Source organism: Micromonospora sp. WMMA1998, from assembly GCF_027497375.1.
Classification (GTDB): domain Bacteria; phylum Actinomycetota; class Actinomycetes; order Mycobacteriales; family Micromonosporaceae; genus Micromonospora; species Micromonospora sediminicola.
In genome coordinates this window covers 3,136,869-3,591,496 of sequence record NZ_CP114911.1, presented here as the reverse complement: position 1 = coordinate 3,591,496, position 454,628 = coordinate 3,136,869, and the positions used below count along the sequence as shown (strand labels likewise).

General features: G+C 73.3%; 429 protein-coding genes, 4 tRNA genes, 5 pseudogenes and 2 riboswitches (2 of these 440 cut by a window edge). Of the genes and pseudogenes, 277 read left to right on the top strand and 161 right to left on the bottom strand.

Annotation, left to right across the window (positions count from 1 at the left end):
• Nucleotides 1-1,257 carry the 5' portion of an aminotransferase class V-fold PLP-dependent enzyme gene (locus tag O7600_RS16165; RefSeq protein WP_281588258.1) on the bottom strand. It extends 6 nt beyond the left edge of the window, so only the first 1,257 of its 1,263 coding nucleotides appear in the window; the start codon lies at nt 1,255-1,257; its stop codon lies off the left edge, out of view.
• Between the two features lie 45 nt (nt 1,258-1,302).
• Nucleotides 1,303-1,425: riboswitch (SAM riboswitch) on the bottom strand.
• Between the two features lie 23 nt (nt 1,426-1,448).
• On the opposite strand from O7600_RS16165, the gene O7600_RS16160 reads away from it, so the two are divergent.
• Nucleotides 1,449-2,900: a PrsW family intramembrane metalloprotease gene (locus tag O7600_RS16160; RefSeq protein ID WP_099163494.1), complete on the top strand. Its 1,452-nt coding sequence runs from the start codon at nt 1,449-1,451 to the stop codon at nt 2,898-2,900.
• Between the two features lie 3 nt (nt 2,901-2,903).
• Here the strand turns inward: O7600_RS16160 and O7600_RS16155 are convergent, their stop codons facing one another.
• Nucleotides 2,904-3,071 (bottom strand): hypothetical protein, encoded by a 168-nt coding sequence (locus tag O7600_RS16155; protein ID WP_281588255.1) that lies wholly within the window; start codon nt 3,069-3,071, stop codon nt 2,904-2,906.
• Nucleotides 3,072-3,143: 72 nt separating this feature from the next.
• Entirely contained in the window at nt 3,144-3,491 is a 348-nt protein-coding gene (locus O7600_RS16150; RefSeq protein ID WP_099163495.1) for a co-chaperone GroES, read from the bottom strand.
• A gap of 171 nt (nt 3,492-3,662) precedes the next feature.
• Here O7600_RS16150 and O7600_RS16145 point away from each other — a divergent pair, with 171 nt between their 5' ends.
• The gene (locus tag O7600_RS16145; protein ID WP_281594174.1) at nt 3,663-4,943 is read left to right on the top strand and encodes an AI-2E family transporter; all 1,281 of its coding nucleotides are present in this window, start codon (nt 3,663-3,665) and stop codon (nt 4,941-4,943) included.
• A 52-nt stretch (nt 4,944-4,995) separates the two neighbouring features.
• Here the strand turns inward: O7600_RS16145 and O7600_RS16140 are convergent, their stop codons facing one another.
• A complete protein-coding gene (locus tag O7600_RS16140) occupies nt 4,996-7,134 on the bottom strand; it encodes an ATP-dependent DNA helicase (protein WP_281588252.1) in 2,139 nt (712 codons plus the stop codon).
• A 125-nt stretch (nt 7,135-7,259) separates the two neighbouring features.
• On the opposite strand from O7600_RS16140, the gene O7600_RS16135 reads away from it, so the two are divergent.
• Entirely contained in the window at nt 7,260-7,766 is a 507-nt protein-coding gene (locus O7600_RS16135) for a DUF402 domain-containing protein (RefSeq protein WP_281588250.1), read from the top strand.
• Between the two features lie 7 nt (nt 7,767-7,773).
• On the opposite strand, the gene sigJ is transcribed toward O7600_RS16135, so the two are convergent.
• Nucleotides 7,774-8,727: an RNA polymerase sigma factor SigJ gene (sigJ, locus tag O7600_RS16130; protein ID WP_281588248.1), complete on the bottom strand. Its 954-nt coding sequence runs from the start codon at nt 8,725-8,727 to the stop codon at nt 7,774-7,776.
• Nucleotides 8,728-8,958: 231 nt separating this feature from the next.
• On the opposite strand from sigJ, the gene O7600_RS16125 reads away from it, so the two are divergent.
• The 3 genes from O7600_RS16125 (at nt 8,959) to O7600_RS16115 (ending at nt 11,696) form a co-directional block, all read left to right on the top strand.
• Nucleotides 8,959-9,909: a PPK2 family polyphosphate kinase gene (locus tag O7600_RS16125; RefSeq protein ID WP_281588246.1), complete on the top strand. Its 951-nt coding sequence runs from the start codon at nt 8,959-8,961 to the stop codon at nt 9,907-9,909.
• Nucleotides 9,910-10,060: 151 nt separating this feature from the next.
• Nucleotides 10,061-10,687 (top strand): DUF47 family protein, encoded by a 627-nt coding sequence (locus tag O7600_RS16120; protein ID WP_089157475.1) that lies wholly within the window; start codon nt 10,061-10,063, stop codon nt 10,685-10,687.
• A 4-nt stretch (nt 10,688-10,691) separates the two neighbouring features.
• Nucleotides 10,692-11,696 carry an inorganic phosphate transporter gene (locus O7600_RS16115; RefSeq protein ID WP_281588243.1) on the top strand — a complete coding sequence of 335 codons (1,005 nt, stop codon included), beginning with the start codon at nt 10,692-10,694 and terminating at the stop codon, nt 11,694-11,696.
• A 76-nt stretch (nt 11,697-11,772) separates the two neighbouring features.
• On the opposite strand, the gene O7600_RS16110 is transcribed toward O7600_RS16115, so the two are convergent.
• Together O7600_RS16110 and O7600_RS16105 are read right to left on the bottom strand one after the other, a co-directional pair.
• Nucleotides 11,773-12,741, bottom strand: coding sequence for a Gfo/Idh/MocA family oxidoreductase (locus O7600_RS16110; protein WP_281588241.1), 969 nt, complete (start codon nt 12,739-12,741; stop codon nt 11,773-11,775).
• Nucleotides 12,742-13,062: 321 nt separating this feature from the next.
• Entirely contained in the window at nt 13,063-13,662 is a 600-nt protein-coding gene (locus O7600_RS16105) for a HEAT repeat domain-containing protein (RefSeq protein ID WP_281588239.1), read from the bottom strand.
• A 150-nt stretch (nt 13,663-13,812) separates the two neighbouring features.
• On the opposite strand from O7600_RS16105, the gene O7600_RS16100 reads away from it, so the two are divergent.
• Nucleotides 13,813-14,640 (top strand): NUDIX domain-containing protein, encoded by an 828-nt coding sequence (locus tag O7600_RS16100; protein WP_281588237.1) that lies wholly within the window; start codon nt 13,813-13,815, stop codon nt 14,638-14,640.
• A gap of 64 nt (nt 14,641-14,704) precedes the next feature.
• On the opposite strand, the gene pstB is transcribed toward O7600_RS16100, so the two are convergent.
• From pstB to O7600_RS16060, 8 genes are all read right to left on the bottom strand, one after another.
• Nucleotides 14,705-15,481 carry a phosphate ABC transporter ATP-binding protein PstB gene (gene pstB / locus O7600_RS16095; protein ID WP_091569147.1) on the bottom strand — a complete coding sequence of 259 codons (777 nt, stop codon included), beginning with the start codon at nt 15,479-15,481 and terminating at the stop codon, nt 14,705-14,707.
• 20 nt (nt 15,482-15,501) lie between these two features.
• Complete coding sequence (gene pstA / locus O7600_RS16090) at nt 15,502-16,590, bottom strand: phosphate ABC transporter permease PstA (RefSeq protein ID WP_098747710.1); 1,089 nt, start codon at nt 16,588-16,590, stop codon at nt 15,502-15,504.
• Nucleotides 16,587-17,675: a phosphate ABC transporter permease subunit PstC gene (gene pstC, locus O7600_RS16085; protein WP_281588234.1), complete on the bottom strand. Its 1,089-nt coding sequence runs from the start codon at nt 17,673-17,675 to the stop codon at nt 16,587-16,589. Before pstC ends, pstA begins: the two co-directional genes overlap by 4 nt.
• 41 nt (nt 17,676-17,716) lie before the next feature.
• On the bottom strand, nt 17,717-18,817 hold the full coding sequence (gene pstS / locus O7600_RS16080) for a phosphate ABC transporter substrate-binding protein PstS (RefSeq protein ID WP_091569153.1): 1,101 nt from the start codon (nt 18,815-18,817) through the stop codon (nt 17,717-17,719).
• Nucleotides 18,818-19,109: 292 nt separating this feature from the next.
• Complete coding sequence (gene pstS, locus O7600_RS16075) at nt 19,110-20,174, bottom strand: phosphate ABC transporter substrate-binding protein PstS (protein ID WP_281588231.1); 1,065 nt, start codon at nt 20,172-20,174, stop codon at nt 19,110-19,112.
• A 2-nt stretch (nt 20,175-20,176) separates the two neighbouring features.
• Nucleotides 20,177-21,121 (bottom strand): mycothiol synthase, encoded by a 945-nt coding sequence (gene mshD, locus O7600_RS16070; protein WP_281588229.1) that lies wholly within the window; start codon nt 21,119-21,121, stop codon nt 20,177-20,179.
• 67 nt (nt 21,122-21,188) lie between these two features.
• A complete protein-coding gene (locus O7600_RS16065; RefSeq protein ID WP_281588227.1) occupies nt 21,189-22,055 on the bottom strand; it encodes a polysaccharide deacetylase family protein in 867 nt (288 codons plus the stop codon).
• 144 nt (nt 22,056-22,199) lie between these two features.
• On the bottom strand, nt 22,200-22,919 hold the full coding sequence (locus O7600_RS16060; protein WP_281588225.1) for a response regulator transcription factor: 720 nt from the start codon (nt 22,917-22,919) through the stop codon (nt 22,200-22,202).
• 247 nt (nt 22,920-23,166) lie between these two features.
• Between O7600_RS16060 and O7600_RS16055 the strand changes: the two genes are divergently transcribed.
• The 6 genes from O7600_RS16055 to O7600_RS16035 all read left to right on the top strand — a co-directional run bounded on the left by O7600_RS16055 (nt 23,167) and on the right by O7600_RS16035 (nt 27,563).
• Complete coding sequence (locus O7600_RS16055; RefSeq protein ID WP_281588223.1) at nt 23,167-24,216, top strand: hypothetical protein; 1,050 nt, start codon at nt 23,167-23,169, stop codon at nt 24,214-24,216.
• 82 nt (nt 24,217-24,298) lie between these two features.
• Nucleotides 24,299-25,081, top strand: coding sequence for a DUF2993 domain-containing protein (locus O7600_RS16050; protein ID WP_281588221.1), 783 nt, complete (start codon nt 24,299-24,301; stop codon nt 25,079-25,081).
• Nucleotides 25,082-25,142: 61 nt separating this feature from the next.
• On the top strand, nt 25,143-25,220 hold the full coding sequence (locus O7600_RS30135; protein WP_310503780.1) for an Ms5788A family Cys-rich leader peptide: 78 nt from the start codon (nt 25,143-25,145) through the stop codon (nt 25,218-25,220).
• Between the two features lie 194 nt (nt 25,221-25,414).
• Entirely contained in the window at nt 25,415-26,263 is an 849-nt protein-coding gene (locus O7600_RS16045; protein ID WP_281588219.1) for a sulfurtransferase, read from the top strand.
• Between the two features lies 1 nt (nt 26,264).
• Nucleotides 26,265-26,597: a DUF1416 domain-containing protein gene (locus O7600_RS16040; protein WP_091569169.1), complete on the top strand. Its 333-nt coding sequence runs from the start codon at nt 26,265-26,267 to the stop codon at nt 26,595-26,597.
• A gap of 117 nt (nt 26,598-26,714) precedes the next feature.
• The gene (locus tag O7600_RS16035) at nt 26,715-27,563 is read left to right on the top strand and encodes a hypothetical protein (RefSeq protein ID WP_281588216.1); all 849 of its coding nucleotides are present in this window, start codon (nt 26,715-26,717) and stop codon (nt 27,561-27,563) included.
• Nucleotides 27,564-27,569: 6 nt separating this feature from the next.
• On the opposite strand, the gene O7600_RS16030 is transcribed toward O7600_RS16035, so the two are convergent.
• From O7600_RS16030 to O7600_RS16020, 3 genes are all read right to left on the bottom strand, one after another.
• A complete protein-coding gene (locus tag O7600_RS16030) occupies nt 27,570-29,630 on the bottom strand; it encodes a glycogen debranching N-terminal domain-containing protein (RefSeq protein ID WP_281588215.1) in 2,061 nt (686 codons plus the stop codon).
• Nucleotides 29,627-30,010 (bottom strand): SCP2 sterol-binding domain-containing protein, encoded by a 384-nt coding sequence (locus O7600_RS16025; RefSeq protein ID WP_281588213.1) that lies wholly within the window; start codon nt 30,008-30,010, stop codon nt 29,627-29,629. Before O7600_RS16025 ends, O7600_RS16030 begins: the two co-directional genes overlap by 4 nt.
• Nucleotides 30,011-30,089: 79 nt before the next feature.
• On the bottom strand, nt 30,090-30,464 hold the full coding sequence (locus O7600_RS16020) for a DsrE family protein (protein WP_091569179.1): 375 nt from the start codon (nt 30,462-30,464) through the stop codon (nt 30,090-30,092).
• Nucleotides 30,465-30,476: 12 nt separating this feature from the next.
• Between O7600_RS16020 and mtfM the strand changes: the two genes are divergently transcribed.
• Together mtfM and O7600_RS16010 are read left to right on the top strand one after the other, a co-directional pair.
• Nucleotides 30,477-30,581 carry a small membrane protein MtfM gene (gene mtfM / locus O7600_RS16015; protein WP_013288813.1) on the top strand — a complete coding sequence of 35 codons (105 nt, stop codon included), beginning with the start codon at nt 30,477-30,479 and terminating at the stop codon, nt 30,579-30,581.
• Nucleotides 30,547-31,173, top strand: coding sequence for an FABP family protein (locus O7600_RS16010; protein ID WP_091569182.1), 627 nt, complete (start codon nt 30,547-30,549; stop codon nt 31,171-31,173). Before mtfM ends, O7600_RS16010 begins: the two co-directional genes overlap by 35 nt.
• Before the next feature lie 67 nt (nt 31,174-31,240).
• Here O7600_RS16010 and O7600_RS16005 read toward each other — a convergent pair whose 3' ends face one another.
• Nucleotides 31,241-32,101 (bottom strand): aminotransferase class IV, encoded by an 861-nt coding sequence (locus tag O7600_RS16005; RefSeq protein WP_281588209.1) that lies wholly within the window; start codon nt 32,099-32,101, stop codon nt 31,241-31,243.
• Between the two features lie 91 nt (nt 32,102-32,192).
• On the opposite strand from O7600_RS16005, the gene O7600_RS16000 reads away from it, so the two are divergent.
• From O7600_RS16000 to O7600_RS15985, 4 genes are all read left to right on the top strand, one after another.
• Nucleotides 32,193-32,600, top strand: coding sequence for a Fur family transcriptional regulator (locus tag O7600_RS16000; protein WP_281594173.1), 408 nt, complete (start codon nt 32,193-32,195; stop codon nt 32,598-32,600).
• Complete coding sequence (locus O7600_RS15995) at nt 32,597-33,709, top strand: folate-binding protein (protein WP_281588207.1); 1,113 nt, start codon at nt 32,597-32,599, stop codon at nt 33,707-33,709. Before O7600_RS16000 ends, O7600_RS15995 begins: the two co-directional genes overlap by 4 nt.
• Nucleotides 33,710-33,809: 100 nt before the next feature.
• Nucleotides 33,810-34,637, top strand: a complete 828-nt coding sequence (locus O7600_RS15990; protein ID WP_099163516.1) for a 3-keto-5-aminohexanoate cleavage protein — start codon at nt 33,810-33,812, stop codon at nt 34,635-34,637.
• Nucleotides 34,638-34,731: 94 nt separating this feature from the next.
• Nucleotides 34,732-35,691: an asparaginase gene (locus O7600_RS15985; protein WP_281588204.1), complete on the top strand. Its 960-nt coding sequence runs from the start codon at nt 34,732-34,734 to the stop codon at nt 35,689-35,691.
• 12 nt (nt 35,692-35,703) lie between these two features.
• Here O7600_RS15985 and O7600_RS15980 read toward each other — a convergent pair whose 3' ends face one another.
• The gene (locus tag O7600_RS15980) at nt 35,704-36,501 is read right to left on the bottom strand and encodes an alpha/beta hydrolase (protein WP_281588202.1); all 798 of its coding nucleotides are present in this window, start codon (nt 36,499-36,501) and stop codon (nt 35,704-35,706) included.
• Between the two features lie 111 nt (nt 36,502-36,612).
• Here O7600_RS15980 and O7600_RS15975 point away from each other — a divergent pair, with 111 nt between their 5' ends.
• From O7600_RS15975 to O7600_RS15955, 5 genes are all read left to right on the top strand, one after another.
• Complete coding sequence (locus O7600_RS15975; protein ID WP_099163518.1) at nt 36,613-37,212, top strand: helix-turn-helix transcriptional regulator; 600 nt, start codon at nt 36,613-36,615, stop codon at nt 37,210-37,212.
• Nucleotides 37,209-37,877 carry a hypothetical protein gene (locus O7600_RS15970; protein WP_099163519.1) on the top strand — a complete coding sequence of 223 codons (669 nt, stop codon included), beginning with the start codon at nt 37,209-37,211 and terminating at the stop codon, nt 37,875-37,877. Before O7600_RS15975 ends, O7600_RS15970 begins: the two co-directional genes overlap by 4 nt.
• Before the next feature lie 72 nt (nt 37,878-37,949).
• The gene (locus O7600_RS15965; protein WP_091569207.1) at nt 37,950-38,264 is read left to right on the top strand and encodes a DUF2516 family protein; all 315 of its coding nucleotides are present in this window, start codon (nt 37,950-37,952) and stop codon (nt 38,262-38,264) included.
• On the top strand, nt 38,261-39,148 hold the full coding sequence (locus O7600_RS15960) for an alpha/beta hydrolase (RefSeq protein WP_281588172.1): 888 nt from the start codon (nt 38,261-38,263) through the stop codon (nt 39,146-39,148). The genes O7600_RS15965 and O7600_RS15960 overlap by 4 nt, the downstream gene beginning before the upstream one ends.
• A gap of 11 nt (nt 39,149-39,159) precedes the next feature.
• On the top strand, nt 39,160-39,897 hold the full coding sequence (locus O7600_RS15955; RefSeq protein ID WP_099163521.1) for an alanyl-tRNA editing protein: 738 nt from the start codon (nt 39,160-39,162) through the stop codon (nt 39,895-39,897).
• Nucleotide 39,898: 1 nt separating this feature from the next.
• On the opposite strand, the gene O7600_RS15950 is transcribed toward O7600_RS15955, so the two are convergent.
• On the bottom strand, nt 39,899-40,588 hold the full coding sequence (locus tag O7600_RS15950; RefSeq protein ID WP_348651382.1) for a nucleotidyltransferase domain-containing protein: 690 nt from the start codon (nt 40,586-40,588) through the stop codon (nt 39,899-39,901).
• A gap of 58 nt (nt 40,589-40,646) precedes the next feature.
• Between O7600_RS15950 and O7600_RS15945 the strand changes: the two genes are divergently transcribed.
• Nucleotides 40,647-41,561 (top strand): SDR family oxidoreductase, encoded by a 915-nt coding sequence (locus O7600_RS15945; RefSeq protein WP_281588168.1) that lies wholly within the window; start codon nt 40,647-40,649, stop codon nt 41,559-41,561.
• Here O7600_RS15945 and O7600_RS15940 read toward each other — a convergent pair.
• Complete coding sequence (locus O7600_RS15940; RefSeq protein WP_281588166.1) at nt 41,552-42,538, bottom strand: WYL domain-containing protein; 987 nt, start codon at nt 42,536-42,538, stop codon at nt 41,552-41,554. The genes O7600_RS15945 and O7600_RS15940 overlap by 10 nt on opposite strands.
• A gap of 103 nt (nt 42,539-42,641) precedes the next feature.
• On the opposite strand from O7600_RS15940, the gene O7600_RS15935 reads away from it, so the two are divergent.
• The gene (locus tag O7600_RS15935) at nt 42,642-43,433 is read left to right on the top strand and encodes an EI24 domain-containing protein (protein ID WP_281588164.1); all 792 of its coding nucleotides are present in this window, start codon (nt 42,642-42,644) and stop codon (nt 43,431-43,433) included.
• A gap of 1 nt (nt 43,434) precedes the next feature.
• A complete protein-coding gene (locus O7600_RS15930) occupies nt 43,435-43,953 on the top strand; it encodes an O-acetyl-ADP-ribose deacetylase (RefSeq protein WP_281588162.1) in 519 nt (172 codons plus the stop codon).
• On the opposite strand, the gene O7600_RS15925 is transcribed toward O7600_RS15930, so the two are convergent.
• The 7 genes from O7600_RS15925 to O7600_RS15895 form a co-directional block, all read right to left on the bottom strand.
• Complete coding sequence (locus tag O7600_RS15925) at nt 43,946-44,851, bottom strand: GNAT family N-acetyltransferase (RefSeq protein ID WP_281588160.1); 906 nt, start codon at nt 44,849-44,851, stop codon at nt 43,946-43,948. The genes O7600_RS15930 and O7600_RS15925 overlap by 8 nt on opposite strands.
• A gap of 93 nt (nt 44,852-44,944) precedes the next feature.
• A complete protein-coding gene (locus O7600_RS15920; RefSeq protein WP_281588157.1) occupies nt 44,945-45,952 on the bottom strand; it encodes a LacI family DNA-binding transcriptional regulator in 1,008 nt (335 codons plus the stop codon).
• Between the two features lie 19 nt (nt 45,953-45,971).
• A complete protein-coding gene (locus O7600_RS15915) occupies nt 45,972-47,339 on the bottom strand; it encodes a GH1 family beta-glucosidase (protein ID WP_281588154.1) in 1,368 nt (455 codons plus the stop codon).
• Nucleotides 47,336-48,169: a carbohydrate ABC transporter permease gene (locus O7600_RS15910; protein WP_091569244.1), complete on the bottom strand. Its 834-nt coding sequence runs from the start codon at nt 48,167-48,169 to the stop codon at nt 47,336-47,338. Before O7600_RS15910 ends, O7600_RS15915 begins: the two co-directional genes overlap by 4 nt.
• Entirely contained in the window at nt 48,166-49,155 is a 990-nt protein-coding gene (locus O7600_RS15905; RefSeq protein ID WP_099163530.1) for a sugar ABC transporter permease, read from the bottom strand. Before O7600_RS15905 ends, O7600_RS15910 begins: the two co-directional genes overlap by 4 nt.
• A 68-nt stretch (nt 49,156-49,223) precedes the next feature.
• Nucleotides 49,224-50,531, bottom strand: a complete 1,308-nt coding sequence (locus O7600_RS15900) for an extracellular solute-binding protein (protein WP_099163531.1) — start codon at nt 50,529-50,531, stop codon at nt 49,224-49,226.
• 178 nt (nt 50,532-50,709) lie between these two features.
• The gene (locus tag O7600_RS15895; protein ID WP_281588149.1) at nt 50,710-51,465 is read right to left on the bottom strand and encodes a maleylpyruvate isomerase family mycothiol-dependent enzyme; all 756 of its coding nucleotides are present in this window, start codon (nt 51,463-51,465) and stop codon (nt 50,710-50,712) included.
• Nucleotides 51,466-51,535: 70 nt separating this feature from the next.
• Between O7600_RS15895 and O7600_RS15890 the strand changes: the two genes are divergently transcribed.
• A complete protein-coding gene (locus O7600_RS15890; RefSeq protein ID WP_281588147.1) occupies nt 51,536-52,627 on the top strand; it encodes a UDP-N-acetylmuramate dehydrogenase in 1,092 nt (363 codons plus the stop codon).
• A 16-nt stretch (nt 52,628-52,643) separates the two neighbouring features.
• On the opposite strand, the gene O7600_RS15885 is transcribed toward O7600_RS15890, so the two are convergent.
• Together O7600_RS15885 and O7600_RS15880 are read right to left on the bottom strand one after the other, a co-directional pair.
• Complete coding sequence (locus tag O7600_RS15885) at nt 52,644-53,432, bottom strand: class I SAM-dependent methyltransferase (RefSeq protein WP_281588144.1); 789 nt, start codon at nt 53,430-53,432, stop codon at nt 52,644-52,646.
• Between the two features lie 2 nt (nt 53,433-53,434).
• Nucleotides 53,435-54,199, bottom strand: a complete 765-nt coding sequence (locus O7600_RS15880) for an SDR family NAD(P)-dependent oxidoreductase (RefSeq protein ID WP_281588142.1) — start codon at nt 54,197-54,199, stop codon at nt 53,435-53,437.
• Nucleotides 54,200-54,370: 171 nt separating this feature from the next.
• Here O7600_RS15880 and mshA point away from each other — a divergent pair, with 171 nt between their 5' ends.
• The 3 genes from mshA to O7600_RS15865 all read left to right on the top strand — a co-directional run bounded on the left by mshA (nt 54,371) and on the right by O7600_RS15865 (nt 57,451).
• Nucleotides 54,371-55,732 carry a D-inositol-3-phosphate glycosyltransferase gene (gene mshA / locus O7600_RS15875; RefSeq protein ID WP_281588140.1) on the top strand — a complete coding sequence of 454 codons (1,362 nt, stop codon included), beginning with the start codon at nt 54,371-54,373 and terminating at the stop codon, nt 55,730-55,732.
• 48 nt (nt 55,733-55,780) lie between these two features.
• A complete protein-coding gene (locus O7600_RS15870) occupies nt 55,781-56,314 on the top strand; it encodes a YbjN domain-containing protein (RefSeq protein WP_091569278.1) in 534 nt (177 codons plus the stop codon).
• Between the two features lie 192 nt (nt 56,315-56,506).
• The gene (locus tag O7600_RS15865) at nt 56,507-57,451 is read left to right on the top strand and encodes a hypothetical protein (RefSeq protein ID WP_281594172.1); all 945 of its coding nucleotides are present in this window, start codon (nt 56,507-56,509) and stop codon (nt 57,449-57,451) included.
• A 378-nt stretch (nt 57,452-57,829) separates the two neighbouring features.
• Here O7600_RS15865 and O7600_RS15860 read toward each other — a convergent pair whose 3' ends face one another.
• Both O7600_RS15860 and O7600_RS15855 read right to left on the bottom strand, forming a co-directional pair.
• Entirely contained in the window at nt 57,830-59,077 is a 1,248-nt protein-coding gene (locus tag O7600_RS15860; protein WP_281588138.1) for an MFS transporter, read from the bottom strand.
• Nucleotides 59,078-59,157: 80 nt separating this feature from the next.
• The gene (locus O7600_RS15855) at nt 59,158-60,483 is read right to left on the bottom strand and encodes an MFS transporter (protein WP_281588136.1); all 1,326 of its coding nucleotides are present in this window, start codon (nt 60,481-60,483) and stop codon (nt 59,158-59,160) included.
• A gap of 150 nt (nt 60,484-60,633) precedes the next feature.
• On the opposite strand from O7600_RS15855, the gene O7600_RS15850 reads away from it, so the two are divergent.
• Nucleotides 60,634-61,401, top strand: coding sequence for a phosphoglyceromutase (locus O7600_RS15850; protein WP_281588134.1), 768 nt, complete (start codon nt 60,634-60,636; stop codon nt 61,399-61,401).
• Between the two features lie 71 nt (nt 61,402-61,472).
• Here O7600_RS15850 and phoU read toward each other — a convergent pair whose 3' ends face one another.
• Nucleotides 61,473-62,117, bottom strand: coding sequence for a phosphate signaling complex protein PhoU (gene phoU, locus O7600_RS15845; protein WP_091569299.1), 645 nt, complete (start codon nt 62,115-62,117; stop codon nt 61,473-61,475).
• Between the two features lie 201 nt (nt 62,118-62,318).
• Here phoU and O7600_RS15840 point away from each other — a divergent pair, with 201 nt between their 5' ends.
• The 3 genes from O7600_RS15840 (at nt 62,319) to O7600_RS15830 (ending at nt 65,619) form a co-directional block, all read left to right on the top strand.
• On the top strand, nt 62,319-63,611 hold the full coding sequence (locus tag O7600_RS15840) for an ATP-binding protein (protein ID WP_172967910.1): 1,293 nt from the start codon (nt 62,319-62,321) through the stop codon (nt 63,609-63,611).
• Nucleotides 63,612-63,632: 21 nt separating this feature from the next.
• Entirely contained in the window at nt 63,633-64,316 is a 684-nt protein-coding gene (locus O7600_RS15835) for a response regulator transcription factor (RefSeq protein WP_099163537.1), read from the top strand.
• Between the two features lie 751 nt (nt 64,317-65,067).
• Entirely contained in the window at nt 65,068-65,619 is a 552-nt protein-coding gene (locus O7600_RS15830; RefSeq protein ID WP_281588128.1) for a hypothetical protein, read from the top strand.
• A 49-nt stretch (nt 65,620-65,668) separates the two neighbouring features.
• Here the strand turns inward: O7600_RS15830 and O7600_RS15825 are convergent, their stop codons facing one another.
• Nucleotides 65,669-66,322, bottom strand: a complete 654-nt coding sequence (locus O7600_RS15825) for an NAD(P)-binding domain-containing protein (RefSeq protein ID WP_281588126.1) — start codon at nt 66,320-66,322, stop codon at nt 65,669-65,671.
• Between the two features lie 139 nt (nt 66,323-66,461).
• Here O7600_RS15825 and O7600_RS15820 point away from each other — a divergent pair, with 139 nt between their 5' ends.
• Nucleotides 66,462-67,040, top strand: a complete 579-nt coding sequence (locus tag O7600_RS15820) for a TetR/AcrR family transcriptional regulator (RefSeq protein ID WP_281588124.1) — start codon at nt 66,462-66,464, stop codon at nt 67,038-67,040.
• A gap of 45 nt (nt 67,041-67,085) precedes the next feature.
• Here the strand turns inward: O7600_RS15820 and O7600_RS15815 are convergent, their stop codons facing one another.
• The gene (locus O7600_RS15815; protein WP_281588122.1) at nt 67,086-67,892 is read right to left on the bottom strand and encodes a hypothetical protein; all 807 of its coding nucleotides are present in this window, start codon (nt 67,890-67,892) and stop codon (nt 67,086-67,088) included.
• Between the two features lie 74 nt (nt 67,893-67,966).
• Here O7600_RS15815 and O7600_RS15810 point away from each other — a divergent pair, with 74 nt between their 5' ends.
• Together O7600_RS15810 and O7600_RS15805 are read left to right on the top strand one after the other, a co-directional pair.
• Nucleotides 67,967-68,911 (top strand): Ppx/GppA phosphatase family protein, encoded by a 945-nt coding sequence (locus O7600_RS15810; RefSeq protein WP_281588120.1) that lies wholly within the window; start codon nt 67,967-67,969, stop codon nt 68,909-68,911.
• Between the two features lie 75 nt (nt 68,912-68,986).
• Complete coding sequence (locus O7600_RS15805; RefSeq protein ID WP_281588118.1) at nt 68,987-69,793, top strand: sugar phosphate isomerase/epimerase; 807 nt, start codon at nt 68,987-68,989, stop codon at nt 69,791-69,793.
• Between the two features lie 49 nt (nt 69,794-69,842).
• Here the strand turns inward: O7600_RS15805 and O7600_RS15800 are convergent, their stop codons facing one another.
• From O7600_RS15800 to O7600_RS15790, 3 genes are read right to left on the bottom strand one after another with little or no spacing between them, the layout of a single operon-like run.
• The gene (locus tag O7600_RS15800) at nt 69,843-70,409 is read right to left on the bottom strand and encodes a CGNR zinc finger domain-containing protein (protein WP_281588116.1); all 567 of its coding nucleotides are present in this window, start codon (nt 70,407-70,409) and stop codon (nt 69,843-69,845) included.
• Between the two features lie 19 nt (nt 70,410-70,428).
• Entirely contained in the window at nt 70,429-71,595 is a 1,167-nt protein-coding gene (locus O7600_RS15795) for a glutathionylspermidine synthase family protein (protein WP_281588114.1), read from the bottom strand.
• A gap of 1 nt (nt 71,596) precedes the next feature.
• Nucleotides 71,597-71,872, bottom strand: a complete 276-nt coding sequence (locus O7600_RS15790; protein ID WP_245666126.1) for a hypothetical protein — start codon at nt 71,870-71,872, stop codon at nt 71,597-71,599.
• Nucleotides 71,873-71,989: 117 nt separating this feature from the next.
• Between O7600_RS15790 and O7600_RS15785 the strand changes: the two genes are divergently transcribed.
• The 13 genes from O7600_RS15785 to O7600_RS15725 all read left to right on the top strand — a co-directional run bounded on the left by O7600_RS15785 (nt 71,990) and on the right by O7600_RS15725 (nt 84,711).
• On the top strand, nt 71,990-72,910 hold the full coding sequence (locus O7600_RS15785) for a proline dehydrogenase family protein (protein ID WP_281588108.1): 921 nt from the start codon (nt 71,990-71,992) through the stop codon (nt 72,908-72,910).
• A gap of 39 nt (nt 72,911-72,949) precedes the next feature.
• Complete coding sequence (locus O7600_RS15780) at nt 72,950-73,744, top strand: alpha/beta hydrolase (protein ID WP_281588106.1); 795 nt, start codon at nt 72,950-72,952, stop codon at nt 73,742-73,744.
• The gene (locus tag O7600_RS15775; protein WP_281588104.1) at nt 73,737-74,306 is read left to right on the top strand and encodes a TetR/AcrR family transcriptional regulator; all 570 of its coding nucleotides are present in this window, start codon (nt 73,737-73,739) and stop codon (nt 74,304-74,306) included. The genes O7600_RS15780 and O7600_RS15775 overlap by 8 nt, the downstream gene beginning before the upstream one ends.
• Nucleotides 74,303-74,638 (top strand): YrdB family protein, encoded by a 336-nt coding sequence (locus O7600_RS15770; RefSeq protein ID WP_281588102.1) that lies wholly within the window; start codon nt 74,303-74,305, stop codon nt 74,636-74,638. Before O7600_RS15775 ends, O7600_RS15770 begins: the two co-directional genes overlap by 4 nt.
• A 151-nt stretch (nt 74,639-74,789) precedes the next feature.
• Entirely contained in the window at nt 74,790-75,836 is a 1,047-nt protein-coding gene (locus O7600_RS15765; protein ID WP_281588100.1) for an IS30 family transposase, read from the top strand.
• 923 nt (nt 75,837-76,759) lie between these two features.
• Complete coding sequence (locus tag O7600_RS15760) at nt 76,760-78,046, top strand: hypothetical protein (protein ID WP_281588098.1); 1,287 nt, start codon at nt 76,760-76,762, stop codon at nt 78,044-78,046.
• Nucleotides 78,047-78,075: 29 nt separating this feature from the next.
• Nucleotides 78,076-79,473 (top strand): efflux RND transporter periplasmic adaptor subunit, encoded by a 1,398-nt coding sequence (locus O7600_RS15755; RefSeq protein WP_281588096.1) that lies wholly within the window; start codon nt 78,076-78,078, stop codon nt 79,471-79,473.
• Complete coding sequence (locus tag O7600_RS15750; RefSeq protein ID WP_281588093.1) at nt 79,470-80,327, top strand: ABC transporter ATP-binding protein; 858 nt, start codon at nt 79,470-79,472, stop codon at nt 80,325-80,327. The genes O7600_RS15755 and O7600_RS15750 overlap by 4 nt, the downstream gene beginning before the upstream one ends.
• Nucleotides 80,324-81,508, top strand: coding sequence for an ABC transporter permease (locus tag O7600_RS15745; protein WP_281588091.1), 1,185 nt, complete (start codon nt 80,324-80,326; stop codon nt 81,506-81,508). The genes O7600_RS15750 and O7600_RS15745 overlap by 4 nt, the downstream gene beginning before the upstream one ends.
• A gap of 228 nt (nt 81,509-81,736) precedes the next feature.
• On the top strand, nt 81,737-81,946 hold the full coding sequence (locus O7600_RS15740; RefSeq protein WP_013288759.1) for a helix-turn-helix domain-containing protein: 210 nt from the start codon (nt 81,737-81,739) through the stop codon (nt 81,944-81,946).
• A 219-nt stretch (nt 81,947-82,165) separates the two neighbouring features.
• Nucleotides 82,166-82,267, top strand: a complete 102-nt coding sequence (locus O7600_RS15735; protein ID WP_007465623.1) for an AURKAIP1/COX24 domain-containing protein — start codon at nt 82,166-82,168, stop codon at nt 82,265-82,267.
• A gap of 120 nt (nt 82,268-82,387) precedes the next feature.
• Nucleotides 82,388-83,461 (top strand): NAD-dependent epimerase/dehydratase family protein, encoded by a 1,074-nt coding sequence (locus tag O7600_RS15730; protein WP_281588089.1) that lies wholly within the window; start codon nt 82,388-82,390, stop codon nt 83,459-83,461.
• A gap of 392 nt (nt 83,462-83,853) precedes the next feature.
• Nucleotides 83,854-84,711 (top strand): lysophospholipid acyltransferase family protein, encoded by an 858-nt coding sequence (locus tag O7600_RS15725; protein ID WP_091576911.1) that lies wholly within the window; start codon nt 83,854-83,856, stop codon nt 84,709-84,711.
• A gap of 21 nt (nt 84,712-84,732) precedes the next feature.
• Here O7600_RS15725 and O7600_RS15720 read toward each other — a convergent pair whose 3' ends face one another.
• From O7600_RS15720 to O7600_RS15710, 3 genes are all read right to left on the bottom strand, one after another.
• The gene (locus tag O7600_RS15720; RefSeq protein ID WP_281588087.1) at nt 84,733-85,608 is read right to left on the bottom strand and encodes an HAD-IB family hydrolase; all 876 of its coding nucleotides are present in this window, start codon (nt 85,606-85,608) and stop codon (nt 84,733-84,735) included.
• Nucleotides 85,609-85,719: 111 nt separating this feature from the next.
• Entirely contained in the window at nt 85,720-86,580 is an 861-nt protein-coding gene (locus O7600_RS15715) for a DUF5667 domain-containing protein (protein WP_281588085.1), read from the bottom strand.
• Nucleotides 86,581-86,872: 292 nt separating this feature from the next.
• A complete protein-coding gene (locus tag O7600_RS15710; protein ID WP_281588083.1) occupies nt 86,873-87,841 on the bottom strand; it encodes an ECF subfamily RNA polymerase sigma factor, BldN family in 969 nt (322 codons plus the stop codon).
• A 542-nt stretch (nt 87,842-88,383) separates the two neighbouring features.
• Between O7600_RS15710 and O7600_RS15705 the strand changes: the two genes are divergently transcribed.
• The 3 genes from O7600_RS15705 to O7600_RS15695 are packed head-to-tail and all read left to right on the top strand — an operon-like array spanning nt 88,384 to nt 90,939.
• Entirely contained in the window at nt 88,384-90,030 is a 1,647-nt protein-coding gene (locus O7600_RS15705) for an AMP-binding protein (RefSeq protein ID WP_281588081.1), read from the top strand.
• On the top strand, nt 90,020-90,274 hold the full coding sequence (locus tag O7600_RS15700) for a glutaredoxin family protein (protein ID WP_091569385.1): 255 nt from the start codon (nt 90,020-90,022) through the stop codon (nt 90,272-90,274). Before O7600_RS15705 ends, O7600_RS15700 begins: the two co-directional genes overlap by 11 nt.
• A 14-nt stretch (nt 90,275-90,288) precedes the next feature.
• Entirely contained in the window at nt 90,289-90,939 is a 651-nt protein-coding gene (locus O7600_RS15695) for an HAD family hydrolase (protein ID WP_281588078.1), read from the top strand.
• 9 nt (nt 90,940-90,948) lie between these two features.
• On the opposite strand, the gene O7600_RS15690 is transcribed toward O7600_RS15695, so the two are convergent.
• Both O7600_RS15690 and O7600_RS15685 read right to left on the bottom strand, forming a co-directional pair.
• On the bottom strand, nt 90,949-91,605 hold the full coding sequence (locus tag O7600_RS15690) for a response regulator transcription factor (protein ID WP_281588076.1): 657 nt from the start codon (nt 91,603-91,605) through the stop codon (nt 90,949-90,951).
• Between the two features lie 86 nt (nt 91,606-91,691).
• Nucleotides 91,692-92,996: a sensor histidine kinase gene (locus O7600_RS15685; RefSeq protein WP_281588074.1), complete on the bottom strand. Its 1,305-nt coding sequence runs from the start codon at nt 92,994-92,996 to the stop codon at nt 91,692-91,694.
• A gap of 389 nt (nt 92,997-93,385) precedes the next feature.
• On the opposite strand from O7600_RS15685, the gene O7600_RS15680 reads away from it, so the two are divergent.
• The 5 genes from O7600_RS15680 to hemB are packed head-to-tail and all read left to right on the top strand — an operon-like array spanning nt 93,386 to nt 99,066.
• Nucleotides 93,386-94,156, top strand: coding sequence for a redox-sensing transcriptional repressor Rex (locus O7600_RS15680; protein WP_099163555.1), 771 nt, complete (start codon nt 93,386-93,388; stop codon nt 94,154-94,156).
• Nucleotides 94,153-95,526, top strand: coding sequence for a glutamyl-tRNA reductase (locus O7600_RS15675; RefSeq protein WP_281588071.1), 1,374 nt, complete (start codon nt 94,153-94,155; stop codon nt 95,524-95,526). Before O7600_RS15680 ends, O7600_RS15675 begins: the two co-directional genes overlap by 4 nt.
• On the top strand, nt 95,523-96,491 hold the full coding sequence (gene hemC / locus O7600_RS15670; protein WP_281588069.1) for a hydroxymethylbilane synthase: 969 nt from the start codon (nt 95,523-95,525) through the stop codon (nt 96,489-96,491). The genes O7600_RS15675 and hemC overlap by 4 nt, the downstream gene beginning before the upstream one ends.
• A complete protein-coding gene (locus O7600_RS15665) occupies nt 96,488-98,068 on the top strand; it encodes a uroporphyrinogen-III synthase (protein ID WP_091569409.1) in 1,581 nt (526 codons plus the stop codon). The genes hemC and O7600_RS15665 overlap by 4 nt, the downstream gene beginning before the upstream one ends.
• 14 nt (nt 98,069-98,082) lie before the next feature.
• Entirely contained in the window at nt 98,083-99,066 is a 984-nt protein-coding gene (hemB, locus tag O7600_RS15660) for a porphobilinogen synthase (RefSeq protein WP_099163558.1), read from the top strand.
• On the opposite strand, the gene O7600_RS15655 is transcribed toward hemB, so the two are convergent.
• Complete coding sequence (locus O7600_RS15655; RefSeq protein WP_281588064.1) at nt 99,060-99,638, bottom strand: NAD(P)H-dependent oxidoreductase; 579 nt, start codon at nt 99,636-99,638, stop codon at nt 99,060-99,062. The genes hemB and O7600_RS15655 overlap by 7 nt on opposite strands.
• Nucleotides 99,639-99,692: 54 nt before the next feature.
• Between O7600_RS15655 and O7600_RS15650 the strand changes: the two genes are divergently transcribed.
• On the top strand, nt 99,693-100,040 hold the full coding sequence (locus O7600_RS15650; protein ID WP_281588062.1) for a MerR family transcriptional regulator: 348 nt from the start codon (nt 99,693-99,695) through the stop codon (nt 100,038-100,040).
• A gap of 704 nt (nt 100,041-100,744) precedes the next feature.
• Here O7600_RS15650 and O7600_RS15645 read toward each other — a convergent pair.
• From O7600_RS15645 to O7600_RS15635, 3 genes are all read right to left on the bottom strand, one after another.
• Nucleotides 100,745-104,017 (bottom strand): lamin tail domain-containing protein, encoded by a 3,273-nt coding sequence (locus tag O7600_RS15645; protein ID WP_281588059.1) that lies wholly within the window; start codon nt 104,015-104,017, stop codon nt 100,745-100,747.
• 95 nt (nt 104,018-104,112) lie between these two features.
• On the bottom strand, nt 104,113-105,129 hold the full coding sequence (locus O7600_RS15640; RefSeq protein ID WP_281594171.1) for a GNAT family N-acetyltransferase: 1,017 nt from the start codon (nt 105,127-105,129) through the stop codon (nt 104,113-104,115).
• A gap of 72 nt (nt 105,130-105,201) precedes the next feature.
• Nucleotides 105,202-106,395 (bottom strand): murein transglycosylase, encoded by a 1,194-nt coding sequence (locus O7600_RS15635; RefSeq protein WP_281594170.1) that lies wholly within the window; start codon nt 106,393-106,395, stop codon nt 105,202-105,204.
• Between the two features lie 56 nt (nt 106,396-106,451).
• Here O7600_RS15635 and O7600_RS15630 point away from each other — a divergent pair, with 56 nt between their 5' ends.
• Nucleotides 106,452-106,673, top strand: coding sequence for a zinc ribbon domain-containing protein (locus tag O7600_RS15630; protein WP_281588057.1), 222 nt, complete (start codon nt 106,452-106,454; stop codon nt 106,671-106,673).
• A gap of 158 nt (nt 106,674-106,831) precedes the next feature.
• Nucleotides 106,832-109,648 (top strand): adenylate/guanylate cyclase domain-containing protein, encoded by a 2,817-nt coding sequence (locus O7600_RS15625; protein ID WP_281588056.1) that lies wholly within the window; start codon nt 106,832-106,834, stop codon nt 109,646-109,648.
• 39 nt (nt 109,649-109,687) lie between these two features.
• Here the strand turns inward: O7600_RS15625 and O7600_RS15620 are convergent, their stop codons facing one another.
• Both O7600_RS15620 and O7600_RS15615 read right to left on the bottom strand, forming a co-directional pair.
• Nucleotides 109,688-110,230, bottom strand: a complete 543-nt coding sequence (locus O7600_RS15620) for a phospholipase (RefSeq protein ID WP_281588054.1) — start codon at nt 110,228-110,230, stop codon at nt 109,688-109,690.
• 175 nt (nt 110,231-110,405) lie between these two features.
• Nucleotides 110,406-112,067 (bottom strand): family 10 glycosylhydrolase, encoded by a 1,662-nt coding sequence (locus O7600_RS15615; protein ID WP_281588052.1) that lies wholly within the window; start codon nt 112,065-112,067, stop codon nt 110,406-110,408.
• A gap of 277 nt (nt 112,068-112,344) precedes the next feature.
• On the opposite strand from O7600_RS15615, the gene O7600_RS15610 reads away from it, so the two are divergent.
• Nucleotides 112,345-113,841 carry an amino acid permease gene (locus O7600_RS15610; protein ID WP_281588050.1) on the top strand — a complete coding sequence of 499 codons (1,497 nt, stop codon included), beginning with the start codon at nt 112,345-112,347 and terminating at the stop codon, nt 113,839-113,841.
• A gap of 92 nt (nt 113,842-113,933) precedes the next feature.
• Here O7600_RS15610 and O7600_RS15605 read toward each other — a convergent pair whose 3' ends face one another.
• The 5 genes from O7600_RS15605 to O7600_RS15585 are packed head-to-tail and all read right to left on the bottom strand — an operon-like array spanning nt 113,934 to nt 119,628.
• Nucleotides 113,934-114,947, bottom strand: a complete 1,014-nt coding sequence (locus tag O7600_RS15605; protein WP_281588048.1) for a glycoside hydrolase family 43 protein — start codon at nt 114,945-114,947, stop codon at nt 113,934-113,936.
• Nucleotides 114,944-115,768, bottom strand: a complete 825-nt coding sequence (locus O7600_RS15600; RefSeq protein ID WP_099163567.1) for a carbohydrate ABC transporter permease — start codon at nt 115,766-115,768, stop codon at nt 114,944-114,946. Before O7600_RS15600 ends, O7600_RS15605 begins: the two co-directional genes overlap by 4 nt.
• Before the next feature lie 10 nt (nt 115,769-115,778).
• Entirely contained in the window at nt 115,779-116,741 is a 963-nt protein-coding gene (locus tag O7600_RS15595) for a sugar ABC transporter permease (RefSeq protein ID WP_281588044.1), read from the bottom strand.
• Between the two features lie 6 nt (nt 116,742-116,747).
• Nucleotides 116,748-118,079, bottom strand: coding sequence for an ABC transporter substrate-binding protein (locus O7600_RS15590; protein ID WP_281588042.1), 1,332 nt, complete (start codon nt 118,077-118,079; stop codon nt 116,748-116,750).
• A 37-nt stretch (nt 118,080-118,116) separates the two neighbouring features.
• Nucleotides 118,117-119,628, bottom strand: coding sequence for an alpha-N-arabinofuranosidase (locus O7600_RS15585; RefSeq protein ID WP_281588040.1), 1,512 nt, complete (start codon nt 119,626-119,628; stop codon nt 118,117-118,119).
• 150 nt (nt 119,629-119,778) lie between these two features.
• Between O7600_RS15585 and O7600_RS15580 the strand changes: the two genes are divergently transcribed.
• Nucleotides 119,779-120,786: a LacI family DNA-binding transcriptional regulator gene (locus O7600_RS15580; RefSeq protein WP_099163570.1), complete on the top strand. Its 1,008-nt coding sequence runs from the start codon at nt 119,779-119,781 to the stop codon at nt 120,784-120,786.
• A gap of 28 nt (nt 120,787-120,814) precedes the next feature.
• Here the strand turns inward: O7600_RS15580 and O7600_RS15575 are convergent, their stop codons facing one another.
• From O7600_RS15575 to O7600_RS15565, 3 genes are all read right to left on the bottom strand, one after another.
• Nucleotides 120,815-121,540, bottom strand: a complete 726-nt coding sequence (locus O7600_RS15575; protein ID WP_099163571.1) for a methyltransferase domain-containing protein — start codon at nt 121,538-121,540, stop codon at nt 120,815-120,817.
• A 539-nt stretch (nt 121,541-122,079) separates the two neighbouring features.
• Nucleotides 122,080-122,397, bottom strand: a complete 318-nt coding sequence (locus tag O7600_RS15570; protein WP_091569484.1) for a hypothetical protein — start codon at nt 122,395-122,397, stop codon at nt 122,080-122,082.
• A gap of 38 nt (nt 122,398-122,435) precedes the next feature.
• Nucleotides 122,436-124,073, bottom strand: coding sequence for an ABC-F family ATP-binding cassette domain-containing protein (locus O7600_RS15565; RefSeq protein ID WP_281588033.1), 1,638 nt, complete (start codon nt 124,071-124,073; stop codon nt 122,436-122,438).
• 85 nt (nt 124,074-124,158) lie between these two features.
• Here O7600_RS15565 and O7600_RS15560 point away from each other — a divergent pair, with 85 nt between their 5' ends.
• The 3 genes from O7600_RS15560 to O7600_RS15550 all read left to right on the top strand — a co-directional run bounded on the left by O7600_RS15560 (nt 124,159) and on the right by O7600_RS15550 (nt 125,689).
• On the top strand, nt 124,159-124,929 hold the full coding sequence (locus tag O7600_RS15560; protein WP_099163573.1) for an ROK family protein: 771 nt from the start codon (nt 124,159-124,161) through the stop codon (nt 124,927-124,929).
• 86 nt (nt 124,930-125,015) lie between these two features.
• Nucleotides 125,016-125,378, top strand: a complete 363-nt coding sequence (locus tag O7600_RS15555) for a tetratricopeptide repeat protein (RefSeq protein WP_281588030.1) — start codon at nt 125,016-125,018, stop codon at nt 125,376-125,378.
• Nucleotides 125,379-125,434: 56 nt separating this feature from the next.
• Nucleotides 125,435-125,689 (top strand): Smr/MutS family protein, encoded by a 255-nt coding sequence (locus O7600_RS15550; protein ID WP_013288724.1) that lies wholly within the window; start codon nt 125,435-125,437, stop codon nt 125,687-125,689.
• A 19-nt stretch (nt 125,690-125,708) separates the two neighbouring features.
• On the opposite strand, the gene O7600_RS15545 is transcribed toward O7600_RS15550, so the two are convergent.
• Complete coding sequence (locus O7600_RS15545) at nt 125,709-126,158, bottom strand: GNAT family N-acetyltransferase (protein ID WP_281588028.1); 450 nt, start codon at nt 126,156-126,158, stop codon at nt 125,709-125,711.
• Nucleotides 126,159-126,240: 82 nt separating this feature from the next.
• Here O7600_RS15545 and O7600_RS15540 point away from each other — a divergent pair, with 82 nt between their 5' ends.
• Nucleotides 126,241-126,564, top strand: a complete 324-nt coding sequence (locus O7600_RS15540; RefSeq protein WP_281588026.1) for a hypothetical protein — start codon at nt 126,241-126,243, stop codon at nt 126,562-126,564.
• Nucleotides 126,565-126,720: 156 nt separating this feature from the next.
• On the opposite strand, the gene O7600_RS15535 is transcribed toward O7600_RS15540, so the two are convergent.
• Genes O7600_RS15535 through O7600_RS15525 form a run of 3 tightly spaced genes read right to left on the bottom strand, consistent with a single transcriptional unit; the run spans nt 126,721 to nt 130,157 of the window.
• A complete protein-coding gene (locus tag O7600_RS15535) occupies nt 126,721-127,458 on the bottom strand; it encodes a hypothetical protein (protein WP_281588024.1) in 738 nt (245 codons plus the stop codon).
• A complete protein-coding gene (locus tag O7600_RS15530) occupies nt 127,455-127,766 on the bottom strand; it encodes a hypothetical protein (RefSeq protein WP_281588022.1) in 312 nt (103 codons plus the stop codon). The genes O7600_RS15535 and O7600_RS15530 overlap by 4 nt, the downstream gene beginning before the upstream one ends.
• 9 nt (nt 127,767-127,775) lie before the next feature.
• Nucleotides 127,776-130,157 (bottom strand): M28 family peptidase, encoded by a 2,382-nt coding sequence (locus O7600_RS15525; protein WP_281588020.1) that lies wholly within the window; start codon nt 130,155-130,157, stop codon nt 127,776-127,778.
• 297 nt (nt 130,158-130,454) lie between these two features.
• Between O7600_RS15525 and O7600_RS15520 the strand changes: the two genes are divergently transcribed.
• From O7600_RS15520 to O7600_RS15490, 7 genes are all read left to right on the top strand, one after another.
• A complete protein-coding gene (locus tag O7600_RS15520) occupies nt 130,455-131,666 on the top strand; it encodes a fused response regulator/phosphatase (RefSeq protein ID WP_281588018.1) in 1,212 nt (403 codons plus the stop codon).
• Nucleotides 131,667-131,694: 28 nt separating this feature from the next.
• Nucleotides 131,695-133,464: a sensor histidine kinase gene (locus O7600_RS15515; protein ID WP_281594169.1), complete on the top strand. Its 1,770-nt coding sequence runs from the start codon at nt 131,695-131,697 to the stop codon at nt 133,462-133,464.
• Nucleotides 133,461-133,913, top strand: coding sequence for a response regulator (locus O7600_RS15510; RefSeq protein ID WP_091569521.1), 453 nt, complete (start codon nt 133,461-133,463; stop codon nt 133,911-133,913). Before O7600_RS15515 ends, O7600_RS15510 begins: the two co-directional genes overlap by 4 nt.
• Nucleotides 133,906-134,715: an inositol monophosphatase family protein gene (locus O7600_RS15505; protein WP_281588016.1), complete on the top strand. Its 810-nt coding sequence runs from the start codon at nt 133,906-133,908 to the stop codon at nt 134,713-134,715. Before O7600_RS15510 ends, O7600_RS15505 begins: the two co-directional genes overlap by 8 nt.
• 191 nt (nt 134,716-134,906) lie before the next feature.
• The gene (locus O7600_RS15500; RefSeq protein WP_281588015.1) at nt 134,907-135,950 is read left to right on the top strand and encodes a hypothetical protein; all 1,044 of its coding nucleotides are present in this window, start codon (nt 134,907-134,909) and stop codon (nt 135,948-135,950) included.
• Nucleotides 135,951-135,986: 36 nt separating this feature from the next.
• Nucleotides 135,987-137,540, top strand: a complete 1,554-nt coding sequence (locus tag O7600_RS15495; RefSeq protein WP_281588012.1) for a fused MFS/spermidine synthase — start codon at nt 135,987-135,989, stop codon at nt 137,538-137,540.
• A 71-nt stretch (nt 137,541-137,611) separates the two neighbouring features.
• On the top strand, nt 137,612-139,252 hold the full coding sequence (locus O7600_RS15490; RefSeq protein ID WP_281588010.1) for a serine/threonine-protein kinase: 1,641 nt from the start codon (nt 137,612-137,614) through the stop codon (nt 139,250-139,252).
• A 74-nt stretch (nt 139,253-139,326) separates the two neighbouring features.
• On the opposite strand, the gene O7600_RS15485 is transcribed toward O7600_RS15490, so the two are convergent.
• Entirely contained in the window at nt 139,327-139,995 is a 669-nt protein-coding gene (locus O7600_RS15485; RefSeq protein ID WP_281588009.1) for a TrkA family potassium uptake protein, read from the bottom strand.
• Complete coding sequence (locus tag O7600_RS15480) at nt 139,985-141,319, bottom strand: potassium transporter TrkG (protein ID WP_281588008.1); 1,335 nt, start codon at nt 141,317-141,319, stop codon at nt 139,985-139,987. The genes O7600_RS15485 and O7600_RS15480 overlap by 11 nt, the downstream gene beginning before the upstream one ends.
• Before the next feature lie 106 nt (nt 141,320-141,425).
• Here O7600_RS15480 and O7600_RS15475 point away from each other — a divergent pair, with 106 nt between their 5' ends.
• Nucleotides 141,426-142,544: a glycerophosphodiester phosphodiesterase gene (locus O7600_RS15475; RefSeq protein WP_281588007.1), complete on the top strand. Its 1,119-nt coding sequence runs from the start codon at nt 141,426-141,428 to the stop codon at nt 142,542-142,544.
• 438 nt (nt 142,545-142,982) lie between these two features.
• Here O7600_RS15475 and O7600_RS15470 read toward each other — a convergent pair whose 3' ends face one another.
• Complete coding sequence (locus tag O7600_RS15470; RefSeq protein ID WP_099163587.1) at nt 142,983-143,213, bottom strand: winged helix-turn-helix domain-containing protein; 231 nt, start codon at nt 143,211-143,213, stop codon at nt 142,983-142,985.
• A gap of 279 nt (nt 143,214-143,492) precedes the next feature.
• On the opposite strand from O7600_RS15470, the gene O7600_RS15465 reads away from it, so the two are divergent.
• The 8 genes from O7600_RS15465 (at nt 143,493) to O7600_RS15430 (ending at nt 152,392) form a co-directional block, all read left to right on the top strand.
• Nucleotides 143,493-143,798, top strand: coding sequence for a DivIVA domain-containing protein (locus O7600_RS15465; protein WP_281588004.1), 306 nt, complete (start codon nt 143,493-143,495; stop codon nt 143,796-143,798).
• Nucleotides 143,795-144,052 carry a hypothetical protein gene (locus O7600_RS15460; RefSeq protein ID WP_281588002.1) on the top strand — a complete coding sequence of 86 codons (258 nt, stop codon included), beginning with the start codon at nt 143,795-143,797 and terminating at the stop codon, nt 144,050-144,052. The genes O7600_RS15465 and O7600_RS15460 overlap by 4 nt, the downstream gene beginning before the upstream one ends.
• 89 nt (nt 144,053-144,141) lie before the next feature.
• Nucleotides 144,142-147,417, top strand: a complete 3,276-nt coding sequence (locus tag O7600_RS15455; RefSeq protein WP_281588000.1) for a VWA domain-containing protein — start codon at nt 144,142-144,144, stop codon at nt 147,415-147,417.
• A gap of 292 nt (nt 147,418-147,709) precedes the next feature.
• Entirely contained in the window at nt 147,710-148,912 is a 1,203-nt protein-coding gene (locus O7600_RS15450; protein WP_281587998.1) for a substrate-binding domain-containing protein, read from the top strand.
• A 3-nt stretch (nt 148,913-148,915) separates the two neighbouring features.
• Nucleotides 148,916-149,659, top strand: a complete 744-nt coding sequence (locus O7600_RS15445; protein ID WP_091569568.1) for an ABC transporter ATP-binding protein — start codon at nt 148,916-148,918, stop codon at nt 149,657-149,659.
• The gene (locus O7600_RS15440; protein WP_281587995.1) at nt 149,659-150,387 is read left to right on the top strand and encodes an ABC transporter ATP-binding protein; all 729 of its coding nucleotides are present in this window, start codon (nt 149,659-149,661) and stop codon (nt 150,385-150,387) included. Before O7600_RS15445 ends, O7600_RS15440 begins: the two co-directional genes overlap by 1 nt.
• A complete protein-coding gene (locus O7600_RS15435; protein ID WP_281587992.1) occupies nt 150,387-151,277 on the top strand; it encodes a branched-chain amino acid ABC transporter permease in 891 nt (296 codons plus the stop codon). Before O7600_RS15440 ends, O7600_RS15435 begins: the two co-directional genes overlap by 1 nt.
• Nucleotides 151,274-152,392, top strand: a complete 1,119-nt coding sequence (locus O7600_RS15430; RefSeq protein WP_281587990.1) for a branched-chain amino acid ABC transporter permease — start codon at nt 151,274-151,276, stop codon at nt 152,390-152,392. The genes O7600_RS15435 and O7600_RS15430 overlap by 4 nt, the downstream gene beginning before the upstream one ends.
• A gap of 161 nt (nt 152,393-152,553) precedes the next feature.
• On the opposite strand, the gene O7600_RS15425 is transcribed toward O7600_RS15430, so the two are convergent.
• Nucleotides 152,554-153,375, bottom strand: coding sequence for a hypothetical protein (locus O7600_RS15425; protein ID WP_281587988.1), 822 nt, complete (start codon nt 153,373-153,375; stop codon nt 152,554-152,556).
• A gap of 142 nt (nt 153,376-153,517) precedes the next feature.
• Between O7600_RS15425 and O7600_RS15420 the strand changes: the two genes are divergently transcribed.
• The 4 genes from O7600_RS15420 to O7600_RS15405 all read left to right on the top strand — a co-directional run bounded on the left by O7600_RS15420 (nt 153,518) and on the right by O7600_RS15405 (nt 158,863).
• Nucleotides 153,518-155,236, top strand: a complete 1,719-nt coding sequence (locus O7600_RS15420) for an AfsR/SARP family transcriptional regulator (RefSeq protein WP_281587986.1) — start codon at nt 153,518-153,520, stop codon at nt 155,234-155,236.
• The gene (locus tag O7600_RS15415) at nt 155,233-157,353 is read left to right on the top strand and encodes a RecQ family ATP-dependent DNA helicase (protein ID WP_281587984.1); all 2,121 of its coding nucleotides are present in this window, start codon (nt 155,233-155,235) and stop codon (nt 157,351-157,353) included. The genes O7600_RS15420 and O7600_RS15415 overlap by 4 nt, the downstream gene beginning before the upstream one ends.
• Nucleotides 157,354-157,488: 135 nt before the next feature.
• Nucleotides 157,489-157,719: a heavy metal-associated domain-containing protein gene (locus O7600_RS15410; protein ID WP_091569593.1), complete on the top strand. Its 231-nt coding sequence runs from the start codon at nt 157,489-157,491 to the stop codon at nt 157,717-157,719.
• 214 nt (nt 157,720-157,933) lie between these two features.
• Nucleotides 157,934-158,863, top strand: coding sequence for a hypothetical protein (locus O7600_RS15405; protein ID WP_281594168.1), 930 nt, complete (start codon nt 157,934-157,936; stop codon nt 158,861-158,863).
• Between the two features lie 4 nt (nt 158,864-158,867).
• Here O7600_RS15405 and O7600_RS15400 read toward each other — a convergent pair whose 3' ends face one another.
• Nucleotides 158,868-159,287, bottom strand: coding sequence for a helix-turn-helix transcriptional regulator (locus tag O7600_RS15400; protein WP_281587981.1), 420 nt, complete (start codon nt 159,285-159,287; stop codon nt 158,868-158,870).
• A 183-nt stretch (nt 159,288-159,470) separates the two neighbouring features.
• Here O7600_RS15400 and O7600_RS15395 point away from each other — a divergent pair, with 183 nt between their 5' ends.
• Nucleotides 159,471-159,902, top strand: a complete 432-nt coding sequence (locus O7600_RS15395) for a hypothetical protein (protein WP_281587979.1) — start codon at nt 159,471-159,473, stop codon at nt 159,900-159,902.
• Here O7600_RS15395 and O7600_RS15390 read toward each other — a convergent pair.
• Together O7600_RS15390 and O7600_RS15385 are read right to left on the bottom strand one after the other, a co-directional pair.
• The gene (locus tag O7600_RS15390) at nt 159,899-161,053 is read right to left on the bottom strand and encodes an SAM-dependent methyltransferase (protein WP_281587977.1); all 1,155 of its coding nucleotides are present in this window, start codon (nt 161,051-161,053) and stop codon (nt 159,899-159,901) included. The two genes, O7600_RS15395 and O7600_RS15390, sit on opposite strands and share 4 nt — an antisense overlap.
• A gap of 161 nt (nt 161,054-161,214) precedes the next feature.
• Nucleotides 161,215-162,900: a DEAD/DEAH box helicase gene (locus tag O7600_RS15385; protein ID WP_281587975.1), complete on the bottom strand. Its 1,686-nt coding sequence runs from the start codon at nt 162,898-162,900 to the stop codon at nt 161,215-161,217.
• A gap of 307 nt (nt 162,901-163,207) precedes the next feature.
• On the opposite strand from O7600_RS15385, the gene O7600_RS15380 reads away from it, so the two are divergent.
• Nucleotides 163,208-163,852 carry a ferritin-like fold-containing protein gene (locus O7600_RS15380; protein ID WP_281587973.1) on the top strand — a complete coding sequence of 215 codons (645 nt, stop codon included), beginning with the start codon at nt 163,208-163,210 and terminating at the stop codon, nt 163,850-163,852.
• A gap of 47 nt (nt 163,853-163,899) precedes the next feature.
• Here O7600_RS15380 and O7600_RS15375 read toward each other — a convergent pair whose 3' ends face one another.
• Together O7600_RS15375 and O7600_RS15370 are read right to left on the bottom strand one after the other, a co-directional pair.
• Nucleotides 163,900-164,127, bottom strand: coding sequence for a DUF3107 domain-containing protein (locus O7600_RS15375; protein ID WP_013288692.1), 228 nt, complete (start codon nt 164,125-164,127; stop codon nt 163,900-163,902).
• 65 nt (nt 164,128-164,192) lie between these two features.
• A complete protein-coding gene (locus O7600_RS15370) occupies nt 164,193-164,831 on the bottom strand; it encodes a TetR/AcrR family transcriptional regulator (protein WP_091569618.1) in 639 nt (212 codons plus the stop codon).
• Between the two features lie 149 nt (nt 164,832-164,980).
• On the opposite strand from O7600_RS15370, the gene O7600_RS15365 reads away from it, so the two are divergent.
• The 6 genes and pseudogenes from O7600_RS15365 to O7600_RS15340 all read left to right on the top strand — a co-directional run.
• Nucleotides 164,981-168,043, top strand: a complete 3,063-nt coding sequence (locus tag O7600_RS15365) for a hypothetical protein (protein WP_281587969.1) — start codon at nt 164,981-164,983, stop codon at nt 168,041-168,043.
• Nucleotides 168,044-168,091: 48 nt separating this feature from the next.
• A complete protein-coding gene (locus O7600_RS15360; protein WP_281587967.1) occupies nt 168,092-169,132 on the top strand; it encodes an alpha/beta hydrolase in 1,041 nt (346 codons plus the stop codon).
• Nucleotides 169,133-169,137: 5 nt separating this feature from the next.
• Nucleotides 169,138-170,001: a DUF3152 domain-containing protein gene (locus tag O7600_RS15355; protein ID WP_281587965.1), complete on the top strand. Its 864-nt coding sequence runs from the start codon at nt 169,138-169,140 to the stop codon at nt 169,999-170,001.
• 76 nt (nt 170,002-170,077) lie between these two features.
• Entirely contained in the window at nt 170,078-170,890 is an 813-nt protein-coding gene (locus tag O7600_RS15350; RefSeq protein ID WP_281587963.1) for a DUF3152 domain-containing protein, read from the top strand.
• A gap of 41 nt (nt 170,891-170,931) precedes the next feature.
• Nucleotides 170,932-172,179, top strand: a complete 1,248-nt coding sequence (gene moeZ / locus O7600_RS15345) for an adenylyltransferase/sulfurtransferase MoeZ (RefSeq protein WP_176558987.1) — start codon at nt 170,932-170,934, stop codon at nt 172,177-172,179.
• Between the two features lie 73 nt (nt 172,180-172,252).
• Nucleotides 172,253-173,122, top strand: a pseudogene (locus O7600_RS15340) (hypothetical protein); the annotation flags it as partial.
• Between the two features lie 454 nt (nt 173,123-173,576).
• Here O7600_RS15340 and O7600_RS15335 read toward each other — a convergent pair.
• The gene (locus tag O7600_RS15335) at nt 173,577-174,818 is read right to left on the bottom strand and encodes a glutamate-5-semialdehyde dehydrogenase (protein ID WP_281587956.1); all 1,242 of its coding nucleotides are present in this window, start codon (nt 174,816-174,818) and stop codon (nt 173,577-173,579) included.
• Nucleotides 174,819-174,883: 65 nt separating this feature from the next.
• Nucleotides 174,884-176,041: a glutamate 5-kinase gene (gene proB, locus O7600_RS15330; RefSeq protein WP_281587954.1), complete on the bottom strand. Its 1,158-nt coding sequence runs from the start codon at nt 176,039-176,041 to the stop codon at nt 174,884-174,886.
• Nucleotides 176,042-176,054: 13 nt separating this feature from the next.
• Between proB and O7600_RS15325 the strand changes: the two genes are divergently transcribed.
• The 5 genes from O7600_RS15325 to O7600_RS15305 all read left to right on the top strand — a co-directional run bounded on the left by O7600_RS15325 (nt 176,055) and on the right by O7600_RS15305 (nt 181,404).
• Entirely contained in the window at nt 176,055-176,369 is a 315-nt protein-coding gene (locus O7600_RS15325) for an MGMT family protein (RefSeq protein WP_091569870.1), read from the top strand.
• Between the two features lie 32 nt (nt 176,370-176,401).
• Nucleotides 176,402-177,760 (top strand): MFS transporter, encoded by a 1,359-nt coding sequence (locus O7600_RS15320; protein WP_281587951.1) that lies wholly within the window; start codon nt 176,402-176,404, stop codon nt 177,758-177,760.
• A gap of 55 nt (nt 177,761-177,815) precedes the next feature.
• Nucleotides 177,816-179,294, top strand: a complete 1,479-nt coding sequence (locus tag O7600_RS15315; protein ID WP_281587949.1) for an aminotransferase class V-fold PLP-dependent enzyme — start codon at nt 177,816-177,818, stop codon at nt 179,292-179,294.
• Between the two features lie 196 nt (nt 179,295-179,490).
• Complete coding sequence (locus O7600_RS15310; protein WP_281587947.1) at nt 179,491-180,051, top strand: NADH-quinone oxidoreductase subunit B; 561 nt, start codon at nt 179,491-179,493, stop codon at nt 180,049-180,051.
• Nucleotides 180,052-180,087: 36 nt separating this feature from the next.
• Entirely contained in the window at nt 180,088-181,404 is a 1,317-nt protein-coding gene (locus O7600_RS15305) for a DUF2252 domain-containing protein (RefSeq protein ID WP_099163613.1), read from the top strand.
• Between the two features lie 20 nt (nt 181,405-181,424).
• Here the strand turns inward: O7600_RS15305 and O7600_RS15300 are convergent, their stop codons facing one another.
• On the bottom strand, nt 181,425-182,471 hold the full coding sequence (locus O7600_RS15300) for a glucose 1-dehydrogenase (RefSeq protein ID WP_281587944.1): 1,047 nt from the start codon (nt 182,469-182,471) through the stop codon (nt 181,425-181,427).
• 102 nt (nt 182,472-182,573) lie between these two features.
• Between O7600_RS15300 and O7600_RS15295 the strand changes: the two genes are divergently transcribed.
• Complete coding sequence (locus tag O7600_RS15295; protein WP_281587942.1) at nt 182,574-183,329, top strand: NADH-quinone oxidoreductase subunit C; 756 nt, start codon at nt 182,574-182,576, stop codon at nt 183,327-183,329.
• Complete coding sequence (gene nuoH, locus O7600_RS15290; protein ID WP_281587940.1) at nt 183,329-184,291, top strand: NADH-quinone oxidoreductase subunit NuoH; 963 nt, start codon at nt 183,329-183,331, stop codon at nt 184,289-184,291. The genes O7600_RS15295 and nuoH overlap by 1 nt, the downstream gene beginning before the upstream one ends.
• Nucleotides 184,292-184,320: 29 nt before the next feature.
• Here the strand turns inward: nuoH and O7600_RS15285 are convergent, their stop codons facing one another.
• Nucleotides 184,321-185,373 (bottom strand): glutathione S-transferase C-terminal domain-containing protein, encoded by a 1,053-nt coding sequence (locus tag O7600_RS15285; RefSeq protein ID WP_281587938.1) that lies wholly within the window; start codon nt 185,371-185,373, stop codon nt 184,321-184,323.
• An 88-nt stretch (nt 185,374-185,461) separates the two neighbouring features.
• Between O7600_RS15285 and O7600_RS15280 the strand changes: the two genes are divergently transcribed.
• Nucleotides 185,462-185,884, top strand: coding sequence for an ester cyclase (locus O7600_RS15280; RefSeq protein ID WP_281587936.1), 423 nt, complete (start codon nt 185,462-185,464; stop codon nt 185,882-185,884).
• Here the strand turns inward: O7600_RS15280 and O7600_RS15275 are convergent.
• On the bottom strand, nt 185,865-186,437 hold the full coding sequence (locus O7600_RS15275; RefSeq protein ID WP_281587934.1) for a Uma2 family endonuclease: 573 nt from the start codon (nt 186,435-186,437) through the stop codon (nt 185,865-185,867). The genes O7600_RS15280 and O7600_RS15275 overlap by 20 nt on opposite strands.
• A gap of 105 nt (nt 186,438-186,542) precedes the next feature.
• On the opposite strand from O7600_RS15275, the gene O7600_RS15270 reads away from it, so the two are divergent.
• The 8 genes and pseudogenes from O7600_RS15270 to O7600_RS30130 form a co-directional block, all read left to right on the top strand.
• Entirely contained in the window at nt 186,543-187,133 is a 591-nt protein-coding gene (locus O7600_RS15270; RefSeq protein WP_281587932.1) for an NADH-quinone oxidoreductase subunit I, read from the top strand.
• Complete coding sequence (locus O7600_RS15265) at nt 187,130-187,780, top strand: NADH-quinone oxidoreductase subunit J (protein ID WP_281587929.1); 651 nt, start codon at nt 187,130-187,132, stop codon at nt 187,778-187,780. Before O7600_RS15270 ends, O7600_RS15265 begins: the two co-directional genes overlap by 4 nt.
• The gene (gene nuoK, locus O7600_RS15260; RefSeq protein WP_281587927.1) at nt 187,777-188,115 is read left to right on the top strand and encodes an NADH-quinone oxidoreductase subunit NuoK; all 339 of its coding nucleotides are present in this window, start codon (nt 187,777-187,779) and stop codon (nt 188,113-188,115) included. Before O7600_RS15265 ends, nuoK begins: the two co-directional genes overlap by 4 nt.
• The gene (locus O7600_RS15255; RefSeq protein ID WP_281587926.1) at nt 188,112-190,040 is read left to right on the top strand and encodes an NADH-quinone oxidoreductase subunit L; all 1,929 of its coding nucleotides are present in this window, start codon (nt 188,112-188,114) and stop codon (nt 190,038-190,040) included. Before nuoK ends, O7600_RS15255 begins: the two co-directional genes overlap by 4 nt.
• Nucleotides 190,037-191,542 (top strand): NADH-quinone oxidoreductase subunit M, encoded by a 1,506-nt coding sequence (locus O7600_RS15250; RefSeq protein WP_281587924.1) that lies wholly within the window; start codon nt 190,037-190,039, stop codon nt 191,540-191,542. The genes O7600_RS15255 and O7600_RS15250 overlap by 4 nt, the downstream gene beginning before the upstream one ends.
• A complete protein-coding gene (locus O7600_RS15245) occupies nt 191,539-193,008 on the top strand; it encodes a proton-conducting transporter membrane subunit (RefSeq protein ID WP_281587922.1) in 1,470 nt (489 codons plus the stop codon). Before O7600_RS15250 ends, O7600_RS15245 begins: the two co-directional genes overlap by 4 nt.
• Before the next feature lie 150 nt (nt 193,009-193,158).
• A complete protein-coding gene (gene htpX, locus O7600_RS15240) occupies nt 193,159-194,037 on the top strand; it encodes a zinc metalloprotease HtpX (protein WP_281587921.1) in 879 nt (292 codons plus the stop codon).
• 188 nt (nt 194,038-194,225) lie between these two features.
• A pseudogene (locus tag O7600_RS30130) lies at nt 194,226-195,038 on the top strand (MFS transporter); the annotation flags it as partial.
• A gap of 137 nt (nt 195,039-195,175) precedes the next feature.
• On the opposite strand, the pseudogene O7600_RS15230 reads toward O7600_RS30130, so the two are convergent.
• Nucleotides 195,176-196,720 (bottom strand): annotated as a pseudogene (locus O7600_RS15230) (MFS transporter); the annotation flags it as partial.
• Between the two features lie 125 nt (nt 196,721-196,845).
• On the opposite strand from O7600_RS15230, the gene O7600_RS15225 reads away from it, so the two are divergent.
• Entirely contained in the window at nt 196,846-197,373 is a 528-nt protein-coding gene (locus O7600_RS15225; RefSeq protein WP_281587917.1) for an RNA polymerase sigma factor, read from the top strand.
• Nucleotides 197,360-198,172, top strand: a complete 813-nt coding sequence (locus O7600_RS15220; protein WP_281587915.1) for a hypothetical protein — start codon at nt 197,360-197,362, stop codon at nt 198,170-198,172. Before O7600_RS15225 ends, O7600_RS15220 begins: the two co-directional genes overlap by 14 nt.
• A gap of 66 nt (nt 198,173-198,238) precedes the next feature.
• Here the strand turns inward: O7600_RS15220 and O7600_RS15215 are convergent, their stop codons facing one another.
• Nucleotides 198,239-198,733 carry a YajQ family cyclic di-GMP-binding protein gene (locus O7600_RS15215; RefSeq protein WP_091569971.1) on the bottom strand — a complete coding sequence of 165 codons (495 nt, stop codon included), beginning with the start codon at nt 198,731-198,733 and terminating at the stop codon, nt 198,239-198,241.
• Nucleotides 198,734-198,880: 147 nt separating this feature from the next.
• Here O7600_RS15215 and O7600_RS15210 point away from each other — a divergent pair.
• Nucleotides 198,881-198,964, top strand: a tRNA-Tyr gene (locus O7600_RS15210).
• 57 nt (nt 198,965-199,021) lie between these two features.
• On the opposite strand, the gene O7600_RS15205 is transcribed toward O7600_RS15210, so the two are convergent.
• A complete protein-coding gene (locus tag O7600_RS15205) occupies nt 199,022-199,381 on the bottom strand; it encodes a hypothetical protein (protein WP_281587912.1) in 360 nt (119 codons plus the stop codon).
• Here O7600_RS15205 and O7600_RS15200 point away from each other — a divergent pair.
• From O7600_RS15200 to truA, 57 genes are all read left to right on the top strand, one after another.
• Nucleotides 199,355-199,534, top strand: coding sequence for a hypothetical protein (locus O7600_RS15200; RefSeq protein WP_281587910.1), 180 nt, complete (start codon nt 199,355-199,357; stop codon nt 199,532-199,534). The genes O7600_RS15205 and O7600_RS15200 overlap by 27 nt on opposite strands.
• A gap of 600 nt (nt 199,535-200,134) precedes the next feature.
• A complete protein-coding gene (locus O7600_RS15195) occupies nt 200,135-202,666 on the top strand; it encodes a bifunctional diguanylate cyclase/phosphodiesterase (protein ID WP_281587908.1) in 2,532 nt (843 codons plus the stop codon).
• A gap of 96 nt (nt 202,667-202,762) precedes the next feature.
• Nucleotides 202,763-202,835 (top strand) — tRNA-Thr (locus tag O7600_RS15190).
• A gap of 25 nt (nt 202,836-202,860) precedes the next feature.
• A tRNA-Met gene (locus O7600_RS15185) sits at nt 202,861-202,933 on the top strand.
• A gap of 132 nt (nt 202,934-203,065) precedes the next feature.
• On the top strand, nt 203,066-203,233 hold the full coding sequence (gene rpmG / locus O7600_RS15180; RefSeq protein WP_013288652.1) for a 50S ribosomal protein L33: 168 nt from the start codon (nt 203,066-203,068) through the stop codon (nt 203,231-203,233).
• 119 nt (nt 203,234-203,352) lie between these two features.
• A complete protein-coding gene (locus tag O7600_RS15175; protein ID WP_281587906.1) occupies nt 203,353-203,799 on the top strand; it encodes a MaoC family dehydratase N-terminal domain-containing protein in 447 nt (148 codons plus the stop codon).
• Nucleotides 203,800-203,801: 2 nt separating this feature from the next.
• A complete protein-coding gene (locus tag O7600_RS15170) occupies nt 203,802-204,194 on the top strand; it encodes a MaoC family dehydratase (RefSeq protein ID WP_281587904.1) in 393 nt (130 codons plus the stop codon).
• A gap of 127 nt (nt 204,195-204,321) precedes the next feature.
• A tRNA-Trp gene (locus O7600_RS15165) sits at nt 204,322-204,394 on the top strand.
• 213 nt (nt 204,395-204,607) lie between these two features.
• Nucleotides 204,608-204,997 carry a preprotein translocase subunit SecE gene (gene secE / locus O7600_RS15160; RefSeq protein ID WP_281587902.1) on the top strand — a complete coding sequence of 130 codons (390 nt, stop codon included), beginning with the start codon at nt 204,608-204,610 and terminating at the stop codon, nt 204,995-204,997.
• A 35-nt stretch (nt 204,998-205,032) separates the two neighbouring features.
• Complete coding sequence (gene nusG, locus O7600_RS15155) at nt 205,033-205,755, top strand: transcription termination/antitermination protein NusG (protein WP_091570014.1); 723 nt, start codon at nt 205,033-205,035, stop codon at nt 205,753-205,755.
• A gap of 187 nt (nt 205,756-205,942) precedes the next feature.
• The gene (gene rplK, locus O7600_RS15150; RefSeq protein ID WP_091570017.1) at nt 205,943-206,374 is read left to right on the top strand and encodes a 50S ribosomal protein L11; all 432 of its coding nucleotides are present in this window, start codon (nt 205,943-205,945) and stop codon (nt 206,372-206,374) included.
• Between the two features lie 88 nt (nt 206,375-206,462).
• Nucleotides 206,463-207,179, top strand: a complete 717-nt coding sequence (gene rplA / locus O7600_RS15145; protein ID WP_281587898.1) for a 50S ribosomal protein L1 — start codon at nt 206,463-206,465, stop codon at nt 207,177-207,179.
• An 81-nt stretch (nt 207,180-207,260) separates the two neighbouring features.
• On the top strand, nt 207,261-208,136 hold the full coding sequence (locus tag O7600_RS15140; RefSeq protein ID WP_281587895.1) for an ABC transporter ATP-binding protein: 876 nt from the start codon (nt 207,261-207,263) through the stop codon (nt 208,134-208,136).
• Entirely contained in the window at nt 208,133-208,822 is a 690-nt protein-coding gene (locus tag O7600_RS15135; protein ID WP_281587893.1) for a hypothetical protein, read from the top strand. The genes O7600_RS15140 and O7600_RS15135 overlap by 4 nt, the downstream gene beginning before the upstream one ends.
• A gap of 316 nt (nt 208,823-209,138) precedes the next feature.
• A complete protein-coding gene (gene rplJ, locus O7600_RS15130) occupies nt 209,139-209,687 on the top strand; it encodes a 50S ribosomal protein L10 (RefSeq protein WP_174528912.1) in 549 nt (182 codons plus the stop codon).
• A 55-nt stretch (nt 209,688-209,742) separates the two neighbouring features.
• Nucleotides 209,743-210,132: a 50S ribosomal protein L7/L12 gene (gene rplL / locus O7600_RS15125; protein ID WP_091570033.1), complete on the top strand. Its 390-nt coding sequence runs from the start codon at nt 209,743-209,745 to the stop codon at nt 210,130-210,132.
• Nucleotides 210,133-210,703: 571 nt separating this feature from the next.
• The gene (locus O7600_RS15120; RefSeq protein ID WP_281587888.1) at nt 210,704-214,135 is read left to right on the top strand and encodes a DNA-directed RNA polymerase subunit beta; all 3,432 of its coding nucleotides are present in this window, start codon (nt 210,704-210,706) and stop codon (nt 214,133-214,135) included.
• Between the two features lie 80 nt (nt 214,136-214,215).
• Nucleotides 214,216-218,103, top strand: coding sequence for a DNA-directed RNA polymerase subunit beta' (locus tag O7600_RS15115; RefSeq protein ID WP_281587886.1), 3,888 nt, complete (start codon nt 214,216-214,218; stop codon nt 218,101-218,103).
• Nucleotides 218,104-218,172: 69 nt separating this feature from the next.
• Nucleotides 218,173-218,541, top strand: a complete 369-nt coding sequence (locus O7600_RS15110) for a hypothetical protein (RefSeq protein ID WP_281587884.1) — start codon at nt 218,173-218,175, stop codon at nt 218,539-218,541.
• 734 nt (nt 218,542-219,275) lie between these two features.
• Complete coding sequence (locus O7600_RS15105) at nt 219,276-219,656, top strand: hypothetical protein (RefSeq protein ID WP_091576935.1); 381 nt, start codon at nt 219,276-219,278, stop codon at nt 219,654-219,656.
• Nucleotides 219,657-220,156: 500 nt separating this feature from the next.
• Nucleotides 220,157-220,531, top strand: a complete 375-nt coding sequence (rpsL, locus tag O7600_RS15100) for a 30S ribosomal protein S12 (protein ID WP_007465318.1) — start codon at nt 220,157-220,159, stop codon at nt 220,529-220,531.
• A gap of 1 nt (nt 220,532) precedes the next feature.
• Complete coding sequence (gene rpsG, locus O7600_RS15095; RefSeq protein ID WP_013735957.1) at nt 220,533-221,003, top strand: 30S ribosomal protein S7; 471 nt, start codon at nt 220,533-220,535, stop codon at nt 221,001-221,003.
• A gap of 75 nt (nt 221,004-221,078) precedes the next feature.
• Nucleotides 221,079-223,175, top strand: a complete 2,097-nt coding sequence (gene fusA / locus O7600_RS15090) for an elongation factor G (protein ID WP_091570045.1) — start codon at nt 221,079-221,081, stop codon at nt 223,173-223,175.
• A 223-nt stretch (nt 223,176-223,398) separates the two neighbouring features.
• Nucleotides 223,399-224,592 (top strand): elongation factor Tu, encoded by a 1,194-nt coding sequence (gene tuf, locus O7600_RS15085; protein ID WP_091570050.1) that lies wholly within the window; start codon nt 223,399-223,401, stop codon nt 224,590-224,592.
• Nucleotides 224,593-224,947: 355 nt separating this feature from the next.
• Nucleotides 224,948-225,256, top strand: a complete 309-nt coding sequence (gene rpsJ, locus O7600_RS15080; RefSeq protein WP_007073037.1) for a 30S ribosomal protein S10 — start codon at nt 224,948-224,950, stop codon at nt 225,254-225,256.
• An 11-nt stretch (nt 225,257-225,267) separates the two neighbouring features.
• Complete coding sequence (rplC, locus tag O7600_RS15075; protein WP_281587877.1) at nt 225,268-225,933, top strand: 50S ribosomal protein L3; 666 nt, start codon at nt 225,268-225,270, stop codon at nt 225,931-225,933.
• Entirely contained in the window at nt 225,930-226,622 is a 693-nt protein-coding gene (rplD, locus tag O7600_RS15070) for a 50S ribosomal protein L4 (RefSeq protein ID WP_099163633.1), read from the top strand. The genes rplC and rplD overlap by 4 nt, the downstream gene beginning before the upstream one ends.
• Entirely contained in the window at nt 226,619-226,921 is a 303-nt protein-coding gene (gene rplW / locus O7600_RS15065; protein WP_091317975.1) for a 50S ribosomal protein L23, read from the top strand. Before rplD ends, rplW begins: the two co-directional genes overlap by 4 nt.
• A 12-nt stretch (nt 226,922-226,933) precedes the next feature.
• Nucleotides 226,934-227,773, top strand: a complete 840-nt coding sequence (rplB, locus tag O7600_RS15060; RefSeq protein ID WP_091426400.1) for a 50S ribosomal protein L2 — start codon at nt 226,934-226,936, stop codon at nt 227,771-227,773.
• 12 nt (nt 227,774-227,785) lie between these two features.
• Complete coding sequence (gene rpsS / locus O7600_RS15055; protein ID WP_091627706.1) at nt 227,786-228,067, top strand: 30S ribosomal protein S19; 282 nt, start codon at nt 227,786-227,788, stop codon at nt 228,065-228,067.
• 40 nt (nt 228,068-228,107) lie between these two features.
• Nucleotides 228,108-228,560, top strand: coding sequence for a 50S ribosomal protein L22 (gene rplV / locus O7600_RS15050; protein ID WP_091570068.1), 453 nt, complete (start codon nt 228,108-228,110; stop codon nt 228,558-228,560).
• The gene (rpsC, locus tag O7600_RS15045; protein ID WP_281587856.1) at nt 228,560-229,441 is read left to right on the top strand and encodes a 30S ribosomal protein S3; all 882 of its coding nucleotides are present in this window, start codon (nt 228,560-228,562) and stop codon (nt 229,439-229,441) included. The genes rplV and rpsC overlap by 1 nt, the downstream gene beginning before the upstream one ends.
• 3 nt (nt 229,442-229,444) lie before the next feature.
• A complete protein-coding gene (rplP, locus tag O7600_RS15040; RefSeq protein ID WP_073834927.1) occupies nt 229,445-229,870 on the top strand; it encodes a 50S ribosomal protein L16 in 426 nt (141 codons plus the stop codon).
• A complete protein-coding gene (gene rpmC, locus O7600_RS15035) occupies nt 229,870-230,106 on the top strand; it encodes a 50S ribosomal protein L29 (protein ID WP_013288628.1) in 237 nt (78 codons plus the stop codon). The genes rplP and rpmC overlap by 1 nt, the downstream gene beginning before the upstream one ends.
• Nucleotides 230,103-230,381, top strand: a complete 279-nt coding sequence (gene rpsQ, locus O7600_RS15030) for a 30S ribosomal protein S17 (protein ID WP_098747837.1) — start codon at nt 230,103-230,105, stop codon at nt 230,379-230,381. Before rpmC ends, rpsQ begins: the two co-directional genes overlap by 4 nt.
• A gap of 97 nt (nt 230,382-230,478) precedes the next feature.
• Nucleotides 230,479-230,847, top strand: coding sequence for a 50S ribosomal protein L14 (gene rplN, locus O7600_RS15025; RefSeq protein ID WP_007073026.1), 369 nt, complete (start codon nt 230,479-230,481; stop codon nt 230,845-230,847).
• Nucleotides 230,844-231,164, top strand: a complete 321-nt coding sequence (rplX, locus tag O7600_RS15020; protein ID WP_172836497.1) for a 50S ribosomal protein L24 — start codon at nt 230,844-230,846, stop codon at nt 231,162-231,164. Before rplN ends, rplX begins: the two co-directional genes overlap by 4 nt.
• The gene (gene rplE, locus O7600_RS15015) at nt 231,164-231,733 is read left to right on the top strand and encodes a 50S ribosomal protein L5 (protein ID WP_091065804.1); all 570 of its coding nucleotides are present in this window, start codon (nt 231,164-231,166) and stop codon (nt 231,731-231,733) included. Before rplX ends, rplE begins: the two co-directional genes overlap by 1 nt.
• A 1-nt stretch (nt 231,734) precedes the next feature.
• Nucleotides 231,735-231,920 (top strand): type Z 30S ribosomal protein S14, encoded by a 186-nt coding sequence (locus tag O7600_RS15010; protein WP_007073023.1) that lies wholly within the window; start codon nt 231,735-231,737, stop codon nt 231,918-231,920.
• 98 nt (nt 231,921-232,018) lie between these two features.
• Nucleotides 232,019-232,426, top strand: coding sequence for a 30S ribosomal protein S8 (rpsH, locus tag O7600_RS15005; protein ID WP_013288624.1), 408 nt, complete (start codon nt 232,019-232,021; stop codon nt 232,424-232,426).
• A 16-nt stretch (nt 232,427-232,442) separates the two neighbouring features.
• Nucleotides 232,443-232,985 carry a 50S ribosomal protein L6 gene (gene rplF, locus O7600_RS15000; RefSeq protein WP_091570082.1) on the top strand — a complete coding sequence of 181 codons (543 nt, stop codon included), beginning with the start codon at nt 232,443-232,445 and terminating at the stop codon, nt 232,983-232,985.
• The gene (gene rplR / locus O7600_RS14995; RefSeq protein ID WP_091570085.1) at nt 232,982-233,371 is read left to right on the top strand and encodes a 50S ribosomal protein L18; all 390 of its coding nucleotides are present in this window, start codon (nt 232,982-232,984) and stop codon (nt 233,369-233,371) included. The genes rplF and rplR overlap by 4 nt, the downstream gene beginning before the upstream one ends.
• Nucleotides 233,372-233,404: 33 nt before the next feature.
• Complete coding sequence (gene rpsE / locus O7600_RS14990; protein ID WP_013288621.1) at nt 233,405-234,019, top strand: 30S ribosomal protein S5; 615 nt, start codon at nt 233,405-233,407, stop codon at nt 234,017-234,019.
• Entirely contained in the window at nt 234,019-234,201 is a 183-nt protein-coding gene (rpmD, locus tag O7600_RS14985; RefSeq protein WP_013473693.1) for a 50S ribosomal protein L30, read from the top strand. Before rpsE ends, rpmD begins: the two co-directional genes overlap by 1 nt.
• Complete coding sequence (gene rplO, locus O7600_RS14980) at nt 234,201-234,644, top strand: 50S ribosomal protein L15 (protein ID WP_281587848.1); 444 nt, start codon at nt 234,201-234,203, stop codon at nt 234,642-234,644. The genes rpmD and rplO overlap by 1 nt, the downstream gene beginning before the upstream one ends.
• Before the next feature lie 234 nt (nt 234,645-234,878).
• Nucleotides 234,879-236,204, top strand: coding sequence for a preprotein translocase subunit SecY (gene secY / locus O7600_RS14975; RefSeq protein WP_091570092.1), 1,326 nt, complete (start codon nt 234,879-234,881; stop codon nt 236,202-236,204).
• Complete coding sequence (locus O7600_RS14970) at nt 236,205-236,858, top strand: adenylate kinase (RefSeq protein ID WP_091570097.1); 654 nt, start codon at nt 236,205-236,207, stop codon at nt 236,856-236,858. It abuts the gene before it with no gap.
• A gap of 95 nt (nt 236,859-236,953) precedes the next feature.
• Entirely contained in the window at nt 236,954-237,805 is an 852-nt protein-coding gene (gene map, locus O7600_RS14965; protein WP_281587844.1) for a type I methionyl aminopeptidase, read from the top strand.
• Between the two features lie 490 nt (nt 237,806-238,295).
• Complete coding sequence (locus O7600_RS14960; protein ID WP_281587842.1) at nt 238,296-238,853, top strand: DUF1707 domain-containing protein; 558 nt, start codon at nt 238,296-238,298, stop codon at nt 238,851-238,853.
• 260 nt (nt 238,854-239,113) lie between these two features.
• Nucleotides 239,114-239,335 (top strand): translation initiation factor IF-1, encoded by a 222-nt coding sequence (gene infA / locus O7600_RS14955; RefSeq protein ID WP_007073013.1) that lies wholly within the window; start codon nt 239,114-239,116, stop codon nt 239,333-239,335.
• A gap of 92 nt (nt 239,336-239,427) precedes the next feature.
• Nucleotides 239,428-239,541, top strand: a complete 114-nt coding sequence (gene rpmJ / locus O7600_RS14950) for a 50S ribosomal protein L36 (protein WP_012184307.1) — start codon at nt 239,428-239,430, stop codon at nt 239,539-239,541.
• A gap of 151 nt (nt 239,542-239,692) precedes the next feature.
• The gene (gene rpsM / locus O7600_RS14945; protein WP_013288614.1) at nt 239,693-240,073 is read left to right on the top strand and encodes a 30S ribosomal protein S13; all 381 of its coding nucleotides are present in this window, start codon (nt 239,693-239,695) and stop codon (nt 240,071-240,073) included.
• Nucleotides 240,074-240,091: 18 nt separating this feature from the next.
• The gene (rpsK, locus tag O7600_RS14940; RefSeq protein WP_014440747.1) at nt 240,092-240,499 is read left to right on the top strand and encodes a 30S ribosomal protein S11; all 408 of its coding nucleotides are present in this window, start codon (nt 240,092-240,094) and stop codon (nt 240,497-240,499) included.
• A 14-nt stretch (nt 240,500-240,513) separates the two neighbouring features.
• A complete protein-coding gene (gene rpsD, locus O7600_RS14935) occupies nt 240,514-241,140 on the top strand; it encodes a 30S ribosomal protein S4 (RefSeq protein WP_091570104.1) in 627 nt (208 codons plus the stop codon).
• Nucleotides 241,141-241,235: 95 nt separating this feature from the next.
• A complete protein-coding gene (locus O7600_RS14930) occupies nt 241,236-242,258 on the top strand; it encodes a DNA-directed RNA polymerase subunit alpha (RefSeq protein WP_007073009.1) in 1,023 nt (340 codons plus the stop codon).
• A 34-nt stretch (nt 242,259-242,292) separates the two neighbouring features.
• Nucleotides 242,293-242,853 carry a 50S ribosomal protein L17 gene (gene rplQ / locus O7600_RS14925; protein ID WP_281587837.1) on the top strand — a complete coding sequence of 187 codons (561 nt, stop codon included), beginning with the start codon at nt 242,293-242,295 and terminating at the stop codon, nt 242,851-242,853.
• Nucleotides 242,854-242,926: 73 nt separating this feature from the next.
• Nucleotides 242,927-243,760, top strand: a complete 834-nt coding sequence (gene truA, locus O7600_RS14920; protein WP_281587835.1) for a tRNA pseudouridine(38-40) synthase TruA — start codon at nt 242,927-242,929, stop codon at nt 243,758-243,760.
• Nucleotides 243,761-243,818: 58 nt separating this feature from the next.
• On the opposite strand, the gene O7600_RS14915 is transcribed toward truA, so the two are convergent.
• Nucleotides 243,819-244,967, bottom strand: a complete 1,149-nt coding sequence (locus O7600_RS14915; RefSeq protein WP_281587833.1) for a hypothetical protein — start codon at nt 244,965-244,967, stop codon at nt 243,819-243,821.
• Between the two features lie 126 nt (nt 244,968-245,093).
• On the opposite strand from O7600_RS14915, the gene O7600_RS14910 reads away from it, so the two are divergent.
• The 4 genes from O7600_RS14910 (at nt 245,094) to O7600_RS14895 (ending at nt 249,410) form a co-directional block, all read left to right on the top strand.
• Complete coding sequence (locus O7600_RS14910; protein ID WP_281587831.1) at nt 245,094-245,699, top strand: methyltransferase; 606 nt, start codon at nt 245,094-245,096, stop codon at nt 245,697-245,699.
• A 41-nt stretch (nt 245,700-245,740) separates the two neighbouring features.
• On the top strand, nt 245,741-247,420 hold the full coding sequence (locus O7600_RS14905; protein ID WP_281587829.1) for an ATP-binding cassette domain-containing protein: 1,680 nt from the start codon (nt 245,741-245,743) through the stop codon (nt 247,418-247,420).
• Nucleotides 247,417-248,214, top strand: a complete 798-nt coding sequence (locus O7600_RS14900; protein ID WP_281587827.1) for a nucleotidyltransferase domain-containing protein — start codon at nt 247,417-247,419, stop codon at nt 248,212-248,214. Before O7600_RS14905 ends, O7600_RS14900 begins: the two co-directional genes overlap by 4 nt.
• A 233-nt stretch (nt 248,215-248,447) precedes the next feature.
• Nucleotides 248,448-249,410 carry an aldo/keto reductase gene (locus tag O7600_RS14895; RefSeq protein ID WP_172967917.1) on the top strand — a complete coding sequence of 321 codons (963 nt, stop codon included), beginning with the start codon at nt 248,448-248,450 and terminating at the stop codon, nt 249,408-249,410.
• 523 nt (nt 249,411-249,933) lie between these two features.
• On the opposite strand, the gene O7600_RS14890 is transcribed toward O7600_RS14895, so the two are convergent.
• A complete protein-coding gene (locus tag O7600_RS14890; RefSeq protein WP_281587823.1) occupies nt 249,934-250,845 on the bottom strand; it encodes a DUF559 domain-containing protein in 912 nt (303 codons plus the stop codon).
• A 118-nt stretch (nt 250,846-250,963) separates the two neighbouring features.
• A riboswitch (TPP riboswitch) is annotated at nt 250,964-251,075 on the top strand.
• On the opposite strand from O7600_RS14890, the gene thiE reads away from it, so the two are divergent.
• The 7 genes from thiE to thiC all read left to right on the top strand — a co-directional run bounded on the left by thiE (nt 251,070) and on the right by thiC (nt 256,997).
• Nucleotides 251,070-251,696, top strand: a complete 627-nt coding sequence (gene thiE / locus O7600_RS14885; RefSeq protein ID WP_281587821.1) for a thiamine phosphate synthase — start codon at nt 251,070-251,072, stop codon at nt 251,694-251,696. Its footprint overlaps the riboswitch before it by 6 nt.
• Nucleotides 251,690-252,820 carry a glycine oxidase ThiO gene (thiO, locus tag O7600_RS14880; protein ID WP_281587819.1) on the top strand — a complete coding sequence of 377 codons (1,131 nt, stop codon included), beginning with the start codon at nt 251,690-251,692 and terminating at the stop codon, nt 252,818-252,820. The genes thiE and thiO overlap by 7 nt, the downstream gene beginning before the upstream one ends.
• The gene (thiS, locus tag O7600_RS14875; RefSeq protein ID WP_281587817.1) at nt 252,811-253,011 is read left to right on the top strand and encodes a sulfur carrier protein ThiS; all 201 of its coding nucleotides are present in this window, start codon (nt 252,811-252,813) and stop codon (nt 253,009-253,011) included. Before thiO ends, thiS begins: the two co-directional genes overlap by 10 nt.
• Nucleotides 253,008-253,790 (top strand): thiazole synthase, encoded by a 783-nt coding sequence (locus O7600_RS14870; protein ID WP_281587815.1) that lies wholly within the window; start codon nt 253,008-253,010, stop codon nt 253,788-253,790. The genes thiS and O7600_RS14870 overlap by 4 nt, the downstream gene beginning before the upstream one ends.
• 62 nt (nt 253,791-253,852) lie before the next feature.
• Nucleotides 253,853-254,602 (top strand): thiamine phosphate synthase, encoded by a 750-nt coding sequence (locus O7600_RS14865; RefSeq protein ID WP_281594167.1) that lies wholly within the window; start codon nt 253,853-253,855, stop codon nt 254,600-254,602.
• Nucleotides 254,599-255,387 carry a bifunctional hydroxymethylpyrimidine kinase/phosphomethylpyrimidine kinase gene (gene thiD / locus O7600_RS14860; RefSeq protein ID WP_281587813.1) on the top strand — a complete coding sequence of 263 codons (789 nt, stop codon included), beginning with the start codon at nt 254,599-254,601 and terminating at the stop codon, nt 255,385-255,387. Before O7600_RS14865 ends, thiD begins: the two co-directional genes overlap by 4 nt.
• Before the next feature lie 17 nt (nt 255,388-255,404).
• Nucleotides 255,405-256,997 carry a phosphomethylpyrimidine synthase ThiC gene (thiC, locus tag O7600_RS14855; RefSeq protein ID WP_281587811.1) on the top strand — a complete coding sequence of 531 codons (1,593 nt, stop codon included), beginning with the start codon at nt 255,405-255,407 and terminating at the stop codon, nt 256,995-256,997.
• A 39-nt stretch (nt 256,998-257,036) separates the two neighbouring features.
• On the opposite strand, the gene O7600_RS14850 is transcribed toward thiC, so the two are convergent.
• From O7600_RS14850 to O7600_RS14835, 4 genes are all read right to left on the bottom strand, one after another.
• On the bottom strand, nt 257,037-259,751 hold the full coding sequence (locus O7600_RS14850; RefSeq protein ID WP_281587809.1) for a hypothetical protein: 2,715 nt from the start codon (nt 259,749-259,751) through the stop codon (nt 257,037-257,039).
• Between the two features lie 75 nt (nt 259,752-259,826).
• Entirely contained in the window at nt 259,827-260,135 is a 309-nt protein-coding gene (locus O7600_RS14845) for a cupin (RefSeq protein ID WP_091570158.1), read from the bottom strand.
• Complete coding sequence (locus O7600_RS14840; RefSeq protein WP_099163648.1) at nt 260,132-261,082, bottom strand: LLM class F420-dependent oxidoreductase; 951 nt, start codon at nt 261,080-261,082, stop codon at nt 260,132-260,134. The genes O7600_RS14845 and O7600_RS14840 overlap by 4 nt, the downstream gene beginning before the upstream one ends.
• Before the next feature lie 2 nt (nt 261,083-261,084).
• Nucleotides 261,085-261,930 carry an ABC transporter ATP-binding protein gene (locus O7600_RS14835; RefSeq protein ID WP_281587805.1) on the bottom strand — a complete coding sequence of 282 codons (846 nt, stop codon included), beginning with the start codon at nt 261,928-261,930 and terminating at the stop codon, nt 261,085-261,087.
• Between the two features lie 287 nt (nt 261,931-262,217).
• Between O7600_RS14835 and O7600_RS14830 the strand changes: the two genes are divergently transcribed.
• Complete coding sequence (locus O7600_RS14830) at nt 262,218-263,246, top strand: ABC transporter substrate-binding protein (RefSeq protein WP_281587803.1); 1,029 nt, start codon at nt 262,218-262,220, stop codon at nt 263,244-263,246.
• 102 nt (nt 263,247-263,348) lie between these two features.
• Nucleotides 263,349-264,191 (top strand): ABC transporter permease, encoded by an 843-nt coding sequence (locus O7600_RS14825; RefSeq protein WP_281587801.1) that lies wholly within the window; start codon nt 263,349-263,351, stop codon nt 264,189-264,191.
• A 239-nt stretch (nt 264,192-264,430) separates the two neighbouring features.
• Here the strand turns inward: O7600_RS14825 and O7600_RS14820 are convergent, their stop codons facing one another.
• Entirely contained in the window at nt 264,431-265,612 is a 1,182-nt protein-coding gene (locus O7600_RS14820; protein ID WP_281587799.1) for an ABC transporter substrate-binding protein, read from the bottom strand.
• A gap of 447 nt (nt 265,613-266,059) precedes the next feature.
• Between O7600_RS14820 and O7600_RS14815 the strand changes: the two genes are divergently transcribed.
• The 4 genes from O7600_RS14815 (at nt 266,060) to O7600_RS14800 (ending at nt 270,569) form a co-directional block, all read left to right on the top strand.
• Nucleotides 266,060-269,140, top strand: coding sequence for a nitrate- and nitrite sensing domain-containing protein (locus O7600_RS14815; protein ID WP_281587797.1), 3,081 nt, complete (start codon nt 266,060-266,062; stop codon nt 269,138-269,140).
• On the top strand, nt 269,137-269,544 hold the full coding sequence (locus tag O7600_RS14810; protein ID WP_013288588.1) for a roadblock/LC7 domain-containing protein: 408 nt from the start codon (nt 269,137-269,139) through the stop codon (nt 269,542-269,544). Before O7600_RS14815 ends, O7600_RS14810 begins: the two co-directional genes overlap by 4 nt.
• Nucleotides 269,545-269,608: 64 nt before the next feature.
• Entirely contained in the window at nt 269,609-269,971 is a 363-nt protein-coding gene (locus O7600_RS14805; protein WP_030501578.1) for a DUF742 domain-containing protein, read from the top strand.
• Nucleotides 269,952-270,569, top strand: coding sequence for an ATP/GTP-binding protein (locus O7600_RS14800; RefSeq protein WP_091570183.1), 618 nt, complete (start codon nt 269,952-269,954; stop codon nt 270,567-270,569). The genes O7600_RS14805 and O7600_RS14800 overlap by 20 nt, the downstream gene beginning before the upstream one ends.
• A gap of 13 nt (nt 270,570-270,582) precedes the next feature.
• Here O7600_RS14800 and O7600_RS14795 read toward each other — a convergent pair whose 3' ends face one another.
• The 5 genes from O7600_RS14795 to O7600_RS14775 are packed head-to-tail and all read right to left on the bottom strand — an operon-like array spanning nt 270,583 to nt 278,120.
• On the bottom strand, nt 270,583-271,671 hold the full coding sequence (locus O7600_RS14795; protein ID WP_281587793.1) for a uroporphyrinogen-III synthase: 1,089 nt from the start codon (nt 271,669-271,671) through the stop codon (nt 270,583-270,585).
• Nucleotides 271,671-272,018 (bottom strand): nitrite reductase small subunit NirD, encoded by a 348-nt coding sequence (gene nirD / locus O7600_RS14790; protein WP_281587791.1) that lies wholly within the window; start codon nt 272,016-272,018, stop codon nt 271,671-271,673. The genes O7600_RS14795 and nirD overlap by 1 nt, the downstream gene beginning before the upstream one ends.
• Nucleotides 272,015-274,531, bottom strand: coding sequence for a nitrite reductase large subunit NirB (nirB, locus tag O7600_RS14785; protein ID WP_281587790.1), 2,517 nt, complete (start codon nt 274,529-274,531; stop codon nt 272,015-272,017). The genes nirD and nirB overlap by 4 nt, the downstream gene beginning before the upstream one ends.
• Nucleotides 274,531-276,015 (bottom strand): FAD-dependent oxidoreductase, encoded by a 1,485-nt coding sequence (locus tag O7600_RS14780; protein WP_281587788.1) that lies wholly within the window; start codon nt 276,013-276,015, stop codon nt 274,531-274,533. The genes nirB and O7600_RS14780 overlap by 1 nt, the downstream gene beginning before the upstream one ends.
• Nucleotides 276,012-278,120 carry a molybdopterin oxidoreductase family protein gene (locus tag O7600_RS14775; RefSeq protein WP_281587786.1) on the bottom strand — a complete coding sequence of 703 codons (2,109 nt, stop codon included), beginning with the start codon at nt 278,118-278,120 and terminating at the stop codon, nt 276,012-276,014. Before O7600_RS14775 ends, O7600_RS14780 begins: the two co-directional genes overlap by 4 nt.
• 147 nt (nt 278,121-278,267) lie before the next feature.
• Between O7600_RS14775 and O7600_RS14770 the strand changes: the two genes are divergently transcribed.
• The 7 genes from O7600_RS14770 to glmM all read left to right on the top strand — a co-directional run bounded on the left by O7600_RS14770 (nt 278,268) and on the right by glmM (nt 283,690).
• Complete coding sequence (locus tag O7600_RS14770; RefSeq protein WP_281587784.1) at nt 278,268-278,966, top strand: class I SAM-dependent methyltransferase; 699 nt, start codon at nt 278,268-278,270, stop codon at nt 278,964-278,966.
• 74 nt (nt 278,967-279,040) lie between these two features.
• Nucleotides 279,041-279,301 (top strand): DUF6364 family protein, encoded by a 261-nt coding sequence (locus tag O7600_RS14765; RefSeq protein ID WP_281587782.1) that lies wholly within the window; start codon nt 279,041-279,043, stop codon nt 279,299-279,301.
• Entirely contained in the window at nt 279,279-279,584 is a 306-nt protein-coding gene (locus tag O7600_RS14760; protein WP_172967920.1) for a hypothetical protein, read from the top strand. Before O7600_RS14765 ends, O7600_RS14760 begins: the two co-directional genes overlap by 23 nt.
• 122 nt (nt 279,585-279,706) lie before the next feature.
• On the top strand, nt 279,707-281,086 hold the full coding sequence (locus tag O7600_RS14755) for a nitrate/nitrite transporter (RefSeq protein ID WP_281587779.1): 1,380 nt from the start codon (nt 279,707-279,709) through the stop codon (nt 281,084-281,086).
• 209 nt (nt 281,087-281,295) lie between these two features.
• Nucleotides 281,296-281,739: a 50S ribosomal protein L13 gene (gene rplM, locus O7600_RS14750; RefSeq protein WP_174528511.1), complete on the top strand. Its 444-nt coding sequence runs from the start codon at nt 281,296-281,298 to the stop codon at nt 281,737-281,739.
• Between the two features lie 20 nt (nt 281,740-281,759).
• On the top strand, nt 281,760-282,224 hold the full coding sequence (rpsI, locus tag O7600_RS14745) for a 30S ribosomal protein S9 (protein WP_088998399.1): 465 nt from the start codon (nt 281,760-281,762) through the stop codon (nt 282,222-282,224).
• A gap of 110 nt (nt 282,225-282,334) precedes the next feature.
• The gene (gene glmM, locus O7600_RS14740) at nt 282,335-283,690 is read left to right on the top strand and encodes a phosphoglucosamine mutase (protein WP_281587775.1); all 1,356 of its coding nucleotides are present in this window, start codon (nt 282,335-282,337) and stop codon (nt 283,688-283,690) included.
• 56 nt (nt 283,691-283,746) lie between these two features.
• Here glmM and O7600_RS14735 read toward each other — a convergent pair whose 3' ends face one another.
• Genes O7600_RS14735 through O7600_RS14725 form a run of 3 tightly spaced genes read right to left on the bottom strand, consistent with a single transcriptional unit; the run spans nt 283,747 to nt 290,173 of the window.
• On the bottom strand, nt 283,747-286,575 hold the full coding sequence (locus O7600_RS14735) for an FtsX-like permease family protein (protein ID WP_281587772.1): 2,829 nt from the start codon (nt 286,573-286,575) through the stop codon (nt 283,747-283,749).
• Nucleotides 286,576-286,589: 14 nt separating this feature from the next.
• Nucleotides 286,590-287,336 carry an ABC transporter ATP-binding protein gene (locus tag O7600_RS14730; RefSeq protein WP_281587770.1) on the bottom strand — a complete coding sequence of 249 codons (747 nt, stop codon included), beginning with the start codon at nt 287,334-287,336 and terminating at the stop codon, nt 286,590-286,592.
• A gap of 2 nt (nt 287,337-287,338) precedes the next feature.
• Entirely contained in the window at nt 287,339-290,173 is a 2,835-nt protein-coding gene (locus O7600_RS14725) for an FtsX-like permease family protein (RefSeq protein WP_281587768.1), read from the bottom strand.
• 99 nt (nt 290,174-290,272) lie between these two features.
• Here O7600_RS14725 and O7600_RS14720 point away from each other — a divergent pair, with 99 nt between their 5' ends.
• Nucleotides 290,273-290,932, top strand: coding sequence for a helix-turn-helix transcriptional regulator (locus O7600_RS14720; protein WP_281587766.1), 660 nt, complete (start codon nt 290,273-290,275; stop codon nt 290,930-290,932).
• A gap of 77 nt (nt 290,933-291,009) precedes the next feature.
• On the opposite strand, the gene O7600_RS14715 is transcribed toward O7600_RS14720, so the two are convergent.
• Genes O7600_RS14715 through O7600_RS14705 form a run of 3 tightly spaced genes read right to left on the bottom strand, consistent with a single transcriptional unit; the run spans nt 291,010 to nt 293,808 of the window.
• A complete protein-coding gene (locus tag O7600_RS14715) occupies nt 291,010-292,113 on the bottom strand; it encodes a beta-eliminating lyase-related protein (RefSeq protein WP_281587763.1) in 1,104 nt (367 codons plus the stop codon).
• Nucleotides 292,110-293,297 (bottom strand): pyridoxal phosphate-dependent aminotransferase, encoded by a 1,188-nt coding sequence (locus O7600_RS14710; protein WP_281587761.1) that lies wholly within the window; start codon nt 293,295-293,297, stop codon nt 292,110-292,112. Before O7600_RS14710 ends, O7600_RS14715 begins: the two co-directional genes overlap by 4 nt.
• 31 nt (nt 293,298-293,328) lie before the next feature.
• Nucleotides 293,329-293,808 carry an MmpS family transport accessory protein gene (locus O7600_RS14705; RefSeq protein WP_281587759.1) on the bottom strand — a complete coding sequence of 160 codons (480 nt, stop codon included), beginning with the start codon at nt 293,806-293,808 and terminating at the stop codon, nt 293,329-293,331.
• 1,021 nt (nt 293,809-294,829) lie between these two features.
• Between O7600_RS14705 and glmS the strand changes: the two genes are divergently transcribed.
• A complete protein-coding gene (gene glmS / locus O7600_RS14700) occupies nt 294,830-296,743 on the top strand; it encodes a glutamine--fructose-6-phosphate transaminase (isomerizing) (protein WP_281587757.1) in 1,914 nt (637 codons plus the stop codon).
• A 50-nt stretch (nt 296,744-296,793) separates the two neighbouring features.
• Here the strand turns inward: glmS and O7600_RS14695 are convergent, their stop codons facing one another.
• Nucleotides 296,794-298,431, bottom strand: a complete 1,638-nt coding sequence (locus tag O7600_RS14695; protein WP_281587755.1) for an alpha/beta hydrolase — start codon at nt 298,429-298,431, stop codon at nt 296,794-296,796.
• A complete protein-coding gene (locus O7600_RS14690) occupies nt 298,428-298,763 on the bottom strand; it encodes a hypothetical protein (RefSeq protein WP_281587753.1) in 336 nt (111 codons plus the stop codon). The genes O7600_RS14695 and O7600_RS14690 overlap by 4 nt, the downstream gene beginning before the upstream one ends.
• Before the next feature lie 252 nt (nt 298,764-299,015).
• On the opposite strand from O7600_RS14690, the gene O7600_RS14685 reads away from it, so the two are divergent.
• The 5 genes from O7600_RS14685 (at nt 299,016) to ung (ending at nt 303,986) form a co-directional block, all read left to right on the top strand.
• Nucleotides 299,016-300,485, top strand: coding sequence for an NAD(P)H-hydrate dehydratase (locus O7600_RS14685; RefSeq protein ID WP_281587751.1), 1,470 nt, complete (start codon nt 299,016-299,018; stop codon nt 300,483-300,485).
• A 72-nt stretch (nt 300,486-300,557) separates the two neighbouring features.
• Nucleotides 300,558-301,676, top strand: coding sequence for an alanine racemase (gene alr / locus O7600_RS14680; protein WP_281587748.1), 1,119 nt, complete (start codon nt 300,558-300,560; stop codon nt 301,674-301,676).
• Nucleotides 301,673-302,758: an alpha/beta hydrolase gene (locus tag O7600_RS14675; protein WP_281587746.1), complete on the top strand. Its 1,086-nt coding sequence runs from the start codon at nt 301,673-301,675 to the stop codon at nt 302,756-302,758. Before alr ends, O7600_RS14675 begins: the two co-directional genes overlap by 4 nt.
• The gene (tsaE, locus tag O7600_RS14670; protein WP_281594166.1) at nt 302,749-303,231 is read left to right on the top strand and encodes a tRNA (adenosine(37)-N6)-threonylcarbamoyltransferase complex ATPase subunit type 1 TsaE; all 483 of its coding nucleotides are present in this window, start codon (nt 302,749-302,751) and stop codon (nt 303,229-303,231) included. Before O7600_RS14675 ends, tsaE begins: the two co-directional genes overlap by 10 nt.
• A 53-nt stretch (nt 303,232-303,284) precedes the next feature.
• A complete protein-coding gene (ung, locus tag O7600_RS14665) occupies nt 303,285-303,986 on the top strand; it encodes a uracil-DNA glycosylase (protein ID WP_281587744.1) in 702 nt (233 codons plus the stop codon).
• Here ung and O7600_RS14660 read toward each other — a convergent pair.
• Entirely contained in the window at nt 303,975-304,697 is a 723-nt protein-coding gene (locus tag O7600_RS14660; RefSeq protein WP_281587742.1) for a helix-turn-helix transcriptional regulator, read from the bottom strand. The two genes, ung and O7600_RS14660, sit on opposite strands and share 12 nt — an antisense overlap.
• A 109-nt stretch (nt 304,698-304,806) precedes the next feature.
• Between O7600_RS14660 and O7600_RS14655 the strand changes: the two genes are divergently transcribed.
• The 5 genes from O7600_RS14655 to O7600_RS14635 are packed head-to-tail and all read left to right on the top strand — an operon-like array spanning nt 304,807 to nt 307,430.
• Nucleotides 304,807-304,956 carry a hypothetical protein gene (locus O7600_RS14655; RefSeq protein ID WP_281587740.1) on the top strand — a complete coding sequence of 50 codons (150 nt, stop codon included), beginning with the start codon at nt 304,807-304,809 and terminating at the stop codon, nt 304,954-304,956.
• Nucleotides 304,957-304,988: 32 nt separating this feature from the next.
• Nucleotides 304,989-305,666: a tRNA (adenosine(37)-N6)-threonylcarbamoyltransferase complex dimerization subunit type 1 TsaB gene (gene tsaB, locus O7600_RS14650; RefSeq protein ID WP_281587738.1), complete on the top strand. Its 678-nt coding sequence runs from the start codon at nt 304,989-304,991 to the stop codon at nt 305,664-305,666.
• Complete coding sequence (gene rimI / locus O7600_RS14645) at nt 305,663-306,106, top strand: ribosomal protein S18-alanine N-acetyltransferase (RefSeq protein WP_281587736.1); 444 nt, start codon at nt 305,663-305,665, stop codon at nt 306,104-306,106. Before tsaB ends, rimI begins: the two co-directional genes overlap by 4 nt.
• 5 nt (nt 306,107-306,111) lie before the next feature.
• On the top strand, nt 306,112-307,158 hold the full coding sequence (tsaD, locus tag O7600_RS14640; RefSeq protein ID WP_281587734.1) for a tRNA (adenosine(37)-N6)-threonylcarbamoyltransferase complex transferase subunit TsaD: 1,047 nt from the start codon (nt 306,112-306,114) through the stop codon (nt 307,156-307,158).
• Nucleotides 307,159-307,175: 17 nt separating this feature from the next.
• On the top strand, nt 307,176-307,430 hold the full coding sequence (locus O7600_RS14635) for a hypothetical protein (protein ID WP_281587732.1): 255 nt from the start codon (nt 307,176-307,178) through the stop codon (nt 307,428-307,430).
• A gap of 46 nt (nt 307,431-307,476) precedes the next feature.
• Here the strand turns inward: O7600_RS14635 and O7600_RS14630 are convergent, their stop codons facing one another.
• The 7 genes from O7600_RS14630 to O7600_RS14600 form a co-directional block, all read right to left on the bottom strand.
• Entirely contained in the window at nt 307,477-308,214 is a 738-nt protein-coding gene (locus O7600_RS14630) for a DUF4142 domain-containing protein (RefSeq protein ID WP_281587730.1), read from the bottom strand.
• Between the two features lie 94 nt (nt 308,215-308,308).
• Nucleotides 308,309-309,484 (bottom strand): ROK family protein, encoded by a 1,176-nt coding sequence (locus O7600_RS14625; RefSeq protein WP_281594165.1) that lies wholly within the window; start codon nt 309,482-309,484, stop codon nt 308,309-308,311.
• A gap of 31 nt (nt 309,485-309,515) precedes the next feature.
• On the bottom strand, nt 309,516-310,775 hold the full coding sequence (locus tag O7600_RS14620) for an ABC transporter permease (protein WP_281587728.1): 1,260 nt from the start codon (nt 310,773-310,775) through the stop codon (nt 309,516-309,518).
• The gene (locus O7600_RS14615; RefSeq protein WP_281587726.1) at nt 310,772-311,590 is read right to left on the bottom strand and encodes an ATP-binding cassette domain-containing protein; all 819 of its coding nucleotides are present in this window, start codon (nt 311,588-311,590) and stop codon (nt 310,772-310,774) included. Before O7600_RS14615 ends, O7600_RS14620 begins: the two co-directional genes overlap by 4 nt.
• Before the next feature lie 105 nt (nt 311,591-311,695).
• Complete coding sequence (locus tag O7600_RS14610; protein WP_281587724.1) at nt 311,696-312,799, bottom strand: substrate-binding domain-containing protein; 1,104 nt, start codon at nt 312,797-312,799, stop codon at nt 311,696-311,698.
• 196 nt (nt 312,800-312,995) lie between these two features.
• Nucleotides 312,996-313,475, bottom strand: a complete 480-nt coding sequence (gene ybaK / locus O7600_RS14605; RefSeq protein WP_281587722.1) for a Cys-tRNA(Pro) deacylase — start codon at nt 313,473-313,475, stop codon at nt 312,996-312,998.
• Between the two features lie 66 nt (nt 313,476-313,541).
• Nucleotides 313,542-314,774, bottom strand: coding sequence for a methyltransferase domain-containing protein (locus O7600_RS14600; protein ID WP_281587721.1), 1,233 nt, complete (start codon nt 314,772-314,774; stop codon nt 313,542-313,544).
• Between the two features lie 254 nt (nt 314,775-315,028).
• On the opposite strand from O7600_RS14600, the gene groES reads away from it, so the two are divergent.
• The 3 genes from groES to O7600_RS14585 all read left to right on the top strand — a co-directional run bounded on the left by groES (nt 315,029) and on the right by O7600_RS14585 (nt 318,867).
• Complete coding sequence (groES, locus tag O7600_RS14595; RefSeq protein WP_088998427.1) at nt 315,029-315,343, top strand: co-chaperone GroES; 315 nt, start codon at nt 315,029-315,031, stop codon at nt 315,341-315,343.
• A gap of 70 nt (nt 315,344-315,413) precedes the next feature.
• Nucleotides 315,414-317,060, top strand: a complete 1,647-nt coding sequence (groL, locus tag O7600_RS14590) for a chaperonin GroEL (protein WP_281587718.1) — start codon at nt 315,414-315,416, stop codon at nt 317,058-317,060.
• Between the two features lie 118 nt (nt 317,061-317,178).
• The gene (locus tag O7600_RS14585) at nt 317,179-318,867 is read left to right on the top strand and encodes a molybdopterin-dependent oxidoreductase (protein WP_281587716.1); all 1,689 of its coding nucleotides are present in this window, start codon (nt 317,179-317,181) and stop codon (nt 318,865-318,867) included.
• A gap of 743 nt (nt 318,868-319,610) precedes the next feature.
• Here the strand turns inward: O7600_RS14585 and O7600_RS14580 are convergent.
• Nucleotides 319,611-319,994, bottom strand: coding sequence for a WhiB family transcriptional regulator (locus tag O7600_RS14580; protein ID WP_091576957.1), 384 nt, complete (start codon nt 319,992-319,994; stop codon nt 319,611-319,613).
• Between the two features lie 252 nt (nt 319,995-320,246).
• Here O7600_RS14580 and O7600_RS14575 point away from each other — a divergent pair, with 252 nt between their 5' ends.
• Nucleotides 320,247-321,059, top strand: a complete 813-nt coding sequence (locus O7600_RS14575; RefSeq protein ID WP_099163685.1) for a response regulator transcription factor — start codon at nt 320,247-320,249, stop codon at nt 321,057-321,059.
• Between the two features lie 12 nt (nt 321,060-321,071).
• Here the strand turns inward: O7600_RS14575 and O7600_RS14570 are convergent, their stop codons facing one another.
• The gene (locus tag O7600_RS14570) at nt 321,072-321,476 is read right to left on the bottom strand and encodes a DUF5319 domain-containing protein (protein WP_099163686.1); all 405 of its coding nucleotides are present in this window, start codon (nt 321,474-321,476) and stop codon (nt 321,072-321,074) included.
• 197 nt (nt 321,477-321,673) lie between these two features.
• Here O7600_RS14570 and guaB point away from each other — a divergent pair, with 197 nt between their 5' ends.
• The 4 genes from guaB (at nt 321,674) to O7600_RS14550 (ending at nt 327,395) form a co-directional block, all read left to right on the top strand.
• Nucleotides 321,674-323,236 carry an IMP dehydrogenase gene (gene guaB / locus O7600_RS14565; RefSeq protein ID WP_091570342.1) on the top strand — a complete coding sequence of 521 codons (1,563 nt, stop codon included), beginning with the start codon at nt 321,674-321,676 and terminating at the stop codon, nt 323,234-323,236.
• Between the two features lie 34 nt (nt 323,237-323,270).
• Nucleotides 323,271-324,389, top strand: coding sequence for a GuaB3 family IMP dehydrogenase-related protein (locus O7600_RS14560; protein ID WP_099163687.1), 1,119 nt, complete (start codon nt 323,271-323,273; stop codon nt 324,387-324,389).
• A gap of 100 nt (nt 324,390-324,489) precedes the next feature.
• Nucleotides 324,490-325,848 (top strand): M1 family metallopeptidase, encoded by a 1,359-nt coding sequence (locus tag O7600_RS14555; RefSeq protein ID WP_281594164.1) that lies wholly within the window; start codon nt 324,490-324,492, stop codon nt 325,846-325,848.
• 89 nt (nt 325,849-325,937) lie between these two features.
• Nucleotides 325,938-327,395 (top strand): M1 family metallopeptidase, encoded by a 1,458-nt coding sequence (locus O7600_RS14550; protein ID WP_281587708.1) that lies wholly within the window; start codon nt 325,938-325,940, stop codon nt 327,393-327,395.
• Nucleotides 327,396-327,399: 4 nt separating this feature from the next.
• Here O7600_RS14550 and O7600_RS14545 read toward each other — a convergent pair whose 3' ends face one another.
• Entirely contained in the window at nt 327,400-328,500 is a 1,101-nt protein-coding gene (locus O7600_RS14545; protein ID WP_281587707.1) for an LCP family protein, read from the bottom strand.
• 144 nt (nt 328,501-328,644) lie between these two features.
• Between O7600_RS14545 and O7600_RS14540 the strand changes: the two genes are divergently transcribed.
• Nucleotides 328,645-330,327, top strand: a complete 1,683-nt coding sequence (locus tag O7600_RS14540) for a GMC family oxidoreductase (protein WP_281587705.1) — start codon at nt 328,645-328,647, stop codon at nt 330,325-330,327.
• Nucleotides 330,328-330,339: 12 nt separating this feature from the next.
• Here the strand turns inward: O7600_RS14540 and O7600_RS14535 are convergent, their stop codons facing one another.
• Nucleotides 330,340-331,335 (bottom strand): Brp/Blh family beta-carotene 15,15'-dioxygenase, encoded by a 996-nt coding sequence (locus O7600_RS14535; RefSeq protein WP_281587703.1) that lies wholly within the window; start codon nt 331,333-331,335, stop codon nt 330,340-330,342.
• Nucleotides 331,332-332,042, bottom strand: coding sequence for a bacteriorhodopsin (locus O7600_RS14530; protein ID WP_281587701.1), 711 nt, complete (start codon nt 332,040-332,042; stop codon nt 331,332-331,334). Before O7600_RS14530 ends, O7600_RS14535 begins: the two co-directional genes overlap by 4 nt.
• Before the next feature lie 117 nt (nt 332,043-332,159).
• Between O7600_RS14530 and O7600_RS14525 the strand changes: the two genes are divergently transcribed.
• Both O7600_RS14525 and guaA read left to right on the top strand, forming a co-directional pair.
• Complete coding sequence (locus O7600_RS14525; protein WP_281587699.1) at nt 332,160-333,038, top strand: bacteriorhodopsin; 879 nt, start codon at nt 332,160-332,162, stop codon at nt 333,036-333,038.
• 11 nt (nt 333,039-333,049) lie between these two features.
• Nucleotides 333,050-334,606, top strand: a complete 1,557-nt coding sequence (gene guaA / locus O7600_RS14520) for a glutamine-hydrolyzing GMP synthase (protein ID WP_281587697.1) — start codon at nt 333,050-333,052, stop codon at nt 334,604-334,606.
• A gap of 7 nt (nt 334,607-334,613) precedes the next feature.
• Here guaA and O7600_RS14515 read toward each other — a convergent pair whose 3' ends face one another.
• The gene (locus O7600_RS14515; RefSeq protein ID WP_281587695.1) at nt 334,614-334,925 is read right to left on the bottom strand and encodes a PspC domain-containing protein; all 312 of its coding nucleotides are present in this window, start codon (nt 334,923-334,925) and stop codon (nt 334,614-334,616) included.
• Between the two features lie 144 nt (nt 334,926-335,069).
• Here O7600_RS14515 and O7600_RS14510 point away from each other — a divergent pair, with 144 nt between their 5' ends.
• The 3 genes from O7600_RS14510 (at nt 335,070) to O7600_RS14500 (ending at nt 338,307) form a co-directional block, all read left to right on the top strand.
• Entirely contained in the window at nt 335,070-336,017 is a 948-nt protein-coding gene (locus tag O7600_RS14510; protein ID WP_091570375.1) for an NUDIX domain-containing protein, read from the top strand.
• 126 nt (nt 336,018-336,143) lie between these two features.
• Nucleotides 336,144-337,055 carry an NUDIX domain-containing protein gene (locus O7600_RS14505; RefSeq protein ID WP_281587692.1) on the top strand — a complete coding sequence of 304 codons (912 nt, stop codon included), beginning with the start codon at nt 336,144-336,146 and terminating at the stop codon, nt 337,053-337,055.
• A 346-nt stretch (nt 337,056-337,401) separates the two neighbouring features.
• Nucleotides 337,402-338,307 (top strand): CDP-alcohol phosphatidyltransferase family protein, encoded by a 906-nt coding sequence (locus O7600_RS14500; protein WP_281587691.1) that lies wholly within the window; start codon nt 337,402-337,404, stop codon nt 338,305-338,307.
• A 65-nt stretch (nt 338,308-338,372) separates the two neighbouring features.
• On the opposite strand, the gene O7600_RS14495 is transcribed toward O7600_RS14500, so the two are convergent.
• From O7600_RS14495 to O7600_RS14480, 4 genes and pseudogenes are all read right to left on the bottom strand, one after another.
• Entirely contained in the window at nt 338,373-339,620 is a 1,248-nt protein-coding gene (locus O7600_RS14495) for a phosphatidylserine decarboxylase (RefSeq protein WP_281587689.1), read from the bottom strand.
• A gap of 172 nt (nt 339,621-339,792) precedes the next feature.
• Nucleotides 339,793-340,101 (bottom strand): hypothetical protein, encoded by a 309-nt coding sequence (locus O7600_RS14490; protein ID WP_281587687.1) that lies wholly within the window; start codon nt 340,099-340,101, stop codon nt 339,793-339,795.
• Nucleotides 340,082-340,344: pseudogene (locus tag O7600_RS14485) on the bottom strand (hypothetical protein). The gene O7600_RS14490 and the pseudogene O7600_RS14485 overlap by 20 nt, the downstream one beginning before the upstream one ends.
• Nucleotides 340,341-342,113 (bottom strand): PspC domain-containing protein, encoded by a 1,773-nt coding sequence (locus O7600_RS14480; protein WP_281587685.1) that lies wholly within the window; start codon nt 342,111-342,113, stop codon nt 340,341-340,343. Before O7600_RS14480 ends, O7600_RS14485 begins: the two are co-directional and overlap by 4 nt.
• Before the next feature lie 245 nt (nt 342,114-342,358).
• On the opposite strand from O7600_RS14480, the gene O7600_RS14475 reads away from it, so the two are divergent.
• The 7 genes from O7600_RS14475 (at nt 342,359) to O7600_RS14445 (ending at nt 350,543) form a co-directional block, all read left to right on the top strand.
• A complete protein-coding gene (locus O7600_RS14475; protein WP_281594163.1) occupies nt 342,359-343,540 on the top strand; it encodes an ATP-binding protein in 1,182 nt (393 codons plus the stop codon).
• A 2-nt stretch (nt 343,541-343,542) separates the two neighbouring features.
• Nucleotides 343,543-344,220: a response regulator transcription factor gene (locus O7600_RS14470; protein WP_099164908.1), complete on the top strand. Its 678-nt coding sequence runs from the start codon at nt 343,543-343,545 to the stop codon at nt 344,218-344,220.
• Nucleotides 344,221-344,783: 563 nt separating this feature from the next.
• A complete protein-coding gene (locus O7600_RS14465; protein WP_281587681.1) occupies nt 344,784-346,424 on the top strand; it encodes an ABC transporter substrate-binding protein in 1,641 nt (546 codons plus the stop codon).
• 159 nt (nt 346,425-346,583) lie between these two features.
• Nucleotides 346,584-347,510, top strand: coding sequence for an ABC transporter permease (locus tag O7600_RS14460; protein ID WP_099163699.1), 927 nt, complete (start codon nt 346,584-346,586; stop codon nt 347,508-347,510).
• Nucleotides 347,503-348,480: an ABC transporter permease gene (locus O7600_RS14455; protein ID WP_281587675.1), complete on the top strand. Its 978-nt coding sequence runs from the start codon at nt 347,503-347,505 to the stop codon at nt 348,478-348,480. The genes O7600_RS14460 and O7600_RS14455 overlap by 8 nt, the downstream gene beginning before the upstream one ends.
• Nucleotides 348,481-348,505: 25 nt before the next feature.
• Entirely contained in the window at nt 348,506-349,534 is a 1,029-nt protein-coding gene (locus O7600_RS14450; RefSeq protein ID WP_281594162.1) for an ABC transporter ATP-binding protein, read from the top strand.
• Nucleotides 349,527-350,543 (top strand): dipeptide ABC transporter ATP-binding protein, encoded by a 1,017-nt coding sequence (locus O7600_RS14445; protein ID WP_281587673.1) that lies wholly within the window; start codon nt 349,527-349,529, stop codon nt 350,541-350,543. Before O7600_RS14450 ends, O7600_RS14445 begins: the two co-directional genes overlap by 8 nt.
• 65 nt (nt 350,544-350,608) lie before the next feature.
• Here the strand turns inward: O7600_RS14445 and O7600_RS14440 are convergent, their stop codons facing one another.
• Nucleotides 350,609-350,962, bottom strand: coding sequence for a chorismate mutase (locus tag O7600_RS14440; RefSeq protein WP_174527731.1), 354 nt, complete (start codon nt 350,960-350,962; stop codon nt 350,609-350,611).
• A 288-nt stretch (nt 350,963-351,250) separates the two neighbouring features.
• Between O7600_RS14440 and pcrA the strand changes: the two genes are divergently transcribed.
• Nucleotides 351,251-353,644, top strand: a complete 2,394-nt coding sequence (pcrA, locus tag O7600_RS14435; protein WP_281587662.1) for a DNA helicase PcrA — start codon at nt 351,251-351,253, stop codon at nt 353,642-353,644.
• A gap of 61 nt (nt 353,645-353,705) precedes the next feature.
• Here the strand turns inward: pcrA and O7600_RS14430 are convergent, their stop codons facing one another.
• Nucleotides 353,706-354,485, bottom strand: coding sequence for a M23 family metallopeptidase (locus O7600_RS14430; protein WP_281587660.1), 780 nt, complete (start codon nt 354,483-354,485; stop codon nt 353,706-353,708).
• A 249-nt stretch (nt 354,486-354,734) separates the two neighbouring features.
• Nucleotides 354,735-355,448, bottom strand: a complete 714-nt coding sequence (locus O7600_RS14425; protein ID WP_091570434.1) for a M23 family metallopeptidase — start codon at nt 355,446-355,448, stop codon at nt 354,735-354,737.
• A 386-nt stretch (nt 355,449-355,834) separates the two neighbouring features.
• Here O7600_RS14425 and O7600_RS14420 point away from each other — a divergent pair, with 386 nt between their 5' ends.
• The 3 genes from O7600_RS14420 (at nt 355,835) to sucD (ending at nt 358,744) form a co-directional block, all read left to right on the top strand.
• A complete protein-coding gene (locus O7600_RS14420; protein ID WP_091570437.1) occupies nt 355,835-356,239 on the top strand; it encodes a cobalamin B12-binding domain-containing protein in 405 nt (134 codons plus the stop codon).
• Nucleotides 356,240-356,674: 435 nt separating this feature from the next.
• Nucleotides 356,675-357,853: an ADP-forming succinate--CoA ligase subunit beta gene (gene sucC / locus O7600_RS14415; protein ID WP_281587655.1), complete on the top strand. Its 1,179-nt coding sequence runs from the start codon at nt 356,675-356,677 to the stop codon at nt 357,851-357,853.
• Nucleotides 357,854-357,856: 3 nt separating this feature from the next.
• Nucleotides 357,857-358,744 (top strand): succinate--CoA ligase subunit alpha, encoded by an 888-nt coding sequence (gene sucD / locus O7600_RS14410; RefSeq protein ID WP_281587653.1) that lies wholly within the window; start codon nt 357,857-357,859, stop codon nt 358,742-358,744.
• Between the two features lie 54 nt (nt 358,745-358,798).
• Here the strand turns inward: sucD and O7600_RS14405 are convergent, their stop codons facing one another.
• Nucleotides 358,799-359,068, bottom strand: a complete 270-nt coding sequence (locus O7600_RS14405) for a DUF4190 domain-containing protein (protein WP_281587651.1) — start codon at nt 359,066-359,068, stop codon at nt 358,799-358,801.
• A gap of 147 nt (nt 359,069-359,215) precedes the next feature.
• On the opposite strand from O7600_RS14405, the gene O7600_RS14400 reads away from it, so the two are divergent.
• Nucleotides 359,216-360,553, top strand: a complete 1,338-nt coding sequence (locus tag O7600_RS14400) for a DUF6350 family protein (protein ID WP_281594037.1) — start codon at nt 359,216-359,218, stop codon at nt 360,551-360,553.
• Nucleotides 360,554-360,632: 79 nt separating this feature from the next.
• Here the strand turns inward: O7600_RS14400 and O7600_RS14395 are convergent, their stop codons facing one another.
• Nucleotides 360,633-361,157 (bottom strand): DUF4190 domain-containing protein, encoded by a 525-nt coding sequence (locus tag O7600_RS14395; protein ID WP_281594036.1) that lies wholly within the window; start codon nt 361,155-361,157, stop codon nt 360,633-360,635.
• A 148-nt stretch (nt 361,158-361,305) separates the two neighbouring features.
• Here O7600_RS14395 and purN point away from each other — a divergent pair, with 148 nt between their 5' ends.
• The 3 genes from purN (at nt 361,306) to O7600_RS14380 (ending at nt 364,154) form a co-directional block, all read left to right on the top strand.
• The gene (purN, locus tag O7600_RS14390) at nt 361,306-361,926 is read left to right on the top strand and encodes a phosphoribosylglycinamide formyltransferase (protein ID WP_281594035.1); all 621 of its coding nucleotides are present in this window, start codon (nt 361,306-361,308) and stop codon (nt 361,924-361,926) included.
• Nucleotides 361,923-363,491: a bifunctional phosphoribosylaminoimidazolecarboxamide formyltransferase/IMP cyclohydrolase gene (gene purH / locus O7600_RS14385; protein WP_281594034.1), complete on the top strand. Its 1,569-nt coding sequence runs from the start codon at nt 361,923-361,925 to the stop codon at nt 363,489-363,491. The genes purN and purH overlap by 4 nt, the downstream gene beginning before the upstream one ends.
• A 267-nt stretch (nt 363,492-363,758) precedes the next feature.
• Nucleotides 363,759-364,154, top strand: coding sequence for a hypothetical protein (locus O7600_RS14380; RefSeq protein ID WP_281594033.1), 396 nt, complete (start codon nt 363,759-363,761; stop codon nt 364,152-364,154).
• Nucleotides 364,155-364,275: 121 nt separating this feature from the next.
• On the opposite strand, the gene O7600_RS14375 is transcribed toward O7600_RS14380, so the two are convergent.
• The 5 genes from O7600_RS14375 to O7600_RS14355 form a co-directional block, all read right to left on the bottom strand.
• The gene (locus tag O7600_RS14375) at nt 364,276-365,304 is read right to left on the bottom strand and encodes a dipeptide ABC transporter ATP-binding protein (protein WP_281594032.1); all 1,029 of its coding nucleotides are present in this window, start codon (nt 365,302-365,304) and stop codon (nt 364,276-364,278) included.
• Nucleotides 365,288-366,325: an ABC transporter ATP-binding protein gene (locus O7600_RS14370; protein ID WP_281594031.1), complete on the bottom strand. Its 1,038-nt coding sequence runs from the start codon at nt 366,323-366,325 to the stop codon at nt 365,288-365,290. Before O7600_RS14370 ends, O7600_RS14375 begins: the two co-directional genes overlap by 17 nt.
• 7 nt (nt 366,326-366,332) lie before the next feature.
• Nucleotides 366,333-367,289, bottom strand: coding sequence for an ABC transporter permease (locus O7600_RS14365; RefSeq protein WP_281594030.1), 957 nt, complete (start codon nt 367,287-367,289; stop codon nt 366,333-366,335).
• Nucleotides 367,282-368,220, bottom strand: coding sequence for an ABC transporter permease (locus O7600_RS14360; protein ID WP_091570490.1), 939 nt, complete (start codon nt 368,218-368,220; stop codon nt 367,282-367,284). The genes O7600_RS14365 and O7600_RS14360 overlap by 8 nt, the downstream gene beginning before the upstream one ends.
• Before the next feature lie 90 nt (nt 368,221-368,310).
• Nucleotides 368,311-369,909: an ABC transporter substrate-binding protein gene (locus O7600_RS14355; RefSeq protein ID WP_281594029.1), complete on the bottom strand. Its 1,599-nt coding sequence runs from the start codon at nt 369,907-369,909 to the stop codon at nt 368,311-368,313.
• A 389-nt stretch (nt 369,910-370,298) separates the two neighbouring features.
• Here O7600_RS14355 and O7600_RS14350 point away from each other — a divergent pair, with 389 nt between their 5' ends.
• Nucleotides 370,299-371,162: a bifunctional methylenetetrahydrofolate dehydrogenase/methenyltetrahydrofolate cyclohydrolase gene (locus O7600_RS14350; protein WP_281594028.1), complete on the top strand. Its 864-nt coding sequence runs from the start codon at nt 370,299-370,301 to the stop codon at nt 371,160-371,162.
• 99 nt (nt 371,163-371,261) lie between these two features.
• Complete coding sequence (locus O7600_RS14345; RefSeq protein WP_281594027.1) at nt 371,262-372,212, top strand: malate dehydrogenase; 951 nt, start codon at nt 371,262-371,264, stop codon at nt 372,210-372,212.
• Between the two features lie 8 nt (nt 372,213-372,220).
• On the opposite strand, the gene O7600_RS14340 is transcribed toward O7600_RS14345, so the two are convergent.
• Nucleotides 372,221-373,066, bottom strand: a complete 846-nt coding sequence (locus tag O7600_RS14340; RefSeq protein WP_281594026.1) for an MBL fold metallo-hydrolase — start codon at nt 373,064-373,066, stop codon at nt 372,221-372,223.
• A gap of 132 nt (nt 373,067-373,198) precedes the next feature.
• Between O7600_RS14340 and O7600_RS14335 the strand changes: the two genes are divergently transcribed.
• A complete protein-coding gene (locus tag O7600_RS14335) occupies nt 373,199-374,416 on the top strand; it encodes an NADP-dependent isocitrate dehydrogenase (RefSeq protein WP_281594025.1) in 1,218 nt (405 codons plus the stop codon).
• A gap of 333 nt (nt 374,417-374,749) precedes the next feature.
• On the opposite strand, the gene galT is transcribed toward O7600_RS14335, so the two are convergent.
• From galT to O7600_RS14315, 4 genes are all read right to left on the bottom strand, one after another.
• Nucleotides 374,750-375,823 carry a galactose-1-phosphate uridylyltransferase gene (gene galT / locus O7600_RS14330; RefSeq protein WP_281594024.1) on the bottom strand — a complete coding sequence of 358 codons (1,074 nt, stop codon included), beginning with the start codon at nt 375,821-375,823 and terminating at the stop codon, nt 374,750-374,752.
• Nucleotides 375,820-376,608, bottom strand: coding sequence for a DeoR/GlpR family DNA-binding transcription regulator (locus O7600_RS14325; protein ID WP_281594023.1), 789 nt, complete (start codon nt 376,606-376,608; stop codon nt 375,820-375,822). Before O7600_RS14325 ends, galT begins: the two co-directional genes overlap by 4 nt.
• Before the next feature lie 177 nt (nt 376,609-376,785).
• Nucleotides 376,786-378,315: an adenylyl-sulfate kinase gene (gene cysC, locus O7600_RS14320; protein ID WP_281594022.1), complete on the bottom strand. Its 1,530-nt coding sequence runs from the start codon at nt 378,313-378,315 to the stop codon at nt 376,786-376,788.
• A gap of 110 nt (nt 378,316-378,425) precedes the next feature.
• On the bottom strand, nt 378,426-378,992 hold the full coding sequence (locus O7600_RS14315; protein WP_281594021.1) for a DM13 domain-containing protein: 567 nt from the start codon (nt 378,990-378,992) through the stop codon (nt 378,426-378,428).
• A 144-nt stretch (nt 378,993-379,136) separates the two neighbouring features.
• Between O7600_RS14315 and O7600_RS14310 the strand changes: the two genes are divergently transcribed.
• The 5 genes from O7600_RS14310 (at nt 379,137) to O7600_RS14290 (ending at nt 383,184) form a co-directional block, all read left to right on the top strand.
• A complete protein-coding gene (locus O7600_RS14310) occupies nt 379,137-380,051 on the top strand; it encodes an ABC transporter ATP-binding protein (RefSeq protein ID WP_091570534.1) in 915 nt (304 codons plus the stop codon).
• Nucleotides 380,044-380,922, top strand: a complete 879-nt coding sequence (locus O7600_RS14305) for an ABC transporter permease (protein ID WP_091570539.1) — start codon at nt 380,044-380,046, stop codon at nt 380,920-380,922. Before O7600_RS14310 ends, O7600_RS14305 begins: the two co-directional genes overlap by 8 nt.
• Entirely contained in the window at nt 380,919-381,878 is a 960-nt protein-coding gene (locus tag O7600_RS14300) for an ABC transporter ATP-binding protein (RefSeq protein ID WP_281594020.1), read from the top strand. The genes O7600_RS14305 and O7600_RS14300 overlap by 4 nt, the downstream gene beginning before the upstream one ends.
• A complete protein-coding gene (locus O7600_RS14295; RefSeq protein ID WP_281594019.1) occupies nt 381,878-382,588 on the top strand; it encodes an ABC transporter permease in 711 nt (236 codons plus the stop codon). The genes O7600_RS14300 and O7600_RS14295 overlap by 1 nt, the downstream gene beginning before the upstream one ends.
• A 113-nt stretch (nt 382,589-382,701) precedes the next feature.
• Nucleotides 382,702-383,184 carry a hypothetical protein gene (locus O7600_RS14290; RefSeq protein ID WP_281594018.1) on the top strand — a complete coding sequence of 161 codons (483 nt, stop codon included), beginning with the start codon at nt 382,702-382,704 and terminating at the stop codon, nt 383,182-383,184.
• A gap of 121 nt (nt 383,185-383,305) precedes the next feature.
• On the opposite strand, the gene valS is transcribed toward O7600_RS14290, so the two are convergent.
• A complete protein-coding gene (gene valS / locus O7600_RS14285) occupies nt 383,306-385,870 on the bottom strand; it encodes a valine--tRNA ligase (protein ID WP_281594017.1) in 2,565 nt (854 codons plus the stop codon).
• Between the two features lie 119 nt (nt 385,871-385,989).
• Between valS and O7600_RS14280 the strand changes: the two genes are divergently transcribed.
• Nucleotides 385,990-387,537: a hypothetical protein gene (locus O7600_RS14280; protein WP_281594016.1), complete on the top strand. Its 1,548-nt coding sequence runs from the start codon at nt 385,990-385,992 to the stop codon at nt 387,535-387,537.
• Here O7600_RS14280 and O7600_RS14275 read toward each other — a convergent pair.
• The 4 genes from O7600_RS14275 to O7600_RS14260 form a co-directional block, all read right to left on the bottom strand.
• Complete coding sequence (locus O7600_RS14275) at nt 387,534-389,366, bottom strand: ABC transporter ATP-binding protein (RefSeq protein ID WP_281594161.1); 1,833 nt, start codon at nt 389,364-389,366, stop codon at nt 387,534-387,536. The two genes, O7600_RS14280 and O7600_RS14275, sit on opposite strands and share 4 nt — an antisense overlap.
• A gap of 86 nt (nt 389,367-389,452) precedes the next feature.
• A complete protein-coding gene (locus O7600_RS14270) occupies nt 389,453-391,264 on the bottom strand; it encodes an ABC transporter ATP-binding protein (protein WP_281594015.1) in 1,812 nt (603 codons plus the stop codon).
• Nucleotides 391,265-391,301: 37 nt separating this feature from the next.
• The gene (locus O7600_RS14265; protein ID WP_091570569.1) at nt 391,302-391,814 is read right to left on the bottom strand and encodes a methylated-DNA--[protein]-cysteine S-methyltransferase; all 513 of its coding nucleotides are present in this window, start codon (nt 391,812-391,814) and stop codon (nt 391,302-391,304) included.
• Nucleotides 391,811-393,250, bottom strand: coding sequence for an AlkA N-terminal domain-containing protein (locus O7600_RS14260; RefSeq protein ID WP_281594014.1), 1,440 nt, complete (start codon nt 393,248-393,250; stop codon nt 391,811-391,813). Before O7600_RS14260 ends, O7600_RS14265 begins: the two co-directional genes overlap by 4 nt.
• A gap of 243 nt (nt 393,251-393,493) precedes the next feature.
• Between O7600_RS14260 and O7600_RS14255 the strand changes: the two genes are divergently transcribed.
• A complete protein-coding gene (locus O7600_RS14255; protein ID WP_281594013.1) occupies nt 393,494-393,946 on the top strand; it encodes a hypothetical protein in 453 nt (150 codons plus the stop codon).
• Nucleotides 393,947-394,002: 56 nt separating this feature from the next.
• Here O7600_RS14255 and O7600_RS14250 read toward each other — a convergent pair.
• A pseudogene (locus O7600_RS14250) lies at nt 394,003-394,824 on the bottom strand (EamA family transporter); the annotation flags it as partial.
• A 93-nt stretch (nt 394,825-394,917) separates the two neighbouring features.
• Between O7600_RS14250 and O7600_RS14245 the strand changes: the two are divergent.
• Genes O7600_RS14245 through ychF form a run of 3 tightly spaced genes read left to right on the top strand, consistent with a single transcriptional unit; the run spans nt 394,918 to nt 397,351 of the window.
• A complete protein-coding gene (locus O7600_RS14245; RefSeq protein ID WP_281594012.1) occupies nt 394,918-395,430 on the top strand; it encodes a MarR family transcriptional regulator in 513 nt (170 codons plus the stop codon).
• A gap of 30 nt (nt 395,431-395,460) precedes the next feature.
• Nucleotides 395,461-396,207 carry a peptidase E gene (locus O7600_RS14240; RefSeq protein ID WP_281594011.1) on the top strand — a complete coding sequence of 249 codons (747 nt, stop codon included), beginning with the start codon at nt 395,461-395,463 and terminating at the stop codon, nt 396,205-396,207.
• 58 nt (nt 396,208-396,265) lie between these two features.
• Nucleotides 396,266-397,351 (top strand): redox-regulated ATPase YchF, encoded by a 1,086-nt coding sequence (gene ychF / locus O7600_RS14235; protein WP_281594010.1) that lies wholly within the window; start codon nt 396,266-396,268, stop codon nt 397,349-397,351.
• 118 nt (nt 397,352-397,469) lie between these two features.
• On the opposite strand, the gene O7600_RS14230 is transcribed toward ychF, so the two are convergent.
• On the bottom strand, nt 397,470-398,249 hold the full coding sequence (locus tag O7600_RS14230; protein ID WP_281594009.1) for an SDR family oxidoreductase: 780 nt from the start codon (nt 398,247-398,249) through the stop codon (nt 397,470-397,472).
• A 534-nt stretch (nt 398,250-398,783) separates the two neighbouring features.
• Here O7600_RS14230 and O7600_RS14225 point away from each other — a divergent pair.
• Together O7600_RS14225 and O7600_RS14220 are read left to right on the top strand one after the other, a co-directional pair.
• Nucleotides 398,784-399,110: a hypothetical protein gene (locus tag O7600_RS14225; protein WP_281594008.1), complete on the top strand. Its 327-nt coding sequence runs from the start codon at nt 398,784-398,786 to the stop codon at nt 399,108-399,110.
• Between the two features lie 272 nt (nt 399,111-399,382).
• A complete protein-coding gene (locus O7600_RS14220; protein ID WP_281594007.1) occupies nt 399,383-400,051 on the top strand; it encodes an HAD family hydrolase in 669 nt (222 codons plus the stop codon).
• Between the two features lie 81 nt (nt 400,052-400,132).
• Here O7600_RS14220 and O7600_RS14215 read toward each other — a convergent pair whose 3' ends face one another.
• From O7600_RS14215 to O7600_RS14195, 5 genes are all read right to left on the bottom strand, one after another.
• On the bottom strand, nt 400,133-400,627 hold the full coding sequence (locus O7600_RS14215) for a GNAT family N-acetyltransferase (protein ID WP_281594006.1): 495 nt from the start codon (nt 400,625-400,627) through the stop codon (nt 400,133-400,135).
• 97 nt (nt 400,628-400,724) lie between these two features.
• A complete protein-coding gene (locus O7600_RS14210) occupies nt 400,725-401,456 on the bottom strand; it encodes a class I SAM-dependent methyltransferase (protein WP_281594005.1) in 732 nt (243 codons plus the stop codon).
• Between the two features lie 50 nt (nt 401,457-401,506).
• Nucleotides 401,507-402,223 carry an ElyC/SanA/YdcF family protein gene (locus O7600_RS14205; protein WP_281594004.1) on the bottom strand — a complete coding sequence of 239 codons (717 nt, stop codon included), beginning with the start codon at nt 402,221-402,223 and terminating at the stop codon, nt 401,507-401,509.
• 24 nt (nt 402,224-402,247) lie between these two features.
• The gene (locus O7600_RS14200) at nt 402,248-402,610 is read right to left on the bottom strand and encodes a PH domain-containing protein (RefSeq protein ID WP_091570616.1); all 363 of its coding nucleotides are present in this window, start codon (nt 402,608-402,610) and stop codon (nt 402,248-402,250) included.
• A 31-nt stretch (nt 402,611-402,641) separates the two neighbouring features.
• Nucleotides 402,642-402,950, bottom strand: coding sequence for a 4a-hydroxytetrahydrobiopterin dehydratase (locus tag O7600_RS14195; protein ID WP_091570621.1), 309 nt, complete (start codon nt 402,948-402,950; stop codon nt 402,642-402,644).
• A gap of 184 nt (nt 402,951-403,134) precedes the next feature.
• Between O7600_RS14195 and O7600_RS14190 the strand changes: the two genes are divergently transcribed.
• Complete coding sequence (locus tag O7600_RS14190) at nt 403,135-403,578, top strand: (deoxy)nucleoside triphosphate pyrophosphohydrolase (protein ID WP_281594003.1); 444 nt, start codon at nt 403,135-403,137, stop codon at nt 403,576-403,578.
• An 80-nt stretch (nt 403,579-403,658) separates the two neighbouring features.
• Here O7600_RS14190 and O7600_RS14185 read toward each other — a convergent pair whose 3' ends face one another.
• The 6 genes from O7600_RS14185 to O7600_RS14160 all read right to left on the bottom strand — a co-directional run bounded on the left by O7600_RS14185 (nt 403,659) and on the right by O7600_RS14160 (nt 411,160).
• Nucleotides 403,659-404,729, bottom strand: coding sequence for a succinate dehydrogenase/fumarate reductase iron-sulfur subunit (locus O7600_RS14185; protein WP_281594002.1), 1,071 nt, complete (start codon nt 404,727-404,729; stop codon nt 403,659-403,661).
• Nucleotides 404,729-406,642 carry a fumarate reductase/succinate dehydrogenase flavoprotein subunit gene (locus O7600_RS14180; RefSeq protein WP_281594001.1) on the bottom strand — a complete coding sequence of 638 codons (1,914 nt, stop codon included), beginning with the start codon at nt 406,640-406,642 and terminating at the stop codon, nt 404,729-404,731. Before O7600_RS14180 ends, O7600_RS14185 begins: the two co-directional genes overlap by 1 nt.
• Before the next feature lie 11 nt (nt 406,643-406,653).
• A complete protein-coding gene (locus O7600_RS14175; RefSeq protein ID WP_281594000.1) occupies nt 406,654-407,460 on the bottom strand; it encodes a hypothetical protein in 807 nt (268 codons plus the stop codon).
• 199 nt (nt 407,461-407,659) lie between these two features.
• A complete protein-coding gene (locus O7600_RS14170; RefSeq protein ID WP_281593999.1) occupies nt 407,660-409,066 on the bottom strand; it encodes a metallopeptidase TldD-related protein in 1,407 nt (468 codons plus the stop codon).
• The gene (locus O7600_RS14165; RefSeq protein ID WP_281593998.1) at nt 409,063-410,499 is read right to left on the bottom strand and encodes a TldD/PmbA family protein; all 1,437 of its coding nucleotides are present in this window, start codon (nt 410,497-410,499) and stop codon (nt 409,063-409,065) included. Before O7600_RS14165 ends, O7600_RS14170 begins: the two co-directional genes overlap by 4 nt.
• A 112-nt stretch (nt 410,500-410,611) precedes the next feature.
• Nucleotides 410,612-411,160, bottom strand: a complete 549-nt coding sequence (locus tag O7600_RS14160; protein WP_281593997.1) for a Uma2 family endonuclease — start codon at nt 411,158-411,160, stop codon at nt 410,612-410,614.
• Nucleotides 411,161-411,400: 240 nt separating this feature from the next.
• On the opposite strand from O7600_RS14160, the gene O7600_RS14155 reads away from it, so the two are divergent.
• From O7600_RS14155 to O7600_RS14135, 5 genes are all read left to right on the top strand, one after another.
• Nucleotides 411,401-412,507, top strand: coding sequence for an ABC transporter ATP-binding protein (locus O7600_RS14155; protein ID WP_281593996.1), 1,107 nt, complete (start codon nt 411,401-411,403; stop codon nt 412,505-412,507).
• Entirely contained in the window at nt 412,504-413,586 is a 1,083-nt protein-coding gene (locus O7600_RS14150) for a dipeptide ABC transporter ATP-binding protein (protein WP_281593995.1), read from the top strand. Before O7600_RS14155 ends, O7600_RS14150 begins: the two co-directional genes overlap by 4 nt.
• Complete coding sequence (locus O7600_RS14145; RefSeq protein ID WP_281593994.1) at nt 413,583-414,587, top strand: ABC transporter permease; 1,005 nt, start codon at nt 413,583-413,585, stop codon at nt 414,585-414,587. Before O7600_RS14150 ends, O7600_RS14145 begins: the two co-directional genes overlap by 4 nt.
• A gap of 11 nt (nt 414,588-414,598) precedes the next feature.
• Nucleotides 414,599-415,585 carry an ABC transporter permease gene (locus tag O7600_RS14140; protein ID WP_281593993.1) on the top strand — a complete coding sequence of 329 codons (987 nt, stop codon included), beginning with the start codon at nt 414,599-414,601 and terminating at the stop codon, nt 415,583-415,585.
• A gap of 114 nt (nt 415,586-415,699) precedes the next feature.
• Nucleotides 415,700-417,442: an ABC transporter substrate-binding protein gene (locus O7600_RS14135; RefSeq protein ID WP_281593992.1), complete on the top strand. Its 1,743-nt coding sequence runs from the start codon at nt 415,700-415,702 to the stop codon at nt 417,440-417,442.
• Between the two features lie 96 nt (nt 417,443-417,538).
• Here O7600_RS14135 and O7600_RS14130 read toward each other — a convergent pair whose 3' ends face one another.
• Nucleotides 417,539-419,686, bottom strand: coding sequence for a prolyl oligopeptidase family serine peptidase (locus O7600_RS14130; protein ID WP_281593991.1), 2,148 nt, complete (start codon nt 419,684-419,686; stop codon nt 417,539-417,541).
• Nucleotides 419,687-419,773: 87 nt separating this feature from the next.
• Here O7600_RS14130 and mshB point away from each other — a divergent pair, with 87 nt between their 5' ends.
• The 3 genes from mshB to O7600_RS14115 all read left to right on the top strand — a co-directional run bounded on the left by mshB (nt 419,774) and on the right by O7600_RS14115 (nt 421,738).
• Nucleotides 419,774-420,697, top strand: a complete 924-nt coding sequence (mshB, locus tag O7600_RS14125) for an N-acetyl-1-D-myo-inositol-2-amino-2-deoxy-alpha-D-glucopyranoside deacetylase (RefSeq protein WP_281593990.1) — start codon at nt 419,774-419,776, stop codon at nt 420,695-420,697.
• Nucleotides 420,694-421,188 carry a hypothetical protein gene (locus O7600_RS14120; RefSeq protein ID WP_091570671.1) on the top strand — a complete coding sequence of 165 codons (495 nt, stop codon included), beginning with the start codon at nt 420,694-420,696 and terminating at the stop codon, nt 421,186-421,188. The genes mshB and O7600_RS14120 overlap by 4 nt, the downstream gene beginning before the upstream one ends.
• 85 nt (nt 421,189-421,273) lie before the next feature.
• Entirely contained in the window at nt 421,274-421,738 is a 465-nt protein-coding gene (locus tag O7600_RS14115; protein ID WP_281593989.1) for a hypothetical protein, read from the top strand.
• A 2-nt stretch (nt 421,739-421,740) separates the two neighbouring features.
• On the opposite strand, the gene O7600_RS14110 is transcribed toward O7600_RS14115, so the two are convergent.
• A complete protein-coding gene (locus O7600_RS14110; protein WP_281593988.1) occupies nt 421,741-422,697 on the bottom strand; it encodes a GNAT family N-acetyltransferase in 957 nt (318 codons plus the stop codon).
• Nucleotides 422,698-422,776: 79 nt separating this feature from the next.
• On the opposite strand from O7600_RS14110, the gene fdxA reads away from it, so the two are divergent.
• Both fdxA and dapC read left to right on the top strand, forming a co-directional pair.
• Complete coding sequence (fdxA, locus tag O7600_RS14105) at nt 422,777-423,103, top strand: ferredoxin (protein ID WP_007464872.1); 327 nt, start codon at nt 422,777-422,779, stop codon at nt 423,101-423,103.
• Nucleotides 423,100-424,209, top strand: a complete 1,110-nt coding sequence (gene dapC, locus O7600_RS14100; RefSeq protein ID WP_281594160.1) for a succinyldiaminopimelate transaminase — start codon at nt 423,100-423,102, stop codon at nt 424,207-424,209. Before fdxA ends, dapC begins: the two co-directional genes overlap by 4 nt.
• A gap of 45 nt (nt 424,210-424,254) precedes the next feature.
• On the opposite strand, the gene O7600_RS14095 is transcribed toward dapC, so the two are convergent.
• Nucleotides 424,255-426,096: a M48 family metallopeptidase gene (locus O7600_RS14095; RefSeq protein WP_281593987.1), complete on the bottom strand. Its 1,842-nt coding sequence runs from the start codon at nt 426,094-426,096 to the stop codon at nt 424,255-424,257.
• Between the two features lie 219 nt (nt 426,097-426,315).
• Here O7600_RS14095 and O7600_RS14090 point away from each other — a divergent pair, with 219 nt between their 5' ends.
• Genes O7600_RS14090 through O7600_RS14080 form a run of 3 tightly spaced genes read left to right on the top strand, consistent with a single transcriptional unit; the run spans nt 426,316 to nt 428,635 of the window.
• On the top strand, nt 426,316-427,341 hold the full coding sequence (locus O7600_RS14090; RefSeq protein WP_281593986.1) for a prephenate dehydrogenase/arogenate dehydrogenase family protein: 1,026 nt from the start codon (nt 426,316-426,318) through the stop codon (nt 427,339-427,341).
• Nucleotides 427,342-427,346: 5 nt separating this feature from the next.
• Complete coding sequence (locus O7600_RS14085; RefSeq protein WP_281593985.1) at nt 427,347-427,988, top strand: SIMPL domain-containing protein; 642 nt, start codon at nt 427,347-427,349, stop codon at nt 427,986-427,988.
• Entirely contained in the window at nt 427,988-428,635 is a 648-nt protein-coding gene (locus O7600_RS14080) for a nucleoside/nucleotide kinase family protein (protein ID WP_281593984.1), read from the top strand. Before O7600_RS14085 ends, O7600_RS14080 begins: the two co-directional genes overlap by 1 nt.
• Here O7600_RS14080 and O7600_RS14075 read toward each other — a convergent pair.
• Nucleotides 428,612-431,200, bottom strand: coding sequence for a hypothetical protein (locus O7600_RS14075; RefSeq protein ID WP_281593983.1), 2,589 nt, complete (start codon nt 431,198-431,200; stop codon nt 428,612-428,614). The two genes, O7600_RS14080 and O7600_RS14075, sit on opposite strands and share 24 nt — an antisense overlap.
• An 86-nt stretch (nt 431,201-431,286) precedes the next feature.
• Nucleotides 431,287-431,853, bottom strand: a complete 567-nt coding sequence (locus O7600_RS14070; protein WP_281593982.1) for a sugar O-acetyltransferase — start codon at nt 431,851-431,853, stop codon at nt 431,287-431,289.
• A gap of 142 nt (nt 431,854-431,995) precedes the next feature.
• Between O7600_RS14070 and O7600_RS14065 the strand changes: the two genes are divergently transcribed.
• Nucleotides 431,996-435,322, top strand: coding sequence for a S8 family serine peptidase (locus O7600_RS14065; protein WP_281593981.1), 3,327 nt, complete (start codon nt 431,996-431,998; stop codon nt 435,320-435,322).
• A gap of 52 nt (nt 435,323-435,374) precedes the next feature.
• On the opposite strand, the gene dapD is transcribed toward O7600_RS14065, so the two are convergent.
• On the bottom strand, nt 435,375-436,334 hold the full coding sequence (dapD, locus tag O7600_RS14060; protein ID WP_098747225.1) for a 2,3,4,5-tetrahydropyridine-2,6-dicarboxylate N-succinyltransferase: 960 nt from the start codon (nt 436,332-436,334) through the stop codon (nt 435,375-435,377).
• Between the two features lie 103 nt (nt 436,335-436,437).
• Between dapD and dapE the strand changes: the two genes are divergently transcribed.
• Nucleotides 436,438-437,511, top strand: coding sequence for a succinyl-diaminopimelate desuccinylase (gene dapE, locus O7600_RS14055; protein WP_098747223.1), 1,074 nt, complete (start codon nt 436,438-436,440; stop codon nt 437,509-437,511).
• A 44-nt stretch (nt 437,512-437,555) separates the two neighbouring features.
• On the opposite strand, the gene O7600_RS14050 is transcribed toward dapE, so the two are convergent.
• Nucleotides 437,556-437,717, bottom strand: a complete 162-nt coding sequence (locus O7600_RS14050) for a hypothetical protein (RefSeq protein ID WP_172967923.1) — start codon at nt 437,715-437,717, stop codon at nt 437,556-437,558.
• Between the two features lie 156 nt (nt 437,718-437,873).
• On the opposite strand from O7600_RS14050, the gene O7600_RS14045 reads away from it, so the two are divergent.
• From O7600_RS14045 to O7600_RS14015, 7 genes are all read left to right on the top strand, one after another.
• The gene (locus O7600_RS14045) at nt 437,874-438,740 is read left to right on the top strand and encodes a TIGR00730 family Rossman fold protein (protein WP_281593980.1); all 867 of its coding nucleotides are present in this window, start codon (nt 437,874-437,876) and stop codon (nt 438,738-438,740) included.
• A 1-nt stretch (nt 438,741) separates the two neighbouring features.
• A complete protein-coding gene (locus O7600_RS14040; protein ID WP_281593979.1) occupies nt 438,742-439,287 on the top strand; it encodes a TIGR00730 family Rossman fold protein in 546 nt (181 codons plus the stop codon).
• 520 nt (nt 439,288-439,807) lie between these two features.
• Complete coding sequence (locus O7600_RS14035) at nt 439,808-443,479, top strand: PD-(D/E)XK nuclease family protein (RefSeq protein WP_281594159.1); 3,672 nt, start codon at nt 439,808-439,810, stop codon at nt 443,477-443,479.
• 34 nt (nt 443,480-443,513) lie between these two features.
• Complete coding sequence (locus O7600_RS14030; RefSeq protein ID WP_281593978.1) at nt 443,514-447,008, top strand: UvrD-helicase domain-containing protein; 3,495 nt, start codon at nt 443,514-443,516, stop codon at nt 447,006-447,008.
• A gap of 229 nt (nt 447,009-447,237) precedes the next feature.
• Complete coding sequence (locus O7600_RS14025; protein ID WP_013288421.1) at nt 447,238-447,441, top strand: cold-shock protein; 204 nt, start codon at nt 447,238-447,240, stop codon at nt 447,439-447,441.
• A 213-nt stretch (nt 447,442-447,654) separates the two neighbouring features.
• Nucleotides 447,655-448,914 (top strand): DEAD/DEAH box helicase, encoded by a 1,260-nt coding sequence (locus tag O7600_RS14020; protein WP_281593977.1) that lies wholly within the window; start codon nt 447,655-447,657, stop codon nt 448,912-448,914.
• Nucleotides 448,915-449,113: 199 nt separating this feature from the next.
• On the top strand, nt 449,114-449,278 hold the full coding sequence (locus tag O7600_RS14015; RefSeq protein WP_172967924.1) for a hypothetical protein: 165 nt from the start codon (nt 449,114-449,116) through the stop codon (nt 449,276-449,278).
• A 141-nt stretch (nt 449,279-449,419) separates the two neighbouring features.
• Here O7600_RS14015 and O7600_RS14010 read toward each other — a convergent pair whose 3' ends face one another.
• The 4 genes from O7600_RS14010 to O7600_RS13995 are packed head-to-tail and all read right to left on the bottom strand — an operon-like array spanning nt 449,420 to nt 452,360.
• Nucleotides 449,420-449,638: a hypothetical protein gene (locus tag O7600_RS14010; protein WP_281593976.1), complete on the bottom strand. Its 219-nt coding sequence runs from the start codon at nt 449,636-449,638 to the stop codon at nt 449,420-449,422.
• A 10-nt stretch (nt 449,639-449,648) separates the two neighbouring features.
• Nucleotides 449,649-450,533: an ABC transporter permease subunit gene (locus O7600_RS14005; protein ID WP_281593975.1), complete on the bottom strand. Its 885-nt coding sequence runs from the start codon at nt 450,531-450,533 to the stop codon at nt 449,649-449,651.
• Nucleotides 450,523-451,302: an ABC transporter ATP-binding protein gene (locus O7600_RS14000; protein WP_281593974.1), complete on the bottom strand. Its 780-nt coding sequence runs from the start codon at nt 451,300-451,302 to the stop codon at nt 450,523-450,525. The genes O7600_RS14005 and O7600_RS14000 overlap by 11 nt, the downstream gene beginning before the upstream one ends.
• Complete coding sequence (locus tag O7600_RS13995) at nt 451,299-452,360, bottom strand: ABC transporter substrate-binding protein (protein ID WP_281593973.1); 1,062 nt, start codon at nt 452,358-452,360, stop codon at nt 451,299-451,301. The genes O7600_RS14000 and O7600_RS13995 overlap by 4 nt, the downstream gene beginning before the upstream one ends.
• A 148-nt stretch (nt 452,361-452,508) precedes the next feature.
• Between O7600_RS13995 and O7600_RS13990 the strand changes: the two genes are divergently transcribed.
• Entirely contained in the window at nt 452,509-453,819 is a 1,311-nt protein-coding gene (locus O7600_RS13990) for a pitrilysin family protein (RefSeq protein WP_281593972.1), read from the top strand.
• Nucleotides 453,816-454,628: the 5' portion of a pitrilysin family protein gene (locus O7600_RS13985; RefSeq protein ID WP_281593971.1), read on the top strand. 519 nt of this gene lie beyond the right edge of the window; 813 of the gene's 1,332 nt are visible here — the first part of the coding sequence; it begins with the start codon at nt 453,816-453,818; its stop codon lies beyond the right edge, outside the window. Before O7600_RS13990 ends, O7600_RS13985 begins: the two co-directional genes overlap by 4 nt.

Below are 454,628 nucleotides of genomic sequence, written 5' to 3'. Positions count from 1 at the left end.
GAGGGTGGTGAGGGCGGTCAGGAGGGTGTCCACCTCGGCTGCGGTGGTGCCCAGGCCGAGGCTGGCGCGCAGGGCGGTGGGGGGCAGGTCGGCGCGGCCGGACCGCGCGGCGGCCTCGGACAGCAGGCGGCGGGTCAGCGGGTGGGCGCAGAACAGGCCGTCCCGCACCCCGATCCGGTGCCGGGCCGCCAGGTGGGCGGCCACCTCGGCGGAGTCCCGCCCGGCGACCACGAAGCTGACGATGCCCACCCGGGGCGCCTCCGGGCCGAACGTGCGCAACTCCACCGCGTCGGGCAGGGCGGCCAGCCCGGACCGCAGCCGGGTCAGCAGTGCCTGCTCCCGGGCGTGCAGCGCGTTCCGGTCGGCGGCCGTGAGCGCATCGCAGACCGCGGCCAGCGCCACCGCGCCGAGCAGGTTCGGGGTGCCCGCCTCGTGACGCGCCGGGCCGGTCGCCCAGCGCACCTCGTGGGTGGCCGCGCCGACGTGGCTGGTGGCCCCGCCGCCGGCCAGGTACGGCGGGGCGGCATCCAGCCAGTCCGCCCGCCCGACCAGCGCGCCCGCGCCGAACGGGGCGTAGAGCTTGTGACCGGAGAGCGCCAGGTAGTCCACGTCCAGCGCGGTCAGGTCGACCGGCGCGTGCGGGGCCAGTTGGGCGGCGTCGACCAGGATGCGGGCGCCGTGCCGGTGGGCCACCCGGGCCAGGTCGGCCACCGGCCAGCACTCGCCGGTCACGTTGCTGGCGCCGGTCACCGCGACCAGCACCGGCAGGCCGGGCCGGGCGTCGCGGGCCAGCTCGCCGAGCGCCGCGGCGAGGGACCGGACCGCGCCGGCCGGGCTGTCCGGGACCGGCAGCCGCACCGAGCCGCGCGGCCAGGGGAGCAGGTTGGCGTGGTGCTCGCCGCCGAACGTGACCACCGTGGTGCCGGCGGGAAGCGCCCGGGCCAGCAGGTTCACCGCGTCGGTGGTGTTCCGGGTGAAGATCACGTGATCGTCGAGGCGGGCGCCGACGAAGTCCGCCACGCTCTGCCGCGCCCGCTCGTAGGCCAGCGTGCAGCGCCGGGACAGCGCGCCCGCGCCGCGGTGCACGCTCGCGTACCAGGGAAGAAGCTCGGCCACCGCGTCGGCCGCGGCCCGCGCGCACGGCGCGCTGGCGGCGTGGTCCAGGTTGATCTCCCCCGGTACGCCGAGCACGCCGAGCGGGTCGGGCCGGACCGGCGTGGGCAGCACGGGAGCGTGCGGTACGAGGGTGAGGGTCATGCCGGAGCCTCCGGGTCACCGGGGGACCCCGAGGTGTCGGGACGGGGTCCGCGCTTGCCCGGCGCACAGGTCGGCGCGGGGCCCGGTCATCACCCGGGGCACCCCACCGCGAACCTCGACGAGGGTTGCCGGCCAGCAAGCCGGGGCTTGACGCTGGCGCTCGTGACCTGTCCGGGAGCATAGCCGTCGCGATGCGGCCGGACCAGTGGGGCGCGGGTGACTACGCTGACCGCATGGTCGTCACCCCGCCCGGCGGAGCGCCGCCGCCGCCGTCCGCGCCCGCCGCCCCGCCGCCCGGCGCGCCGACGCCCCGGATGCCGCTGCGCCGGCTCGGTTGGCGACGTTTCCTGGCGCTGGCCGGGGTGGTGCTGCTGATCGCGGCCGGCGCGCTGTTCATGGTCTTCACGCTGGGCGAGAGTCTGGGCGCGGAGGCTCTGCTGGTCGGCGTGATCGCGGCGATCCTGCCGGTGCCGGTGCTGGTCTCCTGCTTCCTCTGGCTCGACCGCTACGAGCCCGAGCCGCTGAAATACCTGATCTTCTGTTTCGCCTGGGGCGCCTTCGTCTCCACCGCGATCTCGCTGCTGGTCAACGAGACGGGCGCGCGGCTGTTCGAGGACCGGGGGCTGCCCACGGCGCTGACCGCGGTGCTGGTCGCGCCGTTCATCGAGGAGCTGACCAAGGCGGCCGGCCCGATCCTGCTGCTGATCTTCCGCCGGCGGGAGTTCTCCGGGGTCACCGACGGCCTGGTCTACTGTGGGCTCTCCGCGGTCGGCTTCGCCATGGTCGAGAACATCCTCTACCTGGGCGGTTACGGCTACCGCACCGGCGTGGAGGAGTACGGCCCGGCCACCGGCGCCCAGCAGGTCATCGCGATCTTCATCGTGCGGATCCTGCTGTTCGGCTTCGCCCACCCGCTGTTCACCTCGATGACCGGCGTCGGGCTGGGTGTGGCCGCGCGGACCGCCGACCGCCGGGTCCGGATCCTCGCCCCGCTGGCCGGCCTGCTGCTGGCCATGATGCTGCACGGCACCTGGAACCTGCTGCCCTCGCTGGCCCAGGCCACCGGGCAGCCGGTGATCGTGCTCTACGGCTACCTCGGCGTGATGGTGCCGATCTTCTTCGCCATGGTGGGGCTGGCGGTGTGGCTGCGGGCCTGGGAGGGGCGGCTCACCGAGCGCACCCTGCCGGACTATGTGCGGGCGGGCTGGCTGACCCCGCCGGAGGTGGCGGCGCTGGGCAGCCTGGGCCGGCGGCACGCGGCCCGCACCTGGGCCCGCCGGGTGGCGGGCGACGGCGGCGTGAAGGCGATGCGCGGCTACCAGTTCGCGGCGACCCGGTTGGCGTTGCTGCGCGACGGGATGCGCCGAGGGCTGGACCGTAAGCCCGCCGAGCGGGACCGGACGGCACGGGAGGAACGGGAGCTGCTGGACGCGATCGCCGCGTACCGGTCGTTCTTCGTCGGTCGCGACCCGCAGGCGCCGGTCGGGGTCTGGGACGGTCAGCGCTACCACCTGCGGTTCCCGGACGGGTCGCAGCGCACGGTCGACGCGCCGGACGAGCCGGTGGTGCCGATCCCGGTGGTGCTGGCCCCGCCACCGCCGCCGGTCGGTCACGGCCCGCACCCGTGGCACCCGGGCGGCTGACCGTCAGGCCACCAGCCCGGTGAGGAAGTCGCCGAGCCCCTGGGCGATGGCCATCAGCGCCACGCCGATCCCCCTGAACAGCTGCGCCGCGCCGTCGGGCCGGAACGCCATGAAGTAGATCAGGAACGCGAGGAATCCCCAGGCGAGGATCTTCTTGATCACTACCGGCATGGTCCCTCCCCAGGGCGCTGAGGTGCCTGGGCTTCCCGCCGGGCAGCGCCGCAAACAGCGCCCGGGGGCGGGCTACAGGTAGAGGCCGGTGGAGCCGGCGGCGGTGGTCTCCACCCGCTCGGCCGCCACGGCGTGCACGTCCCGCTCGCGCAGCAGCACGTAGGCCCGCCCGTGCAGCTCGACCTCGGAGCGGTCGTCGGGGTCGAAGAGGACCCGGTCGCCGGAGACGATCGAGCGCACGTTCGGCCCCACGCCGACCGCGGTGGCCCAGGCCAGCCGCTTGCCGACCGCCGCGGTCGCCGGGATCACGATGCCGGCGGTGGAGCGGCGTTCCCCCTCGGCGCCCTCGGTACGCACGAGCACGCGGTCGTGCAGCAGGCGGATGGGCAGCCCGGCGTCGAGACTCTGGTCGGCGGTCACGCGAAGACGCTACCGCGTGCCCCACTGTCGATCCCGGCGTGGTTGGCCACTGACGCAGCGGGGCAATGTGTGGCACAGCCGCCCTAGGGTGGGGCGGTCGGACGTATCCTGTCCCCCCTGTGACGTGGGTGGGCCGATTTGCCGGAGGTGCGCTTGAGCCGCTTCGAGCGGATGCGCGGACGGCTCCGCCGCGCGTACGAGTCGGGCCGCGAGTCGGTCCGGTCCCGCCGGGAGGAGTCGGATGCGGCGCCGGAGGGCGTCCGCGTGGCCTCGCCGGTCTCGCCGGGTCCGGTGGCGTCGCCGTCGGCGATGGTGGTGGGCGCCGAGCCGCCGGCCGCGATGCACAACTCGACGGTCAGCCGCGACGACACGGAGGTGCCGCACGCGCTGCGGATCGCCGCCGCGTGGTGCTGGCGCCTGATCGTCATCGGCATCGTCACCTGGGCACTGCTCAAGATCATCGGCACGATCAGCATCGTGATCATCCCGCTGACCGTCGCCCTCCTGCTCTCCGCGCTGCTCGCGCCGGCGGTCGGCTGGCTGCTCAAGGCCCGGTTCCCCCGCTCGCTGGCGACCGGCGTGGTGCTGGTCGGCGGCCTGGCCGCGGTGATCGGCACGCTGACGCTGGTGGTCAACGAGTTCATCCAGGGCGTGCCGGAGCTGAGCGAGAAGTCCTCCCAGGGCGTCCGGCAGATCCAGGACTGGCTCAAGACCGGCCCGCTGCACCTGTCCGACAGCCAGCTCGACCGCTACATCGACGAGGCGCAGAGCTGGATCAACGGCAACACCGAGCGGTTCACCAGCGGCGCGCTCAGCACCGCCGCCACGCTGGCCGAGGTGCTCACCGGCACCGTCCTGGTGCTGTTCGCGACGTTCTTCTTCCTCCGCGACGGCACCAACATCTGGCGGTTCCTGGTGCGGCTGCTGCCGGTCGCCGCGCGCTGGAAGGTCGACGACGCCGGGCGCGCGTCCTGGGCGACGCTCGGCGCGTACGTCCGGGCCACCGTCCTGGTCGCGTTCATCGACGCCGTCGGCATCGGCATCTTCCTGGTCGTCTTCGACATCCCGTTCGCGTTCCCGCTGGCCGCGCTGGTGTTCCTGGGCGCGTTCATCCCGATCGTCGGCGCCTTCCTGTCCGGCGTGGTGGCCGTGCTGGTGGCGCTGGTCGACAGCGGTCCGGTGACCGCTCTGATCATCCTGGGCGTGGTCATCGGCGTGCAGCAGGTCGAGGGGCACGTGCTCCAGCCGCTGATCATGGGCCGGGCGGTTGCCATCCACCCGCTCGCCGTGATCATCGGCATCGCCGCCGGGGTGGTGCTGGCCGGCATCGCCGGCGCGCTGGTCGCGGTGCCGCTGATCGCCGTGCTCAACACCGCGGTCCGGCGGCTCGCCGCGCGTACCGTGCCAGACACCCCGCCGGACGCCGTGGTGGTCGCCTCCCAGGCGCCCTGATCCGGCCCGACCGGTCGACGCCCGCGTCACCCCGCCCGGGGAGGCGCGGGCGTCAGCTCTTGGCGAGCCGTTCCAATGCGCCCCGCGCCACCTCCGGCCGGGTGGTGTACCAGAACGGCGGCAACGACCGCCGCAGGAACGGGCCGTAGCCGCGCGCCGTCTCCAACCGCGAGTCGAGCACCGCCACCACGCCCCGGTCGCCGGTGGCCCGGATCAGCCGGCCGACGCCCTGGGCCAGCCGGACCGCGGCGATCGGCACGCTCACCGCCGCGAACCCGGAACCGCCGCCCGCGTCGACCGCCGCCGCGCGGGCCGCGGCGAGCGGCTCGTCGGGGCGGGGGAACGGCAGCCGGTCGATCACCACGAGCTGGCAGGCGTCGCCCGGCACGTCCACCCCCTGCCAGAGCGACATCACCCCGAACAGGCAGCTCTCCCGTTCCTGGCGGAACCGGCGGACCAGCAACGGCAACGCCTCCTCGCCCTGGAGCAGCACGGGCAGGTCGGTCCGCGCCCGGACCAGCTCCGCCGCCTGCTGGGCGGCCCGTCGCGACGAGAAGAGCCCGAGGGTACGCCCACCGAGCGCCCCGACCAGCGCCAGCAACTCCTCGCCGGCGGCCGTGGGCAGGCCGGACACGCTGGGGCGGGGCAGGTGCGCGGCGACGTAGAGGATGCCCTGCCGGGCGTAGTCGAACGGCGAGCCGACGTCGAGCGACCGCCAGCCGGGCCCCTCGGTGGCCGGGACCGTGCCGATCGCCGCCCGACTGCCCTCGGTGCTGGCCACCGGGGTCGGTCCGGCGGTGCGACCGGCGGCGGCCGCGGTGGCCAGCGCGGCGGCGGCCGGCGACGGCGGGGTGGGCGGCGGGGCCTCCAGCCCGAGCGCCCGGGCCACCGTGTCGAAGCGGCCACCGAGCGCCAGCGTGGCCGAGGTGGCGACCACGGTGCGCTCGTCGTAGAGGTGGGTGGCGAGGGTGCCGGCCACCGACAGCGGCGCCACCACCAGCGCCCGGCGGCTGCCGTTCTCCGGCTTCTCCACCCAGGCCACGTCGTGGTCGGCCTCCTCCAGCAGCCGCTGGGCGGTGGCGGACAGTTCGTCCAGCACCGCCTTCGCCTGCTGCTTGCGGACCGGGTCGGGGTCGTCGGCCTTCACGTCGCCGATCGACTCCAGCGCGGCCCGGGTCGCCGCGTCGAGCAGCGTGCACGCCTCCCGCAGCGCGGGCGGCAGGCCGGCGGTGAGCCGACCGGCCGGCGCCTCGGCCAGCCCCACCGTCAGCGCGTCGCCGGCCTCGGTGAGCCGGTCGGCCAGGTCGGGCCGGAGCAGCGGCCGGGCCCGCCGGGTGGAGCGGTCGATCAGCTCGGGCACCAGCTCGGCCTGGGCGGCCGAGGAGACGCGGTCGGCCAGCTCGTGCGCCTCGTCCACCACGAGCAGCTTGTGCGGCGGCACGATATGCCGCCCGGCGAGCATGTCGACGGCCAGCAGGCTGTGGTTGGTCACCACGATGTCCGCCTCGCGGGCGCGGGCCCGGGACGCCTCCGCGAAGCACTCCTGCCCGAACGGGCAACGGCTGGCCCCGACGCACTCCCGGGCCGGCATGGAGACGCTGCGCCACACCTGGTCGTCGACGCCCGGGTCCAGCTCGTCGCGGTCGCCGGTGGCGGTCTTCTCGGCCCAGTCGCGCAGCCGCTGCACCTGCTTGCCCAGCCGGCCGGCCTCACCCAGCCACTTCGTGCCGCCGGGACGGGGCGCGTCGAAGAGCGCGTCGTCCGGCTCGTCCTCCACCGAGCTGTCCAGCCGGGCCAGGCACAGGTAGTGGTGGCGGCCCTTGAGCACGGCGAAGGTGGGGCGGCGGCCGAGCACCGGCTCGACCGCGTCGGCCAGCCGGGGCAGATCGTGGTCGACGAGCTGGGACTGCAACGCCAGGGTCGCGGTGGAGACCACCACCGGACCGTCCACGGTCAGGGACGGTGCCAGGTAGGCCAGTGACTTGCCGGTGCCGGTGCCGGCCTGCACCAGCAGGTGCTCGCCGGAGGCGATGCTCCGCTCGATCGCCTCGGCCATCTGCTGCTGGCCCGGCCGGGCCGCGCCGCCCGGCACCGCGCCCACCGCGGCGGCCAGCAGCGCCCCGCCGTCGGCGCGGCCGGCCCGGCGTTTCTTCGGGACAGCGGGGCCGGTGGCGGTGCGGGACGGGCTCACCGTGCGACCGTACCCGCCGGCACCGACGAGGGTCCCGCCGCTCCGGCCGCGTGGCGCGGACCGTGGGTCGCGTCCGGTTACCTCCCGATCGCGAGGCGTGGCCGGAATCGGTTAGGGTGCCAGGCATGCCGAGCGACGTGGTCCGCGTGATCTACCGCAAGTACGACGGCAGCGCACACCGCGACTACCCGGCCCGCCGGCTCGCCGAGGACGACCTCGGCGTCTGGCTCGGCGTGCCGGCCGGCACCGAATCCGTCTACCACGGCCGCCCCTCGGTCGAGCAGATCCCGTTCGTCCTGCTGGTGCCCCGACACGGCTGGTGGACCGGGATGTTCAACCCGCCGCCACGCACCAGCGAGGTCTACTGCGACATCGCCACCCCGGCCCGCTGGGAGGGTGAGGAGACGGTCCACCTGGTCGACCTCGACCTGGACGTGGTGCGCCGTCGGGAGACCGGCGTCGTCGAGCTGCGCGACGAGGACGAGTTCGCCGAGCACCGGGCCCGGTGGGGTTACCCGGACGACCTGGTCGCCGAGGCCGAGGCGGCGGCCCACTGGCTGCTCGGCGCGCTCGGCGACGGCAGCGAGCCGTTCGCCACCTCGTACCGCAAGTGGTTGGCCCTGGTGGTCTGAACCGCGCTCACCAGCGCGGCGGCCAGGCGGCGTCCGGCCCGAGCGGCGGCAGGTCGGCCACCTTGTCCGGGTTGAGCTGGTTGAACACGCCGGTCACCCGCCCGTCGTGCACGGCGAACGAGGTGACCATCCGGATCGTCCGCCCGTCGCGGTGGAGGAACTCCGACTGCCACCCCAGCGTGCCGTCCACCAGCACCGGCCGGCCGCGCAGGGCGCCCCGCCCCCGGGCCTGGCCGTACAGGCCGAGGAGCAGACGGCCGACCGCGTCGGTGCCGACCACCGGCCGGCGCCCCGCCGGGAAGTGCCCGCCGGAGTCGCCGATCGACATGACGTCCGGGGCCAGCACCCGGACCAGTTGGTCCAGCTCGCCGGACTCCACCGCGGCGGCGAAGGCGGTGAGCACGCGGCGCTGCTCGGCGAGGTCGGCGCTGTGCCGTGGCCCGTCCGGCCCGTGCACCGCCCGACGCCCCCGGGACGCGAGCTGCCGCGCCGCCTCCGGCGTCACGGCGAGCACGCCGGCCACGTCGCCGAATGGCACCGCGAAGACGTCGTGCAGCACGAACGCCACCCGCTGCTCCGGCGTCAGCCGCTCCAGCACCACCAGCAGCGCGGTGCCGAGCTGGTCGGCCCGGACCGCGCGCTCGGCCGGGTCGGGGGCGAACCCGTCCGCCGCCGGGAGGCCGCGCACCACCGGCTCGGGCAACCACTGACCCGGGTACGCCTCGCGGCGCACGCGGGCGGAGCGGAGCACGTCCAGGCAGATCCGGGAACAGGTGGTGGTCAACCAGCCGCGCACGTCGCGGACGCGGGCCCGTTCGGCCGGGTCGGCGAGCGCGCCCGAGAAGCGCAGCCAGGTCTCCTGCACGGCGTCCTCGGCCTCGCTGCGGCTGCCCAGCATCCGCTGCGCGACCGCCAGGAGGTGCCCTCGTTCCGCCTCGAACTCCCCCGCAAGCTCGTCCACGCGTCCATTCTCCCGCTCGCCCACCCCGCACCGCCCACCGCCTGGCGTTCGGCCGTTCGCCCCCGTCGGCCCGTCCCGGCGGGAGATCTTGGTACGAAACGGCCCCTCTGTCGACGGGCGGGGTGGGCCTGGGAACGGGTGGAGGAGGTGGGCGGATGGAGTGCGGGTCGCAAAACGGGCGTAGCGGGCACGCCGTACCCATGATCGGGGTTGCGGGGTGAGGATCGGGGGATGAGTGGCGTGGTGGGGCCCGAGGGCGGGTCGATGCGGGAGTTGTTGCGGGTGGGCCCGGGGGCGGTGGACCTGGCGGCGATCGACCCCCGGTCGACGCCGGGGTTGCCGACGGCGGCCGGGCAAGGGTCGGCGCGCAAGGAGTGGGCCCGTGGGCAGGTCGAGCTGGTCGGCGCGGAGCTGGGCCGGCAGCAGGAGATGCTCTACGCCGCCGCCCAGGGTGCGGCCGGGCCGGGGAGCGCCACGAGCGCGCCCAGCCAGGCCGGCGCACGGCTGGACGGTGACCGGCCGCGCCGGGTGCTGCTGGTGCTGCAGGCCATGGACTGCGGCGGCAAGGACGGCGCGGTCAAGCGGGTGGCCGGCGCGATGAACCCGCTCGGGCTGCACATCCGTTCCTTCGGCCCGCCGACCGAGGAGGAACGGCGGCACGACTTCCTCTGGCGCGTCCGGCGGGCGCTGCCGCCGCCGGGCTACGTGGGTGTGTTCAACCGCTCACACTACGAGGACGTGCTCATCGCCCGGGTGGAGGGACTGGTCGACGAGGCCACCTGGCGGTCCCGGTACGCGATCATCAACGACTTCGAGCGGGAACTGGTCGAGCAGTCCGTGACCGTGGTGAAGGTCATGCTGCACATCTCGTACGCGGAGCAGGGCGAGCGGCTGATGGAGCGGCTCACCGACCCGACGAAGTACTGGAAGTACAACCCGAGCGATCTGGACACCCGGGCCCGCTGGGACGATTACCGGGCCGCGTACACCGAGGCGCTGGAGCGTTGCGGGACGGACGCCGCGCCCTGGTTCGTGCTGCCGGCGGACCGCAAGTGGTACCGCGACTGGGCCCTCGCCCACCTGCTGCGGGAGACGTTCGACGGGTTGGATCTGGGGTATCCGCCTGCCGATTTCGACGTCGAGCGGGAGCGTGACCGGTTACGCGACCAGGGCGGCAAGTGATCAGGTGAACAGCAGGTGAACGAGCGGTGAATCGGGCCTGACCAGGGGTGGGCCGGTCGATGCCGGGTTCGACCGTGTCCCTAGCATGCCCAGAGCAGACGCCTCTCGCGGGCGACAGCCACCCTTCCACCGACACGACGAGGTCCGTGCTGTGAAGTTTTCCTTCCGTCCCACCGAGGGCGCCTTCTACGAGCTCTTCACCAGGGCCGCGCAGAACCTGGTGAAGGGGACCGACCTGCTCAACGAGCTGGGTCTGCCCGGCGCGGACGTGCAGTCGATCAGCGAGCGGCTGACCGAGGTCGAGCACGACAGCGACCAGATCACGCACGACCTCTACAAGAAGATCAACTCCACCTTCATCACGCCCTTCGACCGGGAGGACATCTACCGGCTGGGCTCGCTGCTCGACGACGTGATGGACCACCTGGAGGCGGTCGGCAACCTGCTCTACCTGTACGGCCTGACCAAGCTCCCGTCGCTGCCGCGCGAGCTGCACGAGCTGGTCAACGTGCTCGACCAGCAGGCCAAGCTCACCGCCGAGGCGATGCCCCGGTTGAAGTCGATGAAGGACCTCGAGGACTACTGGATCGAGTGCAACCGGCTCGAGAACGACGGCGACCAGGCGTACCGGATGCTGCTGGTCCGCCTCTTCTCCGGTGAGTACGACGCGCTCACGGTGCTGAAGATGAAGGAGGTGGCCGACGAGCTGGAGGCCGCCTGCGACGCCTTCGAGCACGTCGCCAACACCGTCGAGACCATCGCGGTCAAGGAGTCCTGATCCCGTGACACCCGAACTCATCGCCGTGCTGGCGGTGATCGCGGTCGCCATGGCGTTCGACTACACGAACGGCTTCCATGACGCGGCCAACGCGATCGCCACCAGCATCTCGACCCGGGCGCTGACCCCCCGGATCGCCCTCGCGCTGGCCGCCGTCGGCAACTTCGTCGGCGCGCACTTCGGCGCCGGGGTGGCCAAGACGGTCGGCGACGGACTGGTGACGCTACCGACCGGGGTGGAGAGCCTCGGCGTGGTCTTCGCCGGCGTGCTCGGCGCGATCGCCTGGAACCTGATCACCTGGTACTTCGGCCTGCCGTCCTCCTCCTCGCACGCCCTCTTCGGCGGCCTGGTCGGCGCGACCCTGTTCGCCGCCGACGGCATCGTCCAGTGGGGCAACATCCTGGAGAAGGTCATCATCCCGATGGTCCTCTCCCCGGTGGTCGGCCTGATCCTCGGCTTCCTGGTGATGCTGGCGATCATGTGGCTGTTCCGGAAGGGGCAGCCGGGCAAGCTCAGCCGGGGCTTCCGCTGGGCGCAGACCGTCTCCGCCGCCGCCATGTCGGTCGGCCACGGCATGCAGGACGCCGCCAAGACCATGGGCATCATCGTGCTGGCGCTCTACACCGGCGGCTTCCAGGAGAGCAAGACGCACATCCCGGGCTGGGTGTTCTGGACCTCCGCGACGATGCTGGCGCTCGGCACGTACGCGGGCGGCTGGCGGATCATCCGGACGCTGGGCCGGAAGATCATCGACCTCGGCCCGGCGGAGGGCTTCGCGGCCGAGACCGTGGCCAGCGCGGTGCTCTACTTCAACGCGCTGGTGCTCAAGGCCCCGATCTCCACCACGCACACGATCACCTCGGCGATCATGGGTGTGGGCGCGACGAAGCGGCTCTCCGCGGTGCGCTGGAACGTGGCCGGCAACATCGTGATCGCCTGGATCATCACGTTCCCCGCCGCCGCCGCGATCGCCTGCCTCGCGTACCTGCTGGTGCGTCCGCTGTTCTAAGGCGGGGCCCCCTTTTAACGCCTCAGGTAGAGGAGGGGCCCCTTCTTAACATCCGATGTTAAGAAGGGGCCCCTCCTTACACGTAGGAGACGCCGATCCGGGCCTTGACGTCGTCGATCAGGGTCATCACCTCGAGGGTGGCGGAGTGCGGCACCAGCGGGCTCTCGGTCAGCCCGGCCGCCAGGCAGCGCTGCACCTCGATCGCCTCGTACTGGTAGCCCCCGCCGGTCAGGTCCGCCGGGATCGTCTCCGGCTCGGCCCCGGCCCGGTGCAGCACCGCGTGCCCGGGCCGGAAGAACGGCTCAGGCAGGTCGATCCGGCCGGCGGTGCCGGTGATCGACGCGGTGATCGAGGTGGCGCCGACCATCCCGCAGCTCAGCGTCGCCACCGCGCCGGAGTCCCAGCCGAGGACGATGCCGGTGTTCTCGTCCACCGCCTCCGGGCTCAGCCGGGCCCACGCCCGCACGTGCTGCGGCGCGCCGAGCACCAGGTGGGCCAGGCTCAGCGGGTAGACGCCGAGGTCGAGCAGCGCGCCCCCGCCCAGCGCGGGATTCCGCATCCGGTGTTCGGGCGGGAACGGCCCGGCCACCCCGAAGTCGGCCCGGACGTGGGTCACCTCGCCGATCGCGCCGTCGGAGATCAGCTCCAGCACCCGCAGGATCAGCGGGTTGGTCCGCATCCACATGGCCTCCATGAGGAAGAGCCCGCGAGCGCGCGCCGTCTCCACCAGCTCGGTGGTGGTGGGCAGGTCCAGCGTGCAGGGCTTCTCCACCAGCACGGCCTTGCCGCCGGCCAGGCAGGCCAGCGCCGCCTCGTGGTGCGCGGCGTGCGGGGTGGCCACGTAGATCGCGTCCAGGTCCGGATCCGCGGCCAGCTCGGCCCAGGAGGCGTACGCCCGCGGCACGTCGTACCGTCGCGCGAACGTCTCGGCGCTCTCCCGGGTGCGCGACCCGACCGCCACCAGTTCGGCGTCCGGCACCAGCCGCAGGTCGTCGGCGAAACAGGCGGCGATGTGCCCGGTGGCCAGGATTCCCCAACGCGTCATGCCCGAACGCTATCCCGGCCGCTTCCGCCGCCGGCAGGATGATCCACCCGTCGGGACGTCAGGACCGGCCGGCGGCGACCTCGACGCAGTTCCCACCGCTCGATCCGCTGCGCCGGAACCTTCGCCAGCGCTTCCTGTGGTTCCTGCCGCTGAGCGACGACGAGGCGCGGGCCATCGCGCTGAGGCTGCCATGAGCCACGCCGCCAGGCGAGCGAACTGGCGCCGCGACGCCTGCGAACAGTCGTGGCCCTGCGGCGCCGCCCGCCGGACGCTGCTGGCCGAGTGCGACGACCGGCTGGCACTCGCGGTCTACCTGGGAACTCACCACGGGTAGAGCGGTATCGGACTGCCTTCAGTCAGGTAGGACAACGCCCACCGCGCCTCCTTCCGCAGGAGTGGGGTGAGGCGAGGCTCCTCCAGGAATGCTTCGTACAAGGTCCTGCCTCGGCGGGGATCCGTGTCGGCGACGCACCGGATCGCCGCACTGCGTACCACGAGATCCTCATCGGCGAGGGCCTGCTCGACCGCCGCCCGGCCCGCCGGTCCGGTGTGCTTGGCCAGCGCCCTGACGGCGTTGACGCGGTGCAGGAAGTCCTTGTGCCGAGCCTGCTCGCAGAGGATGTGCGTAGCGCGGGGATCATTGATGTCGCCCAGGATCACGATCTCCGTGGTGCCGACGCGGCCCGGCATCTGGGCGAGGAACTCCTCGGGCGCGATCATGGCGGCGATGTGCAGGGCGGCCGACCAGCCGTCACCCAGCTCCCGGCCCGTGGCTCTCGTGACCAGGTTCGCCCTGACCCTGCCGTAGTAGAGGTCGAAGACACGTCTCGCTCCGGTTGGCCCGGCAGCTATCAGGGCTTCGTCGGCCCCGGGCTCCCAGTCGAGAACCTTGGCGATCACGGCGTCGAGACCATCGCTCATCGGCCGATGATGCCATTGTCTTGCGACCGCATCACGGGGCCACAGCCATGGCAGTCCGGCCGCCCACGGAAACCGAGCGCGGACGCTGAGCGGGCCGGGCGGGCGCTTGCGGCCGAACAGGATCCGCGAGGCAGGGCCTAGGCTCGGGGCATGACGATCGACGGCTTCGCCGCACCCCCCGCCCTGGTGGAGCACGCCCGCCGGTTCCACGCCGAGGGCGGCGTGCCGGCGGTGCCCCGGGTCGCCGCCACCGTGCTGCTGCTCCGCCCGGCCGGTGACGACTTCGAGGTCTACCTGATCCGGCGGGTGGCGGCGATGACCTTCGGCGGCATGTACGCCTTCCCCGGCGGCGGGGTGGACCGCTCCGACTCCGAGGCGCACCTGGGCTGGGCCGGCCCGGAGCCGGCGGCCTGGGGTGAGCGGTTCCGGCTCGACCCGGCGGACGCGCAGGCGGTGGTCTGCGCCGCCGCCCGCGAGGTCTTCGAGGAGGCGGGCGTGCTGCTGGCCGGCCCGGACGCGGAGACCGTGGTCGGCGACGTGAGCGGCGACGACTGGGAGGCCGCCCGGCAGGACCTGGTGGGTCGGCGTACCGGCTTCGCGGATCTGCTTGCCGGGCGCGGTCTGACGCTCCGGTCCGACCTGCTGCTGCCGTGGACCCGGTGGATCACGCCGGAGTTCGAGCCGCGCCGCTTCGACACGTACTTCTTCGTGGCCCTGCTGCCCGAGGGGCAGCGGACCCGGGACGTCTCCGGCGAGGCCGACCACACGCTGTGGCTGCGCCCGGCGGACGCGCTGGCCCGGGCGGAGGCGGGGGAGCTGACCATGCTGCCGCCGACGATGGTCACCCTGGGCGAGATCGCCGCCGCCGGCGACCTGGCCGGCGTGGCCCGCGCCGCCGCGGACCGCGACCCGGGTACGCCCGTCCTGCCGCGCATCGAGGACCTGGACGGCGCGCAGCCGCGCTTCCTGCTCCGCTGAGTGGGGTGTTAAGAGGGGCCCCCTGTTATGCAGAATGCGTTAACAGGGGGCCCCTCCTTGCACCTCAGCCGAAGCGGCCGGTGATGTAGTCCTCGGTCTTCTTCTGGCTCGGGTTGCTGAAGATCTTCTGGGTGTTGTCGTACTCGATCAGGCGGCCCGGGTCGCCGGTCTTCTCGATCGAGAAGAAGGCGGTGCGGTCCGACACCCGCGCGGCCTGCTGCATGTTGTGCGTGACGATGATGATGGTGAACTTGTCCTTGAGCTGGAACATCAGGTCCTCGATGGCCAGCGTGGAGATCGGGTCCAGGGCCGAGCACGGCTCGTCCATCAGCACCACCTGCGGCTCGACCGCGATGGTACGGGCGATGCAGAGCCGCTGCTGCTGACCGCCGGAGAGGCCGGCGCCGGGCTTGCCGAGCCGGTCCTTGACCTCGTCCCACAGGTTCGCCGAGCGGAGCGCCTTCTCGGCCGTCTCCTCCAGGATCGACTTGCGCCGGACGCCGTTGAGCCGCAGCCCGGCCACCACGTTCTCGAAGATGCTCATGGTGGGGAACGGGTTCGGCCGCTGGAAGACCATGCCGATCATGCGGCGTACGGCCGTGACGTCCACGTCGCGGTCGTAGATGTCCTGCCCGTCGATGGTCAGGTTGCCCTCGACCCGGGCGCCCGGCAGCACCTCGTGCATCCGGTTGATCGACCGCAGGAAGGTGGACTTGCCGCAGCCGGACGGACCGATCAGGGCGGTCACCGTCTTCGGCTCGACGGTCAGGTTGATGTTCTCGATCGCCTTGAACCCGCCGTAGTAGGCGGTGACGTTCGAGGCTTCGACGCGCTTGGCCATGGTGGCGGTACCTCCGGGGTTCATCGGCCGAGCCGGTTTCGACGGGCCAGCAACTTCGCCGCGACGGTCAGGACGAGGACGAGCGCGACCAGGGTGAGCGCCGCGGTCCACGCCCGCGCCGGCGAGTACTTCGAGGCCTCGCCGGCCTGCTGGTAGACGAAGAGGGCCAGCGACGACTGGTTGTTCTCGAACGGGTTGAAGTTGATCGAGGCGCCACCACCGGCGACGAGCAGCACCGGCGCGGTCTCGCCGGCGGCCCGCGCGATGGCGAGCATGATGCCGGTGACGATGCCGGGCAGCGCGGTCGGCAGCACGACCCGCAGGATGGTCTTCCACTTCGGCACGCCGAGGGCGTAGGCGCCCTCGCGCAGCGGCGCCGGCACGAGCCGGAGCATCTCCTCGGTGGACCGGACGATGGTGGGCAGCATGAGCACGCTCAACGCCAGCGCGGCGGCGAAGCCGGAGAAGCTCGGCCGGCCGTCGTTGAACCACGGCGAGACGATCAGCACCCAGAACGCCAGCACGAACAGGCCGGTGACGATCGACGGGATGCCGGTCATCACGTCCACGAAGAAGCGGATGGTGAACGCGAACCGGCCCCGGCCGTACTCGACCACGTAGATGGCGCAGAGCACGCCGAGCGGCACGGTGATCAGGGCGGCGATGCCGACCTGCTCCAGCGTGCCGATGATCGCGTGGTAGGCGCCGCCGTTGGCGTCCCGCGCCCCGATGTTGTTCATCGAGGTGCCGAAGAAGTTGCCGTCCAGCCGCTCGGAGCCCTTGCTGACCAGCGTCCACACCACCGAGGCCAGCGGCAGCACGGCCAGCACGAAGGCGGAGTGGATCAGCGCGCTCCAGGTCCGGTTGCGGGCGGACCGCCGGCCCTCCACCGCGTTCGTCGCGACGTAGAGACCGACCAGGTAGAGCAGCGCGCCCAGCACCACGACCAGGACCGGGCCGCCGATGCCGGCGCCGTACACGAGGGCCGCCGCGAGCAGCAGCGCCGCGACGGCGATGACGGGCGCGGCGTACGCCGGGAGCCGCCGGGCCCGCAGCGTGGCCGGCTGGGCCGGCGGGCGCGGGCGGGAGGGGGTGAGAGTGGAGGTCATGCCGCAGACTCCGTGAACTCGCGGCGGCGGTAGATGATCGCGCGCGCGGTGATGTTGACGATCAGCGTGATCGCGAAGAGCACCAGGCCGGAGGCGATCAGGGCGCCGCGGCCGGTGTCGTTCGCCTCGGCGAACCGGTTGGCGATGTTCGCGGCGATCGAGTTGCCGCCGCTCTGCAGGATGTTGAACGAGATGGCGTACGTCGAGCCGAGCGTGAGCGCCAGCGCGATGGTCTCGCCGAGCGCCCGGCCCAGGCCCAGCATCACCGCGGCGATGACGCCCGGCCGGCCGTACGGCAGGACCGCGGTGCGGATCATCTCCCAGCGGGTGGCGCCGAGCGCGAGCGCGGCCTCCTCGTTGGCGGTCGGGGTCTGCCGGAACACCTCGCGGGAGAGCGAGGTGACGATCGGCAGCACCATGATCGCCAGCACCAGGGAGCCGAGCAGGATCGAGCTTCCGTACGGGCCGTCGCCGAAGATCGGGATCCAGCCGAAGTAGGTGTTCAGCCAGGCGGAGAGGTCGGCGACCGGGCCGGCGAAGTAGTCGCGGCCCCAGAGGCCGAAGACCACGCTCGGCACCGCGGCCAGCAGGTCGATCACGAAGCCGAGGCCGTTGCCGAGCCGGCGGGGGGCGTAGTGCGACAGGTAGAGGGCGATGCCGAGCGCGACGGGCACCGCCATGAGCAGCGCCAGCAGCGAGCTCAGGACGGTGCCGAAGGCGAGCGCGCCGATGCCGAACTTCGGCGGGTTGTCGTTCGGGAACCAGCCCTCGAAGGTCCAGAACGACTCGGTGTTGGCCCGCAGCGCCGGCACGGCCTTGGCGATCAGGAAGATCGCGATGGCCGCGATGATCACCAGCACCGTGGTGCCGGCGGCCAGGGTGAGGCCGCGGAACGCCCGTTCCGCGCCGAAGGCGCGGGCGCGGGGCAGGCCGCCGCCCCCGCCGAGGTCGCCGCCGGGGCGGCCAAGGGGGTTTCCGGAGCGCTCGGCCACACGCGCCGAGGCACCGGCGGGCCGCTCGTGGCTCATGGCCACGGGGGTCCCGCCGGTGCCGGCGTGCGCCGAGCGGTGAGGGGTGTCACCCATCTGCTCGCTCGCTTCGCGTTGAGGAGGTGTCGATCAGGGCGTCAGGAGAGGCTCTTGACCGCGGCCTCGACCTTGGTGCGGACGGTCTCGGGCAGCGGGGCGTAGCCCAGCTCGACCAGCTCCTGCTGGCCCTCGGCGCTGGCCGCGTGGCCGAGCAGGCCCTTGACCAGGGGCAGCTTGTCGGCGGCGAGGCCCTTGCTGCAGACGATCTCGTAGGTCGCCAGGACGATCGGGTAGGCCCCGGCCTCCTTGGTGTTGTAGTCGATCGACATCTTGAGGTCGTTGCCCTGGCCCTCGAACTTGGCCCCGGCGATGGTCTTGCCGGCCGAGTCACCGGTCAGCTCGACGAACTCGCCGGCGCCGTTCTTGACCTTGGCCATCTTCAGGCCGGAGTTCTCGGCGTACGACCACTCGACGTAGCTGATGGTGCCGTCGGTGCTCTTGACCTTGCTGGCCACGCCGTCGGACTTGGCCGCGCCGACGCCGCCCGGGGCCTTCCACGCCTTGGAGTTGCCCAGGGTCCAGTCCGCCTCGGCGGTCTTGGACAGGTACTTGGTGAAGTTGTCGGTGGTGCCCGACTCGTCAGAGCGGTGCACCGCCTGGATCGCGGTCGACGGGAGCTTGGCGTCCGGGTTGTCGGCCTTGATCGCCGCGTCGTCCCACTTGGTGACCTTGCCGGCGAAGATCTTCGCCAGGGTGGCCGGGCTGAACTGGAGGTTGTCCGCGCCGCTGACGTTGTAGACGACCGCGACCGGGCCGATCACCATCGGCAGGTTGAGGGCCTGGCCGCCGGCGCACTTGGCGTCGGCCTGCGGCTGCTCCTCCGGCTTCAGGGCGGAGTCGGAACCGGCGAAGTCGGCCGTGCCGGCGATGAACGCCTGGATGCCGGCGCCCGAGCCGCTCGGCTCGTAGTTGATCGTGGTGCCGGAGCACTTCTGCTGGTAGGCCTTGATCCACTCGGCCATGGCGTTCTTCTGCGCGGAGGAGCCCTGCGCGTTCAGCGTGCCGGTGGCGCAGTCCGCCGCGGCGGCGGAACCGGTGGCACCGGCGGCCGGCTCGTTGTTGTCCGAGCCGCAGGCGCTGAGACCGAGAACCGCGGTAAGAGCGAGACAGGCGATGGCGCCGTGCCGCTGGAGCTTCACTGGAGGGGTTTCCCTTCACGTCTTTGGTCAGGTCGCCCGGGGTACCGGGGGGCCGGCGCTGACCGGCTGACGTGAAAGTTAGGAGGGCCAGGTGGACGGATCGCCGGTCAGAAGTGAACGAGGGGTGAACAAGCCCGATCCGCTCGCCGACGGGAAGCTGTAAGTGTGTTGTCTATTACATGAACTGCCGGGGGCAAGTCCCTCTTATCATTTTTTGTCCGGCGACGCGTGACCTGGCCGCTACCGGGCCGTGACACCACTGTGATGCCCCCGCCGCCGCGAGTGTCCGATCTCAGGAGACGCGGTCGACGGCTGTCCGCACCCGCCGCCGCACCGGCTCGGGCAGCGGGGCGTACCCGAGGTCGCCCGCTGCGCCCTGACCCTGACTGCTGATCGTGTAGCGGAAGAACGCCCGGGCGAGCGGAGCCTTGTCGACCGCCAGCCCTCGCTCGCAGACCACCTCGTAGGTGACCAGGGCCAGCGGGTACGCCCCGGGTGCCCGGGTGGCCCGTTCCACCGAGAGCCGCAGATCGGGCCCGAGCGTGCCGACGCTCTTGACGGCGGCCCGCGGGCTGGGAGCGACGAACTCACCGGCGCCGTTGCGCACGGCCGCGGCGGGCAGATCCCTGCCGCGCAGGTACGACAGCTCGAGGTAGCCGATCCTGCCCTGCTTCTCCTCCACCGCGTCCGGCACCCGTTTGGACCCGGACACACCGACACCTCCCGGCAGCGGCCACTTCCGGCTCGCTCCGTACGGCCAGCGCCCGGAGGCGGTCTCGGCGAGGAACGTGGTGAAGGCTTCGGTGGTGCCGGACGAGTCGGCGCGGTGCACCGGGGTGATCCCGATCGACGGCAGGGCGGTGCCGGGATTGTCCGCCCGGATCGCCGGGTCGTCCCACCGCCGCACCGCCCCGGAGAAGATCGCGGCCACCGTGGCGGGGGTGAGCCGGAGCGGAGGGTTGCCGGGCAGGTGGTAGGTCACCGCCACCGGTCCGACCGCCATCGGCAGCACGAGCGGGGCGGCGCCCACGCACCGGGTGCGGGCCTGCTCCAACTCGTCCGGGGACAGCGCGGAGTCGGTCCCCGCGAAGTCGGCGACCCCGCCGATGAAGGACGTGATTCCCGCCCCGGAGCCGGACGGTTCGTAGTTGATCGTGGTCCCGGGGCAGGCCTCCTGGAAGGCCGTCGACCACACCTGAACGGCGTTCGCCTGGGCGGAGGAGCCCTGCCCGTTCAGGGTGCCCCGGGCGCACTCGACGCCGGGGGCCGGCTCCCGGGTCGGCGCCGGACCGCACGCGGTGAGCGCGGACAGCACGGACAGCAGCCCGGCGAGAGCGCCCCGGCGGCTGCCGCGCATCGTCAGACCGTCTGGTAGTTGACGTGTCCGCACCAGCGGGCGAAGCCGGTCCGCTCGTAGAGCGCGACAGCGCCGGTGTTGCTCTCGTCGACGTAGAGCATCACCCGGTCCAGCCCTCGCCGGTCGCGCAGGTAGGCCAGGCCGGCGGCGGTGAGCACCCGGCCGAGCCCGCCCCGGTGCGCGGACGGGTCGACGCCGAGCACGTAGACCTCGCCGATCGGGGCCGACCCGGGCCGCTCGTGCACCTTGGTCCAGTGGAAACCGAGCAGCCGGCCGGTGCCGGACTCGACCGCGAGCAGGAAGCCGGCCGGGTCGAACCACGACTCGCCGAGGCGTACGCGGAGGTCGTCCAGCGTCCACCGGCCCTGCTCGGGGTGCTGGGCGAAGGCGGCGTTGTTGACCGCCAGCCAGGCCTCGTCGTCCTCGCCCGGGCGGAACGCGCGCAGCTCCACCCCCTCGGGCGGGCTCGGCTCGGGCAGCGCGGCGGTCAGCGGCCGGCGCAGCTGCCACAGCACCCGGGCCCGGGCGAGACCCAGATCGACCGCGAGCGCGGCGGCCGACGGGTGGTCGCCGTGCGCCCAGGCGCGCACCGGCCCGGTGGCGGCGGCCAGCACCGCCCGGGCCAGCGCCCGGCCGGTGCCCCGGCGCCGGTGCGCGGGGTGCACGACCAGCTCCACGCCGACGCCGTCGGCCGGGGCGGTGGTGTCGAGGTGCGCGTAGCCGGTCAGGGCGCCGTCGGGGGTCCGGGCGGTGAGGTGCACGGCCGGGGCCGCCGAGTCGCGCAGCCGCAGCAGCACGTGTTCGTCGAGCGGGTCGGCGCCGTCGGCGTCGCTGGCGGCGCGGGCCAGCGCCAGCACCTCGGTGACCTCGTCCGGCGTCAGCCGGTCCGCCGGGGCGACCCCGGCCGTGCCCCACCCTGCGTCGCCCGTCGGCTCGGTGCTGCTCATCCGTGTCACGGTAGCGGCCCGCGGGCCGCCGTTCGCGTCGGCTCCGGGCGGGTGGCGGTGGCCCTCGTCACGGGGCGTTGACGGGCAGCGGTTCCAGCTCGAACCGGGCCAGCAGTTCGGGTAGTAGGCGCTGCAACGCGGCCACGGTGCCGGAACGGTCGCCGCCGGCGTCGTGCATGAGCACGATCGCGCCGGGGCCGGTCTGCGTGCGAACGGTCGTCTCGATGGTGGTCGCGCCCGGCGCCTTCCAGTCCGACGGGTCGACGTTCCAGTGCAGCGGGGTGAGCCCCAGCTCCGCGCAGATCGACACCACCGGAGCGGTCCAGGCGCCGCCCGGCTGGCGGTAGTACGCGATGTGCGCGTCGGGCGCGGCGGTCAGGATCGCGTCGTTGGTGCGCAGCAGGTCGGCGCGGATCACCTCGGGCGACCGCTTGCCCAGGTTGACGTCGTGCCGCCAGGAGTGGTTGCAGATGGTGTGCCCCTCGGCCACGATCGACCGGACCAGGTCCGGGTGGCTCTCCACGTTCTCGCCGACGACACAGAAGGTGGCCTTCACCCCGTACTGGCTGAGCAGGGCGAGCACCTGTGGGGTCCACCGGGGGTCGGGGCCGTCGTCGAACGTCAACGCGACGCGCGCGGAACCGGTGGCGGTCTGGGCGCCGAACGGGCCGGGGCCGTCGTCACCGCCATCCGGGGCGCTCGGGTCGACGTCCGGTGAGGTGTCGGGGAGCGCTCGGCCCGGCGCCGGCGCCGCGGGGAACTCGGTGCTCGGCGGTTGGTCGGCGTAGTGCGGCCCGGCGGTGGAAGCGGCCACGCCGGTGGTCGTCGGGTGCTGCTCCGGCACCAGGCTGCGGCCCAGCACGTAGGCCGAGGCCAGCAGGCCGGCCAGCACCACGGTCACGATGCCGGTCGCGCGCACGGTCGCGCCCGACATCAGTGGTACCGGCCGTTCGTCGCCCCCGTGGTCACCGCGCGCACCGTCGCCCCCTCTACCCGGCAAATCCGGCAGTCAGGATATGACTGACTGATGGGGCAAAAAGGGCATTCGGCGGAACTGGTCCCCGGCCGGGGGAACGGATCAGACCGGAACCGGGGCCGGCTCCGACTCGGGCAGCGAACGCGACGGCGGCACCACGAACTTGTAACCGACCTGCCGGACCGTGCCGATCATCGACTCGTACTCGGAGCCGAGCTTGGCGCGCAGGCGCCGGACGTGCACGTCCACCGTGCGCGTGCCGCCGAAGTAGTCGTAGCCCCAGACCTCGCGGAGCAACTGGTCCCGGGTGAAGACCCGCCCCGGGTGCTGGGCGAGGAACTTCAACAGCTCGAACTCCTTGTAGGTGAGGTCGAGCGGGCGGCCCTTCAGCTTCGCGGCGTAGGTGTCCGGGTCGATGTTCAGCTCACCGGCCCGGATCGAGCCGCCGGCGCCGGCGGTGGCGTTGCTCAACCGGCCGACCGCGAGCCGCAGCCGGGCCTCCACCTCGGCCGGGCCGGCCGCGGCGAGGATCACGTCGTCCACGCCCCAGTCGGCGTTCAGCGCGATCAGGCCGGCCTCGGTGACCACCGCGACCAGCGGCACGCCCAGCCCGGTGGCGTGGAGCATCCGGCAGGTGGCCCGCGCCTCGCTCAGCTCCGAGCGGGCGTCCACCAGGACGGCGTCCGGGGTCGGGCCGGAGACCAGCGTGCGGACGTCGCGGGGTGCGGTGCGGACCGAGTGCGGCAGCAGGTCGAGCGCCGGCAACACCGCCGACGGCTCACCCGCCCGCGCGGTCACGAGCAGCAGGAGCTCCACGATCACCTCCGTCCCGGCGGCCCTTCGGCCGCACGCGACCAGCGGCACGCCCGGGTGTGGGGCGGCGCTGTGAACTTGCGTGGGTCCCGGCGTCGCTGACGGGCGGGGTAACGGGTTGAGCGTAACCGATCGTCCGGCCGTCACCTTCGCGTCCTTTCCCGTTTGCCCCTTCTGCCCTCGATCGCGGCGCAGGTTTTAACGTTGCCGAAACCGTGACCTCCGCCGAGCCGCCCGGGTCTGGCACGATCGGGGCGTGTTTCCCTCCACCTCGCGCGACAGCGGTCGTGAACCGTGGGTCGACGACCCGCCGCCCGGGCCGTCCGGCCCCGCCCGTGGCCACCCGCCCGCCCCGCGTAGCGGGCCCGCCGAGGAGGAGGGTGAACGGCGGGAGCGGAAGGGCCCGCGCCGGCTCCGCAAGGGCGGCCCCGGCCGGCGTCCCGACGACGAGCCCGGCGAGGCCCCCGAGGATGAGGTCCCGCCGGTGGAGTTCCGCCGGCAACTGGCGCTGACCGTGGCGGGCTTCGCCGCGCTGCTCGGCGTGGGGCTGGTCCTCGGGGCGCAGACCTCCGGTCCCGGGCACCGGCTGCCCTTCGCGATCATCATCTTCGGCGTCCAGCTGCTCTTCGTGCTCGCCTGGACGATGGCCATGCGCCCGCCCGCGCTCCTGGTCGTCGCGCTGGTCAGCGTCGGCGCGGCGGCCATCGCGGACGTCGCCGCCGTCCGGTCGGACGTCGCCGGCCTGGCCCCGCTCGGCTACGCGGCCGCCGCCGGACTGCTGCTCGGCGTGCTGGGTCAGCTCGTCCGCCGGGTCGACCGGGCCCGGGTCACCGAGTCGCTGGGCGGCACCCTGCTCATCGTGGTCGGCGTGGTCGCCTTCGGCACGTTGATCGTGCTCAGCCGGATCCCCAAGGGCACCCAGGCGATCACGCTCTGCCTCACCGCCGCCGGGGTGGCCCTGCTGGTGGCCCGGTTGACCGACGCCATCGCCCCGTGGCCCCGGCTCGCCCCGCAGGTGCCCCGCGGCGCGGCCGGTGTGGTGGCGGGCGCCATGCTCGGCACCCTGACCAGCGCCGTACTCGGCAGCTACCTGGTCGGATTCACCCCGACCAGCGCCGCCCTCGTCGGCGTGGTCGCCGCGGCCACCGCCGTGCTGGCCGACCTCGCGGTGGGCTACGCCGAGGCGGGCCGGCTGATGGCCGGCGAGCCGCCGACCATGTGGGTGGCCCGGCACATGCAGGGGCCGCTGGGCGGCTTCGCGCTCGCCGCGCCGGCCGCGTACGCGATGTGCGTGCTCTTCCTCTGACCCCGCGGTTGGGGAGGATTCGGCTCGGGTAAGTACGGTTGCGCCGCGAGGCGCGGTGACGGCGGCGAGGACTGGAGGCGGCGTGGCAGAGGCGTACCCGGCGGAGGGCCGGCCCCGCCGGCGGGGCCGGAAGGTGCTCATCGGATTCGTCGTCCTGCTGCTCGTGCTGGCCGGGCTGCTGGTCGTCGCCGACCGGGTGGCCGCCGGCGTGGCCGAGCGGGCGATCGCCGACCAGGTGCGCCAGGAGGTGGCGAAGCAGGACGCGCAGTCCGCCGCGCCCCAGGTCGAGGTGGGCGGCTTCCCGTTCCTGAACCAGGTTCTCGCCGGGAAGTACGAACGCATCTCGATCCAGCTGACCGACGTGCAGGGCAACGTCCAGGGTGACGCGGTCAGCGTGCCGCGGCTGGACGTGGACGCCCGCAACGTGACCGCCTCGCTGGACACGCTCCGCTCCGGCCAGGGCGACGTGGTGGCGGAGAGCGTCGTCGGCCGGGGCACGGTCACCTACGACAGCCTGGCGAAGCTGCTGGACCGGCCCGGGCTGACGCTGGGCGAGCGCGACGGCAAGCTCGCCGTCACCGCCCCGGTGGACATCCTCGGCGTCAAGCTGACCGTCAACGGCACCGCCGACGTCACAGTGGTCGACGGCAAGGTGGCGCTGCGCTTCAACGACCTCGCCGCCGAGGGGCTGCCGAACGTGCCGCTGGCGCGGAGCCTGCTGGCCAACTACGCCAAGGGCATCTCGATCGACGTGCCGCTGCCGGAACTGCCGTTCCAGCTCAACGTCCGCAAGGTCCAGCCGACGCCGGAGGGCCTGACCGTGGACGCGGACGCGAAGAACGTGCCGATCAACTCCGCCCGCTGACGTCCCGGATGCTGGTCGGCCCGGTGCCCCACGGCCGGGTCGGCTGGTAGTCTCCCTCCCCATGGGGACCCACCTCACCAAACGGCGCGCGGTCGACCTGTGCCGCGTGGCCACCTGCCTGTGTCGCCCCGTCATCTGACGGCGGGGCTGTCCCCGGTCGCCTAGCGACCATCGGCACCAAGGGTCCGCAACACCCCCTGAACGCCCGGCAGCGGCGCCGTCGCACGTACCCGTGATCCGTTCCTAGCTCTGGGTCCCGCGCGTGGTGCGACACCTACCGACCTCGATCCCCGCGCGCAGGCTCACCACCCATCCTCACCAGGGAGTGATCTGATGAGTCGCGACACCGCACTCGTCTCGGCCGAGTGGGCCGAGAAGAACCTCGACGCCCCGGGCGTCGTCTTCGTCGAGGTCGACGAGGACACCTCGGCCTACGACACCGGCCACATCGCCGGCGCGATCAAGCTCGACTGGCGGACCGACCTGCAGGACCCGATCCGTCGGGACTTCGTCAACCGGTCCCAGTTCGAGGCGCTGCTCTCCGAGCGGGGCATCGCCAACGACGACGTCGTCGTCCTCTACGGCGGCAACAACAACTGGTTCGCCGCGTACGCGTACTGGTACTTCAAGCTCTACGGCCACCGCGACGTCAAGCTGCTCGACGGCGGCCGCAAGAAGTGGGAGCTGGATGCCCGTCCGCTGGTCACCGACGCGGTCGAGCGGCCGAGGACGCAGTACGTGGCCCAGGAGCCGGACACCTCGATCCGCGCGTTCCGCGACGAGGTGGTCGACGCCATCGGCACCAAGAACCTGGTCGACGTGCGCAGCCCCGACGAGTACGCCGGCCGGCTGCTCGCCCCGGCCCACCTCCCGCAGGAGCAGGCGCAGCGGGCCGGTCACGTGCCGACCGCGATCAGCGTGCCGTGGTCCAAGGCGGCGAACGAGGACGGCACGTTCAAGTCCGACGACGAGCTGCGCAGGATCTACGCCGACGCCGGGCTGGACGACGGCAAGGAGACGATCGCCTACTGCCGCATCGGCGAGCGCTCCTCGCACACCTGGTTCGTGCTCCAGGAGCTGCTCGGGCACCGCAACGTGAAGAACTACGACGGTTCCTGGACCGAGTACGGCTCGCTGGTCGGCGTGCCGGTGGCGCTCGGCGACACCCCCGGGGAGGCCTGACATGACCGCTCCGACCGCTCCCACCGCCGCCGGTTGCGCCGCGCCGGACCAGGCCGCCCCCCTCCCGGCCAGCCTGGACCTGGAGAAGGAAACCGTCATCACCGGCCGGGTGCTGGCCGAGTCCGGCGAGGTCGTGCCGGGCGCGTACGTCCGGTTGCTCGACTCGACCGGCGAGTTCACCGCCGAGGTGGTGACCTCGGCGGCCGGCCAGTTCCGGTTCTTCGCCGCGCCGGGCTCGTGGACCCTGCGGGCGCTCTCCCGCCACGGCAACGGCGACACCGCCGTGACCGCGGCCCGGGGGATCAACGAGGTGACCGTCGCGGTCGCCGCCTGACCCACGCTCTGACCGTGGCCCGTCACCCCACCGGGGTGACGGGCCACGAGCCGTTCCGGGGATCGGGGGTGCCGAGGCGCGGGCGGCCGGGTCGCCCGCACGTGGCACCATGGCCCGGTGAGTGCCGTCCAGGCGGGATACGCCCCGCCCACCCCTCCCGACCGGCCCGCCGCCGGCCGGCGTCGGCTGCGCTGGCTGGTGGCCGCCACGGTGGCGTGGGCCGTGCTGCTCGCCGGGCTGACCTGGTGGTCGGTGCGCAACGACCCGCCGACGGTCAAGGAGCAGCGCTCGCTGGACCAGGCCGGCCCGGTGGTGGACCGGTCGGTCGGTGTGCTGACCGCCGCGATCGGGGCGGACGGCGTCCCGGCGCTCCTGCCTGACCGGCTCGACCAGGGCTGCCGGGTGACGCCGCTGGACGACGGCGCGTCCCTGGAACGTGGCATCGAGGTGGCGACCGGCGACGTCGACGTCCGGGAGGTGTTGCGTCGGGTGGCCGACCGGCTGCCGGCGCAGTGGCGCGCCGGTGTCTCGACGCTCGACGGCGAGCCGCTGCTGCGCGCCGACGCCGGGGAGTTCGTCGCGGTCGAGGGCCGGTCCGGTGGGCCGGGCCGGGTGCTGCTGACGACCGCCACCGGCTGCCGGCCGGTCGGTGCGGGCTACCGCGCTCCCGCCGCCGACGCCGCCGTCGAGTCCGCCGCGCTGGCCCGCGCGCTGGCCCGCTGGGGCGGCGCCACCGGGCCGGTCCAGGTGCTGGCCGCGCCCTGCCCGGGTGGCGGGACCACGCGGACCGCCCGTGCCGAGGCCGCCGCGGGGGCCGACCAGCCGCTGGCCCCCGCGTTCGGTGCCGGCGCCGCGCCGGTGGTGGACTCCGCCGACCGGTACGCCCGGGCGGGTGACCCGGCGGTGCTGGCCGAGCGGGTCGACGAGCGGGTCCGGGTCGCGGTCACCACGTCCTGCCCCGGCTGACCCCGCTCAGTGCCGGTGGCCCCGGTGCTGGTCGTGTTCGGTGCGGCTGCGGCCGAGGGCGTCCACCCGGCCCCACCGGCCGGGGATGTCGAGCAGTTCGACCCGGCCCATGCCCGGGGGCACGGCCGGATCGATGATCAGGTGCTCGCCCTGCGGCTCCAGCCCCAGCATCACCCGGAGCAGCAGCAGCGGCGTGCCGGCGGACCAGGCCTGCGGGCTGCACGCGGTCGGGTACTCGACCGGATAGTCGGTGAGGCCGCGCTCGTAGCCGGCGAACGCCTCCGGCAGCCGCCCGTCGAAGTAGCGGGACGCGCTCAGCATCGACTCGCAGATCCGGCCGGCCTCCTTCCGGAAACCGTACTTCCACAGGCCCCAGGCGATGATCGAGTTGTCGAACGGCCACACGGTGCCGACGTGGTAGCCGATCGGGTTGTACCGGCCCTGGTCGTCGGCGAGCGTCCGTACCCCCCAGCCGGAGAAGAGCCGCGGTCCGAGCAGGTGCGCGGCGATCGCCGGCGCCCGGGACTCGTCGACGATGCCGCTCCACAGCAGGTGGCCGATGTTCGAGGTGAGCGCGTCCACGTGCCGCCCCTGCGGGTCCAGGGCCAACGCGTAGTACTCCCGCTCCGGGATCCAGAAGTCGCGGTTGAACCGCTCCTTGAGCGCCGCCGCCTCCCGCTCCAGCCGGTCGGCGTACGCCGGGTCGTTCCAGTGGGCGCGGGCCAGCCGGGCGCCGCGCAGCTTGGCGTCGTACGCGTACCCCTGGAGTTCACAGGTGGCGCGGGGGAAGTCCGGCATCCGGCCGTCGGCGTAGGAGATGGAGTCCGGCGAGTCCTTCCAGCACTGGTTCGGCAGCCCGGTCTCCGGGTTGCGGCTCATGTACCAGACGTAGCCCGTGCCGAGCAGGTCCCCGTACGTGTCGAGCCAGGTCAGCGCCGCCCGGGTCTCGTACTCCAGCTGGTGGACCAGCTTCGCGTCGCCGGTCCAGCGCTCGTACTCGTCGAGCAGGATCACGAACAGCGCGCTGGTGTCGGCCGCGCCGTAGTACGGCGAGTGCGGCTGCTCCTCGAAGCCGGCGGTCTCGCCGTACCGCAGCTCGTGCAGGATCTTGCCGGGCTCCTCGTCCCGGAAGTCGTCGATCCGGCTGCCCTGGAGTCCCGCCAGCATGAGGATGGTCGGCTGGACCAGTTCGGGAAGGAACGGCAGCACCTGGAGTGAGGTGAACATGCTGTCCCGCCCGAACAGGGTCATGAACCAGGGCAGGCCGGCGGCGACCAGCCGGACCCCGAGCGTGATCGACTCGTACCGGAGGGCGGCCAGGTCGTTCAGGCTGCGCCGGTACGCCCCGGCCAGCGGCTCGCAGTCGCAGCCCAGCTTCGGGGCGCGTTCGATGAGCGCGTTCTGCTCGGCGTGGATCTCCGACGCCGAGCGGTGCCCGCCCAGCGGCAGGGTCGCCCGGATGTCCTCGCCGCGGGCCCCGTAGATCACGGTGGCGACGTGCAGCCGGGTGGTCCATTCGCCGTGTGCCGGCACCCGGATCCGGAACGTCATCCCGTTCGCGTCGACCTCGGCCGGGGCGGTGCTGGTCACCCGGGCCTCGCGGTGGAACGCCTCGCGCCGGTAGGTGAGCCGGAGCGCGTTCTCCTCGACGGTCGGCGTGGTGCTGCCCTTCTTCTCCCGCTGGTGCTTGATCTCGAAGAGGTCGGCGAAGTCCGACCCGATCTCCAGTCGCAGGCGGAACTCCTTCTCCTGCTCGGAGTGGTTGAGCAGGGTCAGTTCCTCGTCGAAGCTGCCGCCGATCGCTCGGCTGCGGATCACCGAGACCTTCGCGTCCAGGTAGTGCGTCGGCTCGCCGGGCACCATGAAGAACCGGGTCTTGTAGGACACCGAGTCGTCGATCGAGAGCGCGTGCAGCAGCTGGCCGTCGAGCGACAGGATCCAGGTGGAGATGAACCGGGTGTCGAAGGAGAACAGCCCGGTGGGGAAGTCGTACGACGGCTCGATGTTGCCGCGCCCGTCGCTGACCAGGAACGTGTTGCCGTCGAGGATGCTGACCCGTTCCTTCACACCGACCGCCGGACGTGTTCTCGGGCGGTCTCCCGCGGGTCCCGCACCCCGGGCCGGTCGGGCAGGAAGCGGCGGAACAGCAGGAACAGCGCCACCTTGCCGCTGAAGGTGGCCTCGTTGCGCAGCACCGCCGCCATGCCCGCCTCCCGGCCCGTGACCAGCTTCTCGAACAACTCGGTGGAAAGGGTCAGCACGCCGTCCGCCGGTCGCTCCTCCTCCTGGCTCACCCGGGCCGTGCCCGGCGCCAGCGTCACGTACCAGTGTTCGGTGCGGTTGCCGTCCGCGAGGTCGATCTGGAGCGTCCCGGCCACGGGGCTGCGCAGGACGGACGCGGCCCGCGCCGGCAACGACGCGAAGAACCGCTCGGTCGCCTCACTCACATCCGAATGGTAGGCAGCCTACGGACATGTCGGGACGGGATCGGCTCTCAGGGCAGAATGGACAACCCGGGCGGGTTGCTCAGTAGACGAGGGCCTGCGCGCCCTCGGTCATGGCTTCCTCGACGAAGACCGCCGCGCCCGCGATCCGCACGCCGGGGATCACGTCGTCCGTGCCGATGTCGCGGCGGGCGGCGCACTGGGTGCAGGCCGTCACCCGACCGGTGGTCAGGATGACGTGCAGCAGCTCACCCAGCGGCGCGGAGTGCGGCAGCTCGAACGACTCGGCCCGCCCGGGCAGCGCGAACCAGGTCGACTCGCCGGTGAGCCAGAGCGACACCTCCACCCCCGCCGCGGCGGCGGTGGCGGCGACGGTGAACGCCTGGGCACAGCGTTCCGGGGCGTCCGCGCCCGCGGTGGCCTTGACGACGAGAGTGCGCGCCATGGCACCCAGCATAGGATGGCCCGGATGGTTACCGAGATCGGGTTCGTCAGCCTGCTGGTCGCCGGCCTGGGCGCGCTCGCCGGTGGCCTGGTCTATGTCGCTGTGCGTATCGCAAGAGGTAAGTGGTGAATCTGTGAGTGAGAATCCGCTTCAGCCGCCGTGGCTGAACGCGCCGCCGGTCGACCCGTACCCGTACGAGGAGAGCCACGACCTGCGTGTCGGCCCGAAGCTGCACCGGAGCCTGGACGGGCTGCTGCCGTACGTCGGGGTGTGGCGCGGGCGGGGCCGGGGCGGGTTCCCGACGATCGAGGACTTCGACTTCGCGCAGGAGATCCGGATCAGCCACGACGGCCGGCCGTTCCTGTTCTACGAGTCGCGGGCCTGGATCCTGGACGAGCAGAGCCGTCCGGTCCGCCCGGCCGGTCGCGAGGTGGGCTGGTGGCGTCCGGTGATGGACGGCGACCGGGTCACCGACGAGCTGGAGGCGTTGATGACCACGCCGACCGGCGTGATGGAGCTGCACATCGGCAAGCGCAAGGGCACCCAGATCGAGTTCGCCACCGACGCGGTCGTCCGCACGGCCACGGCGAAGGAGGTCACCGCCGGCGCCCGCCTCTTCGGCATCGTCGAGGGCGCCCTGCTCTACGCCCAGGAGATGGCCGCCGTGGGCCAGCCCCTCAGCCCGCACCTCTCCGCCCGCCTCACCCGGGTGGCCGGCTGACCCCCGGTCTGCGTCGATCAAGGAGTTCGCGTCGGAGTCGATCTTTCCGCTGACGCGAACTCCTTGATCACCGCGCGTCGGCGGGCTGGGGGAAGCCCAGGAGGGTGAGCAGGCGAGGGGTCAGCGGGGAGCGGGGGCGCGGGGTGCCGTCCAGGGTGCGGACCTCCGCGAGGCCGCGCAGGGAGCTGGTCAGCCAGATCGCCTCGGCGTCGCGCAGGTCGGCCACCGTGGGCAGGTGCTCGCCGGCCCCCAGGCCCAGCTCGGCCGCCCGGCCCAGCAGGTGGTGGGCGGTCACGCCGGGCAGCACCCCGGTGTCGGCCGCCGGCACCGTGAGGAGACGGCCGCCGCGCAGCCACACCACGTTGGCGGTGGGCCCCTCCAGCACGTAGCCGTCGGTCGAGAGCCAGAGCACGTCGTCCACGCCGGTCCGCCGCGCCCATCGCCGGGCGGCGGTGCTGAGCGCGTACGAGGTGGACTTCACGCCGCTCGGCAGCCACCCCAGCTCCGGGCGGGAGCGCGCGGCCACCCCGAGCGGCAGCGTGGCCACCGTCACCCCGTCCCGGCGGGCCCGCCGGGCGGACGCGGGCACCTCGCCGAGCGTGGCGTACACCGTGGGCGGCCCGCCGCCCTCCGGCCCCCGGGTACAGACCAGCCGGAGCGCGCCCTCGGTCCGCGCGGGCCAGCCGGCGCACACCGCGTCCAGCAACTCCACCAGCACCGCGACCGGGGGCAGCGGCAGGTCGATCGCCGCCGCCCCGGCGCGCAGCCGGTCCAGGTGGGCGTCGCGCAGCCAGGGCCGGCCGTCGCGCAGGTGCAGCGTCTCGAACAGGCCGTCGCCGTGCAGGACGCCCCGGTCGTCGCCGCGCAGCACCGGCTCGCCGGCCGGCACCAGCCCCCGGCCGGGCACCGCCACCCGTGTCGTCTCCACGGGCGCAGCGTAGTGGCGTACGTCGCGGCGACCGGGACCGACGCGGCGGCCGAACTATGATCGGACGGTGTCCGAATCCTCCCTCGCGGAAATGCTCCGCTCGCGCGGGCTGCGGCTGACGGCGCAGCGGCAGCTGATCCTCCAGGCCGTCCTCGATCTGGGGCACGCCACCCCGGAGCAGGTGCACACGGCGGTCCGGGAGGTGGCGGCCGGGGTCAACATCACCACCATCTACCGCACGCTGGAACTGCTGGAACGGCTCGGCCTGGTCACGCACACCCACCTCTCGCACGGCTCGCCGACCTATCACGCGGCCGGCGAGCACCAGCACGTGCACCTGGTGTGCCGGGAGTGCGGGGCGATCGACGAGATCTCCCCGGACATGCTCCGACCGCTCGCCGACCAGTTGGCCGGGCAGCGCGGGTTCCAGGTCGACATCGGGCACGTCGCGCTCTTCGGGGTCTGCGGTCGGTGCGGACAGGACGGGGACAACAAATGATCGACATCGCGGGCGCGGTGGCCGCCGACGCCATCGACGAGGCGACCCGGGACCAGCCCGAGCCGGCCCACCGGGCGGCCGGGGTCGGGCCGGTGGCCGCCCACTACGGCGACCCGATGCGCGAGCAGCGTGTGCTGGCCACCGGCGTCGGGCTGGTGGACCGCTCGCACCGGGGCGTGATCGCCGTGCCGGGCGAGGAGCGGATCGGCTGGCTGCACACGCTGACCAGCCAGCACCTGGCCGCGCTGGCCCCCTGGCAGGGCACCGAGCTGCTGGTGCTCTCGCCGCACGGGCACGTCGAGCAGCACGCGCTGGTCGCCGACGACGGCGAGACCACCTGGCTGGACACCGAGCCGGGGACGACCGGCGGACTCCTGTCCTACCTGGAGCGGATGCGGTTCTTCAGCAAGGTCGACCCCCGCGACGCCACCGCCGACCACGCGTTGCTCTCGCTGGTCGGCCCGGAGACCACCGACGCCCTCGACACGCTGGGCGTCACCGGGCTGGCCGCCCCCGACGTGATCGGGGTGCCGGGTCCGAAGTTCCGCTCCGGCGAGCTGCCCGCGCGGCCCTCCGTGGTGTACGACGTGAAGCCGCTGCCGGTGGGCGGGTGGGCCCGCCGGGTGGCGCTCGGCGTCGACCTGCTGGTACCCCGGCCGGCCATGGCGCAGGTGGTGGCCGAGTTGCGGGGCGCCGGCGTGCCGGTGGCCGGGTTGTGGGCGTACGAGGCGATCCGGGTGGCCGCCCGGCGGGCGCGGGCCGGCGTGGACACCGACCACCGCACCATCCCCGCCGAGGTCGACCTGATCGCCCCGGCGGTGCACCTGGACAAGGGTTGCTACCGGGGGCAGGAGACGGTGGCCCGGGTGCACAACCTGGGCCGGCCGCCCCGCCGGCTCGTGCTGCTGCACCTGGACGGCGTGGCCAGTGACCAGCCGCCGGTCGCCGGTACGCCGGTGACGGTCGACGGGCGGACCGTCGGCTTCGTCGGCACCGCGGTGCACCACTTCGAGTTGGGCCAGATCGCGCTCGCCGTGGTGAAGCGCAACACGCCCGACGACGCCCGTCTGATGGTGGGCGAGAGCGCCGCCGCGATCGACGCGGTGTAAGGAAGGGCCCCCTTTTAACGCCTCGTGCATAGGAAGGGCACCTGCTTAACACGCCGCACGCGGGAAGATTTGCGGTCGGCGGGCAGTCTAGGATCCGGGCATGACGACAGGGACGTTGATCACGGTTGCCCCCACCGGCGCGGAGTCGGCCAAGGCGGAGGTGCCGGCGCTGCCGGTGACGCTCGACGAGCTGGTGCTGACCGCCAAGGAGTGCGAGGCGCTCGGCGCGGCCGTGATCCACGTCCACATCCGCGACGACGAGGCGCGGCCCACGCTCGACCAGGGCCGGCTGCGGGCCACCGTGGCGGCGCTGCGGGAGAACACCGACCTGATCGTGCAGCTCTCCTCCGGCGGCGCGGTGACCGACCCGGAGGCCGCCCGCCTCGCCGTGCTCGACGCCGGGCCGGACATGGCCTCCTGCACCATGGGCACCGTCAACTTCGGCGACGACGTCTTCCTCAACCGCTGGGAGTTCATCGTCGACCTGCACACCCGGATGCAGGAGCGGGGCGTCGTCCCCGAGTACGAGATCTTCGACCTCGGTCATCTCACCGCGTTGCAGCGACTGCTCGGCAAGTACGGCCTGCCGCACGGCGGACACGTGCACGTGGACTTCGTCATGGGTGTGCCGGGCGGCATGCCGGGCACCACCGCCACCCTGGTGGCGGCCCAGCAGATGCTGCGCGATCTGCCCGAGGGCACCACGTTCTCGGCCACCGGCATCGGGCGCAGCACCATCCCGGTGATGCTCGCCTCGCTGTCGACCGGCGGCCACCTCCGGGTCGGCATGGAGGACACGGTCACGTACGCCAAGGGCCGGCCGGTGGAGTCCAACATGCAGCTCGTCGCGCGCGCCGTCGGTTTCGCCCAGCTCGCCCAGCGCCCGCCGCTGACCACCGCCGAGGCCCGAACGCTGCTCGGCGTGTAAGTGGCACACGAGCACCCGCCCTTGTACGCCCGAGGCTGACGCCGCAGCTCACCCCCGTGTCGGACGGGTCCGCCCCGTCGGTACCGTCCATCTCGTGGGAAAGACGTACGAGGGCGGCGTGCCGCTCGCCGAGGTGGTCCGGTCCGGTTTCGTGGAGGGCGTCCACCGTGGCTCCGTGGTGGTGCTCGACGGCGCCGGCGCGCCGGTCGCCGGCGCTGGTGACGTCACCTCGCCGATCTTTCCCCGGTCGTCGAACAAGCCGATGCAGGCGGTCGGCATGCTCCGGGCCGGGCTGCCGCTGACCGACCCGGCCGACGTGGCGCTGGTCGCCGCGAGCCACGCCGGGGAGGAGTTCCACCTCGAACGGGTCGCCGCCCTGCTGCGCCGCGCCGACCTGACCGAGGAGGCGTTGCACTGCCCGCCGGAACTGCCGGTCGGCGAGGCCGCCCGGGAGGCGGTGCTGCGTGCCGGCGGCGGGCCGGCGCGGGTGTCGATGAACTGCTCCGGCAAGCACAGCGGCATGCTGCTCACCTGCCTGGCCGCCGGGTGGCCGCTGGACGGCTACTGGCGGCCGGAGCACCCGCTCCAGCGGCGCCTGACCGCGACCGTGGAGGAGTTCACCGGGGAGCGGGCGGCGGCGGTCGGGGTGGACGGCTGCGGCGCGCCGGTGCTCGCCGTCTCGCTGACCGGGCTGGCGCGGGCCTTCCTGCGGCTGGTCACCGCCGAGCCGGGCACGGTGGAGCGGACCGTGGCGGACGCGATGCGGGCGTACCCGGAGCTGGTCGGCGGCACCCAGGCGGACGACACCCGGCTGATGCGCGGCGTACCCGGGTTGCTGGCCAAGGTGGGCGCGGAGGGTGTCATCGCGGCGGCGGTCCCGGGCGTCGGCGCGGTCGCCCTGAAGATCGACGATGGCGCGTCCCGCCCCCGCATGCCGGTCCTGACCTCGGCGCTGCATCGCCTGGACGTCGAGGCGCCGATCCTGACCGAGTACACCGAGATCCCCCTGCTCGGCGGCGGCCTCCCGGTCGGCGCCGTCCGCCCCCTCTGGTGACCCCGCCGGGGGTCAGGGAAGGAAGGACAGCAGCGCCTCGTTGACGGGGGCGGGGCGCTCCAGGGGGAGCAGGTGGGCGGCGTCGGGGACGTCGGGGAGACGCGTGCCGTGCGGGGCCTCGTCGGCGATGCGGTCGGCCAGTCGGCGGATGTCCGCCAGATCGTCCGCCCCGGCCGCGGTCAGCACGGGCATGCGCAGCTCGCCCAGACGGTCGACGGCCGGCGGGTCCAGCTCCTCCACCTCGATCGCGCTGAGCGCCTGCTCGGCGGCGAGCGCCCGACGGTCCATCTCCTCGGCGAACCGGATCAGCTCGGGGTCGACGTCGGCCGGCTCGCGGGTCGGGCCGACCACCCAGAACCGCACCTCGCCAGCGGCGGTGGCGGCGAAGTCCTCCGGGTCCACGTCGCCGACCAGGTCCTCCCAGAGCCGCTCGGTCTCCTCGGACCACTCGTTGCCGGATACCGGGGCGCCGAAGAGGGCCAACGCGCTCACCCGCTCCGGGTGGGCCAGCGCGGTGTCCACCGCGACCCGGCCGCCGAACGAGCATCCGACCAGCGCGGCGCGCTCGACGCCCAGCGCGTCCAGCAGGCCGACCAGGTCGTCGTGGTGGGCGAACGGGGTGGTCGGCAGCGTCGACTCGCCGTAGCCGCGCAGGTCCAGGGCGATCACCCGGTGCCGGGCGGCCAGCGCCGGCACCTGGCCGCGCCACATCCGCCGGTCCGCGATGCCGGCGTGCACCAGGACGACGACGCTGCCGCTGCCGGCCTCGTCGTACGCGATCTCGGCGCCGTAGACTTCGATCTTGGTCACGAGGGAACGGTACGGACCGGACACCGGGACCGCAACAGCCCCCGGGTGACTTCGCTAACTCTGGCTAGCGTTTTGCTTGCAGCAGCTAGCAGGCCGGGTTAGCGTGGAGTCATGGCCACCAGCAAGGACCTTCCCGATGTCGGCGGGTTCATTCGCGACCTGCGACGCAACGCGAAGATCTCGCTGCGTCAGCTCGCCGAGCAGGCCGGCGTCAGCAATCCCTACCTGAGCCAGATCGAGCGCGGGCTGCGCAAGCCGAGCGCCGAGGTGCTCCAGCAGCTCGCCAGCGCGCTGCGGGTCTCCACGCCGGCCATGTACCTGCGGGCCGGGCTGCTGGACGACAAGGAGGGGCAGGGCGTGCTCGCGGCGATCGCCGTCGACCCTGAGCTGACCATGGCCCAGAAGCAGTCGCTCACCCAGATCTACGAGACGTTCCGCCGCGAGAACGCGCGCCTGGCCGAGGCGACCGGCGCCGACCGGGCGGCGGAACCCGCCGAGCCGGCGGCCGCCCCGGAGGCCCCGGCCACCGTCGCGCCGGCCGCGACCGGCCCCGTCACGCCGGAGGGCACCCCGACCGAGGCGGTCCTCGAGTCGGTCGCCGTCACCGAAGCGGGCCCCGCGCCCGCCCCGACCACCGCCGCCAACGAGCGCACGACCGCCCGCCGGGCGGCCCGGAAGGCCGCCGCCGCGGCCGAAGAGGAGCAGTCATGACCCAGCCGAAGACCAACCGCATCCCCGCCCCCCTCTACGCCGCCGCCGGCGCCGGCGAGCTGGCCATCGAGCAGCTGCGCAAGCTGCCCACCGTGGTCAGCGGCCTCGGCACCCGGGTCGTCGCCGACCTCGGTGGCAAGGCCGTCGTGACCGGCGTCGAGCTGCGCCAGAAGGCGACCGACACGCTCAAGACCGCCAACCTGACCGCCACCGGGCTGCGCGAACGGGCCGGCTCCGCCGACCTGGACCAGCTCCGCGAGGCGGCCAACCTGGACAAGCTCCGCGAGGCCGCCACCCGCAACGCCGCCGCCGTGGTCGCCGGCGCGTACGCCGCGCAGGAGCGGGCCCTGGCCGCGTACGCCGAGCTGGTCGCCCGGGGTGAGCGCGTCGTCGGCGCCGGTGTGCTGGAGGCCGCCGACACGGTGAACGCCGACATCGAGGCGACCGAGACCACGCCGGCCCCCGCCACCACGGCGGACGCCGCGCCGAAGACCGAGGTGCCCAGCCCGGCCGAGGTGGCCGAGGCGGTGGCCGCCCAGCCGGCCGCCGTCAAGCGGACCCGCGCCACCAAGGCGACCGCCACCAAGGCCTCCGCCGCCAAGCCGGCCACGCCGTCGGCGAAGCTGCCGAAGGCCACGAAGCGGACCCGCCCGACCGCCGAGTGACCCCTGGCCCCACCGAGACCCCGGACAGCGTCCTGTCGGACGTTTCCGGGGTCTCGGCATAAGCTTGCCGGCATGGCCTACGCCGCGCCGATCTTCGCGTTCGAAGTCCGCTCCGTGATCGAGCTGATCCTGCTCGTCTTCGCCCTGGTCATCCAGGGCGTGGCCCTGGTGCACGCGGTCACCCAGCGAGGCGACGGCTTCGCCGCGCTCGGCACCCTGCCCAAGGGCGGTTGGGTCGCCATCCTGGCGGTCTGCCTGCTGCTGACCCTGCTCGGCTTCGGCCCGATCAGCCTCTTCGGACTGATCGGCATCGCGGCCGGTCTCATCTACTGGCTCGACGTACGGCCCGGCCTGCGGGACCTGCACGACGGCCGAGGGTCCTGGTGAGAGGTTTCCGCTGGCCCCCACCGCCGGACGGCGGCCCCCGCACCTGGGGTCCCGGCCCCGGCGGGCCGCGCACCGGGCGGCCCGCCCTGCCCGAGCCGGAGACGGAGCTGGTCGCCACCCCGCACGGCGTGAGCCTGGAACGCCTGGTCACCGGCGCCGGCGACCCGGTGACCGTGTTCGCGCACGGGCTGGGCAACGGCATCGCCACCACCCGACCGTTCGGCAGTGGCGTCACCGGGCGGCGGATCTTCTTCCAGTTCCGCGGCCACGGCCGCTCGGACTCACCGCCGGGGGCGTGGACCTACCTCGACCTGGCCCGTGACCTGCGGGCCGTCGCCGACCTCGGCGGGGCCACCCGCGCGTTCGGCGCCAGCCTCGGCGCCGGCGCGCTCTGTCGGTTGCTCGTCGAGAGCCCGGAACGCTTCGAGAAGCTCGTCTTTTTCCTGCCCGCCGTGTTGGACACCCCGCGCGGGGAGGCGGCCCGCACCCGGCTCACCGGCCTGCTCGACGCGGTCGCCGACGGCGACGCCTCGGCGCTGGCCGACGTGGTGTCGCTGGAACTGCCGCCGTCGGTGCGCAACACCCCGGCCGGTTGGGCCTACCTGCGGCAGCGGCTCGACCAACTGCTGCGCGACGGGCTGGCGCCCGGGCTGGCCGGCCTGCCCGAGCAGTCCCCGCTGACCGACGCCGGCGCGCTCGCCGCGGTCACCGCCCCGGCCCTGGTCATCGGTTGCCTGGGCGACGACGTGCATCCGGCCGCCGTCGCCGAGCAGTTGGCCGCCGCGCTGCCCCACGCCACCCTGCACGTGTACGACCGGCCCGGCTTCGCCTGGACCGAACGCGCCGACCTGCGGGAGCGCATCTCGACGTTCCTCAACGGGTAACGTCGCCTGCCATGGGCGTCACTCATCACGGCCGTACGCACCGCCTCGACCTCGCCGACCCCACGCTGCGCGAGTGGACGTGCCGGGTGCTGGCGGCCGACCCCGAGCAGGGCGTCGTGCTGGACCGGTCCGCGTTCTACCCGGGCGGCGGCGGGCAGCCGCCGGACCACGGGGTGCTGCTCTGGCAGGGCGTGCAGACCCGGATCGTGGGCACCCGCAAGGGTGACGACCTGTGGCTGGTTCCGGCCGAAGGAGACCCGTTGCCGCCGGTTGGCACCGAGGTGACCGGCGCGGTGGAGGACGCCCGGCGGACCATGCTGATGCGCACCCACTCCGGGCTGCACGTGCTCTGCGGCGTGGTGTTCCGGGACTTCGGCGCGTTGGTCACCGGCGGAAATATGGATGTTGGGGAGGCGAGAATGGACTTCAACCTCCCCGAGGTGCCGCCCGACTTCAAGACCCGCATCGAGGAACTGGTCAACGCCGAGGTGGCCGCCGACCGCTCGGTCGCCGTCCGGGTCCTGCCCCGCGCCGACGCGCTGGCCCTGCCGGACATCATCCGCACCCAGTCCAACCTGATCCCGCCGGACGAGCAGGAGGTGCGGATCGTCGACATCGTCGGGCTGGACGTGCAGGCCGATGGCGGCACCCACGTCGCCTCCACCGCCCAGATCGGCAAGGTCCAGGTGGTCAAGGTGGAGAGCAAGGGACGGGCCAACCGCCGGGTCCGGGTCCGGCTCGCGGACTGACTCAGCCGGGCAGGTGCGCCGCCCGGACGTCGAGCAGCCAGCGTTCCGCCGTTTCCTCGTCCGGTCGTTCCGGCAGCGGCGAACGCACCCGGGCGAACTCGGCCTCGGCGTCGGCCACCAGGGCCTGTGCCTCGCCCAGCGCGCCGCCGGCCACCCGCTCGCCGAACGCCCGGAACCAGCCCGGGTCGGCGAGCCGGATCTCCAGCACCCCGGTCGCGTAGAGCACCCGGCCCTGGTGCAGCAGCCGGGCCAGGTGGCGGGCGTGCTTCGCCGAGCGCCGCCGGCCGCCGACGTCCGGCGGGGCGGTGGTGAGCTTGCGGAACTGCTGCGAGGCGTAGCCGAGGTAGGCATCCCGGACCCGGGAGGCGCTGAGGAACGCCGAGCGGATGGCGATCAGCCGCTCGCCGAGGTCGGTGCGGGTCTCGTAGCAGTCGTCCGGCAGCCACATCAGCTCGGTGGCGGTCGGGTTGCCGCTCAACGCCAGCAGCGCGTACTTGCGCGCCTCGTGCAGCGTGACGTCCGGGTCGGTGGTCACCACCGACTCCCGGGGCGGGTGCAGGCCGTGGAACGCGACCGTGGGCGCGGCGAAGACGCCGATCCGGTCGGTGTCCGAGCCCGGCCCGGCCAGCCCGTACGCGACCGAGCCGACGATCCCGGAGAGCAGCAGGTGCATGCCGTCATGATCGCCGATACGGCGCGATCGGGAAAACCGGACTTCGGCTGTCAGGTATCGGTGACACGGTGGTCGCATGAACTCACCACTGACCGGAAAGGTGGCGCTCGTCGCCGGCGCGACCCGGGGCGCCGGCCGGCAGATCGCCGTCCAGCTCGGCGCCGCCGGCGCCACCGTCTACGCCACCGGCCGCACCACCCGGGACCGCCGCTCGGAGATGGACCGGCCGGAGACCATCGAGGAGACCGCCGAGCTGGTCACCGCCGCCGGCGGCACCGGCATCGCGGTCGCGGTCGACCACCTCGACCCCGACCAGGTACGCCGCCTGGTCGAGCGGATCGACGCCGAACAGGGCCGCCTCGACGTGCTGGTCAACGACATCTGGGGCGCCGACCCGCTGATCACCTGGGAGAAGCCGGTCTGGGAGCAGCCCCTCGACGCCGGCTTCCGCACGTTGCGGCTGGCCGTCGACACCCACATCATCACCAGTCACTTCGCGCTGCCGCTGCTGATCCGCAACCCGGGCGGGCTGGTCGTCGAGATCGGCGACGGCACCAAGGAGTACAACGACGGCGAGTACCGCCTGTCGGTCTTCTACGACCTGGCGAAGGTCTCGGTGAACCGGCTCGGCTTCAGCCAGGCGCACGAGCTGGCCCCGTACGGCTGCACCGCCGTCGCGCTGACGCCCGGCTGGCTGCGCTCCGAGGCGATGCTGGAGCACTTCGGCGTCACCGAGACGACCTGGCGCGACGGCGCGAAGACCGAGCCGCACTTCGTCATGTCCGAGACGCCGGCGTTCGTCGGGCGGGCGGTCGCCGCGCTCGCCGCCGACCCGGACCGGGCCCGCTGGAACGGCCAGTCGCTGGACAGCGGTGGTCTGGCCCAGGTGTACGGCTTCACCGACCTCGACGGCACCCGCCCGCACTGGGCCCGCTACCACGAGGAGGTGGTCAAGCCGGGTCGGCCGGCCGACGACGCCGGCTACCGCTGACCGGTCTCATCCGCGTAGAGCGCCGCCGCGCGGCGGGCCGCCTCGGCGAACCGGGCCCGCAGCCGCGGCGGCGCGAGCACCTCGACCTCGGGGCCGAGCGCCAGCAGTTGGGCGTACGCCACGTCGACCGACTCGACGGGCAGCCGGAGCACCAGCCGGCCCCGCTCGTCGGGTCGGCCGGCCGCGGCGACCGCCTCCTCGTAGACGAACGGCGCGTCCACCAGGTGGCGCAGCACCCGCAGGCCGGCCGGGCCGAGCCGCACCGTGACCCGTTCCCGGAGCAGCTCGCGCAGGAACGCGCCGGCCTGCTCCCGCCAGTACGCCCCGAGGTCGAAGTCCTCGTCCCGGTCGAAGCCCTCCGCGCCCACCTCGACGTCGACCACCCGGTCCACCCGGTACGTCCGCCAGCCGTCGCCGACACGTCCGACCAGGTACCAGACCCCGTTCTTGAGCACCAGCCCGTACGGCGCGAGCGTGCGGGTCACCTCCCGGTCCCCGCGCCGGTAGCGCAGCTCGACCGTCCGGTCCCGCCACACCGCCCGGGCCAGCTCGGCCAGCCGGGGCGGCGGCGCGGTCTCCCGGAACCAGCCCGGCACGTCCAGGTGGAACCGCTGCCCGGTCCGCGCGGGCGCGTCGCGCAGGCTCGGCGGCAGCGCGGCCAGCACCTTCAGCTCGGCGGCCGCCACCGCGTCGGTGAGCCCCATGTCCCCGGCCGGCCCGGGCAGGCCGGCCAGGAACAGCGCCTCGGCCTCGTCCCGGCTCAGCCCGGTCAGCCGGGTCCGGTAGCCGCCGAGCAGGCGATAGCCGCCGGCCCGGCCACGGTCGGCGTAGACCGGGACACCGGCGGCGGAGAGCGCCTGCACGTCGCGGTAGACGGTGCGCTCGGACACCTCCAACTCGCGGGCCAGCTCGGCGGCCGTCATCATCTCCCTCGACTGGAGTAGCAGCACCAACGAGATCAGCCGCGACGCACGCACCCCCCCATTGTGTAAGGAAGGGCCCCCTCTTAACGCATACGGATTGGAGGGGACCCTTCCTAACACCCGGGCGGCGTGCGGCGGCCCACTAGGCTGTGCCGTCGTGAACGCCTCCCGTACCGTCGCGCCCGTCGCCGGCGCGGCCACCCGCTTCCTCGGCGGCGCCGGCCTGCTGCTGCGCGGCTTCGGCATGTACGTCCGCAGCCCGAAGCTGATGCTGCTCGGCGTGGTGCCGGCGCTGATCTCCGGCGCGCTCTACCTGGCCCTGTTCGCCGCGCTGCTGTACTTCGTGGACGACCTGGCCGCCTGGCTCACCCCGTTCGCCGACGACTGGTCGTCGGCCTGGCGTGGGCTGCTCCGGGTCGCCGCCGGCCTGGCCGTCGTCGGGGTGGCCGGGCTGGTCGGGGTGCTCACGTTCACCGCCGTCACGCTCGTCGTCGGTGACCCGTTCTACGAGGCCATCTCCGAGCGGGTCGAGGACCGGCTCGGCGGCACCCCGGGCAAGGTGGACGTGCCGTTCTGGTCCTCGATGCGGCGCAGCGTCGCCGACTCGCTGCGCCTGGTGGCGCTGTCCGCGCTGATCGGCGTACCCCTGTTCGCGGCCGGCTTCATCCCGCTGGTGGGCCAGACGGTGGTGCCGGTGGTCGGTGCTCTGGTCGGTGGCTGGTTCCTGGCCCTGGAACTGGTCGGCGCGCCGTTCTACCGGCGCGGGATGCGGCTGCCGGACCGGCGGGCGCGGCTGCGGGCCGACCGGCCGACCGCGCTCGGCTTCGGGGTGGCGGTCTTCCTGTGCTTCCTGATCCCGCTCGGCGCGGTGCTGGTCATGCCGGCCGCCGTCGCCGGGGCCGCGTTGCTGGCCCGCCGGTCGCTCGGTCGACACGTCGAGGAGCGCTGAGATGGACACGGTGCTGATCGAGGGGGACATCACCGCGCAGCGGGTCGACGCGATCGTCAACGCCGCCAACTCCTCCCTGCTGGGCGGCGGGGGAGTGGACGGCGCGATCCACCGGCGCGGCGGGCCGGCGATCCTGGCCGAGTGCCGGGCGCTGCGTGCCTCCCGCTACGGCCGGGGGTTGCCCACCGGCCAGGCGGTCGCCACCACGGCCGGCGAGCTGCCGGCGCGCTGGGTGGTGCACACGGTCGGGCCGGTCTTCTCCCCGCGCGAGGACCGGTCGGCGCTGCTGCGCGACTGCTACGCCAACAGCCTGCGGATCGCCGACGGGCTGGGCGCGACCCGGGTCGCGTTTCCGCTGATCTCGGCCGGGATCTACGGCTGGCCGGTGGAGGACGCGGTGACCCAGGCGTTGACCGTGCTGCACGCGGCCACCCCGGCGCACGTCGTCGAGGCCCGGCTGGTCCTGTTCGGCGCGGACACGTACGCGACCGCGGTGCGGGTCGCCGCCGGGCTCAGCTGAGCGTGCGCCGGCACGACCACTGGCTGTCCACCGGCCGGTAGCCGAGGCGGGCGTTGATCGCCAGCATCGGCGCGTTCGCCTCGTCGTTCGAGGTGTACGCGGTCCGCACCCCGCGCGTAGCGGCGACGTGCAGCGCGGCCTGCTTGGTCAGCCGGGCCAACCCCCGCCCCCGGTACGCGGGCAGCGTGCCGGTGAAGTCCGACCACATCCGGTCCCCGTCCCGCTTCACCAGGCTCAACGCCACCAGCTCGCCGTCCACCTCGGCGACCGTGCTGGCCTCCCGGTCCAGGCCCAGGTTCTCCCAGCACTCGTGCAGCCAGAGGTCGTAGTCGAGTGCGTCGGTCGGCACGTCGCCCGGCTCGTCCCGGGCCGACTCGGCGTCGATGCGGTGGACCCGGCGCGGGTCGAGCCCGGCGGTCGGCAGCAGCCGTACGCCGGGCGGCGGCTCGGGCATCGGCGGGGCCGGGTCCAGATCGAGCGCCGAGTAGCGCATCTCCCGACTGGCGGTGAAGCCGTGCCGCTGGGCGAACGGCAACGACTCGGCGCGCGCGTTGGCGAGGACCCGGGTCGACCCGAGGGTCCGCAGGTGACCGAGCGCGGCGTCGAACAGCGCGGTGCCGACGCCCCGGCCGCGGTGGTCGGGATGGACGTGCAGGGTGGAGATCTCACCCACGCCCGGCGTCGAGGTCTGAATGTTGCGGTACGCCGACGCCCAGCCGACCACCTGCCCGTCCGCCTCGGCGACCCAGGCCGCCCAGTCCTCGCCGGGCGGCGGCTCGGCGATCATCCGGCGGGTCGACGCGACACCCCGGACCAGGTAGGGAAAGACGATCGCGCGCAACGCCACTACGGCGGGCGCGTCCTCGGCACGGGCACGACGGATCTCGACGTCAGTCATCCGCGCGACCCTAGCCACGCCTCGTCGGCGTCGCGACCGGTTTGTTAAGCGGGGCCCCCTCCTCTACCGGAGGCGTTAACAGGGGGCCCCTCCTTACGCGGAATCGCGCAGCACCAGCTCCGTGGGCAGCACCAGCGCCTGCTCGACGTCCTCGCCCGCCGCGATCCGCAGCAGCTGCCGGGTCATCGACCGCCCCAGTTCCACTATTGGCTGCCGCACCGTGGTCAGCGGCGGCTCGGTGTACGCGGCCGTCTCGATGTCGTCGAACCCGATCACCGCGACGTCCTCGGGCACCCGCCGGCCGGCCTCGCGCAGGGCCCGCATGGCCGCGTGTGCCATCAGGTCGGAGGCGGCGAACACCGCGTCCAGCTCCGGGTCGGCGGCGAGCAGTTCGCGCATCGCGGCGGTGCCGGACTCGCGGGTGAAGTCACCGTACGCGACCCGTTCCGGCAGCCCAGCGGCGGCGAGCGCGGCACGGTAGCCGATCAGGCGCTCGATGCCCGCCACCATGTCCTGCGGCCCGGCGATGGTGGCGATCCGTCGCCGCCCGGTCGTGATGAGGTGCTCCACCGCGCGGGTGACACCGCCCTCGTGGTCCACGTCCACGTACGGCACGTCGGCGCCGTCGAGCGGACGACCGCTGCACACCACCGGGATGCCGAGCCGGGCCAGCCGGCCGGGCAGCGGGTCCTCGCCGTGCAGCGAGGCGAAGAGCACGCCGTCGACGTGCCGCCCGGTGGTGTACCGCTCGACCCGTTCGTGCCCGGCCGGCGAACCGGCGAGCATCAGCACGAGCTGCTTGTCCGCCGCCTCCAGCTCCTGCGCCGCCCCCCGGATGATGCCCGGGAAGACCTGGTCGTCGGAGAAGACCCGGGTGGCCGCCTCGGGCATCACCAGCGCGATCGAGTCGGTGCGCTGGGTGACCAGGCTGCGGGCGGCGAGGTTCGGGACGTACCCGAGTTCCTCGACCGCCCGGCGCACCGCCTGCTGGATCGACTCGGCCACGGTGGTGGAGCCGTTCACCACCCGGGAGACCGTGGCCCGGGACACGCCGGCCCGCCGGGCCACCGCCTCCAGGGTCGGCCGCTGTGCCGTCGTCATCCCCGTTACCACCACCTCGTCACAGCCCGTTCCGGGCGATCACCTCCTGGTACCAGCGGGCACTCTGCTTGGGTGTGCGCCGCTGGGTCAGGTAGTCGACGTGGACGATCCCGAAGCGCTTCCGGTAACCCTCGGCCCATTCGAAGTTGTCCAGCAACGACCATACGAGATAGCCGCGCAGGTCGACCCCGCGGGCGATGGCGGCGTGCGCCGCGCGCAGGTGCCCGTCGAGGTAGGCGGTGCGGTCGGTGTCGGCCACCCGGCCCGACTCGTCCCGGGCCGAGTCGGGGAACGCGCCGCCGTTCTCGGTGATCATCAGCGGCAGCCCGGGGTGGTCGGCCGCCACCCGCTCCAGCAGTCGCGTCAGTCCGGCCGGCTCGATCGACCAGCCCATGTCGGTGAGCGACCCGGTCGCCGGCAGGAACTCGACCGACCCGGCGGTGCCCGGGTACGCGTCGCTGCCGCCGCCGTCCGCCCGGCCGGCCACGTAGGTGGGCGAGTAGTAGTTCAGGCCGAGCAGGTCCAGCGGCGCGGCGATCATCTTCTCGTCGCCGTCCCGGACGAAGTCGGTCGGGACGATCCGACTCACGTGCGCCAGCACGTCCTCCGGGTAGCCGGCGCCGGTGAGCGGATCGAGGAAGATCCGGTTGTGCAGGCCGTCGACCAGCCGGACCGCGTCGGCGTCCGCGGCGCTGCCGGCGTCCGCCGGCTGCACGTCGGCCAGGTTGAGCGTGATCCCGAGCGTCTCCGCGCCGGCCGCGCGCAGCGCCCGCGCCGCCAGGCCGTGGCCGAGCAGCAGATGGTGTACGGCCCGGAACGCGTCCCCGGCGTCCCCCCGCCCCGGGGCGTGCACCCCGTTGCCGTAGCCGAGGTAGGCCGAGCACCACGGCTCGTTGAGCGTGGTCCAGGTGCGGATCCGGTCGCCGAGCCGCTGGTGCACGGCGACCGCGTAGTCGGCGAAGTGCTCGGCGGTCTCCCGGACGGTCCACCCGCCCCGGTCCTCCAGCCCCTGCGGCAGGTCCCAGTGGTAGAGCGTGACGATCGGGTCGATGCCGGCGTCCAGCAGCGTGTCGGTGAGCCGGTCGTAGAAGTCCAGGCCGCGCGGCTCGACCGGGCCGGTGCCGTCCGGCCGCACGCGCGGCCAGGCGACCGAGAACCGGTACGCCCGCAGCCCCAGCTCGGCCATCAGCGCGACGTCGTCGGCGTACCGGTGGTAGTGGTCGCAGGCCACGTCGCCGGTGTGGCCCTGGAACACCGCCCCCGGCGTACGGCTGAAGGTGTCCCAGACGGACGGGCCGCGACCGTCCTCGCGGGCGGCGCCTTCGATCTGGTACGCGGCGGTGGCCGCCCCCCAGACGAACCCCTCGGGGAAACGGAGACCCGTCATGCCTTCACCGCACCTTCCATGATGCCGCCGATGATCTGGCGGCCGAAGACGACGAACACCAGCAGCAGCGGCAGCGTGGCGATGGCCGTGCCGGTGAACACCTGCGACATGTCCTGGTAGTAGCCGTCGGAGAGGGCCCGCAGCGACAGCTGCACGGTCGGGTTCTCCGGGTCGTTGAGCACGGCGTAGGGCCAGAGGAAGTCGTTCCAGGTGGTCATGAACGTGAGCAGGCCGAGCACGGCGGCGGCCGGGCGCAGCGCGGGCAGCACCACGTTCCAGTAGATCCGCGCGGTGTTGCAGCCGTCCATCCGGGCCGCCTCGATCAGCTCGGTGCTGACCGCCTGGCCGGCGTACTGGCGCATCATGAACACGCCGAAGCCGGTGACCAGCGCGGGCACGATCACGGCGGGCAGCCGGTCGTTCCAGTTGAGCTTCGTCATCAGCAGGTAGAGCGGGATGACGCCGAGCTGGGTGGGGACCATCATGGTGGCGATGATCGCCAGCAGCAGCGCGTTGCGGCCACGGAAGCGCAGCTTGGCGAACGCGAACCCGGCCAGGGTGGAGAAGAAGACCACCGAGACGGTCACCGTGACGGCCACGATCGTCGAGTTGATCAGGCCGGTGAGGAAGTAGGCGTCGGTGTTGTCGAACAGCCGGGCGATGTTGGCGCCGAGGTTGCCGCCGGGGGTGAGCGGTGGCGGCACCTGCCCCATCGCGTCGCTGGTGCGGCTGGCCACCACGAACATCCAGTAGATCGGGAAGATCGACAGCAGCGCGGAGATGGTCAGCGCCAGGTAGGTGAGTCGGCTGGCCGACCAGAGGCGGTTCATCGGGAGACCTCCTTGCGGGAGCCGCCGCCGAGCCGGCGCAGGAGCAGCACGTTGATCGCCGCGACGATCGCGATCAGCGCGAAGAGCAGCCAGGCGATGGCCGAGCCGTAGCCGAAGTTGTAGTGCGGGGCGAAGGCGTTCTCGAACATGTACATGGTCACCGTCTGCGATTCGCGCAGCGGCCCGCCGCGGATCGCGTTGGTGCCGGAGTTGAACATCCGGGGCTCGGTGAAGAGCTGGAGGCCGCCGATGGTGGAGATGATGACCGCGAAGACGATCGTCGGCTTGAGCAGCGGCACGGTGATGGACCAGAACTGCCGGGCCCGGCCGGCGCCGTCGATCGACGCCGACTCGTACAGGTCGCGCGGGATGGCCTGCATGGCGGCCAGGAAGATCAGCGCGTTGTAGCCGGTCCACCGCCAGTCGACCATGGTGGAGATGGCGACCCAGGCGGCGAACCTGTTCGCCTTCCAGTCGATCGCGCTCACGCCGACATGGTCGAGCAGCCAGTTGATCATGCCGAAGTCGCGACCGAAGAGCACCGCGAAGACGATCGCCACCGCGGCGGTCGAGGTGACGTTCGGGACCAGCACCGCCATCCGCCAGGTGGTGCGGGCGCGCAGCTGTCGGTTGAGCAGGTTGGCCAGCCAGAGCGCGGCCAGCAGCTGCGGGACGGTGGAGATGACGAAGATGCCCAGCGTGTTGACCACCGAGTGCCAGAAGTCCGGGTCGGCGAGCAGCTGGCTGTAGTTGTCGAACCCGATGAACGGGTGCTCGGCGCCGAGCAGGTCCCAGTCGTGCAGCGAGACCCAGAACGTGTACGCCAGCGGGTAGGCCCCGAAGACGCCGAAGAGCAGGAAGAACGGGGCGATGTAGAGGTAGGGCGAGTATTTCGTGTCGAACCGGCTGAGCCGGGCACCCCGTGCGGGACGGCTGTGTCGGGGTGCCGGTGCGACCGGCGGGCGGGCGTCGAGCTGGACGGCCATGACCCGGGACTCCTTTCCGCCGTGCGGGCGGCACCCGTCACCGGGACCGCCCGCACGCGCTGCTCGGGTTACTTGGCGGCGGCCTTCTCGGCGTTGGCGACCGCGTCGGTCCAGCCCTGCTGCGGGGAGCGCTTGCCCAGCTCCACGGTGCGCACGGCGTTCTCCACCTCGGTGCGGACGGCCTGGTTCTTCGGGCCCATGTAGACCGGCTTCAGGCTCTTGGCGCCCTCGGCGAAGATCTTGCCGACGGGGGCCTCGGAGAAGTAGGCGTTCTTCGAGTCGAGGATCGCCGGGTCGGCCAGCGCCTGCGGCGACGAGGGCAGCGGGCCCTTCGCCTTGAACGCGCCGATCTGACCCTTGGCGCTGGTCAGGAACTTGGCCAGCTCGATCGCCTCGGCCTGGTGCTTGCTCTGCTTCGGCACGGCGAGGAACGAGCCGCCCCAGTTGCCGCCGTTGCCGGGGATCTGGGCGATGTCCCACTTGCCCTTGGCGGCCGGGCCGGCGTTGCCCTCGATCACCCCGGTCATCCAGGCCGGGCAGGCGATGGTGGCGAACTTCGACTGCTTGAAGGCGGAGACCCACTCCTCCGACCAGGAGCCGTACTTGCCGGAGAGGCCGGAGTCGATGATGTCCATCGTGGTGTCGTACGCCTGGCGTACCGCCGGGTTGCTGCCCACGACCAGGTTGTTGCTGGTGTCGTAGTAGCTGTAGCCGGTGGTGTTGCCGGCGTTCTGCAGCAGGATGGTGTTGAACGTGTTCGTCGCGGCGTCGAGGAACGCGGCGCCGGTCTTCTTCGCGGTGAACTGCTCGCCGACCCTGATGTAGTCCTGCCAGGTGGGCCAGAGCTTGGACACGGCCTCCCGGTCGGTGGGCAGCCCGGCCTTGGCGAACAGGTCCTTGCGGTAGCACATGGCCATGCCGCCGACGTCGGTGCCGAGGCCGATGAGCTGCTTGCCGTCGGCGGTGAGGCCCTGGTTCCACTTCCAGTCGAGGAAGTTGCCCTTCAGCTCGCCCGCGCCGTGGTCGAGCAGGTTGACGAAGTTCTGCGGGTTGGCCTTGTACTCGACCAGCAGCCCTTCCTCGATGGCCACGATGTCGCCGGCGCCCTTGCCCGCGGCGAGCCACTGGGTGAGCTTGGGCGAGTACTCGTCGAGGTTGCTGCCGGTGCCCCGCTCGACGATCTTCACGTCGGGGTGGCTGGCCATGTACTCCTGGTAGAGATCCGCGTAGCCGAGCTGGCCGAAGGTGTCGACGGTGAGGGTGATCGGCCCGTCGGAGGCGGCCTCGTCGCCGCCGCCGCAGCCGGTGGTGCCGAGCAGTGCGGTGGCGGCGACCAGGGCCACCGCCGCCAGTCGACGGCGCGTGAAGGTGAGCATGCTGTCCTGACCTCTCGGGGTCGTAACGGGTGGTGGAAGGCGGTTCCGGTACTAAGAGAGCGCTCTCACGACAGCGTGCTGGGTGGCCCCCATCCTGTCAAGAGAGCGCTCTCAGAGCGTCCGAAAAAAGCGGAGAGGGGCGATGACCGCCCCTCTCCGCCCGGTATCGGGTGCTGTGTCAGCCCACCCGCAGGCCGTCCAGCAGGCCGCGGTCGCCGGCCACCCCCAACGTGTCGAAGCTGACCCGGCCCATCAGCGCCAGCAGCAGGTCGCTGGCGGTGCCGGTGACCTGGGCGCGGGCCCGGTGGTCGTCGTGGTCCAGGATCGTCGCGGTGTCCAGCAGCGCGATCCCCTCGCCACGCAGCCGCAGGTACCACTCCTGCGCGGCGTCCGTCGCGGTCAGCTGCACCACGCCGTGCCACTGGCCCGGTCGGGTCCGCCGGCCGGCCGGCAGCCAGGTGTCGAGCACCTCGCTCACCCCGTCGGCGGCGAGCTTGGCCTCGATCGGCTCACCCGCCGCGATGGCCAGCTGGGCGTCCCACCGGTGCACCGCCGTCTCGTGCGCCATCCGGCGCGGCCAGAAACCGGCCTTCTTCGGCTGGGGCGCGAAGTTCCAGGCCGGCGCCTCCGGGTCCAGCGCGTCGAAGAGCGCGTTCAGGCGCTCGTACTCCTGGACGTACCACTGGGCCGGGGTCAGACCGGCCGGCGGCTCCGGGTCGCGCCGCTCCGGCCGGCTGGTGGAACCGGCGGTCAGCACCGTGCCCGCCCAGACGTAGATCCTGGTCAGGTGGTGGGCGAGATCGGTGACCGTCCAGCCGGGACAGGACAGCACCGGTGTCTCGGGAGGCGCCTCCGACACCGCCGCGGCGAAGGCCGGACCCTCCGTCCGCAGCGCGCCGATCCAGAAGTCCTTCGTGTGGTGCAGTCTGCTCATCGCCATCCTCCCGGGGGTGACCGGGCCACCAGTGGGTGCCGCGGCTACCCCTCAGCCTAGGGTGAAAGGCGTGTCAGACGTCTACGCCGAACCGACGACCGCCGCCGGCCCGACCGATCCGGCCTCCCTGGCGCGCTACACCACGCTACGCCTCGGCGGTCCGGCCGGCCGGCTGGAGATCGCCACCGACGCCGACGAGATCGTGCGGAAGGTGCGCGAGGCCGAGGCCCGCGAGGAGGCCGTGCTGGTGCTCGCCGGCGGCAGCAACGTGGTGATCGGCGACCAGGGCTTCCCGGGCACCGTCGTGCTCGTCCGCTCACGCGGGTTCCGGGTCGTCGCCGAGGAAGGCGACACCGTCACCGTACGCGTCGCCGCCGGCGAGCCCTGGGACGACCTGGTCGCGGCCACCGTCGAGCGCGGCTGGTCGGGTCTGGAGTGCCTCTCCGGCATCCCCGGCTCGGCCGGCGCGACGCCGATCCAGAACGTCGGCGCGTACGGCCAGGAGGTGGCCGAGACGATCGTCGCTGTCGAGGCGTACGACCGCACGCACCACGAGGTGGTGCGGATGGCGGCGGCGGACTGCGGGTTCGCCTACCGGGGCAGCATCTTCAAGTACAGCGACCGCTGGGTCGTGCTCTCGGTCGACTTCCGGCTCACCCGCTCGCCGCTCTCCGGTCCGGTCCGCTACGCCGAGCTGGCCCGGGCGCTCGGTGTCGAGGTGGGCGACCGGGTGCCGCTGGCCGACGCCCGGGCCACCGTGCGCCGGCTGCGGGCGGGCAAGGGCATGGTGCTCGACGCGGCGGACCCGGACACCTGGTCGGTGGGCTCGTTCTTCACCAACCCGGTGCTGGAGCGCGAGGCGTACGAGCTGCTCCGGGAGCGCGCGGCCGAGCTCGGCGAGCCGCCGCACTGGCCCGGCGCCGGCGACGTGGTGAAGGTCAGCGCCGCCTGGTTGATCGACAAGGCCGGCTTCGGCAAGGGGTACGCCGGCCCGGAGGGCGTCGCCATCTCCGGCAAGCACACGTTGGCGCTGACGAACCGCTCCGGCGCGGCCAGCACCGCCGCCCTGGTGGCCCTGGCCCGCGAGATCCGCGACGGCGTCCACGCCCGGTTCGGCGTCCCCCTCCACCCGGAGCCCGTCCTCGTCAACTGCACCATCTGACCGCCCCGCGGGGCCGTCAGGAGGGGGCGACGGTGGACCAGGGGAGGGTGAGGTAGCCGTGGCGCCAGGTGCGGGGCGTGTCCTGGATCGGCCAGCCGGACTCCTTCACCGCCGCCACGGCGCGCAGCCAGCGCTGCCGGGGGCCGAAGGGGGCGTAGCCGGCGGCGGAGCGCCAGGCCTGTTCCAGCGTGTCGAGCAGGTCGTGCACGCGCTCACCGGGCACGTTGCGGTGGATCAGCGCCTTCGGCAGCCGCTCGGCCAGCGTCGCCGGGCTCTGCAGCGCGGTCAGCTTCGCGGCCAGCGTGAGCGTGCGCGGTCCGGCCGCGTCGAGCAGCACCCACGCGCCGAGCCGACCCAGTTCGTCGCAGGTCCCCTCGACCAGCAGGCCGTCCGGCGCCAGCCGTCCGGTGACCGCCCGCCAGGCGTCGGCCACCTCGCTCTCGTCGTACTGGCGCAGCACGTTGAAGGCCCGCACCAACGCCGGGCGCAAACCGGCCAGCTCGAAGCCGCCCCGGGCGAACGTGAGCCCGGGCGGGTCCGCGGCCGGCTCGGCGGCGGCCACGCGTACCGGATCGATCTCCAGCCCGACCACCCGCACGTCCGCGCGGACCCGGGCGGCGAGCCGGGCCCGCAGTTCGAGCGGGGTGACCGGGGTGGCGCCGTAGCCCAGGTCCACCACGAGCGGGTCGGCGGCGGCGCGCAGCGCGTCCCCGCAGGTCTCGACGATCCAGTTGTCCACCCGCCGGAGCCGGTTCGGATTCGTCGTGCCCCGGGTGACCACCCCGAGCGGCCGGCGCGGTTCCACGGTCAGGACGTCCGGTGCACCTTGTGCTGGGCGGCCTGGGCCAGCGGGCGCACCACGAGTTGGTCGACGTTGACGTGGTGCGGCCGGGTGGCGCACCACGCGACGCAGTCGGCCACGTCGTCGGCGACCAGCGGTTCGGCGACGCCGGCGTAGACCGCCTCGGCGCGGTCCGCGTCCCCGCCGAACCGGACCAGGCCGAACTCCTCGGTCCGCACCATGCCCGGGTCGATCTCGACCACCCGGACCGGCCGGCCGCACAGCTCCAGCCGGAGCGTGCCGGCGACGGCGGTCTGCGCGTGCTTCGCGGCCGTGTAGCCGCCGCCGCCCTCGTAGACGACGTGGCCGGCGGTGGAGCTGACGATCACCACGGTGCCCGCGCCGGACCGTTCCAGCGCGGGCAGCAGCGCCTTGGTGACCCGCAGCGTGCCGAGCACGTTGACGTCGTACATCCACTGCCAGTCGCGTACGTCGGCGGTCTCGACCGGGTCCAGGCCGCGTGCGCCGCCGGCGTTGTTCACCAGCAGCGCGACCGGCCCGGGCGCGGCGTCGGCGGCGGCGGCCAGGCCGGCGACGGACTCGTCCGAGGTCACGTCGCACGCCACCGCGGTGGCCGCGCCGCCGGCCGCCTCGATCTCGGCGACCAGCGCGGCCAGCCGGTCGGTACGCCGCGCGGCGGCGAGCACGTGGAAACCCTCGGCGGCCAGCCGGCGGGCGGTGGCCGCCCCGATCCCGCTGGACGCTCCGGTGACGATGGCGACTGAGGTCATCCGGACATTCTCTCCCGCCGCCCCGCTGCCCGCCGTGATGAGGTCCGTCACGCCGGGGAACCCGCCGCAGGCATTTCCGAACCCCGATGGGGAAGATGACACCCGGCGTACGGGTTGACCGAGAAGCGCCGGTCGTGCGGGACGGCATCAACCGTGACAGAGGGAGCGGACGTGGCGGAGTTGCACACCGGTGTCGGTCGTCAGCGAGGCGCCCTGCCGTGGCCCCGGCCGCGCCGCATCGCCACCCTCTCGGTGCACACCTCGCCGCTGCACCAGCCGGGCACGGGCGACGCGGGCGGGATGAACGTCTACATCCTGGAGGTCGCCCGACGGCTGGCCGAGGCCGACGTCGAGGTGGAGATCTTCACCCGGGCCACCTCCGGCGACCTGCCCCCGGTGGTGGAGATGGCGCCCGGGGTGACCGTCCGGCACGTCACCGCCGGGCCTCTGGAGGGGCTGACCAAGGAGGAACTGCCCGGCCAGCTGTGCGCGTTCACCGCCGGTGTGCTGCGGGCCGAGGCGGCCCGCCCGCCCGGCCACTACGACCTGATCCACTCGCACTACTGGCTCTCCGGCCAGGTCGGCTGGCTGGCCAAGGAGCGCTGGGGCGTGCCGTTGGTGCACACCGCGCACACCCTGGCCAAGGTCAAGAACGCCCGGCTCGCCAGCGGGGACCGGCCCGAGCCGAAGGCCCGGGTGATCGGTGAGGAGCAGGTGGTCACCGAGGCCGACCGGCTGGTCGCCAACACCCGGGTGGAGGCCCGTGACCTGCTCGACCGGTACGCGGCCGAGCCCGGCCGGGTGGCCGTGGTGGAGCCGGGCGTGGACCTGGACCGGTTCCGTCCCGCCGCCGGTGACCGGGAGGCCGCGACCCGCGCCGCCCGCCGCCGCCTCGGCCTGCCGACCGACGGGCACGTGGTGGCGTTCGTCGGCCGGATCCAGCCGCTCAAAGCGCCGGACGTGCTGGTCCGCGCGGTGGCCGCGCTGCGCGAGCGGGAGCCCGCGCTGGCCGACGAGGTGACCGTGGTGATCTGCGGTGGCCCGAGCGGCAGCGGCCTGGAGCGGCCGACCGCCCTGATGGAGCTGGCCCACTCGTTGGGCGTCGCCGACCGGGTGCGCTTCCTCCCGCCGCAGACCGGCGACCGCCTGCCCGATCTCTACCGCGCCGCCGACCTGGTCGCCGTGCCGTCGCACAACGAGTCCTTCGGGCTGGTCGCGCTGGAGGCCCAGGCGTGCGGCACGCCGGTGCTGGCCGCCGCCGTGGGCGGGCTGGTCACCGCCGTACGCGACGGAGTCAGCGGGATGCTCATCGACGGGCACGACCCGGTCGACTGGGCGCGGGCGCTGGCCCGCCTGCTGCCCGACCGGCTGCGCCGCGCCTCGCTGGCCCGGGGCGCCGAGCGGCACGCCCGCGCCTTCTCCTGGCAGCGGACCGTCTCCGGGCTGCTCGCGGTCTACGGGGAGGCGATCACCGAGCACCGGGCCCGGCTGGCCGGCCGGCTCGGTGACCCGGCCCTCACCTGTTCCTGGTGACCCGTCGCCGTCGGGCGGGGCGGGCCGGGCGACCGTAGAGTGGGTGCGATGAGCCGCAGGAGTGAGGTCGCCGCGCTGATCGAGGCCGTCTGTGCCGAGCGGGAGCTGGAGTGGGAAGCCACCGGCGAGGCGTCGTACGCGGTGACCCTGCCCGGCACGCACAAGCTCAAGACGATCTGCAACCTGATCGTCGGTGAGCACGCGCTGCGGATCGAGGCGTTCGTGATGCGCCAGCCCGACGAGCGGCGCGAGGAGCTGTGGGCCTGGCTGTTGCAGCGCAACGCGCGGATGTACGGCGTCTCGTTCTCCATCGACACGGTCGGCGACGTCTACCTGACCGGCCGGGTCAACCTGGCCGGACTCGACGCCGACGAGCTGGACCGGCTCTTCGGCTCGGTGCTGACCTACGCCGACGAGTCGTTCGACAGCATGCTGGAGATCGGGTTCGGCACGGCCATCCGACGGGAGTGGGAGTGGCGGGTCAAGCGGGGCGAGTCGACCGCCAACCTGGCCGCGTTCGCCCACCTCTTCGAGCCCTCGACGCCGGCCGGCTCGGCCGCCGGAGGTTCGGAGTCCTCCTGACGGGTATGCCGCACCGCGCGGTGCGGAGTGTGTGTGGGGACCCACCGCGAGCCGAGGACGGACTGTCGAGGAGCGTGTCCCATGGCTCAGCGCAACAGCTCAGGTCGCGGCACGACCGCGACCCGGACCAAGCGGCAACCCGGTAACCAGACGCCGAACACCCCGAGGGTGTCGGAGTCCGACATCTCCCGGATGAAGGTCGACGACATCCGGAGCCAGCTCCGCCGGCGTGGGGTCTCCGGGACCTCCGCGCTGCGCAAGCCGGAGCTGGTGAAGACCCTGGCCCGGACCATGCGGTCGGAGGGTCGCGGCGGCGCCGCCCGGCGAAGCACCGGCCCGGCCGGTCGCCCGGCGGCGAAGAAGACCACGGCGGCGAAGAAGACCGCCGCCGCGAAGAAGACGACGGCGGCCCGCCGGAAGGCCACGTCTCCGGCCAAGTCCGCGCCGGCCGCCCGCGCCACCGGCGCCCGGGCCAAGGCGACGGGTACGCGCAGGGCGGCTCCCGCCCGCGCGAAGGCGACCGCCGCGCGGGCGAAGGCCGCCCCGGCGCGAAAGGCGTCGTCAGCCCGCGCGACGGCTTCGCCCTCCCGGGCCAAGGCTGCTCCGTCGCGGGCCAAGGCAGCTCCGTCGCGGGCGAAGGCGGCCCCCTCGCGGGCCAAGGCAGCTCCGTCGCGGGCCAAGGCAGCTCCTTCCCGGGCGAAGGCGGCCCCCTCGCGGGCCAAGGCGGCCCCGGCGCGGAAGGCCGCATCCGCGCGGGCGCAGGCCGCGCCGACGCTCGGTCCGGCGTCCAGCCGGTCGATCGGGTCGTCGCAGCTCATCACCTCGCTCGCGGATCGTCCGGAACGTCCCGGCCGGAGCCTGGTCACCCGCAACCACGAGGTGATCCAGCGGTGGGCGCGGGCGCGGGGCGCGAAACCGGCGACCATCGCCGGGACCGAGCGCGGCGACCGGCCCGGGGTGCTGACGTTCAACATCCCCGGCTACCGGGAGAGCAGCCGGATCCGGGAGGTCACCTGGGACGACTGGTTCCGGACGTTCGACTCGCGGCGGCTGAACCTGATCTACCAGGAGCAGATGCGGGACGGTCGGCAGAGCAACTTCTTCCGGACCGAGAACCCGAATCGCGAGGACGGCTGAGGTTTGTGGGAATGGTCGCCGGGAACCCCGTGTTGGCCATCCCAGAGACCGGAGCAGGGACAGCCGGATCACCGCCACACACGCTGTGACGGGCGAGACAGCGATCTGGGTTGAATCCGGAATCCGGTCGAACTAACTTTATTGCACCGCGTCACGCTTGTTTTCGTTCGGGGGAGCGGCGGATCGATCAGATCCGCGCAGGCGAGACGCGAAGATCGGGTGGAGCACACCGTTGGGGGACGGTGCCGCCCGTGGAACCGGCGGCGCGAGCGGGCGACGCTTACGGGGGTGAGTGTCGCCCGCCGCCGCCGGGCGTACGGTACGAGCGTCCATCTCGACGGGGGTCGGGGTGGGCGCTCGGCCGTTCCTGAGCCCGGTTCAGCGCGCGCGGACCGGGTGCCGCGTCGCCGCCCGCAGCGCCGCGACCCGGCGCTCCCGAGGCGGCCCGGCGAGCAGGTGCCCGGCCGCGGCGACCAGGCCCAACCCGCCCACCACCAGCCAGTGCCGCTCGCCGAGGTGCTCCAGGCTCAGCCCGCCGAGCGCCGGCGCCACGAACGACGCCGCCGGGAACGTCAGGTAGAACACCGACTGGTAACGGGCCCGTAGCTCGGGCGGGGCCAGGTCCGCGTTGATCTGCGCGTTCGGCGGCGCGGCGAGCATCTGCCCGACCGTCCAGACCACCGCCGCGCCGAGATAGAGCGGCAGCCCGTCGGCGACGGTCAGCGTGCCGAATCCGAGCGCCATCAGGCCGGTGGACACGGCCAGCACCGTCGACCTGCGGTACGGCTCGATCAGCCGTGGGACGAAGAGCTGCCCGGCCACGATCAGCGCCCCGCCCAGCGCCACCACCAGCCCGTACGCCGACGGACGCAGCCCGTCCGCGCGCATCGCCAGCGGCATGATGGTCGACGTCTGCATGGTCAGCACGGCCAGCAGGAAGGTCAGCCCGACGAAGGTGAGGAAGGTGCGGTCGGTCAGCGCGGTGTGCAGGCCGGGACGCCGCCCCACCACCGCGTGCGGGGTGACCGCCGGCCGGCGGGTCAACGTCTCCGGCACCTTCAGCGCGATCACCACGGCCGCCGCCAGCGTGGCCCCGGCGTCGACCAGGAACAGCGCCAGGAAGCTCGCCTCGGCGAGCACCCCGGCCAGTAGCGACGCCACCGCCATGCCCAGGTTGAACGCCCAGAACTGGAGGTTGAAGGCGCGGGACCGACGGGCCTCCGGCACCACGTCCACGATGGCCGCCACGAACGCCGGGCTGGGCATCGAATGCGCCACCCCGACCAGGGCGGCGAGCACGGCGATCACCGCGAGGTGCCGGCTGAACGCCAGCGCTGCCATCAGGCCGGCCGCCGTGAGGTGCGCGGCGAGCAGGGTGGCCCGCCGGCCCCACCGGTCCGCCAACACCCCGCCGAGCAGCGTGCCGGCCGCGCCCCCGATGCCGTACGCGCCGACCACCAGCCCGGCCAGCGTCGGCGAGGCACCCCGCGCGGCGGTCAGGTAGAGCGAGAGGAACAGCAGCGCGAACGCGCCGGCCCGATTGATCAGCAGGCCGGACCAGAGGTACCAGAAGGTGGCGGGCAACCCGCCGGCCGTGTCGTCCCACCAGCGCCGCAGGCCGCGCACCCGTCCTCCAGGAAAGTTTCCTTACCGATGCCCCCGCGTACCGTATCCGCCGCTCCGGCGGCCGGCACGCGGGGGCGTACTCAGGAGCCGACCCGGACCGGCTCGGCGGGCGAGGTGGCCGCGGCCTCGGCCGCTTCCGGCGCCGGGGTGTGGGTGGCGGTGACCGGCGTGACCGGTGTGCCGACGGCGCGGAGCCGGGCCGCGCGCCGCTCCCGGGCCGGGCCGGAGACCAGGTGGGCGACCGCCGCCACGGCGCCGATGCCGGCGCAGCCGAGCCAGAGCGCGCTGTTGCCGGCGTGCTCGCGCACCAGGCCGCCGAGGATCGGCGCGGCGGCGCCGGCGAGCTGCCAGGAGAGCGAGAAGACGCCCTGGTAGCGGCCGCGCAGCGCGGCCGGTGACAGCTCCGCGATGAGCGTGGCGTTGGACGGCGAGTTGAGCATCTCGCCGAGCGTCCAGATCAGCACGGTCAGGCCGTAGAGCCAGACCGTGTCGGCGAACGCGGTGAGCCCGAACCCGACGCCCATCACCAGCGCCGCGAGCGCCAGCACGTGCGAGCGGCTCCGGCCCCTGATGAGCCGGGGCACGAAGAGTTGGCCGACCACGATGAGCACGCCGTTGAGCGCGATCACCGAGCCGTAGGTGGCCGGGCTGAGCCCGGAGTCGCCCATCGCGATCGGCAGCATCGAGATGTGCTGGAGGAACACCAGCGCGGCGAGCAGGTTGAGCGCCACGAAGCCGAGGAAGACCCGGTCGGCGAGGATAGTCCGCAGCGCGCCGGCGGGTGCGGACGCGCCCCTGACGACGGGGCCGGTGGGCGTGGCCCGGGTCTCCCGGACCCGGGTGAAGATGATCAGGGCGGTGACCACCGTCGTGGTCGCGTCCACCAGGAAGAGCAGCAGGTAGCCGGCCTGGGCGGCGAAGCCGGCGAGGACCGCGGCGCAGGCGAAGCCGAGGTTGATCGCCCAGTAGTTCAGCGAGAAGGCCCGCAGCCGGTCCTTCTCCGGCACCACGTCGACCATCATGGCGCCGAAGGCCGGGCGGGCCGCCTCGGCGAACGTGCCGAGCAGCAACGCGCCCACGGCCACCGCCCAGAGCGGCCGGGCCAGGCCCAGCGCGACCATCATGGTGGCCGCGCCGAGGTGCGCGGTCAGCAGCGTGGGCCGGCGACCCCAGCGGTCGGTCAGCGTGCCGCCGACGGTGGTGCCGACCGCGCCGCCGACGCCCCAGAGCCCGATCACCAGACCCGCCTGGGAGGCGGAGAAGTCGCGCTCCTGGGTGAGGTAGATGGCGAGGAAGACCAGGATGAACGAGCCGAGTCGGTTGATCAGGGTGCCGGTCCAGAGGTACCAGAACGCCCTTGGCAGCCCGCCCGCCGTCTCCTGGAACCAGCCCCGCACCGTCCGCATGCCGACGCCCCCGCTCGGTAATGACCGACCTCTGCCGGATGCCTTACAACCTAGTCCCGCCCCGGAACGCCGGTCATCCGCATTTCCACGTGGTGGTCGTCACCACCGGTCCCCGCGTGTCCGCCGGGCCGGTACGGCAGGATGATCCGCATGACTGCGAGCGAAGGGCCCACCATCGGGACGCTGGTCCTGCTGCGGCACGGCGAGAGCGACTGGAACGCCAAGAACCTCTTCACCGGCTGGGTCGACGTCGACCTGACCGCCAAGGGCGAAACCGAGGCGCGGCGCGGCGGCGAGCTGCTCCGCGAGCACGACCTGCTGCCGGACGTGGTGCACACCAGCCTGCTGCGCCGGGCGATCCGCACCGCCGAGCTGGCGCTGAACGCCGCCGACCGGCACTGGATCGCGGTGCGCCGGTCGTGGCGGCTCAACGAGCGCCACTACGGCGCGCTTCAGGGCAAGAACAAGAAGCAGACCCTGGACGAGTACGGCGAGGAGCAGTTCATGCTCTGGCGCCGGTCGTACGACACGCCGCCGCCGCCGATCGACGACACGGACGAGTGGTCGCAGGTCGGCGACCCCCGGTACGCGTTGCTGCCGCACGAGCTGATGCCCCGCACGGAGTGCCTCAAGGACGTCGTCGAGCGGATGCTGCCCTACTGGTACGACTCGATCGTGCCGGACATCCTGGCCGGCCGGACCGTGCTGGTGGCGGCGCACGGCAACTCGCTGCGGGCGCTGGTCAAGCATCTCGACCAGATCTCCGACGACGCGATCGCCAAGCTGAACATCCCCACCGGCATCCCGCTGCGCTACGACCTGGACGCGGACCTGCGCCCGCAGGTGCTCGGCGGGACGTACCTCGACCCGGAGGCCGCGAAGGACGCCGCCGCCGCAGTCGCCAACCAGGGCCGCTGAGGGTGTAAGGAAGGGCCCCTTCTTAACGCTGGGCTGGTTAAGAAGGGGCCCTTCCTTCACGCGGGGCGGGGTCAGCTGGACGGCGAACCGGTGATCAGGTAGACCACGTGCTCGCCGGCGTTCACCGCGTGGTCGGCGAAACGCTCGTAGAAGCGGCCCAGCAGGGTCGCGTCGATGGCGGTCTCCACGCCGTACGGCCAGTCGTCGCCGAGCAGCACGCCGAACAGGCTCTTGTGCAGGTCGTCCATCGCGTCGTCGTCCCGGTCCAGCTCCGCCGCCACGTCGGCGTCGGGCTTGGCCAGCACCGCGCCGATCTTCTCGGCCATCCGGTCGGCGATGCCGGCCATGTCGGTGAAGACCGGCCGCAGCTCGGCCGGGACCGCCGGCGAGGGGTGCCGGCGCAGCGCGGTCTTGGCCACGTGGTCGGCCAGGTCGCCCATCCGCTCCAGATCGGCGGCCACGTGCAGCGCCGTGATCATCGCGCGCAGGTCGGAGGCGACCGGCGCCTGACGGGCGAGCAGGTCGCAGACCCGCTCCTCCACGTGCCGGTAGAGGTCGTCGATCTCGGCGTCCCGCGCGATCACCGTCTCGGCCGCGGCGCGGTCGGCGGTGAGCAGCCCCCTGGTGGCCTGCCGCATGGCCGCGCGCACCGCCTCGGCCATGTCCACCAGCAGTTGGCTGACAATCTGCAGGTCGGCCCGGAACTCGTCGCGCATCGTCACTTCCTGGGGTCGGTTGCCGTCGCCGGGAGCGGCTACGGCGTGAGCAGGTGCGCGCCCCACGGTAGGCCGGACGGCCGGCACCAGGGTGAACGCGGATGAACGACGCGGGACCCGCAGGTGAACTTTCCCGGAAGCGAGAGTGGTTCGTCCCCTTGTGCCCGATCCCCGGGTTAACAATGACCCTACGATCGCCGGGTGGAATGGGCGGTGGCCATCGCGGTGGCCGTGGCGCTGGTGACCGGGCTGGTCGCCGGGTCGCTGCTGTCCGAGCCCGTCGGGGAATGGCGACGCCGCCGGGCGTCGCGGGGCGGCGGGACCTCCCGCCGTGACGCAGGGAGGCCGACGATTCCGGACGACCAGCAGGGGGGCCTCTCCGGGCTCGGCCGCAAGACGATCGACTCGTTGCGCGCCGGCGTGGTGGTGCTCGACCCGGACGACGTGCCGGTGCTCGTGAACCCGGCCGCCCGCGCGATGGGGCTGCTGCGCACCGGGGCGACACCCGGCTCGATCGCGGCGCACCCGTTGATCCGTACCCTCGCCGGGCAGGTCCGCCGCACGGGCGTGCGCCGCGAGATCGAGCTGGACCTGCCCCGGGGCCGCGACAGCTCCGGGGTCAACCCGCTCGGCGTGCACCTACGGGCCATGGGACTGGGCGCCGGTTACATCTCGATCGAGGCGGTCGACGTCACCGAGTCACACCGCCTGGCCCGGGTACGCCGGGACTTCGTGGCCAACGTCAGCCACGAGCTGAAGACCCCGATCGGCGCCCTCCAACTGCTCGCCGAGGCGTTGGTGGACGCCACCGAACCGGCCGGCGACGGCGCGCCCGACCTCTCCGAGGACCTGGTCGCCGCGCGACGGTTCGCCGAGCGGATCCAGCACGAGTCCACCCGGCTCGGCCGACTGGTGCAGGAACTGCTGGAGCTGACCCGGCTCCAAGGCGCCGAGCCGCAGCCCGCCCCCGAACCGGTCTCGCTGGACTGGGTGCTCGCCGAGGTGATCGACCGGACCCGCACCGCGGCCACCGCCCGCCGGGTGGAGATCGTCGTGGACGGGCAGCGGGGCCTGACCGCGTACGGCAGCGACAGCCAACTCGCGACCGCGGTGGCGAACCTGGTGGAGAACGCGATCACCTACTCGGCCGAGGACACCACGGTCCGGGTCACCGTGCGGGGCACCGACGAGTACGTCGAGGTCGCCGTCGCGGACCAGGGCATCGGCATCGCCCCGAACGAGGTCGACCGGATCTTCGAACGCTTCTACCGGGCCGACCAGGCCCGCTCCCGGGCGACCGGCGGCACCGGCCTGGGGCTGGCCATCGTCAAACACATCGCCAGCAACCATGGCGGTCGGGTGGATGTGTCGAGCACCCTTGGTGGGGGGTCGACGTTCACCCTCCGGCTGCCTGCCCGCCCCCCGGACGACCTGGAGGCGACACTCGCCTCCGCTGGGATCGAGGCCGGCCCGGCCGAGCTCCGGCAGGTCTGACCACAGGAAAGGAAACACCCGTTGAGCCGCGTACTGGTGGTCGAGGACGAGGAATCGTTCTCCGACGCCCTGTCCTACATGCTCCGCAAGGAGGGGTTCGAGGTCTCCGTCGCCGCGACGGGTCCCTCCGCCCTCACCGAGTTCGACCGGACCGGCGCCGACATCGTGCTGCTCGACCTGATGCTGCCGGAGATGTCCGGCACCGAGGTCTGCCGTCAGCTCCGCCAGCGCTCGCACGTCCCGATCATCATGGTCACCGCCCGGGACAGCGAGATCGACAAGGTGGTCGGCCTGGAGATCGGCGCCGACGACTACGTGACCAAGCCGTACTCGCCCCGTGAGCTGGTCGCGCGGATCCGCGCGGTGCTGCGCCGGCAGAGCACCGAGGCCAACGAGACGGGCGCGCCGACCCTGGCCGCCGGCCCGGTACGGATGGACATCGAGCGGCACGTGGTGACCGTCGACGGCGCCGGGGTGCAGCTTCCGCTCAAGGAGTTCGAGCTGCTGGAGCTGCTCCTGCGCAACGCCGGCCGGGTGCTCACCCGTGGCCAGCTCATCGACCGGGTCTGGGGCGCCGACTACGTGGGCGACACCAAGACGCTGGACGTACACGTGAAGCGGCTGCGCTCCAAGATCGAGCCGGAGCCGTCCGCGCCGCGCTACATCGTCACCGTCCGGGGCCTGGGCTACAAGTTCGAGCCGTGACCGTCGCGGCCCCCTCACCCCGCCACCTGACCGACTCCGGCCACGGCGGGTCGGGCCGCGCTGCCCGTGGTCTCTCGCCTCGTCGCACTGCTCCGTGTCCGCGTCGCGCCTGCTCATTCGTCTCGTGCCGCACCTCCCCGCTGTCCGTCTCACTCTCGGAGATCTTTGAAGCGATCGTCGGGCAGTCGTTGTTCGCCGCGAACGGAACTGTCGTCGATCGTCGCGGGCTGCAAGGGGCCGCTACGGCCTGCCCGGGCGGGCGGCGGGGGCGTCCGGTGTGCGGGGGCTGGTCTGCGGTTGGGTGGGCGTATCGCTCGTTGGCGGGCGGTGGGCACGGGGTGGGGTGTCTGCCAGGGCCGGGACACACCCATGGTGTTCCACTGACGGGGTTCGCGGCCGGTGGGTGGAACGTCATGGGTGTCTACGGGGGTCGGATGCACCCGTGTTGTTCCACCCCGCGCGGCCGGTGTGGGGTGGGTTGTCCGGTTCGGCGGTGGTGGGCGGCACCCTGGGCGCGGAATCGGCGGTGGGTCGGCGGCGTTGTAGACGGGTGAGCGACCGAGCAGGCGACCCCCCCGAGCCGCCCCGCCCCCGGCGGGGAATGACGGCAGACCGCCGGTCGTTACACATCATCCCGGCGCCGCGTAGAGGCTCCCCGGCCCCGCGAGCCAGCCGGATCCCCCAAGACTTCTTTGTGCGCCTGACGGTGCCCACACCCCCCGGTGTGTTGACCCCCGAATGGAGCCCCCTCATGAACACGATCCTGCGTAAGAGCATCCTGGGTATCGCTGGTCTGGCCTTCACCGGTGGCGTGTTCGCCGGCCCCGTCGCCGCCCACGCCGACACCCCCGCCCACGCCGCCGGTAAGCCCGTCGCGGTCGCCTCCGTGCAGGGTGAGCAGTCGAGCATCACGCTGAACGACGAGCAGACCGCCAACGCGAAGGCGATCATCGCCGCGACGAAGAAGGCCGGTCTGCCGGAGCGGGCCGCGGTCATCTCGATCGCCACCGCCCTGCAGGAGTCGAAGCTGGAGAACCTCGGGCACCTCGGCGACCGCAATGACCACGACTCGCTGGGCCTGTTCCAGCAGCGCCCGTCGAGTGGTTGGGGTACGCCGGAGCAGATCACCGACCCCGAGTACTCCACCCTGGCCTTCTTGAAGGGTCTGAAGCAGGTCGACGGCTGGGACAAGATGCCCCTGACCGAGGCCGCCCAGACCGTGCAGGTCTCCGCCTACCCCGACGCGTACGCGCAGTGGGAGAAGCAGGCCACCGACATCGTGGCCGAGCACTGGAACAAGTAAGACGTGAAGGCCGGCACCCCGGGTTCGGGGTGCCGGCCTTCACGCGTTCTCAGCGCACGACCTTGACGTTGAACAGGGGAGTGCCCAGCCGGCCGTAGAGGCGCAGCCAGATCGGCAGCAGCATCTCGGTGCCCCGTGCCGTGGTGATGTCGCCCAGGTCGATCACGTCGGTGTGGCCGAAGCTGGTGAGCAGGTCGACGACCACCTTCTTGGCCTCGGCGTCGTCGCCGGAGACGAAGACGCTGTGGTCACCGTCGGCGAGCTGCCGGGGGTGCGTCATCAGGTCGGCCGTGAGCGTGTTCAGCGCCTTGACCACCCGCGTGCGGGGGAACGCCCGCTGGATCCGCTCGGCGAGCGAGTCGTCGTTGACCACCGACAGGGTGGGCGGAAAGCCCTTGCTGAAGTCGAGCGGGTTGGCGATGTCGAGCAGGACCTTGTCGGCCAGGTTCTCCGCACCCGCCGCGTTCAACGCGGGCAGGGAGCCGTCGCCGTTGGTCGCGTTCACCACCAGGTTGGCCTCGGCGGTGGCGTCGGCGTGGCCGGCCAGGGTGACGCCGGAATGTCCGGCGGCCCACTCGCCCCAGTCTCCTGCCTGGGTGGCGGCGACGTCCCGGGTGCCGACCACGACGTCGTGCCCCAGCTCGGCCGCGCGAGCGGCGATGGCCCGCCCCACCATGCCGGTGCCCAGTACTGCGATGCGCATGTCGAATCCGTCCTCCGGTTACGGCGCGACCACGACTGCCACGCCCGATGCGACCGAGACTAACAGACAGGTCTGTCTACTAGAAGGGGTGAGGAGACGTACCGGTCTGTAGACTTCGCCGAACGACGGAGGAGGAACCATGGCCCGCACGCCCGCCGGCACCGCCCGGGACCGCATCCTGGAGACCGCGTTCCGGCTGTTCTACGCGTACGGGCCACGTGGCGTCGGGGTGGACACGGTGATCGCCGAGTCGGGCGTCGCCAAGGCCACCCTCTACAAGCACTTCCCACGCAAGGACGATCTGGTCCTGGCGTACCTGGACAAGGTCGACCAGGCCTGGTCCGGGGCGCTGCGGGACGCGGCTCGGGAGGCCGGTGACGATCCCCGGGCGCAGCTCGTCGGCATGTTCGACGCACTCGGCGGCGCCTGCCGCCGCGAGGGCTACCACGGCTGCGCGTTCATCAACACCGCGGCCGAGTCACCCGCCGGGAGCCCGGTGCACGCTCGTACCGTCGCGCACAAGAACGCGGTGCGGGCCTGGGTGACCGACCTGGCCCGGCAGGCCGGGGCGGCCGAGCCCGAGTTGCTGGCCCGTCAGCTGACCCTGCTGCTCGACGGCGGGCTGGCCGGCGGAGTGCTCGACGGCGACCCGGCGGTCGCCGACGCGGCGAAGCGGAGCGCCCACGCCCTGATCGACGCGGCGCTCCCGGAGCGTTAAGAGGGGTCCCCTCCTCTACCGGAGGCGTTAATAAGGGGCCCTTCCTTACTCGCTGGCCGGGTGGGGCGCGACCTGGCCCTGGCGGAAGCGGGCGGCGCAGAGTTCGGCCAGCTTCGCGTACGCGGGTGCGCCGACCAGCGCGGTCAACTCGGGCCCGTAGGAGAGGTACATCGGCTCGGCGCCGACGTGCGCGTCGGTGGACGAGGTGCACCACCAGTCCAGGTCGTGCCCGCCCGCGCCCCAGCCGCGCCGGTCGAACTCGGCGAGCGTGGAGATCAGCACCTTGGTGTTGTCCGGCCGGGTGTGCCACTCCTGGTCGCGGCGGACCGGCAGCTGCCAGCAGACGTCGGGCTTGTATTCCAGCGGGTGCACGCCGTCGCGCAGCGCCTGGGCGTGCAGGGCGCAGCCGCCGCCGCCGGCGAAGTCGGCGTCGTTGAGGAACACGCACGGCGCGTCGACGTCGCGGGTGGCGGTGCGGCGGGCCGAGGTCTTGCCGTCGACCGTGTCGTTCTCGGTCCAGTTCTTGAAGCCGCGGCGGAAGTGCTGCCAGGTCTCCGGCGTCAGCCGCTTGACCGCCGCCCGCACCCGCTTCTCGTCGTCCGAGTCGGTGAAGAACGCGCCGTGCGAGCAGCACCCGTCGGCGGCCCGCCCGGCGATGATGCCGTGGCAGCCCCGGCCGAAGACGCACGTCCAGCGGGACAGCAGCCAGGTCAGGTCGGCGCGGACGACGTGCTTCGGGTCGGCCGGGTCGACGAACTCGATCCACTCCCGCGGGAAGTCCAGCCCGACCTCGCGGCTGCGCGGGTCGTCGGGGTCGTCCACCAGCACGTGAAGCTCGATCTGCCCTGTCACCCGGACCAGCGTACGCGCGGTCACCCCGCCCGGCCGGCGAGCCGACGAAACGTGTTGCCCCTAGGGTTCTTCCCATGCGACTGGGTGTCCTCGACGTCGGTTCCAACACGGTGCACCTGCTGGTGGTCGACGCCCATCACGGCGCCCACCCCTGGCCGGCCCACTCCGAGAAGGTGGTGCTGCGGCTGGCCGAGCAGATCGGCCCGGACGGCGCGCTGACCGACACCGGCGCGGACGGGCTGGTCAAGGCCGTCGGCATGGCCCGCGCGGCGGCCGACGGGCTGGGCGCCGAGGACCTGCTGGCGTTCGCCACCAGCGCGGTCCGCGACGCCACCAACGCCGGCGAGGTGCTGTCCCGGGTCCGCGACGAGACCGGCGTACGCCTGGAGGTGCTCTCCGGCGCGGACGAGGCGCGGATGACGTTCCTCGCGGTGCGGCGGTGGTTCGGCTGGTCCGCCGGCCGGCTGCTGGCGATGGACATCGGCGGCGGTTCGCTGGAGCTGGCCGCCGGCATCGACGAGCACCCGGACGTCGCGGTGTCGCTGCCGCTCGGGGCGGGCCGGCTCAGCCGGGAGCGGCTGGCGGTCGACCCCGCCGGCCTGCTGCCGCCGCCGGCCGAGGCCGTGGAGGAACTGCGGGCATACGTGGACGCGCAGCTCGACCCGGTGGTGAAGCAGTTGACCGAGGTGGGTTGGGAGCGTCCGGTCGCGACCTCGAAGACGTTCCGCACGCTGGCCCGGTTGGCCGGGGCCGAGCCGTCCGGCGCCGGTCTCTGGGCCCGGCGCAGCCTGACCCGCACCGGCTTGCGCCAGGTGCTCGGGTTCGTCCGGCACATCCCGCCGGCCCAGTTGCCGGAGTTGGAGGGGGTCAGCGCGCAACGGGCCCACCAGCTCCTGGCCGGCGCGGTGGTGGCCGAGGCGGTCATGCGCCGGCTCGACGTCGACAGTCTGGACATCTGCCCCTGGGCGCTGCGTGAGGGAGTCATCCTGCGTCGGTTGGATCAGCTCGCGCCGATGTGATCCGCGCGGCCGCTCTGGGCGCTTTGCGGCTGCTCGTCCCGATGCCTCCTGGCGGGGGCGGCTACCCTCAGAGGCGTGACTTCCCGCGTCCCGGTGCTCCTGTCCACGTCCTCGGTCTTCCCCGAACGGACCGCGGCGGCGTTCCAGCTCGCCGCGGCGCTCGGGTACGACGGCATCGAGGTGATGGTCTGGACCGACCCGGTCAGCCAGGACCCGGGCGCGCTGCGCGGCCTGTCCGAGCACTACGGCATCCCGGTGCTCTCCGTGCACGCCCCCTGCCTGCTGGTCACCCAGCGGGTGTGGAGCGCCGACCCGTGGGAGCGGCTGCGGCGGGCCGCCGAGCTGGCCGAGACGCTGGAAGCGCCGACCGTGGTGGTGCACCCGCCGTTCACCTGGCAGCGCGACTACGCGCGCACGTTCGCCGACGGGCTCGACACCATCGCCGGGCGCTTCGGCGGGCTGCGCTTCGCGGTGGAGAACATGTTCCCGGTGCGGATGGCCGGCCGGCAGTTCGTGCCGTACGTGCCGGGCTGGGACCCGACCGACACCGGCTACGCCTCCTACACGCTCGACCTCTCGCACTGCGCGGCCTCGCACACGGACGCGCTGGCCATGGCCGACCGGATGGGCTCCGGCCTGGCGCACGTGCACCTGGGCGACGGCACCGGCGAGGGGCGGGACGAGCACCTGGTGCCCGGCCGGGGCGGCCAGCCCTGCGCGGAGCTGCTCCGCTCGCTGGCCGGGCGCGGCTTCACCGGCTCGGTGGCGGTGGAGGTCACCACCCGGGGCGCGAAGAGCCGCGCGGTCCGCGAGGCGGATCTGCGGGAGTCGCTGGAGTTCGCCCGGGCCAACCTGACCGCGCCCTCACCGGTCGACGCCTGACCCGGCCCGCGCCGGTCGCCGGCCTGAGCCGGCTCGCGCCCGCCGAGGGTCAGATGACCGGGGAGAGCGGCTGGGCCGGCACCGCCTGCTCGCCGACGGCGGCCCGCTTGCGGGCCCGGTGCGCGGCCACGTGCGAGCGGGTGGCGCAGCGCTCGGAGCAGAACCGCCGGCAGCAGTTGGACGAGGTGTCCAGGTAGACGTTGCCGCAGCGCTCGTCCGCGCAGACGCCGAACCGGGCGCTGCCGTACTCGCAGAGCCAGACCGACAGCCCCCAGACCGCGCCGGCCAGGTATTCGGCGGAGACCGAGGCGCCCCGGCTGGTCACGTGCATGTGCCAGTCGGAGGAGTCGTGGCCGGAGATGCGCGGCTGCACCGGAAACGCCTCCAGCAGCGCGTTCAGCTCCGCCACCGCCTCGCCGTCCCGCCCCGAGGTGCCGTACGCGAAGACGTCCCGGAGGCGCTTCTGCGCCCGCCGGAAGATCGCCAGGTCCCGTTCCGCGACCTCGTCGCGCATCCAGGCGTTCTCGTCCGGGAAGAGGGCCCGCAGGCCGTCCAGGTCGTCCAGCCGGGCGTTGACGAGCTCGACCCCGGTCCGGGCGTACGCGTCGAAGTTCACGACACCAACGGTAGACGACTCAGGGCAGACGCGGCGCGTCGATGTAGTGGGGCAGGAACCGCGCGTAACCGTCAGTGATGAGGCTCTCGCTCTCCCGTACCCCGGCACCGGCCGACCCGCCGTCCACGATCCAGCTGCCGAGCACCGTCCGGTAGCCGGCGAACTCGGGCAACGCGCGGAACTTCTGGTAGCAGAAGCCCTCGTCGCCGTAGATCCCCGGGTTGGTGATCTCGGTGCCGCCGGTCACGATGCGTACCGATCCGCCCTCCCGACCGAGCAGTGGCTTGGCCACGTACTCGGTCATCCCGCGCGGCGAGTCGAGGTATGCCGGCAGCAGCAGCTCGTGGCCCGGGTACAGCTCCCAGAGCACGGCCAGCAGCGCCTTGTTCGACAGCAGCAGCTTCCAGGCCGGCTCGATCCAGGTGGTCGGGGTGCCCGGGTCCAGCGCCGGACGCCCGTACGGCTCGGCGAGCATCCACTCCCAGGGGTAGAGCTTGAAGCAGGTGGTGATCGGCCGGTCGTCGGCGTCGACGAAGCGCCGCCCGTCCCAGCCGACGTGCTGGATCGGCATGAGCGTCACGTCCAGCCCGGCCTGGCGGGCGGTCTCGGCCAGGTAGCCGGCGGTGATCTGGTCCTCGCCCGACTCCTCCTCGTTCGACCAGAGCACGTGCACCCGGGGGTCGTGCAGCCCGGCGCCGATCTTGGCCCAGGTGGCGGTCAGCCGCTCGTGCAGGCTGTTCCACTGGTCCGCGTCCGGGCGGGTGTCCTCCAGCCAGTACCACTGCACGATGCTCGCCTCGACCAGCGCGGTCGGGGTGTCGGCGTTGTACTCCAGCATCTTCGGCGGCCAGCTGCCGTCGTACCAGAGGTCGAACCGGCCGTAGAGCGTCGGCGGGGCCTCCCGCAGCGAGCGGGCGACCGCCTCGGCGGCCCACTCCGGGATGCCGAACTCGGCGTACCGACAGCGGGACACCACGTGCTCGGCGGCGGCGACGGACATCCGGTGCAGCTCCTCGGTCGCCTCCTCCAGCCGGAGCACCTCGTCCAGCGTGAAGGAGTAGGCCGCGGTCTCGTCCCAGTACGACATGATCTCGCCGTCGGGCAGCTCGGTGTCCACGTACACCAGGCCCTGGGTCCGGATGGTGTCGTCCCAGTCGGGGCGCGGGGTGCTCGCCTCACGGCGCACGTCAGCCGCCGCAGGAGGCGAGGTGGGTGCCGAAGCCGCCCCGGTCGGGCAGCGCGGCGGCCGGGGCCGTGTCCCCGCGTGCTGCCGTGGCCGGGGCCGGGACGCGCAGGGCCACGGCGACGGTGTCGCCGCCCCCGCCGGCCGGGCCGAGCGCGCAGTCGTCATCGTCGTCGTCGTAGCCGTTGTTGCAACCGGTGAGCGCGAGGGCCAGCGCGGTCAGCGCGCCGAGCTGCACGGTGGCCGAGCGGAGCCGGCGCCGGGGGTGTCGTCGATCCACGTGAACGTTGTAGCCGATGGCCGCCAGCGCCGGTGCCCCGCGTCCCGAGTTCGCATGCCGAGTGAGGTTGGCCGCCGTCCCCGGCGAGGGCCCCGGGCCGGGCGTTACGCTCGGCTCATGCTCCGTTCCGTCATCCTCGCCGCCTCCCGGTCAACCCAGGTGGAGCGGCTCGTCGCGACGGCCCCGTTCACCCGGGACGTCGTCCGCCGGTTCGTCGCCGGCGCCGCCACGGACGACGCGCTGCGCGCGACCCGCGCACTCGTCGCCGACGGCCAAGCGGTCACCCTCGACTACCTGGGCGAGGACACCACCACCCCGGAGCAGGCGGACGCCACCCGGGACGAGTACCTCAGGCTGCTGCGCCTGCTCGGGGCCGCCGACCTCACCCCGGCCGCCGAGGTCAGCGTGAAGCTGTCCGCGCTCGGCCAGGCGTTCGACGAGCAGTTCGCGTACGACAACGCGCGCCAGATCTGCGCGGCGGCCGACGCGGTCGGCACCACGGTCACCCTGGACATGGAGGACCACACCACCACCGACTCGACCCTGGACATCCTGGCCAAGCTGCGCAAGGACCACCCGTCGACGGGCGCGGTGCTCCAGGCGTACCTGCGGCGGACCGAGTCGGACTGCCGCGAGCTGTCCGCGGCCGGCTCGCGGGTGCGGCTGTGCAAGGGCGCGTACAAGGAGCCCGAGTCGGTGGCCTACCAGTCCGCCCGCGAGGTGGACAAGTCCTACGTGCGCTGCATGAACGTGCTGATGGCCGGCGACGGCTACCCGATGCTGGCCACCCACGACCCGCGCCTGATCGCCATCGGCGAGGACCGGGCCCGCTGGTTCGACCGCGACCCGGGGCGGTTCGAGTTCCAGATGCTCTACGGCATCCGCCCGGAGGAGCAGAAGCGCCTGGTCGGCGAGGGTTACACGGTCCGCACCTACGTCCCCTACGGCGACCAGTGGTACGGCTACCTGATGCGCCGGCTCGCCGAGCGCCCGGCCAACCTGATGTTCTTCGGCCGCGCGGTGGTCTCGAAGAAGTGAGGCTTGACCGGCAAGGCTAATGGGATTAGCTTTTTGGCTATGACTGTTAGCCAGGTGGTGCGGGACGGCGGGACCATCGCGTACGAGGTGCACGGCGCGGGCCCCCTCGTGGTGCTCGCGCACGGCATGGGGGAGAACCGGGCGGCCTTCCGGCACCTCACACCCCGACTGGTTGCGGCCGGCTACCGGGTGGCCTCCGTCGACGTGCGCGGGCACGGCGACTCCAGCCCGCACTGGCCCACGTACGCCCCGGCCGAGGTCGGCGGCGACCTGCTCGCCGTGGTCCGGGCGCTCGGCGGTGGGCCGGCCACGCTGGTCGGCAGCTCGTCCAGCGGGGCCGGCGTCGTCTTCGCCGCCGCCGACGCGCCCGACCTGGTCAGCGGCATCGTGCAGATCAGCCCGTTCGTCGGCGCGCCGAAGCCGAACCTGGCGATGCGGGTCGCCCAGGCGGCCGTGCTCCGCAGCCCCCGCCTGTTCGGGCTGTTCCACAACACGCTCTTCCCGTGTGGCCGACCGGCCGACGACGCCGCGTACCGCAAGGAGATGGTCGCCAGGCTGCGCGGCCGGATGGACGCCGTGCGCGGGGTGATCGCGCCGGTCGACCCGCACTGGACCGCCCGGGCGCCCGAGGTGCGGCAACCGGTGCTGGTGCTGATGGGCACGAAGGACCCGGACTTCCCCGACCCGGGCGCCGAGGCCCGCGCCGCCCGCCGGCAGTTCGCCGTCGCCGAGGCTCGCATGATCGCCGACTCCGGCCACTACCCGCACGCCGACCAGCCCGACGCCACCGCCGCCGACCTGACCGAGTTCCTGACGGCGACCGCGCGTGCCTAGGGCCGGACTGACCCCCGCGACGGTGGTCCGGGAGGCCGCCGTGCTCGCCGACGAGGTCGGCTACGACCGGTTGACCCTGGCCGCGCTCGCCGGCCGGCTCGGCGTCGCGCTGCCCAGCCTCTACAAGCACGTGCGGGGCGTGGACGCGCTGCACCAGAAGCTCGCCGTGCTCGCCGCCGCCGAGATGGCCGACGTGCTGGCCGCCGCCGTCGCGGGCCGGTCCGGCGACGACGCGTTGCGCGCCGTCGCCGCCGCCTACCGGGCGTACGCCCACCGGCACCCCGGCCGCTACCCGGCCGCCCAGCGCGCGCCCGACCCGGCCGACCCCGAGCACCTGGCCGCCGCCGAACGCGCGGTCGGCGCGATCTTCGCGATCCTGCGCGGGTACGGCCTCGACGGCGACGCGGCCGTCGACGCCACCCGGATGTTCCGCGCCACCGTGCACGGCTTCGTCTCCCTGGAGGCGGCGGGCGGGTTCGGGCTGCCCCGCGACGTCGACCGCTCGTTCGACCAGATGGTCGCCGGGCTCGACCTCGCCTACCGGGGCTGGCGGTCCCGATGAAGGCGCTGCTGCTGGGCCTCATCTTCCTGCTGGAGCTGGCGCTGCTCGCGGCGGCCGGACTCTGGGGCTTCACGCTCGACGCCGGCTGGCCGGTGCGGCTGCTCGCCGGCCTCGGCGCGCCGCTGGTGATCGCCGTCGTCTGGGGCGTGTTCTGCTCGCCCCGGGCGACCGTGGTGCTGCCCGCCCCGGCCAAGCTGGGCGTGCAGGCGGCCTGCTTCCTCGCCGGCGGCGTCCTGCTGGCGCTGGCCGGTCACCCGCTTCCCGGCGCGGCCCTGGTGCTGCTCTGGGCCGTCGACAAGGCCCTCCTCATCCGCTCCGGCAACCCGATCTGACCCGCCCTCGGGGCGAGGTGCCCGGCGGATCTTGGTACGAGAACGCCCCCGGAGGGGCGGATCGGTACCAAGATCTCGACACGCGGCTGCTGGATCTTGGAGGTTTGAGGCCCCTGTGGCGGGTTCAACCGGTGGTTGCAACACCCTTCGGATGATCTTCGTTGGGGTGGTTGTGGCGTCGAGGTTGAGCCCGCTGGAGCGGGAGCAGATTGGGTTGGGTCGGGCGGCTGGTGAGTCGTTGCGGTCGATCGCGCGTCGGTTGGGGCGGGCGGTGTCGACTGTCTCGCGGGAGGTGGGCCGGTTCGAGCGTTACGGGCAGCGGTATCAGCCGTCGATGGCGCAGTGGGCGTCGTTTCTGCGGCATAACCGCGCCAAGCGTGTGCCGCGGCTAGCTGTTGACGGGCTGTTGCGTCAGACGGTGCTGGATATGCTGCGTCGACGTCGTTCGCCGCAGCAGATCGCCGCTCGGCTGCGGCTGGAGTACCCGCTGCGGCCGGAGATGCATGTGTCGCACGAGACGATCTATCAGGCGATCTACCTGCAGGCGCGGGGGAATCTGCGTGCCGAGTTGTCCCGTCAGGTGGCCCTGCGGTCTGGGCGGGCGGCGCGTCGGCGCCGGCCGGTGGCCGCGGCGGCGGTTCGCTCCGTGCGGCCGTGGCTCGGGTTGAACATCAGCGCCCGACCCGCTGAGGTCGCCGATCGGGCGGTGCCCGGGCATTGGGAGGGCGACCTGCTCGAGGGAGTACGTCGGGGTGGACGCGGTGGTTCCGCGATCGCGACCCTGGTGGAACGTGCTACCCGGTTCGTGATCCTGGTCGGGCTGCCCGAGGGCAAGGTGTCCGAACACGTCGTGTCTCAGCTGGCTGCGGCGATGACCTGGCTACCGCAGCGGTTGCGGGCCTCGTTGACCTGGGACCAGGGCACAGAGATGGCCCGGCACCGCGACTTCACCATCGCCACCGACTGCCCGGTCTACTTCTGCGACCCACACAGCCCCTGGCAACGCGGCAGCAACGAGAACACCAACGGCTTACTACGCCAGTACTTCCCCAAAGGCCAGTTCGACTTCACCACCATCGACCAAACCGGCCTCAACGCCATCGCCGACGAACTCAACGACCGCCCCCGCATGACCCTGGGCTGGGCCACCCCCGGTGAGAAGATGACCCAGCTACTAGGTGTTGCAACCACCGATTGAGTCCGCCTGTGGGGGCCGTTTCCTTCCAAGATCTGGCTCGCGGTCCGGCGCGGAGACTGGTCGCGGGCTCTCGCCCGGACCGCCCGCCCCGGCCGCCCGCGTCCGCACCCTTGCCCGCGTCCGCGTCACCGTCGATCTTGGAGTTGTGGCACCTCGGATAACGGGTCAATCCGACATGCTGGGCGCCACAACTCCAAGATCGACGCACGGTGCCGGTACGGCGCGGTGCCGGGTGGGGGAGGCAGGGATTACGGGGAGGACTCTTTCCCGGAACGCCCGATTGGTCGTACCCTTCGCCGGTGACCGACGGCGACGAGGAGCCTCCCGGCCGGGCAGCCGACGGCGACGAGCCACGCGCCGGGAGCGACGGCGAGGGGCCAACCCCGCGCGTCGAGGCGCCACCCGATCCGACCCCGGTCGACGGTCCGAACCCGGCGAGCCGTGAGTCGTCAGCGCAGGGCACACCCCGGCCGGTCGCGAAGGTCCCCGCCTCCGGACCGGCCGCCTCCGAGCCGGATGCCGTCGCCTCCGAGCCGGATGCCGTCGCCTCCGAGCCGAGTGCTGTCGTCCCCGAGTCGGTCGCATCCGCCCCGGAATCGAGCCCGGCCAACCCGACGCCGAATGCGGTCGCGTCCGCGCAGGTGCCGGCCGCCCCGGCCGTAGGGCCGACAGTGCCCGAGCCGATCACGCCCGCATCCCCTCCGGCAGCGGCCGCGCCCGAGGAAGGCGCCGACGCTCCCCGCCCGGCGCCGCCGCCCTCGACAACCCCGCCCCCGACAACCCCGCCCTCGACAACGCCGCCCCCGACAACCCCGCCCTCGACAACGCCGCCCCTGACAACGCCGCCCCTGACAACGCCGCCCCTGACAACGCCGCCCCTGACAACGCCGCCCCTGACAACGCCGCCCTCGATGCCGCCGCAGGTGGCCGTACCCCATGCGCCTGCCCCGATCGGGAGAGCGGCGAAGAAACGGCGGTGGCCGCTCTGGACCGCCCTCGGCCTGGCCCTCGGGCTGACGGCGGGTGCGGTGCCCGGCGTACTCCTGCGGCAGTTGGCGCCCGACGCGGCCGGGCGGCCGGCCGCGGGCCGCGAGGACCGGGGCACGCCGGCGCAGCGGCGGCTCGCGGAGCGGATGGTCGCGCAGCTCGACCGGCAGGCCACCGCACTGCTCGGCGGCGACCGGGCCGGCTTCCTCGCGGTGGCGGAGCCGGCGGCCCGGCCGGCGCTCAGCAAGCGGTACGCGGCTTTGCGCGCGCTGCGGACCAGCGTGTGGCGACCCGCCGCCGTCGGTGTGCCGGTGGCCGTCGACGGGCGGCCCGGGGAGTGGCGGCTCACGGTGACCGTGGGCTACTGCTTCGTGGTGCCGGGCTGCGGGCCGAGCACGGCGACGATGGGCACCCGGTGGCGGGTGGTGGGGGAGGAGCCGCGACTGGCCGCCCTGGAGCCGTCCCGGACGGATCCGACGGGCGTACGCCCGTGGGAGGTCAGCGACCTGGCCGTCGCGGTGGGGAAGCGGGCGGTGGTGGCCACCACGCCGGCCCAGCGGGCCAAGCTGGCGGGGTTGCTGGCGCAGGCGGAGTCGGCCGCCCGCGCCGCGGACCGGTACGCGGTCGACGGCACGCCTCCGGACCGCTACCTGATCTTCTACGCGGGGCGGGCGGAGTGGCAGCGCTGGTACGGCGGTGGCCGACCGAAGTGGACCGCCGGGTACGCGGTGGGCGTCGGTGGGGGGCGGCACGACGTCGTGCTCAACGCGCAGAGCCTCTCCCCGGCCGGGGTGGACGACCTGCTGCGGCACGAGCTGACCCACGCCGCCTCGCTGCCGGAGCAGGGCTACGCGGACCGGGCGAACTGGTGGCTGGTGGAGGGGTTGGCCGAGTACGCCGGCACCGACGGTCAACCGGTCGACCGCTACGAGGGCCTGGCCGAGGTGCGCAAGCTGCTCAAGGGCGGGTGGTCCGGCCGGCTGGACGCGGTGGCTCCGGCCGACGACGCGAGCGACGACCGGGTCGGCGGCGCCTACGGCGTCGGGTACCTGGCCGTGCGGCACCTGGTCGACCGCTACGGCGAGCAGCGGGTGCTGGACTTCTTCCGGGCCGTGGTGCACCAGCGCCGGTCCCCGGCCGAGGCCGCCGACGAGGTGTTCGGCGACCCGTGGTCGGCGTTGCAGGGCGACTGCGTCGCCTACGTGCGAACCGCCGCCGGCTGACCCGTCGACACCGGTCGACGGGTCGTAGCATGGGCCGGGTGGCCCGCACTCCCTCGCCGCGGCTGCCCGCGGCCCGCCGCCCCCGTCTCGTCACCGCCCTCCTCGCCGTCGTCGCCCTGACCGGCACCACCGCCGCCTCCTGCGGTGACGACACCTCCGCCGTCGCCGTCGCCCCGGTCGGCCGTGCGCCGGTGAGCGAGGTGATCGACGCGCCGGCCACGGTGACCGCCCGGGCCGCCGCCACCCTCACCGCCCCCGCCGACGGCACGCTGGCGAGCCTGCGGGTCCAACCCGGACAGCGGGTGACCCGCGGGCAGGTGCTCGCGGTGATCGACTCGCCGGCCGCCCGGGACCGGCTGACGCAGGCGCGGGAGGCGTTGCGCGCGGCGAAGCGCGCCGGCCGGGGCGTCGGCGTCGGCGACCTGGGCGGTAGCCGGCGCGGCACCGACCGGGCCGCGGACGAGGCGTTCGCCGCCGCCCGCGCCGCCGCGGGCAAGGTCGGCGACCCGCAGTTGCGCGCCGCGCTGCTGCTCCAGGTCCGGTCCGCGCAGCAGCAGTACGAGTCGGCGGCCCGCGCCGCCGACCGCGCGGTCACCGCCGTGCAACGCGGCGTGGCGGGCCTGAACAGCGCCGTCGGCGCGCTGTCGGCCGCGCAGCGCCTCCAGGCCCAGCAGGCGTACGACCTGGCGAAGGCGACCGTCGACGCGTTGACGCTGCGCGCCCCGATCGGCGGTGTGGTGCAGCCGGGTGGCACCCGGGCGGCCGCACCGAGCGACCTCGCCGGGCTGCTCGGCGCGACCGGGGGCGGGGCGGTGCCCGGCCTGGACCCGTCGGCGCTGGGCGCGGCCGGTCAGGGCGGCCCGCCGGCCGGGGTCGACGACGTGGTGCCGGCCGGTGGCCGGGTCACCGCCGGCACCCCGGTGCTCACGGTGGTGGACACCGGGCGGCTGGGCCTGCTCGCCGAGGTCGACGAGACCGACGTGCTGCTGGTCCGGGCCGGGGTGCCGGCCTCGGTCGAGTTGGACGCGGTGACCGGCGCGACCTACGACGCCACGGTGCGCTCCGTCGACGTGCTGCCCACCAGCTCGGCCCGGGGCGGGGTCACCTACCGGGTCCGGCTCGACCTGGGCGCCGGTCGGCTCGGTGAGGCGGAGGCCGCGCCGGCGCCCCGCCCCGGGATGAACGCGGTGGTCCGGCTGCGGGTGCGGGAGGCCGCCGACGCGGTGGCCGTACCGGCCTCGGCGGTGTTCTCCGCGGACGGGCGGGACGCGGTCTGGGTGCTGCGCGACGGACGCGCGGACCGGGTCCCGGTGACGGTCGGCGTGCAGGGTCAGGACCTGGTGCAGATCGTGGACGGGGTGCGGGCCGGTGACCGGGTGGTGGTGCGCGGCGCCGACCAGGTCCGCGACGGCCAGGAACTGCCGTGACGGTCGCCGCGGTCGAGGCGGTCGACGTCTCGCGCACGTACGAGCTGGACGGGGTGTCGGTGTCCGCGCTGCGTGGCGTCTCGCTCACCATCGACCAGGGCGAGTACGTGGCGGTGATCGGCCCGTCCGGCTCCGGCAAGTCCACGCTGATGCACCTGCTCGGCGGGCTGGACCGGCCCACCGGCGGTCGGCTGGTGATCGGGGGCCGGGACGTGGCCACGCTGACCGCCCCGGAACTGGCGACGCTGCGCAACGAGACCATCGGCTTCGTCTTCCAGGCGTTCCACCTGCTGGCCCGGACGTCCGCGGTGGACAACGTGGCGCTGCCGCTGGTCTACCGGGGCGTCGGTGCGCGGCAGCGCCGGGAACGGGCGGCGGCGATGCTCGGCCGGGTCGGGCTCTCCCACCGGCTGCACCACCGGCCCAACCAGCTCTCCGGCGGCGAGCAGCAGCGGGTGGCGATCGCCCGGGCGCTGGTCACCGAACCGGCGGTGCTGCTCGCCGACGAGCCCACCGGCAACCTGGACAGCGCCACCGGCGAGGCGGTGCTGGAGCTGCTGGAGCGGTTGAACGCCGAGTCCGGGGTGGCCCTGGTGATGGTCACGCACGACCAGGAGGTGGCCGCCCGGGCGCGCCGCCGGATCGCCGTGCGGGACGGGCTGATCCGTTCCGACACCCGTCATGATCGACCGGGGTCGGGCGGTTCCGGCGCACCTGCGACACTGGACCCCGCTCCCAGCGCGGAGCCCCGGTCCGCGTCCGGAAGCGGCCCGGGGCACCCGCCCGGTGGCTCCGGTGGCGCCACCGGAGCCACCGGGCGCCTTCCGCGCACCGGCGCCGGGGGTGCCGGATGAGGGTGGCCGAGGCATGGCGGGTGGCGCTGGACGCGCTGCGGGCCAACCGGATGCGCAGCCTGCTGACCATGCTCGGGGTGATCATCGGGGTCGCCTCGGTGGTGATCCTGGTAGCCATCGGCACCGGCACCAAGCAGCAGGTGGAGCAGCAGGTCGAAGGGCTCGGCTCGAACCTGCTCCTGGTGGTGCCCGGAAAGATCGAGGTGGGCACCGCCCCGGTGGTGTCGCCGCTCGACCTCAAGGACGTCGACGCCGTCTCCCGGGTGGTCGGCGACCCCGGCCGGGTGGCCGTGACGGTTGCCTCCGGCGCGACGGCGAGGGCCGGCAACCGGTCCGACTTCACCACCGTGCAGGGCGTGCTGGAGACCACCCCGTCCGTGTTCACCCGGTCGCTGGCCCGGGGTCGCTACCTGACCGGCGCCGACGTCGACACCAGCCGCCGGGTGGCGGTGCTCGGCGCCTCGGTGGCCCGGGCGCTCTTCCCCGAGCGGGACCCGCTCGGCCAGCAGGTCACCCTCGCCGGCGTGCGGTTCCGGGTGATCGGCGTCTTCGCGCCGCTCGGGCAGAGCCTCGGCGTGGACCGGGACGACGAGGTGCACGTACCGGTGACCGCCGCGCAGCGGCTGTGGGGCACCCAGCGGATCGACGGCATCGCGGTCAAGGCGCCGGACCGGGAGCGGATCGACCAGCTCGGCGAGCGGATCGTGGCGGAGCTGTCCCGCCGGCACCCGGACACCGAGTTCAGCGCCGTCACCCAGCAGCAGATCCTGGGCGTGCTCGGCGACATCCTGGGGGTGCTCACCGGCGTCCTGGCCGCCATCGCCGGCATCTCGCTGCTGGTCGGCGGCGTCGGCGTCTCGAACATCATGCTGGTCTCGGTACGCGAACGCACCCGCGAGATCGGCCTGCGCAAGGCGGTCGGCGCCCGCCCCCGGGACATCGGCGTGCAGTTCCTGCTGGAGGCGGTGCTGCTCACCTCGATCGGCGGCCTGACCGGGATGGCGCTCGGTGTCGGCACCGCGCAGCTGGTCGACACGTTCTCGCCGATCCCGGCCGCGATCACCTGGTGGTCGCTGGCGCTCGCGTTCGGCGTCTCGGCCGCGGTGGGCATCGTGTTCGGCGTGGTGCCGGCGCAGCGGGCCGGCCGGCTCGACCCGGTGGTGGCGCTGCGCGCCGAGTAGCGCCACCGGCCACCGGTCCCGCGAACGGGAACGGGACGCGCCACCCGTCCGGGCGAAAAAGCCCTGGTGGACACCGGGTGAACGGCCGTCCCGCCATGATCAAAGGAGAGAAGGGATCGCGCTGGTCACAGCCGTCCCGCTACCGTACTGGTTACACGCGCGTCGCTCGTCGAGGCGGGAGCACCTGCCCGGTGACACGCGCCGGGCACGGGAATGGGTCGGTGAGCCATGGCCGGGTCGCAGTCCGACGCACGGCTGTCGGATGTCAGGTTCCTGACCGTCGCCGAGGTGGCAACGGTCATGCGGGTCTCCAAGATGACGGTCTACCGTCTCGTGCACAGCGGTGAGCTGACCGCGGTGCGGGTCGGGCGGTCGTTCCGGGTGCCCGAGCACGCCGTGCACGAATACCTCCGGGGCGCGTTCCAGGAGTCCGCCTGACCCCTCGGCGGCCGGTCCGCCGAGTGCGACGAAAAGGGGCATCGACGGGGGCGCGTTGGTCCTGCTGACGCACTCCGGCTACCCTGGACCACGACCGTGACCGCACCCTGGTGTGCCCTGCCCACCACGCTGGTCCGGTCCGTTGTCCGAAGCGGGCACGGCGCCACCGGTGGTGGCGCCTCCCGGTCCGCCCCGCACGTTGCATCGAAAGGCTGTCGTATGGGCTCGGTGGTCAAGAAGCGCCGCAAGCGCATGGCTAAGAAGAAGCACCGCAAGCTGCTGCGCAAGACCCGCGTCCAGCGTCGCCGTCTCGGCAAGTGACCGGGGCCGGGCTCTGGCCCGGCATCCGGCACCACTTGCCAACTGTCGACCCTCGGAGGCTCAGGTGATCAGGCCGCGGACGTCCCGGCTCGATCCCGCCTGCCGCGCAAGGCGCACGACATGACCCCCGGTGGCACCTCCGGTGCTCCGGGGGTCGTCGTCGTCACCGGGGTCGGCCGCTACCTCGGCGCGAACGTCGCCGCCCGGCTCGCCGCCGACCCGCGTATCGAGCGCGTCATCGGCGTCGACCCGGCTCCGCCCAACCCCGAGCTGACCGACCTGCTCTCGGACGTCGAGCGGGTCCGCATCGACCTCGACTCGCTCGGCGGTCTCCTGGCCGACCTCGACGTCGACGCCGTGGTGCACCTGGCGTTGGTCTCCGCCCCCGATCCGCAGCTCGGCGGCCGGACGGGGATGAAGGAGCAGAACGTCATCGGCACGATGCAGCTGCTCGCCGCCTGCCAGCGGGCGCCCCGGCTGCGCAAGCTCGTGGTCCGCTCGTCGACCGCCGCGTACGGGGTGTCGTTCCGCGACCCGGCCGTCTTCACCGAGGAGACCGAGCCACGCGAGGTGCCGCGCGGCGGTTTCGGCCGCGACATCCTCGACATCGAGGGGTACGTGCGGGGGTTCCGCCGCCGCCGGCCGGACGTCACCGCCACCGTGCTGCGCTTCGCCCCGTTCATCGGGTACGCGGCCGACACCACGCTCACCCGCTACTTCTCCCAGCCGGTGGTGCCCACCGTCTTCGGCCGCGACCCGCGCCTGCAGTTCGTCCACGTCGACGACGCCCTGGAGGTGCTGCACCGGTCGGTCGCCGAGGAACACCCGGGGACCTACAACGTGGCCGGGCCGGGCGTGCTGTCGCTGTCCCAGGCGATCCGCCGGGCCGGTCGGGTGGCGCTGCCGGTGCTGGAGCCGGGCCTGGCCGGGGTGGCCGCGGTCGCCCGCACCATGGGCTTCGGGCGCTACGGCCTGGACCAGGTCGACCTCTTCGTGCACGGCCGGGTGGTCGACACCAGCCGGCTGGAGCGCGAGTACGGCTTCACCCCCCGTTCCACCGCCGCCGCCTTCGAGGACTTCATCCGCGCCCACCACGGTGGCGTGGTGGTGACCCGGGACCAGCTCGCCGCCGCGGAGCAGCTGGTGCTGGAGAGCATCCGGCAGGTCCGCTCGACCGTCCAGGAGCGCTCGTGAGCAGCCCGGAGGAGCGGCGTGACGCGCGCTACGACGTACCGCTGACCGTGCCCGAGCCGGGCGCGGAGCCGGCGCGGCGCAACGGGCACCGCCGGGTCACCGCGCCGGCCGCCCGCCCGGCCGCGCCCGCCGACGAGCCGGACACCTCCGCCGACGAGCCCGCACGCGCCGCCGTCGAGTCCGGCGCGGCTGCCGACGCCGGTCCCGCCGACGCGCCGGGCGTCCCCGCCGCCCGCCCACCGGCCAGGAAGGCGGTGGCGAAGAAGGCGGTCGCGAAGAAGGCGGTCGCGAAGAAGGCCACCGCCAAGCAGGCGAGGCCGGATGAGGCCGGCTCCGGCACGGCCGGCCCGGGAACCGAAGCCGCCCGGCACACGACGCCGCCGGGACCAGCCGTGGCCGACCGGCCGGGGGACCACTGGGACCGCAGGGTCGCCCAGGGCCTCGCGTTCCTGCGCCGCCGGCTCTCCGGTGACTACGAGGTCGACGAGTTCGGCTTCGACCCCGACCTCACCGACGCGGTCTTCCATCCGCTGGTCCGGCTGCTCTACCGGGACTGGTTCCGCACCGAGGTCGGCGGCGTGGAGCACGTGCCGGCCGACGGCGCCGGCCTGGTGGTCGGCAACCACTCCGGCACCGTGGCGCTGGACGCGCTGGTGCTCTCCGCCGCGCTGCACGACCGGCACCCGCAGCGCCGCTACCTGCGGCTGCTCGGCGCCGACCTGGTCTTCCGGATGCCGGTGGTCTCCGAACTCGCCCGCAAGACCGGCGGCACGGTGGCCTGCAACCCGGACGCGGAACGGCTGCTCGGCAACGGCGAGCTGGTCGGCGTGTTCCCGGAGGGCTTCAAGGGGGTCGGCAAGCTCTACGCCGACCGCTACAAGCTCCAGCGGTTCGGCCGGGGCGGCTTCGTCTCCGCCGCGCTGCGCACCGGCACGCCGATCGTGCCGGTCGCGATCGTCGGCGGCGAGGAGATCTATCCGATGCTCGCCGACATCAAGCCGCTCGCCCGGCTGCTCAAGTTGCCCTACTTCCCGGTGACGCCGACCTTCCCCTGGCTGGGGCCGCTGGGCATGGTGCCGCTGCCGAGCAAGTGGCTGATCGAGTTCTGCCCGCCGATCCCGACCGCGCACCTGCGCGACTCGGCGGACGACCCGCTGGTCGTGTTCAACCTCGCCGACCAGGTGCGGGAGACCATCCAGCAGACGCTGCACAAGCTGCTCGAACGTCGCCCCGACCCGTTCGGCCCCTGACCGGGGGCCGGGCCCGCCGCGTCAGGCGCGCTGGCGACGGCGGTGCAGCGCCAGCCCGGCGCTGACCGCGCCGGCGAGCAGCCCGGCGGCGGCGGTCGACGGCACGGCGATGCGTGCCGCCCGGCGGCCGGTGCGGAAGTCGCGGACGTCCCAGCCCCGTTCACGGGCCTGGCGCAGCAGCGCGGCGTCCGGGTTGACCGCCACCGCGCGGCCCACGGCCGAGAGCATCGGCAGGTCGTTCGACGAGTCGCTGTAGGCGGCACAGCGGGCCAGGTCGAGCCCCTCCACGGCGGCCAGCTGGGTGACCGCCTCCGCCTTCGCCGGCCCGTGCATCAGGTCGCCGACCAACCGGCCGGTGTACGCCCCGTCGACCACCTCGGCCACCGTGCCGATCGCACCGGTCAGGCCGAGCCGGGCGGCGATCACCCGGCCGATCTCCACCGGGGCGGCGCTGACCAGCCAGACCCGCTCACCCGCGTCGAGGTGCCGTTGGGCCAGCCGGTGCGTGCCGGCCCAGATGCGCGGCGCCATCAACTCGTCGAAGATCTCCTCGGTGAGGCGTTCCACGTCGTCGACCCGCCAGCCCTGCACGAAGGCGAGAGCCGCCTCCTTGGCCTGGGTCATGTCGCCGGCGTGCTCGGTGGCGAGCAGCCGGAACCGGGCCTGCTGCCAGGCGAACCGGGCCAGGTCGCCGGCGGTGAAGTAGTTGCGGGCGGCCAGGCCACGGGCGAACCAGTAGATCGAGGCGCCCCGCATCATCGTGTTGTCGACGTCGAAGAAGGCGGCGGCCGTCGGGTCGGGTGTGACAGTGGTCGCGGGTGCCGCCGGGGTCTCCGACCAGCCGGCGGTGTGCCCGTGGGCGTCGGTGCTGACCGTCACCTTGCGGCTCCCGGTCACGGCGACCTCCCTGCCTCGACGACCACGTACGCGCTCCGCGTCGAGCGTATCCGGCACGCCGTGACGGCCGGGTGTCCGCCGGGAGAAGTGTGGCGTGATCGGCGGCCGCGCTCAGCGGTCGCCGGGGCAGGCGGCCGGGGCCGGCCCGAGCGCGTCGCTGGCCGCCGGCGCGGGCAGCCCGCAGGCGATGGACTCACGCAGCGCGTCGGCGCGCTTGCCGGCCGCGTCGAGCAGGGCGAGCGAACGGCGGGTGCGGTCCCGGTCGGCGTGGTCGGGCCGGTCCAGCAGGCCACTGACCACCCGGCGCTGGCCGGCGAGGAAGGTGTCCACCGCGTCCAGCGCGGTCGGGTCCGACCGCTGCGCGGCGACCGTGGTGAGCAGGCGTACGCCCTGGCGGGTGTCGGTGTCCATGTCGTCCAGGACGGCGCTGAAGCCGAGCCGGTCGTCGCGCACCGAGGCGGCCTCGTCGAGCCGGGTCCGGGCGAAGTCGAGGAAGAGCTGCCCCCGGCTGATGTCCGAGCTGGCCAGGGCGAGCTGGGCGCGCTCGGTGGAGCGCTTCATGCCGTAGAGGGCGTCGCCGGGCAGCGCGTTCTCGCTGGCGGCGGAGATGCCGGAGAGGGCGACCGCACCGGCGGCAACGCCGACCAGGATCGCGCCCCGGGCCCGGGCCCGGCGGCCGGTGATCGCCGGCAGCAGCGCGCCGCGCAGACCGGTGGCCGCGCCCGTCCGGGCCGGAGCCGTCACGCCCTCGCGCTCGGCGGTCGCCACCAGCATCGCGCGCAGGCCGGTGCGGAACTCGGGATCCACCTCGACGGTGGGCCGTTCGGCGGTGACCCGCCGGCTCACCTCGACGAGCGCGGTGAGCTCGCCGTCGGCCCGGGACCGGACGTGGTGCCGGCGTCCGCCGTTGGCCTCGTCGAGAAGTTGCGCGAAGCGCTCGGCTCGCCGACGGGAGAAGAGGTCGCTGTCCACCGCGGGCACCCCCTCTCGCTGGTCACGGCCGGACGGCCGTCGTCGTCACCAGCGACCGGTGGCAGCGTGCGGCCGAGGGCCGACCGGACGGCCGACCTGACCCGCCGGACCGGGTGGCCCGGGGGACGCCGGGACAACCACTGGTCGCACCCGGAGAAACGGTTCGCGCCGGTCGCCGGTTACGGCCCGATCGGGGGCGAAATCACCGGGTGTGATCGCTGCCGGGGGACCGGGTCGGGCACGCGACACCGCCCGGCGCCTGCGCCGGTGGGGTGGACGGGCTCGGAGCGGGTCAGGCCTGGAAACCGTCGGGCAGCAGCCGGGCCAGCGCCCGGACCGCCCGGTACTGCAGGGCCTTGATGGCCCCCTCGTTCTTGCCCATCGCGCGGGCCGTCTCGGCCACCGAGAAGCCCTGCAGGAACCGCAGCACGATGCACTCCTGCTGCTCCGGGTTGAGCTGCTTGACGGCGGTGAGCAGGGCGACGTTGGTGATGTGCTCGACCACCGCCGCCTCCGGGCTGCCCTCCGGCCCGCGGTCCTCCCGGTCGGCGTCGAGGACGTCACCGGTGGTCACCTCCAGCCGGTAGCGCCCGGACTTGAAGTGGTCGGCGACCAGGTTGCGGGCGATGGTGACCAGCCAGGCGCCCAGGTCGCGGCCCTGCCAGGTGAAGCTGCCGATCCGCTTGAGCGCCCGCAGGAACGTGTCGGAGGTGAGGTCCTCGGCGAGCTGGCGGTTGCCGACCCGGAAGTAGACGAACCGGAAGACGGTGTCGACGTACCGGTCGTAGATCAGACCGAACGCCTCGGACTCGCCGGCCTGGGCCCGTTCGACGAGCGTCCAGACCTCGGTGGCCGGGTCGGACGGGTCGGGGCGGCTCGGGAAGCCGGTGGCCGTCGTGGCGGCCGGTACCGCGGGCAGCACCGCGGTGTCACCGGCGGCCACCGCGGGCAGCACGGCGGTCTCGGCGGCGGACGGCTCGCTGCTGGTGGTGGCGTCGCCGCGTCGGGCCTGCGCCGGCATGGCTGGACGGGTCGGCGCGAGTCGTCCGGCCGCCGGCTTCGCGTTGCCGCCGGGCAGCGCGGGTCTCGGCGGCGCCTCGTTGGCGTGGTGGGCGCGGCTGCGGACCCGCCGCGCCTCGCTCCGCACCGCGAGCAGGCCGTCGGCGCCGCGCGTGGCGGGCTCGGCGCGCTCGTTGAGCGGGTTCCGCTGGGTGGGGCCGGTCACCCCGGCCGGCCGGTCCGCGTAACCGAAGGTGGTCACCGCGCCTCCCCGGTCCGGGTGGACAGCGACCGCGCGGGGCGCCACGGGGGCGCCGCGGGACCGGGTACGCCCCGGTCGGGCGCGGTCGGTCCGGGACGTGCCGGCGGGCGGCAGGTCCTCTTGAGGTGCTGGTCCAATGCGCTCACGGGCACGGGGGCCTCCTCGGGCTGAGGGGTGTCGACTCACGGCAAATGGGGTGAGCCGACCCGAGTGATGATAGGGCCAACGTCACCCACGCGTGGCAAGTCCGTTACACAGAGCGGAAGTATTTCCCGCCGGGTCGCACTCCTGGCGGACCGGTTGTCCGTCGTGTGTGGTTGACTTTCGCGCCGGGAGCTGGTCCGGAGTGGAAAGTCCTGGTCGGAGCCGATTTTCTTTTCACTCGGCGTGTCGCGGGAGCGACTCGGACGGGTCGCTTCCGGCTGCCCGTGCCGCACCGGTGGAGATCCTCATCCCGCACATGGGATTCCCGCCAGGTCGCATGTGCGGTCCCGTGCAACGGACCCGGGTCGGCGTCCGGGCATGGCCCGGCGGTCCCGGCTGTGCCAGACTCAGCCACCGTGCAGGACGCCGCCGACAGCTCCGCGCCGAACCTCGCCGACCGGCTCCGCCGGGCCGCCGCCGACCGGGGTGACCGGGTCGCGCTGCACTGGCGCGACCGGACGGTGACCTGGTCCGAGCTGGACCGCGCGGTCACCGCCACCGCCCACGCGCTGCGCGCCGGCACGGCCCCGCCCGCAGACGGGGCGCACCCGCCCCGGGTCGCGGTCGCGTTCGGCAACACCCCCGACTTCGTGGTCGCCTACCTGGCCGTGCTCCGCGCCGGCCTGGTCGCGGTGCCGGTCAACCCCACGCTGACCGCCCGGGAGCTGCGGCACGTGCTCGCCGACTCCGGCGCCTCCGTGCTGGTCGGCGCCGCCGAGGTGACCGCGCGGGTGAACCCCGCCGAGCTGCCCGCGCTGCGCGCCGTGCACACCGCGCCGCCGGTCGTCGACGCCGACCCGTCCACCCCGTTCCCGACCCGCGACGGCGACGACCTCGCCGTCCTGCTCTACACCTCGGGCACCGAGGGACGGCCCAAGGGCGCGATGCTGTCGCACCGGGCGCTGGCCGCCAACCACGCCCAGGTCGACCGGATCGAGCCGCCCGTGGTGGGGCCCGACGACACCGTGCTGCTCGCCCTGCCGCTGTTCCACGCGTACGGGCTGAACTCCGGGCTCGGGGCCGTGGTGCACCACGGCGCGACCGGGGTGCTGGTCGACGAGCCCGGCCCGGACGGCGCGCGGGACGAGATCGCCCGGCACCGGGTCAGCGTGCTGGTCGGCGTACCGTCGATGTTCCTGACCTGGGCCGACGCGCCGGGTGACGCGGCGGAGGCGCTGGCCTCGGTGCACGTCGCGGTGTGCGGCGCGGCGCCGCTGCCGCCGGCGGTCGGCGCGCGCTTCACCGAGCTGACCGGGCACCCGGTGCACGTCGGCTACGGCCTCACCGAGACCGCCCCGGTGCTCACCTCGACGCTGGTCGGCGGCGAGCCGAAGCCCGGCTCGATCGGCCGGCCGCTGCCCGGCGTCGAGCTGCGCCTGGTCGGCTCCGACGGCACCGAGCTGTGGCGCGACGGGGTGCCCGCGGCCGAGGCCGACGACGACGGGATGGACCTCACCGACGACCCGACCGGCACCGACCCCGGGCAGATCGTGGTGCGCGGCGCGAACCTGTTCGCCGGCTACTGGCCGGACGGGCGGGGCGGACCGGACCCGGACGGCTGGTGGGCCACCGGCGACGTGGCCTACGCCGACGGCGACGGCGACCTGTTCCTGGTCGACCGGCTCGGCGAACTGATCCTGGTCAACGGCTTCAACGTCTACCCGCACGAGGTCGAGCTGGTGCTCCAGGGGCACCCCGGGGTGGCCGAGTCGGCCGTCCTGGGGGTGCCGCACCCGCGGACCGGCGAGACTGTCCGGGCGTACGTGGTGCGGGCGGCCGGCTCGACGGTCGCGGCCGAGGAGCTGCTCGCCCACTGCGCGCGTAACCTGGCCCGGTTCAAGTGCCCGACCGCCGTCGAGTTCGTCGACAGCCTGCCGTACTCGGCGATCGGGAAGGTGCGCAAGACCGAGCTGCGCCCGGCGCCCGCGGTGCCGACACCGGCGCGACCGCCCGAGACCCGCACGGAGGTATCCGATGTCCAGTGACGCGAGGCTCATCCTGATCACCCGGCCCGGCTGCCACCTCTGCGACGACGCGAAGGCGGCGCTGGACCGGGTGGTGGCCGTCACCGGCGACCGCTGGGTGGAGAAGGACGTGACCGGCGACGTGGAGCTGGAACGCGACTACGGCGACCGGCTCCCGGTGGTGCTGCTCGACGGCAAGGAGCACGGCTACTGGCGGGTCGAGGAGGACCGGCTCCTGCGCGACCTGACCACCCCGCAGCTCTGATCTATCGTGCTCGGGTGACGGGAACACGACGCCATCTGGTGTGGGACTGGAACGGCACGCTCCTCGACGACCTCGACCTGGTGGTGCGCGCCACCAACGTGGCGTTCGCCAGCGCCGGGGGCCCGGCGGTCAGCGCGCGGGAGCACCGGGTGCGGTTCCGCCGGCCGATCGCCGACTACTACGCCGAGATGCTCGGCCGGGCGGTGGACGCCGAGGCGTTCGGCGCGCTCGACCGGATCTTCCACGACGCGTACCGGGCCGGGCTGACCAGCTGCGCGCTGGCCGCCGACGCCACCGCCGCGATCGCCGCCTGGCCGGGCAGCCAGTCGCTGCTGTCCATGTGGTTCCACGACGAGCTGGTGCCGACCGTGCACACGTACGGGCTGACCCCGCACTTCGACCGGGTGGACGGGCTGCGCGCGGCGGTCGGCGGCGGCCCGAAGGCGGAGTGGCTGGAGAAGCACCTGGCCGAGCTGGGGCTGGCCGGTCACGAGGTGGTGCTGATCGGCGACTCGCTGGACGACGCCGACGCGGCCGTCTCGGTCGGCGGCGCGGCGGTCCTCTACACCGGTGGCCTCTCCGACCCGGCGGTGCTGCGGGCCAGCGGCCACCCCACCGCCGACACCCTCACCGAGGCGGTCACCCGGGCCCGCAGCCTGCCCTGACCGGGGCGGTCAGGCGCGGAGGTGGGTCAGCACGGCCAGCACGCGGCGGTGGTGGGTCGTCGCGTCGGGCGGCAGGTCGAGCTTGGTGAAGATGTTGCGCACGTGCTTCTCCACCGCGCCGTCGCTGACCACCAGGATCCGGGCGATCGCGGTGTTCGAGCGCCCCTCGGCCATCAGCGCCAGCACCTCCCGCTCGCGCGGGGTCAGCGCGGCCAGCGGGTCGTCGCGCCGCCGCCGTACCAGGAGCTGGCTGATCACCTCCGGGTCGAGCACGGTGCCGCCGGTCGCCACCCGGGCCAGCGCGTCCAGGAACTCGTCGATCGCGGCCACCCGGTCCTTGAGCAGGTAGCCGATCCCGCCGCCGGCGCCGCCCGCGGTGTCCAGCAGGTCGTCGGCGTACGACACCTCCACATACTGCGAGAGCACCAGGATCGGCGTGCCCGGCACCCGGCGGCGGGCCTCCACGGCCGCGCGCAGCCCCTCGTCGGTGTGCGACGGCGGCATCCGCACGTCCACCACCGAGATGTCCGGACGGTGCGTGACCACCGCCTCGACCAGGGCGTCCCCGTCACCGACGGCGGCCACCACCTCGTGTCCGCACTCGGTCAGCAGCCGGATCAGCCCCTCCCGGAGCAGTACGGCGTCGTCCGCGATCACCACCCGCATGGGTCCGGTGTCTATCACGTCCGGGTCCGGGTCCCACCGCGCGGCGTTCGTACGCTCCGCAGCGCCGTCCATCGGACCGGCGGACGTCACCGCGGCAGCTCCGCGTGGACCCGCGTCGGTCCGCCGGTCGGGCTGGCCACCTCCAGCGTGCCGCCGGCCGCCCGGACCCGGTCGGCGATGCCGCTGAGCCCGTGCCCCTTGGCCAGGTGGGCGCCGCCGATCCCGTCGTCGGTGACCGTGATCTCCAGCCGGCCCACCTTCCGGACCACCTCCACCCGGCACGCGTCGGCCCGGCTGTGCTTGGCGACGTTGGTCAACGCCTCGGCCACCACGAAGTAGGCGGCGCTCTCCAGCCCGGGGTCCAGCCGACCGGCGGCGGTGCCCAGGTCGTCGTCGACCAGCAGCTCGGTCGGCACCAGCGCCCGGGCGGCGAGCGCGGCGAGCGCGCTGGGCAACCCCCGGTCGACCAGGATCGGCGGCGCGATGCCCCGGGAGAGGGCGCGCAGCTCGTCGAGCGTCTCCCGGGTCTGGGCGACCGCCTCGTCCAGGGTGCGGCGGGCCGCCTCGGGGTCGGCGGCCAGCTGGTGGCGGGCCCGGCCCAGGTCCATGGCGAGCCGGACCAGGCGCTGCTGCGGCCCGTCGTGGATGTCGCGCTCCAGCCGGCGCAGCGCGGACGCCTCGGCCGAGGCGGCGGCCCGTTTCTGCTCCTCCAGCGTGACGATCCGCTGGCGCATCTCGGCCACGCCGGTGAGCAGCGAGTACGCCAGGCCGCCCTGGATCCGGGCGCAGGCCCGGGCCACGAGCGGAAGGGTGAGGAGCGCGAACAGGCCGATCGCGGTGTTCAAGGCGATCCGCGCGTCGGTGCCGTCCCCCATCCCGAGGAGCTGGCTGAGGTCCTGGTCGTCCGGCCCGCGCGGGATGGCCCAGTCGTACGCGCCGTAGAGCGAGCCGGTCAGCGCAAGCGCCCACCACACCACCAGCACCACGAACGTGGGCAGGGTCACCACCAGCCGCAGGAACGCGTGCAGCAGGTCGAGCCAGGACTGGGGGTCCCGCATCGGGGTGAACACCCGGCGCCAGAACCGGGCGCCGCGCGGTGGCGTCACGTAGGCCGGCCGGACCCGGGGCCGGCTGAGCACGCCGGGGAGCCGGAGCCGTTCCAGGTCGGCCAGCCCGCGCGCCGCGTAGAGCACGCCGGCGAGGACGGGCAGGCCCAACGTGGTGACCAGCAGGCCGGCGCTGAGTGAGATCCCCGCCACGGCGAGCACGAAGCCGACCAGCGCCAGCGGGAGGCTGAAGAGCACATAGCCGGAGTCGCGCGCGAGCCGGTGGAGCAGGCCCCGGACGGGCGACGAGGGGGCGGGCGCGGTGGCCAACGGTGCGGCGGTCATGGTCCGAGGCTATGGGCGCGTAGCGGGCCGACCCATCCCGTGCGCCGCCCTTTCCGGGGTGGGGTTCTCCCTACCCGGACGTGAGACGCGCCTCGCCACGCCGGTCACGGAGCGCTATCGGGCGCGTGCGATTGGTCAGAGAAGTCTGGATTGAGCAATAATCGCCTCGCGCCGCCCATGCAGCGCGATTGATCGATCTTGTGGGAATGGAGGAGCAGGTGAAGGCGCGTCGCGAGTCAGCAAGATCGCGATTTGTGCACCTCTTCACAAGCGCCTACTCTGTAGTTCCGACGCGCCCTGCTAGCACAGCCGGCAACATCGGTCGCCAGCGGGAGTCCCGAAACGACCGGCCCCCGTCGCTGGTCGAGGATCGCACCGCACGGAGTCTCATGAGCCAGCACCGTCAACCAGGCGCGCCCGGTCGCACCGGTGCCGTACCGGCGCTTCCGGACCTGCCCGAGGCGACCGTGTCCCGGCTCCCGGAATACCTGCGCGCGCTGCACGCGCTCGCCGACGCCGGCCACGAGACGGTGTCCAGCGAGGGCCTGGCCAACGCCGCCGGCGTCAACTCCGCCAAGCTCCGCAAGGACCTGTCCCACCTCGGCTCCTACGGCACCCGCGGCGTCGGCTACGACGTGGCGCTGCTGATCGACCAGATCGAGTCCGTCCTCGGGCTCACCCAGTGCCGCGCGGTGGCGCTGGTCGGCGTGGGTAATCTCGGTCACGCCCTGGCCGGCTACGACGGCTTCGCCAACCGCGGCTTCCGGATCGCCGCGCTCCTCGACGCCGACGCCTCGCGGGTCGGCGAGCAGATCAACGGCCTGGTCGTCCGGCACGTCGACGAGCTGTCCCGGGTCGTGGCCGAGGAGTCGATCTCGATCGGCGTGATCGCCACCCCGGCGCCGGCCGCCCAGGCCGTCGCCGACGAGCTGGTCGCCGTCGGCGTGACGAGCATCCTCAACTTCGCGCCGTGCGTACTCTCGGTCCCGGACGGGGTCGACGTGCGCAAGGTCGACCTCGCGATCGAGCTGCAGATCCTGTCCTTCCACGAGCACCGCAAGGCGTCGCTGACCGCGCTGCCCGCCACCGGCGGGCCCGGCCTGGCCGCCCTGCCGGGCGGGCTCGCGGCCACCGACACCCAGGAGGCGATCGGCACGTGAAACTGCTCGTCGTCGGCGCGTCCTACCGCACCGCCCCGGTCGCCACCCTGGAACAACTGGCCGTCCCGCCCGCGGACCTCACCCGCACGCTGGACCGGCTGGTCGCCCAGCCGTACGTGGCCGAGGCCGCCCTGGTCTCCACCTGCAACCGGGTCGAGGTCTACGCCGCCGTCTCCGGCTTCCACGGCGGACTCGGCGACATCTGCGCGGTCCTGGCCGAGCAGGCCGGCTGCCCGCCGGCGGCGCTCGCCCCCCACCTCTACGTGCACTACGACGCCGCCGCCGTGGACCACGTCTTCCGGGTCGCCGCCGGGCTGGACTCGATGGTGGTCGGTGAGGCGCAGATCCTCGGCCAGCTCCGTGACGCCTACCACTCGGCCACCGGCGCGGACACCGCCGGCCGCCTGCTGCACGAGCTGATGCAGCAGGCGCTGCGGGTGGGCAAGCGCGCGCACGCCGAGACCAACATCGACCGGGCCGGGCAGAGCGTGGTCACCGCCGCCCTCGACCTCGCCGCCGACCTGCTCGACGGCGACCTGACCGGGCGACCCGCCATGGTGGTCGGCGCCGGTGCGATGGGCTCGCTGGGCGTGGCCACCCTCTCCCGGCAGGGCGCCGGCCCGCTCACCGTCACCAACCGCGGCGCCGCCCGCGCGGTCCGGCTCGCCGAGTCGTACGGCGCGACCGCCGTGCCGATGGCCGAGCTGGTCGAGGCGCTCGCCACGGTGGACGTCGTGGTCGCCGCCACCGCCGCCACCGAGCCGGTGCTCACCCGGGACGTGGTGACCCGGGCCCTGTCCCGCCGGGACGCCGACCGGGGCCCGCTGGTCCTGCTCGACCTGGCCGTTCCGCGCGACGTCGAGGCAGGTGTCGCCGAGCTGCCCGGCGTCGAGGTGATCGACATCGACCGGATGGCGGCGATCCTCGCCGACGGGCCGGCCGCCGCCGACGCCGCCGAGGTGACCCGGATCGTCACCGGCGAGGTCGAGGCGTTCCTGAGCTGGCTGCGCGGCGCCGACGTGGCCCCGACCGTGGCCGCCCTGCGCGGCCGGGCCGACGACGTGGTCACCGCCGAGCTGCGCCGGCTCGGCCAGCGCCGCCCCGACCTCAGCGACGACCAGCGCGCCGAGGTGGCCCGCACCGTGCACCGGGTCGTGCAGCGGCTGCTGCACCAGCCGACCGTACGGGTCCGCCAGCTCGCCGCCGAGCCCGGCGGCGACCAGTACGCGGCCCTGCTGCGCGAGCTGTTCGACCTGGAAGTTCCGCAGACGTCCCCGGTCGACACCGTCCCCGACGTGGTCGCCACCGACCTCGACGGCCGCTCGTCGTTCGACGCGGCCGACGTTCCGCCCACCGGAGGTGCGCGATGACCGCCCCCCTGCGCCTCGGCACCCGGGGCAGCACCCTGGCGATGGCCCAGTCCGGCCACGTGGCCGAGGCCCTCACCGCGGCCACCGGCCGCCCGGTCGAGCTGGTCGAGGTGGTGACCGCCGGGGACCGCTCCACCGCCCCGGTGCACCGGCTGGGTGTCGGCGTCTTCGTTTCCGCGCTGCGCGACGCGCTGACCGCCCGGGAGATCGACTTCGCGGTCCACTCGTACAAGGACCTGCCCACCGCGGCGGCGCCCGGCCTGCACATCGCGGCGGTGCCGCCCCGGCAGGACCCGCGCGACGCGCTCGTCGCCACGGACGGCCGTACGCTCGCCGAGCTGCCGCCCGGCGCGCGGATCGGCACCGGCGCGCTGCGCCGGATCGCCCAGCTGCACGCGCTGGGCATGCAGTTCGAGGTCACCCCGATCCGGGGCAACATCGACACCCGGCTCGGCCGGGTGCTCGGCCCGGACGCCGACCTCGACGCCGTCGTGCTGGCCCGGGCCGGGCTCACCCGGATCGGCCGCGCCGACGTCATCACCGAGACGCTCGACCCGATGCTGATGCTGCCCGCGCCCGCCCAGGGCGCGCTGGCGGTGGAGTGCCGGGCCGACGACCAGGACCTGGTCGAGCTGCTCGCGCTGCTCGACCACGCGCCGTCCCGCGCCGCGATCACCGCGGAGCGGGCGCTGCTGGCCACCCTGGAGGCCGGGTGCAGCGCACCGGTGGCCGCCTACGGCGAACTCGCCGAGGGTGAGACCGGTGAGGAGATCTACCTGCGCGGTGCGGTGATCAGCCCGGACGGTACCCGTGACCTCCGGCTGTCCCGCACCGGAACGCCCGCCGACGCGGCGGAGATCGGCAAGGCACTCGCCGCCGAACTCCTCGAACTCGGCGCCGACTCGATCCTCGGCCAAGAAGGACACACCGGCCCGGGGACCCAGCAACTTGGGAGCACAGAATGACCCGCACCCGTAAGCCCGTAGGCCGGATCGCTTTCGTCGGGGCCGGCCCCGGCGACCCGGGCCTGCTGACCCGCCGGGCGCTCGACGCCCTGGTCGAGGCCGACCACGTGGTGTACGACCGGGGAGTCCCCGAGTCGCTGCTGACCCACGTCCGCGCCCAGGCCAGGTCAGACGCCGAGTTCAGCCCCGCCGAGGGCGTGCCCGGGGACGTGGCGAAGGTGCTGATCTCCGCGGCCCGGTCCGGGCAGAACGCCGTGCACCTGGTGGCCGGTGACCCGTTCGGCCACGACTCGGTGGTCAAGGAGGTGCAGGCGGTGGCGCGCACCGCCGCCCACTTCGAGGTGGTGCCGGGCGTCGGCCAGGCCGAGGGCGTCGCCACCTACGCGGGTGTCCCGCTGCCGGGCGTACGCACCGCCGCCGACGTCGAGGACGTCACCACGCTGGACTTCGACGCGCTCGCCGCGGCCGTGGGCCGGGGCTCGCTGGCGCTCGCCGTGGACGCCGGTGACCTCGCCGCCGTCCGGGACGGGCTGCTGGCGGCCGGCATCGACGGCACCACCCCGGTCGGGGTGACCGGGGACGGCACCGGCGAGACGCAGTACACCACCACGTCGAGCGTCGACTCCTTCGTCGCGGCGGCGCTCGGCTTCACCGGCCGGGTGGTGCTCACCGTCGGCGCGGGCGTCACCGACCGCGACAAGCTGAGCTGGTGGGAGAACCGGCCGCTGTACGGCTGGAAGGTGCTGGTGCCCCGCACCAAGGAGCAGGCCGGCGCGATGAGCGCGCGGCTGCGCGCGTACGGGGCGATCCCGTGCGAGGTGCCGACCATCGCGGTCGAGCCGCCGCGCACCCCGGCCCAGATGGAGCGGGCGGTCAAGGGCCTGGTCGACGGCCGCTACGCCTGGGTGATCTTCACCTCGGTGAACGCGGTGCGGGCGGTCTGGGAGAAGTTCGGCGAGCACGGCCTGGACGCTCGGCACTTCGGCGGCGTCAAGATCGCCTGCATCGGTGAGGCGACCGCCGACGCGGTCCGCGCGTTCGGCATCCAGCCGGAGCTGGTCCCCGCCGGGGAGCAGTCCTCCGAGGGCCTGCTGGCCGAGTTCTCGCCGCACGACGAGATCCTCGACCCGGTCGGCCGGGTGCTGCTCCCGCGCGCCGACATCGCCACCGAGACCCTCGCGGCCGGCCTCACCGAGCGCGGCTGGGAGGTCGACGACGTGACCGCGTACCGGACCGTGCGGGCGGCGCCGCCGCCGGCCGAGATCCGCGACGCGATCAAGTCGGGCGGGTTCGACGCGGTGCTCTTCACCTCGTCCTCCACGGTGCGGAACCTCGTCGGCATCGCCGGGAAGCCGCACGCGCGTACCGTTGTTGCCGTGATCGGGCCCAAGACGGCGGAGACCGCGACGGAGTTCGGCCTGCGGGTCGACGTCCAGCCGCCGCACGCCTCGGTCCCCGACCTGGTGGAGGCGCTCGCCGCCTACGCCGTCGAGCTGCGCGAGAAGCTCGCCGCCATGCCGGCGAAGCAGCGCCGCGGCTCGAAGGTGCAGGGCCCGACCGCCCTGAGGTTCCGCTGACAGGAGGCATCCCCATGCCGTACCCCGAGATCCGGCCCCGCCGGCTGCGTCGCAACGCGGCCGTGCGGCGGCTGGTCTCCGAGACCCGCGTCGACCCGGCCGAACTGGTCGTGCCGATGTTCGTCAAGGAGGGGCTGACCGAGCCGAGGGCCGTCGCGTCGCTCCCGGGGGTGCTCCAGCACTCCCGGGACTCGCTGCGCAAGGCGGCCGTCGAGGCGGTCCAGGCCGGGGTCGGCGGGATCATGCTGTTCGGGGTGCCGTCGACGCGGGACGAGACCGGCTCCGGCGGCCTCGACCCGGACGGCATCCTCAACGTGGCCATCCGGGACGTGATCTCCGAGGTCGGCGACGCCACAGTGGTGATGAGCGACCTGTGCCTGGACGAGTTCACCTCGCACGGGCACTGCGGCCTGCTCACCCCCGACGGCGGCGTGGACAACGACGCCACGCTCGCCGCGTACGCGGAGATGGCGGTCGCCCAGGCCGACGCCGGGGTCCACGTGGTCGGGCCGTCCGGGATGATGGACGGCCAGGTCGGCGTGGTCCGCAAGGCCCTGGACGCCGCCGGGCACCAGGACGTCGCGGTGCTCGCGTACGCGGTCAAGTACGCCTCCGCCTTCTTCGGCCCGTTCCGGGACGCGGTGGAGTCGGCGCTGGAGGGCGACCGGCGTGGCTACCAGCAGGACCCGGCGAACCTGCGGGAGTCGCTGCGTGAGGTCGCGCTGGACGTCGCCGAGGGCGCCGACATGGTGATGGTCAAGCCGGCCCTGCCCTACCTCGACGTGGTGTCGGCGGTCCGGGCCGCGGTGGACGTCCCGGTCGCCGCCTACCAGGTCTCCGGCGAGTACGCGATGGTCGAGGCCGCCGCCGCGAACGGCTGGATCGACCGGGAGCGGGTCATGCTGGAGACGCTCACCTCGATCCGCCGGGCCGGCGCGCAGATCATCCTCACCTACTGGGCGGTCGAGGCGGCCCAGCTGCTCCGCGAGCGCTACTGACCGTACGGCCGGTTCCTGCGGGCGGTCCGTAGCGCCCTGCCCCACCAGGTCAGCTCGTCCAACGTCGCGTCGGCGGCCCGTCCCAGCGGCTCGTCGCCGACCAGCCGTCCCTGCGGGTCGAGCCGGTCCCACGGGGCGGTGAGCACCACCCCGGTCCGGGTGGTGGCGGCGTGCAGCTCGGCGAAGACCAGCCGAAGCTGCTCGACCGCGCGGATCCCGCCCGAGCCGGCGCCGTACGAGACGAACCCGACCGGCTTGGCCACCCACTCGCGGTGGTGCCAGTCGATGGCGTTCTTCAGCGCCGCCGGAAAGCTGTGGTTGTACTCGGGCGTGATCACGACGAAGGCGTCGGCGGCGTCGAGGCGGCCGGCGATCGGGCTGGCCGGGTTGCCGCCGGGCGGGGTGTCGGCGAGTGGAAGTGGCACCTCGGCGAGGTCGACCAGGTCGGTGCGGAGGCCGTCCCGGCGGCCGGCGTGCCCGACGAACCAGTCGGCGATCGTCCGGCCCATTCGCGGCACGCGGACGCTGCCGACGAGCACGGCGAGGGTGAGCGGCGGTTCTTGCGTCGTCATGCGGTGGACGCTAAGACTTGAACAATTGTTGAAGTCAAGTGCGCGGGAGCTGCCATGGACACGCTGACGGTGGGCGAGGTGGCCCGGGAGAGCGGTGCCAGCGGCTCGGCGATCCGCTTCTACGAGCGACAGGGCCTGATCGCAGCCAGTCGGACCAGCGGCAACCAGCGCCGGTTCGGCCCGGACGCGGCATGCCGGGTGCGGGTCGCCCGGGTGGCCCAGCGGATCGGTCTCAGCGTCGGCGAGATCCGGGACCTGCTCGCGGCCCTGCCGCCGGAGCCGTCCCTGGCCGACTGGCAGCGGCTGCACGCCCAGCTGACCGTCGAGGCGGAACGGCGGATCGCCGAGCTGCACGTCGCGCTCGACGACATCCGCTCCGGTCGCCGTCTCTGCGACCTGTGACTCACCCGTCGGCTGATCGCTCCGTCCAGCGCCCGCGCACCCCGTCCCCCCGCGCACCGGGCCGATGGCGCTCGCTCGTCGGCGGGCCGATCCCCCCCCGCCCCCGCCCGCCGGCCCCGCTCGGCCGGGCCGGACCTCTTCTCGACGCCTTTCGAGCTGATATCAGAAACGATTCAGCGCACGCGCTACCTGACCGGGCCGGCTACCACCGCCGGGTCGGCCACCAGACAGGGTGCTACCTCGGCGAAGTGGCGATGTCCGGGCGGGCCGGACGGTGCCATCTCGGCGAAGTGGCGATGTCCGGGCGGGCCGGACGGTGCCATCTCGGCGAAGTGGCGTCGATCATGCGGACGGGGGTGGCCCGGCCAAGCCGGAGGTGACCGCGCGATATCACGAACGACTCAGCTCGAAAGGCGCGCCTCGGGGATCAACCGACTCCTGGGCGGCGGGGATGGCGGACTCGGCCGGTGGGTGGCATTCCTGCCTGCCTCCGGCGACACCTCCTGGCAACTTCGCTCACCGGCCGAGGACGCGCCGGTAATGATCCGGCCGACTCCGTGGGTGGCCGACTCCGTGGGTGGCCGACTCCGTGGGTGGCCGACTCCGTGGGCGGCCGACTCCGTGGGTGGCCGACTCCGCCGGAACCGCGGCGGCCCGCCGATCCGGCCGTGAGCCGGACGACGGGCCGCCGTGGCGAGCGTCGCTCAGTCGTCGTTCAGGATGGTCCCGACGCCAGCGGGGTCGGCGAGCCGCAGGCCCGGCACCCCGGCCACGTACAGCGTGAGCCGCTCGTCCGCCTCGCGCTTGCGGTCACCGCGCACGGTGACCGGGAAGTCCAGCGACGTCCGACCCGCGGGCAGCACCCGGCAACCCACGTACGGGTCGTAGTCCGTCCCGGCCTGCGCGGTCGTGCCGTAGGTGGCGGCACAGAGCAGGGCGGGCTCGGAGAGCGGGCGGGACACGGTGACGGTGAACGTCATCGTGCGGGCGCCCTTGTCGCCCTCGGTGACGGAGGTGTCGGCCACCCGCAGCGCGGCGCGGGAGCGGAACCGGGCCACCGTCGGGTCGTGGTCGCTGGCGCCCCGGTCACCCAGCTGCCCGGCGTCGGTGGGGTAGTCGGCGTTGATGTGCGCCGTCCGGACCTGCACCAGGTCGTCGTGCATCGGGTCGTTGACGAACATGTTGTCCAGCGTCTGGGCCTGCCCGCTGAAGGTGTACGAGTAGGCCGCCGCCGGCGCGTCCGCCACCAGATCGTCCCAGAGGTTGTGCAGGCCGGCCTGGTAGAGCGGGGCGAGCTGGTCCGACGGGGTCGGGTTCTGCCCGGTCGCGATCGGGTCGTCGGGGCGGGGGAAGACGTTCAGGTCACCCCCGTAGACCACCCGGGCGGACGGGTCGGACGCCTCGACCGCCCGCACCATCGCCGCGCCGTACGCGGCCTGCTCCCGGCGCTGCCCGACCCGGCTGTCCGGGCCGGAGGAGAAGTGGTTGGCCACCGCCCAGAGCGCGAAGTTCTCGGTCGAGCCGGGCGCCGCCCTGACCGTGAAGCGGGCCAGCTGCGCCGCGCGGGTGTAGACGTTGCTGCCGTCCACCCCGGTGGACCGGTCCACGTCCTCGGGGAGCACCGCGTTGAACGCCTTCGGGTTCTGCACGTCCGCGTTCGACGGCAGCGCGGCCGAGCGGTACGTGACCGTCGGGGCGGAGCCCAGCAGCGGGTCGGCGGCGGTGGCCTGGGCCAACGTCAGCCGGTCGGTGCGGTAGAGGAACGCCGAGGTGATGCCCCGGGCGTCCGCGCCGGTGCGGTCGTACGCGGCGGCGTAGGCGGGACCGCCGTTCGCCGCCACGGCCAACGCCAACTCCTGCACCGTGTCCGGCGCGCCGTCGGCGTCGTTGGTGTCCCCGCAGGTGAGGTTGCCGTCGACCACCGAGCAGATGTCCTGGTCCTCGGCCTCCTGCACGAGGATCAGGTCCGGGCTGTGCAGCGAGGTGACGATCTGCCGCGCCTGCACGCCCAGCTTGGCCGTGTAGGCCTCCGGGCTGGCCGGCACGTAGTCGAACGGCGGGCTGACGCCGGGGCAGCCGCTGTTGCCGGCGAAGTCGCAGCCGTCGAACGGGTCGTCCCGGTAGTCGTACAGGTTCTCCACGTTGTAGGTGGCGACCGCGACCTCGCTGCCCCGGTCCGCCGGGCGCGGCGGGTTGTTCTCCGCCGGGTCCGCGCCGCCGGTCAGGGTGAGCTGCTCGGGCTGCACGCTGTACTTGCTGAACGCGTACGAGACGGAGCCGTAGGCGTCCTCGGTGAGCGTGTCGAACGTGCGCGCCTCCGGCAGCAGCGCGGTGGAGTCGCCGGCGGTCGCCTTCACGCCACCGGCCCCCAGCAGGATCCGCTGGTTGTTGCCGTTGTCGAAGAGCGTGCCCGGGATGTCGTCCAGCGGGTGCGCGTCCCGGAACACCCGGCGGGCGTACGGGTCGGACCGCTTCATCACCGGGTCCTCCCGGTCCAGCACGTAGATCTCGGAGTCGGCGGTGGAGGAGTAGATGTGCCGGGGCGCGGAGACACCGCTGCCGGCCCGGACCCGCATCCGCTCGCCCTCGTGCCGCTCCCAGAACAGGTCGGCGGCGTCCGCCTCGGCCGGCGGGACCGCGTCGTCCACCCGGACCGCGGTGTCCACGTCGAGCCCGGAGTCGAGCTTGCGCACCAGCGACGCGCTGGAGAGCTGGGTCTGGTTGAAGTATTCCGAGACCCGCCCGCGCAGCACGACCTCGTCCCCGACGGTCGGAGCGTAGCCGCCGATCAGCGTGGTGAACGAGCCCATGAAGACGAAGAGACCGTCCGAGGTGAGCGGGTCGCCGTCCTCGCTGCCGAGCCGGCTCTGCAGGTAGAAGCCCCACTGGTCGGCCCCGGCCGAGGTGCGGGTCAGCGACTTGCCGGTGATCACGCCCCGGACGTCGTACAGCAGGGTGCTGGTGCCGTTGCCGCTGGCCGGCGCGAGCGGCGACCGGTCGGTGCGGCCGCTCTCGTCGTCGGCGGTGCGGCCCTGCACCTCGCCCACCGACAGCACGCTGGTGGCCTGCACGGTGAGCGTGCAGGTGGCGGTGCCGCCCTCGGCGTCCGTCGAGGTCACGGTGACCGCGTAGCTGCCGGCCGGCAGGCCCGTCGCGGTCAGCGTCGCGGTGGCGGTGCCGCCCGCGGCGGTGGCCGGGGTGAACGCGGTACGGCTGATCGAGCCGCTCGCGGGCGCCGGCGCGACCGAGGTGACCGCGAGGTCGGTGACCGTGTCGTCGGCGTCGGTCGCGGTCACCGCGCGGGTGGCCGTGGCGCCCGACTCCAGCGTCAGCGCGCCGCCGCAGGTCAGCGTCGGCGGCTGGTCGACCGGGCCGCCGCCGTCGACGCTGTGGCTGCCCAGCCCGTCGAACGTGTCGATGGCGAACCCGGCCCACTGGGCGGCCGGGTCGAACGGGTCCGACGGGTCGGTGTCGCCGGCGGTCACCGAGGGCAGCCGGCGCAGCGTGTTGTCGGCCGTGCTGGTGAGCCCGGTGCCCCACTCGCTGCCCGGGTCGACGCCGACCTGGCCGAGGGCGTCGACGACGGTCTCGCCCCGGCGCAGCACGATCGTGTCGTCGCCGTTGAACAGCGAGCCGGCGTACGTCTGGTCGGCCTGGGCGAGGATCGCCGGCCCGGCCGACGCGGCGGCGAAGACGAACACGTCCCCGGCGGCGACGGTGCCGGTCAGCGCCACGTTGGTGGAGGTGGTCGCGCCGTTGAAGTGGAACTGGAGCTGGTAGCCCCCGGCGGCCAGGTCGACCGGGGCGCCGGTGCCGTTGTACAGCTCGACGGCCTTGTTGTTGGACGACCCCTCGACGTATTCGGAGATGAACAGGTCGGTGGGCGCGGCGCTGGCCGCGGGGGGCGCGACACCGATGGCCGTGACGGTGACGGCGGCGGTGGTCGCGAGCGCGGCGATTGTGCGGCGCGGGCGCATGGAGCCTCCACGATGGGTGGGCGGGGAACTAACGCACGTTAAGGGGCGTGGCCGTCCGACGTCCATCCCCCGGGCAGCCGTTTGGTGAACAGGCGTCAGCGGTGACTGTCCAGCCGGTGCACCAGCTCGGCGACGTCCACACCGTATTCACACCAGTCGCGGTCGGTGCGGTAGCCCAGTTCGGCGTTGACCTTGAGCATCGACTCGTTGGCCTGCGCGTTCCAGGTCTGCACCTCGGCCACCTCGGGTTCGGCCGAGCGCAACTCCAGCAGCATCCGGGCCTTGATGGCCCGGTCGATGCCGTAGCCCCGGTGGTCCCGGACCACGATGGTGTCGTACTGGTCGGCGCGGGTGGGGTGCTGTGCCGGCACCACCACCTCGGTCAGGCCGGCCACCTCGCCGGTCTGCTCGTGCAACGCCAGCACGATGTACGGCTTCATGCCCCGCCGGTGCAGCGTGTCGAGGCTGTCCCGCAGACGCTCGGGATCGTAGGAGCTGGGCCGCAGCTCGCCGTCGTCCACGTCGCGCACCTCGGCCTTCGCCCGCGCGTACGCCTCGATCAGCGTGTCCGGCGGGCCGCCCGGCCAGAACTCGACGTGGTAGCCCGCGCCGACCTCGGTGGCCATCTCCGCGAGCGCCGGCCAGTCCACCGTGCTCAGGTCGAGCACGCTGCGGGTCTCCACGTATTCCCGGGTGAAGCCCAGCGCCTCGTAGAACGCGACGGCCGGGGTGTTGCCGACCACCTCGACGCCGATCGACTGGAAGCCCTCGTCCCAGACCCGGCGGGCGGCCACCCGCACCAGCTCGCGGCCGAGCCCGGTGCGCCGGACCGCCGGGTGCACCAGCACCTCCAGCACGCCGATCCCGCCGAGCAGGAGCACGTGGACGTGCCCGACGATGTCGCCGGGGGTGCCGTCTGGGGCCGGGTCGTCCTGGGCGATCCAGGAGATCCGTCGTTCGCCGGGCATCACCTCGGACAGGTATTCCCGCATGGAGCTCTCCCGCCAGGGCGGATCCTGCGGCAGATCAGCCGCCAGGACCGCGTTCAGCGTGTCCAGCAGCGACGCGATCTCGGCGGACGACGCGGTCCGAGGGTCCCACTCGCGCACCATCACCCGTCTAGCTTGCCGTCAACCGCAGCCCGGGGGAAGGGTTGAGTCCGCGAATGTACGCGAGCCGTCACGTCACGTGCCGCTGCGCCGCCCGTACTCGTCGGCCTTGGTGAAGACGTCCTGGGCGTAGCGCCGCACATCGTTGTAGGACAGGATCGCGCCCCACCAGTCACCCGGGATGGTCATGTTCCGGCCGCCCTTGCACAGGTATTCGCCGGCGGCCAGCGCGGCGTCGTCGATGTCGTGCGGGTTCTTCACGCCGTCGTTGTCGGCGTCCGCGCCGATCTCCTGCCAGGTGCCCGGGATGAACTGCATCGGGCCGATCGCCCGGTCGTAGACCCGGTCGCCGTCGAGCTGCCCCTGGTCCGTGTCGAGGATCCTCGACCGGCCGCCCTGCCCGTCGAGCGCGTCGCCGCGGATCTCCTTGGAGGTCAGGCCGCTGGGCAGCAGCGTGACCCCGCCGGTGGTGCCGTGCCGGGACTCCACGTAGCCGATCGCGGCGAGCGTGGTCCAGCTCAACTGGCAGCTGCGGTGGGTCTGGGCGAGCACCAGCTCGGCGTAGCCGTAGGCCTGCAACGCCACCGCCGGGACGTCGGTGGTGCCGCTGACCCGCTGGGCCCAACCCGCCAGCGCGTCGGCCGGGCGGCCGGTCGGCAGCGCCGGGGCGTTGGTCACGCCACCGGGCGGCGGTGTGCCGGACGGCCCGAGGCTGCCCGGCGGGCCGGTCGGTCCGGGGAGCACGGGCGCGCCGGTCAGCCCCGGCGCCGGGCCGGTCTGCGGCACGCCGAAGACCGGTGCGGCCGAGGTGGCCTCCACGGCGACCGGCTCCGGCTTGCGGATGGCCGCCGGCACCAGCACCGCGCCGGCCGCGGTGGCGGCCCCGACCAGGGCGAGCAGGAACAGCGCCGGCAGGGTGGTGCGCCCGCTCGGCCGGCGGGACCAGTCCCGGGTGGCCCGGGCCGCGCCCACGGCGAGCTGCCGGGGTCGCACCGGGCCCGCGTGCGCGAAGGGCATCCGCCGCCGCCGGCCACCGGGGCCGGGCTGCCCGGCGTCGGCCTCCGCGCTTGACCCGGCCGTGGACGTCGACTTCCCCGTGGACGCCGCGTGCTCGGCCGTGGACACGTCTTCCGGTGTGGAGGGAGCTGTCCCGGGGGTCCCGGAGTCGGACCGGGCACGGCGGGGGCGCGGGACCGGCCCGGCGCCGCCGTCGGGCGGCGCGGCGGGTCGCAGGGGCCGGGCCGTGTTCCGCCGTTCGCCGTCCACCACCCGTCGAGTATCACCCATCGGTGCGACGACGTCAGGCCCGGCCGTACGCTGGCCGCATGCCCCGGTACGAGTTCCGCTGCCGCGCCTGCGGCGACACCTTCGAGGTCAACCGTCCGATGGCCGAGGCCGGCCGGCCCGCCACCTGCCCCCAGGGCCACGCGGACACCGTGAAGCTGCTGTCCACCGTCGCGTTCACCGGTCGCGGCGGGTCGGGCCCGGTGGGCGGGACCCCCGCGCCCGGCGGCGGTGGCTGCTGCGGCGGCGCCTGCGGTTGCTGACCCGGCACCCTCGGCCGGCCCGCCGGTCGATCCGGGGCTTGCCGCCCGTGTGATCCTTTGGCACCTTGAGTCGGCATCGGCCCGACCGTTCTCACGATGCGTGACGACGTGATCATAGGGCAGCATGAACCCGACGTCAGCGGGCGGAGGTTCGACGTATGTCGCCACGGATCCACCTCCCCAGCGGGTGGGTGACCTTCGTGTTCACCGACATCGAGGGCTCGACCCGGATGGCCCGGATGCTCGGGCCGGTCTACCGTCCCGTGCTGCGTGAGCACCGCCGGTTGTTGCGGGACACGCTGGCCGGCACCGACGGGGCGGAGCTGCTGACCGAGGGCGACTCGTTCTTCCTCGCCTTCCCGGACGCGGCCGCCGCGGTGCACGCCTGCATGACCGCGCAGCGCGCGCTCGTCGGGCACAACTGGCCCAACCCCGACGCCACGCCCCGGGTGCGGATGGGCCTGCACACCGGCTACGCCGAGCCGCGCGACGGCGAGTACGCCAGCCCCGAGGTGCACCGGGCGGCCCGGGTGGCCGCCGCGGCGCACGGCGGGCAGGTGCTCTGCTCGGCGGCCACCGCCCGGCTCGCCGACCCGCTGCCGGACGGCGCGTCCCTGCTCGACCTCGGCCTGCACCGGTTGCGCGGCTTCGACGACCGGGAGCGGCTGTTCCAACTTGTCGCGCCCGGCCTGGAACGGCGGTTCCCGCGTCCGCGTACGGCCGACGCGGCGGCGCACAACCTGCCCACCCCGGCCACCTCGTTCGTCGGCCGGCACTTCGAGCGCGCCGAGTTGGGTCGGCTGGTCGAGGCGTACCGGCTGGTGACCGTGCTCGGCGCGGGCGGCGCCGGCAAGACGAGGCTGGCGGTGGAGCTGGCCTCCGGGATCGTCGAGGACTATCCGGACGGCGTGTGGTTCGTCGACATCGCCGCGGTGACCGATCCCGGGCTGGTGGCGTTCGAGATCGCCGCCGTGCTCGGCCTGCGCCCGGAGCCGGGCCGGCCGATGGTGGACACCCTGGTCGAGTACGCGGCGCCACGCCGGATGCTGGTGGTGCTGGACACGTGCGACGCCCAGCCTGCCGCCTCCGCCGAGGTGATCTCCCGGCTGCTGGCCGGCGGCCGGGGCGTGCGGGTGCTGGCGACCAGCCGGGAGTCGTTCGGCGTACCCGGTGAGGTGGTGTGGCGGATCCCGCCGCTGTCGGTGGACGAGGAGCCGGGCGGGGGCGCCAGCGACGCGGTGGCCCTGCTGCTGGACCGGACGGCGGCGGCTCGGGGCGGCCGGGCGCCGGACCCGGCGGAGCAGGCCGACCTGCGCCGGGTGGTGCGGCGGCTGGACGGGTTGCCGCTCGCCATCGAGTTGGCCGCGGCGCGGCTGCGGGTGCTGTCGGCGGGTCAGCTGGCCGAGCGGCTCGACGACATGCTGGGCACGCTGGACGCCGGGCGGGAGGCGGCGGAGCCGCCGCCGGTGGAGGCCGGCTGGAGCGGCAACCAGCAGGACACCGTCGACCTGGTGGCCGCCGCGACCGGCGCCGCCCCGCCGAGCCCGGCGAGCCGGGCGGTGCAGCGCTCGGCCAGCGAACGACACCTGACCATCCAGGCCACGGTGACGTGGTCCTACCGCACGCTGGGGGCGCGTTCGGCGCGGCTGCTGCGCTGGATGGCGGTCTTCGCCGGCCCGGTGGACCTGCCGACCGTGCAGTGGCTGCTCGACGAGGATCCGCTGGACCCGCTGTCGGTCCTGGTGGACAAGTCGATGGTGCTGGCCGAGCCGCACGCGTCGGGCAGCACCTACCGGATGCTGGACCCGATCCGGGCGTACGCGGCGCGGCGGCTGATTGAGACGGGCGAGGAGCAGAGCGCCCGGGACCGGCACGTCGCCTGGTCCCGGCACGCGTTGGACCGGGCGCACCTGGGCCCGGACGGTCGCCCGGTGACGCTCTCCCTCTACGCGCTCGACCCGCTGGCCGGGGAGTTGCGGGCCGCGCTGCGCTGGTGCGCCACCGGTGGCAGCGCCCGGTCGGGCCTGCACCTGGCCGGCGGTCTGGACCAGTGGTGGCGGGAGCGCGGGCTGGCCCGCGAGGGGCGGCTCTGGCTGTTCCGGCTCTACGGGCGGATCGCCGAGACCGGGGAGGCGATCCCGGAGGCGGAGCTGGCCGCGGCCTACCACATGCACTCGCTGCACGCCGGGGCGGACGGGGAGTTCGCCGAGGAGCTGCGCTACTCGCAGCGCGCCGAGGCGGCCGCCCGGCAGGCCGGCGACCGGGGACTGCTGGCCCGGGTGCTGGCCGGTCGCGCCGCGCCGTTGGTCGACATGGGACAGTTCGCCGAGGCGGAGCGGGTCTGCCGCGAGGTGATCGACTGGGCGTACGCGCAGGACGTGGTGGGGGACGCGCTGCTCGCCGTCTACAACCTGGCCGAGCTGCTCTGGCGTCGGGGCGCGTTGGACGAGGCGGCCGAGCTGCTCGGCGCGGCCCGCCCGGTGGAGGCGGCCCGGCCGGTCGAGCGGGGCCGCCGCTCGGTGGACATGCTGCTCGGCATGGTGGCGCTGTCCCGGGGTGACCTGGTGGCCGCGCACGAGCACCTGCTGGTGGCGTTGCGGTCCCGGATGAGCCACGGCTACCTGGGCCGGGCCTGCGACACGATCAACGCGATCGCGGTGCGCTGCGCGCTGGCCGGGGATGCGGTGTCCGCCGCCCGGCTCTTCGGCGCGGCCCAGGCCACCCGGGCCAACCTGCGGGCCACCCCGGGCATCCACGGGCCCTACTGGCTGGGCCGGCAGGCGGAGCTGCGCCGGGCGCTGGGCGACGAGGCGTTCGACGCGGCCTGGGCGGCCGGGGCCGGCCTGCGGTTGGACGAGGCGGCGGCGCTGGCCCTGCACGTCGAGCACCCCGACCTGGCGGCGGACTCACCCCGGTTCGGGACGCCCACCGCCGGCCCCCGGCCGGCCGCCGAGCCGCGCAGCACCACGGGCTGACCGGTCGGGCGGCCCGGGTGCGGGCCGCCCGATCGGGGGTCAGCCGCGGACGGCGGCGCGGCGTTCGGCGTCGGCCTTCATCCGGGCGGCGCGGTCGAGGTCGGCCTGCTGCACCGCGGCGACCGAGCCGAAGATGCTGACCGCCTGGTAGTAGGTCCAGGCCAGGCTGTAGCAGGCCGGGCGGACCACCGAGTTGTAGGTGGCGCAGACCCGCTTCAGGTCCGCGTAGAAGGCGCTGTCGAGGCGGGACTTGTTGGCCGGGAAGATGCCCATGGCCTTGTGGTTGCGGTAGCCGAAGTCGTGCCGGTAGCAGGACAGGTTGAAGGTGAAGCCGAGCGGGTTGTCCGGGCTGGACGAGCAGTAGTCGGTGGACCAGTCGAAGCCGTACTCGGCCCAGGGGGCCTTGTTCAGCCGGGCGCTGTTCCAGGCGTTGTAGCTGGAGGCGCTGGTCTGGGTCCAGGACGACAGCACCGAGAGTTTCTGCTGGGTGCTGACCGCGGCGGCGGCCGGTGTGGCCAGGCCGAGCAGGGTGAGCAGGGCGAGCGTTCCGGCGGCGAGGGCGGTGGCGAGGCGACGGGACACGGGGACCTCCGCGGGGTGGGCGTCGGGACGGGTGACAACCCGGGATCTCCGGATTTCGACAAGTGTCGATCAATGGGGTGGCGGGGGCGATGGCGCGGGAAACGGCTCGCTGACATCCGCCCAAACAGACGAATGCCCCCGGGTCGCCGTGGCGGCCCGGGGGCATTCGGTGGGATCAGCGGACGAAGCGCGGCAGGCTCGCCGGGCTCTCGTTCGCCAGGCGGTCCAGCGCGGTCACGTAGTAGGTGTACCGCGTGCCGGCGGCCGCCGTGGTGTCCACCCAGGACTGGACGGCGCCGTCGGTGGCCCGGACGGTGCCGACCAGGTGGGAGGCGTCGGCGAAGTCGCAGCGACCGGCCAGGCCGAGGCCGTCGAACCGGTAGATCGCGTACGACGCGGCGGTGCCGAGCGGGCCCCTGCCGTCGGCCGGCTGTCGCCAGCTCAGCCGTACCCCGTCCGCCTGCCGTTGGGCCTTGGTCACCACCGGGAACAGCAGCGGCTTGTGCGGCAGGTGGGTCATCCTGGGCACCAGCGCCGGGCGGGAGTAGTGCTCGGCGGCGTAGATGTCGGTGGCGCCGAGCCGGTTGGCCCGGACCTGCACCGCCGAGAAGTGCACGTTGCCGAGCACCTCCGGGTATGACCGGTTCAACGTCAGGTGGTTCGACAGCTCCTGCGGGTTCATCCAGAACGACCCGTACGCCGGCTCACCGCTCTTGTAGTCGGCCTGGCCGATGTAGAGCTGGACCCTGGTGCCGCGCACCTGCTCGGCCCACCACGGCACCAGCCGGGCGTAGTCGGCCGCCGGGTACTGGCCGATGTACCAGTAGAGCTGCGGCACGACGTAGTCGATCCACTCCTCCTTGATCCACTTACGGGTGTCGGCGGAGATGATGTCGTACGACTGCGAGCCGGTGGTGTCCGAGCCGTTCGGGTCGGCCGAGGCGTTGCGCCAGATCCCGAACGGGCTGACGCCGAACTTCACCCACGGCTTGGCCGCCTTGATCTTGGCGTTCATCTCCTGCATCAGCAGGTTGATGTTGTCCCGCCGCCAGTCGGCCTTGTCGGTGAAGCCGCGGTTGTACTGCGCGAACGTGGCGTCGTCCGGCACCTGGTAGGTGCCGCTCGGGTACGGGTAGAAGTAGTCGTCGAAGTGCACGCCGTCCACGTCGTACCGCGTGACCGCGTCCATCATCGCGGTCTGGACGAACTCGCGGACCTCGGGGATGCCGGGGTTGTAGTAGAGCCGGCTGCCGGCGACACCGGCGGGCGGGTAGGCGAAGACCCAGTCGGGGTGCTGTCGGGCCGGGCTGTTCGGTGCCAGCTTCGACAGGTCGGCGCCGGCGCCGCCGGGCGCGGGCATGGAGACCCGGTACGGGTTGAACCAGGCGTGGAACTCCAGGTTCCGCTTGTGGGACTCGGCCACCAGGAAGGCCAGCGGGTCCCAGTCCGGGTCCTGGCCGCGCACCCCGGTCAGGTACTCCGACCACGGCTCGTACGGCGAGGGCCAGAACGCGTCCGCGGTCGGGCGGACCTGGACCACGACGGCGTTGTGGTTGAGCTTCTGGGCCAGGTCGAGCCAGGCCAGGTATTCGGCCTTCTGCTTGGCGACCTGGTCCGGCGCGGTCCAGGAGTCCTTGCTGGGCCAGTCGATGTTCGTCACCGAGGCGATCCACATGGCCCGGAACTGCCGCTTCGGCGTGGCCGGGTTCGTGACGCAGTCGGTGGAGGTCGTGTCGGTGGAGGTGGGCGCCGGCGCGGCCTGCGCCGGGCTGCCGGCGACCAGCGCGCCGAGCAGCGCCGCGGCCAGCGCGGCGGCTCCCAGCCGAGTTGCCTTCATGCGGTGCGGTCCCTTCGTCGGGTCCGGTGGGACGGCAAGATTCGCCGCGTGACTCAAGTCACCGGTAGAAAACTTTCATCAATCCGTACGCGGCGCAAGACCCCCGTGCCGGATCGATGCGCCCGGTCCGACCCGGCGGCGCCCCGCCGGGTGGCGCACGTTCCGCATGGTGACCGAACCGACACGTCAGGTATTGGATTGGGTCGGGGAGGGGCTGGGTAGCTTGGCCGGTCACGGACCGCCACCGTGGTGGTCACACGGGTGGGGGAGGTGATCCATGTCAGTCCTGCGGACCAAGCCGATCCAGGACGTGCTCGCCCAGGGTGACGCCGACGGCAGCGACGGCAAGCCCGGGCTGCGCCGCCGGCTCGGCTCGTTCGACCTGATGGGCTTCGGCATCGGGATCGTGATCGGTACCGGCATCTTCACGCTGACCGGCATCGAGGCGAAGAACAGCGCGGGCCCGGGTGTGGTGATCTCCTTCGGCATCGCCGGGGTGGTCGCGCTGCTCGCCGCGCTCTGCTACGCCGAGCTGGCCGCCAGCGTGCCGACCGCCGGCAGCGCCTACACCTACGCGTACGCGACCATGGGCGAGATCGTCGCCTGGATCATCGGCTGGGACCTGCTGCTGGAGTTCGCGCTCGGCGCGGCGGTGGTGGCCCGGGGCTGGTCCGGCTACCTCGCCGACCTCGTCGGCCTGCCCAGCGCCTGGTTCGCCGAGGAGGGCAGCATCGTCAACCTCGGCGCGATCGCCATCGTGCTGGTGCTCGGCGCGATCGGCATCGTCGGCATCCGGGAGTCCGCCCGGGTGACCAACCTGCTGGTCCTGGTGAAGGTGGCGATCTGTGCCTTCATCATCATCGCCGGGCTGTTCTTCGTGAAGGCGGCCAACCTCAGCCCGTTCGTCCCGTCCAGCGAGCCGGCCGGCGCCGGCGAGGACGGAATCCGGCAACCGGTGACCCAGGCCATCTTCGGGATGGAACCCTCCGTCTTCGGCTTCGCCGGCGTGCTCACCGCCGCCGCCGTGGTGTTCTTCGCGTACACCGGGTTCGAGGCCGTGGCGAACCTGGGTGAGGAAACCCGCAAGCCCAAGCGGGACCTGCCGCTGGGCCTGCTCGGCACGCTGCTCATCTCCACCGTGCTCTACATCGGCGTCTCGCTGGTCGTGGTCGGCATGGTCAAGTACACCGAGATCGACGAGGGCGCGCCGATCGCGTCCGCGTTCAAGGCCGCCGGCGCCGGATGGGCCGCGGTGCTCGTCTCCATCGCCGCGATCGCCGGCCTGACCAGCGTGATCCTGGTCGACCTGGTGGCCATGGGCCGGATCGGCTTCGCCATCGCCCGGGACGGGCTCATCCCGCCCTCGATCGCCAAGGTGCACCCGCGCTGGGGCACCCCGTACCGGATCTCCGCGATCATGACGGTGGGGGTCGCGCTGCTCGCCGGCTTCCTGCCGCTCTCCGCGCTGGCCGACCTGGTCAGCATCGGCGCGCTCTGCGCGTTCGTGCTGGTCTCGATCGCGGTGCCGATCCTGCGCAAGCGGCGGCCCGACCTGAACCGGCCGTTCAAGGTGCCGTTCTCGCCGGTGCTGCCGATCGTCTCCGCGCTGGCCTGCCTCTACCTGATGCTGAACCTGTCGGTGGAGACGTGGCTGCGGTTCCTGGCCTGGATGCTGCTCGGCGGCATCATCTACTTCGGCTACGGGCACCGCAAGAACCGCCTGGCCCGCCGCGAGCACTCCTCGGACACCCCCGAGCCCGCCCCCACCCCCTGAGGCGGGCACCTGAAAGGAAGGGCCCCTTCTTAACACCGCGGTGTTAAGAAGGGGCCCTTCCTTTACCGGAGGCGTTAAGAGGGGGCCCTTCCTTACGGGCGGGGCTGCGCGGACCCGGTGGGGCCCTTGAGCACCGGCTTGCCGTCGGTCCACACGATCTCGTCCAGCCACACCTGCCGACCCGGCTCGGTGGTGCCCTCCTGCCCCGGCGGCCAGGCGTGGTAGATCAGCCAGGTACGCCCGTCCTTCTCCACCATCGAGGCGTGCCCCGGCCCGGACGCCACGTCGTTGCTCTTCAGGATCGGGTTCTCCGGCGCTTTCACGCACGGCCCGGCCGGCCCCTCGCACACCGCGTAGCCCTCGGCGTAGGTGTCCTTGTCGTACGCGTTGGCGGCGAAGAACAGGAACAGCGTCCCGTCGTGCCGGTGCAGGAACGGCCCCTCGATCAGGGTGCCCTCCCACGGCTCGGTCTGCTTCAGCAGCTTCGCCGCCGGGCCGGTCAGCCGCAGCCCGTCCGGGGAGAGGCGCTGCGACCAGAGCCAGGTGTCCACCCCGATCGCGTTGCCGTCGTTCTTCCACAGCAACCACAGGCTGCCGTCGGTGTCCGGGAACGGGCTGGCGTCGATCGAGCCGCCCAGGTCCGCCTGGCAGACCAGCGGCCCGGCGGAGTCGTCGGCGTACGGGCCGAGCGGCGTGCTCGCCACTGCCCGGCCCAGGCACTGCCGGCCGGAGGCGCGGTCGGCCACGGTGTAGTAGAGGACGAACCGGTCCGGGGCGAGCTGGATCACCTCGGGCGCCCAGGTCTTGCCCGCGTCCGCCCAGTCCGGCAACTCCGGCAGCGCGTCGCCGGCCGGGGTCCACTCGACCAGGTCGGGTGAGGTGAGCACCGGGACGTTACGCCCGCCGGCGTTGGTGTGGAACAGGTACCAGGTGTCGCCGACCCGGATCGCCTGCGGGTCGGGGGCGTCGCTGCGGACGACCGGGTTGGTGAACACGCGTGCGCCCTCCGGCGTACTCGACGGGGTGGGTCCGCTGTCGCAGCTGGCGACGAGCAGCGCGGCGGCCAGGGCCGCCGCGCCGCGTCGCCGGAGTCGCCGGCCGGTCATCCCTTCAGGCCGCTGCGGGAGACGCCCTGGATGACGTGACGTTGCGCCAGCACGAACAGGATCAGCACCGGCACGCTGGCCAGCATCGCGCCCGCCATGATGACCGGGTAGTCGGTCACGTACGCGCCCTGGAGCAGGCCCAGGCCCGCCGGCAGGGTCAGCCGCTCCGGGCTGAACAGCACGTACACCGGCCAGAGAAAGTCGTTCCAGTTGGTGAGGAACGACAGCACCGCCAGCGTGGCCAGGGCCGGCTTCGACAGCGGCAGCAGCACCTGGCGGAAGATCTGCCACTGGTTCGCCCCGTCCAGCACCGCCGCCTCCTCCAGCTCGGCCGGGATGGAGAGGAAGAACTGGCGCAGGAAGAACACCCCGAACGCGCTGGCCGCGCCGGGCACGATCACCACGGTCAGCGTGTCGATCCAGCTCAGCCGCTCGGCGATGATGAAGTTCGGGATGATCAGCGAGGTCGGCGGGAGGAAGAGCGTGCCGACGATCAGCGCGAACAGCACCTTGCGGCCGCGGAACCGCATCCGGGCCAGGGCGTACGCGGCCATCGACGCGGTGACCAGCACCAGCAGCGTGTGCAGGGTGGCCGCCAGCATGCTGTTGAGGAACCACCGCAGCACCGGGTTGGCCGCGTTGTTCAGGATCTGGTCGTAGCCGTAGGTGGAGAACGGGTTCGGCAGCCAGCCCGGCGGGACCTGTTGCGCGTCGTCGTAGGTCTTCACCGAGGTCAGCAGCATCCAGACCAGGGGAGTCACGAAGATCGCGGTGATCAGGAGCAGGACGGCGTAGCGCAGCGCCGGACGCAACTTCGACATGGCGGTCCCCTCAGTCTTCCCGGTAGCGGAACAGCCGGAAGTTGACGACGCTCACCACCGCCAGCATCAGCGCGAAGAACACGCTCATCGCGGCGGCCCGACCGGCGTCGTAGTCGCGCAGCCCCTCGTCGACGATGCGCCAGACCACGGTCCGGGTCTGTTCGCCCGGCGCGCCCTGGGTGATCAGGAAGGCCTGCCCGAAGACGTTCGCCGAGGCGAGGATCGTGGTGGTGAAGACGAAGAGCAGGACCGGGCGCAGGCCGGGGATGGTGACGTGGCGGAACCGGTCCCACCCGCCGGCGCCGTCGACCTTCGCCGCCTCGTACAGCTCGGCCGGGATGTCCTGGAGGCCGGCCAGGTAGATCACCGCGTTGAACCCGCAGGTCCACCACACGGTCACGCCGACCAGGGACACCCAGGCCCACGGCACGTCGGTGACCCACGGCGTGTCCGCCGGCAGCCCGACCGCGCCGAGCAGCCGGTTGACCAGGCCCAGGTTGGCGTCGAGCAGGAACCGCCAGAGCAGGCCGATCACCGCCACGCCGAGCACGTACGGGGCGAAGAACGCGGCCCGGAAGAACGTGCGGCCGGGGAACGAGCGGTTGAGCAGCAGCGCCAGCCCCAGCGGGACGACCACCAGCAGCGGCACCGAGAAGAGGGTGAAGATCCCGGTGGCCCGGAAACTGGACCACCAGTCCCCGTAGATGGCCGAGTCGCTGGAGAACAGGTCCTGGTAGTTGTCCAGCCCGATGAACGGCCGGTTGGGCAGCTGGAGGTCCCACTGGTGCAGGCTGATCCAGACCCCGAACAGGATCGGCGCCAGGCCGAAGACGCCGAACAGGACCAGGTACGGCGCGAGGAAGAGGTACGGCGTGGCCCGGTTGCCGCGTTCCGTCGCGCCCCGGCGGCGGGTACGCCCCGCCGGGGGCGGCGCGCCGTCACGCGCCGCCCCGACCTCGATCACGTCCGCCACGACGGATCAGTTCCCGTACTTCTTGCGGTTGTCCTCGAGCTGCTTGTCGGCCTTCGCCACGCCGTCGTCCAGGGCCTGCTTCGGCGACTTCTTGCCCAGCGCCGCCTCGTTGAAGGCGCTGTAGAAGGTCAGCATCGTCTCGCCGAGACCCGGGGCCGCCGGCGGGAACGCGGCGTACTCCAGCTCCGGCGCGAGCGCGTTGACCTCGGTGAGCGCCTTGAACTCGGCGCTGTCCCGGACCGCCTTGCGGGCCGGCACCTGGCCGCCCTTGGCCCAGTCCAGCGAGTGCTGGCTCAGCCAGTTGATGAAGACCTTCGCGCCGGAGACCTTGTTGTTGTCGGCGCTGCGCTGCTTGACGATGGTGAAGTTGTGCGAGTTCGCCCAGGCGGCCTGCTGGGTGCCGATCTGGGGCAGCGGGGCCACGCCCCACTCCACGTTCGCGCTCTTCTTCAGGTCGTTGATCTGCCAGATGCCGTTCCAGTTGAACGCGTTCTTGCCGCTCTTGAACGCCAGGTAGTCGGCGTCCTGGCCGACGTTGGCCGGAGAGTGGCCCTGCTTGATCAGGTCGACCAGCCAGGTGCACGCCTCGACCGCCGGGTCGGAGTTGAAGGTCGCCTTCGCCACCTCGTCGTCGAAGAGCTTCCCGCCCCACTGGTGCAGCAGGCTGTAGAACGTCATGCCGCCGGTGAACTGGAACGGGCTGACCCAGAAGCCCTGCACGCCCGACTTCTTCAGCTCGGTCAGCGCGGCGGTGTACTCGTCCTTCGTCGCCGGCGGCTTGTTCGGGTCCAGGCCGGCCTTCTGCATGACGGCCTTGTTGTAGTAGAAGCCGAGTGGGTGCATGTCCAGCGGGATGCCGTACCGCTTGTCGTTGTAGAGGCCGCCCTTCCAGACCGTGGGGGCGAAGTCGCCCTCGCTCAGTTCCAGGGCCTTGGCCACGTCGTCCAGTTCGCTGATCGTGCCGCGGGCGGCGAACGTGGCGAGCTGGTCCATGTGCATGACCGCGATGTCCGGGCCGTTGCCGCTGGAGACCGCACCGGGGAGCTTGCTGTAGTAGTCCTCCCACTGGTAGGTGATCACGCTGACCGCGATGTTCTGGTGCTCGCTGTTGAACTGCTGCACCAGGGCCTTGAAGATGTCGCCGTCCCCGCCGGTGAAGCCGTTCCACAGCTTGAGGTCGACCTTCGGGCCGGTGTATTCCTTGCCGCCGTTGCCGGCCGCGCCGGACGTGCCGGAGCTGCTGCCGCCACCGCATCCGGCCAGTGTCAGCGAGGCCGCCGCGCCGAGGCCGACACCGAGGCCGAGCAGGCGCCGCCGGCTCATCTCGTTCTGGATCATGCTCACTCCTTGGGGGACGGGATGAAGTATTTCCTGGTCACGACTGCGGGGCGAACCGCAGCAGGTTCCAGGAGGTGGCGGGCAGCGCCACGGTGCAGCGGCCGCCGTCGAGGGTGGGGGTGGTGAGCTCCCGGGGCGTGACCCGCTCGGGGTCCGTCTCGGTGTTGGTGGCGGCGGGGTCGGCCCCGGCCGCGACTGTGGTGTGCGCCTGGGCGTGCAGGCCGGGCAGGCCGCGCAGGTCCATCTCGAGCGGGACGTCGTCCGGGCCGCGGTTGACCGCGAAGACGGCCAGGCCGCCGGTCTCCTCGTCGTGCACGGCGACGGTGTCCAGCACCGGCACGTCGCCGTACCGGCTGGTCTCGTAGGTCGGGCCGACCGGCTCGGTGCGCAGGACCGTGCCGCGCGCGTACCGGGCGGTGAGGGCGAACGGGTGGAAGATGCTCTGCCGCCAGGCGGGGCCGCCGGTGCGGGTGCGGATCGGGGCGATCACGTTGGCGAGCTGCGCCTGGCAGGCCACACCCACCCGGTCGGCGTGCCGGAGCAGGGTGATCAGCAGGTCACCCACCACGACCGCGTCGACCGCGGTGAAGTCGTCCTCGATCAGCGCCGGGGCCTCGACCCAGCCGCGCCGGTCCAGGTCGGCCTGGAGGCGGGACTGGTACCAGACGTTCCACTCGTCGAAGGAGATCTTCAGCTTGCGCTTCTGCCGCAGCTTGGCGCCGACGTGGTCGGCGGTGGCGGTCACCTCGGTGATGAAGGCGTCCATGTCGACGGCGGAGGCGAGGATGCTGGCCCGGTCGCCGTCCGAGGGGTCGTAGTAGGTGTGGGCGGAGATGTAGTCGACGTGCTCGTAGGTGTGCTCCAGCACGGTCGCCTCCCACGACGCGTACGTGGACATCTGCCGGTTGGAGCTGCCGGAGGCGATCAGGCTGATCGACGGGTCGATCATCTTCATGGCGCGGGCGGTCTCGGCGGCCAGCCGGCCGTACTCGTCGGCGGTCTTGTGCCCGACCTGCCACGGCCCGTCCATCTCGTTGCCGAGGCACCACAGCCGCACCCCGTACGGCTGTTCGGCGCCGTGCTTGCGGCGCAGGTCGGACAGTTGGGTGCCGCCCGGATGGTTGGCGTACTCCAGCAGGTCGCAGGCCTCGGCCACGCCGCGGGTGCCCAGGTTGACCGCCATCATCGGCTCGACCCCGGCCTCGGCCGCCCAGGTCATGAACTCGTCCAGGCCGAACGCGTTGGTCTCGATCGTCTTCCAGGCCAGGTCGAGCCGGCGCGGACGGTCGCCCACCGGCCCGACGCCGTCCTCCCACCGGTAGCCGGAGACGAAGTTGCCGCCGGGGTAGCGGACCACCGACACGCCCATCTCCCGGGTCAGGTCCAGCACGTCGCGCCGCAGGCCGCGCGGGTCGGCGCTCGGGTGCCCCGGCTCGTAGACCCCGCCGTAGACGCAGCGCCCCATGTGCTCGACGAAGGAGCCGAAGAGCTGTCGGTCGGCCGGGCCGACCCGGAACGCCGGGTCGACCGTGAGCTGCGCGTTCGGCACGGGTGCCACCTTTCCCTCGGTGCTGTCGCCGGGTGACCGCGGTCACCCGTGTCCCTGGTTTCTACAACGTTGTAAGCAACGCTGTAAAGAGGTCGTTACGTCGTCGTGACGCGGTAGAGTGCGGCCAGCGTTCACCGGGGAGGAAGTTCAGTGCGGCACAGGCTCAAGGACGTGGCGGAACGGGCCGGCGTGTCGGTGAAGACCGTCTCGAACGTGGTCAACGGCTACCAGCACGTACGCGCCGACACCCGGGCCCGGGTCGAGGAGGCCATCGCCGAACTCCACTACCGGCCCAACCTCTCCGCCCGCAATCTGCGCAAGGGGCGCACCGGCGTGATCGCGCTGGCCGTGCCCGAGCTGGACATCCCCTACTTCGCCGAGCTGGCCCGGCACGTGGTCACCGCCGCCGCCGAGCACGGCTGGACGGTGCTGATCGACCAGACCGGCGGCGGCTCCGAGCAGGAACGCAAGGCGGCCAGCGGGATCGGCGACCACATGATCGACGGCCTCATCCTGAGCCCGCTCGCGCTCACCGCCGACGACCTGGCCGCCCTCGACGGACTGCCGATGGTGCTGCTCGGCGAGCGCGTCGACCACGGCCCCGCCGACCACGTCATGGTCGACAACGTGGCCGCCGCCCGGGAGATCACCGCCCACCTGGTCGGCCTCGGCCGTCGCCGGATCGCCGCGATCGGGTCGCAGCGCACCCCCGAGGGCGCCAGCGCCCGGCTGCGCCTGGCCGGCTACACCGCCGCCCTGGCCGAGGCAGGCATCGCGTACGACGACAGCCTGGTGGCGCCCGCGCCGGCCTGGCACCGCGCCGACGGCGCGGCCGCCATGCGGCACCTGCTCACCTCCGGGGTACGCCCCGACGCCGTGTTCTGCTTCAACGACACGCTCGCGCTCGGCGCGTTGCGCGCCCTGCACGAGGCGGGTCTGCGCGTGCCCGAGGACGTGGCGGTGGCCGGCTTCGACGACATCGAGGACGGCCGCTTCTCGATCCCGACGCTGAGCACCGTCGCGCCGGACAAGGAGCGGGTCGCCCGGCTCGCGGTGGAGCTGCTCGCCGGCCGGCTCGGCGCCGACCGTGAGGCCCCGCCGAGGGAGCTGGTCGCCCCCCACCGCCTGGCCCTCCGCGAATCCGCCCCACCCACCTGACCGCACCCGCCGGGGTAGGTGGTTGGGGTCAGTCGAAGAAGCGGGCCAGGTGGGAAAGGGGTGGGGCGGGGGCGTCGGGGGGTAGAGGGGTGAGGTCGGCGAAGACGGAGGCGCCGTCGCAGCCGACGTGCAGCGGATACCAGCGCGGGGTGCCGGGCGGGCGCTGACCGCAGATGCCCTTGAACGTCTGCACGTCGAGCAGGCGGACGTGGGTCGGGTCGGCGACCGCGTTGACGTGCCGCCACCAGGGGCTCATCACGTGCAGCACCCCGCCCGGTCGGAGCACCCGGTGGCACTCGTCGAACAGCGGCAGGAAGTCGATCAGGTGCTCGACGATGTGCACCGCGAAGAACACGTCGACCGAGTCGTCGCGCAGCGGCAGTGAGCCGGCGAGGTTGGCGACCGCGTTCACCCCGGGCGCCGGATAGATGTCCAGCCCCAGGTTGCCCGGCCACTGCTTGGTCGCCCCGCAGCCGAGGTCGACCACCACCGGCGGCCGGCCGGCGACGCCCACCCGGCACCACACGCCGAGCACCCCGGACAGCCGGCCGATCATCTCCCGGACCAGTCGCAGCTCCGCCGGGTCGGCGACCTCGCCGGTCAGGTGTGCCACCCCCCGGTCGAAGCTCACCTCCACGGTCACTCCGCGCAACCGCTCGTCGTGCCGGGCCATGTCGGCCCACGCCTCGGCGAGGAAGCCGTCGGCCTGTCGGAGCCGCTCACCCGAGAGCGCGGCCTGCCCCATCGCCACCATGTGCCACCTCCGGCGGCGCGTTACCCCCAATTCGCCCCGATACACGCCCACCAGGCACTGCCGACCGATGCCCGGATGCACCCGGGCCGTCACCAACCGCGCGAGGAGCCGCCCGGCCGTCCGACCCCGAGCGCGACCGTAGGCCCCTCCGCCGCGCCCGCATCACCGGGCGTCGGCTTACCCGTCCGGGCCTGCCGCGCCGACGATTTCCTCCAGAGGTGGTCTGCCCGGCCGGGTGCGTCGCGCCGACGAGGGCCCTCGACGCTGTTTCCTCCCGGCGGCGGCTCGCTCGCCCGGGTGCGTCGCGCCCACGAAGGCATCCCCCCTGACAACGATATGACTCAGAGTCATAAATATGACCAGGAGTCATATCGCTCCCGGGGCCGGTAGTCACCCGCCGGCCAGCACGAGCCGTTTCCGCATGCGCACTCCCTCGCCCTCGACGATGACCAAGGAGTTTGTGTCGAGAGCGGCCTGCCCCGCTGACGCAAACTCCTTGATCACCGCCGGGACGGGGGAGCGGAAGGGAGGGGAGGGGGTCAGGTGGGGAGGGTGCGGCGGGGGGTTCGGGAGCCGCGCATGCGCTGGCGAGGTTGGGCCGGGGCCGTCTTCGGGCGCTTGAGGTGGTAGCGGTGCAGCTCGGCGTTGCCGGGCAGCGACGGGTCCTCGCTCATCGCGACCAGCTCCCAGCCCTGGTCGCCGGCCCGGTTCAGGTGGGCCAGCGCGGTGTCGCCGTAGGGCGTCACGTCGATCATGGAGCCGTCCGGGCCGTACCAGATGAAGACGATCTCCCAGCCGGTGTCCGTGGTCGCGGCCTGGCGGCGGCGGACCAGCAGCGCGTACTCCCACTTGAGCATGGGCTCATTGTGACCCCGCGCGCGCCGGTCGGCACGGATCAATCCTCGGCGATCCGCCCGTCGGCCACGCGCAGCCGCCGGTTCACGCTCACCGCGTCCAGCATCCGCCGGTCGTGGGTCACCAGCAACAGCGTGCCCGGGTAGGTGGCCAGCGCCGACTCCAGCTGCTCGATCGCGGCCAGGTCGAGGTGGTTGGTCGGCTCGTCGAGCACCAGCAGGTTGACGCCGCGCCCCTGGAGCAGGGCCAGCGCGGCGCGGGTCCGCTCGCCCGGCGACAGCGTCGCCGCCGGCCGCAGCACGTGGTCGGCGCGCAGGCCGAACTTGGCCAGCAGCGTCCGCGCGTCCGCCGGCGCGAGATCTCCTACGGCGGCGCCGAACGCGTCGAGCAGCGGCTGGCCGCCGAGGAACAAGCCTCGGGCCTGGTCCACCTCGCCCACCACCACACCCGGCCCGAGCGCGGCGTGGCCCTCGTCCAGCGGCAGCCGGCCCAGCAACGCGGCCAGCAACGTGCTCTTGCCGGAGCCGTTCGCCCCGGTGATGGCCACCCGGTCGGCCCAGTCGACCTGGAGGTCCACCGGGCCGAGGGTGAAGCCGCCCCGGCGTACCACCGCTCCTCGAAGCGAGGCCACGACGGCGCCGGCGCGGGGCGCGGCGGCGATCTCCATCCGCAGCTCCCACTCCTTGCGTGGCTCCTCGACCACCTCCAACCGCTCGATCAACCGGGCGGTCTGCTTGGCCTTCGCCGCCTGCTTCTCGGTGGACTCGGTCCGGAACTTGCGGCCGATCTTGTCGTTGTCGGTGGCCTTGCGCCGGGCGTTCTTCACGCCCTTCTCCATCCACGCCCGCTGGGTCCGGGCGCGCGCCTCCAGGTCGGCCTTCGTGTCGGCGTACTCCTCGAACTCCTCGCGGGCGTGCCGACGTGCCACGGCGCGCTCCTCCAGGTAGGCCGCGTAGCCGCCGCCGTACTGGTTGACCTGCCCCTGGTGCAGGTCCAGCTCCACGATGCGGTTCACCGTGCGGGTGAGGAACTCGCGGTCGTGGCTGACCAGCACGGTGCCGGCGCGCAGCCCGGTGACGAACCGTTCCAGCCGGTCCAGCCCGGCCAGGTCCAGGTCGTTCGTGGGCTCGTCGAGCAGGAAGATGTCGTAGCGGCTGAGCAGCAGCGAGGCCAGCCCGGCGCGGGCCGCCTGCCCGCCGGACAGGCCGGTCATCGGGTGCTCCAGCTCGACGTCGAGACCCAGCTCGCCGGCGACCTGCGCGGCCCGCTCCTCCAGATCCGCGCCGCCGAGGTCGAGCCACCGTTCCAGAGCGGTCGCGTACGCGTCGTCGGCGCCGGCCGCCCCGGCGGTCAGCGCCTCGGTGGCGACGTCCAGCGCGGCCTGCGCGTCGGTCACGCCGGTACGCCGGGCCAGGAAGTCCCGGACCGTCTCACCGGGCCGGCGCTCCGGCTCCTGCGGCAGGTAGCCGACCGTGGCGGTGGGCGGGTTCAACGCCACCGAGCCCTGCTCGCGGGGTTGAAGGCCGGCGAGCGTCCGCAGCAGCGTGGACTTGCCGGCGCCGTTGACCCCGACCAGGCCGACCACGTCGCCGGGCGCGACGACCAGGCTCAGGTCGGAGAAGAGAAGGCGGTCACCGTGGCCGGCGGTGAGATCCTTGGCGATCAACGTGGCGCTCATCAGGGAACCGAGCCTACCGGCGGGCGCATCCGGATTACCGTGACCCGCGCTCGGGGCGACGCTCGTCTGAGGGAGACTCACAGCCGTGGCGACCACACTGGCGATCGACTGCGGGGGCGGCGGGATCAAGGCCTCCGTGCTGGACGCCGCCGGGACCATGCGGGCCCGACCGTTGCGCGTGCCCACGCCGTACCCCCTGCCCCCGAGCCTGTTCGTGACGACGCTGCTTGATCTCGGCGCCCGGCTGCCCGCGGCGGACCGGCTCACCGTCGGCATGCCCGGCATGATCCGGCACGGCGTGGTGGTGGCCACCCCGCACTACGTGACCCGCTCCGGGCCGCGCAGCCGCGTCGACCAGGACCTGGTCGCGGAATGGTCCGGGTACGACGCGCGCGGCGCGCTGGCCGAGGCGTTCGGCGTACCCGCGCTGGTGCTCAACGACGCCGAGGTGCACGGTGCCGGCGTGGTCGCCGGCACCGGCTGCGAGCTGGTCCTGACGCTCGGCACCGGGCTGGGCAGCGCGCTCTTCGACGGCGGGGTGCTGGCTCCGCACCTGGAGCTGTCGCACGCGCCGGTGCGCTGGAACACCACCTACGACACGTACGTGGGGGAGCCGGAGCGGCGACGCCTGGGCGACGCGTTCTGGTCCCGGCGGATCCGGCAGGTGGTGGACGGCCTGCGGCCGGTGTTCCGCTGGGACCGGCTCTATCTCGGCGGGGGCAACTCGCGGCTGATCCGGCCGGAACAGGTGGCGCGGATGGGGGACGACGTCGTGGTCGTCCCGAACACGGCCGGAATCGTCGGTGGTGTCCGGGCCTGGGACCTGGTGGGCGACCGGTACGACCCGACCCCCTGATCTTCACCCCGTGGAACACTCGCGCTCGCGCCGGTGTTGTGCCAGCGTCGGACAAAGGGCTGACGCGACACGAGGAGGTGGGTCGAGTGGACCTTCTGGCGGAGTACCGGCGGGCGACCATGTTCTTCGACTCCGGGGACCCGACCGGGGCGGCCCGGCTGCTCGAACCGATCATCGAGGCGGAGCCGGACAACTCCTCGGTCCGTCAGCTGCTGGCCCGGGCGTACTTCCAGTCGGCGCAGCTCAACCGCGCCGAGGAGCAGTTGCGCGAGCTGGTCGACCGGGACCCGAGCGACCACTACGCGCACCACGTGCTCGGCCGCACGCTGGAGCGGATGAACCGGCCGGCCGACGCGCTGCGGCACCTGCGGATCGCGGCGGCCATGTACTCGACGAACGCCGACTACACCACGGCCCTGCGCCGGGTGGAGGGCAAGGTCGGTCGTTGAGCCCCGTCGAAGGGCAGCCCGGGTGGGCTGCCCTTCGGCGTACCTAGGATGGACTGGTGAAGCTGAAGCTCGATCTCCACGACATCTACAACAAGGGCCACGACATCGATCGCGCGCTGCGCGGGATCATGGACGAGGCCGTGGCGAAGAAGGCCACGCTCGTGGAGATCATCCCGGGTAAGGGCTCCGGGGCGCTCAAGAAGAAGGTGCTGCGCTTCCTCGACCAGAAGGACGTCAAGCAGCTCTACCACCGGGTCGAGAAGGATTCGAAGAACTTCGGCCGCCTCTTCGTCCACTTCCGCTGGAAGTAGCCTGACGGCCGCTCGTGCGTCAGAGGTCGCGGACGGCGACCGTCTGGCCGCCGCTGCGCTCGCCGGTCGGCCGGAAACCCAGCTTCAGGTAGAACAGCTCCGGTCCGCCGGGCCTGGGCTCCCAGGTGACGTACGCCCGGTCGCCGCCCCGGGCTTTGATCTCCGCGCACACCGCGTCGACGGCGAACCGGCCGTAGCCGTGGCCCTGCGCGTCGGCCGCGATGTTCAGCCGCCAGAGTCCGGCCCGTACGTCGTCCGGGCGGTCGTTCCACGCGATGTCGAAGAACGCCATCAGGAAACCGACGAGCCGGTCCCCGTCGTAGATCACCCTCGGCCAGGCGTGCTCCGGGAAGACGTACGCCTCGGCCAGCGACTTGACCACCGGCGCCACCAGGTCCTCCTGGTCGGGGCGCACCGACAGGCCGAGTGCCGCCTCGTAGTTGTCGGGGGTGATCGTCTCCAGCCGCATGCGGCGCAGCGTAGCGAGCGGGTGTGCCCCCGGCGACCGGGTATCTCTGGACCGCGTCCGCGCAGCCGGCGATCATGCTCGGATGGCTGGGTTGATTGTGGAGATCCACGTTCCCCTGGTGCCGGGGGGTCGTACCGCTGACGCGTACCCCTTTCCCTGGATCGACGACGTCGAGGCTCTCCTCGGCGACCTGGAGGAGCAGGGGGAGATCGAGGTGATCGACGAGGGCGAGGAGTGCGACGACGTCTACGTCTTTGCCGTGGGCGGTGCCGACGAGGCCGGCCTGCTCGCCGCCGCGTCTCGGGTGGCCGCGCTTGACGGCGTGCCCGGGGGCGCGTTCGCCGTGGTCACCGACGACGAGACGGATGAGATCGGCCAGGGGCGCCGGGTGAACCTCGCTCGCTGAGAGTTGACGACGAACGTAGGCCCCGCGGTTCCGGCCGGGAGAGAGCGCGGGCGAACAGGCCCTCACCCGCGATCCCGGACCTGCCGACCTCGACGTCGGGGTGGAGCCGTCGGGCCCATGCCACATGCGACGACCATGGCCCGTTTCGTCACTCGATCAACCGGCGGCGCCGCGCAGGTGCGTGAGCAGGCGCCGGTACTCGACCGGCGTGCCGATGGCGGGGCGGTGCTGCGGGTGGGCGACGTAGTGGCTGATCACGGTGGTGAGGAAGCGGCCGTCGACGCTGTCAACGGGCAACCTGGCGCGGCCCACCACCAGGCCGTGACGCCGCACCAAACCGGGGTTCGCGATGGTCAGTGGGAGCCGCATCGGCGACCGGCCGTAGTCGTGTGGCGTCTCGGTGGCCGGCCGTGCCTCCCACGGGACCGTGCGCGACCCGAGAAGCCCGACTACGTGTACGCCCTCCGGGTCCAACCGCACGTCGTGCCCGCGCCACGTCGCCCGGACCAGCAGCGCGATCAGCGAGAGCCAGAGCACGCCGACGACGACGTCGATCGTGGTGTCGATGCCCGCCTCGGCGGAGCGCAGGTACGAGCCGACGGTCGTGGAAGCCTGCCCGAGGAGCCCCAGGGTGAGCAGGACGCGCCACCCCGCCACGGGCGGGGTGAAGGCCGGTGGTCGCGGCGACACCACCAGCGCGGCGGGCCGGTTTCCCAGCGTGATGATCGCCAGGACCAGGGCGGTCAGGGCGAGGGCGAGGACCGGGAGGAGCACCGCTCGCGCCAGGTCGGGCACGTACCCCATCGCGATGGCGTTCCCGCCCGCCACCAGCAGGCCCACCGTCAGGACGGGACGTCGGTGCCGCGCCACGACCCCGGAGATCGTGTCGATCACGTGGGTGACCCTAGCGCGTGGCGTCCAGTCCGCTGATCGGCCGCGAGGCTCGTGATCGACTTCGCTACGCCGAGGTGACGGTGTCCGTTGGACCGGGACGCCGCCACCTCGGCGAACTGGTGTCGATCAGGCGGGGCGGCGACCCGGCAGGCCAGGTGGCTGACGCCGGTGCCCTCGACCACCCGGAACAGTCCCTCCAAGTCAACCGGGGCGATCCCCAGCCCGAGGAAGAACGGGATCCCGTCGCCGAGCAGCACCAGCACCAGGTCCACGTGCACCTCGTCGAGCGGCCGTTCCTCGACAACCACACCGAAAAATCAGAGCGGGTACGTGCGCGCCACCGCCAGCATCTCCGAGCTGTGCGAGCCGACCACGCCCACGTCCGCCGGCCGGGCCCGGAACCCGGGCAGCGCGGACAGCCCGTCGCTGGCGTCCATCGCGCGCAGGTTCACCGGACCGTCGCCGGTGGACGCCAGCGTCAGCGTCACCTCGACGCCCTCCGGCGGCGGGGCGTGGAAGACGATCCCGAAGCCCCACCGGCCCTCGCGCGTCTTGACCGGCACCTCCCGCCCGGCCACCGACGCGGCCCGCACGGTGGCGGTGGTGGTGTCCACGTGCAGCGTCAGCAGCCGCACCGGCCGCTGCGGCGTGACCCGTACCCGCAGTGTCCGCTGGTCGCCGGCACGGGTGTCGGCGAGCGTCTCCAGCTTCGGCGCGGGCAGGGACGCCGCCTGCGCCGGCCCGGCCCGCAACTCGCCGTCGCCCAGGCCGGGGAAGTCGTCGGCGACCGAGACGCTCCGGTCGACGTACCCGTCGGTCCAGGGCTGCGGCGCCTCCTCGTGACTGAGCCAGGCCGCCTTGCCGGTGCCGGCGTCCAGCGCGTACATCAGGTGGGTCGGCACGGGGTGGTCGGCGTCGAAGCGGTCCACGGAGAGGCCGACCCCGGCGAGCACCACCGCGGCCAGCGCGGCGGCCGTGGCGGGCAGCGCGCCGAGCCGGCGGGCCCGCAGCGCGAGCAGGCCCCGCTGGCCGCCCGCCCGCGGGTGCAGCAGGTCCACCACGGGCAGCGCGGCCAGGCCGAGCAGCACCGCGACGAGCGCGGCGACCGCGCCCATGCCCATGCCGAGCGCCGGGAAGAGCAGCACCACCGTGGGCAGCAGGATGACCACGGCCACCGCGGCGGCCAGCGTCACCGCGACCACCGGCCACGGGCCGTCGCGCCGGGTGGCCAGCGCGGCGAGGCCGGCGACCGCGCCGGCCAGCGCCGGCAGGGTCGTCAGGTACGCCCCGCCGGGCACCAGCATGGCGAGCAGCACCCCGAACAGGGCCAGCCAGGTCAGCCCGCCGAACGCCAGGGCGGCCGGGCCGACCCGGCGGCGGCTCAGCGCGTACCAGCAGAGGAGCACCGCGGCGGCGAGCGCCACCACGGCGAGCCGGTACCAGACCGGACGGTACGGGTCGAGCAGCTCCGCATAGCCGGGGCGGACCGTGGTGATCGCGGTCCAGAGCAGCCAGGCGCCCACCGGGGCCACCACGAGCGGCACCAGGGTCAGGGCGACGCCGGCGGCGAGCGTGCCGGCGGTGGCCCGCCCGCGGCGGCGCAGCAGCCAGCCGAGCGCGCCGACCGCGAGCAGCGCGACCACGGCCAGCGGCAGGGTCAGCCAGCCGGGATAGCGGACCAGACCGCCGGGCACCGGGAAGTAGGTGTCGTCGTGGCCGGAGCGCAGGTCGCCCAGGTCGGTGCGGCCGAACTCGCGGGCCAGGCCGAGCGCGTTGTCGCCGTGCATCTGGAGGCTGCCCCGGTCCATCCGGGCCGGCACGTCCAGCGGCGTGTGATAGATCGCCCCGCCGTCGATGTAGGCGGAGTTCAGCCCGACGAACTTCTGGTCGAGGAACGCGGTGAAGTCGGTGTCGTTGGGCAGCGCCCGGTAGATCTCCACCGCGAACGAGGTGCCCACCGGGTGCGGGACGGCCCGACCGAAGACGTCCACCAGCTTCGCGTTGTTCCGTGAGGTCTCGAACATGATCACCGGGCCGGTGGAGCCGCGCGCCTCCAGGTTGAGCACCACCCCGCCGTCGGCGGCCAGCGGGTGGTCGGCGGCGAAGCCGGCGGCACCGCACAGGCACGCCTCCTCCGCGTCGGTGAGCACGAAGACCACGTCGTTGCGGGGGCGCGGGCCGGTGGTCAGCGCCCGGGCCACCTCCAGGATGGTGGCGGTGCCGGCGGCGTCGTCGTTGCCGCCGGGCCCGGTCTGCACCGAGTCGTAGTGGGAGACGAGGAAGACCCGGCCCGTCGGGTCGGTGCCGGGGAGCCGGGCCACCACGTTGCGGACCCGGGCCAGCGTCGCCCCGCCGGCCGCGCCGCTGAGCTGCCCGGCCTCCGGCGCGACCGCGTCCTGCACCTGCGTCTCCAGGCCCAGCCCGCGCAGCGTGCCCACCAGGTGCTCGCGTACCCGGTCGTTGGCCTCGCTGCCGGCCACGTGCGGCCGGGCGGCGATCACCTCGACGTTCCGGTACGCCCGGGCGGCGCTGAACTCGTCGGCCGGCGCGCTCGCCGGGCGCGGCGCCGGGGTGGACAGGTCGAGCAGGACGCCCGCCCCGACGGCGAGCAGCGCGACCAGCGCGGCGACGGCGGCGGGCAACCGGCGGCGCGGCTTGGCCAACGCCCGGTCGGCGGGGCGGGTGGGGGGTGCGCCCACGGGGACTCCTCGGGGTGGATCTACGGGGGTGGGCATCATCCTGCACCCCCGGGCCTCGCGACGGCACCACCCGGTCGGTGCCTTGCCGCCCTGGCACCGCTCCCGGCGTAACATCGGGGGTCGGCCGTGCCGCTGTCCGGGTGGAAGAGGTTCACCGCCGACCGATGCCGACGGCGGTCGTGTGGTGTGCGACCGTTTGTCTTAGCCTGGATCGCCCACGGCGCCCGGAAGGAGCCCGACATCACCAGCGAACTCCCGCGCCTCGCGGCGGTGACCCGGCCGCACGGGGGGAGCAGCGTGCCGGGTTCCGTCGTCGTGCCCCGGGCCGGCGCGGGGCTGCACGGCGGCCTCCCGCCGGGCGAGCGGCTGCGGGTGCTGCTGGTCGAGGACGACGAGGGCGACGCCTTCCTGGTCGGCGAGCTGCTCGCCGAGACCAACTCGATGATCGACCTGCTGGTGGCCACCAGCCTCAGCGAGGCCCGGCAGCGGGTGATGGGCGTGGACTGCGTCCTGCTCGACCTGGGCCTGCCGGACGCGCAGGGCCTGGACGGGCTGCGCCGGGTGCTGGAGATGGCCAGCGGCGCCGCGGTCTGCGTGCTGACCGGCCGCTCCGACGAGCACCTGGGCATCGTGGCGGTCGCCGAGGGCGCGCAGGACTACCTGGTCAAGGGCCAGGTGGACGGCGTCCTGCTGACCCGGGCGCTGCGCTACGCGGTGGAGCGCAAGCGGGCCGACGAGAACGCCCGCCGGCTGCGTGAGGTGGAGCTGCGTCAGGCCGAGTCGGCCCGCCTGGAGCGCGGCCTGCTGCCGCAGCCGCTGATGACCACCGACGAGGTCGCGGTGCACACGTTCTACCGGCCCGGCCGGCACGCCGCGCTGATCGGCGGCGACTTCTACGACGTGGTGCAGACCCGGCCGGACCGGATCGACCTGATCGTCGGCGACGTCTGCGGCCACGGGGTGGACGAGGCGGCGCTCGGCGTCGAGCTGCGCGTCGCCTGGCGGGCCCTGGTGCTGGCCGGGGTGCCCGACGACGAGGTGCTGCCCGCGTTGGAGCAGGTGCTGATGAGCGAGCGCCGGCTCCAGGAGATCTTCGCGACGGTGGCGACCGCCCGGCTCGACCTGGCGTCGGCGCGGGCCACCGTCCGGCTCGCCGGCCACCCGCCGCCGCTGCTGCTCAGCGGCGGTAAGGTCGCCCCGGTGCCGGCCAAGGGTGGCCTGCTGCTCGGCGTCCGACCCCGTCGCCCCGTCGCGTTCGACCTGGAGTTCGACACCGACGACTGGTCGCTGCTGATGTACACCGACGGCCTGATCGAGGGCCGGGTCGACGGCGGCGACGAGCGGCTGGACGTGCCGGGTCTGACCGATCTGCTGTCCGACCCGGCCAACCGGGCGGTGCCGCTGGCCGAGCTGCCCGCCTGGCTGGTCGGTCGCGCCGAGCAGATCAACGGCGGCCCGCTGGCCGACGACGTGGCGATGCTGCTGGTCACCCGCGGTGGCGGCCGGTGAACCTGAGGAACGAGCGGAAGTGGGATCGGTGAAGGCGTACCAGCAGGGGTGGACCCTGCGGCGGCGGGTGGTCGCGCTCCTCGGCGTGGTGCTGGTGCTGCTGCTCGGGCTGGCCGCCGCGGAGGCGGCGGTCGCCGCGAAGAACCGGCAGAACATCGACGCGGTGCTGCTCAAGACCGGCCCGCTGCGGGTCCAGGCGCAGGAGCTGATGAGCGCGCTGCTGGACCAGGAGACCGCGGTGCGCGGCTACGCGGTCAACGGCGACCGCAAGGACCTGGCGCCCTACCAGGAGGGCCTGAAGCGCGAGCAGGGCCTGGTCGCGTCGATCCGTGACCTCTCCGCCGACTACCCGGGCGTACGCCGCGAGCTGACCGTGATCGAGCAGCAGGCGGCACAGTGGCGGGCCCAGGTGGCCGAGCCGGTGATCGCGACCACCGAGCGCAGTGGCCCGTCGGCCGGGCAGGCACTGGTCACCGACGAGACCCGGCGGCAGTTCGACGGGATCCGGGCTTCGGTGAACACGCTTCAGGACGAGATCCTGACGGTTCGGCAGGCGGCCGCCGACCGGGTCAACGCCACCAGCAACGCGCTGGTCGTGCTGCTGATCATCGCGGCCCTGGTGGTGGCGGTGGCCGGGGCGGTCATGCTGCTCTCGCTCGACCGGATCCTGATCCGCCCGCTGGCCGGCCTGGTGAGCCAGGTGCGGGAGGTGGCCGAGGGCGACTACCAGCACCACATCGAGGGGTCCGGCCCGCCCGAGTTCCGCCGGCTCGCCGACGACATCGACCTGATGCGGCAGAAGATCGCCCAGGAGCTGGACGAGGTACGCCAGGCGCGGGAACGGATCGAGTGGGTCAACAGCCAGCTGCAGAAGCAGGCCGAGGAGCTGACCCGCTCCAACCGTGACCTGGAGCAGTTCGCGTACGTGGCCTCGCACGACCTGCAGGAGCCGCTGCGCAAGGTGGCCAGCTTCTGCCAGCTCCTCCAGCGGCGCTACGCCGGGCAGCTCGACGAGCGGGCGGACCAGTACATCGCGTTCGCGGTGGACGGCGCGCAGCGGATGCAGCGGCTCATCAACGACCTGCTCGCGTTCTCCCGGATCGGCCGGATGACCACCGGCTTCACCGAGGTCGACCTGAACAAGGTGATGGGCGACGTGGCCGGGCAGACCGAGGCGGCCCGGCAGTACGCCGACGCGGAGCTGACCTGGGACGAGATGCCGACGATCCGCGGCGAGGAGCCGCTGCTGACCAACCTGCTGGCCAACCTGGTCAGCAACTCGGTGAAGTTCCGCCGCCCCGACGTGACGCCGAAGGTGCACGTGTCGGCCCGGCTGGTGGACGGCGAGTGGGAGATCAGCTGCCGGGACAACGGCATCGGGATCGAGCCGGAGTTCGCCGACAAGATCTTCGTGATCTTCCAGCGGCTGCACTCCAAGGACGCGTACCCGGGCACCGGCATCGGGCTCGCCATCGTCAAGAAGATCGTGGAATATCACGGCGGTCGGGTCTGGGTGGACACCGACGCCGAGGTGGGCACGACGATCCGGTTCACGCTGCCCGCCCTGGAGGCCGACCTCGAGGCGGCCCGGGCGGCCGACGAGGCCGAGGCCGACGAGGCCGCCGAGGCGACCGAGCCGGTGGAGGGGTCGACCGGGGACGGGGCGTCGACCGGCGAGGGCGTCGAGGACGCCGCTCCCGAGGCCGCCACTCAGTCGGACGGCCCGGTACGCGAGGAGTCGCCCGCACGGGCGGACGGACACGGTACAAACGGTGGCATGAAGGAGACGGTGGGATGACCGCGCCTGCGGACGGCAAGAGCCCGATCGAGGTCCTGCTCGTCGAGGACGACCCGGGCGACGTGCTGATGACCCAGGAGGCGTTCGAGGAGCACAAGCTCCGCAACCGCCTCACCGTCGTCTCCGACGGCGCGGAGGCGTTGGCCTACCTGCGTCGCGAGGGCCAGTACGCGGACGCGGTCACCCCCGACCTGATCCTGCTCGACCTCAACCTGCCCCGCCGGGACGGCCGGGAGGTGCTGGAAGAGATCAAGAAGGACGAGGAACTGCGCCGGATCCCGGTGGTGGTGCTCACCACCTCGCAGGCCGACGAGGACATCCTGCGCAGCTACCAGCTGCACGCCAACGCCTACGTGACCAAGCCGGTGGACTTCGAGCGCTTCATCTCGGTGGTCCGCCAGATCGACGAGTTCTTCGTCAGCGTGGTCAAGTTGCCGCCGCGTGGCTGACCCGCTGCTGGACGACGTCGCCGCGCTGCTGCGGGAGGCCGCGGCCGACGTCGTGGTGCCGCTGTTCCGCCGGCTCGACGCGTCCGACATCTCCGAGAAGGCGCCCGGCGAGGTGGTGACCGTCGCCGACCGCGAGGCCGAGAAGCTGATCTCCGAGGGGCTGCGGCGGCTGCGCCGCGGCTCGGTGGTGGTCGGCGAGGAGGCCGTCGCCGACGATCCCGACCTGCTGCGGCACCTGCACGGCAGCGGTGACGTCTGGCTGGTCGACCCGGTCGACGGCACGTCCAACTTCGCCGCCGGCCGGCGGCCGTTCGCGCTGATGGTGGCGCTGCTCACCGACGGCGTACCGGTGGCCTCCTGGGTCTACGACCCGCTGGACGGCACGATGGCGGCCGGCCGGCTCGGCGCGGGCACGACGCTGGACGGCACGCCGGTGCGGGCCGCCGGGTCGGCGCCGGAGGCGGGCGCGCTGCGCGGCACCGCGATGACGAAGTTCCTGCCGGCGGACTTCCGCCGCGACGTCGAGGCGGGCGGTCGGCGGCTCGGTGAGCTGTTGCCCGGCCAGCACTGCGCCGGCCGGGAATACCTGGACATCCTCACCGGCGCCCAGCAGTTCGTGCTGTTCTGGCGCACCCTGCCCTGGGACCACACCCCCGGCACGCTGCTCGTCCGGGAGGCCGGCGGGGTGGCCCGCCGATTCGACGGCACCGACTACCACCCGGCCGACGAAGGCCGGGGCCTGCTGGTCGCCGCCAGCGAGGAGATCTGGGACGAGGTGTACGCGGCGCTGCTGGCCCGCTGATCGGCGTTGGGCGACGACCGCGGCACGCTGCGTCGACGTTACGCGCTCCGCGCCCTCGCCGGCCTGGCGCGGGGCGCACGGTCCGGTATCGTGACCGGCGGTTTCCGCCAGCAGGCCGCCGCCCGGCGCCGGCGGAGACGCCGCCGCGCACGGTCGACTCGGGGGGCCGGCGGTCGACGGAAGGACCAACAGTGCCCAGGACCAGGCTCACCGGCCGGCGCGTCCGCCGGTCGTTGCTCGCGCTGCTCGCCGCGACGGCCGTGCTGCTCGGCGCCGGCAGCCTCGCCGTGGCCGGCCCGGCCGCCGCCGCGCCGAGTCCGAACGCCCCCGACGAGGGCGACAGCAAGCAGTTGCGGGCGGCGCTGGAGGCCGCGGCGAAGGGCCACATCGACGCCAAGAACCGGCTGGACAACTCCAAGCGCCGGCAGGCCGCGCTGGCCACCCAGCTCAAGGACACCGAGGCGCGCCTCGTCGGGTTGACCGCGCAGGCCGGTGAGGTGGCCGTGCAGTCCTACCGGCTGGGTCGGCTCAACGAGGCGTCGATGCTGCTGGCCAGCTCCGGGCCGGACGACTTCCTGAAGCGGGCGGCCGAGCTGGACACGATGGCCCAGCGGGACAGCAAGCGCCTGGGTGACCTCGCCCGGGCCAAGGCCGAGGCGGCCGAGTCGAAGCTGGCCATCGACGCCGAGGTGCGCGAGCAGCAGAAGCAGGTCGCCGTGCTGGCCCGCAAGAAGAAGGACGCCGAGGTCGCGCTGGCCAAGGTCAGCTCCGGGGCCGGCTCCGGCTTCAGCGGCGGTTCCTCGTCGGCCAAGCCGGCGCCGCGCAACTCGGACGGCTCGTGGCCGTCGGAGTCGTGCTCGGTGGACGACCCGACCCCCGCGTCCGGCTGCATCACGCCGCGCACGCTGCACATGCTCCAGCAGGCCAAGGCCGCCGGCTACAAGCGCTACGCGTCGTGTCACCGAAGCGGCGGGGGCGGCGAGCACCCCAAGGGCCGGGCCTGCGACTTCGCCGCCGCCACCGACGGGTTCGAGGACAAGACCGCCACCGGTGGCGACAAGGCGTACGGCGACAGCCTCGCCGCCTGGGCGAAGAACAACGCGAACCGGCTCGGCATCATGTACGTGATCTGGTACCGCCAGATCTGGATGCCGAACACCGGCTGGCGGGCGTACAGCGGGGGCGGCAGCCCGGCCGCCGACCACACAAACCATGTTCACATCTCGATGTACTGACCCGGCGGCCCAGGAACGCTGCGTACCATCGCGACGGTGAGCAGCACATCGTCCGACGTCATCACCGAGCCGACCGCCGACGCGGCGGCCCCGCCGCGGGCCCTGCCGAACGGGCTCGCCGCGTTCCTGGTCTTCCTCTCCAGTGGTGCGGTGCTGGTGCTGGAGACCGTCTCGCTGCGCCTGGTCGGCCCGTACGTCGGGGTGACGCTCCAGGTGACCAGCTCGGTCATCGGCATGGCGCTGGCCGCCATCGCGTACGGGGCGTGGATGGGCGGGTGGCTCGCCGACCGGCGGGACCCGCGCACCCTGATCGCCCCGGCGCTGGTGCTGGCCGGCATCGCCACCGCGGTCACCCTGCCGATCGTCCGCTACGCCGGTGAGGTGCTGCGCGGCGGCGCGGCGAGCGCGGTGCTCCTGCTGACCGCGGTGACCGTGCTGCTGCCCGCGGCGCTGCTGGCCGGGATCACCCCGCTGGTGGTGAAGCTCCAACTCGCCGACCTGCGCCGCACCGGCCAGGTGGTCGGCAAGCTCTCCAGCATCGGCACGCTGGGCGGCATCACGGCCACGCTGGGCACCGGCTTCATCCTGGTCGCCGCGCTGCCCAGTTCGGTGATCGTGCTGGCGCTGGCCGCGGTGCTCGGGGTGACCGGCTTGGCGCTCGGGTTCTGGCTGCGGCGACGCTCCGGTGGCGGGCCGTCGGCCCCGGGGCGGGCCAAGGCCGCGCTCGCGCTGCTCGGCCTCTCCGCCGCCGGGCTCACCGCCGCCGCGCCGAACCCGTGCGACGTGGAGACCGCCTACCACTGCGCGCGGGTCGAGGTGGACCCGCAGTGGCCGGCGGGGCGCACGCTCTACCTCAACTCGGCCGAGCACTCCTACGTCGACCTGGGCGAGCCGACCCACCTGAAGTACGCGTACACGCAGTGGATCGGCCTGGTCGCGGACCTGGCCCGGCCGGCGCGGCAGCCGATGGACGCGCTGCACCTGGGCGGCGGCGGCTTCACCGTGCCGCACTATCTGGCCGCGACCCGGCCGGGCACCGACAACCTGGTCTTCGAGCTGGACGGCGGCCTGGTCGACCTGGACAAGCGGGAGCTGGGCCTGCGCACCGGCCCGCAGCTGCGCGCCCGGGTCGGTGACGCGCGGGTGCTGCTCGGCGGCGAGCCGACCGACAGCCGCGACCTCATCGTCGGGGACGCGTTCGGCCACCTGGTGGTGCCCTGGCACCTGGCCACCCGCGAGATGGCCGCCGACATCCGGCGGGTGCTGCGCCCGGACGGCGTCTACGTGCAGAACGTCATCGACTACCCGCCGGACCGGTTCATCAAGGCCGAGCTGGCCACCGTCTCGGCGGTGTTCGAGCACGTCGCGCTGATCGCCCCGCCCGGCGCGGTCGCCGGTCGGCAGGGCGCGAACTTCCTGATCATCGCCTCGGACGCGCCGCTGCCGCTGGCCGGGATCCCGAACGGGCTGAAGCTGCTGCCGGAGCCGGCCGAGCTGCTCGACGAGGCCCGCACCGCCGAGTGGGTCGGGGACGCGCAGGTCCTCACCGACGACTACGCGCCGGTGGACCAACTCCTGGCGACCGCCTGAACGGGTGACTTTCCTGACCGATTCCGACCGCTCAGGTGTACGAGGGTCGACTTCGGGCAACAGGACCGACCATGGGTGGACCGGTCAGGAACGGCGTGCAACTCCTCGGCGAGCGCTACCGGCTCGTCGAGCAGTTGGGCGCCGGTGGCATGTCGGTGGTCTGGCGCGGCTACGACGAGGTGCTCGGCCGGCAGGTGGCGGTCAAGGTGCTCGCCTCGCGGCTGGCCAGTGACAAGGCGTTCCGGCACCGGATCCGCGTCGAGGCGCAGGCCGCCGCGCGGCTCTGCCACCCCAACATCACCAACGTGTACGACTACGGCGAGTCGATCCAGGTCGGGTTGACCGTTCCGTACGTGGTGATGGAGCTGGTCGACGGCGGCCCGCTCAGCGGCCGGCTCGGCCGGGACGGGCAGCTCCCCTGGCGGGAGGCCATGACGATCGGCGCGGAGGTGGCCTCGGCGCTGGCCACCGCGCACGCCCGGGGCGTGGTGCACCGGGACGTGACCCCGGGCAACGTCATGCTCACCCCGACCGGCGTGAAGGTCGTCGACTTCGGCATCTCGGCGCTGGTGGGGGAGAGCGACAAGGGGCCGGACGGCGCGCTGCTCGGCACGCCCGCCTACCTGGCCCCGGAGCGGCTGGACAACGGGCACGTCTCGCCCGCCACCGACGTGTACGCGGTGGGGCTGCTGCTCTACCGGATGCTCACCGGCCGGCTGCCGTGGCAGGCCAGCACCACCACCGAGATGCTCCGCGCCCACATGTACCGGGATCCGGACCCGATGCCGCCGGTGCCGGGGCTGCCGGCGCAGGTCGCCGAGCTGGTCCAGCGTTGCCTGGCCAAGCGCCCCGAGGACCGCCAGCTGACCACCGAGGTGGCCCGGACCCTCGCCGAGGCGGCCGGCATCGCGGCGGTCGTACCGGTGTCGCCGGCGTTCGGCCGGGTCGACCCGGCGCTGATGGAGAACGCCGGCACCACGATCCTGCCGTGGTCGGCGGAGACCGACGCGCTGCCGTTCTCGGTGGTCCGCACCCGGACCCGGCGGGCCGCGGTGCGGCGGCGCCGGGTGGAGGCCGGGGTGGCCGCCGCCGGCCTGATCGCGGTCACCGCCACGCTGTGGGGTGTGACGTCGCGAAGCCCGGCCAGCGGCGGCGTCGAGCCGACCGAGGCGCGGATGGGACTGCCCGAGCCGACCCCGTGCGCGGTCGACTACTCGCTGCGCCGCGACACCGGCAAGGACTTCTCGGCCGAGCTGACGGTGACCAACACCGGCACCCGCGAGCTGCGCGACTGGACCATGAGCTTCAGTTTCCCCGGCAAGCAGGCGATCACCACGGCCCAACCTCCGGTACGCCAGGTGGGGCGGACCGTGTCGGTCACCGCCCCGGCGGCGACTCCGGTGCTGGCGCCGGGCGCGTCGACCAAGCTCACGCTGGCCGGGCGCTACAGCGGGAGCAACACGCTGCCGGTGGAGTTCATGATCGGCGGACGCACGTGCGGGGTGCAGGTGTCGGGCATCGCCGGGTCGGTGCCGATCACCGTCGCGCCGACCACCAAGGCGCCCGCCAAGCCGGCCACCAAGCCGGCCACCAGGAGCACCGCCAAGACGACCGCCAAGGGCGGGACGGCGAAGGCGAAGCCCGCGCCGAAGCCGAAGGCCGAACCGGCGAAGCCGAAGGGCAAGGGTGGTCCGAAGGGAAAAGGGAAGTAGACCGGCCGAAGGGGGGTGAGCACGGCAAGGACAAGGACAAGGGCAAGGGTCCGAAGGGCCCGAAAGGGTGACGGTCAGGCCAGCGCGGCGAAGCGCTGCACCTGGGCGATGCTGCCCTCCACGATGAGCACGCTCTCCGGCTCCAGCACGGTCTCCGGCCCGGCGTAGCGGAACGGCTGCCCGGGCTGCTTGGCGCCGACCACCATCACGCCGTACCGGTCCTGCGGGGCCAGCTCGCGCAGCGAGCGCCCGACCAGCGGCGCAGGCACCCGGATCTTGGCGATGGCGAAGTCGTCGCCGAACTCGATGAAGTCGAGCATCCGGCTGACGATCAGGTGCGCCACCCGCTCGCCGGTCTCCGCCTCCGGGAACACCACGTGGTGCGCGCCGACCGAGTGCAGGATCTTCGCGTGCTTCTCCGAGGTGGCCCGGGCCCAGATCTGCGGTACGCCCAGCTCGGTCAGGGCCAGCACGGTGAGCACGCTCGCCTCGACCGACGCGCCGATGGCGACCACCACCCGGGGGAAGTCGGCCATGCCGAGCTGGCGCAGCACCGCCTCCTCGGTGGCGTCGGCCTGCACCACCCGGTCCAGCTCACCGGACCAGCGCTGGACCCGCTCCGGGTCGCGGTCGACGGCCAGCACCTCGTGATCGAGCCGGGCCAGTGAGCCGGCCAGGTGACAGCCGAACCGGCCGAGGCCGATCACGGCGACGCCGGTGTCCTCGGAACGTCTAGCCGACAATGGGTTGCTCCTCCGGGTAGCGGTACAGGCGTCGCCGGGTGTTCAACGCGATCGCGGACCCGAGGGTGAGCGGGCCGACCCGGCCGATGTACATGAGCGCGATCAGCACGTACTGCCCGGACGGCGGCAACTGCTGGGTCAGGCCGACGGTGAGCCCGGTGGTGCTGAACGCCGAGGTGACCTCGAACAGCGCGGCGTAGAAGCGCACGTGCGCGGTCAACGCGATCAGGCCGACCGTGCCGGCGGTGACCAGCGCGACGCTGAGCAGGGCGACCGTCAGCGCCTGCCGCTGGCTGGCCGAGGCCACCCGGCGGTGCCCCACCGTGGTGTCCGGTTCGCCGCGCAGCTCCGCCCAGATGGCGAAGCCGAGCAGGAAGAACGTGGAGACCTTGATGCCGCCGGCGGTGCTGGCGCTGCCCCCGCCGATGAACATCAGGCCGATGAACATCGGGTAGCTCTCCTCGGTGAGCCGATCCACGTTGATCAGGTCGAAGCCGCCGGTGCGGCTCAGCGCGACCTGGCCGAAGGTCGACAGCACCTTGCCCGGCACGTCGTAGGTGCCGATCGTGTACGGGTTGCCCCACTCGGCCAGCAGCAGGTAGCCGAAGCCGACGGCGATGAGCACCAGGCTGCCCCAGACGGTCAGCTTGGTGGCGACCGCCCAGCGCGTCGGCCGCCGCCACTCCCGGGTGGCCTCAAAGAGCGCCGGGAAGCCGAGGCCGCCGATGATCGCGCCGGCGCAGAGCGGCAACGTCACCCAGGGATCGCGGGCGAAGGCGACGAGACCGTCGGAGTAGAGCGTGAAGCCGCCGTTGTTGAACGCCTGGACCGAGTGGAACACGGCGGACCAGGCCGCCCGCCCGGGCGCGTAGTCGTAGACCAGCCACAGCCGCCCGCCGACCACGGCGGCCACCAGCGCCTCGGTGACGAAGACGGTGGCCGCGATGCGGAGCAGCAGCCGGCGCAGGTCACCGAGGCCGAACTCGGCGGTCTCGGCCTGGACGAGCAGCCGGTTGCGCAGGCCGAGCTGACGGGAGACCGCGAGGATCACCAGCGACGCGCCGGTCAGGATGCCCAGACCGCCGACCTGGGTGAGCACGGTGATCGTCACCAGCCCGAAGTGGTTCCAGTAGTTCGGCGTGTCGGTGACCGTCATGCCGGTCACCGACACCGCCGAGGTGGAGGTGAACAGCGCGGTCTCGAACGAGGTGTAGCGCTGCTCGCTCGTGGCCCAGGGCAGCATGAGCAGCCCGGTACCGACCAGGATCACCACCAGGAACCCGAGCGGCACCAGCCGGACGGGCTTGCGGAGCAGGCGGCGCACCACGTCATCTTCCGTCCGGAGATTCACCAACAGGTCAGGAACCGACCAACTGGCGGTCAACCACAACCGGTCTGCTGTGCGTACCCATCGACGACAGGAGACGGCGTTGCGACGTACCCTTTCCGCCCTCGGCGTGGCCGGCGCGCTGCTCGCGGCGGCGGCCGTGGTGGTGCCGGCCGTGGCCGCCCAGGCCGGCCCGGACCACCACGCCGAGCGCCCGCGCGCCACCCAGCGGCCGATCGTGATCGGTCACCGAGGTGCCAGCGGCTACCGCCCGGAGCACACCCTGGAGGCCTACCGGCTCGCCATCCGGCAGGGCGCCGACTTCATCGAGCCGGACCTGGTCTCGACGAAGGACGGCGTGCTGGTCGCCCGGCACGAGAACGAGATCTCCGGTACGACGGACGTGGCGGCCCACCCCGAGTTCGCCGCCCGCAAGGCGACGAAGACCATCGACGGGGCAGCGGTCACCGGCTGGTTCACCGAGGACTTCACGCTGGCCGAGCTGAAGACGCTGCGGGCGAAGGAGCGGCTGCCGCTGGTGCGGGTGGCCAACACCGCGTTCGACGGCAAATTCGAGATCCCCACCTTCCAGGAGGTCATCGACCTGGCCCGGGCCGAGTCCAAGGCGCGGGGCCGGACCATCGGCGTCTACCCGGAGACGAAGCACCCCACCTACTTCGCCTCGATCGGGCGGTCGCTGGAGGAGCCGCTGGTCGCGGTGCTCCGGAAGAACCGGCTGACGCACCGCAACGACCCGGTCTTCATCCAGAGCTTCGAGACCGCCAACCTGCGCAAGCTCGACACGATGACCGACGTGCGGCTGGTCCAGCTGATGGACGCGGCCGGCGCGCCCTACGACTTCACCGCCGCCGGTGACCGCCGGACCTACGCCGACCTGGCTACCGCCGCCGGCCTGGCCTGGGTGTCCCGGTACGCCGACGGCGTCGGCCTGAACAAGAACCTGATCGTGCCCCGGGACGCCGCCGGCCGGCTGCTCGCGCCGACCTCGGTGATCCGGGACGCGCACCGGCTCAAGCTGGTGGTGCACGCGTGGACCTTCCGGGCCGAGAACCAGTTCCTGCCGGTGGACTTCCGGATCGGCGCCGACCCGAACGCGCGCGGTGACATCACGTCCGAGTACGAACTCTTCTTCGACCTGGGCCTCGACGGCGCGTTCGCCGACCAGCCCGACACGGCGGTCGCCGCCCGCGCCGGTCGCTGACGCCCGCTCACCCGTCGGGGTGCCCGCGTTCGCGCGGGCGCCCCGACGTGCCCCCCGCCTGCCGCGTTCGCCCGCCCGCCTGCCGCGTTCGCCCGCCCGCCTGCCGCAGTCGCCCGCCTCGCGCCGCTGCCCGCTGCCCGGGGGAGGCGGCAGCGCTTGCCAGCGCCTTTAGAGCTGATAGCAGATTCAACTCACCCCCCGCCGGCCGCCAGGCCCCAGCGTTAAGAGGGGGCCCTTCCTCTACCGCAGGCGTTAATAAGGGGCCCTTCCTTACACCTGGGGCACGCCGCCTCGGGCGGGGTGATGAGTCGGATCTGTTATCAGCTCGAAAGGCGGCGGGAGGGCGGTGACCCTCTCGACGACTACAAACTTGATGACGTGGGTGGATCGGCTGGGCGTGAGTCGGTCACGTCATCAAGTTTGTAGTCGGCCTGAGGGCTACTGTCCCGGTGGCTCGGCGACGTAGGTGCCACGGCCGGGCTGACCGGTGATCAGCTCACGGTCGTGCAGCAGGGACATCGCGCGATAGGCCGTGTTGATGTGGACGCCGTAGGTCTCGGCCAGTTCGCGGGTCGAGGGGAGCTTGTCGCCGGGCTTCAACTCGCCGCTCCTGATTCTCGCGGCGATGTCGTTGGCGATCAGGCGGAAGGGCGCTTCGGCTGTGGGCATGGTGAGGACTCCGGTTGGTTCGGCGAATCCGATCCTGCCCTACCTGCACAAGTAACTGCAACAGGTTGCGAACACGTCGACAGTGGAGGCTCGCGCAACACCAGTTACTGGTGTAGGTTGAGCCCTGTCCGGCTCCGGTTGGTTCGGCAAACCGCGGGGTCGGACCCGGATTGGGCTCCGGGGTCGTACCGCCGAACGAGGCTGCGGTCACGGGGCCGGCGGCCCGCCCGCGTCCCCTGTCTGCGGGTGGGCCGCCTCCACGGCTGGTGAGGAGGATTCGTGCGCAACGTGCTGCACCTGTTCCATCCGGCCCGGCGACCTCGTGGGGGTCGGGCGCCGAACGAGGGCTGGTACCGCTCGGAGTCGTGCCGGCCGCTGAGCGTCGGGCAGGTCCGTGAGCGACGGTTCCGCACCGTGCGGCGCGGCGGTCTCGACCCGGCGGAGGTGCACGCGTTCCTGCACCGGGTCGCCGGCGACCTGGCGCTGGCCCGGCACGACGCGGCCCGGTGCGCGGAGGAGAACACGCGGATCAAGCGGGCGCTGCGGTCCTGGCAGTCCCGGTTCGCGCCGGGGGCGTACCGGTGAGCCGGCAGCGGTTCGTCGTGCACCTGCCGGTGCGCGCGGCCGACCTCGACGGTGCCCGAGGGTTCGCCCGGGCCATCTGTCGCGCGCTCGGCTTCCTGGCCGACGTCGAGCGGGCCGGGACGTCCGTGTCGCGGGAGGACGAGCAGTCCGTCCGCCACTGGGTCTGGTGCGACCGGGTGCTGGACGGCGGCCGGCGCTGCCCCCGAGCTGCCGATCATGCCGGTGCCTGCGGGCGAGGCGACCAACATTCATGATCGGCGAAGCCGGACAAGAAAAGGACATTTCGCCCAATAATGGCGTGGCCGTCTGCGACAAGGGGCAGGCGCTTCACGGGGGATTGTGAATGTCCATTCTCAGAACCACACGAGTGCGGCGGTGGTGGTGTGCGGCCGCCGCCGCGACCCTGGTGGGTGGCCTGCTGCCGTTGGTCGGCCCGCAGGGGCCGGCCCGGGCGGCCGACGCCGACAACGCGACGCTCGTCGTCAACAAGGGTGGCGACCGCGTCGGCGACCAGACCGTCGGGCCGCTGGCCGGGGCCACGTTCGACTTCTACGCGGGCGTCAGCGGGACGCGTCCCGCGCCGGGCGCCACCCCGGACGCGTCCTGCACCACCGACGCCAGCGGCAGGTGCGCCGTGGACGTGCCGGGGCGCACCGGAACCAACCAGGGTTACTGGATCATCGAACGCAGCGCGCCGGACGGCTGGCGGGTCGTCGACAGCCTGGTCACCGGCAACGGGACCAGCGCGCCGTTCCAGTCCACGCCGTACAACGGCGTGTTCACCGGGGCCGTGGCCAACAACCAGACGTACACCTTCCCGGTGGAGACCACCGGGAACACCAACCGGACGGCGCGCGGCCCGGTGTGGGCCGACGAGCGCGACAACCCGCCGCTGCCCGGGTCGTGCGGCCTGCACGTCGCGCTGCTGATCGACGTGTCCGGTTCCATCCGGCCCGACCTGCCGGTGGTCAAGAACGCGGCGAACGGCTTCGTCGACGCGCTCACCGGCACGCCGTCGGAGATCGCGCTCTACACGTTCGCGACCGACGCCACCGCGGTGCTCAACCCGACGCCCGTCTCCGACCAGGCGGGGGCGGACACGGTGAAGACCGCGATCAACGGCCTCACCGCGGGCGGCACCACCAACTGGGACCAGGGTCTCTGGCAGATCGCCGCGGCGCCGTTCGACTACGACGCCGTGATCATCCTGACCGACGGCAACCCCACCGTGTACGGCCCGCCGCCCGTCCAGGGATCCGGCAGCTACACCCGGTTCGTGGAGGTGGAGAACGGTATCTTCTCCGCCAACGCGGTCAAGGCGAAGGGCACCCGGGTGGTCGCGGTCGGCGTGGGCGCCGGCGTCTCCGGCGCTCCGGACAACCTGATCGCGATCTCCGGGCCGGTGGCCAACTCGGACTACTACCAGACCGACTACGACCAGCTCGCCGCCGTGTTCCGGGAACTCGCCCTGGAGAACTGCCGCGGCACCGTCAGCGTGGTCAAGAAGGTGATCCCGCCCGGTGGCGGCGACCCGTTGCCGGCCGGCGGCTGGACCATCTCCTCCGGCAGCACCGGCGTGACGCCGCCGAGTGCGGTCACCGACACGTCGACCGGAGCGGTCAACCTCGCCGTCGACCTCGGCGGGCAGACGAGCCGCGCGGTGGCCATCGCGGAGACCCCGCAGTCCGGCTTCACCCTGGTCCAGCAGGAGGGGGTGAATGCCACCTGCACGGCCAGCGGCCAGCCGGTCCTGGTCACCAACGACGGGGACTTCGGGTTCAACGTCAACGCGCTCGCCAACGACGCCGTCGCCTGCGTGATCCTCAACCAGGCCGAGGTCGCCCCGGCCACCGTGGTGGTGAACAAGACCTGGGTGATCAACGGGCAGACCTATCCGGATCCGGAGCAGGGAACCTCCTTCCAGGCCGCGCTGGTGCTGCCGGGCATCGACCAGCCGGCGTGGGGCGTGGAGTACCACGACTACCAGGTCGGGCAGTCGATCGTCGTCGACGAGAACATCACCGCGTTGCCGCCGGGCTGCACCAACACGGCCAGCGGCGACCTCGGTGAGCAGACGCTCGCCGCCGGCACCAACACCTTCCAGATCACCAACACGGCGACCTGCGAGACGCAGTTGGCCCTGGTCAAGTCCGTGCGGAACCCGTACGGCGCGCCGGAGCCGCCGCCCACGGCGTGGGACCTGACCGCGTACGGGCCGAACGGGTTCACGGTGAAGAGCGGTGACCCGGCCCGCCCGGTCGTCGAGGACGCCGTCTACGCCCTCGGCGAGAGCGGTGTCCCCGGCTTCACCCAGACCGTGGTGCAGGGTGCCGTGATCGTCCCGCCCGCCACCGGCAGTTGGAGCTGCGCGCTGCGGCAACGGGACGGCTCGGTGGGCAACCCGGGCTTCGACGGCACCGACGGCCGGGTGTCCGTGCAGATCGGCCAGACGGCGGTCTGCACCGCGGTGAACGAGGCGCAACCCGCCCAGCTCACCCTGGTCAAGGAGGTGCGCAACACCCACGGCGGCACCGCGAAGCCGACCGACTGGGTGCTGAGCGCCACGCCGCCGGCCGGTGCCGCCACGCCTGTCACCGGTCGCAGCGGTGAGCCCGCGGTGACCAAGGCGGCGGTGACCCCGAACGTCGGCTACACGCTCGCCGAGAGCGACGGCCCGGCCGGGTACGAGCAGGTGGGCACGCCCACCTGCGTGCTCACCGGCACGTCCACCCCGGTCGAGACGCCGGACAACGTGCTGACACCGACCTTCGGGCAGGACGTCACCTGCACGTTCGTCAACGCCGACGTGCCGGTGCCGCCGGCCCCCGGCCGGGTCACCCTGGTCAAGGAGGTGCAGAACACCTTCGGCGGCACCGCGAAGCCGACCGACTGGGTGCTGGGCGCCACCCCGCCCGACGGCTCCGGGGCGGACCCGGTCAGCGGTCGCAGCGGTGAGCCCGCCGTCACCGACGCACAGGTGGTGGCCGGGGTGCCGTACGCCCTCAGCGAGAGCGGCGGACCGGCCGGGTACGAGTTGACCGAGCTGCGCTGCGTCTTCAACGACACCGGCGAGCCGGCGCCCACCCCGGACAACGTGCTGACCCCGGCCGCCGGTCGTGCCTACACCTGCACCTGGCGCAACGGGCAGCTCGATCCGGGCGGGACCTACCTGACGCTGGTCAAGAAGGTCTGGGGCAAGGCCGCCCCGACCGAGTGGACGCTGAGCGCGACGCCGAACAACGCGGCGACGCCGATCAGCGGCACCTCCGGCAGCCCGGAGGTCACCATGGTCCGGGTGCAGGCCGGCGTCGGCTACCGGCTCACCGAGTCAGGCGGCCCGAAGGGCTACCAGGAGGCCGGGGCGCCGGAGTGCGTGCTGACCGGCACCGACACCCGGGTGCCGGTGGTGGACCGGGTGGTCACCCCGGCCCAGGGGCAGGACGTCACCTGCACCTTCGTCAACCGGATGGCGGAGAAGCCGTTCCCGCCGTTCCACCCGGGCAAGCACCTGCCGGTCACCGGTATGAAGCTCACCGGGGTGATCGGTGGCGGCGCGCTGGCGGTGACCGCCGGCGTGGTGTTGACGGTCCTCGGATGGCGGCGACGCCGATCGGTGTGACGAAGGACGGTCGGCCGGTGAACGGCTGACCGTGACGGCCCGGCGGGACTCCCTCCCGCCGGGCCGTTCCGCGTACGCGGTCCGCGATGGCCCGGGCCGACATTGCGGCTGTGCCCCGCGTGGTGGGGCGGGCCATCCCGAGTCGGCGGGGTTACGTGGTGGTGTCCGACCTTGTAACGTGCGGCCATCCCGTCCCGGGCACTTGTGTGCGCCGACCACATAGCCCGTGGGTGACGTCACTTCTAGCGTGAGCCGACAACTGACAATCCTCCTGTCCTCACCTGGAGTCGTAATGACGATCCGGCACACGCGACGGGTGTTCCTTTCCGCCGCCACGATGATGGCGGCCGCGCTGGCCGCCACGGCCTGTGGCAGCCCGCAGGACACCGCCTCCGGCGGCGGCGACGCCGCGCCGGTCAAGGTCGGCCTGGTCTACTCCCAGTCCGGGCCGCTGGCCAGCTACGGCAAGCAGTACATCGAGGGGTTCAAGGCCGGCCTCGACTTCGCCACCAAGGGCACCGGCAAGGTCGGTGACCGCAAGATCGAGGTGACCGAGGCCGACGACGCGGGCGACCCGGCCAAGGCCGTGTCCGCCGCCAAGGACATGATCGGCAAGGGCACGAAGATCATCGCCGGTTCCACCTCCTCCGGCGTCGCGCTCCAGGTGGCCCCGATCGCGGCGCAGAACAAGGTCCTGTTCATCTCCGGCCCGGCCGCCACCGACGCGGTGACCGGCGCGAACAAGTACACGTTCCGGTCCGGCCGGCAGTCGTGGCAGGACGTGACGACCGCCAAGTCGTTCATCGGCGACGCGGCCGGCAAGAAGGTCGTGGTGTTCGCCCAGGACGGCGCGTTCGGCGACGCGAACGAGGCCGCCGTCAAGGCCGTGATCGGCGGCGCCGGCGCGACCGTGAGCAGCGTCCGCGCGCCGGCCAGCGCCACCGAGTTCACCCCGTTCGCCAGCCAGATCAAGGCCGCCAAGCCGGACCTGCTCTTCGTCGCCTGGGCCGGCACCACCGCCGGCGCGATGTGGCAGACGCTGGACCAGCAGGGCGTCCTCGCCTCCACCACGGTCGTCACCGGCCTGGACATCCGCGCCTCCTGGCCGACGTTCGGCGCGGCCGGCAGCAAGATCTCGTTCCTGTCGCACTACTTCGACGGGGCCAGCGACACCGAGGCCGCCAAGGCCGCCAAGGCGAAGGTCGCGGGCGGCACGCTCGACCTGTTCCACCCGGACGGGTTCGCCGCCGCGCAGATGGTCGTCCGCGCCGTGCAGGAGGGCGGCGACGACGTGGACAAGATGATCAAGGCGCTGGAGGGCTGGGAGTTCGAGGGCGTCAAGGGCACCATGAAGATCCGCGCCGAGGACCACGCGCTGCTCCAGCCGATGTACCAGGCCAAGCTCTCCGGCAGCGGCACCACCTTCACGGCCACCGCGCAGAAGACCCTGACCGGTGACGAGAGCGCGCCTCCGGTCGCGCAGATGAAGGGCTGACCCGTGCTCGCCACCCGCGGTCTGACCTGGCGGATCGGTGAGGTCGCCATCGTCGACTCCGTCTACCTCGATCTCCAGCCCGGGGAGTTCCTCGGCGTGATCGGGCCCAACGGCGCCGGCAAGACCTCCCTGTTCAACCTGATCACCGGCCTGCGCCGGCCCACCGAGGGGAAGGTCCTGCTGGACGGCGCGGACATCACCGCGCTGGCCCCGTACCAGCGGGCCCGGCTCGGGCTCGGGCGGACCTTCCAGGCGTCCTCGGTCTTCGGCTCGCTGACCGTCCGGGAGAACGTCCGGCTCGCCGTACAGGCGCACCGGGGTGGCTCGATGAAGCTGTGGCGGCGGGCGGCGGCCGACCGGGAGGTGGCCGCCGCCGCCGACGCGGCGCTCGACCGGGTCGGCCTGCACCACCGGGGCGCGGCCCTGGCCGGCACGCTCGCCCACGGCGAGAAACGCAAGCTGGAGATCGCCCTGCTGCTCGCCGGGGAACCCCGGGTGATGCTGCTGGACGAGCCGATGGCCGGGGTGAGCGCCGAGGACGTGCCCGAGCTGGTCAGCGTGATCAAGTCGCTGACCGGGGACAGCGGCCGGGCGGTGCTCATGGTGGAACACCACATGGACGTGATCCTGGAACTGGCCGACCGGATCGCCGTGATGCACCACGGCGCGTTGCTGGCCTGCGACACCCCGGACACGGTGATGGCGAACGCCACCGTGCAGGAGGCGTACCTGGGGGAGGCCCTCTGATGGCGGAACCGATCCTGTCGGTGGAGGACCTGTCCGTGCGGATCGCCGGGCTGCACATCCTCCAGGGCGTGTCGTTCGAGGTGGCCCCGACCGGCGTCACCGTGCTGCTCGGGCGCAACGGCGTCGGCAAGTCCACCACCCTGCGCGCGATCGTCGGGCTGACGCCGCGCAACGGCGAGGCCCGGGGCACGGTGCGGATGGGCGCGCAGAGCCTGCTCGCCCGCCCCACCCACCGGCTGGTCCGCGGCGGCCTCGGCTACGTGCCGGAGGACCGCTGCGTCTTCGCCGGGCTCACCGTCGCCGAGAACCTGCGGCTGGCCGAGCGGCGGGGCACCACCCCGGCGTACGACAAGGTCTTCGCGCTCTTCCCGGAGCTGGACCGGCGCGGACGGCAACGGGCCGGTTCGCTCTCCGGCGGGCAGCAGCAGATGCTCGCCATCGGCCGGGTGCTCCTCAACGACAACCGGCTGCTGCTGGTCGACGAGCCGACCAAGGGGTTGGCGCCGAAGGTGGTGACCGAGGTGGCCGAAGTGCTGGAACGGGTCGCGGAATCCGTGCCGGTGCTGCTGGTCGAGCAGAACCTGGCGGTGGTGCGGCGGCTGGCGTCCGACGCGGTGGTGCTCTCCGCCGGTCGGGTCGCCTGGACCGGCGACGCCCGCGAGTTGCTGCTGGAGACCGCGCTGACCAAGTCGCTGCTGGGTGTGGGCTCCGGGGAGGTGCACGCCTGATGAACACGGTGGTCCTGTTGACGTTGACCGGGCTGGGCCTGGCGGCGCTCTACTTCCTCGTCGCCTCCGGCCTGTCCCTGGTCTTCGGCCTCGCCGACGTGCTCAACTTCGCGCACGGGCTGTTCCTCGGCGTCGGCGCGTACGCGACCTGGTGGGCGGCGGGCAACCTGCCCGGCGCCGGGTCGGACGGAATCGGCTTCGTGGTGGCGGTCGCCTTCGGCGTGCTGGCCGGATCGCTGGTCGCGGTGCTGGTCGAGCTGGTGCTGATCCGGCCGCTCTACTCCCGCACCATCGAACAGGTGCTGGTCACCGTCGGCCTGTCGCTGGCCGGGGTGGCGCTGCTCCAGGCCACCTGGGGCGCGGACCCGCGCCCGTTCCCGCGCCCCGACTGGAGCCGGGACGTGACAGCGGTGTTCGGCGCCCAGGTGCCGAACGCCGGGCTGCTGCTGATCGTCGCCGCCGTGGTGGTGCTCGGCGCGCTGCTGGCGTTCCTGCGCTGGACCCGGTACGGCCTGATCATCCGGGCCGGGGTGGAGAACCGGGAGATGGTGACCGCGCTCGGCATCGACGTGCGCAAGGCGTTCACCCTGGTCTTCGCGATCGGCGGGGCCGCCGCCGCGCTGGCCGGCGCGCTCGGCGGCGTCTACTTCGGCACCGTCTCGCCCGGGCAGGGCGGCTCGCTGCTGATCTTCGCCTTCATCGTGGTGGTGATCGGCGGGATGGGCTCGGTGGTCGGGTCCGCGTACGCGGCGGTCGCGGTGGGACTGCTGCAACAGTTCGTCAACTACTACGGCACGTCCGGGCTGGGCGACCTCTGTGTGGTCGGCCTGCTCGCCGTGGTGCTGCTGCTGCGTCCGCAGGGCCTGGCCGGAAAGGTGGCTCACGCATGACCGAGGTCAAGAGCGCGGAGGTGCCCGCGCCCCCGGCGACGGTGCCCGACGAGCTGACCCCCGGCCACGCGCGGTGGCACGGGCTGCGCCCGTACCTGCCGCTGGTCGCGCTGGTGGTGGCGGCCGTCCTGCCCTACTCGACGCTGAACCTGCCGGGGATCTTCGAGGGGCCGCTGAACTCGCCGGGCACGCTGCAACTGCTCGCCATCTGCCTGGTCTTCGGCGGCCTCGCGGCCGGCTACGACCTGCTGTTCGGGCGGACCGGGATGCTCTCCTTCGGGCACGCCCTCTACTTCGCCGCCGGCGTCTACGGCACCGACGTGCTGATCACCAAGGCCGGGCTGCCGCTGTGGCAGGCCGCGCTGCTGACCGTGGTCGGCGGCACCACGCTCGCCGCGCTGCTCGGCGCGGTGGCCCTGCGTACGGTGGGCATCGCGTTCGCCATGGTGACGCTCGCCTTCGCCCAGGTCGGGGCGATCCTGGTGGCCCGGGACTTCGGTGGCCTCACCGGCGGCGAGGAGGGGCTGCCGCTGGACGTGTCCGGGCTGCCGGCCGCGCTGGTCGGCGTCACCAACACGGTGAACCTCTACTGGCTGGCGCTGGCGTACCTGGCGATCGTGGTCCTGGTGGTGCACCGGGTCAGCGGCTCGCCGACCGGCCGGGTGCTGGCCGGGCTGCGCGACGACGAGCGGCGTATCGGGGTGCTCGGGCTCGACCCGTACCGGTTCAAGCTGGTGGCGTTCACGCTGGCCGGCGGCCTGGCGACGGCCGGTGGCGTGGTCTACGTGCTGATCGTCGGTGGCGCCAGCCCGCACATCACCTCGTCGGAGCTGACGCTGTCGCTGCTGGTCATGGTGGTGCTCGGCGGCCCCGGCACCCGGTGGGGGCCGGTGCTGGGCGGCATCCTCTACATGTACCTGGACCACCGGTTGACCGCGTTCGGCAGCAGCGACGCGGTGAACAGCCTGCCCGCGTTCCTCAGCCACCCGCTGAGCCAGCCCCTGTTCGTCCTGGGCACGGTCTTCATCCTGGCGGTGTACTTCTTCCCCGGCGGCCTGGCCAGCCTGAGATCCCGCCTGACCCCCCTCCTGACCGCTCTCCGCCCCCGCCGCTGACCCCCGCCCCCGCCCGTCGATCAAGGAGTTCGCGTCCGGCCCACCGGCCTACGATGACGCGAACTCCTTGGTCGACGGGGTCGGGGAGAGATCCGGCCGCTGAACGCGACGACGGGCGGCGGCCCCCCGTGTGGCCGCCGCCCGTTTCCGTGCGTCGTGGATCAGCCGTTGAGCATCTCGTACGCCGAGGCCGTGGCCTTCTGCGCGCCGGCCGGCGGGGCCAGCTCCGGCGCCTTGCCGAAGTCGTAGTACTTCGTGACCAGCTTCATCGCCTTGTGCTTGCCGGCCGCCGGCACGTCCAGGGTGAACGTGGTCAGGTTGCCGTCCGGGCCGACCACGGCGGTGAACGGCACCTTCCGGCCCGCCGCACCCAGGGCGGTCAGGTCCAACCCGTCGAACGTGCTCTTCACGTCCTCGTTGTCGGCCAGGTCGGCCAGCCCGGTGTACGTGCCGTCGCCCTTGTCCTCGACCGTCTCCGCGGTGCGGATGATCGCGGCCGTGTTGCCCGGGTCGGTGCCCTCGTAGCTGGGGGCGTTCTCGCCGTCCGCCAGCTTCTCGCGCTCCATCTTCATCCAGTTCTTGGGCAGCTTGAGCGCGTCGTGCAGGCCGGGGAGACCGGTCAGCTTGACCCGCATCCACAGGTCCTCGTCGATCACCCGGAACGTCATGTCCATGGTGAACTTCGGGTCGTCGTTCTGCTGCTTCATGCCGAGTTCCATGCCCTTGGCGGCCGGGTCCACCACGCCGGTGAACCGGTCGGTGCCGTCCTGGGTGGAGAACCGGAAGCGGGGGTCCTGCTCGGTCGGCACGGCGGCCAGCAGGGCGGCCTTCGGGTCGGCCGACGGCGCCGGTGCGGCGCCGCCGCCCTCGGGGGCGTTCCCGGTGCTGCCGCACCCCGCGGCGAGTGCGGTGGTGGCCAGCACGGCGGCCGCGCGGAGCACGATCCGCCGGGCGGTTGCGGCGGTGCCGTTTCGCTGCGTCATCTCGTTCGACTCACTTTCCCAGGTGGTTGTTGCCGGCGAAGCATCGCAGGCAGCGACGGCCGCTCCGCTGCCGATATGCTGCCGTCCGACTGCCGTCGGCCGCGGCGGGCGACGGCTGGGGGGTACGGGGGCGGAAACTCGCATGTCAGAGGCGCTGCGCTTCGAGCTTCTCGGCCCGCAGCGGGCCTGGTACGCCGACCGTCCGATCGATCTCGGCCCGGCCAAGCAGCGGGCCGTGCTGGCCGTGCTGCTGCTCGCCGCCGGGCGTCCGGTCCCCACCGGGCAGATCGTCGAGGCGGTCTGGCCGGAGGAAGCGCCGGTGAACGGCCCCAACGTGGTGCAGAAGCACGTGGCCGGGCTGCGCCGGGTGCTGGAGCCGGACCGGTCGCCGCGCACACCCGCCCGGGTGCTCACCCTCACCGACGCCGGCTACCTGCTGCGGGTCGCGCCGGAGACGGTGGACGCGGTCCGCTTCGAGCGCGGCGTGCGGCGCGCCCGGCAGGCGCAGTCGGCGGGGCGTGCCGCGGAGGCGCTGGACGAGGTGACCGCCGCGTTGGAGCTGTGGCAGGGCGAGCCGTTCACCGGGTTCGCCGGCCCGTGGTTCGACGCGGCCCGGCACCGGCTGGTGGAGCTGCGGGCCGTCGCCCTGGAGACGCGTGCCGAGCTGGAGCTGGCCGCGGGCCGGCACGGGGAGGTGGTCGGCCGGCTGGTCGAGCTGGTCGCCGAGTTCCCGGTCCGCGAGCGGCTACGTCTCCAGCTCATGCTGGCGCTCTACCGCAGCGGCCGGCAGGCCGAGGCGCTGGCCGCCTACCGCGACTTCGCCGCCTCGCTGCGCGAGGACTACGGCATCGAGCCGGGGGAGGCGCTCCAGACGCTGCACCGGCGCATCCTCCGCTCCGACCCGACGCTGCTGCCGACCGTCGCCGAGCCGGTCGACCCGCCCGCGCCCGGGCACGTGCCGGCACCGCCCGCGCCGCCCGGGCTCGGCGGGCCGTCGTCCGCGCCGGCCGGTGCGACACCGGTATCCGGCGGCGGGCCGCCCGGCCCGGTCGACCCGTCGTCGGGTCCGGTGTCCGCCGTGCCGGTCGCGTACCCGCAGGCGCTCTTCGTCTCCGCCGGGCGGCCGGCGGAGACGCCGCCGGACCGGCGCTCGCCGGGTTGGGTCCGGGCCACCGCGACGCTGGTGGGCGCCGCCGTCACCGTGCTGTCGGTCGGCATCCTGACGTGGGCGGTGATCCTGGCGTACGCGCTCTGGCGACGCAGTTGGCGTCTCGCGTTGGGCGCGCTGCCCTACTTCCTGCTCGTGGTGAGCGTGTTCGGCCTCGCGGTCAGCAGCCCGGTCGAGGAGGAACCGAGCGACCCGATGGTCATCTACTTCCTGTTCGGGCTCTGCGTCTGCTGGATGCTCGGCACCCTGCACGTGGTGCTGCTCAACCCCGCGTTGTGGGCGGCGCTGCGGGGCCTGTTCTGGACCGGGCCGCAGCGCGCCGACGAGCAGCGGCGGTTGCGCCGGGAACAGGCGCGGTACCTGCTGCATCACTACCCCTCCGCCCGGCGGGACCTGCGGATCGGCCGCCCCGACCTGCTGCGGGAGTTCGACGACGGTGGCCTGGTCGACGTCAACGCCGTGCCCGACACGGTCTTCGCGACGCTTCCCGGTCTCACCGCCGAGCAGCGCCGGCAGGTCGCCGTCGACCGGTGGTTGCGCGGGCCGTACGGGTCGCTGGAGGAGTTGGTCGTGCGCTGCCAGCTGCCCCCGGCCGCCACCGGGGCGCTGGGCGAGGTGCTGCTCTTCCTGCCACCCGAGCCGCCGCCCGGGCCGCCCGTGACTCCGACGGCCCCTGGTAGAAATGCCGGATGAGCCAGGATCGGACGGCCGTCCGGGAACGTGCCGAGGCGGTGCTGCGGCGGCTGGCGGGTGAGCACGCCCGGCTGCGCGAGGACCAGTGGCGGGCGATCGAGGCGCTGGTCGTCGACCGGCGACGGGTGCTCTGCGTCCAGCGCACCGGCTGGGGCAAGTCGGCGGTCTACTTCGTCGCCACCGCCCTGCTTCGCGAGAGCGGCGAACACGGGCCGACGGTGATCGTGTCGCCGCTGCTGGCGTTGATGCGCAACCAGGTCGAGTCCGCCGCCCGGGCCGGCATCCGGGCCCGCACCATCAACTCGGCCAACCTCGACGAGTGGGACCAGATCACCGCCGAGATCCACGCCGGGGCGGTCGACGTGCTGCTGATCAGCCCCGAGCGGCTGAACAACCCGGACTTCCGCGACACCGTGCTGCCCAAGCTCGCCGCCACCACCGGCCTGCTGGTGGTGGACGAGGCGCACTGCGTCTCCGACTGGGGGCACGACTTCCGGCCCGACTACCGCCGGCTGCGCACGTTCCTGGCGAACCTGCCCGAGCGCACGCCCGTGCTCGCCACCACGGCCACCGCCAACGCCCGGGTCACCCGGGACGTGGCCGAGCAGCTCGGCGACGCGCTCGTGCTGCGCGGCACGCTGGACCGGGAGTCGCTGCGCCTCGGCGTACTCGATCTGCCGAGCCCGGCCCACCGCCTCGCCTGGCTGGCCGACCACCTGGACCGGCTCCCCGGCTCGGGCATCGTCTACACGCTCACCGTGGCCGCGGCCACCGAGACGGCCGAGTTCCTCCGCGCCCGGGGGTGGTCGGTGGCCTCCTACACCGGGCAGGCCGAGGACGCCGACCGGCGCGCCGCCGAGCAGGACCTGCTCGACAACAAGATCAAGGCGTTGGTCGCCACCAGCGCGCTCGGCATGGGCTTCGACAAGCCCGACCTCGGCTTCGTGGTGCACCTCGGCGCGCCGCCCTCGCCGATCGCCTACTACCAGCAGGTCGGGCGCGCCGGCCGGGCCGTCGAGCACGCCGAGGTGCTGCTCCTGCCCGGCGTGGAGGACGCGGCGATCTGGCGATACTTCGCCTCGCTCGCCTTCCCGCCCGAGGAGCAGGTCCGCGCCGTGCTCGCCGCGCTGGACATCGAGCGGCCGATCTCCACCCAGGCGTTGGAGCCGATGGTCGACCTGCGCCGGGCCCGGCTGGAGCTGATGCTCAAGGTGCTCGACGTCGACGGCGCGGTCCGCCGGGTGCGCGGCGGCTGGCTCGCCACCGGCGAGCCGTGGGTCTACGACGAGGCCCGATTGCGGCGCGTCGCCGACGCGCGCACCGCCGAGCAGCGGGCCATGCGGGAGTACGCGTCCACCTCCGCCTGCCGCATGCGCTACCTGCGGGAGGGGCTCGACGACACCGGGGCGCAGGACTGCGGTCGCTGCGACAACTGCGCCGGGCCGCTGTTCGACGCCGAGGTCTCCACCGGGGCGCTCACCGCCGCGCAGACCTTCCTCGGCCGCCCCGGCGTTCAGATCGCGCCGAAGAAGCTCTGGCCGACCGGGTTGGACGCGGTCGGCGTACCCCTGAAGGGCCGGATCCCGCCGGCGGAGCAGGCGTCGTCCGGGCGGGCCGTGGGGCGCCTGTCCGACCTGGGGTGGGGCGGGCGGTTGCGGGGCCTCGTCGGGCCGGACGCGCCGGACGGCCCGGTGCCCGACGACGTGGCGGCGGCCGTGGTCGAGGTGCTGAAGGCGTGGGCGCACGGCGACGACCCCTGGCCCCGCCGCCCGGCCGGCGTGGTCGCGATCGGCTCCCGGAACCGGCCGTTGCTGGTCGGCTCGCTCGCCGACCGGATCGCCTCGGTCGGCCGGCTCCCGCTGCTCGGCCAGGTCGTCCCGACCGGTCCGGCCGGGCCCGGCGGGCCGCGCGGCAACAGCGCCCAGCGGGTACGCGCGCTGCACGACGCCTTCCGCCTGCCGGACGAGCTGGCCGACGCGCTGCCCGGGCTGGACGGGCCGGTGCTGCTCGTCGACGACCTGGTCGACTCGGGCTGGACGATGAGCATGGTGGCGCGCCTGCTGCGGCGCGCCGGCGCGCCGGACGTGCTGCCGCTGGCGCTGGCCGTCGCCGGCTGACCCGGTGCAAGGAGGGGCACCCTCTTAACGCCTCCGGTAGAGGAAGGGGCCCCGCTTAACACCCGGGATGCGAGCCGGGCCACCGTCCGCGCGGCCGTGGTCGGTGGGCGCCCGGGCCGGCGGTACCGTGGGGCCATGACCGAGCAGCGACCCGTCGTCCAGACGTACACCGTGACCGGGATGACCTGCGAACACTGCGTCCGGGCGGTGACCGAGGAGCTGTCCGCCCTGCCGGGCGTCGAGGAGGTCCGGATCGACCTCGCGGGCGGCACGGCAACGGTCACCAGCGCGTCCCCGCTGCCGGTGGAGTCCGTCCGCGCCGCTGTCGACGAGGCGGGGTACGAGATGGTCGGCGGCGTTGCCTGAGTCGCCGTCCGCGCCGCCCGGCGTCGACCTGCCGGCGCGGTCCGACCCCACCGACGACCCGCCACGGATCGGCGGCGGGGCGGCGGACGGCGCCGTGGGCGTTCCAGGGCGGTCGGGCGGCGAGGCGGTGGACGGCGCCGACGGCCGGGCCGGTGACCCGGCGAGCGGTCCGGACGGTGCGGCGCGCGCGGCGACCCCGGCCGGGCCGGTCACCGTGGACCGGGAGACGCTGCGGCTGGCCCTGGTGGTGGGTGGCCTGGTGCTGGCCGTGCTGCTCGGTTTCGGGCTGGGCCGGCTGAACCCGCCGGCCAACCCGGCCGGGACCGGGCCCGCGCCGTCCACCGGCGCCGGTCTTCCCGCCGGCGGCGCGCACTCGCACGCGCCGGGCACCGGCGCGCACAGCCACGACGGCGCCACCGTCGCCCAGGGCGGCGGTGACGGCGCGACCGGACTGTCGATCAGCTCGGCCGGCTACACGCTGGTGCCGTCGGCCGGGGAACCGGCCGCCGGGCGCGCCGGTGATCTGCGGTTCCAGATCCGTGACGAGCGGCGTCGCCCGGTGACCCGCTTCGCGGTCGTGCACGACAAGCCGATGCACGTGATCGTGGCCCGCCGGGACCTCAGCGGCTATCGGCACCTGCACCCGACGATGGCCGCCGACGGCACCTGGTCGGTGCCGGTGGCGCCGTTCGACCCCGGCGTCTGGCGGATGTACGCGGACTTCACCGCGGTCGCCGACGACGGTCGGCAGGTCGCCGTGGTGCTCGGCGCCGACGTGACCGTGCCCGGCACGTACGCGCCCCGGCCGCTGCCCGCCGCGGCCACGTCGGCCACGGTCGACGGCTTCACCGCCAGCTGGACCGGCACGCCGGAGGTGGGGCGGTCGGTGCCGCTGCGGTTCCGGGTCACCGGCCTGGACGGTGGAGCCGCCCCGTTGGAGCCCTACCTCGGCGCGTACGGGCACCTGGTGGCGCTGCGCGAGGGTGACCTCGGCTATCTGCACGTGCACCCGGAGCCGGTGCGCGACGGTGACGCGGTGACGTTCTGGTTGACCGCGCCGGGGCCGGGCCGCTACCGGATGTTCCTGGACTTCCAGGTCGGGGGCGTGGTGCGGACCGCCGCGTTCACGCTGACCGTCGACTGACCGGTCAGCCGGCCCGGCGGACCGGTCGGCGGGCCAGGTAGCGGAGCAGGTCGCGGATGTGGTGCTTCTCCTCGGCCGGGACGTTCGGGTCGGCCAGCCGCTCCAGGATCACCCGGACGTCGGCCTCCACCGGGCCGTCCTCCGCGCCTCGGCGGCGGGGCACCGGACCGGCGTCGGGCAGGCCCAGCGCGCGGAACGCGGCGGCCACCGGCAGGTCGAGGGCGGCGCAGAAGCCGCGCACCTTGGCCAGCTCGGGATAGTCCTGCCAGTCGCCGGCCAGCCAGCGGAACACGGTCGAGCGGCCGACGCCGGTGTGGGTGGCGAGGTCGGTCACCGTCCAGCCGCGGTCCTCGCGGGCATCGTCGATGGCCCGTCGCACGAAGCGCGCGAAGGCCATCTGCGGTGACACGTCTGCGGAACCCATCCCTGCGGGTCTGTCCCCTTCCGCCGGAGGCCCGGCTCTGCGCCCTGAGCCTAGTACGCCCGCGCGCGGAAGTAACTGACTGATCGGTCGAAAGGTCCCGCCGGCGGGACTGACGAGGGCGTGACGGTTGCGAGGTGTCAACTAAGCTGGACGGACCCCGGCAGCGACACGACAAGGAGCAGCATGACCGAGCCGGACCGCCCCGTCCCGCACCGTCCCGGCGCCGTGAGCCTCTTCTTCGTGGCCAAGGCGGGCGTGTTCGCGCTCGGATTCTGGATCTGGCTGCTGGTGCTCGCGGTGCGGGGTGACCCGGCGACCGGCGTACACCTGATCGCCGCGACCGGCGCGATCTGCACGACGCTGGTCGGGGTCGTGCTGGGCGCCCGGATGGCGTTGCAGCGCAACGCCGCGCTGCGGCACGCCGAGGTCAAGCGGCTGCTGGTCGACATCTCCTGGAACGCCTTCGCCGCCGCCGGCAACGCCGACCAGCCGGCGAAGGTGGTGCCGTTCCCCAGCCCGCCGCAGGACGGCGAGCGGGTCACCAACCGGGGTCCGGGCGACCGGGTGTCGATGCTCGACCGGGGCGACCGCAACCGGGGCGAGCGCCGGCGTTAGCGCCCGTCCGCCCCGTCGAGCAGCGTCTCCAGCCGGGGCGTGATCCCCCACTGGTCGACCAGCTCGCGATACTCGGCCCGCCGGCTCCCGGTCGGCGCGCCCGCCGTGCGCCGGGCCCGGATGAGCAGGTTGCGAGGCGTGTGCTGGGAGTCGACGAACTCCACCACTTCCGCGCGGTAACCGTGCAGCCGGAGCAGCCCGGCGCGTACCGCGTCGGTGAGCACGTCGGCGAAGCGTTCGCGCAGGATGCCCTGCCGGGTGAGCATCTCGTACGGCGCCGGCGCCGGTCGGGAGCGCAGCTGGGCGGCCAGGTCGTGGTGGCAGCAGGGCGCGGCGAGCACCCAGCGGGCGCCCCAGCGCACCGCCCGGGCCAGCGCCTCGTCGGTGGCGGTGTCGCAGGCGTGCAACGCCAGCACCAGGTCGGGGGCGGGGTCGACGGCGGCCTCGGCGATGGTGCCGGCCACGAAGCCCACCCGGTCGGCCCAGCCCAGCCGCTCGGCCAGCTCGGTGTTGCGGCGGCGCTGGTCCTCGCGGACGTCGACCCCGATCAGCGTCACGTCCAGTCCACGCCCGGTCAGGTAGCGGTAGGCGGCGAAGGTCAGGTAGGCGTTGCCGCACCCGAGGTCCACCACGCGCAACGGGCCGGTGAGGTCGTCCGGCAGGGTGGCCGCCAGCGCCCGGAGGAACGCGTCGACCTGGCGGCGCTTGGCCGCCGAACCACCTATCTCGACGAACAGCGGGTCACCCGGGTCGAGCAGCCAGTCCTTGGCCCGGTCGTGCCCCTCCACCGCGCCGGCCGGCCGGCTGGCCGCGGCCCGGTGCACCTGTGCCTCGCCGGACTTGGTGACCCGGAGTTGGAGCGTGGCGTCGGCGGTCTCCACGTGCCAGTTGCCGAACGGCTCGGCGAGCAGTTCGTCGACGGCCGCACCGGCCTCGGCACCGGGCGCCACGTTGCGGGTGTGCGGCCGCGCCCCGTCGGAGGTGGCGATCTGCAGCCGGGGACCGGCCTTGAGGGTGACCGGGCGCAGCTCGGCGCGGACCACCGAGGGGCGCTGCCCGCGTCGACGCCCGGCGGCGACCGCCCGGGTCAGCCCGGGGCCCAGCAGCAGCGCCCGTACCTCGCCCAGTGCCGAGTCCAACGCTTCCGGCATCGCTACTCCTTCGTCGTTCCGCCTCCCCGCGTCCTCTCGCCTCCCCGGTCGATCACGAGGTTGACGGTGAGACCACCGTGCCGGCGAAGCGGGCCGGTGCCGGGGTGGGGACAGGGAGCGGCCCCCGGAGCGGGTCCGGGGGCCGGTCGTGTGTGTGCTGGTCAGTCGGTGGTGGTGGCGCTGGCCTCGGCGGGTGCGCCGGTGCCACCTCCGCCACGGCGACGCCGGCGACGGCGTGGCTTGGTGGCGGTCTCACCCTCGGCGGATGCCGCCGGGGTGGTCTCGCCGGTGCTCTCGGCGCCGATCACCGCGGCCGGCTCGCCGGCCACCGTCTCGCCGGCCCGGCGGCGACGCCGCCGGCGCGGGGTACGGGCGCCCTCGTCGGCGCCGGTGTCGGTGGCGCCGCTCTCGGCGGGCGTGCCGACGGGCTCGTCGCCGCGACCCCGCCTGCGCTCCCGACCCCGGCCGTCACCGCGACCCTCGCCCCGGCCGCCCTCGCCCCGGCCGCCCTCGCCGCGCCGGGTGCCGCGCCGCGACCGACCGCCGCCCAGGTCCTCCTCGACCTCGGCGGACAGCCCGGCGCGGGTGCGCTCGGCGGTCGGCAGGGTGCCGCTGATGTCGGTGGGGATGTCCAGGTCGGTGTAGAGGTGCGGGGAGGTGTGGTAGGTCTCCGGCGGCTCGGGCATGTCGAGCCCGAGGGTCTTGTCGATGATCCGCCAGCGGGGCACGTCGTCCCAGTCGACGAACGTGACCGCGACACCGGTGGCCCCGGCCCGGCCGGTGCGGCCGATCCGGTGGGTGTAGGTGTCCTGGTCCTCGGGGCAGTCGTAGTTGATCACGTGCGTGACGCCGGTGACGTCGATGCCCCGGGCCGCCACGTCGGTGGCGACCAGCGTGTCGATCTTGCCGGCGCGGAACGCGCGCAGCGCCCGCTCCCGGGCGCCCTGGCCGAGGTCGCCGTGCACGGCCGCCACGGCGAAGCCGCGGAAGTCGAGGTCCTCGGCGACGCGGTCGGCGGCCCGCTTGGTGCGGGTGAAGATCATGGTCAGCCCGCGCCCCTCGGCCTGGAGGATCCGCGCCACGATCTCGACCTTGTTGAGCGAGTGGGTGCGGTACGCGAGCTGCTGGGTCTGCGGCGACGGACCGGTCTCGGCGGTGTGCCCGGCGTGGATGGTCACCGGGCGGCGCAGGAAGCGCCGGGACAGCGCGACGATCGGGTCCGGCATGGTGGCCGAGAAGAGCATGGTCTGCCGGTCCTCCGGCAGCATGGCCAGGATCTTCTCGACGTCGTCGAGGAAGCCCAGGTCGAGCATCCGGTCGGCCTCGTCGAGGACGAGCGCGCGGACCCGGTCGAGCCGCAGGTGCTTCTGCTTCTGCAGGTCCAGCAGGCGGCCGGGCGTGCCGACCAGGATCTCGACGCCCTTGCGCAGCGCCTCGATCTGCGGCTCGTAGGCCACGCCGCCGTAGATCGGCAGCACCCGGACGCCCCGGGTGCGACCGGCGGCGTCGAGGTCCTTGGCGACCTGGATGCCCAGCTCGCGGGTCGGGACGACGACCAGTGCCTGCGGCACGCCGTCGCTCCCCTCGGACGGGGCGAACACGCGCTCGAGCAGCGGGATGCCGAAGCCGAGCGTCTTGCCGGTGCCGGTCGGCGCCTGCCCGATCAGGTCGACGCCGCGCAGCCCGATCGGCAGCGCGTATTCCTGGATGGCGAAGGCGCGGGTGATGCCGGCGGCCTCCAGCGCCTCGACGGTCTCCTGTCGGGCGCCGAGCGCGGCGAACGTGGGTGCCTCCGGTCGGACCGGAGCGGTGGGGGCCAGTGGCTGGCCGGAGATCTGCTCACTCATCTGGATGTGGGGGTGCCCTCTCGTGGTGCGCCCCTCATGTCCTCAGGGCGCGATCGGTGTGGCGCGGGCCACGCGGTCGGGGGCGGTTTCGCCGAGCCGGACCGGGCCGCACGCGCTCCGGGGACCGTTGCTGACCGGCGGAGCTGACGGAATGCTCATCAACCACGCTGACCAGGTCGGTGCCCACGGCAACTGTCTCATCCTACCTGAACGGCCCCTGAGTCGTCCCGATTCCAGGTGGCGGCCCCGCGCGCGGGGGCAGTCGTTGTGACTTGGGTCACAGGCTCCGAGCGGGTAGCCTGCGCTCGTGTCCGCCCCCGACCCCGCCGTCACCGACCTGTTCGGCCTCGTGGCGTACGGCGAGCTGCTCGCCTTCGACCGCCTCGCCGCCGACGCCCGCCTCGCCCCCGACCTGCGCCGCCGGGCCGCGCTCAGCGAGATGGCCGCGGCCGAGATCGCGCACTACCGCTGGCTCGCCGACCGGCTCGGCGCCCTGGGTGTGACCCCGGAGGCGGCGATGGCCCCCTACGTCGACGCGCTGCGGGCCTACCACGACTCGACCGAGCCGCGGGACTGGCCGGAGGCGGTGACCAAGGCGTACGTGGGGGACGCGATCGCCGACGACTTCCTGCGCGAGATCGCCGGCGGTCTGGACGGGCCGGACCGGGCGCTGCTCCTCGACGTGCTGCACGACTCGCGGTACGCCGAGTTCGCCGCGGCCGAGATCCGCGCCGCGATCGAGGCCGACCCGCGGATGGCCGGCCGGCTCTCGATCTGGGCCCGGCGGCTGCTCGGCGAGGCGCTGTCCCAGGCCCGGCGGGTCGCCGCCGCCGACGACCGGGGGGCGCTCGCCGCGCTGATCGGGCGGGCCGGTGGGGACGTGTCGACGCTGCTGCGGCGGCTCACCGAGGCGCACACCGCGCGGATGGTGGCCGCCGGGCTGAACAACTGAGTCGCCGCGGCGGGCGCCCCCCGCCACGGCGACCGGTGCGCCGGGGATCAGCGGACGGTGAACCCGACCGCGCGGGGCGAGGCCTCCGCGATCTCGACGTAGGCGACCTTGCCGACCGGCACGATGACCCGCCGGCCCTTCTCGTCGGTCAGGGAAAGCGTGCCCTCACTCTTGGCGAAGGCGTCGGTCACGATCTGCTCGATCTCGGCCGGCGACTGCGCGCTCTCCAGGACCAGCTCCCGCGGCGCGTACTGCACGCCGATCTTGACCTCCACTGTGCCTCCTCAACTGGGGCGAAAAAGCCACCGTGGGAAGGCTATCCGATCCGGCCGCCCGATGTTCAGGCTGACTCACCTTGCAGCGGGAAGCTGGCGATGCCACGCCAGGACAGCGCAGCGACCAGCGCCTCGGCCTCCGCCTTGGGCACCTGGCGGCCGCCCGCCAGCCAGAACTGGGCGGCCGTCTCGGCCGCGCCGACCAGCCCGGACGCCAGCAGCTCGGCGTGGAACCGACTGACCCCGGTGTCCGAGATGATGGTGTCGGTGATCGCCGCGATGCAGCCCTGCTCGACCCGCTCCACCCGCTGCCGCACGGCCGGATCGTTGCGCAGGTCGGACTCGAAGACGAGCCGGAACGCCTCGCTCTCGTGGTCGACGAAGTCGAAGTAGGCCCGCACCGCCGCGCCGACGCGCTCCTTGTTGTCGTTGGTGCCGCGCATCGCGTCGTGCACCTTCGCGACGATGGCGTCACAGTGCGTGTCCAGCAGCGCCAGGTAGAGCTCCATCTTCCCGGGGAAGTGCTGGTAGAGAACGGGCTTCGAGACACCGGCCCGCTCGGCGATGTCGTCCATCGCGGCGGCGTGGTAGCCCTGCGCGACGAACACCTCCTGAGCAGCGGCGAGCAGTTGCTTGCGGCGCGCCGAGCGGGGCAGGCGGGTGGGCCGGCCGGCGGTCTGTGCACCGTTCCCCACTGCGGTCATGGGAACCTCCGAGTATCTGCGTACGAGCCGGCACGTATCACCCGAACCGGTCCGGGTTCGTGAACCCGTCGCGGAATTGGCCCGCCGCTGTAACTTATCGCCACTGTCACCACACGGTAGCCTCAGCGGGGGCGACCAAGGAGCGCGCGGTGAGTGAAACAGGGCAACCCGGAGCCGCCACCCCGGGAGAGCACGGCGACGGGACGGGCCAGCACGACGACCCGGCCCGCACCGGCGGCGGATGGGCGCCCCCGGCGAACGGCTGGTCCCGGGGCGCGCCCGCGCCCGGTGGCTGGCCCTACGGCGACCTCGGCGGCAGTTGGGCCGACTCCTCGCCGAGGCACGGTGACCTGCCGGCCCCGCCCGGCCAACCCGCGACCGAGGAGTCGCCGGCCCGGCTCAACGGGCGACACGTCAACGGCGTGCGCCACCCGGGGGAGGAGCCGCCCGTGGCCCGCCAGGCGCCGGTGAGCGCCCCGCCGGTGGGCGGCGAGCCGCCCCGGGAGACCGACGGTGACCGGCTGGCCGTGCCGGCGCCCCGCCCGGCGCCCGCGATCGAGCAGCAGCCGCCCGGGGTCGACTCCGCCGGCTCCCGGCACGCCTCGGACGAGACGTCCGTCGGCCGGCTTCCCCGCTGGCCCGAGGGCGGCCCGACCTCCGCGCCCCCGGCCCTCCAGGTGCCGCCGGTCGGGGCCGCCGCCTCCGGCTTCGAGGTGCCCCCGGGCTTCCACGCGCCCACCACCGAGCCGGCGCCGTCGCTCTCCCGGGGTTGGGCCGACCGGGCCCCCGGGCAGCCGTCGGTCGCCGATCCCGGTCGGGCCGAGCAGTCGCCCCGCGACCCGGCCGAGCACCGACCCGCCGAGGGGCGGGGACCGGCCGCCGAGCCGCGGGCCGCCGCCGAGCACCCGGGCCCGCCCGACCACCGGGCCGCCGCCGACCACCGGGCCGCCGCCGAGCATCCGGGCTCCGCCGAACATCGGGGCCCGACCGAGCACCGGGGCCCGACCGAGCACCGGGGCTCGACCGAGCACCGGGGCGCCGCGCCCGACGATCCGGGCGCGGGCCCGGTCGGCGAGCCGGACTGGTCCGGCCCGTCCTGGAACCGGCCGAGCTGGGGCGACGGCTGGGCCCCGCCGTGGGCACGCGCCGACGATCCGGTCGGGCGGCGGGCGGCACGGGACGACGAGCCCGCCGAGCGCCCGGCACGGGACGACGAGCCCGCCGGCCGTCGCGCCGCCCGGGAGGACCGGGCGGCCGAGTGGGCGCCCGAGCCGGTGCGGCCGTACGCGCCGGCCGGCGTCGAGCCGCCCGTCGGCTACGAACCGCCCCGCCCCGAGCCGGTCCGCCCGTACGAGCCGGTGCGCGCGGAGCCGTCCGCCGGCCCGGAACCGGCGCACCCCGAGCCGACCCGGCCGTTCCGCCTGCCCCGGTCCGAACCGGAGCCGCGGCCGGGCTACGAGCCGTCCGTCGAGCGCCCCTCCTGGGCCGGCCCGCCGGTGCCGGTGACCCCGTTCGGCGGGTCCGCGCACGCCGAGCCGACCAGCGCCCCGCCGGCCTCCCGGGAGGCGCCCACCGGCCCGCCGTCCGCGACGTACGCGCCCGCGCCGGCCGGTCCGCCCCACCCGTCGGCGCCGACCGGCCCGCCGTCCGCGAGTTACGCGCCCGCGCCGGCCGGTGAGCCGTTCGCCGGCTACCTCTCAGCGCCCGCCGCGCCGCCGTCCGCCGGACCGGCTCCCGTGCCGTCCCCGCGTGCCGCCGGCGAGCCCCCCGCCGACCCCCGGCAACCGCCGGCCGGGTCCGAGCAGTCCGTCGCACCGGCCACCACCCGGCCGGTCTCCGCCGTCCCCGCCACCGGTGGGACGACGCGCTTCGACCCCGCGCCCCACCCGACGAGCGCACCTCCCTACGCGGCCCGCCGGTCCGCCCCCGATCCGGTGCCGGCCGCCGACGCGGTCGCCGAGCCCCGGTCGGCGGAGTCGCCCCCGGCGGTGCTGCCGCAGCGCGTCCCCGCCGAGCCGGACGTGCCCGTCGTGCCGGAGCCGCCAGCCGTGGAACCGTCCGCCGAGACTCCCGAACTCGCCCGTATCGCCACCCACCTGCGGCGCGACGACGAGCCCGCACCGCTGCGCGAGCGGCCGGAGGGCTTCGACGTCAACGCCATCCTCGACGCGGTCCGTGAGGTGACCGGCGTCCGGGACGCCGCGCTCCGGCGTACCCCGGCCGGCGCGCACAGCCTCCGGCTCGACCTGGCCGACGGCGCGGACCCGGCCGAGGTGAGCCGGGTGGTGGCCCGCCTGCTCCAGGAGCGGATGGGCCTGGCCGCCGCCCCGCAGAACCTGCCCGGCGCGCCGGCCCTGCCGCCGCCGCCGGTCCGCCGGCGGTCCGCCGCGGCGCGCGTCGCCGAGGGCCGGTCGGTCCCGACGGCCGACCCCCGATCCGGTACGCCGCAGTCCCGGCCCGGCGACGAGCCGGGTGCGGTGCCGTCCGGGCCGACCGAGGACGACCCGTCGGTGCGTACCGGCGTGGTGCGACCCGCCGAGAACCGGTCCGGCGAGGGCCGGTTCGGCGGGGCGGAGTCGCGTGCCGGCCGGCCGGCCGACGCGCCCGCGGACGGCGACGAGCCGCCCCGCCGCCGCCGGCAGGCCGCCCACCGGGGTCGGGCCACGGTGGAGGAGACGTCGCTGGCGGCCGCGCCGACCGGCATGTCCACCGGCAGCCCGGTCACGCTGGGCACCTCGTACGCCGGTGGGCAGATGACCACGACGGAGACCGCGCCGTCGCGACCGCTGGACACCGGCGGCGTCCCGGGTCCCCGGGTGGTGATCGAGCACGTCCTGGTGAGCACGTTCGGGCTGGACGCGACCACCGAGGTGCGCCTGATCGCCGGCGACCGCACGGCCGAGGGGCACGCGACCGGGCCGGCCGTCGACGGGTACGTGCTCCGGCTCTGCGCGGTGGCCGCGGCCGCCGCGGTGGACGAGCTGCTCGGCCGGGTCGTCCCGGCCGGTGAGCGCGGCCGCTGCTTCGTCGAGCACGCCGCCGTGGTGCCGTTCGGCAACTGCGAGGTGGCCACCGTGGTGGTGCTGCTGGTCTGCGACGGCTGGGTGGAGCAGTTGGCCGGGTCGGCGCTGGTCGCGGGTGACCCCCGGCAGGCGGTGGTCCGGGCCACCCTGGCCGCGGTGAACCGGCGGCTGGAGGCGTTGCTCGCCTGACTCCCGGTCGCGGTGTGCGGTCGGGCCGGGGCGGGGAAGACTGGAACCATGAAACGCGCCGAACTCTGGCCGGACCATGTCCTTCCCGCCCACCACGTCCCGCCGCCCTGGCCGGGTCGGCACGTGCGTCTCGACGGGACGCTCGTCCACGTCCGGGACACCCCGGCCACCGCGCCCGGCGCCGAGCCGGCCCTCTACGTGCACGGTCTCGGCGGCTCGGCGCAGAACTGGACCGACCTCGCCGGCCTGCTCGCGGGGCGGCTCGACGGCCAGGCGATCGACCTGCCCGGCTTCGGGCGCAGCGAGCCGGGGCGGCGCTACACCATCCCGGCGTTCGCCGACCGGGTGGTGAGCTGGATCGAGCACAGCGGCCGGGGGCCGGTGCACCTGTTCGGCAACTCGCTCGGCGGCGCGGTCGCGGTGCGGGTGGCCGCCCTCCGGCCGGACCTGGTCCGGACGCTCACGCTGATCTCGCCCGCGCTGCCGTTCCTGGATTTCCGGCGTTCGTTGCAGGGGCGGATGCTGCCGTTGCTGGCCATCCCCCGGGGTGAGCGGTTGGCCGCCTGGCGGCTGGCCCAGCTCGCGCCGGAGGTGATGGCCCAGCAGGTGATGGAGTCGTGCGTCGCGGACCTGACCCGGATCAGCGAGCAGCGCCGGCAGGAGGCGATCGACGAGATCCGGATCCGGTACGAGGCGGCCCACTACGCCGCCGCGTACGTCCGGACGTTCCGGGGCCTGGTCGGCAGCTTCCTGCGGTCGTACCTGCCGGGGGCCGGCGCGCTCTGGCGGCAGGCCGCGGCGGTGCGGGTGCCCACGCTGGTGGTGGGTGGCCGGCAGGACCGCCTGGTCGACGTGCGGGTCGCGCCGCAGGCCGCCCGGGTGATCCCGGACAGTCGGCTGCTGCTGCTCGACGGCGTCGGTCACGTGGCCCAGCTGGAGGTGCCCCGGACCGTGGCGCGGGCGGTGCTGGCGCTGCTGGCCGAGGCGGCCCCGGCCGCCACGCCGGGTCCGAACGGGACGGAAGCGCAGGCCAGGGCCATGGTCACCGGAACGGAGGAGAGCGGAACCGGGCGCGACGTGGCAGTCTGAGCCGGATGCCCAGCTCCCGCCGTCCGCGGTCCGCGCGGTCCACGTCTCCTGCCCGCCGATGGCGTTCCGCCGTCGTGGTCTGCGCCTTCGCCGCCGCTGCCGCGGTCGGTGTCGGGGTCGCGTTGCAACTTCCGTCGGCCGGCGCCGAGGTGCTGGTCACGGACGGGTTCGCGGCCCAGCCGCCGGCGCCGCCCGTGCCGTCGCCGCCGCCGAGCGTCTCCCCGCCGCCGTCCCCGGCGCCCAGCTCACCGGCGGCGCCCGTGCTGGCTCTGCCCGGCCCGGTGCCGGCGCACGGCCGGGGCAGCTTCGGCTACGACGACCGGCCCAGCGGCGTGCTCGGGACGGCCGGGACGCTGCGCCGGTTCCGGGTGGCGGTGGAGAACGGCTCCGGCGAGGACGTCCACGCCTTCGGCGGGGCGGTGCAGCGGGCCCTGACCGGGCCGGGGAGCTGGGTGGACGGCGGTCGGTTGCAGTTGCAGCGGGTCGCGCCGGGGGAGCGGTACGACTTCACGATCTACCTGGCCACCCGGGACACGGCGGGCCGGCTGTGCGGTGCGGGTGGGATCGACATCCGCAAGGGCGGGGTGCCGTACACGTCGTGCCGGGTGCCGGGCAAGGTCGTGATCAACCTGGACCGGTGGCGCACGTCCGCCCCGCACCTGGTGGCCGCGCGGATGCCGCTGGACTCCTACCGGCTCTACGTGGTCAACCACGAGGTGGGGCACCAGTTGGGGCACCACCACGAGGCATGCCCGGGCGCGGGCCGGCCGGCGCCGGTGATGCAGCAGCAGACCCTGTTCCTCGACGGATGCCGGCCGAACCCGTGGCCGTACCTGGGCGGGAAGCGGTACACCGGCCCGGCGCTCTGAACGCGTCCGTGAGGGATTCTCGCGGCTTGCGCCGCAAAAGCAGCTAAATGCCCGAATTGCGTGGCACGCTGGTGGCATGACGTCGTCGTCCCCTTACGACCCGCCTGCCGCGCCCGAACGACCCGGCCTGCGCCGGATGCGCCGCCGCCGGCGGCGGTCGGTGCTGCTGCTGACCATGATGCTCGCGGCCGGCGGCGGCGCCGTGGGAATCACCCGACTGAGCGAGCCGCCGCGCACCGAGCGGGTCCCGCTCGCCGCCGTGCCGCCGCTCGCCCAGGGCGCCGAGGCCGAGATCCCGGCGGCCCCGACCGGCTATCCCACCGCCGGCCCCGGCACCTTCGCCGTGGCCGAGGGCCGGTCCGAGGTACGCGGCCAGGCCGGCCCGCTGCGCCGCTACCGGGTCGAGGTCGAGCAGGGTACGGGTCAGGACGCCGACGAGTTCGCCGCCACCGTGGACGCGGTGCTCGGCGACCCGCGCAGCTGGATCGCCTCCGGGGAGCTGCGGGTGCAGCGGGTGCCCGAGGCGGCCGCCGCCGACTTCACCGTTTACCTGGCCACCCCGGCCACCTCGGAGCGGATGTGCGCCGAGGGTGGGCTGCGCACCGAGCGGTACACGTCCTGCCGGCTGCCCGGCCGGGTGATCCTCAACCTGGCCCGCTGGATGTCGGCGGTCCCCGACTACGGCGCCCCGCTGGAGGTCTACCGGACCTACGTGGTCAACCACGAGGTCGGCCACGAGTTCGGCGAGCTGCACCAGGCCTGCCCCGCGCCCGGCGCCCCCGCACCGGTGATGCAGCAGCAGACGTACGGGCTGGACGGCTGCGTGCCGAACGCCTGGCCGTACGTCGACGGGGTCCGCTACGACGGCGAGCCGACCGACGGCGTCTGAGTTATTCCCGGTCCCGCAGTTCGGGCCGAGTGTCCCTCATCATGGCCGATCCCCACCCGGGCGAGCGACAATGGCGCGGTCCCACCGCCGATCCCGGGGAGTCCACCGTGTCGTTGCCCCCGCTCGTCGAGCCCGCCGCCGAGCTGACCGTAGACGAGATCCGCCGCTACTCGCGCCACCTGATCATCCCGGACGTCGGGGTCGAGGGGCAGAAGCGGCTGAAGAACGCCCGGGTGCTCTGCGTCGGCGCCGGCGGTCTCGGCTCGCCCGCGCTGATGTACCTCGCCGCCGCCGGCGTCGGCACGCTCGGCATCATCGACTTCGACACCGTCGACGAGTCGAACCTCCAGCGCCAGATCATCCACGGCGTCTCCGACGTGGGCCGGTCCAAGGCCGAGTCCGCAGCGGCCTCGATCCGGGAGATCAACCCGCTGGTCAACGTGGAGATCCACAACACCGCGCTGGACCGGGAGAACGTGCGGGACATCTTCTCCCGCTACGACCTGATCGTCGACGGCACCGACAACTTCGCCACCCGCTACATGGTCAACGACGCGGCCGTGCTGCTCGGCAAGCCGTACGTCTGGGGTTCGATCTACCGCTTCGACGGCCAGGCGTCGGTGTTCTGGGCCGAGCACGGCCCCTGCTACCGCTGCCTCTACCCGGAGCCGCCGCCGCCCGGCATGGTCCCCTCCTGCGCCGAGGGCGGCGTGCTCGGCGTGCTCTGCGCGTCCATCGGGTCGATCCAGGTCAACGAGGCGATCAAGCTGCTCGCCGGCATCGGCGAGCCGCTCGTCGGCCGGCTCATGGTCTACGACGCCCTGGAGATGAGCTACCGCAAGATCAAGGTCCGCAAGGACCCGAACTGCGCGCTCTGCGGCGAGAACCCCACGGTCACCGACCTGCTGGAGGACTACGAGGACTTCTGCGGCGCGGTCTCCGAGGAGGCCCAGGAGGCGGTGGTCGACTCGACCATCACCGCCCTGGAGCTGAAGGAGTGGCAGGACGCCGGCAAGGACATCTTCCTGGTCGACGTCCGCGAGCCCGCCGAGTACGAGATCGTCCGGATCCCCGGCTCCACGCTGATCCCCAAGGGCGAGATCATCTCCGGCGAGGCGCTGGCGAAGCTCCCGCAGGACCGGCAGATCGTGCTGCACTGCAAGTCCGGCGTCCGGTCCGCCGAGGCGCTCGCCGCGCTCAAGGCGGCCGGGTTCAAGGACGCCGTGCACGTGCAGGGTGGCGTGCTGTCCTGGGTCAAGCAGATCGACCCGTCGCTGCCCGCGTACTGACGTCGATGTCCCGAAGGGCCCTCCCGGTGCGCCGGGAGGGCCCTCGGCGTCTCACCGGTGGGCCGGGCCACCTCTGACCGAGCTACCGAGGCGTGACCGCGTCGGCGCAGGTAGCGTCGCCTGCGTGGTGGATCTGGAAGCGGCGATCGGGTTCGTCGTGGCGCACGGGGACGCGGTGGACCGCGCCCGGCTGTCGCGGTTGCGCACCGGCGCGCCGGTGCCGCCGGAACTGCTCGACGCGGCGGAGTCCGGCCAGGCCGTCGGCGGCGGCTGGCCCGCCGTGCTCGACGGCGAGGTGGCGTCCGTCGACGCGACCTGCTTCCGGCTGTCCGAGCTGGACGACCTGGGCGCGCTCGGCCGTCCCGCCGCCCGACACGCGCTCGACTGGCTGGCCGCCGGCCAGCTCGCCGACGGGGGCTGGGACGAGCACCCGTCGTTGGCCGGGTTCGCGCCGGAGTGGGCCACGCCAGGCGATCCCGAGGCCCGGTTCTACCTGACCGCCGACGCCGGGTTCTGGCTCACCGTGGCCGGGCTGGACGCCCGCGCCGCCGGCCCGCTCGACCACCGCGTCGGCGGGGCGTACGCCGGGGTGGTCCAGGCGGCGGCCCAGGCGCTGGCCGGGCGGCTCGCGGCGGACGGGAGCTGGCCGTCGTTCCTGCCGGCCGGCTGGCTGGCCGCGGCCGTGCTGCACCGCCAGCAGATGTACTACGAGTCGGCCCGGATCCAGGCCGTGCTCGCCGACCGGATCCCCGGCATGTCCCCGGCCGACGTGGCCTGGCTCGCCGCCACGCTGCGGCGGGTGGAGGTGGGCGAGGAGCAGTGGCTGCTGGTGTCGGCGCGGCGGCGGCTGGCCGAGACCCAGCGCAGCGACGGCGGCTGGGACAGCGACGACGGCCACCAGTTCGACGTGCACACCACGCTGCGCGCGATCCGGGCCTGCCGCTCGGACGTCCCGGAGGCGCCGCGCGCCGGCGCGCAGTTCGTGGTGCCGGGCATCGTCGCGCTGCCCGCCGTGCCGTCCCCGCGTCCCGCCCCCGACGCGTCGTCCGCCCAAGCCCCGCGTCCCGCCCCCGACGCGTCGTCCGCCCAAGCCCCGCGTTCCGCCCCCGACGCGCCCTCGGCCCAAGCCCCGCTTGCCACCCCCGACAGGTCCTCCGGTGCCGTGCCCGACCTGCTCACAGGCTTCGTTCCCGGTTCACCCCCGGCCCCCGTCGCAGACCCGGCCCCGCCCCCCGTCCCGGCCCCCGCTTCCCTCGCCGGGCACCCGGTCCCACCCGCACCGCCCGTCGATCATGGAGTTGTGGCGCCCAGCATGTCGGATTGACCCCGTTATCCGAGGTGCCACAACTCCAAGATCGACGAGGACGCGGGCGGGCGGACGCGGAGCCGTGGGTGGATCAGCGGACGTGGCCGTCGCCGGTGACCACATACTTGGTGCTGGTCAGCTCCGGCAGGCCCATCGGCCCGCGGGCGTGCAGCTTCTGCGTCGAGATGCCGATCTCGGCGCCGAACCCGAACTCGCCGCCGTCGGTGAAGCGGGTCGACGCGTTGACCATGACCGCGGCGGCGTCCACCCGGGCCACGAACTCCCGGGCCGTCCGCTGCGAGTCGGTGACGATGGCCTCGGTGTGGCCGGTGCCGTACCGGCGGATGTGCGCGACCGCGTCGTCCAGGGAGTCGACCACGGCGACCGAGATGTCGGCCGAGAGGTATTCGGTGGCGAAGTCCTCGTCGGTCGCCGCGACCACCCCGGCGGAGTGCGCGGCGACCTCGGGGGTGCCGTGGACGGTCACGCCGGCCTCGGCGAAGGCGGCCAGCACGGCCGGCAGGAAGACGTCCGCGACGGCGCGGTGGACCAGCAGCGACTCGGCGGTGTTGCAGGTGGACAGCCGCTGCGTCTTGGCGTTCAGCGTGACCGCCAGGGCCTTGTCGAGGTCGGCGGCGGCGTCCACGTACACGTGGCAGTTGCCCACGCCGGTCTCGATCACCGGCACTGTCGACTCCTCGACCACGGCGCGGATCAGCGACGCGCCACCTCGCGGGATCAACACGTCGACCAGGCCCCGGGCGCGCATCAGCTCCTTGACCGAGTCGCGCGAGGAGGAGTCGAGCAGTTGCACCGCGTCCGCCGGCAGGCCGGCGCCGGCGACCGCGTCGCGAAGCACCTCGACCAGGGCGGCGTTGGAGTGCGCCGCCGAGGAGGAGCCGCGCAGCAGCGCCGCGTTGCCCGACTTCAGGCAGATGCCGGCGGCGTCGACGGTCACGTTCGGCCGGCCCTCGTAGACGATGCCGACCACCCCGAACGGCACCCGGACCTGACGCAGCTCCAGCCCGTTCGGCAGGGTCGAGCCGCGCACCACCTCACCGACCGGGTCCGGCAGCGCGGCCATCTCGCGCAGCGCGCCGGCGATGGCGGCCACCCGGCCCCCGTCGAGGGCGAGCCGGTCCAGCACGGCCGCGGACAGCCCGGCGTCGCGCCCGGCCGCCAGGTCCGTCGCGTTCGCCGCCAGGATCTCCGGGGTACGCGCCACGAGCGCGTCGGCCATCGCGTGCAGCGCGGCGTCCTTGACCGTACGGGTGGCCGTGGCCAGGGCCTCCGCCGCGTCCCGGGCCCGGCGGGCCTGCTCGACGACGCTCATCTGCGCTCCTCAGGTGTTAGGAGGGGCCCCTTGTTATGCAGAATGCGTTAACAAGGGGCCCCTGCTTACAGCAAAACGAGGTCGTCGCGGTGGACGACCTCACGTTCGTAGGCCGGGCCGAGCGCCGCGGCCAGCTCCGAGGTGGAGCGCCCGAGCAGGCCGGGCAGTTCCACCGCGTCGTAGTTGACCAGACCCCGGGCCACCGGCGCGCCGGCGGTGTCGACGAGGTCCACCGGGTCGCCGGCGGTGAACGCGCCGTCCACCGCGGTGATCCCGGCCGGCAGCAGCGACTTGCGCCGGCCGACCACGGCCTGCACCGCGCCGGGGTCGAGGTGGAGCCGGCCGCGGGGCGCGGTGGCGTGCGCCAGCCAGAAGAGCCGGGCGGCGGGCCGCCGGGCGCTCGGGTGGAAGTAGGTGCCGACGGGCTCGCCGGTCAGCGCCGCCCCGGCCAGCGGCGCGGCGGTGAGCACCACCGGGATCCCGAAGCCGGTGGCGATCCGCGCCGCCTCGACCTTGGTCACCATTCCGCCGGTGCCCACCCCGGCCCGGCCGGCCCCGCCCACGTCGACGCCGGCCAGGTCGCCCTCGCCGCGCACCTCGGTGATGCGGGTGCTGCCCGCGCGGGCGGGGTCGCCGGTCCAGAGCGCGTCGACGTCGGAGAGCAGCACCAGCAGGTCGGCGTCGACCAGCGCGGCGACCAGCGCGGCGAGGCGGTCGTTGTCACCGAACCGGATCTCCTCGGTGGCCACCGTGTCGTTCTCGTTGACGATCGGCACGGCCCGCAGGTCGAGCAGCTTGCGCAGGGTCCGGTACGCGTTGCGGTAGTGCGCCCGCCGGGTCACGTCGTCGACGGTGAGCAGCACCTGCCCGACGGTGTGCCCGTGCCGGGCGAACGCGGCCGCGTACCGCCCGATGAGCAGGCCCTGGCCGACGCTGGCGGCGGCCTGCTGGGTGGCCAGGTCGCGCGGGCGCCGGGGCAGCCGCAGCGGCGCGAGGCCGGCGGCGATCGCGCCGGAGGAGACCAGCACGACCTCGCGACCGGCGGTGGCGAGCGCGCCGAGCGTGTCGACGAGCGCGTCGACCCGGGCGTCGTCCAGCCCGCCCGTCGCGGTGGTCAGCGAGGACGAACCGATCTTGACCACGATCCGGCGGGCCGAGGTGACTGCTTCACGCACCCGACCATTCTGCGCGCTGCGCTCCGCGGGACCGTGGCGCGTTCCCATATCGTGGCAGCTCGTGACACCTGACGAATACGTCGAGGCGGTGCTGACGCTGGTCGAGCGGATCCCGCCGGGCCGGGCGATGTCCTACGGGGCGGTGGCCGACGCGCTGGCGGAGCGCTCCGGGCGGGCGTCGGCGCGGCTGGTCGGCTCGATCATGGCCCGGCACGGTGGCGGGGTGCCGTGGCACCGGGTGGTGAACGCGGCCGGCCGGCTCCCACCGGGTCACGAGCGGGAGGCCCGGGCCCGGCTGCGCGCGGAGGGCTGCCCGTTGCGCGGGGACCGGGTGGACCTGGCGGCGGCCGCCTGGTCGCCGGAGGAGGGGATGTGACCGCGGCCATAACGTGAGTAGCATTCGGCTCCATGACAGCTTCGGGCCTGCCCCGCCGGGTGCACCTCGGATACGCGCTGGGCTCCCTGGCCACCGGCGCGTTCGGCACCGTGCCCGGGCTGCTCCTGCTGCCGTACCTCACCGACACCCTGGGCGTGGCGGCCGGGCTGGCCGCACTGCTGGTGCTCCTGCCGAAGGCGTGGGACGTGCTGGTCAACCCGGTGGCCGGGCGCATCTCCGACCGGACCCGCTCCCGCTGGGGCGCCCGCCGGCCCTACCTGCTCGGCGGTGGGCTCGCCCTGGCGGTGCTGTTCGCCGCGATCTTCGCCGCGCCGTTCGGGAACGGTCCGGCCGCCGCCGGATACGTCGCGCTCGCCTTCCTGGCCGCCGCGACCGCGTTCGCCTTCTTCCAGGTGCCCTACGTGGCCATGCCGGCCGAGCTGACCGACGACCCGGCGGAGCGTACCCGCCTCATGACCTGGCGGATCGCGGTGCTGGCACTGGCCATCCTGGTCTCCGGCGCGGTGGCCCCGGCGGTGGTCGCCGCCGGCGGCGACGGCCTGCCGGGCCACCGCTGGATGGGCCTGTTCGTGGCCGCGCTGATCGTGGCCGGCGCGGTCGGCGCGTTCCTCGGCACCCGGTCCGCGCCGGCCGCGACGGTGGGCGAGAGCGAGCCGAGCCTGCGTGCCCAGCTCGCGGTCGCCGGCCGCAACCGGCCGTTCCGGGTGCTGCTGATCTGTTTCGTGATCCAGTCCGCCGGGGTGGCCACCGTGCTGGCCGGCGTCAAGTACTTCGCCGACCAGGTGCTGCGCGCACCGGACAGCGGCCCGACGCTGCTCTTCGCCTGCTTCGTCGCGCCGGCGCTGCTGGTCATGCCGCTCTGGAGCCGGGCCGGCGCCCGGCTCGGCAAGCGGGCGTCGCTGGTCGCCGCGTCGCTGCTCTTCGCCGCCGGCGCGCTCACCCTGGTGACCGCGCCCGCGCTGCCGGCCGCCGGAGCGTACGCGGTGGTGGCGGTGATCGGCGTCGGGTACGCCGGCCAGCAGGTCTTCGCGCTGGCCATGCTGCCGGACTGCATCGCCTACGACACCGCGCGCACCGGGCGGCGGCAGGCCGGGGTGTTCACCGGGCTGTGGACCGCCGGGGAGACGTTCGGACTGGCCCTGGGGCCGGGCATCTACGGCCTCGTGCTCCAGCTCTCCGGCTACGTCTCGTCGTCGACCGGGGTGGCGGCGGCCCAGCCGGGCAGCGCCCGGCTCGGCGTGCTGCTCGGCTTCACCGTGCTGCCGGCCCTGCTCGTCGCCGCCCCGGTGGTGCTGCTGCGCGGCTACACGCTGACCCCCGCGCACCTGAGCGCCGCGTCCGGCGCCGTCCCGCCGACCGTGCGCGCGTGAGCCACCACGTCCCGCCCGCCGCCGCGGACCGTCACGAGAGGAACACCGGAGACCGATGACCGACACGGCAGGTGCGGGCGCGCTGCCCGCCGAGGGGATGCCCGCGCCGCGGGTGCTGGACGAGATCCGGGCGCTGCGGGCCGGCGACCGACCCACGCACGGCGGGCGGCTCTTCGCCTACGTCTACGACCCGGGCGTGGCCGGGCTCGACGAGCTGGCCCAGGCCGCGTACGCGGAGAGCGCGCACGTCAACGGCCTCGACCCGACCGCCTTCCCGTCGCTGCTGGCGATGGAGAACGCGCTGGTCGCCGCCGCCGCCCGACTGCTCGGCGGCGGCCCGGGCACGGACGCGCCGGACGTGGTCGGCAGCGTCACCGGCGGCGGCACCGAGTCGCTGCTGCTCGCGGTCAAGGCGGCCCGCGACGCCCGTCCCGACCTCGCCGAGCCGCGGATCGTGGTGCCGGCCAGCGCGCACGCCGCGTTCGCCAAGGCGGCGCACTACCTGCGGGTGGCGCTGGACCAGGTGCCGGTCGACCCGGTGACGCTGCGGCCGGACGTGGCAGCGATGGCCGCTGCGATCCGCCCGGAGACCGTGCTGGTCGTCGCGTCCGCCCCGTCCTACGCGCACGGCGTGGTCGACCCGGTCGCGGAGATCGCCGCCGTCGCGGCGGGAGCCGGCGTGCGCTGCCACGTGGACGCCTGCTTCGGCGGCTGGGCGCTGCCCTGGCTGCGCCGGCTCGGGGCGCCGGTGCCGCCGTTCGACTTCGCCGTGCCCGGGGTCACCTCGATCTCGGTCGACCTGCACAAGTACGCGTACGCCCCGAAGGGGGTGTCGGTGCTGCTGCACCGGGACGCGGCGCTGCGCTCCCCGCAGTACTTCGCGTACGCCGACTGGCCCGGCTACACGATGGTCAACCCGGTGATCGCCTCCACCCGGTCCGGCGGGCCGATCGCCGCCGCGTACGCGACGCTCCGCCATCTCGGCGAGGACGGCTACCTGCGGCTGGCGGCGTCGACCCGGGACGCGGTCGCCGGGCTGGCCGCGGCGGTGCGGGCGACCGACGGCCTGCGGTTGATGGCGGAACCGGAGTCCACTGTGGTCTGCTTCACCGCCGAGGACCCCACGCTCGACCTGTTCCTGCTGGTGGACGAGCTGACCGCGCGGGGCTGGCACACCCAACCCCAGCTCCGGTACGCCGACCTGCCGGCCAGCGTGCACCTCACGGTGACCGCCGCGGTGGCGCCGCGGGTGGCCGAGTTCGCCCCGGCGCTGGCCGACGCGGTCGCCGCGGCCCGCGCCGCCGGGCCGGTCGCGCTGCCGCCGGACCTGTTGGCGCTGGCCGGCGGCCTCACCCCGGAGGCGCTCACCCCGGAGCTGGTGGCCGGGCTGGCCGAAGGGCTCGGCCTGGGCGGTGGCGCCGGTGTGCCGGACCGGATGGCGGTGGTCAACACGCTGCTCGACGCCGCCCCGGCGCCGGTGCGGGAACGGCTGCTGGCGGAGTTCGTCGGGCTGCTCCAGCGCCCGGCCTGGTGACCCGGTAGCCGGCGGGCTCCGCGCTCGGCGTCAGCCGAGCCGGCTCGCCCGCCCGAACCCGGCCCCCGCGCGGCTGGGGCGACGGTCAGGGTGGCGACGACGGCCGGCGCGCCGTCGGATTCCGCCGCCGGCCCCGACTTCCGGCCCGACCGCTGTGGTTGACTGTCGGTTCGGGGACAGCGGAGGGAGGCCCGACGTGCAGGTGCCGGCCGTGCTCGGTGAGCCGATCCGGTTCGTGCTGAACTGGGGCCGCCGCTACTCGCTCTGGGTGTTCAACTTCGGCCTGGCCTGCTGTGCGATCGAGTTCATCGCGACCAGCATGGGCCGGCACGACTTCATGCGGCTCGGCGTGATCCCGTTCGCCCACGGCCCCCGGCAGGCCGACCTCATGGTGGTCAGCGGCACCGTCACCGACAAGATGGCCCCGGCGGTCAAGCGGCTCTACGACCAGATGCCGGAGCCGAAGTACGTGATCTCGTTCGGCGCCTGCTCGAACTGCGGCGGCCCGTACTGGGACTCCTACTCGGTGACCAAGGGCGTCGACCAGCTCATCCCGGTCGACGTCTACGTGCCCGGCTGCCCGCCACGGCCGGAGGCGCTGCTGCACGGCATCCTCCGCCTCCAGGAGAAGATCGCCGCCGAGGAGTCCGGCGTCGGCGGCGTCCCCCGCCCCGACCGGCTCGCCCCGCCGGCGGATTCCGTCCCGCGGCCGGTGGAGGCGCTGACCGCACCCCCGGTGCGTCCCCCGGTCGGCTGAGCCGCCGGGTGGCGTAGCGGGACTAGCCTGCGGACCATGACCGACTCCGCGGAGAAGCGTTCCGCCTTCATCGTCGACGTGCTGACCGAGGAGTTCGGCGCGTCCATGGCGATCGACCCGGCGGCGTTCCGCCGGAAGTTCCGCAAGATGGCCGCCTCGCCGTTCGCCTTCTACCGGGGCAGCGCCTCGCTCTTCTACGCCGACCAGCTCGGCGACTTCGCCAGCGAGCGGTTCCTCGACGACCGGACCAGCCGGGTGTGGATCCACGGCGACCTGCACGCGGAGAACTTCGGCACCTACATGAACGCCTCCGGGCAGCTCGTGTTCAACGTCAACGACTTCGACGAGGCGTACGTCGGGCCGTTCACGTGGGACCTCAAGCGCCTGGCCGCGAGCGTGGCGCTGCTCGGATACGCCAAGGCGCTCTCCGACCGGGTGATCGGCGAGCTGGTGACCGGCTTCGCCCGCTCCTACCTGGCCGAGCTGCGGGCCATCTCCGCCGGTGGGGACGACGCGATCGGCTCGATCACGCTGGAGAACGCGGACGGCGTGCTGCGCCGGGTGCTCCAGCAGGCCCGGCTGAGCACCCGGGTGGACCTGCTCGCCGCGCAGACCACGATCGACAACTACGAGCGCCGCTTCTCCCTCGGCGACGGCGTGTACGAGATCGACGCCGCGACCCGGGAGAAGGTCTGCGCCGCGTTCGAGGACTACCTTGGCACCCTGCCGGAGTCGACTTCCCGGCTGCGCCCGGTGGCCACCACCATCAAGGACGTGGTGCTGCGCAAGGGGGTCGGCATCGGCTCGGCCGGGCTGCCCTCGTACAACCTCCTGCTGGAGGGGCACACCCAGGCGCTGGAGAACGACGTCGTCATCTACATGAAGCAGGCCCAGGTGCCGGCCGTGGCCCGGCACATCGACGACGAGCGGGTGCGGTCGTACTTCCGGCACCAGGGGCACCGCACCGCCGAGTCGCAGCGGGCGTTGCAGGCGCACGCCGACCCGTGGCTGGGGTTCACCGAGCTGGACGGCGCCGGGCAGCTCGTCGCCGAGGTCTCCCCGTACGCGGCGGACCTCGACTGGGCCGACGTCAACGAGCCGGAGGAGCTGGGCGGGGTGCTCACCGACCTGGGCCGGGCGGTGGCCCGGATGCACTCGGTGGCCGACGACGAGTCCAGCCACGACCTGGTCGACTACTCGACCGAGGACTCGATCGTCGCGGCGGTCGACGCGGACGCCGACGGCTTCGTCGACTACCTGGTCGACTTCGCCCACCGGTACGGGATCCGGGCCCGCGAGGACCACCAGCTCTTCGTGGACCTGTTCCGCAACGGCCGGCTGCCCGGCATCTGAGCGGGGGTGCCCGCCCCGCGTCACTGCGTGAAGTCCAGCACCACCTTGATGTCCTCGCCGGTCGAGGCGTACGCCTCCCGGTACGCCGAGACCGGCACCCGGCGGGTGATCAGCGAGTTCAGCCACGACCGGTCGGCCCGGGCGAGCGCTTGGGCGGCCATGTCCCAGTGCCGGCGGCCGGCGTTGACCGATCCGAAGACCACGTTGTTCTCCAGCACCAGCTCCCGGTTCAGGGCGCCCGCGTCGAAGTCGATGGTCCGGCCGCCGCTGGAGACGCCGGTCAGGCAGACGATGCCGGTGGGCGCGGCCTTGCACATCGCGTCCAGCACCACCGGAGGCGCGCCGGTGCACTCGACCACCACGTCCGGTTGCAGGTCCAGCTCGGCCACGGTCGACGTGTGGTAGGTGGCGCCGAGCGCGCGGACCAGGTCCGGCTTCGGGCCGGTGGTGTTCCGGTCCAGCACGTGCACGGACAACTCCCGCTGGCTGGCCAGCAGCGCGGCCAGCAGCCCGATCGGCCCGGCCCCGGTGATCAGCGCGGTCTTCGGCTTCCACTCGGCCCGGCGGCCGATCCGCTCGATGTGGTCCCACGCCTTCGCCACCACGCTGGCCGGCTCCAGCAGCATGCCCACCGACGCGAGCGCCTCGTCCAGGCCGACGGCGAACTTGGGCTGCAACCGCCAGCGGTCTCGGGCGAACCCGGGCAGCCCCTTGATGCCGTGCTCGGTGTACCGACCGTTGCGGCACATGTCCCACTCGTCCACCGCGCAGTTCGCGCACGGCACCGGGTCGGGATGGCGGACCACGCCGGCCACCAGGTCGCCCGGGTGCAACGTGCCGGTCGGGTCCTCCAGCACCCGGCCCAGCGACTCGTGTCCGAGCACGAGCCGCTCCTGGCCCGGCGGCGCCTCGCCGTACTCCCCGGCGATGATCTCGTGGTCGGTGCCGCAGACGCCCACCGCCAGCGCCTCGACCAGGATCGCGCCCTCCTCGGGCTCGGGCTCCGGCCACTCCTCGGTGAGGCGGAGCGAATCCGGGACACCTGGGGTCACAGTCACAGCGCGCACGGCCCTCATCTTTCCCCGCCGGCCGCCGGTCCGCTCGGCAAAGCGACGATCCGGCCCGGACGGCCCGACCCGGCCCGGACCCGCCGGCCATAGGATCAGCGCATGACTCCGGAAGAGGTCGGCCGGCGGGTGGTCGCGCTGCTCGCGCCCGTGGAGGCCGCCGCGTCGGTCTCCGGCGGTCAGGGGTACGCCCGCGCCACCGTCGACGTACCCCCGGCGAGCTGGGCCGACGCGGTGCGCGCGGCGCGCGACGACGCGGAGCTGGGCTTCGACTTCCTCGACTGGCTGTCGGCGGTGGACGAGCTGGCCGACGGCTTCGACGTGGTCGTGCACCTCTGGTCGGTGCGGCACCGGCACGGTCTGCTGCTGCGCACCCGGGTGCCCCGCGCGGCGCCGGTCGTGGCGTCCGTGGTCGACGTCTTTCCCGGCGCCGACTGGCACGAGCGGGAGACCCACGAGATGTTCGGCATCGACTTCGCCGGGCACGCGGAGCTGCGACCGCTGCTGCTGCCGCCGGAGTTCGAGGGGCACCCGCTGCGCAAGGAGTTCGTGCTCGCGTCCCGGGTGGCCAAGCCGTGGCCCGGCGCCAAGGAGCCGGGCGAGTCGGAGGCCGGTGGCGGGCGGCGACCGGTCCGGCCGCCGGGCGTACCGGCGCCGGGGGAGTGGGGGACGACGCCCACGCCGGCCGGCGCGGCCGGGGCGGGCGAGGGCCCGCGCGGCGGTACGCCGGCCCGCCCGGCCCGGGAGCGTCCCGCGCGCCCGGCCCCCGGTGGACGTCCCGCACGTCCCGTGCCCGGGGAGCGGCCGACCGGGCCGCCCCGCCAGGAACCGGACCCCGACGCGGCGGGGGAGTCCTGATGCCCGACTGGTTGGAGCTGGTCCTGCGGGTGGTGGGCGTGCTGGTCGCGTTCCTCACCCTGCCGCTGATCGTCGGCCAGGCCGAGCACAAGGTGATGGCCCACATGCAGGGCCGGCTCGGCCCGATGTACGCGGGCGGTTTCCACGGCTGGGCGCAGCTGGTGGCCGACGGGATCAAGTTCGTGCAGAAGGAGGACGTCACCCCGCGCGAGGCGGACCGGCCGGTGTTCCGGCTCGCGCCGGCGGTGGCCCTGGTGCCGTACCTGCTCGCCCTGCTGGTCATCCCGCTCGGGCCGGGTGACCTGGTCGCCCAGCCGCTGGACATCGGCCTGTTCTTCGTGCTCGCGGTGGTGGGCATCGGCGTGCTCGCGGTGCTCATGTCCGCCTGGGCGTCGGCCAACAAGTACAGCCTGCTCGGCGGGCTGCGCGGCGCCGCCCAGCTGCTCGGCTACGAGCTGCCGCTGGTGCTGGCCGCCGCCTCGGTGGCGATGGCGGCGGGCACGCTCAGCCTGCCCGGCATCGTGGAGGCGTGGCAGCCCTGGTGGCTGCTCTGGCAGGCGCCGGCCATGGTGATCTTCTTCGTCGCCGGGCTGGCCGAGATCCGCCGCCCGCCGTTCGACATGCCGGTGGCGGACTCCGAGCTGGTCTTCGGCTACATGACCGAGTACACCGGCCTGCGCTTCGCGTTCTTCCTGCTGGCCGAGTACGTCGGCATCGTGGTGATCGCGGCGCTGACCACGGTGCTCTTCCTCGGCGGTTGGCAGGGCCCGTTCGCGGACGCCCAGCTCGGCTGGCTGTGGACGCTGTTGAAGGTGTTCGCGGTCGCCTTCGTGATCATCTGGCTCCGGGTGAGCTACCCGCGGCTGCGCGAGGACCAGCTCCAGCGTCTCTGCTGGCTGGTCCTGGTCCCCCTGGCCCTGGCCCAGCTGGTCCTCACCGCCGCCGTCCGCCTCGCCCTGTAACCCACCCAACCCCGGCGAGGGAGAGGGGCTCAGCGCAGCGGGGTGTGCGCGGGGTCCACGCGCTCCTCGGGGGTGGGGGGCGGGGGCGGGGTGCCGTCGCCGAAGGGGCGGCCGCCCAGGTCCTCCCGGCCGTGCGGGGTGAGCCAGTTGCTCAGGTCGGGGCCGAGCGGCACGATGCCGGTCGGGTTGATGTCCCGGTGGACCTCGTAGTAGTGCCGCTTGATGTGGTCGAAGTCGATCGTGTCGCCGAAGCCCGGGGTCTGGAACAGGTCCCGCGCGTACGCCCACAGCACCGGCATCTCGCTCAGCTTCTGCCGATTGCACTTGAAGTGACCGTGGTAGACCGGGTCGAAGCGGACCAGCGTGGTGAACAGCCGCACGTCCGCCTCGGTGATCGTGTCGCCGACCAGGTAGCGCTGCCCGGCCAGCCGCTCGCTCAGCCAGTCCAGCCGGTCGAAGAGCCGGTGGTACGCCCGCTCGTACGCCTCCTGGCTGCCGGCGAAGCCGCACCGGTAGACGCCGTTGTTGACGTCGGCGAAGACCTTCGCGTTGACCTCGTCGATCTCGGCGCGCAGCGGCTCCGGGTAGAGCTGCGGCGCGCCCGGCCGGTGGTGGGCCGTCCACTCGGTCGACAGGTCCAGGCTCATCTGCGCGTAGTCGTTGGTCACCACCTGCCCGGTCGGCACGTCCACCAGCGCCGGCACGGTGATGCCCCGCTCGTATCCGGGGAAGCGGGCGAAGTAGGCGTCGGCGAGCCGCTCGATGCCGAGCACCGGGTCCCGGCCGCCCGGGTCCAGGTCGAACGTCCAGCTCCGCTTGTCGTGGGTGGGACCGGCCACGGCCATCGAGATGGCGTCCTCCAGCCCGAGCAGGCGCCGGACGATGATCAGCCGGTTCGCCCACGGGCACGCCCGGCTGACCGCCAGCCGGTAGCGGCCCGGCTCCACCGGCCAGCCGTCCCGCGCGTCGGCGGTGATCCGGGTGGCGATGTAGCGCTGGTCCCGGGTGAACTCGCCGCCCGGTTCCACGTACTTGCCGCCGGTCCGGTCGAGAACCTCGTCGTCGCTGCCGCCCACGCCCACCTCCCGAGTCGACTTCCGCCCCCATCATGGTCGCTCCGGCCGGTCCCGGCAGGCCGAGCGGGGCAGAGGGGGGCATAGGCTGCCGGCCGTGACCGATGTGGAGGCGGCGGCCCGACGCTTCATCGCCGACGTGTGGAACGCCGGCCGCGAGGAGAGCGCGTACGAGCTGGTGGCCCCGGACTGCCCCGGGCTGGGCGGCACCGGGCCGGACGCGGTGCTGGCCTGGCACCGGGACCGGCGGGCGTCCTTCCCCGACCTGCGCTACAAGATCGTCGAGGTGGTGGCCGGCGGCGGACGGGTCGCGGTGCACTGGCGGGCCGCCGGCACGCAGGCCGGCCAGTTCGGCCCGGTGCCGCCGACCAGCCGGGTGGTCAGCTATTCCGGCGCGACGTTCCTGCGCTTCGACGACGCCGGCCGGATCGTGGACGTGTGGAGCGTCAACGAGCTGTTCCAGGTGCTCCAGCAGTTGGGCGTGGAGATGCTGCCCCCGCTCACACCCGGCGGGGCGTGATCCGGCTGATCGGGAGGTTCACCGGGAAGGGCTCCCCGGTGTCGACGAACTTCGTCCACCGGCCGGTCTCGGCGTAGACCTCGTGCACCGGGTCGATCTTGTAGGTGTAGACGACGATGCCCTCGTCCTCGATCTCTATCCGCCAGTGGAACGGGATCCCGGCCTGCGCGTAGAGAGCCGGCTTGAGCACCCGGTCGATGGAGCGGGTGCTGGGCGAGACGATCTCCACGGCGAGCACCACCTCGTGCGGTTCGTACCGGGACGGCTCGCGCGCGGCGGCGGTCGAGGTGGTGATCAGGACGTCCGGAATGAAGGAGCGGGTGCGGTTGATCCGCACCTCCACCCCCTGGGTCACGTCGTACCCGTCGGGGCAGTCCTCGTCCAGCCCCACCATGAGCATGGCGGCGATGCTCTGGTGCGTTCGGCCGCGCAAGGACATGAGGATTACTCCATCGAGCAGTTCGCAGCGGCGGCCGTCTTCCGGCAGCAGATCCAGATCGTCGGTCGTCCACGCCCGCTCGGGCGGACGGGCACTCTCCGGGTCGGCGGTCACTGACCGGCCCTTTCCCGGTGCGTCGTTCTCCCCGGGCTCACGATACCGCCGCCAAGAGTCGGGGGGTGGTCGCGCGCGCCCGGGCCACAGGGCAGGATGGGCGGCATGAGCGAGCACGGTGGAGTGCCCGGCGCCGGGCTGGTGAAGGGGCTGGCGGTCACGTTGAAGACGATGACCCGCCGCTCGACCACTCAGCAGTACCCGGACGTGGCCCCCGAGTTGCCGCCGCGCTCCCGCGGCGTGATCGCGCTGCTGGAGGAGAACTGCACGGTCTGCATGCTCTGCGCCCGCGAGTGCCCGGACTGGTGCATCTACATCGACTCGCACAAGGAGGAGGTGGCGGTGCCCGGCGCCGCCCGCCCCCGCCAGCGCAACGTGCTCGACAAGTTCGACATCGACTTCTCGCTCTGCATGTACTGCGGCATCTGCATCGAGGTCTGCCCGTTCGACGCGCTCTACTGGTCGCCCGAGTTCGAGTACGCCGAGTACGACATCAAGGACCTGCTGCACGACAAGGACCACCTGGGCGAGTGGATGGCCACCGTGCCCCCGCCGCCGGCCCACGACCCGCTCGGTGACCCCTCGAAGGAGGAGACCACCGCCGCCCGCAAGGCCGCCGGCCCGCCCGCCCGTCCGGCCCCGACCACGGTACGCCCCGACGCCGCCGACTCCCCGGGCGGAGGCGCGGCCTCGTGACCGGCGCGGACGTGCTGCTGCTCGCCCTCGGCGCGGTCGCGGTGGGCGCGGGCGCGCTGGTGGTGGCCACCCGGCACCTGGTCCGGGCCGGGTTGTGGCTGGTGGTCTGCCTGGGCGCGCTGGCCGGCGACTACCTGGTGCTCACCGCCGAGCTGGTGGCCTGGGTGCAGGTGCTGATCTACGTGGGCGCGGTGGTGGTGCTGCTGCTGTTCGCGGTGATGCTGACCCGCGCCCCGATCGGCCCCTCCGACGACCTCGACCGGCCCGGCTGGCCGGCCGCGCTGGTCGGCGCCGGCAGCGGTCTCGGCCTGGCCGTGCTGCTGGTCGACGCGTTCCGCTGGTCCCGGGTGGAGCTGCCCGCAGCGGGCACCGCCGAGCGCCTCGGCGAGCAGGTGTTCCGCTCCTGGGTGCTGCCGTTCGAGGTGCTCTCGGTGCTGCTGCTCGCCGCGCTGGTCGGCGCGATCGTGCTCTCCCGCCCGGACATCGGCCGCCCGTCCCCGTCCGGTCCGACCGTGGCGCCGGCCTCCGGCAGCGGCCCGACGGGCAGGCCGGGCACACCCGCCGCGTCCACCGGGACCGACCTGACGGCGCCGTCCGGCCCGACGGGCCCGGCCGCGGTGGCCGCCGACGAGGGCGGGCGCCGGTGAGGCCGGTCATCCCGTACGTCACCGCCGCGCTCCTGTTCGGCCTCGGCGTCTACGGCGTGCTGCGTCGGCGCAACGCGGTCCTGGTGCTGATGGCGGTGGAGTTGATGCTCAACGCGGTCAACCTGGTCCTGGTCACCGCCGACACCACGGTCCGGGCGGCGTTGCCGCACTCCGGGCAGGTGTTCGCGCTGTTCGTCATCGTGCTCGCCGCCGCCGAGATCGGTGTCGGGCTGGCCATCGTGCTCCAGCTCTACCGGCTGCGGGCCAGCGTCACGGTCGACGACGTCCCGCTCGGCGAGCGGGCGCCGGCCGTACCGGACGAGGTGCGCCCATGAGCACGTCGACGCTGTGGCTCGCGGCGGCGCTGCCGGGCGCGCCGCTGGTCGCCGGCCTGGTCGGGCTGCTGCTGCCGCCCGCGTCGAGCGGGGACCGGGCGCCGGCCCGGCGGTCGGCCGTCGCGCTGGGCGTGGCCGGCGCGGCGGTGGCCCTGCTGGCCGCGCTGGTGCTGCTGGTCCGGGTGGACGGGCCGGTCGAGGCGGCCACCACCTGGGTAGACCTGGGCGGTCTGCGGGTCACGCTGGGCCTGCGGCTGGACGGCGTGGCGGTGCTGGTCGCCACCGCCGTCGCCGCGGTGGCGCTGGCGGTGCAGGTCTACTCGACCGGCTACCTGCGGCGCGGCCCGCACGACGACGTCGACGTCGATCACCGCTACCCGCCGTACGCGGCGCAGCTCAGCCTCTTCACCGCAGCCATGCTGACCGTGGTGGTGTCCGGTGACCTGATCATGCTGCTGGTCGGCTGGGAGGTGATGGGCATTTGTTCCTACCTGCTCATCGCCCACGACCGGCGGCTGCCCGAGGCGCCCGGCGCGGCGGTCAAGGCGTTCCTGGTCACCCGGGTGGGTGACGTCGGCTTCCTGCTCGGCATCGCGCTGCTCGGCGTGGGCGCGGGCAGCTTCCGGATCGCCGACGTGCTGGCCCACGACTACGGCGCCGGCACGCTGACCGCGGCCTGCCTGCTGCTGCTCGCCGGCGTGGCGGGCAAGAGCGCCCAGTTCCCGCTGCACACCTGGCTGCCCGACGCGATGGCCGGCCCGACGCCGGTCTCCGCGCTGATCCACGCCGCCACCATGGTCGCCGCCGGGGTATACGCGGTGGCCCGGCTGTTCCCGCTGTTCGAGCGGGCCCCGGCCGCGCTCGCCGTGCTGGGCGTGATGGCGTCGGTGACCATCCTGCTCGGCGCGTTCGCCGCCACCGCCCAGGACGACATCAAGCGGGTGCTCGCCTGGTCGACGGTCTCCCAGATCGGCTACATGACCGGCGCGCTGGCGGTCGGCGCGCCCGCCGCCGCGCTGTTCCACCTGCTCACCCACGCCGCGTTCAAGGCGCTGCTGTTCCTCGCCGCCGGCGCGGTGATCCACGCCGTGGGCACCACGCTGATGTCCCGGATGGGTGGCCTGCGGGCCGGCATGCCGGTCACGTTCTGGTGCATGGTGGTCGGCCTCGGCGCGTTGGCCGGGGTGCCGCCGCTGTCCGGCTTCTGGAGCAAGGACGGGGTGCTCGCCGCCGCCGAGGCCGCCGCGCTGGACGGGGCCGGTCCGACCGCGCCCTGGGTGGGCTGGCTGGTCTGGCTGGCCGGGCTGCTCGGTGTCGCGGTCACCGCCTGGTACGCGACCCGCCTGCTGCTGCGCACCTTCTTCGGCGCCACCCGGATGCCGCTGGTCCGGCCGCACGACCCGCCGACGTCGCTGCGCCTGCCGGTACTGCTGCTCGCGGTCCCGGCCGCGCTGCTCGGCCTGGCCGCTTTCCTGCCCTGGTTCGCCGACCGCCTGCGGGTGCCGGCCGACGAGGCCACCGGCGAGGCGGTGGAGCTGGTCCACCTCGCGCCGAACCTGATCCTGCCGTTCCTGCTGCTGCTGGTCGGCGCGGGCGTCGCCTGGGCCGGCTGGCGCCGCGACCCGGCCGCCGACCCGGCCCGCTTCCTGGGCCCGCTGCGGCCGGTGTTCGCCCGGGCGTTCCGGCTCGACGACGTCCAGCACGCCCTCGTCGTACGCCCGACCGGCGCGCTGGCGCGGGCCGTGCGGACCGGCGACGAGCTGGGCGTGGACGGCCTGGTCGAGGGCAGCGGCCGGGCGGCGGTGGAGTTGGGCGGCGGGCTGGCCGCGCTGCACCGGGCGGCGTTGCCGCGCGCGGCGGCCGGGGTGCTGGTCGGCGCGCTGCTGATCGGCCTGGCGGTCGCCCTGATCGGAGTCACCTCATGACGTTCGGGCAGGTCCTGCTGGTCGCGGTGCTCGCGGTCCCGGCGCTGGGCGCGGTCGCGACCGCCGCCGTGCCCGGGGACCGGGCCGGCCGGCTGGTCGGCACCGTCGCCGCCGCGCTGACGCTGCTGGCGACGCTGCCGCTGGTCGGTGGCGAGCACGGCTGGTTCGGGTACGGGCCGCGGCCGGCGGTGCAGCCCTGGCACCGGCTCGACCTGCCCTGGGTGCCCGGGCTCGACCTGCGTTTCCACCTCGGGGTGGACGGCATCTCCTGGCCGCTGGTGGTGCTGACCGCGCTGCTCACGCTGCTGTGCTGCGCGTACACGCTGTGGCGGGTGCCGGCCGGCGGCGGCAGCGGGCGGGCCCTGGTGGCGCTGCTGCTGGTGGTCGAGGTGGGCATCCTCGGCACGTTCCTCGCGCTCGACCTGGTGCTCTTCTTCCTCTTCTTCGAGGTCGTCCTGCTGCCCATGTACGCGATCATCGCCGGCTGGGGCGGGGACGACCGGCGGCGCGCGGCGCGCAAGTTCGCGCTCTACACGCTGTTCGGCTCGGTGCTGCTGCTGGTCGGCGTCTACGTGGTGGTGGCCGAGGCGGGCACCGCCGACCTGGTCGCGTTGACCGGCGGCGTCGGCCTGTCCCGGGGCACCCAGTTCGCCGCGTTCACGCTGCTGGCGCTGGCGTTCGCGGTGAAGAGCCCGCTCTGGCCGCTGCACTCGTGGCTGCCCGACGCGCACACCCAGGCGCCCACCGTCGGCAGCGTGATCCTCGCCGGGGTGCTGCTCAAGATGGGCACGTACGGGCTGATCCGGGTCGCCGTCGGGGTGGCGCCGGAGGGCGCCCGCTGGGCGTCGCCGGCGCTCGGCGTGCTCGCCGTCGCGGCCATCCTGGTCGGCGGCCTGGTCTGCCTGGCCCAGGACGACCTGAAGCGGCTGATCGCCTACTCCAGCGTCGGGCACATGGGCTTCGTGCTGCTCGGCGTCGCCACGCTCACCGCCACCGGGCTCCAGGCCGCGTTGATCGGCAACATCGCCCACGGGGTCATCACCGGCCTGCTGTTCTTCCTGGCCGGCGCGGTCAAGGACCGGACGCACACCGGCGCGCTGGCCGAGCTGTCCGGGCTGCGCGAGACCGCGCCCCGGCTGGCCGGGCTGCTCGGCTTCGCGGCGGTCGCCTCACTGGGGCTGCCCGGGCTGGCCGGCTTCTGGGGCGAGGCGTTCGCGGTGGTGGCCGCCGTGCGGCGGGGCGGCCCGCTGTGGCTGACGCTGGCCGTGCTGGCGGCGCTGGGCGGGGCGTTGACCGCCGCGTACTTCCTCCGGTTGCTGCGCCGGGTCACCCACGGCCGGCCCAGCCCGGCGGTGGCCGGGCTCACGCCCGGCCTGGCCGGCGCGGAACTGACCGCCTGGGCGCCGCTGGTGCTGCTCGCACTCGCGGTCGGGCTGGCGCCCGCGCTGGTCCTCTCCTACGCCTCCGGTCCGGTGGAGGCCCTGCTGGGGGTCGTCCCATGAGCCTGGTGCAGAGCGTCGACAACGTGGCGCTGCTGCCGGCGTACCTGGCCGCCGGCGCGGCCGTGCTGGTGCTTCTGGTCGACCTGCTGGTGGCGCGCCCCGCCGTCACCGTCGCCGTGGCGTCGCTCGGCGCGGCCGGCACGGCGCTGGGCGCCGGGCTCGTCGGCGCGGCCGGCGGCCGCCGCACGTTCTGTGTCGCGGCGGACTGCTCCTGGGTGTGGAACGGCCGGGCCGCCCTGGTGGCGGTGGTGGTCGCCCTGCTCACCCTGGGTGTGCTGGCCATCTCCGGCCCGCTGCTGCGCGCCGGTCGCACCCCGACCGGCGAATACTGCTTCCTGCTCGCCTGCGCGATGACCGGGGGCGTGGTGCTCGGCGCGGCCGGCGACCTGATCACCCTCGTCGTGGCGCTGGAGACGCTGACCCTGCCGCTCTACGTGCTGGTCGGGCTGCGGCGGGGCAGCCTGGCCGGCGCCGAGGCGGCGGTGACGTTCTTCGTGGTCAGCGTGGTCGCCACCACGGTGACGCTGCTCGGCGCGGCGCTGCTCTACGCGGTCACCGGCACGCTGCACCTGGACCGGCTCGGCGCCACGCTGGCCGCCCGGGACGACCTGACCGACCTGCCGCTGACCACGGTCGCGGTGGCGCTGGTGGTGGCCGGGCTGGCGTTCAAGGTCGCCGCGGTGCCGTTCCACGCCTGGGCGCCGGCCACCTACGACGGCGCGCCGCTGCCGGTGGCCGCCTACCTGTCGACCGCCTCGAAGCTGGGCGGCGTGGTGGCGCTGCTGGCGGTGGTGCAGCGGGCGCTGCCGAGCGAAGTGACCGGTCCGGTGCTGGCGGCGCTGGCGGTGCTGACCATGACCGTCGGCAACCTGGTGGCGCTGCGCCAGCGGCGTACCGTGCGGTTGCTGGCCTGGTCGTCGGTGGCGCAGGCGGGCTACATCCTGGCCCCGCTGGGCGCGCTGGCGTTGGCCGCCGGCCGCACCCCCGACGCCCGGGCCGGGGCCTACGCGGCGGCGGTCGCGTACACCGTCTTCTTCGTACTGCTGGAGCTGGCCGCGTTCGCCGCGGTGGTGGCGTTGCGGCCGGCGGACGGCGACGGCGGCGCGCTGGCCGACCTGCGTGGCGCGGCCCGCCGGCACCCGTGGGTGGGCGGCGCGTTCGCGCTGGCGCTGATCGGGCTGGCCGGCCTGCCGCCGGGGCTGGCCGGGCTGTTCGCGAAGGTGACGGTGGTGCGGTCGCTGCTGGCCGGGCACGCCGGGTGGCTGGCCCTGGTGGTGGCGTTGAACGCGGTGCTCGGCCTGGCCTACTACCTGCGGGTGGCCGCGTCGCTCTACGCCGCGCCCGGCCCGGCCGCCGCCCCGCTCCGCCCGGCGCGCCTGGTGCTGGTGGCGCTCGGCGTGGCCACCGTGGCAGCCGTGGTGATCGGTGTCGCACCGCAGCTCGTGCTGGACGTCGCCGCGCGCTGAGGCGGTTCGTGCCCGACTGGGCGGTTGGTTCAGCGGGCACACAGCGATCCCCAGCCAACTTTCAGCCATGAGCCGGATGGTTGACGGGTACCGGTGTGTTGAACCGGTCAGCGGGTCCCCCGCGTGGGCCCGCGCACCGAAGGAGCGATCGTGCATCACAACCGTCTGAAGACCGCAGCGCTGCTCGGCCTGTTGACCTCGCTGATCCTCGCGGTCGGCTACTGGTTCGGCGGTAGCGGCGGTCTTGTCATCGCCGTCGTCGTCTCGTTGCTGATGAACGGCGTGACCTACTTCTACTCCGACAAGCTCGCCCTGCGCTCGATGCGGGCGCAACCGGTCAGCGAGGCACAGTTCCCCGAGCTGTACCGGATGGTGCGGGAGCTCTCCACCCAGGCCGGCAAGCCGATGCCCCGGCTCTACGTGAGCCCGACGGCGCAGCCCAACGCGTTCGCCACCGGGCGCAACCCGGAGCACGCGGCGGTCTGCGTCACCCAGGGGATCGTGGAGATCCTCGACTACCGGGAGCTGCGCGGCGTGATCGGGCACGAGCTGTCCCACGTCTACAACCGGGACATCCTGATCTCCAGCGTGGCCGCCGGCCTGGCCGGCATCATCACCATGCTGGCCAACATCGCCTGGTTCATCCCGCTCGGCTCCTCCGACGACGAGGACGGCCCGAACCCGGCCGTGCTGCTGCTCACCCTGATCCTCGGCCCGATCGCGGCGACCGTGATCCAGCTGGCGATCAGCCGCAGCCGGGAATACCAGGCCGACGCGTCCGGCGCCGAGCTGAGCCGCGACCCGCTCGCCCTGGCCAGCGCCCTGCGGAAGATCCACATGGGTACGCAGAGCCGCCCGCTCGCGCCGCAGGGCCAGCTCGCCAGCACCGCCCACCTGATGATCGACAACCCGTTCAAGCGGGGCGGCGGCATCGCCGCGATGTTCGCCACCCACCCGCCGATGGAGCAGCGGGTGGCCCGCCTGGAGCAGATGGCCCGCAACTCCGGGCCGGTGCAGTTCCAGCGCTGACCCGCCGTACTCCGCACCGCGCCCGCGTCCCACGACGCGGGCGCGGTGGTGTGTCCGGGCACAATGCGTTTCCCCCGGTCAGGTCGCGCCGTTAGGGTCGAAACGTCTCCCACTCATTACCACCCGGAGGTTCGACCGTGGCCGCACTGCGCCAGTACCTGGGCGTCTGGCGGATCCCCGGCGCGCCGATGCTGCTGATCCTCGGCATCGTCGGCCGGCTCGGGATCGGCATGACCCCGCTGGCGCTGCTGCTCGTCGTCGAGCAGGTCACCGGCCGCTACTCCCTGGCCGCCGTCGCCGGTGGCATCTACGCGCTCGCCGGCGCCGCGCTCAGCCCGGTCGCCGGCCGGATCGCCGACCGGGTCGGACCCACGCCGGTGCTGCTGGCCACCGCGCTGGCCCACCCGCTCGCCCTGCTCGGGCTGCTCGCCGCCAGCCGCTCCGGCGCCGGCAACCTCGCCGTGATCTACCTGGCCGCCGGCGTCGCCGGCGCCACCTACCCGCCGCTCACCGCCGCGATCCGGGGCGCCTGGAACGACCTCACCGCACCGGCCACCGGCCGGGCACACCTGCGCAACACCGCGCTCGCCGCCGAGACCTCGCTCTTCGAGGTCGTCTTCGTGCTCGGGCCGCTGCTGGTGGCCGGTTTCGTGCTGCTCGCCGACGCGTCCGCCGCGCTGGTCGGCGCCGCCGTGGTCACCCTGGTCGGCACCGGCACGGTCGCCCTCGGCCGGGTCATGCGCGGCTGGCGCCCGCACCCCCGGGAGCACCACGCGCGCGGCCTCGGCCCGCTGCGGGTCGGCGGCTTCCCCGCGCTGCTGGTCTGCGTGGCCAGCCTCGGCATCGCGTTCGGCGCCTCCGGCGTGATCGTCCCGGCCTTCGCCGCGAACACCGGCACCGCCGACCCGGAAAGCCTGGCCGGCGTGCTGCTCGCCGTCTGGGGCATCGGCAGCGCCGTCGGCGGCTTCTGGTTCGGCGTGCGCAAGCCGGCCGCCAACATGACCCGCCAGTTCGCCTGGCTGCTCGCCACCGTCGCGGCCAGCCTCGCCGTCTTCGCGGTGATCCCCGACCCGGCGGCGCTCGGCGTCGCGCTGGTGCTCGGCGGCGCCGCCATCGCCCCCGCGCTCACCCTGGAGAACACCCTGGTCGGGCGGATCGCCCCGGCCGGCATGCTGAACGAGGCGTACACCTGGGTGGTCACCATGTCGGTGGCGGCCAGCGCCGCCGGCGGGTCGATCGCCGGGCTGATCGTCGACCACGCCGGCGGCGTGCCGTGGGCGTTCGTCTTCGCCGGAGCGGCGGTCGGCGTCGGGGCCCTGGTCGCCGCGCTGCCGGCCGGCCCGATCGCCCGGGCCGAGGCCACCGCGGTACGCGCCGAGCAGTCGCTCGCCGCCTGACAGCTCGCGTCCTGCGGAGTCGGCGGGCGATCCGGTCCCCTCCCCGCGCCTCCCCGGCCGGGGCGCGCGATGAACCCGGCCGCGAGCAGGCCCAGCACGAGGATCGCCACCGCACACGCCAGCAGCGTGGGCCGCGCCCCGAGCAACGCGGTCAGCGGACCGCCCAGCATGGTGCCCAACGGCACCGACAGCACCAGGAGAGCGCCGTTCGCGGCCAGTACGTGAGGCAGGTCGGCGGCCCCGGCCCGACGCTGGAACAACGCCGTCGCGGTCGGCCGGTAGGGCGCCCACACCAGCCCGGCGAGCGCGAACGCCGGCAGTGACAGCACCACCGGCGTGCCCAGGCCGAGCGGCAGCAGCGAAGCGCCGAACAGCGCCACGATCGCCACGATCGTGGCCCGCGGCGACCAACCGCGCAGGTGACCGGTGGCCAGCCCGCCGAGCAGCGAGCCGACGCCGAACGCGGTGTAGTAGGCAGCGAGCGTCCCGGCGGAGGCGTGCAGATCGTCGGTGACGGACACCGGCATGGCCACGTAGAACGGGCCGAAAAGGAAGAAGAACGCGAAGGACAGCGACAGCAGGCCGAGCAGCGATCGGTCCCGCGCGATGATCCGGAAGCCGGACGCGCGTTCGTCTCCGACGCGGTCTTCGTCCGCGTCACGGCCTCTGCCAGCGTGGCGGGCGGCCCGGACCACGAGGCGGTAACTGACGGCCAGCACGGCGAAGCTGGCGGCGTCGACCGCGACCACCCACACCGGACCGATCCCGGCGATGAGCAGGCCGGCAAGCGGCGGGCCGACGATCGTCGCCGCCTGACCGAAGACCCCGAGCAGTGCGTTCGCGGCCAGGTGGTGCCGCTGCGGCAGCAGTTCGGCCACGAGCGTGAACCGACCGGCCGAACCCCACGGGTGCAGCAGCGAGGAGACGGCCAGCAGAGCGACGTAGAGACCGGCGTCCAAAACCCCGGCGAGGTGAGCGGCGGGGATCGCACCCAGCGCGGTCGCCCGCAGAGCGGCGTCCCAGCCCGCGAGCTGAGCCCCGCCGCGGCCGCCGAGCCATCGGCCGAGCAGCACCGTCCCGGCCGCGCCCGGCAACGTGTACGCGGCCACCGCGAACGCGGTCCAGGTGCCGCGCTGTCCCTCGGGGGCGAGTTGCAGCGCCAGCCACGTCACCGCGACCAGAGCCAGCCCGTCACCGAGCGCGGACGTCGCGAGCCCCGGCAGCAGCCGGCGCAGCACGGGATGGCCGAGCACCGGCCGGTAGGGGAGGAGCAGCGTGGAGAGCATGACTCCCACCCGACCGCATGCCCGGCCCTCGGATCAACGAAGTTGCCTGAGGGCAGAAGCCGGCCGGGAATGACGGAACCTTTCCGCCGCGCCATGAGTGGAAGAGGCTGAGTAGGGAGGTGAGGGTGTCCGACGACGATGTGATCGCGGATCTCTATGCCGGGTGTTTCCGGCGGTTGGTCGTTCAGCTCTACGCGGTGACCGGTGACCTGAGCGAGGCGCAGGAGGCTGTGCAGGAGGCGTTCACCAAGGCGCTCGCCGCGCCCGGTCGGTTCGCCGGCCTCGACAACCCGGAGGCATGGTTGCGCCGGGTGGCGATAAACGTCGCCCGCAGCCGGCATCGCCGTCGGCGGATGCTCGACAGGCTGCTGCGACGGACGTGGTCGCCGCCGACCGTCGCCGACAGCGCCCCGGAGCATCTGGCGCTGCTGGCCGCGCTGCGGCGTCTCCCGCGCGGGCAGAGGCACGCGCTGGCCCTGCACTACTTCGTGGACCTGCCCGTCGAGGAGGTGGCGCGAACTTTGGGCGTCTCCGTCGGCACGGTCAAGTCCCGGCTGTCCCGGGGGCGCCAGGCGCTCGCACTGCTTCTTTCTCTCGCCGACACCGCCGATGCCGTAACCACCTCTTCGAGGAGAGTCGATGTCCGATCGTGATTTCACCGGCTTCGACGTCGAGACCGTCACCGCCGCCGTCCGTCAGCCACCGCTCGACGACCTACGGGCCACCGTCCACTCGCGTCGCCGGCACCGCAGGAACGGGATAGCTCTCGCGGCCGCGGCGGTCCTCGCGGTGGCCTTCGGTGCTACCGCACTCGTCCGCGCACCCCGCGATGCCGATCCGGCGCGGCCCGCCGCGACGCCGTCGCCCACCCCGAGCATCACGACGCCCGCAGGCACACCCGAGGACTGGGCCCGGATCGACGCGGCCGTCGTCGCGGCACTGCTCCGACAGGCGCCCGAGCTGAGCGGGCCGGGCTCGCACGACCTGCTCAGCAACTGGAACAAGCAGGGCGGAACGGAGGGGGAGACGACTCTCACCGGCTACTGGGGTCAGGGCACCCTCAGTGTGGGAGCGGGCAATGCCCACCTGTCGGTGCAGATCGAGCGAGACGGCGGCCCCGCCCGGGCGTCGATGATCAACACTCCCTGCCCCACCCGCACGGCGGGCGCGAGCTGCGTGCAGCAGGGTGGCCCCGCCGGCGAAAAGATCAAGATACGAACCTCGCTCCGAGAGCATCGACTGCCGCCGCAGCTCGGAAACCAGGTGGTGCGGTACGAGGGGCTCAGCGTGGACATGCTCCGGCCCGACGGGTCCACGGTGTCCCTCAACGTCAGCGGGAGGAACGCGTCGCCGCCCCTGACGCCTGACCAGGCGGTCGGCATGGTGCTCGATCCGCAGCTGGTCCTGGGCCCGCTGGCGTCCGCCGCGCCGGGGGTCGAGGCGACGGACTAGAAGATCCCTTCGCGGGTGTGAACGGCCGGCCGATGCCGCGAACGGCATCAGCCGGCCGGGGCCGCCTTACCGGTAGTTGGTGAACTGGAGCGCGACCCCGAAGTCCTCGCCCTTGAGCAGCGTGATGACGGCCTGCAGGTCGTCCTTCTTCTTGCCGGTGACCCGGAGCTGGTCGCCCTGGATCTGCGCCTGGACGCCCTTCGGGCCCTCGTCGCGGATCTTCTTGCTGATCGCCTTGGCCTTGTCCGACTCGATGCCCTGGATCACCTTGGCGTCGATCTTGAAGATCTTGCCCGATGGCCGGGGGTCGCCGGCGTCCAGCGACTTCAGCGAGATGTTCCGCTTGACCAGCTTCTCCTTGAAGACCTCCAGCGCCGCCCGGACGCGCTCCTCGGTCTCCGCCTGGAGGCCGATCGCCTCCTCGCCCGACCAGGAGATCTCGGCGCCGGTGCCGCGGAAGTCGAACCGCGTCGCGAGCTCCTTCTCCGCCTGGCGGAGGGCGTTGTCGACCTCCTGGCGGTCGACCTTGCTCACGATGTCGAACGACGGGTTCGCTGCCATGCTTCTGCTCCTGCTGTCCGGCGGTGTGTCCTGTTCCGTCCCGCGCTGACCAGCCCGGGACCCCCTGACGGTACCCGCTTGCGACGGAGCCGGGGGCAACCGCTATCCTTGCTTCCGCCGCCGCGTTGCGACGCGGTGGGGTGCCCTGGCGGGTTGCCCGAGCGGCCAATGGGAGCGGACTGTAAATCCGTCGCGAAAGCTACAGAGGTTCGAATCCTCTACCCGCCACCAGGTGCAGATGCGGCCCCTGACCAGCAGAGATGCTGATCGGGGGCCGTTGTCGTGGGGTCAGTGGATTCCGGCTTGGCCCCGCCGTTGCGGACGCCCGCGCCGGGCCATGTCATCGGTGGGGAGTGCGAACCACCGGCCCGCCACGACCTCGATCAGGGCGGCATCCCCGGTGAGATGGGCGAGGGCGGCGTCGATCTCCGCGCCGGTGTACCCGTCCTCGGCCGCCTCGTCGAGGAACCACCGCACTCGCCAGGCGTCGAACACCTCGACCGGCCGACCGGTCGCCGGATCCGTCACCAGGTCGACGTCGACCCCCGGGCCGTCCGGAGCGGTCATGCGCAGCCCGAAGCCGTGGATGCCGTACGTGACTCCGCTGTTCTCCTGGTCCTGGTGGCGCTGGGTGCGGTGGTCGGCCACGCGTTCGTCCGCGTGGCCGTCGGGGTGCGGCGGGCCGTGCGGAGCGGCGCGATCGCCCTGCCGTCCGCGCTGCGGTCGCTGACGCGCGAACCGCCGCTCGGAGGCGCCTTCAACGACTCGCGCGACGTCTGGCCGGTGCCGGCCGACGACTGAGCCGAGCCGCCGTCGCCCGGGGTGGGCCGTGTGCGGCCCGTGGTCACGGCACCTACTGCCGGGTAGTGTCAGCCGCCCGAAAAAACACCCTCTGGGTAGCTCCCGTCCGTGCCGTCGACATGTATGGTGGCCTATGGCTGCGTAGGGGTGGGGGAGAGCCCGTGGTTCGCGCTGGGTCGCGAGTCAGCGCAAATGATCGCTTTGTGGGCTAGGTCGGAATCCGCAATGGACGAAGTCCGGTAGGGCCGCGCACGACGCTGATCTGGCCGGGTGTGGGGGCGGTCGTCGACCGAACGGTGCAACCTGCATGACCGGCGGCTCAAGCTGCCTGCTGTCGCTTTCCTGAAGGCGGGCGCTGTGGCACCATCGTGGAAGTTCTCACCCCCCTCGTTACGCCTCTGACAGGAGCAATCATGTCTGGTCGTAGGTTGGGCCGGCTGCTTGGCTCACTCGTTCTTGTCGCAGTCGCCGCCGCGTTCATCGCCGGTTCCGGTGTCCCCGAAGCTCAGCTGTTGGATCTCGTCTGGGTCTGACGATCGGCGGCGTCGTAGGGCGGCCGGCGACCGGTCGTCCGCCTGAGACGTGCCTTACGGGAGGGTGATGAACAGGCGTGACCACCCCACGCGGCGCAGGCCCTCGGAGGACGCCTGGATCATCACGGCACCCCTGGCCCTGCTCGCAGTAGCCTGCAGCACCGCCACCGGGCTGATCTCCGATCGTCCGCTGGGTGCCTTTCCCCAGGCTGCGCTCCTGCTGATCATCATGATCGCGGTGAGCAGCCGGCTGGTCGGTGTGGTGGTCCGGCGTCAGTCGCTGGCCATGAGTCTCACCGAGGTGCCGCTGGTCCTCGCGCTCTACTTCCTGCCACCGCTCAGCGTGGTCACCATCTACACGCTCTCTTCGCTCGTCACCCATCTCCGGCACCGGCTGCCCGCGCCGAAGCTGTGGTTCAACGTGGCCCGGGCCGCCGCCGGGGCTTCGCTGGGCACGCTCGTGCTGACCGTCCTGCCCCGGGTGGGGGGCGTCGGTCCGTACCGATGGTTGGGCATCTGCCTCGCGGTGGCCATGGTGATCGCGGTGAGCGCCGTCTCGATCGCGGCCGTGCACACCCTGCTCCAGGGCTGGCAGGCCGGCCGGGAGACGATCCGGGCGCTGCCCTCGACGCTGCTCACCAGTGGGATCAACGTCTCGGCCGGTCTGATCGTCCTGCTGCTGATCAACGAGTCGTGGTGGTCGCTGGTGCCCCTGGCGGCGCTGGCCGCCGGGCTGACCATGGTCTACCGGTCCTACAAGGAGTTCTTCCAGCAACACCGGACGCTCAGCGGGATGTACGAGCTGAGCCGCGCGGTCTCGACCAGCGGCCCGGACGGCACGCTGGCCGACGCCCTTCTCGGCCGGGTCCGGGCCCTGATGCAGGCCGAGTACGCCACGCTCTGGCTGCCGGCGCAGGGGCGCCACCCGGAGACCCTGCTGACCGCCCGGGTGGAGGACTCCGGCCTGCTCGACACCGCCCCCACCCCTGCCACGCTCCGGCAGAAGGCGGTCGAGGCGGCGCGACCGGTCACCGTGGGGCGGGGTGTCTGCAGCGACCCCGAGTTCCGCGCCGATCTCGCCGAACGCGACGTCAAGGACACCGTGGTCGTCCCGCTCCGCTCCGGGCGGGTGGTGATCGGCACGCTGGAGGTCACCAATCGACTCGGTGATCCGTTCCAGTTCAGTCAGCGTGACGTCGCCCTGTTCGAGACGGTGGCGGCGCATGCCGCCGTCGCCCTGGAGAACTCGCGCCTCGTCGACCGTCTCCGCCACGACGCGGAGCACGACACGCTCACCAAGCTGCCCAACCGTCGGCGGATCACCGCAGCGGTGGCCGAGGCCGTCAAGATCGGCGCACCGGACGAGGTGGTGGCGCTGCTGCTCTTCGACGTCGACCGGCTCCGCCAGGTCAACGAGTCGCTGGGCCACGCCGCCGGCGACAAGGTCCTGGTCGAGGTCGCCGAGCGACTACGCGCCTGCGCGCCGTCCTCGGCGCTGGTGGGTCGCGCCGGCGGCGACGAGTTCCTGGTGACGCTCCGGCTGGAGAGCACCGAGGCGGCTCTGGAGCTGGCCGCCCAGCTGCGCGAGCAGATCCGCGACGAGATGGTCTTCGACGGGCTCACCCTGGACGTGGACACCGCCGTCGGGGTGACCGTCCACCCTGACCACGGCAGTGATGCGGTGGCCCTGCTCCAGCGGGTCGACCTGGCCGCCACCGCGGCCAAGTCGGTGCCCGGCAGCGTCCAGCTCTACAGCCCGGCGCTGGAGTCGCGGTCCCTGCGCCGACTCGGGCTCGCCGGCGACCTGCGTCGCGCCCTCGACGAGGGCGAGCTTGAGGTCTACTTCCAGCCCAAGGTCACCCTGCGCGACCGTCGGCTGGTCGGGGTCGAGTGCCTGGCCCGCTGGGAGCACCCGGCGCACGGCACGGTCGCGCCGGACGACTTCGTCTCGGTGGCCGAGCACACCGGCCAGCTCGGCCGGCTCACCGAGTTCGTGCTGCGGGAGAGCCTGCGCCGCAGCCGCGACTGGAGCCACGGCGACCAGCCGCTGTCCGTCTCGGTCAACCTGGCCGCGCGGACGCTCACCGACCAGCACTTCCCCGCGCTGGTGCGCGACCTGCTCGCGGAGTACGGCGTCCCGCCGCAGCGGCTCACCCTGGAGATAACCGAGGCCGGGGTGCTGGACGGCACCGAACGTCCCATCCCGACCCTGCGGAGCCTGCGCGACCTCGGGGTCCGGCTCTCGGTGGACGACTTCGGCACCGGCAACTCGTCCCTGGCGCAGCTGCGCCGGCTGCCGGTGCACGAGGTGAAGGTGGACCGGTCGTTCGTGCAGGGGATGGCGACCGATCCGAGCGACCTGGCCATCGTCAACGCCGTGGTGACGCTCTCCCAGCAGTTCGGGCTGACCGTGGTGGCCGAGGGGGTGGAGAGCGAGTTGACCCTGGAGCTGTTGCAGGACATCGGCTGCGAGATCGGCCAGGGCTTCCTGTTCAGCCGGCCCCTGCCGTACGAGCGTCTGGAGACCTGGTTCGGCGCCCAGGTCGATCCGGAGACGGTCGTCGCCGGCGAGCTGCCGCGCCTGCGTGTGGTGCCCTGATCAGGTGGGACACCCGACGGGGGGATCCGATTTCACCTCGGCGGCGCGGTCGTGTACTGTTTCCTCTGCGCGACACCCCCCGGGGTGATCGGGTAGGCCCCCTTAGCTCAGTCGGCAGAGCGTCTCCATGGTAAGGAGAAGGTCTACGGTTCGATTCCGTAAGGGGGCTCAGAGGGTCCGGCTGGACCCGCCACGGCGGTGTAGCTCAGATGGCAGAGCAAGCGGCTCATAATCGCTGTGTCGCCGGTTCAAGTCCGGCCACCGCTACTCTCGTCCTCCGGGTGACACCGGTGGCCGGTGGGATGGGCGCCACAGGCGCCCACTTTGCATGTCTGCGTCGTCAGCGCGTACGCTGACACGCCGTAGTTCGTTATCCGTGAGCGAGGAAGGCACTCCGCCGTGGCGAAGGCGACCGATGTCCGGCCGAAGATCACTTTGGCGTGTGTGGAGTGCAAGGAGCGCAACTACATCACGCGCAAGAACCGCCGTAACGACCCGGACCGCATCGAGCTGAAGAAGTTCTGCCCCCGGGACGGCAAGCACACCGTCCACCGCGAGACCCGCTGATCCGCGGCCGGCGCTGCCGGCCCCGTAACAGCTTTCGAGCGCCGATCCGCCCGGTCGGTGGCCCCAGGGCCGCCCGACCGCACGGATCGGCGTTCGTGTTTTCCGTGTAGGTTCGCGGCATGTCCCTGGACCCGTCCTTCGTCGGCCGGACCTATCCGCCGACCGCCCCCTATCAGGTGGGCCGAGAAAAGATCCGCGAGTTCGCCACCGCCGTCGGCGCGACCGACCCGGCGCACCACGACCCGGAGGCGGCCCGGGCGCTGGGCCACCCCGACCTGGTGGCGCCGCCGACGTTCCCGGTGATCGTGACCATGGCCGCCAGTCGGCAGATCGTCGAGGACCCGGCGTTGGGCGTCGACTACAGCCGGGTGGTCCACGGCGACCAGCGGTTCGCGTACACCCGGCCGGTGGTGGCCGGGGACGAGTTGGTGTGCGCGAACACCATCGAGGAGATCACCAACCGGGGCGGGCACGGTTTCCTGACCACCCGCACCGACGTGAGCACCGTCGACGGCGAGCCGGTGGTCGCGGTCTGGTCCAAGATCGTCGTACGCGGGGAGGCGTGAGGATGGAACTGCCCGTCCAGACCTACCGGGTGACCCGCGCGGACCTGGTCCGCTACGCGGGCGCCTCGGGCGACTTCAACCCGATCCACTGGAGCGACCGGACCGCCACCGGCGTGGGTCTGCCCGGGGTGATCGCCCACGGCATGTTCACCATGGCCCTGGTCGGTCGCGCGGTCGCCGGCTGGGCCGGCGCGCCGGACGCGGTGGTCGACTTCGGGGTCCGGTTCACCCGCCCGGTGGTCGTGCCGGACACCGACGAGGGCACCGAGATCGAGGTCGCCGCGGTGGTCAAGGAGGTCACCGAGGATGGCCTGACCAGGCTCGACATCACCGCGACGTGCCAGGGCGAGAAGGTGTTGTCGCAGGCTCGGGCGTTGATCCGGGCAGCGCGCTGAGGGTTCGCCCGACGCGCGAGGGGTGGACCGGTTGGGAAAGTCGTACGACTACCCGTACACTGGTCCGCCGTGGGGCAAGTGACCCCCGCTCGGCACCTTGTGCCCGGGCGGAGGTGAGTTGCCGCACAGGGGTGTAGCTCAATTGGCAGAGCAGCGGTCTCCAAAACCGCAGGCTGCAGGTTCAAGTCCTGTCACCCCTGCGCCTCAGGCCTGACCGTTCCGTGGGTCGCGCCGCCTCACCGGCGGCGTCCGGCCCGTGGTGGTGGCACCGGTGGGGTGGTTCCGAGGCACTCGGGGCCTCCTGGCCGGTCCGCCGGCCGCGGCCCGTCGCGGGACGGTTGGTCCGGCCGGTGTGATCAACACGCCGCGCACGCCGCCCGGCGTGCGACCCCATATCCCGCACGGAGGGCGAAGTGGCCGAGAGCAAGCGGCGCGGCGAGGACGACGGCGACGAGCGTCTGGACGACGTGACCGTCGACGGCGTGGCCGACGACGACGCCACCGACGCGGACGAGCCGGTCTCCCGGGGTGGCACCGCCACCCGTAAGCGGGCCAACGCCGAGCCGACCGAGGGCCGCAAGACCCGCAAGGACACCGAGCGGATCGGGCTGTTCGCCCGCATCGCGCGGTTCTTCCGCGAGGTTGTGGCCGAGCTGCGTAAGGTCATCTGGCCGACCCGCAAGGAGCTGCTGACCTACACGGCCGTGGTGGTCACCTTCGTGGCGGTGATGCTGGCGATCGTGGCCGGCCTGGACTACGGCTTCGCCAAGGCCGTGCTGTGGGTCTTCGGCAACCCCAGCTGACCTGCGGACAGCGATACTGACGGAAGTGAGCGAGCGTGCCTGAGTACGACGAGACCGCCGAGACCCCGGACGAGCAGTCCGCGGTGGCGACGGCGGCCAACAACGAGTCGGTCGAGGCCGCCAGCGAGCCGGAGTTCCCGACCACCGAGCCGGCCCCGGACGAGGACTTCGACCCGGTCGCCGAGCTGCGCCAGAAGCTGCGGTACGCGCCCGGCGACTGGTACGTGGTGCACTCGTACGCCGGCTACGAGAACAAGGTCAAGACCAACCTCGAGACCCGGATCACCTCCCTCGACATGGAGGACTTCATCTACCAGGTCGAGGTGCCGACCCGGGAAGAGGTCGAGGTCAAGAACGGCAAGCGGTCGCAGGTCCAGGCGAAGGTCTTCCCGGGCTACATCCTGGTCCGGATGGAGCTGACCGCCGAGTCCTACTCCTGCGTCCGGAACACCCCGGGGGTCACCGGCTTCGTCGGCGCCACCGACCGGGCCGACCGGCCGGCGCCGCTGAGCCTCGACGAGGTGCTCAAGTGGCTGGCCCCGGCGGTCGAGACCGAGCAGAAGAAGGCCAAGCCCGAGGTCAAGGTCCTCGACTTCGAGGTCGGCGACTCGGTCACCGTCACCGACGGCGCGTTCGCGTCGCTGCCGGCGACGATCAGCGAGATCAACGCCGACCAGCAGAAGCTCAAGGTGCTGGTGTCGATCTTCGGCCGGGAGACGCCGGTCGAGCTGAACTTCAACCAGGTCGCCAAGATCTGACGTACGTCGGCGCCGGCGGCCCGCCCTCCCCGGGGTGGCCGCCGGTGCGTCGTTTCACCGGCTCGCCCACCTCGGCGAAAACTCGGTAGAGGTTTGCGCTACCCTTTAACGTCGGCCCTCCGCATCGCGCTGACCGTGCGCGCCCGCGGGCGGCGGAGAATCCCAGTTCCAAGCCCCAGGAAGAGACATGCCTCCGAAGAAGAAGCTCGTCAAGACGTTCACGCTTCAGCTGCCGGCGGGCCAGGCCACCCCGGCGCCGCCGGTCGGCCCCGCGCTCGGCCAGCACGGCGTGAACATCATGGAGTTCTGCAAGTCCTACAACGCGCAGACCGAGTCCCAGCGGGGCGACATCGTCCCCGCCGAGATCAGCGTCTACGAGGACCGCACGTTCACCTTCGTGCTGAAGACCCCGCCCGCCGCCCGGCTGCTGATCAAGGCCGCCGGCGTGCAGAAGGGCTCGGGCGTCCCGCACACGCAGAAGGTCGGCTCGGTCACCCGCGCCCAGCTGCGCGAGATCGCCGAGAAGAAGATGGCGGACCTCAACGCCAACGACATCGACCAGGCCGAGAAGATCATCGCCGGCACCGCCCGGTCGATGGGCCTGACCGTCGCCGACTGATCTCGCTCCACCGCTCCACCCGATCTTTCTGTTCGTGGGAGGGCCGCGAACGCCGCGCGCCCGCCAGAGACCACAGGAGTCACCAGAAATGCAGCGCAGCAAGAGCTACCGCAAGGCCGCCGAGGTCATCGACCGGTCGAAGCTCTACACCCCGGTCGAGGCCGTCAAGCTGGCCAAGGAGACCACCAACGTCAAGTTCGACGCCACGGTCGAGGTCGCGATGCGCCTCGGCGTCGACCCCCGCAAGGCGGACCAGATGGTCCGCGGCACGGTCAACCTGCCGCACGGCACCGGTAAGACCGCCCGCGTGATCGTCTTCGCCGCCGGCGCGAAGGCCGAGGAGGCCGTCGCCGCGGGCGCGGACGAGGTGGGCACCGACGAGCTGGTCGCCCGCATCCAGGGTGGTTGGCTGGACTTCGACGCGGCGATCGCCACGCCGGACCAGATGGCCAAGATCGGCCGGATCGCGCGGATCCTGGGCCCGCGCGGTCTGATGCCGAACCCGAAGACGGGCACCGTGACCATGGACGTCACCAAGGCCGTCGCGGACATCAAGGGCGGTAAGATCACCTTCCGGGTGGACAAGCACTCCAACCTGCACCTGATCATCGGCAAGTCCTCCTTCTCGGAGGCCCAGCTGGTGGACAACTACGCCGCGGTGCTGGACGAGGTGCTCCGCGCCAAGCCGTCCGCCGCCAAGGGCACCTTCCTCAAGAAGGTCACCCTCACCACCACCATGGGCCCAGGCGTCCCGGTCGACCCGAAGATCGTGAAGAACCTGCAGGAAACCTCCCCCGAGGCCTGATCGACGCGTACCGCCCGACGGGGCCCCGCCACCACTCGTGGCGGGGCCCCGTCCGTCTGTCCGCTGTGGCACGCTCGGCGCATGCGGCTCGAAGACGTCTGGCTCCGCTACCACCGGCACGGCCCGTGGGTGCTGCGGCAGGTCGACGTGGCGATCGGTCCGGGTGAGGTCGCGGTCGTGCTAGGCCGCAACGGCGCGGGCAAGTCCACGCTGCTCCAACTCGCCGCCGGGGTGCTGCGGCCGACCCGGGGCCGGGTGGTCGACCGGCCGGCGACCGTCGGCTGGGTGCCGGAGCGGTTCCCCGCCGACCAGCCGTTCACCGTCGGCGCCTACCTGTCCGCGATGGGGCGTGTCGCCGGCCTCCCGGGTCCCGCCGCCGACCGGGCGGTGCGGCACTGGGTCGAGCGGCTGGGCCTGAGCCGGTTCCACGACGTGCGCCTGCCGCAGCTGTCCAAGGGCACCGCCCAGAAGGTCGGCCTGGCGCAGGCGCTGCTGCGGCCGCCCGGTCTGCTGGTGCTGGACGAGCCCTGGGAGGGGTTGGACGCGGCGGCCCGCGAGCTGGTCCCCGAGATGATCGGCGAGGTGCTGGCCGACGGTGGCGCGGTGCTGGTCAGCGACCACCGCGGGGAGACGGTCCGCCTGCCGGGCGCGCGGCAGTGGTCGGTCGCCGCCGGCACGCTGACGGAGGCCGTGCCGTCCGGTGGCCCGGCCGTCGCGGTGGTCGAGCTGGCGGTGCCGGTCGCGGGGCTGGCCGCCGTCGTCGCCCGGCTGCGCGCCGACGGCCACCAGGTCCTGCGGGTACGCGAGCACGCGGCCCCGGCGGGCGTCGGGTCACCGGAGCGGGCCGCCGACGCCGACTCCGACCCGGGGGTGTCGGTCGCCGGTTCCGGTGCCGACCCGGAGGTGCCGGTCGCCGGCTCCGACCGATCCGGCACGGCCTCGGAGGTGGGCCGGTGATCGCCCTGGTCCGGCTGCGGCTGGCCGGCTTCGTGCGGACCGGGCGGGCGCTGGCGCCGGTGCTGGCCGGCCTGCTCGTGCTGGGGATCCTGCACGGCGGCGGTCGGGCCCGGCCGGCGGAGGCCTACGGGGTGTCCGCGGTGGTGCTGTTCCCGGTGCTGGCCTGGCAGACCAAGATCCTGCTGGACATCGAGCCCGACGTGCAGCGCCGGCTGGCCCGGGTGGTGGTCGGTCCGGTCCGGGAGCGGCTCGCCGGCCTGCTCGCGGCGTTCCTGGCCGGGCTCGCCGTGGTGGTGGTCGCGCTGGCGGTGCCGTGGCCGCTCGGCGGGGTGACGCCGGCCGCCGGGCCGGGGGAGCGGTCCGTCCTCGTCGGGGTGGTCCTCGGGCTCTGGGCGCACCTGCTCGCTCTGCCGGCCGCGGTGGCGCTCGGCGCCCTGGCCAGCCGGGCGATCACCCGCAGCGCGGGCTACGGGGCTGCGGTGCTGGCGGTGGGCGCGGTCGGGGTGGTGGTGTTCGGCCTCTCCGACTCGGTGGCGCCGTGGCTGGTCCCGCCGGTGATGGCCACCGCGCGGGCGGTGACCGGCCCGGTCTCGCCCGGCGCCGGCCTGCTCCTCACCGGGTGGGCGGCGCTCTGGGCGGTGGTGGCGCTGGCCGGCTACTCCTGGGGTCGCCGCACCCGGGCCTGACCCGGACGGGTGACCGGGAGCACACGGGGCGATTTGGCGCTGCGCGAGGCGTCGCGTAACCTGGTGCGGTAGTTCCACCCAAAGACCGCTGGTCACCGTGCCCCGGCACGGTCGAAGGTCCCGCGACGACGGGCGACCCGCGCAGGGCGGCAAGCGAAACTCGGTGTCACGCACGGTCCGCCGACTGTGCCCGTGCCGCCGGCCCTCGCCCCGTGCGCCCTGCGCCGGGGCTTTTCTCGTTGTCGTGGTGTCTCCGTCGCCGTCGCGAGTTCCTCGTCGCCGGCGTACCAGCTCCGAGCAACGAGAGAGGAGGGACATGGCGGACAAGCCGATCCGGGCCGACAAGGCCACGGCCGTCGCCGAGCTGACCGAGAGCTTCCGCGCCGCGGGAGCCACCGTGCTCACCGAGTACCGCGGGCTCACGGTTTCGCAGCTCACCCAGCTGCGACGCTCGCTCGGCAAGGAGACCAGCTACACGGTCGCGAAGAACACGCTGGCCAAGCGTGCCGCGGCCGATGCGGGCATCTCCGGCCTCGATGAGCTGTTCACCGGTCCTACCGCGCTGACTTTCGTTTCGGGCGACGTCGTCGAGGCGGCGAAGGGCCTTCGCGACTTCGCGAAGGCCAACCCGAAGCTCGTCATCAAGGGCGGTGTCTTCGAGGGCAAGGCCATTTCCGCGGCCGAGGTCACGAAGCTCGCCGACCTGGAGTCCCGCGAGGTGCTGCTGGCCAAGCTGGCCGGTGCCATGAAGGGCAACCTGAGCAAGGCCGCGGCCCTGTTCCAGGCTCCGCTCTCCAAGGCCGCCCGCGCGGCGGCCGCCCTGGCGGACAAGAAGCGCGAGCAGGAGGGCGCCGAGGCGGCCTGAGGCCCTCCCGGCGCACCACGTTCTTAGTTTTCACTTGCGAGAAAGGACGCCAGACATGGCGAAGCTCAGCACCGACGAGCTGCTCGACGCGTTCAAGGAGATGACGCTGATCGAGCTCTCCGAGTTCGTGAAGCAGTTCGAGGAGACCTTCGAGGTCACCGCCGCCGCCCCGGCCGCGATGATGATGGCGGGCCCGGCCGCCGGCGGTGCCGCCGCCGAGGCCGAGCCGGAGAAGGACGAGTTCGACGTCATCCTCGACGCCGACGGTGGCAAGAAGATCCAGGTCATCAAGGTCGTGCGCGAGCTGACCGGCCTGGGCCTCAAGGAGGCCAAGGACCTGGTCGAGGCCGCTCCGAAGGCCGTCCTGGAGAAGGCCAACAAGGAGACCGCCGAGAAGGCCAAGGCCAAGCTCGAGGGCGAGGGCGCCAAGGTCACCCTCAAGTGACCTTGCGTTGACCTGACGCGCGTCCGGCTCACGTGAGCCGGGGCACACCGCGTCGCGGCGGGCGGTGATCCGGGAACGGGTCACCGCCCGCCGTGTTGGTGGTGCCCGACGTCGGCGGCGTGAGCAGGGCGTACAGGTTCCTCGCACCGGCCTCTCAGCTATGCCCGCCGGTAGCCCGTCGGTGGGAAAGACACCCCGAGCGGTAACCGGCCCTTGACGCGGCACCGGCCCGGCAGGCACGCTGACATCAGCAAGACCTTCCGCGCTTGCAACGGCCGCCTCTCGGGTAAGGCAACGGCAGCACCACCGCCGCGGCACCCGAGCGGACCGGCAGGAGCGTCGCGTTCCGAGCGGCCCGGTGGACCCGGTTTTTCGAGGTCCCAGGGCTTGTTCCGCGACGACCTGCGGGGTGGGCTGGACAGCGGTTAGCCTCTCGGCTACACTGCTAGTTTGCGCTGCCTTCCGACTTGACCCCTGCTCGGAAATGTCCGTTTGCGGATATTTCTGGTGGGGTCATTGGAGTGCACGCGTACCAGCCGTTCTGCAGCACCGGTCCTCGGAAGGACGCATCTTGGCAGCTTCCCGCCCTGCGAAGACCAGTCGTACGTCGAGCGCATTCGCGCCCCGCCGAGTTTCTTTCGGTCGGATCACCGAACACCTCGAGGTCCCCAACCTCCTCGCCATCCAGAACGAGTCCTTCGACTGGCTCGTCGGCAACGAGGCTTGGCAGGGCCGGTCGGCGGACGACCCGCACGCACGCTCGGGTCTCGCGGAGATCCTCGACGAGATCAGTCCCATTGAGGACTTCTCCGGCACCATGTCGCTCTCCTTCTCGGCTCCGCGCTTCGACGAGGTCAAGGCCTCGATCGAGGAGTGCAAGGAGAAGGACCTGACCTACTGCGCGCCACTGTTCGTGACCGCGGAGTTCACCAACAACACCACCGGCGAGATCAAGAGCCAGACGGTGTTCATGGGTGACTTCCCGATGATGACGCCGAAGGGCACCTTCATCATCAACGGCACCGAGCGCGTCGTGGTCAGCCAGCTCGTCCGCTCGCCGGGCGTCTACTTCGACAAGCAGCCGGACAAGACCTCCGACCGCGACCTCTCCAGCGTCAAGGTCATCCCGAGCCGGGGTGCCTGGCTGGAGTTCGACATCGACAAGCGCGACACGGTCGGCGTCCGCATCGACCGCAAGCGTCGGCAGGCCGTCACCGTCCTGCTCAAGGCCATCGGGTGGTCCGCCGAGCGCATCCGTGAGAAGTTCGGCTGGTCCGAGCTCATGATGACCACGCTCGAAAAGGACCACATCGCCGGCCAGGACGAGGCCCTGCTCGACATCTACCGGAAGCTCCGCCCTGGCGAGCCGCCGACCCGTGAGAACGCCCAGACCCTGCTCGACAACCTCTTCTTCAACCCGAAGCGGTACGACGTCGCCAAGGTCGGGCGCTACAAGTTCAACAAGAAGCTCGAGCTGGACGTGCCGATCACCACCGGCACGCTCACCGAGGACGACATCGTCGCCACCGTGGAATACCTCTGCCGGCTGCACGCCGGTGAGGAGGGCTACGAGGCCGACGACATCGACCACTTCGGCAACCGTCGCCTGCGTACCGTGGGCGAGCTGATCCAGAACCAGGTCCGGGTGGGTCTCTCCCGGATGGAGCGGGTCGTCCGCGAGCGGATGACCACCCAGGACGTCGAGGCGATCACGCCGCAGACCCTGATCAACATCCGCCCGGTGGTGGCGGCGATCAAGGAGTTCTTCGGCACGTCGCAGCTGTCCCAGTTCATGGACCAGACCAACCCGCTGGCGGGTCTGACCCACCGGCGCCGGCTGAGCGCGCTCGGCCCGGGTGGTCTGTCCCGTGAGCGGGCCGGCTTCGAGGTCCGCGACGTGCACCCGTCCCACTACGGCCGGATGTGCCCGATCGAGACGCCGGAAGGCCCGAACATCGGCCTGATCGGCGCGCTCTCCACCTTCGCCCGGGTCAACCCGTTCGGCTTCATCGAGACGCCGTACCGGAAGGTCATCGACGGTCGGGTCACCGACCAGATCGACTACCTGACCGCGGACGAGGAGGACCGGTTCGTCAAGGCGCAGGCCAACGCGCCGCTGCGGGCCGACGGCACGTTCGCCGAGGACCGGGTCCTGGTCCGCCGTAAGGGCGGCGAGACCGAGGACGTCGCGCCCGGCGCCGTCGACTACATGGACGTGTCGCCGCGGCAGATGACCTCGGTCGCCACCGCGATGATCCCGTTCCTCGAGCACGACGACGCCAACCGCGCGCTCATGGGCGCGAACATGCAGCGTCAGGCGGTGCCGCTGGTCAAGGCCGAGGCCCCGCTGGTCGGCACGGGCATGGAATACCGCGCGGCCGTGGACGCCGGCGACGTGGTCGTCGCCGAGGTCGGCGGTGTGGTCGAGGACCTGTGCGCGGACTACGTCACGGTCCACCAGGACGACGGCCACCGCCGGACGTACCTGCTGCACAAGTTCCGCCGCTCCAACGCCGGCTCCTGCGTCAACCAGAAGCCGGTCGTCTTCGAGGGCGACCGCGTCGAGGCCGGCCAGGTCATCGCCGACGGTCCGTGCACCGACGAGGGCGAGATGGCGCTCGGACGCAACCTGCTGGTGGCGTTCATGTGCTGGGAGGGTCACAACTACGAGGACGCGATCATCCTGTCGCAGCGCCTCGTGCAGCAGGACGTGCTCACCTCGATCCACATCGAGGAGCACGAGGTCGACGCCCGGGACACCAAGCTCGGCCCGGAGGAGATCACCCGCGACATCCCGAACGTCAGCGAGGAGATGCTCGCCGACCTCGACGAGCGCGGCATCATCCGGATCGGCGCCGAGGTCGTCCCCGGCGACATCCTGGTCGGCAAGGTCACGCCGAAGGGCGAGACCGAGCTGACCCCCGAGGAGCGGCTGCTCCGCGCGATCTTCGGTGAGAAGGCGCGCGAGGTCCGTGACACCTCGCTGAAGGTGCCGCACGGCGAGACCGGCACGGTCATCGGTGTGCGTACCTTCTCCCGCGAGGACGGCGACGAGCTGCCCCCGGGCGTGAACGAGCTGGTGCGGGTCTACGTGGCCCAGAAGCGCAAGATCCAGGACGGTGACAAGCTCGCGGGCCGCCACGGCAACAAGGGCGTCATCTCCAAGATCCTGCCGATCGAGGACATGCCGTTCCTGGAGGACGGCACCCCGGTCGACATCGTGCTGAACCCGCTCGGTGTGCCGTCCCGGATGAACATCGGCCAGGTCCTGGAGACCCACCTCGGGTGGGTGGCCAAGACCGGCTGGAGCGTCGACGGTGACGACGAGGAGTGGAAGCGCCAGCTCAAGTCGATCAACGCGCACGAGTCCGAGCCGGACACCAACGTGGCCACCCCGGTCTTCGACGGTGCCCGCGAGGAGGAGATCTCCGGCCTGCTGGCGTCGACCCTGCCCAACCGGGACGGCAACCAGCTGATCGGGCGCACCGGCAAGGCGCAGCTGTTCGACGGTCGCTCCGGTGAGCCGCTGCCCGACCCGATCGCGGTCGGCTACGTCTACATCCTGAAGCTCAACCACCTGGTCGACGACAAGATCCACGCCCGCTCGACCGGCCCGTACTCGATGATCACGCAGCAGCCGCTGGGTGGTAAGGCGCAGTTCGGTGGCCAGCGCTTCGGTGAGATGGAGTGCTGGGCCATGCAGGCGTACGGCGCCGCCTACGCCCTGCAGGAGCTGCTGACCATCAAGTCCGACGACGTCCTCGGCCGGGTCAAGGTCTACGAGGCGATCGTCAAGGGCGAGAACATCCCCGAGCCGGGCATCCCGGAGTCGTTCAAGGTGCTGCTCAAGGAGCTGCAGTCGCTGTGCCTCAACGTCGAGGTGCTCTCCAGCGACGGTGTGGCCCTGGAGATGCGCGAGACCGACGACGAGGTGTTCCGCGCCGCGGAGGAGCTGGGCATCGACCTGTCCCGGCGCGAGCCGAGCTCGGTCGAAGAGGTCTGAGGCGGTGATTCGGGGGCCGGCTCGCCGGCCCCCGATCCCGCCCGTTAGCTAGCAGTACAGACGACGACATAGGGGACACAGTGCTCGACGTCAACTTCTTCGACGAGCTGCGCATCGGTCTCGCCACCGCCGACGACATCCGTCAGTGGTCCCACGGCGAGGTCAAGAAGCCCGAGACCATCAACTACCGCACCCTCAAGCCGGAGAAGGACGGGCTCTTCTGCGAGAAGATCTTCGGTCCGCAGCGGGACTGGGAGTGCTACTGCGGTAAGTACAAGCGGGTCCGCTTCAAGGGCATCATCTGCGAGCGCTGCGGCGTCGAGGTGACCCGCTCCAAGGTTCGCCGGGAGCGGATGGGTCACATCGAGCTGGCCGCTCCGGTGACCCACATCTGGTATTTCAAGGGCGTGCCGAGCCGGCTGGGCTACCTGCTGGACCTCGCCCCGAAGGACCTCGAAAAGATCATCTACTTCGCCTCGTACGTCGTGACGAGCGTGGACGCCGAAGCGCGTCACCGCGACCTCTCGACTATCGAGAACGAGATCCTGGCCGAGAAGCGGCAGTCGGAGAACAGCCGCGACTCGGAGATCGAGAAGCGGGCCGCCAAGCTCGAGGCCGACCTGGCCGAGCTGGAGGCCGAGGGCGCGAAGGCGGACGTCCGGCGCAAGGTCAAGGAGGGCGGAGAGCGCGAGATGCGCCAGATCCGCGACCGGGCCCAGCGCGAGATCGACCGCCTCGACGAGGTCCTCGACACCTTCCGCAAGCTGGAGCCGAAGCAGCTGGTCACCGACGAGCTGCTCTACCGCGAGCTGCGCGACCGCTTCGGTGAGTACTTCACCGGCAGCATGGGCGCCGAGGCGATCAAGGCCCTGGTCCAGAACATGGACCTGGAGGCCGAGGCCGAGAACCTGCGCGAGACCATCCGCTCCGGCAAGGGCCAGCGGAAGATCCGTGCGCTCAAGCGGCTCAAGGTCGTCGCGGCGTTCCAGAACACCCGGAACTCGCCGCTCGGCATGGTGCTGGACTGCGTCCCGGTCATCCCGCCGGACCTGCGCCCGATGGTGCAGCTCGACGGTGGCCGCTTCGCGACCTCCGACCTGAACGACCTGTACCGGCGTGTGATCAACCGGAACAACCGCCTCAAGCGGCTGATCGACCTCGGCGCGCCCGAGATCATCGTCAACAACGAGAAGCGGATGCTCCAGGAGGCCGTCGACGCGCTGTTCGACAACGGTCGTCGCGGTCGTCCGGTCACCGGCCCGGGCAACCGGCCGCTGAAGTCGCTGTCCGACATGCTCAAGGGCAAGCAGGGCCGGTTCCGCCAGAACCTGCTGGGCAAGCGCGTCGACTACTCGGGCCGTTCGGTCATCGTGGTCGGCCCGAAGCTCAAGCTGCACCAGTGCGGCCTGCCCAAGCAGATGGCGCTGGAGCTGTTCAAGCCGTTCGTGATGAAGCGGCTGGTCGACCTCAACCACGCGCAGAACATCAAGTCCGCCAAGCGGATGGTGGAGCGGCAGCGGCCGGTCGTGTGGGACGTGCTGGAGGAGGTCATCGGCGAGCACCCGGTTCTGCTGAACCGCGCGCCGACCCTGCACCGGCTGGGCATCCAGGCCTTCGAGCCGCAGCTGGTCGAGGGCAAGGCCATCCAGATCCACCCGCTGGTCTGCACCGCGTTCAACGCCGACTTCGACGGTGACCAGATGGCGGTCCACGTGCCGCTGTCCGCCGAGGCCCAGGCCGAGGCGCGGATCCTGATGCTGTCGTCGAACAACATCCTCAAGCCGGCCGACGGCAAGCCGGTCACCATGCCCACCCAGGACATGGTCATCGGTCTCTACCACCTCACCCACCTCACTCCGGGCGGCAAGGGCGAGGGCCGGGCGTTCAGCTCGGACGCCGAGGCGCGGATGGCGTACGACAACGGCGAGCTGCACCTGCAGACGCCGGTGAAGATCCGGCTGCACGACGTGGTCGGTGTCGACAACGGCGCCGGCGCCGAGCCCTGGACCGCCCCCGAGGGCTGGACCGAGGGCGAGCCGGTGACGGTGGAGACCACCCTGGGCCGGGTCCTGTTCAACGAGACGCTGCCCCCGGGCTACCGCTTCGTGAACTACGAGATCCGCAAGGGCCAGCTCTCCGCGATCGTCAACGACCTCGCCGAGCGCTTCCCGAAGGTGGCCCTGGCGGCCACCCTGGACGGGCTCAAGGAGGCCGGCTTCCACTGGGCCACCTGGTCCGGCGTCACCATCGGCATGGAGGACGTCATCGCTCCGCCGCGCAAGCGGGAGATCCTGGAGCGGTACGAGAAGGAAGCCGACCGGATCGACAAGCAGTACCAGCGTGGTCTGATGACCGCCGAGGAGCGTCGCGGCGAGCTCATCGAGATCTGGACCAAGGCGACCAACGAGGTCGCCAAGGAGATGGACACCGCGCTGCCGCAGGAGAACCCGCTGTGGAAGATGATCAACTCGGGTGCCCGCGGTAACCTGCTCCAGCTCCGGCAGATCGCGGCGATCCGTGGTCTGGTGGCCAACCCGAAGGGCGAGATCATCCCGCGGCCGATCAAGGCCTCGTACCGGGAGGGTCTGTCCGTGCTGGAGTACTTCATCTCCACGCACGGCGCCCGCAAGGGTCTCGCGGACACCGCCCTGCGTACCGCCGACTCGGGTTACCTGACCCGGCGTCTGGTGGACGTCTCGCAGGACGTCATCATCCGCGAGGAGGACTGCGGCACCGACCGGGCCATCCCGATGCAGATCGGCGAGCGCGTCGACGGCAAGCTGGTCGTGCACGAGCACGCCGAGACCAGCGTGCACGCCCGGACGCTGGCCGACGACATCAAGGGGCCGGACGGCACCGTGGTGGCCCACCGGGGCCAGGACATCAACTCCATCGGCGTCGACGCGATCGTCGCCGCCGGGATCGAGACGGTGCGGGTGCGCAGCGTGCTCACCTGCGAGTCGAAGCTGGGCGTCTGCGGTGCGTGCTACGGCCGCTCGCTGCCGACCGGCAAGACCGTGGACGTCGGCGAGGCGGTCGGCATCATCGCCGCCCAGTCGATCGGTGAGCCGGGTACGCAGCTGACGATGCGTACCTTCCACACCGGTGGTGTCGCGGGTGAGGACATCACCCAGGGTCTGCCCCGTGTCCAGGAGATCTTCGAGGCCCGGGTGCCCAAGGGCAAGGCGCCCATCGCCGACACCCCGGGTCGCATCCGGATCGAGGACGGCGAGCGGTCCCGCAAGATCGTGGTCATCCCGGACGACGGCAGTGACGAGATCGTCTACGACAAGATCTCGAAGCGGGTCCGGCTCCGGGCGCACGACGGCGACCACGTCGAGGTCGGCGAGAAGCTCACCGAGGGCACCATCGACCCGCACGAGCTGCTGCGCATCCTCGGCCCGCGCGCGGTCCAGGTCCACCTGACCCAGGAGGTCCAGGAGGTCTACCGCTCGCAGGGTGTGCTCATCCACGACAAGCACATCGAGATCATCATCCGCCAGATGCTGAAGCGGGTGACGGTCATCGACTCCGGCTCGACCGAGTTCCTGCCGGGTGTGCTGGTCGACCGGGCGCTGTTCGAGTCGGAGAACCGCCGGCTCGTCGGCGAGGGCGGCGAGCCCGCCGCCGGTCGCCCGGTGCTGATGGGTATCACCAAGGCCTCGCTGGCCACGGATTCCTGGCTGTCGGCGGCCTCCTTCCAGGAGACCACCCGGGTGCTGACGGACGCGGCGATCCACGCCCGCAGCGACTCGCTGATCGGCCTCAAGGAGAACGTGATCATCGGTAAGCTCATCCCGGCCGGTACGGGCATCAGCAAGTACCGCAACGTCCGGGTCGAGCCGACCGAGGAGGCGAAGGCCAAGGTCTACTCGATGACCGGCTACCCCGAGACCGACTACGGCTTCGGGCCGGCCAGCGGCCAGGCCGTGCCGCTGGACGACTTCGACTTCGGGTCGTACCGCTAATCCGCACGAACGACGAGGCCCCCGGCATCCGCCGGGGGCCTCGTCGCGTCTCGGGGCATGATGGAGAGCATGACGACCGTGCCCGGGCAGGTGCCCGTCGTGCCGCAGGCGCAGCGCCATCCGCACGATCCTGAGCCGGTCCGCTCCACCAAGGCCCGCGCCGTCTTCGCCCTCGGTCTGATCGGGGCGCTGACCGGCTTCTTCGTCGGCGGGGTGGTGCCCGCGACGCTCGCGCTCGCCCTGGCCCGCCAGGCCCGCCGGGAGGCGTACGCGTCGGGGGGTTACCTGACCGGCGCCGACTGGCTGCGCCGCGGCGAGCGGTTGGCCCGGGTCGGTCTGGTGCTGACCGCCGTCGCGGTGGTGGCCGCGGTGGTGATCGGGCTGGTCCGGCACGCCGACGCCTCGTTCGGGCACGACTACGCGCCGAACTTCGACTGACCCGGCGGGGGAGCGGCGCCGCGCCCGCCCACCCGGTGGTGACCGGCGACGGTAGCCTGGCCGGTGTCCGCCGCGTGGCGGGTGAGCCATGTGGACAGGAGGACCCCGTGACGGAACCGGCTGCGCCGCCGGGAGGCGACCCGAACCGCCCCGGTGCCGGGCCGGATCCCGCCGCCCCGCCGGCCCCCGAGCCGGTGAGCCCGTGGGCGCCGCCGACCGCGCACCGGGAGGGTTCCACCGGCACTCCCGGCCCGTCGTCCGGGACGACCCCGCCCGGGTACGCCCCGACGCCGCCGAGCCCGTCGTTCGCGGGCCCGTCCGAGCCGTCCTCCGCCGCGCCGTTCACGGGAGCGCCTCCGTCCTCGGCCCCGCCCGGCACACCGCACTCCGGAGCGCCCGCCCCCTGGCCGCCGGCCGGCCCGTACCCGCCCGCCGGCCCGGCCCCGGGGCACCAACCCGGGCACGGATTCTCCGCCCCGGTGCCCGGGACCGGGCCCCACCCGGGGCGGCCGGGCCACCTCCCCGGCCCGCACCCCGGGAGTGGACCGGGTCAGGGGTTCGGGGCGTACCCGGGGAGTGAGCCGGCGCACGGTAGCCCCGGGGCGTACCCGGGGAGTGGGCCCGGGCACGGCGGCGGGTGGCCGGCGCCGGGGAGCGCGCCCGGCGGCGGCTGGGGCCCGGCCGGGCCGGCGCTGCCGCCGCCCCCGAGTGAGGCGCCCCGGCCACCGAAGCGGGTGGAGCCGGTCCCGGGCACCCCGTTCGGGGTGGTCCACCTGGACGTGCCGCCGGTCACCTCCGGGCTGGCCATCGGCTCGCTGGTCACCGGCGTCGGCTCGATCCTGGTGTCGCTGCTGGTCTTCTGTTTCGGCGTCGCGGGGCCGGACTACGGCGGCGCGTGGGCGGCCGGGGCGTTCACCCTGCTCGGCGGGCTGGCCGGGGTCGGCGCGATCGTGGCCTGGCTGCTGGCGCGGCGGCAGATCCGGCGTCCGGCCCCGCCGCCGGCGGTCCGGTTCACCGGTGGGGGACTGGCGGTGGCCGGGCTCAGCTGCGGCGCCGCGGGCCTGCTGCTGAGCGTGGTCGGGCTGGCGCTGGCCCTGGTGGTGCAGATCACGTGACGCCGTCGGCGCGTCGTCCGGGGCCGATGACCAGCGCCGACCGGTTTGTCCCGGTGTCCGGGAGGCGGGCGCTGCCGGGGGCGACGGGTCGCACGACGGACGAGCCGGTACACTTGTCGTCGTAGGTGCCCATCAGGGGCGCACCGACGATCCGGACGTCGACCGGCGGGGCTGCGAAGCGGCTTCCCCGGACCGATCCGTTTTGACCGGCGCGCTTGTGGTAGGTACTCTTTCCCCTTGTGCCCGGGCTCGCCCGGGCAATGCGTGCGTGCGCGGGAACCGGTCAGCCGGTCATCCACTGTCGCACCACCACAGACCCAAAGATCCGGTGCGCCGCGCGAGCGAACGCACCGGACCGTGACTCGGGCGACACGCCCGACCGCGGGTGCTGGGGCCTCCGTCAGGCGGCCCTGGTTGGAAGGTAGGAGAGCCGTCCATCAGGCCGGCTAGAGCAGACGGCGCGGTCGCCTCGCAGCGGCCGAAGGGAGCGGAGAAACCCGGTGCCCACCATTCAGCAGCTGGTCCGAAAGGGCCGTCAGGCCAAGACGACCAAGACCAAGACCCCTGCGCTCAAGGGGTCTCCCCAGCGGCGCGGCGTGTGCACCCGCGTGTACACCACCACCCCGAAGAAGCCGAACTCGGCGCTGCGCAAGGTCGCTCGTGTCAAGCTCAGCAGCCAGATCGAGGTGACCGCCTACATCCCGGGCGTCGGCCACAACCTGCAGGAGCACTCGATCGTGCTCGTGCGTGGCGGCCGTGTGAAGGACCTCCCCGGCGTGCGGTACAAGATCGTTCGCGGTTCGCTGGACACCCAGGGTGTCCGCAACCGCAAGCAGGCTCGCAGCCGTTACGGCGCGAAGAAGGAGAAGAGCTGACATGCCGCGTAAGGGACCCGCTCCGCGGAAGCCGCTGGTCGCTGACCCGGTGTACAACTCGCCGCTGGTCACCCAGCTGGTGAACAAGATCCTGCTGCGCGGCAAGCGTCAGCTCGCCGAGCGCATCGTGTACGCCGCCCTGGAGGGCTGCCGCGAGAAGTCCGGCACCGACCCCGTCGTCACGCTCAAGCGCGCGATGGACAACGTGAAGCCGACCCTCGAGGTGCGCAGCCGTCGTGTCGGTGGCGCCACCTACCAGGTTCCGGTCGAGGTCCGGCCGGCCCGCGCGACCACCCTCGGTCTGCGCTGGCTGGTGACCTACTCCCGGGCCCGGCGCGAGAAGACCATGGTCGAGCGGCTGATGAACGAGCTGCTGGACGCGAGCAACGGCCTCGGTGCCGCCGTCAAGCGGCGCGAGGACACGCACAAGATGGCCGAGTCGAACAAGGCCTTCGCGCACTACCGCTGGTAACACCTGAGGTTCCGGCGCCCCCGGGCGCCGGAACCGCCACCAGTTGTGTCGAGACGACGATAAGTAGGGATTGAAGTGGCCGCCGCAGACGCGCTCGCCAACGTACGCAACATCGGCATCATGGCGCACATCGATGCCGGTAAGACCACTACCACCGAGCGAATCCTGTTCTACACCGGCATCACGTACAAGATCGGTGAGGTCCACGAGGGCGCCGCCGTCATGGACTGGATGGAGCAGGAGCAGGAGCGCGGTATCACCATCACTTCCGCCGCCACCAAGTGCGAGTGGAAGGGCCACACGATCCAGATCATCGACACGCCCGGCCACGTCGACTTCACGGTCGAGGTGGAGCGGTCGCTGCGTGTTCTGGACGGTGCGGTCGCGGTGTACGACGGCGTGGCCGGTGTGGAGCCCCAGACCGAGAACGTCTGGCGCCAGGCCGACAAGTACCACGTCCCGCGGATGTGCTTCGTCAACAAGCTGGACCGCACCGGCGCGGACTTCTTCCGCTGCGTGCAGATGATGATCGACCGGCTGAACGCCACCCCGCTGGTGCTCCAGATCCCGATCGGCCTGGAGGGCGACCACATCGGCGTCGTCGACCTGGTCGGCATGCGCGCCCTCACCTGGCGCGGGGAGACCCAGAAGGGTGAGGACTACGCCATCGAGGAGATCCCGGCCGAGCTGGCCGACTCCGCGGCGGAGTGGCGCGAGAAGCTGATGGAGACCCTGGCCGACGTCGACGACGCGGTGATGGAGAAGTACCTGGAGGGCGAGGAGATCTCCGTCGAGGAGATCAAGGCCGCCATCCGTCGGGCCACCATCGCCAGCAAGGCCAACCCGGTGCTCTGCGGCTCGGCGTTCAAGAACAAGGGCGTGCAGCCCATGCTCGACGCCGTCATCGACTACCTGCCGTCGCCGCTGGACGTTCCGGCGATCGAGGGCACGGCGACCGACGGCGAGACGCCGATGCAGCGGAAGCCGTCGCCGTCCGAGCCGTTCTCCGGCCTGGCCTTCAAGATCCAGACCGACAAGCACCTCGGCAAGCTCACCTACGTCCGGGTCTACTCCGGCGTGGTCGAGTCCGGGTCCCAGGTGGTCAACTCCACCAAGGACCGCAAGGAGCGCATCGGCAAGATCTACCAGATGCACGCCAACAAGCGTGAGGAGCGCGGCTCCGCCAAGGCCGGCGACATCATCGCGGTCCAGGGTCTGAAGCAGACCACGACCGGTGACACCCTGTGCGACCCGGCGAACCCGGTCATCCTCGAGTCGATGACCTTCCCGGAGCCGGTCATCGAGGTGGCCATCGAGCCGAAGACCAAGGCCGACCAGGAGAAGCTCAGCACCGCCATCCAGCGGCTGGCCGAGGAGGACCCGACCTTCCGCGTCAAGCTGGACGACCAGACCGGTCAGACGGTCATCTCCGGCATGGGCGAGCTGCACCTGGACATCCTGGTGGACCGGATGCGCCGCGAGTTCAACGTCGAGGCGAACATCGGCAAGCCGCAGGTGGCGTACCGTGAGACCATCCGCCGCACGGTGGAGAAGGCCGAGTACACCCACAAGAAGCAGACCGGTGGCTCCGGCCAGTACGCCCGCGTGATCGTGAGCCTCGAGCCGCTGCCCATGGGCAACGACTCGCCGACCTACGAGTTCGCGAACGCCGTCACCGGTGGCCGCATCCCCCGGGAGTTCATCCCCTCGGTGGACGCGGGCGCCCAGGACGCCATGCAGTACGGCATTCTCGCCGGCTTCCCGCTGGTGGGTGTCAAGCTGACGCTGCTGGACGGTCAGTACCACGAGGTCGACTCGTCCGAGATGGCGTTCAAGATCGCCGGTTCGATGGTGATGAAGGAGGCGGCCCGCAAGGCCGACCCCGCACTGCTCGAGCCGATGATGGCTGTTGAGGTCACCACTCCTGAGGAGAACATGGGTGACGTCATCGGCGACCTCAACTCCCGTCGCGGCATCATCCAGGCGATGGAGGAGCGCAGCGGCGCTCGCGTCGTCCGGGCTCTGGTGCCGCTGTCGGAGATGTTCGGCTACGTCGGCGACCTGCGGTCGAAGACCCAGGGCCGGGCTAGCTACAGCATGCAGTTCGACTCCTACGCCGAGGTTCCGCAGAGCGTGGCGAAGGAGATCATCGCCAAGGCGACGGGTGAGTGACACTCACCTGACGCCGGCCCGATGATCCGGGGCTGGTCGCGGGAGGGTTCTCCCGCCCGCGGCCACCTCGGTCGGGTTGTGTGATTCCGGGCCTGTAGGCTTCATCGCCGCAGAACCCACCAAGGCTCTCCGGCCGTCAGGCCGGAAAGGCTGTCGACAGAGTCCTAAGCGCCGACCGGCGCACCGGGGCGAACGAACCAAGAAAGTCCACAGGAGGACACCAGTGGCGAAGGCGAAGTTCGAGCGGACTAAGCCGCACGTCAACATCGGCACCATTGGTCACATCGACCACGGTAAGACGACGCTGACGGCGGCCATCACCAAGGTCCTGCACGACCAGTTCCCGGACCTGAACCCGTACACGCCGTTCGACGAGATCGACAAGGCGCCGGAGGAGAAGGCCCGCGGCATCACGATCTCCATCGCGCACGTCGAGTACCAGACCGAGGCGCGTCACTACGCGCACGTCGACTGCCCCGGTCACGCCGACTACATCAAGAACATGATCACCGGTGCCGCCCAGATGGACGGCGCGATCCTGGTGGTGGCGGCGACCGACGGCCCGATGCCGCAGACCCGCGAGCACGTGCTGCTGGCCCGTCAGGTCGGCGTGCCGTACATCGTCGTGGCGCTCAACAAGAGCGACATGGTCGACGACGAGGAGCTCCTGGAGCTCGTCGAGCTCGAGGTCCGCGAGCTGCTCTCCTCGCAGGAGTACCCGGGTGACGACCTGCCGGTCGTCCGGGTCTCGGCGCTGAAGGCCCTCGAGGGCGACCCGGAGTGGACCGGGAAGCTCATGGACCTGATGAACGCCGTGGACACCGCGATCCCGCAGCCGGAGCGCGAGACCGAGAAGCCGTTCCTCATGCCCATCGAGGACGTCTTCACGATCACCGGCCGTGGCACCGTGGTGACCGGTCGCGCCGAGCGCGGCATCCTCAAGCCGAACGAGGAGGTGGAGATCGTCGGCATCCGCGAGAAGTCGATGAAGACCACCTGCACCGGCATCGAGATGTTCCGCAAGCTGCTCGACGAGGCCCGCGCGGGTGAGAACGTCGGTCTGCTGCTGCGCGGCATCAAGCGCGAGGACGTCGAGCGCGGCATGGTCGTCATCAAGCCGGGCACCACGACCCCGCACACGGAGTTCGAGGCGACGGTCTACATCCTCTCCAAGGAGGAGGGTGGCCGCCACACCCCGTTCTTCCAGAACTACCGTCCGCAGTTCTACTTCCGGACCACGGACGTCACCGGCGTCGTCACGCTGCCCGAGGGCACCGAGATGGTCATGCCGGGCGACAACACCTCGATGTCGGTGAAGCTGATCCAGCCCATCGCCATGGAGGAGAACCTGAAGTTCGCGATTCGCGAGGGTGGTCGTACGGTCGGCGCGGGTCGCGTCACCAAGATCGTCAAGTGAGCTGGGTAACCCCGATTAGCGTCGCCGCCGGTCGTGCGGCATACTAGTCAGGTTGCGTAACGACGGTCGGTCGCCCGCGTCCGGTTGAGGCTGGACCTCCGGGAGTCAGACTGTCTCGCGTTGGGTGGTTGACCGCCATCGGCGGTCAACCACCCTCGCGCGGCGTTCAGGTCGCGGTCCCCGCGATCGGCGCCATGACCCACCGCGTGGTCAGAGAATCGCTCCGGAGTCCCGGGGCGGAGCCTGGCCCACGGGCGCGACACGCCCGACCGCGGGGGTCGGCGGAAGTGGGCCTGTGCCAGCCGGTACAGGCGCCCGCAACACAGCGGCATCGAGAGAAGGAACAGAAGCCACCATGGCGGGACAGAAGATCCGCATCCGGCTCAAGGCCTATGACCACGAGGTCGTCGACTCCTCGGCTCGGAAGATCGTCGAGACGGTGACGCGTACCGGGGCGCAGGTCGCTGGCCCGGTGCCGCTGCCCACGGAGATCAACCGTTTCTGCGTCATCCGCTCGCCGCACAAGTACAAGGACTCGCGCGAGCACTTCGAGATGCGCACGCACAAGCGTCTGATCGACATCATCGACCCGACCCCGAAGACGGTCGACTCGCTCATGCGCCTCGACCTGCCGGCTGGCGTCGACATCGAGATCAAGCTGTAGGGACCGGACAAATGGACAGGCAAGTCAAGGGGATCCTGGGCGCCAAGCTCGGCATGACCCAGGTCTGGGACAACAACAAGGTTGTCCCCGTGACCGTGGTGCAGGCCGGCCCGTGCGTCGTGAGCCAGGTTCGTAGCGCCGACAAGGACGGTTACTCCGCGGTCCAGCTGGCGTACGGGGCCATCGACCCGCGCAAGGTCAAGAAGCCGATCGCCGGGCACTACGCCAAGGCGGACGTCGCGCCGCGCCGGCACATCGTCGAGCTGCGCACCTCGGACGCCGCGGACTACTCCGCCGGCCAGGAGGTCACGGTCGAGGAGTTCCCGGCCGGCGTCGTGATCGACGTGACCGGCAAGACCAAGGGCAAGGGCTACGCCGGCCCGATGAAGCGGCACGGCTTCCACGGCCTGCGCGCGAGCCACGGTGTCGAGCGCAAGCACCGCTCGCCCGGCTCGATCGGCGCCTGCGCCACCCCGGGTCGCGTCTTCAAGGGCACCCGGATGGCGGGCCGGATGGGTGGCGTGCGCTACACCGTCCAGAACCTGACCGTCCAGGCGGTCGACACCGAGAACAACCTCCTGCTCGTCCGTGGCGCCATTCCCGGCCCCAAGGGCGCGCTCGTCCTGGTCCGTACCGCGGCCAAGGCGAAGGTGAAGAAGGGCGGTGCGGCCAAGTGACCACCGTTGACGTCCTCAACGTCGAAGGCGGCAAGAGCGGCTCCGTCGAGCTGCCGGCCGACATCTTCGACGCGCAGGCGAACATCGCGCTGATGCACCAGGTCGTGGTGGCTCAGCTCGCGGCGGCCCGGCAGGGCACGCACAAGACCAAGACCCGCGGCGAGGTCTCCGGTGGAGGCAAGAAGCCGTACAAGCAGAAGGGCACCGGTCGTGCCCGCCAGGGTTCGACCCGCGCGCCGCAGTTCGCCGGCGGTGGCGTGGTCCACGGCCCGGTGCCGCGCGACTACAGCCAGCGCACCCCGAAGAAGATGAAGGCCGCCGCCCTGCGTGGCGCCCTCTCGGACCGGGCCCGCGCCGGCCAGGTGCACGTCGTCGAGGCGTTCGTCTCGGGCGAGAAGCCGTCGACCAAGGCGGCTCTGACCACGCTGGCGAAGCTGACCACGGCCCGTCGGGTCCTGGTCGTGCTGAGCAGCACCGACGAGCTGAACTGGGTGTCGCTGCGGAACCTGCGCAACGCGCGGGACAGCCGGGTGCACCTGATCGAGGCCGGCCAGCTCAACACGTACGACGTGCTGGTGGCCGACGACGTGGTCTTCACCAAGGAGGCCCTGGACGAGTTCCTGGGTCTGCCGACGGAGGTCGGCCCCGCGGCCGAGTCCGCCGAGACCACCGAGGAGGGTGGCAAGTGAGCACGATCGCCGATCCGCGCGACATCATCGTCGCTCCGGTCGTCTCGGAGAAGAGCTACAGCGAGCTGAACCGCAACTGGTACACCTTCCTGGTGCACCCGGACGCCAACAAGACCGAGATCAAGATCGCTATCCAGCAGATCTTCAACGTCCGCGTCCTGACGGTCAACACGCTCAACCGTGAGGGCAAGCGCAAGCGCACCAAGACCGGCTTCGGTCAGCGCAAGTCCACCAAGCGGGCGATCGTGAAGCTGGCTGACGGAGACCGTATCGAGGCCTTCGGCGGCCCGGTCAGCTGAGGGGTGTAGACAATGGCTATCCGTAAGTACAAGCCGACGACGCCGGGCCGGCGTGGCTCGAGCGTTGCCGACTTCGCCGAGATCACCCGGTCGACGCCCGAGAAGTCGCTGCTGGCTCCGCTGCCGAAGAAGGGCGGACGCAACGCCCACGGCCGGATCACCACGCGGCACCACGGTGGCGGCCACAAGCGCCAGTACCGCCTGATCGACTTCAAGCGGGTCGACAAGGACGGCGTGCCGGCGAAGGTCGCGCACATCGAGTACGACCCGAACCGCACCGCGCGCATCGCGCTGCTGCACTACGCCGACGGCGAGAAGCGCTACATCCTCGCGCCGAAGGACCTGAAGCAGGGCGACCGCGTCGAGTCCGGCCCGGGCGCCGACATCAAGCCGGGCAACAACCTGCCGCTGCGCAACATCCCGGTCGGTACCACCATCCACAACGTGGAGCTGCGTCCGGGTGGCGGCGCCAAGCTGGCCCGCTCGGCCGGCGTCGGCATCCAGCTGCTCGGCCGTGAGGGCGCGTACGCGACCCTGCGTATGCCGTCCGGCGAGATCCGGCGGGTGGACGTGCGCTGCCGCGCCAGCATCGGCGAGATCGGCAACGCCGACCAGTCGAACATCAACTGGGGCAAGGCCGGCCGCATGCGGTGGAAGGGCAAGCGCCCGACCGTCCGCGGTGTCGCGATGAACCCCGTCGACCACCCGCACGGTGGTGGTGAGGGTAAGACCTCCGGTGGTCGCCACCCGGTCAACCCGCAGGGTAAGCCCGAGGGCCGCACCCGTCGTAAGGGCCAGCCGAGCGACCGGCTGATCGTCCGCCGCCGCTACGCCACGCGTAAGCGCGGCTGAGGGAGATAAGACATGCCTCGCAGCCTGAAGAAGGGCCCGTTCGTCGACGACCACCTGCTCAAGAAGGTGGAGACGCAGAACGACAAGGGTTCGAAGAACGTCATCAAGACCTGGTCGCGGCGCTCGACGATCATCCCGGACATGCTGGGTCACACGATCGCCGTGCACGACGGACGCAAGCACGTCCCGGTCTTCGTGACCGAGGCCATGGTCGGGCACAAGCTCGGCGAGTTCGCGCTGACCCGCACGTTCAAGGGTCACGAGAAGGACGACCGGAAGAGCCGCCGGCGCTGACGCCGCGGGCATACGGATAGAGGAACAAGGGGTTACAGCGATGCCAGGAAAGGGCGACGCTCCGGTGCTTCCGGGCGCGCGGGCGGTTGCGCGGCACGTGCGCATCTCGCCGATGAAGGCGCGCCGGGTGGTCAACCTCGTCCGCGGCCTGCCCGCGAAGGAGGCGCTCACGGTGCTGCAGTTCGCGCCGCAGGCGGCGAGCGAGCAGGTGTACAAGGTGCTCGCTAGCGCGATCGCCAACGCGGAGAACAACGAGCGGCTGGACCCCGATGCGCTGCTCGTCAGCGAGGCGTTCGTCGACGAGGGCCCGACGATGAAGCGGTTCCGGCCGCGGGCGCAGGGCCGGGCCTACCGGATCCGCAAGCGGACCTGCCACATCACCGTGGCGGTCGAGGCCGTGGCTGCGGCCGCGCCGAAGAAGTCGGCCAAGAAGGCCGCTCCGGCCAAGCAGGCCGAGCCGGCGCAGCAGAGCACGACGGAGGGTGCCGAGTAATGGGTCAGAAGGTTCACCCCACCGGGTTCCGGCTCGGCATCTCGACCGACTGGAAGTCCCGCTGGTTCGCGGACAAGCTCTACAAGGACTACATCGGCGAGGACGTCAAGATCCGCCGGATGATGTCCAAGGGCCTCGAGCGTGCCGGCATCTCCAAGGTCGACATCGAGCGCACCCGCGACCGGGTCCGCGTCGACATCCACACCGCCCGGCCGGGCATCGTCATCGGCCGTAAGGGTGCGGAGGCCGACCGGATCCGCGGCGAGCTGGAGAAGCTCACCGGCAAGCAGGTCCAGCTGAACATCATCGAGGTGAAGAGCCCCGAGTCGGACGCGCAGCTGGTCGCCCAGGGCGTCGCCGAGCAGCTGTCCAGCCGGGTCAGCTTCCGTCGGGCCATGCGCAAGGCGATGCAGTCCGCGATGAAGAACCCGGTCTGCAAGGGCATCCGGGTTCAGGTCTCGGGCCGTCTCGGCGGCGCCGAGATGAGCCGGACCGAGTTCTACCGCGAGGGCCGGGTCCCGCTGCACACGCTGCGGGCCAACATCGAGTACGGCTTCTTCGAGGCCCGTACCACCTTCGGCCGCATCGGCGTGAAGGTCTGGATCTACAAGGGCGACGCCGTTCCGGGCCGTGAGGTCCCGGCCGAGGCCGCCCCGTCGCGCGGCCCGCGCCGTGACCGTGGCGACCGGCCGGACCGGCCGCGCCGTGGCCGGTCGGGCTCGTCGGGTACGACCGCCGGTGGCACCGAGGCCGGCCGCGCTGCCGCGACCACCATCGCGCAGCAGGCGGAGACGCCGGCCGGTGAGCCGGTCGACAGCAGCGCTGTCGCCGCGGCCGCCTCGGCTCCGACCCAGCCGGCAGAACAGCAGCAGGAGGGCTGACAGATGCTGATGCCGCGCAAGCCCCCGAAGGGCTTCCGCAAGCCGCACCACCCGGACCGCCACGGCGCGTCCAAGGGTGGTAACCGGGTGGTGTTCGGCGAGTTCGGGATCCAGGCTCTCGAGCCGGCGTACGTGACGAACCGCCAGATCGAGTCGGCGCGTATCGCGATGACCCGCCACATCAAGCGTGGCGGCAAGGTCTGGATCACGATCTTCCCGGACCAGGCCCTCACCAAGAAGCCGGCCGAGACCCGGATGGGCTCCGGTAAGGGTTCGCCCGAGTGGTGGGTCGCCAACGTCAAGCCGGGGCGGGTCCTCTTCGAGATGTCCTTCCCCAACGAGCAGATCGCGCGAGAGGCGATGCGTCGCGCGATCCACAAGCTCCCGATGAAGTGCCGCATTGTTACGCGCGAAGTGGGTGAATCCTGATGGCAGCGGGCGTCAAGCCTTCCGAGCTGCGTGAGCTCTCCGAAGAGGAGCTGGTCACGAAGCTGCGCGAGGCCAAGGCGGAGCTGTTCAACCTCCGCGTGCAGGCCGCAACCGGGCAGCTGGACAACAACCGGCGGCTGCAGGTCATCCGTCGGGAGATCGCCCGGATCTACACGATCATGCGTGAGCGTGAGCTGGGTCTCTCGGCCGCGCCGACTGAGGTGACTGCATCATGAGTGAGAACACCACCACCGCCGCCGCGCGGTCCCGCCGCAAGGTGCGCGAGGGCCTCGTGGTCAGCGACAAGATGGACAAGACCGTCGTGGTCGAGGTCGAGGACCGGGTCAAGCACGCCCTGTACGGCAAGATCATGCGCCGTACGAGCAAGCTGAAGGTGCACGACGAGCAGAACTCGGCCGGCATCGGCGACCGGGTCCTGATCATGGAGACCCGGCCGCTCTCCGCCACCAAGCGGTGGCGGCTCGTGGAGATCCTCGAGAAGGCCAAGTAGCGAAGGCTCGAGCTCGGCCGGTATCGGTCGGGCGCAGGTTCCGCCAGGCTCCGGCCGCCCCCGGCGGCCGGAGAACCGGCAGACATAGGAGATAGACGTGATTCAGCAGGAGTCGCGACTGCGCGTCGCCGACAACACGGGTGCCCGGGAGATCCTGTGCATCCGGGTTCTCGGTGGCTCCGGTCGGCGCTACGCGAGCATCGGCGACGTCATCGTGGCCACGGTCAAGGACGCGATCCCCGGTGCCGGTGTGAAGAAGGGCGACGTCGTCAAGGCCGTCGTCGTTCGGACCGCCAAGGAGAAGCGGCGGCCGGACGGGTCGTACATCCGCTTCGACGAGAACGCCGCCGTCATCATCAAGGACGGTGGGGACCCGCGCGGTACCCGCATCTTCGGCCCGGTGGGCCGGGAGCTGCGGGACAAGCGGTTCATGAAGATCATCTCTCTCGCGCCGGAGGTGTTGTGACCGTGAAGGTCAAGAAGGGCGACACGGTCGTCGTCATCGCCGGCAAGGACAAGGGTGCCAAGGGCAAGGTCATCGCGGCCTACCCGCGGCAGGACAAGGTCCTGGTCGAGGGCGTGAACCGGGTCAAGAAGCACACCCGCATCAGCACCACCCAGCGTGGCGCCAAGACCGGTGGCATCGTCACCCAGGAGGCCCCGATCCACGTCTCGAACGTGATGGTCCTGGACTCCGACGGCAAGCCGACCCGCATCGGCTACCGGATCGACGACAACGGCCAGAAGGTCCGCATCGCGCGTAGCACCGGTAAGGACCTGTGATGACCACGGCTACCGAAACCAAGACCCTGCCGCGCCTCAAGGAGCGGTACCGCAACGAGGTCGTGGCGAAGCTGCAGGAGCAGTACGCCTACGGCAACCCCATGCAGGTGCCCGGCCTGGTCAAGATCGTCGTCAACATGGGTGTCGGCGAGGCCGCTCGGGACGCCAAGCTGATCGACGGCGCGGTCCGCGACCTCGCCACGATCACCGGTCAGAAGCCGCTGGTCCGGCGGGCGACCAAGTCCATCGCGCAGTTCAAGCTCCGCGAGGGCATGCCGATCGGCGCGAAGGTCACCCTCCGCGGCGACCGGATGTGGGAGTTCCTGGACCGGCTGCTGTCGATCGCGCTGCCGCGTATCCGTGACTTCCGCGGCCTGGACGGGCGCAAGCTCGACGGGCACGGCAACTACACGTTCGGTCTGACCGAGCAGTCGGTGTTCCACGAGATCGACCAGGACAAGATCGATCGCCAGCGGGGCATGGACATCACGGTGGTCACGACCGCCACGACCGACGACGAGGGCCGGGCGCTGCTCAAGCTCCTGGGCTTCCCGTTCAAGGAGAACTGAGATGGCCAAGAAGGCGCTGATCCTCAAGGCGGCCGCGAAGCCGAAGTTCTCGGTTCGCGCGTACACCCGCTGCCAGCGGTGCGGGCGTCCGAAGGCGGTCTACCGCAAGTTCGGTCTCTGCCGGGTGTGCATCCGGGAGATGGCCCACCGCGGTGAGCTGCCCGGCGTGTCCAAGGCTTCCTGGTAATAGCCCGGCGCGCTCCGGCGCGTCAGCTGAACTGTCTCTTCGCCGTAGGCCCCGGGCCTGGCCCGGGGAACCCCGGCGAGAAAGGTTGACGAGTTTTCATGACGATGACCGACCCGATCGCAGACATGCTCACGCGTCTGCGTAACGCCAACCAGGCGTACCACGACCGGGTGACGATGCCCTACTCGAAGATCAAGGCGAACATCGCCGAGGTCCTCAAGGCCGAGGGTTACATCGCCACCTGGTCGGTCGAGGAGCCCGAGGAGGGTGCCGTCGGCAAGCGACTGGTCGTCGAGCTGAAGTACGGCCAGAACCGCGAGCGGAGCCTGGCCGGCATCAAGCGCGTGTCCAAGCCCGGTCTCCGGGTGTACGCCAAGTCGGACGGGCTCCCGCGGGTGCTCGGCGGGCTGGGCGTGGCGATCATTTCGACGTCCCAGGGGCTGCTCACCGACCGGCAGGCCCGCAAGCGGAGCGTTGGCGGGGAAGTCCTCGCCTTCGTCTGGTAACGGGAGACAGGTAGAAATGTCGCGTATTGGACGTAAGTCGATCCCGGTGCCATCCGGCGTCGACATCACGATCGACGGCCAGACCGTCAAGGTCAAGGGCCCCAAGGGCGAGCTGAGCCACGTGCTGGCCGAGCCGATCACGGCGGAGCGGGGCGAGGACGGCGCGCTGCACGTCAACCGGCCCAACGACGAGCGCCGGGCCAAGGAGCTGCACGGCCTGAGCCGTACGCTGGTGGCCAACATGATCGTCGGTGTGACCGAGGGCTACCGCAAGAGCCTGGAGATCGCCGGCACCGGTTACCGCGTGACCGCCAAGGGCAAGGACCTGGAGTTCGCGCTCGGGTTCTCGCACCCGGTGCTCGTGCCGGCGCCGGACGGCATCACGTTCACGGTGGAGCGGCCGACGCTGTTCCACGTGGCCGGCATCGACAAGCAGCAGGTCGGCGAGGTCGCCGCCAACATCCGGAAGATCCGCCCGCCGGAGCCCTACAAGGGCAAGGGCGTGAAGTACCAGGGCGAGGTCATCCGCCGCAAGGCTGGAAAGGCAGGTAAGAAGTGAGCGCCACGCTGCTCAAGCGCCGCCGCGGCGTCGCCGCCAAGCGTGCCGTCGGGCGTGCGCGTCGGCACTTCCGGGTCCGCAAGAACGTCAACGGCACGGCCGAGCGTCCCCGCCTGGTCGTCACCCGCTCCCTGCGGCACATGGTCGCCCAGGTCGTCGACGACACCAAGGGTCACACCCTGGCGTCGGCCTCGACCATGGACGCCTCGCTGCGCGGCGCCGAGGGCGACAAGAGCGCCCTGGCCGGCAAGGTCGGCGCCCTGCTCGCCGAGCGTGCCAAGGCCGCCGGCGTCTCGAAGGTCGTCTTCGACCGCGGTGGCAACCGGTACGCGGGGCGGGTCGCCGCGCTTGCCGACGCCGCCCGCGAAGCCGGGCTCGAGTTCTAGAAACCCCGTCACGAGAGAGAAGGAAGGCTGCTGATGCCAGGTCAACAGCGCCGTGGCGGCGGGTCCGGTGGCAACGAGGGTGGTCGCCGCGACAACCGCCGTGAGGGCGGCCGCGGAAACGCGCCCGTCGAGAAGACCCCGCACCTCGAGCGGGTCGTCGCGATCAACCGCGTCGCCAAGGTCGTGAAGGGTGGTCGTCGCTTCAGCTTCACCGCCCTGGTGATCGTGGGCGACGGCGACGGCACCGTCGGTGTGGGCTACGGAAAGGCCAAGGAGGTGCCCGCGGCGATCGCCAAGGGTGTCGAGGAGGCCAAGAAGCACTTCTTCAAGGTGCCGCGGATCGGTCAGTCGATCCCGCACCCGGTGACGGGTGAGGACGCGGCCGGTGTGGTGCTGCTCAAGCCGGCCTCGGCCGGTACGGGTGTCATCGCCGGCGGTCCGGTGCGCGCCGTGCTGGAGTGCGCGGGCATCCACGACGTGCTCTCCAAGAGCCTCGGCTCGTCCAACCCGATCAACATCGTGCACGCCACCGTGGCGGCCCTGAAGGGGCTCGAGTCCCCCGAGCAGGTCGCGGCGCGTCGTGGTCTGCCGGTCGAGGACGTCGCGCCGGCCGCCATGCTGGCGTCGCGGGCGGGGGTGGCGTCCTGATGGCACGCCTGAAGGTCACCCAGGTCCGGTCCGAGATCGGGACCAAGAAGAACCAGCGTGACTCGCTGCGTTCCCTCGGTCTCAAGCGGATCAACGACGTGGTGGTCAAGGAGGACCGGCCGGAGATCCGCGGCATGATCTTCACGGTCAACCACCTCGTGAAGGTCGAGGAGGTCGAGTAATGACGATCAAGGTGCACCACCTGCGTCCGGCTCCGGGTGCCAAGACCGACAAGACCCGTGTGGGTCGCGGTGAGGGCTCGAAGGGCAAGACCGCCGGCCGCGGTACCAAGGGTTCGAAGGCCCGCAAGAACATCTCGGCGGCGTTCGAGGGTGGGCAGATGCCCATCCACATGCGCCTGCCGAAGATGAAGGGCTTCAAGAACAAGTTCAAGGTCGTGTTCCAGGTGGTCAACCTGGACCGGCTCGCCGAGCTCTTCCCGAACGGCGGCCAGGTCGGCCCCGTCGAGCTGGCCGAGGCCGGTGCGGTCCGCAAGGGCCACCCGGTCAAGGTGCTCGGCACCGGCGACCTCGGCGGTGTCTCCCTCCAGGTGACGGCGCACGCGTTCAGCGCGTCGGCCAAGGAGAAGATCACCGCGGCCGGTGGCTCGGTCAACGAGCTGTAAGGCATGTTCGTGGCGCCCGCTCAGTTGTTCGCAACTGGGCGGGCGCCATGGTCTACCGGCGACGTGTGCGCCGGGTAACATCGGATTCGTTTTATGTAGCCGGGCACATCTGCCCGGACCGGGATCGGGCTGTTAGAGTCCGTTCCCAGCCATGGATACCGGGCGCTCGCCCGGCACCAACCCCGCCCCGCCAGGGATCGTCACCGGCGGCCCGCGTCGCGCAGGAGGAAGAAGTTGCTGTCCGCCTTTCTCAGTGCGTTCCGTACGCCTGACCTGCGCAAGAAGCTGCTGTTCACAGTAGGCATCATCGCGGTCTACCGGCTGGGCGCCACGCTGCCCAGCCCGGGCGTCTCGTACGGCAACGTGCAGAAGTGCCTCGACACCATCCAGGGCAGCACCGGCGTGCTCAACCTGCTGGATCTCTTCTCCGGCGGCGCGCTGCTCCAGCTCTCGGTCTTCGCGCTGGGCATCATGCCCTACATCACCGCGTCGATCATCCTGCAGCTGCTGACGGTGGTGATCCCGCGGCTGGAGCAGCTCCGCAAGGAGGGCCAGGCCGGTCAGGCGAAGATCACCCAGTACACCCGCTACCTGACGCTGGGCCTGGGCATCCTCCAGTCCTCGGCGTTCGTGGCGCTGGCCCGCTCCGGGCAGCTGTTCAACAACCAGTGCGACCAGTTCCCGATCGTGCCCAAGGGCACCGGCATCCCGGACTGGCTGACGCTGACCATCCTGGTCATGACGATGACCGCCGGCACCGGCGTGGTGATGTGGCTCGGTGAGCTGATCACCGACCGGGGCGTCGGCAACGGCATGTCCGTGCTGATCTTCACCTCGATCGCGGCCCGCCTCCCCAGCGAGGGCTGGAAGATCAAGACCACCAAGGGCTGGGGGATGTTCCTCCTCGTCATCGCCCTGGTGCTCCTGGTCATCACCGCGGTGACCTTCATCGAGCAGGCGCAGCGCCGGATCCCGGTGCAGTACGCCAAGCGCATGATCGGCCGGCGGATGTACGGCGGCACCTCGACCTACATCCCGCTCAAGGTGAACCAGGCCGGCGTCATCCCGGTCATCTTCGCCTCGTCGCTGCTCTACCTGCCGCAGCTCGCGCTCCAGTTCTTCGATCCGAACGACCCGGGCAAGGTCCAGGCGTGGATCCAGAACCACATCGTGAAGGCGAGCGCGCCGGAGCACATCGCGATCTACTTCCTGCTGATCATCTTCTTCACCTACTTCTACGTGTCCATCACGTTCAACCCGACCGAGGTCGCGGACAACATGAAGAAGTACGGCGGCTTCGTGCCGGGCATCCGCCCCGGCAAGCCGACCGCCGAGTACCTCGACTTCATCCTCAGCCGGATCACCCTGCCGGGTGCGCTCTACCTGGGCATCATCGCGATCCTGCCGAACTTCTTCTTCATCTGGCTGGACAACCAGCAGTTCCAGAACTTCCCGTTCGGCGGCACCGCTGTGCTCATCATGGTCGGCGTCGGTCTGGAGACCGTGAAGCAGATCGAGAGCCAACTCATGCAGCGGAACTACGAAGGGTTCCTGCGGTAGATGCGACTCGTTCTGGTTGGCCCGCCGGGCGCGGGCAAGGGCACACAGGCGGAGTTCATCGCCGCCCACCTCTCGGTGCCGAAGATCTCGACCGGTGACATCTTCCGGGCCAACGTCACCCAGGGCACGCCCCTGGGCGTCGAGGCCAAGCGGTACATGGACGCCGGCAAGCTGGTCCCGGACGACGTCACCATCAATATGGTGCGCGACCGGCTCGCCGAGCCGGACGCCGGCGAGGGCTTCCTGCTCGACGGCTTCCCGCGCACCACGCCGCAGGCCGCCGAGCTGGACAAGCTCCTCGCCGACCTGGGCTCCGCGCTGGACCTGGTGCTGGAGCTGGTCGTCGACGACGACGAGGTGATCCGGCGGCTGTCCGGCCGGCGCACCTGCCGGGGCTGCGGCAAGATCTGGCACGTCGAGTTCGACGCGACCACCCGCGAGGGCATCTGCGACCGCTGCGGCGCGGAGCTGTTCCAGCGGGACGACGACAAGCCGGAGACCATCGCGGCGCGGCTGCGGGAGTACGCCGAGAAGACCGCGCCGCTGGTGGACTACTACGGCGCCCAGGGCAAGCTGGTCGGCATCGACGCGACCGGGCCGGTGGAGGACGTCACCGTCCGGGCCATCGACGCGCTGCGCTCCTACGGCGGCTGACGACCCACCGCCGTCCGGCGGATAGAGTGCGAACGGCGGGGTACGCGCGACGTGCCCCGCTGTTCCGCGTACGCGCGACGAAAGGTTAGACCGCCATGCGCCGTCCCCAGCTGGACATCCAGCTGAAGACCCCCGAGCAGATCGAGCTGATGCGGGCCGCCGGTCTGGTGGTCGCCCGTGCCCTGCGCCGGATGCGTGAGGCGGTCGCCCCCGGCGTGACGACGGCCGACCTCGACGCGATCGCCGAGGCCACCATCCGGGAGGCGGGCGCGGTCCCGTCGTTCAAGGGCTACCACGGGTTCCCGGCGTCGATCTGCTCCTCGGTCAACGAGCAGGTGGTGCACGCCATCCCGTCGGCCCAACAGGTGCTGCGCGAGGGCGACCTGATCTCGATCGACTGCGGCGCGGTGCTCGACGGCTGGCACGGCGACGCGGCCGTCACGGTGGCGGTGGGGGAGGTCGACCCGGCGCTGCTGCGGATGGCCGAGGTGGCCGAGGACGCGATGTGGGCCGGCATCGCCACCGCCGCCCGCGGGGCGGCCTCCGGCAAGGGCCGCCTCACCGACATCTCCCACGCGGTGGAGAGCGCGGTCCGCAAGGGCGGCCGGTACGGGATCGTCGACGGCTACGGCGGCCACGGCATCGGCACCGAGATGCACCAGGACCCGCACGTGCTCAACCACGGCCGCCCCGGCAAGGGCCCGCGCCTCGTTCCCGGCCTGGCGCTCGCCATCGAGCCGATGATCACGATGGGCTCCCCGCGCACGGTCGAGCTGGCCGACGGCTGGACCGTGGTGACGCGCGACCGCTCGATGGCGGTGCACGTCGAGCACTCGATGGCGCTGCTGAACGACGGCGTCTGGGTGCTGACCGCCGAGGACGGCGGCCGGGCCCGCCTCGGTGACCTGGTCTCCGCCCGCCAGCCCGCGGACTCCCCGGCCCGCTGACCCGTCCGGCCGGCCCGCCGCTCACCCTCGCGGCGTCAGCCGACCCCGGTGTTCCGCCGGGCTTGGCGGCCGGGACGGTCGCGGTGTGCTGTCGGGCTACGGCTCGACGGCCGGACGGCGCGGTGTTCTGTCAGGCTCGACCACTCGGCGGGTGCGGTGTTCGGCGAGGCTCGACCACTCGGCGGGTGCGGTGCTCGGCCGGGCCTGGCGATACCGGCCTCCCGGCGCCGGGCGTCGCGGCGTACCGGCGTCCGTCCGGCATTCGGCAGGGACGGCGGGGGCCACCGCGGTCCCGACTAGCGGTTCGTTACTTCAACCGATATACCGCCTGGTCATAATTATGACCAGGCGGTATATCGGCGCGGCGTTGCGTCCCTGCCAGCCGGGTCACGCTACGTGGCGGGCGTCGAGGAGGCCGGCGGGCGCGGTTGGGGCGCGGGCCGGGTGGCGGGTTTCCGTCCGGTGGCGGGCCGGTGGCATCCTTGCCGTCATGGACGGGCAGCGACAGATGAGGGCGGCCGACCGGGACCGGGAGGCGACGGCGGAGCGGCTCCGGGTGGCGCTGGAGGAGGGTCGGCTCGGCCTGCACGAGTACGACGAGCGGCTGGCCCGCGCGTACGGCGCCCGCACCTACGCCGACCTGGACGAGGTGGTGGCCGACCTGCCGGGCCCGGCGCCGGCCGAGCGGTCCGCCGTGGTGCCCGCCCCCCCGACGCCACCGCCCGCGACGCCACCGCCCGCGACGTCACCAGCCGCGCCGGCGCCACCCGCGCCCGCATCGGCCGTCCCGAGCGGCGAGCCGGCCGCCGGGGCCGGGGCGCCGGTCGCGCCGGACACCCGCTCGCGGCTGCTCGGCCTCTGGATGCCCTGGCTGCGGGTGGCCGCGCTGCTGCTGCCGATCTGGCTGATCAGCGTGATCGCCACCGGCCACACCGCCGGTGTCTGGCCGCTCTGGGTGCTGGGGCCGTGGGGCGGCCTGGTGCTGATGCAGTCGGTCGGGCTGATCGGCGTCGACCACGGTCGGAAGCGACACGACCGCCGTCGCTGAGGCAGCCCGAGCTGTGCCGCTGGTCACAGCCGCGCCGGAAATCCCCCGTCGGGGGGACCGGCAGGCCGGCCGGTTTGGCGACGATGCTCGTGCGGGCGTACACTTTCAGATCGGCGCACAGCGTCCACTCCGCCATGCCCACCCTGCGCTTCGGTGGGAGTCGGAGCCGCGGCTGGCGCGGGTTACCTGATCTTGGTCAGTTCACCCGTGTAAGACGTTGTGGGCCGTCCGGAGTAACCGACGTCAGGACAGCGGAGTACATGCCGAAAAAAGACGGAGCCATCGAGATCGAGGGTCGGGTCATCGAGCCCCTGCCGAACGCCATGTTCCGGGTGGAGCTCGCGAACGGCCACAAGGTGCTGGCTCACATCAGCGGCAAGATGCGGCAGCACTACATCCGCATCCTGCCGGAGGACCGGGTCGTCGTCGAACTGTCGCCGTACGACCTGACCCGCGGGCGCATCGTCTACCGCTACAAGTAAGCCTGACGACGGCCGGGACGTCCCCGTGTCCGTCTTCGACGTCCGGGTCGCGCTCCGTCGCGTCTCCGGGCCAGATGGGAAGTAAGGCAACCGTGAAGGTCAAGCCGAGCGTCAAGAGGATCTGCAACAAGTGCCGGGTGATCCGCCGGCACGGCCGGGTCATGGTCATCTGCACCGACCCGCGCCACAAGCAGCGCCAGGGCTGACGCCCCACACATCACCAGCTCGTCCCAGCCGCGGACGGTGCGCAGCGCGTACCTCCCGTGGTTGACCCCCGGTCGGAGGCCGGGGCCCGCTCGGGCAGCGGGGTGGGACGGGTCCACACCTCCGCCACAATCACGAGGAGTACGCCCGCACATGGCACGTCTAGTCGGCGTGGATCTCCCCCGCGAGAAGCGGATGGAGATCGCGCTCACCTACATCTTCGGGGTCGGTCGCACCCGCGCCCTGGAGACGCTCGCCGCTACCGGCATCTCGCCGGACAAGCGCGTTCGCGACCTCACGGACGAGGAGCTCGTCGAGCTCCGGAACCACATCGAGGGCAACTACAAGGTTGAAGGCGACCTGCGCCGCGAGGTCGCCGCTGACATCCGCCGCAAGGTCGAGATCGGCTGCTACGCCGGTATCCGGCACCGCCGCGGTCTGCCCGTGCGTGGTCAGCGCACCAAGACCAACGCGCGGACCCGGAAGGGCCCGAAGCGGACCGTGGCCGGCAAGAAGAAGCCCGGCAAGAAGTAACTAGGAGCGCACAGACTTATGCCACCGAAGGCTCGTGCCGGAGCCGCCGTCAAGAAGGTCCGGCGCAAGGAACGCAAGAACGTCGCCCACGGGCAGGCGCACATCAAGAGCACCTTCAACAACACCATCGTGTCCATCACGGACCCGACCGGTGCGGTCATCTCCTGGGCCTCGTCCGGCCAGGTGGGCTTCAAGGGCTCCCGCAAGTCGACCCCGTTCGCCGCGCAGCTGGCCGCCGAGGCCGCCGCGCGTCGGGCCATGGAGCACGGCATGCGCAAGGTCGACGTGTTCGTCAAGGGCCCCGGCTCCGGCCGGGAGACCGCCATCCGTTCGCTGCAGGCCGCTGGGCTGGAGGTCGGGCAGATCTCCGACGTCACCCCGCAGCCGCACAACGGGTGCCGTCCGCCGAAGCGTCGCCGGGTCTGAGAGGTTAGAGAGAGATGGCTCGTTACACCGGTGCTGACTGCCGCCGTTGCCGGCGGGAGAAGATGAAGCTGTTCCTCAAGGGCAGCAAGTGCGATGGTCCGAAGTGCCCGTTCGAGTCCCGGCCGTTCCCGCCCGGGCAGCACGGCCGCGGTCGGACCAAGGAGACGGAGTACCTGCTCCAGCTCCGTGAGAAGCAGAAGGCCCGTCGGGTCTACGGCGTGCTCGAGAAGCAGTTCCGCGGCTACTACGAAGAGGCCGTGGGCAAGAAGGCGAAGACCGGTGAGGTCCTCCTTCAGATCCTCGAGTCGCGGCTCGACAACGTGGTCTACCGGGCCGGCTACGCCAAGTCCCGGGACATGGCCCGTCAGCTGGTCAAGCACGGTCACTTCATGGTGAACGGCAAGAAGGTCGACATCCCGTCGTACCGCGTCAAGGAGCACGACATCATCGAGGTCCGGGGCAAGAGCAAGGAGCTCACCCCGTTCATCGTCGCGCAGGCCGAGGCCGGCTCCAAGACCGTTCCGGCGTGGCTCGAGGCCATCCCCAGCCAGATGAAGGTCCTCGTGCACTCGCTCCCGGCCCGTCAGGTGATCGACACCCAGGTCCAGGAGCAGCTGATCGTCGAGCTCTACTCCAAGTAAGGGCTCGTTGCGGTGGCCCGCCCTCCGGGGCGGGCCACCGGAACAGTTGTGTCGTGGGCGTCAAATAGCGGGCGCCCCGGAAGAGAAGAGAAAAGATGCTCATCAGCCAGCGACCGTCTCTCTCCGAAGAGTCGATCAACGAGACCCGCTCCCGGTTCACCATCGAGCCGCTGGAGCCCGGCTTCGGCTACACGCTGGGCAACTCGCTGCGGCGCACGCTGCTGTCGTCCATCCCGGGCGCGGCGGTCACCTCGATCAAGATCGACGGTGTGCTGCACGAGTTCACCACGATCCCCGGGGTCAAGGAGGACGTGGTCGAGCTCGTCATGAACATCAAGGAGCTGTGCGTCAGCTCCGAGCACGACGAGCCGGTCAGCATGTACCTGCGCAAGCAGGGCCCGGGCGACGTGACCGCCGGTGACATCCAGCCCCCGGCCGGTGTCTCGGTGCACAACCCGGACCTGAAGCTCGCCACCCTCAACGGCAAGGGCCGGCTCGACATGGAGCTGACCGTCGAGCGGGGTCGGGGCTACGTCACCGCGGCGCAGAACAAGCAGGCGGGCGCCGAGATCGGCCGGATCCCGGTCGACTCGATCTACTCGCCGGTGCTCAAGGTGACGTACCGCGTCGAGGCGACCCGGGTCGAGCAGCGGACCGACTTCGACCGGCTGATCATCGACGTCGAGACCAAGCCGTCGATGGGCCCGCGCACCGCGCTGGCCTCGGCCGGCTCGACGCTGGTGGAGCTGTTCGGGCTCGCCCGCGAGCTGGACGAGACCGCCGAGGGCATCGACATCGGGCCGTCCCCGCAGGACGCCCAGCTGGCGGCGGACCTGGCTCTGCCGATCGAGGAGCTGGACCTCACCGTCCGCTCCTACAACTGCCTCAAGCGCGAGGGCATCAACTCCGTTGGTGAGCTGATCGGGCGTACCGAGGCCGACCTTCTCGACATCCGCAACTTCGGTCAGAAGTCGATCGACGAGGTCAAGATGAAGCTCGCCGGGATGGGCCTGGGGCTGAAGGACTCGGCTCCGAACTTCGACCCGGCGCACGTCGTGGACGCCTTCGGCGAGGCCGACTACGACACCGACGACTACCGCGAGACCGAGCAGCTCTAGTCCGCGCTGCCGCCACACCTGAGGAGCACCAAGCATGCCCACGCCCACCAAGGGCCCCCGCCTCGGCGGCAGCCCCGCGCACGAGCGGCTGATGCTGGCCAACCTGGCCACCGCGCTGTTCCAGCACGGCAAGATCCAGACCACCGAGACGAAGGCCCGGCGGCTGCGTCCGCTGGCCGAGCAGCTCATCACCAAGGCCAAGCGCGGCGACCTCGCCTCGCGTCGGCGGGTGCTGGGCGTCGTCAAGGACAAGGACGTGGTCTACTCCCTGTTCGACCAGATCGCGCCCCGGTACGCCAACCGCAACGGTGGCTACACCCGGATCGTGAAGACCGGCCCGCGCAAGGGTGACGCCGCTCCGATGGCGATCATCGAGCTGGTGGAGGAGCTTCAGGTCGCCGAGCCGAAGGCGAACAAGAAGACCGCCGCCCGCAAGGCCGCCCAGCAGGACAAGGTCGAGGCCCTGGCCCCGGCCGAGGAGGCCCCGCGCTCCACCGCTGGTGACCAGGACGCCGAGGCGCCGGTCTCCGCGTCGGGCGACACCGCCGCCGCCCGTGAGGACAGCGACGAGGCCACCGAGAACGACAAGGCCTGATCGCAGGCAGCATCGTCGGGCCCGGCACCCCCTCGCGGGGTGCCGGGCCCGACGCCGTCAACGGAGGTACGAGGTGAGCGAGCGGACCCGGCTGCGGCTGGACGTCTCGTACGACGGCACGGACTTCTCCGGCTGGGCGCCCCAGCCCACCCGGCGCACGGTGGCCGGGGTGCTCATGGAGGCCCTGGACCTGGTGCTCGGCCCGGGCACCGCGACCGGCCTGACCGTGGCCGGGCGCACCGACGCCGGGGTGCACGCCACCGGTCAGGTCTGCCACCTGGACCTGCCCACCGAGGTGTGGCGCGAGCACGACGGGCGGCTGCTGCGCCGGTTGGCCCGCCTCCTGCCGCCGGACGCCCGGGTCCGCGCGATGACCGAGGTCCCGGCCGACTTCGACGCCCGGTTCTCGGCCACCTACCGGCGCTACGAGTACCGGGTCACCGACGCGCCCTGGGGTGCCGAGCCGCTGCGCCGCCGGGACACCCTGGCCTGGCCGAAGCCGCTGGACCTGACCGCGCTCAACGCCGCCGCGACCGGGCTGGTCGGCGAGCACGACTTCGCCGCGTACTGCCGGCGCAAGGAGAACGCCACCACGCTGCGCGAGGTGACCCGGCTGGACTGGCGGCGCGACCCGGACGGGATCCTGGTCGCCACCGTGCAGGCCGACGCGTTCTGCCAGAACATGGTGCGCAGCCTGGTCGGCGCCATGCTGGTCGCCGGGGACGGGCGACGGCCGGTCGAGTGGCCGGCCGGCCTGCTGAGTCGCCGGGAGCGGTCCAGCGAGGTGACCGTGGCGCCGGCGCACGGCCTGGCCCTGGTCGAGGTCGGCTACCCGACCGACCCCGCCGAGTACGCCCGCCGCGCCGACCTCACCCGCCGGCTGCGCGTGCCGGTCGCCGAGGGCTGAGCGGACCGGGAACGGCCCGCCACCCTGCGCGGGGTGACGGGCCGTCGGCGGGCCGCGTTCAGTCGTCCGAGCCGCGTTGTCCGGCGCTGTCCTCGGTCGGACCGTCGGTGGGCTGGCCGGCCGTCCCGCCGGCGGCCCGGCGGTCCAGCACGCTCCGGTTCAGGTGCAGCTCGATCAGGTCGTACATGATCTCGCGGGCGGTGGCGTCGTCGGTCGGGATGCGCTCCCCGTCGGCGCGGGTGACGAGGCAGTAGGCGACGTAGTGGCCGCGTACCTGCCAGCCGACCCGCGCGGCGGCCTTCTCCACCGCCTCGGTGTCGTCGCCCGCCTTCATGCCGCGGAAGCGGCCCTGCCGGTCGTCCAGCAGCGGCCGGATCCGGTCGCGTACCCGTTGCGCGCTGGCCACGTCGGTAAGGTTGAACAGGCCGGCGGTGATCAGGTGGTCGCCGTCGGAGGAGCGGAGCGTGCCCCGGACCACCTGGTTGCAGCCGAGCCGGACCAGCAGGTCGGCGATCTCGCCGGTGGCGGCGGACGCGCAGTTGGCGCTCGCCTGGGTCTTGAGCACCCGGTAGGCCGGCTTGCCGTCCGTGACCACCAGGCTCTTGGTCGGGAAGACCTCCTTGGCGGTCAGCGCCGCCTGGTCGGTGTCCCGCGAGTCGAGGTCGGACCCGGCCGGCGCGGTGGTCTGCTCGACCGTCGGCTGCGGCGTCGGCTGGCCGGACGGTGGGGTGGTGGCCCGCTCGTCGAGCAGCGCCGCGACGGCCAGCCCGGTCAGCGAGAGCAGGAGCAGCACGGCGGCGCCGCCGATCAGCGTCTGCCACACCCGGCCCCCGCGCCGGCGGTCGGTGTGCCGGGTCCGCGAAGGTTCCCACGCGTCGCCGGTACGCGCGGCGGGGCTGGCCGGGATCGGCACGGTCGGCCGGGCGGTCGCGGCCGGCACGGGCTGCGGGACCGGCGGCGCGGGCTGTGGCACCGGGGACGGCTCCCGGGGCGGCGCGGGGCGGCCCGGCGTCGGCGCCGGCGGCGCGGGCGCGGGCGCGCGGGCGGCGTCGCCGGCCGGCCGGGCCGGTGGCAGCGACGGGGTGGGGAAGCGGGAGGGCGACGGGCCCGCGGGCGGCGGCGTCGCGGCTCCGGGCCCGGTGGGGGCCGACCCGGGCTTCGGGTACTCCAGGAGGGCGTCCTCGTCGGACTCGTACCGGTACACCATGTGGGATAGAGTAGGGCCGATTATCCCTTTCAGGGGTAATATCGGGAAATTCTGGCGGAGTGGCGTCCGATGCTCCCCGCCGCACCGTCGCCAGGCCCGCTGCCGGCCGGTGCGACAATGCCGGACGTGACCGGCGACCACTACTTCACCGCTGAACCGACGACCCCGGCCCGCCCGCGCGAGGTCGAGTTCAACGTCGCCGGACGCGACTTCACCCTCACCTCGGCCGGCGGCGTCTTCTCCGCCGACCGGCTCGACCCGGGCACCGCGGTACTGCTGCGCAAGGCGGAACTGCCCGCCACCGGCGAGACCGGTCCGCTGCTCGACATCGGCTGCGGGTTCGGCCCGATCACCTGCGTCCTGGCCACCGTCTCGCCCTCCGCTGAGGTCTGGGCGGTGGACGTCAACGAGCGCGCCCGTGCCCTCACCGCCGCCAACGCGGCCCGGGTCGACGCCGCCGACCGGGTCCGGGCCGTCGCCCCGGACGAGATGCCGGCGGACGTCACCTTCACCCAGATCTGGTCCAACCCGCCGATCCACATCGGCAAGGCGGAACTGCACGACCTGCTGCTGCGCTGGCTGCCCCGGCTCACCCCGGACGGCGTGGCCTGGCTGGTCGTCGCCCGCCACCTCGGCGGCGACTCGCTGCACCGCTGGCTGGTCGAACAGGGATGGCAGGTCGACCGGCACGCCAGCCAGAAGGGCTACCGGGTGCTCCGGGTCACCCGGTAATCGGGTGTCGCCCGCGTGGCCCGCTCGGGCAGGATGCCCGCGTGGGATACGTGGACGTGGCAGGGGTCGGGCACATCCTCCCGGACGGCCGGGAGCTGTTCTGCGACGTGTCGTTCCGGGTCGGTGAGGGCGCCAAGGTGGCGCTCGTCGGGCCCAACGGCGCCGGCAAGACGACGCTGCTGCGGATGGTCGCCGGTGACCTGCCGGTGCCGACCGGCGTGATCGCCCGCAGTGGCGGGCTCGGCGTGATGCGGCAGTTCATCGGCATGATCGGCGACGAGTCGACGCTCGCCGACCTGGCCCTGTCGCTGGCGCCGCCGGCGCTGCGCGACGCCGGGCGGCGGCTCGCCGAGACCGAGGCGGCCATGCGGTCGGCCGAGGTCCGCGGCAAGTACAGCTCCGCCGCCGCCAAGACCCAGCTCGCGTACGCCGACGCGCTCGCCGCCTGGGGCGAGACCGGCGGGTACGACGCCGAGGTGCTCTTCGACACCGTCGCCACCGTCGTGCTGGACCTGCCCTGGGACAGCGCCCGGGAGCGGCCGGTGCGGACGCTCTCCGGCGGCCAGCAGAAGCGCTTCGCGCTGGAGCTGCTGCTGCGCGGCCCGGACGAGGTGCTGCTGCTCGACGAGCCGGACAACTTCCTCGACGTGCCCGGCAAACGCTGGCTGGAGGCGCGGCTGCGCGAGTCCGGCAAGTCGGTGCTCTACGTCTCGCACGACCGTGAGCTGCTGGCCCAGACCGCCGACCGGGTGGTCGCGGTGGAGGGCGGCAGCGCCTGGGTGCACCCGGGCGGCTTCGCGAGCTGGCACTCCGCGCGGGTGGCCCGCCACGACCGCCTCGACGAGCTGCGCAAACGCTGGGACGAGGAGCACGAGAAGCTGCGCGAGCTGATGCTGATGTACAAGCAGAAGGCCGCGTACAACTCGGGAATGGCCTCCCGGTACCAGGCCGCGCAGACCCGGTTGCGCAAGTTCGAGGAGGCCGGGCCGCCGCCCGTACCCCCGAAGGACCAGGACATCCGGATGCGGCTGACCGGCGGGCGGACCGGCAAGCGGGCGGTGATCGCCGAGCAGCTGGAGCTGGACGGCCTGACGTACCCGTTCGACCTGGAACTCTGGTACGGCGACCGGGTCGCCGTGCTCGGCGCGAACGGCACCGGCAAGTCGCACTTCCTGCGGCTGCTGGCCCGCGGCGGCACCGACCCGGACCCGGGCAACACGCCTGTCGACGGCGCCGCCGCCCTCGCGCCGGTCGCGCACGGCGGCGTGGTCCGGCTCGGCGGGCGGGTCCGGCCGGGTCACTTCTCGCAGACCCACGACCGGCCCGAGCTGATGGAGAAGACGCTCGTCGAGGTGCTGTGGCGGGGCGACGAGCACCGGGCCGGGATGGACCGGCACGCCGCCATGGGGGCGCTGTCCCGCTACGAGCTGGCCGGTCAGGGCGACCAGCGGTTCGGCACGCTCTCCGGCGGTCAGCAGGCCCGGTTCCTGGTGCTGCTGCTGGAGTTGTCCGGGGCCACGCTGCTGCTGCTCGACGAGCCCACCGACAACCTCGACCTCGCCTCCGCCGAGGCCTTGGAGGCCGGGCTGACCGCGTTCGAGGGGACGGTGATCGCGGTGACCCACGACCGCTGGTTCACCCGTACCTTCGACCGGTTCGTGCTGTTCCGCGGCGACGGCGACGTGGTGGAGACGCCGGAACCGGTCTGGGACGTCGGATGATCGACCAGGGGCTGGTCGACCGGCTGTGCGCGGTCGACGGCGTGGTCGCGGTGGCACTCGGCGGCAGCCGGGCCCGCGGCGACCACCGGCCCGACTCCGACTGGGACCTCGGGCTCTACTACCGGGGCGAGCCGGACCTGGCCGGGCTGCGCGCGGTGGCCGCCTCGGTCGCCGACGGCCCGGTGGACCTCACCGCACCCGGTGACTGGGGGCCCTGGGTCGACGGCGGCGGCTGGCTGCGCGTCGGCGGGGCGGCGGTGGACTGGATCTACCGGGATCTGGACCGCGTGCGGCGGATCTGGGCGGACTGCCGGGCCGGCCACTACACGGTGCAGGTGCAGGCCGGTCATCCGCTCGGCTTCTACTCGCACGCGTACGCGGGGGAGGTGGCGCTCGGGCGGGTGCTCGGCGACCCGACCGGTGAGCTGACCGCGTTGCGCGCCGAGACCGTCGACTACCCGCCCGCGCTGGGCGCCGCGCTGGTGGCCGGCGGCTGGGAGACCGGGCTGCTGCTCGACGGCGCGGCGAAGGGGGCGGCCGGGGGCGATGCCGGCTACGTCGGCGGGTGCCTGTTCCGCGTCGTCGGGGTGCTGGCGCACGCGCTGCACGGCCGGGCGGGGCGGTGGCTGGTCAACGAGAAGGGCATGATCACCTCGGCCGGCCGGTTGCCGGACGCGCCGCCGGTCTTCGCCGACCGGGCGCACGCGCTGCTGGGCGCGGTGGGGCGTACCCCTGCCGAACTGGCGGCGACGGTCGGTGCCGCCCGGGCGTTGGCCGACGACGTGCTGGGCTGAGCGGTCAGCGGCGGTCGTGCGGCGCGGCGCGTGGGCGGGCGGACATTCGGTGCTGGTCGCGCGGCGCGGCCTGTCGTGACGCGTGGGCGGGCGGATGTCGGGTGATCGCGGCGCGGCGTGGCGTGGCGCGGAGGCGTCCGCCGGACGCCTATGGAGCTGATGTCGCGGACGACTCACCTCGGCGGTGGCCCGGCCCGCCGCTCGCCGGGTGGCGGCACGGGCGCGGGCATAGGGTGGATCTCGTGAGTGAGATGACCTACCGCCGGCTGGGCGACTCCGGACTCGTGGTGTCCGTGGTCGGCATCGGCTGCAACAACTTCGGCCGCAAACTCGACAGCGACGGCACCCGGGCGGTGGTGGACGCCGCGCTCGACGCCGGGATCACCTTCTTCGACACCGCCGACATCTACGGCGAGCCGCAGGGCGGCTCCGAGGAGCTGCTCGGGCAGGCGCTCAAGGGCCGCCGCGACGACGTGGTGGTCGCCACCAAGTTCGGCATGGACATGCACGGCGCGAACGGGCCGGATCACGGCGCCCGGGGCGCCCGCCGCTACATCGCCCGTGCGGTCGAGGCGTCGCTGCGCCGGCTCGGCACCGACCACATCGACCTCTACCAGATGCACGAGCCGGACCCGGGCACGCCGATCGACGAGACGCTCGCCGCGCTGGACGACCTGGTGACCGCCGGCAAGGTGCGCTACCTCGGCAACTCCAACTTCGCCGGGTGGCAGATCGCCGACGCCGACTGGACCGCGTCGTCGCAGGGGCGTACCCGGTTCATCTCCGCGCAGAACCACTACTCGCTGCTGGAACGCGGGGTGGAGGACGAGGTGATCCCCGCCTGCGAGCGATTCGGGCTCGGCATGCTGCCGTTCTTCCCGCTCGCCAACGGGCTGCTCACCGGCAAGTACAAGCGGGACGAGGCGCCCCCGGCGGGCAGCCGGCTGGCCGGCGGCGGCCGGTACGCCGAGCGGCTGGCCGCCGCGCGCTGGGACACCATCGAGGCGATCGAGGCGTACGCGGCGGAGCGCGGGATCAGCATGCTCCAGGTGGCCATCGGCGGGCTGGCCGCCCGGCCCGCGGTGACGTCGGTGATCGCCGGCGCCACCACGCCCGAGCAGGTACGCGCCAACGCCGAGGCGGGCACATGGCAGCCCTCCGACGAGGACCTGGACGCCCTCGACGCCCTCCTCTGACGGATTCCCGCCGGCGTGGCCGCCTCCGCGGTCCGCTGGCGTGGTGGCCTGCGCCGCGGCCACCCTCGGCGCGCCACCCTTCCTCTGGCGATCCACCGGCGAGTTCCGCCCGGCTAGACACCCATGGTGTCCCACTCAGCGCCAGCGCTCACCGTGAGTGGAACGTCATGGGTGTCAAACGAGCGCTGAGGCACCCATGGTGTTCCACCCACGGCCGGTCCTGGCGGCGGGTGGAACGTCATGGGTGCCTGCGGGCGGGGCTGACGTCCGTGGCGTCTCAGGACCGAGGAGCGCTACGACCGCCCGGACGGCGTCGACCTGGCCCGCCTACTGCGGGGCGGGGCCGACGGGCGGGGCGGGCCGAGGGGCGGGGCGGCACGTCGGGCGGGGCGTCGGGCTGGGACGAGGAGCGGGGCGGCACGCCGGGCGTCGGGCCGGGCCGAGGGGCGGGGCGTCGGGCGTGGCGTTCGGGCGGGGTGTTCGGGTGTGGGCGCTTGAGGGCGCGGCGCGTGGGGATACCGGGTCAGTGCGGCGGTGCGGTGGTGAGGCGTTCGGCGAGGGCCTGGCGGACCAGGGCGACGGTGGCGTCCGGACGGCGCAACACGTCGTCGGCGGTGAACCGGAGCACCACCCAACCGGCCGCGCGGAGCGCGTTCAGGCGCGCCACGTCGCGGCGGAAGTGAGCCCGCTCGCGGTGGTGGTCGCCGTCGTACTCGATCGCGAGGCGGAGCGCCGGCCAGGCCAGGTCGACCCGGGCCACGAAGCGCCCGCCCGCGCGTACCTCGTGCTGGGCGACGAGCGGGCCGAGGCCGGCGTCGAGGAGGAGCAGCCGCAGGCGGGTCTCCATCGGGGACTCGCTCGACGGCTCGGCCAGCGCCAGCACCTCGCGCAGCAGCGGAGCGCCCGGCCAGCCCGGTCGGTCGGCGGCGTAGGCGCGCAGGGCGGGCAGCGTCACCACCCGGCGGCGGAGCAGCGCGTCGACGGCGACCAGCGCGTCGGCGCGTGACCCCTGCCGACCCAGGTCGAACGCGGTGCGCAGCGTGGTGGTGACGGGGAGCCCGCCGAACCGGGTCCGATCCCGGTCGGGCAACGGGGACCGGGCGACCGACAGACGCGGGTGCGGGCGCACCCGGGCGGGACGCGGCAACAGCACCGTCACCGGCGCATCCCGGCCGAGCAGGTCCACCCCGAACAGCCAGGCGGCGCTGCGTCCCGCCAGCGCGGCACCCGGCGGCAGGCGCAACGCCACCGCCTCGCACCACATCCGATGGTCGTCGGCGCGGTGTCCGTCCCGGTGCACGTACACGTCAGGCAGTAGGCGGATCCATGTCGGCCCGCGCAACATCGTCCAGGTCAGCAGCCCTTCGGAGACGGCAAGGCCGCCCCGGAACGGCAGGATCGTCAGGCGGCGCGGGACCCGGACGGGAACGGACATCCCGGCAGCGTGTCGTGACGAGACGGTCACCCGTGGTCCCGGTACGGCATGTGGACGGTTCCTGGGAAAAACGTCACCCGGTCTTCCGTCCGACGGGGAGGCGTCGTACGGTAGGCCGCAAGTGACCCACGGGAGCCCGGTGTGGACCGGGCTGAGAGGGGGGCTGGGAGCCCCCGACCGTCGAACCTGATCCGGGTAATGCCGGCGCAGGGAGGAGCGTTGCCGTGCCGTCCCTGGGACGACTGCATCTCATCACCGACACCCGGCCGGGGCGTGACCCGCTCGCCGTGCTGCGCGCCGCCCTGCCGGTGGCCCGCGCCGACCTCGTCGTGCAGGTCCGGGTGGAGGACGACGCCACCGACCGGGAGGCGTACGAGCTGGCCCGCCTGGTGGTCGACGCCTGTCGACCGTACGGGGCCCGGTGCCTGGTCAACGACCGGCTGCACGTGGCGGTGGCGGTGGCCGCTGCCGGGGGCCACGTCGGGGCGGACGACCTGCCGGTGGCCGCCGCGCGCCGGGTGCTCGGCCCGGACGCCGTGCTCGGCGCCACCGCCCGTGAGCCGGACGGCGCCCGAGCGGCCGTCACCGCCGGCGCGAGCTACCTGGGCGTCGGCCCGTGCCACGCCACCACCACCAAGTCCGGCCTGCCCACGCCGATCGGCCCGGCGGGGGTACGCGCCGTCGCCGAGGCGGTGGACGTGCCGGTGATCGCCATCGGCGGGGTGACCGCCGCCACCGTGCCGGCGCTGCGGGCCGCCGGGGCGTACGGGGTGGCGGTGGTGGGGGCGGTCAGCGGGGCGGCCGACCCGGCCCGGGCCACCGCCGAGCTGCTCGGTGCGCTGACGTGTTAAGCAGGGACCCTTCCTCTACCGGAGGCGTTAAGAGGGGGCCCTTCCTTACCGACGTGGCGGTGGTGGGTGGCGGGCCGATCGGGTGGGCGATCGCGTGGCGGTGCGCCCAGCGCGGGCTGCGCGTGATGGTGCACGACGACCGGCCCGGGTCGGGTGCCTCCTCGGTGGCCGCCGGGATGCTCTCGCCGGTCGCCGAGGCGTACTTCGGGGAGCACGAGCTGACCGGGCTGCTGGTGGCGTCCGCCGCCCGCTGGCCCGCGTTCGCCGCCGAGCTGTCCGCGGCGAGCGACGTCGACCTCGGGTATCGCACCGAGGGCACGCTCGTCGTCGGGCTCACCGCCGACGACCTGGCCGAGGCGCGGCGGCTGTGGTCGTACCAACAGGGTCTGGCACTGCCGATCACGCCGCTGCGCCCCACAGACCTGCGCGACCGCGAGCCGGCGCTGGCCACCCGGGTGCGCGGCGGCGCTGTGGCGCCCGGCGACCACCAGGTCGACCCGCGCCGGCTGGTCACCGCGTTGCGCGCGGCGGCCGAGCGGGCCGGCGTCGTGCTGCGGCCGGTGCGGGTCGGCGCGCTGTCCGAGGTGGACGCCCGGTTCACCGTGGTCGCGGCGGGCTGCGGCGCGGCGGCGCTGACCGGCCTGCCGGTCCGGCCGGTCAAGGGCCAGGTGCTGCGACTCCGCGCGCCCGCCGCCGGCCCGCCGGGCTTCCGGCACGTGATCCGGGGGTACGCCGACGGCGAGGCGGTCTACCTGGTGCCCCGGGACAGCGGCGAGGTGGTGGTCGGCGCGACCGTCGAGGAGCGCGCGGACACCGAGGTCACCGCCGGAGGCGTGCTGACGCTGCTGCGCGCCGCCGCCGAGCTGGTGCCGGAACTCGTCGAGTACGAGCTGGTGGAGGCTGTCGCCGGGCTGCGCCCCGGTACGCCCGACAACGCACCGATCGTCGGGCCACTGCCCGGGCGGCCGGGCGTGCTCGCCGCCACCGGCCACCACCGGCACGGCATCGTGCTCACCCCGGTCACCGCCGACCTGGTCACCGAGCTGATCGTCACCGGCGAGCCGGATCCCGCGCTCGCCCCCTTCACCCCCGACCGCTTCGGGAAGGAGCGCACGTGGAACTGATCGTCAACGGCACCGGCCGGACGCTGCCCGAGGGTGTCACCGTCGCCGAGGTGGTCCGCACCGTCACCGACCGGGAGCGCGGGCTCGCGGTGGCGGTGAACGGCGAGGTGGTGCCGCGCGGCGGCTGGCCGGAGAGCGTGCTGCGCGAGGGCGACCGGGTCGAGGTCCTCAGCGCCACCCAGGGCGGGTGAACGGCATGTCCAGGTTGGAGATCGGCGGGGTCGGGTTCGGCTCCCGGCTCGTCCTCGGCACCGGCGGCGCGGCCAACCTGCATGTGCTGGAGCAGGCGATCCGCGCCTCCGGCACCGAGCTGGTGACACTGGCGCTGCGTCGGGTGGACATCACGCCCGGCGGGTCGGGCGGCCTGTTGGACCTGGTGGAGCGGTGCGGCGTACGGCTGCTGCCCAACACGGCCGGCTGCCGGACCGCCGTCGAGGCGGTGAAGACAGCGCACCTGGCCCGGGAGGCGTTCGACACCGACTGGGTGAAGCTGGAGGTGATCGGCGACGAGCGCACGCTGCTGCCCGACGGGGTGGAGCTGCTGCGCGCCGCCGAGGAACTGGTCGCGGACGGGTTCACCGTGCTGCCGTACACCTCGGATGATCCGGTGCTGGCCCGGCGGCTGGCCGACGTGGGCTGCGCGGCGGTGATGCCGGCCGGGTCGCCGATCGGCTCCGGTCTGGGCATCGGCAACCCGCACCACATCCGGCTGATCCGGCAGGCCGTCGCCGTCCCGGTGGTGCTCGACGCGGGTATCGGCACCGCCTCCGACGCCGCGCTCGCGATGGAGCTGGGCTGCGACGCGGTGCTGCTGGCCAGCGCCGTGACCCGGGCCGCCGACCCGGTGGCGATGGCCACGGCGATGCGGTACGCGGTCGAGGCCGGCCGCCTGGCGTACGGCGCGGGCCGCATCGCCCGCCGCTTCCACGCCCAGGCGTCCACTCCGGACGAGGGGCGGCCCGACCTGTGACCGCTTCACGCGTTGCGGATCTTGGTACGGATGCGCCCCCGGAGGGGCGGCCACGTACCAAGATTCAGGGCTGCCCGAGTGGGGTGGTGCTGCTCAGCGATCGGCGGCTGGTGCGCGGGGCGCTTGTCGACGTGGTGGCGGGGGCCGTCGGTGGGGGAGTGCGGTGGGTGGTGCTGCGGGAGAAGGACCTGCCCCGCGCCGAACGCCTCGCGCTCGCCGTCGACCTGCGCGCGATCCTCGCCGAGGCGAACGGCACGCTGATCGTCGCCGGACCGGACCCGCTCGACGGGGACGCCGTGCACCTGCCCGCCGCCGGCCCCTACCCGCCGCCCGCCGTCGGACTGGTCGGCCGCTCCTGCCACGACACCGCCGAGCTGGCCCGGCTCACCACCGAGCACTACGCGACAGTGTCCCCGGTCTACGAGACCAAGACGAAACCCGGCTACGGCCCGGCGTTGCGGGCGGCCGGACTCGCCGCGCTGGTGAAAGCCAGCCCGGTCTCGGTGCTCGCACTGGGCGGCATCGAAACCCCGGGCCAGGTCCGCGCATGCGTCGAGGCAGGCGCACAAGGAGTAGCAGTCCTGGGCGCGATCATGCGCGCCCAGAACCCCACCGAAACCGCCACCACGCTGGGCAGAGCCTTCCAGGAGGCGGCCACCTGCTTGACGCGCACCCACCCCGCGCCATCCGACGAAGGCCCGCACGCGACAGGGCTGCGGCCGACCGTGCCCACGGAGGGATCAAGTCTGACCGCCCGGAGTGGGCACGGTCGGCCGCAGCCCTCAACCGCGACAACCGGAGAACACCAGTGACGCCGAAAACAGTTCTCAGCATCGCCGGCTCCGACTCCGGAGCAGGAGCGGGCATCCAGGCCGACCTGAAGACGTTCGCCGCGCTCGGCGCGTACGGCACGACCGTGCTCACCGCGATCACCGCGCAGAACACCCGGGGCGTCGACGCGGTCCTGGCGCTGCCCCCGCAGACCGTGCGCGACCAGCTGGACAGCGTGCTCGGCGACTTCGACGTCAGGGCGGTGAAGACCGGGATGCTCGGCACCCCGGCCGTCGCCGACGCGGTGGCCGAGGCGGCCCGGGCCGGGCGGCTGCCACACCTGGTCGTCGACCCGGTGCTGGTCGCCACCAGCGGGCACCGGCTCGGCGTGGTGGAGGCGGTCGAGCGGCTGCTCCCGTACGCCGAGGTGGCGACGCCGAACTGCGCGGAGGCCGCGGCCCTCACCGGGGGCCCGGTGGGCACCGTGGAGGAGATGGTCGCCGCGGCCGAGGCGCTGGCCGCGCGCGGACCGGCGTTCGTGGTGGTGACCGGCGGTGACGTGGACGCGGCCGGCGAGTCGGTGGACGTGCTGGCCGGCGGCGGGACGACCCGCCTGCTGCGCGCGCCCCGGGTGGACACCCGGCACAACCACGGCACCGGCTGCTCGTTCGCGGCCGCCGTCGCGGTCCGGTTGGCCGCCGGCGACCCGGTGCCGGTCGCGGTGGCCGCCGCGAAGGAGTACGTCACCCGCGCGCTGACCGGCGCGCGGAGCTGGGAGCTGGGCGCGGGACGCGGCCCGCTGGACCACTTCGGCTGGTCCGCTTGACCGACAGGGAGGCTGTCATGCAGGCACGTAGCAAGGTGTACGTGGAAGGGTCCCGGCCGGACGTCAGGGTGCCGTTCGCCGAGGTGGCGCTGACCGGGGACAACCCGCCGGTCCGGCTCTACGACACCTCCGGTCCCGGCTCCGACCCGGAGGTGGGGCTGCCCGCGCTGCGCGGACCGTGGATCGCCGAGCGCGGCGACGTGGCGCCGTCCCGGGGCGCCGGCACCCCGCTGGCCGGGGTGGACGGGAAGCGGCCGACGCAGCTCGCGTACGCCCGGGCCGGGACCGTCACCCCGGAGATGGAGTTCGTGGCGATCCGGGAGTCGGTGGCGCCGGAGTTCGTCCGGGACGAGATCGCCGCCGGGCGGGCGGTGCTGCCGCTCAACGTCAACCACCCGGAGTGCGAGCCGGCGATCATCGGCAAGGCGTTCCTGGTGAAGGTCAACGCCAACATCGGCACCTCGGCGGTCACCTCGTCGGTGGCCGAGGAGGTGGAGAAGCTCACCTGGGCGACCCGGTGGGGCGCGGACACCGTGATGGACCTGTCCACCGGCAAGCGCATCCACGAGACGCGCGAGGCGATCGTGCGCAACGCCCCGGTGCCGATCGGCACCGTGCCGATCTACCAGGCGCTGGAGAAGGTCGGCGGCGACCCGGTGAAGCTGAGCTGGGAGGTGTTCCGCGAGACGGTGATCGAGCAGGCCGAGCAGGGCGTCGACTACATGACGGTGCACGCCGGGGTGCTGCTGCCGTACGTGCCGCTCGCCGTGGACCGGGTGACCGGCATCGTGTCCCGGGGCGGCTCGATCATGGCCGCCTGGTGCCTGGCGCACCACGAGGAGAACTTCCTCTACACGAACTTTTCCGAGCTGTGCGCGATCCTGGCCCGCTACGACGTGACGTTCTCCCTCGGCGACGGCCTGCGCCCCGGGTCCATCGCGGACGCCAACGACGAGGCGCAGTTCGCCGAGTTGCGCACGCTCGGCGAGCTGACGAAGGTCGCCTGGGAGCACGACGTGCAGGTGATGATCGAGGGCCCCGGGCACGTCCCGATGCACAAGATCAAGGAGAACGTGGACCTCCAGCAGGAGTGGTGCCACGAGGCGCCGTTCTACACGCTCGGCCCGCTGACCACCGACGTCGCGCCCGCGTACGACCACATCACCTCCGCGATCGGCGCGGCGATGATCGGCATGTTCGGCACCGCGATGCTCTGCTACGTCACCCCGAAGGAGCACCTCGGGCTGCCGGACCGGGACGACGTCAAGGCGGGCGTGATCGCCTACAAGATCGCCGCGCACGCGGCCGACCTGGCCAAGGGCCACCCGGGCGCGCAGGCGTGGGACGACGCGCTGTCCAAGGCCCGCTTCGAGTTCCGGTGGGAGGACCAGTTCAACCTGGCGCTCGACCCGGAGACCGCGCGGGCCTACCACGACGCGACGCTGCCGGCGGAGCCGGCGAAGACCGCGCACTTCTGCTCGATGTGCGGGCCGAAGTTCTGCTCCATGAAGATCACCCAGGAGTTGAAGGACTACGCGGCGCGCGGCATGCGCGGCAAGTCCGAGGAGTTCGTCGCTTCCGGTTCCCGGGTCTACCTGCCGCTGGCCTGAGCGTTTCCGGGGCCGGGGCTCTCCCCGGCCCCGGAGGGCTCAGTCGCGGTGGTGCCGGCCGGTCCGCAGCGAGCGGGCGTCGTCGGCGTTGTCGTCCGAGGCGAGACCGGCGACCCAGTCGACGTACTCGTCGTCGGTCGTGGCGTCCGGCTCGACCGTCCGGTCGGCCGGATCGGGCTCGTCCTTGGCCCGGTTGCGCCGGAACAGGCCCCGCCGGGCCCGGGTCTTTCCGCCGACCGCGTCGGCGTCCTCCGGACCGGCGTGCCGCCCCCGCTCCCCGGTCGGGTCCGGCTCGGCGTCGGCCGGACCTTGCCCGGCCTGGGCCGGCACGGTCGTCTCGGCGGCGGTCCGGGGCAGCTCCGGAGCGGTCGGGCCGGCGGGCCGGGCATTGGTGGCCAGCGCGTCCCAGCCGGTGCTCCGGCCCGGCTCGGGCAGTCCCTGGTGCCGGGGGCGGGGGGCCGGCTCGGCGCGGTCGTCGCCGTCCCGGCCGGTGGCCGGCCCGTTCGGCCCGGTCGCGCTGTCCGGACGCGTCGGCCGGCTGGCGATCGGCCAGGCCGGCCGCACCTCGCCCGGTCGTTCGGCGACGTCCTCGAAGATGGGGAACCGGGGCCGGGGCGACGGGGGCGCGGCGGGCGGGCCGGCCGGCTCGGCGTCGTCGAAGAAGAAGCTCCGGGCGCGGGCCAGCTTCGGCTCGACCGGTGACTCGGCGGCCGGCGGGGCGATCGGCATGCCTGCGTCGCCCGGCGTCGCCGCGCCTGCCGGCTTCATCGTGGCGGCCGGCGTTCCCGTGGCGGTCGGTGTCGGGTCGGTCGGTGTCGGGTCGGGCGGCGTCGGGTCGGCGGTGTCGCGCGGGACGGAGGTGGTGGCCGCGGCGATCGGGCCCGCCGGCGGGCCGTCCCCGGCCGGTGGCGTGGTGGCGGACACCGGCGCGGCGTCGCTCCGACTGGTCCGGGAGGCGCGCGTGCGGCGCGACCGGGTGGGCCGGCCGGTGCCCTCGTCACCCGGAACGGCAGCGTCCACCGCCGGTACGGCGTCCACCGCCGGTACGGCGTCCACCGCCGGTACGGCGTCCACCGCCGGTACGGCGTCCACCGCCGGTACGGCGTCCACCGCCGGTACGGCGGCGTCGCGCGTCGGGCTCTGCGTCGCGTCGGGCGTCGCGGCCGGCTCGGGCGTACCGCTCCCGGCGGCGACGGGCGTGTCTCCGGTCGGCGTCCGGTCGTCGGTGGACCGCTCGGCCGCCCGGCCGCGTCGCGCCCGCGCGCCGCGTGCCGGGGCGGAGGGCGTCTCGGCCGGGCGGGGGGCGGACGCCGCCGGGTCGGTCCGCGCCTCGGGTTCCGGCCCGACGGCCCCGGTGGTCGAGGCGGTAGCCCCGCCGGTGGCCGGCGGCGCGTCGGCGGCCGGGCTGCCGCCGGTCGCGGTCTCCGCGACCGCCGGGGCCGGCTCGGTGACCGGGGCCGGTGCGGCGGCGGTCACCGGCGCGGCGGCGGCATCGGTTCGGGGACGCGGTGGGGTGTCGGCCGGGTCCGGCCCGGCCGACGGCTGCGGCCCGGGCCGGCCGGCGGCCAGCACGTCGATGGCCGAGGTCCGCCGGCCCGGGGACAACAGGCCGGACACCGGGCGGGTGCGGGCGTGGTCCTCGTCGTCCGGCTGGCCCGACCCGGTGGGTGGCCCGGGGACGGCCGGCTGCTCCGGGGCGACGTGCCGAGGGCCGGGGGACGCGCCGGCGGAGCCGCCGGTCTCCGGCCAGTCCCAGTGCGCGGGTGCGGGCCCGCCGGGCGCGGCCGGGGACGCCGTCGCGCCGGTGGCCGCGACGGTGGTGCCGGTGGCAGCAGCGGCGCCGGTGGTCGTGGGCGGCAGCGGCGCCAGGATGTCGGTCGGTTCCACGGCGTCGCCGGCCGCGCCGATCGGCCGGGGCAGCACCGTGGTGGCGGTCGAGCCGAGCGCGCCGGCGACGACCGCGATCAGCACACCGTAGTAGGGCGCGAGCTGGTAGCGGTCGGTCGCGGTGCCGGGGCCTGCGGTCAGGTAGGCGAAGGCGACCAGCACCGGGCCGGCCGCCCCGGCCGCGCCGCCGACCAACGGCGGGTGCCCGGCCCGGCGGGCCAGCACGCCGACCGCGCCGCCCGCGAGCAGGGCCAGCACCGGCAGCAGCAGCATGGCCAGCCGCTGCGCCGCGGCCGGGTCCAGCCAGGACGGTTCGAGGACCCCCAGCCGTACGGTGGCCAGCGGGCGGTTGGCGACGATCGTCGGCGCGACGGAGAGCAGGGCGAGCAGCCAGACGATCCCGGCGGTGCCCGCGACGCCCCAGCCGAACGGCGGCTTGAGCAGCACGGCGATGGCCGCCCCCGCGCCCACCACCGCGCCGAGGGCGGCGCAGATGCCGGCGGCCCACACCGGGTCGACCGAGCCACCCAGTTCGGCGGCGCGGGCCGGCTGCATGCAGAGCGGGGCGACCACGATCGCGCCCAGCGCGCTGACACCGGCGACGGAGAGCAGCTCGGTGGTGCCGGCGGGGACCTCGTCCCGGCGGGCGAAGCGCTCGGTGAGGACGGCCCCGGCGACCGTGGCGACCGCGGCGAACCAGCCGACCCAGGCGAGCTGGGCGGGCCACCGGTTGACCGAGGCGTCGACGAACGCGCCGTCGAGACGGACGACGCCGAAGCCGTACGCGATGCCGAGCTGGCCGGCACCGGCCAGCACACTCACCCCGAGCGCCGTGAGCAGCAGCCTGCCCCACGTCCGAAAGGCCATGTCGGGCACGTTACGGCCCGGTGCCGCCGATCGCCACCTTGCCGCCGCGCGGCGCGGCGAACCCCGTCGGCGTGGCTACGTCAACTCGACCAGACGGGCGAGGTAGGTGGTGTCACCGACGTTGGTCAGCATGTGCACCGCGCCCGGGTCGCGGTAGACCACCCCGCCGGTGGGCTCGTCGGCGTCGATCGTGACGCCGTCGATCGTCTGCACCACGTTCTTCGCTCCCTGGACCGCCACCACCAGGTACGGGTGGTCGTGCCGGTGCAGCGGCTGCCGCTCGCCCGGCTCCAGCCGGATGTGCCAGACGCGTACCCGGTCGTTCTCGAAGACGATCTCCTGGCCCACCGGGCCGAGTTCGGGTTCGGCGGAGAGGTCGGTCATCGTGGTCCGTCCAGTTGGGGGAGCACCTCGGCGGCGATCAGCTCCACGTGGTCGAGGTCGTCGAAGTCGATCAGCCGCAGGTGGACCCGGGTGGTCCCGACCGCGGCGAACTCGCCGAGCCGGTCGACGAGCTGGGCCGGGGAGCCGACCACCGGGTCCTCCGGCGGGAGCGCGCTGGTGACGTGCAGCGGCGCGGCCCGGCGCCGTGCCTCGGCGTCGGTGCGTCCGATCGCCACCACGACGCCGGCCGAGAGCGTCAGCGGCGCGCGGCCGGAGGCGTCGCGTCCGGTGCGGTCGCACGCCTCGCGGACCCGCTCGTACGCGGCGGCCGTCTCGGCGACGCTCTTGAACGGCATGTTGAACTCGTCGGCGTACCGGGCGGCCAGCTCGGGGGTGCGCTTCGGGCCGCGGCCGCCCACGATCACCGGCGGGCCGGGCTGCTGCACCGGCTTGGGCAGCGCGGGCGCGTCGGTCAGCCGGTAGTGCTCGCCGGTGAAGCTGTACGTCTCGCCGAGCGGGGTGCGCCACAGCCCGGTGACGATCTCCAACTGCTCGGCCAGGCGGTCGAACCGCTCGTTGACCGGCGGGAACGGGATGCCGTAGGCGGTGTGCTCGCGCTCGAACCAGCCGGCGCCGATGCCCAGCTCGACCCGGCCGCCGCTCATCCGGTCGACCTGGGCGACCATGACGGCCAGCGGCCCGGGCAGGCGGAAGGTCGCCGAGGTGACCAGCGTGCCGAGCCGGATCCGGGAGGTCTCCCGGGCCAGCGCGGCGAGCGTGAGCCAGGCGTCGGTGGGGCCGGGCAACGCCGGCTCGTCTCCCATGGCCCGGTAGTGGTCGGCCCGGAAGAAGCCCTCGAAGCCGGTCTCCTCGACCAGACGGGCGAACCGGAGCTGGTCGTCGTAGTCCGCTCCGCGGTGGGGTTCGGTGAAGACCGAGACCCGCATGGTCACCGTCCTCCCGCCGCCGCGGCCCGCGGCGGCGTCTCGGTCGACGCGGCCGGCGGGTCCGCCGGGCCGGCCGACGCGGGTACGCCCGGGGCGTCCCGCTCCATCAGCAGTTCGTGCAGCTCGGCGCTGATCCGCGCGACGTCGGCCAGGTGCGCGTGCCGGCCCAGGGTGCGGGGCCGGGGCACGGCCACCTCGACCACCTCGCGGATCCGGCCGGGGCGGGGGCTGAGCACGACCACGCGGTCGGCCAGCAGCACCGCCTCGTCGATCGAGTGGGTGACGAAGACGATGGTGGCCTTCGTGTCCATGTGCACCCGCTGCAGCTCCCCGGAGAGCTCCTCCCGGGTCAGCGCGTCGAGCGCGGAGAACGGCTCGTCCATCAGCATCACCCGGGGCGAGCCGATCAGCGACCGGCAGAGCGAGACGCGCTGCTGCATGCCGCCGGAGAGCTCGTGCGGCAGGCGCTTCTCGAAGCCGCCCAGCCCGGCCATCTCCAGCAGCTCGCGGGCCCGGCCGCGGTGCTTGGCCCGGCTCCAGCCGAAGATCTCCACCGGCAGCAGGACGTTGTCGAGCACCGTGCGCCAGGGCAGCAGGGCCGGCCGCTGGAACAGCATGGCCACGTCCCGCCGCGGCTTCGTGATCGGCGTGCCGGCGACGGTGATCTCGCCGGCGGTGACCGGCAGCAGACCGGCGATCATGCGCAGCAGCGTGGACTTGCCGCAGCCGGACCGGCCCAGGACGGCGACGAACTCACCCTCGGCGACGTCGAGGTCGATGCCGCGCAGTGCCTCCACCCGCCCCGAACGGCCGTCGAAGGTGCGGGACACCCCGGACAGTCGGATCATCTCCCGCCGGCTCCCTTCCACCGTCGTCGCGAACGTGAGCCGGGCTAGCGTAGCGGGGTTCGTGCTTATAGCACCGTCCGGGGTGGACGTCAGTCCGCTTTCCGTCACGCAACTTCGTTTCCTTTCCGCAACCCAGACGGTTGCGGCGCGTCATCAGCCTTCTCGTACGCTGTTGCGCGCGAAGAGTCCCCTCACGACGGTCCAGTCGGCTGCCCCTCCTGCCGACCCCGTCGGACCCACGACCCGACCGGCGAAGAAGTCCTGGTCGGAAAGGACATGGTGCACTGATGAGAAGGTTGACCCGTACGGTCGCCGCCGCGGCGCTGGCGACCGCCCTCGCCCTCGTCGGCGGCTGCAGCAGCGACTCGGACAAGTCCGAGGGCGGCGGCGGCAGCGGCGCGGCGCTGGAGAAGGTGACCTACCTCACCTCGTTCGGCAACTTCGGCCGTGACTCCTACGCCTGGGTGGCGAAGGACAAGGGCTTCTTCAAGGAGGCCGGCTTCGACGTCGACATCAAGCCCGGCCAGGGCACCGGTTCCGTCATCCAGACCGTCACCGGCGGCCAGGCCGACTTCGGCCCGATCGACCTGACCGGTGGCATCCTCCAGATGGGCAACGGCCAGGCCAAGGACTTCGTCGCGGTGGCCGCGATCCAGCAGCGCACCATGGCGGCCATCGTCTCGGTCGAGGGCAAGAACATCGCCACCCCGAAGGACCTCGAGGGCAAGAAGCTCGCCGACACCCCGACCTCCGTCGTGCGCAACCTCTTCCCCACGTACGCCCGGCTGGCCGGCATCGACGAGAAGAAGGTGACCTGGGTCAACGGTGAGGCGCAGGGCCTGATCGGCATGCTCGGCTCGGGCTCGGTGGACGGCATCGGCCAGTTCGTCGTCGGCCAGCCCACGGTCGAGGCGGTGGCCAAGAAGAAGCCGGTCGTGCTGCCCTACAGCAACGTGATGCAGGACCTCTACGGCAACGCGCTGATCACCTCCACCAAGATCGCCAAGGAGAAGCCGGAGATGGTCAAGAAGTTCACGGCCGCCCTGCTCAAGGGCCTGGAGTACTCCCTGGAGCACCCGGAGGAGGCGGGCGAGATCCTGAAGAAGAACGTGCCGGCCGCGAACCCGGTCGCGTCCGCCGCGGAGCTGCAGCTGATGGCCGCGTACGTCCGGTCGAGCAACTCCGGCACCGCGATCGGCACGCTGGACAGCGGCCGGGTGGCCAAGAGCATCGCGCTGCTGCAGGGCGCGGGCGCGCTCAAGCAGAACCTCACCCCGGACCAGATCATCGACTTCAACCTCGCGCCGAAGGCCTGACCGGTCGGCTCGGGTCACGGGGGTGCGCCCCGCCGGAACACCCGGTGGGGCGCACCCCCTTCGCGTGCCGGTCGTGCCGACCGGCCGAGAGAGGAGGACACGTTGACGCAGTTGACCGAGGCCCGGCCGGGGGCGCCGGAGGAGCCGGTCCCGACCGCGCGGCCCCACCGCGGCCCGGCGGTACGCCCGGCGGCGCTCGGGTTGCCGGCGCTGGGGCTGGTCATCGCGGTGGCCGCCTGGTGGCTGGTCACCTCGGGGCTGCACCTGGTGCACCCGGTGGCGCTGCCGCCGCCGCAGGACGTGGCCCGCTCGCTGGCCTCCACCACCGACGTGCTGCTGCCGGCGCTGGGCATCACCACCTGGATGACCCTCGCCGGCTTCCTGCTCTCGGCGGCCGTCGGCGTGCTGATCGGGATGGCGCTGGCCGCGTCCCGCCGGGTGGAGCGGATGTTCGCGCCGCTGCTGGTGGCGGTGAACGCGGTCCCGAAGATCGCCTTCGGTCCGCTGCTCGTGGTGGCGGTCGGTTTCGGCCAGAAACCCATCCTGACGATGGTGTTCCTGCTCTGCTTCTTCCCGATCGTGCTCTCCACCGCCACCGGGCTGACCACCACCCCGGCCGACCTGGCGGAGCTGGGCCGGTCGCTCAACGCGTCCTGGTGGCAGTCGTTCCGCAAGGTGCGTTTCCCGGCCGCCCTGCCGCAGATCTTCGTCGGCCTCAAGGTGGCCATGCCGCTGGCCGCGATCGGCGCGGTGATCGGGGAGTTCTACTCGGACCGGCCCGGCCTGGGCTACCAGATCCTGCAGTACAACGGCGTCGGCGACACCGCGACCGCCTGGGCGGCCATCGTGCTGGTGGCGCTGATGAGCATCGTGCTCTACGCGGTGCTGAGCCTGATCGAGCGCCTCGCCCTGCCCTGGGTCCGCGCCACCACCTCCGCCCGCTGACCCACCCGAGGGGAAGGACCCCCTGTCGGCCGGGCCGGCCCGACCAACCCCGTCGACCGGGAACCCGCCCCGCCGACCGAAGACCCGACGTCGACCGGGGACGCCGACAGATCGACCTCAACCCCACGGACGGCGGCCGACCACGACAGGTGTGGCCCCACCGCAACCGGCGTAGGGATCAAGCCTGACCGCCCGGAGCCGGTTGCGGTGGGGCCACACCCCCCAGCGCGACGGGGAACTCAGCCGGCGAGCCGCCACCGACCCCCACGAGCCACCAACGTCGTCAACGCCTGCGGCATCAGCCCGGAGTGGTTGTCCGGGGTCATCCGGATCGGCCCGGAGAGGCCGTCGAGCTGTGCGGTCTCCAGGACGTCGCGCAGCGCGTCCCGGTTCACCTCGCCCGGCTTCCCGCCGGAGCGCTGCTCGGCGTCGGCGATGAGCTGCACCGCGTCCGCGGCGAACGAGGAGAAGCCGTTGTAGCCGCCGAACCGGGCGGTGTAGTCCTGGAACCACTGCCGGCGGGCGGCCTTGGCCGGGGTGGTGGCGATGACGTCGTCGATCACCATCGTCTGGGTGAAGATGAGCGTGGCCTGCTCGGTGGAGCGGGCCGACGGGCCGAGGAACAGGTCACCGGCGGCCGAGGCGTCGAAGAAGAACGAGCCGCCGAACTTGCTCTGCCGGGCGGTGGTGGCGGCCAGCGTCGCCTGCTCCGGTGTGGTCCAGAGGACCAGGGCCTGCGGCTTCTCGGCGAGCAGGTCGCTGATCTGGGTGCTCACCTCGGTGTCGGTGGTGCGCACCGACTCGGCGCCCACGAGCCGCACCGTGGTTTTGTCGAACTCGCGCTTCAGCGCGGTCAGCCCCTCCTGGCCGTAGCCGTCGGCGCTGTGCAGCACCGCGACCTTGCGGATCTGGCGCCGGCTCAGTTCGGTGGTGAGCGCGGCCGCGCTGTCGGCCGCATTCGGCGCGAGCTTGAAGACGTATCGGCGCTGGCCGACCGGCTCGGTGACCGCGCCGGCCGAGGCGAGCGCGATGGTCGGAATGCGCTTGTCGCCGATCGTGCGGGCGGCCCCGACGGCGCATTCGTTGCAACTGCCCATGATGACGGCGCTCACCTGTGCGTCACCGCTGAAATCGTTGATGTTCCGCAGCGACTCGGCCGCGTCGGAGCGGTTGTCCTTCACCCTCAGCTTGATCTGCCGGCCACCCAGCGCGCCCGAGGCGTTCAACTGGTCGACCTTCAGTTCCAGAGCCCTTTGGTAGACCTTGCCGATCGGCGCTGAAGCGCCGGAGAGTTCGAGGTCGGCGGCGATCACGATCGGGCTGGTGTCCTGCGGTTCCCCGCCGATCCCACAGCCGGTGAGCGTGATGGCCAGCACGGCCGATGCGAGCACCGCGATGCGCGCGGAGCGGATGGGGCTCAACTCAGTCCTCCAGGTGCGGCGCGGGTCGACGCCCGATCACCGCCGCTCGTCCGTCCTCAGTGGAGGAACGGGATTGGTGTGCCGTACGGTGTGCGCGAAGCCTGCAAAACCTTGCCAATGCCGAGCCCTGTGGTCAAGCGCGGCCGCCGGAAGCCGTTTCGGGACGCTCATCCCACATGCTGGGGACACGAAACGTTAACCGACAATTACTGCCCAGATGCGCGTGACCACTCTGGAGTGACATCCCCTGTTCAGGGGGTTGGAGAAAAGAAGGTATTAGGTGATCGGATCTCGGGTTGAGTCGACCCCGACCGTTTCCTGCCTCACTGCGGCTTCCCAAACAGGATCTCGTCTGATGAAATCGCGGCCGTGCCGCGCGTGGCGCTGGCCGCTGCACCAGGCACGGGTCAGCGGGTCGCGCGTGGAAGAAACGACGGAGGCGATGTCGTGAGCACCGGACCTACGACCCTGCCCGGGAGCCCCAACGCCGAACAGCGCAACCGGCGACGGCGCCTGCCCAGGCTGCGCGACGCGCGGATCCGCTCCAAGCTCGCCCTCATCCTGGTCGTTCCGGTCGCCGCTGTCATCGCACTGGCAACTATCCGACTCATTTCCGTGGGCCAGGGTGCGTACGAGGCCGACCAGGTCCGCGCGCTCACCGCGGTCTCGGTCGACGTCTCGGCGCTCACCCAGGACCTGCACAAGGAGCGGATGGCGGCGGCGGCCTTCCTGGCCGACCCGGAGCAGAAGCCCGACGACTACAACCTGCGGGTGCGCCGCACGGACGAGCGGATCGCGGCGTACCGCGAGGAGCGCGACAAGCTCGGCGACGTGTCGGCCGCGATCCGGGACCGCCTGAAGGTGATCGACGATCATCTGGCCACGCTCAACGGCACCCGCCAGGAGGTGCTCGACCGCCTGCAGATGCCGGTGGCCGAGGCGAGCCTGCGTTACGGGATCGTCCTCGACGACCTGGTCTCGTACGGCGACGCGCTGGCCCAGCAGCCCGGTGCGGAGAGCCTCGCCGACGCCCGGCGTGCGGTGGCCGCGTTCGCCCACGCCAAGGCCGAGGTGGCGGAGGAGCAGGCGGTCGCGTTCACCGCGCTCGCCGGCGGCGGCCGGATCGACGAGGAGCAGTTCTCCTCCTTCGTCGCCACCCTGACCGGCCAGCAGGAGGCGCTGCTCGCCTTCTCCCGGGCCGCCGCGCCGGAGCAGCGGGGCCTGGTGGACCGCACCGTCTCCGGCGACGCGGTCCAGCTCGCCGACCGGGTCGCCAACGACCTGTCCCGCTCGGTCGGGAGGCCCACGCAGGTCACCCGGGACGAGGCGTCCGCCGCCATCGGCGCGGTCGACGACCTGATGCGGTGGGCGGAGATCCAGCTCCTGGACGAGCTGCTGGCCGACGCCGACGCGGTGCGCGCGGACGTGATCCGGCAGGCCTTCGTGGAGAGCCTGCTCGTGCTGCTCACCCTGGCCGTCGCCGTCACGCTCGCGGTGGTGCTCGCCCGCTCGCTCAACGACTCGCTGCGTCGGCTGCGTGAGGGCGCGCTCTCGGTGGCCAACCACGACCTGCCGGACGCGGTGAGCCGGCTGCAGAACGTCAACGCCATCGGCGACGGCGGCGTGGACGAGATCGTCCAGCAGGTCCGGGACCCGATCAAGCTGTCCAACCGGGACGAGGTCGGCCAGGTGGCGGTGGCCTTCAACGTGGTCCACCGCGAGGCGGTCCGGGTCGCGGCCGAGCAGGCCGCGCTGCGTACCAGCGTCTCGGCGATGTTCCTCAACCTGGCCCGCCGCTCGCAGAGCCTGGTCGACCGGATGATCGGCGAGCTGGACGCGATCGAGCGCGGCGAGGAGGACCCGAAGCGGCTGGCCCAGCTCTTCGAGCTGGACCACCTGGCCACCCGGATGCGCCGCAACGACGAGAACCTGCTGGTCCTGGCCGGCGCCGACTCGGCGGTGCCGCGCCGGGACGACGCGCTCCTGGTCGACGTGCTGCGCGCCGCCCAGTCCGAGGTGGAGCTCTACAACCGGATCGAGTTCGGCACCGTCGACACCGACATCTCGGTCGCCGCGCACGCCGTCAACGACGTGGTCCGCCTGGTGGCCGAGCTGCTTGACAACGCCACCCGGTTCTCGCCGCCGAACACCTCGGTGGTGGCCGACGGTCGCCGGATCCGCGACTACGTGCTGATCCAGATCGAGGACCGGGGTCTCGGCCTCAGCGACGAGCAGCTCGACTCGCTCAACCGACGCCTGGCCGCGCCGCCGACCGTCGACGTGGCCGCGTTCCGGCTGATGGGTCTGGCCGTGGTCAGCCGGCTCGCCTCCCGCTACGGGATCCGGGTCGAGCTGCGCCGCAACGTCGAGGGCGGCACGGTCGCCCAGGTGACGCTGCCGAACTCCACCGTGGTGCTGCCGGTCAACCGGGGTCAGGCCCCGCTGACCCGGCCGCGTCAGCCGCTCGCCGTGGAGCAGTCGCCGCTGAGCCAGGTCGGCGCCGCCGACGCGCTGGCCGGCGCCGGCCGGGGCGCCACCGCGACCCTCGCCGACCAGTGGCGCGGGGCGACCACCCCGCCGCCCGCCCGCTGGCAGGCCCCGGCCGAGGCGCGGGACACCGCCGCGCCGGTCGTGCAGCTCGGCGGGGCGACCGGCGCGATGCCCACCGTCTCCAGCCCGGTCGCCGCCGCGCCGACGACCGCACCGGTGTCCGGCGCCGGCTGGTCGGCGGGTGGGCCGACGGTCGCGTACCCCGCGCTGGACCCGCTGCCGCAGCGGGCGCCGAGCAGCGACACGGCGGTCACCGCGGCGCCGCCGGCCTACCAGCCGCCGGCCGTGCCGCCGCCGGCGGAGCCCACCCCGGCCGCACCGGTGGTGGCCCGGCCGGCCCGGCCGGCCGAGGCGCCGATATTCCGGGAGATGGAGGCGGTCTGGTTCCGCTCGCACGGAGAGGACGAGACCACCATCTTCACCCGGCCCCGGTTCGACGAGCCGCCCGCAGCGACGCAGCCGGCGACGCCGTCACCCGCGCCGGTGCCGCCCGCCGTGCCGGAGCCGGCCGCGTCGATGCAGCCGGCTGCCGCGACGCGGCCGCCGCTGCCCACCCGCACCCCCGGCGCCCAGGCGTCCGGGATCACCACGCCGCCGCCGTACAGCCCGCCGGCGGTGCCGCCCACCCGGCCCGCCGCGGCGGCCCCGCCGCCGGCGAACCCGGTGTCGCCGGCCCCCGCGCCCGCCTCGCCCGTCGACCCGGAGGCCTGGCGGACGGCGGCCGACGAGGGGTGGACCCGGGCCAGCCGGGCCGCCGAGCCCACCACCGGCGGCACCACCCGCTCCGGCCTGCCCAAGCGCGTGCCGCAGGCCCAGCTCGTGCCCGGTGGGATCGAACCGAAGAGCGGGCGGGACCGCAGCCGACGTACCCCGGACGAAGTGCGGGGGCTGCTCTCCGCATACCACCGCGGCGTCCAGCGGGGCCGTACGGCCGGCGCCGACCCGAACAGCACCTCGACCAAGGAGACGAACCGATGAACAGGCCGGCTGCCATGCAGGACATGGGTTGGCTGCTCACCAACTTCGCCGACAGCGTGGCCGGCATCGCCCACGTGGTGGCGGTGTCCGCGGACGGGTTGCTGCTCGCCTCCTCCCGGGACCTCCCCGGGGACCGGGCCGACCAGCTGGCCGCGATCACCTCCGGCGTGGTGAGCCTCACCGAGGGCGCGGCGCGGATGTTCAGCGCCGGCGGGGTGTTGCAGACCGTGATCGAGATGGACAGCGGATACCTGTTCCTGATGTCCATCAGCGACGGCTCGTCGATGGCCGTGCTCGCGGCGCGCAGCTGCGACGTCGGCCAGGTGGGCTACGAGATGGCACTGCTGGTGGAGCGGGTCGGCCAGGCGTTGGTCCCGTTGCCGAGGGACGCCGTCCGGTCCTGACCGGGCCGGTCGACCTGGTGATCCGGAGCCGCTTCGGCTCCGTACGAGGGGAGGTGATCGCGAGATGGAACCGCGACGTGATCCGCGTGGCGCGCTGGTGCGACCGTACGCGGTCACCCGGGGCCGCACCGAGCCGTTGCAGAACATCGCACTCGAGGCGGTGCTGTCCAGCACGCCCACGCAGTCGGCCGAGGCGCGCTTCGCCGGGCACGACAAGTACCGCATCTCCTCGGTCTGTGAGGGCCGGGCACAGTCGCTGGCGGAAATCGCCGCTTACACCCGGATGCCGCTGGGCGTCACCCGGGTGCTGGTCGCCGACATGGTGGCCGAGGGCCTGCTGACGCTACACACTGCCGCTCCCGCGACGGGCTTCGCGGCGCGCATGAACCTGCTTGGAAGGGTGCTAAGTGGACTTCGCGAACTATGACCCCGACGGGGCGAACCGCGGCCGGGAGATCATCTCCGCGAAGATCGTGATCGCGGGCGGCTTCGGGGTGGGCAAGACCACCCTGGTCGGGGCGATCTCCGAGATCCAGCCGCTGACCACCGAGGCCCTGATGACCGCGGCCGGGGTGGGCATCGACGATCCGTCGAAGGTGCCGGGCAAGGAGACCACCACGGTCGCCATGGACTTCGGGCGTATCACCATGGCCGAGGACCTGATCCTCTACCTCTTCGGCACCCCCGGCCAGACCCGGTTCTGGTTCATGTGGGACGAGATCATCCGGGGCGCGGTGGGCGCGGCGGTGCTGGTGGACACCCGCCGGATCACCGACGCCTTCGCGCCGCTGGACTACTTCGAGAACCGCAAGCTGCCGTACGTGGTGGCGCTCAACCGGTTCGACGACGCGCCACACTACGAGCTGGAGGAGATCCGGGAGGCGCTGGCCATCTCGCCGGACGTGCCGCTGGTGATGTGCGACGCCCGTCGGCGGGAGTCGGTCAAGCAGGTGCTGGTCACGGTGGTGGAGCACGCCATGCTCCGGCTCCAGGCCGAGCACGGCTTCCCGGCCTCGGTCGGCTGAGACCGCCTGCGGGTCAGTCGACCCGCAGGCGGTAGCCGCGCTTGACCACCGTCTGCACCACGCGGGGGGCCGTCAGGCCGACCCGCAGGCGGGCCACCGCCATCTCCACCGCGTGCTCGTCGGCGCCGCGCGGCAGCGTCCGCAGCAGCGCGGTGCGCGACAGCACCTTCCCGGGCGACGCCGCGAGCGCCCGCAGCACCGCCATCGGGGCCGGCGCCAGCGGGCGCAGCTCGCCGTCGACCACCGCGGCGTGCCCGCGCAGCGTGAGCACGTGCCCGGCCGCCTTCACCGAGACGGTACGCCGGGGCAGCTCCTCGACGATCGTGCGCACCAGGGCACCCAGCCGGGCCCGGCTCGGCGCGCTCACCGGCACCCCCCGCCGCACCAGCGGCTCGGCGGTGACCGTGCCCACGCACCCGGCCAGCACGTCGCCGCGCAGCGCCTCCAGCACCGTCTCGGCGCGGTCCCCGGCCGCCCGCAGCAGAGCCTCGGCCGCCGGCGCGGAGGTGAACGTGACCGCGTCGACCAGCCGCCCCGCGACCAGGTCGATGAGCCGGTGCAGCGGCGCCGGGTCGGCCGGCGGCGCCCAGCGGTAGACCGGCACCTCGATCACCGTCGCCCCGGCCGTGACCAGCGCCTCGGTGCACTCCGGCTGCCGGTCGCCGTGCAGTTGCAGCGCCACCACCTGGCCGGCGACGCCGCGCCGGACCAGGTGCTCGACCACCTCGTCGCAGCTCTCCGACGCGGGCGACCAGTGCTCGCGCAGCCCGGCGGCGCGGATCGCCCCGGTCGCCTTGGGTCCCCGGGACACCACGTAGGCGCGGGCGAGGGTGCCGCGCAGCGGCTCGGCCAGCCCCCAGCCCTCGGCGGCCTCCAGCCAGCCCCGCATCCCGATGCCGGTGTTGGCCATCAGCACGTCCGGCGGGCGCGCCAGGCAGGCCCGGGTGGCCTCGCGCAGGTCGGTGTCGTCGGCGAGCGGCACGATCCGTAGCGCCGGGGCGAGGACCACCCGCGCGCCGCGCCGCTGGAGCAGGGCGGCCAGCTCGTCGCGGCGCCGGTCCGCGGTGACCCCGATGGTGAAGCCGGCCAGCTCGTCGCGCATCATTCCTCCTGCCGCAACCGCACCTCGACCAGGCCGTCCCGGCAGCGCGCCCGGTGCCGCCGCAGCGTCACCCCGGGCAGGTCCAGACAGCGCCCGGTGGTGAGGTCGTAGACCTGCTTGTGCAGGGGGGAGGCGAGCGTCGGCACCCCGCCCCGGCTGCCGACCAGGCCCCGGGACATCACGTACGCGCCACCGACCGGGTCCAGGTTGTCCACCGCGAACAGCCCGGCGGCGGTGCGGAAGAGCGCGACCTGCACGCCGTCGACGAGCGCGGCGACGCCCCGGTCGAGGTCGAGCCGGTCGGACGGACAGACCGGCGTCCAGCCCAGCGTCACGGTCGGGCTCATCGCCGCACCTCCGGCAGGCCCAGCACGACCGGCTGCCGGCGAGGACCGCCGTCCGGCGGCGCGCCCCGGGCCGGCACCGGCTGGCCGCGTTCCACCGCGAAGGTGATGGACGGGTCGGGCACGTCCGGCGCGTTGACGAACGAGGTGAAGCGGCGCAGCCGGTCCGGGTCCTCCAGCACGTCCCGCCACTCGTCGGAGTAGCCGGCGACGTGCCGGGCCATGGCCGCGTCGAGGTCGGCGCAGAGCCCCAGCGAGTCGTCCACGAGCACCGACCGGAGGTGGTCGAGGCCGCCGTCCATGGCCTCGATCCAGGCGGCGGTGCGCTGCAACCGGTCGGCGGTGCGGACGTAGTACATGAGGAACCGGTCGATCAGCGTGACCAGCTCCCCGGTGCCCAGGTCGGTGGCGAACAGGTCGGCGTGCCGGGGCCGGAAGCCGCCGTTGCCGCCCACGTAGAGGTTCCAGCCGGTCTCGGTGGCGATGATGCCGAAGTCCTTGCTCCGCGCCTCGGCGCACTCTCGGGCGCAGCCGGAGACCGCCGACTTGAGCTTGTGCGGGGCGCGCAGGCCCCGGTAGCGCAGCTCCAGCGCGACGGCCAGCCCGACCGAGTCCTGCACCCCGTACCGGCACCAGGTGTCGCCGACGCAGGACTTCACCGTGCGCAGTGCCTTGCCGTACGCGTGGCCCGACTCGAAGCCGGCGTCGACCAGCCGGCGCCAGATCTGCGGCAGCTGGTCGACCCGCGCGCCGAACAGGTCGATCCGCTGCCCTCCGGTGATCTTGGTGTAGAGCCGGAAGTCGCGGGCCACCTCGCCGATCGCGATCAGCTTCTCCGGGGTGATCTCGCCACCCGGTATCCGGGGCACCACCGAGTAGCTGCCGTCGCGTTGCAGGTTGGCCAGGAAGTGGTCGTTGGTGTCCTGCAGCGACGCCGCCTCGCCGTCGAGCACGTGGCCGGTGCCGAGGGAGGCCAGGATCGAGGCCACCACCGGCTTGCAGATGTCGCAGCCGCGCCCGCGTCCGTGCTCGGCGACGAGCCGGGAGAACGTGCGGATGCCGCGCACCCGGATCAGGTCGAACAGCTCCTGCCGGGTGAGGTCGAAGTGCTCGCAGAGCGCGCGGGACTGGCGTACCCCGGCGGCGTCCAGCAGCTGCTTGAGCATCGGCACGCAGGAGCCGCAGCTGGTGCCCGCCCGGGTGCACGCCTTCAGCGCCGGCACGTCGGTGGCCCCACCGGCGATCGCCGCGTCCAGGTCGGCCCGGGTGACCGCGTTGCAGGAGCAGACCTGGGCGGCGGCGGGCAGCGCGCCGGCCCCCGCGTCCCCGGCGGGCGCGAGCAGCGCCAACGGGGGAGCGGGCAGCGGCCCGCCGACACTGGCCCGCAACGTCGGGTAGGCGCTCGCGTCCCCGACCAGCACGCCGCCGAGCAGCGTCCGCGCGTCGTCGGAGAGGACCAGCTTCGCGTACGACCGGGTGGCCGGGTCGGTGAACGTCACGTCGAGGCAGCCGGGGGTGACCCCGTGCGCGTCGCCGAACGACGCCACGTCCACGCCGAGCAGCTTGAGCTTGGTCGCGGTGTCCGCGCCGGGGAACGTGGCCGCCCCGCCGAGCAGCCGGTCGGCGACCACCTCGGCGGTCGCGTAGCCGGGCGCGACCAGGCCGTGACAGACGCCGTCCACGGCGGCGCACTCGCCGACCGCCCAGATCCGCTCGTCGGCGGTCCGGCAGGCCGCGTCGACCAGCACGCCGCCGCGCGGGCCGACCGGCAGCCCGGCCGCCCGGGCCAGCTCGTCCCGGGGCCGGATCCCGGCGGCCACCACAACCAGCTCCGCGTCGACCGTGCGGCCGTCCGCGAGCGACAGCGCGGCCACCGTGCCGTCCGGCCCGGGGCGCAGCGCCGTGGTGGCCACCCCGAGGTACGCGGTGACGCCCAGCTCCTCGACGTACCGGCGGAGCATGGCCCCACCCGCCTCGTCCACCTGCACCGGCATCAGCCGGGGCGCGAACTCGACCACGCTGGTGGCGAGCCCGAGCAGCCGCAGCGCGTTGGCCGCCTCCAGGCCGAGCAGGCCGCCGCCGATCACCGCGCCGGTCCGCCGGCCCCGGGCGTGCTCCCGGATGGCGGTCAGGTCGTCCAGCGTCCGGTAGACGAAGACCCCCGCCAGGTCCGTGCCGTCGACCGGCGGGACGAAGGGGTACGACCCGGTGGCCAGCACCAGCGCGTCGTAGGGGTGCTCACCGTCCGCCGTCGTCACCACCCGGCGGACCCGGTCGACGCCGGTGACCGGTTCGCCCAGCCGCAGCTCCACCCCGTCGTCGGGGGTGTGCAGGCTCAGCTCGTCCGCGTCCACCCCGTCGAAGAGGGCGGAGAGCCGCACCCGGTCGTACGCCGGACGGCGCTCGTCGGCGAGCACCGTGACCCGCCACCGCCCGTCCCGGTCGCGGGCCCGCAGCGCCTCGACGAAGCGCTGCCCGACCATGCCGTTGCCGACGACCACCAGCCGCTCGCTCATCACACCTCCACCGCCTCGCGATTCGCATCCGCGTCGTGTACCTCGTCGGTTGTGGGCGGGTCGGCCTCGGCGAGCCACCCGGCGATGCCGGCCACCGCGTCCCGGCAGCTGCCACAGCCGGTGGCGGCCCGGGTCGCCGTGGACAGCGCCGTAGCCGACCGGGCTCCCGCCCGCCAGCACGCCACCAGCTCGCCCTTGCTCACGTCGTTGCACCGGCAGACGACGGCGGCGTCCGGCATCAGCGCCGGGGACGCGGCCGGCTCGGCCGGGGCCGCGCCGAACGCGCGGCCGAGCAGCAGCGACCGCCGGTCCGCAGGCACCGGCGCGCCCCGGTCGAACAGCTGCACCACGGTGCCGACCGCCGGGTTGTCGCCGAGCAGGATCGCGCCGGTCAGACGCTCGTCGCGGATCCGCAGCCGGGCGTAGGTGCCGCGGGCCGGGTCGGTGAACGTCAGCTCCTCGACCGGCCCGCCCCCGGTCGGGTCGCCGGCCAGGTCGCCCATCGCGGCCAGGTCGATGCCGGCGGCCTTGAGCCGGGTCACCACCGGTCGGGGCCGGTAGCGGACCAGCGGATCGCCGCCGGCCAGCACGTCGGCGACCACCCGTGCCTGTGCCCAGGCCGGCGCGACCAGCCCGGTCGGCGTGCCGTCATGCTGGGCGCAGTCGCCGATCGCGGAGATCCGCCGGTCGCTCGTCCGCATCCGGTCGTCCACCACCACGCCCCGCTCGACGGTGAGCCCGGCGCCCGCGGCCAGCGCGGTGTCGGGGCGTACGCCGCAGCAGAGGACCAGCAGGTCGGCGGCGAGCGGTCCGTCGTCGCCCAGGTGCAGGTGGACGCCGTCGGCGTCGGCGGTCACCCCGGTGGCGGGGACGCCCAGCCGGACCCGGACGCCCAGCGCGGCGAGGGTGTCCGCGAGGACCGCCCCGGCCGGCGGGTCGAGCTGGCGTTCCATCAGGTGGCCGACCGGGTGGACCACGGTCACGGCGAGGCCCCGGGCGGCGAGCCCGCGGGCCGCCTCCAGCCCGAGCAGCCCGCCGCCGAGCACCAGGGCGTGGCGCGCGTCCCGGGCGGCGGCGAGGATCCGCCGGCAGTCGGCCAGCGTGCGGAACGGGACCACCCGGTCCGGCAGTGGGTCGAGCCCGGGCAGCGGCGGCACCACGGACCGGCTGCCGGTGGCGAGCACCAGGTGGTCGTAGCCGTGCCGGGCGCCGTCGGCGGTGCGTACCTCCCGGGCGGCCCGGTCGATCGCGGTGGCCGGCGCGCCGGTCCGCACGTCCACGCCCGGGCCGACGGCCTCGACCAGTTCCAGGTCCGGCTCGTCGATCCGGCCGGCGAGCAGGGTGGAGAGCATGATCCGGTTGTACGCGCGGTGCGGCTCCGCCCCGAGCACGGTGATCCGGTGGTCGCCCTCGCGCGCGTGCAGCTCGGCGGCGAGGCGGGCACCGGCCATGCCGTACCCGACGACCACGATCCGGGCGGTCATGCCGGCTCCACCCGGACCGCGCAGATCTTGAACTCGGGCATCCCGGAGACCGGGTCGAGCGCGTCGTTGGTGACCGAGTTGGCCCGGGCCGCGCCGGGCCAGTGGAACGGCGCGAAGACGGTGTCCGGCCGGATCGTCGGGGTGAGCCGGGCCGGCGCGCGCAGCTCGCCCCGGCGGGAGACCACGCGGACCGGCGTGCCGTCGGCCACGCCGAGCCGGGCGGCCAGGTCGGGGTGCAGCTCCACGAAGCCGCCGGGGGCGGCCCGGCGCAACGCGGCCACCCGTCTGGTCTGGGCGCCGGACTGGTACTGGGCCAGCACCCGCCCGGTGGTGAGGTGCAGCGGGTAGTCGGCGCAGACCGGCTCGGCGGCCGGGCGGTGGGCCACCGGGTGGAACCGGGCCCGGCCGTCCGGGGTGGGGAACCGGTCGGTGAAGAGCCGGCGACGGTCCGGCCCGTCGGGGTCCGGGCAGGGCCAGAAGACGCCGGTGTCGGCGTCGATCCGGTCCCAGGTGATCCCGGCGTAGTCGGCCGGGCCGCCGGCCGAGGCCCGGCGCAGTTCCTCGAACACCTCGCGCGGATCGGTCGGCAGCGGCGTCGCGCCGGGCAGCCGGTCGGCGAGCGCGGCGAGGATCTCCAGGTCGCTGCGGACGCCGGCGGGCGGTTCCCGCAGCGCGCGGCGGCGCAGCACCCGACCCTCCAGGTTGGTCATCGTGCCGTCCTCCTCGGCCCACTGGGTCACCGGCAGCACCACGTCGGCCAACTCGGCCGTCTCCGAGCGGAGCAGGTCGGCGACCACGAGCAGGTCCAGGTCGCGCAGCCGGGACTCGATCCGGGCCGCGCGCGGGGCGGAGACGACCGGGTTGGAGCCGAAGACCAGCAACGCCCTCGGCCCGGCCGGGGTGCCGAGCGAGTCGAGCAGCTGGTAGGCCGGCACGCCCGGTCCCGGCAGCGTGGCCGGGTCGACGCCCCACACCCGGGCCACGTGCTCCCGGGCCGCCGGGTCGTCGATCCGCCGGTAGCCGGGGAGCTGGTCGGCCTTCTGCCCGTGTTCCCGTCCGCCCTGCCCGTTGCCCTGCCCGGTCAGGCAGCCGTAGCCGGAGCCGGGACGCCCGGGCAGGCCCAGGGCGAGCGCCAGGTTGACGAAGGCGGTGACCGTGTCCACGCCCTTGGCGTGCTGCTCGGCGCCCCGGGCGGTGAGGACGATCGCCCGGTCCACCGTGGCCAGTGCGCGGGCGGTGGCCTCCAGGTCGGCCGCCGGCACGCCGGAGAGCCGTTCCACAGCCGTCGGCCAGTAGCCGGCCACGGTCCGCCGTACCTCCTCGAAGCCGGTGGTCCGGGCCGCCACGTACGCCCGGTCGACGAGGCCCTCGGTGAGCGCGACGTGCAGCAGCGCGTTCGCCACCGCCAGGTCGGTGCCGGGCAGCGGTTGCAGGTGCAGGTCGGCCTGGCGGGCGGTGGCGGTGGCCCGGGGGTCGACCACGATCAGCCGCCCGCGGCGCTCCCGCAGCTCGGTGACGTGCCGCATGAGCGGCGGCATGGTCTCGGCCGGGTTCGCGCCGACCAGCAGCAGCGTGTCCGCCCGACCGAGATCGGCGAGCGGGAACGGCAGCCCCCGGTCGACGCCGAAGGCGCGGTTGGCGGCGGCGGCGGCCGACGACATGCACCAGCGTCCGTTGTAGTCGATGTGCCGGGTGCGCAGCGTGACCCGGGCGAAGCGGCCCAGCGCGTACGCCTTCTCGTTGGTCAGCCCGCCGCCGCCGAAGACCGCGACCGCGTCCGGCCCGTGCCGGTCCCGGACCGCGCCGAGCCCGGCGACGATCCGGTCCAGCGCCTCGTCCCACCCGGCCGGGCGCAGCGCGCCACCGGGCCGGTCCCGCAGCAGCGGGGTGGTCAGTCGCTCCGGGTGGTCGAGCAGCTCGGCGGCGGTCCAGCCCTTCTGGCACAGCCCGCCCCGGTTGGTGGGAAAGTCCCGGGCGGCCACCTCGACGCGGTCGCCGGCCGCCCGCAGCACCATGCCGCACTGGAGCGCGCAGTACGGGCAGTGCGTGGCGACCTCGCGGGGGTGTACCCCCGTTCGCGTCGCCGTGCGTGCACCGTCTGTCATGTCGGAAAAGCGTGCCGGCGGGCGGTTTCCGGTCCGGGTCCCTTCTGTTTCGGTCCTGTCACGAGCGCCTCACACCGCACGGGGCTGACGGGTCGGATCGTCGGGTTTAGAATGTGGGAAAACTGTTCCATATAATGGGAGGCGATCGTGAGCGTGACGGACGCGTTCGACGCGGTGGCGGGCACCTACGACCAGGCCCGGCGACGGCTGGTGCCGTGCTTCGACGCCTTCTACGGCACCGCCGTCGAGGTGGCCGCGCCACCGCTGCGGGCGGCGCTCGCCGCCGGGCGTGCCCCCGAGGTGCTGGACCTGGGCGCGGGCACCGGCCTGCTCTCCCTGCTGCTGGCCGCCGCGGTCCCCGGCGTCCGGCTGACGCTGGTGGACGGCGCGCCCGCGATGCTGGCGGTGGCCACCGGCCACCTGGCCGCCCGGGGCGTGCCGCACCGCACGGTCCACGCCGACCTGGGCGACCCCCTGCCCGCCGGCCGGTACGACGCGGTGGTCTCCGCGCTGGCCGTCCACCACCTCGACGACGACGGCAAGCGGGCGCTCTACCGCCGGGCGGCGGACGCCCTCGCGCCGGGCGGGGTGTTCGTCAACGCCGAGCAGGTGGCCGGCCGGACCCCGGCGCTCGACCGGCGCTACGACGAGGTGTGGACGGCGCGGATCACCGAGCGGGGCTCCGACGCCGCCGAGATCGCCGCCGCGCGGCAGCGAATGCGCCACGACCGCCCGGCGACCGTGGCCGACCAGTGCCGCTGGCTCACCGAGGCGGGCCTGGTCGACGTGGACTGCTTCTTCAAGGAGTGGCGGTTCGCCGTCTTCGGCGGGCACCGTCCGGGATGAGGCCGGCTGTCCGGTTCACCGACCGGTGCGCGCGGGGATGACTGGCGGTCATACCGATGGGTAGTCTCTCCGGCATGACCGCCAAGGTGACGCTGTCCTTCTCCGACGACACGATCGAGGAGGCGCGCCGGTTCGCCAAGCGGGAGGGCCTGTCCCTCTCCGCCTGGATGGACCAGGCCGCCCGGGAGAAGGCGCTGCGCGAGGTCTTCACCGCGCACGCCGCCGCCGTCGGCCGTGCCGGCCTGGACCTCGAAGCCGCCGCGCTGGCCGACGCCCAGGAGGCCGCGCTGGTCGACGACGCCCTGTTCGGCGGTGGGCGCCCGCGTGCTGCGTAGGGGAGAGGTCTGGCGCATCTCCGGCGCCCGGGAACGGTTCGGCCTGGTCATCAGCTCCGACGTCTACAACTCCACCGACGTGCCGATCGTGATCGTGGCCGAGGTGGTCGAGGAGTCGCTGCTGCGTGACTCGCCGCTGGCCGTCCGGATGGGCGGTTTCGTGGTGATGCCCGACCGGCTCTCCTCGCCGATGAAGAAGTGGTTCAGCGAGTGCGTGGACGTGGCCGACACCGAGACCATGCAGCGGGTCGGCCGGGCGCTGCGCATCCTGCAGGAGCTGTGACCGCCTCACCGTCGCCGCCCGGCGGACGTGCGATCTCCGTTTCCGGACCGACGCGCGCGGGGCACCCCGGGGAAACCGGCCGTTCCTAGCGTCCCCCTCGTCACCGACGAGGAGGAGCCGCCGTGAGCACGCTCGCCACCAGCACCACCACGACCCCGGCGCCGGTCGCCACCGGCCGGCCCGGGCGGATCGCCGAATGGCGTCCCGAGGACCCGGCGTTCTGGGCCGCCGGCGGCGCCCGGGTGGCCCGGCGCAACCTGTACGTCTCGATCTTCGCCGAACACGTCGGCTTCTCCGTGTGGAGCCTCTGGTCGGTGGTGGTGCTCTTCCTCGGCCCGGAATACGGCATCGACCCGGCCGGGAAGTTCCTGCTCACCGCCGTGCCGGCCGCGCTGGGGGCGGTGCTGCGGCTGCCGTACACGCTCGCCGTGGCCCGGTTCGGCGGCCGGAACTGGACCATCGTGAGCGCCCTGCTGCTGCTCGTGCCGGCGGTGCCGATGGCGGTGCTGATCGAGCCCGGGGTGTCGTACGCCACGCTGATGGTGCTGGCCTGCCTGTCCGGGGTCGGCGGCGGCAACTTCGCCTCCTCCATGGCCAACATCAACCTGTTCTTCCCGGACCGGCTCAAGGGCCGGGCGCTGGGGCTCAACGCCGGCGGCGGCAACCTCGGCGTACCGGCCGTGCAGCTCGTCGGGCTGGCGGTGCTGGGCGTCGCGGGCGCCGCGTACCCCCGGCTGGTGCCGGCGGTCTACCTGCCGCTGATCGTGCTCGCCGCGCTGGCCGCGGCCCGCTGGCTGGACAACGTGCCCGGGGCGCGCAACGAGCCGGGCGCGCTGCGCGCGGCGGCCCGGGACCCGCACACCTGGGTGATGTCGCTGCTCTACGTCGGTACGTTCGGCTCGTTCATCGGCTTCGGCTTCGCCTTCGGCCAGGTGCTCCAGCTCCAGTTCCACGACCGGTTCCCCACCCCGGTCGACGCCGCCTGGCTGACCTTCCTCGGGCCGCTGGTCGGCTCGCTGGTCCGGCCGCTCGGCGGTCAGCTCGCCGACCGGCTCGGCGGGGCCCGGGTCACGTTCTGGAACTTCGTGGCGATGGCCGGTGGCGCCGCGCTGGTGCTGTACGCGGCCCGGGACCGGTCCTTCCCGCTCTACCTGGCCGGGTTCCTGGCGCTCTTCGTCTTCTCCGGGATCGGCAACGGCTCGACGTACAAGATGATCCCGGCGATCTTCCGGGCCCGGGCGGCGGCCGAGAGGGAGCGGACCGGCGACCCGGAGGCGGCGCGGCGGCGGGCCCGCCGGCTCTCCGGTGCGCTGATCGGCATCGCCGGCGCGGTCGGGGCGTCCGGCGGGGTGCTGGTGAACGTGGCGTTCCGGCAGTCGTTCCTGACCTCCGGCACCGCCGACGCCGCCTACCTGGCCTTCATCGGCTGGTACGCGCTCTGCTTCCTGGTGACCTGGGTGGTCTACCTGCGACCCGGGCCGCGTAGGCTGGCCGGCGTGTGACCCGCGCCATGGAAAACGCGCAGGCCACGCGTGGTGCGACCCCGTTTTGACCTGCCACCGGGCGGCCGGGTATCGTTGCCTGCTGTTGTACGACATTCTTAGGCGTGCCGCATCAGGTACGCTTGGTCGTTCGTGCGCGCTGGTTCGACTGGGAAGCCCCGGTTACCTCGGCGCGCGACCCCAGACCGACGACGAGACAAGGTAGACCTGTGCGTACGTACAGCCCGAAGCCGGGTGAGATCGAGCGTCAGTGGCACGTCATCGACGCCTCTGATGTCGTGCTGGGCCGCCTGGCGACCCACGCCGCCACGCTGCTGCGTGGCAAGCACAAGCCGACTTTCGCGCCGCACGTCGACACGGGCGACTTCGTCGTCATCGTGAACGCGGGCAAGGTCGCGCTGACCGGCAACAAGCGCCAGACCAAGGTCGCTTACCGCCACTCCGGTTACCCGGGTGGTCTGAAGCGGGTCGGCTACGACGAGCTGCTCACCAAGCGGCCCGAGCGGGCCATCGAGCTGGCCGTGAAGGGCATGCTCCCGCACAACAAGCTGGGCCGTCAGATTCTCAAGAAGCTGAAGGTCTACGCCGGTGCCGAGCACCCGCACGGCGCGCAGCAGCCGGCGCCGTTCGAGATCAAGCAGATCGCGCAGTGAGCGCGGGCGAAGGAAGCAGCATGACCGACATCACCGAGACCGAGGTCGCCCCCGAGGCCACCGAGGCGCCGGCGCCCGTCGCGCGCGCGCCCCGCGGTGACCGCCCGATCCAGACCGTGGGTCGGCGCAAGGAAGCCATCGTCCGGGTCCGGATCGTCCCGGGCAGCGGCAAGATCACCTGCAACGGCCGTGACCTCGAGGCCTACTTCCCGAGCAAGGTGCACCAGCAGCTCATCAAGGACCCGCTGGTCACCGCCGAGAAGCCCGAGGCGTTCGACGTGATCGCCAACCTGCGTGGCGGCGGCACCACCGGCCAGGCCGGCGCGCTGCGGCTCGCCATCGCCCGGGCGCTGATCGTCAACGAGCCCGACGATCGCCCGGCCCTGAAGAAGGCCGGCTTCCTGACCCGTGACGCCCGGGTCAAGGAGAGCAAGAAGTACGGCCTGAAGAAGGCCCGTAAGGCTCCCCAGTACTCGAAGCGCTGATCACCACCAGCGACTTGTACTTCTGACGGACGGCCGGGTCCGCCTCCCCTCCCGGGAGGCGGCCCGGCCGTTCCGCGTTTCCCCTCTCGACGGCACGGAGGTTGGCGGGTATGGGCCGGTTGTTCGGCACGGACGGCGTACGCGGGCGGGCGAACGCGGATCTCACCCCGGAGTTGGCGCTCGCGGTCGCGGTGGCCGCGGCCCACACGCTGGCGGAGGCGGACCGGAGCCATCCGCCGCTGGCGGTGGTGGGTCGGGACACCCGGGCCAGCGGCGAGATGCTGGAGGCGGCCGTGGTCGCCGGCCTGACCAGTGCCGGCGCGAACGTGGTCCGGGTCGGCGTGCTGCCGACGCCGGCGGTGGCGTTCCTCACCGCCGAGATCAAGGCCGACCTGGGCGTGATGCTCTCCGCCTCGCACAACCCGATGCCGGACAACGGCATCAAGATCTTCGCGGCCGGTGGGCACAAACTGCCCGACGAGATCGAGATGCGGATCGAGGAGGCGGTGAAGGCCAACGCCACCACCGCCTGGAAGCGCCCCACCGGCGCCGGTGTCGGCCGGGTGAACGACCTGCTCGACGGCGCCGACCACTACGTGCAGCACCTGGTCGGCACCGTGCCGCACCGCCTCGACGGGATCAAGGTCGTGGTCGACTGCGCCAACGGCGCGGCGGCCGACGTCGCCCCGGTCGCCTACCGGGAGGCCGGCGCCGAGGTGATCGCCATCCACGCCGAGCCGGACGGGCTCAACATCAACGACGAGTGCGGCTCGAACCACATCGAGGCGCTGCGCGCCGCCGTGGTCGAGCACGGCGCGCACCTGGGCATCGCCCACGACGGCGACGCCGACCGCTGCGTCGCGGTCACCGCCGACGGGGACGAGGTCGACGGCGACCAGCTCATGGCGATCCTCGCGCTGGCCATGCGGGACGCCGGCGAGCTGACCCAGGACACCCTGGTCGCCACCGTGATGAGCAACCTCGGCCTGCGGCTGGCCATGTCCGAGCACGGCATCCGGCTGGTCGAGACCAAGGTCGGCGACCGGTACGTGCTGGAGGAGCTGCACGCCTCCGGCCTGGCGCTGGGCGGCGAGCAGAGCGGGCACATCGTGCTGCCCGCGTACGCCACCACCGGCGACGGCGTGCTCACCGGCCTGCACCTGATGGCGCGGATGGCCGCCACCGGCACCTCGCTGGCCGAACTGGCCGCCGTTGTCACCAAGCTGCCCCAGGTGCTGATCAACGTGCCGGTCGGGGACCGTACCGTCGGCGCCGCCGCGCCCGCCGTCCGCGCCGAGGTCGAGCGGGCCGAGTCCGAGCTGGGCGAGACCGGCCGGGTGCTGCTCCGCCCCTCCGGTACCGAGCCGCTGGTGCGGGTCATGGTGGAGGCGGCCACCGAGGCCAGCGCCCGTGCGGTCGCCGAGCGCATCGCCGAGCAGGTACGCGCCGCCAGCCCGGTCGCCTGACCGGTCCGGCGGTGCGCGGCCGCGCGGCCGGCGTCGTCCCCGGTGCGCGGCCCGCGTCACTCCTGTGCGAGCAGCCGTGCGGTCGGTAGGCGGCGTAGCAGGTAGGCGGGGACGAGTGCGGCCAGGCAGGTGACCAGGACGCCCGCCAGGGCGGCCAGGACGGCGGTGGTGACCAGCGCCGCGGGCACGTCGCCGACGAGCCACGCGGCGCCGCCGAGCCCGAGGCCGGCACCGCCCAGCGCGCCGAGGCCGCCGAGGAACAGAGCCTGGTAGCCGACGAGACGGGTGAGCGCGCCGTCGGTCCAGCCGGTGGCCCGCAGTGCGGCCAGCTCGGTGGCGCGGTCCCGGACGTCCAGGTAGAGCACGTCCGCGACGGCGGCCGCGCCGAGGAGCACCGTGGCCACGGCGGCGAGGGTGTCCGCGCCGCGCACGTCCAGCGACACCGTGTCGCCCAACAGGCTGCCGACGATCGCGCCACGGAAGGCGTAGGCGACGGCGCCGACCACCGTCAGTGAGGCGACGCCGATGGCCAGGGCGGCGGCGCCGAGCACGGTGCGTGCGGGGACACGGGCCAGGTTGATCACTGCCATTCCGGCGACGGTCCGGGTGCGGTGGGCACGGAGGGTGGCGGCCACCGGCGGGCGCAACGCGGCGGCCGGGTGGGCGCGGGCGGCGCGCAGCGCGGGTGTCAGACCCGCGACCAGGGCGAGGAGCAGCGCCACCGGCACCGCGAGCAGCGCGCGGTCCCACTCGACGTCGATGCCGAGGGCGCGGCCCAGGGGGACGGCGAGGCCGACCCCGAGCAGCCCGGCGGCCAGGCCGAGCGTGGCGACCTCGCCGAGGACGAGCGCGCCGATGCGGCGTGCCGACCAGCCGAGGCAGGCCAGCACGGCGAGTTCGGCACGGCGGTCGCGGACGGCGGCGGTGACGGCGTTGCCGAGGAACAGCGCGCAGACCACGAGGACCAGCGCGAACAGCACGGCGCTCTTGCGGTCGACGGCCTTCGTGATGACCGAGGCGACGCCGAGGGCGGACCAGTTCTCGGTCAGCCTCAGGTCGGGGCGGCCGAAGGCGCCGGCGGGCAGGTCCACGGTCTGCGGCGCCGGCGAGGAACCGAGGGTGATGTCCACGTCGAGGCCGGTGGTGGTGGCGATCCGCTCGGCGATCAGGCGGACCCGCTCGGCCGAGCGCTCGTTGTAGCCGTCCACGTCGGCAACCCGGACCCGGATCGCGCTGATCGGCGCCTTGCGCTGCCGGGCGGGAGCGCCGACCAGCAGGTCCGGCACGCTGGCCAGGTTGGTGAGCAGCAGCGGCGGTGCGGAGAGGTAGCCGCCGGGGCTGCCGTTGGGCAGCAGCGGCCGGTCCCCCAGCGCCCGCCGACTGCGGTCGTCGGCGCCTTCGACGGTCGGTGGCTCGTAGGTCTCCAGCGGCACCCGGGACAGGTCGTCGAATCCGGTCAACCGCAGCGGGTCGAACGTGCCGACCGGACGCCAGCTGTGCGAGAGGGCGTCGTCGCCGATGCTCGTCGGCACCTGGTTGAGCGGCCGGAACGACCGGTCGTCGGCGAGCCAGGACCGCTGCCGTCGGATCACGAACTCGGAGCCGTAGACCGACGGGTCGACCGTGACCGTCCGCGGCCGCAGGACGCCGTCCGGTCCCTCGTCGTAGTCGACCGGGCCCGCCTGCAACACGAGGTCGAGCACGCCGCCGCAGCACTCCCCGGGACGCTCGATCAGGTTCCGGATGTCCCCGAGGTAGCGGTCGGCGAAGTCCTCCCGCCCGCCGCCCGCGGGCGTGCCGGGGAGCGTGGCGAGGGCCGACCCGACCGTGTCGGCCGGCAGGCCGGCGATCCCGGACGGCACGAGTTGGCGGTACGTCGCCGAGACCGACCCGTCGACGAACGGGCGGCTGGTGGCCAGGACCGGGAACTCGGTGGACTGACCCCAGGAGGAATAGTCCACCCGGGCCGGCCGACGGTCCGGCGGCAGTGGGATGCCGTCCTGGATCGCCTTGTTCAACCCGACCAGCCGGTCCTCGGCCACCGGGTCGACGGCGGCGAGCAGCAGCGCGACACTGACCCCCACCGGCAGCAGCAGCCGGTCGGATGGCGCCGGTGGCTTCCCCCGACGGGCCGGCCCGAACTCGAACCGCCCGTCCGGTCGCAGGTGGGCCGCGCTGAGCGAGGTCATGTCGAGTTCGGACATGGTCGATCCGGCCGCGCCGTCGGTCGCCACGGCCAGCGGGTCGCAGACCGGCAGGGAGCGCCCGTCCGGTTGGATCTCGCGCGGGACCGCGAACTCCCGACCGCAGGCGTCGACGGGGTGCGCGCTGCCGTCGGTGTACCGGAGCTTCGGGCCGGGCGACGAACCGGAGAAGTCCGGACGGATCAACGGGTGCTTCGTGAGGTAGAGGTATCGGGGTGCGGCCCGCCCGACCGACCGGCCACGGTCCGTGTCGAAGGTCAGGTCGATCCGGATGACCTGCCGGTCCAGGGACGGGTCGACCGCGCCGGTGAGGTCGAGTGAGCCGCTGATGATCTGGTCGGCGTGCCCGAGCATCGCGATGGGCGCGGCCACCTCGATCCCGGGCAGCGCCTTGACCTGGTCGTACTGGGCGGTGGTGATGCCGCCGAAGAGGCCGGACAGATAGTTGGGCCGGACCAGCCCGCGCTGCGCCTCCAGCGGGGTGCGACTGCCGGCGGGTCGGACGAGGATGTCGTAGGACGCGCGGGTGTGCCGTTCGAGGCTGCCGATCACGGCGAGCCGCGAGGTGGTGGTCGCTCCGGTGAGGACGACGAAACCGGTGGTGGCCACCAGGACGCCGGTCAGCAGCGCCACCGAACGGCCCGCACGTCCACGGAGCTGTCGCCAGACGAATCGGAACACGCGCGCTCCCTCGGTCAGAGACGCAGTCGGGAGGCACGGTCGAACGTGTCGGCCGGATCCTCCCCGTCGGTCAGGTCCACGTCCTCGACGACCCGTCCGTCGCCGAGCCGGACCAGGCGGTCGCAGCGGGCGGCGATCGCCGGCTCGTGGGTCGCGAGCAGGATCGTCATGCCGTGCCGGTCGCGCAGGTCGAGCAGCAGGTCCAGGATCTGCGCGCCGGTGGTCGAGTCCAGGTTGCCGGTCGGCTCGTCGGCCAGCAGCAGCCGCGGCTCGCCCATCAACGCCCGGGCGATCGCCACCCGCTGCTGCTGGCCGCCGGAGAGCTCCGCCGGCAGGGCCCGTTCCCGGCCGCCGAGGCCCACCGCGTCCAGCAGCTCGCGGGCGCGGGCGGCGTGGTCGGCCCGGCCCCGGCGCGGCAGCACCGGCGCGATCACGTTGTCCAGCACGGTGAGCGCCGGCAGCAGGTGGTAGCGCTGGAAGACGAAACCGACCCGCTGCCGGTAGCGGGCCAGGGCCGCCCGGCGCAGCGCGGTGACCTCCACGTCGTCCACGGTCACCGTGCCCCGGTCGGCCTGCTCGATCGCACCGATCAGGTGCAGCAGCGTGGACTTGCCCGAGCCACTCGGGCCGGTCAGCGCCACCACCGACCCCGCCGCGATCTCCAGCGACACGTCGTCGACGGCGGTGAGCCGCTCGGGGCCGCTGCGGAACTGCCGGACCAGCCCGGCCACGCGTACCGTACTGCCCGTCGTCGGGTCCATGGTCACTCCTCTGCCAGCAGTCGAGCGGTGGGTAGGCGGCGCAGCAGCGCGGCCGGTACGAGCGCCGCCAGGCAGGTGACCAGCACACCGGCCAGGGCGACCAGCGCCGCCACGGTCACCAGGCCGGCCGGCACCTGGCCGACCACCAGGGCCGCCCCGCCGAGCCCGAGGGCGGCGCCGCCCACCGCGCCGAGCGTGCCGAGCGCGAGGCCCTGGTAGCCGATCAGGCGGCCCAGCGCCGCGTCGGTCCACCCGGTCGCCCGCAGCGTGGCGAGTTCGGCGGCCCGGTCGCGGATGTCCAGGTAGAGCACGTCGGCCACGGCCGCGGCCCCGAGCAGCACGGTGGCCACCGCCGCGAGGGCGTCCGCGCCGCGCACGCTGAGCGACACCATGTCACCCAGCAGGCTGCCCACGATCGCGCCCCGGAACGCGTACGCGGTGGCCGCCACCAGGGTCAGCGCGGCCACCCCGATGGCCAGCGCGCCCGCGCCCAGCACGGTCCGGCCGGGGCTCCGCATCAGGTTCACCAGCGCCAGGCCGGGCAGGGTGCGGGGGCGGCGTACCCAACGGGCCGCGGCGACCGGCGGGCGCAACGCCTCGGCCGGGTGGGCGCGCGCGGCTCGCAGCGCCGGCGCCACGCCGGCGACCAGCGCCAGCAGCAGAGCCACCGGTACGGCGACCAGGGCCCGCCGCCAGTCGACGCCGATGTCCAGGGCCGCGCCGAGCGGAAACGCCAGGCCGACGGAGAGGAGCCCGGCGGCGAGACCCAGCGCGGCGACCTCGCCGAGGATCAACGCGCCGATCCGGTGGGCCGGCCAGCCCAGGCAGGCGAGCACCGCCAGCTCGGGACGCCGGGTCCGGACCGCGGCGGACACCGCGTTGCCGAGAAAGAGTACGCAGACCACCAGCACCAGCACGAAGAGTGCGGCGCTCTTGCGGTCCACCGCCTCGGTGATCACGGAGGCGACCCCGAGCGCCGACCAGCGTTCGGTCAGGCGCAGGGCGGGACGGCCGTACGCGCCGGCCGGCAGCTCCACGGTCTGCGGCGCGGGAGAGGATCCGAGCGTGATGTCGACGTCGAGACCGGTGACCTGGGTGATCCGCTCGGCGATCAGCCGGACCCGCTCGGCGGAGCGCTCGCTGTAGCCGCCCACGTCGGCGACCCGGACCCGGATCGCGCTGATCGGCGCGGTGCGCTGCGCCGTGCCAGCGCCGTCCAGCAGCTGGCGCGCGCTGGCGAGATTGGTCAGCAGCAACGGTGGCGCGGACAGGTAGCCGGCCGGGTTGCCACTCGGCTCCAGCGGCCGGTCACCCAGCGTGGCCCGGCTGCGGTCGTCGGCGCCCTCGGCCACCGGCGCCTCGTACGTCTCCAGCGGCACCGTGCCGACGTCGCTGAAGCCGGTCAGCTTCTCCGGGTCGAACACGCCGACCGCCCGCCACTGGCGGAACGGGGTGACGGCGCCGCCGCCGGGCAGGGGAAGCCGGCGCAGGGTCCGCGCCCCGACGTCCTCGGTGAGCCAGGGGCGGGGCAGCCAGCTGAACTCGCGAACGTCACCGAAGACCTCGGGTGCGGCAGGTGGCACCGGGCTGGCGCGCAGCTCGCCGCCGGGTCGCTCCTCGTACGCCACGGGGCCGGGCTGCGTGATGGTCTGGAGCTGGCCGAAGCAACAGCCACCCGGGTCGGAGACGCCGGCCGCGAGCCGGCTCCGGTAGGCGTCCGCCAGATCGGCCCGGGCCACCCCGGCCGGTGTGCCGGCGGCCCGCCGCAACCCGTCCTCCAGTTCGACGGCCGGCATTCCGGCCGGGCGGGCGGCGGGCAGCCGGGTGAGGGTGGCCCGCAGCTCGCTGTCGAGATAGGGACGGCTGGTGGCCAGCACCGGGACCGTCCGGTTGAGCGCGGTGCCGAGCAGCCTCTCGTCCACCGCGTCGCCGGCCCGCAGGGGGCGGCCCGCCGTCACGGTGCCGGCCAGGCCGACCAGGCGCTGTTCCGCGTCCGGGTCCACGGCGGCGAGCAGGAACGGCACGGTGACCGGCTCGGTCAGCGTCAGCCGGTCGGAGATCGCCGTCGCGGCGTCGCCGTTCTCCGCGAGCACGCGGTTCTCCGCCTCGAAGCGGCCGTCCGGCAGCAGCCGGACCGGGACGACCCACCAGTTGTCCCGCTCGGAGAGCGGGCCGCGGTTGCCGATCAGGGCGCCGCGCTGCGGGTCGCAGATCGGCCGGCTGCTGCCGTCCGGCTGCACTTCGCGCGCGACCGGTCCGCAGACCTCGTCCACCGGGTAGCGCCGGCCGTCGGTGTAGCGGAGCTCCTCCAGGTGCTCCGGATCGACTATCGGATGGATGAGGGGGTGTGTGGTCACGTACACGTACCGTGGCTTGCCCGGCGCGGTGGACAGGCCGCGCTCGGCCACGTAGGTGGGGTCGACCCGGATCACCTGCCGGTCGAGGGACCGGTCGACCGCCGAGGTGAGGTCCAGCCGCAGCGGCACCGCCGAGGTCGAGTAGCCGATCATCGCGATGGGCGCGGCCACGTCCACTCCGGCGACCGCTCTGACCTGCTCGTACTGCGCTGTGGTGATGCCGCCGTAGGTGTCGGAGAGGTAGTTGGGCCGGACCAGCCCGCGCGCGGTCTCCAGAGGCGTGCGCGTCCCCTGGGGACGGACGAGGATGTCGTAGGCGGCCCGGGTGTTGCGCTCGACGGTGCCCGTGACGGCCAACCGCGAGGTGGTGGTGGCGCCGGTCAGGACGACGAAGCCGGTGGTGGCCACCAGCACGCCGGCCAGCAGCGCCACCGACCGCCCCGCACGGCCACGAAGCTGCCCCCAGACGACCTGGAACATGTCGCGCCTCCCCGTGTGCTGTCCACACTGTGCGCGATACATTGTGACAATGCAAGGCCCCCGTACGGGTGCCTGTCCGGAACCGGATCGGAGAAGACGGTGGCGATCCAGCACGCGGTCCTGGCCCTGCTCGCCCGCGGCCCCAGCTACGGCTACGAGCTGAAGAGCGCGTTCGAGGCGGCGGTCGGACCGCAGTGGGGCCCGCTCAACATCGGGCACCTCTACCAGATCCTCGACCGGCTCTCCCGGGACGGCCTCGTGGTCGCCGAACGGAGGTCACAGCCGGTCAAGCCGGACCGGGTCGTCTACGAGATCACCGCCGACGGCCGCGCCGAACTCGACCGTTGGTTGACCGCGCCCAGCCCGCGCAGCGGCGGCTTCCGGGACGACTTCTTCCTCAAGGTGACCGCCGCGGCCCGCTCCGGCGAGGCGTCCGTCGTCCGTTCCGTGCTCACCAACCAGCGCGGCCATCTGCTGCGCGAGCTGCGCAACCTTGACGGGTTGCGCCGCCGGGCCGACGACCCCGTGGTCCGGCTGCTGCTGTCGGCCGCGGGCCGGCACGTCGAGGCCGACCTCGCCTTCGTCGACGACGCCGAGGCGGCGCTGCTCGCCGACGGCGGCGTCACGCTCGCCGGCCTCGCCGACGCACCCCCGTCCGGCGGGACCGACCGGGCCGTCGGGGGAGCGGCTCGGGCCGAGCCGGCCGAAGCGGGAGCCCGGCCGGACGACGGAACCGGCCCGACGCGGGCCGCCGGCTGACGCACGGGCCGGTCGCGGCGCGAAGGCGGCCGCGGGCCGGTAGCGCACGGAGCGCCGCCCGCGTCGAGGCGCGCCGGTCAGTCCGCCAGGCGGCGCAGGAAACGGTCAGCCAGCTCGGTCACCGCCTCGGCGTCCAGCTCCCGCGCGGGGCCGGCCACCGTCACCTCGGCCAGCGCCAGCCCGGGCACCTCGGTGTCCCGCCAGCCGCCGACGAACCACGCCCGCTCCTCCTCGGCCAGCGCGAGGTTCGCCGCGTTCAGCGCCGCCGCCGGGTACGGCAGCCAGAACCGGAACTGGTGGGTGTGCGGCGGGGTCGGGTGGACCCGGGCGCCGGGCAGGGCGCCCAGCGCCTCGGCCACCACCTTCGCGTGCCCCACGTGCCCGGGCAGCTGCGGCAGCTCCCGGGCCAGCCCGGCGAGCGCGGCCAGGGCCGCCGGCCACTGCTGGAACAGCGTGCCGCCGTAGCGGTGCCGCCAGGCGCGCGCGTAGCGGGCCAACTCCGCGTCCCCGGCCAGCGCCGCCCCGGAGTGGCCGCCGAGCGACTTGTAGAACGAGACGTACGTGCTGTCGGCCAGCGCCGCGATCTCGGCCGTCGAGTAGCCGAGGTGGACGGTCGACTCCCAGAGCCGGGCGCCGTCGACGTGCACCCGGGCGTCCCGGGCCCGGGCCGCCGCGACCACGGCGACCAGCTCGTCCCAGGTCGGCAGCACGAACCCGGCGTCCCGCAACGGCAGCTCCAGCAGGAGCGTGCCGATCGGCTCGTCGAGCGCGGCGACCTCGGCGGCGGTGGGATTGCGCGGAGCGGTCGTCGTGTGGACCGCGCGCACGCCGGCGAGCAGCGCGTACGCGTCGCGTTCGTGCACCAGCGGGTGGCTGAGCGGGTGCAGCCCGACCCCGGCCCGGCCGGTCAGCTCCGCACCGTGCCGCATCGCCACCTGCTGCGCCATCGTGCCGGAGGGGAAGAACACGGCGGCCTCCGCGCCGAGCAGCTCGGCGACGCGCAGCTCCAGCTCCGCCACCGGTCCGCCCTCGCCGTAGAGGTCGGGCAGGTCGTCACCGGCCACCGCGCCGAGCGCGGCGAGCTGCTCCCGCACCGACGTCGGGCGTGCGCCGGAGAGCATCGTGACGCAGCCGCGCTGGGCGGCGAGCCGCCGCAGCCGTTCGGCGTGTCCGTCGCTCATCCGTCCTCCCGGAGCCGGCGCAGCCGGGTCACCGCCTCGGCGAGCACCTCCGGCCGCTTGCAGAACGCGAACCGGACGAGCCGGCGGCCCGCCTCCACGTCGTCGTAGAAGACCTGCGTCGGCACCCCCACCACGCCGCAGCGCTCCGGCAGGGACCGGCAGAACTCCACCCCGTCCCGGCCGCCGAGCGCGTCGATGTCGGCGGTGACGAAGTATGTCCCCTCGGGCGGGAGGACACCGAAACCGGCGTCGGTGAGCCCGGCGACCAGCTGGTCCCGGCGGCGTTGCAGGTCGTCCCGGAAGCCGGTGAAGTAGGCGTCGGGCAGGCCGAGGGCCACCGCCACGGCCGGCTGGAGCGGGCCGGCGTTGACGAACGTGAGGAACTGCTTCACCCGCAGCACCGCCGCGACCAGCGGCGCCGGCCCGCTCACCCAACCGACCTTCCAGCCGGTGCAGGAGAACGTCTTGCCGGCCGAGGAGATGCGCAGCGTCCGCTCCCGCATGCCCGGCAACCCGGCCAGCGGCAGGTGCGGCCCGGCGGCGTCGGTGTAGACGAGGTGCTCGTAGACCTCGTCGGTGACCGCGTAGACCCCGTGCTCCCGGCACAGCCCGGCGACCATTGCCAGCTCGTCGGCGGTGAAGACCTTCCCGGTCGGGTTGTGCGGCGAGTTCAGCAGCACCAGCCGGGTACGCGGACCGAACGCCGCGCGCAGCTCGTCCGGGTCGAAGGCGTACCGGCCGTCGGCGCCCGGTCGCAGCGTCACCGGGCGGCGGACCGCTCCGGCCAACGCGATCGAGGCGGCGTACGAGTCGTAGTAGGGCTCGAAGCAGACCACCTCGTCACCCGGCTCGCAGAGGGCGAGGATGCTCGCCGCGACCGCCTCGGTGGCGCCGGCGGTCACCACGACCTCGGCGTCCGGGTCGTAGTCCAGGTCCCAGAACCGGCGTTGGTGGGCCGCGACGGCCGCGCGCAGCGCCGGGATCCCCGGACCCGGCGGGTACTGGTTGTGGCCGCCGCGCAGCGCCTCGGCGGCGGCGGCGAGCATCTCCGGCGGGCCGTCGGTGTCCGGGAAGCCCTGCCCGAGGTTGACCGCGCCGGTGCGCACGGCCAGCGCCGACATCTCGGCGAAGACGGTGGTGCCGAACGGCCGCATCCGGGCCACCAGGGGATCGGTCGTCGTCACGGCGGCCAGCCTACGGCTCACCTCCGACGCGTCACCAGCCGAAGCAGGTCGCGCCCCACCGGCCGGAGTTCCGATAGACCTCCCGGCCGTCGATCGTGATCCGGCAGGTCACGTCGCCGGCGTCGGGTCCGGCCGGGGTCGCGGTGACCTGCACCCGCTCGCGGTTGTTCGCGGTGAGGCGCAGGCGCCAGGGCGAGGCCACGTCGTCGAGCTGGAGCAGGTTCTCGCCCGCGTCGTAGAACTGCACGTCCACCGGGCCGGTCGCGGTCACCTCGTAGACGACGGTGAACCGTCCGGGCCCGCCCGACGGGGTGGTCACCGGCGCCGTGGGCGTCGGCTCGTCCGCGATCCCGTCCGGGTCGTCGAGGTAGGGGTCGTCGAGGTAGGGGTCGTCGTAGGGCTCCCCGGACGAGGTCGAGTCGTCCACGAACGCGCCGAGCACGCCCAGGCCGACGCAGCCGCAGAAGGCCAGCACCAGCGCGGCGACCACGGTGACCACCAGACCGACCACCCAGCCGCCGGTGGACCGGCGCGGGGCCCCGCCGGGATACGCGTACGGCGGCGGGTACGGCCCGGGCGGGTACGCCCCCGGCGGATAGGCGGCCGGCGGGTAGGCCGCGGGTGGGTAGGCGGCCGGCGGCCAACCAGGCGCGGCCGGGCCAGCGGGCGGCGGCCCGCCGGTGTCGCCGGGCGACGGGACGGCCGGGTCGCCGGACCAGCCTGCAGGCGTGACGGCGGGTGGGACGGCCGGTCGGGGGTGGCCGGCCGCTTCCGGCGCCGTCCAGCCCGCGCCGCCGGCCGATGCCCCCGTCGGTCGGCCCGGTCCCGGGTCGACGCCCTGCCCGGGGGTGTCGGGCCGGTCGGTAGGGCCGGGTGTGCCGGCAGGGTCGGATGTGCCGGATTGATCGCCGGTCCAGGGTCCCGATGCCCAGGTCGGGGGAGACCACGGGGTCGGCGGCGTCCACGGCTGCGGGGCGGCCAGCGGGTCGGGTGGCGTCCAGGACGGGGCCACTGGCGTCGCGGTCGGGTCGCCGGGCGTCGCGGCCGGGTGGGCCGGTGTCGGGGGCGGGTCGCTCGGCCCGGAGCCCGGCTCGGGGGCGGGGGTCGTCTCGGACATCGGCTCAGCTCACAGGGGGTACGGCGCGGACGTCCGCGGCGGGGTGGGCGCGGCCCTCAATGTAGGGCGTGCCAGCCACCGCCGCCGCCCCGCCATGCGCCCACCCCAGAACCCCTCCCCGACCCGGCGATCAAGCAGCCGGCGTCGGCGGGCGGGACGTCGTCCGACCGGAACTCCGTGGTCAACGGTGACCGCACACGGGCCGCGCAGCCGGGCGCCGATCACCGCGCCCGCTCTGCCAGGGCCTCGTACGTGACGCTGGAGGTCGCGGCCATGCCGACCGGCCAAGGCTCCGCGCGGGATTGGCCGCTTTGTCCGATCTGCCGCCCCCGCTCGCTGGTTCGCTCATGTTCAGTGATCGTTAACCCGCCTTCCGAGCACGCGCGGTGAGCGAAACTCGGCTAGGCTGCGGACCATGTGTGGAATCGTGGGTTACGCCGGTGCGCGCCCGGCGCTCGGCATCGTGCTCGACGGACTGCGGCGGCTGGAATACCGCGGCTACGACTCGGCCGGGGTCGCCGTCGTCTGCGACGACGAGCTGCTGACCGAGAAGAAGGCCGGCAAGCTGGCCAACCTGGAGAAGGTCCTCTCCGAGCGGGCCGCGAGCAACCCCGAGGACTGCGCCGCCAGCCCGATCGGCATCGGCGACGGGACCACCGGCATCGGCCACACCCGGTGGGCCACCCACGGTGGGCCGACCGACCGCAACGCCCACCCCCACCTCGCCCCCGACGGCCGGGTCGCCGTGATCCACAACGGCATCATCGAGAACTTCGCGAAGCTGCGCGCCGAGCTGGAGGACGAGGGCGTCGAGTTCGCCAGCGACACCGACACCGAGTGCGCCGCGCACCTGATCGCCCGCGCGCTGGCCGACCTGCGCTCGGCCGGTGAGACCGACAGCCCGCAGCTCCTCGCCGCCGCCATGCGGGTGGTCTGCGCCCGCCTGGAGGGCGCGTTCACGCTGCTCGCCGTCGACGCCGGCATCCCCGGCGCGGTGGTCGGCGCCCGGCGCAACTCGCCGCTGGTCGTGGGCCGGGGCGACGGCGAGAACTACCTGGCCAGCGACGTGGCGGCGTTCATCGAGCACACCCGGGACGCGGTCGAGCTGGGGCAGGACCAGATCGTCCTGATCACGCCGGACAGCATCGACATCACCGACTTCGCCGGCCAGCCGGCGAGCGGCAAGGACTTCCACATCGACTGGGACTCGTCGGCCGCCGAGAAGGGCGGTTACGACTGGTTCATGCTCAAGGAGATCGAGGAGCAGCCGCAGGCCATCGCCGACACGCTGCTCGGCCGGCTCACCGAGAGCGGTGAGATCGCGCTCGACGAGGTCCGCCTCAGCGAGCAGGACCTGCGTGACGTCGACAAGATCTTCATCGTCGCCTGCGGCACCTCCTACCACGCCGGCCTGGTCGCCAAGTACGCCATCGAGCACTGGACCCGCATCCCCTGCGAGGTGGAGCTGGCCAGCGAGTTCCGCTACCGCGACCCGGTGCTCGACCGGTCCACGCTGATCGTGGTGATCTCGCAGTCCGGCGAGACGATGGACACGCTGATGGCGCTGCGCCACGCCAAGGAGCAGAAGGCCCGGGTGCTGGCCATCTGCAATACCAACGGCTCCACCATCCCGCGCGAGTCCGACGCGGTGCTCTACACCCACGGCGGCCCGGAGATCGCGGTCGCCTCCACCAAGGCGTTCCTCACCCAGGTCGTCGCGTGCTACCTGATCGGGCTGCACCTGGCCCAGGTGCGCGGCATCAAGTTCGCCGACGAGGTGGGCGCGGTGGTGGCCCAGCTCCAGGAGATGCCGGGCAAGCTGCGGGAGCTGCTGGACCGGATCGAGCCGGTCCGCGAGCTGGGCCGCGAGCTGAAGTCCGAGCCGACGGTGCTGTTCATCGGCCGGCACGTGGGCTACCCGGTCGCCCTGGAGGGCGCGCTGAAGCTCAAGGAGCTGGCGTACATGCACGCCGAGGGCTTCGCCGCCGGCGAGCTGAAGCACGGACCGATCTCGCTGATCGACGAGGGCACGCCGGTGATCTGCATCGTGCCGTCGCCGGTCGGCCGGGGCATGCTGCACGACAAGGTCGTCTCCAACATCCAGGAGGTGCGCGCCCGGGGCGCCCGCACCATCGTGATCGCGGAGGAGGGCGACCAGGCGGTGGTCCGCTACGCCGACCACCTGATCTACGTGCCGCGTACGCCCACGCTGCTGGCGCCGCTGGTGACGACCGTGCCGCTCCAGGTGCTCGCCGCCGAGATCGCCGCCGCCCGGGGGCACGACGTCGACCAGCCGCGGAACCTCGCCAAGTCGGTCACTGTCGAGTAACTCACCCGATCCGGCCCCCTCCGCCCCACGACGGAGGGGGCCGCGTCTTCTCACCCACCCAGCACGATCCGCGCCATCCCGTCCAACGCCGGGTTGTCGGGATCCCAGTAGCCGGTGTGGCCGTGCGGGGCGCTGGGGAAGCGCCGGCCGCCGAAGCCCGGGCCGCTCGGGTCGGCGCCGAACCACAGCCGCCCGGCGTGCGGGTCGAGCGCGGCCAGCGCCGGACCGAGCGGCGTGCCGGCCAGCAGGGTCCGGCGGGCCAGTTCGTCCGGTGGACGGGCCAGCCGGATGGCGTCGTCGGGCGCGGTCGCCGCCCACACCTGCCCGGCCGGCATCCGCAGCTCGGTGGCGTGGTCGACGCCCACCCCCGGTGACCCCACGAACACCAGCGCGTCGGCACCCAGGCCGTGGTCCCGGGCGGCGGTGCCGACCACCACGGAGCCGTAGCTGTGCCCGAGCACGGTCTGCCGGGCCGGCGGTCCCTCGTGCGTGGCCCGCAACCCCTCCTGGAAGCGGTGCAGCGCCGGTCCGGCGTCCTCGGCCTGCCGGGCGCCGGCCGCCTCGGTGAGCCGGTCCGGCGCGTCGTAGTCCAGCCAGAGCACCGCCGCCGTCTCCGCGCCCGGCCCAATCGCGTCGCACCGCTGGAGCACCCGGGCGGCCCGCCCCAGCTCGGCCGGCGCGTCGGCGAGGTCCGAGGTCATGCCCGGCACGTAGGTCAGCACCGCGCCGGCCCGGTCGGGGTTGCCGAGCGCCACCACCGCCCGCCCGTCCCCGGCCGGGTCGAGACCCAACAGGTACGCCCGTGGCGCCCCGGGCGCGGCCAGCCGCTCGGCCAACCCGTCGAGCCCGCGCAGCGCCGCCTCCACCCCGGCCAGCCGGGCACGGCGGGCCACCTCGAACGGCGCCGCCGGCAACGGGCGCGACAGCGCTATCCGACGGGCGAGCAGCTCCTCCCGCCGGTCGGCGAGCAGGAGCCGGTTGGCCTGGTCGCGGGCGGTCACGGGCACCCCGTCGAGCCGGCCCATCCGGCCCGGCTCCCGCCCGACCAGCCACCGCCGTTCGGCCGGGGTCAGGCCGGCCCACCAGCGGCTCACCCCGGCCGGCCCGGCGCCCGGCCCGGGCCGCCAGGCCGGTGGCACGCTCACCCAGCCGCGTGCCGCCGCCGTGGTCAGCTCGGCCAGCCGGCCGGTGGCCTCCCGGTCCGCCGCGCTGGCCAGCGTCAGCGCGTCCCGGATCCCGGCCCGCGCGCGCACCACCGCCGGGCCGGCCCGGTCGACGGGCCGCCCGGGGGGCGACCGGACGGCGCCGTGGCGGTCCACCAGCAGGCCACCGCTCTCGGCCCGGGCCACCTCGGCGCCGAGCCGGGCCTTCGCGACGGCCAGCCGGGCGCCGAACTCGGCGAGCGCCTGGTCGGCCTCGACCAACGCCGGCAGCACGTCGGTGAGCGCCGTCCGCAGCTCTCCGATCCGTCGCTGCGCGGCCGTGGACGCGACGCCGGTCCAGCCCGGGCGGAGGGTCCCGACCCGGGCGGCCAGCCCGTCGGCCCGTCGGCGCACCGGGCCGACGAGCCCGCGCCAGGCCGCGCCGGCGGCGAGCCACGCGCCCGGGTCGGCGCGCCAGAGCTGCGCGTAGCCGGCCGGTGCGCCCGGGTCGGGGGCGGCCACGGCACGCGGACGCCGGGCGCTCACCGGGGGAGCCCGGCGAGGCGGTGGGCGGCCCGGTCGTCCACCGCGTCGTAGCCGTCGGCCCCGGCGCGCAACGCCTCGGCGGTGTCGGCGACCCGGGCCGCCAGCGTGCCCGACCAGCGCCGCGCCGCCGCCTCCAGGTCGGCCAGGGCGTTCGCGGACCGCCAGCCGTCGGCTGACGTCACCAGCAGCGGCTCCGCCGCCCCGCCCGGCGCCACCGGCAGCGGCTCCGCCGCCCCGCACAGCCCGGCGGCCAGCCGGCGCGCGTCGTCGGCCAGCTCGCGCGCCACCGCCCGCAGCAACTCCGGATCGACGTCGAACGGCTCCTCCACCACGTGACCTCCCCACCACGGTCGGCCCCACCGGCCGGCTCCGGACAGTGGGGACGCTAGGCGGGCGACGGAGCCGCCGCCGACCCTGTGGACAACCGTCGCGGTTATCCACAGGCGGGCCCGGGGAACCGGCTGCGGGCGCGTCCCGCCGGTAGGGTGAGGCCGTGATCGAGGCCTGTGGTCGGGTCCCGGTCGACCGTCGGCACGGTGGTCGGCACCCGACGGGCGGCACGACGAGCGGGGCGGGTGGGTGACATGAGACCGGTGTGGCGGGTCGCTGACGTTCGCGCGGCGGAGGCGGGTCTGATGGCCACCCTCCCGGCCGGCGCGTTGATGCACCGGGCCGCGGCCGGGCTGGCCCGGCGGTGCGCGCTGCTGCTCGGCGACCGGGGCGGCGTCTACGGCGCCCGGGTCCTGCTGCTGGTCGGCTCCGGAGACAACGGCGGCGACGCGCTCTACGCGGGCGCGCACCTGGCCCGCCGGGGCGTCGCGGTCGCCGCGCTGCTCCTCACCCCCGGGCGGGCGCACGCCGACGGTCTGGCCGCGCTGCGCGCCGCCGGCGGGCGGGTGGTCGACCGGCCGCCCGCCGTGGTCGACCTCGTGCTCGACGGCATCGTGGGCATCGGCGGCGCCGGTGGTCTGCGGGAGACCGCCGAGCAGCTGGCGGCGAGCCTGGCCGAGCGTTGTGGGCGCGACGGCACGCGCGCCACGGTGGTCGCGGTGGACGTGCCGAGCGGCGTCGCGGTCGACACCGGGCACGTCCCGCTGACCGACGCCGGCCGGCCCTGCGCCGTCCGCGCCGACGTGACCGTGGCCTTCGGCGCACTCAAGCCGGCCCTGGTGGTCGGCCCGGCCGCCGCGCTGGCCGGGCAGGTCGAACTGGTCGACATCGGGCTGACGCCGTGGCTGCGCGGCTCGCCCGCGCTCCGCGTGACCGAGTGGTCGGACGTGGTCGACTGGTGGCCCGCGCTCGGCCCGGCGTCGGAGAAATACTCGCGGGGCGTGGTCGGGGTGGCCACCGGGTCGGCCACCTATCCGGGCGCGGCGGTGCTCTCGGTCGGCGGTGCGCTCGCCGGTCCCACCGGCCTGGTCCGCTATGCCGGGGGCGCCCGCGCCGAAGTGGTCCACCAGCACCCGTCGGTGATCGCCACCGGCCGGGTCGCCGACGCCGGTCGGGTGCAGGCCTGGGTCTGCGGGTCCGGGCTCGGCACCGGCGAGGAGTCCGCCGCCGAGCTGCGCGCGGTGCTGGCCGCGCCGGTGCCGGTGGTGCTGGACGCCGACGCGTTGACCCTGCTCGTCGACGGCAAGCTGGCCGACCGGCTGCGCGGCCGGGACGCCCCGATCGTGGTGACCCCGCACGACCGGGAATACGCCCGGCTCTGCGGCGAGATGCCGGGGGAGGACCGGGTCGCGGCGGCGCTGCGGCTGGCCGCCTGGATGAACGCGGTGGTGCTGCTGAAGGGTGATCGGACGATCGTCGGCACGCCCGACGGGCGGGCGTACGTCAACCCGACCGGCACCCCGGTGCTGGCCACCGGTGGCACCGGCGACGTGCTGGCCGGGCTGCTCGGTTCGCTGCTCGCCGGCGGCCTGGCCCCCGAACGGGCGGCCGCCGCCGCGGCGTACCTGCACGGGCTGGCCGGTCGGGAGGCGGCACTCGGCGGCCCGGTGACCGCACCCGACGTGGCCGCCGCGTTGCGCCCGGTGCTGGCCCGACTGGGCTGATCCGGGCGCGGCCGTGACGCCGGCCGCGCGGCTCACGGCCACGATGATCACCGGCGGAAGTAGGCTGGGGGTATGTGGCAGTCGGAGGTGCGCGTCGATCTCGACGCGATCCGGGAGAACGTGGCCCGGCTCAAGGCCGGCACCAGCGCCGAGCTGATGGCGGTGGTGAAGGCCGACGGATACGGGCACGGCATGGTGCCGGCGGCCCGCGCGGCGCTCGACGCCGGGGCGGACCAGCTCGGCGTCTGCACCCTGGACGAGGCGCTCCGGCTGCGCCAGGAGGGCATCACCGCGCCGGTCCTGGCCTGGCTGCTCGATCCGGGCCTGCCGCTGCACGACGGCATCGCGGTCGGGGTCGACCTGGGCTGCGCCAGCCTTCCCCAGCTCGACGAGATGATCGAGGCGAGCCGCCGGGCCGACCGCCCGGCCCGGCTGCACCTCAAGATCGACACCGGGTTGTCCCGGGGCGGGGCCACCGTGGCCGACTGGCCCACCCTGCTGGAGGCCGCCGCGAAGGCCCAGGCCGACGGTCTGGTCGAGGTGGTCGGCGTGTGGAGCCACTTCGTGTACGCGGACTCGCCCGGCCATCCCACCACCGACCGCCAGCTCGCCGTCTTCCGCGAAGGGCTGGAGATGGTGACCCGCGCCGGCCTGCGGCCCCGCTACCGCCACCTGGCCAACTCGGCGGCCACGCTGACCCGGCCGGACACCCACTTCGACCTGGTCCGTCCCGGCATCGCGGTCTACGGTCTGTCGCCGATCGCGGGCGAGCGGTTCGGCCTGCGGCCCGCGATGACGGCCCGGGCCCGGGTGATGCTGACCAAGCGGGTCCCGGCCGGCACCGGCGTCTCCTACGGCCACACCTACCTCACCGAGAACGAGAGCAACCTGGCCGTGGTGCCGCTGGGCTACGCCGACGGGGTGCCCCGGCACGCCTCGAACACCGGTCCGGTGCTGCTCGCCGGCGAACGGCGGACCATCTCGGGGCGGGTCTGCATGGACCAGTTCGTGGTCGACTGCGGCGACGACGAGGTGGCCGCCGGGGACGTGGCGACGCTGTTCGGCAGCGGCGCGCACGGCGAGCCCACCGCCGACGACTGGGCCGAGGCGGTCGGCACCATCAACTACGAGATCGTGACCCGCTTCGGTGGGGTGCGGGTGCCCCGCGTCTACGACGGCGAGCGCGCATGAACCTGCGGGTGCCGCGTCCGCGCAGCGCAGCCGGCAAGGTCGCCGGTCTGGTCGGCGCGGCCGTCGGGGTGGCCGCGGCCGGGCTCGCGGCGGGCGTGGTCAGCGAGCGGGTGCTGGTCCGTCGGCTCAAGCACGACCCCGCCGACCGGTACGCCCTGGAGGTCTTCGGCCAGCAGCGCTACGACGAGGCGTACGAGCTGGAGATGCCGGACGGCACCGACATCCACGTGGAGGTGGTCGAGCCGACCCGGCCGGTCCCCGGCCGTCCGACCGTCGTGCTGGTGCACGGGTTCTGCCTCGACATGGGGACCTTCCACTTCCAGCGCAAGCTGCTCACGGAGCGCGGTGACTACCGCGTGGTCGCGTACGACCAGCCGGGGCACGGCCGCTCCGGGAGGCTGGAGACCGGCGAGTACGACCTGGTCGCGCTGGGCCGCACGTTGCGCCGGGTGCTCGACGAGGTGGCGCCGGAAGGGCCGCTGGTGCTGGTCGGGCACTCGATGGGCGGCATGACCATCATGGCGTTGGCCGAGCTCTGTCCGGAGCTGTTCGGCGACCGGGTGGTCGGCACGGTGCTGATGGCCACCTCCGGCGGCCTGGCCGCGGAGACGAAGCTGGTGGCCCCCGCGCTGCTCGGCCGGGTCGGCGCGCCGGTGCTCTACATGATGAGCAACGCCACCCGCTACGGCGGCACGGTGATCGACAAGGCCCGCCGGTCGACGTCGAACGTGGCCTGGCTGCTCACCCGCAGGTACGGCTTCGGCACCCCGAAGCCCAGCCCGGCCCTGGTGTCGTACGTCGAGACGATGAACTCCCGCACCTCGGCCGACACGGTCACCCGCTACCTGCGCACCCTGGCCACCCACTCGCGCTTCCCGGCGCTGGCCGCGTTGGCCGGCACGCCCGTGCTGGTGATCGTGGGGGACAAGGACATGATCACGCCGGTGACGCACTCCGAGGAGATCGTCCGGCGGTTGCCGCACGCCGAGTTCGTGAAGATCCACGACAGCGGGCACGTGGTGATGCTCGAGCACGCGGACGACGTCAACGCGGCGCTGGAAAGGTTCCTGGAATCCCTGTGACGGTGGAGCTGACGACCCTCGACGACACGCACCGGTTCGGCCGCCGGCTGGCCGGCGTGCTGCGCGCCGGCGACCTGCTGCTGCTCAGCGGCCCGCTGGGGGCCGGCAAGACCGCGCTGACCCAGGGCATCGGCGCCGGCCTCGGCGTCCGTGGGGACATCACCTCGCCCACGTTCGTCATCGCCCGGCTGCACCGGCCGGACCCGGCGCGCGGCGGCCGGGTGACGCTCGTGCACGCCGACGCCTACCGGCTGGGGGAGTCCGCCGACCCGCGCGCCGAGATCGATGACCTCGACCTGGACGCCTCGGTGGACGAGGCGGTCACCGTGGTGGAGTGGGGTGAGGGCATGGTCGAGCAACTGGTCGACGCGCACCTGCGGGTCCGCATCGACCGGCGCGACGACGACACCCGGGTGGTCACCCTGGAACCGGTCGGCGGCGACTGGGCGGCGAGGCTGGCGACCCTCGGCTGAGCGTCGTCGTACCCGGTGCCTAGAGTCCCGGGGACGACTGCGAAAGGTTGCCGATGTCCGACGACACCCCCGCCCTCGACCTGTTGGCGCTCCTGCCCGAGCCGTGGCGGGAGGCGATCGCCCCGCACCTCGATCCGGCCCGCACCGCGGCGCTGGCCGAGTTCGTCGCCCGGGAGTACGCGACCGCCACGGTCTTCCCCCCGCTGGAGGACCTGTTCTCCGCCTACCGCCTGTGCGGGCCGGCGCGGACGCGGGTGCTCATCCTCGGGCAGGACCCCTACCACAAGGCGGGGCAGGCGCACGGGCTGAGCTTCAGCGTGCGCGAGGGCGTGACGGTGCCGCCGTCGCTGCGCAACGTCTTCAAGGAGTTGGGCGAGGACCTGGGCGTGCCGAAGCCGCGCAGCGGCAACCTCGACGGCTGGGCGGCGCAGGGCGTGTTGCTGCTCAACTCGGTGCTCACGGTCCGGCAGGCCACGCCGGGCTCGCACGCCAACCGGGGCTGGGAGGAGTTCACCGACGCCACCATCAGGGCGCTCGACGCGCTCGACCAGCGGGTGGTGTTCCTGCTCTGGGGCGGCTACGCCCGCAAGAAGGCGGCGCTGGTCACCAACCCGCGGCACGTGGTGCTGGAGGCCGGGCACCCGAGCCCGATGAACCCGAAGGGCTTCCTCGGCAGCCGGCCGTTCAGCGCGGCCAACAAGGCGCTCGCCGACGCCGGCCTGCCCACCGTCGACTGGGAACGCTCAGCCGGCTGACCCGGCTGGCGTCGCGCCTTCGGCGCGGCGCTGCCGGTACCGGCGCAGCAGGTCGGCCGTACGCCGGTCGGTGACCTCCACCTCGACCAGTGGCTCGACCGGGTACGTGCGGTCGCCGAGGCGGACCTCGACGGGCTCGGGCAGGTCCTCGCACATCCGGGCGCGCAGCTCGCCATAGCGGGTGAGCCAGCGGTGCTCGCCCGGCTCCTCGGGCTCCGGGCGCACTCCGCCCCACTCCTCCCAGCGGGCGTTCCACCGCTGCGCGTGGGCCCGATCCAGCCAGGCGGTGAAGCGGGGGGCGTCCCGCCACCGCACCGCGATCTCGACCGCCTCCACCGGCAGCGGCGCACCCTGAAGCACGGCCGCCGTGCTGCCGGCCAGCACGTGGGACAGGTCGCCCAGGGCGTCGACGATCCGGTCCAGCCCGAGGTCCGCGATCCGCTCGGTCAACGCAGTTCCGGCTGCTTCGTCGAGCGTCGCGTCGAGGTGGCTGTCGAGCGGCTCCACCTCGATCCGGATCTGGCGTCCGAGCGCGCCGAGCAGCCGTTCCACGGTCGGCAGGCTCGGTAGCCGGTCGCCACGCTCGATCCGGGCGACGGCGGCCTGGCTCAGCCCCGCCCGTCCGGCCAGCGCCTGCTGGGTCAGTCCCGCCTGTTCTCGCTCGTGCCGGACGGCGTGGGCGACCTGCCCGGCGAGGCGACTCTCGGTCATCCCGAGAGGTTGGCACATCAGGTTCGAGCGATATACCGCTCAGTCATAAATATGACCCAGCGGTATATCGCTCTCGAAGGGTGCCGTGACCCGACGGCGTCACCGTCCGTTGCTGGCGCTGGCGCTGGCGCTGGCGCTGGCGCTGGCGCTGGCGCGGGCGGCGACGACGACGGAGAAGGCAGGCAGCGACGCGAAGGCAGGTGGCGACGAGGAGCGGGCAGCGAGGGTGCGGGCAGGCGGCGGCGAGGGCGTGGCCTGACCGGCCGGGCGGGACGGCTAGGCTGGCTAACCGTGCTCGTACTCGTGGTGGACTCCTCGACGCCCGCGGTGACCGCGGCGCTGGTCGAGGTCTCGGCGGACGGCGTCGCGGTCCGCGCGTCCCGGTGCACGGTCGACGCCCGGGCCCACGGCGAGTTGCTCGCGCCGCAGGTCGACGCGGTCCTGGCCGACGTGGACGCGCGCCCCGCCGACCTGGCCGCGATCGTCGCCGGGCTCGGCCCGGGGCCGTTCACCGGGCTGCGGGTCGGTCTGGTCACCGCCGCCACCATGGCCCAGGTGCTCGGCATCCCCACGTACGGTGTCTGTTCTCTCGACGGGATCGGCCACCCGGCGGCCGCCGGCGAGCCGGTGCTGGCCGCGAGCGACGCGCGCCGCCGGGAGGTCTACTGGGCCGTCTACGACGGCGCCGGCGAACGCGTCGCCGGGCCGGACGTGGCGGCGCCGGCGGTGGTCGCGGAACGGGCCCGCGACCTGGCGGTCACGGTCGCGGTCGGCGACGGCGCGCACCGGTACGCGGACGTGCTCGGGCTGCCGGTGCGGGAGGAGCCCCGGTACCCGGACCCGTTGGCGCTGGCCCGCCTCGCCGCCGAGCGGATCCGCGCGGGCGCCCCCGGTGAGCCGCTGACCCCGCTCTACCTGCGCCGACCGGACGCCGTCGCGGCCACCGGCCACAAGCCGGTCCTGCCGTGAGGCTCGGCCGGTTCCGCTGGTGGCACGTCGACGAGGTGCTGCCCCTCGAGGCGGACCTGTTCGGCGCCGAGCGGTGGTCGGCGGCGATGTTCTGGAACGAACTCGCCAACGGGAACTTCTACCTGGTCGCCACGGACGACGACGGCTCGGTGCTCGGCTACGCCGGGCTGGCCGTGGCCCCGCCAGACGAGGCGTGGGTGCAGAACGTCGCGGTGCGCCGCGACGCCCAGCGGCGGGGGATCGGCCGGCTGCTGCTGGAGGCGCTGCTGGCCGAGGCGGCAAGGCGCGGCGTCCGCAACACGCTGCTGGAGGTCGCCGCGGACAACGGCCCGGCCCAGCGGCTCTACGCCACCCACGGCTTCGAGCCGATCGGCGTGCGGCGGGGCTACTACCAACCGAGCAACACCGACGCGCTGGTCATGCAGCGCACCGAGGACTGACGAGCATGGCTGACGAACCCCTGGTCCTCGGCATCGAGACCTCCTGCGACGAGACCGGTGTGGGCATCGTGCGCGGGCACACGCTGCTCGCCGACGCGCTGGCCTCCAGCGTCGAGGAGCACGCCCGGTTCGGCGGGGTGGTGCCCGAGGTGGCCAGCCGGGCCCACCTGGAGGCGATCGTGCCGACCATGGACCGGGCGCTGCGCGAGGCCGGGGTCACCATCGCGGACATCGACGCGATCGCGGTGACCTCCGGACCGGGCCTGGCCGGCGCGCTGCTCGTCGGCGTCGCCGCCGCCAAGGGGTACGCGGTGGCCGCGGAGAAGCCGGTGTACGGGGTGAACCACCTCGCCGCGCACGTGGCCGTGGACACGCTGGAGCACGGACCGCTGCCCGAGCCGGCGATCGCGCTGCTGGTCTCCGGCGGGCACTCCTCGCTGCTGCGCGTCGACGACCTGGCCCGGGACGTCGTGCCGCTCGGCGCGACCATCGACGACGCGGCCGGGGAGGCGTTCGACAAGGTGGCCCGGCTGCTCGGGCTGCCGTTCCCCGGCGGACCGTACATCGACCGCGAGGCGCGGGCCGGCGACCCTGCGGCGATCGCGTTCCCGCGCGGGCTGACCGCCGCGAAGGACCTGGTCGGTCACCGCTTCGACTTCTCCTTCTCCGGGCTGAAGACGGCGGTGGCCCGGTGGGTGGAGGCGCGGCAGCGGGCCGGCGAGCCGGTGCCGGTGGCCGACGTGGCGGCGTCCTTCCAGGAGGCGGTCTGCGACGTGCTGGTCGGCAAGGCGCTGGACGCGTGCCGCAGCAGCGGCATCGACACGCTGGTGATCGGCGGCGGGGTCGCCGCCAACTCCCGGCTGCGGGCGATGGCCGAGCACCGGGCCGACAAGCACGGCGTCCGGGTCCGTACGCCCCGGCCGAAACTCTGCACGGACAACGGCGCGATGGTGGCCGCGCTCGGGTCGCACCTGGTCGCCGCGGGCGTCGCGCCGAGCCGGCTCGACCTGCCGGCCGACTCCGCCATGCCGCTGACCGTGGTCAGCGTCTGAACGGGGAGGGGACCGACATGATCGTCCGGATGTGGGAGGCGAAGGCAGAGTCGTACGGCTTCGCCGAGCTGATCACCTGGGTGTGCGAGACCGCGCTGCCCGAGTTCGAGCACGACCCGATGCACGTCTCCAGCGAGGTGTTCTCCTCCACCGACCACCGGCTGGTGGTGATCTCCAAGTGGCGGAGCAACCCGCGTGAGCTGCCCGAGCCGCCCATGCGCCTGGTCGCCCGGCCACCGCACAGCTGGGACTTCACCCAGATCGACCGCTGACGGTACGAGGAAGGGGCCCCGGTCGACGACCGGGGCCCGACACCGTTCAGGCGCGGCGCATCAGCCGCCAGGTCGTGTACCCGCCGGTGCCCAGCGCGATCAGGAAGACAGCCCACACGATCCCGGTGCCCACCTGGAGCCCGCCGCCGCTGCCCACGTTCGCCTGGGCGGCCGCGACCAGCGAGTCGCTCTGCGCCGGCGGGAGCGCGGGCGGCGGCAACTGCTGCCAGCGGACCAGTCCGGTGCTCTCCAGCATGGTCATGTGGTCGTTGACGAACGTGTTGGCGTCCTCGGCGAGCTTGCGCACGATCGGATCCTTGGTGCTGGCCCGGACGGCGCCGATCACCGGGAAGATGTTGCCGTGGGCGACCCGGAGCCGGGTGACGAAGATCTGGTCGAACTGCGCGCCGTTGGCGTTCTGCATCTCGGTCAGCCAGCCCTTCTGCTGGGCCGTCGGGTCCGTCGGCAGGACCGCGCCCAACTTGTTGGCTGCCTCGACCACCAGCTGGTCCAGCACGCCGTGCTGACGGGCGATCTCCGCGCCGACCTCCCGGACCCGGGGGGACTTGCCCTTCTCCGCGGCCATCGTCCCGGCCGGGATCTCCCAGAGCCCGGCCAGCCGTACGCCGTTGAGCAGCGTCATGTCGGCGGCGTTCATCTGCACGCCGGGGTTCGGCGCGGCCAGCGCCGCGCCGGGAAGGACGCCGATCCCCGCGCCGATCGCGACGAGCAGCAGGGTCACCCGGTGCGCCAGCCGGCGACGTGCGGATTCCAGCGATGCCATGGTTGGGTTGCCTCCTCGGTCCGGACCGCTTCGTGGGGTCGCGGACGGCCGAGCCCACCGGCCGTCCGCACACTGGTACGGATCGCCGGGCCGATCAGTTCAGCGGGTCGGCCAGGAGACGCTCGAAGGCCAGCTCGGCCGCGCCGATCAGCGCCGCGTCGTCGCCGAGTTCCGGGGTACGCAGCCGCACGTGCTCCAGGCACGCGGGCAGACCGTTGGAGTTGAGCCGGCTGCGGACCTGGGCCGCGGCGGCCAGGTAGAGGTCGCGCATGGTGCCGCCGAAGATGACCATCTCCGGGTTGAAGATGTTGACCAGGTTGGCCACGCCGAAGCCGAGCCAGTCGCCGGCCTGCCGCACCGCGCTCTGCGCCCGGGCGTCCCCCCGGTCGGCGGCGTCGAACACGGCCAGCAGGGCCTCCCGCCCGCGCGCCTCGGACCGGCCGGCCGCGCGCAGCAGCCCGTGCTCGCCGATCTCGGTCTCCCAGCAGCCGCGCCGACCGCAGTCGCAGCGCACACCGTCGCGGACCACCACCATGTGGCCGACCTCGCCGCCGTAGCCGCCGTGTCCGGTCAGCCGCCGGCCGCCGGCGATGATGCCGGCCCCCACGCCGACGTCGCCGTACAGGTAGATGACGTTGTCGCAGCCGGTCGCCGCGCCCCGGGCGTGCTCGGCGTAGGCGGCCACGTCGGCCACGTTCCCCACCGTTATCGGCACGTCGATGCCCAGCTCGTCGGCGAGCGCCGCGCCGATCGGCTCGTCCACCCAGCCGGTGGTCGGGCTGAGCCGGACCAGCCCGTCGTCGCGGCGCACCATGCCGCACACGGCCACCCCGGCGCCCACGCAGAACGAGTCGGGCGGCACCGAGTGGTGCATTTCCTTGACCGCGCCGGCGAGCAGCGGGGCGGCCTCCCCGGCGACCAGGTTGCGCGGCCGGTCCAGCTCCCGGCGGTCGAGCACCTCGCCGCCGAGCCCGACCCGCGCGGCCCGCAGCCGGTCCACCTCGACGCTGTACGCGTACGCGTAGACCCGTCCCGACTCGGGCCGGACGACCAGTGACGGTCGTCCGGCCCGGCCGGTCTCCTTCGGCGTCCCCTCGCTGACCAGACCGGCGCCGGCCAGGTCCGCGGTCAGCGCGCCGATGGTGCTGCGGTTGAGCCCGAGCGCGGTGGTCAGCTCCGCGCGTGTGGTGGCCCCGTGCACGTGCACGTAGCGGAGCAATGCGCCCAGGTTCTGCCGGCGGATCTCGTCCTGGCTGGGACCCGCGCGCATTGCCACTGCCATGGTGTGTCCGTACCCGGGATCAGCGCACGCCGGTGGCGGCGGCGCGCCGTCGCGACAGCGCGTCGATGGTCGCCGCGGCGAGCAGCACCACGCCGGTGACCACGTACTTGACGCCCGAGCTGTACCCCATCAGTCCCATACCGTTGTCGATCACCGCGATCACCGCGCCACCGAGCACGGCGTCGAGGACCCGGCCCTTGCCGCCGAAGAGGCTGGTGCCGCCGATCACCGCCGCGCCGACGGCGTAGAGCAGTACGTTACTGCCACCGGTGTTGGGGTCGACCGAGTTGGCCCGGCTGGCCGCCACGATGCCGCCGATGGCGGCCATCCCGGAGCAGATGACGAAGACGGAGATGCGGATCTTGTCCACGTTGATGCCGGCCCGGCGGGCCGCCTCGGCGTTGCCGCCGACCGCGTAGATGTGCCGGCCGTAGCTGGTGCGGTGGAGCACGAACGTCCAGACGACCAGCAGCAGCGCGATGATCGGCACCACGATCGGCACGCCCTTGAGCGAGACCACCAGGACGTTGCGGCTGCGCTCCAGGTTGAGCACGTAGACCGCGACGCCGAGGATCACGGCGAGGCCGCCGATCCGGGCGGCGACCACCGCGATCGGGTCGGTGAGCAGGCCGCGCGCGGACCGGTTGCGGTGCCGCAGCAGCTGCACGGCCGCGTACCCGCCGACGGCCAGCGCGGCGAGCGTCCAGCCCAGCACGGGGGAGAGGTTGCGGTTGGCGATCGCGACCAGCACGTCGTCGCGGACCGCGATGTTGGCGCCCTCGTCCATCAGCGTCAGCACGACGCCCTGGAAGGCGAGGAAGCCGGCGAGGGTGACCACGAAGGACGGGATGCCGACCTTCGCGACCAGCAGGCCGAGCACGGTGCCGATGACCACGCCGGTGACGACGGCGGCGAGCACCGCGACGTACCAGGGGTAGCCGAGCACGGTGACCACGTTGGCCAGGATCGCGGCGCAGACGCCGCTGGCGAAGCCGGCGGAGAGGTCGATTTCGCCGAGGAGCAGGACGAAGACCAGGCCCATCGCGATGAGCGTGACCGCCGCGCCCTGGGTGAAGAGGTTCGCCAGGTTGCCGGCGGTGAAGAACGACGGGCGGGCGATCGAGAAGCCCACCGCGAGCACGAGCAACATGATCACCGCGGGCAGGGCGCCGATGTCGCCGCCGCGTACCCGACGCCAGTAGTTGTTCACGTGGCTGCCCACGGTCGGCGCCGGGGTGACGCCGGCGGGGCCTTCCTTCTTCACGGCGGTGGCGGTCATCGGACGGCTCCTGGGGTGATGTCGGCGGGCGCGGCGCCGGTGCCGTTGCTGCCCGGCTCGCCGGTGAGGCCGAGGTCGCCGGAGCGACCGGCGGTGATCAGCTCGACCACCTGCGAGTGGGTGATGTCGGTGGTCTTCACCTGGGCGACCATCTGGCCGAGGTAGAGCGCGGCGATCCGGTCGGAGACGGCGAAGACGTCGTTCATGTTGTGCGAGATGAGCACCACGGCCAGGCCCTTGTCCGCCAGCCGGCGGACCAGTTCCAGCACCTGGGCGGTCTGCGCGACGCCGAGCGCGGCGGTCGGCTCGTCCAGGATGACCAGCTTGCTGTTCCAGAGCACCGCCTTGGCGATGGCGACGGTCTGCCGCTGCCCGCCGGAGAGGCTGGAGACGTGCTGGCGCAACGACTTCACGGTGCGCACGCTCAGGCCGGCCAGGGTCTCGGCGGCCATCTGCTCCATGGTCGGCTCGTCGAGCACGATGCCGCTGCGCTTCTCCCGGCCGAGGAACATGTTCTGCACGATGTCGAGGTTGTCGCAGAGCGCCAGGTCCTGGTAGACGACCTCGATCCCGAGCGCGGCGGCGTCCCGGGGGCTGTTGATGCTCACCGACCGGCCGTCGAAGAGGAACTCGCCGGACTCGGTGGGGTAGATGCCGCTGATGCACTTGACCAGGGTCGACTTGCCGGCGCCGTTGTCGCCGACGAGCGCGGTCACCTCACCCGGGTGCGCGGTGAAGGCGACGTCACGCAGTACCTGGACGGGACCGAAGCTCTTGTCGATCCCGCGTAGCTCCAGCAGGGGGGTTGCGGACACGGGTGTCTCCTTTGGGCGGAGGGGAGGTCTCGGATCCCGTCCGGCGTGGGCGCCGCCCGACGCGGGTTTCCCCGTGCCGGGCGGCGCCGCCTGAAGCGGGTTGGGTCAGCTCACGCCGGCGTCGGTGCAGAGCTTGGCGAACGCACCGGTGCAGAGCTCTTCCTTGGTGACGTAGTTGTCGGCCACCACGTCCTTGACGTTGTCCTTGTAGATGGCCTTCGGCTCCAGCAGCACGGCCGGCACGTCCCGGTTGCCCTCCGGGTCCTTGACGGTCTGGCCGGTCTCCTTCTTCTCGCCCTTGGCGAGCGCGATGGCCAGCTCGGCGGCGGCGTCCGCCTCCTTCTTGACCGCCTTGTAGACGGTCATGCACTGGTCACCGGCGAGGATGTTCTGCAGGCCCTCCTTGGTGGCGTCCTGACCGGTCACCGGGACCTTGCCGTTGAGCTTGTTCTTCTTCAGCACCGAGATGGCCGCGTTGCCGAGGCCGTCGTTGGCGGCGAGCACACCGTCGATCTTGCCGCCGGCCTTGGTCAGCTGCTGCTCGAAGATGGTGGCGGCCTGCGCGTTGTCCCAGGCCGGCACCGGGTCGTCGGCGACCTTGGTGTACTCCTTCGAGTCGAACTTCGGCTTGAGGACCGAGTCGTACCCGTTCTTGAACAGGGTGGCGTTGTTGTCGGTCGGCGAGCCGTTGAGGTAGGCGATCGACGGGTTCTTGACGCCCTTGTCGGTCAGGCACTTGCTCAGGCCCTCGCCCTGGAGCTTGCCGACGGCCTCGTTGTCGAAGCTGACGTAGTACTGGGCGGAGCCGCCCAGGGTCAGCCGGTCGTAGTCGATGGTGGCGACGCCCTGCGACTTGGCCTTGTCGAGCACGGCCTTGCCGGTACCGGAGTCCAGGTTGACGATCATCAGCACGTTCACGCCGTTGGTGATCATCTGGTCGGCGATGGTCTGGAACGCGGTCTTGTCGTTCTGCGCGTTCTGGATGTCCGACTCCACGCCGGCGGCGTCGAACGCCTCCTTGAGGAACTTGCGGTCCGCGCCCTCCCAACGGGCGGAGGACTTGCTGTCCGGCAGGATCACGCCGATCTTCGGCTTCTTGTCGCTGGAGCCGCCGGCCTGGTCGGAAGAACCGCCGTTGTCACCACAGGCGGCCATGCTGCCGGTCGCGAGGAGACCGACGGCCGCGAAGGTGAGGAGTCCCTTGCGCATGTGCACGGGTCCTTTCGGGGGGTGGGGGAGTAGAGGTCGATGTTTTGTTGTGTCCGGCAACGTATTCCGCGCTTCCGGCGCTCCGCAAGAGTGCCGAGGTCAGAAGTTTGTTGGCGGCGGTAACAATTCAGCAACGCGGTTGTCACCCGGCCGACACCCGCGGCGGAAACGCTCCCACCGTCCCGCTGCGGGTGGTTCAACCGGCGGCGATCGGGGCGGTCCGCGCCCCGGTGAGCGCCACCAGGTCACCGGGCGCGAGCTGCACCTGCAGGCCCCGGCGGCCGGCCGAGACGTACACCGTCGGGTGGGTCGACGCGGAGGCGTCGACCACGGTCGGCAGCCGCCGGCGCTGCCCGAGCGGGCTGATCCCGCCCCGGAGGTAGCCGCTCGCCCGCTCGGCCACCGCCCGGTCGGCCAGCGCGGCGCGCTTGCCGCCCACCGCCGCGGCGAGCGCCTTCAGGTCCAGCTCGCCGGTCACCGGCACCACGGCCACGGTCAGCTCGCCGTCCACCTCGGTGACCAGCGACTTGAACACCCGCTCCGGCGGCACCCCGAGCGCGGCGGCGACCAGCGCGCCGTAGTTCGGCGCGTCCGGCGAGACGTCGTACGGGTGCGTGCTGTGCGCGATCTTCCGCTTGGCCAGCAGCGCGGTCGCCGGAGTGCCCTGTCCCGCCATGACCGTCAAGCTAACCCGGCCGCGGCTTCCCGGCGAGCCGGAACGGGCGCCGGTCGGGGACGGCGGTCAGGCGGCGGCCGGCACCGGGCGGCAGATCAGCACGGTGGGCGCGCCGGCCACCCGGGTCAGCACCAGGCTGGCCGCCGCGTCGCCGGTCAGGCGCAGGTCGCGGCGCAGTTTCTCCGGCTCCAGCGCCGAACCGCGCTTGCGGATCTCCACCCGGCCGACCCGGCGCTCCCGCAGCAGCGCGCGCAGGCGCTTGAGCGAGAACGGCAGCACGTCGGTGACCTCCAGGCAGCGCGCGTACGGGGTGGGCCGGGCCGCGTCCGCGTAGAGGTAGGCGATCGACGGGTCCGCGAGGGTGGCGTCGAGGTCGGCGGCCAGCTCGGCGACCAGGTGTGCGCGCACCACGGCCGGGTCCGGGTCGTACAGGAACCGCCGGACCGGGCCCACCGCCGCGTCGACAGCGCCGCTGCCGGTCAGCTGATAAGAGGGGGCCCCTCCACTACCGGAGGCGTTAAAAGGGGGCCCTTCCTTCTCCCGCAGCAGTGTGGCGCGGCGGGGGACGTCGGCCAGCTCGCCGCACCAGAGCGCGGCCTCCACCAGGTCCCCGTCGACGCTCACCCACTCCGCCTCGGCGCCGGCCGGGATCAACGCGTGGTCCAGCCCGGGCGCCACCTTGACCACGGTGCGCGGCACCCGCTCGGCCAGCCCGACGACGAAGTCCCACGGCGGCGAGTAGGCGTTCGGGTCGAAGATGCGCCGACCGGTGCCGGCCCGCCGTCGCGCCGGGTCGCAGAAGGCCCCGTCGACCCGGCTCACGTCGAACGCGGTGGCGTCGCCGCACTCCACCGTGACCAGGTCGGCCAGCCCGGCCGCCTCGGCGTTCGCGGCGGCCATCGCCGCGGTGACCGGGTCGGCCTCCACCGCGTGCACCCGGATGCCGGCGCGGGCCGCGGCGAGCGCGTCGGCGCCCAGCCCGCAACCCAGGTCGGCGAGTGTGGTCACGCCGGCGGCGCGCAGCCGCGCGGCCCGCCGGTCGGCGACCGCCCGGCGGGTGGCCTGCTCCAGTCCCGGCCGGGTGAGGAACAGCCCGGCCGCCACCGCGCCGAACTTGCCGGCGGCCCGGCGGCGCAGCTCCGCCTGGGTCAGGGCCGCCGCCGCGAGCCCGCCGGGTATCCCGGCCGAGCGCAGCGCGGCGGCCGCCGCCAGCGGGTCGCCGCCGGCCACCCGCGCCGCCGCGGCGAGCGCGGCCGACCCCTCGGGGGTACGCAGCACGGCGAGCTGGTCGAGGTCCACCCGCTCATTCTCCCGACCCGCCTCGCGGCCGACACGGCGGGCGACGCGCTGGCACTCTCCTTGACGGAGTGCTAGCCGAGGAATAACCTGCGATTAGCACTCTCACCCTGAGGGTGCCAACGCCCGGGCCCCGTGCCCGGGAGTTGAGCGCCAGGCGGACCGGCACCCGCGACGACGGCCCCGCCCGGTGGCATGTGGCAGATTGACGCTGGTCGGCATGCCGGCCGGTAACGACACCAAGTACCCGGGAGGGTATGCCCGTGACTACCGCGACCAAGGTTGCGATCAAGCCGCTCGAGGACCGCATCGTGGTCCAGGCGAACGAGGCCGAGACCACCACCGCCTCGGGCATCGTGATCCCCGACACCGCCAAGGAGAAGCCGCAGGAGGGCACCGTCCTCGCTGTCGGCCCGGGCCGGATCGACGACAAGGGCAACCGCGTGCCGGTCGACGTGAAGGTCGGCGACACCGTCCTCTACTCGAAGTACGGCGGCACCGAGGTCAAGTACGCCGGCGAGGAGTACCTGGTGCTCTCCGCCCGCGACGTCCTCGCGGTCATCGAGAAGTAAGCAACCGATCAGTGTCGTTGCCCCGGTCCGGCTCGCCGGGCCGGGGCAACGTCGCTTCGAAGGGATACTGATGGCGAAGATCCTCAGCTTCTCGGACGACGCCCGGCACCTGCTCGAGCACGGTGTCAACGCACTCGCGGACGCGGTCAAGGTCACCCTCGGCCCGCGCGGTCGCAACGTCGTCCTGGACAAGAAGTTCGGTGCGCCCACGATCACCAACGACGGCGTGACCATCGCCAAGGAGATCGAGCTCACCAACCCGTACGAGAACCTCGGCGCGCAGCTGGTCAAGGAGGTGGCGACCAAGACCAACGACGTCGCCGGCGACGGGACCACCACCGCCACCGTGCTGGCCCAGGCCATGGTCCGCGAGGGCCTGCGCAACGTGGCCGCCGGCACCAACCCGACCGGCCTGAAGCGGGGCATCGACGCGGCGGCCGCCAAGGTCTCCGAGGCGCTGCTCGGCAGGGCCGTCGAGGTCGCCAGCAAGGAGTCGATCGCGCACGTCGCGACCGTCTCCGCGCAGGACGCCACCATCGGTGAGCTGATCGCCGAGGCGATGGAGCGGGTCGGCCGCGACGGTGTCATCACCGTCGAGGAGGGCTCGGCGCTCACCACCGAGCTGGAAGTGACCGAGGGTCTCCAGTTCGACAAGGGTTTCATCTCGCCGAACTTCGTCACCGACGTGGAGGGGCAGGAGTCGGTCCTGGAGGACCCGTACATCCTGATCACCACGCAGAAGATCTCGGCCATCGAGGAGCTGCTGCCGCTGCTGGAGAAGGTCCTCCAGAACAACAAGCCGCTGCTCATCGTCGCCGAGGACGTCGAGGGCCAGGCCCTGTCCACGCTGGTGGTCAACGCCATCCGCAAGACCATCAAGGTCTGCGCGGTCAAGGCCCCCGGCTTCGGCGACCGCCGCAAGGCGATGCTCCAGGACATGGCCATCCTGACCGGCGCCGAGCTGGTCGCCCCGGAGCTGGGCTACAAGCTCGACCAGGTCGGCCTGGAGGTGCTCGGCACCGCCCGTCGCGTCGTGGTCGACAAGGAGAACACCACCGTCGTCGACGGTGGCGGGCAGTCCTCCGAGGTCGCCGACCGGGTCGCCCAGATCCGCAAGGAGATCGAGGCCTCGGACTCCGAGTGGGACCGGGAGAAGCTGGCCGAGCGGCTGGCGAAGCTCTCCGGCGGCATCGCGGTGATCAAGGTCGGCGCGGCCACCGAGGTCGAGATGAAGGAGCGCAAGCACCGCATCGAGGACGCCATCGCCGCGACCAAGGCCGCGGTCGAGGAGGGTACGGTCCCGGGCGGCGGCGCCGCGCTGGCCCAGATCCTGCCGGTGCTCGACGACGACCTGGGCTTCACCGGCGAGGAGAAGGTCGGCGTCTCGATCGTGCGCAAGGCGCTGGTCGAGCCGCTGCGCTGGATCGCGCAGAACGCCGGTCACGACGGCTACGTGGTGGTGCAGAAGGTGGTCGCCCAGGAGTGGGGCACCGGCCTCGACGCCGCCACCGGCGAGTACGTCGACCTGGCCAAGTCCGGCATCCTCGACCCGGTGAAGGTGACCCGCAACGCGGTCTCCAACGCCGCGTCGATCGCCGGCCTGCTGCTCACCACCGAGAGCCTGGTCGTGGAGAAGCCGGCCGAGCCGGAGCCGGCCGCCGCCGGTGGGCACGGCCACTCGCACGGCCACGGCCACCAGCACGGCCCGGGCTTCTGACCCGAGGAGCACGGCCCGACGTCAGGGCACACCGCCGAGCCGGCGGTGTGCCCTGACGTGCTTACGGAACGCTGACGAGATTGGCAGCCGGGCCGCCCGGTCGACCAGACTGGACGGCGTGCACATGATCTCCCGCCGCCACGCGGCGCTGGCCGGTGTCGTCGCCGCCGCGGTGGCGCTCGGCACCGCCGAGCCGGTGGCCGTCCTGACCGGCCCCCGGTCCGCCCCGCTGATCGCCGTCGGCGGTGTCGTCGTCGACCTGGTGCCCGAGCCGCTCAAGCAGTTCGCCATCGCCGTCTTCGGCACGTACGACAAGATCGCCCTGCTGGTCGGGACGGCGCTGCTGCTGGCCGGCTTCGCGGCGCTGCTCGGCCTGGCGGCGGCCCGGCGACTGGCGGTCGGCCTGGCCGGCATCGCCGCGTTCGCCGCGCTCGGCGTCGCCGCCGCACTGACCCGACCCGGCGCGGACGCGTTCGACGCGCTGCCGTCCCTGGTCGGCGCCGGCCTCGGCGGGCTGACGCTCTGGGCGTTCGTCGCCGGCCCGCTGAGCCCGGACCGCGCCGGGGCCGACCGGGCGCGTCCCGAGCGGGCGGACCGCACCGGGGCCGACCTGGCCGACCGCGAGCCGGCCGGGACGCCCCCTTCCACGTCCCCGCCACCCCCGCCACCCCCGGCGGCTGCCGCGTTCGCGCGCGAGGAGGAGACCCCGGGCGGCTGGGAGCCGGCCCGGTACGACGTTCCGGAGTCGCGACGCCGGTTCCTGCGGGGCGTCGGCCTGCTGACCGGGGCGGCGGCGGTGGCCGGGCTCGGCGGGCACTGGCTGGCCGGCCGGCGTGGCGTCTCGGCGGCCCGGGAGGCGGTGACGCTGCCCGCGCCGGCGACGCCCGCGCCGCCGGTACCGGCCGGCGCGGACCTGTCGCTGCCCCGGCTCGCCCCCTACGTCACGCCGAACCGCGAGTTCTACCGGATCGACACCGCGCTGGTGGTGCCGCAGGTGGACCCGGTGACCTGGCGGCTGCGCATCCACGGCCGGGTCCGCAACCCGATCGAGCTGAGCTTCGACGACCTGCTCGCCCGCCCGATGGTCGAGCGGCACGTGACCCTGGCCTGCGTCTCCAACGAGGTCGGCGGTGACCTGATCGGCAACGCCCGCTGGCTCGGCGTACCCATCAAGGAGCTGCTCGACGAGGCCGACCCGGAGGAGGGCGCGGACCAGGTGGTCGGGCGCGCGGTGGACGGCTGGACCTGCGGCACCCCCACCTCGGTGCTGCGCGACGGGCGGGACGCGCTGTTGGCGGTGGGGATGAACGGCGAGCCGCTGCCGGTCCAGCACGGCTTCCCGGTGCGGATGGTGGTGCCCGGCCTCTACGGGTACGTCTCGGCGTGCAAGTGGGTCACCGAGCTGGAGCTGACCAGTTTCGCCGACTTCGACGCGTACTGGGTGCCGCGTGGCTGGTCCGCCCAGGGCCCGGTCAAGACCCAGTCCCGGATCGACACCCCGCGTGCCCGCAGCCGCCCGGCCGCCGGCCCGGTGACGGTCGCCGGGGTGGCGTGGGCGCAGCACCGCGGCGTCCGCCGCGTCGAGGTACGCGTCGACGACGGCCCGTGGCGGGAGGCGACGCTAGCCCCGGCGGTGTCGACGGACACCTGGGTGCAGTGGTCGTGGCGGTGGGACGCCACGCCCGGGGAGCACACCCTCCAGGTACGCGCCACCGACGCGGCCGGCGAGACGCAGCCGGAGCGGCGCAGCCCGGTGGCCCCCGATGGCGCCACCGGCTGGCACACCGTCACGGTCACCGTCGCCTGACCGTGCCTGACCGTGCCTGACCGTGCCTGACCGTGCCTGACCGTGCCTGACCGTGCCTGACCGTGCCTGACCGAGCCTGACCGCGCCTGACTCTGCCTGATCGACGCTCTGCAGCGCGACGATCGGACAGGTGCGGGCGCGTCGGTGGTATACGGCACGGGCGGCGTGCGGCAGTGCCTGCGGCGAAGTGCCTTTCGAGCTGATATCGCGAACGACTCAGCCTCCGCCCGGCGGCATGCCCTTGGCCGCCAGCTCCGGTACCCGGCCAGGTGAGCAAGCCGAGCGCGTCGGCCCGGCTGCCGGCTCTCCTCCCGACGGGCGCCGGGGCTCGGCCCGTCCGGTCCGTTCCGGGTCGGTTGCGACGGGTGGCCTCGGGTTTTGGGTGGTTCGGCCTGGTCGGTTGCGACGGGTGGCCTCGGGTTTTGGGTGGTTCGGCCTGGTCGGTTGCGACGGGTGGCCTCGGGTTTTGGGTGGTTCGGCCTGGTCGGTTGCGACAGGTGGCCTCGGGTTCTCGGTGGTCCGGTCTGGGTCGTTGCGACGGGTGGCCTCGGGGTTCGGGTGGTCCGGTCCGAGTCGTTTCTGATATCAGCTCTAAAGGCGTCGCCGGTGGGAGCGGCCCGGGCCGGCGGAGCGGCGGAGACGTCCTCGGAAAGCCGGCAACGCCGGGCGGAGGGGTCGGCAGCGTGGACACGAGACGACGCCGCGCCCCCGGTCGGGAGCGCGGCGTCGGGACGTGCGACTGGTCAGGCCACCTTGCGCTGGTCCGGGACGGCGGTCTTGTGCGGCCGGCCGAGGCGCGCCTCCAGCCTGGCGATGTCCACCCGGCTCTGCCGGCGGTCGGCCAGGTCCTCCCAGCCGAGGGCGAGCAGCCGCAGTCGCTCGGACTCGCTGAAGCCGCCCCAGACGCCGTAGGGTTCGCGGACCGCGAGGGCGTGGGCCGCGCACTCGGCGCGCACCGGGCAGGCGCGGCAGACGGACTTGGCGCCGGTCTCCCGGCGCAGTCGGGAGGAGCCGCGCTCGCCGTCCGGGTGGAAGAACTGGGCGCTGTCGCGGCCACGGCAGGCGCCGAGCCGCTGCCAGTCCCAGAGGTCGACGATGGGTCCAGGCAGCCTACGTACGTTCGACATCAGCACCCCTCCTCCCGCGCGGCACCGCGGAGAATGTTCGTGGCCAGCTACCGGGCGGCGGTCCGCGCGGGATGCCGGTTCCGGATGAACGACTCGGTACCCGAGCCGTCCCCGCCTCACACATGTGTGATCGAAAACCTCGGACAGTCAGCGGCATATGCCCCAGATGTCGGAAAAGTTCGGATGATTGCCCGGAACCCCCTCCCCAGCCGACCCCCACGTGGTCTGCTCTGAGTCGGAGAGGAGACCACAGTGCGTAGCGTTCTCGTGTGCGTTCGGACACCATTGGCGGCCCAGCATCTGACCTCCGCGGCGGCGCGGCTCGGGCTGTCCGGCGTCGTCCGGACGGCCGTCTCCGATCCCGAGGTGATGTTGCGGCTCGCCGAGCGTCCGGTCGACGTGGTGCTGGCCGACACCGCCCTCACCCGGCCGGACAGCCCCGGTTTCGTGCGTCGGGTGCTCGCCCGCGCCCCGCAGGCCGCGGTGCTGTTGCTCGGCCCGGAGGAGTCGGAGTCGGCGGCGGCCACGATCAGCGCCGGTGCGCGCGGTCTGATCCAGAACGCCGACCACGACCTGACCAGCGCGGTGGCGAAGGCGCTGCTGCTGCTCTCCGCTCCCGGACGGACCAACCGGCACCGGGTGGCCGACCCGGCTCGGGACGCGGCGGCGGTCGGCGGGTCGACCCGGGCGGCGGCGTCGGGGCGTACCCCGGGCGGGCCCGGCTGGCCGGCGACCGCGACGGACGCCGCCGGCCTGCCCACGGTGGTGCCGGTGCAGCGCGGCGAGGACCCGAACGACCCGGCTGCGGACGGGGCCGAGGCGCCACCGGCCGGTGGCGCCCAGCGACCGGCGCGGACGCCGCGCAGCGCGGTCGGGCTCACCGAGCGCGAGCTTCAGGTGCTGCTCGGCATGGCCGAGGGCAAGAGCAACGCGGAGATCGGGCGGGAGTTGTTCGTCTCCGAGGACACCGTCAAGACGCACGCCCGGCGACTGTTCCGCAAGCTGGGCGCCCGGGACCGGGCACACGCCGTGGCGGCCGGGTTCCGGGCCGGCCTGGTCGCCTGACCCGGGCGGCGATCACTCGTCCGCGGTGTCGTCAGTGCCCTCGGTGAGCGTGTCGTGCACGCCGTCGGCGTAGCCGCGGGCGTAGTCCCAGCTCACGTAGTGGTCGGGGTCGGGGTCGTAGGCCGGCTCGTGCACCCGGGGCCGCCCCGAGTTGAGCAGGTGGCGCAGGTTGCCCCGGAGCAGGTCCCAGTCGAAGTAGTGCGGCTCGCGGCAGTCCTCGCACTCGATCACCAGCCCGCGCACCCCGATCGGCTGGAGGAGGGCCTGGTAGATCTCCAGGTCGGCGAGATCTTCCAGGACGTCCTGCCGCTCGACCTCGGTCAGCGGGTCGAGAGCGTCGTCGTCGCCGGGATCGTGCAGGCCGGCAGCCGGATCGGCCGGGTCGCCGTTGAACGGGTCGATGGGCTCGTCGTGCACCCCCTCACCGTAGACCCCGCGCCGCCGGAAAGCCCGCCCACGGCCGTGCTGTGGCCCGGCCTACGCCGGGCCCGCCGCTGCCCGGGGCGGGGCAGGCCAATGGGTACGATGAGGCGACGCGCCGTCACGCCGGCGCACGCCGGTGCCCGCGCGCGCCGCCTCGCTGCAGCCCGTTCGACCAGCTCAGGGGAGCAATCGTGGAGAATTCGCCCAGCACCGAGATCCCGGCCGGCCGCGACGGCGGGGAGCTGGGTGGCCATCTGCCCGAGCTGCCGGCCGGTTCGGCCCGGGTGGTGCCGCTCGGGCTGACCTTCGACGACGTGCTGCTGCAGCCGGGCGAGTCGGACGTGGTGCCCAGCCGGGTCAACACCCGCACCCGCCTCACCCGCAACATCGAGCTGACCGTGCCGCTGCTGTCCAGCGCGATGGACACCGTCACCGAGGCCCGGATGGCCATCGCCATGGCCCGCCAGGGCGGCATCGGCGTGCTGCACCGCAACCTCTCCGTCGAGGACCAGGCGCTCCAGGTCGACCTGGTCAAGCGCTCCGAGTCCGGCATGATCACCAACCCGGTGACCGCCAGCCCGGACGACACCCTCCGCGACGTGGACGCGCTCTGCGGGCGCTACCGCATCTCCGGCGTGCCGGTGGTCGACGGGCAGGGCCAGCTGGTCGGCATCGTGACGAACCGCGACATGCGCTTCGTCTCCGACCCGGCCACGCCGGTCCGCGACATCATGACCCGGACGCCGCTGATCACCGCCCCGGTCGGGGTGAGCAAGGACGACGCGCTCGACCTGCTGCGCCGCCACAAGGTGGAGAAGCTCCCGATCGTCGACGAGTCCGGCGCGCTGCGCGGCCTCATCACGGTCAAGGACTTCACCAAGAGCGAGCAGTACCCGGAGGCCACCAAGGACGAGGCGGGCCGGCTCCGGGTCGCCGCCGCGATCGGCGTGGGCGAGGACTCGTACAAGCGGGCCCGGACGCTCGTCGACGCGGGCGTCGACGTGCTGATCGTGGACACCGCGCACGGCCACCAGCGGGCGGTGCTGGAGATGGTCGGCCGGCTCAAGCGGGACGTGACCATCGACATCGTGGGCGGCAACATCGCCACCTACGCCGGCGCGAAGGCGCTCGTCGACGCCGGCGCCGACGGCGTCAAGGTGGGTGTCGGCCCGGGCGCCATCTGCACCACCCGGATCGTGGCCGGCGTGGGCGTCCCGCAGATCACCGCGATCATGGAGGCGGCGCGGGCGGCCCGGCCGGCCGGCGTCCCGGTCATCGGCGACGGCGGCATCCAATACTCCGGCGACATCGCCAAGGCGCTGGTGGCCGGCGCCGACACGGTGATGCTCGGCAGCCTGCTGGCCGGCTGCGAGGAGAGCCCCGGTGAGCTGATCTTCGTCAACGGCAAGCAGTACAAGGCCTACCGGGGGATGGGCTCGCTCGGCGCGATGCAGTCCCGCGGCCAGGTCAAGTCGTACTCCAAGGACCGCTACTTCCAGCAGGACGTGACCAGCGACGAGAAGCTGGTGCCCGAGGGCGTCGAGGGCCAGGTGCCCTACCGTGGCCCGCTCGCCCAGGTCGCCCACCAGCTCACCGGCGGCCTGCGGCTCGCCATGGGATACGCGGGCGCGGAGAGCATCGCCGAGCTGCACCAGCGTGGGCAGCTCATCCGGATCACCGCGGCCGGGCTCAAGGAGAGCCACCCGCACGACATCCAGATGACCGTCGAGGCGCCCAACTACCACACCCGCTGACCCCCCTCCACCCCCGAACACATCTGGAGTCCCCATGCGTGACGTGGTCGAGATCGGGCTGGGCAAGACCGCGCAGCGCGGTTACCACCTGGACGACATCGCCATCGTGCCGAGCCGCCGCACCCGGGACGTCGACGACGTCTCCACGGCCTGGCAGCTCGACGCCTACCCGTTCGGCATCCCCTGTGTCGGGCACCCCTCGGACGCGACCATGAGCCCCGCCTCCGCGGTGCGCCTCGGCCAGCTCGGCGGACTCGGCGTGCTCAACGTCGAGGGCCTCTGGACCCGCTACGAGAACCCGGCCAAGATCCTGGAGGAACTGGCCGGACTCGGCGAGGACGCGCGCGCGACCAAGCGCCTCCAGGAGGTCTACGCCGAGCCGATCCGCCCCGACCTGATCGCCGAGCGGGTCCGCGAGCTGCGCGCCGGCGGCGGCACCGTGGCGGTCCGGGTGTCGCCGCAGCACACCCTGGCGCTGGCCCCGGTGATCCTCGACGCCGGCGTGGACATCCTGGTCATCCAGGGCACGCTCGTCTCCGCCGAGCACGTCTCCACCACCGACGAGCCGCTCAACCTCAAGGAGTTCATCGCCGACCTCGACCTGCCGGTCATCGTCGGCGGCTGCACCGACTACAAGACCGCGCTGCACCTCATGCGCACCGGCGCGGCCGGCGTGATCGTGGGCATCGGCGGCGACGACTGGTCGACCACCGAGTCGGTGCTCGGCATCCGGGTGCCGATGGCCACCGCCATCGCCGACGCCGCCGCGGCCCGCCGCGACTACCTGGACGAGACCGGCGGCCGGTACGTGCACCTGATCGCCGACGGCGACATGCAGACCTCCGGCGACATCGCCAAGGCCCTCGGCTGCGGCGCGGACGCGGTGATGCTCGGCGAGCCGCTGTCGCTCTGCGCGGAGGCACCGGCCGGCGGCGCCTGGTGGCACTCCGCGGCCAGTCACCCGTCCCTGCCCCGGGGCGCGTTCGAGGTGGCCGGCGAGCCGCTCGGCTCGATGGAGCGGCTGCTGTTCGGCCCGGCCGACGAGCCGGACGGGCAGCTCAACCTCTTCGGTGGGCTGCGCCGCGCGATGGCCAAGTGCGGCTACCGCGACCTCAAGGAGTTCCAGAAGGTCGGCCTGGTCCTCGACCGCTGAGCGGGCACGACGTGACGGCGCGGACGCGGGTTCGACCCCGTCCGCGCCGTCGTGCGTCTAGGCTCGCCGGGTGAGACGGGTGCGGTGGTGCGCGACCGCGTTGGCGGTGGCGCTGCTGGCGACCGGGTGCACCGGGGACGATCGGGGCGGGTTCCGGCCCGGCGCGGCCGACGCCGGTGACCCGTACGTGCCGGGGGCCGGCAACGGCGGCTACGACGTCGGGCACTACGCGCTGGACGTCCGCTACGACCCGGGCGACGACCGGCTCACCGGCACCGCGACGGTGACCGCGACCGCCACCGAGGCGTTGTCCCGGTTCCAGCTCGACCTGGCCGGCCTCGACGTCGACCGGGTCCGGGTGGACGGCGAGCCGGCGAAGCACCGCCACGACGACGCCGAACTGGTCGTCACCCCGGCACACGGGTTGCCGGCGGGCCGGCGGTTCACCGTCGAGGTGACCTACGGCGGGGTGCCGAAGCCGCTGCCCAACGCGGAACTGGGCGACGGCGGCTTCCACGCCACCGCAGACGGGGCGATCGCCCTCGGCCAGCCCGAGTCGGCAAGCACCTGGTACCCGGTCAACGACCACCCGTCGGACAAGGCCACCTACGACATCGCGATCACCGTGCCGGACGGGCTCGCCGCGCTGAGCAACGGCGTCCCGAAGGGACGGACGAGCAGCGACGGCCGGACCACCTGGCGCTGGTCCGAGGGTTCGCCGATGGCCAGTTACCTGACCACGCTGGTGATCGGCGACTACCGGGTCGCCACCGGCACCCATGCCGGTCGGCCGCTGGTCACCGCCGTCGCGTCGGCGTTGCCCGCGGACGGCCCGGCCGCCGCGTCGGTGGCCCGCACCGGCGAGGTCGCCGACTTCCTGGCCGCCCGCTTCGGGCCGTACCCGTTCGACGCGTACGGCGGCGTGGCGGTGGCCGACGACCGGATCCGCTACGCGCTGGAGACGCAGAGCCGCCCGGTCTACGGGCCGGGATTCTTCCGGGGCGGGCCGAACACCGAGGTGGTCGCGCACGAGCTGGCCCACCAGTGGTTCGGCGACAGCGTCTCGGTGGCCCGGTGGAGCGACATCTGGCTGAACGAGGGCTTCGCCACGTACGCCGAGTGGCTCTGGGCCGAGCACGACGGCGGGCGGACCGTGGCGCAGACCGTCGCCGACCGGTACGCCACCACCGACTGGACCCGGCCCACCGTCGACCCGGGCCGGGCCGGGATGTTCGGCGACGCGGTCTACCAGCGGGGTGCGCTGGCGGTGCACGCGCTGCGCCGCGCGGTCGGCGACGACACGTTCTACCGGATCCTGCGCGGCTGGCTGGCGCGGCACCGGGACGGCAACGCCACCACCGCGGACTTCGTCGGGTATGCCGAGCGGACCGCCGGGCGGCCGTTGCGCGGGTTGCTCGACGCGTGGTTGGTCGGGGTGACCCCGCCGGGCCTGCCGTGACGCGGACGTGATCGCCGCTCGGTAGGCTGCCGCGGGCGGAGCGGCCCGCGGGCAGGGCCGCCGTTCGGGCCCCGGGAGGGATCGAGATCATGGCGCGGCGCGGCGGACGACGAGGGCTCGGCCTGCTGGCCTGCGGGACGCTGCTGCTGGCCGGCTGCGGATCGCCCGAGGCGGACCGGAGCGCCGCGGCGCCGACCGCGCCCGAGCCGTCGGCCACGCGCCGCTTCGCGCCCGGGGGGCCCGGCGCCGGCGACCCCTACTTCCCGGGCTACGGCAACGGGGGCTACGACGTCGCGCACTACACCGTGAAGGTGCGCTACGACCCGGACACCGACAAGCTCACCGGCACCACCACGGTGCGGGCCACCGCCACCACCGACCTGTCCACGTTCACCCTGGACCTGGCCGGGCTGACCGTCCGCTCGGTCACCGTGGACGGTGCCGCCGCCCGGCACACCCGTGACGACGACGAGCTGGTCGTCACGCCCGCCACCGGCCTGACCTCCGGCAACGGTTTCGTGGCCGAGATCCGGTACGACGGTCGGCCGGAGGCGCTGCGCAACGAGGTGCTCGGCGAGGGCGGCTGGCTGCACACCGCGGACGGGGCGATCGCGCTCGGCCAGCCGGAGTCGGCGAGCACTTGGTACCCGGTGAACGACCACCCGTCGGACAAGGCCACCTACGACCTGGAGATCACCGTTCCCAAGGGGCTGACGGCGGTCGGCAACGGCGTGCCGAAGGGGCGGACGACCACCGGCGGCTGGACCACCTGGCGCTGGTCGGAGGGCTCGCCGATGGCGAGCTACCTGACCACCGTGGTGATCGGGAAGTTCCGCGTCACCACCGGTCAGCACAAGGGACGGCCGGTCTACAGCGCGGTCACCACCCGGGTGGCCGAGGGCGCGCCGGACCGGTCGATCGCCCGTACCGTCGAGGTCGCCGACTACCTGGAGAGCCTCTTCGGGCCGTACCCGTTCGACGCGTACGGCGGCGTGGTGGTGGCCGACGACCGGATCCGCTACGCCCTGGAGACGCAGAGCCGCCCGGTCTACTCCGCCGGCTTCTTCCGGCAGGGCGACAACACCGACGTGGTCGCGCACGAGCTGGCCCACCAGTGGTACGGCGACAGCGTGTCGCTCCAGCGCTGGCAGGACATCTGGCTCAACGAGGGGCTGGCCACGTACGCCGAGTGGCTGTGGGCCGAGCACAGCGGCTCCTCGACCGTCCAGCGCACGTTCGAGCAGCAGTACGCCACCGCCTCCGGCCAGGTCTGGCGGACGCCGCCGGGCAAGCCGGGGGTGGAGAACCTGTTCGGCCGCTCGGTCTACGACCGGGGCGCGATGACCGTGCACGCGCTGCGGGTGGCGGTGGGCGACAGCGCGTTCTTCACCATCCTGCGCACCTGGGCGGCCGAGCGGCGGCACGGCAACGGCACCACCGCCGACTTCGTGGCGCTGGCCGAGCGGGTGTCGGGGAAGAAGCTCGGCAAGGTGTTCGACGCCTGGCTGTACGGGACGGAGCGGCCGGCCGCCCCGAAGCCGTTGTAGCGGCTCAGGTCTTGACGCGCAGCGTCGGGTGGGCGGCCAGGAAGGACTCCGCCCGCCCGCCGCGCAGCGCGGTGAGGAACTCCCGGCCCAGCGGTCGGAGCTGCTCACCCCGGTAGGCGCCGCCGCTGCCCACGCCCGCGCCGGGGAGCGCGACCAGGGTGAGGCGCTCGGCCGGCAGGCCACCGAGGGCGTACGCGAAGTCGACCAGCTTCCGCCCGCCCCCGACGTACACCAGGGTCCGGCCGAGCGCAGCGACGATCTGCTCGACGCGCTGCGGGTCGCGGGCGGTGCCCTGGTCGACGAGCTTGCGGGCGAGCGCCCGGAGCAGTTGCTGCTGGTGCCGCTGCCGGGTGTAGTCGCCGCCGGCGGTGTAGCGCTGCCGCGCGTAGTCGAGCGCCTGCCAGCCGGTCAGGTGCCGGGTGCCCTTCTCGTAGACCATCTGCGGGCCGGTGTATCCGCCGCCGCCCAGCGGCCGCATCGTCCCGTCCGGCCGGCGGTGCCGGGAGGCGACCCGCTGGTCGACGTAGAGGTCGACCCCGCCGAGCGTGTCCACCAGCTTGTCGAAGCCGCCGAAGGTGATCACCGCGCCGGCGTCGATGCGCAGCCCGGTGTAGCGGGAGACGGTGGTGCGCAGCAGCTCGTACCCCTGGGCGGTGCTGGGGTGCCGCTTGTCGCCCGGCACCCGGCTGCCGTAGCTCATCGCGTGGGTGAGCTTGGTCCGGCCGCCCGGGTAGCGGGCCTTGGGGAAGGCGGGGATGTCGACCACCAGGTCGCGGGGGAGCGAGAACAGGTACGCCTGGCCCAGCCCGGCGGGCACGTGCAGCACCAGCACGGCGTCGGCGTGCGGCTCCCAGCCGGGGATGCTGACCCGGGTGTCGACCCCGACGATCATCAGGTTGAGCGGCCCGGTCAGGTCGGCGCCGGGCGGTGGGGTCGGGCTGGCGGTGGTCGGGGCCGGGGTGGGTGACGCGGGCGCCGAGGTGGCCGGCGCGGCGGCCCGGTCGGGGGAGTGGTGCGCCACCAGCCGGGTGGTCACCACCCCCCCGGCGGCGACCAGCAGCACCGCCACCAGGGCGGCCAGGCCCAGCAGGCGTCGTCTCGTCACGGTCTCGTCCTCTCCCCGTCGAGTTCGACGCGCCGGAGGGTGCCGGAGGTTGCAGCGGCGGGATTCCCGGCGGTCGAAGCGCTCTGCATGATCTGCGAAAAACTCTCGCTGGCGCCATAGCTACCCGTCGGTAATGATGCGTTCATGCGCTACGACGTGGTCGTCATCGGATCGGGCTTCGGCGGCAGCGTCACCGCGCTCCGACTGGCCGAGAAGGGTTACTCGGTCGGCGTGCTGGAGGCCGGCCGACGCTTCGCCGACGAGGAGTTCCCCCGGACCTCCTGGCAGGCCCGGCGGTTCCTCTGGGCGCCGAAGCTGGGCTGTTTCGGGCTCCAGCGGATCACCCTGCTCCGCTCCGCCGACCGCAGGAGCGGCGGCGGCGTGCTCGTGCTCTCCGGCGCCGGGGTGGGTGGCGGCTCGCTCGTCTACGCGAACACGCTCTACGAGCCGCTCGACGCGTTCTACGCCGACCCGCAGTGGCGCGACATCACCGACTGGCGCGACGAACTGGCCCGCCACTACGACCAGGCGAAGCGGATGCTCGGCGTCACCACGTACCCGATCGTCACCGGCGCGGACCGGGCGATGCGGGCGGTGGCCGAGCGGATGGGGGTGGCGCACACGTTCCACCCGACCCCGGTCGGCGTGCACATCGGCCGCCCCGGCCAGCGCGTGCCCGACCCCTACTTCGGCGGGGTCGGCCCGGACCGCACCGGGTGCAGCCACTGCGGCTCGTGCATGACCGGTTGCCGGCACGGCGCGAAGAACACGCTGGTCAAGAACTACCTCTGGCTGGCCGAGCGGCTCGGCGCGCAGGTGCACCCGCTGACCACGGTGACCGCCGTCCGGCCGGACCCGGCGGGCGGTTACACGGTGCACACCGAGCGCACCGGCGCCTGGCTGCGGAAGCGGCGCGCGGTGATCCACGCCGACCAGGTGGTCTTCGCGGCCGGGGCGCTGGGCACCCAGCGGCTGCTGCACGAGATGCGGGCCACCGGCGCGCTGCCGGCGCTCTCGCCCCGGTTGGGTGAGCTGACCCGGACCAACTCCGAGGCGATCCTCGGCGCCTCGGTGGGCTCCGGGGCGGCCCGGCGGCGCGGCCTGGACTTCTCCGAGGGGGTGGCGATCACCAGTTCGTTCCACCCCGACCCGCAGACCCACATCGAGCCGGTCCGCTACGGCAAGGGCTCCAACGCCATGGGTCTGCTCCAGTCGCTGCTGGTCGACGGCGGCCCGCGCCGGGTCCGGCGCTGGCTGGGCAGCATTGTCCGGCAGCCGGGGCTGGCGGCGCGGATGCTCTCGGTCCGGGGCTGGTCCGAGCGCACCGTCATCGCGCTGGTCATGCAGTCGGTCGACAACTCGTTGACCACCCGCTGGCGACGGGGCCGGCTGGTCTCCGGACCCGGTCACGGCGCGCCCAACCCGACCTGGATCCCGGCCGGGAACGAGGCGGTCCGGATGCTCGCCGAGGAGATCGACGGCACCCCGGGCGGCGCGGTCACCGAGCCGTTCAACGTCCCGATGACCGCGCACATCCTCGGCGGCGCGGTGATCGGCGCCGGCCCGGACGACGGCGTGGTGGACCCGTGGCACCGGGTGTACGGCCACCCGGGGCTGCACGTGGTGGACGGCGCGGCGGTGTCGGCGAACCTGGGCGTCAACCCGTCGCTGACGATCACCGCCCAGGCCGAGCGGGCCATGTCGTTCTGGCCGAACAAGGGCGAGGCGGACCCGCGGCCGGCGCTGGGCGAGCCGTACCGGCGGGTGGAGCCGGTGGCGCCGGACCACCCGGCGGTGCCCGCCCACGCCCCCGCCGCGCTGCGGTGAGCAGCAGGTAGGTCAGCCGGCCGGCCGGCCGCGCCGGTCCAGCCATGCGACCACCGCGGAATGCGGCACGGTCAGGGCGGCCAGCGCGGCGACCGTCACGGCCAGGGCATCGAACGGCCGTCCCGGCCAGCCCGCCAGCACCATCGGCACGGCTGCGGCGACGAGGGTGGGCAGGGCGGCGGCTCGCGCGAAGCGACCCAGCGGCACCGCCCACCGGCCGGCCGCCAGGTCGGACCGGTTGGCAGGGTGTGCGCGCAACAACCGGGACACGTGCCGGGCGGCGTGCCAGGCGGCGAAGTACGTCCCGACGGCCAGCGCCGGCGGTACGGCGGCGAAGAGGCCGAGGAGCAGGACCGGTTCGGCGGCGGCGAGGGGACGCCCGCCGCGTAGGTCCCGCACGACGGTGAACGTGCCGGCGGCCACCAGGCATCCGAGAGCCAGCAGCCGCAGCCCGGGGCCGAGCACCGCGGGCGCGCCGGGGGCGACCGCCGCCAGCAACGGATCCACCGTCTCGGGCCAGACCAGCAGCGGTACGACCACCGGTGGGCCGCCGCGGGCGAGCACTCCGGCCGGTGAGTAGCGGACCGGTCGCCCGTCCCGTTCGGCGTGGAACGCCTCGTCGGCGGCGCCGAAGTGGATCACCGACAGCACGAGGAAGGCCAGCAGTGCCGGTGTCGGTGCGGCCTGGAACACCACGAGCACCAGGGCGGCGACGGCGGCGTAGCCGAGCGGCACGGCCACCCGGGCCGCCGGGGACCGGGCCCGTGCGGACGACCAGCCGGGCACCAGGTGGTCCACCGCTCCGTGTGGCAGGCCGGCGAGCAGCCCGGCCAGCAGGTACGCGGGCGAGGTCCCGACCCCGGTGTGACGGATCAGCGGTGCCAGGGCGAGCAGGCCGGCGACGGCCAGGACGGAGGCGTGTCCCCGGCCCACCGGCAGCCCGGGTGCCGCCTGGTCCGGCGCGATGACCGGACGGTGCCGCCCCGGGGCGCCGGCGGGGGTGGTCACGGCCGTCCCGCGACCGCGAGTTCGTTCCGTCGGGCCAGGCTGCGCAGCCGGGCCAGGTCGAGGGCGCCCCAGCCCACCTTCGACGCGACGGAGAGGAGCACGAACAGGGCGGTGTCAGTGGTCGGGCCGAGCAGCTCGAGGCCGGACGGGCCGGCGAGCCAGATCAGTGGGTATCCGATCCAGAGGACGGTGAGCACGGCCGCCGCCTCGACGTACGCGTGGCGCAGCCCGTCGGGCTGGCGACGTGCGACGGATCGCAGTGGCCCCCAGATCACCGCGAAGATGCCCAGCAGCGCCACGGTGCCGAGGGTGAAGTACCGGTATCGGCTCCCCGGGTCGGCGGAGAGGTCGGCGAGAAGGCCGGCGGCGATCATGGCGACGTTCAGCCCGACCAGGGTGGCCGGCAGGACCGGGTGCCGGCCGGGCAGGGCGTGGGTGGCGGTGAGCGCGAGCGCGACCAGCAGGAGCGAGGCGCTGACCGCCCAGTCGGCGTAGCGGGCCCAGTAGACCGACTGGCCGCCGGCATCCGTCACCCGGCCACCGCCGAGGGCGAGGGCGGTGTACCAGAGCCCGGACCAGACGGGAACCGCGACCGCGACCTGGTACTCGATCGCGGGGACACCGCGGGGCCGTGCCCACCAGGCGAGGAAGAGCAGTGTCCCGCCTGCCATCGAGGTGACGTACAGCCACAACCACCAGCCGGTCACGCCGCACTCCGGATCGAGGATCGGCGGATTCCCGTCGGCGCCGCGCTCACCGACCTACGGTAACGGTTGACAACGGACTTATCCGGCGATCTGGACGGCTGTGGGCGGGGGACGGCGATGAACTTCGAGAACACCTTCTCCTACAACGTGGACCAGTTCACGCTGATCTCCCACGTCCTCAGCCTGGGCTTCGCGGTGATGGCGGCCGGGCTGGTCTACTTCCTGGTGACCCGGGGCTCGGTCGCGCCGCGTTACCAGTTCTCCTCCGTGCTCTCGGCCGTGGTGATGGTGTCGGCCTTCTTCGAGCTGTATCTGCTTTACCAGCGATGGGTGGGCGCCTTCCGCTGGGACGGCACCGCCTTCGTCCAGTCCGGCACCCTCTTCTCCAACGGCTACCGCTACGTCAACTGGTCGATCGACGTTCCGGTGCTGTTGATCCAGCTGCTGGTGGTCATGGGAGTGACCGGTCGCCGATTCCACCTGACCTGGGTCGCCTTCGTCGCCGGTGGGCTCGCCATGATCTACACCGGGTACGCGGGCCAGTTCCACGAGGTGCAGCCCTCGGCGCCGTTCTGGGTGTGGGGGCTGGTCAGCACGGTCTTCTTCGTGCTCCTGCTGGGCCTCGTCGCGCGGACCATCTTCGGCAACCTGGACCGGCTGCCCCCGACGGCGCGACCGCTGGCCCGCGGCGTGTGGTGGCTGGTGCTCGTGTCCTGGCTGCTCTACCCCGGGGCGTATCTCATGCCGGCCCTGTGGGACTCGGCCGACGGCGTGGTGGCGCGACAGATCACGTACACGATCGCGGACATCACCTCGAAGGTCGTCTACGGCGTCCTGCTCGGGATCATCGCCCGCCGGATCAGCGCGACCGAAGGGTACGCGCCGGCAGTGGCCGACGAGGTCGCCCTCCCTCGCGGTGGGGTGACCGGTGGGGGTGGCGCGGGGGACCGGGCGGGCCGGGGCGGCGGGCGCGGCCGGGCCGGTCACGGTCGGTAGGATCGTCGACCATGAGCACGCCTCGCCCCGTCCTCGTGGTGGACTTCGGAGCCCAGTACGCCCAGCTCATCGCGCGCCGCGTCCGGGAGGCGAGGGTCTATTCGGAGATCGTCCCGCATTCCATGCCGGTGTCCGAGATGCTGGCGAAGAACCCGGCCGCGATCATCCTGTCCGGCGGCCCGTCCAGCGTCTACGCCCCGGACGCCCCGCAGATCGACGCCGGCATGTTCGACACCGACGTGCCGGTCTTCGGCATCTGCTACGGCTTCCAGGCGATGGCCCAGGCGCTCGGCGGCACGGTCGCGCGGACCGGCAACCGCGAGTACGGCGGCACCCCGCTGCGCCCGCGCCTGACCGAGCCCGGTGTGCTGCTGCGGGACCTGCCGGCCGACCTGCCGGTGTGGATGAGCCACGGCGACTGCGTGACCGAGGCCCCGGAGGGCTTCACCGTCACCGCCGAGTCGGCGGGCGCCCCGGTCGCCGCGTTCGAGGACCTGGCCGGCCGCCGGGCCGGCGTGCAGTTCCACCCGGAGGTGGGGCACACCGCGCACGGTCAGGAGATGCTGACCCGCTTCCTCTACGACATCGCCGGCGTCGCACCGACCTGGACGCCCGAGAACATCATCGACGAGCAGGTCGCCCGGATCCGCGAGCAGATCGGCGACAAGGAGGTCATCTGCGGCCTCTCCGGCGGCGTCGACTCGGCGGTCGCCGCGGCGCTGGTCCACCGGGCCGTGGGCGACCAGCTCACCTGCGTCTTCGTCGACCACGGGCTGCTGCGGGCCGGTGAGGCCGAGCAGGTGGAGAAGGACTACGTCGCCGCGACCGGCATCAAGCTCAAGGTGGTCGACGCGCGGGAGCGGTTCCTCGGCGCGCTCGCCGGGGTGACCGATCCGGAACAGAAGCGCAAGATCATCGGTCGGGAGTTCATCCGGGTCTTCGAGGCCGCCGCCCGCGAGATCGCCGCGCACGGCGACGTCGAGTTCCTGGTGCAGGGCACCCTCTACCCGGACGTGGTGGAGTCCGGCGGCGGCACCGGCACCGCCAACATCAAGAGCCACCACAACGTCGGCGGCCTGCCCGCGGACCTGAAGTTCTCCCTGGTCGAGCCGCTGCGCACGCTGTTCAAGGACGAGGTCCGCACGATCGGCCTGGAGTTGGGGCTGCCCGAGGCGATGGTGTGGCGGCACCCGTTCCCCGGCCCGGGCCTGGCCATCCGGATCATCGGCGCGGTCGACGAGGAGCGCCTCGCCGTGCTCCGCCGGGCCGACCTGATCGCCCGGCAGGAGCTGACCGCCGCCGGCCTGGACCGGGGCGTCTGGCAGTTCCCGGTGGTGCTGCTGGCCGACGTCCGCAGCGTCGGGGTGCAGGGCGACGGGCGCACCTACGGCCATCCGGTGGTGCTGCGCCCGGTCTCCAGCGAGGACGCGATGACCGCCGACTGGTCCCGGCTGCCCTACGACGTGGTGGCCCGGATCTCCACCCGGATCACCAACGAGGTCGCCGAGGTCAACCGGGTGGTCCTGGACGTGACCAGCAAGCCGCCGGGCACCATCGAGTGGGAGTGACGCCGGGTCAGGCGGCGGGCGGCGGCCCGGCCTGCGGCCCCGCCGGCGGGACCGGCGGCCAGCCGGGCGCGGTGCCCGGCGGGTGCGGCCAGGCGGGCGCGCCGGCCGGCTCCTCGGGCATCAGGAACCACATCACCGGGTACGCGAGCGCGGCCAGCCCGCCGGTGAGCACGGTGGCGGTTGCGAAGACCACCCGGACCAGCGTGGGGTCGAGGGCGAAGTAGCGGCCGAGGCCGCTGGCCACACCGGCGATCATGCGGTCGCTGACCGGCCGGCGGAGCTGCTTGTACGGGGCCCGGGAGGGGTTCGTGGAGGTCATGTCTCCACGGTCCCGCGCCGGTCGGCGGGCGACCTCGGTGACCGCCCGGACGCCTACCCTGATCCGTCCCTGAGGCGCCAGCGGAGAGTCAGGAATCTGACTCTTTTCGATGGAGGTAACCCCGGCCGGGGAGAATTTGCTCCCGTGACCACCTCGCTGGAGCCGCTGCGCAGGATCGCGGCATACGCAGTTTGTGCTGATTCAAACGGCCGAGTGTTGCTGGTCCGCGCATCGGAGCGCTCCGGCACCCCCGGCACCTGGTCGCTCCCCGGAGGAGCGGTCGACCACGGTGAGGACCCGAAGCACACGGTCGTGCGGGAGACCGCGGCCGAGACCGGGCTCTCGGTGGCGGTCGCCGGCCTCCAGGACGTGCTCGCCGACATGCGGGCGCTGCCCGAGCGGCGCATCACGATCCACACCGACCGGCTGCTCTACACCGTGTCGGTCCGCGGCGGGACGCTGACCGAGCGGGTCGACCGCCCCACCGACCTGGCCCGCTGGTTCACCCTCGACGAGGCCCGGGAGCTGCCGCTGCGGTCGTTCACCGCACGCGCGCTGGGCCTGCCCACCTCCACCGACGACATCGTGCCGGAGGAGGTCCCCGAGTTCCCCTCGTTCTACGCCGTCCCCGGCCCCGACGGGCTGCACCGGGCGCAGCGCTTCGCGGCGTACGCCGTGGTCACCGACCCGGAGGAGCGGGTGCTGCTGACCCGGGTGTCCGACGGCTACCCGGGCGCCGGCTGCTGGCACCTGCCGGGCGGCGGCACCGACTACGGCGAGCAGCCGGGCGCCGCGCTGATCCGGGAGCTGGTCGAGGAGACCGGGCAGACCGGCCGCCTGGTCGAGCTGCTCGGGGTGGCCAGCCACCGCGACGCCGCCTCGCTCGGCCCGGAGGGCTACCCGATCGACTGGCACGGCGTACGCGCCTTCTACCGGGTGGTGGTCGACCAGCCCGCGCCGCCCACCGTCACGGACGTCGGCGGCTCGACGTGCGAGGCCCGCTGGTTCCGCCGGGAGGAACTCGGCGCCCTCCCCACCGACCGCCTCACCGAGGTCACGGCCGAAGCCGTCCAGGCCGCCCACCTCCTCTGACCCCCCACCCCGGCCCGCACCCGCGCGTCCCACCCCGGCGATCATGAAGTTGACGGCGCGAAATGTCCGTCTCGGTACCGCTAACCTCATGATCGACGGAGTGCGCGGCGGGACGGGGTGGGTGCGGTGCGGGAAGAGCGGCGGGTCGGGGCCTACGGAGTGCTGCGCGACTCCGACGGGCGGGTGCTGCTCGCGCGCGGGGCGGCCGGATGCCCCTGCCCGGGGGTGTGGCAGCTGCCCGGCGGCGGGGTCGAGCACGCGGAGCACCCCGCCGACGCCGTGGTACGCGAGTTCGCCGAGGAGACCGGACTGAGCGTGGTGGTCGCCGGGATCCGGGCCGCCGTCGCCGACGTGTCCGTCTTCCGGGACGAGGGCGTCGCGCTGCACACCGACCGGCTGATCTTCGACGTGGAGGCCCGCGGCGGGCGGCTGCGCCCCGAACCGGACGGCGGGACCGACGACGTGGGCTGGTTCACCCCCGAGGAGGCCGGGGCCCGGCCGCTGATGCCGTTCACCGCCGAGCTGCTCGGCCTGCCGGTGACGCCGCTGCCGGCCGACCTGCCCCGGGCCCGGCCCGTCGCGCCGGCCGGTCCGGCCGCCGACCGCCGGCAGCGTTTCGCCGCGTACGGGCTGGTCACCGATCCGACCGACCGGGTGCTGCTCACCATGATCGCGGACGGCTACCCGGGCGCCGGGCGGTGGCACCTGCCCGGCGGCGGCACCGACCACGGTGAGCAGCCGGCCGCCGGGCTGCTGCGGGAACTGGTCGAGGAGGCCGGGCAGCTGGGGCGGGTGGTCGACCTGCTGGCCGTGGACAACCTGCACAATCCGAGCGCGCTCGGCCCGGAACGCCGCCCACTGGACTGGCACGGCATCCGGGTGATCTACCGGGTTCGCGTGGACGCGCCGACCGACGCGGTGGTGACCGAGCAGGCGGGTGGTTCCACCGCCCGGGCCGCCTGGTTCGCGCCGGCCGAGATCGCCGCCCTACGGATGACCGACGTGGCGGCCCGGGCCACCGGCCGGCGGGTGAGCTGAACCGCTCGCCGAGCCGGCCTGGGCCACCTCCGGTACAGTCGGGAGTTGGGATTGGTCGACGAAAACGGGCGTTGAGGCCCGAGATGGGAATAAGTGAGCGGTTCGCGCGGTTAAGGGAGTTATAAGTACCGCCGGCAGCTATCGCCAAGCCCCTATCCCCTGTGCAATGGTGTACTCCGCAAATGGGCTGCCGGGCCCGAAAGGTCCGGCACGAGACAGCCGGACACCCGCCCCTACGTGGGCGGTCAGCCGATCCGGTGATGGAGGAAACGTGCCGAGAGCCCCATGGCGCCGGCGTCGTACGACTGACAGTCCGCGCCCCGCAGGGCGTCGCTGGGCGGGCCGGTTGCGCCGCAGCAGCACGTTCGCCCGCCAGGTGCTGCTGGTCCGGGTGGGCCGCCGTGACGGCGGCCCCGGGACCGACCTGGTCACCCCCGACCACCGCTACGCCGACCGCCAGCGGCTCCGCTACGGCCGGCTCGACGCCGAGGTCGAGGCGGTACGCCCGATCAGCCCGGTGCTCGTCCCGGCCGTGCCGGTCGACGATTCCCCGGCGATGTCCATCCCGCTCCTGCCCGGCGAGCGCACCGCCGCCCGCCGTGCCAAGTTCGCGCTGGTCAACGCCTGTACCCTGAGCAGCCTCATGCTCGGCATGCTGGCCATCTTCCTGGCCATGCAGGGCGAGGTGCGGATCGCCGCCGTCTGCCTGATCGCGTGCGTCGCGTTCGACGGCCTCGACGGCGCCCTGGCCCGCAAGCTCGGCGTGGCCAGCCCGTTCGGCGCGCAGATGGACTCGCTGGCCGACATGTGCTCGTTCGGCCTCGCCGCGCCGGTGGTGGTCTACGCCTCGCTGGCCGGCTCGGTGCCCCCGGCCGCCGCCGCGGTCGCCTGTGCCCTCGTCGCCGCGTGTGCGGCGATCCGGCTCGCCCGCTTCAACGTCTCGCCCAAGGACGGCCGCTTCTTCTGCGGCGTACCGACCACGATGGCGGCGGCGGTGCTCGCCCTGACCGTGGCGATCGGCGTGCCGGTCTCCGGTCTGGTCATGGTCGCCGGCGTGGCGCTGCTCGCCTTTGCCATGGTGTCGAGCTTCCCCTACGCCAAGCTCGCCCGGCTGCTGAAGCTGCCGCCGTGGCTCTGGCTGGCCCCGGTGGTCGGCGCGCTCGTCGACATCCGGCTCACCTTCGCCCTCGTGGTGGTGGGCTACCTGGTCAGCGGCCCGCTGCTCTGGCTGCACCAGCGCCGGGCCGCCTGACCCGGACCCGTACGACAGAAGGGGCGCCGCGCATCGCGCGGTGCCCCTTCTCGCGTTCTCCCGCCTCAGCGCCAGCGGGCGATGACCGTGCTGCCACCGACCACCTTGTCGCCCGGCCCGACCAGCGGGTCCGCGGCGTCGGCCGGCAGGTAGACGTCGGTCCGCGAGCCGAAGCGGATCAGGCCGAACCGCTCGCCCCGGGCCAGCAGCGAGCCGACGGGCGCCCGCTGCACGATCCGGCGGGCGATCAGCCCGGTGCGCTGGGCCACCACCACCGTGCCGTGGTCGGTGTCCAGCACCGTGTACGCCGCCACGTTGTGCTCGGCGTCCGGCTTCATGGCGTTGACGAACCCGCCGTCGGCGACGAAGTAGTCGATCACCTTGCCGGCCACCGGTGCGCGGTTGACGTGCACGTCCAGCACCGACAGGAACACCGCGATCCGCAGCCACTCGCCGTCGCCGAAGCGCTCGTCCTGCAGCCGCTGCACGGAGAGGACCTGGCCGTCCGCGGACGCGACCACCGCCGACGGGTCCTCCGGGACGTCCCGCTCCGGGTCCCGGAAGAACGCGGCCACCGGGGCGGCGGCCAGCGCCGGCAGCAACCAGAGCCGGGATTTCGGCCGGGCGGCCCGGGCCAGGGCGGCCAGGCCGAGCGTGATGCCGGCGGCGGCCACGCCGTTGGAGTCGATGTGCATCTGCCGAGTCAGTGGCACGCTCGACGGCCGGTACGCCGGCGACAGCGAGGCCGCCAGCGTGGCCGGCGCCGGGGTGAAGCGCAGGTGGTGCACGCGTACCGGCGGGGAGTTGCGCAGCACCACGTCGGTGCGGATTCCGTGCAGCACGCCCTGGCGGTCCAGCTCGGCGCCCGCGCCCTCGGTGCGGAACAGCGGCGCGGCGACGCTCAGCACCGCCCCGTCGGACAGGTACTTCGACAGCTCGTCGACCGCGGCGCGAGCCTCCTCGGCGGTCCCGGTGAACGGCTCGGCGACGACGACCGCCGCCGCGGCGTCCGCCTCGGCGAGGGCGTCGACGACGCGTACCCGGTCGGCGACCCAGCGGCCCTGGGCCGTCACGTGCTCCCGCAGCGCCGCCGCCGCGGCGCCCTCCGCCGGCACCACGACGAGCCGGTCGCCGGGGAGCAGCGCCTCGATCGCCGCGGCCAGCACCGCGGACTCCGGGGTCGCGCCGACCAGCAGGCCGGCCTTGGGGTCGTTACGCCGGGCGAACTCGCTGACGAGCGTACGGGCGGCGCGCTCGCCGATGCGGACCGCACCGGACGGAGCGGTGACGCGCACGGCGGGGGACTGGGTCATGTCTGACGAGCTCCTGACGAGTGAGAGACGGACGGCAACCGCCTCGGCGGCGGCCGACCGGCCGGGGAGCGCCCTGCGTGGTCGGGGTGGCGGGGCCGGCCGGCGGAGGCGGGATCTCCACCGACCAGCATAGGCCGCGTCGCCGCGCCGCCGCACCGGCGCGGTCGGGCCGTCACCCGGCCCGGCCCGCCCGCGATCCGTCGTCGTCACCCGGGTCGAGCGGTGGCAGCTCGCGGGTGGCCGGCTCGGCCCGGCCCGCGGGCCCGCCGGTGCCCGGCTCCTCGGTCGCCGGCTCGGCCGGTGACCGGAGCGGCTCCGGGTCGGCGGGTCGGTCCGCCCACGCCGGGGGTTCCGGGTATGCGGGCCGGTCCTCCGACGCCGACGTCGGCACGTCGGTCGTCGCGTCGGTGGGCCACTCGTCGGCCTCCGCGGGCACCGCCCGGCCGCCGGCCGGGATGCCGTCACGGTACGGCGCGGACACTGTCGTCTCCGGTCCCTCGGCCGGGCCCGGCTGGTCGGACTGCTCCGGCCGGTCCGGCCCGCGACCCGAGCGCAACGCCCCGACCAGCCCCAGCAGTCCGATCAGGACCAGCCCACCGGCGAGGAACCAGCCGACCGGCGGAACGGCCAGCCCGAGGATCCGGGCGAGCAGCCACCAGAGGGCCAGCCCGAGGAAGACGAGCCCGAAGGCGAACGACACGACGTCGGTGCGGTGGGCCTTCACCGGGTCACCTCCAGGTTTCCGGCGTTCACGTGGACGTAGAGACGCAGCTTGCCGCCGCCGGGGCCGTCCGCGCCGGCGTCGGTGCTCTCCCAGTGGCGGCCGTTGAGCCCGCCGGTGCGCCGGCCGAAGACCGTGGCCTCACCGGCGTTGACGTCCGCCACCGTGGTCACGTCCACGTCCGGCGGCACGACCACTGTCGCGTTGCCGAGGTTCACGTCGACGGTCACCTGGACGTCCTGCTTGTCGAAGTCGATGGCGCGCAGGTCGAGCACCGCGTCACCGAAGTTGTTCTCGTACCGGTCGGCCAGGTCGCGCCGGTCGGTGGGGGCCCAGGTGACGTTCCCGTCGATGCCGCGGACCCGGTCGTAGGACTCGGCGACGGTGGCGACGCCGAGCGCCGCCGCGGTGACCAGACCGAGAGCGATCAGCCACCGGGCCCGGCCGAACCAGGTGCCCACGAGCAGCCCGAGGCCGATGGTGGCCAACACCGCGGCGAAGTAGCCGGCCGCGCCGACCGGGAAGACGTCGAGCAGGTCGAGCATCGCCACCAGGCCCAGCGCCAGGAAGATCAGCGAGAACGTGATCGCGCCGAGGGCCGAGCGCTCCTTCGGCCGCTTCGGCGGTCGCGGCGGTCGGACCGGCGCCGGGGAGGGGCGCGATCCGGCGTACGGGCCGTGCGGGGCGAACGGCGGGCGGTAGCCCCCCGGTGGCAGGGGCGCTCCCACCGGGGCCGGCGGTGGCACGGCCGCCGGGTCGCCGAGCGGGCCGCCCGTGGTGGGCGCGACCGGCCACGTCGGGGCCGCGTCGGAGATCGGCGGGGTGACCGCGGGCAGCGCGGCGGTCACCGGCTCGGGCCGGACCGGTCGGGCGCCGGCCGCGGCGGGCCAGCCCGGAGCGGACAGCGGCGTGGCCGGGTAGCCCGGCTCGACCGGGGTGGGCGGGAGACCCGAACCGACCGGCGTGGCCGGGTAGCCCGGCGGCTCGGGCCAGGCGGACGGCGCGGGTGGGTAGCCCGGTTCGGCCGGGGTGGCCGGTGGGTAGCCCGGTTCGGGGTGGGCCCCGGCCACCGACGGGCGGGTGACGGTGGGCGGCGTGCCCTCGACCGGTCCGTGCGACGGGACCGAGGGGGAGGGTCCGCCGGCCCACGGCGCGCCCGGGGCGGCGGGCCCGGCCCAGGACCCGGGGGTGCCCATCCGGCCCACCCGGCCCGCCGGGTCGCGGGGCTCGCGGTTGAGCAGCAGCGCGCCGCCGACCAGGATCACCGCACCGAGCAGGATGGCCCGGAAGCCGTCGGTGACGACGTAGGCGAAGCCGACCGCGACCACGAGGCCGAGCACGATCACGGTGATCGGGGACATGCTGGAGCGCCCACGGCCGAGCATCGACTCCACCGGCGAGGCGGTGTCCCCCTCGCCGGGGATGATCAGCCACGCGGCGACGTAGACGAGGATGCCGATGCCGCCGAAGAAGCCGAGCACGGCCAGCAGGACGCGCCACAGCACCGGGTCGGTGTTGGTGGCCCGGCCGATGGCCGCGCAGACGCCGGCCAGGTAGCGGCCCTCCCGGGGGCGGACCAGCCCGTACCGGGTGGTGAAGCCGGCCGCACCGGGCGGTGGGGCGTACCCACCGGGTGGTGGATCGGCGAACGGCGCGCCGCCCGGCGGCGGGGTCGCGTCGTCGGCGGCGGATGCCGACCCCGGCGGGGGCGGCGGCGGATCGTCCTGTGCTGCCGCCCAGGGGCGGGGCGGACGGGCAGCGTCCTCGGTCATGACTCCGATACTGCTGCCCCGGCCGCCCGGCCGACCTCAGGACCCGACCCTGACCCCACCCTGAGATCCGCCGATGGTGAATGTCCGGGGCGTCCCCGTGGTCCGGGGCGTTCCCGCCGTGTGACGATCGGGTCGTCGGCCGTTGCCGGCACCTCGCGCCGACCCGGGAGCCTCCCATCAGCAGCACCGTCACGCCCCACCCGCCGCGCCTCTACCGGGCCACCGAGCACCGGTTGGCCGCCGGGGTGGCCGCCGGCATCGCCGACCACCTGGGCATCCCGGTGCTGCGGGTGCGGATGGCGTTCATGGTGCTGCTCGGGCTCAGCGGTCTCGGGCTGCTGCTCTACGCCGCCTTCTGGGCGGTGGTCCCGCCCCGCCCCGGCGACACCGCCGCTCCGCCCCGCCGCGACCTCACCCAACTGCTGCCGTTCGTGGCGATCGGGCTGGGCGTGCTGCTGTTGCAGGTGTTCGCGTTCAACTCGGTGGGCGCCGCCGGGACCGCCGGCTGGCTGGTGGCGATCATCGCGGTCGGGGCCGGCGTCATCTGGCACCAGTCCGGGCCGGAGCGTCGTCGCCAGTGGGGCGACTCGGCCGTGCCCTGGCTGGGCGCGGTGGTGGAGGAGAGCGACCGGCGGGCGTTCGTGCTCCGCTTCGTCGGGGGCGGCGTGCTCGTCGCGGTCGGCATCATCGGCGTGGCCGCGGTCTACTCGCCGGCGCAGAACTTCGACGCGGTGCTCAACGGCGTCATCTTCGCCCTGGTCGGGCTCGCCGGGGTGGGCGTGGTGACCGGCCCGGTGCTCTGGCGCACCTGGAACCAGCTCCGGTCGGAGCGGGAGGGGCGGATCCGCGAGCAGGAGCGCGCCGAACTGGCCGCCATGGTGCACGACCAGGTGCTGCACACGCTCGCCCTGATCCAGCGCAACGCCGGCGACGTCAAGACGGTGCAGCGGCTGGCCCGGGGTCAGGAACGGTCGCTGCGCAACTGGCTCTACAAGCCGACGGCCTCGCCGACCGAGCGGTTCGCGGCCGCCATGGAGCAGGCCGCGGCCGAGGTGGAGGACACGTTCGCCATCACCGTCGAGGCGGTGGTGGTCGGCGACCGCGAGACCGACGAGCGGGTCGGGGCGCTGGTCGCCGCCGCCCGGGAGGCCCTGGTCAACGCGGCCCGGCACGCCGGGGTGCAGACCGTGTCGCTCTACGCCGAGGTCGAGCCGGAGCAGGTCAGCGTCTTCGTCCGGGACCGGGGCAAGGGCTTCGACCCGGATACGGTGGAGAATCACCGGCACGGCGTCCGAGGCTCGATCATCGGACGGATGAAGCGGCACGGCGGCCGGTCGGAGATCCGGTCCGAACCCGGCGAGGGGACCGAGGTCCGGCTGATCCTGCCGATCAGCGGCTCCGGCGCCACCACGGAAAGGGACAGGTGACCATGTCCGAGCAGGAACCGGTCGAGGGCGCGACGCCGCGGGGTCCGCTGCGGGTGTTCCTCGTCGACGACCACGCCATGTTCCGCGCCGGCGTCCGCGCCGAGCTGGGTGCGCGGGTCGACGTGGTGGGCGAGGCCAGTTCGGTGGCCGAGGCGGTGACCCGGATCGCGGCGACCCAGCCGGACGTGGTGCTGCTCGACGTGCACATGCCGGACGGCGGTGGCCGGGCCGTGCTGGAGGCGATGCGGCGGACCCACCCGCAGGTGAAGTTCCTGGCGTTGAGCGTATCCGACGCCGCCGAGGACGTGATCGGCCTGATCCGGGCGGGCGCCCGGGGCTACGTCACGAAGACCATCTCTCCCGAGGAGCTGACCGACGCGATCCGTCGGGTGGCCGACGGCGACGCCGTGTTCAGCCCGCGGCTGGCCGGGTTCGTGCTGGACGCGTTCGCGTCCCGACCGGACGCGCCGGTCGCCGATCCCGAGCTGGACCAGCTCACCAACCGGGAGCGCGAGGTGCTCCGGCTGCTCGCCCGGGGCTACGCGTACAAGGAGATCGCCAAGGAGCTGTTCATCTCGATCAAGACGGTCGAGACGCACGTCTCCAACGTGCTGCGCAAGCTCCAGATGTCGAACCGGTACGAGTTGTCCCGCTGGGCCGCCGACCGCCGGCTGGTCTGACCGGCGGGCCGGGTCACCTCGGCACCCTCGTCCGGCCGGTCGGCCGTGGCGTACGGCCGGCCGAGGCCGGCATCGTCCGGATGGTCAGAACCGCGAGCGTCCGTCGCGTACCGGGGTGGGCGGGGCGCATCTCACAGCGCCGGACGTGCGGGGTGGTCCCGGCAGCTCTGGGCACGTCTTTCCTGTTCAGAGCCGTGCGATCGGGGACGTTTGTGATCTTTTCTCAAGTATCGGCAACGTGGCGGGCAACTAACGGCTTGATAACGGCACCTTCACGGAAAGGGCCGGTGGGTGTCACAGTGGCAGCACCTCACCCCCCGGTGTGAGGCACCTCGTCGGGCCCGCCGACCACGTGACGCGCTCTCCGCGCCGCTGCGTGGTCGTCGACCCTGCTCGGTGTCCTCGTCGAAGGGTGTGGCGCCCGGCGATCGGTACCCCTGGGGTGTCCCGATTTCCTCTGCGGTAAACCGGCGGTCTGTGGTTCGGGTCGTCGGCGGTGTCACCCCCCCCAACGTGCGTGAAACCCACGACGGAACCAGGTTAGAAAGAGGAGGCCCCTCGGAATGAGAGTCTCGAAGCGGGCGAGCGGCGCCCTCGCGGTTGGCGCGGCATTCGCGCTCGTCGCGTCCGGCTGCTCCAGCGGGAACAACGACGGTGGTGACGCCGGCGCCAGCAAGGACGGCGCCATCACGATCCACGGCGTTCAGCCGGAGAACCCTCTGGTTCCGGCCAACACCACCGAGACCGGTGGCGGCAAGATCATCGACATGATGTGGACGGGTCTCGTCGAGTACCCGAACAACGGCGGCGCGCCCCAGAACGCGCTGGCGGACACCATCGAGACCAAGGACTCGAAGGTGTTCAACATCAAGATCAAGCAGAACACCAAGTTCCACGACGGCACCCCGGTGAAGGCGAAGAACTTCGTCGACGCCTGGAACTGGGCCGCCTACTCGCCGAACGGCGCCGCCAACGGCTCCTTCTTCTCCGACATCCAGGGCTACGGCGACGTGGCCACCTCCGACCCGGACGGCGACGGCCCGCAGAAGGCCCCGCAGCCCAAGGTCGACAAGATGTCCGGCCTGAAGGTCGTCGACGACTGGACCTTCGAGGTCACCCTCGCCGCCCCGACCGCGGTCTTCCCGACCAAGCTCGGCTACAGCGCGTTCATGCCGCTGCCGGATGCCTTCTTCACCCAGAAGGCCGAGGACTTCGGCAAGAAGCCGATCGGCAACGGTCCGGTCAAGTTCGTGTCGTGGCAGGACAACGTCGAGATCAAGCTGACCCGCTTCGACGACTACACCCTGCGTGACAAGGTGAAGATCAAGGACGTCGGGATCAAGCTGTACCAGGACGAGAACGCCGCCTACAGCGACCTGATCTCCGGCAACCTGGACTTCATGGAGACGGTTCCGACCTCCGCGCTCGCCGGCGAGAAGTACAAGGCCGACCTCGGTGACCGGGCGCTGAACACCGTCACCCCGTCGACCGCGTTCATCGCCTTCCCGATCTACGACAAGCGGTTCGCGAATAAGGACCTGCGCAAGGCGGTCTCGCTGTCGATCGACCGGCAGGCGATCAGCGACAAGATCTTCTTCGGCACCCGCAAGCCGGCCGACAGCTGGGCCAACCCGCTGACCCCGGGCGCCCCGGCGGGCAACTGCACCTCCTGCAAGTTCGACCCGGCCCAGGCCAAGGAGCTGCTCGCCAAGGCCGGTGGCTTCACCGGTGAGATGGTCTTCTACTACAACGCCGACTCCAGCCACAAGGACTGGATGGAGGCCGTCGCGCAGCAGGTGAAGACCAACCTCAACATCAACGCGCGTGCCGAGGGTGTCCCCACCTTCGCGGTGTTCCGCCAGAACATCAACGCCTACAAGATGAAGGGCCCGTACCGCGCGGCCTGGCAGCAGGACTACCCGGACATCGAGAACTGGGTGAACCCGCTGTTCGTCACCGGTGGCTCCTCGAACGACGGCAAGTACAGCAACCCGGCCGTCGACGCCGGCGCCAAGGAGGCCAGCGCCGCTGGCAGCCTGGAGGACTCGCACAAGAAGTTCGAAGAGGTTCTGAAGCTGGTCGACGAGGACGTCCCGTCCATCCCGATCTACTTCTACGGCCAGCAGGCCGGCCACTCGGAGAAGATCAAGAAGCTCGAGCTCACCAACGTGGGCGAGCTGGACCTGAGCTCGGTCGAGCTCTGATCCGATCGGTCTGACCCCTGGGTCGGGCTCGCCGAACCCGGTGAGCCCGGCCCGGGGGCCGTTCCGCGACTGGGTGTCACCACGCCCACCCTCGCACCTGACCGCCATCCCGTGTCGGCGTACCGTCGTCCGACGCCCCCTGTTCCTGGAGGCCACCCCATGGGCCGTTATCTGGTGAGACGGCTACTCCAACTCGTGCCGGTCTTCATCGGCACGACGTTCCTGATCTACTGGCTCGTCTGGTCGGTGCCCGGCGACCCGTTCGCCGGCAAGTGCGGTGAGCGGCGCTGCCCGCAGCAGTACATCGACTTCATGACCGACAAGTACCACCTGGATCAGAACATCTTCGTCCAGTACTTCACGTACATGCAGAACCTGCTGCAGGGCGACTTCGGCGAGACGTTCAGCGGTCGGTCGATCAACGACATCATCCTGACGTCCTACCCGAACACCATGAAGCTGGCCGTCGTGGCGCTGGCGATCGAGGCGCTCATCGGCCTCACCGCCGGTGTGCTGACCGGCCTGCGGCGCAACGGCTTCCTGGACAACCTGGTGCTCGTCTCCACGCTGTTCCTGATCGCGCTGCCGGTCTTCGTGGTCGGCTTCGTGCTGCAGTGGCTGTTCGGCGTGAAGTGGGGCATCGTGACGCCGACGGTCTCCAGCGAGATGCGCCTCACGGAACTGATCATTCCGGGCTTCGTGCTGGGAAGCGCCTCGACGGCGTACATCGCCCGGGTCGCGCGCACCAGCATCGCCGAGAACCGGCGCTCCGACTACGTGCGCACCGCGATCGCCAAGGGCCTGCCGATGCGCCGGGTGGTCGGGGTGCACCTGCTGCGCAACTCGCTGATCCCGGTGGTCACGCTGCTCGGCACGGACCTGGGCGCCCTGATGGGTGGCGCGATCGTCACCGAGGGCATCTTCCAGATCAACGGCATCGGCCGACAGGTCTTCCGTTCGATCGTCACCAAGGAGAGCGCTACCGTTGTCTCCATCGTGATCGTGCTGGTGCTTGTCTACCTGCTGATGAACCTGCTGGTGGACCTGCTGTACGCAGCCCTGGACCCGAGGATCCGTTATGAGTGACCCCTCCACCGCATCGATCGTCAGCACCCCCCGGCCCGAGGAGCCGCGCGAGCTCGCGGCGTCGCCCGACGCCGGGCAGCCCGAGGGCGCCCGCAAGGAGAAGCCGCGCGGCCTGCTCGGCGACGCCTGGCGCGACCTGCGTCGCAAGCCGCTCTTCTGGATCTCGGCGGCGTTCATCCTGATGTTCATCGTGATGGCCGCCTTCCCGTCGCTGTTCAGCTCGGGCGACGCCGTCAACGGCGACCTGGCCCGCAGCCTCGGCAAGCCGTCGTCGGACGCCTGGTTCGGCTACGACGTGCAGGGCCGCGACGTCTACGCGCGCACCATCTACGGCGCCCGCGCGTCCATCGTCGTGGCGCTGTTGTCGGTGCTCGGCACGATGCTCATCGGCGGCGCCATGGGCATGATGTCCGGCTACCGCGGCGGCTGGGTGGACTCGCTGCTCTCCCGGATCGCGGACGTCTTCTTCGGCCTGCCGTTCGTGCTGGGCGCGATCGTCATCCTGACCACCTTCAACGGCTCGGGCAGCAGCAACAGCAAGGCCCAGATCATGTTCCTGGTGATCATGTCGCTGACGGTGCTGAGCTGGCCGGTGGTCATGCGGCTCATGCGCTCCTCGGTCCTCGCCACCCGCGAGGCCGACTACATCGTGGCGGCCCGCGCCCTGGGCGCGGGCACCGGCCGGATCGTGCTGAAGCACCTGCTGCCGAACTGTCTGGCCCCGCTGCTGGTCTACGGCACCATCATGGTCGGGTCGTTCATCGGCGCGGAGGCGACGCTGTCCTTCCTGGGCGTCGGCCTGAAGAGTCCGGTCGTGTCGTGGGGCATCATGATCAGTGAGGCGCAGAACTACATCCGTGTCGCGCCGTACCTGCTCTTCTTCCCTGCCGCGTTCCTCGTCGCGGCCGTGCTGAGCTTCGTGATGCTCGGCGAGGCGGTCCGCGAGGCCCTCGACCCGAAGCTCCGATAGGGGAACTGAGTTGTCCGACATTCTCGTGTCCGAGCAGTCCGCTCCGGGCGCCGACGGATCCGGCCGCCCCTCGGGCCGCCTGCTCGAGGTCGACGACCTGCGGGTGGAGTTCCGCACCAGGGACGGCGTCGCCAAGGTCATCAACGGGGTGACGTACCACGTCGACGCGGGGGAGACCCTCGCCGTGCTCGGCGAGTCCGGCTCCGGCAAGAGCGTCACCGCGCAGACCGTCATGGGCATCCTGGACACCCCGCCCGGGTTCGTCACCGGCGGCCAGGTGCGCTTCCACGGCAAGGACATGCTCAAGATGTCCGCCGAGCAGCGGCGTCGGATCCGTGGCGAGGGCATCGCCATGATCTTCCAGGACTCGCTCTCGGCCCTCAACCCGGTTTTCACCGTCGGCTTCCAGATCGCGGAGCAGTTCCGCGTTCGGCGTGGCATGAGCCGCTCGGACGCCAAGAAGCGCGCGATCGAGATGCTCGACCAGGTGAAGATCCCGAACGCCAAGGGTCGGTTCAGCAACTACCCGCACCAGTTCTCCGGCGGTATGCGGCAGCGGGCGATGATCGCCATGTCGCTGGCGCTCGACCCGGAGGTGCTGATCGCGGACGAGCCGACCACCGCGCTGGACGTGACCGTGCAGGCCCAGATCATGGACCTGCTCGGCGAGCTCCAGCGGGAACGGCAGATGGGCATGATCCTGATCACCCACGACCTCGGCGTGGTCGCCGACGTCGCGGACCGGATCGCGGTCATGTACGCCGGCCGGATCGTCGAGGAAGCCGACGTCTACGACCTGTACGGCAAGCCCGCCCACCCGTACACGCTCGGCCTGCTCAACTCGATCCCGCGAATGGACGAGAAGGGACAGGAGCTCCGGACCATCAAGGGGCTCCCGCCGAACCTGATGAACATCCCGTCGGGTTGCGCCTTCAACCCGCGCTGCCCGATGGCGCAGCCGGTGTGCCGGGAGAAGGTGCCGCCGCTGCTGCAGCTGGGCAACGGCCGGGCCAGCGCCTGCCACTTCGCCGAGGAGCTCGTGAACCGTGACTGAGAACATCATCGAGGTCCGTGACCTGGTCAAGCACTACCCCGTGACCCGGGGCGTCGTGTTCAAGAAGACCATCGGGCACGTCAAGGCGGTCGACGGCGTCTCCTTCGACCTCAAGGCCGGCGAGACGCTGGGCGTGGTCGGCGAGTCCGGCTGCGGCAAGTCGACGCTCGCCCGGGTGCTGATGAACCTGGAGAAGCCGACCGCCGGTCAGGTGCTCTACAAGGGGCAGGACATCTCCAAGCTCTCCGGTGGCGCGCTGCGGCGGCTGCGCCGGCAGATCCAGCTGGTGATGCAGGACCCGTACACCTCGCTGAACCCCCGCATGACGGTGGGTGACCTGATCGGCGAGCCGTTCGAGATCCACTCCGAGGTGGCTCCGAAGGGCAGCCGGCGCGGCAAGGTCAAGGAACTGCTCGACCTGGTCGGCCTCAACCCGGAGCACATCAACCGGTACCCGCACCAGTTCTCCGGCGGTCAGCGGCAGCGCATCGGCATCGCCCGGGCGCTGGCGCTGCGGCCCGAGGTGATCGTCTGCGACGAGCCGGTGTCGGCCCTGGACGTGTCCATCCAGGCGCAGGTGATGAACCTGCTGGAGCAGCTCCAGGCCGAGTTCGGCCTCTCGTACGTCTTCATCGCCCACGACCTCTCGGTCGTGCGTCACCTGTCCGACCGGGTCGCCGTCATGTACCTGGGCAAGATGGTGGAGATCGGCACCGAGGACGAGATCTACGAGCGGCCGACCCACCCGTACACCCAGGCGCTGCTGTCCGCGGTGCCGGTGCCGGACCCGACGCTGCGGGAGAGCAAGTCGATCATCCGGCTCCAGGGCGACGTCCCGTCGCCGGTCAGCCCGCCCTCGGGCTGCCGGTTCCGCACCCGGTGCTGGAAGGCGCAGGACCTCTGCGCCCAGGAGGTGCCGCTGCTCCAGATCCGGCCGGGCTCGGACCACCCGAGCGCCTGCCACTTCGCGGAGAAGCGGGAGATCGTCGGCACCCACGGCGCGGTCTGATCCCGACCGGACCGCCTGCCCGCGTCAGTCGACGCGGGCAGGCGGTCCGTCGTATCCGGCGCCGATCACAGCGGGCCGCGGCCGGCGCGCAGCAGCAGCAGCGCGAGCTGGGTGCCGTCGGCGCCGAGTTCGGCGCGGAAGCGCTCCAGGATCTCGCGTTCGCGGGAGAGCACCAGCCGGGTCCCGCCGGAGGCCATCCGGGTCGCGCCGACCTCCTGGGAGAGTGCGGCGCGCTCCTGCCAGAGCGCGATGAGCGTCCGGTCGATCTCGTCGATCCGTCGCCGGATCTCCCCGATCCGCTCGGCCGCCGCCGAGTCGTCGGTGCCGGTCCGGGCCGCCGCGGCGCCGGTCGGGTCACCGCCGGCCGGCCGGTCGTGCCGCGCCAGGCTGCCGCTGGACTCCACCACGTCAGTCATCATCGTCGTCCCTCTCGGGGCTCGGACCCGGTACCCGGATCCCGGGACGGAAAAGCCCCGGGCTCGGGGAGCCCGGGGCGTTTCGTAGGTCTGAATGATCAGGCGCGACCCACGGCTGCCGGACTCCCGGTGCCGTAGCAAAAGAAGCGCTGATCGAACACGCCGTCGAGTATGCCGACCGGCGGGGCGGACGCGCAAGGAAACCGGCCAACAGGTGGGACGTGACGCCGCCCGCGCACCCGGGCGCGCGGGCGGGGAAGTGTCCGGCCGACGGCATAGACTCGGACTGCGATGCATCCTCTCTTCGACATTCCCGCGTCCCCGCCCGCGCCGGAGTCCCGGCCGACCCCGCCGCGCCGCTCCGGGGCCGCCCGGTCCGACCCGCAGGCCCTCCTCGACGGCCTGAACGGCCCCCAGCGGGACGCGGTGACCCATGCCGGCTCCCCGCTGCTGATCGTGGCCGGCGCCGGCTCCGGCAAGACCCGGGTGTTGACCAACCGGATCGCCTACCTGCTCGGCGCCCGGGACGTGCACCCCGGCGAGATCATCGCGATCACGTTCACCAACAAGGCCGCCGGCGAGATGAAGGAGCGGGTGGCCGCGCTGGTCGGCCCGCGCGCCCGGCTCATGTGGGTCTCCACGTTCCACTCGGCCTGCGTACGCATCCTGCGCGCCGAGCACGAGCACGCCGGCCTGAAGTCCACCTTCTCGATCTACGACGCCGACGACTCCCGGCGGCTGATGCAGATGGTCGCCCGCGAGCTGGACCTGGACCCGAAGCGCTACCCCGCCCGGGGGCTGGCCGCGCAGGTCTCCAACCTGAAGAACGAGCTGGTCGACCCCGAGGAGTTCGCCGGCCGGGCCAAGGGGCCGAACGAGCGGGCCCTGGCCGAGGCCTACACGCTCTACCAGCGGCGGCTGCGGGAGGCACACGCGCTCGACTTCGACGACCTGATCATGACGACGGTGCACCTGCTCCAGTCCCACCCGCACGTGGCGGAGAGCTACCGGCGCCGGTTCCGGCACGTGCTGGTGGACGAATACCAGGACACCAACCACGCCCAGTACGTGCTGATCAAGGAGCTGGTCTCCGGCACCGAGGGCGTCCCGCCGGCCGAGCTGTGCGTGGTCGGTGACGCCGACCAGTCGATCTACGCGTTCCGCGGCGCGACCATCCGCAACATCCTGGAGTTCGAGCGGGACTTCACCGACGCCCGCACGATCCTGCTGGAGCAGAACTACCGCTCGACCCAGACCATCCTCAACGCGGCCAACGCGGTGATCGACCGGAACACCTCGCGCAAGCCCAAGCGGCTGTGGAGCGACGCCGGCGCCGGCGAGCAGATCGTCGGCTACGTCGCCGACACCGAGCACGCCGAGGCGGACTGGGTGGCCCGGGAGATCGACCGGCTGGTCGACGGCGGCGACACCCGCCCCGGCGACGTGGCCGTCTTCTACCGCACCAACGCCATGTCGCGGGTGTTCGAAGAGGTCTTCATCCGGGTCGGCCTGCCCTACAAGGTGGTCGGCGGGGTGCGCTTCTACGAGCGCAAGGAGGTCCGCGACGCGCTGGCCTACCTGCGGGCGGTGGTCAACGACGACGACACGGTCAGTCTGCGCCGGATCCTCAACACCCCGCGCCGGGGCATCGGCGAGCGGGCCGAGGCCTGCGTCGAGGTGCTGGCGTCGCGGGACCGCATCTCCTTCGGCGCCGCGCTGCGCCGCGCCAAGGCGGCGCCGGGGATCTCCACCCGGGCGGCCAACGGCATCGGCGAGTTCGTCGCGCTGCTCGACGAGGCGCGTGAGCTGGCCGCCACCGGCACCCCGGAGGAGGTGCTGGAGGCGCTGCTGACCCGCTCGGGCTACCTGGCCGAGCTGGAGGAGAGCCTCGACCCGCAGGACGCCGGCCGGGTGGACAACCTCCAGGAGCTGGTGAGCGTCGCCCGGGAATACACCGAGCGGATCGAGGCGCTGGGCGCCGACGACGAGCGGGCCACCCTGGCCGGTTTCCTGGAGCAGGTGGCGTTGGTCGCCGACGCCGACCAGATCCCCTCCGACGACCCGGACCACCAAGGTGTCGTCACGCTCATGACGCTGCACACGGCCAAGGGCCTGGAGTTCCCGGTGGTCTTCCTGACCGGCCTGGAGGACGGCGTCTTCCCGCACCTGCGCTCGCTCGGCGACACCCGCGAGCTGGAGGAGGAGCGACGCCTGGCGTACGTGGGCATCACCCGGGCCCGGCAGCGCCTCTACCTGTCCCGGGCGGTCACCCGGTCGGCCTGGGGCGCGCCGGCCTACAACCCGCCGTCGCGGTTCCTGGAGGAGTTGCCGCCGGAGCTGGTCCGGTGGGAGCGCACCGAGGGCTCGTACACCTCGTGGGGCGGCGGTGGGGGCGGCGTCGGCGGCCGGGCGGACCGGATGGGCCGCGGTGGCTTCGCCGGTGGCACCCCGAAGGCGACCGAGCTGGCCAAGCGTCTGGGCGTGGACGCCAGCCGGTTGTCCACCGCGAGCGAGCTGAAGCAGGCGCCCAAGGTCTCGGCCGGCGACCGGGTCAACCACCAGCGCTACGGCCTGGGTCGGGTGCTGGCGGTGGAGGGTGCCGGTCCGGGCGCCCGGGCCCAGATCGACTTCGGCGACCAGACCATGTGGCTGGTGCTGCGGCACGCCCCGATCGACAAGCTCTGAACGACGGGCGGGGCCCGGTCCGGCGTGCCGCCGGGCCGGGCCCCTCCTCGTGCCGTGGCCGTCAGCAGGCCACGTCGACGCCCCGGGCGCGCAGGAACGGCGCCGGGTCGATCTGGTTCCACATCGCGCCCTGGTGCACCTCGAAGTGCAGGTGCGGTCCGGTCGCGTCACCGGTCGCGCCCTCGTAGCCGATGACCTGGCCGGCCCGGACCTTGTCGCCGACGTCGACGAGGAGCCGGCTCTGGTGCGCGTAGTGGGTCAGGTAGCCGTTGTGGTGGTCGACGAAGACCGAGTTGCCGTAACCGTCGCCGACGTCGCCGGCCTTGACCACGGTGCCCGCGGCGGCGGCCCGGATCGGCGTGCCGGCGGGCATGGCGAAGTCGATGCCCGCGTGCAGGGTTCCCCACCGCTGCCCGTAGCAGGAGGTGATCTCGGCGCCCTTCATCGGGATGACCCAGCCGGGCTTCGGCGCGGCCTTCTTCTTCGGCTTCGGCTTCACCGTCTTCCGCGGCTTCGGGACGGCCGCGCTCGGGCTCGGGGACGGGCTGGCCGGGGTGGCGGACGGCGTGACGGGACTGACCGACTCCCGGGCCGAGCGGTCGGCGCGGGCGGCGTCCTCCGCGCGTGCCCGCGCGTCGAAGTCGACCGCCGCCGGCGCCGGGGTCGGTTCGTCGGTGGTCGCGACCACGACGCCGCCGAGGCCGAGCCCGAGCAGGGCCACCGCGCCGGTGACCAGGTATGCGGTGCGCCGTGTCCGGCGGGGGTGCCGGTGCCGGGCGGGGGCGTTGTCCGGGGTGTTGCCGTTCGGGGTGGGACTGCTGTGTTGCACGGGGACCTTCACCAGTCGAGGGGCACGTGACCTCGAAATACTGGTGTCAGCGGCGCCGCGGCCGGGCCGGCGGGTGTGCCGGCCGGGCCGGTCCGCGCCGGCGTCCTGCCCGGGTTGGCGCCGGTTGGGCGGTTCACCGGACGAGACGATCACCGGCTCGTGTGCGCCCGCTCACATCCGGAACTGTGATCCAGCAGACTTGCCGACAGACGAAACCGCCCGGATCGGGGGATCCGGGCGGTCATCGGGCGGTGCGGAGGGTCAGGACGCGGCTACGTCGCCGTAGAGTGCCTCGGTTTCGAGCTTGATGTCCACTCCGCGCTCCTGGAGCCACGGCACCGGGTCCAGCGGCTGGCCGTTGACATGGACCTCGAGGTGCAGGTGGGAGCCGTAGGAGTGACCGGTGTTGCCGACCAGGCCGAGCTGGTCGCCGGCCTTGACCTCCTGGCCCTCCTTGACGGTCACGGCGGAGGAGTGGCCGTAGATGGCCTCGCTGCCGTCGGAGTGCTTGACGATCACCGCGTAGCCGTAGCCGCCGAACCAGCCGGCCTTGGTGACCGTGCCGGAGTGGATGGCCTTGTAGGGCGTGCCCTCGGGCGCGACCAGGTCGATGCCGGTGTGCAGCTTGCCCCAGCGCACGCCGTAGGGCGACTTGAAGTCGTAGCCGTGCAGGGGGAGGAGCCAGGGGTCCTGCTCGCTCGCGGCGGCGTCGGTCGACCGGTCGTCACGGGTGGCGCGGTCGGCGCTGTCGGCCCGGGCCGCGGCGTCCTGGCTGGCGACCGAGGCCTGCCGGAGCTCGTCGAGGACCGAGGGGCTGACGCTCTTGGCGTCGGGGAGGGCGTTCGCGCCGAGGGCGACGATGCCGGCGCCGACGAAGGCGGTGGTGACGACCGCCGCGTAGCGGCTCCGCGGGGGGGTGGGTACGCGGCGACGGCCGCGATATCGATCGGGCTCAGACGACAGGCGCTGGCGCACGCACACCCTCCGTTGTCGGGGATCCGATGCGACTCCGGACCGTTCGGTGAAGCTCCGCCGAACCTCCGGTGTCGCGTCGTCACCCGTCCGTGGACCTGATGACAACCGTGGACACGTTAGCCAACCGCCACTCCTGTCACAAGCCGAAGCGCCGAACTGGCGTTTCGTTATGTCCAATTCCATCCGAGCTTGTCATATCTCGTGCCGCTGGTTGGATGGCCCGCCAACCGTCCGTTCGTCGCGGACAGTGACCGATCGGCGGAGGTGTCCGACTTCCGGCGTACGAGGTCGGGCGGTAGTGCGCGGCCCGGCTTCCCGCCCCGCGCCCGGCCGGGTTACCGTTCGTTCAGGTCAGCAGTGCCGGTGCCGGTGAAAGGTGTGCGCAGATGAGCTCTCGAATCCGGGTCGTCGTCGCGAAGCCCGGCCTGGACGGCCACGACCGGGGCGCGAAGGTCGTCGCCCGTGCCCTGCGCGACGCGGGCATGGAGGTCATCTACACCGGCCTGCACCAGACGCCCGAGCAGATCGTCGAGACGGCCATCCAGGAGGACGCGGACGCGGTCGGTCTGTCCGTGCTCTCCGGCGCGCACATGACCCTGTTCAAGCGGGTCCTCGAACTGCTCGCCGAGCGCGAGGCGGCGGACATCGTGGTCTTCGGTGGTGGCATCATCCCCGAGGCCGACATCCCGGAGCTGGAGCGGCTCGGCGTCGCGAAGATCTTCACCCCGGGCGCGACCACCGGGTCGATCGTCGACTGGGTGCGGGAGAACGTCGCCCAGCCGGTCGGCTGACCGGCCGGTCTCCGCCGGCCCGGTTCCGAACCCGGGCAGGGGGAGGGGCCGGACGCACCCCTCACACGCCCGGCCCCTCTATGCACGATGCCCCGCCGCCACCCCTCGACCGACAGGGCATCGGCCGCTCCCGCCGTCGCGCTTGACCAGCGCTCCGACATCAGACTCAACGACGCCCCCGACGGGGGGTTACGCCCGGCTCCGGACATCCCCCGGACGGCTGACGCCGCGCGCTCCGGCGGCGCCCGGCCCCCCGCCCCGGCGACGGCGGCTGTGCATTACCGCACACCACGCACCCGCTCGGTTGCCGCCGGTTCCCATCTCGTTAGGCTGCGGCAAATGGCCTGTCTCTTCTGATGACAGGCGTCAAACTGATTTTCCAACGCTGGTGGCGGCGCGACGGCGCGCCGCGGAGACGGGACGGGACGCGCAATCGTGGACCTGTACGAGTACCAGGGGCGGGACCTGTTCGAGCGGCACGGCTTGCCCGTGCTCGCCGGCGGCGTCGCCACTACCCCGGAGGAGGCCCGCGCGATCGCCGAACGCCTCGGCGGTCGGGTGGTCGTCAAGGCGCAGGTGAAGGTCGGCGGCCGCGGCAAGGCCGGCGGCGTGAAGCTGGCCGAGGGCGCGGAGGAGACGGTGGCCCGGGCCACCGACATCCTCGGCATGGACATCAAGGGTCACACCGTCCACAAGGTCATGATCACCGTGACCGCGGACGTGGCCGAGGAGTACTACTTCTCATACCTGCTCGACCGGGCGAACCGCACCTTCCTCTGCATCGCCAGCGTCGCCGGCGGCATGGACATCGAGGCGGTCGCCGCCGAGACCCCCGAGAAGGTCGTCAAGGCGCCGATCGACGCGAACACCGGCGTGGACGAGGCCAAGGCGCGCGAGATCGTCACCGCGGCCGGCTTCCCGGCCGAGGTCGCCGACCAGATCGCCGACGTCGCGGTCAAGCTGTGGCAGGCGTTCGTCGCCGAGGACGCCACGCTGGTCGAGGTGAACCCGCTGGCCACCACCAAGGACGGCAAGCTGCTGCTCCTGGACGCCAAGGTCACTCTGGACGAGAACGCCGGGTTCCGGCACCCGGACCACGAGGCCCTGGTCGACCAGGCGTCGGTGGACCCGCTGGAGCAGGCCGCCAAGGCCAAGGACCTCAACTACGTCAAGCTCGACGGCGAGGTCGGCATCATCGGCAACGGCGCGGGCCTGGTCATGTCCACGCTCGACGTGGTCGCGTACGCCGGGGAGCGGCACGGCGGCGTCAAGCCGGCCAACTTCCTCGACATCGGCGGCGGCGCGAGCGCCGAGGTGATGGCGAACGGCCTGGAGATCGTCCTCTCCGACCCGTCGGTGAAGAGCGTCTTCGTCAACGTCTTCGGCGGCATCACCGCGTGCGACGCGGTCGCCAACGGCATCGTGCAGGCGCTGGCGCTGCTCGAGCAGCGCGGCGAGAAGGCCACCAAGCCGCTCGTGGTCCGCCTCGACGGCAACAACGCCGAGGCCGGTCGGGCCATCCTCGACGGCGCGGCCAACCCGCTCATCCAGCGGGTCGACACCATGGACGGCGCGGCCGAGCGGGCCGCCGAGCTGGCAGCTGCGGGGGTCTAGACAATGGCTATCTGGCTGACCAAGGACTCCAAGGTCATCGTGCAGGGGATGACCGGTTCCGAGGGTTCCAAGCACACCCGGCGGATGCTCGCCGCCGGCACCACCGTCGTCGGCGGCGTCAACCCGCGCAAGGCCGGCACCACCGTCGACTTCGACGGCACCGAGCTGCCCGTCTTCGCCTCCGTCGCGGACGCGATGAAGGAGACCGGGGCCGACGTCACGGTCATCTTCGTGCCGCCGCAGTTCACCAAGGCCGCCGTGGTCGAGGCGATCGACGCCGGCATCGACCTGGCCGTGGTGATCACCGAGGGCGTGCCGGTGCACGACACCGCCGCGTTCTGGGCGTACAACGTCGCCCAGGGCGAGCGGACCCGGATCATCGGCCCGAACTGCCCGGGCATCGCCTCGCCGGGCGCGTCCAACGCCGGCATCATCCCGGCCGACATCACCGGCTCCGGCCGGATCGGCCTGGTCAGCAAGAGCGGCACGCTGACCTACCAGATGATGTACGAGCTGCGCGACATCGGCTTCTCCACCTGCGTCGGCATCGGTGGTGACCCGATCATCGGCACCACCCACATCGACGCGCTGGCCGCCTTCGAGGCGGACCCGGAGACCGACGCCATCGTCATGATCGGTGAGATCGGCGGCGACGCCGAGGAGCGCGCGGCCGAGTTCATCAAGGCCAACGTCACCAAGCCGGTGGTCGGCTACATCGCCGGCTTCACCGCCCCGCCCGGCAAGACCATGGGTCACGCCGGCGCGATCATCTCCGGCTCGGCCGGCACCGCCGACGCGAAGAAGGCGGCGTTGGAGGCGGTCGGCGTCAAGGTCGGCAAGACCCCGACCGAGACCGCCGAGCTCATGCGGGAGATCATGTCGGGCCGCTGAGCGGTCGCACGACGTGCCGCGGGGGTCGACCGGGTCCGGTCGGCCCCCGCACGCTCAGCGGTACCAGTACGGGTAGTAGTAGCTGCCCCGGGCCCGCACGATGGCGCTGGCCACGATGTTGACGACGCCGAACGCGATGGCCAGCCAGCCGAGCACCGGTGACTTGCCGTTGCGCCGCGCGTCGCGGATGGACAACCAACCGAAGACGATGCCCAGGATGCCGCAGCAGAGCAGGCCGAGCACGATGCCGAGAACGCCCCAGAGCGTGGTCCGGTCCCGGCCGGCGGCCGGTGGCGGCGGTGGCGGCGGAAAGGGAGCGTTCACGGCTTCCTCCGAGCGGTCGGTGCCGCGACAGGAAAGGTCGCGTCTGAAGCCGAGGCTAGACGGATCACCACCGCCGATCCGGGGGTTCGGCGAACTCGCCGCGGTATCGGACTGCCGTCCTTCGTGCGGCGTGCCAGAGTAGACGCGATGTCACGTGTCACCCCTGACCAGCCCCGCCGCTCGGCCGCCGGTCCCGGCGCCGGTGCCCGGCCGCCCGGCCGTGCCCGCCCCGCCGTGCGGGTGCCCGCGCCCCGGGCGGGCGAGCCGTCCCGCAGCCGGGCGCCGCTGCCCGTCGCCGCCGGGGTGGCCGCGCTCTGGGCCGCGGTGACCTCCTGGCTGCCGGTCACCGTGGTGCTCGGCCTGGCCCAGCTCAGCGAGGACGCGGGCTCGCTCGGCGGCGCGGTCCGCGCCGGCCTCGCCGGCTGGCTGCTCGGGCACGGGGTGCCGCTGCAGACCGCGGCCGGGCCGCTCGGCCTGGCGCCGCTCGCGCTGGGCGCGCTCGTCGTCTGGCGGCTCACCCGCGCCGGGGTGCACGTCAGCCGCGCCGTCGGGGCCCGCGGCGGCGGCTCGCCCCGGCAGGCGCTCACCGTCGCGGTCGCCGTCGCCATCGGATACGCGCTGCTCGGCGCGATCGCGGCGATCGCCGTCGGCGCGGGCGGCCCGCGGGTCTCCCCGGTCACCGCCGCGCTCACGTTCGCCGCGTTCGCCGCCCCGGCCGCCCTGGTCGGCGCACTGCGCACCACCGGGGTGTGGGGGGTGCTGGCGCGGCGCTGCCCGCCGGCCGTGCGGAACGGGCTGCGCACCGGCCTGGTCGCGGCGCTGCTGCTGTGCGGCGCGGGCGCCGGCGCGGCCGGGCTGGCGGTGGCCACCGGCGGCGGCGACGCGGCCGACATGATCGGGGCCTACCGCACCGGGGTGGCCGGTCAGGCCGGCATCACGCTGGTCAGCCTCGCCTACGCGCCGAACGCCACCGCCTGGTCGGTCAGCTACCTGCTCGGCCCCGGGTTCGCCGTCGGCACGGACACCGCCGTGCGTACCAGCGAGGTGTCGGTCGGCGCGCTGCCGGCCGTACCACTGCTCGCCGGCCTGCCGCGCGGGCCGGTGGACGGGCTCGGGTCCGGGCTGCTCGCGGTGCCCGTGCTGGCCGCGATGGCGGCCGGCTGGCTGCTCGCCCGGAGGCTGCTGCGGGTGGCGGCCGAGGAGCGGGCCGAGGTCGGGTGGTCGGCGCTGCTGGTGCCGGCGGTGCTCGCCGGGCCGGTCGCCGGCGCGCTGCTGGGGCTGGTCGCGGAGGCCTCGGGCGGCCCGCTCGGCGGTGGTCGGCTCGCCGAGATCGGTCCGTCGCCCTGGCCGGTGGCCGGCGTGGCCACGTTGGTGATCGCCGTGGGCGCGGCGCTCGGCGCCGCCGCCACCCGCACCCTGACCCGTCCCGCCGCCCCGCCGTCCCGCCCGGCGCCCCCGCCCCGCGCCACCCCCGCCGCCCGCTGACCCCACCCGTCCGGGAGGCGGGCCGGGAACGCGCGAGGGGGCGCCCGGCGGTCGCCGGACGCCCCCTGCACGGAGCCGGTCAGGAACCGAAGTTGCCCATGTTGATCGCGGCGCCGGCGATGGCGCTGATGATGCCGACGACCACACCGACACCACCGCAGATCAGGGCGGCCTTGGCCTGGCCCGGGTTGCTGGCCTCGCCCGCCTGGACCTTCTTCTGACCCATCACGCCGAGCACGATGCCGACGATGCCGGCCGGCACACCCAGCAGCGGGCAGCACAGGCCGAGCACGATCGAGGCGATGCCGACGATCATGCCGATGAGGCCCATGGTGTTGTTCTGCCCCTGCCCCTGGCCCGGGCCGGTGGGGTAGCCGGCGGCCGGGTACTGCGGCGCGGCGCCGTACGGCTGCTGCTGCTGCGCGTACGGGTCCTGCCCGTAGGGCTGGCCGGAGGTGGGCTGGCCGTAGGGCTGACCCGAGGTCGGCTGCTGCCCGTACTGCGGCGCCTGCGGCGGCTGGGCGTACGGGTCGTGCGGCTGGGCGGTCGGGTCCTGGTTCGGCTGCTGGCCGTACGGGTCCTGACCGGGGTATCCGGGCTGCATCGAGGTGCTCCTCTAACTGGGGGTCCAAGGTCGGGTGCGCACGGCACCGGGCGACGGCAGCGTATCGTGTCGCCGCCATCGGGGAGATCACCAGCGGCGCGCCCGCCCGCGGACGGGACGCCCGGAGGGCACCGATAGGGTTGTCCGCGTGACCGAGCCCGCGTCCGTCGCCCGCCTCGTCGTCCTCGTCTCCGGTTCCGGCAGCAACCTCCAGGCGCTGCTGGACGCCGCCGCCGACCCCGGATACGGGGCCCGGGTGGTGGCCGTGGGCGCCGACCGGGACGGCATCGCCGGCCTGGACCGGGCCGCCGCGGCCGGCGTGCCGGCCTTCGTCGAGCGGCTCAAGGACCACCCGACCCGGGCCGACTGGGACAAGGCCCTCACCGCCCGCGTCGCCGAGCACCGACCCGACCTGGTCATCAGCGCGGGTTTCCTGAAGCTGGTCGGGCCGGAGTTCCTCACCGCGTTCGGCGACCGCTACCTGAACACGCACAACACGCTGCTGCCGGCGTTCCCCGGCATCCACGGCCCCCGCGACGCGCTGGCGTACGGCGTGAAGGTCACCGGGGCCACGTTGTTCTTCGTCGACGCCGGGATGGACACCGGCCCGATCGTCGCCCAGGTCGCCGTTCCGGTGCTCGACGACGACGACGAGGAGACGCTCACCGAGCGCATCAAGTCCGCCGAGCGCCGCCAGCTCGTCGAGCAGGTCGGCCGCCTGGTCCGTGAAGGTTGGACGATCACCGGCAGAAAGGTCACCATCCCGTGAGCACCACTCAGGACGCCCGCCCGATCCGGCGTGCGCTGGTCAGCGTCTACGACAAGACCGGCCTGGTCGAGCTGGCCCGGGCCCTGCACGAGGCGGGCGTGGAGATCGTCTCGACCGGCAGCACCGCGTCGACGATCGCCGGCGCGGGCGTGCCGGTGACGCCGGTCGAGCAGGTCACCGGCTTCCCGGAGATCCTCGACGGGCGGGTCAAGACCCTGCACCCGAAGATCCACGGTGGCCTCCTCGCCGACCTGCGCAAGGACGCGCACGCCGCGCAGCTCGACGAGCACGGCATCGCCGGGGTCGACCTGCTGGTCTCCAACCTCTACCCGTTCCAGGCCACCGTCGCCTCCGGCGCCGACCTCGACGAGTGCGTCGAGCAGATCGACATCGGCGGGCCGGCCATGGTCCGGGCCGCCGCGAAGAACCACGCCTCGGTGGCGGTGGTGACCGACCCGGCCGCGTACCCGGCGGTGCTCGCCGCGCTCGCCGACGGCGGCTTCACCCTGGCCCAGCGGCGCGCGCTCGCCGCCCGCGCGTTCGCCGACATCGCCGACTACGACGTGGCCGTGGCCGACTGGTTCGCCTCCACCGTGGCCCCGGCGGAGGACGGGTGGCCGCGGTTCGCCGGGCTGGCGCTGCGTCGCCAGGCCGTGCTGCGCTACGGCGAGAACCCGCACCAGACGGCGGCCCTCTACACCGACCCGGGCGCGCCGGCCGGCCTGGCCCAGGCCGAGCAGCTGCACGGCAAGGAGATGTCCTACAACAACTACGTGGACGCGGACGCCGCCTGGCGGGCCGCGCACGACTTCCCCGACCAGCCCGCGGTGGCGATCATCAAGCACGCCAACCCGTGCGGCATCGCGGTCGGCGCGGACGTGGCCGAGGCGCACCGCAGGGCGCACGCCTGCGACCCGGTCTCCGCCTTCGGCGGGGTGATCGCGGTGAACCGGCCGGTGAGCGTGGAGCTGGCCGGGCAGGTCGCGGAGATCTTCACCGAGGTGCTGGTGGCGCCCGGCTACGACGACGGCGCGCTGGAGCTGCTGCGGGCCAAGAAGAACATCCGGCTGCTGCGGGCCCCCGCGTTCGCCCCCCGGCCGGCCGAGTGGCGGCAGGTCGGCGGTGGCGTGCTGGTGCAGATGCGGGACGGGGTCGACGCTCCCGGCGACGACCCGGCCAACTGGACGCTGGCCACCGGCGACGCGGCCGACGAGGCCACGCTGCGCGACCTGGCGTTCGCCTGGCGGGCGGTACGCGCGGTGAAGAGCAACGCCATCCTGCTGGCCCGCGACGGCGCCACCGTCGGCGTCGGGATGGGCCAGGTCAACCGGGTCGACTCGGCGCGGCTGGCGGTCAGCCGGGCCGGCGACGAGCGGGCGCGGGGCTCGGTCTGCGCCTCGGACGCGTTCTTCCCGTTCGCCGACGGGCCGAAGATCCTCATCGACGCGGGCGTCCGGGCGATCGTGCAGCCCGGCGGGTCGATCCGCGACGAGGAGACCATCGCGGCCTGCAAGGAGGCCGGCGTGACCATGTACCTGACCGGCACCCGGCACTTCTTCCACTAGGTCTGTTCCGCCCGGTCACCATGCGTGACCTCCGCAGAAGAAGCAACCAGTTCCGAGCGGTATGCCTCAGAGGCATAATTATGACTCTGAGGCATACCGCTTCGAGCACTTCGATGTCGCCGGCCCCGACACGCCGGAAAGCCGGTGGTGGAACACCGGAACCGCGCCGGCCGTGTGCCGTTGCCGGCCGCCGAGGGCGGTTGCTAGCGTGTGCCCGGCGACGATCGATCGACCGTCGCCACTGTCCGTGAGCCCGGCAGGTGTGCCATGCGTGTGCGCGACCGGTTGACCGCCGTCGTCGTCACGCTGGCGCTCGTCCTGGCCGCGCTCGGCTCCGCCGCCGCCCTGCCCGCCGCCGGTCCGTCCGCCGCCGGTCCGTCCGCCGCCGGTCCGTCCGCCGCCGTACCCGCCTCGGGGTGCCGGGCCGGGCCGGGCCCGGCCGCGTACCCGCGACGGTGGTGCGTGGAGCTCTCCGGCGGGTGGTGGGGTGACCGGCGTGGCGGTCCCGCCTACGGCGACGGGCCGGACGAACCGCTCCCGGCCGCGCCCCCGAGCGTCGCCGGCCCGGTCGTGGCGGCGCGACTCGCGCCGGGGCGCCGGCCCCCGCCCGTGCCGCTGCCGGCGCGTGGCGCGCTGGCGGCGCGGGCGCCGCCCACCGCCTGAGTCGCGCCGCAGACCCGTCGCGTCGACCCGGCGGTTCCGCCGCGCGCTGCCGTCGCCCACGGGCGCGCCTCACATACGTCCCGCTGTGGCCCCGCCCCTCCTTCCTCCGGGGGACGGGGCCTCAGACGTCCGGGCGTACCTCGGCGAAGTGACAGGCGCTGGGGTGCGGGTCCGCGGCCCGGGGCACCGTCTGCGGGTCCTGGGTGGCGCAGACCTCCTCCGCCTTCCAGCACCGCGTGCGGAACCGGCAGCCCGACGGCGGGTCGGCCGGACTCGGCACGTCCCCGCTGAGCCGGATGATGCTCCGCTCCCCGCGGGCCTCCGGGTCGGGCACCGGCACCGCCGAGAGCAACGCCTGGGTGTACGGGTGGGTGGCCCGCTGGTAGATCTGCTCCTCGGTGCCGATCTCGACGATCCGGCCCAGGTACATGACCGCCACCCGGTCGGAGATGTGCCGGACCACCGACAGGTCGTGGGCGATGAAGATGTACGAGAGCCCGAACTCGTCCTGGAGCTGCTCCAGCAGGTTGATCACCTGGGCCTGGATGGAGACGTCCAGGGCCGACACCGGTTCGTCGCACACGATGATCTCGGGCCGCAGGGCGAGCGCGCGGGCGATGCCGATGCGCTGCCGCTGACCGCCGGAGAACTGGTGCGGATAGCGGTTCAGGTGCTCCGGGTTGAGCCCGACCACGTCCAGCAGCTCCCGGACCCGCTGCCGCCGGCTGCCCTTCGGGGCGGCCTCCGGGTGGATCGCGAACGGCTCGCCGATGATGTCGCCCACCGTCATCCTCGGGTTCAGCGAGGTGTACGGGTCCTGCATCACCATCTGCATGTTCCGGCGCAGCCGACGCAGCTCCGACCCGGACGCCCGGAACAGGTCCTTCCCCTCCAACGTGGCCCGGCCGGAGGTCGGCGTCTCCAAGCGCATCAGCAGCCGGGCCAGGGTCGACTTGCCGCAGCCGGACTCGCCGACCACCCCGAGCGTCTCGCCGCGGCGCAGCTCGAAGCTCACCCCGTCGACCGCCCGGATCGCGCCGATCTGCCGCTTGAACAGCACTCCCTGGGTGATCGGGAAGTGCTTCACCAGGTCGTCGACGGCGAGCACGGTCTCGCCCCGCACCTTGGTGGAGTCAGTCGACGCGGTCATCGTGGACCTCCTGCGCGAAGTGGCACGCGCTGGTCCGGCCGTCGCCGAGCACGAGGTCGTGCGGCACCTCGTCGACACAGACCTGCTGCGCGTACGGGCAGCGGGGGTGGAACGGGCAGCCGGACGGGATCCGCATCAGGTTCGGCGGCAGCCCTCGGATCGTGGACAGCGCCCGGCCGCGCACGTCGAGCCGGGGGATCGACTCCAGCAACCCCTTCGTGTACGGGTGGGCCGGCGCCCGGTACAGCGAGCGGACGTCGGCGTGCTCGACGATCCGGCCGGCGTACATGACCGCGATCCGGTCCGCCACGCCGGCGACCACGCCGAGGTCGTGGGTGATCAGGATGAGCGCCATGCCCAGGTCGCGCCGCAGGTCGGCCAGGAGGTCCATGATCTGGGCCTGCACGGTGACGTCGAGCGCGGTGGTGGGCTCGTCGGCGATCAGCACCTTGGGGTCCAGCGCCAGCGCCATGGCGATCATGACGCGTTGCCGCATGCCGCCGGAGAACTGGTGCGGGTAGTCGCCCAGCCGGTTCGCCGCGGCCGGGATGCGGACCAGGTCCATCAGCTCGACCGCGCGTCGGCGCGCGTCGGCGCGGGACAGCCCGGCCCGCTCGCGCAGCGACTCACCGATCTGCCAGCCGACCGGGAAGACCGGGTTCAACGCCGACAGTGCGTCCTGGAAGATCATCGCGATCTCCGTGCCGCGTACCTGCCGGCGCTCCTCCTCGGAGCGGGTGAGCAGGTCCCGCCCCTGGTAGAGGATCTGACCACCGCGTACGTGCGCCGGTGGGGTGTCCAGGATGCCCATGATCGCCTGGGCGGTGACCGACTTGCCGGAGCCCGACTCGCCGAGCACGGCCAGTGTCTCGCCGGCGTCCAGGTGATAGGTCACCCCGTTGATCACCCGGGCCACGCCCTCACGGGTGCGGAACTCGACGTGCAGGTCCCGTACCTCCAGCAGGTGCCCGCCGGGTGGGGTGGGGGAGGCCGGCGTGGGCCGGACCGCGTTCTGCGTCATGAGAGGGTCACCGGAGCTTCGGGTCGAAGGCGTCGCGGACCGCGTCGCCGAGCATGATGAAGGCGAGCACGGTCAGCGCGAGGAAGACCGACGGCACGATCAGCGGGGTCGACGACTCCCGCATGTGCACCCGTCCGGCGTCGATGTCGATGCCCCAGGAGATGGTGGGCGCCTTCAGGCCGATGCCGAGGAAGCTCAGCGTCGCCTCGGCCGCGATGAACGAGCCGAGCGCGATGGTGAGCACCACGATGGCCGGGGCGAGCGCGTTCGGCAGGATGTGCCGCCACATGATCCGGCCGTTGCCGGCCCCGAGCATCCGGGCGGCGGCCACGTAGTCCTGCTCCCGGGCGGTGATGACCGAGGAACGCACCACCCGGGCCGCGGTGGTCCAGCCGAGCAGCGCCAACACGAGGATGACCGCGAAGAGCCGGACCGTCTCGCCGCTGGTGCTCACCCGCTTGAGCAGCACGATCGCGGCCAGCAGCAGCGGGATGCCGAGCACGATGTCGATCACCCGGGAGAGCACCGCGTCGACCCACCCGCCGAAGAAGCCGGCGAGCATGCCGACGACCAGCGCGATCACGCCGGTGATCAGCGCGGAGAACGCGCCCACCAGCAGCGAGGCCCGGGTGCCGTAGACCGCCCGGGCGAATGTGTCGCAGCCCTGGAAGTCGTACCCGAAGATGGCCCCGCCGGACGGTCCGGCGTGCTGCCGGGAGAGCACGCAGTCGCGCGGGTCGTTCGCGGTGAACAGCCCGGGGAAGGCGGCCATCGCGGCGACCAGCACGACCAGCAGCAGGCTGATCCAGAAGACCGGGTTGCGGCGCAGGTCCCGCCAGGCGTCGCCGGCCAGGCTGCGCGACCGTCCCGGCCGGCCGGGACGGTCGGGGGTGCCGGGCTCGCCGGAGACGCCCCGCCGCGCCGACTGGTCCTCCGTCGCCGCCACGGTCTCGAAATCACTCATAGCGGATCCTCGGGTCGAGTACGGCGTAGAGCACGTCCACCACCAGGTTGGACAGCAGGTAGACGACGACGAGCACGCTGACGATGCCCACCACCAGCGGGCCGTCCTCGGTGCGGATGCCGCGGAACAGGTTGAAGCCGACGCCGGGAATGTTGAACACGCCCTCGGTGATGATCGCGCCGCTCATCAGGTTGCCCAGTTCCACGCCGAGGAAGGTGACCACCGGGATGAGCGAGTTGCGCAGCACGTGCACGCCGACGATCCGCCGCCGGACCAGGCCCTTCGCGCGGGCGGTGCGGACGTAGTCGGCGCGCAGGTTCTCGGTGACCGAGGTCCGGGTCAGCCGCAGCGCGGTGGCCAGCGAGAGCGAGCCGAGCACGATGCCGGGCAGCAGCAGCGCCCAGAAGGAGGGCTGGGCGCCGGCGGTGGGCGGGAAGATCGGCCAGCGTACGCCGAGGAAGTACTGCGCCAGCGGGGCGAGCACGATGGTCGGGATGCCGAGCACCAGCAGCGTCAGCACCAGCGTGGCGTGGTCGAAGACACCGGCGCGCCGGATGGCCGCGAGCACGCCCGCGGTGACCCCGAAGATCACGGTCACGGCCAGCGCGATCAGCGCCAGCTTCACGGTGACCGGCCAGGCGGCGGCGAGGATGTCACTGATCTGCCGCCCGGTCAGCGACTGGCCGAGGTCGCCCCGGACCAGGCCGCCGAGGTAGTTGACGTAGCGGTAGAAGAAGCCGCCGACGCCGGTCGCGTCCAGGTGGTACTTCTCGGTCAGGTAGGCCCGCTGGGCCGCGGTGACCGGCCGCTCCCCGGCGAGCGCCTGGATCGGGTCACCCTGCCCGGCGAACATCAGCGCGTAGACGATCAGCGTGGTCCCGAAGAAGGCGAGGACCATCTGGAGCAGCCGCCGCAGGATGAACCGGAACATGCTGGCAAGTCTGCCGAAACGGGGCGAACTAGGTGCCAATGCGAGGGCCGGGCCACCCGGTGGGGGTGGCCCGGCCCTCGACGGGGTGGGTCAGGCGCGCTCGATCTTCAGCAGGTCGACCCGGTCGAAGAGGTCCACGTGGACGTTCTTGACCTTGGTGGAGTGGCCGAAGTTGTTCTGCCCGTACCGCAGCGGGATCACCGGCATGTCCTGCGCGAGCAGGTCCTCCGCCGCCTGGTACTTCTTGATCGCCTCGTCCTCGGTCGCCGCCCGGGCGCCCTCGGCGAGGAGCTTGTCGAACTCCGGGTTGCTGTAGCCGTAGTAGTTCGACGAGCCGTTGGTGCTGTACAGCGGGCCCAGGTAGTTCTCCATGGACGGGTAGTCCATCACCCAGCCCATCCGGAACAGGCCGACCGACTGCTTCTGCTTGAGCTTGGTCAGCAGGTCCGCGAACTTCGGCTCGGCGTTGCCGACGCACTCCACGCCCAGGTTGGCCTTCAGCTGGTTGCAGGTGGCGTCGATCCAGTCCTTGTGGCCGCCGTCGCCGTTGTAGGACAGCTCGATCTTCTTCGGGCCGCCCGCGGCCTCGTACATGGCCTTGGCCTTGGCCGGGTCGAACGCGCCGGTGGCGCCGATGGTGTTCTCCCGGTAGCCGGCGACCACCGGGGAGACGAACGAGCGGGCCGGCTGCTGCGAGTCCTTGAAGATCGACTTGGTGATCTCGTCCCGGTCGATCGCCATCGAGATGGCCTTGCGCACCTCGGGCTTGCTGAACTCCTTCTGGAACGTCGGGAAGGCCAGCACCTGGAGCGACGACGCCGGGCTCTGCTGGAACCGGTCACCGAGGTCGGTGGCGGCGGTCGACAGGTTCTCGGTCGGGATCGTCTTGATCACGTCGAGGTTGTCCGACAGCACGTCCGCGTACGCGGCGGTCGGCTGCTGGTAGATCCGGAACTCGACGCCGCCGACCTTGGGCTGCTGGCCCGGGAAGGCGTCGTACTTCTCCACCTCGACCTTGGCGTCGTGCTGCCAGGTGCCCTTCATCTTGAACGGGCCCTGGCCGATCGGCGCCTGCTCGTACCCCTCGGCCAGCACGCCGGGCGCGGAGAAGGCCGCCTTGGGCAGCGGGTAGAAGGCGGTGTAGCCGAGCATGGTCTTGAAGTCCACGTACGGCTCGGTGAGCGTCACGGTGAAGGTCAGGTCGTCGACCTTCTTCAGGCCGCTCAGCGTCTGGGCCTTCGGCTTCTCGCCCTGGAGGTCCGCGTAGCCGGCGACCTTCTCGAAGAAGTAGCTCGAGTTCTGGCCGTTCGGGGCGTACGCGCCGTAGTTCCACGCGTCCAGGTAGTTGTCGGCGGTGACCTTCTCGCCGTTGTGGAACGTGTAGCCGGGCTTCAGCTTGATCGTCCAGACCTTGTTGTCCGACGACGTCACCGACTCGGCCGCCACCTCGTGCGGCTTGTTCGCCTCGTCGTAGTCGACCAGCGGGCTGAACAGGGCCGACAGGACCTGGGAGCCGCTCGTCTCGTTGGTGTTGGTCGGCACCAGGTGCTGCGGCTCGGCGATCTCGATCCGCACGGCCGCATCGGGGTCGCCTGCGCCACCGCTGCCGCCGCCCGAGCCGCAGGCCGCCAGGCCCAGCGTCACCGCGAGCGGGAGAGCGGTCCAGGCCGCGAGCCTACGAACACGCATGGAGTCTCCTCATCTCCTCACGCTGCGCTGTCGTCCCGACGCTGGGTGACTCTGCGCAACGAGCCGTAACGGTAGGTCGCGAGGCGGCGACTCGACAACGTGTGCGTTGCGGAGCGGTAACGATGCGTGCCTCCCGGCCTTGTCGCTGCGGCTCCCGCCTGCTAGCTCCGGCCCTCTGAGCGGCATCTTTTCGGAGATGTGCGGCCGGCTCGGGTGTGGGTGGCCCGGATTGAGTGCGCTGTCACGGGCGTCCGGTCCGTCCCGCTCCGGGATCGCCCGTCCTTTTTCTCGGGCCCTACCGGTGACGCTGCGTGACTTAACGCACGTAGCGGAGCGTCATCGTCGCCCGTCGTCGTCCGGTCCGACCACCGACGTGAGACGATCACGGCGTGACGGCGACGATCCTGGACGGCAAGGCCACGGCGGCGGAGATCAAGGACGAGTTGCGGGAGCGGGTCAAGGCGCTCGCCGAGCGCGGCATCACCCCCGGGCTCGGCACCGTGCTGGTCGGGGAGGACGCCGGCTCCCAGGCGTACGTCAACGGCAAGCACCGCGACTGCGCGGAGGTCGGCATCGCCTCGCTCCGCGTCACGCTGCCGGCCGACGCCGGCCAGGAGCGCCTCGACGCGGCGCTGGCCGAGCTGAACGCCGACCCGGCCTGCCACGGCTACATCGTCCAGCTCCCGCTCCCGAGCCACCTGGACACCCAGCGGGCGCTGGAGTCGATCGACCCGGACAAGGACGCCGACGGCCTGCACCCGGTCAACCTCGGTCGACTCGTGCTCGGCTACGACGCCCCGCTGCCCTGCACCCCGCGCGGCATCGTGGAGCTGCTGCGCCGGCACGACGTCCCGCTGCGCGGCGCGAACGTCGCCGTCGTCGGCCGGGGCAACACGGTCGGCCGCCCGCTGGGCCTGCTGCTGACCCGGCGCAGCGAGAACGCCACCGTGACGCTCTGCCACACCGGCACGCTCGACCTGGCCGCGCACACCCGGGCCGCCGACATCGTGATCGTCGCCGCCGGGGTGCCGGGGCTGCTCACCGCCGACATGGTCACCCCCGGCGCGACGGTGGTGGACGTCGGCATCACCCGGGTGATCGGCGAGGACGGCAAGGGGCGCTACACCGGCGACGTCGACCCGGAGGTGGTCGAGGTGGCCGGCCGGCTGGTGCCGATGCCGGGCGGCGTCGGCCCGATGACCCGCGCCATGCTGCTGACCAACGTGGTCGAGCGGGCCGAGCAAACGGGCTGACCACCCAGGCAGGTCATAACCGTCCGCCCCTGGCCCGATCGGTGCCAGGATGGCTGATACGGTCCGGAAAACCGACTGGTATCAGGGAGTGGGACGACCATGGGTAAGAAGGTCACTGTCGTCGGCGCCGGCTTCTACGGCTCGACCACCGCACAGCGCCTGGCCGAATACGACGTCTTCGACACCGTCGTGATCACCGACATCGTGGAGGGCAAGCCGGCTGGTCTCGCGCTCGACCTCAACCAGTCCCGCGCGGTCGAAGGCTTCGAGACCACTGTCGTCGGCGTCACCACCGGCCCGAACGGCGAGGGCTACGAGGCCATCGAGGGCTCGGACGTCGTCGTCATCACCGCCGGCCTGCCGCGCAAGCCGGGCATGAGCCGGATGGACCTGCTGGAGACCAACGCCAAGATCGTCCGGCAGGTGGCCGAGAACGTCGCCAAGTACGCCCCCAACGCCGTCGTCATCGTGGTGTCGAACCCGCTCGACGAGATGACCGCGCTGGCCCAGCTCGCCACCCAGTTCCCGAAGAACCGGGTGCTCGGCCAGGCCGGCATGCTGGACACCGCCCGGTTCACCAACTTCGTCGCCGAGGCGCTGAGCGTACCGGTGAAGTCGGTGCGGACCCTGACCCTGGGCTCGCACGGCGACACCATGGTCCCGGTCCCGTCCAAGAGCACGGTGAACGGCAAGCCGCTGCGCGACGTCATGCCGGCCGAGCAGATCGAGGAGCTGGTCGTCAAGACCCGCAACGGTGGCGCCGAGGTCGTCGCGCTGCTCAAGACCGGTTCGGCCTACTACGCGCCGTCCGCCGCCGCGGCCCGGATGGCGAAGGCCGTGGCCGAGGACTCCGGCGAGGTCATGCCGGTCTGCGCCTGGGTCGACGGCGAGTACGGCATCGCCGGCGTCTACCTGGGTGTCGAGGCGGAGATCGGCGCCGAGGGTGTGAAGCGGGTCGTCGAGACCGACCTGGACGCCGACGAGCTGGCCGCCCTCAAGGAGGCCGCCGAGGCCGTCCGCGCCAAGCAGGGCGACGTCGCCTCCATGTGACCCGAGCATCACCCCGGAAGGGGCGGCCGGCATCCGCCGACCGCCCCTTCCCCCTGTCCACCCCACCCGCCGGCGGGGTGGGGGGTGAAGGGCGTGGGGAGGTGGGGGGTGGCCAGAAGGACGGGGGAGAGGGTGCGCAGGGTGGACTCGCGGGAGGCGCGCGCCCTGGGCGGGTCCTCCTCGTGGGCGTAGGGAAGGGACGGGTCGACCAGCTGGATCGAGTGCACCAGCAGGTCGCCGGTGACCAGGAGACGGTCGTCGCCGTGCTCCACCAGCACCGACTGGTGGCCGGGGGTGTGGCCGGGCGTGCTCAGCACGCGTACCCCGGGGGTCAGTCGGGTCTCGCCGTCGAGCACCCGCAGCCGGCCGGCGGCGCGCAACGGCCCCAGTAGCCGGGCCGGCAGGTCCGGGTGGAACAGCTCCAGCGCGTCCAGCTCCGCGCGCTGGACCAGATGGTCCGCGTTTCCGAAGAGCGGACCGGCCCAGCCGACGTGGTCGCTGTGCAGGTGGGTGAGCACGACCGTGCGCACGTCCGCCGGGTCGATGCCGGCGGCGGTCAGCTCGGCGGGCAGCCGGCCCGGCACCGGCGCCCAGCTCGCGGCGAGCGCGTCCGCCGGGCCGATGCCGGCGTCGACCAGGGTGACCGGGCCGTCCCCGGCGCGCAGCGCGAACGCGCGGAACGGCAGCCACCAGCCGCCGTCCGGGCCGACGGCGCCCGGGTCCCGCCGGTCCGCCTCGCGCCACTGGGCGTCGGTGGCGCCCGGGAACGCCTCCTCGCGGGGCTGGAAGAAGGGACCCGCGCCGTCGAGCAGTGCGGTGACCGTGATAGACCCGACCGTGTGCGTCAGCGGCATCCGGGAAGGATGCCATCGCGACCCGTTCCGGGCGATCCCGTTTCCCGGGGTGAGGCCGGCTGGGGCGCCCCGGTCAGTTTGCAGTACGCTCGTACTGCTTGAGCACGTGTCCCCCGAGAGGAGCGCCGGCCGATGGCGAAGATCAAGGTAAACAACCCGGTCGTGGAGATCGACGGCGACGAGATGACCCGGATCATCTGGAAGCAGATCCGGGAGCAGCTGATCCTGCCCTACCTCGACGTCGACCTGCACTACTACGACCTGTCGATCCAGCACCGTGACGCCACCGACGACCAGGTGACCGTCGACGCCGCCAACGCCATCAAGGAGCACGGCGTCGGCGTCAAGTGCGCCACCATCACCCCGGACGAGGCCCGGGTGGAGGAGTTCGGCCTGAAGAAGATGTGGCGGTCGCCGAACGGCACCATCCGCAACATCCTCGGCGGCGTGGTCTTCCGCGAGCCGATCATCATGTCGAACGTGCCGCGGCTCGTCCCGGGCTGGACCAAGCCGATCATCATCGGCCGGCACGCGCACGGCGACCAGTACAAGGCCACCGACTTCGTCGTCCCCGGCCCGGGCAAGGTCACCATCACCTACACGCCGGCCGACGGCGGCGCGCCGATGGAGATGGAGGTCGCCAACTTCCCGGGCGGCGGCATCGCCATGGGCATGTACAACTACGACGAGTCGATCCGGGACTTCGCCCGCGCCTCGTTCCGGTACGGCCTGGACCGCAACTACCCGGTCTACATGTCGACCAAGAACACCATCCTCAAGGCGTACGACGGCCGGTTCAAGGACATCTTCGCCGAGGTGTTCGAGAGCGAGTTCAAGGCCGAGTTCGACGCCGCCGGCCTGACCTACGAGCACCGGCTCATCGACGACATGGTCGCCGCCGCGCTCAAGTGGGAGGGCGGGTACGTCTGGGCGTGCAAGAACTACGACGGCGACGTGCAGTCCGACACCGTCGCGCAGGGCTTCGGCTCGCTCGGCCTGATGACCTCGGTGCTGCTCTCCCCGGACGGCCGCACCGTCGAGGCCGAGGCCGCCCACGGCACGGTCACCCGGCACTACCGGCAGTACCAGAAGGGCGAGAAGACCTCGACCAACCCGATCGCCTCGATCTACGCCTGGACCCGGGGCCTGGCCCACCGGGGCAAGCTGGACGGCACCCCGGCGGTCACCGAGTTCGCCAACACGCTGGAGCAGGTCATCGTGGAGACCGTCGAGGGCGGTCAGATGACCAAGGACCTCGCGCTGCTCATCTCGCGGGACGCCCCGTGGCTGACCACCGACGAGTTCATGAACGCGCTCGACGAGAACCTGGCCCGCAAGCTCTCCGCCTGACGTGCAAGGAAGGGCCCCTTCTTAACGCCTGGCGTTGTAGAAGGGGCCCTTCTTAACACCTCAGGGCCAGGCGCGTCGGCCCGGCGACACCCGACCTGCGTGACTTCGGTCGGTGCGACCTCGTTGACCCTGGTGGACGAGATGCCAGTCGCGTCCGGGAAGGTCGGCCGCGGTCGCGCGCCGACCAGCCGACCTTCGTGGCTGCTGAGCGCAGCCAGCCGTCCCTTCCCTGCGGGGGGTCCTGTCCCGGGCCCCCCGCGTCCTCATGTCTCGCGCCGGTGGTTAAGAAGGGGCCCTTCCTCTACCGCAGGCGTTAATAAGGGGCCCTTCCTTTCACGCGGCGCGGAGGAGTTGGGCGGCGCGTTCCGGGGCGATGTCGTTGATGAACACGCCCATGCCGGACTCCGAGCCGGCCAGGTACTTCAGCTTGTCCTTAGCCCGCCGGATGCTGAACAGCTGCAGGTGCAGGTGGCCCAGCTCCCGGTCGATCCGCACCGGCGCCTGGTGCCAGGCGGCGATGTAGGGCATCGGCAGGTCGAAGAGCCCGTCGAAGCGGCGCAGCAGATCCAGGTAGAGCGGCCCGAAGGCGTCCCGCTCGGCGTCGTCGAGGGTCGGGATGTCCGGCACCGGCCGGTTCGGGGCCACGTGTACCTCGAACGGCCAGCGCGCCGCCGCCGGCACGTACGCGGTCCAGTGCTCGTTGCTCGTCACCACGCGTTCGCCGGCGGCCCGCTCGGCGGCCAGCACGTCGGCGTAGAGGTTGGCGCCGGTGCGGTCGGCGTGCCGCCGGGCGGCGGCCAGCATGGTGCGGGTGCGCGGCGTGACGAACGGGTACGCGTAGATCTGGCCGTGCGGGTGGTGCAGCGTCACCCCGATCTCCACGCCCCGGTTTTCGAACGGGAAGACCTGCTCCACGCCGGGCAGCGCGCTCAGCGCGGTGGTGCGGTCGGCCAGCGCGTCCAGCACGGTCCGCACCCGCCGGGGGGAGAGCCGGGCGAACGAGGCGTTGTGGTCGTCGGTGAAGCAGACCACCTCGCACCTGCCGCGCCCGGGGCGGACCGGGGTGAACGGGGTGATCTCGGCCGGCTCGTCGGCCACCCGCTGGCTCAGCGACGGGAACCGGTTCTCGAAGACCACCACGTCGTAGTCGGGCGCCGGGATCTCGCTGTGCCGGTCGCCCCGGGACGGGCAGAGCGGGCACTGGTCCGCCGGGGGCAGGAACGTGCGGGTCTGCCGGTGCACCGCCACCGCCACCCACTCGTCGGTCAGCGGGTCGTACCGCAGCTGCGAGGCCGGCGGTGGCGGGGGCAGGTCCCGTCGGTCCGGCTGGTCCCGCACCGCGTCGTCCCGCTCGTCGAAGTAGATCAGCTCCCGGCCGTCGGCCAGTTCGATCTGCGTCCGCTTCACTCCGCCCCCTTCGTCGCCGGCGCCGTCACCAGCTCACCGACCCTGTCCTCGAGTACCCGTCGTGCCTCGGGTGCCAACCGGTCGTCGGTCACCAGCACGTCCGCCGCGTCCAGGCCGACGATCGAGGAGATGCCGACCGTGCCCCACTTGGTGTGGTCGGCGAGCACCACCAGCCGGTCGGCGGCGGCCACCAGCGCCCGGTTCGTGTCCGCCTCCATCAGGTTGGGCGTGGTGAACCCGGCCCGCTCGCTGATCCCGTGCACGCCGAGGAAGAGCAGGTCCAGGTGGAGCGCGGCGATGGCGGCCACGGCCAGCGGGCCGACCAGCGCGTCGGACGGCGTGCGCACGCCGCCGGTGAGCACCACGGTCTGGTCCGGGCGACCACCGACGTGCAGGATCTCGGCCACCGGCAGCGAGTTGGTGACCACGGTGAGCCCGGGCACGTCCACCAGGCGGCGGGCCAGCTCGGCGGTGGTGGTGCCGGCGGAGAGCGCGATCGCGGCGCCGGGGCGGACCAGCCGGGCGGCGTGGTCGGCGATCGCCGCCTTCTCGGCGGACTGGCGGACCGACTTGGCGGAGAAGCCGGGCTCGTCGGTGGAGCCGGGTCCGGCCAGCGTCGCGCCGCCGTGCACCTTGGCGAGCAGGCCCTGCTCGTGCAGCGTCTCCAGGTCCCGCCGGATGGTCATGTCGGAGACGCCGAACTCGGCGGCCAGCTCGGTGACCCGGACGCCGCCGGCGGCGCGGACCCGTTCCAGGATGGTGGTCTGTCGTTGCCGCGCCAGCATCCCTGGTCACCTCCCGAGCCTCGCGACCGGGCACGCGACGATGCGCGCTCACGCGGTCGAACGTATTTCAACAATAACGAACACTAGCGTGCGGGCGGGGCGGATGCGAGACCGCCGCCGTTCCGGGCGGGACGACGGCGGTCGGAAGGCGCCTGACGGGGGAGACGCGGCCGGCGGTCAGGCGGGCTGGAGGCGTGGCTCCACCCAGCCGGTCTCGGTGAGGTGCTCCATCACCCGCTGGACCGCCTCCTCGACGGTCAGGTCCGAGGTGTCCACCGCCAGGTCGGCGTCGGTCGGCTCCTCGTACGGGTCGTCGATGCCGGTCATCCCGGTGATCAGGCCGGCCCGGGCGCGGGCGTAGAGGCCCTTGCGATCGCGCTGCTCGCAGACCGCCAGCGGGGTGGCCACGTGGACCAGGAGGAAGCCCGCCCCGGCCGCCTGGGCCATCTCGCGGGCGGTCGCCCGGGCGGCCGCGTACGGCGCGATCGGGCAGCAGATGCCGACCCCCCGGTGCCGGGCGATCTCGGCGGCCACCCAGCCGATCCGGCGCACGTTCAGGTCCCGGTCGGCCTTGCTGAAGCCCAACCCGGCCGAGAGCTCCCGCCGCACCACGTCGCCGTCGAGCAGCGTGATGGTCCGGTCGCCCTGCTCCCGCAGCGCGTCGGCCAGCCCGCGGGCGATCGTCGACTTGCCCGAGCCGGAGAGACCGGTCAGGAAGATCACCAGCCCGCGGTGCCGCCGGGGCGGACGGGCCCGGGCCAGCTCCCGGGCCACGGCCGGCGGCGTGTGCCACTCGGGCAGCGGGAAGCCCCGGTCCAGCAGGTCGTCGATCTCGTGCTGGCCGAGCGCCAGCCGCCGGTTGCGCGGCGGGATGTCCTCCCGCCAGCGCCACTGCCCGTCCCGGTTGTCGTACGCCAGCTCGCGCGGCACCAACACCCGCAGGCCGGCGCCGGAGAGCATGCCCTCGGTGGAGAGCAGGTGGGTCACCCCGTAGGCGGCGGCCACCCGGGCCCGCAGCAGCGCGTCGCTGATCTCGTCGCGCCGCCGCGCCAGCGGGACCGCCACCAGGGTCGCCGGCGGCATCCGGTCGCGGGCGGCGAACACGGTGCGCACCAGCGCCTCGGCCGGCAGGCCGCCGGTCGTCTCCTCGCCCACCGGGATCAGCACCAGCAGGTGCGCCCCCAGCGTGCGGGCCGCGTGCGCGATCTGGGCCAGCTGCGGGCGGTGCAGCGGGCGGTCGGCGAAGACGCCGAGCACCCGACCCGGCGGCAGCAGGCCGCGTATCTCGTCCGGACTGCGCCGCAGGCGCTGGAACGGCCCGTGGCCGCCGTCACCCAACCGGCGGACCGCGCCGCCCACGCCGACCGTGCCCTCGCGGACCGGCCAGGCGTCGACCACGTCCATGGCCGCCACCGGGGCCCCCTCGCCGTCGGTGAGCACCAGCGCCCGCCGGGCCGGGTCGGCCAGGTCGAGCCCGTCGGCGAGCGCCGCCGGCACCTGGAGCGTCACCGGCACCGGCCAGGGCGTGCCGTCGGCGAGCCGGCCGCGCCGGCCCAGCGACGCCAGGTCGGCCCGGGTCATGAAACCGGTCAGCGGCGTGTACGCCCCGGTCAGCAGTAACTCGAGATCGGCCAGCTCAGCGGGTCTCGGCGCGTACGACGGCGCATCCCGCAGAACATCCTCGGGCAGGACCCACCCGTTGCTCATCGAACCCCCAACTCACCGGCCGGCACACAGTTTCGCAGCCGACCGGCGATCGGTCGAGAGCGCCACTCCACCTCCCGGCCACCCGGCCGTCGACCGGGTGTCGCCGCGGCTCAGCCGGAGGCGGCCAACGCCGCCGCGCCGAACGACACGGCGAACCGCTCGCACCAGATCGAGACGCTGGTCAGCCCGGTGAGATCGGTGCCGGCGGGGATCGCGTACGCCTGGTCGCCCCGGTTTCCCTTGAGCGGTCCGAGCGCCACGTGCCGGCCGTCGTCGAACACGTGCCAGCCGGACGGACCGGTCCGAACCGGCTGGTCGGTCAGCCAGACCTGAAGATCCGGACCGTTGGAGGTGTTCAGCCCGACCAGTTCCAATCGGTGTCGCCCGTCCACGGTCCGGACGATCCGTGCGGTGCCCCGGGTCTCGTGCTCGTGGCTGACGAACGCACCGCTGCCGACCAGCACCGGGCCGGCCGGCGTGGGCGTCGAGGCGGGCGCGGGCGTCGAGGCGGGCGTGGACGCCGGCGTGGCCGTGGGCACCGCCACCAGTTCCTCGTGCACCTCGGTGTCGGTGACCAGCTTCCACGGCTGGAACCAGTAGAGGGCGGTGGCCGCCCCGACGGCGAGGACGGCGAGGACGACCCAGGTCAGCGGGGCGCGCAGGAGGCGGATCGGCATGCGTCGAGTCTCCCGGCGCCGGGCCGCGCGGTCACCGGTCCGGGCGCTTACGGAAGCCTTACCGACGGTGTCGGGGCGGAATCAGGGGCAACCCCGAGCGTTTCCCGGTGCCCCGACCGGCACGCACTTCCTAGGCTGGGCGGCGTGACACTGCTCGCGACCGAGTCGCTGACCAAGACGTACGGAGGCCGGGTCACCGCGTTGGCCGACCTCACCGTGTCGGTCGAGCCGGGGATCATCGGGCTGGTGGGCGCGAACGGCGCCGGCAAGTCCACCCTGATCAAGATCCTGCTGGGTCTGCTCCCGCCGACCAGCGGCCGGGTGCAGGTGCTCGGCCTCGACCCCACCACCGACCCGGCCGCGGTCCGCGCCCGGGTCGGCTACATGCCCGAGCACGACGCGCTCCCGCCCGACCTCTCCGCCGCCGAGCTGGTCACCCACCTCGGCCGGATGAGCGGGCTGCCGCGCACGGTGGCCCGGGAACGCGCCTCCGAGGCGCTGCGCCACGTCGGCCTGCACGAGGAGCGGCACCGGGCCGTCGGCGGTTACTCCACCGGCATGAAGCAGCGGGTCAAGCTCGCCCAGGCCCTGGTGCACGACCCCGACCTGCTGCTGCTCGACGAGCCCACCAACGGCCTCGACCCGGCCGGCCGGGACGCGATGCTCGCGCTGGTCCACCGGATCGGCACCGAGTTCGGCATCTCCGTGGTGGTCTGCTCGCACCTGCTCGGCGAGGTGGAGCGGATCTGCGACACGCTCGTCGCCATCGACGGCGGGCGGCTGCTGCGCGCCGACCGCGTCGCCGCCATGACCACCGCCACCGACGTGCTCGCCGTCGAGGTGAGCGAGGGTACGGAGGAGCTGGCCGCCCGGCTCACCGCGCTCGACCTGCCGGTGTCCCGCGACGGGCGGCTGCTGCTCGTCCCGCTCGCCGACGACGACACCTACGACCTGATCCTCGGCGCGGTCGCCGAGCTGGACCTGCCGCTGCACCGGCTGGACCAGCGGCGGCACCGGGTGGCCGAGCTCTTCGCCCCGAGGGAGCCCAGCCATGTCTGACGCGACCGGAGTCATCCACGACATCGGCTACCAGCGCTACACCGGTCCCCGGCTGGGCCGCCGGCAGGTGTTCGGCGCGCTCTACGGCCACGGCGTGCGGACCGTCTTCGGGCTGGGCCGCAGCGCCAAGGCGAAGATCTTCCCCTGGCTGGTGGTCGCCGTGGTCACCGTGGTGGCCGCCGGGTTGACCGCGGTACGCAGCCAGATCGGCGAGGTGGTGATGACGTACGCCCAGTTCGCCGACGCGATGAGCTGGCTGGTCATCTTCTTCGTCGCGGTGGCCGCCCCCGAGCTGGTCTCCCGCGACCTGCGCAGCGGCGTGCTGCCGCTCTACTTCTCCCGGCCGCTGCCGCGCGGCGACTACGCGCTGGCCAAACTGCTGGCCCTGGGCACCGCGCTCTGGCTGCTGCTCGGCGGCCCGCAGCTGGTGATGTTCCTCGGCGCCGCGTTCACCACCTCGCGGGGCCTGCGCGGGGTCTGGGACGAGCTGCTCGACCTGCTGCCGGGCCTGCTCTACGCCGGGCTGTGGGCGGTGGTCTTCGCCTCCATCGGCCTGCTCGTCGCCTCGCTCACCGGCAAGCGCGCCTTCGCCGCCGGCGGCATCGTGGCGGTGTTCCTGATGACCGCGCCGGTGGTCGGCGTGCTGTCCATCATGCCCTCCCGGACGGTCAACGAACTGGCCTTCCTCGCCTCCCCGTCGACCCTGGTCGGGGGCGTCGGCAACTGGGCGCTGGGCGACCGGCTGACCCAGGGGCGCGGCGGCATGCCGATCGGCGACTTCGGGCCGGTCTACGCGGTCGTCGCCGTGCTGCTGGTCGCCGCCTGCGTCAGCCTGCTGCTCCTGCGATACCGGAAGGTGGCCGCCCGATGACGGCGCTGCGCACAGAACCGGCGGCCACGGTGCCCGCCGCCACGACCAGCACCCTCGACCTGGCCGGCGTGTCCCGCTGGTACGGCAACGTGGTGGCGGTCAACGACGTCACCATGCGGCTCGGCCCGGGCGTGACCGGTCTGCTCGGCCCCAACGGCGCCGGGAAGACCACGCTGCTGCACATGATGGCCGGCTTTCTCGCCCCGTCCCGCGGCTCGGTCACCCTGGACGGCGAGCCGACCTGGCGCAACCCTGGCGTCTACCGGCGACTCGGGCTGGTCAGCGAGCGGGAGGCGGTGCACACGTTCCTCAGCGCGTACGAGTTCGTGCTGGCCAGCGCGAAGCTGCACCGGCTGCCCGACCCGGAGGCGGCGACCCGGCGGGCGATCGAGCTGGTCGAGATGGAAAGCGCGCAGGACCGGAAGATCGGTACCTACTCCAAGGGCATGCGGCAGCGCACCCGGGTCGCCGCCGCGCTGGTGCACGACCCGCAGGTGCTGTTGCTCGACGAGCCGTTCAACGGGATGGACCCCCGGCAGCGGCTGCACATGATGGCGCTGCTGCACCGGCTCGGCGACGACGGCCGGACCATCCTGTTCAGCTCGCACATCCTGGAGGAGGTCGAGCAGGTCTCCGGCACGGTCCAGGTGATGGTCGCCGGCCGGCTGGCCGCCTCCGGCGACTACCGGACCATCCGGCGGTTGATGACCAACCGGCCGCACGTCTTCGCGGTGCGGTCCACCGACGACCGGGCCCTGGCGGTGGCGCTGATGGCGGAGGTCTCGGTCTCCGGCGTCGAGCTGGGCCGCACCGGCCTGACCGTCAAGGCCGGTGACTACGGCGCGTTCACCCGGGCGCTGCCCCGCATCGCCCTCCGCCACGGCATCCGGGTCCGGCAGCTGCTGCCGGAGGACGAGTCGCTGGAGAGCGTCTTCTCGTATCTGGTGGAGGCCTGATGTCGACAGTCACCTGGATCACCGCCCGCGGCCTGTTCGGCCGGAGCCGGTTCCTCATGCTGCTGCCGTTGCCGCTGATCCTGATCGGCCTGGCGGTGCTCTGCCGGGCGCTCGGCGTGGACCCCGGCCAGTGGGGGCCGCCGGTGCTGGTCGGCCTGGGACTGGCCGTGGTGCTGCCGGTGGTCGCCCTGATCGTGGGCACCGGCGTGCTCGGCGCCGAGATCGACGACGGCACCGTGGTGCACATCCTCACCAAGCCGCTGCCCCGCTGGCAGATCGTGCTGCCCAAGCTCCTGGTCGCTGCCGGGGTCAGCGCGGTCACCGTGGGCGTCCCGATCTACGTCGCGGGTGTGCTGGCCGGCTCGGTACGCCTCGGGCTGGCCCTGGTCGCCGCGTCCGCGGCGGGCGCGCTGGCGTACTCGGCGCTGTTCCTGGCACTCAGCCTGGTGACCCGGCGGCCGGTGCTGCTCGGCCTGGTCTACGTGCTGATCTGGGAGGGTCTGCTCGGCCGGTTCGTCACCGGCACCCGGGTGCTCTCGATCCAGCAGTGGGTGATCGCGTTGGCCGACCGGATGGCGCCCACCCCGCTGCTCGGCACCACCGTCTCGGTGCCGGTCGCGGCGGTGCTCACCGCGCTGGTGGCGGTCGGATTCACCGTGCTGGCGATCGACCGGCTCCGCTCGTTCAGCGTCGCCGGCGAGACCAGCTGAGACCCGGGCGGGGCCCGGCTCCGACGCCTCCCGGCGGCGGAAAAGGGTCCCGTCCGGGTCCACCCGGTCTGTTAGGTTGCGGCGGCGACACCATCAGACACGGGGAGAAGACCTTGCGTTCAGTTCGACTCGCCCTGCTGGCTCCGGCCGCGGTGGCGATGATCGTCATGTCCGGCTGCACCGACGGCGACGACACCACGGCGGCGGAGCCGGCGGGTTCGTCCGCGTCCGCGCCGGCGACCCCCTCGGCGCCCTCGGCGTCACCCACCCCGGCGGGCCTCGACGCCGCCACCCGGACCACCTGCGCGGCCGCCGACAAGGACATCACGGCCGCGCTCAAGGAGGTCGCCTCGGCGGAGAAGATCGGCCCGCCGGCCGGGCACTCCGCGGTGAGCGCGCAATACTCCGCCGGCGCGGCGACGCTCTACACGCACGCGTTCACCAGCAGCGACGAGGTCAACGCCGCGGTGAAGGACGTCGCGACCGAGATGTCGGACCTGGCGGACACCTGGGCCAAGGCGCCGAAGAAGGCGCCGAGCAAGGCGGACCTCACCGCCGCCCGGGACAAGCTGAAGGCGACCTGCGCGGCCGCCTAGGCATCCACCGTCGCGACGGGGCGGCCGGCTTCGCGCCGGCCGCCCCGGTCGCGTGCCCGCCGGTGCCGGCCGTGCCGTCGGCGGCCGGGCCCGGAGCACGGCCGCCTCGTCACGGCCGTGCTCAGAACGCGCAGGCCACCACCAGTTCGGTGGTGCGGTCGGGCAGCAGGTCCAGCTTGGCGATCCGGCCGGCCGCGCGCAGGTCGTCGGCGACGGTCGTGAGCTGCTCCAGCAGGGCCGCCGGTCCGAGCGCCTCGGCCAGCGGCACCTCCGCCCGCATCGACAGCTTCCGCTCCGACTTGGCCCGGCGGACCTGGCCCAGCGCGTCGGCGGCCAGCCGCAGCAGCTCCGGGTCGCCGGGCGCGGCCATCGCGCGGCCCACCTCGTACGTGGTCGGCCACGGCGCGCGGTGCACCGAGCCGTAGCGCCACCAGGACCAGACCTCCTCGGTCACGAACGGCAGCACCGGCGCGAACAGGCGCAACTGCACCGACAGGGCGGTCGCCAGCGCCGCCCGGGCCGAGTCCGCCGCCGGCCCGGTGCCGTAGGCGCGCTCCTTCACCAGCTCGATGTAGTCGTCGCAGAACCGCCAGAAGAACGCCTCGGTGGCCATCAGGGCGGCGGTGTGGTCGTACCCGTCGAAGGCGGTGGTCGCGGTCGCGACCACGCCGGACAGTTCGGCGAGCATCGCGGTGTCCAACGGCTCGCTCACCGGGGCCCGCAGCGCGTCGGCGGCGCCGAGGCCGAGCGCGAACCGGGACGCGTTGAGCAGCTTGGTGGCCAGCCGGCGGCCCACCTTGACCTGGGCCGGGTCGAAGGCGAGGTCCGTGCCCGGCTTGCCGTTGGCGGCCCAGTAGCGGACCGCGTCGGAGCCGTGCTGCTCCAGCAGCGCCATCGGGGTGACCACGTTCCCCTTGGACTTCGACATCTTCTTCCGGTCCGGGTCGAGGATCCAGCCGGAGAGCACCGCCGTCCCCCAGGGCAGCACACCCTGCTCCAGGTGGGCGCGGACCACGGTGGCGAACAGCCAGGTCCGGATGATGTCGTGCCCCTGCGGACGCAGGTCCATCGGGAAGACCCGACCGAACAGGTCCGGATCGGTCTCCCACCCGCCCACGATCTGCGGGGTCAGCGACGAGGTGGCCCAGGTGTCCAGCACGTCCGGGTCGCCGACGAAGCCGCCGGGTCGACCGCGCTGCGCCTCCTCGTAGCCGGGCGGCGGCGCGCTCGTCGGATCGATCGGCAACATCGCCTCGTCCGGTGTGAGAGGGTGGTTCCAGTCCGGCTCGCCAGCGTCGTCGAGCCGGTACCACACCGGAACGGGCACGCCGAAGAACCGCTGCCGGCTGACCAGCCAGTCACCGGTGAGGCCACCCACCCAGTGCTCGTAGCGGTGCCGCATGTGCTCCGGCACCCAGCGCAGCTCGCGTCCGCGGGTCAGCAGCTCCTCGCGCAGGTCGGCGTCGCGGCCGCCGTTGCGCAGATACCACTGCCGGGTCGAGACGATCTCCAGCGGCCGGTCGCCGCGCTCGTAGAACTTGACCGGGTGGGTGATCGGGCGCGGCTCGCCGACCAGGTCGCCCGCGTCCGCGAGCAGCCCCACGAGCGTCCGCCGGGCGCCGTTGACGGTCTGCCCGGCCAGCGCCGCGTAGGGCTGCGCCGGCACGCCGGCCGGCGGCTCCGGCAGCAGCCGCCCGTCCCGGCCGATCACCACCCGGGTGTCCAGCCGCAGCTCCCGCCACCAGGTCACGTCCGCCAGGTCACCGAACGTGCAGACCATCGCGATGCCCGTGCCCTTGGCCGGGTCCGCCAGCGGGTGCGCGCGCACCGGCACCTCCACCCCGAACACCGGGGTACGCGCCGACGCGCCGACCAGGTCCGCGTACCGCTCGTCGTCGGGGTGGCAGACCAGCGCCACGCAGGCCGGCAGCAGCTCCGGGCGAGTGGTGTCGATCAGCACCTCGCGGCCGTCCGGGCCGGTGAACCGCAGCCGGTGGTACGCGCCCGGCCGCTCCCGGTCCTCCAGCTCCGCCTGGGCCACCGCGGTGCCGAAACCGACGTCCCAGAGCGTCGGCGCCTCGGCCTGGTAGGCCTCGCCCCGGGCCAGGTTGCGCAGGAACGCCCGCTGGCTGGCCGCCCGGGCCGCCGCCCCGATCGTGGTGTACGTCAGGGACCAGTCCACGGACAGCCCGAGCCGCCGCCACAGCGCCTCGAAGACCTTCTCGTCCTCCACCGTGAGCAGCTCGCACAGCTCGATGAAGTTGCGCCGGGAGATCGCGGTCGGGTCCTTGCGGGCCGCGTCGTCCACCGGCGCGGCCGGCGGGCGCCAGTCCGGGTCGTACGGCAGCGCCGGGTCGGGGCGCACGCCGTAGACGTTCTGCACCCGGCGCTCGGTGGGCAGCCCGTTGTCGTCCCAGCCCATCGGGTAGAAGACCGTCCGTCCGCGCATCCGCTGGAACCGGGCCACCGTGTCGGTGTGCGTGTAGGAGAAGACGTGCCCCATGTGCAGCTCGCCCGACACGGTGGGCGGCGGGGTGTCGATGGAGTACACGTCCGCCCGCTGCTTCGTGCGGTCGAACGCGTACGTGCCGTCGGACTGCCAGCGGCGCGCCCAGGTCTCCTCGAGGCCGTCCAGGCTCGGACGGTCGGGGACGCCGGCGCGGGCCGTCCTCGTCGTGTCGGTCATCAGCCGATGGTAGGCAGCCGGGCCGGGTCGCTCCACGACATTCGGGTGGTCGGGGGACAGCGGACGGTGTCCCGGGTGTGACAGCATCTGCCCTCCACGGACGCGGGGGAGGCACCACGATGGACGGAAGCACGCGTACGCCACCGGCCGCCGCCACGGTGGCCGGCGCGGTGGCGGCGGTCGCGGTCGGGGCGTACTTCGGCACGCGCGGCCTCGCGGTGGCCCGCCAGGCCGGCTTCGCCGACCTCGTCCAGGGTTTTCCGACCGGGTCGTTGCGGCTGGGCGGCACGCTCGTCGCGCTGGGCGCGGGCGCGCTGCTGGCCGTGGTCCTGGCCGCCGTCGCCGTGGTCGACCGGTTGCCCGGCTGGCCGGTCGCGCTGACCGGCCTGGCGCTTGACTACCTGGCCGGCGAGGTGGTCCTGCGGCAGGGCGCCGCCCTGGTGCCCCAGCAGCCACCCACCGCCGAGCAGGTGCTGGCCGTGCTGGTGGCCGCGACCGGGGCGGGGCTGGCGCTCGGCGGGGCGCTGTCGGCGGTGGCCCGCTCGGCGCCCGCGCGGCGCTGGCCGGTCGCCGCCGCGCTCGCCGCCGGTCTGGTGGTCGGTCCGGGCGTGGAGGATCTGTTCCGCCGGGCGGCGGGCGACGGCGTCGCGAGCGGCGGCCGGGGCTGGTCGGCGCAGGTCGGGGTCAGTGTGCTGGCCGTCGTCGTCGCCGCGGTGCTCAGCCACCGGGAGTCCGGCCGCCCCGCCCGCACGGCTACCGCCGGTCCCGCCGGCACGCCTACCGCCGAACCCGGCGAACCCGCCGAACCCGCCGAGCCTGGCCGACGGCCCGCCGGACGGGCGCCGATCGGGGCCGCCGTGGCCACCGCCGTCGCGGCCGTGCTCACCCTGGCCGGGCTGGTCACACGCTGGTGGGTGGTCGACGTGTTCCGGCTCAGCCCGGACGGTCTGGTCGGCCCCCGCCGGGCGCGGTTCGTCGAGTCGGTGGCCTACTTCTCCCCGGTGGCCGTCGCGGTGGTCGCCGGGCTGGTCCTGGTCGGCTACGCGTGGCGCATCGGCCGGGCGGTGGCCGCGCGGTGGGTGGTGCTCGGGTTCGCCGCCGGGCCGCTGCTCCTGCTCGGGCTGCGGCTCGGCTTCGTCGGGGAACGGTCGCAGGCGTACCTGGTCCTGCTGGCCGGGGCGGCGGCGGTCGTGGCCGGCGCCACGCTGGCCCGGCTGCGGCCGGCCCTGCTGCCCTGGGACGCGGTCGGCCTGCTCCTGGCCGCGCTGGCGGTGCCGCTCGCCGCCCCGACGGTCCAGGCCGAGCTGCCCGGCACCGGCACGCTCGTCGTGTCGTTGCCCTCGGCGCTCGGGCTCGGCCTGGCGCTCGGCTTCGGCCTGGTGCTCGCCGCGAGCGGCCCGGGGGACGACGCCGACCGGGAGCCGGGCCGAACCGCCGGAATCCTGGCGCTCGGGGCCGCCGCGACCGTGCTGTCCGCGCTCGCGCTGGCACCGACAGTGATCCGGGGCCTGGGACTCGGCCCCTCCGCGGGGGTCGCCCTGACCGTGCCGGTGCTGGTCGCGGTGTCCGCCCTGGTCCTGGTGCTGCTCTTCGGCTTCGGTCGGGCGGTCGACCGGATTCGGCGCGACCTGCGGGCCGAGGCCAGCACCGAGGGGCCGCGTCCCTAGAGCAGCGAGTCGCGCCACTGGCGGTGCAGCGCGGCGAACCGGCCGCCGGCGGCGGCGAGCCGGTCCGGCGCGCCGTCCTCCACGATCCCGCCGCCGTCGAGCACGAGCACCCGGTCGGCCGTCTCCACGGTGGAGAGCCGGTGGGCGATCACCAGCGCGGTGCGGTCGCGCAGGACGCTGTGCAACGCGCGCTGCACCAGGCGTTCCGTCGGCACGTCCAGCGACGAGGTGGCCTCGTCGAGGATCAGCACCCGGGGGTCGGCCAGGAACGCCCGCGCGAACGCGACGAGCTGCCGCTGCCCGGCGGAGAGCCGGCCACCCCGTCGGTGCACGTCGGTGGCGTAGCCGTCGGGCAGGGCGGCGATGAAGTCGTGCGCGCCGATGGCCCGGGCGGCGGCGACCACGGCGTCGTCGTCGGCGTCCGGCCGGCCGAACCTGATGTTCTCGGCGACGGAACCGCTGAACAGGTGGGTCTCCTGGGTGACCAGCACCACCGCCCGGCGCAGCTCGGCGTCGGCCAGGTCGCGCAGGTCCACCCCGTCCAGGCGGACCGCGCCGGCCGCCGGGTCGTGGAAGCGGGCCAGCAGTTTGGCCACCGTGGACTTGCCGGCGCCGGTCGGGCCGATCAGGGCGACGGTCTGCCCGGCCGGCACGGTCAGGTCCAGGTCGCCCAGGATCGGCGTCTCCGGCCGGTAGCCGAAGGAGACCGCCTCGAAGACCACGCCGCCGCGCGGCGGGCCGGCGGGCAGCGGCACCGGGCGCGCCGGTTCGGCCACCGCCGGCCGTTCGTCCAGCACGCCGGCCAGCTTCTCCAGTGCCGCGGTCGCCGACTGGAGCGCGTTGTAGAACTGGCTCAGCTCCTCCATCGGCTCGAAGAACCGCCGCAGGTAGAGCAGGAACGCGGCGAGCACGCCGACCTCGGTCCGGCCGCCCAGCACCCGCCAGCCGCCGTACCCGAGCACCACCGCGGCGGTGAGGTTGCCGATCAGCCGGATGCCCGGCGAGTAGACCGCGATCAGCCGGAACGCACGCAGGCTGGCCCGCCGGTAGTCGTCGTTGACCGCGGCGAAGATGCGCTGGTTGCGCGGCTCCCGGCGGAACGCCTGGACCGCCCGGATCCCGCGCAGCGACTCGACGAAGTGCACGATGACCAGCGCCACCGCCTCCCGGGTGCGCCGGTACGCTCCGGCCGAGGCGCGGGCGAACCAGCGGGACAGCCAGAACAGGAACGGGAAGGCGAGCAGGGTGACCGCGGCCAGCGGGAGGTCCAGCCAGAGCAGGATGCCCGCCACCGACAGCACCGACAACACCGCCATGACGAGCTTGTCGATGCCGCCGTCGACCAGCTCGCCGATCGACTCCAGGTCGCTGGTCAGCCGGGACACCATCCGGCCGGACGTGTAGCGCTCGTGGAAACCGACGTCGAGGCGGAGGAAGTGCGCGTAAACCCGGCGGCGGAGGTCGAGCAGGACGGCCTGGCCGATCCGGGCGGCCAGGGCGAGGAACGCGCGCCGGGTCGCGTACTCGGTGACGGTGGCGACGACGAACGCGGCGGCCACCGCGACCAGCGGCCCGGCATCGCCGGCCCGCAGCGGCCCGATGCCCCGGTCGATGCCGAGCATGACCAGGTACGGCCCGGCCATCGCGGCCGCGTTCTGCGCCAGCAGCAGCGACACGGCCAGCCCGAGCCGGCGCCGGTGCGGGCGGAGCAGGTGGCGCAGCAGGAGCCGGCTGCGGGCGCGCAGGCGGGTCACCGCCGCCGGGGACGAGTCCTCGGCCCGGCTGCGGTCGGCGTCCGGGTCGGTGGCCCGGCCCCGCCACCGCGACAGGTCGGCGTCCGGATCGAGGCCGGGGTCCTCCGACGTGCCGCCGGCCGACCCGCCCCGGGGCCGGGGGACCCGCGGGGCGCGGCCGGTCACGACCGCACCAGGCCGACGCCGGGTCCTCGATCCGGCTCCGCGGAGAGCACCGCCCGGTAGGCCGGCACCCGGGCCAGCAGCTCGGAGTGGGTGCCGACGGCGACGATCCGGCCGGCCTCCAGCAGCGCCACCCGGTCGGCCAGCGCCAGCGTGGACGGCCGGTGCACCACCAGCAACGCCGTGGTGTCCCGCAGCACCCGACGCAGTGCCGCCTCGACCAGCGCCTCGGTGTGCACGTCGAGCGCGGACAGCGGGTCGTCGAGGACCAGCAGGGCGGGCCGGCCGAGCACCGCCCGGGCGAGCGCCAGCCGCTGCCGCTGCCCGCCGGAGAGCGACAGGCCCTGCTCGCCGACCCGGGTGGCCAGCCCCCACGGCAGTTCGTACGCGAACTCCGCCTGGGCCAGCGCCAGCGCGGCCCGGACCTCCTCCTCCCCGGCGTCGGGTCGGCCCAGCGTCAGGTTCTCCCAGACCGACATGGAGAACAGCGTCGGCTCCTCGAAGGCCACCCCGACCAGCCGGCGCAGCGCGCCGAGTCGCAGGTCGCGCAGGTCGTGCCCGTCGAGGGTGATCCGGCCGTCGGTCACCTCGTGCAGGCGGGGGACCAGCGACAGCAGGGTGCTCTTGCCGCAGCCGGTCGCGCCGACCAGCGCGAGCGTCTCGCCCGGCTCGACGGTCAGGTCCAGCTCGTGCAGCACCGGCCCGGGTGCGCCCGGGTAGCGGAAGCCCACCCGCTCGAACCGGAGCCGGCCGCGCACCTCGGCCCGGTCCAGCGCTCGGGCGTGCGGGCCGTCCACGATGGTCGGCGGGGTGTCGAGGACCTCCTGGATCCGGTCGGCGGCGGTGGCGGCCTCCTGCCCGTTGGCGATGATCCAGCCCAGCGACTGCACCGGCCAGATCAGCATGAGCTGGAGGCTGACGAAGGCGACCAGCTCACCGATGGTGAGCGCGCCGTCGGCGACGGCGGCGGCGCCGGCCACCAGGACCGCGCCCAGCGTCAGGTTGGGCACCAGGTCGAACAACGCGGAGGTGCGGGCCAGCAGGCGGGCCTTGCCGATGCCGGTGTCGTGCAGTCGGCGGGCGCCGACGGCGAAGCGCGCGGCCAGCTCCGGCCCCCGCCCGTACGCCCGCATGGTGCGCAGCCCCTGCGCGGTCTCCTCGACCAGGGTGGCGACGTCGCCCTGCTGGTCCTGCATCCGCCGGGACGCGGCGTGGTAGTGCCGGGCGAACCGGCGGCTGATCAGGAACAACGGGACGGCGCTGGCCGCGACCAGCAGCCCCAGCCAGGGGTGCAGCCGGATCAGCAGCACCACCACGGCGGCGTAGGTGATCAGGTTGAGCACCAGGAAGAGCAGGCCGAAGGAGAGGAACCGGCGGATGACCGAGAGGTCGCTGGTGATCCGGGAGAGCAGCTGGCCGGACTGCCAGCGGTCGTGGAAGCTGGTCGGCAGCCGTTGCAGGTGCGCGTAGATGTCGGCCCGGATGGCCGCCTCCATGCCCACCGAGGAGGACGACTGGGTCCACCGCCGGATGAAGATCAGCACCGCTTCGGCGAGCCCGAGCAGCAACGCGAGGCCGCCCAGGCGGAGCAGCCCGGCCTCGTCGTGCCGGGCCACCGGCCCGTCGACCACGCGCTGCACCACCAGCGGGACGGCCAGGCTCGCCGCCGTCGCGGCCAGCGCCGCGACCAGCAGCCAGGCGAACTCCGGCGCGTATGGGCGCAGGTAGGGCCGCAGCCGCCAGAGGTTGCGCAGCGGCTGGGACCGGGCGTCGGGATGCGCCGCGGGGCTGCCGTCGCTGGGCGCGGGCACTACCCGACGGTAGCGGCCGGGGGCGACGGTTCGGCTGTCAGCTAGCCGTCACCCGTCCCTCATGCCCGAGAAGCCACTTCTTCACGTCGAGCCCCCAGCGGTAGCCGCCGAGCGTGCCGTCGGTGCGCAGCACCCGGTGGCAGGGCACGAAGAGCGCGGCGGCGTTGCGCGCGCAGGCCGCCGCGGCGGCCCGGACGGCGGCCGGTCGCCCGGCCAGCGCGGCGAAGCCGGTGTAGGTCACCGGGTCGCCCGGTTTCACGTCGCGCAGCACCCGCCAGGCGTGGGTCAGGAAGAGGCCGTCGGTGTGCTGCTCCACCGGGATCGCGTCGATGGCGGTGAGGTCACCGTCGAGGTAGGCGCGCACGGCGGCGGTCACCGGGCCGAGGTCGCCCCGCTCCCGCAGGTCACCGCGCAGGCTCGGATGCGTCAACGGCACCAGGGCCGCCGGGTCGGCGGTGAAGCCGGCCGCGCGTACCGACCCGTCGGGGCCGGCGAGCACGCTCAGCGGGCCGGCGGGGGTGTCGATGACTGTGCTGTCCACAGTGCTCATGCCGCTCTCCAGAGTCGGATCGTCGCGTACGACCGCCAGGGGCGCCAGCGGTCGGCGTAGGCGTGCAGGGTCTTCGGGTCGTCGGGCAGGCCGAGCGCGGCCGCGCCCCGGCGTACGCCCAGGTCGGTGGCGAGCACGACGTCGGGATCGCCGAGCGCCCGCATGGCGAGGTAGCCGGCCGTCCACGGCCCGACGCCGGGCACCGCGGCCAGGCATCGGGACGCCTCCTCGCGGTCGCCTCCCGGTTCCAGGTCCAGCTCGCCGTCGGCGACGGACCGGGCCAGCGCCCGGATCGTCTCCCGTCGGGCCCCGGGCATCCGGAACGCCGTGTCCGGCGCGGCCAGCACCTCGGCCGGGGTGGGAAAGGCCCGCAGGTCGCCCGCCGCCTTGTCGGCCGCTCCCGGGACGGCGGCGAGCAGGTGGGTGAGGGTGGTGCGGGCCGACCGGAGCGAGACCTGCTGGGTGGTGACGGCGCGCACGGCCAGCTCGAAGCCGTCGACCGCGTGCGGGAGCCGGACGCCGGGCTCGGCGGCGACCGCCGGGGCCAGGGCCGGGTCCTCGGCCAGGGTGGCGTCCACCGCGACCGGGTCCGCGTCGAGGTCGAGCAGACGTCGGCAGCGGGCCACCGCGGGCGCCAGGTCCCGCATGTCGGCCAGCCGCAGCGTGGCGGCCACGTGGCCGTCGACCGGGGCCAGCGTCACCGTGGCGGAGCCGTGCGGCAGCCGCAGCCCGCGGTGGTAGGCGCCGTCCCGGACCTCCTCGACGCCGGGCAGCGCACGCAGCGCGAGGAAGTCGAGCAGCGCGCCGGCGTGCAGGGGCGGCCGGTGGGCCAGCCGCAGCGTGACGGTGCCCGCCCCGCCGGCCGCCCGCCGCCCGCTCCGGCCGGCCCGCAGCTCGGACGGGGTGACGCCGTACACCTCGCGGACCGTGTCGTTGAACTGCCGGACGCTGCCGAAACCGGCGGCGAACGCCACCTCGGCCAGGCCGAGGCCGGTGGTCTCGACGAGGATCCGCGCGGTCTGGGCGCGTTGCGCCCGGGCCAGCGCCAGCGGACCGGCGCCCAGCTCGGCCCGGAGCATCCGGTGCAGGTGCCGCTCGGTGTAGCCCAGACGGGTGGCCAGCCCGGGCACCCCGTCGCGGTCGACCACGCCGTCGGCGATCAGCCGCATCGCCCGGCCGACCACGTCGGCCCGGACGTCCCACTGCGGGGAACCCGGCGCGGCGTCCGGCCGGCACCGGCGGCAGGCCCGCAGACCGGCGCCCTGTGCCGCGGCGGCGGACGGGAAGAACCGGACGTTCTGCCGCTTCGGGGTCATCGCCGGGCAGGACGGCCGGCAGTAGATCCCGGTCGAGGTCACACCGGTGTAGAACCAGCCGTCGAACCGCGGGTCGCGGCTGTCGACGGCCCGGTAGCACCGCTCGAAGTCCAGCTCCATGCCACCGATCCTGCCTCGCAGGTCCGACGCTCGGCTGGCGGTTTTCGGACGTGAGTGCCGGCGGTCGCGCCAGCTCGGCGAGGTGGCGGGGTCCCCGCCTCCCGGATGCCGCCACCCCGGCGAGGTGGCGTGGATCTTGCCGACCGATCCGGGAAACTGTCGTAAGTGGTCGGTACGGTCCTCGCCACCAACTCAAGAAAAGGTGCGGGGCATGGCGAGCGTGGCCGGGCGGGGTGTCCGCTGATGCGATCGGGGCGAGCACGGCTGGACGCCGCGGTGGTGCAGGGCTTCTACGACCGGATGCGAGCGGTGGCGCCGGCCGCCTACGGCGCGATCGAACGGGACCGGGCCGACGACCCGGGGCGGCCGTTCGCCGACACCGCCTGTGGTCGGCTGGCCGGCTCGCTCGACCCGGCCGGGCTGCGCGCGCTCGGCATGTGGGCGCACCACTGGTGCATGCGCTTCTACGACGACGACACCCGGGTCGGCCTGCGTCTGGTCCGGGAGATCGCGGCCCGGCCGGGCCTGGGCTGGTCCGTCGACGAGGTGCGCTGGCTGCTCGACCGGTCCTACGCGGCCGGGCCCGCCGCCGCGCACCGTTTCACGCTGCCGGTCGCCGCGGCGGCGGAGCTGCCGCCGGGCGCCCTGCCCGAGGGGGTGGCGACCGACGACTGGCGCCGGTTGCTGGCCGGCTGACGGTGCCGGCGGCCGGCGCCGGCGCGCCCCGGGAGCTGGCCGAGCACCATGACGGCGACCGCCACCGCGAACCCGGCGAGCTGGGTCGGGGCCAACGCCTCCCCGAGCACCAGCCAGCCGAGCATCGCGGCGGTCAGCGGGCTGAGCGCGCCGAGCACCGACACCCGGGTGGCCGGCAACCGCGCGGCCCCCCGGAACCACAACGCGTAGGCCAGCGCGGTGCCGACCAGCCCGAGCCAGGCGTACCCGAGCAGGGCCGGGCCGTCCGGCGCGGGCGGGGCGCCCTCCACGGCGGCCGCGACCGGCACGATCAGCAGGCCGCCGGCGACGAGCTGCCAGCTGGTCACCGTGAGCGTGCCCACCCCGGGCGGTCGGCCCCAGCGGCGGGTGAGCACCAGCCCGGCCGCCATGGCGGCGGTGCCGGCCAGGCCGGCGGCGATGCCGAGCGGGTCGAGGCCGGCGTCCGGCCGGAGCACCACGAGTCCCACGCCGGCCGGGGCGGCGGCCGCCGCGAGCAGCGCCGGTCGGCCGGGCCGGTCCCGGAGCAGGGCGACGGTGAGCGCCACGACCAGCAGCGGTTGCACGGCTCCGAGCACGGCCGCGGTGCCGCCCGGCAGCCGGTACGCGGCCACGAAGAGCAGCGGGAAGAACGCCCCGATGTTGAGCGCGCCGAGCAGGGCGGCCCGGCCCCACCACACGCCGTGCGGCCGTCGGCGGGTGAGCGCCAGCAGGAGCAGGCCGGCCGGCAGGGCGCGGACGGCGCCGGACCACAGCGGCCGGTCGGCGGGCAGCAGCTCGGCGGTGACCAGGTAGGTGGTGCCCCAGGTGATCGGCGCCAGGGCGGTGAGCGCGACGTCGCTGCTGCGCCGGTGGGTCATCGGAGCTCCTTACCTCGTCACTAATTTGCTTAGCACTAAGATAGTTAGGGTCGAGGAAAAGGGGAAGTGCGAGGTGCGGCACAATCGGCAACCGTGACGACCGACGAGGTGGACCTGATCGTCGAGCAGTGGCGCCGGGAACGCGCCGGCATGCGACCCGAGCCGATGGCCGTCTTCGGTCGCATCTACCGGCTCGCCCGGCTGGTCGGCGACCGCCAGGAGAAGGTGTACGCCGGCTGGGGCATCGGCCGCGGCGAGTTCGACGTGCTCGCCGCGCTGCGCCGCTCCGGACCGCCGTACACCCTGGCGCCGAAGGCGCTCGCCGGGTCGCTGATGCTGACCTCCGGCGGAATGACCGGCCGGCTCGACCGGCTGGAACGGGCCGGGCTGGTCCGGCGCGCGCCCGACCCGGCGGACCGGCGGGCCCTGCGGGTCAGCCTCACCGAGACCGGCCGCCGGGTGGTCGAGGAGGCGGCCGAGGCCGGGCTGGAGGTGCAGCGGCGGATCCTCGACACGCTGCCCCCCGCCGACCGGGAGCGGCTGGCCGACCTGCTGCGCGCCCTGCTGGCCGGGGCCGAGGCGGAGCCGCCGGATCAGGCAGGATGATCTCGGACGCCAACGACCGGAAGGACGGGCATGCCTGCCACCGAACCGACCATCGTCGCCACCAGCATGGGTTTCTTCAGCCGTCGCCGCGGGCCGTGGGACGCCCGGCCGAGCCAGCTCTTCCCGCTGATGGCCGAGCTGGCCGGGGCCGGTGACGCGCCCCGGATCTGCTACCTGGGCCAGGCCGTCGGCGACCAGCCGACCGGTTACACGGTGTTCTACGGCGCGTTCGCGAACACCCCGTTCCGCCCGTCCCACCTGGCGCTCTACCCGATGCCGAACGTCGAGGACATCCGCGCCCACCTGCTCGCGCAGGACGTCATCTGGGTGGGGGGCGGAAGCGTCGCCAACCTGTGCGCGGTGTGGCGGGTGCACGGTCTGCCGGAGATCCTGCACGAGTGCTGGCAGGCCGGTGTGGTGCTGGCCGGGGTCTCCGCCGGCTCGATCTGCTGGCACGTGGGCGGCGCCACCGACAGCTACGGACCGGCCCTGCGGGCCTTCACCGAGGGGCTGGGCTGGCTCCCGTACGGCAACGGCGTGCACTACGACAGCGAGGAGCAGCGCCGACCCCTGATGCACCGACTGGTCGCCGACGGCACGCTGCCGACCAGCCACTGCACCGACGACGGCGTCGGGCTGATCTACCGGGGCACCCGGCTGGCCGAGGCGGTGGCCGACCGTGAGGGCGTGGCGGCGTACGAGGTGAGCCGCGCCGAGGACGGCACCGTGCGGGAGACCCGGATCGAGCCGCGCCTGCTGCCCGCCGTACCGGTCTGAGCGGGCCGGCGGACCTGCCTGCCGGTCGCCGGCCGCGAGGCGCGTAAGCTGGTTCGTCGTGAGTCTCACCATCGGCATCGTCGGCCTGCCCAACGTGGGCAAGAGCACCCTGTTCAACGCGCTGACCAAGAACGACGTGCTCGCCGCGAACTACCCGTTCGCCACGATCGAGCCGAACGTCGGCGTGGTCGGGCTGCCCGACGAGCGGCTGGCCAAGCTGGCCGAGATCTTCTCCTCGCAGAAGGTGCTGCCGGCGCCCGTCTCGTTCGTCGACATCGCCGGCCTGGTGCGGGGCGCCTCGAAGGGGCAGGGCCGGGGCAACGCGTTCCTGGCCAACATCCGCGACGCCTCGGCGATCTGCCAGGTGGTCCGCGCCTTCTCCGACCCGAACGTGGTGCACGTCGACGGCAAGGTCTCCCCGGCCGACGACATCGAGACGATCAACACCGAGCTGATCCTGGCCGACCTCCAGACGCTGGAGAAGGCGCTGCCCCGGCTGGAGAAGGAGGCCAAGCTCCGCAAGGACCGGGCCGCCGCCGTCGAGGCCGCCAAGAAGGCAGCCGAGGTCCTGGACAACGGCGTGACCCTGTACGCGGGCGCCGCCGCCGCGAAGGTCGAGCTGGAGCACCTGCGTGAGCTGCACCTGCTCACCACCAAGCCGTTCCTCTACGTCTTCAACGTCGACGAGGCGGAGCTGGGCAACGCCGAGTTCCTCGACGAGCTGCGAGGGCTGGTCGCCCCGGCCGAGGCGGTCTTCATGGACGCCAAGATCGAGTCCGAGCTGGTCGACCTGCCCGAGGACGAGGCGCGCGAGCTGCTGGAGTCGATCGGGCAGTCCGAGCCGGGCCTGAACCAGCTGGTCCGGGTGGGCTTCCGGACGCTCGGGCTCCAGACGTACCTGACCGCCGGCCCCAAGGAGGCGCGGGCCTGGACCGTCCCGGTCGGCGCGACCGCGCCGGAGGCCGCCGGGGTGATCCACAGCGACTTCCAGCGCGGTTTCATCAAGGCCGAGGTGGTCTCCTACGACGACCTGGTCGCGGCCGGATCGATGGCGGCGGCGAAGGCCGCCGGCAAGGTCCGGATCGAGGGCAAGGAGTACGTCATGCAGGACGGCGACGTGGTGGAGTTCCGCTTCAACGTCTAAATCCGGCCTGTTTCCGCAGTTCAGAAGGGTGGCGCCTCGTCGACGACCGACTCGCCCTGCGTCAGAGCATGACCGAAGGCCTCTGAGCTGCCGGGGGAACCTCAGGACGCAAGGTTGGTCAGGAGATGCCGCCGTCGCTGTGTAGGAGTTGGCCGTTGATCCAGCCGCCATCGGGTGAGCACAGGAACGCTACGAGATTGGCGCAGTCCTGCGGGCGGCCGAGGCGACCGAGCGGCGTGGATCGTAGGACGGCGTCCTTGATCTCTGCCGTCATCCAGCCGGTGTCCGTTGGACCGGGATCGATGGCGTTGGCGGTCACACCGAGGTGGGCCAATTCCCGGGCGGCGGCCAGGGTGATCCGATCGAGAGCGCCCTTGCTGGCTCCGTAGGGGAGGTTTCCGACGGTGGCGTCACTGGTCAGGCTGACGATGCGTCCCGTGCCGTGAGCCCCCTGGAACCGTTGGGCGTACTCGCGAATCAACAGCCAACTCGCGCGGGTGTTGACCGCGAAGTGACGGTCGAAGCTCTCGATGCTGGTGTCGAACAGGCCCGAGTTGACGCTCTCGCAGTGGGCCAGGACGAGCGCACTGACCGAACCCAGCTCTCGCTCGACGGTTTCGAAGATGCCAGCCGTGCCGTGAGGATCGCTGAGGTCCACCTCGATCGCGGCAGTTCTTGCCCCGTGCCCGGCGGCTTGGTTGCTGACTTGCGTCACGGCCTCGGGGTCGGTGCCCCAGGGCATCCGCTCGTCGTACGGGGTCCAGTAGGTGAACCCGACATCCCAGCCGGTCTGAGCCAGCGTCAGCACCACCGACGCAGCGATGCCAGCACTACGGCCGGCACCGGTCACCAGGGCTACGGGTCGATGCTGTTGATCCCTGCCACCCACAAGCGCCATCTGCGGTCGCACCCCCTCGACGCGCCATCCTCGCAGCCCACCCGAAGACCGTCACCGGAAATACCGCGCAACCGGCAGGGCCTGCCGTAGACCGCCACGACGTCAGACATCAGCCGAGGCCGCCATGCCAACCACCGACCGGTACCGGTACAGGACAGCCGGCAGCCGGCCGGCGTGGGAGGTGAGTCCGGCAGGGCGAACCGCCGCAAAAGTCCGATCACGTGCAGCACATGCGCATTTCGGATGGCAAACCGAGCGTCGTCTTTGCCGGGACGGCGGCGCAGATTCGCGCCGATACTCTTTTCCGCTCGCTCGATACCGACGGAAGAACTGATTGCCGCAATATGGCCCGCTGTTCCTGCCGGTGACCGGAAGTGACCACCGCCCGGCCGTGAGCGAGGGGTTCGGGTCGGGATGCGGCCCGACCGTGGTCGGCAACTTCTCGATCGTGCGAACGGGAGCGGGTCCGGAGCGCCGGGGGCGCACGGGGCGGATGACGAGGTGCCAACGGGGCGACGGCGGGTATGCCGGACGATGCGGATCGAGATAGACCAGCCGGGGGCCGCCGAGCAGTTCTGGGAGGGCATGCGGGAGGTGGCCGCCAGTGCCGCCCGACACCAGGACCGCGATCTCTACCGGTCTCTCGTCAAGATCGGTCGGGCGGCGCTGGCCCAGGGCGCGGAACTCGTCCCGTCCTGCGGCCTGTTCCTTCCCTGTCCGGTCTGCGACTCCGTGCCCGGCGAACGGTGCATCAACGTTCCCGGTCAGCCGCTGCACAACGCCACCCTCCACCCCCAGCGCGTCCAGCTGGCGGAGCGGGCGCTGCGGGGAGAGGTGCCGCTGCCCTCGCCCCTCGCCTGAACGGATGCCGCGTCGGCCTTCGTGGATCGGGTCCACAGCGTAGAGACTCACTCCGCCCGATCGACGCACCCGTCCGGCCACCCGACCTTCGAGGTCGACCAAGGAGTTCGTGTCAGGATCCCACCGGCCCGGAGACGCGAACTCCTTGATCACCCGAGCGGGAGCGGGATGAGGTCGGGCGCTTTGCGGCAGACCCGCGTACCGTCCCGGTCGAGTGCAGTCAGGAGCATCGTGGCCCCACGGGAGCCGTCCCGCTGATCTAGGTTGGCCCGGTGGCTTCGAAACCCGTGACAACCGTCCTGTTCGACTTCGCGTGGACCCTGTTCGCCAGAGACCCTGACCGCTGGGTCGGCAGCGCCGCGGCATTGATCGGCCGGGAGGTGGCCGCCGGTGACGCTCAGCGCATCGCCGCGGATTTCGCTGAGTTGTTGCGGAAAACGGCTGCGGACCCTGCTCATGTTGCCCGCGACCTGGACCCGCAGGTGTGGGACCGGGCGATTCTGGCTGTCCTGCAGCAGATCCGTGGGGTGGACCTGCCGTTTGCGCGAGCCCTGCACGAAACGCACGCCGAAGCAGTCGAGCCGTACGCGGACACGTCATCCACTCTCGCCGCCCTGAGCGCCCGCGATATTCGCCTCGGCGTGGTGAGCAACACTGGCTGGGATATTCGCGAATGCTTTGCCCGGCACGGACTTGACCGCTACATCGACGCATTCGTGCTTTCCTACGAGGTCGGCTTCATCAAACCCGATGTACGGATCTGGCGCACCGCACTCGATGCCCTGGAGGCACAGCCAGATCGGACGCTGATGGTCGGCGACCATCCCAGCGGCGACGGCGGTTCCGTGGCCGCCGGCATACCGGCCCTGGTGCTACCGATGACGAGTTCGCCGGCCCAGCCTCGCGGATTCGACCACGTGCTGACATTGGCCGGAATGTGACGCCGATTCGGTTCCTGGTTGTCGAGGTTGCCTTGTGTACTACCCGGAGGGCAACGAGTTCTGTGTCGCCTGACGCCCCGGTCAGGCGATCCGCGGGCTGCGCCGCTCGATCAGCGTGACGTCCCGCCACACGCCGTGGTGCCGGCCGATCCGCTGCCGGGTGCCGACCACCCGGAACCCGCAGCGCTCGTGCAGGGCGAGGCTCGCGGTGTTCTCCGGGAACACACCGGACTGGATGGTCCAGATCCCGGCCGCCTCGGTGGAGGCCGCCAACGCGTCCAGCAGGGCCCGGCCGACGCCCCGCCCCCGCGCCCGCGGGTGCACGTAGACGGAGTGCTCGACCACGCCGGCATAGACGCAGCGGTCCGACACCGCCGAGCAGGCCACCCAGCCGAGCACCTGCCCGGCCGGGTCGAGCGCCACCCACCGGTGCCCGGGCAGCCGGGTGGCGGTGAACCGGGTCCAGTCGGGCGGCTCGGTCTCGAACGTGGCGTCCCCCTCGGCGATGCCGAGGCGGTAGATCTCCAGCACGGCGTCGGCGTGCGTGTCTTCCATCGCGGCGACGGTGACGGTCATCGACCCCTCCTGACCCTGGCGGCCGAGGCCCGGCCGCGTCAGCGTAACCGGGACGACCGAGGGCCGGGAGGAAAGGTCCCGGGCCTCGGCGCGACCGCTACCGGGTCCGGTAGACCGAGATGTGCGCCCGGCTGTCGGCGTCGAACCGGGTCCGGTCCCAGTCCGCGTACCGCTCGGCGAGGCGCAGCCCGGCGCGTTCCGCCATCTCGTCGATCTGCTCCGGCCAGGCGTAGCGCATGGCGAACGGCCTGAGGTGCACACCGTCGGCGTCGAACGTGACGGTCTGCCGCACGAACGTCTGCGCCGCCCGGTCGTACCGGTGCAGTCGGATGGTGGCCGAGTCCTCGGTCACCTCCCGGACCTGAATCTGCTCGTCCCGGTCGAAGTCGGCCGGGTCGGGCACGTAGGTCTCGACCACGAACGCCCCGCCGGGGGTCAGCACCCGGGCGACGTTGCGGAAGCAGGCCGCCTGGCGCTCGGCGTCGACGAGGTTGAACAGCGTGTTGAACACCAGGAAGACCAGACGGTACGGCCCGGCGACCGGGACGTCCGCCATGTCGCCGATGGCGACGGGCATGTGCTCGCCGCCCGGCTTGGCGCGCAGCCGCGCCACCATCTCCGGGGACGCCTCGACGCCCTCCACGGCGAGGCCGCGGGCGGCCAGCGGCAGGGCCACCCGGCCGGTGCCGACGGCCAGTTCGAGCACCGGGCCGCCGTCGGCCAGCGGGGCGAGGAAGTCGACAGCGGGAGTGGGGTCGGGATTGCCCGGGCCGTCGTAGGTGGCGGCCCAGAGCCGGCCGAACAGGCCGGGATCGTCGAAGACGGACATCACGGCAGCAGACCAGCCGTCGCCACCCGTGACAACCGGTTTACCGCGCCTCAGCCGGCCCGCAGGGCGTCGTCGACAGCGGTCTCCCGGCGACCCAGGTGCACCGGGTCGCGGCCGGAGAGCACGTCCGCGGCGGCCTTCACGGCGGCGCCGTACTCCCGGGTGGTGCTGATCCGCCACTGGCCGGCGTACCGGCGGGCGGTGTCGTCGCCGACGCCGTTGGTGTCGATGCCGAGCCGCCGGCAGAGCGTCACCGCGCGGGGCAGGTGGAACGACTGGGTGACCACGGTGGCCTGCCGCACCCCGAAGACCCGCCGGGCCCGGGCGCACGAGTCGTAGGTGTCGAACCCGGCGTGGTCCAGCACGACCCTGTCCGCCGGCACACCCCGCTCGACCAGCCAGCGCCGCATCGCGTCCGGCTCGTCGTAGTCCCAGTTCATGTGGTCGCCGGAGACCAGCACCACCCGGACCTTGCCGGCCGCGAAGAGTTGCCGCGCGATCTCCAGCCGGCCGGCCAGGAACGGTGACGGCGTCCCGTCGGGCTCGACCTTCGCGCCGAGCACCAGCGCCACCGGCGCCTCCGGCACGTCGGCGGCGGTGAACACGTGCCCCTCGGCGCCGTCGCGGATCCAGACCACGCTCGCCGCGGTCACGGCGGCCGACAGCACGACACCGGCGGCGCCGACCAGGAGGAGCCGGCGGATCAGGCGTACGGCCCGCCGGTCGGTGGCCCACCAGGCGCGCCACCGCGCGACTCGTCCCCCCATGGCGGCGATTGTGTCACCGTCCGATCAGGAGATGTGGTGCAGGATCACGTTGTGCACGTGGTGGCTCTTCTCCGAGCCACGGAACTCGACCTCGTAGGTGTGCGTGCCGACGTGCACGGCGATCGCGCCGGTGGAGAAGAACGAGCCGCCCCAGTGCTTGTTGCTCACCACGCTCACGCTGGTGATCTTCGAGTAGGGGATGCTGGTGATGGCGTACCGCTTGCCGACGAAGGAGCGGTCCTGGATGATCACCCGCCGGTCGGTCAGGCCGATGAAGCCGGTGCCGGTGCCGATCGCGTCGTAGACGGCGATGATCTGCTCACCGGGCAGCAGGCCGCTCTGGATCTGCTGGAACTGTTCCTTGCGGTCGTACGTCGGGCCAGACATGTCCTCGACGGTAGGGCAGGGGCGCCAGCGCTCAGCGCTCGGTGACCGCCCGGACGGCGTCCTCGATGCGTGCGGCCAGCAGGACCTCACCCTCGGTGAGTGGCTCGTCGTCGCCGTGCCCCACCTTGATCTGGGTGCGGTCGGCCCGGCGGCTGATCTCGGGGCGCAGCCGCAACGCGTCGGCCACCACGGCCACCCGCTCGGTCAGCGCGGCGTGCTGGGTGTCGTCGAGGACGAGCGTGCGGCGGATCTGCTCGCCCTCCCGGGTCCAGCCGGACAGCAGGGCGAGCGCGTCGCTGAGGTAGTCGTGCTTCGCCCGGCCGCTGAACAGCACGCGCATCACCGCACCTCCCAGGCGTCGTTGCCGGCTTGTGGCCAAATCGTCGCCATCCCGTGTCCCAGTCGACGCCCTCTAGTTTGTCGCCGCACAGATGGTGTGTCCACGCCCACACTTCCGTGTTCTGTTGGCCTGACGGTCGACTCAGCTACCCAAACCGCCGATTGATCTGGCACGCTGGTGGCTCGTGCGGACCGAACGGGTTACCGGGAACGGGCAGGCCGACCGGCGGGAGCCGAGGGTCGTCGTCGGGGCGGCGATCATCGTGGCCGGCCGGGTCCTCGCCTGCGAGCGTTCCGCGCCCCCCGAGGTGGCGGGGCGGTGGGAGTTCCCCGGCGGCAAGGTCGAGCCGGGGGAGACCGAGACCGAGGCGTTGGCCCGGGAGTGCGCCGAGGAACTGGGCGTCCGGGTCGCCGTCGGCGCGCGGGTGGGGCGGGACGTGCGGATGGCCCACGGTCGGTCCGTCCTGCGCGTCTACGCCGCCCGTCTGCTCCACGGCGACCAGCCGGAGGCGCTGGAGCACGCCGAGCTGCGCTGGCTCACGGCCGCCGAGCTGGACAGCGTCGACTGGCTGCCGGCCGACGTGCCGATCGTGCCCGCGCTGCGCCCGCTGCTCGCCGCGTCCGACTGAGACCACGAACCGGACAACGGGTCGGAAACGAGACGGGGACCGGCGGCGTGTGCCGCTGGCCCCCGTCATCGTCGCGCTGCTCAGTGCTTCGGCTCGTCCTGCTGCGGGTGGGCGAAGTTGAGGTGCTCCGGCGGCAGCGGGAACTCCACGTCGTCGCCGAACGGCGACGGCGCGGCGGCCCGGTCGAAGGTCAACTCGGTCAGCGGCAGCTTGCCGCTGGAGTCGACGGCCGGGGCGGTCGGGTGCGGCACCTCGCGCTGCCAGTTGACACCCTGCTGGGCCTGGCGCTCGGCGCCGCTGTCGTGCGAGCCGCCGGCGTGGGAGTGCACCCCGCCGTGTGCCGCGCCGGCGGTCACCGCACCGCTGACATGCCCGCTGGTCGCGCTGGTCTGAGGCACCTGACCCCTCCGGAAGATCTTGTTACCGAGCCACACAAGGGGATCGTACCTGCGGTCGACGACGCGTTCCTTCATGGGGATGATCCCGTTGTCGGTGATCTTGATGTGCTCGGGGCAGACCTCGGTGCAGCACTTGGTGATGTTGCAGAAACCGAGCCCCATCTCCGACTGCGCGTACTCCTTGCGGTCGGTCTTCGCGTCCAGCGGGTGCATGTCCAGCTCGGAGGCCCGGATGAAGAACCGGGGACCGGAGAACGCCTGCTTGTTCTCGTCGTGGTCGCGGATCACGTGGCAGACGTTCTGACACAGGAAGCACTCGATGCACTTGCGGAACTCCTGCGAGCGCTCGACGTCGACCTGCTGCATCCGGTAGTCACCGGGCGCCACGTCGGCCGGCGGCGCGAACGCCGGCGTCTCCCGGGCCTTCTCGTAGTTGAACGAGACGTCCGTGACCAGGTCCCGGATCACCGGGAACGTGCGCAGCGGGGTGACCGTGACGGTCTCGGTCTCCTCGAACGTCGACATCCGCGTCATGCAGCCCAGTCGCGGCTTGCCGTTGATCTCCATCGAGCAGGAGCCGCACTTGCCGGCCTTGCAGTTCCACCGGCACGCCAGGTCCGGCGCCTCGGTGGCCTGGAGCCGGTGGATCACGTCGAGGACGACCTCGCCCTCGTTCACCTCGACCGCGTAGTCCTTCAGGTCGCCGCCGGTCTCGTCGCCCCGCCAGATGCGGAACTGGCGCTTACTTCCCATCAGTTGTTCGCCTCCTCGGTGAGGGCGTCGAACTCGGCGAGTTCCTCGTCGGTCAGGTACTTGGACAGCTCCGCCCGGTCGAACAGCCCGATCAGCTCCGGCCGCATCTTCGGCAGCGGCTTGTGGGTCAGCCGGACCGTGTCGCCGTCCAGCGAGCAGACCAGGTTGACGCGCCGCCACTTCGGGTCCATCGCCGGGTAGTCCTCCCGGGTGTGCCCGCCGCGCGACTCCTGCCGCTCCAGCGCCGCCTTCGCGGTGCACTCCGAGACCACGAGCATGTTGCGCAGGTCGAGCGCCAGGTGCCAGCCCGGGTTGTAGCGCCGGCCGCCGACCGCGCTCACCTTCGCCACCCGCTCCCGCAGCTCGGCCAGCCGGCCCAGCGCGTCGGCCAGCTCGCCCTCCCGCCGAATGATGCCGACCAGGTCGCCCATCACCACCTGGAGGTCCTGCTGGAGCTGGTAGGGGCTCTCGCCGGTGTCCCGCTGCAACGGCGCCAGCGCCGTCTCCACCGCGGCCTCCACCGCCGCCACCGACACCGCCGGGCGCGCGGTGAGCTGGTCGGTGTACGTGGCCGCGTGGCCGCCCGCCCGCTTGCCGAAGACCAGCAGGTCGGACAGGGAGTTACCGCCCAGCCGGTTGGAGCCGTGCATGCCGCCGGAGACCTCGCCGGCGGCGAAGAGCCCGCGCACGGTGCCCGCCGCCGCGCCGGAGTCGGGGTCCACCTCGACGCCGCCCATCACGTAGTGGCAGGTCGGGCCGACCTCCATCGGCTCCTTGGTGATGTCGACGTCGGCCAGCTCCTTGAACTGGTGGTACATCGAGGGCAGCCGGCGACGGATCTCCTCCGCCGACTTGCGCGAGGCGATGTCCAGGTAGACGCCGCCGGCGGGCGTACCCCGACCGGCCTTGACCTCGCTGTTGATCGCCCGGGCGACCTCGTCGCGGGGCAGCAGCTCCGGCGGACGCCGGTTGTTGTCCGGGTCGGTGTACCAGCGGTCCGCCTCCTCCTCCGTCTCCGCGTACTGCTTGCGGAAGACGTCGGGGACGTAGTCGAACATGAACCGCTTGCCGTCGGAGTTCTTCAGCACGCCGCCGTCGCCGCGCACCGACTCGGTGACCAGGATGCCCTTCACCGAGGGCGGCCAGACCATGCCGGTCGGGTGGAACTGGAGGAACTCCATGTTGATCAGCGTGGCCCCGGCGCGCAGCGCGAGCGCGTGACCGTCCCCGGTGTACTCCCAGGAGTTCGAGGTGACCTTGTAGGACCGGCCGACCCCGCCGGTCGCCAGCACCACGGCCGGCGCCTCGAAGAGGACGAACTCACCGGACTCGCGGTAGTAGCCGAACGCGCCGGCCACCCGGTCTCCGTCGAGCAGCAGCTCGGTGACCGTGGTCTCGGCGAACACCCGGATCCGGGCGTCGTAGCTGCCGAACTCCTGCTTGTCCTCCTGCTGGAGCGACACGATCTTCTGCTGGAGCGTGCGGATCAGCTCCAGGCCGGTCCGGTCGCCGACGTGCGCCAGGCGCGGGTACTCGTGGCCGCCGAAGTTGCGCTGCGAGATCTTGCCGTCGGAGGTGCGGTCGAAGAGTGCGCCGTACGTCTCCAGCTCCCAGATCCGCTGCGGCGACTCCTTGGCGTGCAGCTCGGCCATCCGGAAGTTGTTGAGGAACTTGCCGCCGCGCATGGTGTCCCGGAAGTGCACCTGCCAGTTGTCGCGCGAGTTCACGTTGCCCATCGCGGCCGCCGCGCCGCCCTCGGCCATCACCGTGTGCGCCTTGCCGAACAGCGACTTCGAGATGATCGCGGTCTTCTTGCCGGCCAGCCGGGCCTCGATCGCCGCGCGCAGGCCGGCGCCGCCGGCCCCGATCACGACGACGTCGTAGTGGTGTCGTTCGATTCGCGTCTCAGTCATCTCAGGGGCCCTCAGTTGATGAACCGGAGGTCGGTGATCCACTTGGCGGCCACCGCCATCACGTAGAAGTCGGTCAGCGCCAGCGTGCCCAGGGTGATCCAGGCGAGCTGCATGTGCCGGACGTTCAACCAGGACACGCCGGTCCACGCCTTGTAGCGCACCGGGTGCTTCGAGAAGTGCTTGAGCCGGCCGCCGATGATGTGCCGGCAGGAGTGGCAGGAGATCGTGTACGCCCAGAGCATCACCACGTTGACCAGCAGGACGATGTTGCCCAGGCCGAAGCCGAAGCCCTCGGGGGAGTGGAAGGCGTAGATCGCGTCCCAGGTGTTGATCAGCGAGATGATCGCGGCGGCGTAGAAGAAGTAGCGGTGCAGGTTCTGACCGAGCAGCGGGAACCGCGTCTCACCGCTGTAGGACTGGTGCCCGTCCGGCACCGCGCACGCCGGCGGCGACAGCCAGAACGACCGGTAGTAGGCCTTGCGGTAGTAGTAGCAGGTGAGCCGGAACAGCAGCAGGAACGGCAGGGTCAGCGCCGCGTCCGGGATGATCCACCAGCCGGGCAGGAAGCTGCCGAAGTGCGAGGAACCCTCGACGCAGCGCTCGGTCACGCAGGGGGAGTAGAACGGCGTCAGGTAGTGGTACTGGTCCACCCAGTACCACTTGTGCATGAAGACCCGGACGGTCGCGTAGATGACCCACGCGCTCAGCCCGACGACGGTGATCAATGGCGCGAACCACCAGCGGTCGGTCCGCAACGTCTTCGCCGCGATGGCGGCGCGTGCCCGCGCTCCCCGCGGTCTCGTTGCCGTTGATGTCATTCGAGTCATCTCCCTGACGTCACTGTCACGTCCTGCGCACGCGCGGGACCACGCCGGTGAACCGGCGCGGCTAAGTGACACACGTTACGCCGATCTTCACGGCCCGGCCGCGCAACGCAGTGTCCCGTGTGTCCCGCTGGTTGGAAAGACCCGGATCATGATCAATATGCGGACGGCGTCGCCGCGTCGGTGTTCCGGATCAGCCGGACGCGCCGCCGGTGAAGTTCCACGACGACAGCCGCAGGGCGGGTCCCTCCCACCAGGACCCGTCCATCCGGTCCGGCTGGCGGACCGGCGACCGGCCCAGGCCGAGCACCCGGCCCGGCCCCAACGCCCGCGGGTACGACTCGGTGAACCGGAGGTCCCGCACCGCCCGCACCGGCACGCCGTCCTCGACCAGCCAGACCCCGTTGCGGGTCAGCCCGGTGACCACCAGCTGTTTCGGGTCCAGCACCCGGGTGTACCAGAAGTCGCTGACCAACAGCCCACGCCGCACGCCGGTGACCAGGGACGCGGTGTCCGGGTCGCCGGCGGCCCCGGTCACCCCGGCGCTCAGCGGTCCGGCCGCGACCCCGGGACGGTCGGCGTCCGGCGCGGCCGGCAGCAGGCGGAGGTTGTGCGGGATCGGCCCGAACGTCGACCCACCGGCCATGCCGTGGCCGGTGGACGCGACGCCCGCCTCCGCGCCGCTGCGCCGGTCGTGGGCCACCGCCCGGGTGGTGCCGGACTCCACCAGCGGCAACGCCCGCCGGGGCGTGCCCTCCAGGTCGAACGGCAGCGTCGAGGCGTGCAACGGATCGTCCACCAGCGTCACCGCCGGGTCGAACTGGGCGGCGCCCGGCTCGGCGAAGGACTGGCGTTCGGCGTACCGCTTGCCGTTGAAGCCGAACCAGGAGAGGTTCTGCAACAGGTCGGCCACCGCCGCCGGTTCGAGCACCACCTCGTAGCGCCCGGGCGGCAGTTCCACCGGGTCGGCCGCGGCCCGCGCCTTGGCCGCCGCCCGGGCGCCGAGTGCGGCGCCGTCGAGGTCGGCGAGGCGGTCGGCGCAATGCCGGGCCACGCCGTCGGCGCCCCCGGTACGGGCGATGCCGTCCATGGCCGCCTCCGCCGCCCGCCCCTGCGCCGAGTGACCGGCGGAGTTGGCGAACGCGCCGGACCGGTACGCCGTGCGGCAGTAGCCCGCCGCCTCCAGCCCTTCGACCGCGTCCACGAAGGCGCGTACCCGGGCGGCCCGCTCGTCGGGTGAGGCGAACGCGGTGGCCTCGTCGACGCCCGGGCCGGACGGTGTCGGCGTCGGCGTGGTGAGCCCGGGCCAGGCCGGGTCGGCCGGGGCCAGCCGGGCCGCGGCCCGGGTCCGCTCGACCAGCGCGGCCAGCCCGTCCGCGTCGACCCGGTTGCCGCCACCCGCGGCGGTCCGCCCGTCGACGTGCAGCCGCAGCTGGATCGCGGTGCCGGTCTCGGCGACGTTCTGGTGGATCGAGGAGTTGGCGAAGCGGGTGAGCGCGAGGTCGGTGCGGGTCACCAGCACCTCGGCCTCCGCGCCCGGCCCGGCCACCCGCCGGACCAGCTCCACCACCCGGGCGGCGAGATCCTGTTCGGCGCTCACGCCCGCACCCCCACCCGGACACCGCGGAAGCGGGCCGGGGCGGCCGGATGGCCGGTGTGCCCGACCTGGCCGGGCTGCCCCTTGCCGCAGTTGGGCGTGCCCCACGGGACGATCTCCGAGGAGAGCATGTCCATCGACCGCCAGAAGACCGGCCCGATGCCGGTGTAGGTGGGGTTGCGCAGCATCCGCCCCCGGCGGCCCTTCTTCACCTCCCAGCCGACCTCGCAGCCGAACTGGAAGTTGAGCCGCTTGTCGTCGATCGACCAGGACCGGTTGATGTCCATCAGCACCCCGTCGTCGGTGGCCGCGACGATCTCGTCGAGCGTGTGCGGGCCGGGTTCGAGGCCCACGTTCGTCATCCGCACCATCGGCAGCCGGGCCCAGCCGTCGGCGCGTACGCTGCCGCCGTAGCCCAGGCCGGCGACGGCGGCCGAGTCCCGGCCAGCGAGCACCCCGACCCACCGCCCCTCGCGGACCGCGTCCCGCGACACCGCCGGGGAGCCCTCGTCGTCGAAGCCGAAGCTGCCCAGCGCGCCCGGGATGGTCGGGTCGATGGTCACGTTCATCAGCTCGGAGCCGTAGCGCAGCGAGCCGAGGCGGGCCAGGTCGAGCCAGGACGTGCCGGCGAACGCCGCCTCCCAGCCGAGGATGCGGTCCAGCTCGATGGCGTGCCCGACCGACTCGTGGATCTGCAACGCGAGCTGCTCGCCGCCGAGGATCAGATCGGTCTCGCCGGCCGGGCAGAGCGGCGCGGTGAGCAGCTCGCGGGACTCCTCGGCGATCCGGGCGGCGTGCGCGGCCAGGTCGAGCGAGGTGACCAGCTCCCACCCCGTGGTGCCGTACTGCCCCCGGTAGCTCGGATAGGACCGACGCTGGGTCTCGCCGTCGCCGATCGAGGTGGCCGAGATGCCCCCGCCGCACTCCCGGATGTGCTGGTCGATCCGGTGGCCCTCGCTGGAGACGAACCACTTCGTGGTGTCCCAGATCTGGTAGAGCCCCTCGGCCAGGTCGGCCCCGTGCTCCCGCATGGTCGCGGTGGCGCCGACCAGCAGGTCGCCCTTGTCCGACAGCGGCACCCCGAGCGGATCGACCGCGCAGGTCGAGGCCCAGCTCGCCACCGCCGCCTCGACCGGCACCAGGTCGATCGGCGGGCCGGAGACCCGCGCGCTCGCGGTGGCGATCGCCGCGGCGCGCCGGCCGGCGTCGCGGGCCGAGGCGTCGGACAGCTCGGGCACGGCCTGGAAACCCCACCCGGAGCCGACCAGGGCGCGCACCCCGAGGCCGATGCTCTCGTGCTGGGTCAGCTCCTCGACATCACCGTTGCGCGCCGACATCGACTCGTACCGGCGGTGCATCACCCGGGCGTCGGCATAGCGGGCGCCGGCGTCGAGGGCGGCCTGCACGGCGGCGGTGGCCGCGGCGAACTCGCTCATGCCGGCACTCCGCTTCGCTCCGCGTCGCCAGGAGGCACGACCGCGCTGCGGTGACGACTCGCTCGCTTGCGCTCGCTCATGGGCCGACCCTAGGCGAGCGCACCGACATCCGTCAGTCGAGCAAGTCCTCCGGGCGGATCGTGACACGGACGGGTTCGGTCAGCTCCAACGATTCACCCGCCTTGGTGACGGACCGCTCGACGTAGTGGGCGCCCTGCCGCTGGTACAGGTGCATTGTCAGGGACTCCTGGTCGACGAGGAGATACCACTCGATGCCGGCGGCCGCGTAGTAGTGCATTTTCAGCACCTTGTCTGTGGCGGCGTTGCTCGGCGAGATGATCTCGCAGACCAACCGGACACTGCTCGCCTCGATCACCGGAACTCGGAGGTCGACGTCATCGGTGATGGCGAGGTCCGGGATCGGTATACGCCCGGGCCTGAGCCGGACGTTCACTCCTTCCAACACGCGAAGCCCGGCACGGCGCACCGGTGTTCGGAGTGCGGCACGCAGCTCACCGGAGATGTTCTGGTGCAGCGGGGTGGGACCTGGGGTCACGTGAAGGCTCCCGTCGAAGAGTTCGACGCGTTCCTGCGTCTCGCCGAGGGCGAGGTACTCCTCTTCGGTCCACGGGCCGTCGTGGCCGAACACCGCCGCGGTCATGGTCACCTCCACCTCGTGTCGGCGGGAATCTTCCCTTCGTCGCCGGGACCATGGTCGCACCTCGGGTGCGACCATGCCGCGACGATGCCCACTCGCGTCGGTGAATGTCCCTGGTGAGGGCTGTTCAGGTCGGAAACCGAGTCGTTACGCTCTGACCGCTGACAGCCCGGCCTTTGTAGCTTATTTTCGCCTCCAGAGGTTTCCTGTAGGTTCTCTTCATCACTGAAGGGGAGGCGGTCGATGGGCAGGTCGGAGGCGGTGCCGTCCGGGGAGCCGGACCGCCCGGAGGTGCCGGAGCAGCGCTCCGGCGAGGGCCCCTATCTCCAGGTCCGGGATCTGCGGGTGCGGTTCGACACCGAGGACGGCGTGGTCCGGGCTGTGGACGGTGTGTCGTTCGCCGTCGAGCGCGGTCGCACGCTCGGCATCGTGGGTGAGTCCGGCTCGGGTAAGAGCGTGACGTCGTTGGCGATCCTGGGTCTGCACAACTCGAAGCGGGCGTCGATCACCGGGGAGATCTCGGTGGGTGGGCGTCAGCTGGTCGGTCTGCCGGAGGAGGAGGAGGTGCGGCGGCTGCGGGGTCGGGACATGGCGATGATCTTCCAGGACCCGCTGTCGGCGTTGCATCCGTACTACACGGTCGGCAAGCAGATCGCCGAGGCGTACCGGGTGCACCACCCGAAGGCCGGTAGGCGGGAGGCCCGGACGCGGGCGGTGGACATGTTGGGCCGGGTGGGCATCCCGCAGCCGGGCCGGCGGTTCGAGCAGTATCCGCACGAGTTCTCCGGCGGGATGCGCCAGCGGGCGATGATCGCGATGGCGTTGGTCAACGATCCGGATCTGGTGATCGCGGACGAGCCGACGACGGCGTTGGACGTGACGGTGCAGGCGCAGATCCTGGACCTGCTCAATGATCTTCAGGAGGAGTTCCGTTCGGCGATCATCCTGATCACCCATGACCTGGGGGTGGTCGGTCAGGTGGCCGACGACGTCCTGGTGATGTACGGCGGTCGGGCGGTGGAGCACGGCAGTGTGGAGCAGGTGTTGCGGCGGCCGCAGCATCCGTACACGTGGGGGTTGTTGTCGAGCGTGCCGTCGTTGCACGGCGACGCCGACGCGGACCTGGTGCCGATCCCGGGTAACCCGCCGAGTCTGATCAACCTGCCGTCGGGATGTGCCTTTCACCCGCGTTGCCGGTGGGCCGACGTCAACGGCGACCGCTCCCGTGCGGACGTGCCGGAGCTGCGCGAGGTGGGGGACCGGGGCCATCTGGTGGCGTGTCATCTTCCGGTCGCCGCCCGGGAACGGATCTACCGCGACGAGGTCGCGCAGGTGGGGGTGGCCCGATGAGTACCGAGACCGAGCCGCTGCTGCGCGTGCGCGGGCTGACCAAGCACTTCCCGGTGCGCGAGGGCTTTCGCGCCCGGGGCGCCGTGCGGGCGGTCGACGGTCTGGACTTCGACGTGCGGCCAGGGGAGACCCTCGGACTGGTGGGGGAGTCCGGGTGTGGCAAGACCACGACCGGGCGGATGCTGGTGCGGCTGCTGGAACCCACCGCCGGCAGCATCACCTTCGCCGGCCGGGACATCACCCACGCCGGCCGCCGTGACCTGCGCGGACTGCGGCAGGACCTGCAGATCATCTTCCAGGACCCGTACGCGTCGTTGAACCCCCGCCACACCGTCGGGCGGATCGTGGCCATGCCGCTGCAGGTCAACAACATCACCCCACCCGGCGGCGTCAAGAAACGCGTGCAGGAACTGCTGGAACTGGTCGGACTCAACCCCGAGCACTACAACCGCTACCCGCACGAGTTCTCCGGCGGACAACGCCAACGCATCGGCATCGCCCGCGCCCTGGCCCTCAAACCCAAACTCATCGTCGCCGACGAACCCGTCTCCGCCCTCGACGTGTCCATCCAGGCCCAGGTCATCAACCTCCTGCGCGACCTGCAACGCGACCTCGACCTGGCGTTCGTGTTCATCGCCCACGACCTCGCCGTGGTCCGGCACTTCTGCCACCGCGTCGCCGTCATGTACCTCGGCACCATCGTCGAGATCGGCGACCGCGACACCATCTACACCCGCCCGCAACACCCCTACACCCGCGCCCTGCTCTCGGCCATCCCCGACGTCACCACCCTCGGCCCCGCCGGCCGCATCCGCCTCACCGGCGACGTCCCCACCCCCCTGGACCCACCATCGGGCTGCCGCTTCCGCACCCGCTGCTGGAAAGCCACCGACCGCTGCGCCACCGAAACACCCGCCCTGACCACCCGCGACGGCGGCACCCAACTCACCGCCTGCCACTACCCGGAGAGCGGATCGGTGGACGCCGCCGCGCCGGCGACGGTCGGCGGCGGTGGCACTGTCGCGTCGGCGGCGGTCGGCGGCGGCGACGCCCCGGAACTGAAGGAGGTGGCGGAATGAGTCTGTCCCCGGTCGAGGGCGTGGCACTCGCGGAGATCGAGTCGCCCGACGACGACGAGCGCCGGGACAAGGAGTTCGTCGGCCGGTCACCCGGCCAACTCGCGCTGGCGCGGCTCCGGCGGGACCGCACCGCCCTGGTCAGCGGCGCCCTGCTCGCCTTCTTCGTCCTGGTCGCGCTGGCCGTGCCGCTGATCGAGGCGCTGTACGGGGTGGGGCCGAAGGAGCAGTTCCAGAGCCGTCTCGACGGCTACGGCATGCCGCTGGGCTACGCCGGCGGCGTCACCGGCGACCACTGGTTCGGGTTGGAGCCCGGACTGGGCCGGGACATCTTCATCCGCATGGTGCACGGACTGCGGACGTCACTGTTCATCGCGTTCGCCGCCGCGGTGCTGACCGCCGTCATCGGTGTGACGCTGGGTACGCTCGCCGGCTACCTCGGCGGCTGGCTGGACTCCGTGATCAACTGGATCACCGACCTGACCCTGGCGATGCCGTTCCTGATCATCGCGCTGGCGCTGATGCCGACCGTCGCGCTGCGCTTCTACGGCCAGCGGGAGGCCGTCCCGGCGTACTTCCAGATCGGCGTGCTCATCGCGATCTTCGCGTTGTTCGGCTGGACCAGCACCGCCCGCCTGGTCCGGGGCCAGATCATCGCGCTGCGCGAGCGCGAGTTCGTGGAGGCGGCCCGGGCCAGCGGGGCCGGTCTCGGGCACATGCTGTTCCGTCAGCTGCTGCCGAACGTGTGGGCGCCGATCCTCGTCGCCTTCTCACTGGCGGTGCCGCAGTACATCACCAGCGAGGCGGCGCTGTCGTTCATCGGCGTCGGCCTCACCGACGAGACGCCGAGCTTCGGGCGGATGATCTACCGCAGTCTCGACTACCTGCAGACCGACCCGTCGTACGTCTTCTTCCCCGGCATCACGATCTTCGCGCTCGTGTTCGCCTTCAACCTCTTCGGCGACGCGCTGCGCGACGCGCTCGACCCGAAGTCGTCCCGGTAGGAGGCCGACCCATGACGCGTTTCCTCGTCCGCCGGCTGCTCTCGGCCGCGCTCACGCTCTTCGCGGTCAGCGTACTGAGCTTCCTGATGTTCTTCGCGCTGCCGCGTGACCCGGTCACCGGCATGTGCCCGAAGAACTGCAACCCCGAGCGGCTGGAGCGGGTTCGCCAGGAGCTGGGCCTGCGCGACCCGCTGATCAGCCAGTACGCCGGCTACATGAAGGGCATCGTCACCGGGCGGGACCTGGGCAGCGCCCAGGGCGGCCGGTGCGACGCGCCCTGTCTCGGCTGGTCGTACGTCTCCAACGAGGCGGTCTCGGACACCATCGCCCGGGTGCTGCCGGTGACGCTGAGCATCGTCATCCCGGCGGCCGTCCTGTGGCTGCTGCTCGGCGTCGGCCTGGGCATGTTGTCCGCGCTGCGCCGGGGGAGCTGGCTGGACCGGGCGGCGATCGGCTTCTCGCTGACCGGCGCCTCGCTGCAGCTGTACTTCGTCGGCGCGGTGCTGCTCATCGTGTTCGTCTACAACCTGCGCCTGCTTCCGGTGCCCAGCTACACCTCGTTCTTCGACGACCCCCTGAAATGGAGCAGCGGGCTGGTGCTGGCCTGGTTGGCGCTGGCCTTCCTCTTCTCCGCCATCTACGCCCGGCTGTCCCGGGCGCAGATGTTGGAGACGCTGTCGGAGGACTTCGTCCGCACCGCCCGCGCCAAGGGCCTGGCCAAACGCAAGGTGTACGGCCGACATGCGCTGCGGGCCGCGATCACGCCGGTGGTGACCATCGCCGGCCTGGACGTGGGCGGGGCGCTCGGCGGCACCGTGATCACCGAGACGACATTCGGCCTGAACGGGATGGGTCGGACCGCGGTGGACGCGGTCCGCTCCGGTGACCTGCCGACCATCATGGCGACCGTGCTGATCGCGGCGGTCTTCGTAGTGCTCGCCAACGTGGTGGTGGACCTGCTCTACGCGGTGATCGACCCCCGGGTCCGGCTCGGCTGACCAGCCGGTCCGACGAAATTTATCGAAAACTGTTACACAACTCGTAGTTTTTCTTCTTTACGATCCTCGGGACGTCGGCGGATGCGCCCGGCGTACGGGTGGAGGAGGTAGGACATGCGACCACGCGCAGCGGCCGCCGTCGGCGGCGCCATCGCACTGGTTGTGGGGCTGGGCGCCTGCTCGGAGAACACGGGCGAGGGCACCAAGGTGGACGCGAACCGGCAGCAGACCGGGGTCATCGCGACCGACCCCAAGGACTCGCAGGGGCCGGCGCCGGAGGTGGAGGGCGCGGCCAAGGGCGGCACGTTCACCATCATCCGGGAGACCCCCATCTCCCATCTGGACCCGCAGCGGACGTACTCGTTCGCCGGGCTGATGGCCAGCCCGCTCTTCGCCCGCTACCTGACCACGTGGAAGGACGACGGCAAGGGTGGCCTGGTCCTGGTGGGCGACCTGGCCGAGACGCCGGGCAAGAACGTCAACAACGACTGCAAGGTCTGGGAATTCACCATCAAGGACGGGGTGAAGTTCGAGGACGGCAGCCCGATCACCGCCAAGGAGATCGCGTACGGCATCGCCCGCTCCTTCGACCCGGACCTCACCAGCGGCCCCACCTACATCCAGGAGTGGCTGGCCGACACCGCGCAGTACGACACCAAGTGGGACTTCAAGAAGAACAAGACGTCGCTGCCGCCGGGCCTGACCACGCCGGACGACAAGACGCTCCGGTTCGAGTTCGCCAAGCCGCGCTGCGACCTGCCGTTCGCGGTCTCGCTGCCCACCACGGCGCCGCTGAAGCCGGAGAAGGACACCGGGGTCAACCTGGACCAGAAGCCGTTCTCGTCCGGCCCCTACAAGATCGCCAAGAACCAGGTCGGCGTCCAGCTCACCCTGGACCGCAACCCGAACTGGGACGCGAAGACCGACCCGGTGCGCCACCAGTACCCGGACCAGTTCGTCTGGACCTTCGGCCCGACCCAGGACGCCGCCAACAACCGGGTGATCGCCGACAACGGCGCCGACCAGAGCGCGCTGGCGTTCAACTCGGTGCCGCCGGCGCTGGTCGCGAAGGTGGCCGGTGACCCGGCGTTGAAGTCCCGCACCCTGCTGTCCCCGACCCCGAGCGCCAACCAGCTCGTGATCAACACCCAGCGGGTCAAGGACCTGAAGGTCCGCCAGGCGCTCAACTACGCGATCGACCGCGAGGGCCTGGTCAAGGCGCTCGGCGGCCAGACCGTGGCCCAGCCGATGACCACCCTGATGCCGCCGTCGACCATCGGCTACAAGGCGTACGACGCCTACCCGGCCGGCGCCAACGGCAACCCGGAGAAGGCGAAGGAGCTGCTCGGCGGCCAGACGACGGAGCTGGTCCTCGGCGTCGCGGACAACACCGACGAGCAGCAGATCGCGGTCCAGCTCAAGGGCAACCTGGAGCGCGCCGGCTTCAAGATCACCGTCCGGAACATCCCGGACGACGCGAAGCTGGACGAGGTCAAGAAGAAGGACAACCCGTGGGACCTGTACATCGGTAACTGGGCCGCGGACTGGCCGAGCGGCGCCTCGATCCTGCCGGTGCTCTACGACGGCCGCACCATCAAGGCCGAGGGCAACAGCAACCAGTCGTACTTCAACGACGACGCGATCAACGCCGAGATGGACCGGATCCTGGCGCTGCCCCCGGCCGACCAGGGCCCGGAGTGGGGCAAGCTGGACGAGCGGATCATGAAGGAGCACGCGCCGGTGGTGCCGCTCTACGTGGACGTGGCCTACAACGTGCACGGCTCCAAGGCCGGCGGGGTCTTCATCTCCTCCGTGTTCGGCTACCCGAACTTCGTCAACGCCTTCGTCAAGCAGTAACCCCCCGGCCCGCCGGTAAGGAGGGGCCCCCTTTTAACACGTGAGTGTTAAAAGGGGGCCCCTCCTCTACGCGAGGCGTTAAAAGGGGGCCCTTCCTTACACCAGGTAGCGGCGGAGGAAGTCCAGCTCCAGGCGGAGCAGGCGCTCGGACACCCCGCCGGCGGCCAGGTGGCTCGCGCCGGTGAGCGGCAGCACCGCGTGCGGGCGGCCGGTGGCCAGCAGCGCGGCGGAGAGCCGCAGCGTGTGCGCGGCCAGCACGTTGTCGTCCACCAGCCCGTGCACCAGCAGCATCGGCCGGGCCTGCGCCGGGTCGCCGAGCGGCTCGGCGGCCAATTCGACCAGCGAGTGGTGCGCGTAGACGTCCATCCCGTCGTCCGGCATGCCGAGGTAGCGCTCGCTGTAGGCGGTGTCGTACAGCGCCCAGTCGGTGACCGGCGCCCCGACGATCGCGCACCTGAACAGTTCGGGGTGGCGCAGCACCGCCAGCCCGGCCAGCCAACCGCCGAACGACCAACCGCGCACCGCCACCCGCTCCAGGTCCAGGTCGGGGTGCTTGCCGGCGAGCGCGGTGAGCGCGTCCACCTGGTCGCTCAGGATCACGTCGGCGACCCGACGGTGGATCGCCTTCTCGAACGACGGCGCGATGCCCGGCGTGCCCCGGTTGTCGATGGTCACCACCGCGAAGCCCTGCTCGGCCCACCACTGCCGTTCCAGCCAGGCGCCGCGGGCCGCGATCACCTCCTGGTGGCCGGGGCCGCCGTAGATGTCCAGCAGCACCGGCAACCGGGTGCCCTTGACGTGCTCGACCGGGTAGAGCACCGCGCTGGGCAGCCGCCGGTCGGTCACCCGGACCAGCGTCGGCCGCGGCGCGTACGAGCAGGTGGCGGCCAGTGAGCGCAGCTCGCCCACCTCGCGGTCGCCGTGCCAGACCCGCCACCGCACGCCCGGGTGCTCCAGCGAGGCGATGCCCACGACCAGCGTGGCCCCGCCGATCGCGGCGGTGTGCCAGCCCGGGTCGCTGCCCATCCGGCGGGCGTCCATCCCCCCGCCGATGGTGGTCCGCACCCGGTAGAGGTGGCGTTGGCTGGGCTCGCCCTCGCTCGCCTCCACCAGCAGGTCGGCCGCCTGGCTGGGACCGGCCGGCAACCGCCCGACCACCCGCCGCACGTACAGCGAGGGCGGGGTGAGCAGCGTCCCGTCGGCGAAGAGGCAGCGGGCGTCGTACCCGTCGTGGGCCAGCTCGCCGCCGACCAGCACCCGCCCGTCCGGCAGGTGGGCCGGGGTGCCGGGGATCGGCTCCACCCAGCGCGGGTCGGCCAGCTCCGCGTGCACCTGCGTCTCCCCGGTGCGCGGGTCCACCGCGAGCACCAGGCCGTGCTGCTGCGAGCGGCGCAGGACGGTGATCAGCGGCCCGCCGTCCGCCCAGTCCACCGAGCTGAGGTAGGGGTAGGTCTCGCGGTCCCAGTGCACGTCGACCCAGCCGCCGTCGAGGTCGAGCAGGTGCAGGCTGACCTCCGCGTTCGGGCCGCCGGCCACCGGGTACGCCAGCGACGTCGGCGGGCTCGCCGGCTCGGCCGGGTCGTGCAGGTACCAGCGCTCCAGGCGGGACTCGTCGACCCTCGCGGCCAGGACGCAGCGCCCGTCCGGCGCCCACCAGTAGCCCCGGTAGCGGTGGAACTCCTCGGCCGCGATGTGCTCGGCCAGCCCCCAGGTCACCCCGCTGTCCTCGCCGGCGAGCAGGTTGTCCGTACCGTCCGGCTCGACGACCCGCAGCTGGCCCCGGCGGACGCCCTCGGCCGCGTCGGTGACGTAGGCCAGCCGTTCGCCGGCCGGGTCGGGACGCGGGTCGATCACCGGCCCCTCGGCGGCGACCTCGACCACGTCGCCGTGCACCAGGTCGGCCCGGAACAGCCGCCCGGCCAGCGCGAACGCGGCCACCCGGCCGGCCGCGTCCAGCGCGTACGAGCCGATGCCGCCGGAGCTGAGTCGCAGCCGCTCGCGCAGCGCCCGCTCGCCGGGAGCGAGCCGGGCCGGCTCGGCGTCCGTGCCCAGCAGCACCGCCGGGTCCGCGACCAGGCGTTCCTCGCCGCTGTCGACGTCGAGCAGCCAGAGCGCGTCGGCCGGGTCCTCCGGTCCCGCGGACCGCAGGAAGAGCACCCGGGAGCCGTCCCCCGCGACGGAGACGGCGCGCGGCGCCCCGTGGCTGAACCGACGGGTACGGGCGGCCAGCTCGGGAAAGTCCACGCCTGCAGATCGTAGGCGGGTGCCGGGCGTGATGTGGCCGACCTGGGCGGACGCATGAGCGCCGAGCGGGCAGGACCGCCGGTTAGAGTGACGGGCGTGACGACGCTGCCCGACCGACGCCTCCTGCTGGTCCACGCGCATCCCGACGACGAGTCGATCGGCACCGGCGCGACGATGGCGCACTACGCCGCGGCCGGCGCCCACGTCACGCTGGTGACCTGCACGCTCGGCGAGGAGGGCGAGATCCACGTGCCCGAGCTGACCCAGCTCTGTGCCGCCGAGGCGGACCAGCTCGGCGGCTACCGCATCGGCGAGCTGGCGGCGGCCTGCGCCGCGCTCGGCGTCACCGACCACCGGTTCCTCGGCGGCGCCGGCCGCTACCGCGACTCCGGGATGATGGGGCTGGCCACCAACGACCACCCGCGGGCGTTCTGGCGCGCCGACCTCGACGAGGCCGCCGGGCACCTGCTGGAGGTCATCCGGGAGGTCCGCCCGCAGGTCGTGATCACGTACGACCCGAACGGCTTCTACGGGCACCCCGACCACATCCAGGCGCACCGGGTGGCGATGCGGGGGGTGGAGTTGGCCGCCGCCGAGGGGATCGCCCCGGCCAAGGTCTACTGGACGGCCATGCCGCGCAGCGTGCTGGACGCCGGCCTGGAGGCGTTCACCGAGTCGTCGGACAATCCCTTCGCCGGCATCGACGACGTCGACGAGCTGCCCTTCGGCACGCCGGACGCGCAGATCGCGGCCCGGATCGACGCCACCGAGCAGCACGCCGCCAAGGAGGCGGCGATGCGCGCCCACGCCACCCAGATCCCGGCCAACTCGTGGCTCTACTCGATCGCCGGCAACTTCGGCGCCGAGTTCATGGGGGTCGAATACTTCACGCTCGCGGTTGGCGGCAAGGGCCCGGGCGTCGGCCCGTACGGCTGGGAGGACGACCTGTTCGCCGGGTTGGGCCTGGACGGGCCGGACCGCGCCCCGGTCGCGGCAGCCGGTCTCCGGTGACGCTGCCCGCCGCACCCGTGTCGATCCTTCCCGAGCCGCAGCCACCCGCCTCGCCGTCGCGCGCCGAGCGGGCGCTCGACCGCGTGGTACGCGTGGCCGGGGGCGTGGTGACGGTGTGGGCCGGTGTCCTGGCCGCGCTGCTCGACCTGATCTTCGCGACCTGGGCGTGGGAGACGGTGCAGGGCCGCTCCGGCGGCGCCCAGGCGCTGGTCGGCATCGGTCTGGTGCTCGCCGGGATCGCGGCCGTGGTCGCGTCGACGGTGCTGCTGGGCTCGTTCGCGCACCGGTCGACCGGCACCCGGTGGGCGGTGGCGCTGGCCGCGCTGCCCTGGTTCCTGGTGATCGTCGTGGGCGGCTTCCGCACCACCGAGGGGGACCTGGCGCTGGCCGGCGACAACGTGCTCGGTCTGGCACTGATCGTCGCCGGCGCGGTCACCTTCGCGGTGCTCGGCTTCCGGCAGATCGTGGTGCCGCCGCCGGTCTCCCGGTGAGGTGCTGACGCCGCACAGGTGGCGGTGGTAGACATTCCTGCCAGAGGCCCGCCGTGGGGGCGGGTGGTACGGCGGGAGGCGTGCGATGGCTCAGAGGTGGCGTGCGGTCGGCGTGCTGGCGGCCGCGTTGTTCGCGGTGAACGTGGTGGCCCGGCTGGTCATCCGGTTCGCGTTCCCGGACGACGACACCGCCTCCGGCCGGGTCTCCCTGGCGATGTTCCTGGTGATCGGGCTGATCCTGGCGGGCACGTCGTTCCGCTGGGGTGCCGACCGGCCGCTCGGGCACTGGGCGGGCGACCTGGCCGTCGGCGTGGTCGTGGCGCTGGCGCTGACCGTGTTCGTCGGTCCGCTGCTGGTCGGGGAGAACCCGTTCGGCGGGGGCGCGGGTCTCTTCTTCGCCCAGATCTGGCTCTACCTCGCGGCCACCCTGGCCGGCGTGCTGGTGGGCTACCTGATCCTCACCGCGCTCGGCCGGGACCACCGGTCCCGCCAGCTCAAGCGGTACGCCGAGATGAAGGCGTCCCGGCCCCGCAAGATCGTCCGCCGCTGACCTCAGGGGGCGACCCGGGTCAGGTAGGTGTGGTGGGTGGTGAAGCCGAGCCGGCGGTAGAGCGCCACCGCGCCCACGTTGCGCTGCTCCACCTGGAGGAACGCGCGGGACGCTCCCTCCGCCGCGGCCCACCCGGCCAGGGCGCGCACGACCGCCGCGGCGAACCCCTGCCGGCGGGCCTCCGGCAGCACCTCCAGCAGGCTGACGCCGAACCAGCGGCCCTCGCCGGTGACGGTGCCCCGGCCGACCGCGAGCAGCCGGCCGGCGACCCGCAGCTCGGCGAAGCGGACCCGGTCCACGGCGGTGAGCACGTGCCGCGCCTCCGCCGGGAGCCCACCCTTGCGGTCGGCGGCGACCGCCAGCCAGTCGTCGGCGGGCGCGTCGGCCAGCGTCACCCGCCGCTCCGGCGTGACGTCGGCGTCCGGTGCGGTCAGGGTGGCCAGCGGGACGGTCTGGACCAGCACCGGCGGGCGGGCCGTCCAGCCGCGCGCGTCCAGTTCCGCGCCGACCGGGGCGGCCAGCGGCAGCGGAGTGTTCACCAGCGCCGGTTGGCCCCGGTCGGCGTACCAGCGCTGCACGGCGTCCAGCGCGGCGGGCAGCGGGCGGTCCGGGTCGCCGATCGGCAGCGCGCTGTTCGCCCGGCCGGTCCAGCCGGCGGCCGAGCGCAGGCGCCAGTCGCCGAGCCGTCCGCGTACCGGGGCGGGCCAGGCCTCGTCGGCGGCCACCTCCAGGTCGACCACGGCGGCGGCGGTGGGCCGGCGGGCCGGCGGCACCCGCTTGGCCCGGTGCACCTCGCCGACCGGTACGCGCAGCGGACCGGCGTCGGTGGCGAGCGTGATGTGCGTCTCGCTCAGCTCGACCAGCTCGCCGAGCGCGTCGGAGAACAGCGGCCGGCCGCCCCGAATCCCCACAATCCGGCGGACCACGATCCGGTGTCCCACGTCCTGCTGTCGGAGCACGATCGACCCCCTCCCCGGCGAGATACTAGGCTCTTACCGTTGCGGATGATCGCGACGAGTCTTGCGGAGGAGAAGACCGGTGACCTACATCATCGCCGAGCCGTGCGTGGACGTGCTCGACAAGGCATGCATCGAGGAGTGCCCGGTCGACTGCATCTACGAGGGCAACCGGATGCTCTACATCCACCCCGACGAGTGCGTCGACTGTGGTGCCTGTGAGCCGGTCTGCCCGGTCGAAGCGATCTTCTACGAGGACGACGTGCCGGAGCAGTGGAAGGACTACACCGGCGCGAACTACGAGTTCTTCGAGGACCTGGGTTCGCCCGGGGGCGCCTCCAAGATCGGCAAGGTGGAGAAGGACGCCACCTTCGTCGCCGCGCAGCCGCCGCGCGGCGAGGGCCACTGAGCCGGCCCACGCCGGTCTCGGCACGGCTGCCCGAGTTCACCTGGGACACGCTGGACGCCGCGGCCGCCACGGCCGCGGCGCACCCGGGTGGTCTGATCAACCTCTCCATGGGCACGCCGGTCGACCCGGTGCCACCGTTGATCCGGCAGGCGCTGGCCGACGCGTCGGACGCGCCGGGCTACCCGTTGACCGCGGGCACGCCCGCGCTGCGGGACGCCATCGCGGCCTGGGTGGCCCGGGCCTGCGGCGCGGGCGTCGACGGGCTGGGCGTGCTGCCGACGATCGGCTCCAAGGAGCTGGTGGCCTGGCTGCCCACGCTGCTCGGGCTCGGCCCCGGTGACGTCGTCGTGGTGCCGTCGGTCGCCTACCCGACGTACGAGGACGGGGCGCGGCTGGCCGGTGCCACCACGGTGCGCAGCGACTCGCTGACCGCCCTCGGCCCGGATCCCCGGGTGCGCCTGGTCTGGGTCAACTCGCCCGGCAACCCGACCGGCCGGGTGCTGCCCGCCGCCCACCTGCGCAAGGTGGTCGAGTGGGCGCGGGAACGCGGGGCGGTGGTCGCCAGCGACGAGTGCTACCTGCCGCTGGGGTGGGACGCCGAGCCCGTCTCGGTCCTCTCGCCCGAGGTCTGCGGCGGGTCGTACGCGGGTGTGCTGGCGGTGCACTCGCTCTCCAAGCGCTCCAACCTGGCCGGCTACCGGGCCGGCTTCGTCGCCGGCGACCCGGCCCTGGTGGCCGAGCTGCTCAAGATCCGTAAGCACGCCGGCATGATCGTGCCGGCCCCGGTGCAGGCCGCCATGGTGGCCGCGCTCGGCGACCAGGCCCACGCCGACGCCCAGCGGGAGCGCTACCGGGCCCGGCGGGAGAAGCTGCGGGCCGCGTTCACCGGCGCCGGCTTCACCGTCGAGCACTCCGAGGCCGGGCTCTACCTGTGGCTGACCCGCGGCGAGGACTGCTGGGACACGGTCGACTGGCTGGCCCGTCGGGGCATCCTGGTCGCCGCCGGGGTGTTCTACGGCTCGGCCGGCGCTCGGCACGTTCGGGTGGCGCTGACCGAGTCCGACGAGCGCGTCGACGCGGTGGCCGGCCGGCTGGCCGAGGCCTGACCGCCCGGCCGCCGGCCCCGCAGGGGAACCGGCGGCCGGAACGGGTCAGCCGTTGATCCGCCGGAACACCGTCAGCAGCGTGTCCCGGCTGCGCTTCTCCAGGAACTCGCTGGCCATCAGCTCCTGCATCTGCACGGTGCGGCCGTCGAACAGGGTCAGCGTGGCCTTCAACGGCACCTCCCGCCGCACCTCCACCGAGGTGATCTCCTCGTACGGCAGGTAGGGGTGCCGGCCGGCCAGTTCGGCGACCGGCACCGAGCCGACCAGCGCGGTCAGCCGCTTCTCGCCCTCGCCGGCCTTGCCCGGGTCGGGGATCAGCACCAGGCCGTTGTCGAGCACCAGCACGTCGTGCTCCCGGCCGTCGATCTTGATGTTGGCCAGCCCGCCGATCAGGTCGGCGTCCCGGGCCGACGCGCGGGCCTGCACCACAGTGGCGGCGCCGACGTCGATCCCCAGCGCGGCCAGCCGGGCCAGCGCCTCGTCCAGGCTCTCCGGCGCGACCGCCAGCTTGGCCACCTCGGCCAGGTCCCACGGCTCACCCGCCGGACCGACCAGCTGCGCCGGCCCGGACCAGGACAGCTGCCACCGGGCCCGCCCGGCGCGTACCGCCGCGTTGTCCAGCAGGGTCTCCATCGGGCCGGCGAAGGCGGCGGCGGCCTCCTCGCGGGTGGCGCCGCCGAAGAACCGCTCGGCGAACTCGCCGAGCCGGCCCGCGCGGACCAGCTCCAGCACGGTCGGCAGTCCCGGCCCGGCGTTGCCGGTGAACCGGCCGGCCGCCCGGTAGATGCCGTCCGCCTGCTGCTGCACGCCGGCGGCCACCGACTCGGCGACGAACTCCGGCCAGGGCAGCAGCCGCCGCGAGCCGTGCTCGACCACCAGTGACTGGAGCGCGCGGCCGGCGCCGGCCACGTCGGCGAGCAGGATCCAGGCCGGTCGGTCGTCCGCACCCGCCGCCGTCGCCGGCACGGACGTCATCGCGGCTACGCGGACGCCGATCGGCGGGTGGGTGTCCCACCGGGACGGCGTGCCCTCCGGGGCGTTCTCCCGCAGCTCGTCGATCTCGTCGCGGCGCGCCTGGAGCAGGTGCGCGAAGCCGCCGAAGAGGTCGTCCGGCGCGAGCCCGGCCGACCAGCCCGGCTCGACGTAGCGGCGCATGTAGAAGCCCCAGGCGGCGTCCAGCGCCGGCAGCGTGCGCAGCGCCGAGGTGGCCGCCTCGGTGCCGGCGAGCGCGACGGAGGCGCGGTCCGCCTCCAGCTCCTGACGGCGCGACGCGGCGTTGTCGACCATCAGGTAGAGCATCGCGTAACCCTTGAACACCCAGCCGATCGGGTTGCGCGGGCTGATCCGCTCGATGGTCTCCCCGATCGCCACCCGGCCCCGGTAGGCGACGCCGCCCAACCGGGTGTGCCGGCCGGAGTAGTGGCCCAGCTCGTGCGCCAGGACCGACCGGAGCTGGTCGATCCGCATGGCCTGGAGCAGCGGCAACCCGAGGTAGAGGGTGCGCCGTCCGGCGACCAGGCCGAGCAGCCTGCTCTGCTCGCCGACCGCCGCGTTCACCTCCGGCACCAGCCGGATCTCGTCCGGCGCCCGGGTGCCGACCGCCGTCGCCAGCTCACGCACGGTGGCCCAGAGCTGGGGCGCGGCGCGCTCGTCCAGGATCAGGCCGGGCGCCGGCTCGTTCTTCGTACGGATCGCCTTCCACATCCCCACGCCGACCGCGCCCAGCGCGACCACCAGCGGCAGCAGCAGCTTGCCGGTGATCACGCCGCTGGTGTGGCCGAACAGCCAGACCCCGAGCGCGACCACGGCGGCGAGCTGGAGCAGCGCGACGACGTAGAAACCGATCAACATGACCACCGAGGCGAGCGCCCGGTACGTCGCGGACATGCGTTTCCCTTTCCCCGTTCACGAAGGCCCGACCTGTCGATCCGTCGAGCCGCCGGGGGACCGTACGACGTGGGTCCGACCGGGACATCCCCCGTCCGTTCGAATTGATCTCTCCCGACGGCCGGACCGTGGTCCCGGCCGGCGCGGTGGGCGATATCCTCGGCAGGACTTCCCCCGGGCCGTCCGGCTCCGGGGCGACGCGGACGCCGAGGTGGGCCGATGGTGGGCGAGGCCGGCGGGCTGGCGCGCGCGGCGGTGGTCGGCACCGGGTTGATCGGCGGGTCGGTGCTGTTCCGGCTGCGCGACGCGGGACTCGACGTGGCCGGGTGGGATCCGCAGCCGGAGGTCCGGCGACGGCTCCGTGACCGGGGCGTCGCGGTGTCCGACGCGGTCGAGCAGGCGGTCGCCGACCGGGACGTGGTGTTCGTCTGCGGGCCGCTGCCCACGCTGCCCACCATGCTGGCCCGGGTGGCCGCCGCCACCGACGACGGGTGTGTGCTCACCGACGTGGGCAGCACCAAGGCGGAGGTGGCCACGGCCGCCACCGCGCAGGGGCTCGGGCACCGGTTCGTGCCCGGTCATCCGATGGCCGGCGCCGACCGGGCCGGTGTCGGTGCGGCCGGCGCGGAGCTGCTCGACGGCGCCGCCTGGGTGCTCTGCCCGGGGCCGGCCGGCCTGGACGCGTTCCGCCGGCTCGCGGCGTTGCTCGTCGACGTCTTCCACGCGCGGGTGGTGCCGATGTCGGCGCCGGAGCACGACGCCGCCGCCGCGCTCGCCTCGCACGTGCCGCACGTGCTGGCCGGCGCGTTGGCCGGCACGGTGCAGCGCTCGGCGCTGCGGGACGCGGTGCTGGCGCTGGCCGCCGGCAGTTTCGCCGACGGCACCCGGGTCGCCGGTGGCCCGCCCGAGCGGACCGCGAACATGCTGCTCGCCAACCGGGACCGGGTGCTGGTCGAGTTGACCGCCGTCGGCGCGTTCCTGGACGAGGTGGCCACGGCGTTGCGGGCCGGCGACGCCGACGCGCTGACCGGCCGGCTGGCCGAGGCGCGGGCGGCCCGGGCCACGCTGCGCGCGCGGGGGTTCACCGCGCACCGGCGGGAGTTCCCGGCCGGCGCGGACCACGCCGGCGAGCTGGCCTACCTGCGTGGCCTGGGCGCGGCGGGCGGCCACCTGACCGGGTGCCGGGTGACGGCCGGCGCGGTCGGCTACACGGCGCACCTGCCGGCCACCCCGCCGTTAGGCTGAGCGGCATGGCGGACGCACCGGTCGTGGCGGTACGCGGCGAGGCGTACCGGGAGGTGGCCCCCGAGCTGGCCCGGTTCACGGTGACCGCGGTCGCGCGGGACCGCGACCGGGAGACCACGCTGACCCGCCTCGCCGAACGGGCCGCCGCGGTGCGCGCGCTGCTCGACGCCGCCGGGCCGACCGTGGAACGGCGGGAGACCGGCCAGGTCCGGGTCTGGCCGGTGACGAAGCGCTCCGGCGAGCGGGTGGTGGCCTACCAGGGCAGCGTGAGCACCACGGTCACGGTCACCGACTTCACCGCGCTGGGCGAGCTGATGCTGCGCCTGGCCGACCAGGAGCAGGTCGAGGTGGCCGGTCCGGTGTGGTCCCTGCGGCCGGACAGCCCGGCCTACCGGGAGGCGCGGCAGGCCGCGATCGCCGACGCGCTGGTCCGAGCCCGGGAGTACGCGGAGGCGCTCGGTGCCCGGGTGACCGCCCTACGGGAGCTGGCCGACACCGGTCTGACCGCCGCGCCGCCGATGCTGGCGAAGGCCGCGTTCGCCCGGTCCGGCGACTCCGCTCCGGAGCTGGAGCTGGACCCGGCTCCGCAGCCGGTGCAGGCGGCGGTCGAGGCGCGGTTCACCATCAGCGAGCCGGTGCTCGACTGATGCCGCCGGCCCAGGTGCTCCCGCTCCGCGAGCTGGTCGCCCGCGCCCGAACGCTGGCTGAGGACGGCCCCCGGCAGCTGCTCGGCATCGCCGGCGCGCCCGGGGCGGGCAAGTCCACGCTGGCGCAACGGATCGTGGCCGAGGTCGGCCCGACCGCCCGACTGGTGCCGATGGACGGCTTCCACCTGGCCGGGTCGGCGCTGGCCCGGCTCGGCCGCGCGGCGCGCAAGGGCGCGCCGGACACGTTCGACGTCAACGGGTTCGTCACCATGCTGCGCCGGCTGCGGCGGCTGGAGCCGACGTCGGTGTGGGCGCCGGAGTTCCGCCGCGACCTGGAGGAGCCGGTCGCCGGCGCGATCGAGGTGCCGCCCGAGGTGCGCCTGGTGGTCACCGAGGGCAACTACCTGCTGCTGCGGGACGACCCGTGGGAGGAGGTGCGTTCGCTGCTGCACCAGGCGTGGTTCCTCGACCTGGACGCCGAGTTGCGGCTGCGCCGGCTCACCGCCCGGCACGAGGCGTACGGGAAGTCGCCGGAGCAGGCACGCGCCTGGGCGCTCGGCAGCGACGAGGAGAACGCCCGGCTGGTGGCCGGCACGGCGGGGCAGGCCGACCTGGTGGTCCGGCTAGCCGAGCCGTTGCCGGGGTGACGGCACGGTCCGGCGCAGCAGCCGGGCCACCACGGCCCGCTCGCGGGCGAACTCGACCGCCTCCGGATATCCGCTGTGGCTGCGGATCGGCGGGTCGGCCACCTCGCCGCCCGAGGGGTGCAGCGCCTCCGGGTCGGCCACCGGCACGTCCCGCTGCCCGGCGCTGACCGGCCAGCCGAGCGGGTCGGTGTCCCGCCAGAAGTTCGTCCAGGCGACATGCCCGCCGGGCCAGGTGAGCGCCCGGGCCAGGGTGCGCAGGCGCTCGGGCCCGAAGTAGGCCGGGAAGACCCGCCCGTAGAGCCGGGTCAGCTGGCAGCCGTAGGAGAAGAACCAGGTCCGTCGCCGCCACCGGCGGGGCAGTTGGAGCAGCACCGCGGCGCAGATGACGGTGCCCTGGCTGTGCCCGGAGAGGATCACCCCGTCCATCCGGTCGGGATGGTGTGGTGGCAGCGCCAGCAGCCCGGCCACCCGGGTCTGGAGTTCCGGCACGGCGCGCTCGGCGTAGCTGGGCGGGGCGAGCGGGTGCGCCCCCCGGGGCCAGAACGTGCACACGTCCCAGATCACGCCCACGGACCGGCGGACCGAGTCGGTGCGGTAGATCAGCAGCCCGAGCGCGCTCGCCATCACCGGCAGCCAGCCGAGCAACGCGTCACCCCGCTCGGCGGCCCAGTGGACCGCGGCCTGCCAGCCGGCCGGGGAGAGCGGGCTGGGCCGGTGGCCGGAGAGTGCCGCGGCGCAGCAGAGGGTGACAAGCGCCGCGGAGACGGTGGCGTAGCAGCCGACCAGCCGGACGGCGTGCTCGCCGACGAGCCGGTGCAGGGCCCGGTAGGTGCTGACGTCACGGCACCGACGCAGGTCGTGGGCGGAGAGGCCGCCGGCGGCGGTCAGTCGGCCGTACTCGGCGCGGCGCAGGCGGTGCAGCAGGACCGCGACCCGCACCAGCAGCGCGAGCAGGGCGAGCAGGCCGATCACGCAGGCCAGCCCGGCCCAGAACACGGCGAGCGGCGGCACCACCCGGCTTGGCCCGCTCGGCTCCGCCTGCCCGTCGAGCCGGTCGCTGACCCAGTAGAGCAGCCCGGCGCAGTACGCCACGGCCATCATCCAGCCGAAGCCCGCGATGACCGCCGGCGCGCACCCGCGCCAGGCGAGATCGGTGTACGCCCCGAGCGGCTGGGCGGGCACGGCGGGCCGGAGGCGGGGCAACAGCAGGCCGGCGACGGCCAGCGCGACCACCGGGCCGACGAGCATCCAGGTGTTCACTCCGTCCGGCGCGGGGGGAAGACCCGGTAGGCCGCGCTCGATCCAGGTCGTTCCGAGCGGCAGTAGTACCGCGCCGAGCACCGGTCCGAGCAACGCCCGCCGGCCGGAGCGGTTCGCCGCGGCGATGGCCACCAGCAACAGCACCTGGTAGGTGACGAGCCAGGCGACCGCGGTGTCGTACCCGGGCAACGATCGGTCGGTGCGGCATCCGGCCAGGTGGGGTTGCGCGACGCACCCGATCGGCGGTCGGTAGGTCGACAGCGGCTGACCGGCCGGACCGTCCGGGAGCAGCAGCAGGGCGAACGTGCCGACCAGGCTCAGCAGGGTGAGCCCGGCCACCGCCGCGCTCCACCGGCCGAGCGGAGTCGCGCCCTGGCGCCGGCTGAGCCAGGGGCGACCCACCGCGACCACGGCGATCGCCACCACGGCGGCGAACAGCGTCACCGTCGACCAGGCGATCACGGCCCGCGTGCCACGTGGCGGATCCATGATCATGACGGCGGCCACCGGCACGGCGGCGGCCACCACCGCCCCGGTGCACAGGTGCAGCACCGCGGCCCGGCGCAGCTGGCCCTCCCCGTTCCAGAACGTCGGGTCCTGCAACGGGTTCTCCGGCACTTCCGGCGGTTCCGGTCGCTCGACCGGCTGACCGCCGTCCTCCGGCGCGATCTGGCGGTGGCGGGGCTCGGCCGGCATCTGCGCCTCGTACTGGTAGGTGCGCCAGGCCACCAGGCCGATCGCGCCGACCACGAGCAGCGGGAGCAGCAGGCCGAGGGCGAGCGCCCGGGTGCCCTGGCGCCACCAGGAGTTGCCGAGGAACTCCCACGGCCCGGGGAGCTGGCCGAGGCAGTCCCGTCCGACGCACTGCCAGCCGATGAGGTCGACGCCGACCCCGGTCACCGCGATCACCAGGGTGCAGGTCAGGCTCAGGCAGAACAGCCGGATGAGCCAGGCGGTGATGCCGGACCGGCTGCCCCAGCGCTCCTGGTCCGGGTCCGGCGGGATGCCGGTGCGGGCGTGCAGGGCGACGTTGGCCAGCGCGAAGGGCAGCAGGAGCGTCCACAGGGCCCGCTCGACGTCCCGCCGGGTCCGCGCGCCGGAGGTCAGCCGCCCCCAGCTGTACGCCTCGACCGTGACCGGGTCGTCCCGCTGGGCCGCGCTCGACCGGTAGAAGCCGGTCACCGGCCCGCCGGCGACCTGTGCCGGTTGCGGACCGTCACCGCCTGGCGTGCCATGGAGACCGAGCAGCTGATCGGGCGGGGTGTTGGACACCCCGTGCACCCGCAGCTCCAGCACCCGTTCCATCGCGCCTCCCCGGAGTGAACTCCTCACTACCCAGGGTGCATGCCCGTTCCGGAATCCGCATCCGCTGGAACGCTTGTTTTTGCAGGTCAGGCCGGCTCGCCGAGGGTCCTGACCGGACGGGCAGGGTTACCGAACGCCACCACGTTCGCCGGCAGGTCCCGGGTCACCACCGCGCCGGCACCCACCACCGTGTTGTCGCCGATGGTCACCCCGGCGAGCACGATCACTCCGCCGCCGAGCCAGACGTTGTCACCGATGGTGATGGGCTTGGCGGCTTCCCACTTGGCCCGCCGGGCCTCCGGCTCCACCGGGTGGGTGGCGGTGAGCAGTTGCACGTTCGGTCCGATTTGGACGTCGGCGCCGATGGTGATCCGGGCGACGTCGAGGAAGACCGCGTTGAAGTTGACGAAGCTGCGCGGTCCGATGTGGGTCTGGAAGCCGTAGTCGCAGTGGAACGGCGGCCGCACCCAGGTGTCCTCGCCCAGCGTGCCGAGCAGGTCGCGCAGCGCGGCGAGCCGGCCCTCGGGGTCCTCCGCCGAGCTGCGGTTGAAGCGTTCGGTGAGTCGTGCGGCGCGGTCCAGGTCGGCGATGATCGCGGGGTCGTCGGCGATGTACTGCTCGCCGGCGAGCATCCGGTCCCTCATGGCGGTCATCGGTGGATCATGCCCGGTCCGCCCGGCGGTGCGGTACCGGTTCGGTCGGATTGGCGACTTCCCGCTGCATACCCGGTATGCAATTCTGATAACTCGCATCGATGTATTCCCCATCGATGAAACGTCTGACGGAGGAGGAAGGTTGCTCCGGAACCGCAGAAAACTGGCCGCGTTCGGCCTCGCCCTGGGGCTGACGTTCGGTCTGCCCGTACCCGCACAGGCCGCCCCGACCGGCGCGCCCGCGCCGACCCGGGCGCCCGGCCACCCGGTCACCGTCACGCTGATCACCGGCGACCAGGTCACCGTCGCGGCCGGCGGTCGCGCCGCGGTCCGCCCCGGCGCCGGCCGTAGCGGCCTCCAGTTCCTGGTCGGACGCGACCGCGACCGCCTCACCGTACTGCCCCAGGACGCGCTGCCGCTGGTCCGGTCCGGCCGGCTCGACAAGCGCCTGTTCGACGTCACCGGGCTGATCGAGGCCGGATACGACGACGCCCGCCGCGACACCGTGCCGCTGCTGGTGTCGTACCGGCCGGGGGTGGCCCGGCGGGCGACGACGCCGCTCGCCGGCACCCGGGTGACCCGGGACCTGCCGGCGATCGGCGGCGCCGCGGTCGTCGCGACCAAGCGCGACGCCCGCGCGCTCTGGGACGCGGTCGGCGCCGACCGGTCCGGTGCGCGGTTCGACGCGGCGGGGGGTGTCGACCGGATCTGGCTGGACGGCCGACGGCGGGTGACGCTGGACCACAGCGTGCCGCAGATCGGCGCGCCGGCCGCCTGGGCCGCCGGATGGACCGGCAAGGGCGTCAAGGTCGCCGTGCTCGACACCGGCGTCGACCTCACCCACCCGGACCTGGCCGGCAAGGTCGCCGAGGCGCGCAACTTCAGCGAGGAGGCGAATCCCGACGACATCGTCGGCCACGGCACCCACGTCGCCTCGACCATCGCCGGCAGCGGGGCCGCCTCCGGCGGGAAGTACCGGGGTGTGGCGCCGGACGCGACGCTGCTCTCCGGCAAGGTCTGCGAGGTCTTCGGCTGCACCGAGTCGGCGATCCTGGCCGGTATGCAGTGGGCCGCGGCCGAGCAGCACGCCACCGTGGTCAACATGAGCCTGAGCGGCCCCGACAGCCCGGAGGTGGACCCGTTGGAGCAGGCGGTCGAGTCGCTCACCGCGCAGACCGGCACGCTCTTCGTCACCGCCGCCGGCAACGACGGCGTCGACGGCTCGGTCGGCTCGCCGGCCAGCGCCGACGCGGCGCTCGCGGTCGGCGCGGTGGACCGGAACGACGACCTGGCCGACTTCTCCAGCCGCGGCCCCCGGGTGGGCGACGGGGCGATCAAGCCGGACCTCACCGCGCCGGGCGTGGAGATCGTCGCCGCCCGGGCCGCCAACGGGCAGATCGGCGACCCGGTGGGGGACCGGTACGTCTCCCTCTCCGGCACCTCGATGGCGACCCCGCACGTGGCCGGCGCGGTGGCGCTGATCGCCCAGCAGCACCCCGGCTGGACGGCGGGCCGCTACAAGGCGACGCTGATGGCCTCGGCGCGGCCGCACCCCGACCAGACCGCATACCAGCAGGGCGCCGGCCGGGTCGACGTGGCCCACGCGATCACCGAGCGGGTGACCAGCGAACCGGCCTCGGTCTCGTTCGGCGTCGCGGCCTGGCCGCACACCGACGACCAGCCGATCAGCCGGACGGTCACCTACCGCAACGACGGGCCGGCGCCGCTGACCCTCGACCTGGCCACCACGTTCGCCGGTCCCGGCGGCCGGTCCGCGCCGGCCGGGATGATCACCCTCAGCACCTCCCGGCTCACCGTCCCGGCGGGCGGCGCCGGGCAGGTCACGGTCGTCGTGGACACGCGGCTCGGCGGCGTCGACGGCTACTGGACCGGCCGGCTGACCGCCCGGTCCGGCGACACCGTCGCGGTGACGCCGCTCGCGGTGAACCGCGAGGTGGAGAGCTACGACCTGACCCTCACGCACCGCAACCGCGGTGGCGCCCTGACCGGCGACCACTACACCAGCCTGCTCGGTCTCGACGACGGCAGCTACCGGGACGTGTACGACGCCGACGGCGAGGCCAGGGTCCGGGTGCCCAAGGGCCGTTACGGGGTGCAGAGCCTGCTCTTCGTGGACGGCGACCAGGGCTGGTCGGAAGTCTCCATGCTGGCGCAGCCGGAACTGGTGGTGCACGGCGACCAGCGGCTCGTTCTCGACGCCCGACGGGCGAAGCCGGTCCGCACCACCGTGCCGCAACGCGGCGCGGCCCCGCTGCTGATCGACTTCACCGCCGCGTGGGGGTTCGGCGACTACTACGCCAGCTTCGGGCTCTGGACCGACCGCTTCGACGGCCTCTACTCGGCCCAGCTCGGCCGCGCCGTGTCCGACAAGGTCTTCGTCGGCTCGCTGACCAGCCAGTGGCTCGAACCGACCGCGCCGGAGCGCAGCCCGTACTTCTACGGGTTGAGCGACCTGTTCCCCGGCCGCTTCCCGACCGGGTTCACGCGGCACTACCGGGCGGCCGACCTGGCCCACGTCACCAGCCGGTTCGCGAACGGGTACGCGGGTCTGGAGAACGAACGGATCGTCTACCCGGAGCCCGACTACAACATGGGCGGTTCGGCGATCGTCGTGCCCGTCCAGGTGCCGGGCAAGCGAATCGAGCACCTCAGCACGGTCCGGACCCGCTGGAACTTCGAGCTGGACCTCGGCCGGCGGGACCCGGACGGCTGGCTCGAGACGCAGGCGGTGCTGGAGTCCGGGCCGACGCGCTACCGAGCCGGCCACGCCTACCGGGAGGACTGGAACAACGCGCCGTACGGCCCGTCGTTCCCGCAGCCGCGCTGGCCCGAGCAGGGCATCACCCGAACCCGGGACACGATCGTGGTCTCGCTGCCGGTGCACAGCGACGCGGCCGGGCACGGCGGCGGGTCGCTGAACGACACCGAACGGACCGCGCTCTACCGCAACGGCAGGCTGGTCGGCGAGTCGCCCTACCCCGGGTACGGCGACTTCGAGGTGCCGCCCGGCGCCGCGAACTACCGGGTGGAGACCAGCGCGACGCGGTCCTTCACCGACCTGAGCACCGAGGTGTCGGCGAGTTGGACGTTCCGCTCGAAGCGGGTGCCGGGTGAGGCGCCGGCGCGGCTGCCGGCCATGGCGGTCCGGTTCACCCCGCCGCTCGCGGTGGACGGCACCGCGCCGGCCGGCCGCACGTTCACCGTCCCGGTGGCGGTGCAGCGCCAGCCCGGCGCGCCGTCGGGCAAGGTCACGGCGCTCACCGTCGACGTCTCCTACGACGGTGGGAAGACCTGGCGGAAGGCGGCCCTGAAGAAGCAGGGCGGCGGCTGGACGGCCACCGTCCGGCACCCGGCCGGGCCGGGCTACGTGTCGCTACGGGCCTCGGCCCGCGACGACGCCGGCAACACGGTGACCCAGCGGATCATCCAGGCGTACCGCCTGCGGTGAGCCGGACCGTCCGGGTCCGCGGCGGTGCCGTCGCGGACCCGGACTCCGAACCTCAGTCGTTGGCGTGCAGCGCGGCGTTCAGTTCGATGCCCCGGCCGGTACGCGGCTTCGCCTCCAGCGCACCGGTCACCGAGTTGCGCCAGAACAGCAGCCCGTCGACGCCGGACAGCTCGCGGGCCTTGACCACCCGCCCGTCCGGCAGGGTGATCTTCGAGGCGGCCGTGATGTAGCAACCCGCCTCCACCACACAGTCGTCGCCGAGCGTGATGCCGACACCGGCGTTCGCACCGACCAGGCTGCGCTCGCCGATGCGCACCTTCTCCGTGCCGCCGCCGGAGAGCGTCCCCATGATCGAGGCGCCACCGCCGATGTCCGAGCCGTCGCCGACCACCACGCCCTGCACGATCCGACCCTCCACCATCGAGGTGCCCAGCGTGCCGGCGTTGAAGTTGACGAAGCCCTCGTGCATGACGGTGGTGCCGGCGGCCAGGTGCGCGCCGAGCCGGACCCGGTCCGCGTCGGCGATCCGCACCCCGGCGGGCACCACGTAGTCGGTCATCCGGGGGAACTTGTCGACCCCGTGGACGGCCAGGTGGCGGCCGGCGGCCCGCTCGATCACGCGCAGCTCGTCCACCCGCTCCGGCGGGCACGGCCCCGCCGAGGTCCAGGCCACGTTGGCCAGCTTGCCGAAGATGCCGTCGAGGTTCAGCTCGTTGGGCCGCACCAGGCGGTGGGAGAGCAGGTGCAACCGCAGGTACGCGTCGGCGGCGTCCTTGATCGGGTCGTCCAGCGAGCCGATCACCGTGGTCACCTCGACCGTGCGCAACCCGGGGAGCGCCCGCTCGCCGATGGCGCCCGGAGGCAGGTCGAGCACGTCGGCCTGGTCCTCCCCGGGCACCAGCGGGAGCTCGCCGAGACCCAGCTTGCCGGTCGGGTACCAGGTGTCGAGCACCTGGTCGTCGGCGGTCACGGTGGCCAGGCCGATGCCCCACGCGGATGGTGCGGACGTCACGATGTCACCCTCTCGTCAAGGCGGCGGCGTCCGCCGCTGCTCGCGGCCGCGGGCGCGGAACGTGCGCCTCGCGCCCACCGAGGATGACGGTACCGTGCGAGACATGCAGAACCCGTTGACCCCCGAGGTCCTGGCCGATCCGGTGGCGCTCACCCGTGCCCTGGTCGACATCGAGTCGGTCTCCCTCAACGAGAAGGCGATCGCCGACTGCGTCGAGGAGGTGCTGCGGGGCGTACCGCACCTGACCACCTACCGGCACTCGAACACCGTGATGGCCCGCACCGACCTGGGCCGGGCCCAGCGCGTGGTGCTCGCCGGCCACCTGGACACCGTCCCGCTCAACGGCAACTTCCCGTCGACCATGCGCGGCGACCTGATGTACGGCTGCGGCACCTCCGACATGAAGTCCGGGGTGGCGTTCGCGCTGCACCTGGCGGTGACGCTGCCCGACCCGCGCTACGACGTCACCTACTTCTTCTACGAGGCCGAGGAGATCGAGTCGCGCTACAACGGCCTCACCCTGGTCGGGCAGACCCACCCCGAGTGGCTGCAGGCCGACTTCGCGGTGCTGCTGGAGCCCACGTACGGCATCGTCGAGGCGGGCTGCCAGGGCACGATGCGGGCGATCGTCACCACGCACGGCGAGCGGGCCCACGCGGCACGGTCCTGGCACGGGGTGAACGCCATCCACGGCGCCGGGGAGGTGCTGCGCCGGCTGACCGCGTACGAGGGGCGCCGGGTGACCATCGAGGGCTGCGACTACCGCGAGGGCCTCAACGCGGTGCGGATCACCGGTGGCGTGGCCGGCAACGTGATCCCCGACCACTGCGAGATCGAGATCAACTACCGGTACGCGCCGGACCGCGACCCGGCGGCGGCCGAGGCGCACCTGCGCGAGGTCTTCGTCGGCTTCGACCTGGCGGTCACCGACGCGGCGGCCGGGGCCGCCCCGGGGCTGGAGAGCCCGGCGGCGCAGGAGTTCCTGGCGGCGGTCGGCGCCGCGCCGATCGGCAAGCTGGGCTGGACGGACGTGGCCCGCTTCGCGGCCATGGGCATCCCGGCGCTGAACTTCGGCCCCGGCGACCCGAACCTGGCCCACCACAAGGACGAGCACGTCGAGCTGACCAAGATCCGGGACGGCGCGGCCACCCTGCACCGCTGGCTCGCCCCGGCCTGACGTACGCGATCCGGGGCCCGCGCGTCGGCGCGGGCCCCGGACCGTCAGACGGTCGTGGTCAGCGGCGCGTCCGCCTCGCCGGCGTCACCGGCGAGATCGGAGCGGTGGGCCTCCATCATCCGGGTGCGGCGGCGCTCGGCCACCACGTCCCGGATCCGTCGCTGCATCTGCCGGCGGATCCGGATCATCTCGCTGTTGCTGATCAACGCTGGCTCCTCCCCCGAAGGCGCGTCGCCCGGGCATACCGGGTATGTGAATAGTAAGACGTACGGGCGACCGAATTAGTTGCCCGTGATCGCAAAGAATTTCTCGGGCTCGTCGGCCTCCGCGCCGCGCCGCCGGCGCTCCACTACGGTGGCCCCATGAGCGAGAGCAGCGGGAGGCCGGCTGAGCGGGGGTCGCGAGGGGAGCGGCACCGGGGAGCGGTCACGTTGCGCAACCGGGCCATCCCGACCAGCACCGCGGACCAGCGGCTGCTCGACTCCCGGGGGCGCAGCGACTGGAAGACCAAGGACGCCTGGCGGGCGCTGCGGATCCTGTCCGAGTTCGTCGAGGGGTTCGACACCCTCGCCGACCTGCCGCCCGCGGTCAGCGTTTTCGGCTCGGCGCGGAGCAAGCCGGACAGCCCGGAGTGCCGGCTGGCCGAGGAGCTGGGCGGTGCGCTGGCCCGGGCCGGCTACGCGGTGATCACCGGCGGCGGTCCGGGCGTGATGGAGGCCGCCAACCGGGGCGCCGGCGAGGCGGGCGGTCTCTCCGTCGGGCTCGGCATCGAGCTGCCGTTCGAGCAGGGCCTCAACGACTGGGTCGACCTGGCCATCGACTTCCGCTACTTCTTCGCCCGCAAGACCATGTTCGTCAAGTACGCCCAGGCGTTCGTGGTGCTGCCCGGCGGCTTCGGCACGATGGACGAGCTGTTCGAGGCGCTGACCCTGGTGCAGACCGGCAAGGTGACCCGGTTCCCGGTCGTGCTGATGGGAGCCGACTACTGGCGCGGCCTGCTCGACTGGCTGCGCGACAGCATGGCCGCCGAGGGCAAGATCGGCCCGAGCGACCTGGACCTGATCTGCGTCACCGACGACGTCAACGAGGCGGTCCGCCACATCGTCGAGGCCGAGGCGGTGCTCTCGGCCGAGCAGGAGGCGGTCCGCGAGGAGGCCGTGGCCCGGGTGGCCGCCGACCAGCGCGCCGCCGCCGACGCCGCCCCCGAGGGTCCGGCGGGGCAGCCCTGACATGGCCAACGTCTGCGTGTTCTGCGCGTCCTCCCGTACCCTCGACGACCGCTGGCTGGCGCTGGCCACCGAGACCGGCGCGGAGCTGGCCCGGCGCGGCCACACGCTGGTCAGCGGCGGCGGCTGCGTCGGCATGATGGGCGCCGTGACGGACGGCGCGCGCGCCGCCGGCGGTCGCACGGTCGGCGTCATCCCGCAGTCCCTGGTCGACCTGGAGGTCGCCGACCTGGCCGCCGACGAGCTGCTGGTCACCGACGGCATGGCCAGCCGCAAGACGCTGATGGTCGACAAGTCGGACGCGTTCGTCACGCTCCCCGGCGGCCTGGGCACGCTCGACGAGCTGTTCGAGGTCTGGACCACCGCCACCCTCGCCCTGCACACGAAGCCGATGGTGCTGGTCGACGCCGACGGGTTCTACCGGCCGCTGCTCGACTGGCTGGGTTCGCTGGCCGACCGCCACTTCCTCAAGCCGGCCGGCATGGACCTGCTGATGGTCGCGGACAGCGTGCCCGCCGCCCTCGACCTGATCGACGCCCGCCTCACCTAGCCGCCCTCCCCGCGCCGTCGTGGGTGTGCGTGCCCGGCGCCGTCCCCGGCTCGCGCCGGCCTGCTCTACGCCGTCCCGGGCTCGTGCCCGTCCCGCCTCGTCCTCGGCGCGTGCCACTGCCCCGCCCACGCCGCGCCGTCCTCGGCGGTCCTGTCCGCTCCCGGGCCGTCCCCCGTTGACACCCATACCGTTCCACTCACCCCCACCGAAGCGGGCCGGTGGAACGTCATGGGTGTCTGCGGTCCCGTTTGACACCCATACCGTTCCACTCACGGCGTGCGGGCGGCCCGGGTGGAACGTCATGGGTGTCTGCGGGCCCGCCGGTGGGGTCGGGATTCCGCTGCGGGCGGGCTTCGCACGGGGTTCGAGGGACTATTCGGGGTGCGGGCGACCGGCGCCCGGGGCGCGCCGGGCCCACTGCCGGCCCGTGTGCCAACCGTTCCCGATACCCGGGTGAGCTGCGGCGCGTGGGGTGGCGTCGGTTTCCGGGTGTCGTACCGGCGTGGTGGGATGTCGGGTGATGCAGGCGTACCGGTTGGTGCGCCGGCCCGGCGACGCGGGGGCGGGGGTCACCCACGACGCCGGGGCGGGGCAGGGGGTGAGCCGGTCCGACGGGCCGGCCGTGACGCAGCCGCGATCCGGGGGGTCGACGGGCGATGCCGCACACCCCGGGACCGGGACCGGGGCCGAGACGGGTTCGGCCGGAGGCGGCCGCCGGCGGGTCGATCCGGTGCAGGCCGAGGTCGTCGCGCACACCGACGGGCCGATGCTGGTCGTGGGCGGTCCCGGCACCGGGAAGACCGCCACCCTGGTCGAGGCGGTGGCCGCGCGGGTGGCCGAGGGCGTCGATCCGGAACGCGTCCTGGTGCTCACGTTCGGTCGGCGCGCCGCCACCGAGCTGCGCCACCGGATCGAGGCGCGGATCGCCGGCGACGGGCACCAGGTGCTGCGCGAGCCGCTGGTCCGGACCTTCCCGGCGTACGCCTTCGGGCTGCTCCGCCGGGCCGCCGCCGAGCGCGGTGAACCCTCGCCCCGGCTGCTCACCGGCCCGGAGCAGGACCTGATCATCCGGGAGCTGCTCGACGTGGTCGGCGAGGAGCCGGACGACGACGACCCGGTCGGCTGGCCGGAGGACCTGCGCCCCGCGCTGCGGACCCGGGCGTTCGCCCAGCAGCTCCGCGACCTGCTGATGCGGGCCGCGGAACGCGGCGTCGGCCCGGTCGAGCTGGCCCGGCTGGGCGAGAAGCTGGGCCGCGCCGACTGGCCGGCCGCCGCGCGCTTCCTGCGGGAGTACGTCGCCGTCCTCGCGCTGCGCGACGTGAGCAACCGGGGCTCGGTCGCGTACGACCCGGCGGAGCTGGTGCGGGCGGCCACCGGGATGCTGCTCGACGACCCGGAGCTGCTCGCCGCCGAGCGTCGCCGGCTGGCCCACGTCTACGTGGACGAGCTGGCCGACACCGACCCGGCCCAGCTCGACCTGCTCGCCGTGGTGGCCGGCGGCGGCGCGCCCCTGGTCGCCTTCGCCGACCCCGACTCGTCCACGTACGCCTTCCGGGGCGCGGACCCGGCCGGGGTCATCACGTTCCCGCACCGCTTCCGGACCGCCTCCGGCGCACCGGCCGCCCAGGTCACGCTGACCACCTCCCACCGGGCCGGGCCGGAGCTGCTGGCGGCCACCGCCCGGCTGGCCCGCCGGCTGCGCGGCCCGGCGGCGCACCGGCGGCTGCGCCCGCTCCCGGACGCCCCGGCCGGCGCGGTCGAGGTACGCACGTTCCGCTCGGCCACCAGCGAGTCGGCCTGGCTGGCCCACGCGTTGCGCGAGGCGCACCTGCTCGACGGCGTGCCCTGGTCGCGGATGGCGGTGCTGGTCCGGTCGACCGGCCGGCAACTGCCGTCGCTGCGCCGGGCCCTGCACACCGCCGGCGTGCCCACCGTCGTGCACGGCGAGGACCTGCCGCTGCACCTCCAGCCGGCGGTGGCCCCGCTGCTGCTCCTGCTGCGGTGCGCGCTCGAACCCGACCGGCTGGACGAGGAGGCGGCGGTCGCGTTGCTGCACTCGCCGCTGGGCGGGGCGGACCCGTTGGCCGAGCGGCGGCTGCGCCAGGGGTTGCGGGCGCTGGCGCTGGCCGGGGGCGACCGCCGTCCCTCGGGCGAGCTGCTGGTGGAGGCGCTGCGCGACCCGGCCGAGCTGGCCGCGATCGAGCGGCGCTGGGCGGCGCCCGCGCAGGCCGTGGCCCACCTGCTGGCGACCGCCCGGGAGGCCGCCGGCACCCCCGGCGCCACCGCCGAGGACGTGCTCTGGGCGGTGTGGCGGGAGAGCGGGCTGGCCGAGCGCTGGGCCGGGCAGATCACGCGGGGGCGGGCGGCCACCGGTGAGCACGAGACCGCCCAGCGCTGGCGGGCCGAGGCGGCCGACCGCGACCTGGACGCGGTGCTGGTGCTCTTCGACGCGGCGGCCCGGTTCACCGACCGCCTGCCCGGCGCGCGCACCGAGGTCTTCCTCGACCACGTGCTCGGGCAGGAGCTGCCGGCGGACACGCTGGCCGCCTCGGCCGACCGGGGCGAGGCGGTACGCCTGCTCACCGCGCACGCCGCGAAGGGCCTGGAGTGGGACCTGGTCGCCGTCGCCGGGGTGCAGGAGGGCGTCTGGCCGGACCTGCGGCTGCGCGGCAGCCTGCTCGGCTCGGAGCGTCTGGTCGACGTGCTCGCCGGCCGCGCCGACGGGGCCGGCCTGCGGGCCAGCCTGGTCGGGCAGACGTCGGCGTTGCTGGACGAGGAGCGGCGGCTGTTCCACGTCGCGGTCAGCCGGGCCCGGCGCCGGCTCCTGGTCACCGCGGTCGCCTCCGCGGCGGTCGGCGGCGACGACCACGAGGAGCAGCCCAGCCGGTTCCTGCACGAGCTGGCCGCGACCGACCCGCCCGCCACCGGCGCGGGCGGCACCACCTCGCCGAGCCCCCACGGCGGCGGCCCCAACGGCGACGGCCCGAACGCCGCGGGCCCGGCGGGCGGGCGACCAGGTGCCGCCGTGCGGAACGGCGACGGCCCGGACGGCGAGCGACCTGACGCCGCGACGCCGAACGGTGGCGGCCCGGCGGGCGCAAGCGGCACCCGTGGCCCGGGACAGCAGCCGGACGGGCCGGTGCCGCACGGCGACGAGCAGCCGCAGGACGCGACGCCCGGCGTGCTCCCGGTGACGTTGCCGCCGCGCGGGCTCACCCTGTCCGCGTTGGTGGCGGAGCTGCGTACCGCGGTCACCGACCCGGGGGCGCCGACCACCCGGCGGCACGCGGCGGCGGGCGAGCTGGCCCGGTTGGCCGCCGCCGGGGTGCCCGGCGCGCACCCGGAGGACTGGTGGGGGCTGCGCGGGCTCTCCGACGACCGGCCGCTGGTCGACGAGGGCGAGCCGGTGCGGGTGACGCCGTCGGCCATGGAGAGCGCGTTGCGGTGCAGCCTGCGCTGGCTGTTGGAGCGGCACGGCGGCAGCGGGCCGGCCAGCGCCGCGCAGGGCGTCGGCAACCTGGTCCACGCCGCCGCGATGCTGGCCGAGGACGCCAGCGTCGACCGGGAGGCGCTGCTGGAGTACGTGGCCGCCCGGTTCGACGCGATCGAGCTGGCCGCCCGGTGGATGGCCGGGCCGGAGCGACAGCGCGCCGAGGCGATGGTCGACAAGTTGCTGCGCTGGCTGGCCGGCAACCCGCGCCGGCTGCTCGCCATCGAGCACGAGTTCGCGGTCCGCCTCGACGACCCGTCCCGCCCGGTCGAGCTGACCGGCCGGGTCGACCGGCTGGAGGTCGACGCCGAGGGGCGGCTCGTGGTGATCGACCTGAAGACCGGCAAGTCGACGGCGGTCACCGAGCGGGAGGTCGCCGAGCATCCGCAGCTCGGGGCATACCAGGCGGCCGTGGAGGCGGGCGGGTTCGCGGAGTTCGGCGGGGAGTCCGGCGGAGCCGCGCTGGTGCAGCTCGGCACCGGCGCCCGGGACGCCAAGGAGCAGGCCCAGGCCGCGGCCGGCGAAGGACCCGAGGCCGGTTGGGCGACCGCGTTGGTCCGCCGCACCGCCGACACGATGGCCGCGTCGACATTCGCCGCGGTGGCCAACTCCAAGTGCCGGGTCTGCCCGGTACGCACCAGCTGCCCGGTCTCCGGCCAGGGCCGCCAGGTGGTCGAACCCCCACCGGAGAGCCAGCCGTGAGCGCAGCCCCGAGGTCGCGAACGAGGACCGGACCATGACGATCCAGCCGGCGCTGTTCGGCGCCGCCGGCACCCCCGCGCCCCGGGCCGCCGACGCCGGCCCGCGGTACACCCCGGTCGAGCTGGCCCGGCTGCTCCGGCTGCCGGCGCCCACCCGCGAGCAGGCGGCGATCATCGCGGCGCCGGTGGAACCGCTGCTGGTGGTCGCCGGCGCCGGTTCGGGCAAGACCGAGACGATGGCCGCCCGGGTGGTCTGGCTGGTCGCCAACTCCTACGTCCGCCCCGAGCACATCCTCGGGCTCACCTTCACCCGCAAGGCGGCCGGCGAGCTGGCGCACCGGGTGCGGACCCGGCTCGACCAGCTCGTCCGCCGGCTGGGCCGGCAGGGGCGGGACCCGCAGGACGACCCGCTCGCGGGCGAGCCGACCGTCTCCACCTACCACTCGTACGCCGGGCGGATCGTCACCGAGCACGGGCTGCGGGCCGGGTACGAGCCGACCACCCGGCTGCTCACCGAGGCGTCCCGCTGGCAGCTGGTCGACCTGCTGGTGCGCAACTACGACGGCGACATGTCCGAGGTGGACCGGATGCCGTCCACCATCACCGACGCGGTGCTCGCCCTCGCCGGCGAGCTGGACGAGCACCTGGTCGACCCGGACGAGCTGGCGGCCTGGACCGGCCGGTTCTTCGCCGAGGTGCAGTCGCGTCCCGGGCGGGTCTACGCCGACGTGCGCAAGGCGCTCCAGCTCCAGCAGACCCGGCTGAAGCTGTTGCCGCTGGTGCGCGCGTACGCCCGGCGCAAGGACGACTTCGAGGCGATGGACTTCGCCGACCAGCTGGCCCGGGCGGCCCGGGTGGCCCGCGACCACCCCGGCGTCGGCGTGATCGAGCGGGACCGGTTCCGGGTGGTGCTGCTCGACGAGTACCAGGACACCAGCCACGCCCAGGTGGTGCTGCTCAACGCGCTGTTCGGCGGCGGCCACCCGGTGACCGCGGTGGGCGACCCCTGCCAGTCCATCTACGGCTGGCGCGGGGCCAGCGCCGGCACGCTCGACCGGTTCCCCGGCGAGTTCGCCCGCGCCGACGGCACGCCCGCCGCCGTGCTCGGCCTCACCACGAGCTGGCGCAACCGGCCGGAGATCCTCGCGGTCGCCAACGCGCTCTCGGTGCCGTTGCGGGCCGCCGGCGCGCGGGTGCCGGAGCTGCACGCCGCGCTCAGCGTCCGCGACCCGATCCCGCACCGCACGCCGGGCGGGCAGGCCGCCGGCACCGTGCACTGCGCGCTCCTGGAGACGTACGCCGACGAGGCCGACTGGATCGCGGACAGCGTGTTGGCGGCCTGGCGGGGCGCGGCCGCGATGCCGGGCGCGCTGCCGGAACACATCCCGGCCGACCGCCGGCCGACCACGGCGGTGCTGGTGCGGCTGCGCAGCCAGATCCCGGCGATCGAGGCGGCGCTGCGGGCCCGCGGGCTGCCGGTCGACGTGGTCGGCCTGGGTGGGCTGCTGGACACCCCGGAGGTACGGGACGTGGTCTGCACCCTGCGGGTGCTCGCCGACCCGACCGACGGGGCGGCGCTGCTGCGCCTGCTCACCGGCGCGCGCTGGCGGATCGGCCCGCGTGACCTGGTGGCCCTGCACCGGCGGGCCCGCGCGATCGCCCGGAGTCGCCGGGAGTTGACCGGCGACGACGGGCCGGAGATCACCGTGGACGCGCTGGACGAGGCGACGCTGGTCGAGGCGCTGGCCGACCTGGGGCCCGCGCAGGCGTACTCGGCGGAGGGCTTCGCCCGGCTGCGGTCGTACGGGATGGAGCTGGCGCTGCTGCGCTACCGGCTGGACCAGTCGCTGCCGGAGCTGATCGCGGACATCGAGCGCACGATCGGGCTGGACGTCGAGGTGGCGGTCCGGGCCGGCCGGGACGGCGCCGGCGACGCCGGGCTGGCCCGGGCCCACCTGGACGCGCTGGGCGACGTCGCGGCCCGGTTCAGCGGTGAGACGCCCGGCGCGACGCTCGCCGGTTTCCTCGCCTACCTGACCGCCGCCGAGGACGAGGAGCGCGGGCTGGCGCCGGGCGAGGTCGAGGTGGTGGCGGGCGCCGTGCAGGTGCTCACCGCGCACGCGGCGAAGGGCCTGGAGTGGGACGTGGTGGCGGTCGCCGGGCTGACCCGGGGGGTGTGGCCGGGGCCGGTGCGCAACTCCGACCACTGGCTGGGCGGCCTCGGCGTGCTGCCCTTCCCGCTGCGCGGCGACGCGGACGGGCTGCCCGAGCTGGGCCTGCCGGATGCGGCGGACCAGCGCGGCGTGGCCCGGGCGGTGACCGACTTCACCGACGCCTGGCGGGCGCACGACGAGCGGGAGGAGCGCCGGCTGGCGTACGTGGCGGTGACCCGGCCCCGCCGGCTGCTGCTCTGTTCCGGCTACTGGTGGGGTGAGGGGACGAAGCGGTTCCGTGGCCCGTCGGTGTTCCTCCGCGAGATCTACGACGTCGGCCTGGCCGGGGTCGACGGGCACGTGGTCGACGCCTGGGCGCCGGAGCCGGCCGGGGACGCGGTCAACCCGACCACGGAGACGGTGCTGCGCGCCGAGTGGCCGGCGGACCCGCTCGGCGCCCGGCGGCCGGCGCTCACCGACGCGGCGGCGCTGGTCCGCCGTCACCTCGCCGACCCGGAGGCGGCCCGCCGCGAGGCGGCAGCGCTGGCCACGGTCGGTCCGGTCGCCACCCCGGTGGCCCCGCGGGAACCGGCGGCCCCGCCCGCCCCGGCGTCCGGCCTGCCCGCCCCGGCGTCCGCCCCGCCCGCCCCGGCGTCCGGCCTGCCCGCCCCGGCGGGTGACGATCCGGAGGTGGCCCGCTGGCGACGCGAGGCCGACCTGCTGCTCGCCGAGCGGGCCGAGCTGGCCCGCCGGGCCGAGGCGGTCGAGGTCGAGCTGCCCGCCCAGCTCTCGGTGACCCAGCTGGTGGCGTTGCGTCGCGACCCGGAGGCGCTGGCCCGTACGCTGCGCCGGCCGATGCCGAGCGAACCCAACCCGTACGCCCGGCGTGGCACCGCCTTCCACGCCTGGCTGGAGCAGCGCTTCGGCGCCGACCGCCTGCTGGACGTCGACGAGCTGCCCGGCGCGGCCGACGACGACGCCGCCCCGGACGAGGCGCTCGCCGAGCTGCAGGAGCGCTTCCTGGCCAGCGAGTGGGCCGAGCGGGTGCCGCTGGAGGTCGAGGTGCCGTTCGCCACGGTGATCGCCGGTGTGGTGGTCCGGGGTCGGATGGACGCCGTCTTCGCCCGCCCGGGCGGGCGCTACGACGTGGTCGACTGGAAGACCGGCCGGCAGCCCGTCGGCCGGGAGGCGGACGCCGCGGCGGTGCAACTGGCGGTCTACCGGCTGGCCTGGGCCGAACTGGCCGGGGTGCCGGTCGACCGGGTCGGCGCCGCCTTCCACTACGTCCGGGACTCCGCCACGGTCCGCCCGACCGATCTGCTCGACGCCGCGGGCCTGACCGCGCTGGTCGCCGACGTCCCGGAATTTTCCCGGTGATCTCCCCAGCGGCCGAGATCCGTGATACGTTGTCCGGGTTGCAGTTTTGGTTTCCAGAGACTCTGTGTGCGCCTGGCGGATTGTGGCCCCAGGCGCTCTTTGTTGTGTCCGGAGTTCTCCGGGCGGGGCGACCAGCAGCGACAGGCACGCCGTGCGACCATCGCGCGGTGGGCTCCTCTCCGGCCCGCAACACGTGCGGGCCGACCGTTCCGTCAAGGAGACGAAACACATGGCAATTGGCACCGTCAAGTGGTTCAACGCTGACAAGGGCTTCGGCTTCATCACCCCGGACGACGGCGGCGCCGACGTCTTCGCCCACTTCTCGGCGATCCAGACCTCCGGCTACCGGAGCCTGGACGAGAACCAGCGGGTCGAGTTCGAGGTGACCCAGGGCCAGAAGGGCCCGCAGGCGGAGAACATCCGTCCGCTCTGATCTTCGGATCAACCGGCACCACCACCGCGCCCCGTCGGGCGTGGTGCACGGGCCGGCCCGCCGCGCCGCCCTCCCGTACGCGGGACGTGGCGCGCCGAGGCGGGCCGGCCCGTACCCTTTTCGGTTCGTGCTTGTGACCACCGGTGACGCCGGTGACGCGCCGGCTCCCGGCGCCCTTCCTCGACACGTGCCGCCTCGAGGAAGGCTTTTCGCATGTCCGTGAGCACCACTGCGCCCACTTTCGCCGACACCGGCCTGGCCCCGGCGCTCGTCGCCGAGCTGACCCGGCAGGGCATCACCGCGCCGTTCCCGATCCAGTCCGCCACGCTGCCCGACTCGCTGGCCGGCCGGGACGTGCTCGGTCGCGGTCGCACCGGCTCCGGCAAGACGCTGGCGTTCGGCCTCCCGCTGCTGCACCGCACGGCCGGTCACCGGGCCCGTCCCGGCCGCCCGCTCGCCCTGGTGCTGGTGCCCACCCGGGAACTGGCCCAGCAGGTGACCGCCGCGCTCACCCCGTACGCGGGCGCGCTCAAGCTGCGCTGCGCCACCGTGGTCGGCGGGCTGTCCCTGACCCGCCAGGCGGACGCGTTGCGCGCCGGCGCCGAGGTGCTGGTGGCCACGCCCGGACGGCTGCACGACCTGATCGACCGGGGCGACGCCCGGCTGGACCAGGTGGCCGTCACCGTGCTGGACGAGGCCGACCAGATGGCCGACATGGGCTTCCTGCCGCAGGTGACGAAGCTGCTGGAGCAGGTCGCGCCGGGCGGGCAGCGGATGCTGTTCTCGGCCACCCTGGACCGGGGCGTGGACCGGCTGGTCCGGCGCTTCCTGACCGATCCGGTGACGCACTCGGTCGACCCGGGCACCGCCACGGTGACCGCGATGACCCACCACGTGCTGCACCTGGAGGCGGAGGACAAGCAGACCGCGCTGGCGCACATCGCCGCCCGCGAGGGCCGCACCATCGTCTTCATCGCCACCAAGCACCGCGCCGACCGGGTGGCCCGGCAGTTGCTCTCCAAGGGCGTACGCGCGGCGGCGCTGCACGGCGGCAAGTCGCAGCCGCAGCGCACCCGGATCCTGGAGCAGTTCCGCACCGGACTGGTCACCGCGCTGGTGGCCACCGATGTGGCCGCCCGGGGCATCCATGTGGACGGGCTGGACCTGGTGGTCAACGCCGACCCGCCGACCGAGGCGAAGGACTACCTGCACCGGGGCGGCCGGACCGCCCGCGCGGGGGAGTCGGGCACGGTGGTCACCCTGGTCCTGCCGGAGCAGCGTCGGGACGTCGCCCGGCTGATGAGCACCGCCGGGATCAACCCGCAGACCACCCGGGTACGCGCCGGGGACGCGGAGCTGGGCCGGCTGACCGGGGCGCGGGAGCCCTCCGGCGTGCCGGTGACCATCACGCCGCCCGCCGCCGCGCACCCCGCCCCGGCGACCCGGCCGCGCCGCCGCCCGCGTCGCCGCTGACCGGCCGTTTTCCGGTGGTCCTCCCCGGCGTCGCCGACCGGTAGTCCGCCGGCGTCCCGGACCGGTCGCTCCGCGCTGCCCGCTGAGTCGGGGATCAGCGGATGTTCAGTCGGGTGGCCGACTGTCCGCCGGCGACGGGGCGACGATCCTGGGTCCCAGGGGCGGTCCGGGGGGACCGGCCGGATGCGGAGGGGCGGCCATGGCGGGTGACGCCGGTCCGGGCGGGGCCCGGGAGGTGCTGCTGGTGCTCGCGGTCGCGGGCGCCGGTCTGGCGCTGGCCGTGGTGGCCGCGTTCGGCCCGTGGCACCCGGCCGTGGACGGTCCCCAGGACCGTGGCGCGGCCCGCACGTTCAACCCCGGGTGATCCGCACTGTCGACCGGATCGAGGATGTCACGCAGTGTGACGTCTTCCGGCGACTGTCCGGTAGAAACGGATATACCGCTGAGGCATAAATATGCCTCAGCGGTATATCGCCTCGGAGGGATGCCTTCGTCTGTGGGGCACTCACCACAGACGAGCGTCCCGACACGACCGCCCGGGGCGTGAGTAGCCGGGCGGGGCCCCGGCACCGGGCCCCCGCAGGCCGGTGGCCACGCCGTGGTAGCCGGTCCGGTCGGCCGGCATGCCCCGAACGCTGGTGAGCGTGCCCCCGACCGCGCGGAGCACGTCACCGACGCTGATCTCCGCCGCCTTGACCAGCTCCGCCGCCACCGGAGTCGCCACCCCCGGCGCCTCAGGCGCCGGCCTGGTCCAGCACGCCCCAGCGGCGGCGGATCGCCTTGTCGGCCGCGCCGAACGCGGTGTCCACCAGAAGGCCCACCACCAGGATGACGATCATGACGGCCATCAGCCGGGGCGCCTCGCTCAGCTCACGGGCGTAGGTGAGCTGCGCGCCGATCGAGGTGCGGGTGGCGATGACGACCAGCAGCTCGCCGGCCATCAGGCTGCGCCAGGCGAACGCCCAACCCTGCTTGAGCCCGGCCACGATGGCGGGCAGCGCGGCCGGCGCGATCACGTACCGGTAGAGGTTGAGCCCCCGGGCACCGAGGTTGCGACCGGCCCGGACCAGCAGCGGCGGCACGTAGTCCACGCCGTGGATGACACCGTTGGCGACCGACGGCGCGGCGCCCAGCACCACCACGAAGAAGATCGCCTGCTCGCTGAGCTGGAACAGCAGGATGGCCAGCGGGAACCAGGCGATCGACGGCATGGTCTGCAACGCGGTGATCATCGAACCGAGCGCGGCGCGCAGCACCCTGACCCGGGCCACGCCGAGACCGAGCAGCAGACCGACGGCCACCGCGGCGGCGAACCCGACGGCCGCCCGACGGGCGGTGGTGGCCAGCCCCTCCCAGAGCGCCGAACTGACCAGGTAGTGACCGAGGTCGGCGAGGACCACCGCCGGGCCCGGCAGCGCCCACGGCTCCTTCCAGCCGCTCCAGACCACGGCCTGCCAGATGGCGATCGCCAGGGCCAGCGCGGCGAACTTGGGCCAGGCCGCCGACCAGAGCCGACGCAGTCGGGAGGGGCCCTTCTCCCGGCCGGCGATCTCCAGCGCGTCCAGACCGGAGATCTCCGCGTCGGTACGCGCCGAGGCGGCGAGGGTGTCACCGGCCATGGCGGCCCACCTCCTTGCGCAGCCGGTCGGTGACCTCGGCGGCGATGGCCGAGACCTCCGGCGAGTCGATCCGCCGGGGCCGTGGCACGTCGACCCGGGTGGAGTAGATGATCCGGCCGGGCCGGCTGGAGAGCAGCACGATCCGGTCGGCGAGCCGGGCCGCCTCGCGCACGTTGTGCGTGACGAACAGGACGGTGAGCTTGCGCTCGCCCCAGATCCGCTCCAACTCGTCGTGCAGGATGTCCCGGGTCATCGCGTCGAGCGCGCCGAACGGCTCGTCCATCAGCAGCACCGGGGTGTCCAGCGCGAGCGTGCGGGCCAGCGCGACCCGCTGCCGCATGCCGCCGGAGAGCTGGTGCGGGCGCTTGCGGCCGAAGTCGGACAGGTGGACCGTGCGCAGCAGCTCGGCCACCCGCGCCCTGCGCTGGTCGCGGGGGAGCCCGCGCAGCTTCAGCGGCACCTCGACGTTGCCCTCGACGGTCGACCACGGGAACAGCGCCGGCTCCTGGAACATCAGGCCCGGGTTGACGCCCTCGCCCAGCTCGATCGTGCCGCCGCTGATCCGGTCCAGGCCGGCGACCAGGTTGAGCAGCGTGCTCTTGCCGCAGCCGGACGCGCCGACCAGGCAGACGAACTCGCCCGGCGCCACGTCCAGCGACAGCCCGTCCAGCGCCAGGACGGCCTGCTCGCCCTGGCCGTACACCTTGGTCACGCCGCGCAGCGCGACCGAGCCGGTCGCGCCGCGCGGGGTCGTCGTGGTCGACGTCACGGCTGGGTGACCTCGGGCTCGCCCTGCGCCTTGAGCACCTCGTTGAGGTACGTCAGGTCGTAGAGGCCGTTCAGGTCGACCGGCTGGGTCAGCCCGACCGCGACGGCGTGGTCCAGGCCGGTCTTCAGCGAGGTCGCGATCGGGTCGTTGGTGAACTCCAGCGTCGGCCAGGCCTGCTTGATCAGCTTCACGTCCAGCGGCTTACCGGTGATCTTGCCGATGTGCTGAGAGATGGCCTGCTGCGCCTCGTCCGGCTTGGTGTTGACGAACTCGTTCGCCGCGACCTGCCCCTCGACCAGCTTCTTCACCACGTCCGGGTGCGCCTTGAGGAACTTCGTGCTGACCAGCAGGTTGGTGATGACGAACTTCTTGTCCGGCCAGAGGTCGCGCTCGTCGACCAGCACCTTGCCGCCGGCGTTGACCAGGCGGGAGGCGAACGGCTCCGGCACCCAGGCGCCGTCGATGGCGCCGCTGCCGAACGTCTCGACGGTCTGCGCGTTCTCCTGCGGGACGACCTTGACGTCGCCGCCGCCCTCCTTGGTGGTCTGCAGGCCCTTCTCCTTGAGCCAGTAGCGCAGCGCGACGTCCTGGGTGTTGCCGAGCTGCGGGGTGGCGATCTTCTTGCCGCGCAACTGCTCCACCGAGGTGATGCCGGGCTTGACCACCAGCGCCACGCCGCCGGACGCGGCGCCGGAGACCACCCGGACCGCCTCGCCCTTGGACTTGGAGAAGGCGTTCACCGTCGGGTTCGGACCGATGTACGTGGCGTCGAGCGCGCCGGAGAAGACCGCCTCGATGGCCGCCGGGCCGGCGTTGAACGTCTTCGTCTCCAGCGTGACGTCGCCGCCCAGCTTCTCCTTGAAGATCCCCTTCTCCACGCCGACCACGGCGGGCGCGTGGGTGATGTTGGGGAAGTAGCCCAGGCGCAGCGTCACCGGGCCGGAGTCGCCGGCGGCATCGCTGTCGTCGCCGCAGGCGGCGGTGGCGCCGAGCGTGGCCGCGCCGACCACGGCCAGGGTGGCCAAGGTGGCCAGGCGGCGCAGGGGGAGCCGTCTCATCACATGTCCAATCCGCAGTATTCCTATTTAGTTGGTAGGAAGAGTGGGGCAAGTGGCCGCCGCCGTCAAGACCCGTCCCGCGACAGTCCACCGTTCGGCCCGGGCACACCGCCGGTGCGGTCGGTACGGAGGCGCTAGTGTCGATCTCGTGCCGACGCGCAGAGCGAAGATCCCAGCGACGAAGTACCCGGTCGAGCGGTTCGTCCTCGACAACGGCCTGCGGGTGGTGCTCACGCCGGACCGCAGCGCCCCGGTGATCGGGGTGGCGGTGGTCTACGACGTCGGCATCCGCTCCGAGCCGGAGGGGCGCACCGGCTTCGCCCACCTCTTCGAGCACCTGATGTTCCAGGGCTCGGAGAACCTGGAGAAGCTGGCCCACTTCCGGCACGTGCAGGGCGCCGGCGGCACGTTCAACGGCTCCACCCACCTCGACTACACCGACTACTTCGAGACGCTGCCGAGCAACGCCCTGGAACGGGCGCTGTTCCTGGAGGCCGACCGGATGCGCGGCCCCCGGCTGACCGAGGAGAACCTGCGCAACCAGGTCGACGTGGTCAAGGAGGAGATCCGGGTCAACGTGCTCAACCGGCCGTACGGCGGCTTTCCCTGGCTCACGCTGCCCCCGGTGATGTTCGACACCTTCCCCAACGCGCACGACGGCTACGGGTCCTTCGTCGACCTGGAGTCCGCCACGGTGGCCGACGCGGCCGACTTCTTCCGCCGCTACTACGCCAGCGGCAACGCCGTGCTCGCGGTCAGCGGCGACATCGACGTGGCCGAGGCGACCACCCTGATCGAGCGGCACTTCGGCGACGTGCCGGCCCGGCCCGCCCCGGAGCGACCCGACTTCGCCGAGCCGGACCTGACCGCCGAGCGGCGCAGCACGTACACCGACGCGCTGGCCCCGCTCCCGGCCGTGGCCGGCGCCTGGCGGGTGCCCGACCCGGTCGGCGACTTCGCCGGCTACCTGCCCTACGTGGTGCTGGCCGAGGTGCTCACCGACGGCGACGCGTCCCGGCTGGTCGAGCGGATGGTGCAGCGGGACCGCTCGGTCACCGGGCTGGGCGGCTACCTCGGCTTCATGGGCGACCCGTTCGACGTCCGCGACCCCACCGCGCTGCTGCTCCAAGCCCACCTGCCGCCCGGTGGCGACGTCGACAAGGTGCTGCGCACCGTCGACGAGGAGCTGGACCGGCTGGCCACCGACGGGCTGACCGAGGGGGAGCTGGCCCGGACCCAGGCCCGGATGGCCACCCACCTGCTGCGCGACACCGACGCGGTGCTCGGCCGGGCGCTGCGGATGGCCGTCCTGGAGCAACAGCGCGGCGAGCCGGGCCTGCTCAACGAGCTGCCCCGGCTGGTCGGCGAGGTGACCGAGGAGCAGGTCCGCGCCGCCGCCGCCACCCTGCGGCCCGAGCGCCGCGCGTCCGTCGAGGTCGTCGCCGGAGGTCTGAAATGAGTACACCGACCACCGTCCGGCCGCTGCCGGCGCTCGGCCCGAACCGTCGCCTCAAGGTGCCGAAGCAGGCCGAGCGCACGCTCGGCAACGGCCTCACCGTGATCGCGGTCCGGCGGCCCGCCGTACCGCTCGTGGAACTGCGCCTCTGGATGCCGTTCGGGCGCGCCCACCTGGCCCGCGGCGCCATGCTGGCGCAGACCGTGCTGGCCGGCACCGAGGCGCACAGCGCCACCGAGATCGCCGCCGAGCTGCAGAAGGTCGGCGGCGGGCTCTCCGCCGGCGTGGACCCGGACCGGCTGATGCTCTCCGGCGCGGCCCTGGTCACCGGGCTGGACCGGGTGCTGGAGCTGCTCGCCGAGGTGCTCACCGGCGCCACCTACCCGGGTGACTGGGTCCAGACCGAACGGGACCGCCTGGTCGACCGGATCCAGGTCGCCCAGAGCCAGCCGTCCCACCTGGCCCGGACCGCGTTGCTCAAGCGGGTCTACGGCCGCCACCCGTACGCGGCACAGACCCCGGAGCCCGATCAGGTCCGGGCGGTCCGCCCGGCCGCGTTGCGCCGGCTGCACGCCGAGCGGGTCCACCCGGCGGGCGCGGTGCTGGTGCTGGTCGGCGACGTCCAGCCGGAACGGGCACTGGACGCCGCCGAGCGGGCGCTCGCCGGCTGGCGGGGGGACGGACACACCGCCGAGCTGCCGCCCGCGCCGCCGCTCGAACCCGGTCCGCTGGTGCTGGTCGACCGGCCCGGCTCGGTGCAGTCCTCGCTGCGCCTCGCGCTGCCCGCAGTGCCCCGCACCCACCCCGACCAC

Excerpts from the sequence above, each read along its gene's own strand:
- O7600_RS13995 (WP_281593973.1), bottom strand. The coding sequence starts at position 452,360 with ATGAGACGGCTCCCCCTGCGCCGCCTGGCCACCTTGGCCACCCTGGCC.
- O7600_RS15755 (WP_281588096.1), top strand. The coding sequence starts at position 78,076 with ATGGGCCGGGTGGCCCGCACTCCCTCGCCGCGGCTGCCCGCGGCCCGC.
- O7600_RS15765 (WP_281588100.1), top strand. The coding sequence starts at position 74,790 with ATGATCTTCGTTGGGGTGGTTGTGGCGTCGAGGTTGAGCCCGCTGGAG.
- O7600_RS15605 (WP_281588048.1), bottom strand. The coding sequence starts at position 114,947 with ATGACCGGCCGGCGACTCCGGCGACGCGGCGCGGCGGCCCTGGCCGCC.
- guaA (WP_281587697.1), top strand. The coding sequence starts at position 333,050 with ATGAGCACGCCTCGCCCCGTCCTCGTGGTGGACTTCGGAGCCCAGTAC.
- rplK (WP_091570017.1), top strand. The coding sequence starts at position 205,943 with ATGCCTCCGAAGAAGAAGCTCGTCAAGACGTTCACGCTTCAGCTGCCG.
- O7600_RS14625 (WP_281594165.1), bottom strand. The coding sequence starts at position 309,484 with ATGCGCGCGGGTCCCAGCCAGGACGAGATCCGCCGGCAGAACCTGGGC.
- O7600_RS16160 (WP_099163494.1), top strand. The coding sequence starts at position 1,449 with ATGCGGCCGGACCAGTGGGGCGCGGGTGACTACGCTGACCGCATGGTC.
- O7600_RS16065 (WP_281588227.1), bottom strand. The coding sequence starts at position 22,055 with ATGTCGGGCGCGACCGTGCGCGCGACCGGCATCGTGACCGTGGTGCTG.
- hemC (WP_281588069.1), top strand. The coding sequence starts at position 95,523 with ATGACCGCCCCCCTGCGCCTCGGCACCCGGGGCAGCACCCTGGCGATG.
- O7600_RS14515 (WP_281587695.1), bottom strand. The coding sequence starts at position 334,925 with ATGACCTCCACGAACCCCTCCCGGGCCCCGTACAAGCAGCTCCGCCGG.
- O7600_RS15250 (WP_281587924.1), top strand. The coding sequence starts at position 190,037 with ATGACGTTCGGGCAGGTCCTGCTGGTCGCGGTGCTCGCGGTCCCGGCG.
- O7600_RS15255 (WP_281587926.1), top strand. The coding sequence starts at position 188,112 with ATGAGCACGTCGACGCTGTGGCTCGCGGCGGCGCTGCCGGGCGCGCCG.
- O7600_RS14205 (WP_281594004.1), bottom strand. The coding sequence starts at position 402,223 with ATGGGGGGACGAGTCGCGCGGTGGCGCGCCTGGTGGGCCACCGACCGG.
- O7600_RS15655 (WP_281588064.1), bottom strand. The coding sequence starts at position 99,638 with ATGACGACGCAAGAACCGCCGCTCACCCTCGCCGTGCTCGTCGGCAGC.
- O7600_RS15625 (WP_281588056.1), top strand. The coding sequence starts at position 106,832 with ATGTCGCCACGGATCCACCTCCCCAGCGGGTGGGTGACCTTCGTGTTC.
- O7600_RS15745 (WP_281588091.1), top strand. The coding sequence starts at position 80,324 with ATGAGGGTGGCCGAGGCATGGCGGGTGGCGCTGGACGCGCTGCGGGCC.
- O7600_RS15510 (WP_091569521.1), top strand. The coding sequence starts at position 133,461 with ATGACCGCGCCTGCGGACGGCAAGAGCCCGATCGAGGTCCTGCTCGTC.
- O7600_RS14300 (WP_281594020.1), top strand. The coding sequence starts at position 380,919 with ATGACGGCGCTGCGCACAGAACCGGCGGCCACGGTGCCCGCCGCCACG.
- O7600_RS14765 (WP_281587782.1), top strand. The coding sequence starts at position 279,041 with ATGACCGCCAAGGTGACGCTGTCCTTCTCCGACGACACGATCGAGGAG.
- O7600_RS14580 (WP_091576957.1), bottom strand. The coding sequence starts at position 319,994 with ATGTCGAACGTACGTAGGCTGCCTGGACCCATCGTCGACCTCTGGGAC.
- O7600_RS15315 (WP_281587949.1), top strand. The coding sequence starts at position 177,816 with ATGACCGACACGGCAGGTGCGGGCGCGCTGCCCGCCGAGGGGATGCCC.
- O7600_RS14030 (WP_281593978.1), top strand. The coding sequence starts at position 443,514 with ATGACGATCCAGCCGGCGCTGTTCGGCGCCGCCGGCACCCCCGCGCCC.
- O7600_RS14480 (WP_281587685.1), bottom strand. The coding sequence starts at position 342,113 with ATGACCGAGGACGCTGCCCGTCCGCCCCGCCCCTGGGCGGCAGCACAG.
- O7600_RS14420 (WP_091570437.1), top strand. The coding sequence starts at position 355,835 with ATGAGCTCTCGAATCCGGGTCGTCGTCGCGAAGCCCGGCCTGGACGGC.
- O7600_RS14020 (WP_281593977.1), top strand. The coding sequence starts at position 447,655 with ATGTCCGTGAGCACCACTGCGCCCACTTTCGCCGACACCGGCCTGGCC.
- O7600_RS14165 (WP_281593998.1), bottom strand. The coding sequence starts at position 410,499 with ATGAGCGAGTTCGCCGCGGCCACCGCCGCCGTGCAGGCCGCCCTCGAC.
- O7600_RS14440 (WP_174527731.1), bottom strand. The coding sequence starts at position 350,962 with ATGATGACTGACGTGGTGGAGTCCAGCGGCAGCCTGGCGCGGCACGAC.
- O7600_RS15590 (WP_281588042.1), bottom strand. The coding sequence starts at position 118,079 with ATGATCCAGAACGAGATGAGCCGGCGGCGCCTGCTCGGCCTCGGTGTC.
- O7600_RS15545 (WP_281588028.1), bottom strand. The coding sequence starts at position 126,158 with ATGCGGCTGGAGACGATCACCCCCGACAACTACGAGGCGGCACTCGGC.
- O7600_RS14155 (WP_281593996.1), top strand. The coding sequence starts at position 411,401 with ATGGGCAGGTCGGAGGCGGTGCCGTCCGGGGAGCCGGACCGCCCGGAG.
- O7600_RS15575 (WP_099163571.1), bottom strand. The coding sequence starts at position 121,540 with ATGGTGGCGATGGGGCAGGCCGCGCTCTCGGGTGAGCGGCTCCGACAG.
- O7600_RS15490 (WP_281588010.1), top strand. The coding sequence starts at position 137,612 with ATGGGTGGACCGGTCAGGAACGGCGTGCAACTCCTCGGCGAGCGCTAC.
- O7600_RS15865 (WP_281594172.1), top strand. The coding sequence starts at position 56,507 with ATGAAGGTCGACGACATCCGGAGCCAGCTCCGCCGGCGTGGGGTCTCC.
- O7600_RS15470 (WP_099163587.1), bottom strand. The coding sequence starts at position 143,213 with ATGCCCACAGCCGAAGCGCCCTTCCGCCTGATCGCCAACGACATCGCC.
- O7600_RS16145 (WP_281594174.1), top strand. The coding sequence starts at position 3,663 with ATGCGCGGACGGCTCCGCCGCGCGTACGAGTCGGGCCGCGAGTCGGTC.
- O7600_RS15855 (WP_281588136.1), bottom strand. The coding sequence starts at position 60,483 with ATGCGGACGGTGCGGGGCTGGTTCCAGGAGACGGCGGGCGGGCTGCCA.
- O7600_RS15690 (WP_281588076.1), bottom strand. The coding sequence starts at position 91,605 with ATGCGGGTGGTGATCGCGGACGACGCCGTACTGCTCCGGGAGGGGCTG.
- alr (WP_281587748.1), top strand. The coding sequence starts at position 300,558 with ATGTGGCAGTCGGAGGTGCGCGTCGATCTCGACGCGATCCGGGAGAAC.
- rplL (WP_091570033.1), top strand. The coding sequence starts at position 209,743 with ATGGCGAAGCTCAGCACCGACGAGCTGCTCGACGCGTTCAAGGAGATG.
- O7600_RS14115 (WP_281593989.1), top strand. The coding sequence starts at position 421,274 with ATGGCTCAGAGGTGGCGTGCGGTCGGCGTGCTGGCGGCCGCGTTGTTC.
- O7600_RS14630 (WP_281587730.1), bottom strand. The coding sequence starts at position 308,214 with ATGGCATCGCTGGAATCCGCACGTCGCCGGCTGGCGCACCGGGTGACC.
- mtfM (WP_013288813.1), top strand. The coding sequence starts at position 30,477 with ATGGTTACCGAGATCGGGTTCGTCAGCCTGCTGGTCGCCGGCCTGGGC.
- O7600_RS14085 (WP_281593985.1), top strand. The coding sequence starts at position 427,347 with ATGGCGGACGCACCGGTCGTGGCGGTACGCGGCGAGGCGTACCGGGAG.
- O7600_RS15430 (WP_281587990.1), top strand. The coding sequence starts at position 151,274 with ATGACCGAGGTCAAGAGCGCGGAGGTGCCCGCGCCCCCGGCGACGGTG.
- O7600_RS15995 (WP_281588207.1), top strand. The coding sequence starts at position 32,597 with ATGATCGACATCGCGGGCGCGGTGGCCGCCGACGCCATCGACGAGGCG.
- O7600_RS16155 (WP_281588255.1), bottom strand. The coding sequence starts at position 3,071 with ATGCCGGTAGTGATCAAGAAGATCCTCGCCTGGGGATTCCTCGCGTTC.
- nirD (WP_281587791.1), bottom strand. The coding sequence starts at position 272,018 with ATGAGCCCGACCGTGACGCTGGGCTGGACGCCGGTCTGTCCGTCCGAC.
- O7600_RS15880 (WP_281588142.1), bottom strand. The coding sequence starts at position 54,199 with ATGACCTCAGTCGCCATCGTCACCGGAGCGTCCAGCGGGATCGGGGCG.
- O7600_RS15645 (WP_281588059.1), bottom strand. The coding sequence starts at position 104,017 with ATGCGCCCGCGCCGCACAATCGCCGCGCTCGCGACCACCGCCGCCGTC.
- O7600_RS15780 (WP_281588106.1), top strand. The coding sequence starts at position 72,950 with ATGACTGTTAGCCAGGTGGTGCGGGACGGCGGGACCATCGCGTACGAG.
- O7600_RS15665 (WP_091569409.1), top strand. The coding sequence starts at position 96,488 with ATGACCCGCACCCGTAAGCCCGTAGGCCGGATCGCTTTCGTCGGGGCC.
- O7600_RS14345 (WP_281594027.1), top strand. The coding sequence starts at position 371,262 with ATGGGTAAGAAGGTCACTGTCGTCGGCGCCGGCTTCTACGGCTCGACC.
- rpsS (WP_091627706.1), top strand. The coding sequence starts at position 227,786 with ATGCCTCGCAGCCTGAAGAAGGGCCCGTTCGTCGACGACCACCTGCTC.
- O7600_RS15435 (WP_281587992.1), top strand. The coding sequence starts at position 150,387 with ATGAACACGGTGGTCCTGTTGACGTTGACCGGGCTGGGCCTGGCGGCG.
- O7600_RS14095 (WP_281593987.1), bottom strand. The coding sequence starts at position 426,096 with ATGTCCGCGACGTACCGGGCGCTCGCCTCGGTGGTCATGTTGATCGGT.
- O7600_RS14335 (WP_281594025.1), top strand. The coding sequence starts at position 373,199 with ATGGCGAAGATCAAGGTAAACAACCCGGTCGTGGAGATCGACGGCGAC.
- O7600_RS14840 (WP_099163648.1), bottom strand. The coding sequence starts at position 261,082 with ATGCGGGTCTCGGTCTTCACCGAACCCCACCGCGGAGCGGACTACGAC.
- O7600_RS14560 (WP_099163687.1), top strand. The coding sequence starts at position 323,271 with ATGCGTGACGTGGTCGAGATCGGGCTGGGCAAGACCGCGCAGCGCGGT.
- O7600_RS14210 (WP_281594005.1), bottom strand. The coding sequence starts at position 401,456 with ATGTCCGTCTTCGACGATCCCGGCCTGTTCGGCCGGCTCTGGGCCGCC.
- rplA (WP_281587898.1), top strand. The coding sequence starts at position 206,463 with ATGCAGCGCAGCAAGAGCTACCGCAAGGCCGCCGAGGTCATCGACCGG.
- O7600_RS15410 (WP_091569593.1), top strand. The coding sequence starts at position 157,489 with ATGACCGAGCAGCGACCCGTCGTCCAGACGTACACCGTGACCGGGATG.
- O7600_RS14830 (WP_281587803.1), top strand. The coding sequence starts at position 262,218 with ATGAGAAGGTTGACCCGTACGGTCGCCGCCGCGGCGCTGGCGACCGCC.
- rpsI (WP_088998399.1), top strand. The coding sequence starts at position 281,760 with ATGACCGACATCACCGAGACCGAGGTCGCCCCCGAGGCCACCGAGGCG.
- O7600_RS14340 (WP_281594026.1), bottom strand. The coding sequence starts at position 373,066 with ATGCCGCTGACGCACACGGTCGGGTCTATCACGGTCACCGCACTGCTC.
- O7600_RS16045 (WP_281588219.1), top strand. The coding sequence starts at position 25,415 with ATGAGTCGCGACACCGCACTCGTCTCGGCCGAGTGGGCCGAGAAGAAC.
- O7600_RS14810 (WP_013288588.1), top strand. The coding sequence starts at position 269,137 with ATGAACAGGCCGGCTGCCATGCAGGACATGGGTTGGCTGCTCACCAAC.
- dapE (WP_098747223.1), top strand. The coding sequence starts at position 436,438 with ATGCAGAACCCGTTGACCCCCGAGGTCCTGGCCGATCCGGTGGCGCTC.
- O7600_RS14145 (WP_281593994.1), top strand. The coding sequence starts at position 413,583 with ATGAGTCTGTCCCCGGTCGAGGGCGTGGCACTCGCGGAGATCGAGTCG.
- O7600_RS14265 (WP_091570569.1), bottom strand. The coding sequence starts at position 391,814 with ATGAGCACTGTGGACAGCACAGTCATCGACACCCCCGCCGGCCCGCTG.
- O7600_RS15440 (WP_281587995.1), top strand. The coding sequence starts at position 149,659 with ATGGCGGAACCGATCCTGTCGGTGGAGGACCTGTCCGTGCGGATCGCC.
- O7600_RS15730 (WP_281588089.1), top strand. The coding sequence starts at position 82,388 with ATGACCCCCGGTGGCACCTCCGGTGCTCCGGGGGTCGTCGTCGTCACC.
- O7600_RS15900 (WP_099163531.1), bottom strand. The coding sequence starts at position 50,531 with ATGCTCACCTTCACGCGCCGTCGACTGGCGGCGGTGGCCCTGGTCGCC.
- O7600_RS14395 (WP_281594036.1), bottom strand. The coding sequence starts at position 361,157 with ATGCAGCCCGGATACCCCGGTCAGGACCCGTACGGCCAGCAGCCGAAC.
- O7600_RS14135 (WP_281593992.1), top strand. The coding sequence starts at position 415,700 with ATGCGACCACGCGCAGCGGCCGCCGTCGGCGGCGCCATCGCACTGGTT.
- O7600_RS15455 (WP_281588000.1), top strand. The coding sequence starts at position 144,142 with ATGTCCATTCTCAGAACCACACGAGTGCGGCGGTGGTGGTGTGCGGCC.
- rpsQ (WP_098747837.1), top strand. The coding sequence starts at position 230,103 with ATGAGTGAGAACACCACCACCGCCGCCGCGCGGTCCCGCCGCAAGGTG.
- O7600_RS14635 (WP_281587732.1), top strand. The coding sequence starts at position 307,176 with ATGATCGTCCGGATGTGGGAGGCGAAGGCAGAGTCGTACGGCTTCGCC.
- O7600_RS15925 (WP_281588160.1), bottom strand. The coding sequence starts at position 44,851 with ATGACTGACGTCGAGATCCGTCGTGCCCGTGCCGAGGACGCGCCCGCC.
- O7600_RS30135 (WP_310503780.1), top strand. The coding sequence starts at position 25,143 with ATGGGGACCCACCTCACCAAACGGCGCGCGGTCGACCTGTGCCGCGTG.
- O7600_RS15600 (WP_099163567.1), bottom strand. The coding sequence starts at position 115,768 with ATGTCGAAGTTGCGTCCGGCGCTGCGCTACGCCGTCCTGCTCCTGATC.
- O7600_RS15570 (WP_091569484.1), bottom strand. The coding sequence starts at position 122,397 with ATGCTCAAGTGGGAGTACGCGCTGCTGGTCCGCCGCCGCCAGGCCGCG.
- rpsE (WP_013288621.1), top strand. The coding sequence starts at position 233,405 with ATGCCAGGTCAACAGCGCCGTGGCGGCGGGTCCGGTGGCAACGAGGGT.
- O7600_RS15640 (WP_281594171.1), bottom strand. The coding sequence starts at position 105,129 with ATGGTGCGCGAGTGGGACCCTCGGACCGCGTCGTCCGCCGAGATCGCG.
- O7600_RS14365 (WP_281594030.1), bottom strand. The coding sequence starts at position 367,289 with ATGAGTGATTTCGAGACCGTGGCGGCGACGGAGGACCAGTCGGCGCGG.
- O7600_RS15685 (WP_281588074.1), bottom strand. The coding sequence starts at position 92,996 with ATGACCGCCGCACCGTTGGCCACCGCGCCCGCCCCCTCGTCGCCCGTC.
- rplC (WP_281587877.1), top strand. The coding sequence starts at position 225,268 with ATGGACAGGCAAGTCAAGGGGATCCTGGGCGCCAAGCTCGGCATGACC.
- O7600_RS15335 (WP_281587956.1), bottom strand. The coding sequence starts at position 174,818 with ATGAGCGTCGTCGAGCAGGCCCGCCGGGCCCGGGACGCGGCGGAGGCC.
- O7600_RS15770 (WP_281588102.1), top strand. The coding sequence starts at position 74,303 with ATGAAGGCGCTGCTGCTGGGCCTCATCTTCCTGCTGGAGCTGGCGCTG.
- tsaD (WP_281587734.1), top strand. The coding sequence starts at position 306,112 with ATGGCTGACGAACCCCTGGTCCTCGGCATCGAGACCTCCTGCGACGAG.
- O7600_RS15680 (WP_099163555.1), top strand. The coding sequence starts at position 93,386 with ATGAGCCAGCACCGTCAACCAGGCGCGCCCGGTCGCACCGGTGCCGTA.
- O7600_RS16135 (WP_281588250.1), top strand. The coding sequence starts at position 7,260 with ATGCCGAGCGACGTGGTCCGCGTGATCTACCGCAAGTACGACGGCAGC.
- O7600_RS14620 (WP_281587728.1), bottom strand. The coding sequence starts at position 310,775 with ATGACCGCCACCGCCGTGAAGAAGGAAGGCCCCGCCGGCGTCACCCCG.
- O7600_RS14280 (WP_281594016.1), top strand. The coding sequence starts at position 385,990 with ATGGACGGAAGCACGCGTACGCCACCGGCCGCCGCCACGGTGGCCGGC.
- O7600_RS15870 (WP_091569278.1), top strand. The coding sequence starts at position 55,781 with ATGAGCCGCAGGAGTGAGGTCGCCGCGCTGATCGAGGCCGTCTGTGCC.
- O7600_RS14140 (WP_281593993.1), top strand. The coding sequence starts at position 414,599 with ATGACGCGTTTCCTCGTCCGCCGGCTGCTCTCGGCCGCGCTCACGCTC.
- O7600_RS15390 (WP_281587977.1), bottom strand. The coding sequence starts at position 161,053 with ATGCCGGAAGCGTTGGACTCGGCACTGGGCGAGGTACGGGCGCTGCTG.
- O7600_RS15270 (WP_281587932.1), top strand. The coding sequence starts at position 186,543 with ATGAGCGAGCACGGTGGAGTGCCCGGCGCCGGGCTGGTGAAGGGGCTG.
- O7600_RS14180 (WP_281594001.1), bottom strand. The coding sequence starts at position 406,642 with ATGACTGAGACGCGAATCGAACGACACCACTACGACGTCGTCGTGATC.
- O7600_RS14775 (WP_281587786.1), bottom strand. The coding sequence starts at position 278,120 with ATGACAGACGGTGCACGCACGGCGACGCGAACGGGGGTACACCCCCGC.
- rplE (WP_091065804.1), top strand. The coding sequence starts at position 231,164 with ATGACCACGGCTACCGAAACCAAGACCCTGCCGCGCCTCAAGGAGCGG.
- O7600_RS14970 (WP_091570097.1), top strand. The coding sequence starts at position 236,205 with ATGCGACTCGTTCTGGTTGGCCCGCCGGGCGCGGGCAAGGGCACACAG.
- O7600_RS15540 (WP_281588026.1), top strand. The coding sequence starts at position 126,241 with ATGGCTGGGTTGATTGTGGAGATCCACGTTCCCCTGGTGCCGGGGGGT.
- O7600_RS15245 (WP_281587922.1), top strand. The coding sequence starts at position 191,539 with ATGAGCCTGGTGCAGAGCGTCGACAACGTGGCGCTGCTGCCGGCGTAC.
- cysC (WP_281594022.1), bottom strand. The coding sequence starts at position 378,315 with ATGAGCAACGGGTGGGTCCTGCCCGAGGATGTTCTGCGGGATGCGCCG.
- O7600_RS15735 (WP_007465623.1), top strand. The coding sequence starts at position 82,166 with ATGGGCTCGGTGGTCAAGAAGCGCCGCAAGCGCATGGCTAAGAAGAAG.
- infA (WP_007073013.1), top strand. The coding sequence starts at position 239,114 with ATGCCGAAAAAAGACGGAGCCATCGAGATCGAGGGTCGGGTCATCGAG.
- O7600_RS16100 (WP_281588237.1), top strand. The coding sequence starts at position 13,813 with ATGACGATCGACGGCTTCGCCGCACCCCCCGCCCTGGTGGAGCACGCC.
- O7600_RS15965 (WP_091569207.1), top strand. The coding sequence starts at position 37,950 with ATGGCCTACGCCGCGCCGATCTTCGCGTTCGAAGTCCGCTCCGTGATC.
- rpsD (WP_091570104.1), top strand. The coding sequence starts at position 240,514 with ATGGCTCGTTACACCGGTGCTGACTGCCGCCGTTGCCGGCGGGAGAAG.
- groL (WP_281587718.1), top strand. The coding sequence starts at position 315,414 with ATGGCGAAGATCCTCAGCTTCTCGGACGACGCCCGGCACCTGCTCGAG.
- O7600_RS14525 (WP_281587699.1), top strand. The coding sequence starts at position 332,160 with ATGAACTTCGAGAACACCTTCTCCTACAACGTGGACCAGTTCACGCTG.
- O7600_RS15355 (WP_281587965.1), top strand. The coding sequence starts at position 169,138 with ATGCCCAGCTCCCGCCGTCCGCGGTCCGCGCGGTCCACGTCTCCTGCC.
- O7600_RS15740 (WP_013288759.1), top strand. The coding sequence starts at position 81,737 with ATGGCCGGGTCGCAGTCCGACGCACGGCTGTCGGATGTCAGGTTCCTG.
- O7600_RS14610 (WP_281587724.1), bottom strand. The coding sequence starts at position 312,799 with ATGCGCAAGGGACTCCTCACCTTCGCGGCCGTCGGTCTCCTCGCGACC.
- O7600_RS15955 (WP_099163521.1), top strand. The coding sequence starts at position 39,160 with ATGGGCGTCACTCATCACGGCCGTACGCACCGCCTCGACCTCGCCGAC.
- O7600_RS14315 (WP_281594021.1), bottom strand. The coding sequence starts at position 378,992 with ATGCCGATCCGCCTCCTGCGCGCCCCGCTGACCTGGGTCGTCCTCGCC.
- O7600_RS15360 (WP_281587967.1), top strand. The coding sequence starts at position 168,092 with ATGAAACGCGCCGAACTCTGGCCGGACCATGTCCTTCCCGCCCACCAC.
- O7600_RS16125 (WP_281588246.1), top strand. The coding sequence starts at position 8,959 with ATGAGTGGCGTGGTGGGGCCCGAGGGCGGGTCGATGCGGGAGTTGTTG.
- O7600_RS14015 (WP_172967924.1), top strand. The coding sequence starts at position 449,114 with ATGGCGGGTGACGCCGGTCCGGGCGGGGCCCGGGAGGTGCTGCTGGTG.
- rpsM (WP_013288614.1), top strand. The coding sequence starts at position 239,693 with ATGGCACGTCTAGTCGGCGTGGATCTCCCCCGCGAGAAGCGGATGGAG.
- O7600_RS15450 (WP_281587998.1), top strand. The coding sequence starts at position 147,710 with ATGACGATCCGGCACACGCGACGGGTGTTCCTTTCCGCCGCCACGATG.
- O7600_RS15615 (WP_281588052.1), bottom strand. The coding sequence starts at position 112,067 with ATGAAGGCAACTCGGCTGGGAGCCGCCGCGCTGGCCGCGGCGCTGCTC.
- O7600_RS14175 (WP_281594000.1), bottom strand. The coding sequence starts at position 407,460 with ATGACATCAACGGCAACGAGACCGCGGGGAGCGCGGGCACGCGCCGCC.
- O7600_RS15010 (WP_007073023.1), top strand. The coding sequence starts at position 231,735 with ATGGCCAAGAAGGCGCTGATCCTCAAGGCGGCCGCGAAGCCGAAGTTC.
- O7600_RS14780 (WP_281587788.1), bottom strand. The coding sequence starts at position 276,015 with ATGACCGCCCGGATCGTGGTCGTCGGGTACGGCATGGCCGGTGCCCGC.
- O7600_RS14960 (WP_281587842.1), top strand. The coding sequence starts at position 238,296 with ATGGACGGGCAGCGACAGATGAGGGCGGCCGACCGGGACCGGGAGGCG.
- map (WP_281587844.1), top strand. The coding sequence starts at position 236,954 with ATGCGCCGTCCCCAGCTGGACATCCAGCTGAAGACCCCCGAGCAGATC.
- thiC (WP_281587811.1), top strand. The coding sequence starts at position 255,405 with ATGCAGGCACGTAGCAAGGTGTACGTGGAAGGGTCCCGGCCGGACGTC.
- O7600_RS15610 (WP_281588050.1), top strand. The coding sequence starts at position 112,345 with ATGTCAGTCCTGCGGACCAAGCCGATCCAGGACGTGCTCGCCCAGGGT.
- O7600_RS15895 (WP_281588149.1), bottom strand. The coding sequence starts at position 51,465 with ATGAGCAGACTGCACCACACGAAGGACTTCTGGATCGGCGCGCTGCGG.
- O7600_RS14380 (WP_281594033.1), top strand. The coding sequence starts at position 363,759 with ATGCGTGTGCGCGACCGGTTGACCGCCGTCGTCGTCACGCTGGCGCTC.
- O7600_RS14730 (WP_281587770.1), bottom strand. The coding sequence starts at position 287,336 with ATGGACCCGACGACGGGCAGTACGGTACGCGTGGCCGGGCTGGTCCGG.
- O7600_RS14460 (WP_099163699.1), top strand. The coding sequence starts at position 346,584 with ATGGGCCGTTATCTGGTGAGACGGCTACTCCAACTCGTGCCGGTCTTC.
- rplP (WP_073834927.1), top strand. The coding sequence starts at position 229,445 with ATGCTGATGCCGCGCAAGCCCCCGAAGGGCTTCCGCAAGCCGCACCAC.
- O7600_RS14795 (WP_281587793.1), bottom strand. The coding sequence starts at position 271,671 with ATGCGCGACGAGCTGGCCGGCTTCACCATCGGGGTCACCGCGGACCGG.
- O7600_RS14845 (WP_091570158.1), bottom strand. The coding sequence starts at position 260,135 with ATGACCGACCTCTCCGCCGAACCCGAACTCGGCCCGGTGGGCCAGGAG.
- O7600_RS14890 (WP_281587823.1), bottom strand. The coding sequence starts at position 250,845 with ATGTCCGTTCCCGTCCGGGTCCCGCGCCGCCTGACGATCCTGCCGTTC.
- O7600_RS14355 (WP_281594029.1), bottom strand. The coding sequence starts at position 369,909 with ATGCGTGTTCGTAGGCTCGCGGCCTGGACCGCTCTCCCGCTCGCGGTG.
- O7600_RS15970 (WP_099163519.1), top strand. The coding sequence starts at position 37,209 with ATGACCCAGCCGAAGACCAACCGCATCCCCGCCCCCCTCTACGCCGCC.
- O7600_RS14305 (WP_091570539.1), top strand. The coding sequence starts at position 380,044 with ATGTCTGACGCGACCGGAGTCATCCACGACATCGGCTACCAGCGCTAC.
- O7600_RS14805 (WP_030501578.1), top strand. The coding sequence starts at position 269,609 with ATGGAACCGCGACGTGATCCGCGTGGCGCGCTGGTGCGACCGTACGCG.
- glmM (WP_281587775.1), top strand. The coding sequence starts at position 282,335 with ATGGGCCGGTTGTTCGGCACGGACGGCGTACGCGGGCGGGCGAACGCG.
- O7600_RS14540 (WP_281587705.1), top strand. The coding sequence starts at position 328,645 with ATGCGCTACGACGTGGTCGTCATCGGATCGGGCTTCGGCGGCAGCGTC.
- O7600_RS14465 (WP_281587681.1), top strand. The coding sequence starts at position 344,784 with ATGAGAGTCTCGAAGCGGGCGAGCGGCGCCCTCGCGGTTGGCGCGGCA.
- ung (WP_281587744.1), top strand. The coding sequence starts at position 303,285 with ATGTCCGACGACACCCCCGCCCTCGACCTGTTGGCGCTCCTGCCCGAG.
- O7600_RS14045 (WP_281593980.1), top strand. The coding sequence starts at position 437,874 with ATGAGCGAGAGCAGCGGGAGGCCGGCTGAGCGGGGGTCGCGAGGGGAG.
- O7600_RS15350 (WP_281587963.1), top strand. The coding sequence starts at position 170,078 with ATGACGTCGTCGTCCCCTTACGACCCGCCTGCCGCGCCCGAACGACCC.
- O7600_RS14025 (WP_013288421.1), top strand. The coding sequence starts at position 447,238 with ATGGCAATTGGCACCGTCAAGTGGTTCAACGCTGACAAGGGCTTCGGC.
- O7600_RS14195 (WP_091570621.1), bottom strand. The coding sequence starts at position 402,950 with ATGCGCGTGCTGTTCAGCGGCCGGGCGAAGCACGACTACCTCAGCGAC.
- O7600_RS15920 (WP_281588157.1), bottom strand. The coding sequence starts at position 45,952 with ATGACGACGGCACAGCGGCCGACCCTGGAGGCGGTGGCCCGGCGGGCC.
- O7600_RS14675 (WP_281587746.1), top strand. The coding sequence starts at position 301,673 with ATGAACCTGCGGGTGCCGCGTCCGCGCAGCGCAGCCGGCAAGGTCGCC.
- nuoH (WP_281587940.1), top strand. The coding sequence starts at position 183,329 with ATGCCCGACTGGTTGGAGCTGGTCCTGCGGGTGGTGGGCGTGCTGGTC.
- O7600_RS15825 (WP_281588126.1), bottom strand. The coding sequence starts at position 66,322 with ATGCGCATCGCAGTACTGGGCACCGGCATGGTGGGGCGGGCCATCGCC.
- ybaK (WP_281587722.1), bottom strand. The coding sequence starts at position 313,475 with ATGGCGGGACAGGGCACTCCGGCGACCGCGCTGCTGGCCAAGCGGAAG.
- O7600_RS15370 (WP_091569618.1), bottom strand. The coding sequence starts at position 164,831 with ATGACCGCAGTGGGGAACGGTGCACAGACCGCCGGCCGGCCCACCCGC.
- rpsG (WP_013735957.1), top strand. The coding sequence starts at position 220,533 with ATGCCGCGTAAGGGACCCGCTCCGCGGAAGCCGCTGGTCGCTGACCCG.
- O7600_RS16110 (WP_281588241.1), bottom strand. The coding sequence starts at position 12,741 with ATGACGCGTTGGGGAATCCTGGCCACCGGGCACATCGCCGCCTGTTTC.
- valS (WP_281594017.1), bottom strand. The coding sequence starts at position 385,870 with ATGACCGACACGACGAGGACGGCCCGCGCCGGCGTCCCCGACCGTCCG.
- O7600_RS14230 (WP_281594009.1), bottom strand. The coding sequence starts at position 398,249 with ATGGCGCTTGTGGGTGGCAGGGATCAACAGCATCGACCCGTAGCCCTG.
- O7600_RS15630 (WP_281588057.1), top strand. The coding sequence starts at position 106,452 with ATGCCCCGGTACGAGTTCCGCTGCCGCGCCTGCGGCGACACCTTCGAG.
- proB (WP_281587954.1), bottom strand. The coding sequence starts at position 176,041 with ATGGGAACGCGCCACGGTCCCGCGGAGCGCAGCGCGCAGAATGGTCGG.
- rpmD (WP_013473693.1), top strand. The coding sequence starts at position 234,019 with ATGGCACGCCTGAAGGTCACCCAGGTCCGGTCCGAGATCGGGACCAAG.
- O7600_RS15915 (WP_281588154.1), bottom strand. The coding sequence starts at position 47,339 with ATGACGGGTCTCCGTTTCCCCGAGGGGTTCGTCTGGGGGGCGGCCACC.
- O7600_RS14455 (WP_281587675.1), top strand. The coding sequence starts at position 347,503 with ATGAGTGACCCCTCCACCGCATCGATCGTCAGCACCCCCCGGCCCGAG.
- rplO (WP_281587848.1), top strand. The coding sequence starts at position 234,201 with ATGACGATCAAGGTGCACCACCTGCGTCCGGCTCCGGGTGCCAAGACC.
- groES (WP_088998427.1), top strand. The coding sequence starts at position 315,029 with ATGCCCGTGACTACCGCGACCAAGGTTGCGATCAAGCCGCTCGAGGAC.
- phoU (WP_091569299.1), bottom strand. The coding sequence starts at position 62,117 with ATGCGCGACGAGTTCCGGGCCGACCTGCAGATTGTCAGCCAACTGCTG.
- O7600_RS15415 (WP_281587984.1), top strand. The coding sequence starts at position 155,233 with ATGAGCCAGGATCGGACGGCCGTCCGGGAACGTGCCGAGGCGGTGCTG.
- O7600_RS14080 (WP_281593984.1), top strand. The coding sequence starts at position 427,988 with ATGCCGCCGGCCCAGGTGCTCCCGCTCCGCGAGCTGGTCGCCCGCGCC.
- O7600_RS15700 (WP_091569385.1), top strand. The coding sequence starts at position 90,020 with ATGTCCAGTGACGCGAGGCTCATCCTGATCACCCGGCCCGGCTGCCAC.
- pstB (WP_091569147.1), bottom strand. The coding sequence starts at position 15,481 with ATGGCCAAGCGCGTCGAAGCCTCGAACGTCACCGCCTACTACGGCGGG.
- O7600_RS15910 (WP_091569244.1), bottom strand. The coding sequence starts at position 48,169 with ATGAACCGCCTCTGGTCGGCCAGCCGACTCACCTACCTGGCGCTGACC.
- O7600_RS15140 (WP_281587895.1), top strand. The coding sequence starts at position 207,261 with ATGCGGCTCGAAGACGTCTGGCTCCGCTACCACCGGCACGGCCCGTGG.
- O7600_RS14360 (WP_091570490.1), bottom strand. The coding sequence starts at position 368,220 with ATGTTCCGGTTCATCCTGCGGCGGCTGCTCCAGATGGTCCTCGCCTTC.
- O7600_RS14150 (WP_281593995.1), top strand. The coding sequence starts at position 412,504 with ATGAGTACCGAGACCGAGCCGCTGCTGCGCGTGCGCGGGCTGACCAAG.
- O7600_RS15320 (WP_281587951.1), top strand. The coding sequence starts at position 176,402 with ATGACAGCTTCGGGCCTGCCCCGCCGGGTGCACCTCGGATACGCGCTG.
- O7600_RS15220 (WP_281587915.1), top strand. The coding sequence starts at position 197,360 with ATGTCCGATCGTGATTTCACCGGCTTCGACGTCGAGACCGTCACCGCC.
- O7600_RS16040 (WP_091569169.1), top strand. The coding sequence starts at position 26,265 with ATGACCGCTCCGACCGCTCCCACCGCCGCCGGTTGCGCCGCGCCGGAC.
- hemB (WP_099163558.1), top strand. The coding sequence starts at position 98,083 with ATGCCGTACCCCGAGATCCGGCCCCGCCGGCTGCGTCGCAACGCGGCC.
- rpsH (WP_013288624.1), top strand. The coding sequence starts at position 232,019 with ATGACGATGACCGACCCGATCGCAGACATGCTCACGCGTCTGCGTAAC.
- O7600_RS14915 (WP_281587833.1), bottom strand. The coding sequence starts at position 244,967 with ATGGTGTACCGGTACGAGTCCGACGAGGACGCCCTCCTGGAGTACCCG.
- moeZ (WP_176558987.1), top strand. The coding sequence starts at position 170,932 with ATGGCCGATCCCCACCCGGGCGAGCGACAATGGCGCGGTCCCACCGCC.
- O7600_RS15420 (WP_281587986.1), top strand. The coding sequence starts at position 153,518 with ATGTCAGAGGCGCTGCGCTTCGAGCTTCTCGGCCCGCAGCGGGCCTGG.
- O7600_RS14900 (WP_281587827.1), top strand. The coding sequence starts at position 247,417 with ATGATCGACCAGGGGCTGGTCGACCGGCTGTGCGCGGTCGACGGCGTG.
- O7600_RS14370 (WP_281594031.1), bottom strand. The coding sequence starts at position 366,325 with ATGACGCAGAACGCGGTCCGGCCCACGCCGGCCTCCCCCACCCCACCC.
- rplV (WP_091570068.1), top strand. The coding sequence starts at position 228,108 with ATGCCAGGAAAGGGCGACGCTCCGGTGCTTCCGGGCGCGCGGGCGGTT.
- O7600_RS16105 (WP_281588239.1), bottom strand. The coding sequence starts at position 13,662 with ATGAGCGATGGTCTCGACGCCGTGATCGCCAAGGTTCTCGACTGGGAG.
- O7600_RS15195 (WP_281587908.1), top strand. The coding sequence starts at position 200,135 with ATGAACAGGCGTGACCACCCCACGCGGCGCAGGCCCTCGGAGGACGCC.
- O7600_RS14715 (WP_281587763.1), bottom strand. The coding sequence starts at position 292,113 with ATGAGCGACGGACACGCCGAACGGCTGCGGCGGCTCGCCGCCCAGCGC.
- O7600_RS14040 (WP_281593979.1), top strand. The coding sequence starts at position 438,742 with ATGGCCAACGTCTGCGTGTTCTGCGCGTCCTCCCGTACCCTCGACGAC.
- rplF (WP_091570082.1), top strand. The coding sequence starts at position 232,443 with ATGTCGCGTATTGGACGTAAGTCGATCCCGGTGCCATCCGGCGTCGAC.
- O7600_RS15400 (WP_281587981.1), bottom strand. The coding sequence starts at position 159,287 with ATGGGTTCCGCAGACGTGTCACCGCAGATGGCCTTCGCGCGCTTCGTG.
- O7600_RS15975 (WP_099163518.1), top strand. The coding sequence starts at position 36,613 with ATGGCCACCAGCAAGGACCTTCCCGATGTCGGCGGGTTCATTCGCGAC.
- O7600_RS15565 (WP_281588033.1), bottom strand. The coding sequence starts at position 124,073 with ATGAGCGCCACGTTGATCGCCAAGGATCTCACCGCCGGCCACGGTGAC.
- O7600_RS16010 (WP_091569182.1), top strand. The coding sequence starts at position 30,547 with ATGTCGCTGTGCGTATCGCAAGAGGTAAGTGGTGAATCTGTGAGTGAG.
- O7600_RS14325 (WP_281594023.1), bottom strand. The coding sequence starts at position 376,608 with ATGCTGGCGCGGCAACGACAGACCACCATCCTGGAACGGGTCCGCGCC.
- O7600_RS15990 (WP_099163516.1), top strand. The coding sequence starts at position 33,810 with ATGACGACAGGGACGTTGATCACGGTTGCCCCCACCGGCGCGGAGTCG.
- O7600_RS14660 (WP_281587742.1), bottom strand. The coding sequence starts at position 304,697 with ATGACCGAGAGTCGCCTCGCCGGGCAGGTCGCCCACGCCGTCCGGCAC.
- rpsJ (WP_007073037.1), top strand. The coding sequence starts at position 224,948 with ATGGCGGGACAGAAGATCCGCATCCGGCTCAAGGCCTATGACCACGAG.
- pstS (WP_281588231.1), bottom strand. The coding sequence starts at position 20,174 with ATGCGCGGCAGCCGCCGGGGCGCTCTCGCCGGGCTGCTGTCCGTGCTG.
- O7600_RS14005 (WP_281593975.1), bottom strand. The coding sequence starts at position 450,533 with ATGGCCGGTGACACCCTCGCCGCCTCGGCGCGTACCGACGCGGAGATC.
- O7600_RS15110 (WP_281587884.1), top strand. The coding sequence starts at position 218,173 with ATGACGACCGTGCCCGGGCAGGTGCCCGTCGTGCCGCAGGCGCAGCGC.
- nirB (WP_281587790.1), bottom strand. The coding sequence starts at position 274,531 with ATGAGCGAGCGGCTGGTGGTCGTCGGCAACGGCATGGTCGGGCAGCGC.
- O7600_RS15295 (WP_281587942.1), top strand. The coding sequence starts at position 182,574 with ATGACTCCGGAAGAGGTCGGCCGGCGGGTGGTCGCGCTGCTCGCGCCC.
- O7600_RS14550 (WP_281587708.1), top strand. The coding sequence starts at position 325,938 with ATGGCGCGGCGCGGCGGACGACGAGGGCTCGGCCTGCTGGCCTGCGGG.
- glmS (WP_281587757.1), top strand. The coding sequence starts at position 294,830 with ATGTGTGGAATCGTGGGTTACGCCGGTGCGCGCCCGGCGCTCGGCATC.
- O7600_RS15305 (WP_099163613.1), top strand. The coding sequence starts at position 180,088 with ATGACCGACTCCGCGGAGAAGCGTTCCGCCTTCATCGTCGACGTGCTG.
- O7600_RS14260 (WP_281594014.1), bottom strand. The coding sequence starts at position 393,250 with ATGGAGCTGGACTTCGAGCGGTGCTACCGGGCCGTCGACAGCCGCGAC.
- O7600_RS14850 (WP_281587809.1), bottom strand. The coding sequence starts at position 259,751 with ATGGCCTTTCGGACGTGGGGCAGGCTGCTGCTCACGGCGCTCGGGGTG.
- O7600_RS15650 (WP_281588062.1), top strand. The coding sequence starts at position 99,693 with ATGGACACGCTGACGGTGGGCGAGGTGGCCCGGGAGAGCGGTGCCAGC.
- rpmC (WP_013288628.1), top strand. The coding sequence starts at position 229,870 with ATGGCAGCGGGCGTCAAGCCTTCCGAGCTGCGTGAGCTCTCCGAAGAG.
- mshD (WP_281588229.1), bottom strand. The coding sequence starts at position 21,121 with ATGAGCAGCACCGAGCCGACGGGCGACGCAGGGTGGGGCACGGCCGGG.
- O7600_RS15170 (WP_281587904.1), top strand. The coding sequence starts at position 203,802 with ATGGAACTGCCCGTCCAGACCTACCGGGTGACCCGCGCGGACCTGGTC.
- rplQ (WP_281587837.1), top strand. The coding sequence starts at position 242,293 with ATGCCCACGCCCACCAAGGGCCCCCGCCTCGGCGGCAGCCCCGCGCAC.
- rpsC (WP_281587856.1), top strand. The coding sequence starts at position 228,560 with ATGGGTCAGAAGGTTCACCCCACCGGGTTCCGGCTCGGCATCTCGACC.
- O7600_RS15930 (WP_281588162.1), top strand. The coding sequence starts at position 43,435 with ATGGACACGGTGCTGATCGAGGGGGACATCACCGCGCAGCGGGTCGAC.
- O7600_RS14400 (WP_281594037.1), top strand. The coding sequence starts at position 359,216 with ATGTCACGTGTCACCCCTGACCAGCCCCGCCGCTCGGCCGCCGGTCCC.
- O7600_RS15850 (WP_281588134.1), top strand. The coding sequence starts at position 60,634 with ATGACTGCGAGCGAAGGGCCCACCATCGGGACGCTGGTCCTGCTGCGG.
- O7600_RS14725 (WP_281587768.1), bottom strand. The coding sequence starts at position 290,173 with ATGTTCCAGGTCGTCTGGGGGCAGCTTCGTGGCCGTGCGGGGCGGTCG.
- O7600_RS15395 (WP_281587979.1), top strand. The coding sequence starts at position 159,471 with ATGACCGAGCCGGACCGCCCCGTCCCGCACCGTCCCGGCGCCGTGAGC.
- O7600_RS15215 (WP_091569971.1), bottom strand. The coding sequence starts at position 198,733 with ATGGCAGCGAACCCGTCGTTCGACATCGTGAGCAAGGTCGACCGCCAG.
- O7600_RS15175 (WP_281587906.1), top strand. The coding sequence starts at position 203,353 with ATGTCCCTGGACCCGTCCTTCGTCGGCCGGACCTATCCGCCGACCGCC.
- rplJ (WP_174528912.1), top strand. The coding sequence starts at position 209,139 with ATGGCGGACAAGCCGATCCGGGCCGACAAGGCCACGGCCGTCGCCGAG.
- O7600_RS15830 (WP_281588128.1), top strand. The coding sequence starts at position 65,068 with ATGAACACGATCCTGCGTAAGAGCATCCTGGGTATCGCTGGTCTGGCC.
- O7600_RS16020 (WP_091569179.1), bottom strand. The coding sequence starts at position 30,464 with ATGCTGGGTGCCATGGCGCGCACTCTCGTCGTCAAGGCCACCGCGGGC.
- O7600_RS14470 (WP_099164908.1), top strand. The coding sequence starts at position 343,543 with ATGTCCGAGCAGGAACCGGTCGAGGGCGCGACGCCGCGGGGTCCGCTG.
- O7600_RS14035 (WP_281594159.1), top strand. The coding sequence starts at position 439,808 with ATGCAGGCGTACCGGTTGGTGCGCCGGCCCGGCGACGCGGGGGCGGGG.
- O7600_RS14495 (WP_281587689.1), bottom strand. The coding sequence starts at position 339,620 with ATGACCCAGTCCCCCGCCGTGCGCGTCACCGCTCCGTCCGGTGCGGTC.
- pcrA (WP_281587662.1), top strand. The coding sequence starts at position 351,251 with ATGCATCCTCTCTTCGACATTCCCGCGTCCCCGCCCGCGCCGGAGTCC.
- rpsK (WP_014440747.1), top strand. The coding sequence starts at position 240,092 with ATGCCACCGAAGGCTCGTGCCGGAGCCGCCGTCAAGAAGGTCCGGCGC.
- O7600_RS14835 (WP_281587805.1), bottom strand. The coding sequence starts at position 261,930 with ATGATCCGACTGTCCGGGGTGTCCCGCACCTTCGACGGCCGTTCGGGG.
- pstC (WP_281588234.1), bottom strand. The coding sequence starts at position 17,675 with ATGGGTGACACCCCTCACCGCTCGGCGCACGCCGGCACCGGCGGGACC.
- O7600_RS15385 (WP_281587975.1), bottom strand. The coding sequence starts at position 162,900 with ATGAGTGAGCAGATCTCCGGCCAGCCACTGGCCCCCACCGCTCCGGTC.
- O7600_RS14375 (WP_281594032.1), bottom strand. The coding sequence starts at position 365,304 with ATGACCGCGTCGACTGACTCCACCAAGGTGCGGGGCGAGACCGTGCTC.
- O7600_RS14930 (WP_007073009.1), top strand. The coding sequence starts at position 241,236 with ATGCTCATCAGCCAGCGACCGTCTCTCTCCGAAGAGTCGATCAACGAG.
- O7600_RS15810 (WP_281588120.1), top strand. The coding sequence starts at position 67,967 with ATGCGACTGGGTGTCCTCGACGTCGGTTCCAACACGGTGCACCTGCTG.
- O7600_RS14225 (WP_281594008.1), top strand. The coding sequence starts at position 398,784 with ATGCGGATCGAGATAGACCAGCCGGGGGCCGCCGAGCAGTTCTGGGAG.
- O7600_RS14685 (WP_281587751.1), top strand. The coding sequence starts at position 299,016 with ATGAGACCGGTGTGGCGGGTCGCTGACGTTCGCGCGGCGGAGGCGGGT.
- O7600_RS14075 (WP_281593983.1), bottom strand. The coding sequence starts at position 431,200 with ATGGAACGGGTGCTGGAGCTGCGGGTGCACGGGGTGTCCAACACCCCG.
- O7600_RS15820 (WP_281588124.1), top strand. The coding sequence starts at position 66,462 with ATGGCCCGCACGCCCGCCGGCACCGCCCGGGACCGCATCCTGGAGACC.
- O7600_RS14295 (WP_281594019.1), top strand. The coding sequence starts at position 381,878 with ATGTCGACAGTCACCTGGATCACCGCCCGCGGCCTGTTCGGCCGGAGC.
- O7600_RS16000 (WP_281594173.1), top strand. The coding sequence starts at position 32,193 with ATGCTCCGCTCGCGCGGGCTGCGGCTGACGGCGCAGCGGCAGCTGATC.
- O7600_RS15905 (WP_099163530.1), bottom strand. The coding sequence starts at position 49,155 with ATGGCCGTCCAGCTCGACGCCCGCCCGCCGGTCGCACCGGCACCCCGA.
- pstA (WP_098747710.1), bottom strand. The coding sequence starts at position 16,590 with ATGACCTCCACTCTCACCCCCTCCCGCCCGCGCCCGCCGGCCCAGCCG.
- O7600_RS15785 (WP_281588108.1), top strand. The coding sequence starts at position 71,990 with ATGCTCCGTTCCGTCATCCTCGCCGCCTCCCGGTCAACCCAGGTGGAG.
- O7600_RS15425 (WP_281587988.1), bottom strand. The coding sequence starts at position 153,375 with ATGACGCAGCGAAACGGCACCGCCGCAACCGCCCGGCGGATCGTGCTC.
- O7600_RS14215 (WP_281594006.1), bottom strand. The coding sequence starts at position 400,627 with ATGACCGTCACCGTCGCCGCGATGGAAGACACGCACGCCGACGCCGTG.
- sucD (WP_281587653.1), top strand. The coding sequence starts at position 357,857 with ATGGCTATCTGGCTGACCAAGGACTCCAAGGTCATCGTGCAGGGGATG.
- O7600_RS14070 (WP_281593982.1), bottom strand. The coding sequence starts at position 431,853 with ATGACCGCCATGAGGGACCGGATGCTCGCCGGCGAGCAGTACATCGCC.
- O7600_RS14160 (WP_281593997.1), bottom strand. The coding sequence starts at position 411,160 with ATGACCGCGGCGGTGTTCGGCCACGACGGCCCGTGGACCGAAGAGGAG.
- O7600_RS14200 (WP_091570616.1), bottom strand. The coding sequence starts at position 402,610 with ATGTCTGGCCCGACGTACGACCGCAAGGAACAGTTCCAGCAGATCCAG.
- O7600_RS14090 (WP_281593986.1), top strand. The coding sequence starts at position 426,316 with ATGGTGGGCGAGGCCGGCGGGCTGGCGCGCGCGGCGGTGGTCGGCACC.
- O7600_RS14185 (WP_281594002.1), bottom strand. The coding sequence starts at position 404,729 with ATGGGAAGTAAGCGCCAGTTCCGCATCTGGCGGGGCGACGAGACCGGC.
- O7600_RS14255 (WP_281594013.1), top strand. The coding sequence starts at position 393,494 with ATGCGATCGGGGCGAGCACGGCTGGACGCCGCGGTGGTGCAGGGCTTC.
- rplB (WP_091426400.1), top strand. The coding sequence starts at position 226,934 with ATGGCTATCCGTAAGTACAAGCCGACGACGCCGGGCCGGCGTGGCTCG.
- O7600_RS15945 (WP_281588168.1), top strand. The coding sequence starts at position 40,647 with ATGAACTCACCACTGACCGGAAAGGTGGCGCTCGTCGCCGGCGCGACC.
- O7600_RS14240 (WP_281594011.1), top strand. The coding sequence starts at position 395,461 with ATGCCTGCCACCGAACCGACCATCGTCGCCACCAGCATGGGTTTCTTC.